The sequence below is a fragment of the Halobiforma lacisalsi AJ5 genome, from assembly GCF_000226975.2.
GTDB lineage: Archaea > Halobacteriota > Halobacteria > Halobacteriales > Natrialbaceae > Natronobacterium > Natronobacterium lacisalsi.
The window spans coordinates 777,003-1,219,386 of sequence record NZ_CP019285.1 but is presented as its reverse complement, the minus strand read 5'-3'; the positions used below and the strand labels follow the sequence as shown (position 1 = coordinate 1,219,386).

At 66.9% G+C, this 442,384-nt stretch carries 431 protein-coding genes, 3 tRNA genes and 5 pseudogenes (2 of these 439 only partly in view); 221 read left to right on the top strand and 218 right to left on the bottom strand.

The annotated features are described in order from the left end of the window. A protein-coding gene (locus CHINAEXTREME_RS05760) for a tryptophan--tRNA ligase (protein ID WP_007141530.1) crosses the window boundary here: on the top strand, positions 1–829 show its 3' portion. The gene continues 779 nt to the left of window position 1, outside the view; 829 of the gene's 1,608 nt are visible here — the last part of the coding sequence; the start codon falls outside the window, past its left edge; it ends in the stop codon at positions 827–829. 83 nt (positions 830–912) lie between these two features. Here the strand turns inward: CHINAEXTREME_RS05760 and CHINAEXTREME_RS05755 are convergent, their stop codons facing one another. Further along, positions 913–1,299 carry a hypothetical protein gene (locus tag CHINAEXTREME_RS05755; RefSeq protein WP_007141529.1) on the bottom strand — a complete coding sequence of 129 codons (387 nt, stop codon included), beginning with the start codon at positions 1,297–1,299 and terminating at the stop codon, positions 913–915. A gap of 102 nt (positions 1,300–1,401) precedes the next feature. Here CHINAEXTREME_RS05755 and CHINAEXTREME_RS05750 point away from each other — a divergent pair, with 102 nt between their 5' ends. From CHINAEXTREME_RS05750 to pheT, 3 genes are all read left to right on the top strand, one after another. Beyond that, on the top strand, positions 1,402–2,736 hold the full coding sequence (locus CHINAEXTREME_RS05750; protein ID WP_007141528.1) for a hypothetical protein: 1,335 nt from the start codon (positions 1,402–1,404) through the stop codon (positions 2,734–2,736). Positions 2,737–3,082: 346 nt separating this feature from the next. After that, on the top strand, positions 3,083–4,597 hold the full coding sequence (gene pheS, locus CHINAEXTREME_RS05745) for a phenylalanine--tRNA ligase subunit alpha (RefSeq protein WP_007141527.1): 1,515 nt from the start codon (positions 3,083–3,085) through the stop codon (positions 4,595–4,597). Then, positions 4,597–6,360: a phenylalanine--tRNA ligase subunit beta gene (pheT, locus tag CHINAEXTREME_RS05740; RefSeq protein ID WP_007141526.1), complete on the top strand. Its 1,764-nt coding sequence runs from the start codon at positions 4,597–4,599 to the stop codon at positions 6,358–6,360. Before pheS ends, pheT begins: the two co-directional genes overlap by 1 nt. A gap of 63 nt (positions 6,361–6,423) precedes the next feature. Here pheT and CHINAEXTREME_RS05735 read toward each other — a convergent pair whose 3' ends face one another. From CHINAEXTREME_RS05735 to CHINAEXTREME_RS05725, 3 genes are all read right to left on the bottom strand, one after another. After that, positions 6,424–7,272: a DUF7260 family protein gene (locus CHINAEXTREME_RS05735; RefSeq protein ID WP_007141525.1), complete on the bottom strand. Its 849-nt coding sequence runs from the start codon at positions 7,270–7,272 to the stop codon at positions 6,424–6,426. Then, on the bottom strand, positions 7,269–8,270 hold the full coding sequence (locus tag CHINAEXTREME_RS05730; RefSeq protein ID WP_007141524.1) for a DUF7551 domain-containing protein: 1,002 nt from the start codon (positions 8,268–8,270) through the stop codon (positions 7,269–7,271). Before CHINAEXTREME_RS05730 ends, CHINAEXTREME_RS05735 begins: the two co-directional genes overlap by 4 nt. A gap of 179 nt (positions 8,271–8,449) precedes the next feature. After that, positions 8,450–8,647, bottom strand: coding sequence for a hypothetical protein (locus CHINAEXTREME_RS05725; RefSeq protein WP_006674053.1), 198 nt, complete (start codon positions 8,645–8,647; stop codon positions 8,450–8,452). 232 nt (positions 8,648–8,879) lie between these two features. Between CHINAEXTREME_RS05725 and CHINAEXTREME_RS05720 the strand changes: the two genes are divergently transcribed. Further along, on the top strand, positions 8,880–9,188 hold the full coding sequence (locus CHINAEXTREME_RS05720) for a non-histone chromosomal MC1 family protein (RefSeq protein ID WP_007141523.1): 309 nt from the start codon (positions 8,880–8,882) through the stop codon (positions 9,186–9,188). A gap of 131 nt (positions 9,189–9,319) precedes the next feature. On the opposite strand, the gene CHINAEXTREME_RS05715 is transcribed toward CHINAEXTREME_RS05720, so the two are convergent. Continuing rightward, positions 9,320–10,957 carry a sensor histidine kinase gene (locus CHINAEXTREME_RS05715; protein ID WP_007141522.1) on the bottom strand — a complete coding sequence of 546 codons (1,638 nt, stop codon included), beginning with the start codon at positions 10,955–10,957 and terminating at the stop codon, positions 9,320–9,322. A gap of 183 nt (positions 10,958–11,140) precedes the next feature. On the opposite strand from CHINAEXTREME_RS05715, the gene pheA reads away from it, so the two are divergent. From pheA to CHINAEXTREME_RS05700, 3 genes are all read left to right on the top strand, one after another. Then, complete coding sequence (gene pheA, locus CHINAEXTREME_RS05710) at positions 11,141–11,959, top strand: prephenate dehydratase (protein WP_007141521.1); 819 nt, start codon at positions 11,141–11,143, stop codon at positions 11,957–11,959. 53 nt (positions 11,960–12,012) lie between these two features. Continuing rightward, complete coding sequence (locus tag CHINAEXTREME_RS05705) at positions 12,013–12,468, top strand: peroxiredoxin (RefSeq protein WP_029601403.1); 456 nt, start codon at positions 12,013–12,015, stop codon at positions 12,466–12,468. A 95-nt stretch (positions 12,469–12,563) separates the two neighbouring features. Next, positions 12,564–12,983: an Hsp20/alpha crystallin family protein gene (locus tag CHINAEXTREME_RS05700; protein WP_007141519.1), complete on the top strand. Its 420-nt coding sequence runs from the start codon at positions 12,564–12,566 to the stop codon at positions 12,981–12,983. Positions 12,984–12,990: 7 nt separating this feature from the next. Here the strand turns inward: CHINAEXTREME_RS05700 and CHINAEXTREME_RS05695 are convergent, their stop codons facing one another. Then, entirely contained in the window at positions 12,991–13,413 is a 423-nt protein-coding gene (locus CHINAEXTREME_RS05695) for a DUF7522 family protein (RefSeq protein WP_007141518.1), read from the bottom strand. Positions 13,414–13,638: 225 nt separating this feature from the next. On the opposite strand from CHINAEXTREME_RS05695, the gene leuS reads away from it, so the two are divergent. After that, positions 13,639–16,386: a leucine--tRNA ligase gene (leuS, locus tag CHINAEXTREME_RS05690; RefSeq protein ID WP_007141517.1), complete on the top strand. Its 2,748-nt coding sequence runs from the start codon at positions 13,639–13,641 to the stop codon at positions 16,384–16,386. Between the two features lie 245 nt (positions 16,387–16,631). Here the strand turns inward: leuS and CHINAEXTREME_RS05685 are convergent, their stop codons facing one another. After that, positions 16,632–18,818, bottom strand: coding sequence for a (Fe-S)-binding protein (locus CHINAEXTREME_RS05685; RefSeq protein ID WP_007141516.1), 2,187 nt, complete (start codon positions 18,816–18,818; stop codon positions 16,632–16,634). A 178-nt stretch (positions 18,819–18,996) separates the two neighbouring features. On the opposite strand from CHINAEXTREME_RS05685, the gene CHINAEXTREME_RS05680 reads away from it, so the two are divergent. After that, the gene (locus CHINAEXTREME_RS05680; RefSeq protein WP_007141515.1) at positions 18,997–19,587 is read left to right on the top strand and encodes a hypothetical protein; all 591 of its coding nucleotides are present in this window, start codon (positions 18,997–18,999) and stop codon (positions 19,585–19,587) included. Positions 19,588–19,680: 93 nt separating this feature from the next. Next, positions 19,681–20,373 (top strand): CRISPR-associated protein Cas4, encoded by a 693-nt coding sequence (locus CHINAEXTREME_RS05675; RefSeq protein ID WP_049918411.1) that lies wholly within the window; start codon positions 19,681–19,683, stop codon positions 20,371–20,373. Here the strand turns inward: CHINAEXTREME_RS05675 and CHINAEXTREME_RS05670 are convergent. Genes CHINAEXTREME_RS05670 through CHINAEXTREME_RS05660 form a run of 3 tightly spaced genes read right to left on the bottom strand, consistent with a single transcriptional unit; the run spans position 20,370 to position 21,854 of the window. After that, a complete protein-coding gene (locus CHINAEXTREME_RS05670; RefSeq protein WP_007141513.1) occupies positions 20,370–20,951 on the bottom strand; it encodes an L-threonylcarbamoyladenylate synthase in 582 nt (193 codons plus the stop codon). The genes CHINAEXTREME_RS05675 and CHINAEXTREME_RS05670 overlap by 4 nt on opposite strands. A 58-nt stretch (positions 20,952–21,009) precedes the next feature. Then, positions 21,010–21,534 carry a redoxin domain-containing protein gene (locus CHINAEXTREME_RS05665; protein ID WP_007141512.1) on the bottom strand — a complete coding sequence of 175 codons (525 nt, stop codon included), beginning with the start codon at positions 21,532–21,534 and terminating at the stop codon, positions 21,010–21,012. After that, positions 21,534–21,854, bottom strand: a complete 321-nt coding sequence (locus CHINAEXTREME_RS05660; protein WP_007141511.1) for a glutaredoxin family protein — start codon at positions 21,852–21,854, stop codon at positions 21,534–21,536. The genes CHINAEXTREME_RS05665 and CHINAEXTREME_RS05660 overlap by 1 nt, the downstream gene beginning before the upstream one ends. Before the next feature lie 101 nt (positions 21,855–21,955). On the opposite strand from CHINAEXTREME_RS05660, the gene CHINAEXTREME_RS05655 reads away from it, so the two are divergent. Further along, entirely contained in the window at positions 21,956–23,410 is a 1,455-nt protein-coding gene (locus tag CHINAEXTREME_RS05655; RefSeq protein ID WP_007141510.1) for a hemolysin family protein, read from the top strand. A gap of 189 nt (positions 23,411–23,599) precedes the next feature. Here CHINAEXTREME_RS05655 and CHINAEXTREME_RS05650 read toward each other — a convergent pair whose 3' ends face one another. The 3 genes from CHINAEXTREME_RS05650 to CHINAEXTREME_RS05640 all read right to left on the bottom strand — a co-directional run bounded on the left by CHINAEXTREME_RS05650 (position 23,600) and on the right by CHINAEXTREME_RS05640 (position 26,778). Then, positions 23,600–24,436: a hypothetical protein gene (locus CHINAEXTREME_RS05650; protein WP_007141509.1), complete on the bottom strand. Its 837-nt coding sequence runs from the start codon at positions 24,434–24,436 to the stop codon at positions 23,600–23,602. A 140-nt stretch (positions 24,437–24,576) separates the two neighbouring features. Further along, positions 24,577–25,770: an inorganic phosphate transporter gene (locus CHINAEXTREME_RS05645; RefSeq protein WP_007141508.1), complete on the bottom strand. Its 1,194-nt coding sequence runs from the start codon at positions 25,768–25,770 to the stop codon at positions 24,577–24,579. Between the two features lie 153 nt (positions 25,771–25,923). After that, the gene (locus tag CHINAEXTREME_RS05640; protein ID WP_007141507.1) at positions 25,924–26,778 is read right to left on the bottom strand and encodes a DUF5828 family protein; all 855 of its coding nucleotides are present in this window, start codon (positions 26,776–26,778) and stop codon (positions 25,924–25,926) included. Between the two features lie 194 nt (positions 26,779–26,972). Between CHINAEXTREME_RS05640 and upp the strand changes: the two genes are divergently transcribed. Next, positions 26,973–27,650: a uracil phosphoribosyltransferase gene (gene upp, locus CHINAEXTREME_RS05635; RefSeq protein WP_007141506.1), complete on the top strand. Its 678-nt coding sequence runs from the start codon at positions 26,973–26,975 to the stop codon at positions 27,648–27,650. 66 nt (positions 27,651–27,716) lie between these two features. Further along, positions 27,717–28,163: a cupin domain-containing protein gene (locus CHINAEXTREME_RS05630; protein ID WP_007141505.1), complete on the top strand. Its 447-nt coding sequence runs from the start codon at positions 27,717–27,719 to the stop codon at positions 28,161–28,163. Between the two features lie 6 nt (positions 28,164–28,169). On the opposite strand, the gene CHINAEXTREME_RS05625 is transcribed toward CHINAEXTREME_RS05630, so the two are convergent. Both CHINAEXTREME_RS05625 and CHINAEXTREME_RS05620 read right to left on the bottom strand, forming a co-directional pair. Then, positions 28,170–28,364 carry a YgaP family membrane protein gene (locus CHINAEXTREME_RS05625; RefSeq protein WP_007141504.1) on the bottom strand — a complete coding sequence of 65 codons (195 nt, stop codon included), beginning with the start codon at positions 28,362–28,364 and terminating at the stop codon, positions 28,170–28,172. 105 nt (positions 28,365–28,469) lie between these two features. Continuing rightward, on the bottom strand, positions 28,470–30,623 hold the full coding sequence (locus CHINAEXTREME_RS05620; RefSeq protein WP_007141503.1) for a S9 family peptidase: 2,154 nt from the start codon (positions 30,621–30,623) through the stop codon (positions 28,470–28,472). 189 nt (positions 30,624–30,812) lie between these two features. On the opposite strand from CHINAEXTREME_RS05620, the gene CHINAEXTREME_RS05615 reads away from it, so the two are divergent. From CHINAEXTREME_RS05615 to CHINAEXTREME_RS05600, 4 genes are all read left to right on the top strand, one after another. Further along, positions 30,813–31,844, top strand: a complete 1,032-nt coding sequence (locus CHINAEXTREME_RS05615) for a TAXI family TRAP transporter solute-binding subunit (protein ID WP_007141502.1) — start codon at positions 30,813–30,815, stop codon at positions 31,842–31,844. A gap of 159 nt (positions 31,845–32,003) precedes the next feature. Beyond that, complete coding sequence (locus CHINAEXTREME_RS05610) at positions 32,004–32,672, top strand: DUF1850 domain-containing protein (RefSeq protein ID WP_007141501.1); 669 nt, start codon at positions 32,004–32,006, stop codon at positions 32,670–32,672. Between the two features lie 21 nt (positions 32,673–32,693). Further along, complete coding sequence (locus CHINAEXTREME_RS05605; protein ID WP_007141500.1) at positions 32,694–35,423, top strand: TRAP transporter permease; 2,730 nt, start codon at positions 32,694–32,696, stop codon at positions 35,421–35,423. 69 nt (positions 35,424–35,492) lie between these two features. After that, positions 35,493–36,341 (top strand): hypothetical protein, encoded by an 849-nt coding sequence (locus tag CHINAEXTREME_RS05600; RefSeq protein WP_007141499.1) that lies wholly within the window; start codon positions 35,493–35,495, stop codon positions 36,339–36,341. 70 nt (positions 36,342–36,411) lie between these two features. Here CHINAEXTREME_RS05600 and CHINAEXTREME_RS05595 read toward each other — a convergent pair whose 3' ends face one another. Next, positions 36,412–37,044, bottom strand: coding sequence for an IMPACT family protein (locus tag CHINAEXTREME_RS05595; protein ID WP_007141498.1), 633 nt, complete (start codon positions 37,042–37,044; stop codon positions 36,412–36,414). A 162-nt stretch (positions 37,045–37,206) separates the two neighbouring features. Here CHINAEXTREME_RS05595 and CHINAEXTREME_RS05590 point away from each other — a divergent pair, with 162 nt between their 5' ends. Then, positions 37,207–37,647 carry a DUF7522 family protein gene (locus tag CHINAEXTREME_RS05590; protein WP_007141497.1) on the top strand — a complete coding sequence of 147 codons (441 nt, stop codon included), beginning with the start codon at positions 37,207–37,209 and terminating at the stop codon, positions 37,645–37,647. A gap of 1 nt (position 37,648) precedes the next feature. Here the strand turns inward: CHINAEXTREME_RS05590 and CHINAEXTREME_RS05585 are convergent, their stop codons facing one another. After that, positions 37,649–38,152: a hypothetical protein gene (locus CHINAEXTREME_RS05585; RefSeq protein WP_007141496.1), complete on the bottom strand. Its 504-nt coding sequence runs from the start codon at positions 38,150–38,152 to the stop codon at positions 37,649–37,651. A gap of 152 nt (positions 38,153–38,304) precedes the next feature. Between CHINAEXTREME_RS05585 and CHINAEXTREME_RS05580 the strand changes: the two genes are divergently transcribed. Together CHINAEXTREME_RS05580 and CHINAEXTREME_RS05575 are read left to right on the top strand one after the other, a co-directional pair. Next, the gene (locus CHINAEXTREME_RS05580; protein ID WP_007141495.1) at positions 38,305–39,186 is read left to right on the top strand and encodes a hypothetical protein; all 882 of its coding nucleotides are present in this window, start codon (positions 38,305–38,307) and stop codon (positions 39,184–39,186) included. Positions 39,187–39,286: 100 nt separating this feature from the next. Beyond that, entirely contained in the window at positions 39,287–40,621 is a 1,335-nt protein-coding gene (locus CHINAEXTREME_RS05575; RefSeq protein WP_007141494.1) for a glycosyltransferase, read from the top strand. Here the strand turns inward: CHINAEXTREME_RS05575 and hisB are convergent. Then, positions 40,618–41,211 carry an imidazoleglycerol-phosphate dehydratase HisB gene (gene hisB, locus CHINAEXTREME_RS05570; protein ID WP_029601405.1) on the bottom strand — a complete coding sequence of 198 codons (594 nt, stop codon included), beginning with the start codon at positions 41,209–41,211 and terminating at the stop codon, positions 40,618–40,620. The genes CHINAEXTREME_RS05575 and hisB overlap by 4 nt on opposite strands. Before the next feature lie 269 nt (positions 41,212–41,480). Here hisB and CHINAEXTREME_RS05565 point away from each other — a divergent pair, with 269 nt between their 5' ends. Together CHINAEXTREME_RS05565 and CHINAEXTREME_RS05560 are read left to right on the top strand one after the other, a co-directional pair. Further along, positions 41,481–41,750 (top strand): hypothetical protein, encoded by a 270-nt coding sequence (locus CHINAEXTREME_RS05565; RefSeq protein WP_007141492.1) that lies wholly within the window; start codon positions 41,481–41,483, stop codon positions 41,748–41,750. A 233-nt stretch (positions 41,751–41,983) separates the two neighbouring features. Then, positions 41,984–43,480: a TrkH family potassium uptake protein gene (locus CHINAEXTREME_RS05560; protein WP_029601406.1), complete on the top strand. Its 1,497-nt coding sequence runs from the start codon at positions 41,984–41,986 to the stop codon at positions 43,478–43,480. 27 nt (positions 43,481–43,507) lie between these two features. On the opposite strand, the gene CHINAEXTREME_RS05555 is transcribed toward CHINAEXTREME_RS05560, so the two are convergent. Then, positions 43,508–44,815 (bottom strand): glycosyltransferase family 87 protein, encoded by a 1,308-nt coding sequence (locus CHINAEXTREME_RS05555; protein ID WP_007141490.1) that lies wholly within the window; start codon positions 44,813–44,815, stop codon positions 43,508–43,510. 129 nt (positions 44,816–44,944) lie between these two features. On the opposite strand from CHINAEXTREME_RS05555, the gene CHINAEXTREME_RS05550 reads away from it, so the two are divergent. Both CHINAEXTREME_RS05550 and metX read left to right on the top strand, forming a co-directional pair. After that, complete coding sequence (locus tag CHINAEXTREME_RS05550) at positions 44,945–46,366, top strand: O-acetylhomoserine aminocarboxypropyltransferase/cysteine synthase family protein (protein ID WP_007141489.1); 1,422 nt, start codon at positions 44,945–44,947, stop codon at positions 46,364–46,366. 1 nt (position 46,367) lies between these two features. Continuing rightward, complete coding sequence (metX, locus tag CHINAEXTREME_RS05545) at positions 46,368–47,567, top strand: homoserine O-acetyltransferase MetX (protein ID WP_007141488.1); 1,200 nt, start codon at positions 46,368–46,370, stop codon at positions 47,565–47,567. A gap of 77 nt (positions 47,568–47,644) precedes the next feature. Here the strand turns inward: metX and CHINAEXTREME_RS05540 are convergent, their stop codons facing one another. The 3 genes from CHINAEXTREME_RS05540 to serB all read right to left on the bottom strand — a co-directional run bounded on the left by CHINAEXTREME_RS05540 (position 47,645) and on the right by serB (position 50,305). Then, positions 47,645–48,832 (bottom strand): hypothetical protein, encoded by a 1,188-nt coding sequence (locus CHINAEXTREME_RS05540; protein WP_152423892.1) that lies wholly within the window; start codon positions 48,830–48,832, stop codon positions 47,645–47,647. Positions 48,833–48,964: 132 nt separating this feature from the next. Next, positions 48,965–49,345, bottom strand: coding sequence for a hypothetical protein (locus tag CHINAEXTREME_RS05535; protein ID WP_007141486.1), 381 nt, complete (start codon positions 49,343–49,345; stop codon positions 48,965–48,967). A 315-nt stretch (positions 49,346–49,660) separates the two neighbouring features. Next, a complete protein-coding gene (gene serB, locus CHINAEXTREME_RS05530) occupies positions 49,661–50,305 on the bottom strand; it encodes a phosphoserine phosphatase SerB (protein WP_007141485.1) in 645 nt (214 codons plus the stop codon). Positions 50,306–50,407: 102 nt separating this feature from the next. On the opposite strand from serB, the gene CHINAEXTREME_RS05525 reads away from it, so the two are divergent. Continuing rightward, on the top strand, positions 50,408–51,073 hold the full coding sequence (locus tag CHINAEXTREME_RS05525) for a cyclase family protein (RefSeq protein ID WP_007141484.1): 666 nt from the start codon (positions 50,408–50,410) through the stop codon (positions 51,071–51,073). Between the two features lie 8 nt (positions 51,074–51,081). Here CHINAEXTREME_RS05525 and CHINAEXTREME_RS05520 read toward each other — a convergent pair whose 3' ends face one another. Continuing rightward, the gene (locus tag CHINAEXTREME_RS05520; RefSeq protein WP_007141483.1) at positions 51,082–51,531 is read right to left on the bottom strand and encodes a universal stress protein; all 450 of its coding nucleotides are present in this window, start codon (positions 51,529–51,531) and stop codon (positions 51,082–51,084) included. A gap of 289 nt (positions 51,532–51,820) precedes the next feature. On the opposite strand from CHINAEXTREME_RS05520, the gene CHINAEXTREME_RS05515 reads away from it, so the two are divergent. Continuing rightward, positions 51,821–52,750 (top strand): DMT family transporter, encoded by a 930-nt coding sequence (locus tag CHINAEXTREME_RS05515; protein WP_007141482.1) that lies wholly within the window; start codon positions 51,821–51,823, stop codon positions 52,748–52,750. Positions 52,751–52,882: 132 nt separating this feature from the next. Beyond that, positions 52,883–54,469, top strand: coding sequence for a phosphoglycerate dehydrogenase (serA, locus tag CHINAEXTREME_RS05510; RefSeq protein ID WP_007141481.1), 1,587 nt, complete (start codon positions 52,883–52,885; stop codon positions 54,467–54,469). 5 nt (positions 54,470–54,474) lie between these two features. On the opposite strand, the gene CHINAEXTREME_RS05505 is transcribed toward serA, so the two are convergent. The 3 genes from CHINAEXTREME_RS05505 to CHINAEXTREME_RS05495 form a co-directional block, all read right to left on the bottom strand. Further along, entirely contained in the window at positions 54,475–55,380 is a 906-nt protein-coding gene (locus tag CHINAEXTREME_RS05505) for a hypothetical protein (RefSeq protein WP_007141480.1), read from the bottom strand. Between the two features lie 78 nt (positions 55,381–55,458). Beyond that, positions 55,459–55,662 (bottom strand): hypothetical protein, encoded by a 204-nt coding sequence (locus CHINAEXTREME_RS05500; RefSeq protein ID WP_007141479.1) that lies wholly within the window; start codon positions 55,660–55,662, stop codon positions 55,459–55,461. A gap of 134 nt (positions 55,663–55,796) precedes the next feature. Then, positions 55,797–56,153 carry an SHOCT domain-containing protein gene (locus tag CHINAEXTREME_RS05495; protein WP_007141478.1) on the bottom strand — a complete coding sequence of 119 codons (357 nt, stop codon included), beginning with the start codon at positions 56,151–56,153 and terminating at the stop codon, positions 55,797–55,799. A 182-nt stretch (positions 56,154–56,335) separates the two neighbouring features. Here CHINAEXTREME_RS05495 and hisI point away from each other — a divergent pair, with 182 nt between their 5' ends. From hisI to CHINAEXTREME_RS05475, 4 genes are all read left to right on the top strand, one after another. Continuing rightward, a complete protein-coding gene (gene hisI / locus CHINAEXTREME_RS05490) occupies positions 56,336–56,716 on the top strand; it encodes a phosphoribosyl-AMP cyclohydrolase (protein ID WP_007141477.1) in 381 nt (126 codons plus the stop codon). Beyond that, positions 56,713–57,888, top strand: coding sequence for a DUF7118 family protein (locus tag CHINAEXTREME_RS05485; protein ID WP_007141476.1), 1,176 nt, complete (start codon positions 56,713–56,715; stop codon positions 57,886–57,888). The genes hisI and CHINAEXTREME_RS05485 overlap by 4 nt, the downstream gene beginning before the upstream one ends. Before the next feature lie 61 nt (positions 57,889–57,949). Beyond that, positions 57,950–58,366 carry a universal stress protein gene (locus tag CHINAEXTREME_RS05480; RefSeq protein ID WP_029601408.1) on the top strand — a complete coding sequence of 139 codons (417 nt, stop codon included), beginning with the start codon at positions 57,950–57,952 and terminating at the stop codon, positions 58,364–58,366. 82 nt (positions 58,367–58,448) lie between these two features. Then, a complete protein-coding gene (locus tag CHINAEXTREME_RS05475; protein WP_007141474.1) occupies positions 58,449–58,958 on the top strand; it encodes an HPP family protein in 510 nt (169 codons plus the stop codon). A 41-nt stretch (positions 58,959–58,999) separates the two neighbouring features. On the opposite strand, the gene glmM (CHINAEXTREME_RS05470) is transcribed toward CHINAEXTREME_RS05475, so the two are convergent. Continuing rightward, positions 59,000–60,364: a phosphoglucosamine mutase gene (gene glmM, locus CHINAEXTREME_RS05470; RefSeq protein WP_007141473.1), complete on the bottom strand. Its 1,365-nt coding sequence runs from the start codon at positions 60,362–60,364 to the stop codon at positions 59,000–59,002. 167 nt (positions 60,365–60,531) lie between these two features. Here glmM (CHINAEXTREME_RS05470) and CHINAEXTREME_RS05465 point away from each other — a divergent pair, with 167 nt between their 5' ends. The 4 genes from CHINAEXTREME_RS05465 to CHINAEXTREME_RS05450 all read left to right on the top strand — a co-directional run bounded on the left by CHINAEXTREME_RS05465 (position 60,532) and on the right by CHINAEXTREME_RS05450 (position 63,899). Then, positions 60,532–61,437, top strand: coding sequence for an HVO_0234 family beta-propeller protein (locus tag CHINAEXTREME_RS05465; protein WP_007141472.1), 906 nt, complete (start codon positions 60,532–60,534; stop codon positions 61,435–61,437). Between the two features lie 90 nt (positions 61,438–61,527). Next, the gene (locus CHINAEXTREME_RS05460; protein WP_007141471.1) at positions 61,528–62,106 is read left to right on the top strand and encodes a hypothetical protein; all 579 of its coding nucleotides are present in this window, start codon (positions 61,528–61,530) and stop codon (positions 62,104–62,106) included. Positions 62,107–62,238: 132 nt separating this feature from the next. Continuing rightward, entirely contained in the window at positions 62,239–63,102 is an 864-nt protein-coding gene (prs, locus tag CHINAEXTREME_RS05455) for a ribose-phosphate diphosphokinase (protein ID WP_007141470.1), read from the top strand. Between the two features lie 218 nt (positions 63,103–63,320). Further along, positions 63,321–63,899, top strand: a complete 579-nt coding sequence (locus CHINAEXTREME_RS05450) for a heme NO-binding domain-containing protein (RefSeq protein ID WP_007141469.1) — start codon at positions 63,321–63,323, stop codon at positions 63,897–63,899. Positions 63,900–63,922: 23 nt separating this feature from the next. Here the strand turns inward: CHINAEXTREME_RS05450 and CHINAEXTREME_RS05445 are convergent, their stop codons facing one another. Beyond that, positions 63,923–66,025, bottom strand: a complete 2,103-nt coding sequence (locus CHINAEXTREME_RS05445; protein ID WP_010546396.1) for a CARDB domain-containing protein — start codon at positions 66,023–66,025, stop codon at positions 63,923–63,925. Positions 66,026–66,385: 360 nt separating this feature from the next. On the opposite strand from CHINAEXTREME_RS05445, the gene CHINAEXTREME_RS05440 reads away from it, so the two are divergent. Then, complete coding sequence (locus CHINAEXTREME_RS05440) at positions 66,386–67,444, top strand: DUF4382 domain-containing protein (protein ID WP_010546397.1); 1,059 nt, start codon at positions 66,386–66,388, stop codon at positions 67,442–67,444. A 295-nt stretch (positions 67,445–67,739) separates the two neighbouring features. On the opposite strand, the gene ileS is transcribed toward CHINAEXTREME_RS05440, so the two are convergent. From ileS to CHINAEXTREME_RS05425, 3 genes are all read right to left on the bottom strand, one after another. Next, the gene (ileS, locus tag CHINAEXTREME_RS05435; protein WP_007141466.1) at positions 67,740–70,952 is read right to left on the bottom strand and encodes an isoleucine--tRNA ligase; all 3,213 of its coding nucleotides are present in this window, start codon (positions 70,950–70,952) and stop codon (positions 67,740–67,742) included. A 93-nt stretch (positions 70,953–71,045) separates the two neighbouring features. After that, positions 71,046–72,302 carry an MFS transporter gene (locus CHINAEXTREME_RS05430; RefSeq protein WP_007141465.1) on the bottom strand — a complete coding sequence of 419 codons (1,257 nt, stop codon included), beginning with the start codon at positions 72,300–72,302 and terminating at the stop codon, positions 71,046–71,048. Positions 72,303–72,614: 312 nt separating this feature from the next. Continuing rightward, positions 72,615–72,845: a hypothetical protein gene (locus CHINAEXTREME_RS05425; protein WP_007141464.1), complete on the bottom strand. Its 231-nt coding sequence runs from the start codon at positions 72,843–72,845 to the stop codon at positions 72,615–72,617. Between the two features lie 125 nt (positions 72,846–72,970). On the opposite strand from CHINAEXTREME_RS05425, the gene CHINAEXTREME_RS05420 reads away from it, so the two are divergent. Further along, positions 72,971–73,801: a uracil-DNA glycosylase gene (locus tag CHINAEXTREME_RS05420; RefSeq protein WP_156875534.1), complete on the top strand. Its 831-nt coding sequence runs from the start codon at positions 72,971–72,973 to the stop codon at positions 73,799–73,801. 33 nt (positions 73,802–73,834) lie between these two features. Here CHINAEXTREME_RS05420 and CHINAEXTREME_RS21785 read toward each other — a convergent pair whose 3' ends face one another. Beyond that, entirely contained in the window at positions 73,835–73,999 is a 165-nt protein-coding gene (locus CHINAEXTREME_RS21785; RefSeq protein WP_007141461.1) for a hypothetical protein, read from the bottom strand. Positions 74,000–74,112: 113 nt separating this feature from the next. Here CHINAEXTREME_RS21785 and CHINAEXTREME_RS05415 point away from each other — a divergent pair, with 113 nt between their 5' ends. The 4 genes from CHINAEXTREME_RS05415 (at position 74,113) to CHINAEXTREME_RS05400 (ending at position 77,199) form a co-directional block, all read left to right on the top strand. Continuing rightward, a complete protein-coding gene (locus tag CHINAEXTREME_RS05415; protein WP_007141460.1) occupies positions 74,113–74,532 on the top strand; it encodes an HIT family protein in 420 nt (139 codons plus the stop codon). Between the two features lie 112 nt (positions 74,533–74,644). Then, positions 74,645–75,862 carry an MFS transporter gene (locus tag CHINAEXTREME_RS05410; protein ID WP_007141459.1) on the top strand — a complete coding sequence of 406 codons (1,218 nt, stop codon included), beginning with the start codon at positions 74,645–74,647 and terminating at the stop codon, positions 75,860–75,862. A gap of 71 nt (positions 75,863–75,933) precedes the next feature. Further along, entirely contained in the window at positions 75,934–76,821 is an 888-nt protein-coding gene (locus CHINAEXTREME_RS05405) for a winged helix-turn-helix domain-containing protein (protein WP_007141458.1), read from the top strand. Between the two features lie 120 nt (positions 76,822–76,941). Continuing rightward, positions 76,942–77,199 (top strand): hypothetical protein, encoded by a 258-nt coding sequence (locus CHINAEXTREME_RS05400; protein ID WP_007141457.1) that lies wholly within the window; start codon positions 76,942–76,944, stop codon positions 77,197–77,199. Between the two features lie 2 nt (positions 77,200–77,201). On the opposite strand, the gene CHINAEXTREME_RS05395 is transcribed toward CHINAEXTREME_RS05400, so the two are convergent. From CHINAEXTREME_RS05395 to CHINAEXTREME_RS05385, 3 genes are all read right to left on the bottom strand, one after another. Beyond that, entirely contained in the window at positions 77,202–78,215 is a 1,014-nt protein-coding gene (locus CHINAEXTREME_RS05395; RefSeq protein ID WP_007141456.1) for an A24 family peptidase C-terminal domain-containing protein, read from the bottom strand. Positions 78,216–78,367: 152 nt separating this feature from the next. Beyond that, positions 78,368–78,757 (bottom strand): ferredoxin Fer, encoded by a 390-nt coding sequence (fer, locus tag CHINAEXTREME_RS05390; RefSeq protein ID WP_007141455.1) that lies wholly within the window; start codon positions 78,755–78,757, stop codon positions 78,368–78,370. A 156-nt stretch (positions 78,758–78,913) separates the two neighbouring features. Beyond that, complete coding sequence (locus tag CHINAEXTREME_RS05385; protein WP_007141454.1) at positions 78,914–80,161, bottom strand: inorganic phosphate transporter; 1,248 nt, start codon at positions 80,159–80,161, stop codon at positions 78,914–78,916. A gap of 337 nt (positions 80,162–80,498) precedes the next feature. On the opposite strand from CHINAEXTREME_RS05385, the gene CHINAEXTREME_RS05380 reads away from it, so the two are divergent. Next, positions 80,499–81,086, top strand: a complete 588-nt coding sequence (locus tag CHINAEXTREME_RS05380; protein ID WP_007141453.1) for a hypothetical protein — start codon at positions 80,499–80,501, stop codon at positions 81,084–81,086. A 24-nt stretch (positions 81,087–81,110) separates the two neighbouring features. Here the strand turns inward: CHINAEXTREME_RS05380 and CHINAEXTREME_RS05375 are convergent, their stop codons facing one another. From CHINAEXTREME_RS05375 to CHINAEXTREME_RS05350, 5 genes are all read right to left on the bottom strand, one after another. Then, positions 81,111–81,539, bottom strand: coding sequence for a universal stress protein (locus CHINAEXTREME_RS05375; protein WP_007141452.1), 429 nt, complete (start codon positions 81,537–81,539; stop codon positions 81,111–81,113). 58 nt (positions 81,540–81,597) lie between these two features. Next, positions 81,598–82,776 carry an inorganic phosphate transporter gene (locus CHINAEXTREME_RS05370; protein ID WP_007141451.1) on the bottom strand — a complete coding sequence of 393 codons (1,179 nt, stop codon included), beginning with the start codon at positions 82,774–82,776 and terminating at the stop codon, positions 81,598–81,600. 325 nt (positions 82,777–83,101) lie between these two features. Further along, positions 83,102–84,283: an inorganic phosphate transporter gene (locus tag CHINAEXTREME_RS05365; protein ID WP_007141450.1), complete on the bottom strand. Its 1,182-nt coding sequence runs from the start codon at positions 84,281–84,283 to the stop codon at positions 83,102–83,104. 237 nt (positions 84,284–84,520) lie between these two features. Next, positions 84,521–84,874 carry a hypothetical protein gene (locus CHINAEXTREME_RS05355; RefSeq protein WP_007141448.1) on the bottom strand — a complete coding sequence of 118 codons (354 nt, stop codon included), beginning with the start codon at positions 84,872–84,874 and terminating at the stop codon, positions 84,521–84,523. A 274-nt stretch (positions 84,875–85,148) separates the two neighbouring features. Further along, positions 85,149–87,026 carry an SLC13 family permease gene (locus CHINAEXTREME_RS05350; RefSeq protein WP_007141447.1) on the bottom strand — a complete coding sequence of 626 codons (1,878 nt, stop codon included), beginning with the start codon at positions 87,024–87,026 and terminating at the stop codon, positions 85,149–85,151. A gap of 117 nt (positions 87,027–87,143) precedes the next feature. On the opposite strand from CHINAEXTREME_RS05350, the gene hisA reads away from it, so the two are divergent. From hisA to CHINAEXTREME_RS05325, 5 genes are all read left to right on the top strand, one after another. Next, entirely contained in the window at positions 87,144–87,926 is a 783-nt protein-coding gene (hisA, locus tag CHINAEXTREME_RS05345; protein WP_007141446.1) for a 1-(5-phosphoribosyl)-5-[(5-phosphoribosylamino)methylideneamino]imidazole-4-carboxamide isomerase, read from the top strand. 67 nt (positions 87,927–87,993) lie between these two features. Beyond that, positions 87,994–89,223: an MFS transporter gene (locus tag CHINAEXTREME_RS05340; RefSeq protein WP_007141445.1), complete on the top strand. Its 1,230-nt coding sequence runs from the start codon at positions 87,994–87,996 to the stop codon at positions 89,221–89,223. 170 nt (positions 89,224–89,393) lie between these two features. Further along, entirely contained in the window at positions 89,394–89,882 is a 489-nt protein-coding gene (locus CHINAEXTREME_RS05335; protein WP_007141444.1) for a plastocyanin/azurin family copper-binding protein, read from the top strand. 221 nt (positions 89,883–90,103) lie between these two features. After that, positions 90,104–91,216: a pyridoxal-phosphate-dependent aminotransferase family protein gene (locus CHINAEXTREME_RS05330; protein WP_007141443.1), complete on the top strand. Its 1,113-nt coding sequence runs from the start codon at positions 90,104–90,106 to the stop codon at positions 91,214–91,216. A gap of 419 nt (positions 91,217–91,635) precedes the next feature. Further along, a complete protein-coding gene (locus tag CHINAEXTREME_RS05325) occupies positions 91,636–91,917 on the top strand; it encodes a hypothetical protein (protein ID WP_007141442.1) in 282 nt (93 codons plus the stop codon). A gap of 183 nt (positions 91,918–92,100) precedes the next feature. Here the strand turns inward: CHINAEXTREME_RS05325 and eif1A are convergent, their stop codons facing one another. Then, the gene (gene eif1A, locus CHINAEXTREME_RS05320; protein ID WP_007141441.1) at positions 92,101–92,391 is read right to left on the bottom strand and encodes a translation initiation factor eIF-1A; all 291 of its coding nucleotides are present in this window, start codon (positions 92,389–92,391) and stop codon (positions 92,101–92,103) included. Between the two features lie 240 nt (positions 92,392–92,631). On the opposite strand from eif1A, the gene CHINAEXTREME_RS05315 reads away from it, so the two are divergent. Next, complete coding sequence (locus tag CHINAEXTREME_RS05315) at positions 92,632–92,811, top strand: DUF7470 family protein (RefSeq protein WP_007141440.1); 180 nt, start codon at positions 92,632–92,634, stop codon at positions 92,809–92,811. A 60-nt stretch (positions 92,812–92,871) separates the two neighbouring features. Here CHINAEXTREME_RS05315 and CHINAEXTREME_RS05310 read toward each other — a convergent pair whose 3' ends face one another. Together CHINAEXTREME_RS05310 and CHINAEXTREME_RS05305 are read right to left on the bottom strand one after the other, a co-directional pair. Next, on the bottom strand, positions 92,872–93,489 hold the full coding sequence (locus tag CHINAEXTREME_RS05310; RefSeq protein WP_007141439.1) for a carboxymuconolactone decarboxylase family protein: 618 nt from the start codon (positions 93,487–93,489) through the stop codon (positions 92,872–92,874). A 204-nt stretch (positions 93,490–93,693) separates the two neighbouring features. Further along, a complete protein-coding gene (locus CHINAEXTREME_RS05305) occupies positions 93,694–95,667 on the bottom strand; it encodes a DUF460 domain-containing protein (RefSeq protein WP_007141438.1) in 1,974 nt (657 codons plus the stop codon). Positions 95,668–95,790: 123 nt separating this feature from the next. On the opposite strand from CHINAEXTREME_RS05305, the gene CHINAEXTREME_RS05300 reads away from it, so the two are divergent. Beyond that, on the top strand, positions 95,791–95,988 hold the full coding sequence (locus CHINAEXTREME_RS05300) for a hypothetical protein (protein WP_007141437.1): 198 nt from the start codon (positions 95,791–95,793) through the stop codon (positions 95,986–95,988). Positions 95,989–96,011: 23 nt separating this feature from the next. Here the strand turns inward: CHINAEXTREME_RS05300 and CHINAEXTREME_RS05295 are convergent, their stop codons facing one another. Then, on the bottom strand, positions 96,012–97,322 hold the full coding sequence (locus tag CHINAEXTREME_RS05295) for a TIGR00341 family protein (protein WP_007141436.1): 1,311 nt from the start codon (positions 97,320–97,322) through the stop codon (positions 96,012–96,014). Between the two features lie 94 nt (positions 97,323–97,416). Continuing rightward, complete coding sequence (rnz, locus tag CHINAEXTREME_RS05290) at positions 97,417–98,352, bottom strand: ribonuclease Z (RefSeq protein ID WP_029601411.1); 936 nt, start codon at positions 98,350–98,352, stop codon at positions 97,417–97,419. A gap of 288 nt (positions 98,353–98,640) precedes the next feature. Between rnz and CHINAEXTREME_RS05285 the strand changes: the two genes are divergently transcribed. The 5 genes from CHINAEXTREME_RS05285 to CHINAEXTREME_RS05265 all read left to right on the top strand — a co-directional run bounded on the left by CHINAEXTREME_RS05285 (position 98,641) and on the right by CHINAEXTREME_RS05265 (position 103,938). Next, positions 98,641–99,861 (top strand): DUF7282 domain-containing protein, encoded by a 1,221-nt coding sequence (locus CHINAEXTREME_RS05285; protein ID WP_238593350.1) that lies wholly within the window; start codon positions 98,641–98,643, stop codon positions 99,859–99,861. Between the two features lie 45 nt (positions 99,862–99,906). Then, positions 99,907–100,911, top strand: coding sequence for an AAA family ATPase (locus CHINAEXTREME_RS05280; protein ID WP_007141433.1), 1,005 nt, complete (start codon positions 99,907–99,909; stop codon positions 100,909–100,911). 166 nt (positions 100,912–101,077) lie between these two features. Then, the gene (locus CHINAEXTREME_RS05275) at positions 101,078–102,745 is read left to right on the top strand and encodes a methyl-accepting chemotaxis protein (RefSeq protein ID WP_007141432.1); all 1,668 of its coding nucleotides are present in this window, start codon (positions 101,078–101,080) and stop codon (positions 102,743–102,745) included. Then, a complete protein-coding gene (locus tag CHINAEXTREME_RS05270; protein WP_007141431.1) occupies positions 102,742–103,452 on the top strand; it encodes a bacteriorhodopsin in 711 nt (236 codons plus the stop codon). The genes CHINAEXTREME_RS05275 and CHINAEXTREME_RS05270 overlap by 4 nt, the downstream gene beginning before the upstream one ends. A gap of 48 nt (positions 103,453–103,500) precedes the next feature. Next, entirely contained in the window at positions 103,501–103,938 is a 438-nt protein-coding gene (locus CHINAEXTREME_RS05265; RefSeq protein WP_007141430.1) for an acyl-CoA thioesterase, read from the top strand. Between the two features lie 7 nt (positions 103,939–103,945). Here CHINAEXTREME_RS05265 and CHINAEXTREME_RS05260 read toward each other — a convergent pair whose 3' ends face one another. Then, positions 103,946–105,022, bottom strand: a complete 1,077-nt coding sequence (locus CHINAEXTREME_RS05260; RefSeq protein WP_007141429.1) for a methyltransferase domain-containing protein — start codon at positions 105,020–105,022, stop codon at positions 103,946–103,948. Between the two features lie 199 nt (positions 105,023–105,221). Between CHINAEXTREME_RS05260 and CHINAEXTREME_RS05255 the strand changes: the two genes are divergently transcribed. After that, a complete protein-coding gene (locus CHINAEXTREME_RS05255; RefSeq protein ID WP_006671604.1) occupies positions 105,222–105,782 on the top strand; it encodes a TATA-box-binding protein in 561 nt (186 codons plus the stop codon). Positions 105,783–106,085: 303 nt separating this feature from the next. Beyond that, a complete protein-coding gene (locus CHINAEXTREME_RS05250) occupies positions 106,086–107,147 on the top strand; it encodes a potassium channel family protein (RefSeq protein ID WP_007141428.1) in 1,062 nt (353 codons plus the stop codon). Positions 107,148–107,189: 42 nt separating this feature from the next. Here CHINAEXTREME_RS05250 and CHINAEXTREME_RS05245 read toward each other — a convergent pair whose 3' ends face one another. Next, the gene (locus CHINAEXTREME_RS05245; RefSeq protein ID WP_029601412.1) at positions 107,190–107,402 is read right to left on the bottom strand and encodes a MarR family transcriptional regulator; all 213 of its coding nucleotides are present in this window, start codon (positions 107,400–107,402) and stop codon (positions 107,190–107,192) included. 262 nt (positions 107,403–107,664) lie between these two features. On the opposite strand from CHINAEXTREME_RS05245, the gene CHINAEXTREME_RS22130 reads away from it, so the two are divergent. Beyond that, the gene (locus CHINAEXTREME_RS22130) at positions 107,665–108,105 is read left to right on the top strand and encodes a DUF7344 domain-containing protein (protein ID WP_010546403.1); all 441 of its coding nucleotides are present in this window, start codon (positions 107,665–107,667) and stop codon (positions 108,103–108,105) included. 310 nt (positions 108,106–108,415) lie between these two features. Here the strand turns inward: CHINAEXTREME_RS22130 and hisG are convergent, their stop codons facing one another. Next, the gene (gene hisG / locus CHINAEXTREME_RS05235; RefSeq protein ID WP_007141425.1) at positions 108,416–109,279 is read right to left on the bottom strand and encodes an ATP phosphoribosyltransferase; all 864 of its coding nucleotides are present in this window, start codon (positions 109,277–109,279) and stop codon (positions 108,416–108,418) included. A 174-nt stretch (positions 109,280–109,453) separates the two neighbouring features. Beyond that, positions 109,454–111,808 carry a heavy metal translocating P-type ATPase gene (locus tag CHINAEXTREME_RS05230; protein ID WP_007141424.1) on the bottom strand — a complete coding sequence of 785 codons (2,355 nt, stop codon included), beginning with the start codon at positions 111,806–111,808 and terminating at the stop codon, positions 109,454–109,456. A gap of 179 nt (positions 111,809–111,987) precedes the next feature. Here CHINAEXTREME_RS05230 and CHINAEXTREME_RS05225 point away from each other — a divergent pair, with 179 nt between their 5' ends. The 4 genes from CHINAEXTREME_RS05225 (at position 111,988) to CHINAEXTREME_RS05210 (ending at position 114,319) form a co-directional block, all read left to right on the top strand. Next, the gene (locus tag CHINAEXTREME_RS05225; protein ID WP_007141423.1) at positions 111,988–112,563 is read left to right on the top strand and encodes a helix-turn-helix transcriptional regulator; all 576 of its coding nucleotides are present in this window, start codon (positions 111,988–111,990) and stop codon (positions 112,561–112,563) included. A gap of 57 nt (positions 112,564–112,620) precedes the next feature. Continuing rightward, positions 112,621–113,376, top strand: coding sequence for an MBL fold metallo-hydrolase (locus CHINAEXTREME_RS05220; protein WP_007141422.1), 756 nt, complete (start codon positions 112,621–112,623; stop codon positions 113,374–113,376). A 124-nt stretch (positions 113,377–113,500) separates the two neighbouring features. Next, positions 113,501–113,797, top strand: coding sequence for a hypothetical protein (locus CHINAEXTREME_RS05215; protein ID WP_010546404.1), 297 nt, complete (start codon positions 113,501–113,503; stop codon positions 113,795–113,797). Between the two features lie 147 nt (positions 113,798–113,944). Beyond that, the gene (locus CHINAEXTREME_RS05210) at positions 113,945–114,319 is read left to right on the top strand and encodes a MarR family winged helix-turn-helix transcriptional regulator (protein ID WP_007141421.1); all 375 of its coding nucleotides are present in this window, start codon (positions 113,945–113,947) and stop codon (positions 114,317–114,319) included. Between the two features lie 60 nt (positions 114,320–114,379). On the opposite strand, the gene CHINAEXTREME_RS05205 is transcribed toward CHINAEXTREME_RS05210, so the two are convergent. Together CHINAEXTREME_RS05205 and CHINAEXTREME_RS05200 are read right to left on the bottom strand one after the other, a co-directional pair. Further along, a complete protein-coding gene (locus CHINAEXTREME_RS05205) occupies positions 114,380–117,124 on the bottom strand; it encodes a heavy metal translocating P-type ATPase (protein WP_274520348.1) in 2,745 nt (914 codons plus the stop codon). Between the two features lie 188 nt (positions 117,125–117,312). After that, positions 117,313–118,416: a stage II sporulation protein M gene (locus tag CHINAEXTREME_RS05200; protein ID WP_007141419.1), complete on the bottom strand. Its 1,104-nt coding sequence runs from the start codon at positions 118,414–118,416 to the stop codon at positions 117,313–117,315. Positions 118,417–118,975: 559 nt separating this feature from the next. Between CHINAEXTREME_RS05200 and CHINAEXTREME_RS05190 the strand changes: the two genes are divergently transcribed. The 3 genes from CHINAEXTREME_RS05190 to CHINAEXTREME_RS05175 all read left to right on the top strand — a co-directional run bounded on the left by CHINAEXTREME_RS05190 (position 118,976) and on the right by CHINAEXTREME_RS05175 (position 123,778). Next, positions 118,976–120,280 carry an amidohydrolase gene (locus CHINAEXTREME_RS05190; RefSeq protein WP_007141417.1) on the top strand — a complete coding sequence of 435 codons (1,305 nt, stop codon included), beginning with the start codon at positions 118,976–118,978 and terminating at the stop codon, positions 120,278–120,280. Between the two features lie 149 nt (positions 120,281–120,429). After that, complete coding sequence (locus tag CHINAEXTREME_RS05185) at positions 120,430–122,040, top strand: collagen-like triple helix repeat-containing protein (protein ID WP_007141416.1); 1,611 nt, start codon at positions 120,430–120,432, stop codon at positions 122,038–122,040. Positions 122,041–122,470: 430 nt separating this feature from the next. Next, positions 122,471–123,778: an adenosylhomocysteinase gene (locus CHINAEXTREME_RS05175; RefSeq protein WP_007141414.1), complete on the top strand. Its 1,308-nt coding sequence runs from the start codon at positions 122,471–122,473 to the stop codon at positions 123,776–123,778. 92 nt (positions 123,779–123,870) lie between these two features. On the opposite strand, the gene CHINAEXTREME_RS05170 is transcribed toward CHINAEXTREME_RS05175, so the two are convergent. Together CHINAEXTREME_RS05170 and CHINAEXTREME_RS05165 are read right to left on the bottom strand one after the other, a co-directional pair. Beyond that, complete coding sequence (locus CHINAEXTREME_RS05170; RefSeq protein WP_007141413.1) at positions 123,871–124,713, bottom strand: PAS domain-containing protein; 843 nt, start codon at positions 124,711–124,713, stop codon at positions 123,871–123,873. Positions 124,714–124,773: 60 nt separating this feature from the next. After that, on the bottom strand, positions 124,774–125,031 hold the full coding sequence (locus CHINAEXTREME_RS05165) for a HalOD1 output domain-containing protein (RefSeq protein WP_007141412.1): 258 nt from the start codon (positions 125,029–125,031) through the stop codon (positions 124,774–124,776). A gap of 217 nt (positions 125,032–125,248) precedes the next feature. On the opposite strand from CHINAEXTREME_RS05165, the gene CHINAEXTREME_RS05160 reads away from it, so the two are divergent. The 3 genes from CHINAEXTREME_RS05160 (at position 125,249) to hjc (ending at position 131,176) form a co-directional block, all read left to right on the top strand. Continuing rightward, positions 125,249–129,637: a PAS domain-containing protein gene (locus CHINAEXTREME_RS05160; RefSeq protein ID WP_007141411.1), complete on the top strand. Its 4,389-nt coding sequence runs from the start codon at positions 125,249–125,251 to the stop codon at positions 129,635–129,637. 112 nt (positions 129,638–129,749) lie between these two features. Beyond that, positions 129,750–130,595 (top strand): CPBP family intramembrane glutamic endopeptidase, encoded by an 846-nt coding sequence (locus CHINAEXTREME_RS05155; RefSeq protein WP_007141410.1) that lies wholly within the window; start codon positions 129,750–129,752, stop codon positions 130,593–130,595. A gap of 59 nt (positions 130,596–130,654) precedes the next feature. Next, a complete protein-coding gene (gene hjc / locus CHINAEXTREME_RS05150; RefSeq protein ID WP_007141409.1) occupies positions 130,655–131,176 on the top strand; it encodes a Holliday junction resolvase Hjc in 522 nt (173 codons plus the stop codon). 4 nt (positions 131,177–131,180) lie between these two features. On the opposite strand, the gene CHINAEXTREME_RS05145 is transcribed toward hjc, so the two are convergent. Beyond that, the gene (locus CHINAEXTREME_RS05145) at positions 131,181–132,077 is read right to left on the bottom strand and encodes a winged helix-turn-helix domain-containing protein (RefSeq protein WP_007141408.1); all 897 of its coding nucleotides are present in this window, start codon (positions 132,075–132,077) and stop codon (positions 131,181–131,183) included. Positions 132,078–132,176: 99 nt separating this feature from the next. Between CHINAEXTREME_RS05145 and CHINAEXTREME_RS05140 the strand changes: the two genes are divergently transcribed. Next, on the top strand, positions 132,177–133,205 hold the full coding sequence (locus CHINAEXTREME_RS05140; protein WP_238593348.1) for a CPBP family intramembrane glutamic endopeptidase: 1,029 nt from the start codon (positions 132,177–132,179) through the stop codon (positions 133,203–133,205). Here the strand turns inward: CHINAEXTREME_RS05140 and CHINAEXTREME_RS05135 are convergent, their stop codons facing one another. Continuing rightward, positions 133,206–135,080, bottom strand: coding sequence for an acyl-CoA dehydrogenase family protein (locus CHINAEXTREME_RS05135; RefSeq protein WP_007141406.1), 1,875 nt, complete (start codon positions 135,078–135,080; stop codon positions 133,206–133,208). It abuts the gene before it with no gap. A 138-nt stretch (positions 135,081–135,218) separates the two neighbouring features. On the opposite strand from CHINAEXTREME_RS05135, the gene CHINAEXTREME_RS05130 reads away from it, so the two are divergent. Then, the gene (locus CHINAEXTREME_RS05130; protein WP_029601414.1) at positions 135,219–135,593 is read left to right on the top strand and encodes a CBS domain-containing protein; all 375 of its coding nucleotides are present in this window, start codon (positions 135,219–135,221) and stop codon (positions 135,591–135,593) included. Positions 135,594–135,599: 6 nt separating this feature from the next. Here the strand turns inward: CHINAEXTREME_RS05130 and CHINAEXTREME_RS05125 are convergent, their stop codons facing one another. Further along, the gene (locus CHINAEXTREME_RS05125; protein ID WP_007141404.1) at positions 135,600–136,250 is read right to left on the bottom strand and encodes an SWIM zinc finger family protein; all 651 of its coding nucleotides are present in this window, start codon (positions 136,248–136,250) and stop codon (positions 135,600–135,602) included. Positions 136,251–136,431: 181 nt separating this feature from the next. On the opposite strand from CHINAEXTREME_RS05125, the gene pspAB reads away from it, so the two are divergent. The 3 genes from pspAB to radA all read left to right on the top strand — a co-directional run bounded on the left by pspAB (position 136,432) and on the right by radA (position 139,773). Then, entirely contained in the window at positions 136,432–137,037 is a 606-nt protein-coding gene (gene pspAB / locus CHINAEXTREME_RS05120) for a PspA-associated protein PspAB (RefSeq protein ID WP_007141403.1), read from the top strand. Between the two features lie 260 nt (positions 137,038–137,297). Then, complete coding sequence (locus tag CHINAEXTREME_RS05115; protein WP_007141402.1) at positions 137,298–138,581, top strand: outer membrane protein assembly factor BamB family protein; 1,284 nt, start codon at positions 137,298–137,300, stop codon at positions 138,579–138,581. 160 nt (positions 138,582–138,741) lie between these two features. After that, positions 138,742–139,773, top strand: coding sequence for a DNA repair and recombination protein RadA (gene radA, locus CHINAEXTREME_RS05110; RefSeq protein ID WP_007141401.1), 1,032 nt, complete (start codon positions 138,742–138,744; stop codon positions 139,771–139,773). Between the two features lie 29 nt (positions 139,774–139,802). Here radA and CHINAEXTREME_RS05105 read toward each other — a convergent pair whose 3' ends face one another. The 10 genes from CHINAEXTREME_RS05105 to CHINAEXTREME_RS05060 form a co-directional block, all read right to left on the bottom strand. Beyond that, positions 139,803–140,204, bottom strand: a complete 402-nt coding sequence (locus CHINAEXTREME_RS05105) for a hypothetical protein (RefSeq protein WP_007141400.1) — start codon at positions 140,202–140,204, stop codon at positions 139,803–139,805. A 109-nt stretch (positions 140,205–140,313) separates the two neighbouring features. Continuing rightward, positions 140,314–140,748 carry a Fe-S cluster assembly sulfur transfer protein SufU gene (gene sufU / locus CHINAEXTREME_RS05100; protein ID WP_007141399.1) on the bottom strand — a complete coding sequence of 145 codons (435 nt, stop codon included), beginning with the start codon at positions 140,746–140,748 and terminating at the stop codon, positions 140,314–140,316. A 189-nt stretch (positions 140,749–140,937) separates the two neighbouring features. Then, positions 140,938–141,186 (bottom strand): hypothetical protein, encoded by a 249-nt coding sequence (locus tag CHINAEXTREME_RS05095; RefSeq protein WP_007141398.1) that lies wholly within the window; start codon positions 141,184–141,186, stop codon positions 140,938–140,940. 91 nt (positions 141,187–141,277) lie between these two features. Beyond that, a complete protein-coding gene (locus CHINAEXTREME_RS05090; protein WP_007141397.1) occupies positions 141,278–141,922 on the bottom strand; it encodes an HD domain-containing protein in 645 nt (214 codons plus the stop codon). 59 nt (positions 141,923–141,981) lie between these two features. After that, entirely contained in the window at positions 141,982–142,413 is a 432-nt protein-coding gene (locus CHINAEXTREME_RS05085) for a hypothetical protein (protein ID WP_007141396.1), read from the bottom strand. A 79-nt stretch (positions 142,414–142,492) separates the two neighbouring features. Further along, positions 142,493–143,737: an aminotransferase class V-fold PLP-dependent enzyme gene (locus CHINAEXTREME_RS05080; RefSeq protein WP_007141395.1), complete on the bottom strand. Its 1,245-nt coding sequence runs from the start codon at positions 143,735–143,737 to the stop codon at positions 142,493–142,495. Between the two features lie 162 nt (positions 143,738–143,899). Continuing rightward, positions 143,900–144,808, bottom strand: coding sequence for a hypothetical protein (locus CHINAEXTREME_RS05075; RefSeq protein WP_007141394.1), 909 nt, complete (start codon positions 144,806–144,808; stop codon positions 143,900–143,902). A gap of 65 nt (positions 144,809–144,873) precedes the next feature. Further along, positions 144,874–145,167, bottom strand: a complete 294-nt coding sequence (locus CHINAEXTREME_RS05070) for a DUF424 domain-containing protein (protein WP_007141393.1) — start codon at positions 145,165–145,167, stop codon at positions 144,874–144,876. 2 nt (positions 145,168–145,169) lie between these two features. Next, positions 145,170–146,087, bottom strand: a complete 918-nt coding sequence (locus tag CHINAEXTREME_RS05065; RefSeq protein ID WP_007141392.1) for a tetratricopeptide repeat protein — start codon at positions 146,085–146,087, stop codon at positions 145,170–145,172. A gap of 63 nt (positions 146,088–146,150) precedes the next feature. Further along, positions 146,151–147,869 carry a hydroxysqualene dehydroxylase gene (locus CHINAEXTREME_RS05060; RefSeq protein WP_007141391.1) on the bottom strand — a complete coding sequence of 573 codons (1,719 nt, stop codon included), beginning with the start codon at positions 147,867–147,869 and terminating at the stop codon, positions 146,151–146,153. Between the two features lie 128 nt (positions 147,870–147,997). Between CHINAEXTREME_RS05060 and thpR the strand changes: the two genes are divergently transcribed. The 5 genes from thpR (at position 147,998) to CHINAEXTREME_RS05035 (ending at position 151,351) form a co-directional block, all read left to right on the top strand. Continuing rightward, the gene (thpR, locus tag CHINAEXTREME_RS05055) at positions 147,998–148,555 is read left to right on the top strand and encodes an RNA 2',3'-cyclic phosphodiesterase (protein WP_007141390.1); all 558 of its coding nucleotides are present in this window, start codon (positions 147,998–148,000) and stop codon (positions 148,553–148,555) included. 145 nt (positions 148,556–148,700) lie between these two features. After that, on the top strand, positions 148,701–148,853 hold the full coding sequence (locus CHINAEXTREME_RS05050; RefSeq protein ID WP_007141389.1) for a 50S ribosomal protein L39e: 153 nt from the start codon (positions 148,701–148,703) through the stop codon (positions 148,851–148,853). Between the two features lie 2 nt (positions 148,854–148,855). Further along, a complete protein-coding gene (locus tag CHINAEXTREME_RS05045; RefSeq protein WP_007141388.1) occupies positions 148,856–149,134 on the top strand; it encodes a 50S ribosomal protein L31e in 279 nt (92 codons plus the stop codon). 2 nt (positions 149,135–149,136) lie between these two features. Then, on the top strand, positions 149,137–149,802 hold the full coding sequence (locus CHINAEXTREME_RS05040; protein ID WP_007141387.1) for a translation initiation factor IF-6: 666 nt from the start codon (positions 149,137–149,139) through the stop codon (positions 149,800–149,802). 385 nt (positions 149,803–150,187) lie between these two features. After that, positions 150,188–151,351 carry an MFS transporter gene (locus CHINAEXTREME_RS05035; RefSeq protein WP_029601415.1) on the top strand — a complete coding sequence of 388 codons (1,164 nt, stop codon included), beginning with the start codon at positions 150,188–150,190 and terminating at the stop codon, positions 151,349–151,351. 4 nt (positions 151,352–151,355) lie between these two features. Here the strand turns inward: CHINAEXTREME_RS05035 and CHINAEXTREME_RS05030 are convergent, their stop codons facing one another. Together CHINAEXTREME_RS05030 and CHINAEXTREME_RS05025 are read right to left on the bottom strand one after the other, a co-directional pair. Continuing rightward, positions 151,356–151,640, bottom strand: coding sequence for a hypothetical protein (locus tag CHINAEXTREME_RS05030; RefSeq protein ID WP_007141385.1), 285 nt, complete (start codon positions 151,638–151,640; stop codon positions 151,356–151,358). A gap of 12 nt (positions 151,641–151,652) precedes the next feature. Then, positions 151,653–151,964, bottom strand: coding sequence for an ASCH domain-containing protein (locus CHINAEXTREME_RS05025; protein WP_007141384.1), 312 nt, complete (start codon positions 151,962–151,964; stop codon positions 151,653–151,655). A 211-nt stretch (positions 151,965–152,175) separates the two neighbouring features. Here CHINAEXTREME_RS05025 and rpl18a point away from each other — a divergent pair, with 211 nt between their 5' ends. From rpl18a to CHINAEXTREME_RS05005, 4 genes are all read left to right on the top strand, one after another. Then, entirely contained in the window at positions 152,176–152,352 is a 177-nt protein-coding gene (rpl18a, locus tag CHINAEXTREME_RS05020; RefSeq protein WP_007141383.1) for a 50S ribosomal protein L18Ae, read from the top strand. Then, complete coding sequence (pfdA, locus tag CHINAEXTREME_RS05015; RefSeq protein WP_007141382.1) at positions 152,349–152,798, top strand: prefoldin subunit alpha; 450 nt, start codon at positions 152,349–152,351, stop codon at positions 152,796–152,798. Before rpl18a ends, pfdA begins: the two co-directional genes overlap by 4 nt. A gap of 191 nt (positions 152,799–152,989) precedes the next feature. Further along, positions 152,990–154,279: a signal recognition particle-docking protein FtsY gene (gene ftsY, locus CHINAEXTREME_RS05010; protein WP_007141381.1), complete on the top strand. Its 1,290-nt coding sequence runs from the start codon at positions 152,990–152,992 to the stop codon at positions 154,277–154,279. Positions 154,280–154,535: 256 nt separating this feature from the next. Next, complete coding sequence (locus CHINAEXTREME_RS05005; protein ID WP_007141380.1) at positions 154,536–155,831, top strand: ABC transporter substrate-binding protein; 1,296 nt, start codon at positions 154,536–154,538, stop codon at positions 155,829–155,831. Positions 155,832–155,840: 9 nt separating this feature from the next. Here CHINAEXTREME_RS05005 and CHINAEXTREME_RS05000 read toward each other — a convergent pair whose 3' ends face one another. The 5 genes from CHINAEXTREME_RS05000 to CHINAEXTREME_RS04980 form a co-directional block, all read right to left on the bottom strand. Then, positions 155,841–156,539 (bottom strand): ABC transporter ATP-binding protein, encoded by a 699-nt coding sequence (locus CHINAEXTREME_RS05000; RefSeq protein WP_007141379.1) that lies wholly within the window; start codon positions 156,537–156,539, stop codon positions 155,841–155,843. After that, positions 156,539–157,357 (bottom strand): ABC transporter ATP-binding protein, encoded by an 819-nt coding sequence (locus tag CHINAEXTREME_RS04995; RefSeq protein ID WP_177209155.1) that lies wholly within the window; start codon positions 157,355–157,357, stop codon positions 156,539–156,541. Before CHINAEXTREME_RS04995 ends, CHINAEXTREME_RS05000 begins: the two co-directional genes overlap by 1 nt. Next, positions 157,350–158,765: a branched-chain amino acid ABC transporter permease gene (locus CHINAEXTREME_RS04990; protein ID WP_007141377.1), complete on the bottom strand. Its 1,416-nt coding sequence runs from the start codon at positions 158,763–158,765 to the stop codon at positions 157,350–157,352. Before CHINAEXTREME_RS04990 ends, CHINAEXTREME_RS04995 begins: the two co-directional genes overlap by 8 nt. Beyond that, positions 158,762–159,850, bottom strand: a complete 1,089-nt coding sequence (locus CHINAEXTREME_RS04985) for a branched-chain amino acid ABC transporter permease (RefSeq protein ID WP_007141376.1) — start codon at positions 159,848–159,850, stop codon at positions 158,762–158,764. The genes CHINAEXTREME_RS04990 and CHINAEXTREME_RS04985 overlap by 4 nt, the downstream gene beginning before the upstream one ends. A gap of 135 nt (positions 159,851–159,985) precedes the next feature. Then, complete coding sequence (locus tag CHINAEXTREME_RS04980; RefSeq protein ID WP_007141375.1) at positions 159,986–160,681, bottom strand: haloacid dehalogenase type II; 696 nt, start codon at positions 160,679–160,681, stop codon at positions 159,986–159,988. A 136-nt stretch (positions 160,682–160,817) separates the two neighbouring features. Here CHINAEXTREME_RS04980 and thiE point away from each other — a divergent pair, with 136 nt between their 5' ends. The 3 genes from thiE (at position 160,818) to CHINAEXTREME_RS04965 (ending at position 163,762) form a co-directional block, all read left to right on the top strand. Continuing rightward, complete coding sequence (gene thiE, locus CHINAEXTREME_RS04975) at positions 160,818–161,498, top strand: thiamine phosphate synthase (protein WP_007141374.1); 681 nt, start codon at positions 160,818–160,820, stop codon at positions 161,496–161,498. Further along, positions 161,495–162,343: a hydroxyethylthiazole kinase gene (gene thiM / locus CHINAEXTREME_RS04970; protein ID WP_007141373.1), complete on the top strand. Its 849-nt coding sequence runs from the start codon at positions 161,495–161,497 to the stop codon at positions 162,341–162,343. Before thiE ends, thiM begins: the two co-directional genes overlap by 4 nt. 303 nt (positions 162,344–162,646) lie before the next feature. Next, a complete protein-coding gene (locus CHINAEXTREME_RS04965; RefSeq protein ID WP_007141372.1) occupies positions 162,647–163,762 on the top strand; it encodes a glutamate-cysteine ligase family protein in 1,116 nt (371 codons plus the stop codon). 179 nt (positions 163,763–163,941) lie between these two features. On the opposite strand, the gene CHINAEXTREME_RS04960 is transcribed toward CHINAEXTREME_RS04965, so the two are convergent. Together CHINAEXTREME_RS04960 and CHINAEXTREME_RS04955 are read right to left on the bottom strand one after the other, a co-directional pair. After that, positions 163,942–164,907: a DUF7351 domain-containing protein gene (locus tag CHINAEXTREME_RS04960; protein ID WP_007141371.1), complete on the bottom strand. Its 966-nt coding sequence runs from the start codon at positions 164,905–164,907 to the stop codon at positions 163,942–163,944. 103 nt (positions 164,908–165,010) lie between these two features. Next, positions 165,011–165,592 carry an NADPH-dependent FMN reductase gene (locus CHINAEXTREME_RS04955; protein ID WP_007141370.1) on the bottom strand — a complete coding sequence of 194 codons (582 nt, stop codon included), beginning with the start codon at positions 165,590–165,592 and terminating at the stop codon, positions 165,011–165,013. A 276-nt stretch (positions 165,593–165,868) separates the two neighbouring features. On the opposite strand from CHINAEXTREME_RS04955, the gene CHINAEXTREME_RS04950 reads away from it, so the two are divergent. Both CHINAEXTREME_RS04950 and CHINAEXTREME_RS04945 read left to right on the top strand, forming a co-directional pair. Then, entirely contained in the window at positions 165,869–167,164 is a 1,296-nt protein-coding gene (locus CHINAEXTREME_RS04950) for an MFS transporter (RefSeq protein ID WP_007141369.1), read from the top strand. Positions 167,165–167,233: 69 nt separating this feature from the next. Then, on the top strand, positions 167,234–167,689 hold the full coding sequence (locus CHINAEXTREME_RS04945) for a hypothetical protein (protein WP_007141368.1): 456 nt from the start codon (positions 167,234–167,236) through the stop codon (positions 167,687–167,689). Between the two features lie 245 nt (positions 167,690–167,934). On the opposite strand, the gene CHINAEXTREME_RS04940 is transcribed toward CHINAEXTREME_RS04945, so the two are convergent. The 3 genes from CHINAEXTREME_RS04940 to CHINAEXTREME_RS21780 form a co-directional block, all read right to left on the bottom strand. Then, positions 167,935–168,009, bottom strand: a tRNA-Arg gene (locus CHINAEXTREME_RS04940). A 132-nt stretch (positions 168,010–168,141) separates the two neighbouring features. Further along, a complete protein-coding gene (locus CHINAEXTREME_RS04935) occupies positions 168,142–168,546 on the bottom strand; it encodes a YccF domain-containing protein (protein ID WP_007141367.1) in 405 nt (134 codons plus the stop codon). Positions 168,547–168,640: 94 nt separating this feature from the next. Beyond that, complete coding sequence (locus CHINAEXTREME_RS21780; protein ID WP_169317734.1) at positions 168,641–168,781, bottom strand: hypothetical protein; 141 nt, start codon at positions 168,779–168,781, stop codon at positions 168,641–168,643. Between the two features lie 197 nt (positions 168,782–168,978). On the opposite strand from CHINAEXTREME_RS21780, the gene glmU reads away from it, so the two are divergent. The 6 genes from glmU (at position 168,979) to CHINAEXTREME_RS04905 (ending at position 177,992) form a co-directional block, all read left to right on the top strand. Next, the gene (glmU, locus tag CHINAEXTREME_RS04930) at positions 168,979–170,160 is read left to right on the top strand and encodes a bifunctional sugar-1-phosphate nucleotidylyltransferase/acetyltransferase (protein ID WP_010546405.1); all 1,182 of its coding nucleotides are present in this window, start codon (positions 168,979–168,981) and stop codon (positions 170,158–170,160) included. Positions 170,161–170,223: 63 nt separating this feature from the next. Further along, the gene (glmM, locus tag CHINAEXTREME_RS04925; protein WP_007141364.1) at positions 170,224–171,621 is read left to right on the top strand and encodes a phosphoglucosamine mutase; all 1,398 of its coding nucleotides are present in this window, start codon (positions 170,224–170,226) and stop codon (positions 171,619–171,621) included. A gap of 115 nt (positions 171,622–171,736) precedes the next feature. Then, positions 171,737–173,440 (top strand): alkaline phosphatase family protein, encoded by a 1,704-nt coding sequence (locus tag CHINAEXTREME_RS04920; protein ID WP_007141363.1) that lies wholly within the window; start codon positions 171,737–171,739, stop codon positions 173,438–173,440. A gap of 105 nt (positions 173,441–173,545) precedes the next feature. Continuing rightward, on the top strand, positions 173,546–174,208 hold the full coding sequence (locus CHINAEXTREME_RS04915; RefSeq protein WP_007141362.1) for a helix-turn-helix domain-containing protein: 663 nt from the start codon (positions 173,546–173,548) through the stop codon (positions 174,206–174,208). A 256-nt stretch (positions 174,209–174,464) separates the two neighbouring features. Beyond that, entirely contained in the window at positions 174,465–176,099 is a 1,635-nt protein-coding gene (locus CHINAEXTREME_RS04910; protein ID WP_394295307.1) for a right-handed parallel beta-helix repeat-containing protein, read from the top strand. 258 nt (positions 176,100–176,357) lie between these two features. Further along, positions 176,358–177,992 carry a flippase gene (locus CHINAEXTREME_RS04905; RefSeq protein ID WP_007141360.1) on the top strand — a complete coding sequence of 545 codons (1,635 nt, stop codon included), beginning with the start codon at positions 176,358–176,360 and terminating at the stop codon, positions 177,990–177,992. A 72-nt stretch (positions 177,993–178,064) separates the two neighbouring features. On the opposite strand, the gene CHINAEXTREME_RS04900 is transcribed toward CHINAEXTREME_RS04905, so the two are convergent. Together CHINAEXTREME_RS04900 and CHINAEXTREME_RS04895 are read right to left on the bottom strand one after the other, a co-directional pair. Beyond that, positions 178,065–179,129: a glycosyltransferase family 2 protein gene (locus tag CHINAEXTREME_RS04900; protein WP_007141359.1), complete on the bottom strand. Its 1,065-nt coding sequence runs from the start codon at positions 179,127–179,129 to the stop codon at positions 178,065–178,067. A 69-nt stretch (positions 179,130–179,198) separates the two neighbouring features. Beyond that, positions 179,199–180,503, bottom strand: a complete 1,305-nt coding sequence (locus CHINAEXTREME_RS04895; protein ID WP_010546406.1) for a polysaccharide deacetylase family protein — start codon at positions 180,501–180,503, stop codon at positions 179,199–179,201. A 184-nt stretch (positions 180,504–180,687) separates the two neighbouring features. Here CHINAEXTREME_RS04895 and CHINAEXTREME_RS04890 point away from each other — a divergent pair, with 184 nt between their 5' ends. Beyond that, positions 180,688–181,710 carry a glycosyltransferase family 2 protein gene (locus CHINAEXTREME_RS04890; protein WP_007141357.1) on the top strand — a complete coding sequence of 341 codons (1,023 nt, stop codon included), beginning with the start codon at positions 180,688–180,690 and terminating at the stop codon, positions 181,708–181,710. A 148-nt stretch (positions 181,711–181,858) separates the two neighbouring features. Then, positions 181,859–181,981, top strand: coding sequence for a hypothetical protein (locus CHINAEXTREME_RS22405; RefSeq protein ID WP_274520344.1), 123 nt, complete (start codon positions 181,859–181,861; stop codon positions 181,979–181,981). Positions 181,982–182,037: 56 nt separating this feature from the next. On the opposite strand, the gene CHINAEXTREME_RS04885 is transcribed toward CHINAEXTREME_RS22405, so the two are convergent. Then, a complete protein-coding gene (locus CHINAEXTREME_RS04885; protein ID WP_007141356.1) occupies positions 182,038–183,366 on the bottom strand; it encodes a polysaccharide deacetylase family protein in 1,329 nt (442 codons plus the stop codon). Positions 183,367–183,608: 242 nt separating this feature from the next. On the opposite strand from CHINAEXTREME_RS04885, the gene CHINAEXTREME_RS04880 reads away from it, so the two are divergent. Both CHINAEXTREME_RS04880 and CHINAEXTREME_RS04875 read left to right on the top strand, forming a co-directional pair. After that, positions 183,609–185,336 carry an asparagine synthetase B family protein gene (locus CHINAEXTREME_RS04880; RefSeq protein ID WP_007141355.1) on the top strand — a complete coding sequence of 576 codons (1,728 nt, stop codon included), beginning with the start codon at positions 183,609–183,611 and terminating at the stop codon, positions 185,334–185,336. A gap of 148 nt (positions 185,337–185,484) precedes the next feature. Beyond that, a complete protein-coding gene (locus tag CHINAEXTREME_RS04875; protein ID WP_007141354.1) occupies positions 185,485–186,021 on the top strand; it encodes a hypothetical protein in 537 nt (178 codons plus the stop codon). 31 nt (positions 186,022–186,052) lie between these two features. Here CHINAEXTREME_RS04875 and CHINAEXTREME_RS04870 read toward each other — a convergent pair whose 3' ends face one another. Further along, positions 186,053–186,649: a DUF7344 domain-containing protein gene (locus CHINAEXTREME_RS04870; protein WP_029601416.1), complete on the bottom strand. Its 597-nt coding sequence runs from the start codon at positions 186,647–186,649 to the stop codon at positions 186,053–186,055. A 390-nt stretch (positions 186,650–187,039) separates the two neighbouring features. Here CHINAEXTREME_RS04870 and CHINAEXTREME_RS04865 point away from each other — a divergent pair, with 390 nt between their 5' ends. Continuing rightward, positions 187,040–188,029, top strand: a complete 990-nt coding sequence (locus CHINAEXTREME_RS04865; RefSeq protein ID WP_007141352.1) for a DUF1616 domain-containing protein — start codon at positions 187,040–187,042, stop codon at positions 188,027–188,029. Next, positions 188,029–188,604: a metal-dependent hydrolase gene (locus tag CHINAEXTREME_RS04860; protein WP_007141351.1), complete on the top strand. Its 576-nt coding sequence runs from the start codon at positions 188,029–188,031 to the stop codon at positions 188,602–188,604. The genes CHINAEXTREME_RS04865 and CHINAEXTREME_RS04860 overlap by 1 nt, the downstream gene beginning before the upstream one ends. 131 nt (positions 188,605–188,735) lie before the next feature. Here CHINAEXTREME_RS04860 and CHINAEXTREME_RS04855 read toward each other — a convergent pair whose 3' ends face one another. From CHINAEXTREME_RS04855 to CHINAEXTREME_RS04840, 4 genes are all read right to left on the bottom strand, one after another. Beyond that, positions 188,736–190,721, bottom strand: coding sequence for a glycosyltransferase family protein (locus CHINAEXTREME_RS04855; protein ID WP_007141350.1), 1,986 nt, complete (start codon positions 190,719–190,721; stop codon positions 188,736–188,738). Then, positions 190,718–191,686 (bottom strand): glycosyltransferase, encoded by a 969-nt coding sequence (locus tag CHINAEXTREME_RS04850; protein WP_007141349.1) that lies wholly within the window; start codon positions 191,684–191,686, stop codon positions 190,718–190,720. Before CHINAEXTREME_RS04850 ends, CHINAEXTREME_RS04855 begins: the two co-directional genes overlap by 4 nt. A gap of 7 nt (positions 191,687–191,693) precedes the next feature. Next, positions 191,694–192,773, bottom strand: a complete 1,080-nt coding sequence (locus tag CHINAEXTREME_RS04845) for a DUF354 domain-containing protein (protein WP_007141348.1) — start codon at positions 192,771–192,773, stop codon at positions 191,694–191,696. A 78-nt stretch (positions 192,774–192,851) separates the two neighbouring features. Continuing rightward, the gene (locus CHINAEXTREME_RS04840; protein WP_007141347.1) at positions 192,852–194,285 is read right to left on the bottom strand and encodes a nucleotide sugar dehydrogenase; all 1,434 of its coding nucleotides are present in this window, start codon (positions 194,283–194,285) and stop codon (positions 192,852–192,854) included. A 359-nt stretch (positions 194,286–194,644) separates the two neighbouring features. Here CHINAEXTREME_RS04840 and CHINAEXTREME_RS04835 point away from each other — a divergent pair, with 359 nt between their 5' ends. Then, on the top strand, positions 194,645–195,373 hold the full coding sequence (locus tag CHINAEXTREME_RS04835) for a helix-turn-helix transcriptional regulator (protein ID WP_007141346.1): 729 nt from the start codon (positions 194,645–194,647) through the stop codon (positions 195,371–195,373). A gap of 364 nt (positions 195,374–195,737) precedes the next feature. Next, on the top strand, positions 195,738–197,546 hold the full coding sequence (gene glmS / locus CHINAEXTREME_RS04830) for a glutamine--fructose-6-phosphate transaminase (isomerizing) (RefSeq protein WP_007141345.1): 1,809 nt from the start codon (positions 195,738–195,740) through the stop codon (positions 197,544–197,546). Positions 197,547–198,253: 707 nt separating this feature from the next. Here glmS and CHINAEXTREME_RS04825 read toward each other — a convergent pair. Next, on the bottom strand, positions 198,254–199,138 hold the full coding sequence (locus CHINAEXTREME_RS04825) for a carboxypeptidase regulatory-like domain-containing protein (protein ID WP_238593347.1): 885 nt from the start codon (positions 199,136–199,138) through the stop codon (positions 198,254–198,256). A gap of 978 nt (positions 199,139–200,116) precedes the next feature. Next, positions 200,117–200,434, bottom strand: a complete 318-nt coding sequence (locus tag CHINAEXTREME_RS04820) for a hypothetical protein (protein ID WP_338013391.1) — start codon at positions 200,432–200,434, stop codon at positions 200,117–200,119. A gap of 405 nt (positions 200,435–200,839) precedes the next feature. Here CHINAEXTREME_RS04820 and CHINAEXTREME_RS04815 point away from each other — a divergent pair, with 405 nt between their 5' ends. The 3 genes from CHINAEXTREME_RS04815 to CHINAEXTREME_RS04805 all read left to right on the top strand — a co-directional run bounded on the left by CHINAEXTREME_RS04815 (position 200,840) and on the right by CHINAEXTREME_RS04805 (position 202,889). Then, positions 200,840–201,442: an AAA family ATPase gene (locus tag CHINAEXTREME_RS04815; RefSeq protein ID WP_007141342.1), complete on the top strand. Its 603-nt coding sequence runs from the start codon at positions 200,840–200,842 to the stop codon at positions 201,440–201,442. Then, a complete protein-coding gene (locus CHINAEXTREME_RS04810; protein ID WP_007141341.1) occupies positions 201,439–201,852 on the top strand; it encodes an RNA-binding domain-containing protein in 414 nt (137 codons plus the stop codon). The genes CHINAEXTREME_RS04815 and CHINAEXTREME_RS04810 overlap by 4 nt, the downstream gene beginning before the upstream one ends. 89 nt (positions 201,853–201,941) lie before the next feature. Further along, complete coding sequence (locus CHINAEXTREME_RS04805) at positions 201,942–202,889, top strand: CBS domain-containing protein (protein WP_007141340.1); 948 nt, start codon at positions 201,942–201,944, stop codon at positions 202,887–202,889. Between the two features lie 9 nt (positions 202,890–202,898). Here CHINAEXTREME_RS04805 and CHINAEXTREME_RS04800 read toward each other — a convergent pair whose 3' ends face one another. From CHINAEXTREME_RS04800 to CHINAEXTREME_RS04790, 3 genes are all read right to left on the bottom strand, one after another. Further along, entirely contained in the window at positions 202,899–203,894 is a 996-nt protein-coding gene (locus CHINAEXTREME_RS04800) for a hypothetical protein (RefSeq protein WP_007141339.1), read from the bottom strand. A gap of 132 nt (positions 203,895–204,026) precedes the next feature. Continuing rightward, positions 204,027–205,415 carry a signal recognition particle protein Srp54 gene (locus CHINAEXTREME_RS04795; protein ID WP_007141338.1) on the bottom strand — a complete coding sequence of 463 codons (1,389 nt, stop codon included), beginning with the start codon at positions 205,413–205,415 and terminating at the stop codon, positions 204,027–204,029. 140 nt (positions 205,416–205,555) lie between these two features. Beyond that, positions 205,556–206,020, bottom strand: a complete 465-nt coding sequence (locus CHINAEXTREME_RS04790) for an FxLYD domain-containing protein (protein WP_238593346.1) — start codon at positions 206,018–206,020, stop codon at positions 205,556–205,558. A 284-nt stretch (positions 206,021–206,304) separates the two neighbouring features. Here CHINAEXTREME_RS04790 and CHINAEXTREME_RS04785 point away from each other — a divergent pair, with 284 nt between their 5' ends. The 5 genes from CHINAEXTREME_RS04785 (at position 206,305) to CHINAEXTREME_RS04765 (ending at position 210,290) form a co-directional block, all read left to right on the top strand. Then, positions 206,305–206,562 (top strand): type II toxin-antitoxin system HicB family antitoxin, encoded by a 258-nt coding sequence (locus tag CHINAEXTREME_RS04785; protein WP_007141336.1) that lies wholly within the window; start codon positions 206,305–206,307, stop codon positions 206,560–206,562. Between the two features lie 152 nt (positions 206,563–206,714). After that, positions 206,715–208,166: a dihydrolipoyl dehydrogenase family protein gene (locus CHINAEXTREME_RS04780; protein WP_007141335.1), complete on the top strand. Its 1,452-nt coding sequence runs from the start codon at positions 206,715–206,717 to the stop codon at positions 208,164–208,166. Between the two features lie 182 nt (positions 208,167–208,348). Continuing rightward, positions 208,349–208,972, top strand: coding sequence for an NAD(P)/FAD-dependent oxidoreductase (locus CHINAEXTREME_RS04775; protein WP_007141334.1), 624 nt, complete (start codon positions 208,349–208,351; stop codon positions 208,970–208,972). Between the two features lie 2 nt (positions 208,973–208,974). After that, positions 208,975–209,604, top strand: a complete 630-nt coding sequence (locus CHINAEXTREME_RS04770; RefSeq protein WP_007141333.1) for a VOC family protein — start codon at positions 208,975–208,977, stop codon at positions 209,602–209,604. Beyond that, the gene (locus CHINAEXTREME_RS04765; protein ID WP_007141332.1) at positions 209,601–210,290 is read left to right on the top strand and encodes an alpha/beta hydrolase; all 690 of its coding nucleotides are present in this window, start codon (positions 209,601–209,603) and stop codon (positions 210,288–210,290) included. The genes CHINAEXTREME_RS04770 and CHINAEXTREME_RS04765 overlap by 4 nt, the downstream gene beginning before the upstream one ends. A 6-nt stretch (positions 210,291–210,296) precedes the next feature. Here CHINAEXTREME_RS04765 and CHINAEXTREME_RS04760 read toward each other — a convergent pair whose 3' ends face one another. Beyond that, on the bottom strand, positions 210,297–211,697 hold the full coding sequence (locus tag CHINAEXTREME_RS04760; RefSeq protein WP_007141331.1) for a phosphoglucomutase/phosphomannomutase family protein: 1,401 nt from the start codon (positions 211,695–211,697) through the stop codon (positions 210,297–210,299). Between the two features lie 101 nt (positions 211,698–211,798). On the opposite strand from CHINAEXTREME_RS04760, the gene CHINAEXTREME_RS04755 reads away from it, so the two are divergent. From CHINAEXTREME_RS04755 to CHINAEXTREME_RS04745, 3 genes are all read left to right on the top strand, one after another. Then, positions 211,799–212,443, top strand: coding sequence for an NADPH-dependent FMN reductase (locus CHINAEXTREME_RS04755; protein WP_029601418.1), 645 nt, complete (start codon positions 211,799–211,801; stop codon positions 212,441–212,443). A 363-nt stretch (positions 212,444–212,806) separates the two neighbouring features. Then, complete coding sequence (locus CHINAEXTREME_RS04750; protein ID WP_007141329.1) at positions 212,807–213,217, top strand: ArsR/SmtB family transcription factor; 411 nt, start codon at positions 212,807–212,809, stop codon at positions 213,215–213,217. Continuing rightward, complete coding sequence (locus CHINAEXTREME_RS04745; RefSeq protein WP_007141328.1) at positions 213,214–214,182, top strand: permease; 969 nt, start codon at positions 213,214–213,216, stop codon at positions 214,180–214,182. The genes CHINAEXTREME_RS04750 and CHINAEXTREME_RS04745 overlap by 4 nt, the downstream gene beginning before the upstream one ends. 18 nt (positions 214,183–214,200) lie before the next feature. On the opposite strand, the gene CHINAEXTREME_RS04740 is transcribed toward CHINAEXTREME_RS04745, so the two are convergent. The 3 genes from CHINAEXTREME_RS04740 to larB form a co-directional block, all read right to left on the bottom strand. Further along, positions 214,201–214,464, bottom strand: a complete 264-nt coding sequence (locus CHINAEXTREME_RS04740) for a GIY-YIG nuclease family protein (protein WP_007141327.1) — start codon at positions 214,462–214,464, stop codon at positions 214,201–214,203. A gap of 119 nt (positions 214,465–214,583) precedes the next feature. Further along, positions 214,584–214,733, bottom strand: coding sequence for a DUF7563 family protein (locus tag CHINAEXTREME_RS22600; RefSeq protein ID WP_449289596.1), 150 nt, complete (start codon positions 214,731–214,733; stop codon positions 214,584–214,586). A gap of 108 nt (positions 214,734–214,841) precedes the next feature. Beyond that, positions 214,842–215,609 carry a nickel pincer cofactor biosynthesis protein LarB gene (gene larB, locus CHINAEXTREME_RS04735; protein WP_007141326.1) on the bottom strand — a complete coding sequence of 256 codons (768 nt, stop codon included), beginning with the start codon at positions 215,607–215,609 and terminating at the stop codon, positions 214,842–214,844. A gap of 289 nt (positions 215,610–215,898) precedes the next feature. Here larB and CHINAEXTREME_RS04730 point away from each other — a divergent pair, with 289 nt between their 5' ends. Beyond that, positions 215,899–216,066 (top strand): DUF1931 family protein, encoded by a 168-nt coding sequence (locus CHINAEXTREME_RS04730; RefSeq protein ID WP_005578700.1) that lies wholly within the window; start codon positions 215,899–215,901, stop codon positions 216,064–216,066. Positions 216,067–216,198: 132 nt separating this feature from the next. Beyond that, positions 216,199–216,792: a GNAT family N-acetyltransferase gene (locus CHINAEXTREME_RS04725; RefSeq protein ID WP_010546407.1), complete on the top strand. Its 594-nt coding sequence runs from the start codon at positions 216,199–216,201 to the stop codon at positions 216,790–216,792. A gap of 18 nt (positions 216,793–216,810) precedes the next feature. Here CHINAEXTREME_RS04725 and fni read toward each other — a convergent pair whose 3' ends face one another. Continuing rightward, complete coding sequence (gene fni / locus CHINAEXTREME_RS04720) at positions 216,811–217,872, bottom strand: type 2 isopentenyl-diphosphate Delta-isomerase (protein WP_007141324.1); 1,062 nt, start codon at positions 217,870–217,872, stop codon at positions 216,811–216,813. Positions 217,873–218,001: 129 nt separating this feature from the next. On the opposite strand from fni, the gene CHINAEXTREME_RS04715 reads away from it, so the two are divergent. Further along, positions 218,002–218,424 carry a hypothetical protein gene (locus CHINAEXTREME_RS04715; RefSeq protein WP_007141323.1) on the top strand — a complete coding sequence of 141 codons (423 nt, stop codon included), beginning with the start codon at positions 218,002–218,004 and terminating at the stop codon, positions 218,422–218,424. A gap of 42 nt (positions 218,425–218,466) precedes the next feature. After that, the gene (locus tag CHINAEXTREME_RS04710; protein ID WP_007141322.1) at positions 218,467–218,898 is read left to right on the top strand and encodes a hypothetical protein; all 432 of its coding nucleotides are present in this window, start codon (positions 218,467–218,469) and stop codon (positions 218,896–218,898) included. Positions 218,899–218,906: 8 nt separating this feature from the next. Here CHINAEXTREME_RS04710 and CHINAEXTREME_RS04705 read toward each other — a convergent pair whose 3' ends face one another. Beyond that, positions 218,907–219,617, bottom strand: coding sequence for a class I SAM-dependent methyltransferase (locus tag CHINAEXTREME_RS04705; RefSeq protein ID WP_007141321.1), 711 nt, complete (start codon positions 219,615–219,617; stop codon positions 218,907–218,909). Positions 219,618–219,695: 78 nt separating this feature from the next. Next, positions 219,696–220,406, bottom strand: a complete 711-nt coding sequence (rpiA, locus tag CHINAEXTREME_RS04700) for a ribose-5-phosphate isomerase RpiA (protein ID WP_007141320.1) — start codon at positions 220,404–220,406, stop codon at positions 219,696–219,698. A 126-nt stretch (positions 220,407–220,532) separates the two neighbouring features. Here rpiA and CHINAEXTREME_RS04695 point away from each other — a divergent pair, with 126 nt between their 5' ends. Together CHINAEXTREME_RS04695 and CHINAEXTREME_RS21775 are read left to right on the top strand one after the other, a co-directional pair. Then, a complete protein-coding gene (locus CHINAEXTREME_RS04695; RefSeq protein WP_007141319.1) occupies positions 220,533–220,940 on the top strand; it encodes a DUF5788 family protein in 408 nt (135 codons plus the stop codon). A 43-nt stretch (positions 220,941–220,983) separates the two neighbouring features. Next, positions 220,984–221,154 (top strand): hypothetical protein, encoded by a 171-nt coding sequence (locus tag CHINAEXTREME_RS21775; RefSeq protein WP_007141318.1) that lies wholly within the window; start codon positions 220,984–220,986, stop codon positions 221,152–221,154. Positions 221,155–221,184: 30 nt separating this feature from the next. On the opposite strand, the pseudogene CHINAEXTREME_RS04690 reads toward CHINAEXTREME_RS21775, so the two are convergent. The 4 genes and pseudogenes from CHINAEXTREME_RS04690 to CHINAEXTREME_RS04675 form a co-directional block, all read right to left on the bottom strand. Further along, a pseudogene (locus CHINAEXTREME_RS04690) lies at positions 221,185–221,575 on the bottom strand (MaoC/PaaZ C-terminal domain-containing protein). 7 nt (positions 221,576–221,582) lie between these two features. Further along, entirely contained in the window at positions 221,583–222,362 is a 780-nt protein-coding gene (locus tag CHINAEXTREME_RS04685; RefSeq protein ID WP_007141316.1) for an enoyl-CoA hydratase/isomerase family protein, read from the bottom strand. Between the two features lie 136 nt (positions 222,363–222,498). Then, a complete protein-coding gene (locus tag CHINAEXTREME_RS04680; RefSeq protein WP_007141315.1) occupies positions 222,499–223,464 on the bottom strand; it encodes a transcription initiation factor IIB in 966 nt (321 codons plus the stop codon). 322 nt (positions 223,465–223,786) lie between these two features. After that, positions 223,787–224,269: an acyltransferase gene (locus tag CHINAEXTREME_RS04675; protein WP_007141314.1), complete on the bottom strand. Its 483-nt coding sequence runs from the start codon at positions 224,267–224,269 to the stop codon at positions 223,787–223,789. Positions 224,270–224,385: 116 nt separating this feature from the next. Between CHINAEXTREME_RS04675 and CHINAEXTREME_RS04670 the strand changes: the two genes are divergently transcribed. After that, positions 224,386–225,303, top strand: coding sequence for an ABC transporter ATP-binding protein (locus CHINAEXTREME_RS04670; protein ID WP_007141313.1), 918 nt, complete (start codon positions 224,386–224,388; stop codon positions 225,301–225,303). Then, a complete protein-coding gene (locus CHINAEXTREME_RS04665; RefSeq protein WP_007141312.1) occupies positions 225,300–226,592 on the top strand; it encodes an ABC transporter permease in 1,293 nt (430 codons plus the stop codon). The genes CHINAEXTREME_RS04670 and CHINAEXTREME_RS04665 overlap by 4 nt, the downstream gene beginning before the upstream one ends. 180 nt (positions 226,593–226,772) lie before the next feature. On the opposite strand, the gene CHINAEXTREME_RS04660 is transcribed toward CHINAEXTREME_RS04665, so the two are convergent. Further along, on the bottom strand, positions 226,773–227,540 hold the full coding sequence (locus CHINAEXTREME_RS04660; protein WP_007141311.1) for a DUF5518 domain-containing protein: 768 nt from the start codon (positions 227,538–227,540) through the stop codon (positions 226,773–226,775). An 81-nt stretch (positions 227,541–227,621) separates the two neighbouring features. Next, positions 227,622–228,878 carry an AI-2E family transporter gene (locus CHINAEXTREME_RS04655; RefSeq protein ID WP_007141310.1) on the bottom strand — a complete coding sequence of 419 codons (1,257 nt, stop codon included), beginning with the start codon at positions 228,876–228,878 and terminating at the stop codon, positions 227,622–227,624. A 101-nt stretch (positions 228,879–228,979) separates the two neighbouring features. Here CHINAEXTREME_RS04655 and CHINAEXTREME_RS04650 point away from each other — a divergent pair, with 101 nt between their 5' ends. After that, the gene (locus tag CHINAEXTREME_RS04650) at positions 228,980–230,152 is read left to right on the top strand and encodes a thiamine ABC transporter substrate-binding protein (protein WP_007141309.1); all 1,173 of its coding nucleotides are present in this window, start codon (positions 228,980–228,982) and stop codon (positions 230,150–230,152) included. 66 nt (positions 230,153–230,218) lie between these two features. Continuing rightward, a complete protein-coding gene (locus tag CHINAEXTREME_RS04645) occupies positions 230,219–230,602 on the top strand; it encodes a hypothetical protein (protein WP_007141308.1) in 384 nt (127 codons plus the stop codon). A gap of 53 nt (positions 230,603–230,655) precedes the next feature. Here CHINAEXTREME_RS04645 and CHINAEXTREME_RS04640 read toward each other — a convergent pair whose 3' ends face one another. Then, complete coding sequence (locus CHINAEXTREME_RS04640) at positions 230,656–232,002, bottom strand: tryptophanase (RefSeq protein WP_007141307.1); 1,347 nt, start codon at positions 232,000–232,002, stop codon at positions 230,656–230,658. A 473-nt stretch (positions 232,003–232,475) separates the two neighbouring features. Beyond that, positions 232,476–233,654: an aspartate kinase gene (locus tag CHINAEXTREME_RS04635; protein WP_007141306.1), complete on the bottom strand. Its 1,179-nt coding sequence runs from the start codon at positions 233,652–233,654 to the stop codon at positions 232,476–232,478. A gap of 260 nt (positions 233,655–233,914) precedes the next feature. Between CHINAEXTREME_RS04635 and CHINAEXTREME_RS04630 the strand changes: the two genes are divergently transcribed. The 4 genes from CHINAEXTREME_RS04630 to CHINAEXTREME_RS04615 all read left to right on the top strand — a co-directional run bounded on the left by CHINAEXTREME_RS04630 (position 233,915) and on the right by CHINAEXTREME_RS04615 (position 237,286). Further along, complete coding sequence (locus CHINAEXTREME_RS04630) at positions 233,915–234,358, top strand: hypothetical protein (RefSeq protein WP_007141305.1); 444 nt, start codon at positions 233,915–233,917, stop codon at positions 234,356–234,358. A gap of 180 nt (positions 234,359–234,538) precedes the next feature. Continuing rightward, positions 234,539–235,591, top strand: coding sequence for an ABC transporter ATP-binding protein (locus CHINAEXTREME_RS04625; RefSeq protein WP_007141304.1), 1,053 nt, complete (start codon positions 234,539–234,541; stop codon positions 235,589–235,591). Then, positions 235,588–236,475 carry an ABC transporter permease gene (locus CHINAEXTREME_RS04620; RefSeq protein WP_007141303.1) on the top strand — a complete coding sequence of 296 codons (888 nt, stop codon included), beginning with the start codon at positions 235,588–235,590 and terminating at the stop codon, positions 236,473–236,475. The genes CHINAEXTREME_RS04625 and CHINAEXTREME_RS04620 overlap by 4 nt, the downstream gene beginning before the upstream one ends. A 163-nt stretch (positions 236,476–236,638) precedes the next feature. Next, complete coding sequence (locus CHINAEXTREME_RS04615) at positions 236,639–237,286, top strand: TetR/AcrR family transcriptional regulator (protein ID WP_007141302.1); 648 nt, start codon at positions 236,639–236,641, stop codon at positions 237,284–237,286. 89 nt (positions 237,287–237,375) lie between these two features. Here the strand turns inward: CHINAEXTREME_RS04615 and CHINAEXTREME_RS04610 are convergent, their stop codons facing one another. Further along, on the bottom strand, positions 237,376–238,935 hold the full coding sequence (locus tag CHINAEXTREME_RS04610) for a DNA-directed DNA polymerase II small subunit (RefSeq protein ID WP_007141301.1): 1,560 nt from the start codon (positions 238,933–238,935) through the stop codon (positions 237,376–237,378). A 147-nt stretch (positions 238,936–239,082) separates the two neighbouring features. Here CHINAEXTREME_RS04610 and CHINAEXTREME_RS04605 point away from each other — a divergent pair, with 147 nt between their 5' ends. Next, positions 239,083–240,099, top strand: a complete 1,017-nt coding sequence (locus tag CHINAEXTREME_RS04605; protein ID WP_010546416.1) for a S24/S26 family peptidase — start codon at positions 239,083–239,085, stop codon at positions 240,097–240,099. A 90-nt stretch (positions 240,100–240,189) separates the two neighbouring features. Here the strand turns inward: CHINAEXTREME_RS04605 and CHINAEXTREME_RS04600 are convergent, their stop codons facing one another. Both CHINAEXTREME_RS04600 and CHINAEXTREME_RS04595 read right to left on the bottom strand, forming a co-directional pair. Further along, entirely contained in the window at positions 240,190–240,657 is a 468-nt protein-coding gene (locus CHINAEXTREME_RS04600) for a hypothetical protein (protein ID WP_007141299.1), read from the bottom strand. A 102-nt stretch (positions 240,658–240,759) separates the two neighbouring features. Beyond that, complete coding sequence (locus CHINAEXTREME_RS04595; protein ID WP_007141298.1) at positions 240,760–242,538, bottom strand: ORC1-type DNA replication protein; 1,779 nt, start codon at positions 242,536–242,538, stop codon at positions 240,760–240,762. A 1,418-nt stretch (positions 242,539–243,956) separates the two neighbouring features. Between CHINAEXTREME_RS04595 and CHINAEXTREME_RS04590 the strand changes: the two genes are divergently transcribed. The 7 genes from CHINAEXTREME_RS04590 (at position 243,957) to tuf (ending at position 249,586) form a co-directional block, all read left to right on the top strand. Further along, a complete protein-coding gene (locus tag CHINAEXTREME_RS04590) occupies positions 243,957–244,595 on the top strand; it encodes an Era-like GTP-binding protein (RefSeq protein WP_007141297.1) in 639 nt (212 codons plus the stop codon). 9 nt (positions 244,596–244,604) lie between these two features. Further along, positions 244,605–245,009, top strand: coding sequence for a DUF2073 domain-containing protein (locus tag CHINAEXTREME_RS04585; protein WP_007141296.1), 405 nt, complete (start codon positions 244,605–244,607; stop codon positions 245,007–245,009). A gap of 1 nt (position 245,010) precedes the next feature. Next, positions 245,011–246,288: an OapC/ArvC family zinc-ribbon domain-containing protein gene (locus CHINAEXTREME_RS04580; protein WP_007141295.1), complete on the top strand. Its 1,278-nt coding sequence runs from the start codon at positions 245,011–245,013 to the stop codon at positions 246,286–246,288. Between the two features lie 301 nt (positions 246,289–246,589). Further along, positions 246,590–246,679 (top strand): hypothetical protein, encoded by a 90-nt coding sequence (locus CHINAEXTREME_RS22595; RefSeq protein ID WP_449289595.1) that lies wholly within the window; start codon positions 246,590–246,592, stop codon positions 246,677–246,679. Then, a complete protein-coding gene (locus tag CHINAEXTREME_RS04575) occupies positions 246,679–247,461 on the top strand; it encodes a DUF7089 family protein (RefSeq protein ID WP_007141294.1) in 783 nt (260 codons plus the stop codon). Before CHINAEXTREME_RS22595 ends, CHINAEXTREME_RS04575 begins: the two co-directional genes overlap by 1 nt. A 153-nt stretch (positions 247,462–247,614) precedes the next feature. Beyond that, the gene (locus tag CHINAEXTREME_RS04570; RefSeq protein WP_044961462.1) at positions 247,615–248,133 is read left to right on the top strand and encodes a cupredoxin domain-containing protein; all 519 of its coding nucleotides are present in this window, start codon (positions 247,615–247,617) and stop codon (positions 248,131–248,133) included. Between the two features lie 184 nt (positions 248,134–248,317). Beyond that, positions 248,318–249,586: a translation elongation factor EF-1 subunit alpha gene (tuf, locus tag CHINAEXTREME_RS04565; RefSeq protein WP_007141292.1), complete on the top strand. Its 1,269-nt coding sequence runs from the start codon at positions 248,318–248,320 to the stop codon at positions 249,584–249,586. Between the two features lie 88 nt (positions 249,587–249,674). Here tuf and CHINAEXTREME_RS04560 read toward each other — a convergent pair whose 3' ends face one another. Continuing rightward, entirely contained in the window at positions 249,675–250,253 is a 579-nt protein-coding gene (locus CHINAEXTREME_RS04560) for a DUF7090 family protein (RefSeq protein WP_007141291.1), read from the bottom strand. Between the two features lie 341 nt (positions 250,254–250,594). Between CHINAEXTREME_RS04560 and CHINAEXTREME_RS04555 the strand changes: the two genes are divergently transcribed. After that, positions 250,595–251,275 carry a class I SAM-dependent methyltransferase gene (locus CHINAEXTREME_RS04555; protein WP_007141290.1) on the top strand — a complete coding sequence of 227 codons (681 nt, stop codon included), beginning with the start codon at positions 250,595–250,597 and terminating at the stop codon, positions 251,273–251,275. A 42-nt stretch (positions 251,276–251,317) separates the two neighbouring features. Here CHINAEXTREME_RS04555 and CHINAEXTREME_RS04550 read toward each other — a convergent pair whose 3' ends face one another. The 3 genes from CHINAEXTREME_RS04550 to CHINAEXTREME_RS04540 all read right to left on the bottom strand — a co-directional run bounded on the left by CHINAEXTREME_RS04550 (position 251,318) and on the right by CHINAEXTREME_RS04540 (position 252,696). Next, positions 251,318–251,692 (bottom strand): 2Fe-2S iron-sulfur cluster-binding protein, encoded by a 375-nt coding sequence (locus CHINAEXTREME_RS04550; RefSeq protein ID WP_007141289.1) that lies wholly within the window; start codon positions 251,690–251,692, stop codon positions 251,318–251,320. Positions 251,693–251,746: 54 nt separating this feature from the next. Continuing rightward, entirely contained in the window at positions 251,747–252,367 is a 621-nt protein-coding gene (locus CHINAEXTREME_RS04545; RefSeq protein ID WP_007141288.1) for a DUF1684 domain-containing protein, read from the bottom strand. A gap of 71 nt (positions 252,368–252,438) precedes the next feature. Beyond that, complete coding sequence (locus tag CHINAEXTREME_RS04540; protein ID WP_007141287.1) at positions 252,439–252,696, bottom strand: hypothetical protein; 258 nt, start codon at positions 252,694–252,696, stop codon at positions 252,439–252,441. Between the two features lie 51 nt (positions 252,697–252,747). Here CHINAEXTREME_RS04540 and CHINAEXTREME_RS04535 point away from each other — a divergent pair, with 51 nt between their 5' ends. Then, positions 252,748–253,377: a metal-dependent hydrolase gene (locus CHINAEXTREME_RS04535; protein ID WP_007141286.1), complete on the top strand. Its 630-nt coding sequence runs from the start codon at positions 252,748–252,750 to the stop codon at positions 253,375–253,377. A gap of 34 nt (positions 253,378–253,411) precedes the next feature. Here the strand turns inward: CHINAEXTREME_RS04535 and CHINAEXTREME_RS04530 are convergent, their stop codons facing one another. After that, positions 253,412–253,684: a DUF7127 family protein gene (locus tag CHINAEXTREME_RS04530; RefSeq protein WP_007141285.1), complete on the bottom strand. Its 273-nt coding sequence runs from the start codon at positions 253,682–253,684 to the stop codon at positions 253,412–253,414. Positions 253,685–253,836: 152 nt separating this feature from the next. Between CHINAEXTREME_RS04530 and CHINAEXTREME_RS04525 the strand changes: the two genes are divergently transcribed. After that, entirely contained in the window at positions 253,837–254,790 is a 954-nt protein-coding gene (locus CHINAEXTREME_RS04525) for a CPBP family intramembrane glutamic endopeptidase (protein WP_007141284.1), read from the top strand. A 132-nt stretch (positions 254,791–254,922) separates the two neighbouring features. Continuing rightward, complete coding sequence (locus CHINAEXTREME_RS04520; RefSeq protein ID WP_010546418.1) at positions 254,923–257,352, top strand: ATP-dependent DNA helicase; 2,430 nt, start codon at positions 254,923–254,925, stop codon at positions 257,350–257,352. 28 nt (positions 257,353–257,380) lie between these two features. On the opposite strand, the gene CHINAEXTREME_RS04515 is transcribed toward CHINAEXTREME_RS04520, so the two are convergent. From CHINAEXTREME_RS04515 to CHINAEXTREME_RS21375, 5 genes are all read right to left on the bottom strand, one after another. Further along, positions 257,381–257,911: a hypothetical protein gene (locus tag CHINAEXTREME_RS04515; RefSeq protein ID WP_007141281.1), complete on the bottom strand. Its 531-nt coding sequence runs from the start codon at positions 257,909–257,911 to the stop codon at positions 257,381–257,383. Beyond that, a complete protein-coding gene (locus CHINAEXTREME_RS04510) occupies positions 257,908–258,693 on the bottom strand; it encodes a hypothetical protein (RefSeq protein WP_007141280.1) in 786 nt (261 codons plus the stop codon). The genes CHINAEXTREME_RS04515 and CHINAEXTREME_RS04510 overlap by 4 nt, the downstream gene beginning before the upstream one ends. An 11-nt stretch (positions 258,694–258,704) precedes the next feature. Then, positions 258,705–259,334: a transposase gene (locus tag CHINAEXTREME_RS04505; RefSeq protein ID WP_238593345.1), complete on the bottom strand. Its 630-nt coding sequence runs from the start codon at positions 259,332–259,334 to the stop codon at positions 258,705–258,707. 71 nt (positions 259,335–259,405) lie between these two features. Next, on the bottom strand, positions 259,406–259,807 hold the full coding sequence (locus CHINAEXTREME_RS04500) for a hypothetical protein (RefSeq protein ID WP_193790372.1): 402 nt from the start codon (positions 259,805–259,807) through the stop codon (positions 259,406–259,408). 238 nt (positions 259,808–260,045) lie between these two features. Next, on the bottom strand, positions 260,046–260,252 hold the full coding sequence (locus CHINAEXTREME_RS21375) for a hypothetical protein (protein WP_152423889.1): 207 nt from the start codon (positions 260,250–260,252) through the stop codon (positions 260,046–260,048). Between the two features lie 171 nt (positions 260,253–260,423). On the opposite strand from CHINAEXTREME_RS21375, the gene CHINAEXTREME_RS21370 reads away from it, so the two are divergent. Both CHINAEXTREME_RS21370 and CHINAEXTREME_RS04495 read left to right on the top strand, forming a co-directional pair. Then, positions 260,424–261,554, top strand: a complete 1,131-nt coding sequence (locus CHINAEXTREME_RS21370; protein ID WP_152423888.1) for a hypothetical protein — start codon at positions 260,424–260,426, stop codon at positions 261,552–261,554. 395 nt (positions 261,555–261,949) lie between these two features. After that, positions 261,950–263,089: an ISH3 family transposase gene (locus CHINAEXTREME_RS04495; RefSeq protein WP_152423887.1), complete on the top strand. Its 1,140-nt coding sequence runs from the start codon at positions 261,950–261,952 to the stop codon at positions 263,087–263,089. Here CHINAEXTREME_RS04495 and CHINAEXTREME_RS04490 read toward each other — a convergent pair. The 3 genes and pseudogenes from CHINAEXTREME_RS04490 to CHINAEXTREME_RS04480 form a co-directional block, all read right to left on the bottom strand. After that, positions 262,993–263,391, bottom strand: a pseudogene (locus tag CHINAEXTREME_RS04490) (adenylyltransferase/cytidyltransferase family protein); the annotation flags it as partial. The gene CHINAEXTREME_RS04495 and the pseudogene CHINAEXTREME_RS04490 overlap by 97 nt on opposite strands. Further along, positions 263,388–263,699: a DUF7521 family protein gene (locus CHINAEXTREME_RS04485; protein WP_007141275.1), complete on the bottom strand. Its 312-nt coding sequence runs from the start codon at positions 263,697–263,699 to the stop codon at positions 263,388–263,390. The gene CHINAEXTREME_RS04485 and the pseudogene CHINAEXTREME_RS04490, both read right to left, overlap by 4 nt. 154 nt (positions 263,700–263,853) lie before the next feature. Continuing rightward, positions 263,854–264,252 carry a GNAT family N-acetyltransferase gene (locus CHINAEXTREME_RS04480; RefSeq protein WP_007141274.1) on the bottom strand — a complete coding sequence of 133 codons (399 nt, stop codon included), beginning with the start codon at positions 264,250–264,252 and terminating at the stop codon, positions 263,854–263,856. A gap of 299 nt (positions 264,253–264,551) precedes the next feature. Between CHINAEXTREME_RS04480 and ilvA the strand changes: the two genes are divergently transcribed. Then, the gene (ilvA, locus tag CHINAEXTREME_RS04475; protein WP_007141273.1) at positions 264,552–265,790 is read left to right on the top strand and encodes a threonine ammonia-lyase; all 1,239 of its coding nucleotides are present in this window, start codon (positions 264,552–264,554) and stop codon (positions 265,788–265,790) included. Positions 265,791–265,832: 42 nt separating this feature from the next. Here the strand turns inward: ilvA and samp2 are convergent, their stop codons facing one another. Continuing rightward, positions 265,833–266,072 carry a ubiquitin-like small modifier protein SAMP2 gene (gene samp2, locus CHINAEXTREME_RS04470; protein ID WP_007141272.1) on the bottom strand — a complete coding sequence of 80 codons (240 nt, stop codon included), beginning with the start codon at positions 266,070–266,072 and terminating at the stop codon, positions 265,833–265,835. A gap of 63 nt (positions 266,073–266,135) precedes the next feature. After that, complete coding sequence (locus CHINAEXTREME_RS04465; RefSeq protein WP_029601421.1) at positions 266,136–267,269, bottom strand: bactofilin family protein; 1,134 nt, start codon at positions 267,267–267,269, stop codon at positions 266,136–266,138. A gap of 136 nt (positions 267,270–267,405) precedes the next feature. Between CHINAEXTREME_RS04465 and CHINAEXTREME_RS04460 the strand changes: the two genes are divergently transcribed. Further along, positions 267,406–268,398 (top strand): replication factor C small subunit, encoded by a 993-nt coding sequence (locus tag CHINAEXTREME_RS04460; RefSeq protein ID WP_007141270.1) that lies wholly within the window; start codon positions 267,406–267,408, stop codon positions 268,396–268,398. A gap of 97 nt (positions 268,399–268,495) precedes the next feature. After that, entirely contained in the window at positions 268,496–269,038 is a 543-nt protein-coding gene (locus CHINAEXTREME_RS04455) for a putative phosphothreonine lyase domain-containing protein (protein WP_007141269.1), read from the top strand. Positions 269,039–269,048: 10 nt separating this feature from the next. Here CHINAEXTREME_RS04455 and CHINAEXTREME_RS04450 read toward each other — a convergent pair whose 3' ends face one another. Beyond that, positions 269,049–271,400, bottom strand: coding sequence for a GAF domain-containing protein (locus tag CHINAEXTREME_RS04450; protein WP_007141268.1), 2,352 nt, complete (start codon positions 271,398–271,400; stop codon positions 269,049–269,051). Positions 271,401–271,786: 386 nt separating this feature from the next. On the opposite strand from CHINAEXTREME_RS04450, the gene alaS reads away from it, so the two are divergent. Further along, on the top strand, positions 271,787–274,573 hold the full coding sequence (gene alaS / locus CHINAEXTREME_RS04445; RefSeq protein WP_007141267.1) for an alanine--tRNA ligase: 2,787 nt from the start codon (positions 271,787–271,789) through the stop codon (positions 274,571–274,573). Positions 274,574–274,589: 16 nt separating this feature from the next. On the opposite strand, the gene CHINAEXTREME_RS04440 is transcribed toward alaS, so the two are convergent. Further along, entirely contained in the window at positions 274,590–275,237 is a 648-nt protein-coding gene (locus CHINAEXTREME_RS04440; RefSeq protein ID WP_007141266.1) for a hypothetical protein, read from the bottom strand. A 158-nt stretch (positions 275,238–275,395) separates the two neighbouring features. On the opposite strand from CHINAEXTREME_RS04440, the gene CHINAEXTREME_RS04435 reads away from it, so the two are divergent. After that, positions 275,396–276,187 carry an alpha/beta fold hydrolase gene (locus tag CHINAEXTREME_RS04435; RefSeq protein ID WP_007141265.1) on the top strand — a complete coding sequence of 264 codons (792 nt, stop codon included), beginning with the start codon at positions 275,396–275,398 and terminating at the stop codon, positions 276,185–276,187. Between the two features lie 74 nt (positions 276,188–276,261). Beyond that, positions 276,262–277,533, top strand: coding sequence for an AMP-binding protein (locus CHINAEXTREME_RS04430; RefSeq protein ID WP_007141264.1), 1,272 nt, complete (start codon positions 276,262–276,264; stop codon positions 277,531–277,533). Here CHINAEXTREME_RS04430 and CHINAEXTREME_RS04425 read toward each other — a convergent pair. The 5 genes and pseudogenes from CHINAEXTREME_RS04425 to CHINAEXTREME_RS04405 form a co-directional block, all read right to left on the bottom strand. Beyond that, positions 277,530–278,281, bottom strand: a pseudogene (locus CHINAEXTREME_RS04425) (Sjogren's syndrome/scleroderma autoantigen 1 family protein). The gene CHINAEXTREME_RS04430 and the pseudogene CHINAEXTREME_RS04425 sit on opposite strands and share 4 nt — an antisense overlap. Positions 278,282–278,371: 90 nt before the next feature. Then, entirely contained in the window at positions 278,372–278,800 is a 429-nt protein-coding gene (locus CHINAEXTREME_RS04420) for a GNAT family N-acetyltransferase (RefSeq protein WP_007141262.1), read from the bottom strand. A gap of 35 nt (positions 278,801–278,835) precedes the next feature. Further along, entirely contained in the window at positions 278,836–279,612 is a 777-nt protein-coding gene (locus tag CHINAEXTREME_RS04415) for an alpha/beta fold hydrolase (protein ID WP_007141261.1), read from the bottom strand. A gap of 70 nt (positions 279,613–279,682) precedes the next feature. After that, on the bottom strand, positions 279,683–280,369 hold the full coding sequence (locus CHINAEXTREME_RS04410) for a helix-turn-helix domain-containing protein (protein WP_007141260.1): 687 nt from the start codon (positions 280,367–280,369) through the stop codon (positions 279,683–279,685). Positions 280,370–280,407: 38 nt separating this feature from the next. Continuing rightward, positions 280,408–280,884 carry a TIGR00725 family protein gene (locus CHINAEXTREME_RS04405; protein WP_007141259.1) on the bottom strand — a complete coding sequence of 159 codons (477 nt, stop codon included), beginning with the start codon at positions 280,882–280,884 and terminating at the stop codon, positions 280,408–280,410. Positions 280,885–281,037: 153 nt separating this feature from the next. Between CHINAEXTREME_RS04405 and mdh the strand changes: the two genes are divergently transcribed. Both mdh and CHINAEXTREME_RS04395 read left to right on the top strand, forming a co-directional pair. Then, positions 281,038–281,952 (top strand): malate dehydrogenase, encoded by a 915-nt coding sequence (gene mdh, locus CHINAEXTREME_RS04400; RefSeq protein ID WP_010546423.1) that lies wholly within the window; start codon positions 281,038–281,040, stop codon positions 281,950–281,952. Between the two features lie 114 nt (positions 281,953–282,066). After that, positions 282,067–282,735 (top strand): HAD family hydrolase, encoded by a 669-nt coding sequence (locus tag CHINAEXTREME_RS04395; protein ID WP_007141257.1) that lies wholly within the window; start codon positions 282,067–282,069, stop codon positions 282,733–282,735. Positions 282,736–282,832: 97 nt separating this feature from the next. Here the strand turns inward: CHINAEXTREME_RS04395 and CHINAEXTREME_RS04390 are convergent, their stop codons facing one another. Beyond that, positions 282,833–283,078 carry a ferredoxin gene (locus CHINAEXTREME_RS04390; protein ID WP_007141256.1) on the bottom strand — a complete coding sequence of 82 codons (246 nt, stop codon included), beginning with the start codon at positions 283,076–283,078 and terminating at the stop codon, positions 282,833–282,835. 175 nt (positions 283,079–283,253) lie between these two features. On the opposite strand from CHINAEXTREME_RS04390, the gene CHINAEXTREME_RS04385 reads away from it, so the two are divergent. Then, positions 283,254–284,696, top strand: coding sequence for a hemolysin family protein (locus CHINAEXTREME_RS04385; protein ID WP_007141255.1), 1,443 nt, complete (start codon positions 283,254–283,256; stop codon positions 284,694–284,696). Positions 284,697–284,714: 18 nt separating this feature from the next. Here the strand turns inward: CHINAEXTREME_RS04385 and CHINAEXTREME_RS04380 are convergent, their stop codons facing one another. Both CHINAEXTREME_RS04380 and CHINAEXTREME_RS04375 read right to left on the bottom strand, forming a co-directional pair. Then, positions 284,715–285,812 carry a lysylphosphatidylglycerol synthase transmembrane domain-containing protein gene (locus CHINAEXTREME_RS04380; RefSeq protein ID WP_007141254.1) on the bottom strand — a complete coding sequence of 366 codons (1,098 nt, stop codon included), beginning with the start codon at positions 285,810–285,812 and terminating at the stop codon, positions 284,715–284,717. 21 nt (positions 285,813–285,833) lie between these two features. Continuing rightward, positions 285,834–287,123, bottom strand: a complete 1,290-nt coding sequence (locus CHINAEXTREME_RS04375; protein ID WP_029601422.1) for a glycosyltransferase — start codon at positions 287,121–287,123, stop codon at positions 285,834–285,836. Positions 287,124–287,216: 93 nt separating this feature from the next. Between CHINAEXTREME_RS04375 and CHINAEXTREME_RS04370 the strand changes: the two genes are divergently transcribed. Together CHINAEXTREME_RS04370 and CHINAEXTREME_RS04365 are read left to right on the top strand one after the other, a co-directional pair. Continuing rightward, positions 287,217–288,140, top strand: coding sequence for an alkaline phosphatase family protein (locus CHINAEXTREME_RS04370; RefSeq protein ID WP_007141252.1), 924 nt, complete (start codon positions 287,217–287,219; stop codon positions 288,138–288,140). Positions 288,141–288,217: 77 nt separating this feature from the next. After that, a pseudogene (locus CHINAEXTREME_RS04365) lies at positions 288,218–289,428 on the top strand (anion permease). Between the two features lie 24 nt (positions 289,429–289,452). On the opposite strand, the gene CHINAEXTREME_RS04360 reads toward CHINAEXTREME_RS04365, so the two are convergent. Beyond that, on the bottom strand, positions 289,453–289,890 hold the full coding sequence (locus tag CHINAEXTREME_RS04360; RefSeq protein WP_029601423.1) for a universal stress protein: 438 nt from the start codon (positions 289,888–289,890) through the stop codon (positions 289,453–289,455). A 99-nt stretch (positions 289,891–289,989) separates the two neighbouring features. Here CHINAEXTREME_RS04360 and CHINAEXTREME_RS04355 point away from each other — a divergent pair, with 99 nt between their 5' ends. The 6 genes from CHINAEXTREME_RS04355 to CHINAEXTREME_RS04330 all read left to right on the top strand — a co-directional run bounded on the left by CHINAEXTREME_RS04355 (position 289,990) and on the right by CHINAEXTREME_RS04330 (position 297,321). After that, complete coding sequence (locus CHINAEXTREME_RS04355) at positions 289,990–292,386, top strand: ATP-dependent DNA helicase (RefSeq protein ID WP_007141250.1); 2,397 nt, start codon at positions 289,990–289,992, stop codon at positions 292,384–292,386. Continuing rightward, positions 292,386–292,898 carry a KEOPS complex subunit Cgi121 gene (gene cgi121 / locus CHINAEXTREME_RS04350; RefSeq protein WP_007141249.1) on the top strand — a complete coding sequence of 171 codons (513 nt, stop codon included), beginning with the start codon at positions 292,386–292,388 and terminating at the stop codon, positions 292,896–292,898. The genes CHINAEXTREME_RS04355 and cgi121 overlap by 1 nt, the downstream gene beginning before the upstream one ends. A gap of 81 nt (positions 292,899–292,979) precedes the next feature. Continuing rightward, positions 292,980–293,543, top strand: a complete 564-nt coding sequence (locus CHINAEXTREME_RS04345; RefSeq protein ID WP_010546426.1) for a carboxymuconolactone decarboxylase family protein — start codon at positions 292,980–292,982, stop codon at positions 293,541–293,543. 100 nt (positions 293,544–293,643) lie between these two features. Then, a complete protein-coding gene (locus CHINAEXTREME_RS04340) occupies positions 293,644–294,762 on the top strand; it encodes an LEA type 2 family protein (RefSeq protein ID WP_007141247.1) in 1,119 nt (372 codons plus the stop codon). Between the two features lie 73 nt (positions 294,763–294,835). Further along, the gene (locus CHINAEXTREME_RS04335) at positions 294,836–295,879 is read left to right on the top strand and encodes an NAD(P)-dependent alcohol dehydrogenase (RefSeq protein WP_007141246.1); all 1,044 of its coding nucleotides are present in this window, start codon (positions 294,836–294,838) and stop codon (positions 295,877–295,879) included. A 50-nt stretch (positions 295,880–295,929) separates the two neighbouring features. Further along, the gene (locus CHINAEXTREME_RS04330) at positions 295,930–297,321 is read left to right on the top strand and encodes an oxidoreductase (RefSeq protein WP_007141245.1); all 1,392 of its coding nucleotides are present in this window, start codon (positions 295,930–295,932) and stop codon (positions 297,319–297,321) included. A gap of 109 nt (positions 297,322–297,430) precedes the next feature. Here CHINAEXTREME_RS04330 and CHINAEXTREME_RS04325 read toward each other — a convergent pair. Both CHINAEXTREME_RS04325 and CHINAEXTREME_RS04320 read right to left on the bottom strand, forming a co-directional pair. Continuing rightward, positions 297,431–297,503: transfer RNA gene (locus CHINAEXTREME_RS04325), tRNA-Gln, on the bottom strand. A 96-nt stretch (positions 297,504–297,599) separates the two neighbouring features. Beyond that, positions 297,600–298,142 (bottom strand): annotated as a pseudogene (locus tag CHINAEXTREME_RS04320) (homing endonuclease associated repeat-containing protein); the annotation flags it as partial. 91 nt (positions 298,143–298,233) lie between these two features. Between CHINAEXTREME_RS04320 and CHINAEXTREME_RS04315 the strand changes: the two are divergent. The 3 genes from CHINAEXTREME_RS04315 (at position 298,234) to cysE (ending at position 300,179) form a co-directional block, all read left to right on the top strand. Then, a complete protein-coding gene (locus tag CHINAEXTREME_RS04315) occupies positions 298,234–298,830 on the top strand; it encodes an IMP cyclohydrolase (RefSeq protein WP_007141244.1) in 597 nt (198 codons plus the stop codon). A 95-nt stretch (positions 298,831–298,925) separates the two neighbouring features. Beyond that, a complete protein-coding gene (locus CHINAEXTREME_RS04310) occupies positions 298,926–299,594 on the top strand; it encodes a metallophosphoesterase family protein (protein WP_007141243.1) in 669 nt (222 codons plus the stop codon). A 72-nt stretch (positions 299,595–299,666) separates the two neighbouring features. Further along, the gene (gene cysE / locus CHINAEXTREME_RS04305; RefSeq protein ID WP_007141242.1) at positions 299,667–300,179 is read left to right on the top strand and encodes a serine O-acetyltransferase; all 513 of its coding nucleotides are present in this window, start codon (positions 299,667–299,669) and stop codon (positions 300,177–300,179) included. A gap of 42 nt (positions 300,180–300,221) precedes the next feature. Here cysE and CHINAEXTREME_RS04300 read toward each other — a convergent pair whose 3' ends face one another. Then, the gene (locus CHINAEXTREME_RS04300; RefSeq protein ID WP_007141241.1) at positions 300,222–300,587 is read right to left on the bottom strand and encodes a hypothetical protein; all 366 of its coding nucleotides are present in this window, start codon (positions 300,585–300,587) and stop codon (positions 300,222–300,224) included. A gap of 157 nt (positions 300,588–300,744) precedes the next feature. On the opposite strand from CHINAEXTREME_RS04300, the gene CHINAEXTREME_RS04295 reads away from it, so the two are divergent. Both CHINAEXTREME_RS04295 and CHINAEXTREME_RS04290 read left to right on the top strand, forming a co-directional pair. After that, positions 300,745–301,287: a hypothetical protein gene (locus CHINAEXTREME_RS04295; protein ID WP_007141240.1), complete on the top strand. Its 543-nt coding sequence runs from the start codon at positions 300,745–300,747 to the stop codon at positions 301,285–301,287. Positions 301,288–301,433: 146 nt separating this feature from the next. Then, the gene (locus CHINAEXTREME_RS04290) at positions 301,434–302,207 is read left to right on the top strand and encodes an SDR family oxidoreductase (protein WP_029601424.1); all 774 of its coding nucleotides are present in this window, start codon (positions 301,434–301,436) and stop codon (positions 302,205–302,207) included. A 40-nt stretch (positions 302,208–302,247) separates the two neighbouring features. Here the strand turns inward: CHINAEXTREME_RS04290 and CHINAEXTREME_RS04285 are convergent, their stop codons facing one another. From CHINAEXTREME_RS04285 to CHINAEXTREME_RS04270, 4 genes are all read right to left on the bottom strand, one after another. Continuing rightward, a complete protein-coding gene (locus tag CHINAEXTREME_RS04285; RefSeq protein WP_007141238.1) occupies positions 302,248–302,670 on the bottom strand; it encodes a universal stress protein in 423 nt (140 codons plus the stop codon). A 244-nt stretch (positions 302,671–302,914) separates the two neighbouring features. After that, positions 302,915–304,009 (bottom strand): aminopeptidase, encoded by a 1,095-nt coding sequence (locus CHINAEXTREME_RS04280; RefSeq protein ID WP_007141237.1) that lies wholly within the window; start codon positions 304,007–304,009, stop codon positions 302,915–302,917. 84 nt (positions 304,010–304,093) lie between these two features. Then, on the bottom strand, positions 304,094–304,336 hold the full coding sequence (locus CHINAEXTREME_RS04275) for a hypothetical protein (RefSeq protein WP_007141236.1): 243 nt from the start codon (positions 304,334–304,336) through the stop codon (positions 304,094–304,096). Continuing rightward, entirely contained in the window at positions 304,320–305,180 is an 861-nt protein-coding gene (locus CHINAEXTREME_RS04270; RefSeq protein WP_238593344.1) for a hypothetical protein, read from the bottom strand. The genes CHINAEXTREME_RS04275 and CHINAEXTREME_RS04270 overlap by 17 nt, the downstream gene beginning before the upstream one ends. Positions 305,181–305,455: 275 nt before the next feature. On the opposite strand from CHINAEXTREME_RS04270, the gene CHINAEXTREME_RS04265 reads away from it, so the two are divergent. After that, the gene (locus CHINAEXTREME_RS04265) at positions 305,456–306,469 is read left to right on the top strand and encodes a threonine aldolase family protein (protein WP_007141234.1); all 1,014 of its coding nucleotides are present in this window, start codon (positions 305,456–305,458) and stop codon (positions 306,467–306,469) included. A 9-nt stretch (positions 306,470–306,478) separates the two neighbouring features. Here the strand turns inward: CHINAEXTREME_RS04265 and CHINAEXTREME_RS22400 are convergent, their stop codons facing one another. The 3 genes from CHINAEXTREME_RS22400 to CHINAEXTREME_RS04255 all read right to left on the bottom strand — a co-directional run bounded on the left by CHINAEXTREME_RS22400 (position 306,479) and on the right by CHINAEXTREME_RS04255 (position 308,188). Next, complete coding sequence (locus CHINAEXTREME_RS22400) at positions 306,479–306,610, bottom strand: DUF7859 family protein (protein ID WP_007141233.1); 132 nt, start codon at positions 306,608–306,610, stop codon at positions 306,479–306,481. A gap of 491 nt (positions 306,611–307,101) precedes the next feature. Continuing rightward, a complete protein-coding gene (locus tag CHINAEXTREME_RS04260; RefSeq protein WP_029601425.1) occupies positions 307,102–307,629 on the bottom strand; it encodes a metallophosphoesterase in 528 nt (175 codons plus the stop codon). Positions 307,630–307,774: 145 nt separating this feature from the next. Further along, positions 307,775–308,188, bottom strand: coding sequence for a hypothetical protein (locus CHINAEXTREME_RS04255; RefSeq protein ID WP_007141231.1), 414 nt, complete (start codon positions 308,186–308,188; stop codon positions 307,775–307,777). A 146-nt stretch (positions 308,189–308,334) separates the two neighbouring features. On the opposite strand from CHINAEXTREME_RS04255, the gene CHINAEXTREME_RS04250 reads away from it, so the two are divergent. Next, the gene (locus CHINAEXTREME_RS04250; protein ID WP_007141230.1) at positions 308,335–310,548 is read left to right on the top strand and encodes an ATP-dependent DNA helicase; all 2,214 of its coding nucleotides are present in this window, start codon (positions 308,335–308,337) and stop codon (positions 310,546–310,548) included. A gap of 16 nt (positions 310,549–310,564) precedes the next feature. On the opposite strand, the gene CHINAEXTREME_RS04245 is transcribed toward CHINAEXTREME_RS04250, so the two are convergent. The 3 genes from CHINAEXTREME_RS04245 to CHINAEXTREME_RS04235 all read right to left on the bottom strand — a co-directional run bounded on the left by CHINAEXTREME_RS04245 (position 310,565) and on the right by CHINAEXTREME_RS04235 (position 311,779). After that, positions 310,565–310,912 carry a hypothetical protein gene (locus tag CHINAEXTREME_RS04245; RefSeq protein ID WP_007141229.1) on the bottom strand — a complete coding sequence of 116 codons (348 nt, stop codon included), beginning with the start codon at positions 310,910–310,912 and terminating at the stop codon, positions 310,565–310,567. 81 nt (positions 310,913–310,993) lie between these two features. After that, a complete protein-coding gene (locus tag CHINAEXTREME_RS04240) occupies positions 310,994–311,494 on the bottom strand; it encodes a 2'-5' RNA ligase family protein (protein ID WP_007141228.1) in 501 nt (166 codons plus the stop codon). Between the two features lie 96 nt (positions 311,495–311,590). Then, a complete protein-coding gene (locus tag CHINAEXTREME_RS04235) occupies positions 311,591–311,779 on the bottom strand; it encodes a DUF7554 family protein (RefSeq protein ID WP_007141227.1) in 189 nt (62 codons plus the stop codon). A 106-nt stretch (positions 311,780–311,885) separates the two neighbouring features. Between CHINAEXTREME_RS04235 and CHINAEXTREME_RS04230 the strand changes: the two genes are divergently transcribed. The 9 genes from CHINAEXTREME_RS04230 (at position 311,886) to CHINAEXTREME_RS04190 (ending at position 321,878) form a co-directional block, all read left to right on the top strand. Next, positions 311,886–313,118, top strand: coding sequence for a DUF7343 domain-containing protein (locus CHINAEXTREME_RS04230; RefSeq protein WP_049918409.1), 1,233 nt, complete (start codon positions 311,886–311,888; stop codon positions 313,116–313,118). Between the two features lie 327 nt (positions 313,119–313,445). Continuing rightward, positions 313,446–314,720: an argininosuccinate synthase gene (locus tag CHINAEXTREME_RS04225; RefSeq protein ID WP_010546428.1), complete on the top strand. Its 1,275-nt coding sequence runs from the start codon at positions 313,446–313,448 to the stop codon at positions 314,718–314,720. Between the two features lie 2 nt (positions 314,721–314,722). Further along, complete coding sequence (gene argH / locus CHINAEXTREME_RS04220; RefSeq protein ID WP_007141224.1) at positions 314,723–316,216, top strand: argininosuccinate lyase; 1,494 nt, start codon at positions 314,723–314,725, stop codon at positions 316,214–316,216. Positions 316,217–316,475: 259 nt separating this feature from the next. Beyond that, positions 316,476–316,640: a lysine biosynthesis protein LysW gene (lysW, locus tag CHINAEXTREME_RS04215; RefSeq protein ID WP_004267676.1), complete on the top strand. Its 165-nt coding sequence runs from the start codon at positions 316,476–316,478 to the stop codon at positions 316,638–316,640. Next, the gene (gene lysX, locus CHINAEXTREME_RS04210; protein WP_029601426.1) at positions 316,637–317,521 is read left to right on the top strand and encodes a lysine biosynthesis protein LysX; all 885 of its coding nucleotides are present in this window, start codon (positions 316,637–316,639) and stop codon (positions 317,519–317,521) included. The genes lysW and lysX overlap by 4 nt, the downstream gene beginning before the upstream one ends. Beyond that, entirely contained in the window at positions 317,521–318,603 is a 1,083-nt protein-coding gene (argC, locus tag CHINAEXTREME_RS04205; protein ID WP_007141222.1) for an N-acetyl-gamma-glutamyl-phosphate reductase, read from the top strand. The genes lysX and argC overlap by 1 nt, the downstream gene beginning before the upstream one ends. A gap of 139 nt (positions 318,604–318,742) precedes the next feature. Continuing rightward, the gene (locus tag CHINAEXTREME_RS04200; RefSeq protein ID WP_007141221.1) at positions 318,743–319,615 is read left to right on the top strand and encodes an acetylglutamate/acetylaminoadipate kinase; all 873 of its coding nucleotides are present in this window, start codon (positions 318,743–318,745) and stop codon (positions 319,613–319,615) included. After that, positions 319,612–320,766, top strand: coding sequence for an aspartate aminotransferase family protein (locus CHINAEXTREME_RS04195; RefSeq protein WP_007141220.1), 1,155 nt, complete (start codon positions 319,612–319,614; stop codon positions 320,764–320,766). Before CHINAEXTREME_RS04200 ends, CHINAEXTREME_RS04195 begins: the two co-directional genes overlap by 4 nt. Beyond that, the gene (locus tag CHINAEXTREME_RS04190) at positions 320,763–321,878 is read left to right on the top strand and encodes a [LysW]-lysine hydrolase (protein WP_007141219.1); all 1,116 of its coding nucleotides are present in this window, start codon (positions 320,763–320,765) and stop codon (positions 321,876–321,878) included. The genes CHINAEXTREME_RS04195 and CHINAEXTREME_RS04190 overlap by 4 nt, the downstream gene beginning before the upstream one ends. A 7-nt stretch (positions 321,879–321,885) precedes the next feature. Here CHINAEXTREME_RS04190 and CHINAEXTREME_RS04185 read toward each other — a convergent pair whose 3' ends face one another. Both CHINAEXTREME_RS04185 and CHINAEXTREME_RS04180 read right to left on the bottom strand, forming a co-directional pair. Beyond that, on the bottom strand, positions 321,886–322,386 hold the full coding sequence (locus CHINAEXTREME_RS04185; RefSeq protein WP_007141218.1) for a hypothetical protein: 501 nt from the start codon (positions 322,384–322,386) through the stop codon (positions 321,886–321,888). Positions 322,387–322,894: 508 nt separating this feature from the next. Next, positions 322,895–323,365, bottom strand: coding sequence for a hypothetical protein (locus CHINAEXTREME_RS04180; protein ID WP_007141217.1), 471 nt, complete (start codon positions 323,363–323,365; stop codon positions 322,895–322,897). Positions 323,366–323,492: 127 nt separating this feature from the next. Between CHINAEXTREME_RS04180 and CHINAEXTREME_RS04175 the strand changes: the two genes are divergently transcribed. From CHINAEXTREME_RS04175 to CHINAEXTREME_RS04150, 6 genes are all read left to right on the top strand, one after another. Continuing rightward, positions 323,493–323,744 carry a hypothetical protein gene (locus tag CHINAEXTREME_RS04175; protein WP_007141216.1) on the top strand — a complete coding sequence of 84 codons (252 nt, stop codon included), beginning with the start codon at positions 323,493–323,495 and terminating at the stop codon, positions 323,742–323,744. 51 nt (positions 323,745–323,795) lie between these two features. Then, entirely contained in the window at positions 323,796–324,215 is a 420-nt protein-coding gene (locus tag CHINAEXTREME_RS04170) for a helix-turn-helix domain-containing protein (protein WP_007141215.1), read from the top strand. Positions 324,216–324,262: 47 nt separating this feature from the next. After that, a complete protein-coding gene (gene thrC / locus CHINAEXTREME_RS04165; RefSeq protein ID WP_007141214.1) occupies positions 324,263–325,540 on the top strand; it encodes a threonine synthase in 1,278 nt (425 codons plus the stop codon). 105 nt (positions 325,541–325,645) lie between these two features. Further along, positions 325,646–326,062, top strand: coding sequence for a hypothetical protein (locus tag CHINAEXTREME_RS04160; RefSeq protein ID WP_007141213.1), 417 nt, complete (start codon positions 325,646–325,648; stop codon positions 326,060–326,062). A 179-nt stretch (positions 326,063–326,241) separates the two neighbouring features. Continuing rightward, entirely contained in the window at positions 326,242–327,510 is a 1,269-nt protein-coding gene (locus tag CHINAEXTREME_RS04155; RefSeq protein WP_029601427.1) for an ABC transporter substrate-binding protein, read from the top strand. Position 327,511: 1 nt separating this feature from the next. Further along, positions 327,512–327,895, top strand: coding sequence for a hypothetical protein (locus CHINAEXTREME_RS04150; protein ID WP_007141211.1), 384 nt, complete (start codon positions 327,512–327,514; stop codon positions 327,893–327,895). Positions 327,896–327,911: 16 nt separating this feature from the next. Here CHINAEXTREME_RS04150 and CHINAEXTREME_RS04145 read toward each other — a convergent pair whose 3' ends face one another. The 4 genes from CHINAEXTREME_RS04145 to CHINAEXTREME_RS04130 all read right to left on the bottom strand — a co-directional run bounded on the left by CHINAEXTREME_RS04145 (position 327,912) and on the right by CHINAEXTREME_RS04130 (position 332,021). Continuing rightward, the gene (locus CHINAEXTREME_RS04145) at positions 327,912–328,889 is read right to left on the bottom strand and encodes a carbohydrate ABC transporter permease (RefSeq protein WP_007141210.1); all 978 of its coding nucleotides are present in this window, start codon (positions 328,887–328,889) and stop codon (positions 327,912–327,914) included. Between the two features lie 6 nt (positions 328,890–328,895). After that, positions 328,896–329,855: a carbohydrate ABC transporter permease gene (locus tag CHINAEXTREME_RS04140; protein WP_007141209.1), complete on the bottom strand. Its 960-nt coding sequence runs from the start codon at positions 329,853–329,855 to the stop codon at positions 328,896–328,898. Between the two features lie 10 nt (positions 329,856–329,865). Then, a complete protein-coding gene (locus CHINAEXTREME_RS04135; RefSeq protein WP_007141208.1) occupies positions 329,866–331,005 on the bottom strand; it encodes an ABC transporter ATP-binding protein in 1,140 nt (379 codons plus the stop codon). Between the two features lie 197 nt (positions 331,006–331,202). After that, positions 331,203–332,021 (bottom strand): type 1 glutamine amidotransferase, encoded by an 819-nt coding sequence (locus tag CHINAEXTREME_RS04130; protein ID WP_007141207.1) that lies wholly within the window; start codon positions 332,019–332,021, stop codon positions 331,203–331,205. A gap of 149 nt (positions 332,022–332,170) precedes the next feature. Here CHINAEXTREME_RS04130 and CHINAEXTREME_RS04125 point away from each other — a divergent pair, with 149 nt between their 5' ends. Further along, on the top strand, positions 332,171–333,331 hold the full coding sequence (locus CHINAEXTREME_RS04125) for a multicopper oxidase domain-containing protein (protein WP_007141206.1): 1,161 nt from the start codon (positions 332,171–332,173) through the stop codon (positions 333,329–333,331). A gap of 153 nt (positions 333,332–333,484) precedes the next feature. After that, entirely contained in the window at positions 333,485–334,342 is an 858-nt protein-coding gene (locus CHINAEXTREME_RS04120; protein ID WP_007141205.1) for a phosphatase PAP2 family protein, read from the top strand. Between the two features lie 47 nt (positions 334,343–334,389). Here CHINAEXTREME_RS04120 and CHINAEXTREME_RS04115 read toward each other — a convergent pair whose 3' ends face one another. Together CHINAEXTREME_RS04115 and CHINAEXTREME_RS04110 are read right to left on the bottom strand one after the other, a co-directional pair. Further along, on the bottom strand, positions 334,390–336,876 hold the full coding sequence (locus CHINAEXTREME_RS04115) for a DEAD/DEAH box helicase (RefSeq protein ID WP_007141204.1): 2,487 nt from the start codon (positions 336,874–336,876) through the stop codon (positions 334,390–334,392). A 79-nt stretch (positions 336,877–336,955) separates the two neighbouring features. Then, positions 336,956–337,546, bottom strand: coding sequence for a diacylglycerol/polyprenol kinase family protein (locus tag CHINAEXTREME_RS04110; protein WP_007141203.1), 591 nt, complete (start codon positions 337,544–337,546; stop codon positions 336,956–336,958). Between the two features lie 145 nt (positions 337,547–337,691). Here CHINAEXTREME_RS04110 and CHINAEXTREME_RS04105 point away from each other — a divergent pair, with 145 nt between their 5' ends. Beyond that, positions 337,692–337,940, top strand: coding sequence for a hypothetical protein (locus CHINAEXTREME_RS04105; protein ID WP_007141202.1), 249 nt, complete (start codon positions 337,692–337,694; stop codon positions 337,938–337,940). Positions 337,941–337,966: 26 nt separating this feature from the next. On the opposite strand, the gene CHINAEXTREME_RS04100 is transcribed toward CHINAEXTREME_RS04105, so the two are convergent. From CHINAEXTREME_RS04100 to CHINAEXTREME_RS04090, 3 genes are all read right to left on the bottom strand, one after another. Next, a complete protein-coding gene (locus tag CHINAEXTREME_RS04100) occupies positions 337,967–338,905 on the bottom strand; it encodes a DUF7351 domain-containing protein (protein WP_007141201.1) in 939 nt (312 codons plus the stop codon). Positions 338,906–338,983: 78 nt separating this feature from the next. Continuing rightward, positions 338,984–340,756, bottom strand: a complete 1,773-nt coding sequence (glyS, locus tag CHINAEXTREME_RS04095; protein WP_007141200.1) for a glycine--tRNA ligase — start codon at positions 340,754–340,756, stop codon at positions 338,984–338,986. Beyond that, positions 340,749–341,600 carry a CBS domain-containing protein gene (locus CHINAEXTREME_RS04090; RefSeq protein WP_007141199.1) on the bottom strand — a complete coding sequence of 284 codons (852 nt, stop codon included), beginning with the start codon at positions 341,598–341,600 and terminating at the stop codon, positions 340,749–340,751. The genes glyS and CHINAEXTREME_RS04090 overlap by 8 nt, the downstream gene beginning before the upstream one ends. Positions 341,601–341,762: 162 nt before the next feature. On the opposite strand from CHINAEXTREME_RS04090, the gene CHINAEXTREME_RS21770 reads away from it, so the two are divergent. Then, on the top strand, positions 341,763–341,924 hold the full coding sequence (locus CHINAEXTREME_RS21770) for a DUF7556 family protein (protein ID WP_007141198.1): 162 nt from the start codon (positions 341,763–341,765) through the stop codon (positions 341,922–341,924). 66 nt (positions 341,925–341,990) lie between these two features. Then, entirely contained in the window at positions 341,991–342,578 is a 588-nt protein-coding gene (locus CHINAEXTREME_RS04085) for a hypothetical protein (protein WP_007141197.1), read from the top strand. Positions 342,579–342,863: 285 nt separating this feature from the next. Here CHINAEXTREME_RS04085 and CHINAEXTREME_RS04075 read toward each other — a convergent pair whose 3' ends face one another. The 14 genes from CHINAEXTREME_RS04075 to CHINAEXTREME_RS04015 all read right to left on the bottom strand — a co-directional run bounded on the left by CHINAEXTREME_RS04075 (position 342,864) and on the right by CHINAEXTREME_RS04015 (position 359,649). Further along, positions 342,864–343,913 (bottom strand): RNA-guided endonuclease TnpB family protein, encoded by a 1,050-nt coding sequence (locus tag CHINAEXTREME_RS04075; protein ID WP_007141196.1) that lies wholly within the window; start codon positions 343,911–343,913, stop codon positions 342,864–342,866. A 189-nt stretch (positions 343,914–344,102) separates the two neighbouring features. Further along, positions 344,103–344,258, bottom strand: coding sequence for a hypothetical protein (locus CHINAEXTREME_RS21765; RefSeq protein WP_010546433.1), 156 nt, complete (start codon positions 344,256–344,258; stop codon positions 344,103–344,105). A gap of 161 nt (positions 344,259–344,419) precedes the next feature. Further along, positions 344,420–345,853, bottom strand: a complete 1,434-nt coding sequence (locus tag CHINAEXTREME_RS04070; RefSeq protein WP_007141195.1) for an ABC transporter ATP-binding protein — start codon at positions 345,851–345,853, stop codon at positions 344,420–344,422. Further along, complete coding sequence (locus CHINAEXTREME_RS04065; RefSeq protein WP_044961481.1) at positions 345,846–347,033, bottom strand: ABC transporter ATP-binding protein; 1,188 nt, start codon at positions 347,031–347,033, stop codon at positions 345,846–345,848. Before CHINAEXTREME_RS04065 ends, CHINAEXTREME_RS04070 begins: the two co-directional genes overlap by 8 nt. Before the next feature lie 7 nt (positions 347,034–347,040). After that, positions 347,041–348,036: an ABC transporter permease gene (locus CHINAEXTREME_RS04060; RefSeq protein WP_007141193.1), complete on the bottom strand. Its 996-nt coding sequence runs from the start codon at positions 348,034–348,036 to the stop codon at positions 347,041–347,043. Positions 348,037–348,038: 2 nt separating this feature from the next. Continuing rightward, positions 348,039–349,037 carry an ABC transporter permease gene (locus CHINAEXTREME_RS04055; protein ID WP_007141192.1) on the bottom strand — a complete coding sequence of 333 codons (999 nt, stop codon included), beginning with the start codon at positions 349,035–349,037 and terminating at the stop codon, positions 348,039–348,041. Positions 349,038–349,149: 112 nt separating this feature from the next. Next, positions 349,150–350,820: an ABC transporter substrate-binding protein gene (locus CHINAEXTREME_RS04050; protein ID WP_007141191.1), complete on the bottom strand. Its 1,671-nt coding sequence runs from the start codon at positions 350,818–350,820 to the stop codon at positions 349,150–349,152. Between the two features lie 318 nt (positions 350,821–351,138). Then, positions 351,139–351,690 carry a DUF7529 family protein gene (locus CHINAEXTREME_RS04045; RefSeq protein ID WP_029601428.1) on the bottom strand — a complete coding sequence of 184 codons (552 nt, stop codon included), beginning with the start codon at positions 351,688–351,690 and terminating at the stop codon, positions 351,139–351,141. A 61-nt stretch (positions 351,691–351,751) separates the two neighbouring features. After that, a complete protein-coding gene (locus CHINAEXTREME_RS04040; RefSeq protein ID WP_007141189.1) occupies positions 351,752–352,231 on the bottom strand; it encodes a DUF7555 family protein in 480 nt (159 codons plus the stop codon). A gap of 61 nt (positions 352,232–352,292) precedes the next feature. Further along, the gene (locus CHINAEXTREME_RS04035; RefSeq protein WP_007141188.1) at positions 352,293–353,630 is read right to left on the bottom strand and encodes an ABC transporter ATP-binding protein; all 1,338 of its coding nucleotides are present in this window, start codon (positions 353,628–353,630) and stop codon (positions 352,293–352,295) included. 8 nt (positions 353,631–353,638) lie between these two features. Beyond that, positions 353,639–355,063: an ABC transporter ATP-binding protein gene (locus CHINAEXTREME_RS04030; protein ID WP_007141187.1), complete on the bottom strand. Its 1,425-nt coding sequence runs from the start codon at positions 355,061–355,063 to the stop codon at positions 353,639–353,641. Beyond that, the gene (locus CHINAEXTREME_RS04025; protein WP_007141186.1) at positions 355,063–356,796 is read right to left on the bottom strand and encodes an ABC transporter permease; all 1,734 of its coding nucleotides are present in this window, start codon (positions 356,794–356,796) and stop codon (positions 355,063–355,065) included. Before CHINAEXTREME_RS04025 ends, CHINAEXTREME_RS04030 begins: the two co-directional genes overlap by 1 nt. Beyond that, positions 356,793–357,869, bottom strand: coding sequence for an ABC transporter permease (locus CHINAEXTREME_RS04020; protein WP_007141185.1), 1,077 nt, complete (start codon positions 357,867–357,869; stop codon positions 356,793–356,795). The genes CHINAEXTREME_RS04025 and CHINAEXTREME_RS04020 overlap by 4 nt, the downstream gene beginning before the upstream one ends. A 151-nt stretch (positions 357,870–358,020) precedes the next feature. Next, positions 358,021–359,649: an ABC transporter substrate-binding protein gene (locus tag CHINAEXTREME_RS04015; protein ID WP_010546434.1), complete on the bottom strand. Its 1,629-nt coding sequence runs from the start codon at positions 359,647–359,649 to the stop codon at positions 358,021–358,023. A 495-nt stretch (positions 359,650–360,144) separates the two neighbouring features. On the opposite strand from CHINAEXTREME_RS04015, the gene CHINAEXTREME_RS04010 reads away from it, so the two are divergent. From CHINAEXTREME_RS04010 to CHINAEXTREME_RS03995, 4 genes are all read left to right on the top strand, one after another. Beyond that, positions 360,145–360,564, top strand: a complete 420-nt coding sequence (locus tag CHINAEXTREME_RS04010; protein WP_007141183.1) for a PPC domain-containing DNA-binding protein — start codon at positions 360,145–360,147, stop codon at positions 360,562–360,564. Between the two features lies 1 nt (position 360,565). Continuing rightward, the gene (locus tag CHINAEXTREME_RS04005; protein WP_007141182.1) at positions 360,566–365,695 is read left to right on the top strand and encodes a DNA polymerase II large subunit; all 5,130 of its coding nucleotides are present in this window, start codon (positions 360,566–360,568) and stop codon (positions 365,693–365,695) included. A 143-nt stretch (positions 365,696–365,838) separates the two neighbouring features. Next, positions 365,839–366,177, top strand: coding sequence for a DUF7130 family rubredoxin-like protein (locus CHINAEXTREME_RS04000; RefSeq protein WP_007141181.1), 339 nt, complete (start codon positions 365,839–365,841; stop codon positions 366,175–366,177). A gap of 171 nt (positions 366,178–366,348) precedes the next feature. Then, complete coding sequence (locus tag CHINAEXTREME_RS03995; RefSeq protein WP_007141180.1) at positions 366,349–367,272, top strand: ketopantoate reductase family protein; 924 nt, start codon at positions 366,349–366,351, stop codon at positions 367,270–367,272. 85 nt (positions 367,273–367,357) lie between these two features. On the opposite strand, the gene CHINAEXTREME_RS03990 is transcribed toward CHINAEXTREME_RS03995, so the two are convergent. Beyond that, entirely contained in the window at positions 367,358–367,723 is a 366-nt protein-coding gene (locus CHINAEXTREME_RS03990) for a NifU family protein (RefSeq protein WP_007141179.1), read from the bottom strand. 95 nt (positions 367,724–367,818) lie between these two features. Further along, positions 367,819–368,136: a DUF5783 family protein gene (locus tag CHINAEXTREME_RS03985; protein ID WP_007141178.1), complete on the bottom strand. Its 318-nt coding sequence runs from the start codon at positions 368,134–368,136 to the stop codon at positions 367,819–367,821. Between the two features lie 106 nt (positions 368,137–368,242). Here CHINAEXTREME_RS03985 and CHINAEXTREME_RS03980 point away from each other — a divergent pair, with 106 nt between their 5' ends. After that, positions 368,243–368,638: a hypothetical protein gene (locus CHINAEXTREME_RS03980; protein WP_029601430.1), complete on the top strand. Its 396-nt coding sequence runs from the start codon at positions 368,243–368,245 to the stop codon at positions 368,636–368,638. Between the two features lie 735 nt (positions 368,639–369,373). Continuing rightward, positions 369,374–370,126 carry a CehA/McbA family metallohydrolase gene (locus tag CHINAEXTREME_RS03975; RefSeq protein WP_007141176.1) on the top strand — a complete coding sequence of 251 codons (753 nt, stop codon included), beginning with the start codon at positions 369,374–369,376 and terminating at the stop codon, positions 370,124–370,126. Between the two features lie 20 nt (positions 370,127–370,146). On the opposite strand, the gene CHINAEXTREME_RS03970 is transcribed toward CHINAEXTREME_RS03975, so the two are convergent. The 5 genes from CHINAEXTREME_RS03970 to hemC all read right to left on the bottom strand — a co-directional run bounded on the left by CHINAEXTREME_RS03970 (position 370,147) and on the right by hemC (position 375,649). After that, positions 370,147–371,619 carry a single-stranded-DNA-specific exonuclease RecJ gene (locus CHINAEXTREME_RS03970; protein WP_007141175.1) on the bottom strand — a complete coding sequence of 491 codons (1,473 nt, stop codon included), beginning with the start codon at positions 371,617–371,619 and terminating at the stop codon, positions 370,147–370,149. Positions 371,620–371,704: 85 nt separating this feature from the next. After that, complete coding sequence (locus CHINAEXTREME_RS03965; protein WP_007141174.1) at positions 371,705–372,796, bottom strand: CapA family protein; 1,092 nt, start codon at positions 372,794–372,796, stop codon at positions 371,705–371,707. 121 nt (positions 372,797–372,917) lie between these two features. Further along, positions 372,918–373,673 carry a uroporphyrinogen-III synthase gene (locus tag CHINAEXTREME_RS03960; protein WP_007141173.1) on the bottom strand — a complete coding sequence of 252 codons (756 nt, stop codon included), beginning with the start codon at positions 373,671–373,673 and terminating at the stop codon, positions 372,918–372,920. Between the two features lies 1 nt (position 373,674). Further along, positions 373,675–374,514, bottom strand: coding sequence for a uroporphyrinogen-III C-methyltransferase (gene cobA, locus CHINAEXTREME_RS03955; protein WP_007141172.1), 840 nt, complete (start codon positions 374,512–374,514; stop codon positions 373,675–373,677). A 1-nt stretch (position 374,515) separates the two neighbouring features. Next, positions 374,516–375,649: a hydroxymethylbilane synthase gene (gene hemC, locus CHINAEXTREME_RS03950; RefSeq protein WP_007141171.1), complete on the bottom strand. Its 1,134-nt coding sequence runs from the start codon at positions 375,647–375,649 to the stop codon at positions 374,516–374,518. 405 nt (positions 375,650–376,054) lie between these two features. Between hemC and CHINAEXTREME_RS03945 the strand changes: the two genes are divergently transcribed. The 4 genes from CHINAEXTREME_RS03945 (at position 376,055) to CHINAEXTREME_RS03930 (ending at position 381,010) form a co-directional block, all read left to right on the top strand. Then, on the top strand, positions 376,055–378,382 hold the full coding sequence (locus CHINAEXTREME_RS03945) for a nitric-oxide reductase large subunit (RefSeq protein ID WP_007141170.1): 2,328 nt from the start codon (positions 376,055–376,057) through the stop codon (positions 378,380–378,382). A 72-nt stretch (positions 378,383–378,454) separates the two neighbouring features. Beyond that, positions 378,455–379,135 (top strand): organomercurial lyase, encoded by a 681-nt coding sequence (gene merB, locus CHINAEXTREME_RS03940; RefSeq protein WP_007141169.1) that lies wholly within the window; start codon positions 378,455–378,457, stop codon positions 379,133–379,135. Positions 379,136–379,208: 73 nt separating this feature from the next. Further along, entirely contained in the window at positions 379,209–380,168 is a 960-nt protein-coding gene (locus CHINAEXTREME_RS03935) for an ABC transporter ATP-binding protein (protein ID WP_007141168.1), read from the top strand. Next, positions 380,165–381,010 (top strand): ABC transporter permease, encoded by an 846-nt coding sequence (locus tag CHINAEXTREME_RS03930; RefSeq protein WP_007141167.1) that lies wholly within the window; start codon positions 380,165–380,167, stop codon positions 381,008–381,010. The genes CHINAEXTREME_RS03935 and CHINAEXTREME_RS03930 overlap by 4 nt, the downstream gene beginning before the upstream one ends. 9 nt (positions 381,011–381,019) lie before the next feature. Here CHINAEXTREME_RS03930 and CHINAEXTREME_RS03925 read toward each other — a convergent pair whose 3' ends face one another. The 5 genes from CHINAEXTREME_RS03925 to hemB all read right to left on the bottom strand — a co-directional run bounded on the left by CHINAEXTREME_RS03925 (position 381,020) and on the right by hemB (position 387,112). Beyond that, positions 381,020–381,712, bottom strand: coding sequence for a hypothetical protein (locus CHINAEXTREME_RS03925; protein ID WP_044961482.1), 693 nt, complete (start codon positions 381,710–381,712; stop codon positions 381,020–381,022). A gap of 101 nt (positions 381,713–381,813) precedes the next feature. Next, positions 381,814–383,160, bottom strand: coding sequence for a glutamate-1-semialdehyde 2,1-aminomutase (gene hemL, locus CHINAEXTREME_RS03920; protein ID WP_007141165.1), 1,347 nt, complete (start codon positions 383,158–383,160; stop codon positions 381,814–381,816). Between the two features lie 90 nt (positions 383,161–383,250). Then, positions 383,251–383,841: a PH domain-containing protein gene (locus tag CHINAEXTREME_RS03915; RefSeq protein WP_007141164.1), complete on the bottom strand. Its 591-nt coding sequence runs from the start codon at positions 383,839–383,841 to the stop codon at positions 383,251–383,253. 133 nt (positions 383,842–383,974) lie between these two features. Then, positions 383,975–385,633 (bottom strand): ammonium transporter, encoded by a 1,659-nt coding sequence (locus tag CHINAEXTREME_RS03910; RefSeq protein WP_007141163.1) that lies wholly within the window; start codon positions 385,631–385,633, stop codon positions 383,975–383,977. A gap of 411 nt (positions 385,634–386,044) precedes the next feature. Next, entirely contained in the window at positions 386,045–387,112 is a 1,068-nt protein-coding gene (hemB, locus tag CHINAEXTREME_RS03905; protein WP_007141162.1) for a porphobilinogen synthase, read from the bottom strand. 257 nt (positions 387,113–387,369) lie between these two features. Here hemB and CHINAEXTREME_RS03900 point away from each other — a divergent pair, with 257 nt between their 5' ends. From CHINAEXTREME_RS03900 to CHINAEXTREME_RS03885, 4 genes are all read left to right on the top strand, one after another. After that, positions 387,370–388,515: an MFS transporter gene (locus tag CHINAEXTREME_RS03900; RefSeq protein WP_076738698.1), complete on the top strand. Its 1,146-nt coding sequence runs from the start codon at positions 387,370–387,372 to the stop codon at positions 388,513–388,515. Between the two features lie 119 nt (positions 388,516–388,634). Continuing rightward, positions 388,635–388,847 (top strand): hypothetical protein, encoded by a 213-nt coding sequence (locus CHINAEXTREME_RS03895; RefSeq protein ID WP_007141160.1) that lies wholly within the window; start codon positions 388,635–388,637, stop codon positions 388,845–388,847. A 40-nt stretch (positions 388,848–388,887) separates the two neighbouring features. Beyond that, complete coding sequence (locus CHINAEXTREME_RS03890) at positions 388,888–389,676, top strand: TrmB family transcriptional regulator (RefSeq protein ID WP_007141159.1); 789 nt, start codon at positions 388,888–388,890, stop codon at positions 389,674–389,676. 134 nt (positions 389,677–389,810) lie between these two features. Beyond that, on the top strand, positions 389,811–390,134 hold the full coding sequence (locus tag CHINAEXTREME_RS03885; RefSeq protein WP_007141158.1) for a 4Fe-4S dicluster domain-containing protein: 324 nt from the start codon (positions 389,811–389,813) through the stop codon (positions 390,132–390,134). 196 nt (positions 390,135–390,330) lie between these two features. On the opposite strand, the gene CHINAEXTREME_RS21760 is transcribed toward CHINAEXTREME_RS03885, so the two are convergent. Both CHINAEXTREME_RS21760 and CHINAEXTREME_RS03880 read right to left on the bottom strand, forming a co-directional pair. After that, positions 390,331–390,495 carry a DUF6757 family protein gene (locus CHINAEXTREME_RS21760; RefSeq protein WP_007141157.1) on the bottom strand — a complete coding sequence of 55 codons (165 nt, stop codon included), beginning with the start codon at positions 390,493–390,495 and terminating at the stop codon, positions 390,331–390,333. Between the two features lie 63 nt (positions 390,496–390,558). Continuing rightward, positions 390,559–391,389, bottom strand: coding sequence for a PHP domain-containing protein (locus CHINAEXTREME_RS03880; protein ID WP_007141156.1), 831 nt, complete (start codon positions 391,387–391,389; stop codon positions 390,559–390,561). Positions 391,390–391,548: 159 nt separating this feature from the next. On the opposite strand from CHINAEXTREME_RS03880, the gene CHINAEXTREME_RS03875 reads away from it, so the two are divergent. Further along, positions 391,549–391,836 carry a DUF5789 family protein gene (locus CHINAEXTREME_RS03875; RefSeq protein ID WP_007141155.1) on the top strand — a complete coding sequence of 96 codons (288 nt, stop codon included), beginning with the start codon at positions 391,549–391,551 and terminating at the stop codon, positions 391,834–391,836. Positions 391,837–392,174: 338 nt separating this feature from the next. After that, positions 392,175–392,591: a chemotaxis protein CheD gene (locus tag CHINAEXTREME_RS03870; protein WP_238593342.1), complete on the top strand. Its 417-nt coding sequence runs from the start codon at positions 392,175–392,177 to the stop codon at positions 392,589–392,591. On the opposite strand, the gene CHINAEXTREME_RS03865 is transcribed toward CHINAEXTREME_RS03870, so the two are convergent. Further along, positions 392,588–393,850, bottom strand: coding sequence for a chemotaxis protein CheC (locus tag CHINAEXTREME_RS03865; protein ID WP_007141153.1), 1,263 nt, complete (start codon positions 393,848–393,850; stop codon positions 392,588–392,590). The two genes, CHINAEXTREME_RS03870 and CHINAEXTREME_RS03865, sit on opposite strands and share 4 nt — an antisense overlap. A gap of 187 nt (positions 393,851–394,037) precedes the next feature. Then, on the bottom strand, positions 394,038–395,051 hold the full coding sequence (locus CHINAEXTREME_RS03860) for a DUF5784 family protein (protein WP_007141152.1): 1,014 nt from the start codon (positions 395,049–395,051) through the stop codon (positions 394,038–394,040). A gap of 117 nt (positions 395,052–395,168) precedes the next feature. Between CHINAEXTREME_RS03860 and CHINAEXTREME_RS21755 the strand changes: the two genes are divergently transcribed. Further along, the gene (locus CHINAEXTREME_RS21755) at positions 395,169–395,342 is read left to right on the top strand and encodes a DUF5786 family protein (RefSeq protein WP_007141151.1); all 174 of its coding nucleotides are present in this window, start codon (positions 395,169–395,171) and stop codon (positions 395,340–395,342) included. 23 nt (positions 395,343–395,365) lie between these two features. Here the strand turns inward: CHINAEXTREME_RS21755 and CHINAEXTREME_RS03855 are convergent, their stop codons facing one another. The 3 genes from CHINAEXTREME_RS03855 to CHINAEXTREME_RS03845 are packed head-to-tail and all read right to left on the bottom strand — an operon-like array spanning position 395,366 to position 398,103. Next, a complete protein-coding gene (locus CHINAEXTREME_RS03855; protein WP_007141150.1) occupies positions 395,366–396,079 on the bottom strand; it encodes a DUF7530 family protein in 714 nt (237 codons plus the stop codon). Continuing rightward, complete coding sequence (locus tag CHINAEXTREME_RS03850) at positions 396,076–397,053, bottom strand: NAD(P)H-binding protein (RefSeq protein ID WP_007141149.1); 978 nt, start codon at positions 397,051–397,053, stop codon at positions 396,076–396,078. The genes CHINAEXTREME_RS03855 and CHINAEXTREME_RS03850 overlap by 4 nt, the downstream gene beginning before the upstream one ends. Before the next feature lie 57 nt (positions 397,054–397,110). Next, a complete protein-coding gene (locus CHINAEXTREME_RS03845) occupies positions 397,111–398,103 on the bottom strand; it encodes a YkgJ family cysteine cluster protein (RefSeq protein ID WP_007141148.1) in 993 nt (330 codons plus the stop codon). 111 nt (positions 398,104–398,214) lie between these two features. Between CHINAEXTREME_RS03845 and CHINAEXTREME_RS03840 the strand changes: the two genes are divergently transcribed. Continuing rightward, positions 398,215–398,457 (top strand): DUF7561 family protein, encoded by a 243-nt coding sequence (locus CHINAEXTREME_RS03840; RefSeq protein ID WP_007141147.1) that lies wholly within the window; start codon positions 398,215–398,217, stop codon positions 398,455–398,457. A gap of 299 nt (positions 398,458–398,756) precedes the next feature. On the opposite strand, the gene CHINAEXTREME_RS03835 is transcribed toward CHINAEXTREME_RS03840, so the two are convergent. Together CHINAEXTREME_RS03835 and CHINAEXTREME_RS03830 are read right to left on the bottom strand one after the other, a co-directional pair. Beyond that, positions 398,757–398,844 (bottom strand) — tRNA-OTHER (locus CHINAEXTREME_RS03835). 153 nt (positions 398,845–398,997) lie between these two features. Further along, on the bottom strand, positions 398,998–400,236 hold the full coding sequence (locus CHINAEXTREME_RS03830) for a DUF418 domain-containing protein (RefSeq protein ID WP_007141146.1): 1,239 nt from the start codon (positions 400,234–400,236) through the stop codon (positions 398,998–399,000). A gap of 228 nt (positions 400,237–400,464) precedes the next feature. Here CHINAEXTREME_RS03830 and CHINAEXTREME_RS03825 point away from each other — a divergent pair, with 228 nt between their 5' ends. Next, positions 400,465–402,396 (top strand): ATP-dependent DNA helicase, encoded by a 1,932-nt coding sequence (locus CHINAEXTREME_RS03825; RefSeq protein WP_007141145.1) that lies wholly within the window; start codon positions 400,465–400,467, stop codon positions 402,394–402,396. A gap of 379 nt (positions 402,397–402,775) precedes the next feature. Here the strand turns inward: CHINAEXTREME_RS03825 and CHINAEXTREME_RS03820 are convergent, their stop codons facing one another. From CHINAEXTREME_RS03820 to CHINAEXTREME_RS03805, 4 genes are all read right to left on the bottom strand, one after another. Next, entirely contained in the window at positions 402,776–403,747 is a 972-nt protein-coding gene (locus CHINAEXTREME_RS03820; RefSeq protein ID WP_007141144.1) for a hypothetical protein, read from the bottom strand. Positions 403,748–403,893: 146 nt separating this feature from the next. After that, entirely contained in the window at positions 403,894–407,367 is a 3,474-nt protein-coding gene (locus CHINAEXTREME_RS03815; RefSeq protein ID WP_007141143.1) for a S8 family serine peptidase, read from the bottom strand. Positions 407,368–407,760: 393 nt separating this feature from the next. Continuing rightward, positions 407,761–408,957, bottom strand: a complete 1,197-nt coding sequence (locus CHINAEXTREME_RS03810) for a class I SAM-dependent methyltransferase (RefSeq protein ID WP_007141142.1) — start codon at positions 408,955–408,957, stop codon at positions 407,761–407,763. Then, positions 408,950–410,146 carry a 60S ribosomal export protein NMD3 gene (locus CHINAEXTREME_RS03805; RefSeq protein ID WP_007141141.1) on the bottom strand — a complete coding sequence of 399 codons (1,197 nt, stop codon included), beginning with the start codon at positions 410,144–410,146 and terminating at the stop codon, positions 408,950–408,952. The genes CHINAEXTREME_RS03810 and CHINAEXTREME_RS03805 overlap by 8 nt, the downstream gene beginning before the upstream one ends. A gap of 260 nt (positions 410,147–410,406) precedes the next feature. On the opposite strand from CHINAEXTREME_RS03805, the gene htpX reads away from it, so the two are divergent. From htpX to CHINAEXTREME_RS03790, 3 genes are all read left to right on the top strand, one after another. Continuing rightward, entirely contained in the window at positions 410,407–411,294 is an 888-nt protein-coding gene (gene htpX, locus CHINAEXTREME_RS03800; protein ID WP_007141140.1) for a zinc metalloprotease HtpX, read from the top strand. Positions 411,295–411,399: 105 nt separating this feature from the next. Beyond that, positions 411,400–411,654, top strand: a complete 255-nt coding sequence (locus CHINAEXTREME_RS03795) for a DUF7472 family protein (RefSeq protein WP_007141139.1) — start codon at positions 411,400–411,402, stop codon at positions 411,652–411,654. 59 nt (positions 411,655–411,713) lie between these two features. After that, complete coding sequence (locus CHINAEXTREME_RS03790) at positions 411,714–412,193, top strand: hypothetical protein (protein ID WP_238593340.1); 480 nt, start codon at positions 411,714–411,716, stop codon at positions 412,191–412,193. 30 nt (positions 412,194–412,223) lie between these two features. Here CHINAEXTREME_RS03790 and priL read toward each other — a convergent pair whose 3' ends face one another. Then, entirely contained in the window at positions 412,224–413,336 is a 1,113-nt protein-coding gene (gene priL, locus CHINAEXTREME_RS03785; protein ID WP_007141137.1) for a DNA primase regulatory subunit PriL, read from the bottom strand. 179 nt (positions 413,337–413,515) lie between these two features. Between priL and CHINAEXTREME_RS03780 the strand changes: the two genes are divergently transcribed. After that, on the top strand, positions 413,516–414,379 hold the full coding sequence (locus tag CHINAEXTREME_RS03780) for an alpha/beta fold hydrolase (RefSeq protein WP_007141136.1): 864 nt from the start codon (positions 413,516–413,518) through the stop codon (positions 414,377–414,379). A 116-nt stretch (positions 414,380–414,495) separates the two neighbouring features. On the opposite strand, the gene CHINAEXTREME_RS03775 is transcribed toward CHINAEXTREME_RS03780, so the two are convergent. After that, positions 414,496–414,855: a HalOD1 output domain-containing protein gene (locus CHINAEXTREME_RS03775; protein WP_007141135.1), complete on the bottom strand. Its 360-nt coding sequence runs from the start codon at positions 414,853–414,855 to the stop codon at positions 414,496–414,498. Positions 414,856–415,050: 195 nt separating this feature from the next. Then, on the bottom strand, positions 415,051–415,794 hold the full coding sequence (locus tag CHINAEXTREME_RS03770; RefSeq protein ID WP_007141134.1) for a DNA polymerase sliding clamp: 744 nt from the start codon (positions 415,792–415,794) through the stop codon (positions 415,051–415,053). A 220-nt stretch (positions 415,795–416,014) separates the two neighbouring features. On the opposite strand from CHINAEXTREME_RS03770, the gene CHINAEXTREME_RS03765 reads away from it, so the two are divergent. Together CHINAEXTREME_RS03765 and CHINAEXTREME_RS03760 are read left to right on the top strand one after the other, a co-directional pair. After that, positions 416,015–416,584: a uracil-DNA glycosylase gene (locus CHINAEXTREME_RS03765; RefSeq protein WP_007141133.1), complete on the top strand. Its 570-nt coding sequence runs from the start codon at positions 416,015–416,017 to the stop codon at positions 416,582–416,584. 102 nt (positions 416,585–416,686) lie between these two features. Continuing rightward, positions 416,687–417,430 (top strand): hypothetical protein, encoded by a 744-nt coding sequence (locus tag CHINAEXTREME_RS03760; protein WP_007141132.1) that lies wholly within the window; start codon positions 416,687–416,689, stop codon positions 417,428–417,430. A 174-nt stretch (positions 417,431–417,604) separates the two neighbouring features. Here the strand turns inward: CHINAEXTREME_RS03760 and CHINAEXTREME_RS03755 are convergent, their stop codons facing one another. Continuing rightward, positions 417,605–417,856 (bottom strand): DUF7127 family protein, encoded by a 252-nt coding sequence (locus tag CHINAEXTREME_RS03755; protein WP_007141131.1) that lies wholly within the window; start codon positions 417,854–417,856, stop codon positions 417,605–417,607. Between the two features lie 222 nt (positions 417,857–418,078). Between CHINAEXTREME_RS03755 and CHINAEXTREME_RS03750 the strand changes: the two genes are divergently transcribed. Next, complete coding sequence (locus tag CHINAEXTREME_RS03750; protein ID WP_007141130.1) at positions 418,079–418,855, top strand: 23S rRNA (uridine(2552)-2'-O)-methyltransferase; 777 nt, start codon at positions 418,079–418,081, stop codon at positions 418,853–418,855. A gap of 11 nt (positions 418,856–418,866) precedes the next feature. On the opposite strand, the gene CHINAEXTREME_RS03745 is transcribed toward CHINAEXTREME_RS03750, so the two are convergent. Together CHINAEXTREME_RS03745 and CHINAEXTREME_RS03740 are read right to left on the bottom strand one after the other, a co-directional pair. Next, positions 418,867–419,043 carry a ribbon-helix-helix domain-containing protein gene (locus tag CHINAEXTREME_RS03745; protein ID WP_007141129.1) on the bottom strand — a complete coding sequence of 59 codons (177 nt, stop codon included), beginning with the start codon at positions 419,041–419,043 and terminating at the stop codon, positions 418,867–418,869. Between the two features lie 124 nt (positions 419,044–419,167). Next, entirely contained in the window at positions 419,168–421,513 is a 2,346-nt protein-coding gene (locus tag CHINAEXTREME_RS03740; protein WP_007141128.1) for a twin-arginine translocase subunit TatC, read from the bottom strand. A gap of 142 nt (positions 421,514–421,655) precedes the next feature. Here CHINAEXTREME_RS03740 and tatC point away from each other — a divergent pair, with 142 nt between their 5' ends. Next, entirely contained in the window at positions 421,656–422,621 is a 966-nt protein-coding gene (tatC, locus tag CHINAEXTREME_RS03735) for a twin-arginine translocase subunit TatC (protein ID WP_007141127.1), read from the top strand. A gap of 243 nt (positions 422,622–422,864) precedes the next feature. Further along, positions 422,865–423,302: an SRPBCC family protein gene (locus CHINAEXTREME_RS03730; protein WP_007141126.1), complete on the top strand. Its 438-nt coding sequence runs from the start codon at positions 422,865–422,867 to the stop codon at positions 423,300–423,302. 484 nt (positions 423,303–423,786) lie between these two features. Here the strand turns inward: CHINAEXTREME_RS03730 and CHINAEXTREME_RS03725 are convergent, their stop codons facing one another. From CHINAEXTREME_RS03725 to larE, 3 genes are all read right to left on the bottom strand, one after another. Beyond that, complete coding sequence (locus CHINAEXTREME_RS03725; protein ID WP_029601434.1) at positions 423,787–424,146, bottom strand: hypothetical protein; 360 nt, start codon at positions 424,144–424,146, stop codon at positions 423,787–423,789. 110 nt (positions 424,147–424,256) lie between these two features. Next, positions 424,257–424,619 (bottom strand): hypothetical protein, encoded by a 363-nt coding sequence (locus tag CHINAEXTREME_RS03720; protein ID WP_029601435.1) that lies wholly within the window; start codon positions 424,617–424,619, stop codon positions 424,257–424,259. A gap of 189 nt (positions 424,620–424,808) precedes the next feature. Next, a complete protein-coding gene (gene larE / locus CHINAEXTREME_RS03715) occupies positions 424,809–425,678 on the bottom strand; it encodes an ATP-dependent sacrificial sulfur transferase LarE (protein ID WP_193790371.1) in 870 nt (289 codons plus the stop codon). A 149-nt stretch (positions 425,679–425,827) separates the two neighbouring features. On the opposite strand from larE, the gene CHINAEXTREME_RS03710 reads away from it, so the two are divergent. Continuing rightward, positions 425,828–426,415: a DUF6789 family protein gene (locus CHINAEXTREME_RS03710; RefSeq protein WP_007141123.1), complete on the top strand. Its 588-nt coding sequence runs from the start codon at positions 425,828–425,830 to the stop codon at positions 426,413–426,415. A gap of 115 nt (positions 426,416–426,530) precedes the next feature. Beyond that, positions 426,531–427,418: a hypothetical protein gene (locus CHINAEXTREME_RS03705; RefSeq protein WP_007141122.1), complete on the top strand. Its 888-nt coding sequence runs from the start codon at positions 426,531–426,533 to the stop codon at positions 427,416–427,418. A 93-nt stretch (positions 427,419–427,511) separates the two neighbouring features. Here the strand turns inward: CHINAEXTREME_RS03705 and CHINAEXTREME_RS21245 are convergent, their stop codons facing one another. From CHINAEXTREME_RS21245 to CHINAEXTREME_RS03685, 5 genes are all read right to left on the bottom strand, one after another. Then, positions 427,512–427,880, bottom strand: a complete 369-nt coding sequence (locus CHINAEXTREME_RS21245; RefSeq protein ID WP_152423886.1) for a hypothetical protein — start codon at positions 427,878–427,880, stop codon at positions 427,512–427,514. After that, positions 427,877–428,803, bottom strand: coding sequence for a glutamate-cysteine ligase family protein (locus CHINAEXTREME_RS03700; protein WP_049893111.1), 927 nt, complete (start codon positions 428,801–428,803; stop codon positions 427,877–427,879). The genes CHINAEXTREME_RS21245 and CHINAEXTREME_RS03700 overlap by 4 nt, the downstream gene beginning before the upstream one ends. A 152-nt stretch (positions 428,804–428,955) precedes the next feature. Then, positions 428,956–429,456 (bottom strand): YciE/YciF ferroxidase family protein, encoded by a 501-nt coding sequence (locus tag CHINAEXTREME_RS03695; RefSeq protein ID WP_007141121.1) that lies wholly within the window; start codon positions 429,454–429,456, stop codon positions 428,956–428,958. 67 nt (positions 429,457–429,523) lie between these two features. Next, positions 429,524–430,138, bottom strand: a complete 615-nt coding sequence (locus tag CHINAEXTREME_RS03690) for a YciE/YciF ferroxidase family protein (RefSeq protein WP_007141120.1) — start codon at positions 430,136–430,138, stop codon at positions 429,524–429,526. A 22-nt stretch (positions 430,139–430,160) separates the two neighbouring features. Continuing rightward, complete coding sequence (locus CHINAEXTREME_RS03685; RefSeq protein WP_007141119.1) at positions 430,161–430,511, bottom strand: DUF5789 family protein; 351 nt, start codon at positions 430,509–430,511, stop codon at positions 430,161–430,163. A 184-nt stretch (positions 430,512–430,695) separates the two neighbouring features. On the opposite strand from CHINAEXTREME_RS03685, the gene CHINAEXTREME_RS03680 reads away from it, so the two are divergent. Both CHINAEXTREME_RS03680 and CHINAEXTREME_RS03675 read left to right on the top strand, forming a co-directional pair. After that, positions 430,696–432,216 (top strand): amidase, encoded by a 1,521-nt coding sequence (locus CHINAEXTREME_RS03680; RefSeq protein WP_007141118.1) that lies wholly within the window; start codon positions 430,696–430,698, stop codon positions 432,214–432,216. A gap of 70 nt (positions 432,217–432,286) precedes the next feature. Beyond that, positions 432,287–432,628 (top strand): hypothetical protein, encoded by a 342-nt coding sequence (locus CHINAEXTREME_RS03675; protein ID WP_007141117.1) that lies wholly within the window; start codon positions 432,287–432,289, stop codon positions 432,626–432,628. A gap of 5 nt (positions 432,629–432,633) precedes the next feature. Here CHINAEXTREME_RS03675 and CHINAEXTREME_RS03670 read toward each other — a convergent pair whose 3' ends face one another. Together CHINAEXTREME_RS03670 and CHINAEXTREME_RS03665 are read right to left on the bottom strand one after the other, a co-directional pair. Beyond that, on the bottom strand, positions 432,634–432,858 hold the full coding sequence (locus tag CHINAEXTREME_RS03670; RefSeq protein ID WP_007141116.1) for a hypothetical protein: 225 nt from the start codon (positions 432,856–432,858) through the stop codon (positions 432,634–432,636). 95 nt (positions 432,859–432,953) lie between these two features. Further along, positions 432,954–434,639 carry a SagB/ThcOx family dehydrogenase gene (locus tag CHINAEXTREME_RS03665; protein WP_029601436.1) on the bottom strand — a complete coding sequence of 562 codons (1,686 nt, stop codon included), beginning with the start codon at positions 434,637–434,639 and terminating at the stop codon, positions 432,954–432,956. Between the two features lie 81 nt (positions 434,640–434,720). Here CHINAEXTREME_RS03665 and CHINAEXTREME_RS03660 point away from each other — a divergent pair, with 81 nt between their 5' ends. Both CHINAEXTREME_RS03660 and CHINAEXTREME_RS03655 read left to right on the top strand, forming a co-directional pair. Then, on the top strand, positions 434,721–436,769 hold the full coding sequence (locus CHINAEXTREME_RS03660) for a MutS-related protein (RefSeq protein WP_007141114.1): 2,049 nt from the start codon (positions 434,721–434,723) through the stop codon (positions 436,767–436,769). A gap of 171 nt (positions 436,770–436,940) precedes the next feature. Beyond that, the gene (locus CHINAEXTREME_RS03655) at positions 436,941–438,107 is read left to right on the top strand and encodes a sensor histidine kinase (protein ID WP_238593339.1); all 1,167 of its coding nucleotides are present in this window, start codon (positions 436,941–436,943) and stop codon (positions 438,105–438,107) included. A gap of 21 nt (positions 438,108–438,128) precedes the next feature. Here CHINAEXTREME_RS03655 and CHINAEXTREME_RS03650 read toward each other — a convergent pair whose 3' ends face one another. Continuing rightward, complete coding sequence (locus tag CHINAEXTREME_RS03650; protein ID WP_007141112.1) at positions 438,129–438,440, bottom strand: ASCH domain-containing protein; 312 nt, start codon at positions 438,438–438,440, stop codon at positions 438,129–438,131. Positions 438,441–438,572: 132 nt separating this feature from the next. Between CHINAEXTREME_RS03650 and CHINAEXTREME_RS03645 the strand changes: the two genes are divergently transcribed. Beyond that, the gene (locus tag CHINAEXTREME_RS03645) at positions 438,573–438,740 is read left to right on the top strand and encodes a DUF1059 domain-containing protein (protein ID WP_007141111.1); all 168 of its coding nucleotides are present in this window, start codon (positions 438,573–438,575) and stop codon (positions 438,738–438,740) included. A 48-nt stretch (positions 438,741–438,788) separates the two neighbouring features. Continuing rightward, positions 438,789–439,919: an ORC1-type DNA replication protein gene (locus tag CHINAEXTREME_RS03640; protein WP_007141110.1), complete on the top strand. Its 1,131-nt coding sequence runs from the start codon at positions 438,789–438,791 to the stop codon at positions 439,917–439,919. Positions 439,920–439,999: 80 nt separating this feature from the next. Here the strand turns inward: CHINAEXTREME_RS03640 and CHINAEXTREME_RS03635 are convergent, their stop codons facing one another. Further along, positions 440,000–440,266, bottom strand: coding sequence for a DUF7553 family protein (locus CHINAEXTREME_RS03635; RefSeq protein WP_029601437.1), 267 nt, complete (start codon positions 440,264–440,266; stop codon positions 440,000–440,002). A gap of 327 nt (positions 440,267–440,593) precedes the next feature. On the opposite strand from CHINAEXTREME_RS03635, the gene CHINAEXTREME_RS03630 reads away from it, so the two are divergent. Then, a complete protein-coding gene (locus tag CHINAEXTREME_RS03630) occupies positions 440,594–441,352 on the top strand; it encodes a DUF4397 domain-containing protein (RefSeq protein WP_007141108.1) in 759 nt (252 codons plus the stop codon). Positions 441,353–441,876: 524 nt separating this feature from the next. Here CHINAEXTREME_RS03630 and CHINAEXTREME_RS03625 read toward each other — a convergent pair. Beyond that, positions 441,877–442,296, bottom strand: a complete 420-nt coding sequence (locus tag CHINAEXTREME_RS03625; RefSeq protein ID WP_007141107.1) for a Zn-ribbon domain-containing OB-fold protein — start codon at positions 442,294–442,296, stop codon at positions 441,877–441,879. A 64-nt stretch (positions 442,297–442,360) separates the two neighbouring features. Beyond that, on the bottom strand, positions 442,361–442,384 hold the final stretch of the coding sequence (locus CHINAEXTREME_RS03620) for a thiolase family protein (protein ID WP_007141106.1). The gene runs 1,119 nt beyond the window's last position; only the last 24 of its 1,143 coding nucleotides appear in the window; its start codon lies off the right edge, out of view; it ends in the stop codon at positions 442,361–442,363.

Sequence of the window (442,384 nt, the reverse complement as noted above, 5' to 3'; positions counted from 1 at the left end):
CTTCAAGGTCTCGGAGGCCTACGCCAGCTTCGAACTCGAGCCCGAGGAACGGGACCTCGTCGCCGACTTCCACGAGCGGCTCGACCCCGCGGACTTCGACGACGACACCCTGCGGTGTACGCACGTCGCCGACGCGCTCGAGGAGACGCCGCTGTCGGATCTCGACGTCGATGCGGCCACCCTCGACTCGGTGCTGACGAAACTCGAGGAGGGCGGGATGGAGCCGCTTCGGCCGCGCACCCGCTTTTTCGACCGGCGGGCGACGGAGGAAGCGTTCGACGCCCTGATCGACGCGATCGACGGCGAGAAGCGGGTCTACGAGAACCACGTCGACGCCTTCGAGATCGACCGCGACGAGGCCGAGGAGTTGGCCCGCGAGGTCGAGGTCGAGAACGGCGGCTACGGCTTCCAGCCGCCGTCGTCGATCTACCACCGGTTCATGACCGGCCTCACTGGCGGCAAGATGTCCTCCTCCGTCCCCGCGTCGCACATCTCCCTGCTCGACGACCCCGAAGACGGCTACAGCAAGGTGAAAGCCGCGACCACGGGCGGCCGTGAGACCGCCGAAGAACAGCGCGAGAAGGGGGGCCGCGCGGACGAGTGTCCCGTCTACGAGCTGTACGCGTACCTGCTGTCCGGCGACGACGACGAGTTCGCCAAGCGCGTCTACGACGAGTGCGTCGGCGGCGAGCGACTCTGTGGCGACTGCAAGGAGCAGGCAGCACAGCTGATGAAGGAATTCCTCGAGGAACACCAGGAGAAACGCGAGGAGGTCGAGGAGCTGCTCGAGGAAGCCGACATCGAACTCGAGTCCCCCCGGCGTCGCTGACCGGGATACGGACTGCTATACGTTATTTCCGACGCGACCGTGACCTGTCGCGGTCGCGCCGTACATCGGGACAGGGATCCGTATCAGCCGCCGTCACCGACCCGCTGACAGCGATCGACCCAGAGTTCTCGGTACGCCTCGGGACCGACGACCCGGCCGTGGAGGTCGTCGACCGTCTCGACGCCCGCCTCGGCACACCACTCGATACACCGCCGGTACACCTCGAAGTCGTACGTCTCGCGGACCGCTGGATCGCGTTCGATCCGGATCGTGTCCACGCCCGCGAGCGAGGCCGCGAACGCGCGGGTGTGTCCGTCCGCGAGATACCACGCGCCCCGGTGTTCGAAGGCCGGGAGCGGCTCGTACTCCGGCTCGTCGAAATCGAACCACTCGAGCACGCCGGCGAGTTTCTCGCTCGAGAGGTACAGCTGAGTCGGGCGAACCTCGGCGCGGGGCAGGCACCGCGTCATGGACGTTCCGAATCGGCTCCGGAGACGACATAAAGCTACGGTCGGATTCGCGACCCAGCGTCTGACGAACTTATATTGGACGGGTCGTGGTTGTCCAGGGTGATGGCTGGCCCTCCCTCCGGCGACGACGGCGACGCCACCGCTACCGCCGACGACCTCCTCGCGGCCGACGTGCTCGGCGCGTTCGGCGTCAGGCCCGCGGACGTCGAACGCCGTGCAGGCAACGGAACCGGCGAACCCGGAACGGCCGACTCCCTCGAGGCTGCCCTCGTCGACGTCCTCTCGGACGGCCGTGACCGCACGGCCGTCCTGCGGGAGGTTATGGCCCGCAGCGCCCGCGGAATCAACTGCTCGGCGCGGTACCCCCGCGAGACGCTCGCGGCCGAGTTGACCCGCGTCTTCGAATCGATCGGCTGGTCGTTCGACCTCGAGCGGGCGATCACGGCCGGCCCGCGGGACCGACTGGAACTGCGGGCGGCCGACCTCGACGGCCGCCGGCGAGAGGCCTCCTTCGAGTACCCGGAGACGCCCCTGGGGACGGACAACCTGCCGGCGGTCCTGTGGGCGATCGAGGAGTCGCTGCTGGCCGGCACCGACGCACGGTTCGTCCTGCTCTCGGCTGGCGTCGACCGCTGGCGGGCCGCGCTGGTCGACGGCCGCGAACTCGAGTCCCTCCGGGAGCGGTACGGCCCGCGGATCGAACCGTTCGACCGGCCGTTGCTCCCGGAGGACGGCCTTCGACTCGAGGCCTACGTTCCCGACGCCGGGGACGAATCGGCGGAGGGCCCTGACGGCGACGGCCCCTGGCCCGACTGGGCCACCGACCGCGAGCGGAACGCGAGCACGCCACCGACCGAGGACGCGACGTCGTTGATCGAGGAGGCCGAAGCCGGGTCGAACCGGACCCGGAACCGGAGCACGGAGGACTCTGGCGCGACCTCGAGGGGGACCGACGGGTTCGAACTGCGCGGGTCGCCCTCCGTCTCGCGCGTGAGCGAGGACGAGGGGTGCGACGACGAGGCCCGGGGCGGGAGTGGAATCGAGGGGACGGATCGGGAATCGCTAGCGACCGGGGACGGGAAACTCGACTCGATCGAAGGGGACCCCGAATTCGGCTCGCTCTCCGGAACCGTCGACACCGCGCGGGTCTCGAACGACTCCTTCGGCAGCGGCGTCGAGTGGGAGACGGAGAACGACCGCTACCGGGCGCTCGGGGCCGCGCTGGGCGCCGGCGGCGACGTCTCCGTGCGAGGGCTGCTCGAGGACGACGACTTCCTCCCGGAACTCCCGGCCGCCGAACCGGACGAGACCCGCATCGAGTTCGCCGAGGAGTTCGACCCCGGCGCGGTTCGCCGGGCCGAAGCCGCCGCCGAACAGTCCGGCTTCGTCTGGGTCGATTCGGGCTCGCTCGAGACGACGCGGCTGTCGAACGGCTAGCGCGAGTCCGGCCGGGCTGACGGACCGTGCCACCGTCCCGCAACGTTTTTGCCCTCGGTCACGAATCGAACGTGTATGGCAGCCGAATCCCTCGCTCGTGCCGGTGTCGCCACCGCCAGCCAGCCACAGCGCACGCAGTCGGGATTCGGTTTCGGCTTCTTCTGACGGACTCGAGACGGTGGACCCGCGGCGTCCCTACCGGGTCGCCGCGGCGAAACCGTCCGTCGCGGATCGGTATCGCGAACGGGATTCGGACCACGCAGGCCGCGTGACTCGCCGTTCGAACTCGTCCCCGACGCGAGTCGGAACCGCTAACTGACCGCCACGCAGCCATCTAACCAAGCGAATGCAACTCCCAGAATCACAGGTCGCGGTCCTCGAGGCCGCGAGCGCGGACGAGGCAACGTCCGTCGACGCCCTCGCCGAGGCGACAGCCCTCCCGCCGGAGACCGTCACCGGGGCGGCCTTCGAACTCGAGGCGGAGGGACTCGTCACGGTCGAGGAGCGCGTCGACGAATCGATCGAACTCACCGAGGAGGGCCAGGAGTACGCTGCCGACGAACTGCCCGAAGTACGTCTCTACGAGGCCGCCCTCGAGGCCGGCGCCGACGAGGATTCGGTCTCGATGGGACAGGTCATCGGCCGCTCGGGCCTCGAGGGCAACGCGGTCGACATCGCGCTCTCGAACTACGCCCGGAAGGGGTACGGCGTCATCGACAGCGGCGAGATCACCGCCGACCCGGACGCCGAGCCCGCGGCCGACGCGGAGGCGACGGCCCTCGAGGGACTCGCCGCCGGGGACGCCGACACCGACGTCGACGAGAACACCCTCGAGAGCCTCGAGCGGCGCGGCCTCGTCGAGGTCGTCGAGACGACCGCCCGCGAGGTAACGTTGACCGACGACGGCGTCACCGAACTGATGGCCGGCGTCGAGACCGCCGAGACGGTCGGGCAGGTCACCCCCGAACTGCTCACCAGCGGCGAGTGGGAGGAGGTCGAGTTCGCCGACTACAACGTCGAGGCCGACGCCGAGCGCGTCGACGGCGGCAACGTTCACATCCTGCGACAGACCGCCGAACGCGTCAAGGACGTCCTCGTCGGGATGGGCTTCCAGGAGATGCAGGGTCCCCACGTCGACGCGGACTTCTGGATCAACGACTGCCTGTTCATGCCCCAGGACCACCCTGCCCGCACTCACTGGGATCGGTTCGCCCTCGAGGAGCCGACCCACATCGACGACCTCCCCGAGGGACTCGTCGAGGACGTCGAGCGCGCCCACCGGGAGGGCGTCGGCGAGGACGGCGAGGGGTACCACTCGCCGTGGGACGAGGACTTCGCGCGGGCGCTCGCCCTGCGCGGGCACACGACCTCGCTGTCGACGCGGTACCTGTCGGGCGAGGAGATCGGCGAGATCGAGCCGCCGGCGCGGTTCTTCAGCGTCGAGAAGGTCTACCGCAACGACACGCTGGACCCGACCCACCTGCTCGAATTCTTCCAGATCGAGGGGTGGGTGATGGCCGAGGACCTCTCCGTGCGGGACCTGATGGGCACCTTCGAGGAGTTCTACGCCCAGTTCGGCATCGAGGACATCCAGTTCAAACCCCACTACAACCCCTACACGGAGCCGTCGTTCGAACTGTTCGGCACCCACCCGACGACCGGCGAACTCGTCGAGATCGGCAACTCGGGCATCTTCCGCGAGGAGATGTTAGAGCCCCTCGGTGTAGAATGCGACGTGATGGCCTGGGGACTGGCCCTCGAGCGACTGCTGATGCTGATGTACGGCTTCGAGGACATCCGCGACATCCACGGAACGCTGTGTGACCTCGAACTGCTGCGGAACACGGAGGTGACCTACTGATGCCCACGGTCGACATCGACCCCGACGAACTGCGCGACCTGACCGGCAAAGAGGAGAAAGGCGACGAGGAGCTCAAGGCGGACCTGTTCGGCCTCGGCCTCGAGTTCGAGGGCCGCACCGAGGACGGCGAGTTCGAACTCGAGTTCGCACCGGACCGCCTCGACCGGCTCTCGGTCGAGGGGGTCGCCCGCTCGCTGCGCTACCAGTACGGCGACGCCCGCGGGGTGCACGTCCCCTCGACCAACTCCGCGGAGTGGACCATCGAGGTCGACGAGTCGGTGCCCGAGGAACGGCCGTACGTCACGGGCGCGGTGATCCGCGACGTCGACTTAGACGAGGACGGCCTCGACTCCCTCATTCAGCTACAGGAGAAGCTCCACGCGACGATGGGCCGCAAGCGCGCGAAGGGCGCGATCGGGATTCACGATCTCACGATGCTCAAGGGTCGCGATGCGCTACGCGCATCGGAAAATGCGAGCGGCGATGAGCCGCGAGCGAGCCCCGCGACCGAGGGGACCCCGACGATCGAGTACGTCGGTCTCGAGCCCGACGAGGACACCTTCGTCCCCCTCGATTCGGATCGGGAGATGACGCCCGCGGACGTCCTCGAGGAGCACCCGACCGGCGAGACGTACGCCGATCTGGTCAGCGAGTACGAGCGGTATCCGGCGATCTACGACGATCTCGGGCTGTTCTCGTTCCCGCCGGTGATCAACGGCCGGCGCACCGAGGTCTCGACCGACTCGCGGGACCTGTTCGTCGAGATGACCGGCACGGACCAGTGGACGATCGACAAGATGCTCAACATCGTCTGCTACGCGCTGGCCGCCCGCGGGGCCACGCTCGAGGAAGTGACCGTCGAGTACCCCGACCACGAAATCGTCCGCCCCGACCTCTCGACGAAGACGAAGACGGTCGCCCACGACCGGATCGAGACGATCCTCGGCATCGACCTCGACCCCGACGAGGTGATTGACCTCGCCGAGCGATCGGGACTCGAGGCAGAAAAAGAAGAGAACGACGACGGCAACCTCGTCCACGAGGTCACGATCCCGCCGTACCGCGTCGACGTGCTCCACCCGCTGGACGTCATCGACGACCTCGGCCGGGCCTACGGCTTCAACGACCTCGAGCCGAAATACCCCGACGTCGGGACCGTCGGCGGCCGCCACGAGCGCTCCCGCCTCGAGCGGTCGGTCCGCGAGCAACTCGTCGGGCTGGGCTTCGAGGACCTGCTGAACTTCCACATGATCAGCGAGGAGGAGAACTACGAGCGGGTCAACGTTGAGCCGGGCGAGGACGTCTACGGCGCCGGCGAGCCGGCGACGATCAAGGGTCCATACAGCGAGGACTTCACCATGCTGCGGACGTGGGTCACGCCCTCGCTGCTGATGGTCCTGGAGCGCAACACTCACCGCGCGTACCCGCAGGACTTAGCGGAGATCGGCTTCACCGCCGAGGTCGACGAGAGCGAGAACACCGGCGTCGCCGAACGGCGCCGCGTCGGGGCCGTCCTCGCGAGCCACGAGGCCGGCTACGAGGACGCCAAGGCGCGCCTGCAGGCGCTCTGCCGGAAGTTCGACGTCGATCTGGAGACCCCGCCGACCGAGCACCCGACCTTCATTTCGGGTCGAACGGCGAGCGTCGTCATCGACGGCGAGACGGTCGGTGTCATCGGCGAGGTACACCCGAAGGTGCTCGTCGAGCACGACCTCGAGGTGCCCGTGGCCGGCTTCGAGTTCGACCTCGCGGCGCTCCGGTAGCGGGGCGAGAACGACCGGCGGCCACGGGCCGTCGGCCGGAGGTCGCGGACCGGTGGCCGGCGATCAAACCCGGCGAGTGAGGTGATCCCGGACGACCCGCTGACACTCCCGGCACCGCTCGAGTAATCGAACGACCGTCGACAGGACCGGGTACGCCGACGGGAGGTCACGATAGAGATAGGTCACCAGCGAGCGGTGGAGCAGACCCGCCGTAGCGCCGGATGCCGCCGTTTCTCCCAGGACCGACTGCCGACGCTCGAGGAGGCGTCGGCACGTCGCCCGGTGCTCCGCGAGCCGGTCGTGACGACGGCACAGTGCCTCGAACCCCAGATCCGAAAGCGGAGTCTCGTCGGCCTCGAGGAGCCACGCGCAGATCTCGACGACCGCGTCGGCGCTCGACCGGAGCGATTCGGCCTCGGTATCGAGGGCGCGTTCCATCGCCTCGAGTTCGGCGCGGCGTTGACGAGTCGCCGAGAGGACGACCTGCTTCAGGTCGGCCGTGAACCGGCGGTCGGTCGAGGGCGCGAGTGCGACCGCGACGTCGTCGCCGAGTTCCTCCGCGATAGTCGCCGACAACGGCTCGGCGTCGTCGACGTCCGCCACGCTGTACGGGCGGATCGTCTCCGCGAACAGATCGCGAACGTCCGCCCGGCGGTCGGCGTCGACCGCTTCGCCATCGGCAATCGGTCCGGAACGGACGGTGGCAACGCTCGAAGCGGGTACGGCCCGGCCCCCATCCGCGACGCGAGCGGTCGCGGGGGCTGGCGACGAAGACATCGCTGCCACCGCCGGAAGGGCATCGACGCCTTTGGCGAACCGGTCGACCGCCGACAGTTTCCCCGACACCGCTTCCCGTTCGTCCGTGACCCGCGCCGTTGCGTTCTCGAGTAACGCAGGAACGGCGTCGGTCATCGGCGGGTCACCCCGGACGCGAGGACCAGTCCTCGGGAGCGATCCATCGGATCGGTCGTAACTGTCGCACGATAGGTCGACGGATCGGAGCGACACTCGACGCCGACCTCAGCATCAGCCTCAGCCTCAGCGTCGGCCTCAGCGTCAGCTTCAGCCTCAGCGCCGGCGATAGCCAGGTTACGGCTCGGGGATCGGCGGAGGAGTTCGAGCGATATCGGCAGCGTCACAATGTCGCCGTTGCCAGCGTTCGGGACGGGTTCGTCGAGTGCGTAGTCGTCGATAGTAACCGTCCACGAGCGCGCGCCAGTCCCCGGTTCGACCGTTCGGGACCGGATCGTGTATGCCCCGAGGAGCGCCGACCCCTGCAACTGCGCCAGCGTCGATTCGAGCGGGTCGTCCGCCGGCGGGGAATCGGGAAGCCGCCGAGCGGCTCCGAGGAGAAGGTCTCGTTGCTCGGTCGACTCGAGGACCGCCATCTCCGCGGCCATGCTCTCGAGCAGGCACAGACAGAGTTCGTCGGTGTGCTCGATACGCTCGGCGACGTCGAAGTAGGTCTCCATGATCGCGTTCTCGAGGTCGTCGTGGGCAGAAACGGCGATCGCCTCGAACACCGCGCCGGCGACGGCGTGACAGAAGTCGATCAACGAGCCGTCGCCGAACGGTTCGGTCGACGCCGGACGCTTCGGAGCCGTACTCTGCTCGGCCCGCTCGCGTGTGCTCTCCGACGACGAGTGTTGGGAGCTCCCTACCGGTTCTCGGTTCCGCTCACAGACGATGACGTCGTAGGTCGGGAGACTCGGATCGTACCGTCGAAGTGCTGCCCTGTACTGTTCCGTCGCTCGCGCCGCGGCCCTGGCAACCGGCCGATTCGGGAAAGACAGTCCCGCCGCCGGGACCGGTTGCTCGCCGGTCCGGCCGCAGACGAGGTAGTACCGGCCCGCATCGCTCGAGAGCGACGTGACGTACTGACGAATGTCCTCGAGCGTCGTTCCAACCATTTTAGGTCAACCTAAATGCTGGCCGGCATAAATAGTTTAGGTAAACCTAAACAACTGGCGACGGGCCGCGCCTCGAACTGTCGGTACCCGCAGGTGGTGGGAAAAACGGATCGGACTGTAGTCGACGCAGGTGGACCTATTGCTCCACAGTGCACTCGGTTCGCGAAAGAACGGCCGTGTTAGAACTCGTGTTCGACTTCTTCCTCGTCCGCTTTCTGGATGATGATTTTACCGTCCCGTACCCGGACGAAGACCTCGTCGCCGATGTCCATGCCCGCGACTGCGAGTTCGTCCTCGTGGAGATTCAGATGGACGTTGTGGTAGTTGCCGTCTTCGTCTTTCGCACCGCTTGGACTCAGCTTCTTTTTCCGAACCATCGCGGGATTCTATGACGAACTTCGCCGTAGGATATACTTAAGTGTTTTCTACCCGCCAACGACCGGTCACTGGACACGAAACCGTTCTCCTGACAAAAGCCTCGGTCGCCGGAGACCGGATACTGCGGGGAAGTGACGTCCGTAACCACTTAAAGATACCGACGCAGTCGGTCGATTTTCGGGGATATCTTTATACTATCCCGTGCGCTGGGTTGACACGGAGGCGAAAACCATGGTACGCGAAGACGGGAAACGAAACTTTGCGCTGCGAGAATCGGACGGCGAAGAGTCGAGCGTCTTCTCGGGGAACACTCCCCGACAGGCGGCGCTCAAGGCAGCCCGGCGACTCGAGCCCGGGTCGAGCGAAGACGAGGCCGAGCGCGTCGAACTCCGACTCCGCGAGAAGGGAACCGACAAGGTCCACATCTACGACGGCTGGGCCTGGGAAGAGACCGCACCGGACGACAAGCCCGACTGGATGCCCGAGGAGATCACGGAGGCCAACGTCTCCAAGAAGGGAATCGAACACCTCGACGAGTGAGAGTCCGGTCTTTTTCACGCTCGCATCCGCTCGAGCGGCTGCGACAACGAGTAATAACGCGGACGACAGCACGGTCCCCGCGAGTGTGACGAGGGCACAGCGGTCGAACGCGCCGCGAGACTCGAGAGTGCCTACTCCGTCGTGATCTCGAACCGGGCTCCGCCCTCGTCGCCGTCCGTGACCGACACCGACCAGCCGTGGGCCGAGACGATCCGGTCGACGATCGACAGGCCGAGTCCCGTTCCACCGTCACCGGTATACCCCTCCTCGAAGATCTGCTCGCGGCGATCTTCGGGGATCCCGACGCCGTCGTCCTCGAACGCGAACCCTTCGTCCGTCGCTTCGACTCGGATCGACACCGCGTCGCCGTTATGTTCGATAGCGTTGCGGATCAGGTTCTCGAAGGCCTGCCGGAGCCGGCCCCGATCCGCCTCCAGCGTGGGGAGATCGTCGGGCTCGAGTTCGAGGGTCGCGCCGTCGGTGGCAACGTCGTCCCAGGCGTCCCTGACGACCGACTCGAGCGCGACGGGTTCGGTGTCGCCGACGCGGGCCCCGTCACGGGCGAGCGTCAGCAGGTCGTCGATCATCGCCTCCATCCGGTCGGCCGCGTCGATCACGTCCTCGAGGTAGGCGTCGTCGCCGGTTTCGGCGACGAGTTCCGCCGACCCCGAGATGACGTTCAACGGGTTTCGCAGGTCGTGGCTGACGACGGAGGCGAACCCCTCGAGGCGCTCGTTCTGGCTGACGAGTTCCCCTCGCCGCTGGCGGCGCTCGAGTCGGTAACCGACGAGTTCGCCCAGGGTGCGGAGCTGTCGTCGGAGCTGTTCCGGCCAGGGACGGCACTGCCGCCCCGCGACGGCGAGGACGCCGGTCAGTTCCCAGTCGACGACGATCGGAACCGCGAGCAGCGCCTCGAGGTCGCGGACTTCGAGGTACGGATGCGGGTCCCGCGAACGGTCCGGGGAGCCACGATCCGTGCCGCCGCGGATACCCGCGGCCGCCCCCAGATCGCCGATGAACCCCTCGGGGATCTCGAGACCCTCCTCGGTCCCCAGGTCGATCGCCGGCTCCCCGACCGTACCGGTCGCCGTCTCCGTGTCGGTCCCGGCCGGCACTGCGTGAACGTCGAACGCACGAATCGCCTCCTCGAACCCGGGAAACGACGCGGCCGGGAGCGGTTCCGGCTCCGAGTCGGTCGACTCGGGACGGGCGAACCAGGAGTGAGTCGGAACGAGCCGTTCGTCGTCCCCGTCGTACTCGAAGACGAGCGCCCGATCGGCATCGAGCCGTCGTCCGACCGACTCGAGTCCCCACTCGATCTCGATGTCGACCTCGTCGTGGGCGGCCCCCATCAGCGAGCGCGCGACCTCGAGGACGGTCTCGCCGGCGTCGGAGATCGACGCCTCGTAGACGGCGTCGATCCGGTCCCGGAGCCGTCGGGGAGCGTCGGTTCCCGGCTCCGACCCGGCGTCCCGGAACACGACGTCGTCGACACTCGCCCGAAGCAGCGCACGAACCCACTCCGGGCGGTTGTCGGTCAGTTCCGACCGCGACACGAACGGGACGATCGGCACGTCGGGCCGGGCGGCCGCGACCGACTCGAGGCAGTCGACGACCGAGCGCGACTCCGCGGTCGCTCCCGCCGCGAGGACGAGACAGTCGACGTCGTCTGCGAGCAGGTCGGCCGTCGAATCGACCCCGGCGACCGTCGTCACTCGATAGGTCGACTCGAGCGCGTCGACCGCCCGGTCGCGGACCGATCCGTCCACCCCGGCGTACCGGACGTGAAAGGATCTACGCTCGCTCCCTACGGCCACTGGTGTGCACCTCCATCGTGAGCCAGTCCTTCCGTAAGAGTTCGTCAGTCAGCCGATATAATTTGTGGCAGAGCATGAAGCACTGTCGTCGTCGACCCGACGCGTTTTTGCGAGCGTCCCTGCAATAGGCTGGCAATGACCGCAGTTACGCTCGGTCCCGAAGGAACCTACTCACACCGGGCGACGACCGCCGTCGCCGACGAGGACGAGATCGACTTCCGCCAGTCGGTAACCGCCATCGTCGACGCCGTCGCCGCCGGCGAACACGATCGAGGCGTCATCCCCATCGAGAACAGCATCGAGGGCTCCGTGACGGAGAGCTTAGACGCCCTCGCCGAATACGAGGTCGCCGTCGTCCGCGAGATCGTCACCCCGATCAGACACGCCCTGCTCGCCCAGGGGCCGGAGTTCGACACGATCGCCAGCCACTCCCAGGCGCTCGCGCAGTGTCGCTCCTACCTCGAGCGGGAACACCCCGACGCCACCCTCGAGGCGGTCGCGAGCACCGCCCAGGGAGTCGAGTTCGCCCGCGACGACCCCTCGATCGCCGGGATCGGCCACCCGGCCAACGCGAGCAACGGCACCGATCTCGAGGTGCTCGCGGAGGACATCCAGGACCAGGACTCGAACGCGACGCGGTTCTTCGCGGTCGCGCCGGCCGACGAGCGCTCGAAAGGCGGCGGCAAGACCTCGCTGGTCGTCTACCCGAACGCCAACTACCCCGGCCTGTTGCTCGAGTTGCTCGAGCCGTTTGCCGACCGATCGATCAACCTGACCCGCGTCGAGTCCCGGCCCAGCGGCCGGCGACTCGGCGACTACGTCTTCCACGTCGACATCGAGGCGGGACTCTACGAGTCCCGGACGAAGGAGGCCTTAGAGGAGATCGAGGAACTCGCGGAGAACGGCTGGGTGCGACGGCTGGGGTCGTACGATACGGAACACGTCGTGGAGTGACGGCGGCCGGGGTCACCGAAAGCCGTTTCCGGCCGTTCGCAGTACGGGCACTCATGACGCTCGAGACCGGCGCGGACGCACCCGACGTCACCGCACCCAGCCAGGACGGCGAGGAAGTCTCCCCCGCGTTCGAGGAACCGACCGTCCTCTACTTCTACCCGCGGGACGACACCCCGGGCTGTACCGTCGAGGCGAACCAGTTCCAGCGGGAACTCGAGACCTACCGCGACGCCGGCGTCGCGGTCTACGGCGTCTCGACCGACGACGTCGACTCCCACCGGGAGTTCCGCGAGTCGGAGGGCCTCGAGTTCGACCTGCTCGCGGACCCCGACGGGGAGGTCGCCGACGCCTTCGACGTCGACGTCCGGAGCGGCGCGGCCGCACGGACGACGTTCGTGCTCGCCGACGGCGAGGTGAAAGCGGTCTACGAGGGCGTCGACCCGGACGGTCACGCCCGCGAGGTTCTGGAGGATGCCCTCGAGGACGGGATCGCGACGCTATCGGAGTGATCACACGGAATCAGCGGAGGGCGGCGGCATCCAGCCCCCGTTCTGTCCTCGCGGGGCGGGCAGAATTTATCTCGCTAGAGGCCGTATCCCTGTACATGCGACGGAACCCGTTCGACGAAATCGAGGAAATGCTCGACCGCGTCAGCCGACAGGTCGAAGAGGGGATGACCAGCGGCGGCCTCCAGGTCCCGGGCTCGGTGCCGGTCGACGTCGCCGACACCGACGAGGAGTACGTCGTCACCGCCGACCTCCCCGGCTACGAGACCGACGACATCGAACTGACCCTCTCGGACGGCACGCTCCGCCTCGACGCGACGCGCGAGGACGACCTCGAGTTCGCCGAAGGCGAGTACCTGCGTCGGGAACGAACCCGCAAGACGGCGAGTCGGCGAGTGCGTCTGCCGGAGCCAGTCGAGGAAGACGAGGTGACGGCCGGGTACGAGAACGGCGTGCTCACCGTGCGACTGCCGAAGGTCGGCGGCGGCACGGGCTCGAAGTCGATCGATATCGAGTAGCGAGTCGTCACTCCGAGAGCAGCCGTTCGATCGCGGTCGCCGCGTCACGGAACGCGGCGACGTCCATGCTGTCGGTCGTCAGGACGACGCCGACGTCGTCGACGATCTTTCTGACCACGAAGCCGTCCCCGTGGACCCGAATGGTAAAGAAGTACTCGCCGATCCCGTTGGCGTGCTCCACGGCCTCGAGGCCGTTGCGGACGGGCACCTCTGCGAAGCCGACGGTCTCCATGTCGATCAGTTCCGACTTCGCCTCGCGGGCCTCGTCGGGATATTCGTACAGGTCCTGGCGGACGTAGAGGAGGTCGAAATCGCTCGGCGTGAAGTAGACGACGCTGCGGAGTTCGTCCCCGATCCCGGTTCGAGCGATTCGTACGATTTCGTCCGCCGATCCCCCCGAGATGTCGGTTTCAAATGTATGGTGTGTCATCACGGAGTATACGCGCCTCGAGATATCAAGGGTTTCGGCGCCAAACCCGCCGAAATACCGACGTTTCGGCAGTTCGAGCCGCCATCGGACGAGGGGCGGGGGAGGACTCGAAGGTGACCCCGAGCGCGAACGCGGCCGACGAGGTAGCTGGACCACGGCTGCCAGGAAATAGGTCTCCGTGGCTCGAATCCATTATAAGGTGTCAGGTCTCACGTCTACACAGCAATGAGTGACGCGGGATACGACCACGCAGCGGTCGAACGCCGCTGGCAAGAGGCGTGGGACGACGCGGACACGTATCGGACGCCCGACGACGTCGAGGACCCGACGTACGTCCTCGGGATGTATCCGTACCCGTCCGGCAAGCTCCACATGGGCCACGTCCGCAACTACACGATCACGGACGCCTACGCCCGGTACCGACGAATGCAGGGCGACGACGTCCTCCACCCGATGGGGTGGGACGCGTTCGGCCTCCCGGCCGAGAACGCGGCAAAGGAACGCGACACCAACCCGCGGGACTGGACGTTCGACTGCATCGAGACGATGCGCGACCAGATGACGGCGATGGGCTTTGGCTACGACTGGGACCGGGAGGTCACCACCTGTACGCCGGAGTACTACCAGTGGAACCAGTGGCTCTTCCGACGGTTCCACGAGGAGGACCTCGTCGAGCGCCGCGACGCCGAGGTCAACTGGTGTCCCCACTGCGAGACCGTGCTGGCCGACGAACAGGTCGAAGGCGAGGCCGAACTCTGCTGGCGCTGCGACACGCCCGTCGAGACCCGCGAACTCGAGCAGTGGTTCCTGAAGATCACCGAGTACGCCGACGAACTGCTCGAGGACATCGACGACCTCGAGGGGTGGCCCAACTCGGTGCGCCAGATGCAGCGCAACTGGATCGGCCGCCAGTATGGGAGCGAGGTCGACTTCGAAATCGGCGAGGCGCCACGCGCCTCGGACGGACGCGGCGAGGGAACCGAGCCGCGGGAGTACGGCCCGGTCCGGGCGTTTACGACCCGCCTCGACACCATCTACGGCGCGACCTTCTTCGCGCTCGCGCCGGACCACCCGATCAGCGAGGAACTCGCCGAGGAGGACGAGGAGGTTCGTCACTTCATCGAGCACGAGGCCGATCCCGACGGCGACGAGCCGAACGGGGTCGAGACCGACCTCACCGCCACGAATCCCGCGACCGGCGAGGAGATCCCGGTCTACGTCGCGGACTTCGTCCTCTCGGACGTCGGGACCGGCGCGCTGATGGCCGTCCCCGGCCACGACGAGCGCGACCACGACTTCGCACAGAAGATGGGCGAGGAGATCGTCCCCGTCGTCGCGCCCGAACCCGAGGAGGGCGAGGATCCCGAATCACCCGACGTCGACGAGGCGGCGTTCACCGAAGACGGCGTCCTCGTCAACTCCGGCGACTACTCGGGGCTGGACAGCGAGACCGCCCGCGAGCGCCTGACCGAGGACATAGAGAGCGCCGAGCACGCGACACAGTACCAGCTACGCGACTGGGGGATCTCGCGCCAGCGCTACTGGGGGACGCCGATCCCGGTCGTCCACTGCGACGACTGTGGCCCCGTCCTGGTCCCCGACGAGGACCTGCCCGTCGAACTGCCGGAGTTCATCAACACCACCGGGAACCCGCTGGACGCCGCCGAGGACTGGAAGGAGACCGCGTGTCCGGAGTGCGGTGGGCCGGCCGAACGGGAGACCGACACGATGGACACCTTCGTCGACTCCTCGTGGTACTTCCTGCGGTACGTCTCCCCCGACCTCGAGGACGCGCCGTTCGACCTCGAGCGGGCCAACGACTGGATGCCGGTCGACCAGTACGTCGGCGGCATCGAGCACGCCGTGATGCACCTGCTGTACTCGCGGTTTTTCACCAAGGTGCTGGCCGACCACGAGGGGCTCGAGCACCGCGAACCCTTCACGAACCTGCTGGCCCAGGGGATGGTGCAACTCGAGGGCGAGAAGATGTCCAAGTCCAAGGGCAACGTCGTCTCCCCCCAGCGGATCGTCGAGGAGTACGGCGCGGACACGGCCCGACTCTTTATGATGCAGGCCGCCCAGCCCGAGCGTGACTTCGACTGGAGCGAAGAGGGCGTCCGCTCGACGAACGCCTTCCTGGTCCGACTGAAGGGGATGGTCGAGGAGTTCGCGGCGCCACGCGCCGCGGAAGACGCGAGCGGCGATGAGCCGCAACCGCGAGCGAACGGGTACGACGGCGAGAAAGACGCCGTCGCCCGCTACGTCGAGAGCGAGATCGACGCGACGATCGCCATCGCCGGCGCGGAGTACGACGACCTCACGTTCAACGAGGCCCTGCGCGAGACCCAGGACCTGGTCGGGACGCTGCGCCAGTACGCCGAGTACGCCGAGCCCCACGCCGGGACCTACGAGCGCGGGCTGTCCGCGGTCGTCCGACTGCTGGCCCCCGTCGCGCCGCACCTCGCCGAGGAACTGTACGACGAACTGGGCAACGACGGCTTCGTCGTCGACGCCCCGTGGCCCGAGGCCGAGGTCGACCGCGACGAGGTCGAGAAACGCCGCCGGCTGGTCGAGAACACCCGCGAGGACGTCCGCGACATCGTCGAGGTCGCTGGCATCGAGGACCCCGAACGCATCGACATCGTCGTCGCGCCCGAGTGGAAGTACGACGCCCTCGAGGTCGCGATCGAGAGCGACGCCGACAACCTGATCGGGGAACTCATGGGCCACGACCACATCCGCCAGCAGGGCGACGCCGCGGCCGACTACGGCCAGGACCTGCAGGCCGAGCGCGAGGCCCTCGAGCGCACCCTCGAGCCCGACGAGGAGTACGCGGCTCTGGAGTCGGCCGCCTGGCTGCTCGAGCGGGAGTTCGAGGCCGACGTCCGGGTCGTCGAGGCCGACGCGGTCGAGGACGGCGGCGTGCTGAAGAAGGCCGAACCGGGTCGCCCGGCGATCGAGATCGAGGACTGACGCCGCTCGCTTCCGGCCGATAGTCGGTTCCGGTTCGCTCCGACCCGGGTTCTTTCTCCCGTTTCTACGGCGATCGTCCGCCTCCGAATCGTGACGAGTGCCAGCACTGTCAGCACCGCGCCACCGCGCCGGTCCTGTAGATCCCCGTAACGACTCCGTCGCGTCACTCGTGTTCGCCGACCCAAAGGGTCGAAGGGAACGCAACACCGCTCAAATCGAAGCTCCGAAGAAGAGTCGCGACCGGTTCAGTCCGCGGCGACCTCGAGTTCGGCTTTCTCCTCTTTCCCGATCGCTTCGACGATTAGTTCGGCGACGTCGACGACCTCGATCTCGTCCTCGTAGCCGCCGGTCTTGCGGCCGTCCTCGTACATCGTCATGCACATCGGGCAGGCGACGACGAACTTCTCGACGCCCGCACCGGCGTCGGTGTCCTCGAGCGCTTCCCGAATCCGTTCTTCGCTCGGTTTGGGCTCCTCCTCGAAGTCCATCCAGAGGCCGCCACCGCCGCCGCCACAGCAGAAGGAGTTGTCGCGGTTGCGGGGCATCTCGTCGAGTTCACAGCCCGTGGCACGGATGAGTTCGCGTGGGGCTTCGTACTCGTCGTTGTACCGACCCAGGTGACAGGGGTCGTGGTAGGTGACGGTGTAGTCGAGTTCGTCGCCGTTCAGGTCGAGGTTGCCCTCCTGGACGAGTTCCTCGACGGCCTGGGTCCAGTGGTAGACCTCGATCTCGCCGTCTTCGTTCCACTGCTCGTCGTACTCGAACGGCATCATCGGGTCGTCCGCGAACTCGTCGAAGTTGAGCTCGGGGTACTCGTTTTTGAACGTGTTGTACGAGTGTGGGTCCGTACAGACGATCGTGTCGAACTCGCAGTCCTCCCAGGTCTCGACGTGGTGACCGGCGAGTTCGACGTAGAGCAGTTCCTCGCCGACCCGGCGGATGTCGTTGCCGTCGTACTTCTCGTCGTCGAAGAGGATGCCGAAGCTGACGTCCGCCTCCTTCAGGATCGTCGCCAGCGAGCGGGCGACCTGCTTGTTGCGCTCGTCGTAGCTCGGGAAGTCACCGACGTACCAGAGGTAGTCGACTTCCTCCTCGCGGGCGTCGGGGACGTCGAACTCGAGGTCGTCGGCCCAGTCGCCTCGAGACCGCGGCGAGTCGCCGAAGGTGTTGCCGTTCTGCATGACGTTCTGGAAGACGTCCTGCATGTTGGAGTCGACGTCACCCTGGTCGGTGAGCTGTCGGTTGAGTCGGGTAAAGGACTGAAGGTGTTCGATCTCGACCGGGCAGGCGTCCATGCAGGCCATACAGGCCATGCAGGATTCCATCGTCTCCGCGTCGATCACGGAGGTGCCGCCGTCGGCGACGATCGGCTGTTGTTCGCCGCCCGCGTCCAGTTCCTCGCGGTACTGTTTCAGGTCGAGGATGACATTGCGCGGGTCGAGGGGCCGATCGGACGCTTTGGCGGGACAGACCGACGAACAGCGGCCACACTTGGTACAGGCGTCCTGGTCGAGGATCTCCTTCCAGGTGAAGTCATCGATGGATTCGGCGTTGGTCGCGTCCAGGTCCGAGGGGACGTTCGGGAGACGCTTGCCGGCCTTCTCGTCACGGACGACGACGTTCGCGAACGAGGAGAGCATGTGGAACGGCTTGGCGTAGGGGATCCACGCGATGAAGAAGAACGCGATCAGCGAGTGGGACCACCAGGCCAGCCAGTGGAGGTTCTCGGCGTTCAGCCCGGCGCCGTTGACCCCGGCCTGTTCCGCGCCCAGAACGGACAGGCCTGCCGCGTCGAAAGCCAGCGCGAGCCCGTAACCGACGAAGCTGACGATTTCGTGGTCGGGGATGCCGGCACTGTAGATCCGGAGCCCCTCGAGGAGGAAGCCGCCGAGGCCCAGCAGGAACAGCGTCCAGATGAAGACGTCGTCCTCGCTCGAGGTATGGCGATCCCAGAGGCGTTCGTTGCGGACCCAGTAGCGGCGGTACATGGCCATCCCGATGCCGACGACGAACAACAGTCCCATCGCGTCGACGATGAACTGGTAGGAGAGATAGAAGGTTCCCTCCCAGAAGCTCGTGTGCAGGACCTTCTGGAAGGCGTACTCGTCGACCATCAGGATCAGCGTCGCGATGAACAGCGTCAGGAACCCCCAGAGGATGAACGAGTGCATCAGGCCGCCGTAGAGGTCCCTGTTGAACTGTTTCTCGTTCGAGAGGACGATCTTGGCCCCGTTGACGATTCGGCTCGGTAGATCGTTCAGCCGGGCGAACGGGTCGTCGTCGCCGTCCGTGTATCGGCTGAACCGCTGGTAGACCCCGTAGACGAACGTCGCGATAGCGATGGCCGCCAGGAGGTAGAACACCGCGTACTCGGTGTTCGTGATCCCCCAGTAGGTCTCGCGCGCGACGTCCGACTGGGCTAGGACGTTCATGTTCAATCACGGGGGTGGGCATGACTTAATTCTTGTCACACCGCACCACGTTGCACCCTGCCGCCTTCTTGCGGAAATTTTCCGTCTATTGCTCGTTTATAACTGTTGTTTGTGGTCGTTCTTCGCCCACGCTATCTGGCAACAGGCTTAAATAGCCGCCCGTCGCGAGTGTCCACCCATGAACGAAAAAACGGAGGAATTGCGCGATATCTTCACCGACGTCACCGACGGGGAGGAAACCGTCACCGAGTCCCAGCAGGACACCAGGGGCTCCCTCGATCGGGACGAGCGAACCGACGAGGAACGGCTGGAAAGCGTCGTCACGCAGATGCGTGAACGCTACGAGTTCGAGGTCGACCTCTCGAACGAGGAACTCATGACGATCGCCAGAGGGTTCTACGACGAGCAAACCGACGCCGAACTCGCCGAGGATCTCGACACTGATCCGGAAGAAATCTTCGAGGCGCGCATGTCGTTGCACCTGATCAGCGACGAAGACGCCGACGAGGTCGACCTGGCGGCGATCCGCGACCGCGACGAGGACGACGCGACGCTGGCCGAAGAGTACGGCGTCGACGAGGAGGCGATTCGGCGCTACCGGCGGGTCGCGAAGGCCGAAGACGAATCCCGAACGGCAAACGACCGCTACCGGGACGAGTTCGACAGCATCCTCGCCGACGCGGAACTCACCCAGCAGATTACCAGCGACGTCCGGGAGGACGGCCTCGAGGATGCGACCGAAGGGATGGAAACGGACGTCGACTTCTAGTTCGCCTTCGCTGTCTCGTTCTATCGACTCGAGCGTTCGGGTTATCGCACCGTCGAACGCGGGTTTTTGTACGATCGGGCGGCCAACCGGGGCGTGACCGTCGAGTACGTCTCGTTTACCGACCTGCGAACCGCGGCGTTCTGTCCGCGACAGTGTTATTACCGCCAGACCCGGCGGAACGACGGCGAGTACGATCCGACACCGCCGCCGGAAGTCACTGCCGTCCGTGGACTCGAGCCCCGGTACGAGGAACTGATCGCTGCCGACGACGACGTGCTCGAGGCCGAGCCGATCGAACTGTCACCCATCGCGTACCGCGACCGACTGGCGGCGACCCGCGACCGACTCGCCTCGGCCGGCCACTGGGAGCGGCTTCGCGATCCCGATGTACGGGACGCGTTCGTGACGGGCCGGGACTGTCGCGGAATCGTCCACAAGGTCCTCGCGGACCCGCTCGAGCCGGTCCTGGTCTCCGCGGGGCGGCCCCCGGAACGGGGCGTCTGGCACCCCCAGTCGGTCCACGCCGTCGCGGCGGCAAAGGCACTCGCCTGGGAGCGTGAAACGGCGGTCGACCGGGCCTGGATCGAGTACCCAGCCTACGGCGAGATCCGCTCGCTCGAGTTGACCACGCGCCGAAAAGCAGGGTACCGGCGGATGCTCCGGACGGTCCGGGAACTCGACGGTCCGCCGCCGCGGATCGACGACGAGGCGAAGTGTCGCACCTGCGAGTTCGCCGACGAGTGTGGCGTCCGAACCCGATCGTTGCGGTCGCTGCTCGGCCTCTAGTCCGCGAGCCAGGCTTCGATCTCGTCGGCCATCGCGCCGCGGCGGTGGATCGTCTCGCTCGAGACGTCGACGACGGTACTTTCGGTGCCCTCTGTCCGGCCGCCGTCGAGGACGACCGCGGACGCCTCCCGGATCTCGGGGTCGAGGTCCTCCGCAGTCCGGACGCTCTCCCGGCCGCTGACGTTCGCGCTCGTGGCGGTGATCGGCGTCCCGGCGCGTTCACAGAGCGCGAGCGCGAGGTCGTGGTCCGGCACGCGGACGCCGACCCGATCCGCGCCGGCCGTGAGGACGTCCGGTACCTCGTCGCCGCGGCGACAGAGGACGGTGACGGGACCGGGCAGGAACGTCGCCATGAACCGTCGCTCGCGCTCGGTCGCGCGGACGTGTTGCAGCGCCGCGGGCACCGAGGGGACGGCGAAGGAGATCGGTTTCGACCGATCCCGGCCTTTCGCCTCGAACACGCGTTCGACGGCGTCGGCCTCGAGCGCGTCCGCCGCGAGCCCGTAGACGGTTTCGGTGGGGTAGACGACCAGCTCCCCGGATTCGATCGCGTCCGCCGCACGGTCGATCTCGCTCATTCGGGTGGTACTCGGCGGATCCCGGGCAAAAAACTGTCGTCCGGTTCCGGCACGCCGGCTACGCGAGGCCGAGTTCCGCCTCGAGGTCGTCGTAGTCGGGGAACTCGGGCCACTCCTCGGCGACCCAGACCGCCTCGACGGTCAGATCGTCGTCCAGCGCCACGAAGGCAGGTCGGGGTTCGCTTACGCCGGCCATTCCGTCCAGGTCGTGGGCCAGGCCGTACTCCTCGGCGACTTCGTTGGCCGGGTCGGCAAAGAGATCGAACGGGTAGTCGTTGTCCTCGATGAACCGCTTGACACCGTAGGGGTTCGCGGCGGTGACCCCGACGACGCGGGGGGCGGCATCGTCCCAGCCGCGGTCGGCGAGTTCGTCCCAGACGTACTTCGCGAGGAACGAGCCCGTCATAGGCGTGAAGACGAGGATCGCCCCGGTGCCGTCGCTTCCCCCTTCGGCGACGAGGTCGGACAGCGACCGATCCTCCCAGTACTCGTCGTTGACCAGCGGCCGGGTGAACTCCGGCGCTTCGTCGCCCGGCTCGACGTGGTCCGTCGCCTCGAGCGAGACGACCTCGAAGTCGGGCATCAGGCGTCACCTCCGGCGGTTGCGCCAGTCCCTGCGCTCTCGGCTTCGGTTCCGGAGCCGTACGTCGACTCGAGGTAGTCGACGATGTTCGCGCTCTCGGCCATCGTCACGCCCGTGTTCTCGTCGACGATCACCGGCACCGTCCGGACGCCGGCGACCCGCTTGACGACGTTTCGGTCGGAGTGCATCGGCTCGACGAACCGCGAGCGGTAGGCCAGGTCGTACTCCTCGAGCAGGCGCGTCACCCGTTCGCAGTAGGGACACCCCTGCAGTCGGTAGAACGTGATCGGCGGATCGCCGTCGGTTGCGCGCTCGGTCATACCCACCCGTTCGGGAAACGGCCGGGTAAACGTGTCGTCGCCGGTTACCTGGGCGGAAAACAGTAAACGGTTAACCGGTCGGGCGACAAGAGCCCACATCGATGGCGTTTTCGCTCCCGCTCGAGATCTCGAATGTCGTGTTCGCCGCCGAGGTGCCGGTCGTGGGCCTCGACGTCGCCCAGTCGACGGTGACGATCCTCGGTACGCTCGCGATCGTCGTTCTCATCCTGCTGTCGGGTTTCTTCTCCTCCTCCGAGATCGCAATGTTCAACCTGCCGAAACACCGCCTCGAGGGGATGGTCGAGGACGGACTCGAGGGCGCGGAACTCACGAAGGCGTTGAAGGACGACCCACACAGGCTGCTCGTGACGATTCTGGTCGGCAACAACATCGTCAACATCGCGATGTCCTCGATCGCGACCGCGCTGCTATCGATCTACTTCGGTGGGCTGATCGGCGTCCTGCTGGCGACGTTCGGCATCACCGCGCTCGTCCTGCTGTTCGGTGAGAGCGTCCCCAAGTCCTACGCGGTCGAGAACACCGAGTCCTGGGCGCGCCGCATCGCCAAACCGCTGAAAGCCACCGAGTACGTCCTCTACCCGCTGATCGTTCTCTTCGACTACCTGACGAGGCAGGTGAACAAGCTCATCGGATCGACGGGAGCGATCGAGTCGCCGTACGTCACCCGCGACGAACTGCAGGAGATGATCGAATCCGGCGAGCGCGAGGGCGTCCTGGAGGAGGACGAACACGAGATGCTCCAGCGCATCTTCCGGTTCAACAACACGATCGTCAAGGAGGTGATGACCCCGCGGCTGGACATGACCGCAGTCCCGAAAGACGCCGACATCGACGAGGCGATCGAGACGTGTATCCAGAGCGGTCACGCCCGCGTGCCGGTCTACGAAGGGAGCCTCGACAACGTCCAGGGGATCGTCCACATCCGCAATCTGGTCCGCGATCTCAACTACGGCGAGACCGAAAGCGAGGAACTCGACCTGGCCGACCTGATCCAGCCGACGCTACACGTCCCCGAGTCGAAGAACGTCGACGAACTCCTGACCGAGATGCGCGAGAACCGCATGCACATGGCCATCGTCATCGACGAGTTCGGCACCACCGAGGGGCTGGTGACCATGGAGGACATGGTCGAGGAGATCATCGGCGAGATCCTCGAGGGCGGCGAGGACATGCCCATCGAGGCACTCGACGACCGCACCGTGATGGTCCGGGGAGAGGTCAACATCGAGGACGTCAACGAGGCCCTCGAGATCGATCTCCCCGAGGGCGAGGAGTTCGAGACCATCGCCGGCTTCATTTTCAACCGGGCTGGCCGACTCGTCGAGGAAGGCGAAGAGATCACCTACGACGGCGTCCGAATCACGGTCGAGAGCGTCGAGAACACGCGGATCATGAAAGCGCGGCTGCGAAAACTTGCGATGGAAACGGAGGAGGTCGACGGTGATGTAGCCGACGACGCAAACGGCGACAGCGAGGAACCGCCGCTCGAGCCGGAACCCGATACGAGCGACGTCGCCGACAGCGCGCCGGAGTAGCGGACCGGTTCCGGTTCCGGTTTCGGTTCTCGGTTCCCGGTTTCGGTTCTCGGTTCTCGGGTCCCGGTTCCCGGTTCCCGTTTTTCGACGGTTGAGGACCGACAGGGAGGATCAGAACTAGGCTCGGGATCAGGATCGAGATCAGAATCAGAATCAGAATCAGGATCGGGATCAGGATCAGAATCGGGATCAGGGACTCGAGTCCACCAGCCCGGTAATCTCCTCGGCGACCGACGGCGGGACGACGATCCGTCTCGGTCCGGCGACGTACTGCCCGCCAGGCTGGGCGTAATCGAGGCTCAACACGGCGATGTCGCCGATTCGCCGAACCGAGACGTCGCGGATCACCTCGAGATCGATTGCCCGGTCGGGATCGTAGAGGTAGATCGTTCGCTCGGTGCGATCGACCGCGCCGACCGACCGCAGGAAGGATGCGAGCACGAGAGCGACGAGCGCGAGTGGGATCGAGATGGCAGCCAGACCGGTAAACGCTGCCGGACCGAGTACGCCGCCGACGCCGTTGCCGGACGCCGCGACCGAACGACCGACCACGACCAGTCCGCCGATGAGCCCCGCCATTACGACGGTCCCGACCGCGGCGTCGAGCGCCTGCGACAGGCCGCGTCGGGACGGCGATCCGGAGGGGACGGGGAGCGCCTCGAGGAGGCGCTCGAGGCGCTGGACGGAGTTCCCGGAGACGGCGAGTGCGAGGACCGTCACGGCGACGGCCGCGATCGTCGCGAGGAAGATCGTCTGGACGATCTCCACGGTCGCGCCGCCGGCTTGCTCGGTGAAGTCGTACAGCCGCCAGAACACCACGTTGGAGATGGCGGCGAAGAACGTGCCGACGCCGAGCGACCAGAGCAGGCGAACGGTCCAGGAGGTCGACGCGTCGCGGCGCCACTGGACGGTCCCGGGGTCGTCAGGATCGACGGGATCGACGGGATCGATGGCGTCGGCAGGGGAACCTGCCTCGGAATTCGCGTTCGCGTCGGCGTTCGCGCTCGCAGTCGCGTCCTCGTCCATGGTCGAACTCGCCGCTCGCGGGGTAAAGACCGTTCGATGTTGGACCTTCCCGGGTTCGACGGTCGAGACCGACGGCGACGACTCGCGGTCGGTCAGGGCCAGCGGCGCGCTCGAGCGGCCCCGGTTTCACTCGACCGGCGTCAGAGAATCAACGAAAACGCAGTGAAGCCGGCGTAGGAGATGAGGATCGAGCCGGCGAGCGATCCGATCCACGCCAGAACGGTGTATCCCATCTTTCGGGCGCTGACGCCGCCACCGGTGCCCGAGGCCGCGGCGTAGCCGCTGCCGATGATGGCGCTGACGATGATCTCGTTGAACGAGACCGGGATGCCGTACAGGACCGCCGTCTGGGCGATGATGAACGAGGGGATCAGGGCGGCGATCGAGCGCCGCGGGCCGAGCGAGGAGTAGTCCTGCGAGATCGCCTTGATCATCCGCGGCGCGCCGGTCCAGGAACCGAGCAGCAGGCCGAACCCGCCGCCGACCAGCAGCGCGATCAGCGGTAACCCGACGTCGCCCGACAGCGGAATCAGTGGGCCGATCGCCAGCCCGACCTGGCTCCCGCCCGCCGAGAACGCGACCAGGCCCCCCAGCACCAGCAGGAAGTGCCGTTCCCCGCGCTCGGTGCCGTTCCGGAGATCGATCCCGATAGCCGCGGTCCAGAGCAGCGCCATGACGAGCGTCATCGCCGCGACCCCGAGGAGGTCCGGTCCCGGGAGCCAGGCGCTCGAGGCTTCGGCGATCGACGCGCCGCCGGCCTCGGCGGGACCCAGAGCCGCGAACTCGATGTTGGCCACGATGACCCCGACGAACGCGGCCAGCAGGGCGATCAGGTACTCCTCGGCGATGGGTTCCCGGCGGAGCAGACGCGCGATCGCGTAGGCGAGGCCACCGCCGACGAACGGCGTCAGGAGCCACAGCGTCGCGATCTCGCCGTACTTCGCCCACGCCGGATCACCGCCCATCGCCAGCCCGACGCCGATGACCGCACCGGTGACGGTAAAGGCCGTCGCGATCGGGTATCCCGCGAAGACGCCGGTCGCGACCAGCCCCGCGGCGATGACCAGTGCGATCGTCGCGGCCATCGGGTCGAGGACGACCCCGCCGATCAGTTCCGTGCCGACCGCCTCTGAGACGTTCGCGCCCTGCAACACCGCACCCGCGAGTCCGAGGATACCGACGAAAAAGCCGGCTCGCATCACCGAAATCGCGTTCGCCCCGACTGCAGGGGCGAACGGCGTCGAACCGCTCGAGCCGGCGCCGATCGCCCAGGCCATAAAGAGGCTCGCGAGGGCGGCTATCATGAACGTCGCGACCGTCGCGATCTCGACCATCTACGAGGGGGCTACTGGCGGATCCTACAAGTGTGTGCCGACCTGCGATCGTCGGGCGGTGTCCGCAGTCGACGGTCGGGGTCCTCGGCCGCGTGTCCTGCCGTGGACGTTGGGGGATAGAGGGTCGGCCCCACCGATCGACGACCCGGCAGCTCAGTTCGTCGTCGACGTCGGTTCGTCGTCTTCCGGCTCCGGCGGCGGCTCGGCCCCCTCGATCGCCTCCGCGGCGTCGGTGTCCTTCTCGACCTGGACGTGCCAGCGGTCGACCTCGTCCTCGAGTTCGGCGAGCCGATCCGAGACCTCGTCTTTCAGGTCGTCGTCGTTGATGTTGACCTCGAAGACGAACCGCTCGGCGTCGTCGTTGCCGCGTGCGGACTGCTGGATGTTCGCACTGATGAGGTCGTTGTCGAAGTAGTACGGCGCGAGCTGGGTCATCACGTTCTGGTAGACCGTGTCCTCGACCCGGCGCAGGGCCTTCCGACTGGCCGAGTCGGCCGCTCGCGCGACGTAGTCGATCGACTCCTTCCAGTTGTCGACCGCGGACTCGGCGTCGTCGTCCTCGAGCCGTTCGTACGACTCCGAGAGCTTCTCGCCGGCCGTCTTGATGTCCTCGTCGGGTTCTTTCCCAGCTTTTTCGCCCTTCCCCTCCTCGACGCTGGCCTGGTCGGCCGTCTTCTCGCTGACGTCGCTCTCGAGCGTTTCGTGGGCTTTCGGTCGCCACTCTTCCCACTCCTCGAAGGCGTCGACGAAGCGTTCGTCGCGATCCGGAACTGCCTCCTGATCGCGGCCAGCACCGGTGGCGTCGTCCTCGTCACTCTCACTCCCGCCCGCGGCCGAATCCGCGGGACCCACGTTGCCAACGCTGTTGACGGTCCCGTTCGGGACCGCGCGCTCGGGATCGTCGCCGCCGACACCGGCGTCACGGAGCGCGCGCGAGATCCGTTCGCCGTGCTCGACGACGTCGCCCCAGTCACCGCGAACTTTGAACCCCGAGATGCTCTCTTCCATTCGACTGGCGCGGTAGTATGGGGCCGATCGGTATAAACTTCTCCGCCGACGCTTGCGAGCCCATGTGTTCCCCTCGGCCGTTCGTGCTCGCGGTCGCACTCGCGGTCGCGTTCGCGGGCGGACTCGAGTGCGACCGCGACTCGCACCGGCGCGTCATCGATACCATCAACTACCCGGCGCGAGCCAGTACGAGTATGCCGATCGAAGACCGGGACGACGCGTACCTCGTCACCCACGCACTGGCGAAACACACGCTCTCACAGATTCGGGACATCGAAACCGAGCAGGTCAGCTTCCGAAAGGGGCTGGTCAAACTGGGCCGCATCTGCGGCTACGAGATCATCGACGGCCGCATGGAAACCGAGTACGTCGAGATCGAGACGCCACTCGAGGCGACGATGGGCGAGCAGGTCCGTGGCCTCGACGACGTCGTCATCATCAACGTCTTGCGCGCGGCGACGCCGTTCGTCGAGGGGCTGCTGAAGGCGTTCCCGCGGGCCCGACAGGGCGTCATCAGCGCGAGCCGCGACGAGGAGGCCGGCCGCGACGAGGACGGTGCCTTCCCGATCACGGTCGACTACGTCAAGCTTCCCGAGATCACGGAAGACGACACCGTCATCATCGCCGACCCGATGCTCGCGACCGGTTCGACGATGTGTACCGTCCTCGAGCACGTCACGGAGAGCGGGCCCGATCCGGAGAACCTGATCGTCCTCTCGGCCGTCTCGGCCCCCGAGGGGCTGCTCCGGATCGACGACGAGTTCCCCGAGGCGGACCTGCTGACGGTGTCGATCGACGAGAAACTCGACGAGAACGGCTTCATCGTTCCCGGCCTGGGCGACGCCGGCGACCGAGCGTTCCGGACGACCTGAGGTCGCGACCGTCGTCGGAATCGCCGCCGTCGCCGGGCTTTTGCCCGGTCCCGGAGACCAGCCGATATGGTCTCAGACGAGAACGAAAGCGAGGACGGGGACGGGGGAGAGGAGCGGAGCGAGACCGACCCCTCCGCCTACACCGTCGTCGACCCGACCGACCTCGAGCCGCTAGAGGGCCGGCCCAGCGACTGCCGGCGGATAAGCGACGTCGCCGGACTCGAGGGCGTCGCGATCAACCGTTTTCTCGCGGAGCCGGGCGAACAGCTCCCGTTGACCTACCACTACCACGAGCGCCAGGAGGAGGCGTTCACGGTCCTGTCGGGCGAGTTGGCCGTCGAGACCCCCGACGGGGAGTTCCGGGTGCCGGAGGGAGCGGTGTTCACCGCGGAGCCGGAAGCGCCCCACCGGGCGTACAACCCCGAGGACGCGACCGCGCCGGTCGAGGTGCTCGCGATCGGCGCGCCGTCAGTCGACGGCGACGCGGTTCCGTACGACCCGGACGAATCGTGATCCCGGTCAGTCGCAGGTGTCGATACCAAGCAGGGCGTTGACCGGACAGCGCTGGATGACCGCGGTCGCGAAGATATCGCTCCCGGCAACGAACGCGAGGGTTCCAGCGGTCCGGTCCCGGTTTCGGTAGCCGACGAGTAGCAGCGCCGCGCCGAGGACGAATCGGAGCGTACGGTCGAGACCGCCGACGTTTTTCTCCATGTCCGAGCGAACGACCGGCACGCACGTAGTAGTGATCCCTGACGGCATCGACGCCGCCTCGAGTGGGCGGATCCCGACGGGGATCGTCGAGTCGGTCGTCGGACCCTACTCTTTCCCGCCGTCGTCCTCTTGCGCGCTCGAGAGCCCCGCGCCCCGGTCGCGCTCGAGTGCCGGCGGCGCCTCGCTGTAGTCGGAGTAGCCATCGAACCAGCGAACGATGCGCTCCAAGCGGTCGACGACGTGGCCGGGTTCGCCCGAGCGGGAGAGTTCGTGGCCCTCGCGCGGGTAGCGGACGAGCCGGGTATCGACGCCGCCTTTCTGCAGGCCGAGGTAGAACAGTTCGGCGGTGTTGGCCGGCGTCCGGTAGTCCCGGTCGGAGTGGAGCACGAGCGTCGGGGTGTCGACCTCGTCGACGTGGGCGACGGGCGACTGCTCCCAGAGGAACTCGGGTTCTTCCCAGGGGGTGGTGTCGAAGTCGCCCTCGACGAGTTTGAACGCGTCCGTCGAGCCGTAGAAACTCGTGAGGTCGTAGACGCCACGCTGGGAGACGGCGGCCTCGAACCGGTCCGTGTGCGCGACCGTCCAGGCGGTCATGAACCCGCCGAAGCTCCCGCCCGTGACGTACTGCTCGTCTGAATCGACGTAGTCCCGTTCGCAGACCTCCTCGACGCCTTCGAGGACGTCAGTGAGGGTGACCTCGCCCCAGTCACGCTCGATGGCCGTCGCGTGGTCCTCGCCGTAGCCGGTCGAGCCCCGCGGGTTACACCAGAAGACGACGTACCCCTCGGCGGCGAGCGTCTGGAACTCGTGCCACATCGTCCCCGCGGTCGTCCACTGGGCGTGGGGACCGCCGTGGATCTCGACGACGAGCGGATACTCCTCGTCGGTCGCGTCGGCGTCGAACTCCGGCGGCGTCAGGACCCAGCCCTGGATCTCGACCCCTTCGCTCTCGAACCTAATCTCCTCGGGCTGGCGGACAGCCCGATCCGAGAGGGAGTCGTCGTTGACCCGGGTCAGCCGGGTGACCTCGTTGCCCCCGCGAGTCGAAAGGAAGACGTCGCCCGGGTGGTCCCACTCGCTCTGGACGTAAGCGATCGCGTTCTCGCCGACGGAGAAGCCCTCGATCGTGACACCCTCGCCGTAGATCCGCGCGGGGTCGTCGCTCCCGTCGATCGGGACCGTCCAGAGGACTCGCGAGCCCTCGTCGGGCGTGGTGAAGTACAGCGACTCGCCCGCGGGATCGAGCCGGAACGCGCAGTTGTGGCCGACGGTTCGATCCAGCGGCTCCGTCGGCGTGACCTCCGTCCCGTCCTCGCGGTCGTGGACCGTGATCTCGGTCTGGCGCATCGATGCGTTCTCCTCGGGCGTGTACGGGAACGCGACCCGGCCGTCGGCCGTCGCCTCGAGCGAGTCGATCCACCCTGTCGTCTCCGTGAAGGCCGTCGCCTCGCCGCTCTCGAGGTCGTGCTCGTACAGCTCGTACGTGAGCGAGTCGTCCGGGTGCTCGTCCTCCTCCGCGGTCTTCGAGGCGTAGTAGACCGTCTCGTCGTCGCCCCACGTGGGCGCGATGTAATCCTCGTCGCCGTCGGTTAGCCGGGTAATGGGATGGTCGTCGGGGTGGACGGGGTCGCTGTCGTCGTTTTCGTCGTTCTCATCGTTCTCGTCGTCCGACTCGCCGACCTCGCCGTGTAATACCTCGTCGTCGGCCTCGAGGGCGGCCTCCACGTCGAGGACGTAGACGTGGCTTCGGCGGCCGTCGAAGTACTCCGTCGCGGCGCGGTAGACCATCCGGTCGACGACCCGCGGATCGGGCTCTTCGGGCTCGTAGTCGGGGTCGACGGCGTAGTCGCGGTGCGTCTCGCGGTCCTCGGCGGCTACCTGCTGGGTGAAGAGCAGCCGAGAGCCGTCCGGGCTCCACTCGAGGTCGGCGATCCCGCCGACGACGCCGGTGACGCGGCGGGCCTCGCCGCCGGACGTGGGGAGGATCCACAGCTGCTGGCGGTCGCTCTCGCCCCGCGTGCTGGCGAACGCGAGCCGATCGCCGTTGGGGCTCCAGCGGGGCTGACCGTCGACGCCTTCGCTGACGGTGAACTGCGTCGGCTCGTCGCCGCCGACGGGGACCACGTGGATCGTCGCGCCGTAGGATTCCTCGTCGTCCGGTTCGCGACGCACGAAGGCGACCCGCTCGTCGTCCGGCGAGACCCGCGGTTCCTCGGCATGAACGATGTCGTGATAATCGCTAGCATCGATCCTGTCCATAGGGGAGAACGACGGCGGGGCCGACTATAGGTTTCGGTCCCCCCAACGGCGTTCCGGAAGCGCTGAGATAAAGTCATCAAAAAACGAACAATTCTTTTGGGGACGACCTACTGATATATCACCAGCATATGGTTTCGAACGGTGTCGAATCGAAGCTATTAATACCTTATTGTCTAATAGTATAGTAATATGGTGAAACACATTAACAGACGTAAATTCGTCGCAGCAACCGGTATTGCCGGACTGACCGGGCTGGCCGGCTGTATCGGCGAAGACGCGGTCGAGGACGAAGAAGACCCCGACGGGGACGACGGTGACGACGGCGACGACGGAGCCGACGGAGACGACGGAGCCGACGGGGAAGGACAGGTGCTCTCCTGGCACGCCGGCGGTACCGGCGGGACGTACTACCCGCTTTCGGGTGACTTCAAGAGCATCGTCGACGCCGAGACGCCCCACGAACTGCAGGTCCAGTCGACCGGCGCGAGCGTCGAGAACGTCGGCAGTCTCGCCCGCGAGGAGGCCGAGTTCGCGCTGATCCAGAACGACATCGGCTACTTCGCGTTCAACGGCACCGGCCTCGACCAGTTCGAGGGCGAACCCGTCGAGAACCTCCGCGGCGTCGCGACGCTGTACCCCGAGACGATCCACGTCCTCACGCAGGGCGACTCCGGCATCGACACCATCGAGGACCTCGAGGGCGCGACGGTCAACACTGGCGACCTCGGGAGCGGGACCCAGGTCAACGCCCTGCAGATCCTCGAGAGCGCCGGCATCGAAGAGGGTGATTTCGAGGAACAGAACGGCGACTTCGACACCGCCGCGGACCAGATCCGCGACGGCGACGTCGACGCCGCGTTCGTCGTCGGCGGCTGGCCCGTCGGTTCCGTCGAGGAACTCGCGACCACCGAAGACATCTCGATCGTCGAGATTTCGGGCGACACTCGCGAGGCCGTCATGGGCGACGCCGAGTGGTTCGCCGAGGACACGATTCCCGGCGGCACGTACGACGGCATCGACGACGACATCGAGACGGTGTCGGTCCAGGCGATGATCGCCACCCACGAAGGAGTCGACGAAAGCGTCGTCGAAGAAGTGACGACGGCGATCTTCGAGAACACCGACCAGATCACCCAGAAAGAGGAGTTCATCGACGCCGACTCCGCACAGGACGGTATGCCGATCGATCTCCACTCCGGCGCCGAAGCGTACTTCGGGTAACGATCGGTTCCGGACCGCGACTCGACTCCACTCGTTTCGGACCGAGCACCGAACGACCGGGCCGGCGACGCGAGCACTCGGGCACTCGGACACTCGGGCACTCGAGCGCTCGATCGTGCCGGCACGGTTTCGATTTCACGTTCACGCCAGATCCTGACCGTGACTCGAGCGATTCACCGACGAACTGCAGTCGTTTTCCTTGCGTTACTGGGAGCGACCGCTCTCCTCGCCGGCGTCGTCGTCGGCGTCGGGACGGCACTGACCGCCGACGCGACCCTCGTGGTCGAACACGCCGACGGCGGCGACCGCGTCCTCGAGGTTCCAGTCGACGAAGGGACTGAGGTGACGGTTTCGTACATGCACAGCGTGGAGAAGACGCCGGTCGAGGATATCTACGTCGTCGACGACGGCGCGCTCCGGATGGACCGGATGGTGTTCGTCTCCCACGGGGCGGGGCTCCCCTCGGACGCCGACATCGAGGAAACCGACGACGGGTTCGTCGTCTATCCGGACGGCACCTACGAACGGCTCAACGTCGTGCCGGGGGAGATCGCCGGCCACGAACTGATCGTCGGAGACGAACGCTACGACCTGGTCGAACGGACCGACGGGCCGGTCGTACTCTCGGTCGCCGACCGGTCGCTCACCGACGCGGTCCCGTGGCCGGGCAGTTCCGCGAACGCTCCTCCGGGGGAGGCGACCGTCACGACGGACACCGGCGGCGACAGCGGCGTTCTCGAGACTGCCGGCGCTCGGGCCACGATACCACTCGCGGAACCGCTATCGATACTCGCACCTACTCTCGATCCAGTCACAGTCGAACCCTGATCCACTACACTATATCGTACCATGAGCACGGATACTCGCGATACGGACTCGCTCTCGGACGACGGACTCCCCGAGGAAGAAACCGAGGACGTTCTTCAGGAAGTCGAACGTAACCGCACCCATCGAGGGCTGACGGCGATCTTCGTCGCCCTGGTCGGTGTTACCTTCTCGGCGTTCCAGATGTGGATCGCCGCACGCGGCTACCAGTTCGAATTCACCCTCCCGGTCGCCGGCGAGGTCAGTCTCGTCTCGCTACAGCCGCTGCAGGTCTTTACCATCCACGTCACGTTCGCGCTGGTGCTCGCGTTCCTGCTGTACCCGCCGACCCGCGGCGACGGCCCCGTTTCCCGCCGGCTCGGCGCGGTCGAGCCCGCCGCTCGAGACCGGTTCGGTGCCGACAGCCCGGTCACGCGAGCGCTCGAGCGACTCGGCGACGTCGTACGCTGGCTCGCGGTCGACCCGTCGCTGAACCGGATCACGCCGCTGGACGTCCTCCTGCTGGTGCTGTCCCTGCTCCCGGCGGTGTACGTCGTGGGCAACTTCGACCAGATCCGGAACGCCGCCGTCTTCGGCATCCACTCGACGCCGCCGGTCCAGGAGGTCTACCCGTGGCTGCCGGGACTCGAGACGCTCGTCACGGGGCTTGCGGCCGTCGGGGGTCCGTTCCACGAGACCTCCTACGCGTTCGTGGTCGGCGTGCTCGGCATCCTGCTGGTCCTCGAGGCGACCCGCCGTGCGCTGGGCGGCCTGTTGATGGGACTCGTCGCCGGGTTCATCGTCTATGCCCGCTGGGGGTACCTGGTCCCGCGGGACTCGCCCGTCGGCGTCCTCTCGATCCAGCCCGAATCCTGGGGGAACATCGTCTACAACCTCTGGTTCACCACCGAAGCCGGCGTGATGAGTACTCCCGTCTCCGTCAGCGTCCGCTTCATCTACATCTTCATCCTCTTCGGGGCCTTCCTCGAGATGAGCGGCGCAGGCAAGTGGTTCATCGACCTCGCGTACTCGCTGACCGGGACCAAGAAAGGCGGCCCCGCGAAGGCCAGCGTCGTCTCGAGCGGCTTCATGGGGATGCTCTCGGGATCGTCGATCGCCAACACCGTCACCACGGGCGCGTTCACGATCCCGCTGATGAAGCGATCGGGCTACACGCCCGAGTTCGCCGGGGCTGTCGAATCCTCAGCCTCCTCGGGTGGACAGATCCTCCCGCCGGTAATGGGTGCGGCGGCGTTCCTGATCATGGAACTCACCGGAACGCCCTTCGCCGACGTGATCATCGCCGCGACCCTGCCGGCGATCGCCTTCTTCTTCGGGATGTGGGTCATGGTCCACTTCGAGGCGGCCCGTGGCGGGATCGGCGGCCTCTCACGGGAAGAACTCCCCGACGCCCTCGAGAGCCTCCGAACGGGCTGGTTCTACCTCGTACCGATCGTTCTCCTGCTGTACTTCCTGGTGATCGCCCGGTTCTCGGTCAACCGGGCCGGCTGGTACACGATCGTCTCGATCGTCGCGCTCATCGCGGTCGTCGCCGCCTACAACGAGCGCACGCGAGTGCCACTCGTAGGAACGATCGCCGTCCTCTCGCTCGCCCAGGCCGCCGCCTACGTCACGACCGGGGCCGGCGTCGTCGACGCCGTGCGGGCGGCCGTCGGCGCAAGCAGCGTCGCTGCCGAGCCATACTCGATCGGCGAGGCCGCCGTGGCGACGGCCTCCGATCTCGGGACCATCATCATCCTCGTCAGCCTCGCGTTCCTGCTCGCCACCCGGAGTGCGAACTCGCCGCTGCTCGAGCTCGACGACGACGTCGACGAGGCGGCTCGGGCGGGGGCGTCGGCCGTCGACCGGCCGTCACTGTCGAGTAACACCGCGTACCGCTTTGGCACCTTCATCCTGAAGTCGATGGACTCGGGCGCACGGACCGCGACGACCGTCGTCGTCGCCGTCGCCGCCGCAGGGATCGTGCCGGGAGTCATCAGCGTCACTGGTCTCGGACCGAATCTCGCCGCGCTCATCGGCGCGATCAGCGGCGGGTCGATGCTCGTCCTGCTCACGCTGACCGGGATCGCGGCGATCCTCTTCGGGATGGGGATGCCGACGACCGCGATGTACATCATCCTGGTCGCGATGCTCGAGACGCCGCTGGTCGACGCCGGCATCGGCGTCCTCGCGGCACACCTGTTCGTCCTCTACTTCGGCCTGATGGCGGACGTCACCCCGCCGGTCGCGGTCGCCGCCTTCGCCGCGGCGGGGGTCGCGAAGGCCGAGGAACTCAAGACGGCGACGACCGCGTTCCTGCTCTCGCTGAACAAGATCCTCGTCCCGTTCGCGTTCGTCTTCTCGCCGGGCATCCTGCTCGTTCGCGACGGCGAGGTCATCGGCTGGAGCGACGTCGCCGACGTCGGGTTCTTCACCAGCGAGGTCCTCGTCCCAGTCGTCGGGATGTTCCTCGGCGTCTACGCGCTCGGCGTGACGATCATCGGCTACCAGTACGCCGACGTCGACTCCCTCGAGCGCGGACTCTACTCGCTTGCCTCGATCCTGCTGATGGTGCCGGAGATTCCCCTGCTGATCGTCGAGGGGCTGCTCGGCCTGCTCGGCATCCCCTCGGCGCTGACGATCTTCACGATCACGGCCTCGCTTCGGGGGATCGGGCTGGCCCTGCTGGTCGGACTCACCTACCGGAACCGGTCCCGTGAGAGTCCCACGAACGCCGACACGGACGTGTCGACGCCGGCAGCCGGCGACGTCTGAGCGGACGACGCCGGCCCGACCGGCACGACGTGACAAGCTATTTCCACGTCGCCCCCGAACGCGCTGCTGATGGCCTCGCCCTCCCCGTCCGATGCCGGCAACACCGCAGCCCGTGACGGAGTCGTCGACCGACTCGCCGCCGTCTACGCCGGCGTATTCCTCTCGAGTGCCGCTGCCACGATCGCGACGGCAGCCGACGGATCGAACGCGTTTCGCGTCCTCGCGCTCGCGGGGGTCGCGCTCGGCGTCGGCACCGTCTCGGGACTGTTTCTCTCACGGCGCGTGTCGCCGCTCTCGAAGCGACTGGGGCGTAGCCGTCGCCGTCGAATCGGGGCCCTCATGCCGGCGCTCCCGTTCGCGGCCGTCGGCCTCGCCGCGGGTCTCGGTCGGCTTCCCGAGGTCACGGGCGTCGTCGCCCTCCTCTCGGGGGTCGCGATCGCCGTCACCGCCCTCGCCCTGACCGCGGTCGCAACGACGCGATACGTCGACACCGTCGTCGGCGAGCCCCGCGCGACCTGTCGGTGGACGCCGCCGCGTCGACCGGTGCTCGACGCCGCCCTCCTCGTTTTCTGGGTACTGCTGGCCGGAATCAACGCGCTCGGCGGGGACGGCCTCTGGGCGGTCGTCTGGGCGGGTCTCGGAGTCCTCTGGGTCGTCAGCGGTTTCGTCGAGGGCCGGCTCCGTCCAGCCGGGACCGGTGTCGAACCCGAACTCCGCGTCCACGACATCGGGCTGGTCAAGCGACGGCCGTACACGGCGATCCTCGTCCGCTGGGACGACGTCGATCACGCCCGTCTGCGAGAGGGCGAACTCGTCCTCGAGCGCGGGCTCTTCGACGTTCGCTTCGACCGCGACGACCTCGAGGATCCCGACGCGGTGCTCGCCGCGAGCGAGCGGTTCGTGGACAGGATCGGGTAACTGTGAGCGAGCGGGCCCATCGTCTCTCCTCTTTCGTCTCTCGTCTCTCGGCTCTCGAACCGGCTACTCCCTAGGCGAGGTCCGCGCGCCCGCTGGTCGCGCTGCGCAACCGATCCCGAAGTCCCTCGGCCTCGGCAATCGGCACCCGCACGTGGAAGGTGACGTCCGCCTCGTAGTCGGCCTCGAACTCGTAGCCCTCGCTCTCGAGGACCCCCCGGACGGTGCCGGAATCGTCGTACTCGACCGTGACGGTGACCGTCTCGTGCGGTCGCTCCTCGACGACACCTGCCGCATCGACCGCGTCTTTCACCGCCTTCGAGTAGGCCCGGATCAGTCCCCCGACCCCGAGGTTCGTCCCGCCGTAGTAGCGAGTCACGACGACCGCGCAGTTCTCGAGGTCGCGCTGCGTAAGGACGTTCAGCGCCGGCTTGCCCGCCGAGCCGGAGGGTTCGCCGTCGTCGCTCGAGTACTCCCGCAGGAGTTCGCCCGCGGGGTCGGCCCGGACGCGGTAGGCGGGAACGTTGTGCGTGGCGTCGTCGTACTCCGCCCGAACGGCGTCGACGAACGACTCGGCGGCCTCGACGGAGTCGACGGGACGGACGTGGCCGAGGAACTCCGATCCCTGGACGACGAACTCGGCGGTCGCGGGATCGGCGACGGTCCAGTACGCGTCGGCGTCACCGTCGGTGTCGCCATCGGTCACGGCCGCTCACCTGCCGACACCGACCGCGACCGCGATCCGGCCTCGAGTCCGGAAACGAACATACCGGTAGTTGACGGGAACGCGAAAAGAGCCCGTCGGTCGCCCGCCGCTGTGGAACCACCCATACGCTATTGCCGCTCGCGCCAGTATATCCGAACGAATATGTCCGCGGTCGACGACGAACTCATGGACGAACTGCTGTCCGCCTGTCGGACCGCCGTCGGGGACGAACTCCGGAGCATCACGTACTTCACCGAGGACGAGGTCGAACAGGTGTATCTGCGGTCGGATCTCGAGCGTACCGCCGACCTGGTCGGCTTCGCCGATCACGAACGTGTCGGCTTCCGGGCCCAGTCGGCATACCGGAACACCCAACTCGGTGACTACGAGGCGACGATCAGGATGTTCGAGAACGGCTACCTGACGCGGGTCATCCGCGGCGACCACGGCGTCTGGGTGACGACCGATTCGATGTCGATCGAGCGGTTCGAAGAACTGACCAGCACGCTCATGACGGTGCTCGAAGACGCGGGCTCGGGCGCAGGGACGGCGAACCCGGACTCGAAGCCGAACTCCGGCCAGAACTGGAATTCGGACGAGTAGCTCACTGGATCTCGATTTTCCGAACGAAATCGAGGTCGCGAAGTTCGGTGATCACGTCGCCGGGCAGGTCCTCGTCGGTGATCAGGTAGAGCCGTGGCTCGTCGGTAAACTCCGGGTCCTCGCTGATCGTCTGGCGGATCGAAATCCCGTTGTCGGCGAGTGTCCCCGTGATACCGGCGACGATCCCCTCCCGTTCGGGGTCGTCGACCGCGATCGACAGCACCGTCAGATCGAGCACCGGCGCAAGGTCCATCAGGCTGGGCACCTGCGAGATGTTCTGGAAGATGCGCCGCAGTTCGGGATCCTCGAGGATGACGTCGGTCGTGGAGTCGACGACGCGGCGATCGACGTCGATCTCGCGGGCGATTCCGGTGTTCGGGATCTCGATGCCGCCGGAGACGACCCGCCCGTCGTCGTTGACGGAGAAGCCCCGCTCGAGCAGTAGCCGGATGACCGCCTGCTGGCTCGGGGAGCCCTCGAACTTCTCCATGATCTCGTCGAACATTCGTTGCCGAGTGTACGTGTGCAACGGTATAATGATCGGTGGTTGATGCCGGCGGCGCCCGTTCCTCGAGTTTCGACCCGGGTCGGCGGGGCGGGGACGGAAACGGGGCGTCTGACGGACGTTTATTAGTTTGACGGCCATCACCGGAGGATATGCGACCACTCCGGAACTGTGACTTCTGTGACGCCGACGCCGCCGGCACGTTCGAGGTGCTGCCGCGGGATCTCGAACCGACCCCGACCGAAGACGAACAGCGCCGCGTCGTCCTCTGTGCCGAGTGCAAGGACCGCCTCGAGGTGCTGCTCGAGCCGCTGCTGGCCCGTGCCGCGGGCGGGGTGGACGGCTCCGCGACTGCGACCGCGACCGCGACCTCGGGCGGTACCGATGCGAAAACGGAACGAGCACGGACTAACCGCGACTCGAGCGGTACCGACGACCCCGCTGGCTCGGAGAGCACCGGCTCCCGCTCCAGCTCCGGGTCGGACTCGCCTCCCGAACTCGAGGCCGCTCGTCCCGTCGAGACCGAGACGACCCACACCGAGACGAGGTCGGCCGACGACGGGACAACGGACTCGAGCGAGGACGCGACCCCCGACACGTCGGCCGACTCGAGTTCCAAGGAAGAGATTACGTTCGGTGACGACGGGATTCCGGAGCGGTCCGCGACGGGAACCGACGCCGAGACGGGCGTCGAAGCCGACGCCGGCGGGAAAGCCCGGACGCGTGAGAGCGCCGGGACCGGGTCCGAATCCGGGTCGAGCTCCGGGTCCGAACCCGGGTCGGGAGCCGGCTCCCGGGAAGCGAAGGCGTCTGGCGGGAACGAGGAAGAATCGACCCCGACCCGCCCCTCGAAGGCCTACGCGAAGGTGGTCCGCCTGCTGCGCAACCGCGATTTCCCCGTGAAACGGTCCGAAGCCGAGGCGCTGGCCGCCGGCGCGTACGACCTCGAGAGCGACGACGTCGAGGCGATCGTCGATCACGCGGTCGAACAGGGCGAGTTCGAGGAACACCGGGGGAAACTCCGCCGGCCGTAAGGTTTCGTCGGGCAGAACCTCCTCGATGAGGACGTGATCGTCACCGTGACAATCGTCGTTGGGGAAAAGACACTACTTCCGAACGCTTCTAGGAAGCGGGGTGAACACCGCAACCCTCTCGTCAGCCCTCTCGATCGCGCTCTTCGTTCTGCTCGGCACGTTGTTCGGGCTGTACGCCCTCTCGGCCCTGTGGTGGCTGTACGAAGTGTTCGTACTCTCCCGTGCTCCGGACGACGAGCGGTTCGAGTGGGGACTCGAGGACGTCCAGGTCCGGATCCTCACCGTCGACGGCGAGCGCGTGGTCCAGGGGACCGTCGATTCGGTCCCGTCGGCTATCGACGACGTCCACGTGATCGCCGAAACGCCGATCGACGTCGACGGGGCGACGGTACACGTCGTCCCCGAGGAGTTCGACTGCGAGGCGACGAACAAGGGACGAGCGCTCGAATGGGCGAGTCAGACGCTCCAGTGTGAGACGGAGTACGTCCTCTACCTCGACGAGGACACCATCGTCACCGAGTTCACCGGCGTTCCGGACGCGGACGTCGTCCAGTTCACGGAGCTGCCGATCTACACCGGATCGTGGCTCACCTACTGCTGTGAGGTGTTCCGCACCGGCTACCAGTTCGAGCAGTTCGCGTTTCCACGGCTGCGATATCCCCTCTACGCCTGGGGTGGCGGTATCGCGGTTCGACGCGACCTCGAGGAACGGATCGGGTGGGACGTCGGGACCGTCACCGAAGATACGAACTTCGTCTGGCGGGCGGCCCGCGAGGAGGAGTTCTCGTTTCGGGTGGTCGACGCCCGGTTCCGGAACCAGGCCCCGCCCACGATATCGGCAATGATCCGCCAGCGCCGGCGCTGGATCTCCGGTTCGCTCCAGGACGGTGGTATCCTCCCGCTCTCGTACCGGCCGCTGTACGGGACGCGGGTGGTCGTCTGGGCCTGTTCCCCGCTCGTCCTGGCGTGGGTTTTCGGCGGCATCGTCGAGACGGGAACGCTGGGGGTGCTCGCTCGAGCGTTCGGCGGGATTTCGGCGGCGCTTGCGGTCGTGCTCGTCGTGTTCATGTGGTTCGGAATCCGGGCCTACCGACTCGAGCCGTACCTGTGGCCGGCGTTTCTCCTCGCGACGCCGCTGGCCGTCGTGCTCCACGCGGCCGGCGCGGCCTGGGGCATCGTCTCGCCCGTCTCCGAGTTCCGGGTGACCGAGAAGGTACCGCCCGAGACGGTCGAAACGGTCAATCCGGCCCTCGAGCGGGGAGACATTCGGGCACACGATGGAACCGAGTCGCTCGTCGGCGAGGGCCTGCAGGCGAGCGAAACCGGGGAGGACGTCGAGAGCGAGGCCGAGGCCGAAGTCGAGGTCGAGGTCGAGGTCGAGAACGGGGACGAGGAACAGGAACAGGAAGGGGAGAGAGCCCGCCCGCTCGACTAGAGCGCTCCCTTCGTACTCGGCGTGTCCTCCCGGCGCTCGTCGAGCCGCGTCGCATCGTCTACCGTCCGAGCCAGCGTCTTGAACAGCGCCTCCACCTCGTGGTGGGCGTTCTCGCCCGTCACCTCGAGGTGTAACGTCAGGCCGGCGTTCATCGCGAGCGTTTCGGCGAAGTGACGCGCCATGTCACTCGTGAACCCGCCGATCGACGCCTGTGAGAACGTCCCGTCGAAGTAGAACCGGGGCCGCCCGCTGACGTCCACCACTGCACCCGCGACGGCCTCGTCGAGGGGAACCCGCCGGTCGGCGTACCGGACGATCCCCGTACGGTCGCCCAGCGCCTCGTCGAACGCCTCCCCGAGGACGATCGCCACGTCCTCGACCGTGTGGTGGTCGTCGATCTCGAGGTCGCCGTCACAATCGACCTCGAGGTCGAACAGGCCGTGTTTGGCGAACGACTCGAGCATGTGATCGAAGAAACCGATCCCGGTCTCGACGTCGGCGTCGCCGGAGCCGTCGATCGTCACGGTACAGTCGATCGCCGTCTCGGCGGTCTCGCGGGTGACGGTCGCGGTGCGATCGTGGTCGCTCATGTCGAACCGATCGGACCCGCGGTACAAGGCGGTTGCGCTCGCTCCGGTGGCGGGCACCGCTCCCGACTTCGCCCCTCCTGACCCGATAGCGACGACGAAACCGGAAAACGCCCGCAGATCGCTCTATAAAATTTTAACGACGTTCTAAAGTCACCACGAAACGACGTTGGCCAGCGGCTAATGACGTGAAACGGACCGAAACCGAGTCAATATTCACCCCCTTATATCCTCCCCAGGATGAATATCGTGATCGAGAAGAGGTGATCCCGATGTCGAACCCCTCCCCGCTTTCGAACGAATCGATCGGTCCGTCCGGCCCTGAGACGGACCGCCAGCACGACCGACGCCGCCGTATCGTCCGCTCGCTGAAAGGCCCCGCACAGTTCCTCTCGTTCTGGGTCGCCATCGCCCTCCCGTTCGTTCACGTCCCGCTGCTCGCGCAGGGACTGGGTGACCCGAGCGTGACGCTGACCTTCCTGCTGTTGCTCGGTCTCAACGTCCTCGCGCTGTACCTCGGACACGGTTACAACCAGTCGTGAAGTCATGAGCCCATGAGCCCATGAGCCCATGAGCCCATGAGCCCATGAGCCCATGAGCTCTAACCGCCGGATCGGACCATCGCCCGGATGCGCCCTCCACCGGTCCGTCTCGCTCCTCGACACGCTTCTTCCCGTGGCCGACACCCGACACCCGGTAGCTTGCAGTTTGCCTCCGTAACCGGTGTCGTTACCGTATCTGTTATGGGTCTCCCCCTCACAGGACAGGACAGTCGATGAGGATTCGCGTCGACTGGCGCTCGAGTTGTAGCCTCACGGGCACCGTGCTGCGGTGGCTGGCCGTGCCACTCGCAGCCCCGCTGGGTCTCGCATTGCTCGACGGCGACGATCCACGTCCGTTCCTCGTCGCCATCGCCATCACGGTCGTCGTCGGGACCGCCCTCGAGCAGCTGAAAGCGGACCGTGACCTCGGCCAGCGCGAGTCGTTCCTGATGGTCGCGCTCACCTGGCTCGGCGTCGCCGTCGTCGGAGCCGTTCCGTTTTTCGTCGCGGGCACGGGAACGATCGCCCACCCGGTCGACGCGCTCTTCGAGAGCATGAGCGGGCTGACGACCACCGGCGCGACCGTCCTCGAGGACTTTACGATCCACGACCGGTCGATACTGCTGTGGCGACAGCTCCTCCAGTGGCTCGGCGGATTGGGGATCCTGATCGTCGCCATCGGTTTGCTCTCGCACCTGATGGTCGGGGGTGCCCAGCTGATGGAGACCGAGTCCCAGACCCAGAACGTCCGGAAGCTCCGCCCCCAGATCTCCGAGACGGCACGGCTGATCTGGGGGCTGTACGTCGGTCTCACGCTGCTTGCGGTCGCCGTCCTCTACGGACTCCATCTGCTCGGTTTGGCACCACAGATGAACCTCTTCAATGCCGTCTCACACGCGTTGACCAGCGTCGCCACCGCCGGATTCTCGCCGGAAGGTGAGAGTGTCGGGGCGTTCACGCCGATCGTCCAGTGGGCGATCATCCCGTTCATGATCGTCGGCTCGACGAACTTCGTGTTGCTGTACTATCTCACGCAGGGGGAGTTCCAGCGCCCGCTCGAGTCGGAGGAGTTCCGGTTCTATCTGGGGACGATCGCGTTCTTCGGCGCGGTGGTCGTCGGGATCCTCTGGTTCGATCCCGATATCGGAAGGAATCTCGAGGAAACGGTCCGCCACGGGCTGTTCAACGTGGTTTCGATGATCACGACGACCGGGTACGCCTCGACCGATTTCAACGTCTGGACCCCGGGTGCGAAACACGCGCTGTTCCTGTGTATGTTCCTCGGTGGGATGGCCGGGAGCACGACCTGTTCGATCAAGTCGCTGCGCTGGCTGGTCGTCCTGAAGACGTTTCGACGGAACCTCTTCACGTCGGTCCATCCCGACGCGGTCCGGCCGCTGCGGCTGGGCAGCGAGGTCGTCGACGAGGAGACGATCAACGACATCTTCAACTACGTCCTGCTGGCCATCGTCATCTTCTTCCTGCTGACGGTCGTTATCGTCGTCGACGCGGCCCGTTCGGGGACCGCGGTCACCGAGTTCGAGGCGCTGAGCGCGGCGGCCTCGATCTTCCTCAACATCGGCCCGGCGTTCGGGATGGCCGGACCGATGGACAACTACCACGGGTTCCCGACGACGACCCGCTCGATCATGATCGTCATGATGTGGATCGGTCGCATCGAGATCATCCCCGTGCTCGTCCTGTTGACGCCCGCGTTCTGGCGGTCGTGAGCGGCCCCGGCCTCGAGCGACGGACAGTTACTCGGGCGATCGACCGCTCCGCCGGAACCGATACAGTATACACCCTGCGAGCATCAGCAGACAGCCGACGAGCATCGGCGTTGCGAGCGTCAGTATCGGCGTCCCGATCGCCAGCAGCGGTTCCCCCACCGCCGGCGGTGTCGCGGCCGCGACGTCCTCGAGCGTCCCGGCCGTGATCGCCAGGTTCGCGAGCCCCGCGCCGCCGAGGAACAGGCCCCGAACGGCGGGGTCCTCGAGCAGGTACAGCAGCGGGAGCAGCGTCGCGAACGCGATCACGTAGTACAGTGGGAACGACGGGAAGAAGACGAAGACCGCGAGCACGGTCGCGTGCGCGGCCACGAGCCGATCGACCGGCGTCTCGAGCGGACCAGCGTAGACGAACCCGAGCGGGACGAGCAAACCGATGGCGGCGACCGCCGACAGCGCCGTCGGCTCGAGGTCGACGAGGACGGACAGCGGCCGCCGAACGGTCACGTATGGCGCGACCGGGTCGAGGCCACCGACGAACGCCTCGCCGTCGCTCCGGGGGAGCAGGGCCTCGAAGAAGAACGTCCGGGTGCGGTCGAGACCGAAGGCCACAGCACCCAGCGCGAGGCCGCCCAGGCCGGTCGCGGTCGCAGCTCCCACCGCCCGCCACGCTCGCAGGCGGAGGAGCCAGACGCCGACGGCGGCCGGGAAGACCTTCAGCAGCGCCGCGGCTCCGAGCGCGACGCCGGCGACCCCCTCGAGTCGCGAGTCATCGTCGGCGACAGCCCGCTCGAGCAGGAACAGGCCGACGCCGACCGACAGCGCCATCCGGAGATTGACCTGCCCGTACACGAGCGAGGGCACGGAGTGGATCGACGCGACGACGAACCCCGCGATCAGCGCGCGGTCGAGCGCGGCGAGCGGGCGGTGGCGCTCGATCCAGCGAGCGATCAGTGCCGCCAGGGAGAGCGCGAGCGCGATCTCCAGGGCGGTGTGAACGAGGAAGCCGGACCACCGGCCGACCGCGGCGAACGGGAGGAACGGGACGATCGTGATCGGCGGGTAGAGGTAGTAGAACTCGGGGAACCGTTCGGGCGCGACGTCGTAGAAGTTCCCGCCGGCGAGGGCCGTTTCGGCGGCGACCCGGTAGACCTCGAAGTTGGCCGCGAGCATGTGCCGGCGGTCGGTCAGGAGGACGGCGAGCATGACGACTCCGAGCAGGATGCCGCTCGCGAGGACGGCTCGAGCCCCCGCTGTCGGCCTCGAGCGGTCCGACTCTCGCTCGGCGTCGGCATCTGACGCGTCCGCGGCGTCGGACGGTTCGGGGGGTCGCGACACGCATGAGGGTTACGCGGACGGAGTTTCAGTGTAGCGATCGGAACCGGGCCCTTGCCAGTCGAACCCATGGTCAGCGGATTTTGCCGTTACTACGACGCATATACACGTGTAGGAGTATGCGTACTAAACATGAGCGACGACGCGAGCGACGGGGACGACGCCGACCCGACCAGCCGAGGGTTCGGGACACGGAGCGTACACGCCGGTCAGGGACCGGATCCGGCGACCGGCGCGCGAGCGACACCGATCCACCAGACCACCTCCTACGTCTTCGAGGACGCCGACACGGCCGCCGCGCGATATGCCCTCGAGGACGACGGCTACATCTACTCCCGGATCGCGAACCCGACGGTTCGGACACTCGAGAAACGCCTCGCGACGCTCGAGGGCGGGGCAGGCGCGGTCGCGACGGGCAGCGGAATGGCAGCGCTGGACGCGGCGACGCTGCTCCTCGCGACGGCCGGCGACAACGTCGTCTGTTCGACCGACACCTACGGCGGGACGACGACCTACCTCTCGACGACCGCGACACGGCGGGACATCGAGCCCCGGTTCGTGCCCACCCTCGAGTACGACGCCTACGAGGCAGCGATCGACGGGGACACCGCGTTCGTCCACGTCGAGACGATCGGCAACCCGTCGCTCGTCACCCCCGATTTCGAACGCCTCGCCGACCTCGCCCACGATCACGGCGTCCCGCTCGTGGTCGACAACACCTTCGCGACGCCGGCGCTCTGTCGCCCGCTCGAGCACGGGGCCGACGTCGTCTGGGAGTCGACGACCAAGTGGCTCCACGGCTCCGGGACGACGATCGGCGGCGTCTTAGTCGACGGCGGGTCGTTCCCCTGGGGCGAACACGGCTACGACGAACTCGCCGGACAGAACCACGCCTACCCCGACGTCGACTTCTCGCGGGACTTCCCGGAGGCCCCGTTCGCGGCCGCGGCCCGATACCGGTCGCTGCGGACGCTCGGCAACCAGCAGTCCCCGTTCGACGCCTGGCAGACGCTGCAGGGACTCGAGTCGCTGCCGCTGCGCGTCGAAAGACACTGCGAGAACGCGGCAATCGTCGCCGAGTACCTCGCGGACCACGAGGACGTCGCCTGGGTCACCTACCCCGGACTCGAGAGCCACCCGACTCACGACAACGCCGCCCGATACCTCGAGGACTTCGGCGGGATGATCGCGTTCGGGCTCGAAACCGGCGCCGGGGACGGGGAGACGGCCGCCCGCGGCGGCTATGAGGCGGGGAAGACGTTCTGCGAGAGCGTGGAACTGGCTTCGTTCCTCGCGAACATCGGCGACGCGAAGACGCTGGTCACCCACCCCGCGAGCACGACCCACGGCCAGCTATCGCCCGAAGAACAGAAGGAGGCGGGCGTCACGCCCGACCTCGTCCGGCTGTCGGTGGGAATCGAGGACCCCGAGGACATCCTGGCGGATCTCGAGCAGGCGATCGATCGGGCGACGCGGGCGACGCGGGCGACGCGGGCGAGCGGGGCAAGCGCCGATCCAGAACCGTCAACACGTCCGAGCGAGGAGGGGGAGTAACGTGACCGCCAGAGACACGGTCGACCTCGGCGAGTTCGAGTTCCGCTCGGGCGAATCGATCCCGTCGCTCGAGGTAGCCTACGAGACGTACGGCGACTTCACGGGTGACAATGCCGTGCTGATCTGTCACGCCCTGACCGGAAGTTCCCACGTCGCCCGCCGGCCGGACGCCGACGACGACACCGCGGGACAGGCCCGCGCGTGGTGGGGCGACGTCGTCGGCCCCGGGAAGGCGATCGACACCACCGAGTACTACGTCGTCTGTGCAAACGTGCCGGGCTCCTGTTACGGGACGACCGGACCCGCAAGCGAGAACCCCGAGACCGGCGAGCCCTACGGCACCGACTTCCCACCGGTTACGGTCGGCGACTGGACCCGCGCCCAGCGCGAACTGCTGGACGAACTCGGCGTCGGCCGACTGCACGCCGTCGTCGGGGGCAGCGTCGGCGGGATGAACGTCCTGGACTGGCTCCGGCGCTACCCCGACGACCTCGAGCGCGCCGCCGTCGTGGCCGCCGCCGCCAGGCTCGACGCGCAGTGTCTCGCGCTCGATACCGTCGCCCGACGAGCCATTACCAGCGATCCGAACTGGGCGGGCGGCCACTACTACGGTGGCCCGGAGCCGGAGGACGGCCTCGCCCGCGCCCGCCAGATCGGCCACATCATGTACCTCTCGAAGGCGTCGATGGCCCGGAAGTTCGGCCGCCGATCGGCGGGTCGCGAGACCGTCCGCGAGGAGCCGCCGGATCCCGCGGCCGCGTTCTTTCCGTATCGGGAGGTCGAGTCCTACCTCGACTACCAGGCCGAGAAGTTCGTCGACCGGTTCGACGCCAACAGCTACCTCTACCTGACCCGCGCGATGGACGACTTCGATCTCTCTGCGGGGTACGAGGACGACGCGGACGCGCTCGCAGCCTTCGAGGGGGAACTCCTGATGCTCTCCTTTACCGGCGACTGGCACTTCACCGTCGAACAGTCCGAATCACTGGCCGAGGCCGCCCGCGAGGCGAGCGTCGACGTCGCCCACCACGTCGTCGACTCCGACCACGGCCACGACGCCTTCCTGGTCGAACCCGAGAAGGTCGGCCCGCCGCTGTCGGGCCTGCTCGAGGAGGGGCTGTCGGCCCGAGCGATCGTCGACACGGACGACCCCGACGAAGACGACTTCGCGCCGGTACACGCGAGCCTGTTTTCCGCCTGAGGCGAGCCTCGAGAACGCGGAACCGACGCGAAACGGGAAAAACGACCTACGACTCTACTGCTCCCGTTCGCGCGACCTCACTCCTGACCGACGGCTGCGGAGTCGGAATCGGGCTCCGTCTCCCCGCTCCGGCCGCCGGTCCCCGGTTCCGTGTGCGTGAGCACCGTCGGTCCCTCGTCTGCGCTCTCGCCGAGCGCGTTCGACTGGAACTCCGCGGCCGCGGTTTCGACTGCCTCGGCCAGTTCCTCGAAGTCCGACTCGAGTCGGTCCTCGTCGTAGAGGGAGGTGCACTTCGCGCCGACGGTCACGGAGAGGACCGCGCCGGTCGCCGGCGAGGAGACCGACGGATCGACGCTGTACTCGACGCCCTCGAGGACGTCGTCGGCGTACTCGTTCGTCCGCGTGGCGTAGGCCGTCCCTTCCTCGACGCAGTAGAGTTCGCCCCACTCTCGAGTACGGGTGACGTAGTCGTAGGCGATCACCGCGACCCCGAACAGGGCGAGCGGAATCCCGAGGATCGGCAGGCTCTCGGCCAGTTCGTCGCCGACGGAGAACACGAGAATTCCGAGCGAGAGCGCGAAGACGCCGAGCGTCGTCACCGTCAGGAGCCGTTCGGCGTAGGGATCGTTGAGTTCCGACGCGAGCGGCTTCGCGTCCTCGATCGGACGCTTTCGGGCCTTGAATCCGCCCCTGGCGTGGAGTACGTCGTCGTCGATCGGCGACTGCGACCCGCTTTCGGCCGGCGACGCGTTCGTGACGATCCGATACCCCAGATCCTCGGCTCGCTGTCGGACCGCGATGTGAAACGAGTGCAGAGAGAACACGTCCGGCGCCCGAACCGATATCGTGTGCGTTCGATCGGCCGCGATCTCGTGGGCGAACCGCCAGGAAACGGCCTGTACGACGACCCCGGCCGCCGCGACGGTCGCCCACAGGCCCGCCTGTGAGAACTCCTGTAAGGCGAGCGAGAGGACGAACAGCACGCCGCCGGACACGGCGAGTGCGCTCCCGAACGAGCTCCGGAGCGTGTACTTCCCGATGCGCGACCAGTCCGTCGACGCGACGACGTCCTGACGGTCGAGCGCGAGTTGGCTCTTCACGCCGGGCAACGAAACGTCGAACCGACTCAGTCCGACCAGCAACGCCCCGAAAACGAGCAACGAAGCGGCTTCAGGGCTGCCGACACCCCCTGCGGTAGTGCCGAAAACCAGTGCGAGCAATCCCCCGATAATGAGTACCTTTCCGACCGTAGCCAACCGTGACATACAGCGGTACTGGTGAACAAGTAACAATAAATCTATTCGCCGATGATATTTTCATACGCCCAATACGAGGGAAGAACAGCGGTCAGGAACCCACTCGAGCGGGAAAAGCGAGAGCGTCGAAGATCGATCGAATCAGTCGGCCGCCTGGTCGTAGACCGGGCGATCGATCTCGTACTGGTCGAGCGAGTCCGAACCGGTCGCACGTCGCTTCGCCCAGCGGGCGGTATCCAGAACGAAGAGGGCCATCTCCTCGCGCCGGGTGAGCATCCAGGACTGTGCACCGGGGGATCGAAAGAGTGCGATCAGCGCCCACATCGATCCGGCGGTGAACGAACCCGTCGCCGAGAAGGTCATACCGAGGCTCGCGAACGTCAGAGAGTAGACGTACCCGATCGTCATCGACGGGACGCTCGTTCCGAGCGGAACGCAGGCGTCCGAGTCACGAAGCGTCGGTGCCAGAAATACCACTGAGAGACTGCTCCCGATCAGGAACACGAGGTCTTGCCACATCATCAAAACTACTTACTCGGTCTCGAGTTAATAACTTGCCCGATCGCGAAATCGGCAGTTAGACCGGACAATTCCCTCGAGAAGACCGTTCGGACGGGTGACCAGAGCGCGCCGGGAGAACCGGGAACCTGGCTGGTTCGAGGCTATTGCCGATCGAGGAACGTGGCTAATCAGCGATTATACTGTCGGACAGAAGTCGATACGAAGTCGATCGTGAATTCGGCGTCGTCACCGTTGGCGGCTACTCCAGGGGAACGATCGGCTTCACGTCGTACTGTCAGTAGTAGGAGAGCGGTCGTGCCGTCGTTCAGCGATCGGTTAGTCGTCCGCGAGGACGCCCTCCTCGACGAGCGTCCCGCGGGCTTCGTCCATGGAGTTCACGACGACGTCGCAGGCGGGTTCGACGGCTGGCTTCGGTTCGAACCCGATCGAGAGGCCCGCAACCTCGAGCATCGGCAGGTCGTTGGCCCCGTCGCCGACCGCGACGGTGTCGGCGAGGTCGACGCCGACGTCGGCGGCCAGTTCTTCGAGCGCGTCGTCCTTGGTGCCCTCGATTAGCGGGCCCTCGACCTCGCCGGTGAGCCGCCCGTCCTCCATCGGGAGTCGGTTCGAGACGATGTGGTCGACCGACGCGCCCTCACGCTCGAGCGCGGCCGCGACGCCGCGTTCGAACCCGCCGGTCAGGATCGCCGTGGTGACGCCCGCGTCGTTCAGGTCGGCGACGAGGTCGGCCGCCCCCTCGCGGAGTTCGACCTCGTCGAAGGCTGTCCGGGCGTCCTCGGCCGGCAGCCCCTCGAGCAGGGCCGCGCGTTCCCGCAGGCTCTCGGCGTAGCCGATCTCGTCGTTCATCGCGCGCTCGGTGATCGCGGCCATGTCGTCGGCGACGCCGCGGCGCTCGCCGAGCAGGACGGTCATCTCGGAGTCGGAAAGCGTCCCGTCGAAGTCGAAGGCGACGACTGTCATCGTCGGAGGTTGTGAGCGACGGGATAAACCAGTTCAGGTTCCACCGCGTTTTGCCGCCCCGCCGACCACAGCTACTTCGAGTCCGGCGCCGAACCGGAATGTATGTACCGCGACCTCTCGCAGCCGATCGAATCCGGGATGCAGACGTTTCCCGGCGACCCCGCAGTCGACGTCTCGCGGGCCGCGACGATCCCGGAGGACGGCGTCGCGGTCCGGGAACTTCACTGTGGGAGCCACACCGGGACCCACATCGACGCGCCGGCACACACCGAACCCGACGGCGACACGCTCGAGGACCGCGACGTCGGCGAGTACGTCTTCGACGCCCGGTTCGTCGACGTCTCGCCATGCGAGCCACGCGAGCGGATCGGAGCCGAAGCGATAGTGGACGCCCTCGAGGTCGACGACTCGGCGGACCTGCTGGCGATCCGGACCGGCCACGACGCCCACTGGAATACCGACGCGTACCGCGATCATCCGTACCTCGCGCCGGAGGCGGCGAGCCTGCTCAGGGAAGCCGGCTGTGGCGTGGCGACCGATACGCTGAGCCCGGATCCGACGCCGTCGCCCACGTCGACCGACGTCGAACCGGCGGACGAACCCGAGGGCTTCCCCGCCCACCGCGAACTCCTGGGGGCGGACCTGCCGGTCCTCGAGAACCTGACGAACCTCGCGGGGCTCCCCGACCGGTTTACCCTCTACGCGTTTCCACTGCCGCTGCGGGAGGGCGACGGCGCGCCGGTGCGGGCGGTTGCGGCGCTCGAGTAGTGGTAGGGTTATTCCTCGACCGGCGTCTTGACGATCGTCACCGGACGCGAGGCCAGTCGCGCAACGCGGTCGGTGACGCTGCCGAGCAACCGGCGGTACTCGCCCGAGCGCTCCTTCGACCCCATGACGATCAGGTCGACGTCGGCCTCCTCGGCGTAGTCGATGATCACCTCGTGGGGCGAGCCGTGGCGCACGACCGTCGTCGACTCGAGGCCGGCCTCCCGGGCCGATTCCGCGGCCGCTTCGAGCGCGTCCTCGCCCTCCTGCTCGAGGGCGGACTCGAGGCCCTCGAACTCGTGAACGTACTCGTCGCCGGTGTAGGAGCCGTAGACGTCGCTGTCGACGACGTACAGCAGGTGCAGTTCCGCATCGGCGTGGTCCGCGACGGCGATGGCGTGTTCGATCGCCTGTTCGGTCCCCTTCTCGGCGTCCGTCGGGAGCAGGATGCGGTCGTACATACGAGAGGGTACGCTCCCGCCGTAAATAACGGTAGCCGTCGTTCCAGTTCAGTGATAACTCGAGGGTGGACTCTGGACTCGAGCGTACTCGCCGCAACCACAACGTTCTCCCCGGTGCCGTCCCCAGATTCGGACGATCGATGGACGAGTCGCGACGACGCGATCCGACGACGCCCTCGAGGCCGTCTAGCCGGCAGCCCCGACCGGGGGTCCGCTGGCACCCACATCGCCTTCGAGGATCGCCCGGCGAAGCCGCCGGACGGAGGAGAACGACGGGTGGTCCGCCGCGATGACCGGCCCCCTCGCGCTCGCCCTCGGGATCGAATCGAGCGCGACCCTCGAAGTTCTCGCGCTCGCCCTGCTCCCGGCGATCCTGTGGGGGCTGGCTCCGATCTTCGACAAGCGCGGGATGGCCGCTGGCGGCGGCTCGGTCCAGGCGTCGCTTGTCGTCGTGGTCGTCGACTCGTCGATCTACTGGCTCGTCATCGCGCTCCTCTACGGCCGGTCGGCGTTTACGGGCCTGACTCTCGAGACGGCTGCCGTCTTCGCGTTCGCGGGCGTGATCGGCACTGCGCTGGGCCGAATCACCATCTTCGTCGGCGTCGACAAGGTCGGCGCGAGCCTCAACAGCACGATCCTGAGCACGCGCCCGCTGTTCGCGACCCTGATCGCGCTGCTGTTCCTGAACGAACCGCTCGGCCCGGTCACCGGCGTCGGCGTCGTGATCCTCGTCGCCGGCCTCGCCTCGCTGACGGCCTCGCAGGGCGGCGACCTCTCGGGGTGGCAGCCCCGCGAGTTGCTGTGGCCGATCGCCGCCGCGGTCACCTTCGCCGTCGCGAACGTCGCCCGCCGGTACGGGATGCTCGAGACGCCGCTGTCGGCGCTCGAGGCCGTGACGATCAACGAGACCGCGGGACTGATCGCGCTCGTCGCCTACGTGGCCGCCGTCGGCGGCCGCGACGTCCTCGAGAAGCCCCGCGCCTCCTACCGCTACTTCGCCGGGAGCGGCCTCCTGACGACCGCAGCGATGCTCTCGCTGATGGCCGCGCTCGGCCTCGAGGAGGGCCGGATCGCGATGGTCGACCCACTGGTCGCGACCGCGCCGCTGTTTACGCTCGTGTTCGCCGCGGTGCTGTTGCGCGACCTCGAGCGGGTGACCAGGGGCGTCGTCGGCGGCGCGGTGCTGGTCGTGATCGGTGCGGCGCTGATCACGCTCTGACTCGACTCGAAACGTCGGGAGCGGATTCGAACGCTCGTGCTTGCGGGCCTCACGACGGCTACGGTTGTGGTAGTTTTTGCCAGTCACTGCGACAACGGAAGGGTTTACCTGCTGCGCTCGATTGTCTCGCGCATGAAGGTACTCGTTACGGACCCGATCGCCGACGCGGGTCTGGACGTCCTGCGAGACGCCGGTCACGAGGTCGAAACGGGGTACGAACTCGAGGGCGAGGACCTCCTCGAGGCAGTATCCGACGCCCACGGACTGATCGTCCGCTCGGGCACCGAAGTCACCGAGGAGGTACTCGAGGCCGCCGAGGAACTGGTCATCGTCGGTCGCGCGGGGATCGGCGTCGACAACATCGACATCGACGCCGCTACCGACAAGGGGGTCATCGTCGCCAACGCGCCACAGGGGAACGTCCGCGCGGCGGCCGAACACACCGTCGCGATGACCTTCGCCGTCGCGCGCTCGATCCCACAGGCCCACGTCAGGCTCACGGCCGGCGAGTGGGCGAAAAGCGACTACCTCGGGGCCGAACTCGACGGGAAGACGCTGGGCGTCGTCGGTCTCGGCCGGGTCGGCCAGGAAGTGGCGAAGAAACTCGACTCGCTCGGGATGGACATCGTCGCCTTCGACCCCTACATCTCCGAGGAACGGGCCACCCGCCTCGGCGCCGAACTCGTCGATCTCGAGGACTGTCTTTCCCGCGCCGACTTCCTCACGATCCACACGCCGCTGACTCCCGAGACCGAGGGCATGATCGGCGAGGAGGAACTCGACATGCTCGAGGACGGCTACCTCGTCAACGTCGGCCGCGGCGGGATCGTCCAGGAGGACGCCCTCGCGGCGAAAGTCGAGGACGGCACCCTCGCCGGTGCGGCGCTGGACGTCTTCGCCGAGGAACCCCTGCCCGAAGACTCGCCGTTGCTCGAACACGACGACATCATCGTCACGCCCCACCTCGGCGCCTCGACGGAGGCCGCCCAGGAGAACGTCGCGACCTCGACCGCCGATCAGGTGGTGGCCGCCTTCGAGGGTGAGCCGGTCGCGAACGCGCTGAACGCGCCCTCGATCGACGAGAGCGCGTTCCCGCGCCTCGAGCCGTACATCGAGATCGCCGAGACCGCCGGCAAGGTCGCCGCCCAGTTGCTCGACGGCCGCATCGAGGAAGTCGAGATCACCTACGAAGGCGACATCGCCGACGAGGACGTCGAGTTCGTCACCGCCTCCGCCCTGAAGGGCGTCTTCGAACCGCTCGAGTGGCAGGTCAACGCCGTCAACGCGCCCCAGATCGCGGAGGACCGCGGAGTCGACGTCACCGAGTCCAAGACCCGACAGGCCGAGGACTTCCAGAGCCTGATCTCGGTGGCAGTCAGCGACGGCGAGGAGGAACTCGCGGTCGACGGCACGCTGTTCGCCGGCGACGACCCGCGCATCGTCCGGATCGACGGCTACCGCGTCGACGCCATTCCCCACGGGAAGATGGTCGTCACCCGGAACACCGACGAACCCGGCGTCATCGGCCTCATTGGCAGCGTCATGGGCGAACACGGCGTCAACATCGCGGGGATGTTCAACGCCCGCGAGGCTCACGGCGGCGAGGCACTGACCGTCTACAACGTCGACACGGAAGTCCCCGACGAGGCCAAAGCGGAGTTGAACGAGGACGACCGGATCATCGGCGTCAACTACATCACGCTGAACGGCCAGGCCTGACCGCCCTAGGAGAACGAGGGCGGCGCGCCGACCACCGTCGCCGTCCGCCCATCGATTCCCGACTCGCGGACGTCCGCCGATATTTCTTCGAGCGACGTGAGGGCGTCCTCCGTCAGGTCCGCCTCCCGGGCGAAGACGAACTTCCACGTCAACTCGTCGGCCGTCGGCGACTCGCTCGAGACGCCCCAGAGGTAGACACCGTCGACGTCGACGCCCTCGGCCGCAGGCGCACCGTAATGGCCGGTGATCGTCTCGTCGTGGGGCAGTTCCCGGAACAGGTGGGTGAACTCGGAGTCGGCTTCCTCGAGCCGTTCGTACTCGCCCCGGTGAGCGTCGATCCGGCGTTCGTAATCCCGGCCGACGACGACGGCGTCCGGGCCGACCGCGAGCCGCCGGGTGTCGCCACCGACTGACTGCTCGAGGACCGCGTACCCTTCGTAGTCGTCGACGACCTCGAGGTCGTCGGCGGTCTCGGCGTCCTCGCTGACGGCCTCGCGGACAGCTTCGGGGTCGAACGTCCCGAAGAAAACCTGCGTGTACGACTGGATCAGGTGGCCGTCGACGGTGTCGGTCGACAGCCCCACAGCGTCGGGGAATCCCGCCCCGAGTTCGGTCCCCTCGGGGAAGACGGACGTGTAGTCGAACCGGCGATTGCCGTCGAGGACGGTGTCCGCGAGCAGCCAGGTCCGGAACTCGGCGGCAGCCTCCCAGTCGGGTTCGATGTCGCGTTCCGGTGGCTCGAGCGAGCCCGCGTCGTCGCCGTTCGATTCGGGATCGCTATCGGTATCGCTGTCGGCGGAATCGTCGGTATCCGCGGGGTCGTCGGACTGCTCGTCGTCGCTGCCGAGACAGCCGGCCAGCCCGGCCGCCGCGAGCGCGACGACGCCGCGGCGCGTCACGGTATGGTCCATACGAGCCGCCACCACGAACGGAGTAATAACGTCTCGTGACTGTCCGCTGAGTGAGAACGTCGGTGCCCGATCGGAATTCTACGAGTCCTTTCGGCCGCCGAACAGCCCGCGGATACGCTTGCCCCACCAGGGGAGTTCACCGTGCCTGAGTTCGGTCCCCCTGACCAAACACCAGAGCGCGATGCTACCGAAGATAACCGGGCCGACGATCGTTTCGACGGTTGCCACGGCGAGAACACCACAGACGAGCGCGCTCAAATAAAAGGTGAGATACTCCTCCATACTCGGCCAGTAGCGAGCACGCCCCTTAATTGCCGCCCATCCGAATCGGGATCCCTCGGTCCAGCACTCGGTCTCTCGGAGCGGTCCCGGGCGACTCTCGAGGCCGATTCGACGAGAGAGCCCTCGATCAGGGCTCAGGGCTCGTTGGACTCCGCCTCGAGACGCTGTCGCCGTGTCTCGTACTCCTCGTCGGTAAGGTCGCCGCGGGCGTACGCCCGGCGGAGTTCCTCGAGAGCTGCGTCGCCGTCGTCGCCGCCGAGCAACCGGATCGCCCCGTAGCCCAGCAGGAGGAGCAAGAGCAACGGGACCGCGCTCATCCACAGCCAGCCGGTCGTTCCCATCCCGCCGGACCACATGCCGGTACCGGTACCGCTGCCGGCGTGCATCGCCCCGGCGAACGGCATCGCGACGAGCATCATCACGAGCGGGATCGCGAGCACCGCCAGGAGTACGACGACGATCGTTCGGAGCAGCGGATTCGAGTCAGTCATACGACTAGCTACGCCGGACTGCTTTTCCCCTTTTGCGGCTGTGTATCGAAAGCTATCGAGCGCCCAGACTTTGGGATCGAAATCGAAGTGGCCGATCAGTCGCCCGCGAATCGACGGCGCGGCCCCGAGAACGACCTGCCGGCGGCAAAAGACCTATCGCCCCGACGACCGACCGCTTCGGTATGGACGACGGCATTGCGGTCGACTTCGGCGAGGACGGACTCGTCCCCGCCGTCGCACAGGACGCCGAGACGGGCGAGGTGCTCATGCTCGCCTACGTCTCGCCCGAGGCCCTCGAGCGAACCCGCGAGACCGGCCGCGCTCACTACTACTCCCGGAGCCGAGACGAGCTGTGGGAGAAGGGCGCGACCAGCGGCCACGTCCAGGGGGTCGAAGAGATCCGCGTCGACTGCGACGCCGACACCCTCCTCTATCTCGTCGACCAGGAAGGCGGCGCGTGTCACACCGGCCACCGGTCGTGTTTCTACCGGACGATCGAGGGTGAGAACGTCGGCGAGCAGGTGTTCGATCCCGACGCGGTGTACGACGACGACAACGAATGAGCGAACGCGCCCGTAGCCGCGGCGATTCGAGGGCCGGTTCCGCAGTCGACAACGGCACCACCCCGCTCGAGGCCCTCGAGGCCGCCCGCGACCGGTACGAGCGGATCCAGGACCGGATCGACGACGAGGGGGAGGAAACCGTCGAACGGGTCGCCGACGCCTACCGCTCGGCGACCGACCTCCTCGAGTCCTACGTCGATCGGGCGACGGGAACCGGCCGGGAGAACTTCAAGGCCTACGTCGAACTCGAGGGGCAGTTCGCGACGCTCGTCGAGAACCTGCCGGACGACCTCCGGAACCGGGACGCCTTCGAGGACGCCTTAGACGCCATCGACAAGCGCCGGCTCAGCGAGTCGGACTTCGAGAACGCCCACGCAGCCCTCGAGCCGGCGGCCCGGTACGACGAACTCCTGGGGGACCGGGAGGACGCCCGCGAACGGATCGCCGACGCTCGCACGGCCGCGGCGCGTCGACGCCGGGAACTCGGCGACGAGATCGCCGACCGCGAGCGGCTGCTCGAGCTCGCGGACGCGGACCTGGACGCGCCCGTCGAGCGGTTGCGGGAGCCGATCGAGGCGTACAACGAGGCGATTCGCGACCGGTTCGGGTCCTATCGACTCGAGGCGTCGGCTCGCGAGGTCTTCGAACTCCTCGATCGCAGCCGGTGGTACCCCTTCGTCGGCTACGAACTGCCGCCAGCGGACCTCCGAGAGTACGTCGCGGACAGCCCCGACGGGAAGCACACGATCCCGGAACTGCTCGAGTACGCCGAGTACTCGCGGTCGAAACTGGACCACTACGTCGCGGATGCGGACGTACTCAAACGACGGGTTGCGACCCAGCGGACCTTCCTCGACGGGATCGACGCCGCCCCGCTGACGATCGAGTGGCCGCCCGGCCCCGCCGGCGAACTCCGGCGTCGGGCGCGGGAGTACCGGCCGTTCGTCGACCGCGTCGCCGACGAGGAGACCGTCGCGCGCCTGCGGGAGGTTCGTCGGCTAACGGCCGACCCCGACTACGACCGGCTCCAGACCGCCGCCGAGGCCGTCGCACAGCTCTCGGCCGAGGAACGCGAGCGGGTCGCCGACGGCCGCGTTGCGGAGGAACTCGAGGCCTTGCGTGAGGAGCGCCGGCGGCTGGAGGCCGCCCTCGAGGTCGAAGATCCGATCTGAGTCGCGGTCCCGTCCGTCTCGAGTCCCCGACCATTTTTACCCGGCCCGCCAACGACCCGCCATGTCCAGACACCTACTCGTCCCGATGGACGACTCCGAAACCGCTCGGCGCGCCCTCGAGCACGCGCTCGAGGTCTTTCCGGACGCCGAGATCACGGTCGTCCACGCGGTCGACGACCTCGAGGCGGCCTACGGCGGCGGGCCGGCGATCCCCGACGCGGGCGGCCGCGAGGACGAACCCGACTTCTTCGCCGACGTCCGCGACCTCGCCGCCGCTCGCGGCCACGGCGGGGACGTGGAGACGGCGGTCGTCGAGGGAACCCCAGCCGACGCCGTCCTCGAGCACGCCCGGGAGGGAGACGCCGACGCGATCGTCATGGGCAGCGAGGGTCGGTCGGGCGTCTCGCGCGTGTTGCTCGGCAGCGTCGCGGAGGCGGTGACCCGCCGGGCGTCGATTCCCGTGACGATCGTTCCGTAATGCTCGTCCCCTCGAGTGAAGTTCCGGCGCCACAGGAGGACGAAGCGCCGGGGTTTTGGGCTCGAGCGGGCAACGGACGGGCATGGACGACCGGACGGGGACGACGCTACACACCGGCCTCCTGCTCTCGACGACGGCCGTCGTGGCGTGGCTGTCGGGGCTCCCGATGCTCTTCCCCAGCCTCGGCCCGTCCGCGTTCGTACTCGCCATGTTCCAGGACAGCGACGCGACCTCGCCCCGGCGGGTGCTCGGCGGCCACGCGATCGGCGTCGTCGCCGGACTCGCCGCCTACCACCTGCTCGCACCGGGACTCGCGATGACGGCGACGACCGCTCCCGGCTCGCTCGCGGGGCTCCGACTCGCGGCCAGCGGCGTGGTGGCGACGACGCTGACCGCCGGCGGGATGCTCGCGACCGACACCCGCCACCCGCCGGCCTGCGCGACGACGCTGATCGTCTCGCTGGGACTGCTCTCGACGGTCCTCGAGGGTGCGTTGATCGTCCTCGCCGTGGCGGTGCTGCTCGCTGCACACCGGCTGTTGCTGGCGACCGAGCGGTTGGGGGCACGGTACGGCGAGCGGCTCCGGTCCTGAACCGATGCCGCTCGCCGTCGGAAAAAGAACGGAGTCGAAACTCAGGCCTCGTCTCTCGCGTCGAGCAGCGTCTCGTACATCTCCTCGGCCAGCCCGTTCGCGCGGTCGACGTCGCGAGCCTCGGCGTAGATCCGGACGAGCGGTTCGGTACCGGAGGGACGGGCAAGCACCCACGCGTCGCCGTAGTCCAGGCGGTAGCCGTCGCGCGTGTTGAGGTCGGCGTCGGCCGAATGGGCGTGGTTGGCCGCGGCGTCGAGCATCGCGTCGCGTTCGGCCGTCGACTCGTACTCGATGTTGCGCCGGACGTTGGCGTAGTCGTCGTACGGCGCGGCGATCTCGCTGACCGGGCGTTCCGCGACGAGTTCGAGGAACCGGGCGGCGGTGAACGCCCCGTCCCGCGAGAGCCGGTACCCGGGGAAGAAGATCCCGCCGTTGCCCTCGCCCGCGATCGGGACCCGCCGGCCGTTGGCCTCGAGTTCCTCGATCCGCGTGATGATGTTCGTCGAGCCGATCGGCGTCAACTCGAGGTCGGCACCGACGTCGTCGACGACGTCGACGAGCCGCTGGGAGACGTTGACCGCCGATACCGTGGTATCGCCCTCCTCGAGTTCCGCGGCGGCGAGGGCGGCGAGGGTGGCGTCGCCCTCGACGTACTCGCCGTTCTCGTCGAAGAAGATCGCGCGGTCGGCGTCGCCGTCGTGGGCGATGCCGACGTCCGCGTCGGTGGCCCGGACCAGTCGTCCCAGATCCTCGAGGTTCTCGGGGACGGGTTCGGGGTCGCGTCCGGGGAAGTGGCCGTCGGGCTGGCCGTTGACGGTGACGACGCGACAGCCGAGTTCGCGGAAGAACTCCGGGCTCGTGAGCGCGCCGGCGCCGTGGCCGGGATCGAGCGCGACCGTCAGGTCGGCGTCGGCGATCGTCTCCCGGTCGACGGCCGCGAGCAGGGCGTCGACGTAGTCGGCGGTGACGCCCTCGACCTCGCGGACGCGGCCCGTCTCGTCCCAGGGCGCGTCGGCGTAGCTCTCCGCGAGCAGCGCCTCCTCGATGCGCTCGAGGTCGGAGACGGCGAGTTCGACCCCGTCGCTGCCGACGAGTTTGATGCCGTTGTACTGCGGCGGGTTGTGCGAGGCCGTGACGACGATGACCGGCACGCCCTCGCGTTCCGCGTAGAACTGTGCCCCCGGCGTGGGGACGACCCCGAGGCGATCGACGTCGGTACCCGTACTGGCCAGGCCGCTCGCGACCGCGTCGGCGAGCATGCGCCCGGTGTAGCGCGTGTCTCGCGCGATGGCAACCCGGTCGACCCCCCAGGCCGTCCCTGCCGCTTTCGCGACGCGCAGGACGAACGCGGGCGTCAGTTCGTCGTTGGCGACGCCCCGCGTCCCGCTGGATCCGAACACTTCCATCGGGCGTTACTCCGGTCGGACTCCCCATAGGGATTCCGAAGGCGAGCGGAAGCGTCGCCGCCGGCCGAACTCCCGGCCGGTCCTCGAGCCGGTCGGCGACCGAACTCCCGCACGTTCGGAGCGAGGGGAACGCTTTCGGCGGACCGGACCGACGGTGTACGCGAAGAATGCTCTCTATCGAGGAAAAGCGCGTCTACGACGAGCGCAGAACGGTGACGGAGGCGTACGTCTCGAGCGCGATGGGGGTCGTCCAGGTCCGGATCGCGGGCGACACCGTCGGCGAGTTCACGCTGTGTGAACGCTGCGACGCCCGGGACGTCGCCGCGGCCGGGGGCCAGGTGGCGATCGCCACGGGGGAAGACGTCCTCGTGCTCGAGGGTGTCGAGGACGGGGCCGGAGCGGAGGGAGCCGACCCGGATCCCGACCCCGACTTCGCCGAAACCGGCTTCGGCCCCGCCGTCGCCGTCGGCTACGACGGCACGGCGCTGCTCGCGGCGAGCCCCGACGGCCGCGTCGCACGGCGGCCGCCGGGGGAGGACTGGGTCACCGTCGAGAACGCCGCCGAGGACGGACCGGTCGAGGACGTCCGTGCCATCGACGGCGACCTCGTCGGGACCGACGCCGGCGTCTACCGCGTCCACGACGGCGCGCTCGACCACGCCGGGCTCACGGAGGTCCGCGACGTCGCCGCGGCCGGCGAGGGCGCGCCGCTGGCCGCGACCGACGAGGGGCTGTACAAGCTCGGCAACGGCTGGATGGAGATCTTCGAGGGGCCGTTCGACGCCGTCGACATCGACCCCCGCTCGAGTCCGGGGTCGATCGAACGCGCCCACGCGGTCGCCGGCGACAGGCTCTATGCGTTCGAGGACGGCGAGTGGGCGGAAACCGACGCGGGAGCGGAACGGATCGTCGGCGTCGCCTACGGGGATCGGGTCTACGCCGTCACCGAAGCGGGGACGGTCCGCGTCGCGGGGCCGGAGTCGGAAGCGCCGTATCCCGAGGAGGGCGACACCGATAGCTGGCGCGACCGCTCGATCGGCGTCCGCGACGTGACCGGACTGGCAGTTCGGTGACGGCTCTCGGCCGTCTCGGAGCGGTCGTCGATTGGTCCGATCGGCGTCTGACGTAGAATTAATGGCCCGGGACTCTCGAGGAAGGGACGTATGGCGGAACTATCACGTCGACGCCTGCTCGCCGGTACCGGGACCGTACTCGCCGGCGGACTCGCGGGCTGTTCGACAGAGGAGGGAGAGAACGACGGTACGACCGACGGGGACGGAGACGGGAACGGGGACGACTCCGGGGTGGAAACCGAAACCGGGACCGAAACCGAGACCGAGACCGAAAACGGGAACGACGACTCGTCCGCCTCCGACGGAACGATCCTCGGCGACATCCGTATCGAAAACGTCGACGACGGGAGCCACACCGTCGACGTCGTCGTCGAGTTCGGCGACGAGATCGAACACTGGAGCACCCACGAACTCGAGTCGGCCGACGGAACCGAACTCGAGCGCGACTGGACGACGGAGCCGGGCTCGTTCCGGGTGACGGCCCGTCTCGACGGCGACGACCCGGTCCAGGTCGATCCCGAGACGTGGAACCGCGCACCCTGTCTCGAACTCGTCGTGCTGGTCGACCGCGACGGCGAGTTGACGGTGCTCGCGGACGCGGACGGCGAGCACTGCGGCGACGACGACGGCGATGAGGACGGGAGTCAGCCGTTCGACGGCGGCGACTGACCTGCCGCCGACTGTCGCGCGTCTCGAGACCGACACTGCGCGGGCCGGGGAACCGTGACGGAAACCCGTCGAACCGCTGTGGAAGAACGAGAGAACGAAAACGGGTTTAGGTCCCGCGCTGTGGGACCGAGTATGATCGTCAGCGGATCCGCGTCGCAGGCGCTCGCCGCCGCGCTCGCGGACGAACTCGAGGTACCGCTCGCCGAAGTCGCGTACGACCGGTTTCCCGACGGCGAACTGCTCGCGGCCGCGCCCGGCGTCGCCGAGGCGAACCCGGATCGGGCGGTCGTCGTCGGCTCTACCGTCTCGAGCGACGCCCACCTCGAACTCCTCCAGTTGCAAGACGCCGTCCGCGAAGCCGGGACCGACGAGGTCGTCACGGTCCTTCCGTACATGGGCTACGCGCGCCAGGACGAGGCCTTCGAGCCCGGCCACCCCGTCTCCGCGCGGGCGGTCGCCCGCGCCGTCTCGAGCGGGACCGATCGCGTGCTGACGGTCAACCCCCACGAGGAAGCCGTCTGCGAGTTCTTCGAACCGACGGCGACCGCCGTCGACGCCGCGGGTCGCCTCGCGGAGCCGCTGCCCGCGGATCTCACGGATCCCGTCTTTCTCTCACCCGACGCGGGCGCGGTCGACCTGGCGGAGACGGTCCGCGACGCCTACGGCGAGGGCGAAGGCGAGGTCGACTACTTCGAGAAGACCCGCCACTCGGGCACCGACGTCGAGATCACGCCCAGCGACGTCGACGTGGCCGGACGCGACGTCGTCGTCACCGACGACATCATCGCCACGGGATCGACGATGAGCGAGGCCGTGGGCGTCCTCGGCGAGCGCGACGTCGGCCGCGTATTCGTCACCTGCGTGCACCCGCTGCTCGCCCGCGACGCGTACGCGAAACTCTCGCGGGCCGGCGTCGAGGCGATCTACGGCACCGACACGATCGAACGCGGCTCGAGCGCCGTCTCGGTCGCGCCCGTCCTTGCGGACCGTCTGTAAGCCGCTCGAGCGGGCCGGCCGCAGCCGGCGGTCGGGAACGGGAACAGAAACGGGCACAGACACGGGCCTAAACCGTTAAGTGGTCACCGATCCCTGGCTCAAATACTGGCGGACACCGCCGTCCTCCCCCGGAAACAGTACCCTCCCGCGACCGGCGGGCGATCGACGACCGGGCCGAACGGTCGGTCGAATCGGGACGGACAAAAGCGAGGGATCGAATGCACGGAATCGTCCACAAGACCCTGAAGGAGTACGTCGTCGACCGGGCCGGCGAGGACGCCTGGAACGCCGTCGCCGAGCGGGCCGGCCTCGAGTCGACCCTCTACCTCCCGGTCTCGCGCTACGACGACGCCGACGTCGACGACGCTCTCGACGCCCTCTCGACGCTCGCCGACGAGGACAGGCGCCGGGTCGAACGCGACTTCGGCCGGACCCTCGCCCCGGAACTGCTCTCGACGTTCGACGCGCACGTCTCGACCGACGGCGACCTCGCCACGCTGTTGACGACGCTGGGGACGGCCTACGAGGAACTCGAGGTCGGGGTCGACGACGTCACGCTCCCCGACGTCACCGGTCGCCGGACGGACGAGGGGCCGGTGATCGTCACCTACCGATCGCCACGAGAGCGGGGGTACTGCTGGCTGGCCTACGGGATCCTCGAGGGGCTGGCCGCAGCCCTCGACGCCGACGCGACCGTGACGAAGACCGACTGTGCCTACGGCCGCGGTGACGGCGACGGCGACGGCGAGGACGAAGCCGAGAGCGACGCCTGCCGGTTCCGGGTTTCAGTCGCGTAACGAGCGACGCCTCATACTGCCTGCTACTGCCGTCGGAACGCGACCAGCCCTGCGAGAACGGCCGCGAGCGCCGCGAGCGAGACGCCGACGCCGAACCCGGGCACTTCCTCGAGTTCGGCGAGCGGCAGGCTCCCGACGGTCACCGTTACGACACGGTCGCCGACGGCGACCTCGTGGCGTCCCTCTTCGTCGAACCGGACCTCCCGAGTTATCGTCGCGGTCTCGCCGGCCCGGACGGCGACGGGTGCCTCGGCGACGACGCCCTCGTGGGTGCGGACGGCGACGAACGCCGCGGCGGGCCGGTCGTCGGCCGGCTCGACCGTCGCCGTCACTGCGGCCGACTCGCCGGGGTCGATCTCCCGCGGCTCGAGGTCGAGGTCGGCCACCGCGACGCTCGAGGGCGCGCGCACGATGACAGTCGTCGTCTCGGAACCGACCCGGAGCTCGTACGTGCCGGGTTCGGGCGGCGTCCACGAGAGCCGTTCCGTGGCGCGCTCGCCCGTCTCGAGGCTCCCCTGGGCGCGGTCGACGGGTACGCCGTCGACCTGTAGCGTGGCGTCGTAGCTCCCCGCGCGGTCCCCGACGTTTGCGACCTCGACGGGGACGGCGACGGTCGTTCCGGCCGGGACGGCCGCGAGCCGACCCTCGTCGGTCTCCCAGCGCTCCCAGGGTTCGCCGTCGACTGCGAGCGGCGGGTCGGCGTGGCCGTAGTCGATCGCCGGTACCGGTTGGTCGAACGCCGCCTCGTGTTCGCCGCGGCTCCACATCGAGGGGAGGGCCTTGGTTTCCGCGTAGCGTTCGGCCGCCTCGCGGACCGACGCGTCGCCCGCCTCCTCGAGGGCCGCGTAAAAGTCCGCCGCCGCGATCCGGTCGTTCGCCGCGCGGGCGTTGAGCGTTCGGAAGACGTCCACGAGGGTACGGTCGCCGTCGGTCACAACCCGGAGCCGTCGATCGATCTCGCCGTAGACGAGCGGGCCCTGCACGTAATCGGTGTGGGGGTCGTCCCAGCTTCCGGGTTCCGCGAGGATCCCGTCGGCGTACGGCGACCGTTCGCCGCGCTCGAGGAAGCGTTCGAACTCCTCGAAGCCGATCAGTCCCGTCCCGAGGGCGACCTGTGCCGCGTGGTACTCCGCCTGGGCCTCGACGAGCCATGTTGCGTCGGTTGCCGTGGCGTCGGGCGAGCCGGCGTAGGCCTGTCGGACGTGGACGTACTCGTGGAGCCAGACGTTGTCGGGTTCGTCGAGGGGCGCGTCCGCGCGAACCCACGCGTCGGCGTCGCCGTACTGGAGGCCGCGCGAGCCCCAGTCGACGCCGGTCGGAGCCGCGACGACGAACGTCTCGTCGGGCCGTTCGCCGACCGCGAGGCGCTGACTGCCGGCCGCGAGCGTCTCGAGGACGTCGTCCGGCGCCTCCTGCAGGTCGGCCGCCGCGGGGACGACGAGCCGGAGGCGCTCGCCCTCGACGAGTCGCTCGTACTCGGTCACCTCGCCGAAGACGGCGACGTCGCCCCCGGTCGCCCCCGAACCGTCGACCGTCGCCGACGACTCGAGGCCGACCGGCTCGCTCCCCTGTGCGTAGACACGAAGCTGCGGGACCGGGACGATCGCCCAGTCGCCGGCGTCGACGAAGGAGTAGCCATCGTCGCGCTCGCTGACCGTCGGCGACTGGCGGTCGTCGTGGCCGGTCCGGTTCGCAGGTAATGTCACCAGAAGCGACGGTGCGGCCGTCTCGCCCGTCCAGCGGTACACACCGTCGGCGGTCGATTCGAACCCATCCGCCGACCGGACCGTCGCCTCCGCCGTCCCCTCGAGGTCGAGGTCGACCTCGACCTCGGAGACCGAGTCGGGCACCGAAAAGCGGATCTCGGCCTCGTAGGTCGGTTTCTTGGGTATCTGTCGCAGTTCCGTCGTGTAGGAAAGGACGTCGCTCGAGCCGGAAACCGACGGGGTCGAGGAGTCGGGGTCAGGGTCGGGGTCGGGGCCGACGTGTTCGAGTTGCTGTGTTCGATCCGTAGCGCCGACGCTTGCCCCTGGCGAGGCCGATCCGGTGCCGAGAACGACGCCGCCGATACCGGCAGGGAGAGACGCCACGAGCAGCGCGACCGCGAACACGACCCGGTAGTTCACGGACGTATACTCGAAACTGACCGTCAAGTCTCTTGTGGGGTTTGTCCGCCAGAGAAATCGATGGTGCCGATACGTCCGGCAGCCCGTCGATGGCCGGCAGGTGACGTCGTGGACCGTCACCGTCTATAAAAACGTGAACGACTCGAGGGGCGACGGCGCTCGAAAGGACCGGCATTCCCGGATCCGATCGGGAGTCGCGCAGTTATCCCGGTTTTCCGGCCGAGTGACCACGAGACCCGAAACTCGAGGAGAGGGGGACGGCCGCTATCAGTGCCCTAAAAACGATCTTGAACCGTTCTACCCGGCGAAAGCGACCGAACGATCGTCGTTCCTTTTTCCCCGCCGTGAAACGTGACGATCATGACCGAAAAGCAGTCGAACCCGAATCGCGATCGAGCCGACTGGTCGTTCGATCACGGCGTCGACCGCCGGACGTTTCTCGCCGCCGGCGGAGGCGTGAGTGCGACGCTACTCGCCGGTTGTAGCTCGGACTCGGGAAGCGAGTCGGCCGACGGCGACAGCGACGACGGCGATACCGACGACTCCACGGGGACCTTCCGGTTGCTCATCAGCGACATGCCGGCCGACATCGGGGACTTCGACAGACTGGACGTCACCCTCGACAGCGCCCGTATCTTCGATGGCGAGGCCGAGGACGCAAAAGAGGAAGAACAGGAAGGTGACGACGCAAACGAAGAAGACGAACGCGACGAGGAAGAGGTGGACGACGAGAAAGAAGAGGAAGACGATACTGCGGACGGCGAGGAGGAAGAAAGCGACACGGAGAAAGACGACACCGAGGACGCGGACGACGAGAAAGCGGAAAAGGAAAATGAAAATGAAAATGAAAAGGAAGACGACGAGGAGGAGCGCGGGTTCTACGTCGTCGACCTCGAGGGCGCGACCGTAGATCTGACGCAGGTCGTCGGCGACAAAGCGATGCCGGTCGGCGAACTCGACCTGTCGGAAGGGACCTATCAAAAGATCGAACTCCACGTCGCGGACGTCGAAGGGATCGTCGACGGCGCCGAAGCCACCGTGAAGGTCCCGTCCGAGAAACTACAGCTCACCAAGCCGTTCGAAGTTCGGGCCGGCGAGTCCGTCGACTTCGTGTTCGACATCAACGTGGTCAAGCGCGGGCAGGGGAACGACTACAACCTCACGCCCGTGATCTCGAAGAGCGGAGTCAAGGGCGAGGACGTCGAGGTCGAAGAGGTACCCGAAGGCGGCGAGTCCGAGGCCGAAGACGGCGACGAAGAAGCCGCGGACGAAACCGACGGCGACGACGAGGGCGACCAGGACGACGAAGACAACGAAGACGAGGAAGACAAGGAAACCGACGAAGGCGGGGAAGGCGACGAAAAAGGAAACGAATCGGAGACGGGAGACGGCGAGAACGAAGAGACCGACGGGACCTGACGTCAGTCGCCCCGAGTCTCGCAAGCCAAACGCCGTAACCACATCGGCACTCGAGCGTTTCTCGACGGATTCGCTCTGCGAGCGAACCGCTCGGCGCAAAAATCTGGACCAAAAAAGCCGCAGCGGGTCACTCGACGACGAACAGTCTCAGTCCGACGCCTCGGCAGCCGCCAGCGGCTCGACCGCGATCTCGGCATCCACCTTTTTCCGCCTCGGGTTCGCTCTGCGAGCGAACCGCTCGGCGCAAAAATCTGGACCAAAAAAGCCGCAGCGGTTCACTCGACGACGATCAGTATCAGTCCGACGCCTCGGCAGCCGCCAGCGGCTCGACCGCGATTTCCATCGTCACGCCGTCGACATCCCACTCCTTGCGGTGGCCGTCGCCGTCCTCGACCGCGCGGAGTTCGTCCGCACGGACCTCCTCGCGGATCAGATCCTCGCGCTCGGCAACCAGGTCGGCGACGCGGTCGTCGTCGATCTCGAGGTCCAGCGCGATCCGTTCCTCGACGTCGAGTTCGAGGTCCTTGCGCATCTCCTGGACGCGGCGGATGACCTCGCGGGCGTAGCCCTCGCTCTCGATGTCCTCGGTCAGCGAGGCGTCGACGTAGGCGACGCCGCGGTCGTCGCCGTTCAGCCCGAACGCGGTTCCCGCGATGTCGTCGGGCGTCTCGGTGACGAACGAGACCATTTCCTCGGTGATCGACTCGCCCTCCTCGAGGACGTCGGAGACCGCGTCCTCGAGCAGGTCGAGGTCAGGCTCGTCGATCCGGGCCTCGTTGAGTGCGTTCATCACCCGTCCGGCGCGATCGCCGAAGGCGGGGCCGAGTTCGCTCATGTCCGCCTCGGCGCTGTACTGGAGCTCCTCCCAGCGGTCCTCCGCGGAGACGAGTTCGATCTCGCGGGCGTTGAGCCGTTCGGCGAGCAGATCGGTGTGGCGCTCGACCGCTTCGGCAGCGCGGTCGTCGTCGGCCGCGACGACGACTCGCGGAACGGGCCAGCGAAGCTTGCGACCGGCCTGCTGGCGGGCGTTCGCACCCGCTTCCTCGATCGCCCGCAGGAAGGCGACGTCTTCCTCGAGTTGTTCGTCGACCCAGTCCTCCTCGATCTCGGGCCAGTCTTCCATGTGGACAGTGTCGTATCCGGCGTCGCCGGTCAGCGTGCCGTAGATCTCGTCGGTGATGAACGGCGCGTACGGCGCGAGCAGGGCGACCGTCTCCCGCAACACGCGGTAGATCGTCGCGTAGGCGGCCTCCTTGGAGGCGCTGTCGTCTTCCTCCCACATGCGCTCGCGGACGGCCTGGACGTAGAACCGCGAGACGTCCTCGACGACGAACTCGAGGAGGGCGTCGACGGCCTTGTCCTGGCGGCGGTCATCGAAGTGCTCGGTCATCTCGGCCTTCGTGGACTGCAGCCGGGCGAGCACCCACTCGTCGACGAGTTCGAGGTCCTCGTCCACGTCTTCCAGGGTCGTCTCCTGGGGATCGAAGTCGTCCAGGCGCATGTACGGCAGCGGGAACCGGAAGACGTTCCACAGCGTCCGGAGGTGGTCCTCCATCGTCTGCATGCCGTCCCAGGAGAACCGCATGTCGTCGCCCTGCGGGTTGTTAGAGAGGAGGAACAGCCGCATGACGTCCCGGCCGTGGCGGTCGATCGCCTCGTGGGGGTCGATGAGGATGTCCTTGGACTTGCTCATCGCGCGGCCGTCGGGCATCAGCGCGTGGCCGTGCATCAGGACCTCCTCGTAGGGGATCTCGCCGAGCGCCGCCGTTCCCATTCCGAGCTGGGACCAGAACCAGCCACGCGTCTGGTCGTGGGCCTCGAGGATGAAGTCCGCGGGCCAGAGTTCGTCGAACTTGCTGTCGTCTTCGGGGAAGTCGAGCGTGCCCCACGACGCCACGGAGGAGTCGAGCCAGACGTCGAAGACGTCGGGAACGCGGGTGTAGGTCGTGCCGTCCTCGGTGATCGTCAGGTCGTCGACGGTGTCCTTGTGGAGGTCGACCTCGTCGGGGTCGACGTCCTGGTCGACCCGTTCGGCGAGTTCCTCGCGGTCGCTGACGACGATCCGGTCCTCGTCGTCGTCACGGTCCTCGGGCGTCCAGACGGGGAGCGGGATGCCCCAGTAGCGCTGCCGGGAGACGTTCCAGTCCGGCGCTTCCTCGACGAAGTCACGGAAGCGGTTGTCCCGGGCCCAGTCGGGGTGCCACTGGCTGTCCTCGATGTTCTCCAAGAGTTCGTCCTTGACGTCCGTGATCGTGATGAACCACTGGTCGGTGACGATCTGGATGATGCCCGTGTCACAGCGCCAGCAGTGGCCGTAGCTGTGGTGGACGGTGCTCGACGCGAGCAACGCGCCGTTGTCCTCGAGGTCGGCGATGATCTCGTCGTCGGCCTCTTTGACGAACTGGCCCTCGTACTTGCCGGCCTCGTCGGTGTAGACGCCGTCGCCGCCGACGGGACAGAAGATGGGGAAGCCGAGTTCGCGGCCGCGCTCGAAGTCCTCCTCACCGTGGCCCGGTGCGGAGTGAACGAGCCCTGTACCGTCGCCGCCCGTGTCGACGTAGTCGGCGGCGTAGACCTCGCCCGCGCCCTCGTGGTCGGGGTGGTCGGGGACCTCCTCGGCGAGCGGGTGGTCGTACGACCAGCCGATCAGTTCCTCGCCGGTCAGTTCCTCGACGATCTCGTAGTCCTCGTACCGACCTTCTTTGAGGACCTCCTCGTGTTTGGCCTCGGCGACGTACAGCAGTTCCGCCTCACCGTCTTTCTCCGCGCGGACGCCGACGTAGTCGCCCTCCTCGTCGACGGCGACGAAGGTGTTCGCGGGGATCGTCCAGGGCGTGGTCGTCCAGATGACGATCGATCCCTCGCGATCGGCGAGGTCGAATTTGACGTAGATCGAGGGGTCCTCGACGTCCTCGTACTCGACTTCGTTGTTCGCGATGGCCGTCTCACACCGGGGACACTGCGAGATCGAACGGTGGCCCTTCTCGACCAGGCCCCGTTCGGCAGCCTTCGCAAAGCCCCACCAGGCGGCCTCCATGTACTCCGGCCGGACCGTCTTGTAGGGGTCCGACCAGTCCATCCAGACGCCGAAGTCCTGGAAGTCCTCCTGCAGGCCCTCGAGTTGCTCCTCGGCGTACTCCTTGCAGGCCTCGATGAAGTTCTCCTCGCCGTACTCCTCGATGTCCTTCTTGTTCTCGAACCCGAGTTGCTCCTCGACGCGGGTCTCGATGGGGAGCCCGTGCATGTCGTAGCCGGGCCGGTCGGTGACGTCGTACCCCTGCATCCGGAAGAACCGGAGGTAGACGTCCTTCAGCGTCTTGTTCCAGGTGGTCCCCATGTGGGCCGACCCGGAGGTGTACGGCGGCCCGTCGACGAAGAAGAACGATTCACCGTCGGAGCGGTGCTCGACCGTCTGCTCGTAGGCGTCGACGTCGTCCCAGTAGTCGAAGACCCGCTGCTCCAAGGCGTGCGGATCGTACTGGTCGTCGACCTCGCCGAATCTGCTCATAGGTGACGTGATTCGCTCCGAGACTAAAGGAGAATCGGTCCGTGCGTTCTCGAGTGGCACGTGTGCTCGCCGCGATCGCCACCGCGGCAGCCGTCAGGCGGACCCCGTCGACGGGACCGAAAGCGAGAGTGCAAGCGCCACCCCGGCGACGGCCGCCAGCAGGAGAAACGCCTCGTCGAAGTAACCGGCGTCCGCCAGCGCCCCCACGACCGTCGGACTCCCGGCCCCGATCAGCATGTAACCGGTCCGCAACGATCCCAGGCCGGTCCCCTGGACGTCCTCGGGGAGCGCGTTCGTGAGGTAGGTGAGCGTGATCGTCCCGTATCCGAGGACGCCGCTGGCGAGCGCGGTGACGGCAGTCAACGCGGCGATCCCCTCGACGAGCGGAAGCAACGCCATCGCGGCCGTGATCGCGAGGAGGACGACCGGCAGCGAGCGGCGCATTCCGCGGGCGTCGTACGCTGATCCGGCCAGCGGCTTCACGAGCGTCCCGAGCGCGAAGAAGCCGCCGAACAGGACCGTCGCGGTCGTCGGCGCGATCCCCTTCGCCTCGACGAGATACGTGGGGTAAAAGCCCGTGAACGCCTGCCAGACGCAGTACCCGAGCGTCTGAACCCCCGCGACGGTCAGGACCGCCCGCCCTCGCAGGGCACCGCCGATCCTGCGAAGGGTCTCGAGGAAACCGGGCCCGCTCCCGTTCGAGGCCGACGCGGTCCCGCCGCTCGAGCCGTCGCCCGGCACGGTGAGGTGGATGCCGACGGTCGCGAGGAGAAACAGCGGGATCGCGGCGGCAAAGCCCAGTTCCCAGGCGAGCGCGACCGCGAGCGCGCCGGCAAGCGGCGGCAGGAGGGTGTTGCCGAGATCGCCCGCGGCCATCGTCAGCCCGATCGCGGTCCCACCGTGGTCGGGGTAGTTCGTCGTGAGGATCGTAAACCGGGCGACGCCGTACAGCGCGGTCGCGAAGCCGAACAGGATCGTCGCTGCGAACAGTACCGGGACCGAGCCCGCGACGACGACGAACGTCAGCGCGACCGCCGAGACGCCGGTACTCGCGACGAGGACGCGGCCGCCGCCGATCCGATCGTCGAGGACACCGCCGGGGAGCTGTCCGAGCGCGTACGCCACCCAGAGCGCGGTGATGAGCAGTCCCGACCGCGTCAGGTCGAGACCGTAGGCGGCCCGCAGTTGGGGCAAGACGGCGGGGTAGATCATCCGGACCCCGAGCGAGAGGAACCAGCCGCCGGCGACGGCGACGAGGATCGGACCCCGGCCCTCGCTCCAGAGTTCGGCCCCGAGGCGCCGAAGTCGCCTGGCCCGGTCGGCGACGTGTGTCGGTATCGGCGTCGACATCGATGCGTCGGTACTCGCGCTCCGACCGCATTGTATGCACCGGTGGCGGAAGTTCGCATTCTCGTTCGCGTTCGCGTTCGCGTTCGCCGATCCAAGTTCCAGACTCCCCGGGCCGCGGGTCGCCCGAGAGCGGCGGAAACGCACCGCGCCCGCGCCCCCAGACGTTCCTCCCGGATCCCGGTCGGGAGAACCACACCACGGGAGCCTCGAATCGGCGGCCCCTCGGAACGCTCGGGTGGACGAAGCGGCGGCGCGGCTCGAGGGGAATGCTGTGCGGAAAATCGGGTACGGCTCGCGGTCGTTGTCCGGGCTTTACCGGTGGGCGACGACCCGCGCGAGGACCTTCTGGTAAGCGATCCCGTAGACGCCGGCGTAGAGCATGACGCCGCCGATGGCGGCGAGCCACAGTGCGACCATCAGTTCGCCGGAGCCGTAGTGCTGCAGGCTGGTGTACTCCGCGAGTGTCCCACCCGCCGTGAGCAGCGCCGCGGCGGCGGTATAGAGGAGTACGGACAGCGATTCGACGAGGAGTTCTGACGACATTATGCGGTCAGAGACGCTCGGCGAAGGTAAATTTATCCCCTCGCACGGGGGAACGACGTCTCCGGCGGAATCGTCACCCGGATCGAACCGTCCAGCATAAGCGCCTCCGACCCCTGGCGTCGTCCGTGTCTCCTCGCGATTCCGATCCCGATTCGAGGGGGAGCGGCCGTCCGGCCGACCCGGCGTTCCCCGACGACGACCACGGACTCGAACTCGAGCCCGACTGTACCCGGTGTCCGGCGCTCGTCGACGCCCGCGAGCGCATCTCGTGGGGAAACGGCCCCGAGGACGCGAGCATCGTCGTCGTCGGCGAAGCGCCCGGCTACGGGAACCCGGACGCCGACCGCTGGAAGGGCGGCAACTGGACGGGGAAGGCCTACACTTCGCGTCACTCCGGCCGGCGGATCAGACGGCTGCTCGAGCGCGTCGGCTTCGGGGACGATGCCTACTACACGAACGCGGTGAAGTGTTTCCCGAGCGAGGCGCGTGGTGCCTCGGAGTCGGCGAGCGGTGAAACCGCGAGCCACGATCCGGCGGACGAGACGACGAACCGGGAGCCGACACCCGAGGAGCGTTCGAACTGCCGGCCACACCTGTTGACGGAACTCGAGGTCGTCGACCCGGCGATCGTCCTCGCGACGGGAAAGCACGCGACGAAGACGATGCTCGCGGCGGAACGAGCGGCGGAACGAGCGGCGGAACGAGCGGCGGAACGAGCGGCGGAACGAGCGGCGGAACGAGCGGCGGAACGAGCGGCGGGCGAGGACGTCGAGGACGGCCCGCGACTCGACGGGTTCGTCGATAGCGTCCTCGAGCCGATTCGCTGCGACGCGCTGGGCGTCCACCTCGTTCCCGTGTTCCACCCCTCGTACCAGGACGTCTGGATCGGCCGCCTCGGCTACGAACCGGCGGAGTACCGGGCCGCGATCCGGGACGCCCTCGAGGCGGCCATCTGAACGGACACGGCGGCCAGACCGTAGCGTCCCCGCCTACACGACCGCCGTGACCAGCGTGTAGAGCAGTGCGAAGAACGTAAACCACAGCAGCGTCCGGACGAACAGCATGCTGTAGACGTCCGGGACCGGCACCATCGCGTGGAACCGACGCTCGGCCTCGAGAAACGCACGAACGGCTGCTTTACTGCGGTCGATCACGGTGCTAGTTGCCGGCGGACCAGTAATGAACGTGTCGAGCGCGGGGCGTTCGGCCGGCAGGCCGCCGACGCGAGCGGGTAACCTTCTTACGGCGAGCCGACACACACTCGCGTATGAGTACGATCTTCAGCCAGATCGTCGAGGGAGAGATTCCCGCACGCGTCGTGTACGAAGACGAGACCACGCTGGCGTTCCTGGACGCGAACCCGCTCGCGCCCGGGCACACGCTGGTGATCCCGAAAGACGAGTACGAACGGCTGGACGACGTCCCAGAGGACGTCGCGGAGGATCTCTACGCGACGATCCACCGCATGGTCCCGGCGGTCGAGGAGGCGGTCGACGCCGACGCGACGACCGTCGCGTTCAACAACGGCGAGGCCGCCGGCCAGGAGGTGCCCCACGTCCACTGTCACATCGTCCCCCGGTTCGAGGGCGACGGCGGCGGCCCGATCCACGCGGTCGCGGGCGACCGCCCCGACCTCGAGGACGACGAACTCGACGACATCGCCGCGGATATCGAGTCTCGAACCTGACCGGACCGTTTTCTTTTCGGTTCGTTTACTCGAATAGCGTATAGCAAATCCCGTTACAAAAATCAGATTCCGGAAAATTACATCTTTCCGATAGGCGTAGCGGTAGCCGACGATGGTGCGGTCGATCACCTGGCGGTTCTACGCCTACCGGCTCTCGGTATCGAACGGCTTCTATCTCCCACTGAGCGTCCTCTACCTCGAGCGGGTTCGCGGGTTCGGGCTCGACGAGATCGGGCTGATAATGGGCGCGTTCTCGATCGCAGTCGTCGTGGCGGAACTGCCGACGGGGTACGTGGGGGATCGACTCGATCGACGGACCGCTCTCGCCGTCGGCAACGTCCTCTCCGTGGCGTTCATGGCGGGATACGTCGTCGTCGAGTCGCCGATCGGGTATCTCCTGTTGCACGTCCTCTGGGCGTTCGCGTGGGCGTTTCGGTCGGGAACGGCCGACGCGTGGCTGTACGAACTCCTCGCCGCCGTCGGCGACGACGACGAGTTTACCCGGTACCGGTCCCGTGCGATGACGATCGAGTTGACCTTCGAGGCGGCGACCGCTGCCGCCGCGGGGACGCTCGCAGCCTTCATCGGCTGGAACAGTCCGTTCCTCGCCAACGCGGTGCTTGCCGCCCTCGGCGTCCCGATCCTGTTCACGTCGCCATCCGTCGGCGACGTTCGAACCGACCGGATGCCGTCGTCCGACTCTCTGTCGGTCCGGGAGGCCGTCCGCGTCCTCCGGGTACAGGCCCGCCGCCCGGAGCTCCGCTGGTTCGTCGCGTACGTGGCCCTCTTTCACGGGCTGTACTCGGTTGTCAGGACCTTCGAGCAACCCGTCCTCGAGGAAGTCGGGATCTCCGTATCGGGGTTGGGATTGCTGTACGCGGGTTTCAAGCTCGTCGCGGCCGGCGCAGCCTCGACGACGGAGTGGATCTCCGATCGGCTGGGGGCCGACGGCGTGCTTCCGTTACTCGCCCCCGTATACGGCATCGCCTTTCTCGGCGTCATCGGAATTCCGGCGCTCGTCGTACCGGTCCTGTTTCTCAACCGGTGCGTTCGCGTGATCGTTCAGCCGATCCGCGATCAGTACCTCAACGATCGGTTGGACGACATGGGACGCGCGACCGTGCTTTCGGGAGCGTCGATGGCGATCTCGGTGACTGCCGGTATCGCGAAGATCGCCGCCGGCGAGGTCTCGGCCGCGATCGGCTTGCTCCGATTCCTCACGGCGGCGGGAATCGCTATCGCGGCGGGCGGCGGACTGCTCTGGCTCTCGACGTCGCCGGTTCGGCCGATCGGTGCGTCGACGGCCGACGACGCGGCTCCTGCGGACTGACGTCTGGGAGGGATCGTGGAACCGAGAAGTGGGCCGGTTCTTTTTCGGAGAGGCGGAAACTGGACCCCAGTATGACCGAGCGGGACGATCTCGCACCCGAGGACGCGTTCGCACTGGTCGGCGACGAAACGCGGGCACGGATCATCCGCGTTCTCAACGAGGAACGGGACGGCAAGGGGGCACCGCCCGTGCTTTCCTTCTCGGAGCTGTATGACCGCTTCGACGAGGTCGGGAGCAGCCAGTTTAACTACCACCTGCAGAAGCTGGTCGGCCACTTCGTGGAGCGAACCGAGGACGGCTACCGGGTCCGGCCGGAGGGGATGGCCCTGTACCGGACGCTTCGGGGCGGTACCTTCCGGCGCCTCGAGTCGACGGCACCGATCGACGTGGGGTTGAACTGTTACTGCTGTGGGGCGGCCGTAACCGCGACCTACGAGGACGGTGTCCTGACCGTCCAGTGTCCGGACTGCGATCACCTCTATCTCACGAGTACCAGGATTCCGTCGCGGTCGGTCGACGACGAGGAGGCGTTGCTCTCGCGGCTGGACCAGTTCGATCGACACAAGCTTCTGGCGTTCAACCGCGGCGTCTGTCCGACGTGTGCCCACGCGATCGAATCCCGGTTCGTGCCCGCAGCCGAAGCACCGTTCCCCCACACGGAGGAGCGTGACCTCTATCTCCACCGATCCTGCGAACGTTGTGGGAACGTCGACTACGTCTCCGTCGGCAAATCCCTCCTCGAGCACCCGGCGGTCGTCTCGTTCCTCCGCGAGCACGGAACCGACCCCAGGGAACGGTTCCAGTGGGAGTTCGAGTTCGCGATGACCGACCGCTTCACGACGGTCCGGTCGCGCGATCCCTGGACCGTGGCGATCGAACTGACGCGAGACGGCGAGACCCTGGAGTTGATCGTCGACGAGGAGGGGTCGGTGAGGGAACGGACCCGCTCGACGGGATAACCGAGCGGACGCGTAACGGACCCGATCGGTCGGCCCGGCCCACAGGGACCGGCGTGGGCGGTCGGATCTCGGCCGCCGCCGTGACCGTTTTGTCCCCTCGCTGCAAGCTTCGAGTATACGATGCCTCTCGCGAGCCTCGTCGCCCGCTTTCGCAGCCACCCTATCGCCACAACCCTCGAGCTCGGCAGCGTCGTCGTCTGTCTCGTCCTGTTCGTGACTACCTTCGCCCTGCTTCTGAGTGGCGCGCCGGCGACGGAAGCGACCGGTGCGCAAACCGGCACGTCCGGGACCGCCTGGCTCGCGGTCGTCGGCGTCGGGGCGGCTTTCGTCCTGTTCTGGACGGCGCTGGTGCCGCTGTACGAGCGGCTAGTTTACTGACCTTACAGCACCGTGCCGAGCAACAGATCCCCGTAGAACAGGCCGACGACGAGCCCCAGAAACACCGGCACCAGGAACGGCGTTCCCGGCGAGATCCAGACCGTCTCCGTCCCCGGATCGGCGACGACCTCGAGTCCCTCGCGGAGCTCTTCGGGTGTCGTCCCGTAGGCCGACCCCTCGATGTCCGCGAGGAAGGCGTCGGCTCCCCAGGGGTCGTCGTAGCCGTCGCCATCGGAGCCGGCACTCGTCTCCGCCGCGAACGTCGCGTCGCTCCCGCCGTCGCTTCGCACCTCGGCCGTCACCGCGCCGTCGGTCGGCGGGTTCGGTTCCTCGGGGAGGGTCGCCGGATCGCGCAGCGTGTCGCCGTTCTCGCGGAGGTCCGCGAGCGAGAGCCCGCGCCACCGGAGATACATCCGCAGGGCGTCCAGATCGAGGCCGCCGCGGGAGACCCCCTCGGGGGTCTCGAGCAGGCGGCCGTGTCGCTCCGGCAGTCGGTCGACGGCAACGGGCCAGCCGACGAACATCACGGGCGCGATCCGGCCCGCGGCCGCGTTCCGGACCGCGAGCGCGATCGGGATCAGTATCGTGACGAGGACGGCGTTCGTCAGGATCGTAAACGAAAACGACCCGATCGGCGTCGTCGCGACCGGAACGGTGACGGAGCCGATCGTATACGCCGGGAACGTCGGAAAGAGAAGCGCGAGCGCGAGCAGGGCTTTCGCGTCGGCCCCGCCGAAACCGCCGAACCACCAGAACAGGTAGGCGATGGGGACGACCAGCCCGAGACTGATCGCCGCCGGGACGAGGAACTCGTGGCTCCAGGCGTAGCCCCCGGCCGCTCGAGCGATGCGAGCCTCCCAGACGAGCAGAGCGCCCCCGAGCAGCGAGAGCGGGATCCAGACGCCACTCGAGACGCGCCGGGTCTCGATGTCCCGGATGGCGACCCAGGCGAAGACGGGGAGCGCGACGAGCCGCAGGAGGTCCGGACCGGTGGCCGAGACGAACGCGAGTGTCACGTCTCCCACTCTCGAACGCGGGGGTGTTATCCTTTCGGCCTCGGCCGGCGCGGGGGAGTCGAACTCGAGAACGGGAACGAGAACGGAAAACGGAAAACGGTAGAGCTACCGCTTCGAGACCGGGCGAGCGATAAAAAGCGGTGCGCGTCAGTTTAAATGACGCGGTTCTGCAGGTAGTCGAGGTGCTTCGCGTTGTAGACGATCTTGACCTCGTCGGTCTCGGCGGAGCCGATGCAGGTCAGGCGAACGTTCTTCTCCTCGACCTCCTCGTCGCTGAGGATCTGCTGCATGTCCATGTCGATCTCGCCCTCTTTGACGATGGCCGCACAGTTCGCACAGGCACCTGCACGGCAGGAGAAGGGCCAGTCGTAGCCCTGGGCCTCGGCGGCCTCGAGGATGTACTCGCCTTCGTTGACCTCGAGGCTACCGTAGTCCTCGTCGTCGAGGTCGGCGTCGGCAGCCTGCTCGAAGAGGTCGTCGTCGTCCATGTCCCAGCCCTGGTCGTCCAGCACTTCGTAGTTGAGGTATTCTACCGTGGGCATCATTCGGCGGTTCGAGGCCCGCACTGGTATAGCTTGCTGTTCAGTCTTCAATCGTTTTTAACACAAAATCGGTGTTTGACCGGCCTCAGCTACCAACAGACACCAAATGACGGATTGTGATTAGATGACACGCGGCGAACGGTCACGTCGGCGCGCTCAGAAGCCAAAGATCGGCACGAACTGGAACGTGAGGTACGCGCCGACCGTCGAGAGGAGCGGGACCACGTTCTGCATCAGGATGACGCGGGCCGTCGTCGACGGATCGAACAGGTCCGACGCCTTCGGGATGTCCTCGGGTTCCTCCTCGCCGATTTCGGGCGAGCGTTCCCCCTCCTCTTCGACGGTAAGCGCGCCGACCGAGACGCGGGTCTCCTCCTTGCCGCGGGCAGCCTCGGAGATGGTCGTCGTCCGGGTTGCTCGTCCCCAGCCGAGGCCGACGATGCTCATCGTCGCGATGACGACGAAACTCGCCGGAATTCCGATCGACGAGAGGAAGATGACGATCCCCGAACTGATGACTGCGACGACGATCGCCGCCGTCAGCGGGAGGTTCGTGATGTCGTTGCCAAGCGTATCGAGCGTTCGTCGTGCGATCGTGAAACAGCCGACCGCGACGGCCGCCGACCCGATGAGGATCAACACCAGCATGTCGGGATCAATCCCGTAGAGCATCTCCGGCCCGCTCGAGCTGCCCATCCCGAGCAGCGCCAGCATGTCGACGTCGGCGCCGTAGATCGGCGCGATCGCGTTGGCGATGTTGCTCGTGCCGGACGAAAAGGCCATCAGACACCCGATCGCGACGACGACGAACGCACCGGTGATCTCTCGGCGGTCGGCGTTCGGCCCGAACTGGAGCCGCGGGACGAGCCCGGAGCGATCGACGGAGATCATCCGTTCGCCGTCGCGGCTCCCCTCGATGGCGACCCACGCGTTGATCCGCGGGTAGAAGTACCGGCCGACGACGCCAGCGACCCAGAAGCCGAGGATCGGCGCGACGATCCACCAGACGACGATTTCGCCGAGGACGTCCCAGGCGAGTTCGCCGGTCGCGAGGCCGAGTGCCGCGATCGCGCCGACGGCGGTCATCGACGTCGAGGCCGGGACGCCGGCGTAGTTGCCGACGAACAGCGCACCCCCGATAAAAAAGAGGACCGCGACGTTCGAACGGAGCGTGAAGATCTCGGTGGAGTGGACGAGCTCCTCCCCGAGGGTCGTCACGACCTCCGGACCGATCGTCACCGCCCCCACGAAGAAGAAGATCGACATCAACCCGGCTGCCATTAACTTCGTGATGACGTTCGCACCGACGGCCGGTCCGAACGCGGGTCCCGTGGTCGCGCCGCCGATATTGTAACCGACGAAGATCGCAACCAGAAGCCCTACGATAAGGAGTACTTCAGTCACAGGTGGAACTCACGCGAGCGGACCGTAAAAATGGCTCCGTTCGCTCACAGCAGGGAACTGGAGTCGAACCCTCGAGCACCGACCGGCGGCCGACACCGGGACCTGCGCCGTAGCGCAAGGACGAAGACGGCCGACGGTGGAGACGTACTCTCCGTGACCGCACATACCAAAGGATTTCAATCGGCCCCGCCCTACGTTCCGGCATCATGTGTGCCGTTCGGGATTCCTGTAGACGAAGAGTACGACGCGAGCAACCGGTGCCGTCGCCGGGTCGAATCGATCGAGCCGGACACCGATCGGCCCCCGTGCGGTCGAATCCGACAGGTGACGATCGACGATGTTGAACCCGGTTCGTGTCGACGCCGCCGTCGACCTCGCCTACGGTGCCTTGATCGCTCTCTCGATCGTGCTGATTGCTGTCCTCGAGACGAACGTCGGACTCGCCTTCGGTATCGGCGTGTTCGCGTCGTACGTGATCCACGTCGTCTGGAAGATGGCCCGGTTCGATCCGGACTGGATGACTCGGACGGTCGAAGAGGCGGTCGGTGAAACCGTCGAGAGCCAGGTCGAAGACGTACAAGCACAGGTCGAGGAAACCGTCGGCGAAACCGTCGAGAAACAGGTCGACGAGACTGTCGAACAGACCGTCGAGGAAACAGTCGGTGAAACCGTCGAAAAACAGGTCGGCCAAGTAACGGCACAGGTCGAGGAGACCGTCGAGGAAACCGTCGAGAAACAGGTCGAAGAAGTACAAACGCAGGTCGAAGAAACCGTCGAGGAGACCGTCGGCGAAACCGTAGAAGAGCAAGTCGACGAGGTACAGGCACAGGTCGAGGCCGTCGGCGAACGCGTCGATCGCCGCCCGAGCGAGGATGAGGTCGAAGAAATAGTCGAGGAGTCGGTCGAAGAGGGGACGGGGTCGTAGCGGCCGGGCCCGTCACTGCTCCGGTCAGTGAACGATCGTCACCGGCACCGACGCGCGTTTCGACACCGTTTCGGCGACGTTCCCCACGAGAAACCGGTGCGTTGCCCGCCTCCAGTCCTCCCCGTGGCTGCCGATGACGACCGCGTCGTAGTCGTCCGCGCGGTCGATAATGTTCCGGGCCGGATGGCCGATCCCGACGACTGTCTCGATCTCGCGGTCCCGGTCCGTCGCGACCTCGCGGGCGCGTTCGATCACCGGTTCCGCCCGGGTGTCGGCCGCCTCCTCGAGGTCGTCCGCGAGCGACAGGCCGACCGCGTCGCCCATCATCATCGACGGGACGCCGACGACGTGAAGCACGGTGATCTCGGCGTCGGGGTAGTTCTCGAGGGCGTACTCGAGAGCCTGTTCGGCGTGGTCCGAGTCGTCCATCGGGACGAGAACGCGTGAGATCATAGATAGTGGTTCGTTACCCAGTGACGTAAGTCCTCACTCTCCAGTAGGGAGCGGGCCGTCAGGCGACGCCCGGTACAGCGATGAAGAAGCCGTATGCCAGGAGCGTCGACATCGAGGGACCGATGATCCACATCGAGACGTACTTGACGATCGCTCGAGGATTGAAGAGGTCGTCTCCGCGGAGCACCTCGTCGGACTCCGGCTGACCGATCCTGGGGGCGTTCTCGCCGACCTTTTCCTCGGAGACGATGGCCCCCAGTTCGATCTCGGTGGTACCCACGTCGCGGGTGACCGCCTCGCGGACCGTCACGGGGCGGGTCGCCCGGCCCCAGCCGATGCCGACGATCGTCATCACCGTCGCCATCACGAGGCTGATCGGGATGCCGGCCCACGAGAGGATCGTCGTGATCGTCGAGGCGGTGATCATGACGAAAAGCGCCGCGAGCAGCGGGATGTCGCTCAGTTCGCCGCCGACGGAGTCCATCGTCCGGCGGGCGATGGTGAACCCGCCGAGGCCGATCGCGAGCGTGGCGACGATGATCGCGGTGTCCGCTCCCAGCCCGTCGACGGTGCCGACCAGCGGCGCGGCGGCGTTGGGCACGTTGCTCGCACCGGCGCTGAAGGCCATGTAACAGCCGATAACGAAGACGGCGATCGTGGTCGCGAGTTCCTGTCGGGTCGTGTTCGGCCCGAGCGCGGGCGTCGGGAGCGGGCCCCGTCGCTCGAGTCGAAGCAGGGGGCCGTCGGACTTCTCGATGTCGACCCGTCGGTTGACCCAGGGGTAGATGTAGCGACCGATCAGCACGCCGATCCAGAGGCCGATGATCGGCGTGACGATCCACCACGAGATGATCCCCGCGACCGTCTCGTAGTTGAGGGTGCCCGTGGCCAGCCCCAACCCGGCGATCGCACCAACGGTCGTCATCGACGTCGGGACGGGGACGCCGAAGATATTGGCGACGAGCATTCCCAGTCCGATGAAAAAGAGGACGGCGACGCCAGCCGTCAGCGTGAGGTCGATCGTGATGATCCCCTCGCTGAGCGTCTCCATCACGTTCCGGCCGACGGTCCACCCACCGAAGAAGACGAAAAAGGTCATCACCGCCGCGGCGGTTGTCTTCGTGACGATTCCCGCACCGACCGAGGGACCCCACGTGATTCCCGTCGAGGAGCCGCCGATGTTGAACCCGACGAAAATCGAAGCGGCGACGCCGACCAACAACACAGTCTCGACCATCGACGGATGGTATACCGTCGTTCGTAAAGAAACATGGGAATCAGGTACACTATCAGTCCGAGAGGAACGCGATGCCGGTCGCCCGCACCCACGTCGGCGGGCGCTCGTCGACGACAGGGGGACCGATCCCGGGTCTGGAAACGTCTCGAGTACGTACTCGAGGGCCGTTCGCCCGTTCGGAGCCGTCCCTGTGAACGGGGACGTCGTCGACCCGAAAGACGCGAATGAGTTGCCGGCGTCGTGCGGATCGCGCTGCGGTTTACCGACGTTAACCGATCACGTGTGCGGGCGCGCCGTAGCTATCGTTCTCGTCCAGCAGTCCGTATCAGAGCCCGAAGATCGGCACTAACTGGAACGTGAGGTACGCGCCGACCGTCGCGATGGCCGGGACAACGTTCTGCATGAGGACGACGCGGGCCGTCGTCGCCGGATCGAAGAGGTCCGACGCTTTCGGGATCCGTTCGGGTTCCGCCTCCTCGCCGATCGGCGGGAGTTCCTCGCCCTCCCGGTCGTCTGACAGCGCACCGACCGAAACCGGCGCCGACTCCTCGCCGCGGACGGCGTCGCCGACCGTCACCGGCCGGGTCGCTCGACCCCAGCCGAGGCCGATGATGCTCATCGTCGCGATGATGACGAAACTCGCGGGGATACCGATCACGGAGAGGAAGATGACCAGCGTGGCGCTGACCGTCGCGGTGATGATCGCCGCCGTCAGCGGGAGTTCGGTGAGTTCGTTGCCCATCGTCTCGAGGGTCCGGCGAGCGATCGTGAACGTCCCGATGCCGACCGCGAAACAACCGATGATGATCGCGGGATTCATCTCGAGTTCGCCGCTGCCGACCAGCGGCGCGACCGCGTTCGCGATGTTCGAGGTGCCCGAACTGTAGGCCATCAGACAGCCGATCACGATCACCATCACCACGCCGCCGGCTTCGCGAACGTTCGTGGTGTCGGACAGGGTCGGCGTCGGAACGGTGCCGGAGCGATCGACCTCGAAAAGCGGACCCTCGCTTCGTTCCATCGCGATCCGCCGATTGAGCGAGGCGTAGAAGTACCGGCCGATGATCAGCGAGACCCAGAAGCCGATAAACGGCGAGACGATCCACCAGATCGCGATCTCGCCCATGACCGCCCAGTTGAGTTCGCCGGCCGCGAGGCCCAGCCCCGCGATCGACCCGACCGCCGTCATCGACGTCGACGCGGGCACGCCGAAGAAGTTCCCGATGAACAGCGCGACCCCGATGAAAAAGAGAACGCCGACGCTCGACTCGAGCGTGAAGACGCCGGGATCGGTGACGAGTTCCCGGCCGAGGGTGTCGACGACCCGGCGGCCGATCGTCCACGCGCCGACGAAGAAGAACACCGTCATCAACCCGCCGGCCAGGGTCTTCGAGATCGCGTCGGCACCGACGGCGGGCCCGAACGCGGGGCCGGTCGTCGCACCGCCGATGTTGTAGCCGACGAAGACGGCGACGAGGATTCCGATGAGAAGCAGCGTCGTAGTCATCCGTGGAGGGGTGAGGTACGCCGGTGTTCGTGCTGTCCGACGGCAGGCGGCTTTACCGCTCCCGCCCGGCGGGTTCGCTTCGTCGACTCGCCCCCGGGGTGCTCCCCGGCGTCGCCTCGCGTCGGCCGGGACGGTCGAGTCGCGGTCGTTCGGCCCCCCGCGGGACGCCGATCCAGGGCAGGGGCCGGTCGCCCGCTCGATCGCGGGCCCAACGGCGACCCTCGAACGCTGCCGGTTTCACCGGTCGGACGTTTCTTCCGTCTCATCTGTCCCCGTTTCCTCGAGTAGGTCCTCGATCTCCTCTTCGCGCGGCCGCCGATCGATCCGCTGATCGACGGTCTCGATCTGTTCTTGCACCGCGTCGACCTGTTCGCCGACCGTCTTTTCTACCGCCTCCTCGACCGCGCGACTCATCCACTCCGGATCGAACCGGGCCATCTTCCAGCCGACGTGTAACGCGTACGAAATCAGCACGCCCAGTCCGAACGCGAGTCCGACCAGCGTTCCGACAGAGACGATCAGGAGGATCGAGACGAAAATCAGGACGCCGTAACCGAGGTCGACGATCGCATCGACGCGACGCGGGTTCATCGTTCGGTCATCCCTCCGATGTGATCTCGATCGCGGAGGCCGCTTCGGGTTCGATCGATCCCCCACACATGACGCAGTGTCAGTTCATCGTGCCGCGTAAAATCAGTTTGGGACGCTGACGTCACTGTCTTCCCGCGATGTAGGTCATCGCTCGGACGGGTTCCTCGCAATCTCTCGCCGGTCGGCGGCCCAGTGATTCGACGAGAGGAGTCGTCGACTCCCATCGGGCGGCCGTGCCGCCACGACGTGAAACCGTTCCTCGAGCGAACCCCGTTCAAACGCCCCAGAAGAACGCGATCCCGAGCACGGTCACGACCGATAGCAACAACTGCAGCGGCGCGCCGATCCGGAAGTAGTCGCCGAACCGGTAGCCGCCGGGACCGTAGACGAACAGGTTCGTCTGGTAGCCGATCGGCCCCAGGAACGCGGTGCTCGCCGCGAACGTCACCGCCAGCACGAACGCGAAGGGATTCGCACCGATCCCAGACGCGGCGGCCGCCGCGACAGGAACCAGGAGGACGACGCTCGCGTTGTTGCTGATGACCTCCGTAAGCAGCCCGGTCATGATGTAGAACAGCCACAGCACGACCAGCGTCGGCAGGAACCCCGCCGTCGAGACGACGAGCCACGCGATGTAGGTCGCCGCGCCCGACCCCTCGAGGGCGATTCCGAGCGGGATCACGCCTGCAAGCAGGAAAATGACGTCCCACTCGACGGCGTCGTACAGTTCGTTCGGGTGGAGCACGCCGGTGACGACCATCGCGACCACGCCCGCAAGCGCCGACAGCATGATCGGATAGAGCTCAAGCGCTGCGACGGCCACGACGCCGATCATGATGGCGACGGCGATCGGCGCCTTGTCGGCGCGGTACTCGGGCCGGGGCGGTTCCCGGGCGACGATCACGTCGTCGCGCCGGGAGAGCCGATCCAGTGCGTCGGGCGGGGCCTGGACGAGCAGGGTGTCGCCGACCTCGAGTCGCCGGCCGACGATCCGGTCGGTGACGAGTTCGCCGCGGTGGCGGAGACCGAGGACGGCGGCGCCGAACTCCTCGCGGAAGCGCTCGAGATCGAGGCGTTCGCCGACGAGTCGGGAGTCGAGCGAGACGACCAGTTCGGTGACGATACCGTCCTGGTCGCCGTTCCTTCCGGGGCTGCCGCCGTTCGAAAGCTCCGATGCGGCGGTCAGCCGGCCGACGAGTTCGGCACCGGGAACGTCCTCGAGAGCCTCGATCGCGTCCCGGTCGGTCCGGACGACGAGTACGTCCCCCTCCCGGAGGCGGGTCTTGCGTCGGGGTGCGACCGAGCGGTCGTCGTCCCGAACCACCTGGACGATGTCGATGTCCGGCCCGAACGCGTCCGTGGCCTCGCCGACGGTTTCACCGACGAGCGGGGAGCCGGGGACCACCGCGACGTCGGCGACGTAGTCCCCGAGGTCGTACTCCTCGAGGTAGTTCGCCCGGGCGGGAACCCGCTCGGGCAGGAGGTAGTGACCGACGAAGATCAGGTACAGCGAGCCGACGACCACGACGACGATTCCCAGTTGCGTGAACTCGAACATCGAGAACGCGCCGAGTTCGGGGTACTCGTCGCCAAGGCGTGCGCTGATGTCGCTCGCGAGCAGGTTCGTCGACGTGCCGATCAGGGTCAGCATGCCGCCGACCTGGGAAGCGTACGACAGCGGGATGAGGAGCTTCGAGGGCGAGGTGTTGCCCCGGTGTGCGACGTCGGTGACGACGGGGACGAGCAGGGCGACGACCGGCGTGTTGTTGAGAAAGCCGGAGACGGGGCTGGTTACGACCGTCGTCGCGAACAGCTGTTTCCGGACGCTGTCGCCGGCGTAAGACGCCATGCGGCGGCCGAGTTCCTGGACGAGCCCCGTCCGGGCGACCCCGCCGCTCAGGATCAACATCGCGAGCACCGTGATCGTCGCCTCGTTCGAGAAGCCCGAGACGCCGGTCGCCGGATCGACGCCGGTCCAGGGCTCGAGCACGACGAGGACGACGATCAGCAGGATCGCGGTGACGTCGATCGGGAGCCGCTCGGTGAGAAACAGGAGCACGGCGACGAGGACGACGCCGAAGACGACCAGGGCGTCGGTCGTCAGTTCCGGCCGTGTGGCCGCTTCCTGAGCCAGGACAGCACGAACCGCCATCGACTCGTTCGACACTGGCGGGATATGTAATAATTCCCTACGAAAGTCGAACAGTGTCGAACCGATGGCGGTTCCGGGATCGTCGCCTTTACTCGCGTCGCCCGCGCCCACTCGAGTATGAGTCAGGAAGATCCGGGTTCGGATGTGGACGTGGACGCGGACACGGACACGGGCATCGGCGAGGAGTTCGACGTCATCCCCGCTGTCGACGTGAAATCGGGGGAAGTCGTCCAGCTCGTCCAGGGCGAACGCGGCACCGAGAAGACGTACGGCGATCCGGTCGAGGCCGCCCGGCGGTGGGTCGACGCGGGCGCGGAAACGCTACATCTCATCGATCTGGACGGCGCGTTCGAGGGCGAACGCGAGAACGCCGACGCCATCGACGCGGTCGTCGACGCCGTCGACGTCCCGGTACAACTGGGCGGAGGCATCCGAACCGCCGCGGACGCCGTCGACCTCCTCGAGCGCGGCGTCGATCGGGTCATTCTGGGTACCGCGGCGGTCGAGAACCCCGAGATCGTCGCCGAGATCAGCGACGATCACCCCGGAAGCGTCGTCGTCAGCCTCGACGCGAAGGAGGGCGAGGTCGTCGTCGAGGGCTGGACCGAAGGCGCGGGGATCTCGCCGGTCGAGGCCGCCGAACGCTACGAGGACCTCGGAGCCGCGGCGATCCTCTTTACCAACGTCGACGTCGAGGGGAAACTCGAGGGCGTCGCGACCGAACCCGTCCGGGAACTGGTCGAGGCGACCGACGTACCGGTGATCGCCAGCGGCGGCGTCGCGACCTTAGAGGACGTGCGGGCGCTCGAGGACGCGGGCGCTGCCGCCGTCGTCGTCGGGAGCGCGCTGTACGAGGGGGCGTTTACGCTCGAGGAGGCGCGGGCCGCGCTCGAGGAATAGACGCGACGGGCCGCCGCCCTCGTCGGAGACGAACGCCTTCTTACGCCCGTAGCTCGTACCCGCGGTCGTGCACCCGCGAGATCGCGACCGATTCGTCCTCGCCGCGGTCGTCTTCGCCGTGCTCTTCTCACAGCTGTTGCTGTATCCGGGGATCGCGACGCTCGTCGACGCGCTGGGGGCCGACGCGACGACCTCGCCGTTCGCCGAGACCGCGCTCGACGCGAGCATGTGGTTCCTCGTCGCCGAGTTCGGCGCGTACGTCGCCTTCGTGGGCGTCTGGGGGGCGGCGAGCGACGTGGTCGGGAGACGGACGCCGTTCATCGTCGCCGGGGCCGTCGCCGGTGCGGCCGGCTACGCGACGCTCGCGGCCGTTCCGACGGTCGGGTCGATTCCCTTCGAGGGCGTCCTCCTGTTGCGGGTCCTCCAGGGGGCGACGACCATCGGCGCGTTCTCGCTGACGATGACCATGCTGATGGATCTGGGCGGCGGCCACGGCCGAAACATGGGCGCGGCCGGGATCGCCATCGGCCTCGGGGCCGCACTGGGGGCGCCGGTCGGCGGGCAGTTGACGGAACTGCACGCGCTGGCGCCGCTTGTCGCCGCCGCGACGCTGCTGCTCTGTGTCGGCGCGCTCGTGACCGTCGTCGAGGACCGCTCCCCGGACCGTCGCCGTAGCGCCCGGGCGCTGCTCGAGGGCGTGCGCCGGCGGCCGACGCTGTCGATCCCCTACGCGTTCGGCTTCGTCGACAGAATGACCGCCGGCTTCTTCGCACTGGTCGGGACGCTGTACTTCCAGGAGACGTTCGGGCTCGGTGCCGGAGCGACCGGCCTGTTGCTCGCGTGTTTCTTCGCGCCGTTCGCCCTGCTGCAGTACCCGATGGGGGCGCTCTCGGATCGGATCGGGCGAACGATCCCGATCGTCGTCGGCTCGCTGTGTTACGGGCTCGGCATCCTCGCCGTCGGCTCGGCACCGACCGTGGGGATCGCGGCCGTCGCGATGATCATCGTCGGCGTTCTCGGCGCCCTGGTCTCGCCGGCGACGATGGCGCTCGTGACCGACCTCGCCGACGAAGCCGAGCGCGGGGTCGCGATGGCCGGGTTCAACCTCGCGGGGAGCCTCGGCTTCCTCGGCGGGTTCCTCGTCGGCGGCACCGTCGCCGGCAGCTACGGCTACGGCCTCGCCTTCCTCGCCGTCGGCGGCCTCGAGATCGCGATCGCGATCGTCGCAGTTCCCGCCTTCCTCCGGCTGTCCCTCGAGAGGGCAACAGGTGGCCGGAATCCGAAGACCGGTTCCTGAGCCGATCGGTTCCGCGCCCGATAACTCGGTTACGTACTGCTATTGTCGTCTCGGTTGACATCCAATGCGCATTCGTGGCGAAACGAGGGGTAAACTGTGGTATGAGTGCGCATGTCGACGTACAGATGGAGGGTGGCAATTTTTATGTATTCGCCCCTAACAGCAGAGCGATGACACGAGACAACGCGATTTCGCGCCGAACGGCGATGAAGATGACCGGTGCGGCCGCCGCGACCGCGCTCGTCGCTGGCTGTAGCGACGACGAGGGTGGCAACGGCGGCGACGACGACGACGGAAGCAACGACGACGGCGGTTCCGACGGGTACGAGATCGAGTCCGGTACGATGATCGAGCTCAACGCCCAGACCGCCGGCTGGGAGGGCATCGCGCCCAGCGACATCGAGGGCGAAGAGAACCCGACGCTGGTCCTGCAGGAGGGCGAGGACTACGAGATCGGCTGGCCCAACGAGTCCGACGGCTCCACCCACAACATCGAGATCCGCGACGACGGCGGCGACGTCGTCGACGACCTCTCGACCGAAGAGGACAACGAGCCCAGCGAGGACCAGGTCCTCGAGTTCACGGCCAGCAGCGAGATGGCCAGCTACGTCTGCAACCCCCACGAGACCACGATGATCGGGGATCTCGTCGTCGAATAACGCCGGACATCGACCCGTTCTTTGCGGCTTTTTCGCCCGCCCCCGAAATCGCGTGAGCTACCGGTCCGTCGGTGATCGCGTCGTCTCCGCTCCCGTTGTGGCGGTTTTCGGACTCGAGTCGGTCGCAGCGGCCGCGGTCGACGGTCCGCCGTCGCAGCTACTGTCGCCATCACAACTCCCATACCCTCTCGCCGCGCAGTTGAACGTATCAGGTGGTTTGTGTGACCGACAAACGCGAGTACACGGGCGACTACCCCGACAAGAAGTTGTACATACCCGGCCCAACCGAAGTCCGCGAGGACGTCATCGAGGAGATGAGCCAGCCGATGTTCGGCCACCGGATGGACCGGATGACCGACCTCTACACGACCATCGTCGAGGACACGAAGGAGTTCCTCGGCACCGACAACGACGTGATCGTGCTGACCGGGTCGGGTACCGAATTCTGGGAAGCGTCGACGCTCAACCTCGTCGAGGAAAACATCCTCGTCCCGACCTGCGGGAGCTTCAGCGAGCGCCACGCCAACGTGGCCGAGCGACTGGGCAAGGACGTCGACCGGCTCGAGTACGACTGGGGCCAGGCGATCAAGCCCGAGGACATCCGCGAGGCCCTCGAAACCAGCGACAAGCACTACGACGTCGTCGCGACCGTCATGAACGAGTCCTCGACCGGCGTCCGGAACCCGATCGAGGAGATCGGCGACGTCGTCGCCGAGTACCCCGACACGTACTTCGTCGTCGACGCGGTGTCGTCGCTCGGCGGGGACTACGTCGATATCGACGAGCACAACATCGACGTCATCTTCGCCTCGAGCCAGAAGGCGTTCGCCATGCCGCCGGGGCTGGCGATCTGCGTCGTCAGCGACGAGGCCTACGAACGCGAACTCGAGAAGGAGTCGGCGTCGTGGTACGGCGGCTTCCAGCGGTGTCTCGACTACTACGACCGGAAGGGACAGACCCACTCGACGCCCGCGATCCCGATCATGCTGGCCTACCGCAAGCAGATGAAATACATGCTCGAGGAGGGCCACGAAGCGCGTGACGAACGCCACCGCGAGATGGCCGAGTACACGCGCGAGTGGGCCCGCGAGCACTTCGACACCTTCCCCGAGGAAGGGTACGAGTCCCAGACCGTGAGCTGCATCGAGAACACGCAGGGAATCGACGTCGCCGAGACCATCGAAGCCGTCTCCGAACAGTACGACTACGTCTTCTCGAACGGGTACGGCTCCGAACTCGGCGAGAAGACGTTCCGTATCGGTCACATGGGCGAACACGACCTCGAGTCGATCAAGGCGCTGACCGACGCTATCGAGGACGTCGCCGGGCTCTGATCGGTCGGCTGTACGCTTCGTCCACTCGTTCGAGCTTCCTTCTCGACGTTCCGTGGGGAACTGGTCGGCCGTATCGTCGCACTGACCGTCTTTCCCGCTCGACCTGCGCGAGCGACTCGAGCACACGTTCGGCTACCGATCTCGAGGAGGTCGGCATCGTCGTCGCCACCGAGTGACGATGCCATCCGCGACGAAACGATCGGCAACTGTATCGAATTATATAATCAATTCGTTATATTGAGAATAGATGACATGGTAATAGTTACGTGGTTCGATGGAGCCTCTCGAAGAGGATTTAGTCCATGGTCTATGTTACCGCGTACCTATTCTTACCAGAGATGTGAAATGTTTTTATAGCCCGATACCGTATTTCGAATCGAGACAGGTAGCTCCCCGTCGCGGGGCGCCACTCAGCACCCATGAGACAGCAACCACGCACCCCACGGACCAGCATCGTCAGCGAACCACCCTCGGCGTCGGCGACGATCGGCGGCGGATTCGCGTTCGTCGCGCTCGTCATCGCCCTGCTCTGGGCGGTCAGTTACCCCGTCCTGGCGGCCTCTATCGTCCTGGTCGGCGCGGCGGCGGTCGGTGTCGTCCGCACCGGCGGACGCGCCCTCGCGCGGCGGCTCCACGGGCGGATCACCGAACTCTCGATTCCGGGCGTTGCGACCGTCCGGATCAGCGTCTCCCCGAACTGATCGCGGTCGACGACCGCGGTCGTTCGTCTCCATCCATTCCATCCATCTCCTGCCGTTTTCAGTACGTCACAGCGACCAGCGAACCGCTCGAGCACTCGCGACGGAGTCGAGAAATCGACGACGCCAGCGCTGCTGAACTCGGGAAGACGATGAACGGTGAAAACGGAGTTCGATCGGGAGTCGTTACTGGATGTGGCCTTCTTCCCGGAGCTGGTCGGCCTCGCTCTTCTCGTAGCGCCAGGTGATGTCGGCCTTCTCGTCCTGCCAGTCCCAGGGCTCGACGAGGACGACGTCGTCCTCACGGATCCAGATTCGCTTTTGCATCTTGCCGGGAATGCGCGCGGTGCGTTCTTTCCCGTCGGCACAGCGTACTTTGACCCGATTCGCCCCGAGCATGTCGGTAACGGTCGCGAACACCTCGTCGTCGTCCGGCATTCGGAGGTTCTTCCGACCGTCGTTACCGTCCTCGCTCATGGCCCGGGGTTCGCGTTCGAACGGTTTAACCCTTTATCGATTTCGCCGGGCGAATCGCCGGCCGTCGCTGGCAAACGCCAACTCGCTCTCCCGCTCGAGATCGAGAGTCGACGGAGACGGCCGACGAACGCCCGGAGGCGACCGCCAACACCGAGTCCCGGACTTTCGGCAGGCTCGCCGATTCCGGACGGAAGCCGGGAAACCACGCCGTTTATTTCCCTGCCCTGACCACTCGAGCGTATGCTGGACAAGCTCGGTCCGTTCGGACTCGTCGGTATCCTGGTGTTGCTGGCCGGAATCGGACTCATCGCGTACGCGAACTACGTGATCGCCGCCGGCATCGCGCTCGTACTGGTCGGCCTCGGACTGGTCGTGAAGTCGCTGGTCTCGAGCGTGCTCCAGAGCTTCGGGATGATGTAGCGCCCCCGCGACCCGTTTTGCTGCTCCGACGCCTCGATTCCGCGGCCTGGCAGTTCTCCGTCAGATATCGAACGTCAGCGCGAAGTTCGCGAACTTGGCCGCCGTCGCCGCCGTGGTCATCAGTTCGACGATGTCCGCGTCCGTGTAACCGAGTCGTTTCAGCTCGTCGAACTCTTCCTCGGTCACGTCGGCCGGCGATTGGACGCTTTTGACGCCGAACTCGATCGCCACGCGCTCTGCCTCCGGGAGTTCGTCCTTTCGGTTCTCGAAGTCCGCGGCCACGTTGAACCGCTCCGGATCCAGCTCCTCGAGTTCGGCACTGGTCGTGTGCCACGCGATGCAGATCGACGCGCCACGCTCGTGGGCGACGACCGCCCCGAGCAGTTCCTTGAACCCGCGGCTCAGTTCTCCGTCGGCGAACACCTGTCCCTCCTCGGCCCACCAGATCTTGAACGTCTCGGGGTGGTGTGCGAGGACGCCCGTGAAGGAGAACCCCCAGTCCTCCTGGCCGTCGTACTTTTCGGGGACCTCCTCGTCCTCGAGCGCGCCGAGGATCGCTTCGGCACGTTCCATGTTCGCCTTCGCGGCTTCCGGTGCGTCCTCGAGGATTTCCTGGACGCGTTCGGGGCTTTTCGGTTCGACGCGCGGGCCGGTCGCGTGCGGGTTGTCGATCGCCATACGACCGTCATTTGGCGGGCATCGACGTAAACCGGGCGTCCGCGGTGGTGGCGGCCGCGATCCGCGACGCTATCGGAGACGGAGATCCGGTCACTACGCCGGCCAGGACGCCACAGCGGCGCTCTCGAGGAGGGAAAGCGAGTACGCGAAAGCTGCAAGTATCGCCGTCCGACTCGACAACGAATGAGGCCCGACGGAACGCCCTCAGACCTCGTTGTCGCCCGCCCGGTGTTCGCTGATCAACTGGTCGACCATCGCCGCCTTCCGGTCGCGACGGCGCTCCTCCGCCCGCTCGTGCCAGTCGTCGATCACCGCCTCGACGTCCTCCTCGCGGGCCACGGCGAGTTCGTCGACCTCCTGCATCGCCACGTCGTCCGCCGGGCCGACCGGGATCTCGGCGTCGAAGAGGATCTCGTCGGCGACGTCGGAGAGCCCGCCGTTCTTCAGGATCACGCGGGGTTCGAAGCCGGCGAGGAGTTCCGCCGTCGACCGACCTGCACCGCTGGCGTCCCGCAGGTAGACCACGTCGCCCGGCGCGATGCCGTACTGGTCGTCGGCCTCGCGGATCGCGCCCTTGGTGAACTTCTCGACGACCTTGACCGGGACCAGCCCCTCCTTCTCGGCGGAGACGTCGCTGAAGTTCGAGTGATCCAGCTTCCAGAGGGCCTTCATCCGGTCGACCTTCTTCTCGAGTTCCTCGACCTTCTCGCGGGCCTCGTCGCGTTCGTACTCGAGGCGCTCGGCTTTTCGCCGGTAGCGGGTCACCTCGCGATTGCGCCGGACCTCCTTGCGCTCCTCGCGGCGGGCCTGGTCGAGTTCGGACTCGAGTTCGTCGATGCGGTCGTCCTTCTCCTCGAGACGGCCCTCGAGAGTCTCGACGTGGGACTGGAGCCGCTCGACCTGCTGCTCGAGGTCCCTGATCCGGCGTTCGTCGGCGGTGAGTTCGCGCGGTTCGTGCTCGGTCGTCTCCTCCTCGCTGCCGTCGTCGTCCTCGAGGTCGGCGAGGACGGCCTCGACGCTCTCCTCGCCGGCAACGACGCGGGCGGTGACCTCGCCGCGGTCGACCCCCGGCGGGAGCTTCGCGGCGATGCGCTCGAACTGGTCCTCGTGGGCGTCGACCGCGTACAGGGCCGCGGCCATCGCGTCGCGCTGGTGGTCGTCGTCGTAGCTGTGGTCGCGGGTCCGGTGTTGCTTCTCGTCGACGGGGAGATCCGTCTCGGGCGTCCACCCCGCGGCGTCGAAGCTCCGCCGGAACTTCTCGACCGTCTCGGGCATCGGCGTCACGTCGGCCGCGACGACGATGGGCCGCCCGCGCTCGACGATCCACTCGATCACCTCGGCGGTGTCGCTGGTTCGGGAACTCCAGACGTCGAGCACCTCGCCCTCGAGGCCGACGATGGCGACTGCCGTCGTCGTCCCGGGATCGATGCCGACGACGACGTGGTCGCGGCGTTTCGCGAGCGGCCGGAACTCGATCCCGTCGCGGCGCCGTCGTTCGATCTCGACGCGAACGTCGCCCGACCGGTTGCGCGAGACCGGGATGTCCTGCGGGCGGGCCTCGACCGTGAACACGGCGTTGGCGAACCCGCCGTAGGCCTCGCGGACCTCCCGCTCGTACTCTAAGTTCGCGTCCTCGAGGTCGGACTCGACCTCGCGGGCCCGCTTTTTTACGGAGCCGTGGATGCGGCGGGTGTAGCGGTCCTCGCTCCAGCCGCCGCTGCCGGTCGAGCGGCCCCGGGCGACCTTGACCTCGGTGGTGTCGGTGAACGCGGAGACCTCGTGGCCGACGTTGTGGGCAGCCAGGCGGGCCGCGGCCTCGGCCTCGCGCATCGGCTCCTTCCCGTAGGGGATCCCGTGGCGCTTGGCGACGCGGGAGAGCGGTTCGGGCTGTTCGGCCCCCGTCACCTGGACGAGTCTGGTCCCCGCGGGCAACGAGCCCAGAAAGTGGATCAGTTCGTCCTTGTCCGCCGCCAGCTCGTACATGTTGTCGGTGGCGACGATCGCCGGCTCCTCGTCGTCGATCAGTCGCCTGAGTTTCCGGTGGGAGACGACGTCCCGGGCGACGTCGTCGCCGTCGTACCGGACCAGGGCGTAGGAAGGGGCGTCGCCCCGCACGTCGCCGCTCTGGACGTCGACACCGAAGACGACTGCATCGAGGGCACTCGTTCGCGTACTCACGGACGAGCCTAGGGGCGAGTCGGCTATAAATCCGGCGCGGGTCCACAACGGAAGCGATCGCCCGGGTCCGACCCCGGCGCTTGCCAGCCCCGAGCGTTTGAGCGGACGCGACGTCGCTCCGATATGGGGGGCGTCTACAGCTGTCGGTCCTGTAACGCCCATTTCAAGGCGACCCGGCGACAGTGTTCCGTCTGTGGGACGGCCGGGATGGAGACCGACCGGGAGACGTGTGTGAGTTGTGGGACGACCCTCGCTGATTCTCCGGTCCAGCAGTGTCCGCGCTGTGGCTCGAGCGACGTCGAACTGATCGCCAGGGAGTGATCCCAGTTCGGTCGAACGACGAATTACCCTTCGCCCGTCGTTACGAACCGCACCTGGACCGCGACCCGCTCGTCCGCGTGCTGGTTGATGTTCGTATCCAGCGTCGAGATCAACTCCTCGTCGTACACCCCCGGCGGGCCGCCGACCTCGATCACGACGACGTCGATCTGCTCGGTGGCGTCGAGCGACGCATCGAGCGGTGCGCCGCCGCTGCGTACTTCCACAGTCAACTCGAGCAGCGTCGCCTCGTCGTGTTCGGCAAGGACGGCTTCGGCCTCCTGGGTCGCCGTCTCCTCGAACGAGGAGATCTGGTAGGACGTGTAGGTGACTCCGGCCAGGAACATCGACAGCAGCACGATGACGGTGACGAAGACGGCGATCTGTTTGACGAACTGTCGTTGTGCCGTCGAGATCTCGAACCAACTTCCGGGACGGTAGCCCAGATACCGCAGCGTCACCAGCCCCGCGAGGTTCACGCCCAGCAGGTTCACCAGCACGAGGACCGTCGACCCCAGCGCCGCGACCGGCAACCCCCACGCGAGGGCGATGCCGGCAGCGGCCATCGGCGGCACCAGCGCGGCCGCGATCATCACGCCGACGATCGCGATCGAGAACCCCGTCGCGAGACTGAGTACGCCCGCCGCACCGGCCCCCAGCGCGACGGGAAGCAGGAGTAGCTCGGGGGCGATCCGTTCTGACACCTCGTCGATCTCGGTGATCTCGATCCCCGGCGGCACGAGCAGTGTCGACTGGATCAGCCAGGCGACGACGGCCGCAGCGGCGATGCCGCCGGCGACGCCCACGAACTGATAGCGCATCCCCGTCGCGAACACGTCCCGGTCGTTGACGACCGTGCCGATCGAGGTGCTCAGCGCCGGCCCGATCAGCGGCGCGATCACCATCGAGCCGACGACGACCGCCGGCGAGTCGAGCAGGAGCCCCACCGTCGCCACGACGGCGCTGATCAGCGTCATCGCCAGGAAGACGCTGAACGCCGGCGTCAGTTCGTTCGCCTGGGTGAGCAACTCCTGGCGGGAGATCTGCTCCTCCTCGACGCTCTCGGTGGCGTACTCTTCCTGGAGTTCGTCGAACTGCCGTGAAGCGACGGTTTCGGCGTCGACGACGACGGTGTAGGACTCCTCCGCGACCCCGACGTTCCGCAGCGAATCGAGGACCGGCTCGACGGCGTTCGTCGGTACCGGAAAGAAGACGACCGCGTCGTAGTCCCGACTGCTCGTCTCGTCGGTCACGACGTAGTCGATCCCCTCCTCGTCCAGCGACTCGAGGACCGCCCGGCGCTTCCCGGTCGGAATCGTGACCTGGATGTGGCGCATCCCGGGCACGTACGATTTCCAGGCGAAAACCGTCTGTGTCGGAAACTGCGGGTTCGTCCGAACGCGACCGAACGGTCGGCCGTCGCCGGAGCCGTCAGTCGTCCTCGTTCCCCGGGAACGGAACCACGAGTTTCTGGCCGTCCTGGGGCACGAGGACCTCGCCGTCGAAGGTCTCGCGGGCCTCCGCGAGGTGGTCGTCGACGCCGCCGGTGTACCGCGAGGAGATGTGAACCAGGGCGAGCCGTTTCGCGCCGGCGCGGCTGGCGATTTCGGCCGCGCCGCGCGCCGTCGAGTGGGCGGTCTCGCCGGCCCGTTCGGCGCGGTCGTCGGCGAACGTGGCGTCGTGGATCAGCAGGTCCGGCTCGTCGGCGACCTCGATCGTTCGGACCGTCGGGCGGGTGTCGCCCGTGTAGACGATCGACCGACCCGGCCGGGGGTCGCCGACGACCTGGTCCGGCTCGACGACGGTGCCGTCCTCGAGTTCGACGGGGTCGCCCTCGTGGAGCCTCGAGAACTTCGGGCCCACCGGCACGCCGAGTTCCTCGGCGCGCTCGCGGTCGAACCGACCCTTGCGGTCGTCCTCGACGAGCGCGTAGCCGACCGAGCGGGTGTCGTGGTCGGTCTCGAACGTCCGGACCTCGAAGTCGTCGGCCCGGTAGGCCACGTCGCCGTCACCGACCTCGCTGATCCGGATGGGGAAATCGGGGCGGTTGCCGAGGGCGTTGACCAGCCCCTTGAGCTGGCGTCGGGTTGCCTGGGGTGTGTGGATCGCAAGCGGCTCCTCGCGGTCGTTGAAGGCCATCGTCTGGAGGAGTCCGGGGATCCCGAAGACGTGATCGCCGTGGAGGTGCGTGACGAACAGATGGGAGACGGAAAAGCCCGTGCCGAACCGCATCATCTGACGCTGGGTTCCCTCGCCGGCGTCGAACAGCAACTCTTCCCCTTCGCGGGAGACGTGGATCCCGCTCGGATTTCGCTCCGTCGTCGGGACGGCCCCGCTGGTACCCAGAAACGTCACGCGTAGTGGCATCGGTACACCTTCGACGGGCCGGGGCTAAACCGGCTTCGATCGCCGGTCATCGGCCGCGTGACACCGGACCCGGTGAACCCGAAAGGCCGGGCGATACAAGCGACGCCGCAGTAAGGTCCGACTATGCGAATTAAGCGCCCGGAACCGCTCGGCATTCTGCGAACGGAGGGGGCGTTTTACGTCGTTGCAGTTCGTACCTGCGGCACCGACAGCGATGGCCGAGTCGGTACCGGCGGCACGGTCGTGCCCCGGCCGACGACGGCGAGCGCGTCGACCGCGACCCAGTCAATGAGCACGAGATCGACTTTCGGAACGGCAAAGCGGATCGTCGCCATCCTGATCGCGATCGCGATCGTCCTCGCCGCGGGGATCGTCGTCGGCCAGGCCCCCGCGATCTTCGGCGTCGAGGAGTCGCCGACGGCGTCGATCACGTTCGAGGATCAGGAGGGGAACGGAACCGTCGTCACGATCGACGAGGTGAGCCTCTCGGACGGCGGATTCGTCGTGATCAGTGACGGCGACGAGACGCTTGCCGTCTCCGATCGCCTCGAGGCCGGCACCCACGAGAACGTGACCGTCGAAAGCGAAGACGGGGAGCTGGTCGGACAGCTCACCGCGACGGTCCACCGGGACACGACCGAGGACGACCGCTACGCCTACGAGGAGACCGACGGCGAGGAGGACCGACCGTACCTCGCCGACGGGTTCCCCGTCAGCGACACGGCGACGGTGACCACTCCCGGCGGGGACGACCCGCTCGCCGAGTCGTTCACCGTCGACTCCCTCGAGGTGCCGACGACGGCGACGACCAACGAGACGATCGAGATCGTCGCCGGGATCGAGAACCCGACCGAGTTCGACGCCCAGCAACGCGTCGAGTTGCGCATAGACGGTCGCGTCCTCGAGTACCAGGTACTCGACCTCTCGGCCGGCGATTCGACGAACGTGACCTTCTCCCTCGAGACAGTCGGCATCGCGCCCGGCGAGCGAACGGTCGGGATCTACACCGACGCCGACGGTGAACTCGAGACGGTCGAGTTCGAGTTCCACACCGACCCATCGGTCTCGATCACCGACGCCGACGAGGACAACGTGACGGCCGACGTCGCGACGCCGGCCGACGGCTTCGTCGGAATCGTCGACGCCGAGGACAACGTCACCGAGGGCGGCGACCTCGTCGTCGAACCCAAGGACGTCCTCGGCACGAGCGAGGCGCTCGGGCCGGGCGAACACGAGAACGTGACGATACCGTTCGACGAGAACGCGACCGTCGCCGAGGACGACGAACTCGCGGCGGTCCTCTACGAGGGCGACCCGAACGACCTCGAGGGGGCGTCGGCGGTCGAACACGACGGCGAGCCGGTGGTGACGCCGTTTACGATCGCCGATGGCGAACTGCCCGCGGAAGCCGTCGGCGAGGACGGGTCGGAGGACGGGATCGGCAACGAGACCGACGACGACACCGTCGAGGTCGAGGCCGAGGCCGGCACAGGCGACGGCGACTCGTAGTCGTAACCGACCGATTCTTACCCGCCCCGTCCCTACCGGCGACCGATGGACGCGCCGCTGTGGACCGACACGTACGCCCCCGAGCTGTCCGAGCTACCGCAGGACGACGCTCGCGAGTACCTCGAGCAGGCCGTCGACGAGCCGATGAACCTCCTCCTGCAGGGGCCACCCGGGAGCGGCAAGACCGCGGCGGCGCGGGCGCTCGCCGAGGAAGCGCACGTCGACCCCGACAACGACCTCGTCGAGATCAACGTCGCCGACTTCTTCGGCCGGACGAAAACGGAGATCAAGAACGATCCCCGGTTCGAACAGTTCCTCGTCGGCCGGTCGTCGATGTCCAAACGCGACATGATCAACCGCGTCCTCAAGGAGTCGGCCAGCTACTCCTCGGTCTCCGGCGAGTACAAGACGATCCTGCTCGACAACGCCGAGGACGTCCGCGAGGACTTCCAGCAGGCCCTGCGCCGGATCATGGAGCAACACCACAGGACGACCCAGTTCGTCATCGCGACCCGCCAGCCGACGAAGCTCATCCCGCCGATCCGGTCGCGGTGTTTCCCCGTCTCCTTCCGCTCGCCGACCAGCGACGAGATCGAGACCGTCCTGACACGGATCCTCGAGGCCGAAGACGTCGAGTACGACGAGGACGGCCTCGAGTTCGTCGCCGGCTACGCCGACGGCAACCTCCGGCAGGCGATCCTCGCGGCCCAGACGACCGTCGAGAACGAGGGCGAGTTGACGATGACGGCGGCCTACGAGACCATCGGCGAGGTCGGCATCGACGACCAGGTCGAGTCGATGCTCGACGACGCCGAGGCCGGCGAATTCACTGACGCCCGATCGACGCTGGACGACCTCCTGATCGACGAGGGGCTCGACGGCGAGGAGGTCCTCGACGCGATCCTCAGGGTCGCCCGCAAGCGATACCAGGGCGAGCGACTCGCGCGGATCCACCGGCTCGCGGGCGACGTCGAATTCGAGATGCACGAGGGAACGAGCGACCGGATTCACGTCTCGCGGCTGCTCGCCGAACTCGGACGGGACGACTGAAATTTTCGTCGCGGCGATACACCGACCTGTTCCTATATCGACCGTTTTCGACGTTCAGTCGCGCTCTCTCCGACTATCGTCCGACGTTTCGAGACGAAAAGTCAGCCGCCCGACCTAACAGTGCGGCCGTTACCACTATCAGGCGGTATTACACTGGTACAACTACATGAACGTGGCACGACTCCTTCTTCCCGGACGCGTCCGGCGGAGCTACACCGCGAAGTTGGGGGCGATCTTCGCCCTCGTGATCGCGGTCACCGTCGCGTTCGGCGGGGCAGTCTACCTGGAGATCACGGCTGCCATCGCCGAGGCGAACGCCGGCGGGGACGCGAACGTGGGGGAGGTCGCGGTTTCCGCGATCCTGGGACTGATCGTACTGACGGTAATCAACCTCGGACTGGTCGCGTCGACCGTCGGGGGGAACACCGCCGCCTCGCTTTCCTCGCTGTCGAAGAAGGCCAATCGAATGGGCGGGGAGGAACTCGACGTCGACCTCGAGACCCGCCGTAACGACGAGATCGGCGACCTCTATGACTCCTTCGCCGAGATGCGCGACTCGCTGCGCGAGTCGATCGAAACCGCCGAGCGGGAACGCGAACGCGCCGAGGAGGCCCTCGAGGAGGCCGAGACCGAGCGCGAGCGCGCCGAGGAAGCCCGCGAGGAGGTCGAACGCGAGCGCGAACGCCTCGAGGAAATCAACACCGAACTGGAGCGGGAGGCCGAGCGGTTCAGCGGCGTGATGGCCGACTGCGCCGACGGCGACTTCACGCAGCGACTCGAGGCCCGCAGCGACAACGACGCGATGGTGGCGATCGCGGAGTCGTTCAACGAGATGATGGACGGCATCGAGGACCTGGTGGGCCGGATCGACGGCTTCGCGGAGAACGTCTCCGAGAGTAGCCAGGAGGTGCGAGCGAATGCCGAGCACGTGATGGACGCGAGCGACGACGTCAATCGGACGATCCAGGAGATCTCCAACGGCGCGAACCGCCAGACGGAGAACATCCAGGAGATCGCCCGCGAGATGGACGACATCTCGGCGACGACCGAACAGATGGCCGCGAGCGCGACCGGCGTCGCCGAGACCTCCCAGGAGGCCGCAAGCGCCGGCGAGAAGGGCCGCGAGACCGCCGAGAAGGCCATCACCGAGATGAACGAGGTCGAGGCCCAGACCGAGGAGGCCGTCGAGGCCATCGAGGCGCTCTACGAGGAGACCCAGGAGATCGGCGAGATCACCGAACTGATCGCCGACATCGCCGAGCAGACGAACCTGCTCGCGCTGAACGCCTCGATCGAGGCGGCCCACGCGAACGCCGACGGCGACGGGTTCGCGGTCGTCGCGAGCGAGGTGAAGTCCCTGGCAGAGGAGACGAAAGAGGCGACCGACGAGATCGACGACCTGATCGGGCGCATCCAGGAGCAGTCCCAGGAGACCGTCGAGGACATCCGGACGACCAGCGACCGGATCTCGCGGGGCGTCGACACCGTCGAGGAAACCGTCGACTCCCTCGAGCGGATCGTCGAGGCCGTCGAGGAGGCGAACGACGGCATCCAGGAGATCAACGAGTCGACGGACACGCAGGCACGGTCGGCCCAGCAGGTCGTGGACATGATCGACGACGTCGCCGCAGTGTCGGAGGAGACGGCAGCGGAAGCCGACAGCGTCGCGAACACGGCCGAGACGCAGGCCGAATCCGTCCGGGACGTCTTCGAACGGGTCGACGACCTCGCCGACGAGTCCGACGCCCTGCTCGAGATTCTGCAGGACGCGACGGTCTCGCGGAACGGAACGGACGATCGAACCGCGCGGACCATCGCGGGTGATGCCGCATGATCGACCTCCCGGTCTGGTTCGCGATCGGTGCCCTCGGCATGTTCGTCGGCACGGTGGCGTTCGTCTGGGGCGGCCTCTCGGCCGACGAGGGGTACGTGCGATACTACGCTACTCTGGCGGCGATCAGCCTGATCGCGACCGTCGCGTACGCGGTGATGGCCCTCGAGATCGGCTGGTACACGGTCGACGGCCGCGAGGTGTTCATTCCCCGGTACATCGACTGGATCCTCACGACGCCGCTGTTGCTCGCATTCCTCGGATTGCTCGCGGATGCCGACCGGGATACCCTCCTCAAGGTCGTCGGCGTCAACACCGTCGTGATGGTCGCGGGCTTCGCGGGAGCCGTCCTCTCGGGCACCGAGCGGTTCGCGCTCTTTGCTGTCGGTGGCCTCGCGTACGTGGGGCTCGTCTACCTCGTCGTCGGCCCGATGACGGCACAGGCCGCCGGGCAGGACGACGGCATCGAGTCGCTGTTTACCAGCCTGCGGAACCTCACGATCATCCTCTGGTCGGTGTATCCGGTCATCTGGCTGCTCAGCCCCGCCGGGTTCGCGCTGCTCACCCCCGGCGTGGACGTAATGCTGATCACCTACCTCGACCTCCTGACGAAGGTCGGGTTCGGCCTGATCGCGCTCAACGCGAGTACGGTCATCGAGGCCGAGTACGAGACGACGGGGATCGAAGCCGGCGCCGAACAGCCGGCCTGAGCGCGGAGCCGAGCCTACTTTTTTCGCGGTTCGTCTCGAGTAGCCGGTATGCCGACCGTCCTCGAGACCTACATCGAGAACCGGTTTCGCGTCCAGCCCAACCACGCGAACAACAACGACACGCTCCACGGCGGGAACCTGATGAAGTGGCTCGACGAGGTTGCCGCGATGTCCGCGATGCGCTTCGCGGGCGAGACCTGCGTCACCGCGCAGGTGAACGAACTCGACTTCGAGCGCCCGATCGGGATCGGCGACACGGCGTTGATCGAGGCCTACGTCTACGATTCCGGCCGGACGAGCGTCCACGTCGCCCTGCGAGCCTGGCGCGAGGAACCCCGCAGCGGCGAGGCCGAGAAGACGACCGAGTCCTCGTTCACCTTCGTCGCGATCGACGAGGACGGCTCGCCGGTCTCGGTTCCGGACCTCACCGTCGAGAGCGACGAGGGCCGGGAACTGCGCGAGCGGGCGCTCGAGGCGGAGTACTGAACCGAGACTAGTCGGCGTCCGAAAGCACCAGCACGTACCGCGTCAGCGAGCGGTGGACGCGCCGCTCGAACGCCGCCTCGAGCGTCCAGCCGGCGTCCCGAGCCTCGGCGGCCCACGACCGGTCGGCGACGACGACCGCCCGCGGAGCCACGCGCCGCGCTTCCGATAGCGCCCCGGCGACGAGGTCCTCGAGCCGGTGGGTGTCGATCTTCGACTGGCGGCCGTAGGGCGCGTCGAAGACGACGCCGTCGACCGCGTCGTCGGCCAGTGGAAGCCGGGTCGCGTCGCCGCGACCGACCGACCAGGCCCCGCGCTCGACTCCGGTCGGCGAGGGGTCCTCACGGTCGAGGAAACCCCGCAGGTTCTCGCGGGCGCCCTCGGCCATCTTTCGCTGGGCGTCGGTACCGATCACGTCCGCGCCGACGAGGCCGGCTTCCACGAGCACGCCGCCGGTGCCACACATCGGGTCGAGGACGGTCGCACCGGGCCGCGCACCGACGACGTTGGCGATCGCGCGGGCCAGCAGGGGATCCATGCTCCCGGGCTGGAAGAAAGGTTTGTCCGTCGGCGCGCGCTCGCCGAAGTCCCGGACGCTCTCGGCTGCGAGCCAGCCGAGGGCACAGACGGAGACGTGCTCGCCGCGGGGATCGTCGTCGGCCTCGAGGACGCCGCCGTCCGCGTCGTCCGCGAGTCGACCCTCCGAGAACGTCGCCCGCAACAGGTGGTCGGGGTCCTCGAGGTCCACGGAGAACCCGCGGTCGACCAGGACCTGGCCGAGTTCCCGCTCCGCTCGCTCCGTGCTGACCCCCGTCGAACCGTGGACGTCCGTTGCCCGCACTGCGACCGAGCCCTCCAGATCGATCGGCGCGGCCTCGAGCAGCGCCCGAGCGCTCTCGAGGTCGGCGTCGGTCCGCCCGAGGAGGTCGCTCGCCCGGTGTGTGTAGGCGAGTCCGCGGACACGGTCGGGGACGACGGCGTTCGCGACGGCGAGCCCGGGTGCGATCCGCTCGACGCCGGTCGCGGCGCTTCTCGCCTCGCAGGCCGCGAACGCATCGTCCTCGCCGCCGAGCTCCAGCAGGTACACGCCCGTTGCTCGTCGGGGCTCGAGTATCAGCCTGCCGTTTTCTCAGCGGCGCACGACCGGTTTGATAAACCAATCCCTTGCAGCCGCTAAGCCGACCGATATCGGGGTTTGCGCCGGATATCGGCCAGGGAATAAAGCGGACATATCAGTCCGCGGCACCAACCTTTATAAACCTTAAATACGTCTTTTTAAGCGACTAATGACGGATCCGAAGGACACCATCAACATCGAAAACGTGGTGGCGTCGACCGGCATCGGCCAGGAACTCGACCTCCAGAGCGTCGCGATGGACCTCGAGGGGGCCGACTACGACCCCGAGCAGTTCCCCGGTCTCGTCTACCGTACCCAGAATCCCAAGTCCGCCGCCCTGATCTTCCGTTCGGGGAAGATCGTCTGTACCGGCGCGAAAAGCACCGACGACGTCCACGAGAGCCTGCGCATCGTCTTCGACAAGCTCCGTGAACTCCAGATCCAGGTCAACGAGGACCCCGAGATCGTCGTCCAGAACATCGTTACGAGCGCGGACCTCGGCCGCAACCTCAACCTGAACGCGATCGCGATCGGCCTCGGCCTCGAGAACATCGAGTACGAGCCCGAGCAGTTCCCCGGCCTCGTCTATCGGCTCGACGAGCCCGAGGTCGTCGCGCTGCTGTTCGGCTCCGGGAAACTCGTCATCACCGGCGGCAAGAAGCCCGAAGACGCCGAACACGCCGTCGACAAGATCGTCTCCCGACTCGAGGACCTCGGCCTGCTCGAGTAACGGGACCCACCCGTCCAACCCGCCGCTACGATCTCCCGTCCTCGAGCGACGGTGTCGGCTCGGTCGGGCCCGATCCGCGGGTTCTCGGCCATGTCACGTCTCGTCGTCGTCCACGGCCGCGGCCACGTCCGTCCGTTTTCGTCCGTGTTCCGGTTCCAGCCCCGGCTTCGGCGTCGCGTCACGAACGCCCGCTCCTCTCCGTGGTGACCGACGGTCGACCGCCACTCGCGGCGATCCGAGACGATCACGCCGTAGGATTCGCCGGCCGGTGGTTGACGGGACTGGGGAACGAAGACGGGGAAAATGCAACCGCTCTTCCTCCTTTCGGGCGCTGCGGTGCTCGTCGCCGTGATCGTGGACATCCTGTGGACGACGCTGTGGGTCGACGGCGGCTCCGGACCCCTGTCCGGTCGATTGACGACGATCCTCTGGCGCGGGTTGCGACGCGTCAGCCGCGACGACTCCCGGGTACTCAGCCTCGCGGGACCCCTGATCCTCGCACTCACGCTCGCGATGTGGATCGCCCTGCTGTGGCTCGGCTGGACGTTGCTTTTCGCCGGCGGGACGACCGCGCTCGTCAGCACCCAGACCGACCAGCCCGCGACCTGGTCCGGCCGGGTTTACTACGTCGCCTACACGATGTTCACGAACGGGAACGGCGACTACACGCCTACCAGTTCGACCTGGGAGATCGCCAGTTCGTTCACGACGGCGACAGGGATGGCATTCGTTACTCTGGGCGTCTCCTACGTCCTCGCGGTGCTCGGGGCCGTCTCCGAGAAGCGATCGTTCGCCAGCGACGTCACCGGGCTCGGCGACCGCAGCGAACGATTCGTCCGCACGGGGTGGGCCGACGGGACCGGCGACGCGGACGGCGACCGCACTCCCACCCGCGGCCTCGAGCTCCCCCTCGAGTCGATGGCCACCCAACTGTCGCTGCTCGCGGAACAGCACAAGTCCTACCCGATCCTCCACTACTATCACAGCGAGAGCGATGACGAAGCCTCGGCGATGGCCGTGGCGATCCTCGACGACGCCCTGACGCTGCACCGCTACGGGATCCCCGACGACCGGGGACTCGATCCCGCGCTGATCGAGACCGCGCGAGCGAGCGCGGACAGCTACCTCGAGACCCTCGACGCGGCGTTCATCGACCCGGCCCCGGAGGTGCCGCCCGAACCGGACCTCGACCGACTCCGGGAAGCGGGGATCCCGACCGTCCCGGACGATCAGTTCGAAACGGCACTCGAGGAGTTGAGCGACCGCCGCCGGAAGCTCCGCGGAATCGTGGAGGCCGATGCCTGGGAGTGGCCGCCGACGAGCGGCGACGTCGAGGGTGGAATCAGGGAGGAAGTCCCGCAGTAATAGCTCGTTACTCGCCGCTTACGACTCGTTACTCGGCGCTCGTCACTCGATCGACGCGAGGTATGCCCGGCCGTCCTCGGTGATTCCGAACATGTCGGTGGAGATCCGACGGACGTGGCCCCGGGACTGTAACGCGTCGCACCGCTGGGTGACCGTGATCGGGTGGGCGTCCAGTTCCGCGGCCAACTGGGTCACCCGCGCTGGGCCACGCTCCTCGAGGGCCGCCAGAAGCGCCCGATCCGAGCAACGCACCATCCGTGGGTGAAGCTACCACACCACACTGGGATATAGTGGTTTCCCCACCCTCGCGCGCCGAGGAATCCCTCCGACGCCGGAAACGACGCTCCAGTCGATGGGCGGCGAAACCGCGGAGCGAACGAAACAGCCGGCGATTCGCTCGAACTTCGGACCGATCATACCGAGTTTTCGACCGTTTATCTGGGCCTAATTCGCCGAGACTGGCCCGAATCCTCCGTGACCGTCGAAACGGGTTGGCGACTTTAACCGTCCCCAGGGCGTGGCACTCGAGTACATGCCGACCCATCCCGACCGTACGTGGCGGCAGTCCCCTGGAGCCCGGACCGGATCGAACCGAGCGAACGCGGCCCCCCGCAGTCCCGGCGGCCACGCGCTCTCGCGTGGCACGCTCGAACGAGTCCTCGAAAACGACCGCCGGCGAGCGACCCTGGAGACGCTTCTCGAGACCGGCGAGTCGCTCTCGCTGGGGACGCTGGTCGGCCGACTCGCGGACGCCGAGGGCGAAGCGACGACGGTGAGTACGGTCCACGAACGCCGCCAGCGCGTTCACGTCTCGCTGTGTCGTACGCACCTGCCGCTGCTCGAGTCCCACGGGCTCGTGACCTACGATCGGGAGCGGGGCCTGGTCTCGCCCGGCGACCGACTGTCCGCGGTCGAGACGGAACTCGAGGCGGCGCTCGAGGCGACCGACGGGAGGTGACCCCTCGTCTCGCCCGGCATTCCGTCCCCGTTTGGCACAAGTGTTAACATGACACGCACGAATCGACGACTAGCCGAGTCGGACCGAAGTCAGAGGCACGTGGCCCGGCTCGGCCACCCCTGTTCCCGGGACCGATCGCCGAATCGGATCGTCGAGCCTCCCGGCTGAACCCCCATCCCCCATCCCCCATCCCCCATCCTCCATCGTGATCGAGTCCGGCGACAGAGCGAGAAGCGTCCGATCGACGACGAAAAGCCACAACGGCAACCGGACACTCCGACGGCAGCCGAGCGGACTCGAAAACGCCGCCTTACTCGACCAGCCGCTCGATTTCGGTCACCAGCACGTCGCTCGCGCCGGCCTTCTTGACCTCGGTGATCGTCTCGAAGACGTCGCTCTCGTCGACGACCGCGTGGACCGCGACCTTGCCGTCGCCGTTCTCGTCCGCGATGTCCATCACCGTCGGGCCGCCCATTCCCGGGATCACGTCCCGGACCTCCTCGAGGCGGTCCTCGGGAACGTTCATCATCAGGTACCGCTTTCCCTCGGCCTGCTTGACCGAGGCCAGCGCGGTCCTGACCTCCTCGACCTTCGGGTCCTCGAGGGCGTCCTCGCGGGCGAAGAGGCGAACGGAACTCGAGAGGACTTCCTCGACGACCGCGAGCCGGTTCATCTTCAGCGTCGTCCCCGTACTGGTGATGTCGACGATGGCGTCGGCCATCTCGACGTGGGGCGTGAGTTCGGTTGCTCCCGTCACTTCGACGACGTCCGGTTCGGGGTCGACGCCCGTCTCCGCGAAGAAGTCCCGCGTGATGTTCGGGAACTCGGTGGCGACGGTCTTGCCGGCCAGGTCCTCGACCGCCGAGATGTCGCCGTCCTCGGGCGCGGCGAGGACGAGTCGACAGCGGCCGAACTCGAGATCGAGCAGTTCGGCGACGTCGTCGACGCGGGCCTCCCGGACCTGATCGTAGCCGGTGATCCCCACGTCCGCCGCGCCGTCGGCGACGTACTCCGGAATGTCCGCGGCGCGGGCGAACAGCACGGAGACGTCGGGATCGACGGTATCCGCGTAGAGCTTTCGGTCCGCACCGTTCTCGAGATGGAGCCCCGCCCGCTCCAAGAGGTCGATCGTCGGCTCGTGCAGGCGGCCCTTGTTGGGAACGGCGATTCGCATTGGGCGTCCGTTCGGGCCGGCGCGGGAACTGTTTTTCTATGTCGCTCGCGGCGACGTTCCGACGGCATCCGCGAGCGGCGGGGTCGGGTGCTCGAGCGGGGCGGTTTCCGGCGACGGGCACATGCGAAGTCGGGACGACGAGCTGGGTGATCGGCCGCCGTCCGGGGAACGGGCTCAAAGGGAGAGGTCCGCACGCCGGAGCAGTTGTGCGTTGATCGCCACGATCACCGTGCTCGCGGACATCAAGACCGCGCCGACCGCCGGGGAGAGCAAGACGCCGATCGGCGCGAGTACGCCCGCAGCCAGCGGCAGGGCGAAAACGTTGTAACCGGCAGCCCAGGCGATGTTCTCCTGCATCTTGCGGTAGCTCTTCGCGCTCAGCCGGACGAGACGCGCGACGTCCCGCGGGTCGTTCTCGACCAGTACGACGTCGGCCGACTCGACGGCGACGTCGGTCCCCGACCCGATGGCGATTCCGACGTCCGACCGGGTCAGCGCCGGCGCGTCGTTGACGCCGTCGCCGACCATCGCCACGAGGTGCCCCCGATCCTGAAGTTCCACGATCTTCTCGTCTTTGTCCTCCGGCAGCACCTCTGCGAAGACAGTGTCTATCCCGAGGTCGTCCGCAACGCTGTGGGCCACGTCCCGGTCGTCGCCGGTCAGCATCGCCACCTCGACGCCCATCCCGTGGAGCGCGTCGATCGCCTCGTAGCTCGCGTCGCGGATCACGTCCGCCAGCGCGATCGCGCCGACGACCCGGTCGTCCCGAAGGATGTAGACGACGCCCTCGCCGCGCTCGCCGGCCGCCTCGGCGAACCGCTCGAGGGCGTCGCCCGGCCCGATCTCGAGGTGGCGAAGGAGGTTGGGGCCGCCGACCGAGACCGTGTAGCCGTCGCGATCGGCCGTATCGGCGGTCGCTCGGCCTCGCCCGGAATCGCCGACGACGGCCGGGGTCGCGTCGCGTTCGACCGTCGCGCGGACGCCCCGACCCTCGAGGGCCTCGAACCCCCGCACGTCGGGGACCGAGAGGTCGCGGTCGCCTGCCTCCTCGCGGATCGCCTGTGCGATCACGTGTTCGGAGTCACCCTCCGCGGCGGCCGCGAGGGTCACGACGTCGTCCGCCTCCCAGTCGTCGACCGCCGTCACGTCGACGACGCCCTGTTCGCCCTCGGTGAGCGTTCCCGTTTTGTCGAAGACGACGGTGTCGAGGTCGCGAGCACGTTCCATCGCGATCCGGTCGCGGACGAGCATCCCGTTGCGCGCGGCCATCGAGGTGTTGATCGCGACTACGAGCGGAACCGCCAGCCCGAGCGCGTGCGGACAGGCGATAACGAGGACCGTGACGACCCGTTCGACCACCGGCAGGCCGAATCCGACGGCGACGGTCCAGGCGACGGCCGTCACCGCCGCGACGCCGACCGCGGCGTAGAAGAGCCACCCTGCCGCGCGATCGGCCAGCACCTGCGTCCGCGAACGGCTCTCCTGGGCCTCCTCGACGAGGCGCATGATCCCCGACAGCGTCGTCTCCTCGCCGGTCGCAGAGATTCGGACCCGCAGGCTGCCCTCCCGGTTGGTCGTTCCGCCGATGACCTCGTCGCCCGGTTCTTTCCCGACGGGTTTCGACTCGCCCGTGACCATCGACTCGTTGACCTTCGACTCCCCGTCCTCGACGACGCCGTCCGCCGGGACGTTCGCGCCCGGCCGGACGAGCACTAGATCGCCCTCCTCGAGGTCGTCGACGGGAACCTCCTCGGTTTCCCCGTCCGCCGTGAGCCGTTCGGCCGTATCCGGCAGCAGTTCCGCGAGTTCGTCCAGCGCGCCCGACGCGCGCCTGACCGACCGCATCTCGATCCAGTGACCCAGCAGGAAGATGACGATCAGCGTCACGAGTTCCCAGAAGAACGGCTCGCCGATCCCGACGCCGACCGCCGCGAGGCTGTAGCCGAACGCGACGGTGATCGCAAGCGAGATCAGCAACATCATGCCGGGTTCGCGGTTCCGGGCCTCGACCGCACCCATCCGGAGGAACGGCACGCCGCCGTATGCGAAGACGACCACGCCGAAAACGGGGCCGACGAACTCGCTGCCCGCAAACTCGAGGGCGGCGTAGCCGAACCACTCCTGGATCATCGGGCTGTAGTACAGCACCGGGAGCGCGAGGACGAAACAGACGAAGAACCGGCGTTTGAACAGTTCCTCGTGGTCCGAGTGGTCGACGTGGGCACCGTCGTCGCCGTCGCCGTCGCCGTCCCCGTCCCCGTCCCCGTCCCCGTCCCCGTGGTCGTGTTCGGCCCCCTCTCCTCGCTCGCGGCCGTGATCGCGGTCCTCGTCGGGCTCCCCCAACTGGCGGTCCGCCTCCGCCGTCCCCTCGAGCCCCGTCGAAGGGGCGGCACCCGATTCCGGGACCTCCCGGTAGCAGCGACAGACGCGACAGCACGAACAGTACGCGTCGGTCGGACTTCGCCCCTCGTCACGGTCCGTCCTCGTCGACCGCGGCGAGGCGTCGGGGGCGGAATCGACGTCGACCATAGCGTGTGAGTACGACCCACGCCGTCATAGTCCTCATCCATGCACCGTCCCAACGCCCGCCGGGAGGACGGCGAACCGGTTCGGCCGAGCGTAGCGTCGGCGGGCACGAAAAGCGTAACACGTAGGGAACCGTCGAGCGAAAGCCGAACGGGACCGTGGATCGAAGGACGCTCGACAGGATGGTAGCCGCCGTCGTCGCCGGAATCCTCCTCCTGGGTGCCGGCGCGGCCTGGCAGACCTACCGACAGGCCCAGGCTCACGCCGGCATGATGGGCGGCCACGGCGGGACGATGCACGGCGTCCACCCGGTCTGGTACCTGCTGGGGGCCGTGCTCGCCGGGGGAATCGTCGCCGGCGCGTACGCGCTCGGTCGGGAGCAACTCGTCGGCGGGACCGAACCCGAAGCCGAAGCCGGACCCCCGACCGCGGGGAGCGAAAGAGACGACTCTCCAGCCGCTGGCGGTCACGGAAGCGGCGACGGCGGAACCGGGAGCAGTGACGGGCAGCGGGCCGAAGCCACCTCGAGCGCGACGGCCGTTCTCGAGGTGCTCCCGGAGGACGAGCGCCGCGTCCTCGGGCCGGTCGTCGACTCGCCGGGGCTGACGCAGATCGAACTCCGCGACCGGGCCGATTTCTCGAAGAGCAAGGTCAGCCAGACCGTCACCGACCTCGAGAAGCGGGGACTCCTCTATCGCGAGAAACAGGGCCGTACGTATCGGGTGTACCCGAGCGACGACCTCGAGGGTGACGGATAGGGTCCACGGAGCAGACGACGACTCGAGGTTTTTGACGCGCGAGCGCCAACGACGGGTATGGCGATCGAACACGGCGACCTGACCGTCTCCTGGCTCGGCTACGCGACGGCGCGCATCGAGGCGTCGGACGGCACCGTGGTCTACACCGATCCCGGCCGCTACGGCACGCTCGACGGCACCTGGGCACAGCAGTATGGCGGCGCGTCCCACCCGAGCAGCGACCCCTACGACGCCCGGGACGGCGACCTCGTGGTCGTCACCCACGACCACCACTACGACGACGACGGGATCGAACGCGTCGCGAGCGAGGACGCGACGCTCGTCGTCTACGAGGACGTCTCCGCCGAGCGGATCACCGCGGGCGGCCGCGACGTCGTCCCGCCCGAGGACCTCCCCTACGACGTCCGCCGGGTCGCGTACGGCGACGAACTCACCGTCGCGGGCGTCGACGTGGAGGTCGTCCCCGCGTACAACCACCCCGACGGCCCGAACGCGCCCGGCGGCGACCCGATCCACCCCGAGGGGTTCGGCTGTGGCTTTCGCCTGACCGTCGACGGCGTCCCCTGCTTCTGGACCGGCGACTCGGACGTCATCGACGCCCACGACGACCTCGAGGTCTCGCTGTTCATGCCCTCGATCGCGCAGAACTTCACGATGGACCGCCACGACGCCGCCGACCTCGCCGAACGGCTCGCGCCCGACCTCGTCCTGCCGATCCACTATAACACGTTCCCCGACCTCGAGGCCGACTCGCAGGCGTTCGCTGGGGACGTGGCGGGCCGCGGAGTGCCGGTCGTCCTCGACGAAGATTGAGCCTCGGAAACGATCAGGCTGTCCGAGAAATGTTCTCGGACGATCTCGGCCCGTATTTTCATCTGCGTTCACGCCCGGATCGACAAATCGACCCGGGCCGTAGGGACGAACGAGGTGATAGCAAATGCGTACCCAACGCTACCGACTCGGACTGGCCGCGCTCGTCGCCCTCGCGCTGCTGGGTGGCGCGGCGCTCGCAAGCGCCGACGACGGCACCGCGGACGCGGACGCGAACGCAAACGCGGGCGACCTCGAGTCGACCGACGCCCACGACTGGATGGGCGATCGCGCGGGCGAGCACGGCGACCACCACGACGGCGCACACCAGCACGGCGACCACCACGCCAGCGACCACGAACCCGGTGTCCACCACGGCGAGCAACATCAACACGACCACGAAGCCGCCGGGGCGTGTCACTGATCGTCGCTGAAACGCGCGAGCACCGCTACTCAGCCATCCCTTTCCTGCTAACGGGAACTGAAACACGACCGGCGCGTGGCCGGATTCGTGCCGTGGGTAATTTCCAGCCACAACACTATTGGTGAGAGGACAGACATAAGCGGAAACATGGGGCAAAAAACGGGCGGGAAAACTGAACTCCAGCGTGATATCTTACTCACGTGGTACGAGAACCCGGACGCGACCCAGAAAGAGATCGCCGAGGCGTGCGATTGTTCGGCGTCGTACGTGAGCGACGTAACGAACAGGTTCGACGACTACGACCACATGGAAGCCATGATAGATCGGCGTGACAAGGAACTCGAGGAGATGTTCGGCGAGGATATTTTCGACACTATGCCGAACGCGAACGCTTCCGCCGGTCCCGGGCTCATCGAAATATACACGCGGCAACCGGACAATCTCGCGGGCTACCTCGTGCGCGGTTCGATTCTCGTGGTTCTGCTCTTGCTCTTCTACCGGATCGCGATCGTTCTTGTCTGAGAGCGGCCCCTTTCGTTCCAAACGTCACTGGGAAAGGGACGACGTCGATTCCGGGCGTCGTCAGCCCGTCACCCGATCCGAGACCCACACGAACGGCCGGAACGGCAGGAAGACGTAGTCCTCGTGGGGGTCCCACTTCATGAACGCCAGGCTGTTCGAGACGACCGAAACGCTCGAGAACGCCATCGCCAGCCCGGCGAGTGCGGGGTTCAGCAGGCCGATCGACGCGATCGGGATCAGCGTCGCGTTGTAGGCGAGCGCCCAGAACAGGTTCTGGCGCACCTTCGAGATGGTCGCGTCGGCGACTCGCATCGCCTTCAGCACGTCGGCGGGATCGTCCCGCATCAGCGTGATGTCGGCGCTCTCGATGGCGACGTCCGTCCCGGAGCCGATCGCGACGCCGACGTGGGCGGTCGTCAGCGCAGGCGCGTCGTTGACCCCGTCGCCGACCATGATCGCGCGGCTCCCGTCCGCCTGAATTGCGTCGATTTCGTCGGCCTTGTCCTCGGGCAGCACCTCTGCGTGGACGTTCTCGGGATCGATCCCGAGCTGGTCACCGATCGCCCGGCCGGTGCGCTCGTTGTCGCCGGTCAGCATCATCACGTCGTAGCCCCGCCGCTGGAGTTCCGCGACGGTCTCCCTGGCGCTGTCCCGGACCGTATCCGCGGTGGCGACGACGCCGAGCAACTCGTACGCTCGCGGTTCCTGACCGTCACCGCTCGCGGGGTCCGCGGGGCCGGGCGCCGCGCTCTCGAGGGCGACCAGCATCGCGGTCTTCCCCTCCCGCTCGAGCCGTTCCATCGTCGCCTCGACGGGCGCGGGATCGACGCCGTTGTCTTCCATCAGTTTGCGGTTGCCGACCAGCACCTCGCCCTCGGAGACCGTCGCGCGGATGCCGTGGCCCGGGACGTTCTCGAACTCGGTCGGCTTCTCGAGGTCGACGCCGCGCTCCTCTGCCCCCTCGACGATGGCCTGTGCGAGCGGGTGCTCGGAGCCGGACTCGGCGCTGGCCGCGACCGAGAGCAGGAGGTCGTCGTCGACGGCCCGTTCCCGTTCTCCTTCCCGTTCCTTTGCCTCGCGGTCCGCGAGCACGCCACCGTCGGGTGCCGGCGTGCTGCCGTCGGACCCGCCGTCCGTCTCGAGCGCCTGGTCGATCGGCACGACGTCGGTCAGCCGCATGTCGCCGTGGGTCAGCGTCCCCGTCTTGTCGAAGACGACCGTGTCGATGCCGCGGGCCTTCTCGAGGATATCGGCACCCTTGTAGAGGACGCCGTTTTTCGCCGACAGCGTCGAGCCGACCATCGTCGCCATGGGGGTCGCCAGTCCCAGCGCGCAGGGGCAGGCGATCAGGATCGCCGAGGCGAGCACGATCACGGAGAACTCGAAGACGGGCACGCCACCGAGTTCCGGACCGATCGGCCCACCCCCGACGGGCTGGAGTACCGGGATCCACCCGCCCAGCGACGAGGCGATCGGGTACAGCGCGTCGTGGAAGAAGAACCACAGGATCGACCAGACGACGGCGTTGACGATCACCGCGGGCACGAAGTAGGCGCTGACCGTGTCGACCAGCCGCTGGACGTCGGGCTGGCGCGCCTGGGCCTCTTTCACCCGTGCGACGATCTGCTGGATCGCCGTCTCTTCGCCGACGTTGGTCGCCTCGACGTAGAGGACGCCGTTCTCGTTGATCGTCGAGCCGACGACCTCGTCGCCCTCGCCTTTCTCGACGGGGACCGACTCGCCGGTGACCATCGACTCGTCGACCGCGCTCTGGCCGTCGACGACGACGCCGTCGGTCGGGATCTTCTCGCCGGGCCGGACCTTCATCACGTCGCCGGGTTCGACCTCCTCGAGCGGAACGACGCGTTCCTCGCCGGGGACGGCGTCGCCGTCCGCCGGAGGCGTCTCCCACTCGACGATCGTGGCCTCCTCGGCCTGCATCTCGAGCAGTTCACGCAGCGCCGAACTCGCGCGGGCCTTCGAGCGGGCCTCGAGCCAGACGCCCAGGTAGATGAACCACAGGATGAAGGCGACGGCCTCGAAGTACAGCCCCTCGCTGGCGATGAGATCGAAGAGCACCGCCGTGCTGTAGACGTATCCGACGGAGGTGCCAAGCGCGACGAGCGTGTCCATGTTCGCCTGGTGGTTGTTGACCAGGGACTTGTACGCGCCCGCGAGGAAGTGCCGGCCGAGCGTGGCCATCAGCGCCGTGGCAAAGAGGAACTCGACCCAGTCGAACCACTCGGGCAGGAAGTCGACGGCGAACATCTCGGCCATCACGAGCAGGAACGGCGCGGCAAGGAGGCCGCCGATGATCGTCCACCGGCGCTTCGTCCGGAGTTCGCGCTGGACGGCGCTCTCCCGCTGTTCGGTCAGTTCATCGCCGTCGTCGCCGACGCGTTCGGGTTCGAACCCCGCGTCCTCGATGGCGTCGTAGATCGTCGCCAGCGAGGTGTCCTGGGGGTTGAACTCCACCGTTCCCTCTTCGGTTGCGTAGTTGACCGTCGCCGAGAGCACGCCCGGGACGTCCTCGATGGCGTCCTCGTTCGTCTGGGCGCAGGTCGAACACGACATGCCGGCGATCTCGACCGTCGTCTTCGTCCGATCGGGCTCGTAGCCGGCGTCCTCGATCGTCGCGTAGATCTCCGACAGCGAGACCTCGTCGGGGTCGTACTCGACGGTGCCCTCGTCGGTCGCGAAGTTCACGTCGACGGCCTCGACCCCCTCGAGGTCGCCGACGGACTCCTCGACCGTCCCGGAACACGTCGCACACGACATCCCCGAGATGGCGATGGTAGATTTCACGGTGTGATCACTCGACTCGTACTACGGGCCGACGTTTCAAGCGGTTTACTACTAACGGATCGGCCCTCTTCCGCGCCGCGACTTCAGAATGAAAACTCGTGTCGACCACCGACTGTAGTAACAAAAGATTCGGCCGCGAAGCGACGACGACACCGGGGGTAGTTGGACGTACTCTGAGCGATCGGAGATCAGGGGAACGACGGACCCGGCTCTGCCGTCCCGGCGAACTGATCGGCGAACAGCAACTCGAGCAGTTCGGGCGTGACGTAAGCTTCGACGAACGCGGCGAGTACCAGCAGGAGCCAGCCGAACACGGCGAAGGCAAGGGTCCGGTAGAGGTACGGTTTCGTGACGAACGCGTCCCGGGAGCCGAATACCCGCTCGCCGAACCGGTAGAGCAGGCGGAACCCGACGCCGGCCGCGATGAACAGCGCGGGCAGTTCGAAGATCCCGTGGGGCGCGATCCCGGCGACGATGTAGCCGACGCCGATCTCCCCGCCGACGGCCGCGGCGACGTTGCCGACGATGACCCCGTTGAAGACCATCAGAAAAGCCGTCAGGAGACCCAGCGACAGCGCGCCGACGATCGACAGCAGGAACGGCTGGGAGTTGTTCCGGATGAAGAAAGTGGCGGTGAGCTGAAACTCCCCGTCCTCGAGTTCGGGGAACAGGCCCTCCTCGAGCAACTCGGCGATGAGTTCGAGCAGGTTGACCCCGGCCAGCAGGAGGACCACGCCGACGACCGTCCCGAACGCGAAGAGGCCGATCGAGAACCGGACGTACCGCCGGTGCTCGAGCCAGCCCGCGGCCAGTCCCTCGAGGAGCGTGGGTCGTCCGAACCGGGGGAGGACCGCGAGCGCGGCGAACGCGACGCCGAGACCGGCGACGCCGGCGACGGGAGCGGGATCATCGTGTGTGGCGAACGTGAACGCGGCCGTCGCGAACGCGGCCACGGCGAGGGCGACGGCCAGCAGCGACCAGTTCCGGACGGCACCCGGTCCGGGTTCGGGTCCGGACTCCGATGGATCGAAGCCGGGATCCGATTCCGGAGGCTCCGACGCCTCGTGGCCGTCGGGAAGGTCGACCTCGATCCGCGAGTCGTCCGCGCGGCGTACGGTCTCGGCGTCCGTTCTCGAATCGCGTTCGGTTCCGGCGTCGGTGCTCGAGCCGTCGACCGGTTCGCGTTCGGGACCGAACTCGAACCTGCCGGCGGAATCGTCGCCGGTCCCGTCGCCAGTCCCGTCGCGGTCGTCCTCCGCGTCGTCTCGGCTCCCATTGGGGCCGCCGTTCATGCCACACGGTTGGGTAAAAGCAAGGATAAATCCGCCGCCTCCCCTCACCAGGGGACGTTCGCCGGCGGCGAGCGACCGTTCTACCGGTCGACGAACCCGGAGCTGTCGGCGTTCGACGGCGAGAGCGCACGCCGGTTCGGGGCGTCGGTGGCCGAGGTGCGATCGGTGCGGGTTCGACGGCTCGATTCGCTCGCCGACAATGGCAAAGACGGCGGCGACGGCGACGACGGGAGCGTATCCCTCCCTCCCCCGACGCGATCAGGATCGACGTCGAGGGCGCGGCACCCGCCGTCCCGCGCGGTGCGCGATCGACCCTCGAGACCCACCGCCCGACGGTGGTCCTCGAGATCCACGACGGCCTGACGTAGGCGTTCCACGCGAAACGAAGGGGCTGCTCTCGAGCGTCGGGTATCGGGTACGAGGTTCGCGAGCGCGAGAGCTACTGGCGATGTGAGCCGACGGTCGACGGCTCGTAGCCGACCGACGGGCGGGCCGACGACCGGTGTCCCGCCGTTCGGATTCGACACTATAAGGCGATGCGACGAGAAAACACCGACCGATGACCACGCTGGCACTCACCGGCGGACGGGTGCTCCGCCCCGACGCGACGGTGATCCGTGCGGACGTACTGATCGACCGGGACCGCGGCGAGATTCTCGAGATCGGTCCCGACCTCGGGGGCGACGCCGTGGAGACCCTCGACGCCTCGGACTCGCTCGTGACGCCCGGCTTCGTCAACGGCCACTGCCACGTCGCGATGAGCCTGCTCCGGGGCTATGCCGACGACAAACCGCTGGACGCCTGGCTGCGCGAGGACATCTGGCCCGCGGAGGGCGAACTGACCGCCGAAGACGTCCGCGTCGGCGCGGAACTCGGCCTGCTCGAGATGATCAAGTCCGGGACAACGGCCTTCGCGGACATGTACTTCCACGTCCCGGAGATCGCCGCCGCCGTCGAGGAGGCCGGCCTCCGCGCCCGCCTCGGCCACGGCGTCGTCACGGTCGCAAAGGACGAGGAGGGGGCCCACGAGGACATGGAGACGAGCCTCGAGGTCGCCGAGGAGTACGACGGCGCGGCCGACGGCCGGATCTCGACGGCGTTCATGCCCCACTCGCTGACGACCGTCGGCGCGGAGTACCTGGAGGAGTACGTCCCGAAGGCCCGCGAGCTCGGCGTGCCGATCCACTATCACGCCAACGAGACCGAAGACGAGGTGACGCCGATTGTCGAAGAGGAGGGCGTCCGGCCGCTTGCCTACGCCGCCGAAAAGGGAATGCTCGAGGCCGAGGACTTCGTCGCCCACGGCGTCCACGTCGACGAGAGCGAGATCGGCCTGCTCGCCGAGGCCGGCACCGGCGTGATCCACTGTCCGGCCTCGAACATGAAACTGGCAAGCGGGATGGCTCCCGTCCAGCGGATGCGCGAGGCGGGCGTCACCGTCGGACTCGGCACCGACGGCGCGGCTTCGAACAACGATCTCTCGATGCTCGACGAGGCCCGGGACGCGGCCATGCTCGGCAAACTCGCCGCCGACGACGCCGCCGCCGTACCGGCCGAGGCCGTCGCCGAACTGCTGACTGCGGGCAGTGCCGACGCTCTCGGCCTCGAGTCGGGGCGACTCGAGGAGGGTGCGCCGGCCGATCTGGCGGTGCTCGACCTGGAAAAAGCACACCTCACGCCCCGCCACGACCTCGTGAGTCACCTGGCCTACGCCGCGGCCGCGGCCGACGTTCGCCACACGATCTGCGACGGGCAGGTGCTCATGCGCGACCGCGAGGTGCTGACCCTCGAGGAGTCGGCCGTCCGGGAACGTGCGCTCGAGGCGGCAGAGGACCTGGCTGCACGAGTGAACCCAACCGAGTGAGCACCCTTCTCCGTCCCATCGTAAACGGAAATAAAACGTTCAGACGTTTTTATAAACGCTTAGAACAGATTTCAATCGCCGTTGACGGATCGAAATTGGGGGTAACTGCCGACCGGGTTTATGCTCCGATCGGTGAACCTTCAGCGTGGATGAAGCGTTATCGACTGCTCGCAACGGCGCTTGCGATCGTCATGGTCCTGTCCGTTCTGGCCCCCGCCGGGACGGTCGCGGCGGACTCGCATGACGATCCCTCCCTCGTGGTATCGGACGACGGTGTGGTCACCGTCACGGCAAACGAAACTCCGGTCGAGAACGCCACCGTCGAGGTGGAACTGGCCGACGACGCGGACGAGAACGCCTCGTACGCGGGCACCGGGACGTATACGACCGACGACGACGGCGAAGTCGAACTTCCCGAGCCCGACGAGACCGTCGAGGTGAACGTCACCGCGTCGACGGACGACGCGACCGTCTCGACGACCGCCGAACTCGAGGGCGATACCGTCGAGGACCTCTCGATCGACGTCGAGCAGGACGACGACGAGGTCGAAATCGAAGTCACCGACGGCGATGGCGATGACGTCGAAAACGTCACCATCGACGTCTCGCTGACCGACGACGAGAACGCCTCCTACGCCGGCACTGGCGAGTACGTCGCCGAGGACGGCGAACTCGAACTCACTGCACCGAACGAGACCGTCGACGTGACGATTACCGCGACCCTCGAGGACGTTTCGGCCACCGAAACCGTCGAACTCGAGGGCGACGCCGTCGAAGAACTCTCGATCGACGTCGAACAGGACGACGACGAGGTCGAAGTAGAGATTACGGATGGCGACGGCGAGGAGGTCGAGAACGCAACCGTCGACGTCGCACTCGCGAACGACGACGAGAACGCCACCTACGCCGGCACTGGCGAGTACGTCGCCGAGGACGGCGAACTCGAACTCACTGCACCGAACGAGACCGTCGACGTGACGATTACCGCAACCCACGAGAACGTCTCCGCCGCCGAGACCGTCGAACTCGAGGGCGACGCGGTCGAGGGCCTCTCGATCGACGTCGAACAGGGTGACGACGAGGTCGAAATCGGAGTCACCGATGGCGGCGAGGACGTCGAGAACGCGACGGTCGACGTCGCGCTCGCGAACGACGACGAGAACACCTCCTACGCCGGGACCGGCGAGTACACGACCGGCGACGACGGCGAGGTCGAACTACCCGCCCCCGAGGAGCCGGTCGAGGTAACGATCACCGCGACGCTCGAGAACGAATCGGCCGAAACGACGGTGACGCTCGGCGGTGACGAAGAAGCGCCCGACAGCTTCGGCGCGCTCGTCTCGGCGTTCGTCTTCGACCAGCAAAACGAGACGGACGGCGGCATCGGCCAGGCGGTCTCGAGTTTCGTCCTCGAGAACAATCCCGGGAACGGGCCCGATGACGACGAACGCGGCCCGCCGGAGCACGCCGGTCCGAACGGTGACGACGACTCCGAACGCGGCCCGCCGGAGGACGTCGGCCCGGACGGTGACGACGATTCCGAACGTGGCCCGCCGGAGCACGCCGGTCCGAACGGTGACGACGACGATGAGGACGAAGAAGACGAGGAAGACGAGGAAGACGAGGAAGAGAACGAGGTCGAAGAGGAAGACGATGAGCAGGACGAAGAAGACGATGATGATGACGATGACGATGGGGAAGACGAAGACGATGAAGACGACGAAGATCAGCAAGGTCCGCCGGACCACGCCAGTTCGTAATCCGAACTAAGGCCACGCTATCGTGCGCCTACCGGGCCGCCGTCGCCCGACGGACCGGATCGAATCGCTGTCAGAGGCACGAAACGGAGTCCGTCGCCGACGCCGGCGAAGCCGCCGGCCCCGAATCGAACCGGGTCGACGGCCACCCACAGTTCACCTACCGACGCCGCATCGTTTTCCGTTTTCAGGTAGTCGAACGACTGGGAGCGGTCGCTCCGCGGGAGGGTTTTGTCGGCCGAGACGACGGACGGAAAGAGGACCGCGAGTCGGCCTCCGCCCGTTCTATCCCCGTCCTCCGTCCACGCCCAACGACGACGAGACATCCACGTCTACATCCTCGTCCTCGCCCACATCCACGTCCGCCACCCGTGTCGACCGGCCGTCGGTTCGCTTCGGTACCGTTTTGGCTCCGGTCACACTCTGTCCACCCATGACCGAGAGCGAGGCCGACCGCGGGAGTTCCTACCCGCCGATCAGCGAACAGCTAGACGACCTCGAGTCCGCCCGCGAGGAGGGCCGACGCAAGATGGACTGGGCCGCCCAGCACATGCCCATCCTCGAGTCCGTCCGCGAAGAGTTCGTCGACGACCAGCCGTTCGAGGGCGAGCGTATCGGGATGGCGATGCACGTCGAGGCGAAGACGGCGATGCTCGTCGAGACGCTCGCGGAGGGCGGTGCCGAGGTCGCCGTAACGGGTTGCAACCCGCTCTCGACCCACGACGACGTCTCCGCGGCGCTCGACGCCCACGAGAACATCACCAGCTACGCGAAACGCGGCGTCGACGACGAGGAGTACTACGCCGCGATCGAGGCCGTCATCGCCCACGAGCCGACGATCACGGTCGACGACGGGATGGACCTCGTCGCCGCGATCCACGAGGACTACCCCGAACTGATCGACGGCATCGTCGGCGGCGCGGAGGAGACCACCACCGGCGTCCACCGCCTGCGCGCGATGGACGACGACGGCGCCCTCGAGTACCCCGTCTTCGCCGTCAACGACACGCCGATGAAGCGGCTGTTCGACAACGTCCACGGCACCGGCGAGTCCTCGCTGGCCTCCATCGCGATGACGACGAACCTCTCGTGGGCCGGGAAGAACGTCGTCGTCGCCGGCTACGGCTACTGCGGCAAGGGCGTCGCGAAGAAGGCCGCCGGCCAGAACGCCAACGTCATCGTCACCGAGGTCGAACCCCGCCGCGCCCTCGAGGCCCACATGGAGGGCTACGAGGTCATGCCGATGGACGAGGCCGCCGAAGTCGGCGACGTCTTCCTGACGACGACGGGCAACCGCGACGTCATCGTCGAGGAGCACTTCGAGAAGATGCAGGACGGAGTCCTGCTGGCGAACGCGGGCCACTTCGACATCGAGATCGACCTCGATGCGCTCGACGACCTCGCGGTCGACCGCTACGAGGCCCGCGACGGTGTCGAAGCCTACGAGATGGCCGACGGCCGCCGGCTGAACGTCATCGCCGAGGGCCGACTCGTGAACCTCGCCGCGCCGATCTCGCTCGGCCACCCCGTCGAGGTCATGGACCAGAGCTTCGGCGTGCAGGCCGTCTGTGTGCGGGAGATGCTCGAGAACGGCGACGAGTACGATGCGGGCGTCCACGAGGTACCCGACGAACTCGACCGCGAGATCGCGGAGATCAAACTCGAGGCCGAGGGCGTCGAGTACGACTCCCTGACGGACACCCAGCGCGAGTACATGGACTCCTGGGATCACGGGACGTAACGACGGACCGACAAAATTCGAGCGTCACGGGCCGGGAATCGCTCACCCCTGAGCCCGACAGGCTCGAGAACGCTCCCGAGTAGCTGGCGGGCTTATTCTTTCGTTTCTCCTTGCTCGAGCGCATCCACGGCGAACACGAGCGTGCCGTCCTCGAGGCCGTCGATACGAACCGTCGCCTCGAAGTCGGCACCGTCAGGTCGTCGTCCGGTCGCCGTCCCGCTCCAGCGCCAGCCGTCCTCGACGGTTGGGATCGCGGTCTCCTCGAGGCGGTCGACCGCCGTCGGGGCGAACAGGTCCTGCCACGGACGGCCGACGAGCGCGTCCCGATCGGCGCCGAGCTGGACGGTAAACGCGCGGTTCGCGAACTCGATCGTCCCGTCCGGGGCGACGATCGCGATCGCGTCGCCGGCCAGTTCGAGGCCCGAGACCGACCGGTGTGAGAGCGCCGAGAGCCGCCGCCGCTCGACGAGCCGGGGGAGTCGGTGGGACAGGCGGTCACGGAGTCGACTCGGATCGGCTGCGACGACGACGGCCGCCCACCGGTACTCGCTCGCCACGTCCCGTAACTCGGGGCTCCGACCCGGCTCCGTCGTCACGAACAGCACCGGGAGCGTCCCGAGACGGCGCGCTCGCTCGAGGACGGCCGTCGGCTCGGCGGACGCGAGCGGGTACTGACAGACGAGACAGTCGACGCCGTCGATGGACTCGGCAGCCGAAAGCGAGGGCGTGGTTCGTAGTCGGACTCGCTCCTCGCGGTCGCGGTCGGGGTCGGGGTCGGGGCCGGGGCCGTCCTCGGAGTCTGGATCGCGCGTCCAGTGTACCTCGAGCGGCTCGATCGACTCGACGAACGCCTCGGTACCGAGGGCGAGCACCTCGAGGGATTCCGAAGCAACGCGTTGATCGCGGAACGTGCCGGTTATCGACGGTGATGCCATCGGTGATGTCGTGGAAGCGCAGCGCTCGTGGGCCGGGGCGCGGGACCGGACGGCGCTCGCTTACACCGGCTCATGGACGGTTCCGTCGACCGAGATGGTACCGTCCCCCCGAACTTCGACCGAATGTCCCTCGTACTCGAAGGAGACGGCGGCGAACGCGTCCGACTCGTCCCGGAATAGCTGGTCGAGTGCCTCGGGGTCGACTACCTCGTACAGCGGATCGAGTTCGAGCGGGTCGGTACCGGTCGTGGATGCGAGCGCGTCGATGACGCGGAGACTGGGCGAATCGTTGTGGTGGTCCAGAGCGGATTCTACCATCTTACTCCACCGAAGGCGAGGAAGGGGCATTTCCCTGTTTACTATATGCGTTCGGTCGTCGGCCGGCGGACGCTACATGTATAGCCCCGGACCCGGTCCAAACGACGTCGAGTGCACGACGGCGAGCGAGCATTCCTGCCGCTGGATACCGGTTGCGGTCGGTCCGGCGGTCGAGAACGCACCCAACATATAATCGCTGACACTGTGTATTGCGGGTATGTGCCACGGTTCGACCCCGCACCTCGCGATCGGTCCCGGATCGCGGCTCCGTAACGACCGATCCGCGCGATCCGCGAGACCCGGTCGGTTCGGCCGGGACTGGTGGTGGCTCGCGGCGACTGTCGCCCTCGCGGCGGTCGCGGTCGTCGGGGGCCTCGAGTCGACGCCGGCCGTCGACCTCCACCGGTTCGTCGCGATCGGTCCGGCCCTCCCGTTTCCAGCGCTCCCGGCGGTGCTCGGGCTCGCCGCCGGCGGCAGCGATCGATTCGGCCCCCTCGAGCGCCTCACTGACGACGTCAGAACGGTCTCCGACGCGCTCGAGGACGCCGAGAGCGTCGCGGACGCGGAGCGGCGGTTTCCGGCGGTCGACGCCGAACTCGAGCGGGACGACGAACTCGGCGAGCTGTCGGCGGCGGTCGACGACCTCGCGGCCGTCCTCGACGAACGGGTCGAGCAACTGGCCGCGAACGAACGCTCCGGGGAGGCGCTCGACCGGATCGCGTCCGATGCCGACCTCGAGCCCGAAGAGACGATCCGGCGGCTCCTCGAGGTCGGTCGCGAACGGCTGGGCGTCGAGGCAGGGTTCGTCGTGCGACGGGATCCCGACCGGGGCCGCTACGAGGTGCTGATCGCGGAGGGGAGCGAGGTCGTTCCCGAGGGCGCACACGCGCCGATCGAACGGGAACACGGCGGCGAACCCGGCGACTGCACCGGCGGGACCGTCGAATTCACCGACGGTACCGGGGCCGAACTCGAGGTCACCGACGGGGCCCACCCTATCTGCGGAGCCTGGGACGACCGAGGAGTAGAGTGGGCGGCCGGCGGGCGGATCGACGTCGACGGGGAACCCTACGGGACGGTCTGTTTCGTCGATCGCGAGCCACGCGAAGCGCCGTTTACCGGGATCGAACGAACGTTCGTCGACCGCGTTCGGCGGCGGTTGAGCCACGTCCTCGAGCGCCGGGAGTACGTGCGAGAGCTTCGGCTCAAGACCCGGACGCTCGAGTACGCCCCGATCGGTGTCACGATCACGGACCCCGACGAGCCGGACAATCCCATCGTCTACGCCAACGAGGAGTTCGAGCGGCTAACGGGGTACTCGCCGGCGGAGTACCTCGGGCGAAACTGCCGGTTCCTCCAGGGTGAGGAGACCGATCCCGAGCGGATCGGCGAACTACGCGAGGCCGTCGAGGCCGCGGAGCAGACGACCGTCGAACTTCGCAACTATCGGGCGGACGGGACGCCGTTCTGGAACCGGGTGACGGTCACCCCGCTCGAGGACGAGGACGGGGCTGTCACCCACTTCGTCGGGTTCCAGGAGGACGTCACCGAGCGCAAGCGCCGCGACCGCGAGCTTCGCGAGCGGGAGCAGGAACTGTCGACGCTGATGGACAACGTCCCCGGGATGGTCTATCGGTGTCGAAACGAGCCCGACTGGCCGTTCGAGTTCGTCAGCGGTGGTGCCGAGGAGATCACCGGCTACGAGCCCGCGGAACTGGTCGAAGGCGACGTCAACTGGGGACGGGACGTCCTGGTCGAGAACCGGGACGATCTCTGGGACGACGTCCAGCGTGCGCTCGAGAACCGGGAACCGTACCGGGTGACGTACCGGATCGAGACCGCGGACGGCGAGCGCCGGTGGCTGAGCGAACAGGGGCGGGGCGTGTTCGACGAGGACGGCCAACTCGCCCACCTCGAGGGCGCGATCGTCGACATCACCGAGCAGGTCGAGAACGAACGGGCGCTCGAGCGGACCCGCGGACTGCTCGAGCAGGCCCAGCGGATCGCTGGCGTGGGCGGCTGGGAACTCGACGTTCGGGAGGACGAACACGAGGTGACGTGGACCGAGGAGACGGCACGGATCCACGGGCTCCCGCCCGGGACCGTCGCCGACCTCGAGCGCGGGTTCGAGGGCCTGCTCGACTACTACCACCCGGAGGACCGACCGCAACTCGAGGACGCGATCGAACGGGCGATCGAAGACGGCGAGCCGTACGACCTCGAACTGCGGTTGATCCGGGCCGACGGCGAACAGCGATGGGTGCGGACGATCGGGGAGCCGATCGCCGACTGCGATCGTGGAACTGCGGCGCGGAGCCGATCCGACGATCACGACGGGGGCGTCGTGAAGGGAGACGTCGACGCCGTTCGCGGGTCCATCCAGGACATCACCGCCCAGAAGGAACGCGAACACGACTTAGAGCGTACCCGGGCCTTCCTCGAGCGGATCCAGAAGCTGGCCGACATCGGCGGCTGGGAACTCGACATGCGGACCGATCCGCGGACGCCGACCTGGACGGACGAGCTGTTCCGGCTCCACGGCATGCCCCGCGAGGACGAACCCGACCTGTGGGAAGCGATCGACCAGTACCACCCGGACGACCGGCCGAAGGTCCGCGAAGCCCTCGAGTCGGCCATCGAAAGCGAGACGATCTACGACCTCGAGGCGCGGCTACAGCCGGAGCCGGGCGAGATCAGGTGGGTCCGCGGATTCGGCGCGCCGATCTTCGAGGACGGCGAACTCGTCAAGTATCAGGGCGCGCTCCAGGACATCACCGACCGGAAGGAACGGGAACTCGCCCTCGAGTCGCTCCACGAGGTGGCCAGAGGCCTGCTCGGCACGGAGACGGTCGAGGACGTCGCGGAGCTGGTCGTCGAGGCCACCGACGACCTGCTCGACGCGTCGGGGGTCGCCCTCTACGGGCTCGACCCCGACGTCAACCGGCTCGTCCCGATCGCACACACCGAGGCGTATGGCCGGCTCTCGAGCGACGATCCGTCGGCCGCCGTCGGGAACGGCGATTCGGTCCTCTGGAACGCATTCGTCACGGGTGCACAGACCGTCGTCGACGACGCGGCCGCGTTCGACCGCTCCGAGGCCTTCGAGACGGGCGTCGAGACCGCCGTCGTCGTCCCCATCGGCGACCACGGCGTGTTCGCGGTCGCCTCCGACGGAGAGCCGATCGACGTCGAGGCCCGGCGGCTGATCGAGACCCTGGGCGCGACGACCGAAGCCGCGCTCGACCGCCTCGAGAGCGAGGCCAACCTGCGGGAACGCGACGCGGAACTCGAGGCGCGCAACCGTCGGCTGCGACGTCAGATCACGATCAACGAGACCATCAGGCGGATCAACCAGTCGCTGATCGGCGCGACGAGCCGGGCCGAGATCGAACGCACCGTCCCCGAACAACTGGTCGCGGTCGAGGAGGTCGCGTTCGCCTGGATCGGCCGGCCGGGGCCGGACGGCGAGTCCCTCGAACCCCGTGGGTGGGCCGGCGACGGCGAGGAGTACCTCGATCTCGTTTCGCTCGATGCGGCGGGGGCCGGCGACGGGGACGGGGACGGATCGATCCCCCCGGCCGTCAGAACCGCCAGCAGCGAGGGGACGACCGTCGTCGAGAACGTCGTCGAAGACCTCCAGCGCGAATCCTGGCGCAAGCGCGCCCTCGAGGCCGGGTTCCAGTCGGTCATCGGCGTCCCGCTGGCCGTCGAGGACTACTCCTACGGCGTACTGACGGTGTACGCGACCGAGCCGGACGCGTTCACCGACCTCGAGCGGACGGTATTCGCCGAACTCGGCGAGGCCATCGCGAACGCGATCACGGCGACGAAGACCCGCGAGGCGCTGCACGCCGAGACGGTCGTCGAACTCACCCTCGAGATGACGGACGCGACCGACGTCCTCTCCCGGATCGCGTCGCTGACGGACGCGCGGGTCGAGTACGAGGGGCTCGGCACCCACTCTGACTCCGGCGAGGAGGCGCTGCTGTTCTTCGAGACCCGCGGTGCAGACCCCGACGCGGTCGCCGCGGTCCTCGAGGACCTCGTATCGGTGTCGGAGTATCGACTGCTCAGCACCGGAGGTGACGACGGCGACGGGAACGGCGACGAGGACGGTGGTGAAGACCGGGACGAAAGCGACCCCGACGCGAACCGCTGCCGCTTCGAAGCGCTCGTCACCGGCCCCGTCATCGCCTCGCGGCTGGTCCGCCACGGCGGCAGCCCCCGGTCGATCCTGGCCGACGGCGACGAAACGGTCGTCACCGTCGACGTCCCCGCCGGCACCGACGTCCGCGAGTTCGTCGAGACGCTCGCCGACCACACCGGCGACGCCGAACTCCGGCGTCGTCGCCACGTCGAACGCGCGCTCCAGACCCGCCGGGAACTCGTTACCTCGCTGTTCGACGCCTTGACCGATCGCCAGCTCGAGGTACTCCGGACGGCCTACTTCGCGGGGTTCTTCGAGTGGCCCCGGGAGAGTACCGGCCAGGAGGTCGCCGAGGCGCTGGGGGTGAGCCAGCCGACGGTCAACCGCCACCTCCGGATCGGCCAGCAACGCCTGTTACGACAGCTGTTTGAAGACGGTACGGTCGCGGTCGGCGAGTAGCGAGGTCTCGCCGCCCGCGGGTGTTGACGAGCGTGACGGACGATCCGCTACGGAGCCGGCCCCGTCGCCCGACACAGGAACGCCCAAAAGGCCAGTTCCCGTAGGGACGTGCATGGAAACCCCCTCGACGTCGACGTCCTCCTACCAGCGCGACGACGGGCCGGTACGGGCGACGCTCGTCGGCATCGGTCTGACCGTGTTCGGACTCCTCATGGCCAACGTCTTGACGACGCCGGCGTTCCTGTTCGATCCCGCCCTGCTCGAGGGGCTCGGGAACGGCTCGATCGCGGGCCGGACCCTCGCGCTGATCCTGAACTTCGTCGGAATGTTCCTGGCCGGCCTGCTCTACCTGCTGGCGACCGGTCGCGGGGTGGCGTGGATCGACCTGCGGATCCCGTCCCGGCGCGACTGGAAGTACATCGTCGCCGGCGGCGTCGGCAGTCTCCTCTTCCTGTTCGCGTTCAACATCGTCTCCACCCTGCTCGAGGTGTCGGCCGCGGACAGCCAGATAATGGAGATCATCGGTGGAGACCAGACGATGATCCTGATCATGATCGCTATCGTCTTCCTGTTCAACGCGCCGGCCGAGGAGTTCCTCTTCCGGAACGTGATACAGAAGCGGCTGTACGCGGCGTTTACCCGAATGCAGGCGGTCGTCGTGGCGAGCGTCATCTTCGCACTCGTCCACTTCCCCATGTACGTCGCCTTCGCCGACTCCCTCCTCTCGACGCTCGCGTCGCTGACGGTGATGTTCGGCGGCGCGCTCATCTTCGGCTACGTCTACGCGAAGACTGACAACCTCCTCGTCCCGACGGCCGCCCACGCGGTGCTCAACGCCTTCCAGTTCGGCGTCCTCTATCTCGCCATCGAGTACGGTATCGAGGAGGTCCAGGCCGAACCGTCGACGCTGGCCGAGGTCGTCGACGTCGCCTGGACCGTCGCCACAGCCGTGGCGTAGCCCTCGAGTCCCCGACCGCTGTCCGTTCCTTTATTATTCGCCGCCGGTGAGAGGGGTGTATGTCCCACGCGAAGGGCGACCGCCGCGAGCGGGAACTCGTCAACGAACTCGACGAGGCCGGCTTCGCGGTGATGCGAGCGCCCGCCAGCGGCTCCGCGACGGAACGCGAACTCCCCGACGTACTCGCCGGCGACGGCGAGACCTTCTACGCCATCGAGGCGAAATCGAGTTCGGGCGACCCGATCTACCTCTCCGGCGAGGAGGTCGAGGCCCTGACCTACTTCGCGCAGAACTTCGGCGCGAAACCGCGCATCGGCGTCCGGTTCGACCGCGAGGACTGGTACTTTTTCCACCCCGCGGATCTGCACGTCACCGACGGGGGCAACTACCGGGTCAAGAAGGAGACCGCCCTGGCCGACGGCACCGACTTCCCCGAGTTCGTCGGCGACAGCGAGAAGGTCACCCTCGAGGAGGTCGGCGAGGACAGGGGCGACAGCCACGACGAGGACGTCCTCCGGGTTCTGAATGCCGTGAAACAGGGGACGATGGAGATCGAGGAGGCGGCCGACCTGCTCGAGTGACTAACTATCGTCGAGCGTAGTCAACGACGTTACAGCGGTCGTCGACCACGAGTTCGAGGCGCTCTTCCTCGAATTCGAAGCCAAGTTCGAGACGCGGCGGCTCTTCGAGAAGCGCCGCGTCAGGGTCAAGCAACGGGGTGAGCTCCCAGATGTACGTCGTTCGGGGATCGAGGCCGACGTCGAACAGCGTCGCGACGACGACAGGGTGACCGATCAGTACGATTCCCGCGTTCAGATGTGTCACGTCGCCACACTCCCGACACTCGAACGTGACGTCCAGATCCGGGTTGTGAGCGACCGGTTCGCGTGCCGACGCCGCGGTAAGCATTGCCTCGACCCGCCCCCGACACAGTTTGCAGAGGCCGCGATTCAACGCCTGGACGCGCAGTCGGAGATGATCGTTGATCGCACGCGGGACCGCTGGTGCCTCGTGGCTCGCGAGAACGACGGGCGGGACCGGCAGCCGAAAAATAAAGCTCCCACAGGCCTCACACTCGAGGATACAGTGACCGTCCTCGTACCGGATCGTCACGGCCTCGTCACAGAATAGGCAGGAGCCGGCTTCGATGGTCTCGGCCTCGAGGCGGTCAGCAGCGGTGTAACGTCCGGAGAGGACTGCCCCGATCACGTCTCGACCGGCAAAGGTGAGGGCGTAGCCGCTGTCGGCGGTCCGGACGAATGCCGGCGTCAGCCTGTCGAGGTGGTAACTGAACTTCCCCGAGTCGCGGGTGTCGACCTGTTTGAACAGGTCAGAAAACGCGAGTGTGTCCGACTCGGCCTCCCAGAGCCGCTGGAGAATCTCGAGTCGGAGTTCGTGTGCCAATAGCTCGAAGACATCCTCGAGTTCGCTCGCTACCGGACCGTGTTCCGACACGGCGGAGAACACGTCGCGGAAGCTCATTAAGAGTTCTGGAGCGAGTCTACGCGGCAAAAGTGTCAATATTTCAACTTAAATACAGCTCAGATGACACTTATCGTCGATCAGGGCCGAGATGTCGCCATGGATTCGATCTCGAATTATCTGCGGGCGGTATTGTATGGGAGCCGAAATGATCGTCCGCGAGCGCTCTGGCGCGGGCTGGTTCCGTTTCTGGTCATGCTCGGACTGACGTTCGTCGGGATGACGGTGTACGTCTCAGTTGTGGGATCGGTCGTCCGGGCCTGGGACCTGCCCTTCACCAGAAGCCACGACCTGTTCGTAGTGGGACTCATCGCGCTGGGGAGTTTCGGAGCGGCATTCCGGCTAGCAAAGCGTATCGATCGCCGGGAGTACGTGGAGTACGGACTCGAGAACTCGTGCTCCTGGTGGACCGATCTCGTCGGCGGACTCCTGATCGGGTTCGGGATGGCTGCGATTCCGTCGATCGTCGGCGTCGCGCTTGGCTACGGAGAGGTGACAGAGGTTTTTCGAGCCGCCGGCGGCACCGGTGTAGTGGTACTAGGCGCGTTCTCGCTGTTCGGCCTGCTCGTCAACGTCGTCGGTGAAGAACTCCTTTTTCGGAGCGTCATGCTCCAGAACTTCGCCGAGGGGATGGCTACCCGGTCGTACCCGACGACGGGCGCAGTGACGGTCGCCCTCGTGGGCAGTAGCGTCGTGTTCGGTCTGTATCATATCGTCTTCCAGGGCGGTGGCGGGTACGAGGGCCGCAGTCTCGCGCTCGTGATCTCGAGTACGCTGTTCGGCCTCGTCTGGGGGGTCGCGTACGTGTCCACCGGAAAGATAGCACTCCCGCTCGGGATGCACCTCGGATACAACGTGACGAATGGACTCGTGCTCTCTATCCCGCCGATGGCCGCGGATGCCACACTTCCGACGTTGGTCGTGGTCGGAGCGATCGAGGAATGGTTCTGGGAGTCGTACGCACTCGTCGCCCTCCGAACGATCGTCGTACTCGGGTTGCTCTTCACGTGGCTCCTGGTCGTTCACGGACGCGTTCGAATCGTTGAGGACATCGCTGCCCCCGGCACTACTGGCAGAGCCTCACCGAAAGCGACTGACACCGCCGGTTCAGCTGGCGACGACGATTGATCAGACGGTCGGGACCGCCTCGAGGTCCGCGACCGAAATCGCCTCGTACCGGACGACTGCGTCGAAGCTCTCCAGTGCGAATCGGTCGCCGCTCGTGATCCCACGGGCGTCCCGGTCCTCGAGTTCGTTCGCGACGAACCGATTCGCAACGAGTGCAAGCCGACCCTCGCCGTCTTCGATTTTCGCCTGTGCCTCCTCGAGCAACAGCGCCGCCGTGAAGACGTCGAAGACGTAGTGTGCCAGCCGCTTTGCCGACAGCTGTGCGTACTCGGCGTCCTCGCCGGCGAGCGTCACCAGCGCCGTCTCGAGGTCGTGGAACTCCGATTCGACCGTCTCCGCGGCGTCCTCGAGCGCCGGGTGGGTGACTGACTCGAGTCGCCGCTCGACGGCCTCGCGGAACGGCTCGTGGGCGTCCTCGCGCTCGAGGGCCCGGAGCACGTCAAGCGAGAGGATGTTCTCGGTGCCCTCCCAGATCGGCAGCACCTGGGCGTCCCGCAGGAGGCGGTTGGTGACGAAGTCGTCGACGTAGCCGTTGCCGCCCTGGACCTCCATCGCGTAGGAGGCGGTGTCGACGGCCATCCGCGCGGTGCGGAGTTTGGCGACGGGGATCAGCAGGCGCATGAGCCGATAGGCGTCCTCGGCCCCTTCACCCGCGCTCGCGGTTCCACCGCTCGTGGATTCCGCGGATCGTGGCTCCGCACCCCGCTCGGCACGCTCGCGTTCCGAAAACAGCCGCGCGACCTCGAAGACGAACGCCGTCGCGGCCTCGTGGTCGACGGCCATGTCCACCAGGTCCTCGCGCATCAGCGGATACTGATCGATCGTCTCGCCGAACGCCTCCCGGTTCGCGGCGTGGATCTTGCTCTCGAGCAGCGCCCGGCCCATGATGCCGCAGGAGGCCGCCGCGTTCGACAGCCGCTCCAAGTTCAGCATCTCGGTCATCTCCTTGAAGCCGCGTTCCTCCTCGCCGACGAGATAGGCCTTCGCGCCCTCGAGTTCGACCTCGCCCGTCGGGACGGAGATCGTCCCGAGTTTGTCCTTGAGCCGCCGATAGCGTTGCTCGTTGACCGCATCGGGGTCGAGTGGGCCGTCCTCAAGGCGGTCGCCCTTGGTCCACGGGCCGCCCGCCGCGTCGGGGTCGGCGTGGGGCACGAGGAACATCGAGAGGCCGTCGGTCCCCTCCGGCGCGTCCTCGGTACGGGCCAGCGCGAGCGTCCCCTCGGCGTCGATGTTCGAACAGAACCACTTCTCGCCCGTGAGCCGCCAGCAGTCGGCTTCCTCGTCGTACTCGGCGCGAGTCTCGGTCGCACCGACGTCGCTGCCGCCCTGCTTCTCCGTGAGGAACATCGCGCCCTCGATCACCGCCTCGTAGTCGCGGCTGGTCAGGGCCTCGTAATACTCGGAGAGCGAGCCGTCGTCGAACTTCTCGAGGACGAGCGCCGCGCCCGCCGTCATCGCGACCGGGCAGTCGAAGCCCGGGTCCGCATACGAGAGCAAATACTGCATCGCGAGGTTGTGTGCGAGCGGCATCGGCTCGTCGCGACCCGGCGGAGCCTCGAACGCGTCGGCGACGATCCCGCGATCGTACGCGAGGCGCTCGGTCTCGAGCAGTTCCGCGGGGTATCGGACGCGGTTCACGACGTCGCCGTGTTTGTCGTAGGTCTCGAGTTCGGGGCCGTGGTCGTCGACGTAGTCGGCGTTGTCGGCGACCGTGTGGCCGACGACGTCGCCGAACTCCGAGAGGCGGGGCTCGGCCCACGCGAACTCGTCGGCGGCGTAGATCCGACGGAGTTCGCGCCGGATAGCGCGATCGAGGTCCCAGTAGTTGACGTGCCGTCCCTCCTCGAACTCGCCGTAGTCGATGGCCGAACCCATACCGTGGTAATCCCCCACGAACGCCGATAAAACCGGGGTAAACAAACGCCACGTCGGTGTTCACCCGTTTTTCCGTGCGGTCGACCGCCTCGACCCATGCGGGAAACGCTCATGGTTCCCGCCGTCGTCTGCTTCCCTATGACTTCGGACGACCGAACGATCGTCGAAGACGTCATGTCCACGCCGCTCGAGACGATCGCGGCGGACGCGACGGTGATGGAAGCGACCCGCCGGATGCGGGAGAAAGACATCAACGCGCTCGTGGTCCGGACCACCCCGCGGGCGATAATCAGCAGTACCGACGTACTCGATGCCGTCTCGGAAGGGAAGGATCCCACGGGCCTCGAGGTCGCGGACGTGATGACGACCGACGTCGAGACCGCCGCGCCGGACCTCTACATGGAGGAGGTCGCTGCGATGATGACTACCTACGGGATCAAACACCTCCCGGTCGTCGACGACGACTACGTGGGGATGGTCTCTTCGACGGACGTCACCGCGCACCTCTCGTAGGCGCGGCTACCGCTGGCCGTCCGTATCTGCGGCCTTCTCGAGTCGCGTCCGCGGGAAGACGTAGACCTTCAGCGACGAGGGGACGACGCCGTTGGATTTAACGTTTGCATGCGGGTAGACCGCGCCGACGACCGGCACGTCGGGGTCGTAGTCCTCGTTCGTCCAGTAGTCGGCGACGGTCCGGTCGGCCGCCGGGATCTCGACCGCGTCGGCCCGGTACTCCGAGACATCGACGACGGTGAGCCGATCGCCCGTCTCGCGGTCGACGACGGGAGCGCCCGGGTAGATCGCGTGCTCGTCGCAGTAGGCCGGTTCGATCGCCTCGTCCTCGTCGACGAACACCGGCGCGTCGCAGTCGTGACACTCCAGCGCGATCTCGCCCGGCGGCGGCGTGCGTCCTTCGGTGATCTCGATGGCGACACGACGGACGTGCTTGCACCGACCGCCGCGGAAGACGTGGTCGGGACAGGTACAGCGTCCGGCCTCGAGGTCGACGAGATAGGTGTTGTCGCTGGCGGATTCGACCTCGTAGAGTCCATCGCCCAGCGGGAGCACCGACATCGGTTCGGTGCGGGCCCGGAGCGATCGCTGCTCGAGGCGGTCGACCTCGGGAGACGAGACGGGAAGCGGTGCTTTCGGTGATGCTTTTGTGTTCATGGATGCATCGAGTGTGCTCGCGGACGGTCGGCGGGCTATTCGATTCCGCTAGGGGCTCGAGCCCTATAACGGCCCCGCCGGGTGTTAGCGGGACTGTCCGTCCGGAATTCCGACTTGATCCGATCGGAACGCTCGGGATCGCCTCGGGAAGTTCTAAAGGGAGGACTCCGTTGAATCGGGTATGGGACTGCTGGACGGACTCCGGGCCGCCCTCGGCCTCCGTGCCGAAGCCGACGCGAGCCGCGACGCCGACCCCGACGACCTGTTCGGGATGAGTACCGCCTACCTGACGATGGAGGCCGAACTCGGCTACGAGTCGGCCGACGTCGGCGCGCTGTGTTTCTCCGGCGTCGACTCCCGTAGCTTCCGGGAAACCGTCGACGAGGTCGAAGCCATCCTCGAGGCCGGACAGGAGGAGACCGGCACCGCGTTCTCGGTCTCCGAGGACGATCACGGCTATCACTGGGTCGTCCTCGAGGACGACGACCCCGAGGATCTGATCACGAGCATGCACTTCGCCGCGGACACGTTCATCGAGCACGGCTACGGCTCGCGACTGCTCGCGGCGGTCTTCGCCTACAGGGGGCGTGACGGCCCCGCCTACTGGATCTACTCGTTCCGCAGAGGCGCGTACTACCCCTTCGCGCCCCGGTCCGGCCGGGAACGGGACTCCAGCGCGGAGTTCAAACTCGAGTCGGCGCTTGACGGCGAACTCGAGATCGAACGCGACAAGGAGTACTGGTACCCGCTGTGGCCGAGCGCGAGCGGAACCCATCCCTGGGAGTGAGAAGGAACCAAATTCTTTTGGAAGAGATCGTATTACCCTGGGACCGGAAGGAGGAAGTACGGCAGGACGCCGACGCCACATCATCATCATCATCATCGCTGCGCCATACACAGCGATCTTCGGTGCCTGCCGGGTTTTCCCCCTTCCGTTCCCCCTTCCGCAACGTCCTCTCGAGCCCCGCGGCTCCGCAGTGGCCCGACGACCCCGTACGACGCCGGAGATCCGTTCCATTATACCGATCCGACGAGTAGCCCCGCGCAGTGACGACCTGGGACCAGCACAAGGGCGACGCGCACAACGGGGGCGTCCGTCGCGACCTCGAGGGACCGCTCCGGGTCGAGTCCGCCTGGACCGCCGACCTCGCCGGAGCCGTCGGCTCGCCGGTTCTCGACCGCGACACCGTCTTCGTCGGTACCGAGCGCGGGAACTGGTACGCGCTCGAGCGCGAGAGCGGTCGTCGCCGGTGGGTCTTCGAGACGTCCGGCGGTCCGGCCGCGACGCCGGTCGTGGCGCGCAACCGGGTCTACGTCGCCACCGCGGACGGGACCGTCCACGCGCTCGAGGCTGCGACCGGCGACGAAGCCTGGGCCGCGGCGCTGCCCGGCGCGGACTCGAGTTCGCTCACCGTCGCCGACGGGCGGCTGTACGTCGGCCACACGGCGGGTACGTCCGCGATCGCGCTCGAAAGCGGCGCCGGTAGCGTGCTCGAGGAGCCCGAAGGCGGGACCGCCGAGCCGGGTGAGATCGTCTGGACCCACGGGACCGACGCGCCGGTCGTCGGCCGCCCGGCAGTAGGCGACGGGGGGAACGGCGAAAACCGGTTCGGCGAGCCCGAGAACGCGAACGCGAACGCGAACTCGCTCCCGGACCCGACCGCGAACCCGAGTTCGAGTGCCGAACCCGACGTCGACCTCGAGACCGGGTTCGACGCCGACTTCGACCGCGGTTCGGCGACGTCCCGCGTGTTCGTCGCCGACGAGGACGGGACCGTCCACGCGCTCGCGGCCGCGACCGGCGACGAGGAGTGGACCGCCCCGACCGACGGGGTCGCGACCGGCGGGCCGACGGTCGCCGACGGGCTGGTCTACGTCGCCGACGACGACGGCACGCTGCTCGCGATGGACGCCGACTCCGGCCGGGCGTGGTTCTCCTACGACATCGACGCCGCCTTCACCGGCTCGGCGACGGTGCTGCCCGACGAGGAGACGACGTTCGTCGGCGCGACCGACGGCTACCTCCACGTCACCGACACGTCGTTCGGCCGGCGCAAACTGCGCGGCTGGCTCTTCTCGAAGAAGGGCGTCGGCCTGGACGGCCCGGTCTCCGGGAGCCCGGTCGTCGTCGGCGACGTCGTCTGTGTCGGCGACGAGACCGGCTCGCTGTACGGACTCGACACGGCCGACGACTGCACCCACCTCTGGCACTTCGACACCGGGACCGCCGTGACGGCGACCCCCGCGGTCGGCGACCGACAGCTGTTCGTCGGCACCGAGGACGGCCGCTTCCACTGCCTGATCTGGAGCGACGACGACCGGCGACCGTAGTCAGCCCTGGACCCGAGGCCAGTCTCGACGACCGCCGATCCGCGCCTCTTCCTACCTAAACCCGTTGACCGCCTCACGACGACCAGCGCGCCCTCCGGCACTTTCACTTTCACTTCCCTGTTAACGAGGGTTTATGGGGGGTCCGGCACAACGACGGAGTATGCCCGAAGCAGATCTCGAGGAACTCCCCGGCGTCGGACCGGCAACGGCAGACAAACTTCAGGACGCAGGCTTCGACTCCTTCCAGAGTCTCGCCGTCGCCTCCCCGTCGGAACTGTCGAACACGGCCGACGTCGGCGAGTCCACCGCCGCGGACATCGTCAACGCCGCCCGCGACGCCGCCGACGTCGGCGGCTTCGAGACCGGTTCCACGGTACTCGAGCGGCGGAACAAGATCGGTAAACTGAGCTGGCATATCGACGAGGTCGACGAGCTACTCGGCGGCGGGATCGAGACCCAGTCGATCACCGAAGTGTACGGCGAGTTCGGGTCCGGCAAGTCTCAGGTGACCCACCAGATGGCCGTCAACGTCCAGCTCCCCAAGGAGGTCGGCGGCCTCCACGGGAGCGCGATGTTCATCGACAGCGAGGACACGTTCCGTCCCGAGCGGATCGACGACATGGTTCGGGGCCTCCCGGACGAGGCCATCGAGGCCACCCTCGAGGACCGCGACATCGAGGGGTCGGCCGACGACGAAGAGGCGCTGGACGAACTCGTCGACGCCATCCTCGAGAAGATTCACGTCGCGAAGGCGTTCAACTCCAACCACCAGATGCTGCTGGCCGAGAAAGCCCAGGAACTCGCGAGCGAACACGAGGACTCGGAGTACCCCATCCGCCTGCTCTGTGTCGACTCCCTGACGGCCCACTTCCGTGCCGAGTACGTCGGCCGTGGTGAACTCGCGGACCGCCAGCAGAAGCTCAACAAGCACCTCCACGACCTCGACAAGGTCGGCAACCTCTACAACGCGGCCGTGATCGTCACGAACCAGGTCGCCTCCAACCCCGACTCGTTCTTCGGCGACCCGACCCAGCCGATCGGTGGGAACATCCTCGGCCACAAGTCGACGTTCCGCATCTACCTGCGCAAGTCCAAGGGTGACAAACGGATCGTCCGCCTGGTCGACGCGCCGAACCTCGCCGACGGCGAGGCGGTCATGCGCGTCCAGGACGAGGGGCTGAAGCCGGAGTAACGCGCCTCCAGCACCGCCCGCCCGATCTCCTACTCCTCGAGCGCGAGCGTCTCGAGTGCCGCCCGCCGTTTCTCGGCGACGCTCTCGATCCGATTTTTCTTGTCCTCCGGATCCTCGAGCCCGTCGAGCCAGTAGAGCGCGCTATAGAAAGCCACGAGCCGGCCGATTTCCTCCTCCGCGAGCAGTCCGAGGTCGTCGGCCGCGGACTCGTAGATTATCGGCGGGTCGACCCGAGTCGTGACCCGCTCGTACCCTCCGTCCGCGATCAACTCGTCGAGGTGGTCGTAGGCCCGTAGCTCCTCGGCGAACGCGCGGCGAAGTCGACGGGTGGCGTCCCGCTCACGTTTCCAGTAGAGCAGGTAGGAGCCGGTGGCGGTGGCGATTGCGCCGATGATCGCCCCCAGCACGAAGCCGATGGCGGTCTCGACCATGGACGGACAAGCGTCGCCACCGGGGTAAGCGTGCCCCTGGCGACGGCCGTCGAGCGGGGAGCACCGAAACGGAAGAACAGCGAACGGCGGACCCGGGAGCCGACGTCGGCTAGTCCTCGGTCGTCGTCTTGTCGACGTCGAGTTCGTCCCGGTGGATCTTCGCGCCATCCTGGGCGACCTTCTCCGCCAGGACAGCACACTTGACCCGCATCGGCGAGATGTCGACCCCGAGCATGTCGACGACGTCGTCGCGGTCCATCTCGAGGAGTTCCTCGACGGTCTTGCCCTGGAGTTCCTTCGAGAGCATGCTCGCGGAGGCCTGGCTGATCGCACAGCCGTCACCGGAGAAGGCGACCTGCTTGATGGTCTCCTCGTCGTCGCTTTCGCCGTCTTCCGCGAGTTTTACGTCGATCCGAATCTCGTCGCCGCACATCGGGTTCTCGCCGACGTGGGTGAAGGTGGGATCCTCGAGTTCCCCGTAGTTACGGGGGTTCTTGTAGTGGTCGAGGATCTGCTGTCGGTACATGTCCGAGCCCAGTCCCATTGGTATCTGCGAATAGATCGGTGAGTTGTAAAAGGGTTCCGGGGCCGCCGACGCGCAGATACCGAAATCGGTTACGTAACCCTCTCTTCGATCGGGAGCGCACAAAAAACCGCAACGAGTGCTGTTGCTCGAGGCGGAAGCGGGAACCGGTTGTCTCTCGGTGTGTCGAACGGTTGGTGGCCGATGCCGTTACGTCGACCCCTGGTCGGTCGGGGGGTTGCGGTAGCAGGCGTCGACGATGACGAGCACGCCGATGGTCGCAGCGACCAGCAGTGCCTGCGCCATCGAGAGACTCGCCACGCCGGCGACGACCAGTGCAACCGCGAAAGCGACCGGCACGATCCCGAGCAGGAGGTCGTACCGGTCGGCCGCGGCGAGAACGTCGACCAGGGCGTCGAACGGGTCCCGTTGGGGACGGCCGATGGGTTTCTCGTACATGCGCTCTCACCTCGGCATCGGTCCGTACGAACAGAAGCGGCAAAAACCTACTGCCAGTTTGTTGTTGTTTTCAACGGACGGCCACCGGCGGTCATCGGTCGCCGCGAACCTCCGCGTCGAACCGGGCGACGTACTCCCGGACGAACGACGCGCGCTCGTCGGCGAGTTCGCGCCCGACGTCGGTGTACATCCGCTCGGGCAGGTCGAGGATCTTCTCGTGGATGTGGCCGTACTGGCTCTCGCCCTCCGGGTGGGCCTCCGGCGCGTCGGTCGGAAGGACCGCCGACCCGTGGATCGGCGACCCCATCTCGCCGCCGTAGGAGAACACCCGGGCGATCCCGACCGCGCCGAGGGCGTCGAGGTTGTCGGCGTCCGACAGGAGTTTCGCCTCGAGCGTTTCGGGGTCCGGATCGGTCGAGTACCGGTGGGCCGCGACGCAGTGCCGAACGCGGTCGACGACGTCGGGGTCGGCGCCCAGGTCCTCGAGGATCCGTTCGGCCTCGTCCGCCCCCCAGGCCGCGTGGTCGTCGATCTCGCCGCGGTCCTCCTTCGCGCGGCCGACGTCGTGGAGGAGGACGGCGAGTTTCAGGACCCGTTCGTCGGCGACGGGATCCGGGGAACGGCGTTCGGCGAGCGTCTCCGCGAGGGCCTCCACGCGGCGCACGTGGTTCCAGTCGTGTGCGGGAGGGGCGTCTTCGAAGTACGGGCGAGCACGGCGTCTGACCTGCTCGAGCATGGCGACGGCGTGTTTCGCCGAACGAGAGATAAATGAACCGTTCCGTTGGCGTCCGCACCTCAGTCGCTCGTCGAGGCCGAGTCGCCGCCCTCGTCGGCGACGTCCCGCTCTTGTCGCCGCTCGAGCCTTCGACAGCCGTCGACCAGTTGCTCGGGGATCGCGCCTGCGTTCGCGTACAACGAGTCGAAGACGACCGCGACCTCCTCGAACCGCCGCCCTCGGGACGCCCGGAGCGGCGTTCCCTCCCAGCGGACGTAGTCGTGGCTCTCGAGCATCGGGAGGTGCGTATGCCGGAGTTGGACCTGCAGGTAGTCGTGGTCGACCGAAAGCCGAGGATTGACCGCGGCTTCCGGCAACGGGACCGACTCGTCGTCGGAGACGTCCATGAGTGCGTCAACGAGCTGCCGACGCGGTTCCGCTGCAAGGGCCGTGAACGCACGGTTCCATCGGTGAACGACCCGTTCGGGGTCCCGCTCCCGGTCGAGAGACATACCCGACTATGCCAGAAACACTGTAATAAAAATTAGTGTAAGTATGGGCCGTTCGACGAGCGTCGCCCGCTCCACGGGCTTACGCGAACAACTGCCGTGCGTCGTCCAGCGCCGCGACCAGCCTGTCGACCTCCTCGCGCGTGTTGTAGACGTAGAACGACGCCCGCGTCGATGCCGGAACTCCGAGCTTGTCGTGCAGCGGCTGAGTACAGTGGTCGCCCGCCCGGACCGCGACCGTGTGATCGTTCAGGATCGAGGTCAGGTCGTGGGCGTGGACGCCCTCGAGGTTGAAGCTGACGAGGCCGCCACGATCCGAACCGGCCTCGGGGCCGTAGATCTCGACGTCGCCCTCGCCGTCGAGGCGGTCGTAGGCGTAGGCCGCGAGTTCCTGCTCGTGGGCCCGGATTCGGTCCATGCCGATGTCCTCGAGCCAGTCGATGGCCGCGTGGAGGCCGACGGCCTCCGCGATCGGCGGCGTCCCGGGTTCGAACTTCCAGGGCAGTTCACCCCAGGTCGATTCCTCGAAGGTGACCTTGCGGATCATGCCGCCGCCGTAGAGGTACGGCTCCATCTCCTCGAGCAGTTCCCGCTTTCCGTAGAGAACGCCGATCCCCGTGGGTCCGGCCATCTTGTGCCCCGAGAAGGCGTAGAAGTCGGCGCCGATCTCCGCCACGTCGACCGGCCGGTTGGGGACGGCCTGTGCACCGTCGATGAACGAGAGCGCGCCGTGTTCGTGGGCCAGATCGGTGAGTTCGCCCACCGGGTTGACGGTGCCGAGCGTGTTCGAGACGTGGACCGCCGAGACGATCTCGGTGTCGTCGGTGATCAGTTCGCGGGCGTGGTCCATGTCGAGCCGGCCCGAGTCGTCGATTCGGATGTACTTCACGTCCGCGCCGGTGCGCTTGCCGATCTGTTGCCAGGTCACCAGCGAGGCGTGGTGTTCCATCTCCGTGAGGACGATCTCGTCGCCAGGCTCGAGTTCGTTCAGGCCCCAGGAGTAGGCGAGCAGGTTCTCGCTCTCGGTCGTGTTCTTGGTGAAGATGACCTCCTCGCGGCCGTCCGCGTTGATGAACTCGGCGACGCGGTCGTGGGCCTCCTCGTAGGCGATCGAGGCCTCCTGGCTCAGGTGGTGGATCCCGCGGTGGACGTTCGCGTTGTACTGACGGTAGTAGTCGCTCATCGCGTCGACGACCGGGTCGGGCGTCTGGGTCGTCGCGGCGTTGTCGAGGTAGACGACCTGCTGGCCGTCGAACTCCCGCTGTAGAATGGGGAACTGCTGGCGGATCCCCTCGACGTCGAGCGACTCGAGGTCCTGGGAACTCATTACGTGACTAGCAAGTACCGCACACAAAACACTCCTTCGGTTCCGCCAGATCCCGTCGCTATCACGGACGGCTGGCGGTGTAAGGCGGCCCCGAACGGAACCGTGGTCGAAACCGATTTCGGTTTCGGTTTCGGTTTCCGCTTCTTCTTCGGTCGTATGCGATCAGGCCGACACCTCGAGGATCCGCGCCCCGCAGTCCTCGCAGGTGATCGCGTACACCTGGTGGGAGCGACAGCACGATTCGACGGTTTCCTCGTCGAGCGAGATCGACCCCTCACAGTCCGGACACCGGTCGACGAACGCCCGGAGCCCGCTCGCCAGTTGGCTCCGGTTCTCGAGCGCGAATCGCTCCCAGTCCGGCAGTCGCTCCTCGAGGACCCGGGCTCCGGCCAGGTCCGCGAGCGCGGCGGCCCCCGACTCCCAGCGGGCAACCATACGGCCGTCGACGCGGGCGATCGCATGCTCGTCCGACTCCTCGAGGGCGAGGGAGTCGGGTTCGACCTCGAGGAAGCGCGCGACCTGTCGTTCGCGGTCGCCGTCCCGCAGCGCCTCGAGGTGGGCGTGCCAGTCCGTCTCGACGTCGTCCGTGAGACAGAGGTCGTCCTCGGGCCCGTCGCCGTCGCGTTCCTCGCAGGGGACGACGATCCCGTGCTCGCGGAACTGCCGTTCGGGATCGACGTGGTCGGGACCGTCGACGTCGTCCGGCGCGGCCGCATCCTCGGGCCCGTCGTCGGCCTCGAGCGCCGTCCCGCCGGGTCCGGGGCCGGGGCCGGAGGCCGGCGCTTTGTCGAACTTCGCGAGCACCCAGTCGGGGAAGTACCGTTTCGTCAGCGTCGGCGTCCCGGGAACCAGGTACCCCCGGAAGTAGATCGCTGCGAGCGAGACCGCGAGGACGGCGGGCGCTGCTGGAAGCGAGATCGCCGCGATCCCGAGCGTGAGGACCGCGGCGATCGCGACGTTGACCGCCGTACAGGGGACACACCGGTTCTCGCCCGTGTACTCGGGCTGGCGCAGTCGCTCGAGGGGGCTCGATTCGTTCGAGCGGTCCCGGTTCGACCGTTCGGATCCCATACCCGTGGAGAACAGAGCGGTCGGCAAAAAGGTACGGCCCGTGACGTGTTCGACGCTCGCGAGCGTCAGTACAGCCGCAACAACTGCGCGTGTCGCGTCGAGCCGACCTCGAGGACGTTCGCCTCGTCGACGAACCCCTCCTCGACGGCGAGTTCGACCGAGCGGGTGCCGACGATGTTTGCCACGTCGGCGCGGGCGAGGCTGTCGACGACGGCGGTCTCGTCGACCTCGTCGCCGCCGTAGAACTCCTCGGTAACCGTCAGCGAGACGGACTCTGACTCGAAGGTCTCGCCGAGGACGTCCGTGTCACAGACGGCGACGAGCAGTCCCTCCTCGGTCTCCCGTTCGTTGACGATCATCGCTACTCGAGTTCGAACTCGCGGTCGCGCTCGGTGCGCTCCTCGCCGGTTCGCCGGCCGGGGTCCGCGAGGTCATCGAGCGGTTCCTCGCCGGCTTCGCCGAACGGGGCCTGTCCGCCGGGGCCTCCAGCGCCGCCGGCACCGCCCGCGCCAGCGCCGCCAGCCTGCCCACGGCCGTCCATGCGATCCTCCATGATTCGCTGTTCGGCCTGCTCGAGCATCTCGTTTGCCTCCTCGGCGATCTCCTCGGCCTCGTCGTACTCGCCGAGTTCCTCGAGGATCTCGGCTTTCTCCTCGAGGACCTTCGCGTTACGCAGGCCGAGTCGGATCGCGTTGTCGATGCAGTGTAAGGCCTCCTCGGCCAGGCCGCGCTCCGAGAGGAAGAACGCGCGGTTGAACCAGCCCTCGGCGAACCGTTCGTCGATCTCGACGGCTCGCTCGGCGTGTTCCAAGGCCTGGGCGGTCTCGCCGAACTCCCAGAGCGCGTACGCGAGGTTCGTCTCCGCGGTCGCGGCATGCTCGCTCGAGTCGTCGATCCGCAGGGCCTCGCGGTGGGCCCCGATCGCCTCGTCGTACTCCTCGAGTTCGGCGTGGGCAACGCCCTTGTTGACCCACGCCTCCTGTTCGACGCGGTCGTCGTCGGCGAAGGAGGCGGCCCGCTCGAAGGCCTCGGTGGCCTGCTCGTAGCGGTTGATCTGCATGTAGTTCAGGCCGACGTCGATGAGTTCGTGCGCGTCGACGTCCTCGTGGTCGATGGTGTGCTCGTCGAGCGTGTCCGTCACCACCCGGGAGTCGACGGGGTCGACCTTCGACGGGTCGACGCCGAGTTCGGGCGGGTCGAGGTCGAACTCGTCGTACGGATCGTCGAACCCCTCCCCTTCGGAGAAGTCGTGGTCGCGGTCGTCCGCTGGGTCGGTCATCGGAGAAATTTGGCGACGCGGACTGTTAAGGTCTGCGACCCGCGAAGCGACGCCGGGGCGGGCTCACGCCCGGCCACCGAGGCGCCTGGTGAGCGACCGGACCGACTGGGTGACCTCCGCAGGGTGGGGCAGCCCCAGGCGGTAGCGGACCCGGTCCTGGCGCTTGAACGGCTCGAACGCCGCCGGCTCTCTCAACTCCCAGATCTCGGCGGGAACGTACGACCCTCGTGCATGGCGCTCGAGGATGGCGTTGGCCGCCCGGCGGCCGGCCTCGTTGGCCGACTCCATGGAGGCGAGATCGGAGTTCGTCCGGACGTAGTCCGCGGCGAGCGTCAGGTTCGGGACACCGACGTCGGCCGGCGGGCGGTTCCGCAGGGAGCCGGCGGTGTTGATCAACAGCGGCGAGCGGTTCTCGACGCGGTCGCCGTCGCCCGGGTCGTCGACCTCGACGATCGACGGGTCGAGGAACCAGTCGACCAGCAGGTCGTCCGACAGCGTCGTCCCGGTGACGTTCAGGTGGGCCTTCAACTGCGCCCAGACTTCCGTCGCGATCTCCTCGCGGGTACACTGCCTCGCCGGTTTCCCGTAGACGATCCCGGGCGTGTCCCAGTCGGAGGCGATCGCCGAGAGCACGCCCTCCACCTCGTCGGGGCCGCGCTCTCCGACGTCGTACTCGTGGTCGCGCCAGAACTGCCGCTGTGAGATCGACGTCAGCGCCCACGGCGAGTCCGCGTAGACCTGGTGGCCCCGCGTCAACTCGACGTCTTCCGAGAGGTAGAACTGGATCCCGTTCATCCAGGCGGTGTCGAGGCGCTCGATCCGGCCCAGTTCGGGGGCCGCCCGCGCGAGTTCGGGCGTGACGAACTCGGGGGCCACCTCGACCGGCACCGCGAGAACGAACTCGTCGGCGACGACCCGCGCGCCGTCGGCCAGCGTCGCCCCGGTGATCCGGCGGCCGTCGAACTCGAGGGCGCGAACCGGCGCGTTCGCCCGGAGGTCGACGCCCAGCCCCTCTAGGTAGCGCACCCAGGGGTCGATCCAGGCGACGCTGGTCGGCGCGTTCAGCACTTGCTCGGTCGGTTGCGTGGGATCGAGCTGGCCGAACAGCAACTGGAGGTAGATCGTCCCGATCGTCCGTGCGCTGCCGACCTGCGGGCGCAGCGCGACCAGCGCCTGCGTGGCGTAGGCCAGCCGATCGCGGAACTCCTGGGAGCGATTCTCGGCGTCGATGAACTCCCACCAGGAGACGTCGTCGAGTTCGTCCTCCCGGCGGTCGTCACAGGCCGTCAGCAGGTACAGCAATCGCTCGAGGAGAAACCGGACGTCCTCCCGGGGCAGGTCCTCCGCGAACGCCGGCCGCAGCGCCTCGAGCCATCCCCGGAGGGTGTCCGGCGTGCTGGTTTCGGCGATCTGGGGCGGCCCGTCGACGTTGGCGATCAGGGTCGCGCTGGTTTCGACGAGGTTGTCGGCGACGGTTCCCCCGCTCCCGCCTTCGAACTCGAACTCGCCGTCCGGAATCCGCTCCATCGTGTCGGTCACGTGCCGGTAGAACGCCGGGAAGAAGCGAAAGCCGTGTTCGCCGTGCAGCGGTGGCGCGTCCATCGATTCGGTGGTCGGCTCGGTCCCGCCGCTCGTGTCGGCGATCGGCATCGACCTTGCCTTGCCGCCGAACCGATCGTTCGCCTCGAGGACGGTCACGTCGAACCCGCGCTCGGCGAGTTCGTGGGCCGCGGTGAGGCCGCCGATTCCGCCACCGACGACGGCAACGTCGGACTCTATCATTAGCGTAGACACGGCTTCGTCGGATATAATGGCCTCCCCTAACGGTAGTTGGCAGCCGGCGATCGACGGACGGCCCTCGGCCAGCGGCGACCGTCACCGTTGAGTGATCCGCCCGCGAACCTCCGACCATGCGACTGTTCGTCAGCGTCGACCTCCCCGACGAACTCGCCGACCCCGTCGCCGACCTCCAGGCGGAGTTCGACGACGCAAGCGGCCTGAGCTTCACCGATCCCGAACAGGCCCACGTCACCCTGAAGTTCCTCGGCGACGTGGACGAAGATCGCCTGCCCGACCTCCAGCGGGAACTCGCGGCTGCCGTCGAGGACGCGGGCATCGACCCCTTCACCGCGCGGTTCGGCGGCCTGGGGGTCTTCCCGACCCTCGAATACATCAGCGTCCTCTGGCTCGGGGCCGAGACCGGCGGTAACGAACTGACGGCGCTGCACGAGGCGATCGAGGAGCGAACGACGGCGATGGGCTTCGACGAGGAGGACCACGAGTTCACGCCACACGTCACCCTCGCCCGAATGGAACACGCCGGCGGAAAGGAACTGGTCCAGGACCTCGTCCGGGAGCGGGATCCGACCGTCGGCGAGACGACGGTCGAGGAGGTCCGACTGACCGAGAGCACCCTCACCGACGAGGGACCGGTGTACTCGACGGTCGAGCGGTTCCCGCTCGAGTGACGGGGGTAATCCGGCTTCGAGCCCGAAGACGGCGACGGAAGTTCTCGAGGCCTGAACCGCCCCTCGAGACGCGTTACGAGTCCAGTGGGATCACCCTCGAGAGATGGACAAGATTTTAAGCCAGCACGGGCTACGTCCGGCTACTATGGGTAAGAAATCGAAGGGCAAGAAAAAGCGTCTTGCCAAACTCGAGAACCAGAACAGCCGCGTTCCGGCCTGGGTCATGATGAAGACCGACATGGAGGTCCAGCGGAACCCGAAGCGACGCAACTGGCGACGTAGCGACACCGACGAATAACGATGAGTGCAAGTGATTTCGAGGAACGCGTCGTAACCGTTCCGCTGCGAGACGTCAAGAAAGGGGCCAACCACGAGGCCGCGGACCTCGCGATGCGACTCGTCCGCGAACACCTCGCGAAGCACTTCGCGGTCGACGAGGACGCCATCCGCCTGGACCCCTCGATCAACGAGGCGGTCTGGTCGAACGGCCGATCCAACCCGCCGCGAAAGCTCCGCGTCCGCGCGGCCCGCTTCGACGAAGAAGGTGAGGCCGTCGTCGAGGCCGAGGTCGCCGACTAAACTTGCAACGCCTCGCCTTCGCCGGGTCGGCCTACGTCGGCGTCTTCGCCCGCGCGACCGACTCGTGCGTGCTCGTTCGCCGCGACGTCGACGACGACGTCGTCGCCGACCTGACCGACGAACTCGAGGTGCCGGCCGTCCCGACGACCGTCGGCGGCTCCTCGACGGTCGGCGCCCTAGCGACGGGTAACGAGAACGGCCTCCTCGTCAGTTCGCGGATCCTCGACTACGAGCGCGAGCAACTCGAGGAGGCGGTCGACCTCCCCGTCGCCGAACTGCCCGGCAGCATCAACGCCGCCGGCAACGTCGTCCTTGCGAACGACTACGGGGCCTACGTCCATCCGGACCTGCCCCGGGAGGCGATACGGATCGTCAAGAACACGCTCGACGTGCCGGTCGAACGCGGCGACCTGGCGGGCGTCCGCACCGTCGGAACCGCCGCGGTCGCGACCAACTCCGGGGTGCTCTGTCACCCGAAGGCGACCGACGAGGAACTTGACTTCCTCGAGGACGCCCTCGACGTCCGGGCCGACGTCGGCACCGTCAACTACGGCGCGCCGCTCGTCGGCTCCGGACTGGTCGCCAACGACGCCGGCTACGTCGTCGGCCAAGACACGACCGGACCGGAACTGGGCCGGATCGAGGACGCGCTGGGCTACCTCGAGTAGGTCGGGCGACCCTCGTTCGTGCCGTCGGCGCGGCCGTCGACGGTCAGCTGTCGACTATCGACCGTCGATCTCGCCACGGCCGTCGCGGCACCGTGTTTTCCGGGTCGTGGACGCCCGGTTCCGTTCTACCCGCTCGAGTGTTCGATCTCGCGGAGCGACGCCTGTGCGTTCCCGTCGTTCCCGTCGTTCCCGTCGTTCCCGTCGTTCCCGTCGTTCCCGTTGCGGGGTGTTCCGTTCCGACAGAGACAGAGCGCTCGAGTCGCGAGCGTTGCGTCCCGCCTGTGGCTCGCTACCGTGACCGAGCGACCGGCTACCGTGAGTGTTTCAGTGTCCCAAACGGTTCCGGTTTCGGAACGTTTGTGGCCGCCCGTCGGAAATAGTGGTCGTGAGCCGCGCTCGACTCTTCGCCTCTCTCTGTGGACTCGTCTTCCTTCTCAACCTGGCCAGAATTATCTTCGCGCCGCTTCTCAACGTCATCATCGGGGAGTTCGCGATCGGGGAGGCGACCGCCGGGCTCCTCGTCACCCTCGCGTGGGTCGGCAGCGCGTCGCCGCGCCTGCCCACGGGATGGCTCCTGACGAAAGTGCCGCGACACTACGTCGTGCTCGGGTCCGGGTCGATCCTCGCGGTCGCCTCCGCGTTCGCCGCGACCGCAGTGTCGATCCGCCACCTCATGGTCGGCGCGTTCCTGATGGGGATCGCCTCCGGCGTCTACTTCGTCTCCGCGAACCCGTTCCTGAGCGAACTGTTCCCGAATCGCGTCGGTCGCGTCATGGGGATCCACGGCGCAGCCAGCCAGATCGCCGCGGTGATCGCCGCGCCGCTGGTCACGATCACGGTCGCCATCGTCGCCGACTGGCGGCTGTCGCTGTGGCTGATCGCCGTCGTCGCGGCCGCGGTCACGGTCTATACCGGTCTCGAGGCGAAACGAACCGAGTTGCCGCGGGCCGGCGAGGACGACCGTAACTTCGTCGCCGGAGCGCTCTCGGAGTGGCGGATCATCGTCACGACGCTCGCGATCGTCGGCATCGCCTCGTTCGTCTGGCAGGGCGTGTTCAACTTCTACGAACTCTACATGCAGTCGAAAGGCCACTCGGACCGGATGGCGGGGACGATGCTCACCATCGTCTTCGCCGCGGGCATCCCCGCGTTCTACTTCGGGGGCGACCTCGCCGACAGGCTGCCCCGGGTGCCGTACCTGCTCGGGGTCGTGGGGGCCTTCTCGGCGACCCTGCTTGTACTGACCGCGGTCGAAGGACTGATCGCCGTGATCCTCGTCTCCGGCGTCCTCGGATTCGTCATCCACGCGCTGTTTCCGGCCACGGACACGTTCCTCCTCGATACGCTGCCGGATTCGACGCGGGGCAGCGCCTACGCCGTGTTCAGTTCGATGTGGATGCTCACGCAGGCGCTCGGCTCGTTCGTGCTGGGACTGTTCATCGAGGGCGGATACACCTACGATCTGGTGTTCCGGACCGCGGCCGTCTTCCTGGCCACGCTGGTCGTCGGTCTCCTGCTCCTCGAGCGGGCGGATCGGCTTCCGGTCTGATCGCCTAGCGGATCCGGAACCGATCCGGCTCGCCCTCGGAAAGCGTCGCCGCCTCGCGCAGTTTGACGATCTTTCCCGTCGGCGTCGACTCGAACTCGGCCTCGGCGTCGACGCCCTCGAGGGTGCCGAGCAACTGGGCCCGCGGCGGCTTCTGGGCCGCGCCGCAGTCGTAGATCGTGAGCAGGCCGCGCTCGCCGTCCTCGTCCTCGCACTCGCGGTCGTAGACGACGACGTGGGCGTGGTTCGGGAGTCGCCATTCGCCGTCGTCGAGCGGTGGGAGATGGTTCATGTCATGGAGTCCTCACTGCGGTTCGAACCGGTGCAGGACGACCTCGCTGTCGTCGTCCCACTCGAAGTTCTCGTGGGCACGCTCGAGCAGTCGGCGATACCCCTCGAGGTCCGCCATGCCCTCGGCCCGTGCGTCCTCGTCGGTGAGGTCGCCGAGCGTCCGGTCGGTCACCTCCCGCACCTCGAACGTGGTATCCTCGATGGTGAACGTGTCGCCCTCGTCGGCGTACTGCTGGCCGCGGTGGATCTGGGTGACCTCGCCCTCGAGGGCCTGTCGTTTCATGCGATCGTTCGGGAGGAGCGTGCCGGGATCGATGTCGGCCATGGAGGCCCGTACGGGCTCCCGGGCAAAACCGTTTCTCGTCCTGTGGGTTCCCGTCTCCGACCCCCTCACACTCGGGGGAGGCGATGGCCGCGTTCGGGCCGGCCGGAGGTACTGACACGACTGATTTCGACCCCACCGGCGATCAGGGATCGACACCCGGCCGAAAATACGGAAGGGAAGATTCTTCCGACTGCCTGCCGGAGGAACAGCCATGAGTCAGTTTACGGTGACCGGTCAGTTCAAGACCCGCGACGGCTACGCGGAGTTCGAAACGACGGTCGACGCCGAAAACGAGGACGTCGCCCGCGAACACGCCCTCTCCCAGCTCGGGAGCCAGCACGGGCTCAAACGCACCGAGATCGACCTCGAGGAGGTCGACGCACAATGAGCCAGCAGCAACTCCAGCAGCTCTCCCAGGAACTCCAGGAGATCCAGGAAGAGATCGAGGCCCTCGAAGCGAACGTCGAGTCGCTCCAGCAGGAGAAGATCGAGGTCGACGAGGCTATCGAAGCCCTCGAGACCTTAGAGACCGGCTCGACGGTTCAGGTCCCGATCGGCGGCGGTGCCTACCTCCGCGCGACGATCGAGGACATCGACGAGGCGATCGTCGACCTCGGGGCCGACTACGCCGCGGAGTTCGAGGAGGACGACGCCGTCGACGCCCTCGAGAACAAAAAGGAGCACCTCGACGACCGGATCGACGAGGTCAACGAGGAGATCGCGGAGCTCGAAAGCGAGAGCGAAAAGCTCGAGCAGCAGGCCCAGCAGCTCCAGCAGCAGGCGATGCAACAGCAGATGCAGGGGATGGGCGGCGGTCCCGAAGGGGACGAGTAACGGAGCGTCGGTTTCGCCCGTCGGCGGCCGCGAACGCGGTCGCAGTCGGACGTACGGAGCCGTCATCGCCACTTCTATCACCGTCGATCGCGATGGGTCAGGTATCCACCCTATCGGTCCCGTTCGACGGTCGGTTTCGACTGCAACTGCCACTGTAACCGTCCCTATCACTGCCACAGCCATCCATAGCCATGTTCGATAACCTGAAGAAGAAGCTCGGAAGTTTCCGAGAAGACGCGGAAGAAGCCGCCGAAGAGAACGTCGAAGAAGTCGATCCCGAGGAGGACGACGTCGAACTCGAAGAGACAGAGCCGAAGCCGGAACAAGAACTCGAGGACTCCCCCGAGGGAGACGCCGGCCACGAAGAGACGGAGGCGGTGGCCGAAGCGGAGGCCGCTTCCGATCCCGATCCCGATCCCGGTCCCGGTCCCGACGCCGCCGACACCGACGCCGCGTCCCCGTCGGAGGCGGGCGTTGGCGACCGACTCGAGGAACCCGACGCGGAGCCGGCCGCTCTCGAGGACGAGAGCGACGAAGCCGCCACCGACGACGAGTCCGACGAAGACGAATCCCGGGAGGAGTCCAACTCGACCGGCTTCGGCCGCAAGGCCAAATCGCTGGTCAAGGGCAAGTTCGTCATCGAGGAAGAGGACCTCGAGGACCCCCTCTACGAACTCGAGATGGCGCTGCTCTCGAGCGACGTCGAGATGAACGTCGCCCAGGAGATCCTCGACAACATCCGTGACGAACTCGTCGGCGAGACGCGGACGTTCACCACCTCGACCGGCGAGGTCGTCGAGGACGCTCTGCGGGAGGCCATCTACGACGTGATCAGCGTCGGCCAGTTCGACTTCGACGAGCGCATCGCCATCGAGGACAAGCCCGTTACCATCGTCTTCACCGGCGTCAACGGCGTCGGCAAGACGACCACGATCGCGAAGCTGAGCCGCTACTTCGAGGAGCGGGGCTACTCGACGGTGATGGCGAACGGCGACACCTACCGCGCCGGGGCCAACGAGCAGATCCAGGAGCACGCCGACGCTCTGGACACGAAGTGCATCAGCCACGAGCAGGGCGGCGACCCCGCGGCCGTGCTCTACGACGCCGTCGAGTACGCCGAGGCAAACGACGTCGACGTCGTGCTCGGCGACACCGCCGGCCGTCTGCACACCGACGAGGGCCTGATGGACCAACTCGAGAAGATCGACCGCGTCGTCGATCCCGACATGACCCTGTTCGTCGACGAGGCGGTGGCTGGCCAGGACGCCGTCAACCGCGCCCGCGAGTTCAACGAGGCCGCCGAGATCGACGGCGCGATCCTGACGAAAGCCGACGCCGACTCCAACGGCGGCGCGGCGATCTCGATCGCCCACGTGACGGGCAAGCCGATCCTCTTTCTGGGAGTCGGGCAGGGGTACGACCACCTCGAGCGGTTCGATCCCGACGAGATGGTCGACAGACTGCTCGAGGACGACGAGTAGCTGCGGTTCGGCGGTGGCCGACGGTAGTCGGTCGTGGGACGATCGCTGGAGTTTTCTCGCCCATAGTGAACGAAATCAAGGATAACCCTCGTATAGGGGTATGTGGAACCGTACCGTGTGGAGTGGGAACGAGCGACAAGTAGTCGAGACCGGTCGGGACGGCGAGACCACAGTCCCCGGACGTGGTGCGTTCCCGGGGCTGTCCTGGTTGCTGAGACGGCGAACCGCACGAGAACGAGATTCGATCACAGCAACGATGCCAGGGAACATCAACCGACGGACGTACGTCAAGGGATTGGGTGCAACAGGGACTGCTGGACTGCTCGCCGGCTGCATCGGCGAGGAAGAAGACGTCATCGAGGAGTCGGAGGACGGCGACGACGAGGAAGAGGACGCGGAAGCGACAGGCACGGATCCCGACGAGCGGGAGGTCATGCTCGGGATTCTCCAGCCGGAAACCGGCGACCTCGGTGAACTCGGGACGCCGATCGCGGACGCCGCGGAGTTGCCGGCGCTCCAACTCGAGAACGAGGGGAGCCCGGTCACGGTAGCCGTCCAGCGGGAGGACACGCAGACGGAGTCGGAGGCGGGCATCAGCCGCGCCGAAGACCTCGTCGCCGCCGGCGTCCCGTCCTTTACGGGCGCCGCGGCGTCGGACGTGACGATCCCCGTCGCCGAGAGCGTCGCGATCCCCGAACAGGTCGTGATGTGCTCGCCGGCCAGCACGTCGCCGCTGATCACCGACCTCGACGGCGACTACGTCTTCCGAACGGCGCCAAGCGACGCGCTCCAGGGCCAGGTGATGGCCGAGGTCGCCTTCGAGGAACGCGGCTGGGAGAGCGCAGCCTCGTTCCACCTCAACGACGACTACGGCCAGGCGCTCTCCGAGGTGTTCGTCGACTCCTTCGAGGAGCTCGGCGGCGAGGTGACCAACGAGGTGGCGTTCGAACCGGAACAGCCGTCGTACACCTCCGGGCTCGAGGACGTCCTGAGCGACGAGCCGGACGTGCTCATCGTGATCGCGTTCCCCGTCAGCGGGATCCAGATCTTCCGGGACTTCTACGGGGAGTTCAGCGACGAGTTACCGATCATGGTCACGGACGGGCTGATCGAGGACGGCCTTCCGGAGGACGTCGACAACCCGATGGACAACGTCATGGGAACGGCACCGGCCGCCGACGGTCCGGAGGCCGACGCGTTCGCGGAACTGTACGAGGAGGAGTACGGCTCCGGCCCGGGCGTGTTCAACGCCCACGCCTACGACGCCAGCGCGGTCCAGATCCTGGCGAACCTCCGGGCGGGCGAGAACGACGGCGACGCGATCAGCAGCCAGATGCGCGAGGTCGCCAACCCCGGCGGCGAGGTGGTCGGGCCGTCGAACTTCGCCGAGGGCGTCGAACTCGCGGCCGACGGCGCGGAGGTCGAGTACCAGGGCGCCTCGAGCACGGTCGACTTCGACGAGAACGGGGACATGGAGAGCGTCTCGTACGACATCTTCGAGTTCGGCGACTTCGAGATCGAGGCCGTCGAACGCATCGAGTTCGAGGCCTGAGACGACGGCTCAGCCGCCCAGGAAGTCCCGCCGAACCTGTTCGTCGGCAAGGAGCGCGTCGCCGTCGTCCTCGTATCGGTTCTCGCCCTGGACGAGCACGTAGCCCCGGTCACAGCGGCGCAACGCCTCTTTGGCGTTCTGCTCGACGATCAAGACCGCGGTATCGTCGTCGTTGATTGCGTCCACCCGGTCGAACATGTCCTCGACCAGGTCAGGCGCGAGTCCCGCCGAGGGCTCGTCGAGCAACAGCAGATCCGGATCGAGCATCAGCGCCCGGCCCATCGCGACCATCTGCTGTTGGCCCCCGCTCATGCTCCCGACCGTCTGGTCCTGGCGCTCCTCGAGGATCGGGAACCGGTTGAAGACCTCTGCGATCGCGTCTTCGGGCACCTCGTCCAGGATGTACGCGCCCATCTCGAGGTTCTCACGGACCGAGAGCGACGAGAAGATGTTGTCGTTCTGGGGGACGTACCCGATCCCGTGGGTGATGATGTCCTCGGGCCGAAGACCGCTGATTTCGCGGCCCTGGAACTCGATTCGTCCGCCCATGTACGTCGTCAGGCCGAAGACCGACTTCATCACGGTCGACTTCCCGGCCCCGTTCGGGCCGACGATGGCGACGTACTCGCCCTCGTCGACCTGGAGGTCGACGTTGTGAAGGACCTGCAGATCCCCGTAGCCGGCGTCCAGACCGTCGACGACCAGCATCAGACCTCACCCCCGAGGTAGGCCTCGATGACGCGTTCGTTCGACTGAATGTCCGCCGGCGTACCCTCCGCCAGTACCGATCCCTGGTGCATGACGATCACGTGCTCGCAGTTCTCCATGATGACGTCCATGTCGTGTTCGACGATCAGGAACGTGTAGCCCTCGTCGGTCAGGTCGTGGATCCGCTCGAGCAGTTTCCCCTCGAGCGTCGGGTTGACGCCCGCCATCGGTTCGTCCAGCAGCAACATCTCGGGGTCGGTCAGCAGCGCCCGCGACAGTTCGAGCAGTTTCCGCTGGCCGCCCGAAAGGTTCCCCGCCTCCTCGTGGGCGAGGTGGTCGATCTCGAACAGTTCGAGCGTCTCCCAGACCCGCTCGAGGAGATCCCGCTCCTCCTCGACGACGCGACGGCGGGCGACCGGCAGGACCGACCGCCACAGCGCCTCGCCGCGCTGTCCTTTGAACGCCAGCAGCATGTTCTCGAGGACGGTCATCTCGCCGAGTTCGCGGGTGATCTGGAACGTCCGGACCAGCCCCCGTTCGGCGACCTGATGGGGTTGCAGGCCGGTAATGTCCTCGCCTTCGAAGTAGACGTGCCCGGAGTCGGGCGCGTGAACGCCGGTGATCAGGTTGAACGTCGTCGACTTCCCGGCCCCGTTCGGGCCGATCAGCCCGGTGATGCTGCCCCGTTCGACGGCGAAACTCGCGCCGTCGACGGCGAGGATCCCGCCGAACGTTTTCGTCAGGTTCGAAATGCGAAGCGGGTGGGTCGCCTCGCTTTCGGCGGCCCCGTCGGCCCCGCTCACCTCGACGTCACTCATCGTCGTCACCCCCGTCGACGCTCGAGGGGCCGTCCGTCGGCCGTTCGGCCCGCAGATCGAGCGGCGACGCCGGTTCGTCGCGGTGGCCGAGCAACCCGTCCGGCCGGTAGATCATCAGGAGGATCAGGATGACCCCGAACAGGACGAATCGCAGGTTCGCGAGTTGGCCGACGGTGTAGCCGACGAGCGGCAACGGATCGAACGAGCCGAGGGCGACGACCGCGTCGTAGATCGTCGTGGGCCGGGGCAGATCGATCACCTGGTTGATGATCCGCTGGACGTAGGGCGGCCCCTCGAACAGAACCCCGGCGAACACGAGCGCGCCGACGACGCTGCCCGTGTTCGAGCCCGAGCCGCCGATGATCAGGGCGATGAAGATGTAGAACGTGATGATCGGGAGGAAGGCGTCGGGGTCGACGTAGCCGTTGCGGCCCTGCCAGAAGATTCCGGCCAGCCCCATGATCGCACAGCCGAGCACGAACACCTTGATCTTCACCAGATCGGTGTTCTTGCCCAGCGACTTCGTCGCGAGTTCGTCCTCCCGGATTCCCTTGAGCAGGCGGCCGAACGGCGAGTTCGCCGTCCGGACCGACAGCACGAACACGATCGCCACCAGTCCGACCAGCACCGACGTGTAGATCGCCGACTCGACGACCGTCCGCTCGATCCCGAGCCGGTTCGTCACGGTCAGCACCTGGACCCCGACGAAGGTGGCTCCCTGAGCCGGGTCGCCGCCCTCGTAGAGGACCCAGCGCGGGATCGCGTGCTCGAGCAGGGGGAAGTTGATCCCCCGGCCGCCGCCGGTCCCCAGTTGGCGCCCGAAGGCGTCGACGTCGGCCAGGGCCCCGGAGTTGATCGTGAGTCGGATCACTTCGGCGAAGGCAAGCGTCACGATGGCGAAGTAGTCGGCCCGGATGCGCAACGCGGGCAGGACGACGATCAACCCGACCAGTCCCGCCAGGGCCACGCCGACAGGGATGCCGACCCACATCGGGAGGCCGAGGCCGGGCGTCGTCGTCCCCTCCGTCGGGGCCGTCAGGATCGCCATCCCGTACGCGCCGACGGCCATGAACCCCGCGACGCCGATGTTGAACAGGCCGGTGTACCCCCAGTGGAGGTTGAGCGCGAGGACCACGAGCGCGTAGGCCGCTGCGAGAAACGTCACCGTCTGTAGCTGGCGGAAGACGCCGCCAAACCCGAGTCCCGTCAGCAGGCCGAGGGCCGTGATCAGCGCGTAGATGCCGATCGTCGTGAGGACGATGTAGCCGAGGTCGACCTGCCACCGGGGACGTGACTCCGTGACGGCGGCCGCGCCCTCGAGCGGCGACGCCGGGGCCGCGCCGGAGCCGTCGGCGGCGGTTCGGTCGGCGTCCGCGTCGGGGTCCGCGTCGGTCTCGTCAACCGTCATGCCGTCTCGACACCCCCGAACAGCCCCTGCGGGCGGAAGATGAGGATGAGGATCATCAGCGTGAACGCGGCTACGCGGGTGAGATCACCCGAGATCCAGACGAGCATCACGTTGTCCGCCAGGCCGATGATGAGCCCACCCGTGATCGCGCCGTAGATCGACCCGATCCCGCCGAGGATGACCGCGGCGAAGATCAAAAGCAGGAGGAACCAGCCCGTGTTGAAGTTCAGCGTCTCCTGCTCCAGGACGATCAGGTAGCCGGCGACGCCGGTCAGCCCCGCGCCGATGATCCACGTCGCCAGGATGACTCGCTCGGTCGGGATGCCGGTGATCAGCGCCAGGTCCCTGTTGTCGGCCATCGCCCGCATCGCCGTCCCGAGTTTCGTGTACTGCAACAGCACGTGTAATCCGACCATCAGGACGACCGCGGAGCCGACCATGATGAGTTCGTGGACGACCAGTCCGTCCGTCCAGAACAGCAGTGGGTGATCAACCGACGGCGAACTGCGGACGACTCCGCGGGTCCGTTCGCCGTACAGGAACACGATGAGGTACCGCAACACCAGCGCGACCCCGACGCTCGCGATCAGCAGCGGGATGCCGCCCGAATCGCGCATTCGCCTGTAGACCAGCCTGTCGATCGCCAGCGCCACGAGGATCGTCACGAGGGCCGCGATCACCAGCCCGGCGACGATGGCCAGCGGTTCGGCGTAGACGTGCACGTCGAGTGCCCGCGCCGAGGTACTCCGATCGGCGTTCAACAGCAGCCGGGAGCCCAGATCCGCGGCCCCGAGCCCACCGATCACCCAGACGGCCGTCCAGCCGGAGAACGCGCCCGTCGTGACCAGATCGCCGTGCGAGAAGTTCGCGAACCGAAGGATGCTGTAGGTCATGGACAACCCGACCGCGGCGAGTCCGACGATCAGCCCGTCGACGAGCCCACGCCAGAGGAACGTCGTCAGCGTCGACGCACCGAGGTCGCCGACCGCGAGCCGCCTGAGGAGGTCCAAGATCAGTACCCCGACACCAGCGAGCAGGAGCACGCCGAACCACTGCTCCCACGTGAAGTCCGTTACATCCCCCATACGGTTGTGCTATCCTGCACCGTCAATAAATAGCTCACGCTATATGATATCATTTCCCATAATCCGATGGTGCGTCACGTCGGGTAACGTGATATTTCCCGGAAGTTACGGACGGTCGCGACGTGCCATCGAAGATCAGGCCTCGAGCACTTCGGCGAGGCCCTCGAGTCCCTCCGCGACGAGGTCCGGTTCCGGCCCGAACGGCTCCCACGGGCGGTCCTGTCGATCGAGCCAGACTCCCTGCATTCCCGCGTTGACCGCGCCCTGGACGTCGAACCACAGCGCCGAGACGTGGGCGATCCGATCGATCGGCGTCCCCGTCCGGCCGGCGGCGTGGCGATAGAGGTCGGGGTCGGGCTTGAACGTCGCCACCTCGTGGGCGCTGATCGCGTCCGTGACGTAGTCGCCGATTCCGGCCCCGTCGATCATCGACGCGAGCATCTCCGGCGACCCGTTCGAGAGGACGTAGAGGTCGTAGCCGGCCTCGTCGAGGCGCTCGAGGGTCGGCCGGACGTCCGCGAACGGCTCGAGGTCGTGGTAGACCGAGAGGATCTCCGCGCGGTCGTCGGGCGTCGTCTCGATGCCGTGAACCGCGAGGGCGTACTCGAGGGCGCGGCGGTTGACCTCGTAGAACGACTCGTAGCGGTCGAGGGCGTTGCCGACGAGGGTGTACTCCATCGACCGCCGCCGCCAGGTGTTCGACACGGAGGTCGTATCGACGTCGGCGACGGCGTCGTGTTCGACGAGCGCGGTCTCGACGGAGTCGACGTCGACGAGCGTGCTGTAGGAGTCGAACGTGACCGTGCTGACGCGATCCGGGTCGAAGGACATACCCGTATTTCGACGGCAGAGGGCAAGAAACTGAGCCAGGACAGGGATCGGGTCGGCGTCCGGTGGGCCCGCGGAACGTCCCGCGCGTCGACCGAAGCCGCTTAGTGACCGACCGCCGCCACCTCGAGTATCGAGTATGCCTCGGAACGCCGCGGAGCCGTCGAACTGGCGGACGTACCTCGTCACCCAGGAATCGGTCTCGAACGGGCGGTCGACCCTCGAGATCGTCCGCGAGGCGATCGCGGGCGGGATCGACGTCGTCCAGCTACGGGAGAAAGAAACCGACGCCCGATGGCGACACGAACTCGGCCTCGAGTTACGGGAGCTAACCGCCGAGGCGGGCGTCGACCTGATCGTCAACGACCGGGTCGACATCGCCGAGGCGATCGACGCCGACGGCGTCCACGTCGGCCAGTCCGACCTCCCCGTGGCTGTCGCCCGCGACCTGCTCGGGCCGGAGGCGATCGTCGGCTGTTCGGCCGCAACCGTCGAACAGGCCCACGAGGCCGAGGCGGCGGGCGCGGACTACCTCGGCGTCGGCACGATCTACGGCACCACCTCGAAGGACGTCGCCGAGTACAAGGACGGCGTCGGCCCCGAGCGGGTCGCCGAGATCGCCGACGCGGTGTCGATCCCGGTCGTCGGGATCGGCGGGATCACCGCCGAGAACGCAGGGCCGGTCGTCGAGGCCGGTGCGGTCGGCGTCTCCGTCATCTCCGAGATCACGGCCGCCCCGGACCCGCGGGCCGCGACGGAGTCGCTCGCCGAAGCCGTCGAAACCGCGAAGGGCGTGGGAGACGGAGAGGGAACGGAATGACCGATATAGACGTAACCGGCGCGGAGCTCGCGGAATCGCTCGAGGCCGTCGGGGAGACCGAGCCGCTGGTCCAGGCGCTGACCAACGAGGTGACGATGAACGACGTCGCGAACCTGATCCTCCACTGGGGCGCGCTGCCGGTGATGGCCGACTCGCCCGGCGACGCAGGGGAGATGGCCGAGGCGGCGAGCGCCGTCCTCGTCAACACCGGGCAGGTGCCCGACGGAAAGATCGACGCGATGCACGAGGCCGTCGAGACGGCCAACGAGCGCGGGATTCCGGTCGTCCTCGATCCCGTCGGCGTCGGCTCGACCCCAACCCGCGAGTCGGTCGCCGAAGGGCTGCTCTCGGCGGCCGAGTTCTCGATCATCAAGGGTAACTACGGCGAGATCAGCGCCCTCGCGGGCGTCGAGGCCCAGGTCAAGGGCGTCGAATCCGTCGGCGACTACGATGAGATCGAGCGGGCGGCCCGCTCGCTGTCCGACTCCACGGGCGCGATCGTCGTCGCCTCGGGCGTCGAGGACGTCGTCGCCGACGCCGACAGCGCCTATCGGCTCGCGGCCGGTCACGAAATGCTCGGCGAGGTCGTCGGCACCGGCTGCATGCTCGGGGCGACCCTCGCCGCGTTCGGGGGAGCCGTCGACGACGAACACGCGGCGGCACTACACGGGACGCTCGCGTTCGGCCTCGCGGGCGAACGCGCCGCCGAGATGGATTACGCGGGACCGGCGAGCTACCGGACGAACTTCCACGACGCCGTGTACGGGTTCGCCGCCGACGCCACGGCGGACGGCGACCGCGACCTCGAGTTCGACCTCGAGCACCGCGTCGAACGAATCGTCTAGCCCGCTCGAGCCCCTTTTTCCGCCGCCAGGAGAAGCCGACCCGCCGAAGGCTCGGCCGCCACTTGCCAGTGCAGGCTCAATCGGTTCCTCCGGGACGGCGCTACCGGTGAGTACGCGACAGAGATGGCGGGCGTCGGCACCCCGACGACGTGACGCCCGACCGCTTCTCGGCGCTGCGCTGTGAGGGCGGCCCCCTGCCCCGCTCGAGCGCCGCGCAACGCGACGCCGCCGCGACCGCACTACACGACCGCAAACCGCAATCCGCGATCGCGGCTCCAGCCAACCACACCACCGGAAACAGCCATGAATACGAGTCTCGAGGCGGAGTACTGGGTCGTCGACGACGACGGCGAACTGGTACCGCCCGGAACACTGCTCGAACTCTCGGATCGGATCGATCCGGAGTTCGTCGAACCGATGATCGAACTGAAGACGACGCCGTGCGCGACGATGGCGGAACTGCGTGCGGAGTTTCGCGACCTGCTGGGCGCCGTCGTCGAGGCTGCCCACGAACGGGACAAGCGGCTCGTCCCGCTGGCGACGCCGCTGCACGCCACGCCGTCGGAGATCCCCTACCGGGACAAGCGCGGCACCGACCTCCAGCGCCGGATCGTCGGTCCGACCTTCGACGACGCCCGCGTCTGTGCGGGCACCCACTTCCACTTCGAACGGGCGGACTCGAGCGACCGCGTCGCCGACCAGCTCAACGCCCTGACCGCTATCGATCCCGCGTTCACTCTCGTCAACAGTGCGTCCCACTACCGCGGAGAGCGGATCCTCGAGTGCGCCCGCCCGTACCTCTACCGGCGGTCGTGTTACGACGCCTGCCCCGAGCAGGGACAGCTGTGGCCCTACGTCGAAAGCGTCGACGAGTGGGAGCGCCGGCTCGAGTCCGCCTACGACCGGTTCCGCGAGCGCGCGCTCGAGCGCGGCGTCGATCCCGCGGCGTTCGACGACGAGTTCGATCCCTACGACACGGTCTGGACGCCGGTCCGACTCCGGGAAGAAGTACCGACCGTGGAGTGGCGATCGCCCGACGCGGCACTGCCCGGGCAGACGTTCCGGCTGGCGGAGACGGTCCGTTCGATCGTCGACCGGGCGGCGACCGCCGGCACGGTCGTCGACGTCGAGGACGGCCGGCGCGTGGGCGTGGGCATGGGCGTGAGCGGCGAGGGACCCGTCCAGCTCCCCGCGTTCGAGACCGTCGAGGAGATCACCGACGCGGCGATTCGGGACGGAATGGCCGACGACGGCGTCCGCAGCTACCTGCGCGACCTCGGCTTCTCACCGGAGGCGTACGATCCGCTCGCGAACCGGCTCCCCGATTCCCGGCTCACGAAACCGGAGGCCAAGCGGCTCCGGCTCGAGGCGGCGAGCGAACTCGAGCGGGAGGTCGGCAAGCGTCCTGCTCGAGCCTGACGGCGGATCGACTCCCGCAGTCTGCTGTGACGATTTGCCGGCCCGACCGCAGGCGTCGGACCCTCGCGGTCGGGCCGCAACGACTCATACGGATTGCTGTAACTGTTTACCGGTACAACCGCAGGACGGTCGCGGTTGCACCGGTAATGACTTACAGCAGTCCGTATCAATAGCCCGTCTCAGTACCGCTCCCGGTCGACGACCTCGAGCGTCTCGTCTACAGTACACTCGAGGGCCTCCCCGTCCAGTTCGACGGCGGTCGTGACCCGCCACGGGTCGGTCGCTTCGACCGTCGTTCGCCGATCCGTCGCGGCGAACTCCACCTCCCAGATCGGAGTGTCCATGAGGTCGAGACCCCGTCGCCGACAGAACGCGATCACCTCGCTCTCGCCGAGCAGGAACTCGCCGGTCGTGAGCGTGTCCTTGTTTCCACAGTGCGAGCAGCCGCGCCGAACGATCGTCGATCGGAGGTCGCCGCGCGGATATCCCGTCGTTTCCGGCTCCAGAAACTCCGCATCGACCCCGCCGCCACAGAGCGGACACGTTCCCTGCGCGAACGCGAACCGTTGCTGACGGTTGTACGCCGCGACCCGCTCGAGGAGCCGATCGTCCGGGCCGTTCAGGATCCCGGGGGGTGTGAGATTGTAATCGTACAGGTACTCGCAGTCGGCACACTGGATGGCGAAGATGGCGTTGCGGTACTGTGCCCGGATCGACCCGCCACAGTGATGACAGGACTGCTCGAGATCGAACGGCTCGACGGTCGCCTCCCCGGCGACGGACCAGGCCCGGATCGTCCGGACCATCGTCGTCCCCTCCGGCCGGAGGCGAAACCCCTCCTCGTCGGTGGCCGCCATCTCGGATACCGGTTGCGCGTCGTCGGCCCCTGCCTCGGCACGGGGATCGACCCGCTCGACGAAGGTGCCCACGAGTTGCTGGAGGTGGTAGTTGAAGCGACTGCTCTCGACGGAGCCGTCGGTCCGTTCGCGGAGTTCCGAGAACGGCAGGACCGGCGGCGGTCCGCGTCCACCGCGGGCTTCGCTCAGTGTGTGAAGGATCTTCGCTCTGACCTCGTTTCCGAGCAGTGCGAGCGCCTCGTCTGGCGGCAGCGATCCGTACGTTCGCTCCGCCGAGCGTTCGGTCATGCGTTCGGATAGCACGGGCATCGTTGAATCCGTTCGGGTAGGTTCCAACTGGGGGCAGTACGTGTGATCCCCTCGTGAAAGGATCCGGACCGTCGGACGTCGGCTACGGTGTCGACTGGGCCTCGATCGGCTTCTCGGCGACCTCCGGGTAGGACGTTACTCCCGCGTAGTCGACGAGTTCACGGCCGAGTCGGCGGGTACGCTCCCGGAGGTCGTCGTCGACCAGTTCGCCGTCGGCGAACCGCTCGTGGGAGTCGGGAATCCCGACCTGATGGGGGAGCGTCCACGCGCCGAGCGCCCGGGCGACCGACCGGAGATGCTCGAGCGCCGGCGTCGGGAACGAGCCGCCGGCGACGGCCGCGAGTCCGACGGTCGTTTCCTCGAACTCGTCCCCGCCGCAGTAATCGAGCGCCGTCTTGAGCGGCGAGCTAACCGTTCCGTGGTACATCGGCGTGCCGAGGACGACCCCGTCCGCACGGTCGACGTGCCGCCTGAGCTCCGGCGCATCACCCGCGTCGGGGCGGTGCGGTTCGAACATCGGCAGATCGTACTCCCGCAAGTCGACGAGCGTCGTCTCCGCACCTGCGCGTTCGGCGGCCGCAAGCGCTTCGCGAACGATGACTCGAGTACCGCTGTCGGGTGCCAGACTGCCGCAGAGACCGACGATATATACGTCGTCCTTCATTTTCGTGTGTCGTACAGTACTGCCGGCAGCCACTTAGGTTCTCTCTGAATCGAGTTATTGTATAGGATATTATGTATAGGCAGGAACGGCGGATGTGGAGAACGAGTTTCCGTTCTTTCCCTGTCACAACCACGATATCGACGCGAAAGACGCGACCATCGACTCTCCGAATTCGTCGAAATGATAGATCCAGTACAAAAGCTTGCTTCTGAAAGTCGCGATACAAAAATCGGCTTTCGGAAAATGCCATCAAAGTGGTAACTGTAGTCGGGTGCGATGGCCGTCCCACGGACCGTCCGCTGGACGTACTACCTCTATCGGGCGACAACCTCATCCGGGTTCATCGTCCCGATCAGCGTCCTCTACCTCCTCGATCGCGGATACGGTCTCGAGTTCGTCGCGCTCGCACAGGCGACGTTCTCCATCACGCTCGTCGCCACGCAGGTTCCGTCGGGCTACCTCGCCGACCGGATCGGTCGTCGCTCGACGCTCGTCCTGGGAACGGTTCTGCGCACCGTCGGGCTGGCAGGCTACCTGCTCGTCGATTTCGCCGCCGGCTACCTCGCGTTGAAGGTGTTCGTCGGCTCCGCGTGGGCGTTTCGCTCCGGAACGGCCGACGCCTGGCTCTACGAACTACTGGGAATCTACGGCGAACCGGACGAGTTCGCCCGCCTCGAGGGACGGGGCAGCACGCTGCTTTTCACGACGTCGGCGGCGAGTGCGGTGATCGGCGGCGTCCTGTACGGAGTGAGCCCGGAACTCCCGTTTCTCGTCAACGCCGCGCTGGCCGCGCTCGGGCTTCCGCTGCTCGTGGCGTTGCCAAAGACCGGAAAAGGGGCCGGGTCGGCGACCGATTGCCCTGGCCCTGACCCGGGCCACGACCACGATCCCGACCGCGACCCTGACCGCGACAACGAACCCAACCGACACCGACTCCGGGATGGCCTCCGGTCGCTCCGGCGGGAATTCACCCGTCCCGCAGTGGGATGGGTCGTCGTCTACACCGGGTTGCTCTTCCTGCTCTTCGACCTCTCGCGTACGTTCGAACAGCCGGCGCTCGAGGCTGTCGGCCTCCCCGTCGCCGGGCTGGGCGTGCTGTACGCCGGGTTCAAACTCGTGTCGGCGGGAGCCGCCTCGACCGTCGGCTGGCTTCAGGATCGACTCGGCACGCGACGAACGCTGGCGCTGGCCGCGCCGGTACTGGGAGCAGCCTACGTCGTCCCCCTGTTCGTTCCGGCCGCGATCGTTCCGGCGCTGTTCCTCTACCGGAGTTCGCGAGCCGTACTCCGACCGATCCGCAACCAGTATCTCAACGACAGACTGGGCGATACGGACCGCGCGACCGTCCTTTCCGGCGTGTCAATGGTGTCGTCCCTCGCGGCGGCCGCAGCGAGGGTCGTCGGCGGCGAACTCGCCGCGATCGCGGGACCGATCCGATTTCTCGCGTTCGCCGGCGGTGGCCTCGCGCTCGCGGCGGGCGCCCTCTGGCTGACCGTTTCGCCTGTCCGAGGTGCAGGCGACTCGAGCGACGGCGAGGCCGAGCGAAGAATCGCCGCCGACAGTGGTGACTGATGCCGACCAACGACGATAACGGCGGTCACGGCACAACTGACAAGAACCGGACGTCGGTAACGGAGACCAATGCGAGCACGACGCGACCTGTTGACGACGCTCGTCGTCAGTCTCGCTGGCTGTCTCGAGCCGCCAGCGACCGGTTCGCCACCCTCCCATCCACAGGGGAGTTTCGAGTTCGATTTCCGAACAGTCGACGGTGCCGAACTGGTTCGGATTACGGCGACGAACCTCAGCGGTGAACCATCGAATCTGCGGGTTCGGATCGGCGATACAGTGGCCTACGCCGACGGACGATACGGCGAGCAGTACGTCGCCAGCCGCGAGTACGTCGACGAGTGGGACCAGGGACAGGGAGTCGACTCGGGCGACGTTCTCGAGTTGACGACCGGAGACGCGTTCCCCGAGAGCGAACGGCTCGTGATCGAAGTCGAGCACGACGAGAACGACGAGTTCGTCACCATCGGGGAGACACGGATATCAGAGGGAGCTTCCACCATGGCACATCGCAGAACGGGGTACTGAACGTACACGTCTCCCGTACTCGGGTCTTTACTGCTAACGTTGGTACAGATAGCACCATGGGAGTTGAACCACGCCGTCGGCTCGCTTCGCTCGCCCCCGTCTAGTTCGAACCCATCTCAGTATCGTGCTGTCGCGAACAACTCATGAGCGACAGCAACGGGCACGATGGGATTTGAACCACGGTCGCAGCAAGCTGTTCCCTGATTCAAATCCCACGTCCCGGTTCGCTCACTTCGTTCGCTGCACGGGCACGATGGGATTTGAACCCACGACCGTCGGATTAGAAGTCCGACGCTCTATCCGGACTGAGCTACGTGCCCTCGTGTAGGAATGGACGACGGAATAGTATAAGCGGTGTGGATTGTGCCTTCTCGCACGGTCCGATTGAACGCTTTTCCGGTCCGACTGCAGGCGTTTGCGGTCGGACCGACAACGAGTTGCAGGAGTCCGTCTCAGCCGTGGAACCGGTACAGCGACGTGACGTACGGAAGCCGGTTCGCCAGCCAGATCGCGACCGGCAACCCGATGATCGTCATCGCGAGCAGCGCCGCGAGGTTCGCCCAGAGGAAACTGAGCCACCAGCCGACGAACACGAAGTAGAGTGCACGCACCGGAAGCGAGTGCTGGGTAGTCCCGTCGCCGGCCTCGAGGCGCACGGACGATTCCCCTGGCCCCCGTCGAGAGCGGGGTTCCTGGAGCGTGAGCACCGTCGGCACGAGGTTGATCAGTTTGATCCCGATCGGCGCGAGGATTACCGTCACGTTCAGCGCCCACGCGATGTTGACGACGATCGGCGTCAGCCACCAGCCGACGAAAACGAACCAGATCGCTCGAACGAGAAACGACCGCTGTGTCATACTATATCTGGGGAGGGTCGGGGAATAGGCGTGTCGGTACGAGCGGGAGCGGTTCGGCCTCGATCGAGGGGATCGATCTCGAGTCGTGAACCGATCAGAGCCCGAGAAAGCGCAGGAACAGTCCCACGAGCAGAATGCCGGCACCGATGAAGGCCCCGACGAGCGGCGGCAGGATCGGAATCGGGATCACGATCAGGAGGAGGCCGACCACGATCAGTGGCGTGGAGAGGCGCATACCGCCCAGTCCACGCCCATACATAAAGCGGCGTGGGGAGGGGCGTGGTCGATTTCGGGACACGGTATGCAGCCCCGTCACGGCCCCGTCCTGGGACCGGGACCGGGACCAGGATCGGGTCCGGAATCCCCGTTCGCCGATCACGGGCGGGGTTAGGACCAGTATAAGAAAACCCCGGACGCGCCGACGGTCCTGGCATGCAAACCGTCATTCTCGCCGCGGGGCGAGGCACGCGAATGCGACCGCTCACGGAAACCACGCCGAAGCCGATGCTCCCGGTCGCCGGGAAGCCGCTGGTGGCCCGCACCGTCGAAGCCGCGGCCGCGGCCGGCACGGACGAGATCGTTCTCGTCGTCGGCTACGAAGGCGGCGCTGTCCGCGAGTATTTCGGAGAACGGTACGCGGGAACGCCGATCCGGTACGCGACGCAGTCCGAGCGGGACGGAACCGCCGGCGCAGTCGCGGCCGCGAGCGAGCACCTCGAGGGGCCGTTCGCCGTGATCAACGGAGATATCGTCTTCGACCGGGAGTCGCTCGCCGACCTCTACGCGGCCGCTCCGGCGGTCGGTTCGATCCGCGTCGACGACCCGTCGAACTACGGCGTGTTCGACGTTGCGGACGGGACCGTCACCGACGTCGTCGAGAAGCCGTCGGACCCGCCCGGTCAACTCGCGAACGCGGGTGCGTACGCCTTCCCCCAGGAGGCGCTCGAGTACCTGGACGTCCCCCGCAGCGAGCGCGGCGAGTACGAACTCACGGACGTCCTCGAGCGCGTTCTCGCGGAGACCGCCGTCGGCCACGTCGAGTTCGATCGGTGGCTCGACGTCGGCCGGCCGTGGGAACTGCTCGAGGCGAACGAACTCGCACTCGAGTCGATAGAGACCGATATCCGCGGCGACGTCGCGTCGGACGCCGAACTCGAGGGGCCCGTCGTCGTCGAGGAGGGCGCGACCGTCCGGTCGGGAGTCGTCGTCGAGGGACCGGCGCTGCTCCGGGCGGGGGCGACCGTCGGCCCGAACGCCTACGTCCGTGGGGCGACGGTCCTCGGCGAAGACGTCTCGGTCGGCCACGGCGTCGAGATCAAGAACAGCGTCGTGATGTCGGGAACGAGCGTCGGCCACCTCTCGTACGTCGGGGACAGCGTCCTCGGCCGGAACGTCAACTTCGGCGCGGGGACGAACGTCGCGAACCTGCGTCACGACGAGGAACCGGTCCGGATGACCGTCAAGGGCGAGTGTGTCTCGACCGGCCGGCGGAAGTTCGGCGTCGTGCTCGGCGACGGCGTCAAGACGGGGATCGACACGAGCCTGAACGCCGGTGTGACGCTCTCGGCGGGCGAGACCACGAAACCGGGTGCCGTCGTCATGCAGGATCGGTAAGAACGACCCCGAGCCGTCACTTAACCACTGTATAGTAATCGGTCCGTCCGCTCGAGAGGCGGTATGTTCGGAACGAGCGGTATCAGAGGAACCGTCGGCGAGGACGTAACCGCCGATCTCGCGCTCGACGTGGGTCGGGCCCTCGCCTCCGACGGCTACGAGCAGGTGGTCGTGGGACGGGACGTTCGCGAGAGCGGTATCGTCATGTTCGACGCCCTGACAGCCGGGCTCCGCGAGTGTGGGGCCGACGTGCTCGAGGTCGGCGTCGCGTCGACCCCGACGGTCGCGAGGGCCGTCCCGCGGACCGGCGCGGACGCGGGCGTCGTCGTGACGGCGTCGCACAACCCGCCGACCGACAACGGGATCAAACTCTGGTCCGCGGACGGCAAGGCGTTCGACCCCGACCAGCGGGAGTCGATCGCGACGCGAATCGAACGGGAAGCGTACGACCTGCAGCCCTGGGACGGACACGGCTCGAGTGCGCCGCTCACGGACGCGGTCGATCGGCACGCGGCGGCGCTGATCGAGTCCGTCACGATCGACGACCCGCCGAGCGTCGTCGTCGACGTCGGGAACGGGACGGGCGAAATCACCGCCCGCGTCCTCGACGAACTCGGCTGCGACGTCGTGACGTTGAACGGCCAGCAGGACGGGTCGTTCCCCGGGCGACCGAGCGAACCGACGCGCGAGACGCTGGCCACGCTGTCGTCGTGTGTCGCCGTAACCGACGCGCAACTCGGGATCGCACACGACGGCGACGCGGACCGTATGCACGCCGTCGACGGGACCGGCACCTTCGTCCCGAAGGACGTGCTCTTCGCGCTGTTCGCGCGGGAAGCCGCGGAAAACGGCGACGGCGACGTCGTCGCCGCACCGGTCGGCACGAGCGTGACGGTCGACGACGAGGTGGCGGCCGCAGGGGGAAGCGTGAGTCGAACACCGGTCGGCGACGTCCACGTCGCCGAGCGTGCGGCCCGTTCGGACGCCGTCTTCGGGGGCGAACCGAGCGGGGCGTGGATCTGGCCCGAGGAGACTCCCTGTCCCGACGGGCCGCTGGCCGCCTGCAAGCTCGTCGAACTCGTCGCGGAGCGGGGGCCGCTCTCCGAGCTCGTCGCGGACGTCGACAGCTACCCCATCCGCCGGCGATCCGTCGAGGTCGCCGACAAGGAGGCCGTGATGGAGCGGGTCCGCGAACGCGTCCGTGACCGGTACGAGGACGAGGATCAGAGGGCGGAGATCGATACGCGCGACGGCGTCTACGTCGACCTCGAGAACGGCTGGCTACTCCTCCGGGCGAGCGGAACCGAACCGGTCGTCAGGCTCACCGTCGAGGCCCGAACCGAGCGACAGGTCGAACGACTGGAGGGGGACGCGGTCGGCATCCTCCAGCGCGCGATCGAACGGTTCCCGTCCGAGAGGCGGGGCGAGAGCCGCTCAGGCGCGGGTTTAACGGACCGATAATGAAGTGAGTTCGAGCGCAGGCCGGACGTGGCGTGAACTCTCGTGTCGTACAGCCCTCGCTGCCCGGAAGTCCGGCAGCGATCGACACCGAATATCAGCGAGCACTTTCGAATCGATGAGTCGGACACATCGCCGAGACGAGACCGTATCGACTACGACTACTGGAAACACCGCGCCGAACGGATCGAGCGGCCTGGAGACGCTGGTCGTCGGCATCGACGCGGGCTGTCTCCCCGTCTTCGAGCGGCTGTTCGAGGCCGGTTGCGTGCCGACCATCGAACGGCTCTGTTCGGAGGGGGCGACGGCGCCGCTCGAGTCGCAGATCCCCCCGTGGACGCCCAGCGCCTGGCCGTCGATCTACACCGGCGTCAACCCGGGGAAACACGGTGCGATCGGCTTCGTCGGCTACGACGGCTACGATTGGCACGTAACGAGCAACGACGACGTCCGCGAGCACCCACTGTGGACGCTGCTCGATCGCCACGACCGCTCGAGCGTCGTCGTCAACGCCCCGGTCACGCACCCGCCCGACGAGTTCGACGGCGCGGTGATTCCGGGGTTTCTCGGGCCGGAGGATCCGCCCTGCCACCCCGACGGACTGCTGGACGACGTGCGCGCGGCGATCGGCGACTACCGCGTCTACCCGTGCTACTCGCGGGACGATTCGCTGTCGGACGCCGAGAAGCTCGACGAGTACGAGAACCTGATCCGGATGCGAGGCGAAGCGTTTCGGTACCTCGTCGGCGAGTTCGACCCCGACTTCGGCTTCGTCCAGTTCCAGAAGACGGACACCGTCTTCCACGAGTTCGATGGCGACGAGGACGCGGTCCGACGCGTCTACGGAGCGACCGACGACCAGATCGCCGAAATACTGGACGCGTGCGACCCCGATCGGGTGTTCCTGGTCAGCGACCACGGGATGGGGCCCTACGACGGCTACGAGTTCCGGATCAACGAGTTCCTCCGCGACGAGGGGTTCCTCGAGACGACGACCGACGGGAAGGGGATGCCCTCGTGGACGCCGATGCGCAGACGGCTCCGCGAAGGCGAGGAGTGTGACACCTGGGAGCCCGGCGCTGCGGCGCGGGCCGCTTCGGTCGCCGCCCGGTTCGGCGTCACCGCCAGCCGGATCAGGAGCGCCCTCGAGCGGGTCGGCCTCGCCGAGTTCGCGATCGAACACGCGCCGTCGGGAATCTCCCGGACGGCGAACGAACAGGTCGATTTCACCGAATCGACGGCGTACGTCCGGGCACGGACCGAACTCGGCGTCCGGATCAACCTCGAGGGGCGGGACCCGCAGGGGACCGTTCCGCCCGAGGAGTACGAACGGGTCCGGGACGAACTCGTTCGGACGCTTCGGTCCGTCGAAACCCCCGAGGGGGAACCGTTCTTCGAGACGGTTGCGCCCCGCGAACAGTACTTCCACGGGGATCGGCTCGAGGAAACCGTCGACGTCGTCACGATCCCGGCGGGCTTCGAGCACGCGCTCACCGAGCAACTCGGCGGCGACGGTGACGGCTACTTCGGTCCGGCCGAGCCCTGGAACCACAAACTCGAGGGGGTCTTCGTGGCGACGGGTGCCGGGATCGACGAGGACGCCGCGATCGACCGCGCCCACGTGTTCGACGTCGCGCCGACCGTCATGGCGGCCATGGGGGTGCCCCCAAGCGACCGGATGGACGGCGGCGTCGTGCCCGTCGTCGATCCGGTCGAGCCCGTCGCCTACCCCGCCTACGACGCGACGGAAGACGATCGGGAGCGAGCCGGTCCGGGCGAGGACGTGACGGAGCGACTGGCCGACCTCGGATACGTCGACTGAACCGGGCCTGCAGGGGCGTCGTCGATCGTTCGAGCGGATGCAAGGGTCGTTATCCCCGGTATAAGTATAGGTCGACCCGACGACGCCGACGGTACCGATACCTCGATGGGATTCATCGCAGACGTTCGTCTCGGGCACGACGAGCTGCCGCTGGTGCCGACCATGAAGCGACAGCCGGACGTGACGCTGAGACGCGAGTACGAGAGCGCAACGGACGGAAGCCGGGTGCTGTTCGTCTCCGCCTTCGGCGACGGGTACGCGAGCCTCGAGGAGACGCTGGCCGACGACCCCACCGTCTCGGAGCCGACGTGCGTCGCGACGTTCGGACACCGGGCGATCTACCGGCTCGCGGTCGAGACGGGCCTGGCGATCCTGCCCGACTGGTGTGCCGAACACGGGCTGTACGTCTTTACGGTTACGAGCGACAGAACCGGGTGGGTCGCCCGGGTTCACCTTCCGGACCGCGACGCGCTGGCCGCGATCAGACGGCGATATCGGGAGCGCGGCGTCTCGTTTCGCGTGGACAGGCTGCACGACTCGTCCGCCGCCGACGACGGAACCTACTTTCTCACCGATCACCAGCGCGACCTCCTCCTGATGGCGTACGAGGCCGGCTACTTCGACATCCCGCGGCGGGTCACCCAGGACGAACTCGCCGAACGCCTCGAGGTCAGCGACTCGGCGGTGTCCCAGCAACTCCGGCGCGCGATCTCGACGCTGATCGCCGCCACGCTCGAGAACGGTCGGCCGGTCGACGATCCGGTCTGAGCGGGACGGTCGTCGGGCACCTTCGTCTCCGTATCTGCTCCAGCACCCCCATTATACGAGTGATAAACCGCTTTCGTCGACGGCACGGGCCCATCGGCGCCGCTTCGGCTCCTACTGTTTCGAATCGCACAACAGTTCTCGAGCGACGAATCGAGAAGAAACCATCAATTATCGTACCGGATATCTGACTTAAAGGCTTGCTATCCGAACCCCTAGTTACTGGCTCTCCTTACTGCTTCAACTAAAGTGACTATCAATGACGGAAGGAAGCGGCATGGATGATTCGGAGGGTGGACGATCTACAGGGGGGAACGCGACCAACGGTGCTGCTCACGAAGCGCCGGCCCGAAGGGGACGGTCCAGGCGAACGTTCCTGCGCGGCGTCGGTGTCGCGGGCGCCGCAACGGTCGGACTCGCGACGGTCGGGAGCGATCCGGCGGCCGCGTTCCACGGGGAGTACGATACCGTCGTCGACGTCGTCGAGGCCGGGGCCGACAATACCGGCGGGGAGTCGATCACGCCGGTCCTCGAGGACCACCGGGCCGACGACACGGCGTTCGTCTTCCCCGAGGGGCGGTACTACATGGACTCGCAGTTCCGGTTTACCGGGTTCGACAACGTCGGGTTCTTCGGGCAGGACGCGACGCTCGTTCCCGCGGACTACCACGCGTTCGACGGCCCGCAGTTCCGGCTGTTCCGTCTCGGCGTTTCCTACAGTCCGGGGCGCAGGCTCCGGTTCGAAGGGTTCGACGTCGATCAGACCGCGTCCGATACGGGGATCAGGACGATCGAAGCGACCGTCTCACAGCACCTCGAGGTCCGCGACGTCACGATCCACGGGGAACACGACAGCGGAACCTGGGGCCCCGGGATGTTCGCGGTCAGCGACCCCGACGGGAGCGGGGTCGTCGAGCGGTTCCGCGCGCCGGACGGCGGTCTCCACGCCGACTGGACGCCGAACGCGGGGAACATGTGGCGCGGTCCGATCGGCATCGAGGCGAACACCAACGTCGGCCACCTCGAGTTCAGGGACTGCGAACTCGGCGGCTTCCCCGACAACGGGCTGTACGCGGTCAACGACGAGGGGACGATCGTCGTCGACGGCGGTCGGTTCGTAAACAGCAACGGCGCGAGCGTCCGTCTCGGCGGCCAGGGGAGCGAGATCAGGGGCGCGACCGTGGCGGTCGATCGTACCCGATCGTACGACGACAGTCAGCGGGGCATCCGACTCGAGCACGGCGACGACCTGCAGGTGACGGACGTCGACATCTCGATCACCTCGCCGAAGCCGACGAGTCACGCGATTTCGGTGATGAACTCCTGTCAGTCCTCGCGGATCGAGGAGACCTCGATCGAGATCCGCGGCGACCGGGTGAACCACGGGATCGTCGTCTCGCCGGAGGCCGGCGAGACGTACATCGGGGGCGGCGGCGTCGTCCACGAGGCCGGCGGCGGCTACCCGCTCTGGATCACGGATACGGACAGGCGAGATCGGGTCCTCGTCGAACTCTTCGACGTCTCCGGCGAGGCCGGGGTCACCTCGGCCGGCTTCCGCGACGGGATCCGGTGTGAGCGGGACAACTGCCGGTTCAGCCACGTGACCGTCGATCAGCCGGGCCGCAACGGCGCCGATCGGAACGGGATCGTCATCTCGGGCGACGAAACGACGGTGTACAAGGGAACCTTTCACGCGAGTCAGTACCCCTACATCGACCAGGGCGACGGGAACCACCTCCGGAACTCCGAGACGGTGTCGTACGAGGACGGCCTCGAGGGCGTCCGCCTCTACCCCGGCATCGAGGGGCCGGAGTTCCGGGTCAACCGGATCGTCAACGGGATCGACGACCTGGGCGCCAGCAACGTGCTGACCTGGGAGAACACCTACGAGTAACTGGTCGGCGGCGCAAGCGAGCTACCGGAACCGCTCGAGAGCGTCGGTCGCCGCGACCGTCTCGCAGGCGAGCCTCGAGATGACCGACCGCCGGTCAGCCGGACGGCGGAAACCGCCTCCCGGGGCGCTTAACACTGCTATAATAACGACCCGTCGGCGAGACCGGGTCGATACTGTGGCGATCGTGTACGACGCCGACCGGTCGAACGAGGCGCATCGCCGGCCGTCGGCACTGAGGGGAGGACAGCGACCGTAACCATGAACAGGAGCATCGCCAGTGGCATCCTCTCGGTCGTCAGCGCGAAGGTCGTCGTGTTGGTCGTGACCGCCGTCTCGACGCCGCTCCTGTACCGGTTCCTCGGCGCGTCGGGATACGGGGACTACGCGTTCCTGCTGTCGGTGTTCGCCATCTACATGATCTTCGTCAGCTCCGGGATCACCGACGGCGTCCGGAAGTACCTCGCGGAGGATCGCTCCGTCCCCCACTGGGAGGCGTACGTCGCCGGCTTCTACCTGCGGTTGGCGATCTGGCTCGCGGCCGTCGGGACGCTCGTCATGGTCGCCGCCGCCGAGTTCGGCTACGTCGCCCTCGCGTTCGGCGATGGACTGGCGTCGTACTTCTACGTGCTCGCGATCCTCGTGGTCACGGCCCAGTTCCGTGACTTCGCCCGGAAGACGCTGATGGGGTTCGGCCTCGAGCGGTACTCGGAACCGCTGAAGATCCTCGACAAGGTCGGCTTCGTCGCGGTCGCGATCCCGCTCGTCTACGCCGGGTTCGGCGTGACGGGCGCGCTGCTCGGCCACATCGTCGCGAGCGCGCTCGTCGCCGTCGTCGGGCTGGCGCTGGTCCACCGCCGGATCTCGCTGGTTTCGGTGTTCTCACACCCGAGCACGGGGTTCCCGCGAAAGCGGATGCTGACGTTCAACTCGATGAGCATCGTCCTCGTGCTCCTTCTGATGTCGCTGTACCACGTCGACATCCTGATGCTCCAGCAGTTCCGGGAGAGCGCGGAGGTGGGCAACTACCGGGCCGCCCTCCAGCTCGCGGAGTTCCTCTGGTTCGTCCCGCTGGCGCTGCAGACGGTGTTCGTCCACTCGACCTCCGAACTGTGGTCCCGGGGCCGCACCCGGAAGATCACGGAACTCGCCTCCCGCACGACCCGGTACGCGTTCCTCCTGACCGCCGTCATGGCGGTCGGCCTCGCGGCCCTCGCCGACGTCGCCGTTCCCCTCTACTTCGGCCCCGAGGCCGAGCCGGCGATCGAGCCGCTCCTGCTTCTGTTGCCCGGCGCGCTCGGGTTCGCGCTCGCCAGGCCGATCCTCGCCGTCTCCCAGGGGAACGGGACGCTCCGGTACCCGGTCGTCGCCACCGGCGTCGCGGCGGGGATCAACGTCGTCCTGAACGCGTTGCTGATCCCGTCCTACGGCATGCGAGGCGCCGCGGTCGCGACCAGCGTCGGCTACGGCTCGATGTTCGTCCTCCACTGCTGGAGCGCCCGGCTCGTCGGGTTCGATCCCCTGGCCGACGCACGCCTGGCACGGACAGTACTGACGACGGCCCTCTCCGCCGTCCCCATCGTCGCGCTGGCGGCAGCGATCGAGAACCCGTGGCTCGCCCTGACCGTCGTCCCGCCGGTCGGTCTGGCGCTTTTCGTCACGGTCGCGCTACTCGTCGGCGCACTCGACCCGACCGAACCGCTCGAGGTGCTGGCGGCGTTCCCGGACCCCGTCGGTTCGGCGGCGGCCGGACTGCAGGCCCGCCTCGAGGGGGTCGGGGGTACCGCCTCGGGCAACTGGCTCCAGATCCTGCTGTTCGTCGCGGGCCTCGTCCTGCTGGTTGCGGGGCTCGTCGTCGGCCTTCTGGGAATCGACGCGGGAACGGTACTGGCGTAGACGGGAACGGAGACGAGAACGAGAGAGGGCCGAACGCGAACGGGAACCGGTCACTCGAGCCGCGACGAACGGCTACCGCACCTGCGTCTCGAGGTGTTCGCTCTGTCCCATGTCGAACACCATCGCGAACAGGAGGAACGCGACGCCGGCGACGAGCAACAACAGTCCGCCGACTCCGGCCACCGGCACGGCGACTACCGCGAGCGCCGACAGCAGGGCCAGGCCGAGCGCGAGGACGCCGGCCCCGGCCATCCCCGCGCCGACGAGGTAGAACAGCGCGAGGGGGTGGAAGTCGAGCACGAGGTACTTCGTTTTCAGCCGCCACAGGAAGTTCCGCAACAGCATGGTCGACACCTTCGGGACGTACTCCGAGTAGCGGATGCTCGACTCCTCCTCGCCGTAGACGGCCGGCATCGCCACGTCCGCGACGCGCATCCCGCGGACGTTCAGTTTCACCAGCAGGTCGTTGCAGTAGCCGTAGTACTCGTAGAGGCCCTCGACGTCGATCGCCTCGAGCGCCCCGCGGGAGATGGCCGTGTACCCGTTCTGGGGGTCCATCGTCTTCCAGTAGCCGGCGGCGACCTTGGTCAGGAACGACAGCATCGCGTTCCCGACGAAGCGAAACCGGGGCATGGCCGCGCGGTACTCCGCCGAGAGGAGGCGGTTCCCCTTCGCGTAGTCCGCCTCGCCCTCGACGATCGGATCCAGCAGCCGCGGCATCCGCGAGAGGTCCATCTGCCCGTCCGCGTCGACCGTCACGGTCGCATCTATCCCGTCGGCTCGGGCGGCCAGATAGCCGGTCTTGATCGCGCCGCCGGCACCGCGGTTCTCCCGGTGCTGGATCGGGACGACCCGTCCGATCCGCTCGTGAACGAAGGCACGGGACTCGAGGGCGGCGGTGCCGCCGTCGGCCACGAGACGGTCCGGATCAGGGTCGGAGCTTCCGCGGGCGGGACGCCCGTCGCCGGCGTCCGCTCGCGCGGCCTCTAAGATCTCCGTCCAGGTGCCGTCGGTCGACTGGTCGTCGATCGCGTAGATCCGATCGACGTAGTCGGGCATGTCGCGAATCACGTCCCCGACGAACCCCTCCTCGTCGTAGGCAGGTAACACGACGCCGACGGTCGCGTCGTGGTACATCAGCGCCACCCCCGTATCGGGCCGACTCCGTCGGCGATGGCGGGGCCGTTCGGGCCGGTGGCAGCGGGTTCAGTTCCGATCATGGTCCAGGAGTTCCGTCGCGGTGACGACGTCGACGTCCGCCCGATCGACGTGCTCGAGCAGGTCCGCGAACGCCCGCTCGGAGAGGCCGTCGTCGCCGACGTGTTCGAAGTGAAGGACCGCGAGCTGGCCGAACTCGGCCGCGCGATCCACGTACTCCTTCGTCACGTCCCCCTCGGCGCCGGAGAAGAACCCGAGGTTGTGCGGGTCCGTCACCGGCAGGGCGTTCGGCGCGCCGCCGAAGCGGAACGCCCCCTCGTGGTGGTCCTCCACGAGATCCATCGTGTTCGGGCCGACCACGTTCCGCGGCGCGACGAAGTAGTCGGCGCCGTCCTCGAACCCGTTCGTCTCGAGGTAGGCCTTCGTCCGCCGGATCAGTTCGGCCTGCTCGTCGGGCGCGTAGTCGGCGAGCGATCGAGCCCCGGTTCGCGGTCGCGCCGCCAGGTCCCAGCCGGCGTCGGCCAGATCGTCCAGTTGCTCCCGGGTGAGCCTGCCGGACCGGGTCTCGCCGACGGCTTCGGGAATGATCGCTTCGACGCCCGCGAAGCCGTGCTCCGACAGGCGCTCGAGCGCGACCGAGTGGTGGCTCTCGAGGGTCCCGTCGAACAGCAACAGGACCTTCCCCGTCTCCGGCCGGTCGACCGCCCGGAGGTCGTCGACCCGACAGTCGACGGGGCCGGTCGAATCGCCCCGGGGCCGGACGCTCAGGCGAATCTCCCGGACGTCGGCGAGCGACGGCTCTCCCTCGACCCGTCCGGTACCGAAGTCGACGCGCACCCACCTGTCGGTCGGGCCGATCAGCGTCCGGCGCAACGCCACCGCGTTCCGGTGGTCGGGGGCCAGCAACTCGAGCGTGAGCTGCAACTGTTCGCGTTCGGCGGCCTTGACCGCAAGTGAGAGGTTCGACTCCCGGAGGTCGATCCCGTGCGGGTTCGTCGTGTAGACGGCCGCGTACTCGGCGTCGTCGGCCCGTAGCCGGGCCGACTGCGTCCCCGCGTACGGGTCGTCTGTCGCGGCCTCGAGCGTCCCGGCGTCGATCATCGACACCCAGTCGTCGAGCGGTTCGAAGGAAGCGATCCGCTCGCCGGGCAGGTCGGGCCGCTCCGCGGCGGTTTCGTTGCCGTCGCCGTCGACGTCGCCGTTGGCGTCCTCCACCGCGTTCGGGGACGATTCCGCCGGCCTCGATCCGTTGCTGCCGTCCCGGCCCGAAACGTTCGAGAGGCACCCGGCGCTGCCGAGCGCACCGGCCGAGACGACCGCGGTCACGAACGATCGTCGGGTTCTGTCCGTCATCATCGGCCGGGACGAACCGTCCGCCCTTTCTTATACAGGCGTTAGTCCGGCGTCGGTTCGACGCGGGCCCGCGGATCGGGCGGGCGACCCTCGAGCCGAATCGTCCCGCCACGGCGGTCCGGTGACCGCGAGCGGCCGTTTAGCGACGCGATAATAATCCCGCGGGGGTTCGAACCCCCGAAAAATGACTCGCGTTAGCGTGGTTATCCCGACGTACAACCGGGCCGAGACGCTCCCGCGCGCCATCGACAGCGCGCTCGAGCAGACGATCGACGACGACCTCGAGGTGATCGTCGTCGACGACGGATCGACGGACGGAACCGAATCGGTGCTCTCGGCCTACGAAGAGAAGGGCGTGGGAGTGGTACCGGTCGCCCATTCCACCAACCGCGGCGCCAACGTCGCCCGGAACACCGGCATCGAACACGCGAGCGGCGAGTACGTCGCGTTCCTCGACTCGGACGACACCTGGCATCCGGAGAAACTAGAGCACCAGCTCGAGGCGCTCGAGGGCCGGTCGGACGAGTGGGTCGGCGCCTACTGCGACACCGCGTACGACCTGTCCGGCGCCAAGGGGACGCTCCGCTCGGCCGTCGCATCCCTCCTCGCCCGCAGCGACGCGGAGCCGACCCGGGAAGGCGACGAGCAGTTGATGGCCGAAATCCTCGCGGACAACGTACAGCCGGGGGCCGGCTCGACGCTGCTCGTCCGGACGGACGTCGCCCGGGCCGTCGGCGGCTTCGACGAGACGCTGGACCGGTTCCAGGACCCCGAGTTCTGTCTGCGCGTGCTCGAGCGCGGGAAACTCGCCTACGTCGACGAGGTCCTCGTCCGCCGGGACGAGACCGGCCACCCGCCGGCCGACGTCGTGGAGGAAGCCAGCGAACGGTATCTCTCGGCCTACGAGGCGGAGGTCGAGCGGTTCGAGTCGGAGGGGTACGAGATCCGCTCGACCCACCGGTTACTCCTCGCGAAACGGTACCTCGCCGAGGGGCGAACGCTGCATTCCGGTCGCCACCTCGCCGGGGCGTCGGTGTCGGCGCGACACGTCCCCGGGCTCTGCTGGACCGCTGCCGGCGGGATCAGGCGGCGTCCGCTCCCGCTCGTCGCGACCACCCTTCTCGCCGCGGCTGCGGGACTGCTGTGGTGGTCGCGACTCGGCGGCCCCGCGGGAGCGGGCGAGTCGGACGGGAAAGACCCCTCGTAGTCGGTACTGTCGTCGCGTTCGACCGGTCAGCGAAACGCAGCCGCGAAGGCGCGGGACGCGGACGCGATCGTCGTCGGATACGGTTGCGGCCGCCGGAAACGGCCTTGAGCGTTCGATAACTATTATCGGCCGTCCGGCAGCGACCGACGTGAACGTTCGACAGCTCTACAACACCGTCAGAGGGCTTCAGGGATTGGCGACGGCCGAGCGCGAGTCCGGCGACCGGATCCGTCGGTGTTACGCGCGTCACGGCGTCTGCGAGAAGAATTGACTACCGTTTCGGACAGCACAACAGTTCGGCACGGCGAAACAGTCGGCAAAACGGGCTCAGGACTGTCTCGAGGTCCGCAGTTCCCACAGGTCGTCGAACGTGATGACCTCGACGTCGGCCTCGTCGATGTGTGCCAGCAACTCCTCGTAGTCGCCTTCGGACATCGTGTTGTCCGCCTCGAACGCGTGGAAGTTCAGGATCGTACACTGGTTGTGCGCCGCCGCGAGGTCGACACAGCGCTTCGAGATGTCGAGGTCGTGCCCGATCGTCCGCGGGAGCGCCAGCGGATCGAATCCATGGACGCTCGTCGTGTTGACGTTGCCGGCCTGGTTGAACCCGCCGCAGTAGTGGTAGCCGGTCGCGTGCTCGAGGCTCGTTTTGTCGAAGCTGTTGTGCGGGAAGACGATATAGTTCGCCCCCTCGAAGCCGTTGTCGACGAACCATCTCTTGTCCTGTCGGAGTCGCCGTTCGATCGTCGACTCGTCCTCGTACTCGTGGATCGGTTCGTGCGTTCCGTGGACGACGATCTGGTCGCCCTCGTCCTGGCGTTCCTGCAGTTCCGAGACCGACATGACGCCGTCGCGTCCCTGCTCCGTCCACCGCGGAACCGGCGCCTGGACCGTCCGGAATCCGTACTCGTCGTGCAGCGGCGACGCCGTCTCGTAGTAGTCGCGGAACCCGTCGTCCCAGGTCAGCACGACGTACCCCCCATCGGGTTTCTCGTGACGGCGGAGGTCGTCGATCCAGACTTCGGCCTCCTCCATCGAGTGGAGGACGTGGACCTCGAGCCGGTCGAGGTGGTCCATCGCGGGTTCGTGCTCGTCCTCCTCGAAGACGCCGGGGCTCGCCCGGAACCAGCCGACGTCCGGTGTCCGGTACGTGACTTCCCGAAGCGAGTGTACCCGGGCGCTCCCGAACTGGTCGACGATCCGCAGATTGACCGTCAGGTTCTGCGGCGTCGTCGTCCGAATCGCGACAGACAGGTCCGTCTCCGTCAGGTCCGTTTCCTCGAGGGACCGCTCCGCGACGATCGTCTCACGGCCGTCGGACTCGAGGTGGAAGCTCTGCTCGCCGTCGAAGACGACGTCCTCGTCGGCTTCGCCCGATCCCCGAACGACCTCCCAGGCGTCGAGGTCGCCGAAATCGTCCAGCGACTCGCCGGGCTGTCGGTACCGTTCGCGGCTGTCGTACTCGGTTTCGATCGGCGGAACCCCGTCCGTGAGCGCCGCAGGAGTCGACGGATCATCGTCGGTCGCCTCGTTGCCGGCGTCCTCGCTGGAGTCGGTCACCGACTCGAGCCGATCCGCGCAGCCGGCGACGCCGGCGAGACCGGCGGCACCCGACAGCGCGAGGAATCGTCGTCGAGTCGCGTTCGTTCGTGACATTGACGGATCGACGCTACCGACGGCCACCCCATTATTATAGAGCCGATAGGCGGGGACGACGGACGCCACAGGGGAGCGCGAACCGCCTCGAGAGGCCGGCTCTTGGGCTTAACGATGCCATAGTTATTGAGACGTCCGCCGGAGTCGAAGAGGAGCGACGTATACGGGCACCCGGCCTCCCGCTCGGACCGTCGGGTCGCCTGCAAGCGCCGCATCGTGCGGCGGAGTCGACGACGAACACGATGAACAGGGAACTCTTCGGCGTATTCGGCGACAGAGAGGCGTTCGACCGGTTCAGAGACGACGACGAGTTCGACGTCGTGCTCACCGGATCGAGACTCACGGTCGGGATCAGGGATCCCGACCTCGGCACTACCGGCTGGACCGACGCGTACGGCGACGACGCCGGCTGCTGCGTCGTCTGGGGGGAATCCTACGTCCCCGACGGGGAGTCGAACGCGGCCCGGTGGCTCCTCGAGCGATACGAGCACGACGGAACGACGGCCTTGTCGACCCTCAACGGCTCGTACCTGGCCATGCTCGATCACGAGGCGACCGACGAGGCGTTCGTCGCCACCGACCCGGTCCGGTCGCGCGGGTGTTTCTACACCGACGACCCCGGGGTTCGGGTCTTCGGAACCGACGCCGCCGCGGTGGCGGAGACGGTCGCGGATCCGACGCCCGATCGGGACGGCGTCCTCGAGTTCCTCCATCTGGGAGTGGCGCTGGGCGAGAAAACGCCCCTCGAGGAACTGCGTCGGCTCCCGATGGACGGGCGACTCACGCCGACGACGGTCGAGTCCCTCGATCGGTTCGTGTATCGGCCGCGCGAGGATCACGATCACGACCACGACCACGATCACGACCACGACTACGTCGGCGACCTCGCGAACCGCCTCGAGCGGGCGCTCGAGCGCCGCTCGAGGCTCCCCGGCCGAAAGGGGGTGTTGCTCTCGGCCGGCTACGACTCGCGGATCATCCTCTCGCAAGTCCCCGACCTCGAGCGGAGCTACACCGTCGGCGCGCCCGACGCACAGGAGGTGGTCGGTGCCAGCCGTCTCGCCGACCAGTACGGTACGGCCCACACCGCGTTCCCGCCGGACGAACGCTACCTCCGGCCCGACGAGTCGAAGGCCCGATACTCCCAGGGGATCAAGGAGTCGCTTCACATCCATCACGCCGGCTATGCCGACGAAATCGACGTCGAGACGATGTATCACGGCCTCCTCTGTGATACGTTCTTCCGCGGTCACTTCACCGCACGCGAGACCGTCGATATCGCCGGAAAGCCCGTCCCGCTCGGGCGACTCGACCCCGATCCGGACCCGGTCGATACCCTCCTCGAGAAGTTCGGATACAGCCGCGAGGCGAGCTATGACCTGGCCGAGCGGACGGGGCTGGACGTCGATCCGGAGACGTTCGTCAGGGACGCGATCGACGACGAGTTCGCGTCGAACCGGTCGCGGGCGGACGGCGTCCAGAACGCCCTGACCTGCTGTGGCATCGCCAATCAGCCCTCGATCCCCTTCCACGACCACCTGTCCGACCACTTCGTGACGTCGTTCCTGGCGACCGACCGAGAACTGATCGACTGGCACCTCCGGACGCCGCCGGCCCACCGGACGACCGAGACCTTCCTCCGGGCCTGCGAGCGGCTGGACGACGACATTCTGCGCCACAGACCCCCCGATCGTCCGCACGATACCGAGCTGTTCAACGAGATCGAGGGATTCGTCCGGCGGAAGACGCCGTTTCTCTCGTCGTTCGAACCCCCGTGGCCGGACCGCGAGACGCTCTTCGAGCGCCACGACTTCGACCGCCGCCTGCTCGGCGATCTCGAGCACGTCCACGAGTTGCCCGCGAGACACAAACTCCGAATCGTCGACCTTCGACGGTGGTTCGATCGGTGGGGTGGCCCGAAATCGCGGGTGACCTTCCTGCTCCGGCCGACCAATCCGACCCTCGCGTGAACCCCCGATCGCGTCTCGAACGTGACGGGTATCTTATCGATACGGAATCAGCAAATTCGTCCTGAAAGACGCTCTAAGCGGCTGTTATTTTGGTTTAGAAATATAAACCGTGAAAATGCTTATATACCAAGGGAAGATAGGCCGGAATATGCGTCTGACGCCGTCGTGGTTGCGCTCTTCGTCGGACACTTCTCGGGGGGAGTGTCGCGACGACGAGACGTCCACGGAACCGGAAGTAGCCATCTATCACGACCCGAAAGGGAAGTTCTCGAGTGAAGCGAGAGACGCAGGCGAGTTCGTTCCCGACTCCGACGAGGAGTTACTGGCCGTCCTCGAGGGGATGCAGATGCCCGCCACGGTCGACGAGGTGACCGACCGACTGGTCGAACCGGCTCAGCCGCCGATCGATACGTGGGCGGCCGTCCACGAACGGCTCCACCGAACGCGACTGCCCGCACTCGACGCGTCCGGCGACATCGAGTTCGACGACGCACAGGGCATCGTCGACCGCTCGAGATCGCGAGCGGCCGGTCGAAATCCGTTCTCCCCCGCCGTGTTCGGAACCCTGTCGATCGTGGTCCTGTTCGTCGCGATCGCTCTCGTCTGGGCGTCTCTTCTGACCGCGATGACGGTAATGCTCGTTACGACTACGTTCGTTGCGTGGCTCGTACCCGGGCTCGTATAGGGGCGCGAATCGGCGAGCACGACCGTCGTCCTCAGTCGATAAAGCGGGTGATCGTGAGCATTGTAAAGAGGAACAGGATCAACGCGCTGAGCCCGAGGCCCGACAGGATCGACATGAACGGGAGTTCGATCACCGCGCCGAACACGAGGACGTAACAGAGGGCAGTGGCGCCGATGTAGTAGTCGTCCCAGTTCGGCTCCGCCCCCTCGTCGTCCGATTCCTCCGTCGACTCCTCGCCCGGTTCGATCTCGAGGTAGGCGTCGAACTGATCGGCGAGCGGTTTTCGCTCGACGATGCCACGATCCTGCTGGTAGTCGATGATACCGGCCTCGTCTAGCTTCGAGAGGTGAGACTGATAGAGCGGAATGTAGACGCGCTGTCGCTGCTTCGACGAGAGCTCCTCGACGGTCGTATCGTGTTCCCAGGCGGCGACCTGCTCCGCGACGTCGCGCATGCGGACGGGACCGTCGGTACCGCGCAGATACCGGAGAACCATCCGACGGCGTTCGTTCTGGAGCAGGTGGAAGATTTCGTCCTTCGAGAACGCGGACTCGTCGTCGCCGGACTCGTTCTCGAGGGGAACGTCTCGGTCAGACTGTTCTTCCAATTTGATAGATTTCGATTTCATCGCGCCGATTCCACCTAAAGAGAAGTGGGTAATAAAGGATAGAAACCGTGTCCCTCGGATTGGTTCAATTTGCGTGACTTTAATTGTCACGTGAGTATTTTTTCTTGTTTTTAAACCCTGCATTTGCTGTTTCTGGGGTCTGAAATCCGATATCTCTCGATCGGAAAACCGGCTTAATTCTCCTCTATATGGACGTCAAATATCCGTAATCTATCCCAGATTTTCCGTTAATTGCGTTCACTGAGATAGTTCATACGGACCGAAATTCAGGCCGAGACAATCTATATCGAGATTGTGATAGAAACCAGTCAGACGCCCGTCGAACGGCCCCGGCCGAGCCGCGTTTACCGGAGCGATAATAAACCCCCATCCGCCCGTCGATACGAGCAAATGAGCGACACAGACTGGTGGTTCTTCGATCTGGCGCTCGTCGTCGCGGCCGTCGGGGGGCTCACGCTCGCCGTCGTCGCCGGCGCCGGCGGCGTTGCACGGATACTGCTGACGATCCCGCTCGTCTGCTTTCTCCCGGGATATGCGCTCGTCTCGGCGATGTTTCCGGACGGGCCGACCGACGACTATCAGGCTTTCGACGAGGGGAAGACGGGCCTCGGAAACCCCCTGCTGGTAAGCGGGGGGCTCGAGGGGGTCGAACGGACCGTCCTCTCGATCGTGTTCAGCGTCGCACTCGTCCCGGCAGTTGCCCTTTTCGCGTCCGCAACCCCTGGGGGTTTGATTGCCGATCAGGTGCTCCTCGGGATTTCGGCGCTGACAGCTGGACTCGCCGTGATCGCGATCCTCTCTCGATACCGCTGTGAGCCCGAGAGACGGTTCACACCGTCCCTCTCGTCAGCCTCACCGTTTTTCGACTCGCGGAGTTCGTTCTACGAGCGGCGTAACGTGGGGCCGTACAACGCGGCGATCGCGGTCGGCCTCGTGCTGGTCGTTCTCAGCGCCGGTTTCGCGCTCGCCAGTCCCCCCCAACACGACGGGTTCACCGAGTTCTCGATCGAAACGGAAGCGGTCACGGGAGAGACCGACACGATGTACGACTCGACCTACGAAATCGATTCCCAGCCCCAGGAGCTCGAGGCAACGATCACGAACCACGAACGCGAGGAGCGAACCTATACGACGGTGGTCGCCCTCGAGCAGGTGAGCTACGGGGACGGCGGCGTGACCGTCCACGAGCGGGACGAACTGGACAGACAGCGGACGACGGTTCCGGACGGGGAGAGCGCCCGGCAGACCCTCGAGATCGATCCGACGATGTCGGGTGACGATCTGCGCTTGCGGCTGCTCCTGTACGAGGGAGAACCGCCGGCCGATCCCACCCCCGAGGAGGCGTACCGAGTCGTGACGCTCCCGATCGAGGTCGAATGATGTGGCCCTGGGAACATCTCCTCGTCGCATACGGGCTCTACTCGCTGACGACGAACGTCTTCCTCCGGCGGTCGCCGTCAGCCGCCGAGACGATCGCCATCGCGATCGGCTCACAGCTCCCGGATCTGGTCGACAAACCCCTCGCCTGGACGTACGGGGTCACGGAGACCGGCTACGCGATCGGCCATTCCGCGTTCGTCGTCCCACTCGTCTGTCTGGCGACCCTCGTCGCGGCGGACCGATACGGGGATCGAATCCTCGCGGGTGCGTTCTCGCTCGCGTACGGTTCGCACCTCGTCACCGACGTGTTCAACCCGATGCGGTCGGGACGACCACCGGAGCCTCGAGTGCTCCTCTGGCCGCTTGCATCGTCGCCTGCGGGCGATCACGGCGGTCTGTTCGACCACTTCGTCGTCTACTTCTCCCGGTACGCGAACCACCTCCTCGACGGCGGTCTGTCGGCTGCAGTAGCCCTCCAGCTCGCCGCCGGGTTCTCGATCGTCGCCCTCTGGCTCGTCGACGGCGCGCCGGTCGTCAGCGACTGCTTGCGGTTCGTTCGCGATCGGCTCCGGTAAACGCGTCTCGAGGCGATCAGCGGTCGGTCAGCGGGCCCCGTTTTCAAAAGCGAGCGCGTTCCGAGGTTTCCCCGCAGCGATCGGAGCAACTCAAGAGCGGCGACGAAGGCGAGAAAGAGTCCGTCTAGCGATCAACCGGACGCCGGCGAGGGCGTACACATCGTCACCTCGCCGTTGGTGTAGACCGTCGCCTGGTCCGGTTGGCAGAGCCGTTCCTCGGAGATCCGTTCGATCCGTCCCTCGCCGTTCTCGTCGGAGAAGTAGACCGCCGTCGACGACTGCGCGGCTCGATAGACCGCGTACTCGTGGTCCGCCGCGCCGTCGTCGGGGACGGTCGCGGTCGTCGTCGACGGGTACGCCCCGGTTCGAGAGAACAGCGTCTGATACGGATGGTCCGTGTAGAGGCGCTGATCGGGACGGATCTCGCTGCCGCTTGGGGAGCCAGTCATCTCGGCGATCGACTCCGCCGCCGCCAGTTCGGATTCGTCGTACGCGAGTTGCTCGTGGTGGTCCGAGAACACCGGGTTGTCGATGTTGCTCTCGGGTGCGAGGATCATCGCGCCCGGAAAGACCAGGGCGAAGAGCAACAGGACCGAGACCGCGACCGCGGTCGTGACGTTCCCGCTGAGCGTCCGAATCCCGATCACGCCGAGCACGGCCATCGGCGCGAAGAGGAACGCGAACCAGCGGTTCGGAATGAAGTTGTGGATCCCGAACATCGGGAACCCGAGGACGAAGACGAGCATGAACGCCGACGCCAGCAGGAGCGTAAACACCGACTGCTCCGCCCGCCGCCTGTGGACGACGTACAGGCAGCCGACGAACGTCGCGCCCAGCAGGAGGAGAAAGCCGAGCGCGTCGACGTAGGGGACGACCTGATCGAGCAACGTCGAGGGTGCCGTCGACGCCGCCTCGGCCTCGGCTCCGCCGTCGGACGACCCGCTCGCGATGTTGAGGAAGCCGGCACTGTCCTCGAGCGTCTGCGTGAAGAAGCTCAGGACGGTCGCCAGGAACGAATCCTGCCGGTACGGCGTCAGCGACCAGACGAAGATCGTCAGCCCGAAGTTGAACACGACGAGGCCCACGAGGTTGACCGGCTTCTTCGCGCGGAAGACGCTCGTATCGAGCCGCGTGAGCCCGAGCGGGCCGACGACGAACACGAGCTGGGCGACGAACGCGGCGAGCAACAGCACGAGCATGATGAACGTCGACACCTGATGCGTGAGGATCACGGCGACGCTGAACAGGACCAGCAACGAGAAGTCCCGGACGGTGTACTCGATGCGCATCACGCGGATCAGGGCGTACAGCATCGCGAGGAAGAACAGCAGGCCGAGGCTCGTCGGGATGAGGTGGATCCCCCACATCGAGACGTGGCTCGCGAGGGCGTAGAACGCCGCCGCCAGCACGGCCCACCGCTGGGAGACGAGCAGGTTCGTGGTCGCGTACACGAGCAGGACCGAGAGCGGCATCACGACGCCCACGGAGAGGTACACCGCGAGGCGAATCGGGACGTCGTACAGCAGCGCCGACGACGCGACCAGGAGATGATAGAACGGCGCCGCGTAGTGTTTGTCGTCGGAGATCGCGCCGAGCGAGCGTTCCTCCAGGATCGCGTTTACGAGTTCCGTGTGGGTCCAGATGTCGATGCCGACGTACCCCGGCGTCACGTACAGCGCAGTAAAGCGGAAGACGACCGCGAACAGGACGATCTGGAGCAGCAACAGCCCGGGGTGGAACTCCTCGTCGCGCGCGAAGACGATCTGTGCGATCAGGAGCGTGCCGACGACGCTCGCGGCCCCGAAAAAGAGGGGCGTCCGCGATCCCTGGATCACGGTCAACGTCACGAGCGCCGCGAGTCCGGCGAGGACGACGGCGGGGAGCGCCATCGTCGCGCTCGAGGGCAGCGTCGGAGCGGCCCGGGCGTCCTCTCCCTGGTACAGCGAGAGGAGGTACAGCACGCACGCCGTACCGAGGAGTATCGGGACCGTATCGAGGTAGACCTGGGACGCGAGAAACCGCAGCGGGAACAGGGCCAGGGCGATCACGAGCCCGCAGAGCGCCGCGACCGTGTCGAGCCGGAGCGGTCGCAGCTCCGACAGGGACCTGTAGTTCATACGCCTCCCCCCACTGCGGTTTCCGGTCGATCGGTTTCGCAGCCGGTTCGACCGAGCGCCCGCCGATAGACGTCGGCGAGACGGTCACCGAACGCATCGAGTCCGAGCCCGTCGATCGACTCGCGGGCGTCCGTTCGCTTCCCGTCCGCGAGAACGCGCTCGAGGCCGTCGACGAGTTCCCCGTCATCGTCGCCGACGACGCAGTTCGTCACGCCGTCGACCGTCTCGCGAACGAACCCGACGTCGGTCGAGACGATCGGCAGGTTACACGCGGCCGCTTCCTTGACGACCATCGGGCCGCTCTCCCGGCGCGAGGTGACGAGAAGCACGTCGCTCGCGTTCATGTAGTAGGGCATCTCCTCGTACGCGACGCCGGAGACCGGCCGGAGGTCGACGTCGACGTCCGCGCGCTCGACGATCCGTTTCGCCCGCGGGAAGTCCTTCACCGCCCGGGTGCGGTCGTACGGGAACAGCGCGATCGGTCGGTCCGACTCCCAGCCGACGCACGTGCGGGCGGTCTCCCGCGGGATCGGCCTGAACAGGTCGGTGTCGACCGCGAACGGGAGCAGTTCGTGGTCGACCTCGAGTTCGCGGGACATGGGCCGGCTCGGTACGATCGCGGCGTCGGCCCATCGGGCGCCGAACCGGCTGAGCGACCGGAGCCACGACTGTTCGCCCAGCAGATCGGTTCCCCACAGCGTGAGGACGATCGGCCGGACCGGTTGTGCGACCGCGAGCGGTGCGACGAGGCCGTAGTTGGCGTGTACCAGGTCGTACTCCGTCGAGCGGACCTCGGCGAGGACCTTCGAATAGAACTTCGCGTACGCCGTCGGTGACCGTGACGAGTCGCCCTCGTGCTCGCCGGGAGCGGTGAGGACCGTACAGTCGACGCCCTTCCTCTCGAGGGCGGCGACCTGCTGCTCGAAGAACGGCCGCGGCGACGTGGCCAGCTGTAACACCTTCATGCCGTGATCAGCCCGCGTTGGTCGCGGGCGTCGTCCCGTCGCTCGTACGCGTGCGAGCGAGCGATTCGACCTGACGAACGACGAACGCCGTCACGTCGATGCGCTCGTCCAGCAACCGTTCCCGCCGTCGCCGCCAGGGGTCGTCGGTTCGCTCGACGATCGAGGCCGCTCGCTCGAGCCCGCGGACGTGCCGGTTCTCGCCGTCGTGCTCGAACAACAGCCCGTATTCGGCGTCGAGTTCCGTCGTGTAGCCCAGCGACAGCGGATTCACGTAGACCGAAGGAGTCCCGAGGACGGCCGCTTCCGCCGCGGTGGTCGCGCCCTCGCTCAGGACGACGTCGGCGAACGAAAGCAGGTCGTGCAGCCGGTCCGGCGACGTCTCGAGCCGATAGGGCTCGAGGTCCGCCGGCGGCTCCCCTTCGGCCGAGAGCAGGACGTCCGCGCCGGCCGCCTCGAGGCGCTCGACGATCGCCCGGGGCTCTTCGAAGCCGCCGTGGCCGACGTCGTGGGACGCCCCCCAGTTGCTGAGTCGAACGACGGCGAACGGGTCGTCCGGCTCGAGGTCGACGTCGGCCTCGAGCGACTCGAGGACGGTCGGATCGGGCTCGAACCGGTCCGGGTGGAGATAGGCGAGTTCGTGATACCCCGGATACGTCACCTGGTTCGGTCCGATCTCCTCGCGGTAACACGAGGGCGTACAGATCACGTCCGCGAAGGGGTAGCCGAGCCTCGTGATGAGCGTCGCGTGTTCCGTATCGTAGAAGACGAGGCTCTTCGTGCCCAGTACCGACGCGACGTGTGCGGCCGCGACGCCGCCGATCGCCGTGATGACGTCGGGATCGATCCGGCGCGCGTGTCGCAGCAGCCGCGCCTCGTAGGTGGCCTGGACGGCCGCCAGCGAGACCAGCGAATCCGACGAGCCGGCCAGCACCCGGTGATCGATCCCGTACGCCTCCAGCAGTTCGACGGCGACGTCGTTCTCGCGGGCGAAGACGTGGATCTCGTGGCCTCGCTCCCGCAACTCCTCGATCGGATGCCGGAAGAAGTGCACGTGGCCCGGGTGCTGGATCGTGATCACGATCCGCATCGCGAGTCACCTCCGGGATCGACCGTCGCGTTCGGACGACGATCGACGCTCGCGGTCGCCTTCGGGGATCGCATCGACTCACAACCTCCGGTAGACGAACCCCGCCTCGATCGCCTCCGACTTCTCGAGGCAGCCGTTCACGTCGACGAGCGCGGGATTCTCCTCGAGTTCGGCGGCGACCGCCTCGAGGTCCATTCGCTCGAACTCCGCGTGCGAGGTCGCAAGCAGGATGGCGTCGATCCCCTCGAACGAGAGCCGTTCCTGTACCTGGATGTCGAACGCCTCCCGGACGGCGTCGTCGGCGGCGAACGGGTCGAACCCTTCGACGTCGACGTCGTACTCCTGAAGCTTGTCGACGACGTCGACGACTTTCGAACTGCGGATGTCCCCCACGCCCGGTTTGTAGGAGAGTCCCAGAACCAGGACGCGGCTCTCCCGGAGCGTCTTGTGACAGTCGTTGAGCGCCTTGATCGTCAGTTCGGCCACGTGGTCGGGGACGGATTCGTTCACTTTCCTGCTCGTGCGCACGAGTTCGGGGTCGAACCCTTCCCGGGCCGACCGGTGTGCGAAGAAGTACGGGTCGACGGGGATACAGTGGCCCCCGACCAGCCCGGGACGGTAGTCGTGGAAGTTCCACTTCGTGCCGGCGGCCTCGAGCACCGCCTGCGTGTCGACGTCCATCCGCTCGAGCGCCATGGAGAGTTCGTTGACGAACGCGATGTTGAGGTCGCGCTGGGCGTTTTCGACGACCTTTGCGGCCTCGGCGACCTCGATCGACGGCGCGCGATGAACGCCCGCGTCGACGACCGATTCGTACAGTCCCGCCACGTCCTCAAGGACCTTCTCGTTCTGTGCACCGACGACCTTGACGACGTCCTCGAGCCCGTGGTCGGGATCGCCCGGCGTCGCACGCTCCGGGGAGTAGCCGACGAAGAAGTCCTCGCCGGCAGTCAGCCCGGACGCGTCCTCGAGGGCGGGCACGAGCACCTCGCGGGTCGACCCCGGGTAGACGGTCGACTCGAGGACGACCGTCGTTCCGGGTTTCATCTTCGAGCCGACGGTTCGGCCGGCGCTCTCGACGTAACTGAGGTCGGGCTGATCGTCGTCGTCGATCGGCGTCGGCACGGTGACGATGACGTAGTCCGCTTCGGCGATCTCGCTCGCGTCGGACGTGTACGAGATGGCGTCGTTGCGAACCGCCGCGTCGGAGAGGTCGCCCGTAGTGTCGACGCCCGACCGAAGGCGTTCGACGGTCTCGTCGTCGACATCGTAGCCGATCACGCGGTAGTTCGACTCCGCAAAGCCGACGGCAAGCGGGAGTCCGACGTATCCGAGCCCGACGACACAGATCGTCGCCTCGCGCGTCGTCGCTGCCGTCGTCTCGGTTCCCGCGTCGCGGTCCAGGGGCGAACGCGACCCCGTATCGTCCGGGACGGACCCGCTCGCGTTCCCCTTTCGGTCGCTCTCGCGCTCGTCCGCTCGGTTCTCGGTATCGCTTATTGTTGTGGTCATAGCTGAGACGTTGTCGCTGGCCGTCGCACGATCGGGTACGACGGTAGGTTCTGTTTCGCCGCCCCGGATCGCCGGGGCGTTCCTCGATCCTTCCAAAACGAGGGGGGCCGTTTACTATACCGCGAATAAACGGTTGCAGCGCTCGCATCGAACGGTCGTTCCGCGCTCGGACGGCTCTCGAGGGGAGATACCGGGTGTTCGGAAGATCGGCAGTCTCGAGCGTTTAGAACGGTGTTAAACCCGTCTGTAGGAGTCCATAATGAAGAGGGAATAGCGGGAATCGCCGATGCGGTCGGCGGGCACGATCTCACGCGATCCACCCGCTCGGCCCGTCGACCGCAACGGAACCGCGACTAACGATGGTATCAAACGCCCCGACCGGAGTCCGAGCCGCCCTCACGTCGTCGGCCACCACGTGGACCGACGCCGACCCGGCAGCGATTCGGCTAGACGACACCCACTGGGTCGTGTCGGTTCTCGCGAGCGGCGATCACGTCATCGGAGCCCCGTCCCGGCGGATGCCGTTCCAGTCGTTCCAGTTGGCGTCGTCGTGGGAGGCGGCCCTGATCGCGGTTCTGTTCCTTCTCATCAGCGGCCTCGTCGGCCTCCGAGCGGCGGAGTTACTGTCGGAAGACGACGTCCGCGACCCGTCGTGCTGGCTGCGGACGGAGGAAAGCGACGACTCGGGCGAGAGGAACCGATCACACGACACGTCCGACTCACGTGACGATCATCGCTGGGGGACCGAGTACGACAACGACCACGATCACGACCAGAACTACCACCACCAACACTACATCTCGCCCGAAACGCCGCCGGACCTCCTGAGCGACGAAGGGAACGTCGTCAGGCTGCTCGTCGAGCACGGCGGGCGTATCCGCCAACACCGGATCGCGGACGAAACCGGCTGGTCGAAGTCGAAAGTCAGCCGTATCTGTTCCCAGATGCACGCCGACGGGCGGATCGAGAAACGGTCCGTCGGCCGGGAAAACGTCATCAGTCTATCCGAAGTCGATCCCGCCGACGGCGACGAACCCACCCACGATTCGGATACCGGGTCCGACGACCTCGAGAACCCGCTGACGTGAGCCCGCCGCGCGGAGGCGGGCACTCCACTCCTTGTCCGTCGATACGCACCGGTATCCGGCACCCACGTAGCTTCGAACCCCGGCCATCGAAGCCCGCTCCCGTTCCGACGCGACTGCGGCGAAACGTTGCACGAGATGAAACGGTATTCGGTATTATACGGCCGATAGCGACGGTCTTATCGGTCGTATAGTAATGCCCGTTGTCCCTGTCGGTGTGAGTGAAGACCCGCCCGTCCCGTACCGGACGACGGCGCGGGCAGGTGACAACAATGATACGGAACGATACGCCATCCCGACGGACGGTACCGAACCGAGTCGACGCGGCAGCCGGCGGTTCGCTCCCGCGAACGGTGGTGAACGGCTGATGTGCGGAATTATCGCACGCGTCGGCTCCGGAGACGCGGCCGACACGCTGCTCTCCGGGCTCGAGAACCTCGAGTATCGCGGCTACGATTCGGCGGGGATCGCCGTCCAGAACGGATCCGGCGTGAAGGTCCACAAGACGTCGGGCGAGGTCGACGACCTCAAGTCGACGCTCGAGACCCGGCCGAGCGGGAACATCGGCATCGGGCACACCCGCTGGAGCACCCACGGCCCGCCGACGGAGGAAAACGCCCACCCGCATACCGACACCGCAGGCGACGTCGCGGTCGTCCACAACGGGGTCATCGACAACTACGACGAACTCCGGGAGACGCTGCGGGAGAAGGGCCACGAGTTCGAGAGCGACACCGACACCGAAGTGATCCCACACCTCATCGACGAGTACCGCGAGGAAACCGGCGACACCGAGGGGGCGATCCGCCGGGCCGTCGAGACGCTAGAGGGGAGCTACGCCATCGCCGCGATCGTCGACGGCGAGGAGCGGGTGTACGCAGCACGGAAAGGGTCGCCGCTCGTCCTCGGACTGGACGACTCGGAGTGGTTCCTCGCGAGCGACGTCCCCGCGTTCCTCGATCACACCGACGAGGTGATCTACCTCGAGGACGGCGACCTCGTCGTGCTCGAGCCCGACACCTACCGTATCACCGACCTGGAGGGAGACCCGGTCACGCGCGCGGTCGACACCGTCGACTGGGATCCAGAGGACGCTGGCAAGGGACAGTACGACCACTACATGCACAAGGAGATCCACTCCCAGCCGACGGCGCTCGCGAACACCATCGAGGGTCGGATCGAGGACGGCGACGTCGCCTTCGAGGGACTGGCGCCGGGTTCGTTCGCCGACGTCGAGTCGGTCCAGTTCGTCGCCTGCGGCACCTCCTATCACGCCGCGATGGACGGCGAGCAACTGTTGCGGGCGGCCGGGATTCCGACCGAAGTCGTCCGCGCGAGCGAGTACGGGACGAACGCGGGACCGGTCGACGACGGGACGCTGGCCGTCGCGGTCACCCAGAGCGGCGAAACCGCCGACACGCTCGATGCGGTCCGGACGGCGGCCAGCCGCGGCGCACGGACCCTCGCGGTCACGAACGTGGTCGGATCGACCGCCGCGCGGGAAGCCGACGACGCGATCTACATCCGGGCCGGTCCCGAAGTCGGCGTCGCCGCGACGAAAACCTATTCCTCGCAGGCGGTCACGCTCGCGTTGCTGACCCAGCGGCTCGCGGCGGACGTCCCGGACGCCACGCCGGTCAAGGACCGCGACGGGATGCTCGAGGCCCTCGAGGAGTTGCCCCAGCACGTCGAGCGCGTGCTCGAGGTGGGACGTGCCACATCCCTGGCGCGCGAGTACCTCGACAGCGACTCGTACTTCTTCATCGGGAACGGGTTCGGCCACCCGGTGGCACTCGAGGGCGCGCTGAAGTTCAAGGAAATCACGTACGAACACGCCGAGGGGTTCGCCTCCGGACAGCTGAAACACGGCCCTCTCGCGCTCGTGACGCCGGAGACGCCGGTCTTCGCCGTCTACACCGGCGGCGACGACGAAAAGACCAAGACGAACGCGATCGAGGCCCAGGCTCGAGGCGCGCCGATCGTCGCGGTCGGTCCCGACGACCATCCACTGATCGAGATCGCCGACGCACATCTGCGGGTTCCGGACACCCACCCGGTCTGGGCGGGTCTGCTCGCGAACGTCCAGCTCCAGTTGCTGTCCTATCACGCCGCGAAGCTACTCGATCGACCGATCGACAAACCGCGCAACCTCGCGAAGAGCGTCACGGTCGAATGAGGACGGGACCGAGCCGGCTCACCCGTTCCTGACGCACTTTTCCTCGCGTTCCCGTTAAAGTACGGCCGCTGCTGTACTACGGCCGGTCACACGTCATCCGAGACTCCCGCACGAATACCGTTCCGGCGTTCGTCCTCGAGTCCAGCGTTCCCGAAGTCTGCCGCACGATCCGCTTCGAGTCCGGACACTGGGTGCACCCCTACGCGAAGGGATTCCCGCCGAGACACCGGTAGCTCCGGATCGCTGTCCCGCAGCGGAACGAGGCCGGGCGGGAAAGCGATGTCGGCACCACGATCGGATTCCCACAGAACAGTGGTTCGACTGGAGAGCCACTACACGTCGTCACGCGGTCGATTGCCACGGATCGGGCCGTCACATCCCGACCGGTTTTCAGACGGAGCGTCCGGCACGGCTCGCGGACGTCCCGCTTCGTGACTGGGACTGTTCCAGTCACTGACGACTGTCGATTGGCTGGGTTCGGAGAATCGGCCCGTGAACCGGGAAGAAGAGATCGGGAACGATCGACTCACTGCCGCTCGAGTCGTTCCCGTCGAAATATAGCGGCGGTCCCGGAGTCCGCTAGCTTGATTCCGCGAGAGAATCCCGCCCTTTCCGTGAGTGACGAGTGTTCCGACAGAACGTCGGAACCGAGGAGCGAACAGGGCGAGAGTGAATCCGTAAGCTCCGTTCTCCCGTTCGTGACCGTTCTAGTCGTCCTCGGCTTCCGAGAGCGTCAGCAGAACCGCCTCGTCGTCGCCGTCCAGTTCGACCATCTCCCGTGTCTCCTCGTACTCGTCTTCCGCTCCGCCGGCGGTGATCTCGTACTCGCCGTCCGCCAGGTCCTCGAACTCGACGAGTCCGTCGTCAGTCTCGGCTTCCCGCTGCTCGCCCGACCCGAGAAGCGGGTCGTCGGTCGACTCGAGTTCGACGGCGACGCCGTCGATCGAATTCCCGTCGTCGTCCTCTACGAGCACGGTTAGCGCGTTCGTTTCGTCCTCGTCCGCCGACGCGAGCGTCAACAGGACCACCTCGTCGTCGCCGTCGATCTCGACCGTCTCTCGCGTTTGTTCGTACCCGTCGGCGTCGGCGACGAGTTCGTACTCGCCGTCCGCGAGGTCGTCGAACTCCGCCTGGCCGTCGTCGGTGTGGACCTCACGGTCCTCGTCCTCGAGTTCGACGGTCGCGTTGTCGATCGAGTTCCCGTCCTCGTCCTCGACGAATGCGGTCAAGGCGTAACCGTCGTCCTCTTCTTGCTCGTCGTCGCTCCCGTCCTGTTCGTCGCTATCGTCTCCGTCGTCGCTCCCGTCCTGTTCGTCGCTATCGTCCCCGTCACCTTCGTTTCCCCCGTTTTCATCGTCCTCTTGCTCGTCGTCTCCGCTATCGGTTCCGTCGTTCCCGTCAACGCCCCCGTCTTCATCGCTGTCCCCGGTGCCGTCGTCATCCGCCGTTTCGTCTTCGCCGTCCGTGACGTCCGTCTCTTCGTCCGTTTCCGCAGTACTGTCGCCGTCGTTGTCGCCGTCGCTGCCCCATCCCTGGTCGTTCCACTCGTCGTTTACCGCTCCGAAGGCGCTGCCGACGGAGGCCCCGCTCACGGCGAGGGCCAGTCCGGCTACCAGAAGAACGACTCCGCTGAGTGTGAGCAAAACCTGGACCGTCGACGTTATCGACCGGGTCTTCGATCGCTGTCGTTGGACGTTTCGGCGCATTATCGAACCCCCTCGGTTAGTGCCACACCGTTCGATTTCCCGTCTGGATCACCCAGTCTCGGACTCGAGCGGTCGGATCGACACCCTCGTTGGATCCGGACGGCAACGAGACACGTTGCGGGACCGGCAGCGGTGGCGGCGACCGATCGAACCGCGTCGGTTCTGCACGCCGTCGGAACCGCTGACGGTGCCTGCGGTGCGCGGACACTGGTGAGTTCATTACGTCACCGTTTCATCCCATACCGGTTCACTATGGGCCGTATAAGCGATTCCCACTCGTGAAAACGATCGGATCGGGAGCGGGATGCTCGAGGAACGTCGGTGCGATCGGTGAGTGGCAATCGACGGTTCGCCGTCGCCTCGGTTCGCTTCGGCCGATCCATAGCGAAGGCGAACCGGTGACGGGACGTCCGGACGGGACCCCGCGTCAACAGGACGAGCATCGCCGGGCGGATCGATCCTCGAGGAGGAGCGATTCGCGGTTTATACTCGTGTTAAACCGCAGTCTGTGAACCGAACGATCCCAGAGCCGAGCAACCGAAGCCGTCGAACCGGAGGGCTTCTCGAGGGGACCGAGGACGGGATCGGAAACGAGACGCCGCGGACGGACCGACGTGGGTGCCGCGTCGGTGGACTCGGCCTGTCCGTGTCTCCGTCCTCTCAACTCGCGGACGAGAGGTCAAAAGACACTGCGAGCGCACTGCCGGCGCTATCTCGTCGGTAGTACCTCCCACACACGGCAGTTCGTGAGCGACTCGAGGTATCCACGCGGCGGTCCGTCGATCGCGGCCTCGCTTATGGGCACGATGGGTCGAAAAATAGTCCAAAAATCGGAATTATCGATGAGCGTCGACAACAGCGGGGTTACTCCCCGGTGTCGTCTTCCTCGTTGTCGTCGTTCTCCTCGCCGTCTTCGCCGTCTTCTTCGTCACCGGAACCGTCCGCTTCCTCGGTTTCTTCTTCGTCTTCCTCATCGTCGCCGAATCCGTCCTCGTCGTCGTCCGCGTCTTCTTCATCGTCGCCGAATCCGTCCTCGTCGCCGTCTGCGTCCTCCTCATCGTCGCCGTCCGCGTCGTCACCCAACCCACCGTCTTCGTCGTCTTCCTCCATGGGGTCGTCGGGATCTTCCTCGCTGACCGGGTTGTTTTCGTCGTCCGTACAACCAGCTACTGCCGCAATCATACCGACACCGAGCGCCTTCGTGAATCGACGTCGATCGAGGATTCGTTCCGTCATAGCCCGTCCGGGGCGACGAGGGACTGGAAAATAAGAGGGAAACTCCGTTTCTACGATTGGTGCTAATTCAGACGAGTTGCCGATTATTACCGTCACGACAAACGAACCGTTGCGTTCGCCAGCGACGTTTCCCCTCGCACAACGATCCGCTCGCAGGGGGAAACGGATCTTTGAACGGCCGGAGGACCCGCTCGTGGGATCCCGCCGAGGGAGTCTCGAGAGGCACAATCGTTCGCCACAGCGGAACCGAGCCGAATCGGAGTTACGATGGCGACAACTTCCGGCCGGCGTACGGGACGTCGCGATCGACGAACACAGTCCTTATGCGGGTGTCGCTGCTATCTCGTCTCGATGCACGTCATCGGAACGGTGGGTCTCCCCGGCAGCGGAAAAGGCGAGGCCGCCACCGTCGCACGCGAGGACGGAATCCCGGTGGTGACGATGGGCGACGTCGTCCGCCAGGAGACGGCCGACCGCGGGCTCGATCCCGCGAAAGACCACGGAAAAGTCGCCCAGGCGCTGCGCGACGAGAACGGCCCGGCCGCGATCGCCGAGCGCTCGTTGCCGATGATCGAGGATCGCCTCGAGGACGGCGACGCGGTGCTTGTCGACGGCATCCGGTCGGGGACCGAGGTCGACGTCTTCGAAGAACGGTTCGGCGACGACTTCACCCTGATCAGTATCGAAGCGCCCTTCGAGGTCCGGGCGGAGCGGATCGACGCCCGCGGGCGGGACGCCGACGAGACCGACGGCGGCGAACCCCTCGCGGCCCGCGACGAGCGCGAGCGCGGGTTCGGGATGGACGACGCCATGGAACGGGCCGACGTCGTCGTCGAGAACACCGGCTCGCTCGAGGCCTTCCACGAGCAGGTTCGGCGAATCATCCGCGAGGGCCCGGAGGCAGTCGCCGACGAGTCCGGGACCGACGCCGAGAACACGGAGGTGCGACAATGAGCGACATCTACCGCGTCGACGTCGAAATCACGGCACCGGTCTACGACACCGAAGTCACGAGTCGGGTCGCCGACGCCGTGAGGAACGTCTTCCCCAACGCCGACCTCGAGGAGGAATTCGGCGAGATCAGGGCCGAGACACACTCATTGGAGCACTTCTCCGACCTGTTGCACCGCCAGGAGATCCTCGACACCGCCCGCGGCGAGTTCTTCGCGAACCGCGACGGGGACACCTTCTCCTTCGCGCTGAAGAAGCAGGCGGCGTTCGAGGACCGGGTGAACTTCTCGGTCGGTGAACCGGACGAACTGGGCGAGATCAGCGTCCGCGTCCGCGTCGAGGAACCGACGGTCGAGGAGTACATCGACCAGATCGCGCCGCCGACGGAGGACGGGCGGCCGGTCGACGGGTAGCGCCGGGAGCCGTTTTCCGTCGTGTCCGAACGCCGACCCGACGACCGGAGGGGAGGCCATAATAGGCCCCGGTCGTGTAAGACGGTACCATGCACGACACGATCCCCGCCGCCGAGATCATGGTCACCGACGTCGTCACGGCCCCGCCGGACGCGAGCGCGACCCGGGCCGCGACCCTGATGCGCGACGAGGGCGTCAGTTCGGTCGTCGTCTGCGGCGGCCGCGACGACGAGCCCGTCGGCATCGTCACCGAAGGCGACTTCGCGACCCAGTTGTGCGAGCGGACGGACCTTGGCCACCTCACGCTCGAGTCGGTCATGTCCGAACCCCTCGAGACGATCACCGAGGAAACGTCCATCGTCGACACCGTCGCCGCCCTCAAAGCCGCGGAGGTCGAACACCTCCCGGTCGTCGACCCCGACTCCGGCGGCCTCGTCGGCATCGTCACCACGACGGAACTCAGCTACTACGTTCCCCACCTGGTTCACCGGGGCCGCGTCGGCGGGATCGACCTCGAGGACGGCCCGCGGCGACGGCAGGTGCGTACTGACACCCAGTACGAGCGCGACGACTGGGAGTTCGAGTACCGCGGCGAGGACGAATCGACCGTCTCGGTCGGCGACTTCGCGCGCTTCTCGAAGGTCCTCTCGGACGAGGACGTCGAGGCGTTCGCCGAGGTCAGCGGGGACACGAACCGGCTTCACCTCGACGATGCCTACGCTCGCGAGACCAGATTCGGCGAGCGGATCGTCCACGGCGTGCTCGCGAACGGCCTCATCAGCGCGGCGCTGGCGAGGCTCCCGGGATTGACGATCTACCTCTCTCAGGAGAGCAGTTTCCACGCGCCGCTGTCGATCGGCGACCGCGTCACCGCCGCCTGCGAGATTAGCGAGGACCTCGGCGGCGAGAAGTACCGGATCGAGACGGTCGTGACCGACGAGGACGACACCGTCGTCCTCGAGGGCGATGCGGTCGTGTTGATCGACGAGATCCCGGCGGTACCGGCGACGGGAGAAGAGTCAGCGACCGCGGAATGAGTGAACGAGTCAGTCCGCGCAGTCGTTTGCCTCCTCGAGCGCATCCTCGGCCTCGTCCCGGTGATCGCGGGCGTCGATCACGTCGCCGTCGGCGGCGGCCGCAGACGCCGCCGCGAAGGAGTCGGCCGCGTCCGCGAAGTTGCGACTCTGGCAGAGCGCGGTCTCGAAGTACGACACGAGCCCGTCCGGCGCGTCTGCTTTCCCGCCGTCACCGGTGAGCGTCCCGGTCGCCGCCTCGAACGCCTCCTCGGCCGTGCGGAACGCCGCCTCCGCTTCCTCGTGGTTCCGCTCGTCGGCCTCGTCCTGCCCGCGCTCGAGGTGTTCGGCCCCGTCGAGGATCGACTCGTAGCCCCCGCCGAGCGTCCGGAGCGAGTCCAGAACCGCACCGAGCCGTTCCGCACCGGCCTCCACCTCGTCGAGATCGACGATCGAGAGTTCCTCCAGGCGATCGGCGGAAAGCGCCTCGAGACCGGCCATCGCCTCGTCGTACCGGTCGGCCGCCGTCCCGAGGTCGGCCGTCCGTTCGTCGAGGATGTCCCGGGCCGTCTCGATGTCGCTGTCCTCCTCGCTCAGGGCCTCGTTGACCGCGTCGATGTCCGCCTCGAGGCTGTCGTCGGCGATCGTCTCCGTCACGTCGATCAGCGCAGCGAGGACGTCGGCGTACCGCCGGAGCGCCTCGATGTCGTCGTCACGGTCCTCGAGTTCCGCCTCCGCCGTGTCGAGGTGGTCACGGGCCGTGTCGAGGTGGTCACGGGGCTCTCCGGGGTCGAACTCGAGGTCGTCGGGGTCGTCGACCTCGCCGACGTCCAGGGCGAGCGCGGCGTTGTTCAGTTCCCCGACCGCGCGATCGAGCGCGCGTTCGCCCGTTCGGTCCGGGACGTCGGCCTCGCCACCGTCGTCGCCGCCGGGGTCGTCGTCCGCGAGTTCGTCGAGACACCCCGCGAGCGACGCCGTTCCGAGCGCCGCGGCGGAGCGAGCCAGATACTGTCGACGGTGCAGACTCATGGTACTCGAGGCTTGGTCTAGCCGTTCTTGAAGGTGGCGGGCGGAGACCTGTCGGTAGCGTGTAACGATCGGAGGGCACTCGAGACGGGAGCGCAAACTGAAACTCGCGAAACGATCGGGGAGCAGCGGTCCTCAGAACGGGCCCATACCGCCCATGCCGCCGCCACCACCGCCGCCCTGCTGCATCTGCTTCATCATGCGCTGCATCTCCTGTTCGGAGCCCATGCCCTGGAACTGCTTGATCGTCTTCTCCATCATCTTGTACTGCTGGAGGAGTTCGCGGACGTCCTCCTCGTCGGTCCCCGAGCCACGTGCGATGCGCTCGATCTGGCTCGCGCCGATGGCCTTCGGGTACTCCTTTTCGGCCTCGGTCATCGAGTCCATGATGACCGAGAACTTCCGCATTCGCTCCTGGGTGACGTCCATCGCGTCGTCGGGCAACTGGTCTTTGATCCCGCCGCCGAAGCCGGGGATCATGTCCATCACCTGGTCGAGCGGCCCCATGTTGTTCATCGCCTCCATCTGTTTCTGCATGTCGTTGAGGGTGAACTGGCCCTGCAGCATGTCCTCGGGGTCCCAGTCGTCCTCCTCGATCTCCGTCTGCTGCATGGCCCGCTCGACGCGCTCGGCGAGCTGGGAGAGGTCGCCCATCCCGAGCAGCCGGGAGATGAAGCCATCGGGCTCGAACCGCTCGACGTCCTGAACTTCCTCACCGGTCCCGAGGAAGGCGATCGACGAGTCGGTCTGGTCGACCGCCGTCAGCGCGCCACCACCCTTCGCCGTCCCGTCGAGCTTGGTGATGACGACGCCGTCGATGCCGATCGACTCGTCGAACTGCTGGGCCTGATCCTTCGCACCCTGACCGATCGCCGCGTCGAGCACGAGCAGGGAGGTGTCGGGTTCGACGACGTCCTCGATCTCCTCGATCTCGTCGATCAGGTCGTCCTCGAGGGCGTGGCGACCCGCCGTGTCCACGATGTGGACGTCGGCGTCTTCGGTCTCCTCCAGGCCCTTCCGGGCGATCTCGACCGGATCGTCGTTGTCGGGGTTGCCGTAGAAGTCGACCTCGGCGCGCTCGGCCATCTCCTTGGCCTGGTCGTACGCGCCGGGCCGGAAGGTGTCGGTCTGGATGACGGCCGGACGCAGCCCCTTCGTCGAGAACCACCAGGCCATCTTCGCGGCGGAGGTGGTCTTCCCGGACCCCTGCAGCCCCGCGAGGAGGATCGTCTGCTCCTCGAGGGGCAGTTCCGTGGAGTCGCCGATGAGTTCGACCAGTTCCTCGTAGACGATACGGAGGACGAAGTCCCGCGCGGGGGTACCGGCGGGTGGCTCCTCCTCCATGGCGCGTTCCTTGATGTTGTCGGACAGCTCCTGCACGAGCGAGATGTCGACGTCGGCGGAGATCAGCGATCGCTGGATCTCCTTGACGATCTCATCGACGTCCTCCTCGCTAATTCGTGACTTCCCGCGGAGCTTGTCGAGGCTGCCCCGCAGAGAACTGCCGAGATCGTCGAGTACCATTTACGGGAGCTACGGGACGACGGCGTTAAAGGCTTTTTCTACGGGCACCCGGATTCGCACGTACGAGAGTAGGGGATCGGCGGGACGGACGTTCGCTCGAGAGCAGTCCCCCACGTCGGGTGGAGGCGTGCGGTCATCGCTCAGGACCGACCGAGATCACCCTCGAGCGAGAGATCGTAGTCCGCTACCACGTCCGCGTCCTCGTAGATCATGATCTCGAACTGCCGGGAAGAGCCGGGAGCCAGTTCCCGGACCGTCTCCTCGTACTCGTTCAGGACGGTCCCTTCGGCGTCGAAGACTCGCACCCGCAGGTCGGCCCTCGAGAGTCGGGAAGCGCCGCGGTTCTCGAGGGTGGCTCGAACGTAGAGCTCCTCGATCACCTCGCGCCCGCTCCCGGTCGCTTCGTCGCCAACGCCGCAGGCGGAGACGCGAAAGTGGTGCCTGACGAGGTCGTCGTCGGCGATCACGAGGTCGGGACCCACATCGGACGAAGCGTCACCGTCGCTCGTTTCGTCGTCCTCCCGTCCCGAATCGGCGGTCGTACAGCCCGCTACCGCGGCCGCCACCGAGACGCCGGTCGTGCGCAACAGCGAGCGTCTGTTCATGGATCGGAAACGTCGAACGGTCCGAAGCGAGGTCTCGACCGACTTCGAGGGCGAGTCGGCACACCCCCGTGCCGTCGAGGCCGGGGCCGCGCCCACCCCTCCCGTCGAGCGATCGAGTCCTGCGTACGGTACCGAATCCTGCGCGTCGAACGGTAAAGAGACTGGTTCGATCGTAGAACGTGCTCGGCGAATCGAACGTCGGCCGAGGTGGCGTCCGACAGGTGGCCGTATCGCCCGCGGTCCGCGTCGGTGCGTATTTCACTCGAGGAGGAGTAGACCGGGGTATGAGCTCCGAGGACTCCGCGGAACACGAGCCCGTCGACCTCGAGGACGTCGACGCCGATCCGTCGGCCTACGACGCGCTCGAGGACGCCGAGGTGGCGATGCGCGTCAACGAACACGGCCTCTACATCGTCGACGACGAGGAGACCGGCGTCTCGAGCCAGGGGGGGACCCCCGAGGAGGCGGTCGCGAACCTGGCCGAGGCCGTCGCCTCACACGAGCAGGCGATGTCCGGCGGTTCGGGCGACGACTGGCTGTAGTTCGGCGCGTCGGTCGACCGGCGGTCGACCACCGGGTGACCCCGTTCTCGTAGCCGAACCCCCAGTTGCAGCCACGCTGCTCGAGCCGGGGGTGTCGCTCGGCGGCAACGCCACGCGCCCGTTTTACCATCCAGTCCGTCGTGGCACGCAGCATGGAAACCCACGAGTACGACCTCGTCGTCGTCGGCGGCGGGTCGGGCAGCCAGGTCGCGACCGCCGCCGCCGACCGTGGTCTCGAGGCGGCCGTCGTCGAACGCGGCCCGCTCGGCGGCGCGTGTATCACCCGGGGCTGTGTCCCGTCGAAGGCGCTCATCCACCGTGCCGACGTCGCGGAGACGGTTCGACACGCCGGGCGCGCGGGCCTCGAGGCCACCCTCGACCTCGAAAGCGTCGCCTACGGCGAGATCACCGACGCGGTCCACGAGTTCGTCTACGAGAAGGCCGATCGGCAGGCCGAGAGCCTCGCAGACGCCGACCACGTCGACCTCTACAGGGGAGAGGGGCGGTTCGTCGACGAGCGCGTTCTCGAGGTGGAGCCGGTCGATGTCGCGGACGCGGACGCGGATCGGGTCCGTCGGATCGAGGGTGAACAGGTCGTCGTCGCCGTCGGCGGTCGACCGATGACCCCGCCGATCGACGGCCTCGAGGACGTCGCCTTCCTCACCAGCGACGACGCGCTCTACCTCGACGAGCGACCGGACGAACTCGTGATCGTCGGAGGCGGCTACATCGGGGCCGAACTGGGCTACTTCTTCGGCGCGCTCGGCACCGAGGTGTCGATCGTCGGCCGCAGCGACCGGCTGGTCCCGCGGGAGGACGACGACGTGAGCGAACGGATAACCGACGCGCTCGCGGCGTACTGCGACCTCTACACCGGCCACGAGGCCGCCGGAGTGGAAGCGACGGACGACGGCGTCACCGTGACCGCGGAGTCGGACGACGGGACCGTCGAACTCACCGGCGACGAACTCCTGGTCGCGACCGGCCGGGTCCCGAGCACCGACGCCCTGAACCTCGAGGCGACCGGAATCGAGACCGACGATGCGGGCTACGTCGAGACCGACGCGACGCTCGAGACGACGGTCGACGGCGTCTGGGCGCTGGGCGACGTCGTCGGCGACCAGCCGTACAAACACGCCGCGGACTACGAGGCCTGCGTGGTGGCGGCCAACGCCCTCGATCTCGCGGACGGCGAGCGGACGGTCGACTACGACGCGATGCCCCACGCGATCTTCACCTCGCCGCAGGCGGCGAGCGTTGGAGCGACGGAGGGGGAACTCCGGGAGCAGGACCGTTCCTACGAGTCGGCGACGGTCCCGTTCGACGTCTCGCCGCTCGGGACGATCCGCGACGTCGACGGCCTCGTCAAGGTGCTCGCCTCGCCGGGCGGCGAGATCCTGGGCTGTCACGTCGTCGGTCCGGAGGCCTCCGCGCTGATCCAGGAGGTCGTCGTCGCGATGGACCGCGGGACGGGCACTGTCGCGGACGTCGCGGAGACGGTCCACGTCCACCCGGCGCTCTCGGAGTCGCTCGAGGCTGCGTTCGAAGAACTCGCCGGCCTCGAGGTTTCGACGGCGCCGGACTGGCGGGACGTGGGGGACTGATACGGATTGCTGTAACTGTTTACAGGTGCAACCGCAGGACGGTCGCGGTTGCGCCGGTAATGACTTACAGTAGTCCGTATGACGGGTCTCGTCGAGACGGCTCGAGGCCGGTAACAGTGGTGTCACGTGATTGGTTCCGGGTCCCTGCTAGGTTGATACGGCTGCGGTAACATAATGTAACCGTGAGCAACGATACTGACGACACGGCGTCCGAAGACGCATCGGTTCTCGTCGTCGGCGGCGGCCCCGCCGGCCTCAGTGCGGCCCTGTTCGCGGCGAAGAACGGCCTCGAGACGACCGTTTTCGACGGCGACGACACATGGATGCACAAGGCCCACCTGTTCAACTACCTGGGAATCGGCTCGGTCGGCGGCAGCGAGTTCATGGCGACCGCCCGCCAGCAGGTCGACGACTTCGGCGCGGACCGACGGCAGGGCGAAGAAGTGACGTCTGTGCGCGAGACGGCCGACGGCTTCGCGGTCGAGACCGACGAAGGCGAACACGAGTACGAGGGCGACTACCTCGTCCTCGCGACGGGTGCGAACCGCGACCTCGCCGAGGAACTCGGCTGTGCGTTCACCGACGAGGAGGTCGTCGACGTCGGCGTCGACATGGAGACGACCGTCGAGGACGCCTACGCGACGGGCGCGATGGTCCGACCCGAAGAGTGGCAGGCCGCCATCGCGGTCGGGGACGGCGCGGCCGCCGCACTGAACATCCTGTCGAAGGAGCAGGGTGAACACTACCACGACTTCGACGTCCCGGCCGACGCCGAGCGGCTCTTCGGCGAGGAGCTCGCGGAGTGACCATGTCCGGAGACGACTCGAGCGCCGGCGAGGCGCCAGTCACGCCCGACCTCCCCGACAGCCCGTTCCACACGACGGGAACCGATCACATCACGATCTGGGGGAGCAACGAGGAGGACACGATCGAGTTCTACCGCGACCTCCTCGGGATGCCGCTGGTGCTTCGCCAGCCGAACCTGGACGACCCCTCCCAGACGCACCTGTTCTTCGACACCGGCGACGGACGCATCCTGACGTTCTTCGTCGGCGATCGGCCGTCCGCCCGCGGCCAGCGCGGCGGCGTCGGGGCCGTCCACCACCTCTGTTTCAGCGTCGATCCCGACGAGTACGAGGACGTGATGGACTCCCTCGAGGAGGCCGACCACGGCTACAACGTCTTCGATCGGGGCATCTTCCACTCGATCTACACCCGGGACAACAACGGGCTGGTGATCGAACTCTCGACGGACAAGTACGAGATTCCCGACGACCGCCGCGGCGAGGTGCTGGCGAAGGCCCAGGAGTTGCGCGAGGCGGACGGGGCCGATTACGCCAAGGACGAACACCTCCGGGGAGCGATCGAGGCGCTCGGCCTCGAGGTCGTCGAACACGACCTCCCCGAGGCGAGTGCCGGCGTCGGAGGCGTCGAATGAGCCCGCCCGGTCGGGGGCCCAATACGGGACACCAGGGCGACGACCCCCACGGCGACCAGCCGCTCGTCACCGCCGGCACGGAACTCGAGGACGCCGAGGCCGCCGTCGTCCTCGTTCACGGCCGCGGCGCGACCGCACGGGGCATCGTCGGGATGGCCGACGAGATCCACCGCGAGGGCGTCGCCTTCCTCGCCCCGCAGGCGGCGGGCAACACCTGGTACCCGAACTCGTTTCTCGCGCCCGTCGAGCGAAACGAGCCCGGCCGAACCTCAGGCCTGAACGCGATCGAGGACGCGATCGGCGAGGCCGCCGACGCCGGCGTTCCGGCCGAGCGCGTCCTCGTGCTGGGGTTCTCCCAGGGAGCTTGTCTCGCCAGCGAGTTCGTCGCGCGCAACCCCCGCCGGTACGGCGGCCTCACCGCGTTGAGCGGGGGGCTCATCGGCGAGGAACTGGACGGCCCCGGCGCGTACGCGAGCGAGGGGACTCTCGAGGGCACCCCGGCTTTCCTGGGCTGCAGCGACAGCGATCCCCACATCCCCGAGGAACGGGTCCACGAGACGGCCGCGGTGCTCGAAGAACTGGACGCGGACGTGACGACGCGCATCTACGAGGGAATGGGCCACGGCGTCAACCGCGACGAACTGGCCCACGTCAGCGAGCTCGTCGCGGATCTAGTCGAGCGGTAGTCGGCGTCAGACGAGCGGTTCGACCAGTTCCTCGCCCGCCTCGAGCAGTTCGCCGACCCGTTCCTCGTCGGTCGCCTCGGCGTAGACCCGCAGGACCGGCTCGGTCCCGCTCGGACGCACCAGCAGCCAGGAGCCGTCCGACAGGAGGAGTTTGAACCCGTCGGCCGTGTTGACGTCCTCGACGTCGACGCCGGCGACGGCGTCGGGGATCCCCTCGCCCAGGTCGTCGATCACCCGCGCCTTCTCGTGGTCCGGACAGGGGACGCTCGTCTTGTCCTGGACGACGGTCCCGTGGTCCTCGAGGATGCGGTCGATCCGGTCATCGAGCGGTTCGTCGGCGTGCATCGCTGCCGCGAGCAGCGCCAGCAGGACGCCGTCCTTCTCGCGGACGTGGCCGCGGATCGTGAACCCGCCGGACTCCTCGCCGCCGACGAGAGCGTCGCCGTCGGCCATCGCCTCGGCGACCCACTTGAAGCCGACCGGGACCTCGCGAACCGTCTCGCCGTGGGCCTCGGCGACCCGGTCGATCAGGTACGTCGTCGACACGGTTCGGACCGCGGGGCCGGAAGCGTCCTCGAGCAGGTAGTCGTACAGCGCGGCGAAAAACAGGTTCTCGTCGAGGTAGCCCCGCTCGGGCGTAACGACGGCGATCCGGTCGGCGTCGCCGTCGTTGGCGACACCCAGGTCCGCGTCGCCGCTCGTGACGCGGTCGATCAGCTCCTCGAGGTTCTCCGGCGCGGGTTCGGGCGCACCGCCGCCGAACTCGGGGTCGCGATCACAGCGCAGTCGCTCGACCGAGAGGCCGGCGCGCTCGAGGACGGCGTCGGTCGTTCCGCGGCCGCTGCCGTGCATGGCGTCGTAGGCGACCGCCAGGTCGGCATCGGAGAGGTCGGCGGTTCCGGTCACCGACTCGACCAGATCGAAGACGGCGTCGGCGTGGGGCGTCGCGAGGTCGACCTCGCGGACGGTGCCGTGTTCGCTCTCGGGGAGCGGGTCCGGCTCCGCGAGTCGGTCCGCGATGGCGTCGGTCACCTCGGGGAGCGCCGGTGCGCCGTCGTCGGGGATGAACTTCACGCCGTTGTACTCCGGCGGGTTGTGCGAGGCGGTGATCGCGAGCCCGCCCGCGAGGTCCCGTTCGACGATGGCGTGGGCGATAAGCGGCGTCGGCCGGTCGCGCTCGGGAACGAGGACGTCGAACCCGTTCGCACACAGCACCCGGGCGAGTTCCTCCGCGAACCCCCGCGAACTCTCGCGGGCGTCGTACCCGATCACGACCGGCGCGTCGGCCCCCTCGTCCGTGAGATAGGTCGCGACCGCCTGGCCCACCATCCGGACCCGCGGCGTCGTGAACTCCTCTAACGTCGCCCGCCAGCCGTCGGTACCGAAACTGATCGTCTCCGTCTCCATACCCGTTCATCACCGCGCGGTTCGAAAAAACCGACGCCCCCGGATTGCCGACGGCGACGGAAAGCGCCGCCGATTTCCGGATCGATCCCGTACTGGGTGGCATGACGTCCCCTGAATCTCCCGCCTCGCCGCCTTCCGAGCGTCCGACCGTCGTCGCCGTCAGCGGCAGCCGCCGCGAGGGGAGCTACACCCGGACCGCCCTCCAGTACGCGCTCCGGGCCGCCGCGGACGCCGGCGCCGAGACTCGCCTGCTCGACCTCCGCGAGTACGACCTGCCGGTCTACGATCCCGACCTCGAGGACACAGAGCAGGGTGACGCCCTCGAACTTCAGCGTCTCGTCCGCGAGGCCGACGCCGTCGCCCTCGGGACGCCGGTCTACCACGGCTCTTACTCGGGGGCGCTGAAGAACTTCCACGACTACTGCGGGTTTGACGAGTACGAGGACACGACCGTCGGCCTGCTCGCGACCGCTGGCGGCGGCAGCTACGGTTCGACGCTGGATCACCTCCGGATCACCGTGCGAGGAGTCCACGGCTGGGTACTCCCCCATCAGGTCGGGATCCGGAACGCCTCGAGTCGGATCGTCGACGTCGAGAACGACGACCCGGACGCGATCGAGGGCCGGGCGTTCGCCGAAGGGAACGCGGATCTGCGGGACCGCGTCGAGAAACTCGGTCGGATGCTCGTCGAGTACGCCGCCATCGAACCCGACGTGAGTTCGGCTCGAGCCGACGCCGACGACTGAATCGGATTGCTGGACCGATAGACCTGCGCAACCCCGGCCAGGTCACGGTCGTGCCATGCACGACGACGGGGGCGACCACGAAACGAGAATTTTCGATACGGACTGAACGGACATGGCGACCCGTAGCGGTGGCACTCGCCCGGATAGCAGTACGCGACACCGAGAGCGCTGCTTTCGACACACGCTCGATGACGACCCGACGAGTGACCCACCGATAGATTGAAGCCATATCGAATAATATCGATTCGTATGTCGCTAATCGATCGTCTGATCAGCGTCGTATCGAACGAAAGTAGCGATAAAGACGACAGCTGCTGTGATATGCAGATCGAAGAAATAGACTCGAACAAAGACTAATCGAATATGTCCGATCTATCCTCGAGCGGCTCGACCGGCGAAACGGAATCGGCAAGCAAGACGCTCCGGCGGCTCGAGAGCGACGAGGGAGGCGAGAGTTGCTGTGACGACCCGATCCTGGAGTCTCGCCGCGCGGACGACGAAACCGTCGCCGCCGAACTGGCGGTGTTCAAGACGCTGGCGAACGAGAAGCGGCTCCGGATCGTCGAGGCACTCCGGGACGGCGAACTCTGTGCCTGTGAACTGGAGGCCATTCTGGACGCGCCCCAGTCGACGGTCTCGTCACACCTCTCGCGGCTCCGCGAGGGGGGAATCCTCAACACCCGGAAGGAGGGGAAGTGGACCTACTACAGGATCGCCGACACGGCCAGCCTCCAGTTGCTCGACCTGGCCGCGGCGCTGGGTGACGACTCGTGATCCCCGCGGGCTACGAGACCGCGCTGCTCGAGTCCTGGGAGTACTTCCTCCACCTCGCGATAGTGCTCGCGCCGCTGTTTATCGCGGCGTCGTTCGTGGTCGGACTCGCCCAGGAGTACCTGCCGCCCGAACGCGTCGAGGCGGTGCTCCGCTCGCACGACAGGGGCAGCGGGAACGTCCTCGCGGCCGTGCTCGGCGCGGTCACCCCGTTCTGTTCGTGTTCGACGGTCCCCGTTCTCGCCGGGCTGTTGGGCGCCGGTGCGCCCCTCGGCACGTCGTTTTCGTTCCTGCTCGCGTCGCCGATCGTCAACTGGATCGCGGTGTTTCTGCTGCTGGGTCTCTTCGGCGCGAACGTCGCGATCGCCTACGTCACCGCGGCGCTTCTCGCAGCGATCGTCGGCGGCCTCGTCATCGGCAGCCTGGACCTCGAGCACTACGTCAAAGAGGTCCGGATCACCGCCGGCGGACGTGAGATCACGACCGACGGGGGAACGGCGACGGCGTGTGGCTGCGACGGGGCGACGACGGCGGAGCGAACCCATCGCGACCGGATCACCGCTGCCGCACGGGGTGCGCTCTCCTTTTTCCGGGACACGCTGCCGTACATCGTCGTCGGCATCGCGATCGGTGCGCTCATCCACGGAGCAGTGCCGGAAACCGTTCTCCAGCGGGTCGCCGGACCGGAGAACCCGCTCGCGACCCCGCTTGCCGCGCTCGCGGGTGCGCCGGTGTACGTGAGCATCAGCGGGATGCTCCCGATCGCTCACTCGCTGGCCGAACAGGGGATCCCGATCGGAACGGTGATCGCGTTCGTGATCGGCGGCGCTGGGGTCAGTATCCCGAACCTGATCCTGCTGAACAAGCTCTTCGAGCGTCGGCTGCTCGTCATCTACGCCGGGACAGTCGTCGCGATCGGCGTGGCCGTCGGCGTCCTCTTCAACACCGTGCTGGCCGGCGTGGTGTGAACCGCCTCGCGAAAGCGGTCACGCCCTCCCGGAATCGAGTCCGACCAGCCGTTCTTTCTCCCGGCGACTCAGTTGCTTGATCTCGTACTCTCGAGACATCGCCGCCGAACGGGTCTCGTACCGTTCGTGATGGACCAGTTCGACCGGCGTACGACCTCGCGTGTACTTCGCCCCCTCGCCGGCGTCGTGTTCCGCGACGCGTCGCTCGAGGTCGGTCGTGTATCCGGTGTACAGGGAGCCGTCGGCACACTCGAGGACGTAAACGACGTAGTCGTCCGCCATCGGACCGCCGTACGGCGGCCGTCATCAAAAGCATCCGGATCGGGCGGACGAACGGGGGCGCGTGATCGTCGTTATCGCGGTTTTGCGCGATCGGTTTCGGTCGGACGGTACAGCGGAGATCAGGCGCCGCGAACGCGTTTTCTCGCGGCTTCCGCGATACCAGCGTTCGCGGAGCAGCTTACACACGCGTGAATTTCGCCGTGCTCGTCGGCGAAGACACGTGCAAAGCGTTCGGAGACGTGCGCGCCGCAGTGGTCACACTTGGGCATTGGGCACACCGGCCGAAGCCGGTACCTGCTGGTATTCGCCGTGTGCTTAAAAACGCTTTCCCAAACGAAGTTTGGATTCCCGAATCAGAATAATATCTTGGTGGTACGTTAATCAGGTCGGTCGCGTGCCGAATCGATCGTTCGGGCGATCAGGGTAGCCTGGCCGCCAGCGACGAACCCCGCATCGACGTTGACGGCGGACATGACCGTACACGACTGGAGCATGCCGTACAGCGCCGCCTCGCCGTCGCCGCCGTAGCCGTAGCCGCTCGAGACGGGGAGGCCGATGACCGGTGTATCGACCAGTCCCGCGATCACCGTCGGCAACGCACCTTCGCGGCCGGCGGCGACGATCAACACGTCGGCCTCACGGAACCGATCGGCCTGATCGAGTGTGCGGTCGAGCGCCGCGACCCCGACGTCGTCGACCCGGTCGATCGTCGCGCCCGCGTCGCGACAGACGAGCTCCGCCTCGTCGGCGACCGCCTGGTCGACGGTCCCCGCGGTGACGATCCCAACCGTCGCTGACAGCGAGGGTCGCTCCCGGTCCGGCGTCTCGATCAGTGCGGCGTCGCTTCGGCGTTCGACGGTCGCGTCGGGGAACGACTCGCCGATAGCGGACTCGAGGGCGGCGATCTGTCGGTCCGAGAGTCGCGTCAGGAGGGCCCGATCGGTCGTCTCGAGAGCCGTCTCGGCGAGTTCGACTACCTGTTCCGGGGACTTCCCCTCGGCGAGAATCGCCTCGGGGATCCCGCGTCGGTGCTCCCGGGCTGCGTCGAACCGGCCGGCATCGCCGGTCACGTACCCCTTGAGTTCGGCCTCGGCCTCGGCTGGCGACAGCGAGCCGTCGGCGACGGCATCGAGGAGTTCGCGCATACCTCACGTCGTCGGCGGACGTATTCGAATCCGTCGACTACCGATCGATCGGTCCGGGCGAACGCGAGAGCGGCCCCCGTCGCGGCGGAACCCGCGCGAGCGGCCATCCCTGGCGCGCGCGAGCCGGAATAGCCGATTTCGAGGCCGGGGATCGTGGGCGCGCGATTCATCGGACATATACTTTCCGGTCACAATGGCCGTCGAAACCGACGAATCAACCCCTACAACCCCGGTATTTCCGCTGATAACCACAACCTTTATACAAGGGAAAGGGAAATCGATACATCGTATGGCAGACCTTATCGTCAAAGCCGCTGTCAAGGAAGCGCTCGATGACAAGAACGTCGCTTCGGACTTCTACGAAGCACTCGACGAGGAAGTCGACGAGCTTCTCGAAGACGCCGCCCGACGCGCGGAAGCCAACGACCGGAAGACGGTCCAGCCCCGCGACCTGTAAGGAGTCGGACCGCCGTTTTCGTTTTTTCGTGCCGAACTATCCTACTCGATCCCCGTAGTCGCCCGTATCGCCATTCCTGACAGCTGGGAACGGTCCCCTTGACGTATCGGCCGGGAGCGCGACGTATCGTGTATGACGAGCGTCCACTCACCCCCGTCGGACGCGTGGGACCCCAGCCGGTGTACCCGAACGGAGCACTGTCCGCCCCGCTGCCCCCGGTTCGTCGACAAGGAGGGCCGCGCCATGCTGGTTCGTCGCGTCGAACCGGGCGACCGTGACCGGCTGCTGGAGATGTACGAGCGGTTCGACGACTCCTACCGGGCCCAGGGACTCCCGCCGATGTCGGCGGACCGCCGCGAGGAGTGGCTCTCGCGGATGCTCGAGGAGGGACGGAACTTCGTCGCCGACCTCGAGGGAACGCTCGTCGGCCACGCGTTCTACACGCCGGCCGACCACGCGGAGCCGGAACTGGCGGTGTTCGTCCATCAGGACTACCACGGCCGCGGGATCGGGACGGAACTGTGCAAACGCATCGTCGCGAGCGGCGCGGCGACCGACCGGGACGCGATCGTCCTCGAGGTCGAGCGAAGCAACCGCGTTGCCGTCCACGTCTACCGGAAACTGGGGTTCGAGACGGTCAGGGACGGCCGCGAACTCTTCATGCGGCGCTCGCTCGAGGAGGAGTCGGAAAACCCGTTCCCGCGGCCGTCGCCGGCCGGAGCCTGACAGCGACGCAACGCAGAACTACCCCGAACGGGACTCGAGATACTCCTTCGTTCGCCCGAGGACGACGTGGTCCGCCTCCCGCAGGTCCGCGACCGACGCCGAGCCCGTGACGAACATCGCCGTCCGCAACTCGAGTTCGAGGGTCTCGATCAGGTCGACGACCGCCTCGGTGCCCTGCCCGGCCGGACCGAGGAACGGCTTCGCGAGGCCGCCGGCGCTTGCACCCAGCGCGATCGCCTTCGCGATGTCCAGCCCCGAGCGGACGCCGCCGCTGGCGATGACGGTGTCGTGTTCCGACGCGGCTTCGACGGTGCTGACCGCGGTCGGGACGCCCCACGCGCGGAACAGCTTCCCGATCTCCTCCTGGCGGTCGGCCCCGACCGCCGCGGCGCGGTAGGACTCGATGCCGGACCACGTCGTCCCGCCCTGGCCGGCGACGTCGATGGCGTCGACGCCGGCGTCGGCGAGTCGCCGCGCCGTATCCCGGGCGATCCCGTTGCCCGTCTCCTTGACGATCACCGGCACCGACAGCCCGTCGGCGACCCGTTCGATCGCCTCGAGACAGCCCCGCGCATCGACGTCGCCCTCCGGCTGGACGGCCTCCTGCAGGAAGTTCAGGTGGACGGCGATCGCGTCGGCCTCGATCATGTCGACGGCCGCCTCGACGTCCTCGAGGTCGTACTCGAGCAACTGGGCTGCGCCGACGTTGCCGTAGAGGAAGGCGTCGGGGGCGACGTCGCGGACGACGGTGTAGGACTCGAGCAACTCCTCGTCGTCCAGTTCGAGGCCGGCGCGCTGGCTGCCGACGCCCATCGCGACGTTCGTCACCTGGGCGGCCTCGGCCAGTGCCCGGTTGATCTTCGTCGTGTTCGGGTGGCCGCCGGTCATGCTCTCGATGACGATCGGGGCCGCGAGTTCGTGCCCGAACAGCGTCGTCGTCGTGTCTATCTCGTCGCGGTGGACCTCCGGGAGCGCCTCGTGGACGAGTTCGACGTCGGCGAAACCGGTTCCCGACGTCTCGACGTCTTCTTCCTCGATGATGCGGATGTGGTCGTCTTTCCTGTCGGATGTCTCGGGCATCGAATCGTCTCCACTGGAACTGCGAGCGACGGGGTTGAAAAGGTTTCACTGTCCGTTCGCGGCCGAAGCCGATCCGCAACTATGCACCTGCGAGCCCAGGTTTTTCCGATCCGCCGGTGACGTTCCGCCATGCTCCGCCCGCTGCTGATCGCCTTCGGCCTGTACGAGATCGCCAAACCGGAACCAGTGATCGACGCCTGCGAACGGATCGGCCTCGCTAACCCCGAGGACGTGGATCGGCGCCCGTGGGCGCTGTGGGGCGCTCGAGCCGAGGGCCTCGCGTTCGTCTGGCTGCTGGCCCGCCGAGAATCGGGCTCGCGAATCGTCAACGCCGCGCTCGCGCTCGCCGGCGCGGTGCTCGTGTTCGTCCCCGATCCCGTCATCGAACTCAGCCAGACGCTCGTCTACGAGAACACCGAGGACCTCGAGTTGAAGCCGTGGGTGAAGCCGGCGGCCCGGCTACTGGGAGTGCTGTATCTGATCGTCGTCGCCCTCTCGGCCCGGAGCGGACCGGACGAGGTCGAGAGCGACGAGACTGCCGAATCGGAGTGACCCGCCCGGCGACTTTTTCTCCGCCACCGTCGAAGGGAGCCCATGCTCCTCCCGCTGGCGATCGGCTTCGGCCTGCTCGAGATCCTCGCACCGGAACGGATCGTCGAACCCGCGGAACGGCTCGCCTTCGAGAACCCGGAGGACGGACGGCTCCGTCCCTGGACGCTGCCGATGGCCCGTCTCGAGGGGCTGGCGTTCCTGTGGCTGCTCGTCCGGCCGGATCGGAATCAGGATCGGGACCGGGACCGGGACCGGAGGCTCTCGGGACTCCAGTCCCTCCTGGGCGCGTTCGGGGCCGTGCTGGCACTGGCGCCGCGGACGACCCTCGAGTTCTTCCTCGGCGTCGCCTACGAGAACGCCGCGGACCTCGAGACGAAACCGTGGGTGGTGCCGGCGACGCGGCTGCTCGGTGCCCTGTATCTGGCCGTCGGGCTGTTCGCCGCCCGCACCGACGCTCCGGAAGGCGACCGATAGGAAGGGAACTACCCCGCAAGCGTCGAAAGCCGTGCCCGGATCGTGTCGACGATCGACTCCTGGGACGGCCGGGCCTCGATCAGAGTGAGAATGCCCAGCGCGCGCGTCTCGGCCTCGCGGACCGGCAGGCCGGTCCGCAAGACGAGTTCCAGCGGCTCCTGGTTCCACCGACAGCCCGCGGAGGCGTAGTGGACGTCCGCGAACCGGTCCTGAAAGCGAGCGATCGGCCCGACGTCACTGCGTCCGTGTTCGAACAGCAGGATCCGTCCCCCCGGCCGACACACCCTGTCCATCTCCTCGAGAGCCGCGACGGGGTCCGGGAACGTACAGGTCGACAGCGACGAGATCACGGTGTCGAAGCTGTCGTCGTCGAACGCGAGATCCTGGGCGTCCATCCGGCGAACCGTCCCGTCGACCTCGAGGTCGCCGAGCCGGTCCCGTGCGCTCGATAGCATCTCCGGGCTGATGTCGATCCCCACGAGGTCGACGTCAGACGGGAGATACGGGAAGTTCACCCCGTTCCCGCAGGCGACGTCGAGGACGCGCCCCGACGCGTCGCCGAACAGTTCGCGGCGATACCGGCCGGTGAGCCGCCGTTCGAGCCAGTCGAACCGATCCATCCACGGGGCACAGTCGGCGTACGAGTCGCGGATCTCCTCGAGCGACATCGGACGCGGGCCGGCCGGCTCCCCGGCCGAACCGGTCGTATGCGAGGACATGCCACGACCTTCGATTCCGATGGTAATAGAGTCCCAGGCTCGTTCTCAGGGCGAACAGCGCGCGGAACGAAGGGGCCGTCAGTACTCGCGAACCTCGAGACCGTCCTCGCTGCCGACGTACGCCGCGTCCGCCAGGTCGACGAACAGCCCGTGTTCGACGACGCCGGGAATACTCGAGAGCGTCGACGCAAACGTCCCGGGATCGTCGATCGGTCCGAACTCGCAGTCGAGCACCAGATTCCCGTTGTCGGTGACCACCGGCCCGTCCTTGCGCTCGGCCTCCCGCAATGATGGCTCGCCGCCCGCCTCGCGTATGCGGTCGGCGACGACCGGGCGGGCGTCCGGCAACACCTCGAGCGGGACCGACCGCTCGAGTCTGTCGGTCAGTTTCGAGGGATCGGCGACGACGACGAACCGTTCGGCCGCTGCATCGACGAACTTCTCGCGGGCGTGGGCCGCGCCACCACCCTTGATCAGCGCGCCGCGGGCCGCTCCCGGGTCGTCGGCGTCGACGACCTGATCCGCCCCGTCGATCGCCAGGTCGACCGTCTCGACCGCGTCGAGCGTCGTCAGCGGAATCCCCGCCTCGAGCGCGAGTTGTCGGGACTGGAACGAGGTCGGGATCCCCTGTACCTCGAGGCCGTCGGCGACCGCCTCGCCGATCGCCTCGATCGCGTAGGCCGTCGTCGACCCGGTTCCGAGGCCGACGACGTCGCCGTCCTCGACCTCCTCGGCCGCGCGTTCGCCCGCCCGGCGCTTCGCTGTCTCGGTGCCGCCCTCGGTCTTCATGCGTGATCGAGCGGGCGGCGACGGCAAAAACGTTGTACCTCGGCTCGAGATCCCGGTCGGCCCCTCGTTTCCCAGTCTGTACGAATCGTCGACACTGCTTTTCGTCGGTTGCCGTTACCGCCGGGTATGGACGAATCGGAACGGCAGGAGCTACTCGAGGACGTCAATCGCCAGAGCGCGACCGTCGGTCGATCCATTCCCGACACGCTCACGGTCGGCGACGAGGAGTTACCCCTCGAGGAGTTCCTGATCGAGACCCGAAAAGTCGACGGGATCCCGGACGACCTGAAGCCGCTGGTCAGGGATACCCAGCGAAAGTTGTCGCAGGAACGCGAACGGCTCGTCGAGCGCCTGGAATCCGAACCCCTCGAGCGCGAAGCGGCCGAGGAGATCGCCGACACGATCGTCGGCATCGATCGCGCCCTGAACGCGCTTCGGAGCCTCCGCAGGGACGGGTTCGCCGCCGAGACCAAATCGGCCTCGCTGGACGACCACAAGCGATGGGTCGAGTTCATGCAGTCCGTTCGCGACTGATGGAACCCGTACACCGAAGACGACGGCCGCCGTACCCACGCTCATGAACGGGAGAGACGAATCCGTCGAGTGCGAGGGGTGCGGTGCTGTCGTCCCGTTCGAGGACGCCCGACGCGCCGAGACGATGGGCGATCTCGATCCGACGAAGTGGCAGACGCTGTGCTGTCCCCACTGCGGCAGTCGACTGAAGACGGTCTTCGTCGGTGACGAATAGCGAAAACCGTTGCACTCCGGGTCGGCTCCGCTACACGTCGTCCCTCCAGACGACCCCATCGACTTCGCCCGTCAGGACGGTCGTCCCCTCCTCGTTCGTACAGACGAACGAACACTCGAGAACGTACCGGTCGTCGCCGTCGTCGACGGCGTCGGTCGTCCACTCACAGGTAATCCCCTCGCCCGTGTAGACCGGCGCTCTGACCTCCTGTTCTCCGGGTCGCCAGCACCTCGAGGTCGCCGCCGATCGCCGTCGGCAGCGTCGCGGTGAGCAATCCCTGGACGACGAGCCGACCCTCCTCGTCGGGATCGGTGTGGATCGGCTGCTGGTCACCCGACAGCTCGCCGAACTGGCGGACCTCCGCGGTCGTAACCGTCCGTTCGTACGTGTAGACGTCGCCCGCTTCGGGAGGCGAGGTCATCGACGGATCACTCGAACTCGGGGTCCCGATCCTCGAGGAACGCCGTCATCCCTTCGCGCTGGTCAGGCGTCCCGAACAGCCCGGCGAAGGCCCCCTTCTCGTACTCGAGTCCCGCCGGCTGGGTGCTCTCGTAGCGGCGGTTGAGCGCGCGCTTGGCGGACTGGACGGCGAAGGCCGGCTGGGCCGCGATCCGCTCGGCCAGTTCGGCGACGACGTCCTCGAGGTCCTCGTCCGGTACCACCTCACCGACGAGGCCGGCCTCCGCGGCGCTGTCGGCGTCGAGGCGCTCGCCGAGGAAGATCATCCGCCGGGCGGTCTCGTCGCCGACCAGCCGCGGGAGCCGCTGGGTCGCGCCCCAGCCGGGGATGATCCCCAGATCGACCTCCGTGTTGCCGATCACGGCCGACTCGCCCGCCACCCGCAGATCGCAGGCAAGCGCCATCTCGCAGCCACCGCCGAAGGCGTAGCCGTTGACGGCCGCGATCGTCGGCGCGGGGAACGCCTCGAGCGCGTCGGCGACGTCGTGCCCGAGTTCGCCCCAGGCCTGGGCCTCCTCGGTCGAGAGGTCACGCATGTAGCCGATGTCCGCGCCGGCGATGAAGGCGTCGTCGCCGGCACCCGTCAGGACGAGCGCGCGGGCGTCGTCCCCGGCGGCGGCCTCGATCGCCTCGCCCATCGCCTCGAGCGTCGCCACGTCGAGCGCGTTCAGGGCGTCGGGCCGGTCGACGAACAGGGTCGCGACGGTTTCGTCGTCGTTCCACTCGAGTCGAACTGTCTCCCACGACATACGCGAACGGTCGCGGGCGAGTGACAAATCGATTTGGTGTGTAGTTGTAGTGTGGTATGTAGTATCCCTGTACAGGTCGACTCACAGGCAGAGGGCTCGAGGGCTCGAGCCAGGGGATCCGAAGCCGCCGAATACCTCAGTAGACCCCCATCGCTTCGATCTGCTCCTGGTACCGGTTCCGGATCGTCACCTCCGTCACCTGCGCGACCTCGGCGACCTCGCGCTGGGTCTTCTTCTCGTTACACAGCAGCGACGCCGCGTAGATGGCCGCCGCCGCGAACCCCGTCGGCGACTTCCCCGAGAGCAGCCCCTGCTCGGCGGTGGTGTCGATGATCTCCGTCGCCTTCATCTCGACTTCCTCACTGGCCTCGAGGTCGGAGCAGAACCGAGGGACGTACTCCTTGGGGTCGACCGGCTTCATCTCGAGGCCGAGTTCCTTCGCGACGTACCGGTACGTGCGTCCGATCTCCTTTTTCTCGACGCGGGAGACCTCCGCCACCTCCTCGAGGCTCCGCGGGATTCCCTCCTGGCGACAGCCGGCGTAGAGACAGCTCGTGGCGACCCCCTCGATCGATCGGCCGCGGATCAGATCTTCGGTGAGCGCGCGCCGGTAGATCACCGACGAGACTTCCCGGACCGACCGGGGGACGCCGAGTGCCGACGCCATGCGATCGATCTCCGAGAGCGCGAACTGGAGGTTGCGCTCGCCCGCGTCCTTGGTACGGATGCGCTCTTGCCACTTGCGCAGCCGGTTCATCTGGTTGCGCTTCTCCGAGGAGAGCGATCGCCCGTAGGCGTCCTTGTCCTTCCAGTCGATCTGGGTGGTCAACCCCTTGTCGTGCATCGTCTGCGTCGTCGGCGCGCCGACCCGGCTCTTGCTCTGTCGTTCACTGTGGTTGAACGCGCGCCACTCGGGCCCGTGGTCGATGTTTCGCTCCTCGATGATGAGGCCACAGTCCTCACAGATGATCTCGTTGCTGTCGTTGCTGGTGACCAAGTCGGCCGAATCGCATTCGGGACAGGCCCGTTCTTCGCTCTCCGTCTGGTCGGCTTCCGTCGCCGACTCCTCCTCGCGTTCTCGCTGCCGGGGTGACCGAACCATGAATAGCCGTTCGACAAACAGGGCGGAACGCCAATAACGGTTTGTACTCGGCCGTTTACATGTGCCCCCACGAACTGTCTTCCCGCTACCGGGCTGGAGCGGTCGCTGGCGTGCCTTCCTCGTGTCTCGGACGGGTCGATCGATTCAGCAATTAGCCAACAATAACTATCCGGAAAATCGAGCCGAAACCATCCCCAGGACGAGAGGACGATACTGAAACCAGATAGCGAAACAACCGCCTACAGGAATCGGAGCGAAACTCGGGTGAAAGTCCGCGGTGACCGTCCGAGGATCCGTGCGGGTCGTCACCGGTCGAAAACCGTCAACGGTCCAGCCACTCGTCTAAGTCCGCGATCCGCTGTCTGGGTGGACTACCGAGGACGATCTTTTCTGGCCCGACATCTCGAGAGACGGTCGCCCCCGCCGAGACGACGGATCCCTCCCCGATTTCGACCCCAGGGGAGACGACGGCGTTCGCCCCGAGGAAGACTCCCTCGTGCAGGACGATCCGGTCGAAGACGTCCTCCCGGAACGTCATCCCTTCCTCGCTCAACTCGTGTGTCACGCCGACGACGCTACAGTTCGGCCCGATCTGAACGTTGGGGCCGATTTCGGCGTTCTCGACGTACGTGCCCGCATTGATATCGGCGGAATCGCTAACGTGGCTCTTCTTGATAGAACTCCGTTCGTAGATCCGACAGCCGTCGCCGATTTCGGAGTCGTGGACGGTGACGTGTTCGCGTACTTCCGACCGTCCAACGGTCGAATCGACTATCCTGGCCGAGTCGTCGACATCGGAGGGCATAGTTACGCTGGGATCTCCCCCACCTTAGTTTTTGAACCAGTCGGCCGCGATCGGAACCCCGGACCCGTCGCTCAGTTTGGCTGAACCTTTTTGCCCGCCAACGTGGTCCACCCGCTATGCCTACGGGTACCGGGACCGACGCCGGGACGGGAACGGAGACGGGAGAGGGAGCCGCGGTCACCCTCGAGAACGTCCGCAAGATCTACCAGCTCGGCGAGCCCGTCCACGCGCTCGACGGCGTCTCCCTGTCGATCCCTCGGGGCTCTTACACCGCGATCATGGGGCCAAGCGGCTCCGGCAAATCGACGCTGATGAACCTCGTGGGGTGTCTGGACACGCCGACCGACGGGACGGTAATCGTCGACGGGAAAGATGTGACCGCCCTCTCCGAGCGCGAGCGGACCCGCCTGCGGGGGACCCAGGTCGGGTTCGTCTTCCAGACGTTCAACCTGATGCCGCGGCTGACCGCCCTCGAGAACGTTGCCCTGCCCCAGACGTTTCAGGGCGTGGGCAAGGACGAGCGCCGCGAGCGGGCCCGCGACCTGCTCGCCAGGGTCGGACTGGCCGATCGTGAGGACCACCTGCCGAGCGAACTCTCGGGCGGGCAGCGCCAGCGGGTCGCGCTGGCGCGGGCGCTCGTGAACGATCCGGCGCTCGTGCTGGCCGACGAGCCCTCCGGGAACCTCGATACCGACACCGAGGCCGACGTACTCGACCTCTTCGCGGAGTTTCACGACGCCGGGACGACGATGGTCGTGGTCACCCACGAGCGCCACGTCGCCGAACGGGCCGAGCGGATCGTCCACCTGCTGGACGGGCGGATCGAACGGATCGAGGAACTCGAGGGGGTCGGCGTCGAGGACGATGCCGGCGTCGAGGCGGGGTCCGGAACCGCGTCCGGTCCCGGGCCGAGCGCCGAACCCGAAGCGGAAGCGGAAGCGAGCCGGGAGGGCCCCAAGGACCGCGAGAATCGCGAGAACCGCGAGAACCGCGAGAACCGCGAGAATCGCGAGGACTCCACCGACCGATCATGAACCCGCTCGAGTACCTCCGGATCGCCTGGCGGTCGATCGAGGGACACAAACTCCGATCCGGCCTGACGACCCTCGGCGTCGTGATCGGAATCGCCGCCGTCATCGCGTTCGTCACCCTCGGCGCGAGCCTGCAGGCCGGCATCATCGGCGACATCAGCCCCGACGACCAGCGCAACCTCTACGGCTGGGCCGCCGATCCCGACACGGAAGGCGGCCCGCTGGCCGGAGCCCAGCCGATCTTCAGCGAGTCCGACCTCGAGACCGTTTCGGAACTCGAGGACGTCGACGCGGCCTATGGGTACGCGACGATCCAGAGCCAGGCGGTCTCGAACGGTGACGAACGGGTCGCCCAGGGGGACGGGGTGATCGCGGCCGGCCCCTCCTACGTCCGAGAAAGCAGTCTCGAGGAGGGGCGGCAGTTCGAGATGGGCGAACGCGAGGCGGTCATCAACCCGGCCGCGGCCGACCAGTTCGAGGACAACGTCAACCTCGGCGACGAACTCGAACTGGCGTTCCTGGGCGGGCAGACGGCGACCGTCGAGGTCGTCGGGATCACCGACACCTCGGAGGGGCTGAGTCCATTCGAAGGGTTCGAGTCCTCGCCGCGGATCTACGTGCCGACCGATCCGTATTACGCCGAGCAGGCGGCTGGGTTCGGGTTCGGCGACGAAGGGGGCAGCGAGGGCGACGGGGACGGCGACGGCGACGGTGAAACCCGCTTCCTCGCGATCGTCGTCGAAGCCGAATCCGCCGCCCAGGAGGACGTCGATGCCGCCCGCGACGCCGCGACGACTTACCTCGAGAGCGACGATTCCGACGCGAGCGAGTTCCTCGACGACGACCTCGCGATCACGTTCCAGACAAGCACCGAGTTGCTCCAGCAGTTACAGGACGTACTCGATCTCCTCCAGAACTTCATCGTCGGTATCGCGGCCATCTCGTTGATCGTGGGTTCGATCGGCATCGCGAACATCATGCTGGTCTCGGTGACCGAGCGGACCCGGGAGATCGGCATCATGAAAGCCGTCGGCGCGCAGAACCGCGACGTGCTCGGGCTGTTCCTGACCGAGGCGATCGTCCTGGGCGTGATCGGGGCGATACTCGGCACGGCGCTGGGTCTCGTCGCGGGCTACGTCGGCGCGTGGTACATCGAACTCCCGCTGGTCTACCCCTACGAGTACGTCGCGCTGGCGGTCGCCGTCGGCATCCTGGTGGGCGTCGCCTCGGGGCTGTACCCGGCCTGGCGGGCCGCCCGGACCGATCCGATCGACGCGCTCAGACACGAGTGATATTGCCGGACAAAACAATGCACACACCGATCGCACTCGAGACGCCGTCGCGTTCCGCGACAGGCGTCGAGACGCGATCGAGCGGTTACTGACTTCTGTCCAGGAGCATGAGAGTGGGATCGCTCGCGAGGATTTACTCCGAGAATCGCCGAGGACGGGAGGCTATCGGAACGTCCCGCTCTAGGACTCTCGGTCCTCCCGTCGTTGCCCTTCCGACTCGAGGTTCGGCCGATCGGTGTCCGATTCGGGGTCTGCGTGGTCCGGGTGGTCCGGGTGGTCCGAATCCGAATCCGAATCCGAATCCGGATCCCGCTCTTCCTCCGCTTCCTCGTGCCAGCGCGCCGCCTCTCGCGGAGCGTCGGTACGATCGTTGCCGGTCTCGTCGTCGCGTCGATCCCGACCCGAACGCCTCGCGCCGTCGGTCGCCTCCCGGCGTCGGTTCGCGCGGTCGACCCCCTCGGGGTCCGGCACCTCGTCGAACCGCCCCGTCTCCCTCGAGCGGTTCGCCGGGGCGTCCGTTCCGCGCTCGCGCCGCGATTGCGTCGCCGTCCCCAGTGAGCGACGGGTCCGGGCGTGCTGGCGGGGGTATTCCCGCGCGAGGAAGGCCCCGAGATAGCCACCGAGCGCGGAGAGCCCCACGGTGTAGAGGAATACGAGCGTCGCAAACGCAAGCACCGCGAGCGCGACGAACGCGAACCCCTCTGCCGGGAGGGCGGCGATCCCGAGCGCGAAGCCGAACACGCCGAGGGCGACGAACGCGATCGCGGCGACGGGAACGAACGCGATCAGCCCCGCCAGCGCGCCGACGAGCGCCCCGTCGCGACCGTCCGGTCCCTCGAGAAAGCCAGCGGCTGCCCCGCCGACGATCGTCGAGAACGGGATGAACGAGAGCACGATCCCGACGACCGCTCCGATGAGTGCGTGGACGATGGTTCGGCCACTGTCCATACAGTGTGAACAACTGCCACGAGCAAAAGTGTCGGTGACCGTCCGCGGAACGTGGGCCGGGGAAACGCGACGATTCCGGGGTTAGTGGTTCGCTACCTGCGACCCGACAGCCGCGTCGGCGTCCTCTTTTCCCTCCGACTCCGCGGCGGCGTCCGATTCGGGGGGCAAGTCGCGGTCCGGAGACGAGGGCCCCTCGCGACCGGCGTTGGCGGCGTCGACCGCCGCCAACTCGGCGAACCGAGCGTCGCCGTTGACCTCGTCCGCGAGGAGGTCGACCGACTCGACGAAGACGGCGACGATCAGCGGACCGACGACGATGCCGATCGCCCCGAGGGTGAACAACCCGCCGGTAAAGCCGACGAAGTAGAGGCTTCCCGGGAGCCCGGCCGAACGACGAGCGAGCCGCGGGCGGACTGCGACGTCGGGGAACCAGGCGACGAAGGTAATGCCGAGGACGCCGACCAGGGCGGCCGCAGCGATCTCGCCCGCGGCGACGTGATAGAGCGCGATCGGAACGACCAGCAGGCTCGGGCCGATGATCGGGACGAACTGCAGGATCGCCGCGAACAGCGCGAGCGTAAAGGCCATGTCGTACCCGAGCGCCCAGAACAGCGGGTAGCCGATCACGAGCGTCGCGACCGACGTCGCGAGCTGGAGCACGTAGATCGCGTACAGCGTCTCGCGGGCGCGACGCGCCAGGGCGTAGACGACGTCACGATAGGCGTGGGGCACGGGCGCGATCGCCGCTCGACCCGCTGCGTCGCCTTTCAACAGGATAGCGAACAGCAGGAGGACGAACAGCGCGAACTTGATCGCCAGCACCGGCAGCGAGGAGGCGATCGAGACGGCGACCCCCTGGAGGTAGCCGATCGCCTCGGCCTGGACCTGGGCCGCCCCGAGGGTGTAGGTCTCCTCGAGGACGATCACGGAGAACTCGCGGGGGAGTTCCTCGACGACCGCGATCACCTCTTCGAGCCTGAAATACAGGGTAACGAAGATCGGCGAGAAGACCGCGACCGCGCTCACGAACCCGATTACGGTCGCGACGACGGTCGCCGTCCACTCGGAGAGTCGCCGGCGGGTCAGCCAGCGCTGGACCGGCAGGAGCACGTACGCGACCGTCAGCGCGAACAGGATCGTCCCGAGCACCTCGAGGAGGATGCCGCCCGTGAGGATCCCGAGCGCAGCGACGACGCCGCCGAGCACGTACCGACGGGTTCGGTCGCGGGTGGGGGAAGGGGTGCGAGCACGGTCGTCCTCGTCCCGAGAACCGGGAGTCGATTCCTCCGTCCCGTCCGTGCTCCCGGTGTTTTCGTTTCCGTTCCCGTCCCCGTTCATCGTAGTCACAGCGATGACTATCAGCGAACGGATAAAGTCTTTCGGACGGACCGCCGCTGCAGGGCACGACCCTTATGCCGTCGCGCCGTGAGTCTCGAACGATGAGACGACGGGCGTTCGTCAGGAGAGCGGGCGTCGGCTCGGTCGCCGGGATCGGCGGCCTCGGCGCGTTCGCCGGCTGTCTCACGCGAGACCCCGAAGAGGAGGAAGAAGAGGTCGTTCGGGACGAGAACGAACTCCGGATCGCCACCTACTCCTCGATGGTCACCGGCGAGACCCCTGCGGGAGCGTGGCTCGCCGAGACGTTCGAGGCGGACCGCGAGGACGACGTCGAGATCGTCTGGACGGTCCCCGAGTCCGGTATCGAGAACTTCGTCCGCCGCGCCCAGGTCGGCGCCCGCATCGAGGCCGACCTCTACCTCGGGCTGACGCTGCCCGAACTGGTCTACGTCGACGAGACGCTCGAGGATCGACTGTTCGAGACCCTCCAGCGCGACCGTCTCGAGCGCGACGAGCGCGTCCGCACCGAACTCACAGACGCCGTCGAGGAGCCACACGACCGGCTGCTGCCGTTCGACACCGGCTACGTGACGCTCGTCGCCGACGAAACGGAACTCGGGCCGGAGACCGACGACGACGGGGACGGCGACGGCAATCCTCCCGAGGCGGTCCCGCGGCCAGGGGTTCCCGAAACCTTCGACGACCTGCTCGCTCCCGAGTACGAGGGTGCCCTGCTGGCGCAGGATCCCCGTCGCTCGGACCCCGGCCGGGCGTTCCTGCTGTGGACGATCGCCGAGTACGGCGACGACTTCCTCGAGTACTGGCGCAACCTCCGGGAGAACGGGGTCGGGATACGGGAGGGATGGACCGAGGCCTACCGCGAATCGTACCTCGAGGGCGAGCGCCCGCTGGTCGTCTCCTACTCGACCGACCGGGTCGGGGCGAGCGCGGCCGGGAGGGAACTCCGCCGCCACGCGGTCACCCCTCTCGACGGACAGGGGTACGAGAACGTCGAGTGTGCCGCGGTGTTCGCTGACTCGCCGCGTGCCGAACTCGCCTACGAGTTCCTCGAGTTCCTGCTCTCGCGGCCGGCTCAGCGCGAGATCGCGGCCAGAAACGTGCAGTTTCCCGCCGTCGATGAAGAGCGCGTCGACCTCGAGGGCCGGTTCGACGAACACGCGATCGAACCGGAGGAGGCGGTAACGTTCACCTACGACGACCTGCGCGGGGAGTTCGTCGACCGGCTCGAGGAGTGGGAGGCCGAAATCCCCTAGTACTGATCACGGCGCTGCGAGAGCGCGACGCAGTTTTATGAGGGGGAACGTGGTACGTCGCCGCACATGGCGCTCCAACAGTTACTCGGCGGCGACCCGTCGAAACGCTCGAAGATCTATCTCGCGATCGGCGGCATCTCGCTGGTGAAAGCGATCGCGGTCCGCAAGGATCCCGATCGGTTCCGGCGGGAACTGCGCGACGCCGCGCTGTTTCTCGGCGTTGGGATCGTTCTCCGACAGTACAGCCAGGTGAAAGCACAGAAACGCGAGGAACTCGAGTCCAGTCTCCCGGACTGGCTGGTCGGCTCCGGCGACGGCGGGGCGGGCGGCCCGGGGATCGACACGACGGCCCTCCAGGAGGCCGCGAAGCAGCGCTTCGGCGGTGAAGAGCCCGAACCACAGCCGGAGTCGGGTCTGCGAGCCCGGGCCCGCGGCGTGCTCTCGATGTAGTCGCCGCGAACGCTGCCGGCCGGAGTCAACTCGGAATCGGGGTCAGATCCAGATCAGGGCCCCACCGGCTCGAGTTCCGCGGTGAAGTGGCGAATCTCGGGCATCTCGGGCTCGCTCGCGAGTTCGAGCCCCCGGACGTCCTCGCGTTTCTCGAGGACGGTTTCGACGGTTTCGGCGACGTGTTCGAAGTGTTCGCGGTGGTAGGTGCGACGCGGAACCGCGAGCCGGACCAGTTCCGGCCGGTCGGTGTCGGGGAACGCGAAGCTCCCGAGTTCGACGCCGCGGACGCCGCCCTCCCGATACAGTTCACAGACCAGCGCCTGCCCCGGGAACGTCTCGTCGGGGAGGTGAGAGAGCGCCGCGCCGGCGTCGAGGTAGACGGCGTGGCCGCCCGGCGGCTCGTAGATCGGTGCGCCCGCCTCCGCGAGTAGTTCACCGAACTCCCGGACCCCCTCGACGCGGTCGGCGACGTACTCCCGTTCGACGGCTTCCCGGAGCCCGACCGCGAGGGCGGCGACGTCCCGGCCGGCCATCCCGCCGTAGGTCGGGAACCCCTCGTAGAGGATCGCGCGCTGCTTGCACTGCTCGAAGAGGTCGGCGTCGTCGGTCGCGACGAACCCGCCGACGTTGACGAGTCCGTCTTTCTTGCCGCTCATCACGACCGCGTCGGCGTACCCCAGTTGCTCGTGGGCGATGTCGGCGATCGAGGCGTCGGCGAACTCCTCCTCGCGTTGCTGGACGAAGTAGGCGTTCTCCGCGAACCGGCAGGCGTCGATCACGAAGGTCGCGTCGATCTCGTCGGCGAACTCCCGGACGCGGCGGGTGTTTTCGACGCTGACTGGCTGACCCGCGGCCGAGTTGTTCGTGACCGTCTGGATGACCACCGGGACGCGATCCGGGCCAACCTCGTCGACGAGTTCCCGACCGCGCTCGAGCGAGAAGTTCCCCTTGAACGGCTCCGACGCGGACGGGTCGTGCGCGACGGCGACGGGACAGTCGGCCGGCTCGGCCCCCTGGTTCGCGACGTGGGCCCGCGTGGTGTCGAAGTGGGTGTTGTTCGGGACGACGTCGCCTTCGGAGAGGAGCGTCCCGTAGAGGACGTTCTCCGCGCCCCTGCCCTGGTGGGCCGGAACGACGTGATCGAAGCCCATCACGTCCGCGACGGCCGACTCGAGTTCGTCGAAGCTACGCGCCCCGGCGTAGGCCTCGTCGCCGCTCATCAGCGCGGCCCACTGGCGGTCGCTCATCGCGCCCGTGCCGCTGTCGGTCAACAGATCGACGAAGACGTCGTCCGAAGAGAGATTGAAGACGTTGTATCCCGCCTCCTCGAGGTTGCGTTCGCGTTGCTCCCGTGCGGGAAGCGAGATCCGTTCGACCATCTTGGTCTTGTATCCGACCATACCCCCACTCCGGGACCGCGACAGTTCAAATCGACTGACGGAACGTGGCTACCGGCGGATCTACCCGCGGTGTAAGCGACGGGTCGGGACAGCGATGGACAGGTTCGGACCTCGAGGAACGACGACGAGGTGACTAGACGATGACGGGGTGACTGGACGGCGGACGGCGACGTCACTCGGCCTGCTGCGCCTGTAGAAAAGCCGGCCGACTGAAAGCGGCCGGTCGAACGAGCCCCCTAACGGGCGCGGGAAGACGCGGCGGTGGGCGACCACCGCGGACGATACGTCGGTGGCGGGATACGGCCGGTCACCGGATGGGCGTGACCGTGGCAACGACTGAACCCCCCATCCCGCCAGGTTGAACGTCTCTCTACCGGACAGTAAAACTATCGGCCATCTGAATTATAGCGGCCAGTTATCGGCGAGGGAGTCGGCCTGGGGATCGAGGACTCCCTCGCTCGCCCACCCAGCGATCAGAAGATTTCCTGGGTCACTTCGAGGGTCTGTTCGCGGTCGGACCAGTCGACGAACAGCGCGACGCTGGTCGCGCTCGTGATGACGTCCTGGAGGTGGATGCGCTCCTCGGCAAGCGGCGAGACGATCTCGCTGACGATCCCCGGTCGGTTGGGCAGTTCGCCGCCCGTGACACGGACGACTGCGATCGGCGAGTCGACGGTGACGCTCGAGAGTTCGTCGTGGGCGATGACCTCCCGGTGGAGGATGTTCTCCGCCCGTTCGGCCTCGTCCTCGTCGACGTAGAACGTGACTGAGTCCATCCCGCTGGCGACCGCGTCGATGTTGATGTCGCTCTCCGAGAGGGGTTCGGAGAGCCTGTGGAAGACCCCGGGCTGGTTCCGGATCGCCCGGCCGGCGACGGTCAGGCAGGCCAGCGGCCGCTCGCGCAAGTCGACGAGGTTCTCGAACTCGCCCTCGATGCTGGTGCCGCCCGACAGCAGGTCGCCGTGCTGGTAGTGGACGACGCGAACGTCGAGGTTCCCGTCCTTGTACGACAGCGCCGACGGCGCGACGACCTCTGCCCCGCGGAACGAGAGGTTCCGGAGTTCGTCCACCGAGATTTCGCCGACGTTGCGGGCTCCCTCGACGACGTTCGGGTCGCCGGTCATGACGCCTTCGACGTCGGTGACGATGACGACTTCGTCGGCGTCCATGTACTTGCCCATCATCACGGCCGTCGTGTCGCTGCCGCCGCGGCCGAGCGTCGTGATCGACCCGTCCGGCCCCTCGGCGAGGAAACCGGTGATGACCGGAACCACGTCGTCCAGGTTCTCGGCGATCTCGGCGGCGCGCTTCTGGGTCTCCTCGACGTTGACCTCGCCGTACTCGTCGGTGACGACCGGCCAGTCATCGGATCCGGGCTCTAAGAATCGCGCGTCGATATCGCGGGCAGACAGCGCGGCCTTGAGCATCCGAACGGACGTGCGCTCGCCCATGCTGACGATCTGGGCGCGGTCCTGCTCGTCCGTCTCGAAGGTGATCTCATCGAGGAGGTCGTCGGTGGTCGACCCCATCGCACTGGCGACGACGGCGATCTCGTGGCCGTCCTCGACGGCAGCGGCGATCGAGTCCGCGGCGCGGTTGATCCGGTCGCCGCTTCCGAGGCTGGTTCCGCCGAACTTCGTTACGACGCGCATACCAACACCTCCCGAGCGTGACGAGCGTGACGAGCGTGGCTGTTTCGAGTACCGGTGGCGTGGCTCATACCCCGTCGTTACCCCACCGGGCAAATAACTGTGTCCCCTTAGGCGGATTTTGACCGCCGCTTTCGGCCGATTCGGCCGAACGATCGTTACAGTTCCATCGACGGTCCACCTCGAGAACCGGTCTCCGAAACCGACCGTGCTCCGGACTCGCGGGCTGGATTTATATTTGTGGGTGGCATTGACACACTACGATGAACGTACGGGACGCCCTCGAGGCCGACGCGGACGCGCTGGCGTCGATCGCCGATGCGCCGACGGACGTGATGCGGAATCTGGTGCACGACCGAACGGTCCGCGTCGCGGAGGACGGCAATCACGACCCCAACGTCGACGTCTCGGACTCGCAGTACGACGGTTCGGATCCCGAGGATCTACTGGGGTTTATCAGCTTCGACGCCCGGGAGAACACCGTCCACGTCACCCAGCTCGACGGGACCGACGACGCCTGTAAGCGACTGCTCGCGGAACCCGTTCGGTTCGCCGAGCGCGAGTCGATGGCGGTGGAAGTGCTGGTCTCCCGGGACGCCGACAGGGATACCATCGCCGACGCCGCCGAGGAACTGGGATTCGAACGCCGAGGGAGCGGTCCCCGGTTCAACGGGTCGCCGACGATCCGCTTTCGGATGGAGCCGTAGGCTCTCCGACTGAATCGCTGACTCGAGTCCCGGTGCAGGACGGGACCGGGGACGGCGACTCAACCGAGCACAACGGCCAGTGGCAGCGGAATCGAGAGCGTGAGGACGAACGTGCTCGACACGCCGAGGGGACCACGCTGTTGGGACAACTCATCTCGCGTCAGGTCCAGTAGCAAAGGTATGTCATCACCGGAACCAGAGAGGGCGGCCGAACTCGCTCGAGGCGACGACGACTCCCGCCGAGAGGGGAGGACGGGCCCTCCGATAGCTATCGACGTCGATGGACTCGAACTCGTCTACTCCGACGGGACCGCCGCCGTCAGCGGGATCGACATGGTCGTCCCCAACGGGGAGTTCTTCGGCTTCCTCGGGCCGAACGGGGCGGGGAAAACGACGACGATCAAAGTGTTCGCCACGCTGTTGTCCCCAACGGGTGGGGAGGTCCGAGTCAACGGCTTCGACGTCCGGTCGGAATCCCGCAAGATCCGCGAATCCATCGGCTATATGGCCCAGGAGACGAGTATCGATCCGGAACTCACCGCCGAGGAGAACATCCGATTCGCCTGCGAGGCCTACGGGGTGCCGCGTGGCGAGCGCCCCGAGCGAGTCTCCGAACTGCTCGATCTCGTCGATCTCGTCGACGTCGCCGACAAGCGGGCCGAGGAGTTCTCGGGCGGTATGAAGAAGCGACTGGACGCCGCGACAGCGCTGGTCCACCGGCCGCCGCTGGTCTTCCTGGACGAACCGACGACGGGGCTCGACCCGAAGGCCCGCAACCGACTGTGGGACTACTTCCGGCGCATCAACGACCTCGGGACGACCATCTTCCTGACTACGCAGTACCTCGAGGAGGCCGACCAACTCTGCGATCGTCTGGCGGTTATCCTCGACGGAGAAATCGTCGCCGAGGGAAGTCCAGCGGACCTGAAACGGGAAGTCGGCGGCGAGGTTCTCGACGTGGAACTGGAGGGCGATCAGGCGGCCCGGGAGCGGGCCGCGGCGATCGCACGCGAGTTCGACGCGTTCACGGACGCGTCCGTCACCGAAACCGACGAGGGGATCAGCGTCACCGCGGAGACGGCCCGCCAGCACGGGACCGATTTACTGGTCGCGCTCCGGGACGCGGAGTTGACGGTGACCGGGTTCAACATCCGCGCACCGTCCCTCGACGACGTGTTCCTGGCGATCACCGGCGAGGAACTCGAGACCGACGACACGGAGGCCGAACGATGAGTCTGCCGGGTGCCGACGAAGACACGGCGACCTCGGCAGGGCCGGACGCACGCTCCGGAAACACCTTCGCCGGGGACGCGTGGGTAAACTTCAAGCGGTGGAACCGCAAGGCCGTTCGGAACCCGTTCGTTCTGGTCGTCTCGCTCGTACAGCCGATCATTTTCCTCGTGTTGTTCACGGAGGTGTTCGGGAACGTGGCCGGCGGCGCCGTCAATCGGGGGATTCCCGGGATCAGTTACGAGACGTACCTCGTCCCCGCGATCGCGATCCAGGTCGCGCTCGCGGCGGCCATCACGTCGGGCGTGGGGCTGGTCAACGACATCGAGAACGGAATGTTCGAGAAGGTGCTCGTGACGCCGATGAACCGCACGGCCGTCTTCGTCGGCAAGACCGCCGCGGAGGTGTTCCGGATCGCCGTTCAGATCGCCATCATCCTCGGACTCGGCGTCCTGCTCGGCGCGGAGATCGTCACCGGTATCGCCGGTGCCGTCGGCATCGTCGCGATCGGTATCCTGTTTTCGCTCTGGTTCGTCGCGTTCTCGAACGCACTGGCGATCCTCACCCGGGATCAGGAATCGACGATCATCGGCGCGAACCTGTTACAGTTTCCGCTGTTGTTTCTGTCGAGCGCGTTCCTCCCCCTCGAGACCCTACCGGAGTGGATTCGGACGTTCGCTCGCTTCAATCCGGTTACCTACGGGGTCGACGCCGCACGCTCGCTCATGATCGACCAAGACGTCATGACGGTCGTCGAGGTCTCGTGGTTCGACGGCGCCCTCAACGGCGTCGCACCGGGTGTCGCCGTCCTGATCGGACTCGACCTCGTGTTCGGTGCTATCGCAGTTTATCTGTTGTCCCGTGCTTCGAGTTCCAACGTGAAATGACGAGTTCCACCCACCCGAAGCGCGACTCTCGGTCACTCGACGGCGGTGTCGGCAAGCGTCGAGTGACTGCCGTCGGCTACTCCCAGCACGTGGGGTACAGACGATGCTTCGAGATCGGACGAAGTAATAAGTTATATGCTTCCTGAATGAATATTTATTCACAATGAGTGAACAGGGGCTCTTCGACTGCTCGCCGGACGATACCCACACCCAGATCATGCGAGCAACCTACGAGGCACTGCGGAAACACGGCTACTCGGATCTCACGATTCAGCGCATCGGCGACGAGTTCCCCAAGAGCAAGTCGCTGATCTACCAGCACTACGACGCGAAAGACGAACTGCTCGTGGCCTTCCTCGAGTTCCTCCTCGAGCGGCTCGAGGAGGATATGCCGATCGACGGCGAGTTCGACGACGCCCGGGAGCACCTCCGGACGCTCGTCGACTACGCGCTGCCCGATTCCTTCGAGCCCGAACACGTCGATTTCATGGAAGCGATCGAGGCGCTGCGCGGACAGGCACCCCACGACGACGCCTACCGGGAACAGTTCGCCGCGACCGACGACTTCCATCGGAGCCACGTCGCCGAGGTCGTCCGTGCCGGGATCGACCAGGGCGTGTTCCGAGACGTCGATCCGGAGCGGACCGCCGACTTCATCGTGGCGACGGTCCACGGCGCGCGAAACCAGCGCGCGACGACCGGTACCCACGAACCCGTCCGGGCGGCGCGGGAAGAACTCGAGGCGTACCTCCGAACGCGGGTGTTCGTCGACGACGCGGAGGAATCCGACGCGTCGGCGCCCAAGGAGTAGTCTCCCGACGCTATCGCGTTGGCCACGTGCTCGAGCGACCCACCGGCGCGGCGCTCGAGCGCTCGAGTCACTGAAAAACGGGAGTGTTCTCAGCTGAACTTCTGGACCGTCACGTCCAGCGTATCCAGGTCGACGATCGGCGCGTAGCCGGCGTCCGGGTCGATGTTGACGCTCTTCTGGAAGTCGGTCTGGGCCTGCCAGCAGCCGGAGTTGATCGCCAGCACGTTGTGGTACTTCCCGAAGCCGAGTTTGTGGACGTGACCCGTGTGGAAGATATCGGGCACCTCGTCGATGACGAGGTAGTCCTCCTCTTCGGGCGCGAGCCGCGTGTGGCCCCCGAACTGGGGTGCGACGTGGCGCTTCTTCAGAAGCTGGTACATCGCCCTGTGGGGATCGTCGTAGCTGGCCTTTTCCTCCGGCAGTTCCGCGATGACTTCGTCCAGCGACACCCCGTGGTACATCAGCACCGAGACCCCCTCGAGGGTCACCGTCGAGGGGTTGCTGACGATCCGGGGATCGTGGGCCGACATGATCTCCCGGAGTTCCTCGTCGAAACCCGGCTGGGGCTCGGCGAGCCGCACCGCGTCGTGGTTGCCGGGGATCATGACGATCTCGATGTCGCCCGGCACCTTCTTCAGGTACTCGTTGAACGCCTCGTACTGCTCGTAGATGTCGACGATCTCGAGTTCCTCGTCCTGATCGGGGTAGACGCCGACGCCTTCCACCATATCGCCCGCGAGCAGCAGGTACTCGACGTGCTGGGCCTCCTCGGTGTGGAGCCAGTCGGCGAAGTCGTTCCAGGCCTGGGCCATGAACTCCTCGCTGCCGACGTGGACGTCGCTTATTAGCGCCGCCTGGACGTGACGATCGGCCGTCGACGGCTCGTACGTCCGGGGGACGTCCGGAAAGTACATCGAGTCGACGAACGCGATGCCCGAGTCGTCCGCGAGGGTTCCCTCCATCGCCAGCGCCTCGTCACAGAGCAGTTCGTCGACCAGATCGACGTAGTCCCGATCCTTCATCACGAGCCACGGGAAGGTTCCGGTCGCGTCCTCGAGTTCGATCAGCCAGTGGCCGCTGGCCGTCGACCGGACGTCGTTGACCAGCCCGACCATCGCGACCTCGCTGCCGCCCGGCATGCCCTCGATCGCCGTCGCCGGTCGATGGTTGACCCGACCGCGGAGCTTTGCACCGAGTTTGTCGAGTCGGTCCCGGAACACAGAGACGAAGTCCTCGTACTCGCCCGTCCCAGTGCTCTCGCCGGTCATGTCCCCGACGATCTCGAGCGACCGGAGTTCGGGATCGACCGACCGTCCCGCCCCCGTCAAAGACCCCTCCGTTTCAACTGGAGACGCGTCGACCGATTCGCCTGCTGTGGGTTCGGGAGTTCCAGTTGAAACGGAGGGGTCGGCCGTTTCGGCCGCGGCGTCGGCCGCGGGTCGCGACGCCGGCGACTCGAGCGCCGACAGCGCGGCCTCGACGTGCTCCGTGCGGACGACCAGCGCGTCCTCGGGTAACTCCTCGAGGACCCGCTCTAGGGTCGCATCCGTGTGGTCGGCCGCAGCGAGTCGCGTCACCGCCTCGCGCTCGGCGTTGTAGCCGCGACTCGTGAGTTCGCTAACGATCCGGGCGGGAGCCTCGAGTGGCACACGACTCACGTTGGTGACCGGGGAAAAAAGGGTAGCGAATCGGCGGGCCGTTTCCGGGGCGCGAAACGCGCCGATCGGAACCACCCCGAGCGTCGGGCAAACGATCGAGGGGAAAGTTGATTGCCGCCCCCGGCAAAACCCGTGGCAATGAGCGGTCGAGACGCCGGCGGTTCCGACGAGCGCGACGAGGACGAGCCGTCGTTCGGCGGCCCGTCTTCTGCCGAAACCGAGGCCGAAGCCGAGACCGAATCCGAAGCCGAAACCCATGGCTCGGGTGATCGGCCTCGGACGACTCGGGACCGCGCCGGTGACAGCAGCGACGGCGGGAGCAGAACCGGAACCAGCGACGTCACCATCGAGGACGACGGCGTCGTCCGCTGGTTCCTCCGAACCGACGACGAACCCGCGGTACTCGTCCGCGACGTCCTCAGCAGCGTGGCCATCGTCGCCGTCGTCGGCCTGCTGCTGTTCGCGGTCAGCGGGGTCTGGCCCCCGCTGGTCGCCGTCGAGAGCGGCAGCATGGAACCGAACATGGAACGAGGCGATCTGATCTTCGTCGTCGACGAGGACCGGTTCGTCGGTGACGACTCCGTCGGCGACACCGGGGTCGTTACCCTCGAGAACGGTCAGGGCGACCACGAGAAGTTCGGACAGGCCGGCGACGTGATCGTCTTCAGGCCGGACGGCAGCGAACGACAGACGCCGGTGATCCATCGCGCCCACTTCTGGGTCGATGAGGGCGAGAACTGGGTCGAGACGAAGGCCAACGAGGAGTTCGTCGGCGACGCCACCTGCGAAGAGGTCAGGAGCTGTCCGGCCCGATACGACGGGTTCGTCACGAAAGGCGACGCCAACGATGGCTACGACCAGTACCGGGGCGGCGCGCGAACGGACGTCGTGAAACCGGAGTGGGTCACCGGCAAGGCCACGTTCCGGATCCCGTGGCTCGGCCACGTCCGCCTGTTCTTCGACGAGATCATGGCCGGCACGATCGTGCCTGTGAGCACAGGTACGGGCACCGGAGTCGTCGGCACGATCGGAACGGTCGGCGCTCTCGGGAGCGCGGGGGTCGCCGCCGGCGTCGGCGTCGCGACGCGAGTCCACCACCGGAATCGAAATCAGAAGCGAAATCCGGATCGGAATCAGAATCGGCCCCGGAAGTGACGGCCGAGTTCGTCGACTCGAGAACGCGAGCAGCCGCTCGAGGCGAAACGGAGGGGTCACCGAGAGGGTCGCCGTCCCGCCGACCCGGAATCAGTCCTCGGTCGCGATCTCGAGGAACAGTTCGTCGCCGTCGTACAGCTTTCGTTCGGTCGGGTCGACCGCTTCCCCGTTGATCTCGAACCGGATCGTCGTCCCCCCGTCGCGTTCGTCGTAGGTCGTCCCGTCGAACGTGACGACGTGGTTCCCGTCTGCGTTCTCGTACGCGAAGTGGGGGAGGAGATCGATCGCTTCAGCGAACGTCACCCGCTTGCGTTCCATGAACCACGGTTCGTGGCCCTCGTGGAAGTGAAAGTAGACCGAGGAGTCCTCGGCGTTCTCGGCCTGGAACCGATCCGCCGTGAAGTCGATCGACTCGCCCTCGACGACCACTTCGATCTCCCCGCTCTCGTGGCCATCGATCTCGTCGTCTCGGAAGAATCCGCGGACGCTCGAGAGACACCCCGAAAGCGAGGTGAGGACAATGCTTCCCGTGGAGGCGAGGACGAGTCGTCGTCTCATACGCGAGCGAAGCGACCGCTCGTATATCGATCCATCGATGGGTTCGAACGAGCGGGAGTCTCCTCGAGTCGGCGAGGAAACTCCGGAACGAGCCCTAGGGCCCTAATTCTCGAATCGCGCCTGAACGAACGGTTGCACGTCGTCGATATCGGACAGCCGCGAGTCCGACAGCAGGACCGCCTCGGTCTCCTCGAGCGGCACCGAGAGGCTGATCTCCTTGGTCCGGCCGTACCGGCCCTTCGAGACGACGACGGCGTTGACGATGCCGAGCATGTCGAGTTCGCTGATCAGGTCCGTCACGCGCCGCTGGGTGAGGACGTCGGCGTCGATTTCCTCGCAGAGGCGCTTGTAGATGTTGAACACCTCGCCCGTGTTGATGCTGTGGACGCCGTTTTTCTCGAGCAGGATGATCGCGAAGAGGACCAGTTTCGACTGCGTGGGCAGGGTACGGACGACCTCGACGACGCGGTCGAGTTCGATCTTGTCCTGGGCCTGCCGGACGTGTTCCTCGACGATCGTCTCGGCCTGGGAACGCTCCGCGAGTTCGCCCGCGGTTCGTAGCAGGTCCAGTGCACGGCGCGCGTCGCCGTGTTCCTGTGCGGCGAAGGCCGCACACAGCGGGATGACGTCCTCGGAGAGCGCGCCGCCCTTGAACGCGACCTCCGACCGGTGCTCGAGGATGTCCCGTAACTGGTTCGCGTCGTACGGCGGGAAGACGATCTCTTCTTCGCCGAGCGAGGACTTCACGCGAGGGTCGAGGAAGTCGGTGAACTTGAGGTCGTTCGAGATGCCGATGATCGATACCCGGGAGTTCTCGAGTTCGGAGTTCATCCGCGAGAGGTTGTAGAGGGTGTCGTCGCCGCTTTTCTCGACGAGTTTGTCGATCTCGTCGAGCATGATCACGACGACCCGCTCGTCGTAGTCGACGGCGTCGAAGAAGACGTTGTAGACCCGGTCCGTGGGCCATCCCGTCATCGGGACCTCTTCGAACGAGTCCCGGTCCTCTTGCAGGGAGTCGATCCGTTCTTCGACCTCCACGCGGGAATCGAACGGCGTGGACGCGAGCGGATGATCGGCCGCGCCGTCCCCCCCTCGAGCGTCCTCGAGCGTCTCGTCGGTCGCGAACGCTGCCTCGTCCGCGGGGTCCGCCGATCGGTCGGCGGGCGGGTCCCCGGTCGACCCCTCCGTTTCACCTGTCGAATCGCCAGACGAAGACGTTTCGAACTCTCCAGACGAAATAGAGGTGTTCGGATCGTCGCTGCCCCCCAGCCCCTCGCTCGAGGAGTCGAAGAGGTCGGCGTCGTCACCCCCCGATCGGTTCGTCTCGACCCCGGCGTCGCGTTCAGCGTCGTAGTCGTCGAGTTCCTCGAGGAGGTCCCGCAGCGAGTCGATCCGGTCGTCGATCCGGTCCTTGTTCTTCTCGATGAACTTGTTCGCGAGCTGGGCGAGCACGCGATACTGGGTGTCGGTCACCTCGCAGTTGATGTACTCGACGTCACACGGGACGCTGTACTTCTGGGACGTGCTCTCGAGTTCCTTGCTCACGAACTTCGCGCTGGCGGTCTTCCCGGTCCCCGTCTTCCCGTAGATCAGGATGTTCGACGGGGTCTCCCCGCGCAGCGCGGCGACCAGAATCGTCGCCATCTTGTTGATCTGGTCGCTCCTGTGTGGGAGTTCGTGCGGGGTGTATGACGGTCTGAGAACCTCTTTGTTCTCGAATATCGGTTCTCCGCTGAGCAGATCGTCGAACAATCCCTGTTTCGGTTCGTCTTCGCCGAGGTCGTCCCCGAAGTCGGTCCCGCCGAGATCCGTCGAGAACCCGTCGGTACTCCCGACGTCGACCTTGTCCGGGGCTGTCCTTTCCGTATTGTCGTCTGACATCCGTCGTACACGTACCCCCTGATTTCGAGTGGAATACCGAACCCAAAACCAGGTATATCGAGGTTCCGGTGGGCCAGTGCGGCCCGTCTGCTTTTCAGCCACCCCGGCTCGGGTCCAGTTGATGCAAACGAAACAGAGGAACAGTGAGGTCTTAAATTCTTCCCTTCGTTCAAATCCGTGATCGAAGACCTCCTCGTCGGTCGGTCTACCCCGGGTTTGGTCCTCGAGAACGGTGGGGGACGGGATTTCGTGGAAAAGGACCCATCGTTTCAGGTCGAAACCGAGTTTCGTGATCGTCGATTGATAGCTCGTGGCGAGGACGGGAGTCGTCCGTTCGAGGGATTGCCTCGTTCGTTGGACCAATCGTTGGAGGGAGCGCTATAGTAGCCACTGCAAGTCAGTGCACATCTGATCGCCAGACGGATCGGCGATCAGTGTGTGAATAGTTGCAGTTGTTACTATAGATTGGTCCGAGAAACGGACGCTCGTCTTTGCCGTAGCTGTGGGTGACTCGTCTTTATCGATAGCTGTGGGTGTGGTCTCTGCGCAGGCGCGTGTAGCGCGTATGGACTCGTGGGCTGGTCGGCTGTTCATCGCACTCGAGGTCGGCATCAGTGTCGGCATGGACGTCGAACGAGACCAATTCGACCATTCCCCCAGTCGAGCGCTCGAGGGCGGGAGCCGGGAGAAAACCTGCAGTCGAGTGAGACGTTGTGGGAAAACAGGCCGGAAGGGAGACGCGGCGGATCAACCTGGAACCCTGGAGCGACGGTTCATGACCGAGAGAAAGCGTGGATCGGCGGGGCGAATTGTCCGATCAATGAATGGTCTGCTCGGGAGTTCGCGGACGATCAGGAAAGGTTAGAAATCCGACCGGTCATCGAGAAGCCCCCCCCCACCCCTTTGTTTCAAGTGGAACAGTCCGAGAGGGGGTGGGGGAGGGAGGGGTCTCTAGAGAGACAGGTTTTATTACCTGTTAGCAGAAACAATATCCGCACTCCTAGCAAAATAGAATTTTTACTAGAGGAGTTGTATTTAGTTACTAGTTCGAACTAGAACAGCGTTCTCTAACGGATCGAGTTACTAGAATCCGCTCTTTCCTCGAATTCGGCTGTCTCGAGGGCTCAATCGCTCGCTCGAGTCGAAATCGGGGGTACTCGAGCGTCGATCGGCCGGCCCCATCCCACCGGGGCCTCGACGATCTCCACTTGAAACGAAGGGGTGGGGGTGGTCGATCCTCATTGGGGACTTCTGTCTCGGTACTCGTTGACAGTCCGAGTCACGACCGGAGCTCCGGATCGTAGTACGTATCCTGACAGTTCATATTGTCGTTCTTTCAATACGTTTGACGTAGGCTTAAGTGAATTCAGTTTGTAGTACGCGCAGATGCACCCCGCGGTGCTGGAGGGCCCCTAAGGATGGGACTGTTCACAGAACTCAAAGATAGTATCTCTCGCGCTACGGACCGCCTGTTCTCCGAACAGGAACCGAAACGTATCGGCATCTATGGTCCGCCCAACGCCGGGAAGACGACGCTCGCGAACCGTATCGCACGGGACTGGACCGGTGACGCGATCGGCACCGAAAGTCACGTTCCACACGAAACACGGCGCGCCCGTCGGAAGGAGAACGTCGAGATCGAACGGAACGGAAAGACGGTGACGATCGACATCGTCGACACGCCCGGCGTGACGACGAAGGTCGATTACGAGGAGTTCACCGACGAGATGGACGAGGAGGACGCGATCCGTCGCTCACGCGAGGCGACGGAGGGCGTCGCCGAGGCTATGCACTGGCTCCGCGAGGACGTCGACGGCGTTATTTACGTCCTCGACAGCGCCGAAGACCCGATCACTCAGGTCAACACGATGCTGATCGGCATCATCGAGTCCCGTGACCTCCCCGTGTTGATCTTCGCCAACAAGATCGACCTCGACGAGTCGAGCGTCAAGCGGATCGAAGACGCGTTCCCACAGCACAAGACCGTCCCCCTCTCCGCGAAAGAGGGCGACAACATGGACGAAGTGTACGACTCGATCGCGGAGTACTTCGGGTGAGGTGAGACGATGCCACAAGCAACAGATGCCGACGACGGAGATGCGCCGGAAGACGGCGTCCAGATCGACCTGATCAGCGGCGAACGCATGGAAGGGATGGCGACCATGGAGAAGATCCGGATGATCCTGGACGGCGTCCACGACGGCAACATCGTCATCCTCGAGGAGGGACTGACGCCCGACGAGGAGAGCCGGCTCATCGAAGTGACGATGGCCGAGATCAGCCCGGACGAGTTCAACGGGATCGAGATCGAAACGTATCCCAAATCCGACGGCGGCGACTCGTCGCTGATCGGCCGCATCATGGGTTCTGAAAAGTCGGACGCCAAGCTGACGGTAATCGGTCCGGCGAACCAGATCGAAACGCTTCACAAGGACGAAACGCTGATCAGCGCGCTCGTGTCCCACAACTAAAATGCCACACGAATGTACGAACTGCGGCCGGACGTTCCCCGACGGCTCCAAGGAGATGCTGTCGGGGTGTCCCGACTGCGGCGGGAACAAGTTTCAGTTCGTGCCGTCGGGGTCGCTGTCGGGTGGCGGGACCGTAACCGACACTGAACGCGACGGCGCATCCGGATCGGGATCTCCCTCGAGTACCGGCCCCGACTCGAGCATGGCCGCAGCCGAATCGTCTCCGGGAGCGGTTTCGGACGCCGGGCCCGGCCGGGCTCCACCCGAAACGGGGGGCGACGCGGGCGCGGGGACCGAGGTTGATCCTCAGCCGGACACCGGCGAAACCGAACCCGACAGCGTCGCAGGCCGGGCTGCGGAAACCGTCCGCGAGTGGATGTCGGGCGACGACTCGGACGAGGAATCGGCCCCGGAGGAGCCAATCGACGGAGCCGCGGCTGCTCCCGACGAGGGACGCGACCGCCTCGAGGCGTCGGACCGGCAGTGGCCCGAGAGTGGTCGGGACTCGTCGCCCTCGCCCGGAACCGGAAGGGGGTCGGCGAACTCGAGCACGACGACCAGCGAGGCGGACCGGGCGACGGGAAGAGATGCAGACACGGACGAAGCCACAGACGCCGACGGCTTCACCGAGTGGCCGGATACCGCCCGCCGTCCGGAGGACCGTTCCTCAGCCGATCCAGCGGAGTCGGGTGAGGCCCGCGGTTCGGCCCCGAACCGGTCCTCGAGTGCGTCCTCGTCATCGTCCTCTTCTTCCTCGGCCGGAACCGAAACGTCGTCCCCCTCGGGACCCGCCGCTGGCGACGACGAGACGGATTACACCACGGCGAAACTCGCAGAGAGCGAGAACGACGCCCAGGCCGACGCTCGTAGCGAAGTCGTCCATCGCGACGCGCTCCCGTCGAACGTCGACGCGGACGGCGACCGCGAGTACTACGCGCACGATCCCGGACAGGGGGCGGAACCCGAAACGGACACGGGCTCTGCCCCCCGGTCCGATGACGGCGCAACGGCCGGATCCGCCGGTCCCGACCGCTCGGAAGGAGACCGTCCGCCGAGTGACGGTCGCGTCGTCAGCGAACCGTCCGACGAGGAGCCGTCGATCGAGGACCTTCGCGAGGAACTGAACCAGCAGTTCGAGAGCATCAAGATCGTTCGTCCAGGCCAGTACGAACTCAACCTGATGGAGCTCTACAACCGCGAGGAGTACATCATCTCGCTCCAGGAGGACGGCCGCTACGTCATAGACGTCCCCGACTCCTGGCGAGAAGCCGAGGAGTGATCGGCACCCTTGCGTTTTCGTTCGGGTTCGGCACCGCGGCCCTCTCGAGGTCCTCCGGTTTCGTCGCTCCGTTTCCGAAATCTCTCCCGCTCTCGATTCCTTTGATCGCGGCTGACGCTGCTCCCGGTCCGTCGAGTCACGTTTCGTCCACCCCTCGAGTTCGGGTGGAGTCGCTCGAGCGAGAGACGGTCGGTCCCGACGGGTTCCGCGGCGCGACCGCCGGTGAACGAATGTAGACAGGTGAGCCAGTGAACGACTGCAGACAGATGGATTTAAGCGATGCGCGTGATAGCCTCCGACTATGAGCACTGCAACCAAGATCGTTCTCGCCACCGTCGGTGTATCGGCACTGCTGTCGGTTCTGATCATCTTCCAGACGGCCTTCGTCTGATGTTCGACGCCCGCGACCTGCCGGGTCCGGTGGCGGAGGTGCGGGACGAACACGCGCCGGAGGCGCTCGTCTTCGACTGTGAGCGGGATTTCGAGACGCTGCCGCCGGCCCAGGCCGAAGAGCTCGGCCTCGTCGCCGACTCCCTGCAGCCGGCGACGTATCCGGCGTCGTGGCTCCCCGAGGACGCGCCGTCGCTGCTCGCCCGGTACGCCGGGTCCGACCTGACGATCGGCATGCCCGGCGACGGCAGCGTCGTCTGGACACGCCAGACCGAACCGCCGGTCGTCCTGGTCAAACCGCGCGTCGAAGGGACGCCCGAACCGTTCCTCCAGTTCCTGCTCGCGGAGGCGTTCGTCGAACTCGGCCTCGAGATTCCCGAGCACTTCATTGGCTTTTTCGAGGACGCGTATCCGGACCTCGACGCGGCGGTGTCGCTGGATCCGAACGGGACCTACCAGGTCGCGGCGGCGCTGTACGACGGCTGGGTTGGGCTGCAGAGCCGGGAGGTCTTCGCCGAGTGGCACGACGACCGCCCCGAGTTGGCCGACGCCTGGCAGGACGCGGGAAGCCGCCTCGAGGACCGCGTCGCCGGGCTCCCGACGGCGGTGGCCCGCGGGGAGACGGAGTTCGCGGACGCGACGGAGTTGGCCTGTGCGGCGATCAAGCACGCGATCGAACTACCGGCACCGTTCGCGGCGCTCGATACGGACGCCTATCGATCCCACGGCCCCGAGTACGCGATCCGCTGGGCGGAGAAGACGTTCGATTCGCTCGCGGACTGACTCCTCCCCTCGTTTTCGCGCCACACTGCATCGTGGCGCCCGGGGCTTGCGCCCTCGTGGCGTCCGAGTTTCGGCATTCGTCCCGACTGCGCTCGTGTGTCCATCGTCCGTTCCTGGACAGGTTTTTACTACTCTTGTGTTGGATGTTAACGTATGACAGTAAAGGTGCCCGTATCACGCCGGACGCTCATCGGTGCCGTGGGTGGGACGACGCTGGCGTCGCTTTCGGGTTGTCTGGGTGAGCGCGAACGCGATGGGGGAACCGAAGGGGCCGCCGAATCCGAACTCGAGGAGGAGGAGGCGACGGGCGGGGCGGAATCGGAGGCCGTCGACGAGTGGGAGGACGTCGACGAGATCCGACTCGCGACGGACATCACCGTCTGGATTGGCGTCGATCCGGACCCGATCGACGGGGTGGAAAACCCCACGCTCGTCGTCTTCGAGGGTCGGGAGTACGCCATCACCTGGGAGAACCGGGGCGAGTTCCTGCACAACATCGAACTCCGTGACGAGGACGACGAGGTCGTCGACGACTACGCGACGCCGCCGATGGACACCGAAGGCGAGACACAGACCCTCGAGTTCGAGGCGACTCCGGAGATCGCCGAGTACGTCTGTGACCCACACGAGATGACGATGCGGGGGGACGTGGAGGTCGTCGACCCCGCCTGAAGTCGTCGTGGCTGCGCCGTCCGGGTCAGGGTTCGGGTCCGGGACCGAGACCGAGGCCGGTACCCGACCTCGAGCGGCCGCTTCGTCGGTGGACCCCGCGTAACCGTTTTGATCCGTCGGGTGGTAGTTCCGCAATCGAGGTGTGGGGGATAATAACACTCCTCCCGCACCGGAGGGGGTGAGCATGACCCAGGAGAAACCACACCAGAATCTGGCCATCATCGGTCACGTAGACCACGGAAAGAGCACGCTCGTCGGCCGCTTGATGTTCGAGACGGGCAGCGTCCCGGAGCACGTCATCGAACAGCACCGGGAGGAAGCCGAGGAGAAGGGGAAAGGCGGCTTCGAGTTCGCCTACGTCATGGACAACCTCGCGGAAGAGCGGGAGCGAGGGCTGACGATCGACATCGCCCACCAGGAGTTCGAGACCGACGAGTACGACTTCACAATCGTCGACACGCCCGGGCACCGCGACTTCGTCAAGAACATGATCACCGGCGCGAGCCAGGCGGACCACGCTGTCCTCGTGGTCGCCGCCGACGACGGCGTCGCGCCCCAGACCCAGGAACACGTCTTCCTGGCTCGCACGCTCGGTATCGACGAACTCGTCGTCGCCGTCAACAAGATGGACGTCGTCGAGTACGAGGAGACCCGCTTCAGGGAGGTCGTCGCCGAAGTCAAGGACCTCCTCGATCAGGTCCGGTTCGCGACGGAGGACGCCTCGTTCATCCCGATCTCGGCCTTCGAGGGCGACAACGTCGCGGAGCTAAGCGACCAGATGCCCTGGTACGACGGCCGTGCCCTGCTCGAGACGCTGAACGACCTGCCGGTGCCGGAGCCGCCGACGGACGCGCCGCTCCGACTCCCGATCCAGGACGTCTACACGATTTCGGGGATCGGCACCGTCCCGGTCGGACGCATCGAGACCGGACAGATGCGGGCCGGGGACGAGGTCTCGTTCCAGCCCAGCGACGTCGGCGGCGAGGTCAAGACCATCGAGATGCACCACGAGGAGATCGACCTCGCGGAACCCGGTGACAACGTCGGATTCAACGTCCGCGGCGTCGGCAAAGACGACATTCGGCGCGGCGACGTCTGTGGGCCCGCCGACGATCCGCCGACCGTCGCCGAGACGTTCCAGGCCCAGATCGTCGTCATGCAGCATCCGAGCGTGATCACGGCCGGCTATACGCCGGTCTTCCACGCTCACACGGCCCAGGTCGCCTGCACGGTCGAATCGCTCGACCAGAAGATCGATCCCTCCAGCGGCGAGGTCCAGGAGGAGGATCCCGACTTCATCCAGGCGGGCGACGCCGCCGTCGTCACCGTCCGTCCGCAGAAGCCGCTCAGCATCGAGCCGTCGGAGGAGATTCCCGAACTCGGGAGCTTCGCGATTCGGGACATGGGACAGACGGTCGCCGCCGGTCGGGTCCTGAACGTCTCGGAGAAGTAAGTCGGCTCTCGCCGGTTCCGTCGGTTTCGCGGCCCCGTTTTTCGGTCGGGATCCCCTACGCTACGTCCGGTGCCGGACCGCGTGTCGATCAGAACTCGACGTCGACGGAGCCGTCCTCGTCGAGATCGACCACGCCGTCGAACTGCTCGCGGAAGCGATCGACCGTCTCGGGGTCGTGTGGCTCCTCCGAGAGGTGAAACAGGCCCGCGGCGTCGTACTCCTCGAGCAGTGCACAGATCCGTTCGACGGCCTCGAGCGCCCGCTCGTCGCCGGCATAGTAGGCGAGTTCGGTGACGGAGTCGAAGCTGATACGGAGTTTGCCGTCGTGGGCCTCCAGGAAACCCTCGATGTGTTCGACGATGCCGTCGACGTCGTCGGGTGCGGCGACGTAGTGGACGGTGTCGCTCTTGCGCCGGGAGTAGCCCCGTTCGATGGAGAGCGTATCGAGGATCTCCGCGCGTTCCTCGTCGACGTCGTAGTGCTCGAGTTTCTGCTTGACTTCGCGGGCGGTCGTTCGCGTCGACACGACGAGGAAGTGATCGGTGTCGGCCTTGAGGAAGTCGGTGTCGATGCGATCGGTTTCGCCGGTGCTCGGGTGCAAGAGGAGAATCCCCGTTCCCCCGGGCACCGTCGATGGCGCGTTTTCGATCTCGAGCGTGTATTCCATACTGGCGAGAAACTTCGGGGATCGACTTAATAGTGCGGATGTTATGTCTCGGCGTACCGGGCGTACCGCCCGTTCGGCGCGTCGAGTCTCGTTCGTGTGGCGGCCCCGTCGCGGACTCGTCGCTGGCGGTTTCGACTGCGAAAGGGAAAGGGAAAGGGGGACACAGAGAGCCTTCGTTCGACCGACGCCGATGCCCACGGTGTTCGGCCGACGGTTGCCTCTCCACTCTCCTATTTTTAGGGTGGCCTAAAGAAACTAACGGTCGTCGCGAGCCACTCGTGGTCGACCCCGTAGCATCGGAACCCGAACTCGTTTTGCGCACCGAGGACGACGGTCCGGACATGAGCGTCCGTGAGGAGTTCGACGACTGGGCAACGAGTGGTCGCGACAAGGGTATGGAAGACCGACACTGGAACACGGCGAAACACGCGCTCGCGCGTATGCCGGTCGAACCCGGCGATACGATTCTGGATCTCGGCTGTGGCAGCGGGTACGCCGGCCGCGCGCTGCGGGACAACGCGGAGGCTGGCCGCGTCTACGGCCTCGACGGGTCGCCCGAGATGGCCCGTAACGCGACCGAGTACACCGACGACTCGGACGTCGGCTACCTCGTCGGCGACTTCGATTCGCTTCCCTTCGCCGACGACTCGATCGACCACGTCTGGTCGATGGAAGCGTTCTACTACGCCGCCGATCCGCACAACACGCTCGAGGAGATCGCGCGGATCCTCCGGCCCGGCGGAACCTTCTACTGTGCCGTCAACTACTACGAGGAGAACGTCCACTCCCACGAGTGGCAGGAGTCGATCGACGTCGAGATGACCCGCTGGGATCGCGAGGAGTACCGCCGGGCGTTCCGGGAGGCCGGCCTCCGCGTGGCCGAGCAGGACAACATCCCGGACCGGGAGACGACGATCCCGGACGCGTCCGCGTTCCCGACCGAAGACTGGGACACTCGCGAGGACATGGTCGAACGCTACCGCGAGTACGGGACGTTGCTGACGGTCGGCGTCGCCCCCTGATTTCGACTGGAACCCCGTCGGGCCGACTCGAGTGAGTGCCGATCAGCCCGTGGATTCGGGCGCGTCGGACTGCTCGTCGCTTTCTGCCCGTCCGTCGTCCGATGGCTCCCGCTGTCCCCAGAACCCCTCGCCTTTCCTCACCTCGAGGTCGCCGCGTACCTCTGTCTGGCAGGCCAATCGCAACCCCTCGCGGCCGCGCAGCGGCGGCACCGAGAGCCGCCGTCTTTCGGCCGCCGTCGGTTCGCTCACGTCGCCCTCGACTCGAACGGCGCAGGTGCCACAGGTCGCGTGACCGCCGCAATTGAGCGTGTCGGCCATCCCGTTGTGCGGCGACAGTCCCGCCTCGAGTAACACGTCCCGGAGGATCGCTCCGCGTTCGCACTCGATCCGTTCGCCCCGGTAGTACACGGTCGGCATAAAGTGTCACACGGTACCGAACTACAAAGAGCCGCGGGGCCGCCGTCGACGGCGCTACTCGAAGCGTTCGCCGGCCGGAATCGCGGCCTCGAGCCAGTTCTCCTCGGGCGGGAGCGGGCAGTCGAACGTCTCGCTGTAGGCACAGAAGGGCGTGTACGCGAGGTTGAAGTCGACGACGAGTTCGTCCCCATCTGCGAGTTCCCGGTCGGGTGCCAGTTCCATGTAGCGGCCGCCCTCGTAGGTCTGCTGGCCGGTCGTCTTGTCCCGGAAGGGGATGAAAAGCGGCTCGTCCGCCCGATTTCCCTGGGGGCGCTCCTGCTGGTAGGCGGCCAGCTCCAGGGTAGCGTCCTCGAGGTCCTCGTCCTCGCGCTCGAGGTCGACGGAGAGGGTCACCGTCCGGAGGTAGCGCATCTCCCGGCCCGCGGTGGTGTCCATCAGGACGACTTCGGGGTCGTCGTGAACCGTCGCGGTCGCGGTTACGCGGTACTCCGGATCGGGGTCGAAGTAGTCCAGTCCGTCGAACCCGTCGCGTTCCTCGGGCGGGATCGGCGACTGCGGGTGCTCGGCGAAGAACTCGTTTTTTTCGGCGCGTTTGGCCTCGAGTTCGTCGCGCCACTGGTCGACGTCGAAGTCGGTATCGGCATCGGCGTCGGCGTCGGCGTCCGTCTCGCTCATACCTCCGATTGTGGCCCCACACTCGAGTGCGTTGCGTTCGTCGGCCGACCGTCGCTGGCAGTCGAGATCGATTACAGTCGTTCGGCGATTCGCTCGAGCGTCGCGACGATTCTGTAGAGGAAATACGCCGTCGTGGCTCCGATCCCGATCCAGAACCACGTCACGGCGGTTCCCGAATCCTGTGTCAGGACCGTCCCGCCGATGCCGACGAGCGTACAGACGAACAGGACGCTTGCACCGACTCCTCCGGATCCGGACGTCGTTTCGACCAGACGTTCGGATGACGGACCGTTCGGATCGGTGTTACGAAAATCACACGTCCGGTTCATCCGCTGAGAGCGGGGCGAATCCACTTCCCTGTGCCGCGGTTACGGGCTATCATGTGGCCCTGGGAACACGCGCTCGTGGGGTATCTCGCCTACTCGCTGTGTTGTCACGCCTTCCACCGCGAGTCCCCGGACGGCCTCGAGGCGTTCGCGGTCGTCGCCGCCTCCGTCCTGCCCGACCTGATCGACAAGCCGCTGGCCTGGGAGTTCGGCGTCTTCGAGACCGGCTACGCGCTTGGCCACTCGATCTTCGTCGCGGTCCCGCTGGCGATCGTCGTCGGCTCGCTCGCGCGGGCCTGGGGTCGACCCCGCGCGGGGCTCGCGTTCGGCCTCGGCTACCTGTTGCACCTGCCCGCCGACGTCGTCGATGGCTACGTCAGGGGCGGCACCCTCGAGTTCGGCATCGTCCTCTGGCCGGTCGCGCCCGTCGAGACGCCTCCCACGGCCGCTCCCGCGGGCTTTCTCAGCGAGTTCTCCCGGCTGTTCGCCGGCTACCGGGAGCAGTTGCTCGCCGGTGAACTCTCGACGTACCTGTGGCTGCAGTTCGGGATCGTCGTCCTGACGGCGCTGCTGTGGCTCTACGACGGTGCACCGGTCGCCCGCGAGTGTCTGGTCAGTGGGAAACGGACGCTGGTTTCGATGGGATCGTCCGTCCGTGGGCTACGGGAACGGCGAGAACGGTGAGGAGTTGCCCCGACGAACGTGGTGTCGCCCTCGCTCAGTCGTCCGGTTCGCCCGCGATCGTCACGACGCCGTTGCGGACGGAGACGTCGGTCGCCGACGGCGGAAGGTCGAACTCGCACTCGAGTCCCTGATCGTCCGCGACGACGATGACCCGCGAGTCGACAACGTCGACGGAAAGCTCGTCGCCGGTGACCCCGTCTCGGCCGAAGTCGACCGCGATGAGGCTCTCGTTCGTATCGTCGTACTCGAAACTCCGAACGAGCGCGTCGTCACCCTCGGCGTTTCGGAGCGGTTCTGGTACGTTCACGTCAAGTCCCAGGGACCAGTGGATGGTAAGCCTCCGGCCGGCAACGTCCTGCCACACCTGCGGTCGAGAAGCGACACAACGTTTATCGATCGCCCGGCACACCAGTCAACCATGTTACATTCGGGCGGCTCGCCGACGGGGGTGACGCCGGCGTGACCGGGATCGATCGTCGATCGCTCGCGACCTTCCTGGGGACGCTGGCGGTGCTCTCCGGCACGATCGTCGCCGTCTCGCGGCTCGCCGGCGTGAGCATGCTCGCGCTCGCGCCCGCGTACATGTTCACGCCGATGCTCGCCGGCATCGCGACCTGTATCGTCGGTCCGCCGTCGTTCGAGGCGGCGGGGCTCAGGCTCCCGCGGGGTCGATTTCGCTGGCTCGCAGTCGCCGTCGCCGTCCCGATCGTCCTCGTGTTGCTGGGAACGGCGATCTCGCTGGGGCTGCCGGGGGTGGAGTTCGTCCCCGACGCGAACCCGCTGACCGGCGAGGGAACCCAGTTCGCCCAGCCACAGGACGGCGAGGCGACCCCGGCCGGCCCGTCGTTGCCCGGTTGGCCCTGGAACCTGCTGATCTCGATCGTGGCCGCGGTCGTCTTCGGCGTCACGATCAACGGCGTCTTCGCGTTCGGCGAGGAGTTCGGCTGGCGCGGCGTCTTTCTGACGGAACTCGCTCCCCTCGGCTTCTGGGGCGCGTCCGCAGTTATCGGCCTCTGCTGGGGGCTCTGGCACGCGCCCGTCATCCTCGAGGGGTACAACTATCCGAACTACCCCGTCGTCGGCGTCGGGATGATGACCGCGGCCTGTCTGGCGATGTCGCCGGTCTATACGTACGTCACGATCGAAGCGAAGTCGGTGCTCGCCCCCACCGCGCTGCACGGCACGTTCAACGCCTTCGCGGCGACGATGCTCGTCTTCGCCCAGGGCGGGTCGGAACTCGTCGTCAACCCCGTCGGCGCGGTCGGCATCGCGGTCTTCGGGCTCGCCGCCGTCGGGATCGCTCTCACCGGAACGCCCGCGCTCGAGGGGGACTGGGCGCTGCCGGTGGAGGGCGAAGCCGGGGGCGACGGCCGGGACGGCGGGACCCTCGAGGGGTCGCCGCTCGAGGAGTAGCGGTCGTCGGCCCCTCTCGTCTTGACTCGACAGCTACTGATCGGGGCGCGGAACGAGCCGACGTTTATGAGGGAAGCCGCCGCGACTTTGGTCCGTCAACGCTATGGACGACCGCCCACGAGTACGCGAAGAATGACGGACTGGCGCTCGATCTTCGGCCACGCCGAACCCTACGACGAGCAGGTCGACGGGATCGAAACCGCGATCGAGACCGCCCGCGAGGGCGGCTACACCGTCGTCGAGGGGGCCTGTGGCACCGGGAAGACCATGCTCGCGCTGACGGCCGGGATCGACCTCGTGCGCGACCCCGACAGCGACTACGAGCGCGTCCTCGTGCTCACGAGCGTCAAACAGCAACTGCGCCAGTTCGAGGCGGACCTCGAGACGATCAACGAGAACCTGCCCGACGACTGGCGGCCCGTCTCGGGGCTCACGCTGGTCGGCAAGGCCGACGTCTGTCCGTACAACCGCGAGGGAGCGGCGGAGATCGACGACGGCAACGTCTACGACCGCTGCGAGACGCTGCGGGACCGCACCCGTGACCTCACGGGCGAGGGCGGCGAGACGACCGCGCAAAACCTCGCCGCGCGGGCCCGTAGCCAGCAGATCGGGCTGGCCGACAGCGGCCGTACGAACAGTGGGACCTACCTCGAGACTGCGGGCGAACCGACGCCCTACCCGCGGGACCTCCCGGAGTACGACGACGGCGGCGCGGCCGGCGTCGCCACGGAGTACTGCCCGTTCTACGCCCAATACCTCGAGGACCTGCCGGAAAGCGAGGACGGAACCGGCGACCCCGCGGAGGCCGTCCCCTACGACTTCACCCAGGCCGGGATGGTCACCCCCGAGGACCTGGTGGCCCGCGCAGCTCGGAACGGCACCTGCCCGCATTCGGTGATGGGCGCGGCGCTTGGCCAGGTCGAGGTCGTCGTCGGCAACTACTACCACGCGTTCGACCCCAGAACCGTCGGCTCATTTACGGGCGCGTTGCTCGACGACTCGACGTTCGTCGTCTGTGACGAGGCGCACATGCTCGAGCCCCGGGTCCGGGATCTAGTCAGCGACGGGGTCGGGGACCGTACGCTGCGGGACGCCGAGACCGAACTCTCGCGGGTCATTCAGCCGGTGAAGTTCGAGCGTGAGGGGCGACGCGCGGAGGGGGGCTCCCAGACGGCTGATGCAGACCTCGTGCGCGCCGAACTGAACGACAGCGACGTCACCTACGAGGAACTCAACCGCACCCTCGAGTTCATCGGCGACCTCCGGGCGGAACTCGACCGCCGGGTGACGGCCTATCTCGACCGGAACCACAGGGGGTGGAAATCGAACCTGAACGATCTCGAGGACGACGAGCTCCCCCTGCGCGACCCGGCGGAACCCGCCGAGGACGAGATCACGGAGTGGGCCCGCGAGGCCGGCTACGGCGACGCCGAGTGGGTCCGCGCCGAAGCCGTCGGGGCCGTCGTCGCCCGGATCCTGAACGAGGCCGAGGACGAGGAGCGCACCCGCGCCGCGCCCGCGGTCGGCCGCGTGCTCGGCGAGTGGTACCGCCGCGATCACACCGATTACTTCCGGGAGATCGAACTCGAGCGGACCTGGGACGACACCGAACCCGCGGATTCCTGGCGGCGAGCCTACAACGCTCGCCTCGCGCTGCACAACTGCGTCCCGAGCGACGCCATCGGCGAACGGCTCGCGGCCTTCGGCGGCGGCGTCCTGATGAGTGCCACCCTCGAGCCGATCGACGCCTTCACCGAGGTGACGGGACTGGAGTACCTCGCACGCGAAGAAGACAGGCCGATCGTCGAGCGCCGCTACGGGCTACACTTCCCCGAGGAGAACCGCGAGAGCTTCGCGGTCGCCGCGCCGAAGTTCACCTACGACAACCGTGGCTATCCGGGCGAGGAGAACCCGACCAGGACCCACTACGCCGACGCGGTCTCGAAGGTCGCCCGGCTCCCGGGCAACGTCCTCGTCGGGATGCCCAGCTACGCCGAGGCCGAGTGGATCGCCGGCGAACTCGAGGAACGAGTCGACAAACCCGTCCTGCTCGACGCCTCGAGCGACGACGAGACGACCCAGTCGCTGAAAGCCGAGTTCTTCGCGGGCGACGGGAAGGTGCTCGTGACGAGCCTGCGCGGGACGCTGACCGAGGGGGTCGACTACAGCGGCGACCGGCTCTCGGCCGCCGTGGTCTGTGGCGTCCCGATCGTCAACACCTCGAGCCCGCGGACGAAGGCCGTTCGGCGGGCCTACGACGACGCGTTCGGGGACGTCCCCGGGCAACGGTCGGGGAGCAAGCCAGGCGCATCAGCGTCTGGCGTGGGGTTCGAGTACGCGCTGACGATCCCTGCGGTCCGGAAGGCACGGCAGGCGATCGGTCGCGTCATCCGCTCGCCCGAGGACGTCGGGGTGCGGGTCCTGCTCGACGAGCGCTACGCCCGCGATAGCTGGGACTCCGTGCGCGAATACCTGCCCGACGACGGCGAGTTCCAGTCGGTCAGTTCGGACATGCTCGAGTACGGCCTCGAGCGGTTCCGCTCGCGGCTCGAGTCGGCCTAGCAGTAGTTTGGAATTTGCGTACTATATTTCAGACCCACCGCTTGGCAGAGGCCGCTTCAAAGTCGGCTTCGCGAAGGCCGTGGAGCACCTCGAGCCCGGTGACTCTGATACCGGTGTGATCGAGTCGGTACGGCAACTCGTGGTTGAGCGCGACCCAGAAGTTGAAGAACAGTTGCCCAGCGCCGAAATAGAGAGCCCGAACTTCGGGGCTGGCGGATCCGCACCGACCCGTGAAGTCCTGTTTGAGCTGGCGGATCGCCGTTTCAACACGCCACCGGTACCGATACTGGTAGGCGAGGCCGCGGAGATCGCGTGTTGCGACGTCCATATTGGTATTCCAGGCCGCCCACGTCCCTTCGTCCTCAACCTCCTCGAACTTGAGGTCGGGGCGTACGATCACCTCCTGGCGCTCGGCATACTCCGCCCCTTCACGATTTTCTTCGCCGTCATCAGTCCGCTCGAGCGTGATCTTTTCACCGGTGTCACTCTCGGCACCGAAGTCGGTGAGTGATCTGTATTCGGTGTCGGCGTCGCCACTATCGTCGACTGTCTCTTTCACCTCAACAGTCTCCGGGTGGAGGGGACAGGCGAAGATGTTGATCTCACGGGGGTCTGATCCGAATTCGACGTTTTTTGTCCTCCAGGTGTGGCTGGCGGGAGGGTTTTCGCGAGTTCCTCGCGCTTGCCGTTCATCTTGCCTTGACTCAGCCAGTTCAGTCCGTGTTTCTCGCAGATATCGATGGTTTTGGTGTTCCCCAGGCCGCTGTCGAGGTAGATTCGCCCGAGTTCGAGGTCGAAGCGGTCTGTAACGGCCTCGAGCATGTCGTCTAAGACCTCGTCGTATTTGTCCGCTGCCGGGGCCGGCTTGAAGCCGAGAACGTAGTTTCGGTCGGGTGCAGTGATCGACAGGACAGCGAGGGGCCAGAACCAAGTCGTATTGTCTTTGAGCTGCGACTTGATCCGCGCCTCTTCATCGGTTGGATCACCGTCTTCGTCGGTATCCACACTGCCGTACCAGGAGACTTTCGTGATGTCAAACCCGAGGTGGACCGGTTCGGCGGGGAAAAGGCCGTGTCGCTCGAGGAGCGCGCACGTAGCGTCAAAGAACCGGTCCGCATGCTCATCGACGTCGAACTTCTGAGCATACTGGTGTAGCGTCGATGGGGCAGGGACGTCGACGTCGTCGTCAGAAAGCCAGCGGAGGATTTCAGACCCGTTTGCTGCATAACAGTCCTCGAGTACGATGTGAGCAAGGAGGCGGTAAAAGGACTCAGGGGCGAGCTGGTAATTCGGAGCAGTTCGGTCGCGATCGAAGTCGATGTGCGGAATGGCGAGTTCCATATACTCAGCGACTATATCACTGAGTGCCCGCATCTTCCCTCGGTGCTGATCTCGCGCTCGTATTTCGTAACCTCGTAGTAGAAATCCGGCTTTCGTGGGTTTGGCCCCGCGTGGCGGAGTGGTCTGCCATCCGGCATCGTGTCCTGCATCACGGCGTTATCTCCACGGCGAGCAGCCTCCTCGATCGCGTCCTCGTCGAGGTCGGGTATCTCGCGCCAGAGCGTAGTATCACTCGGAACGTCAGTCGGATCGAATCCCGCTTCGCGAGCGATGGTCTCCGACGAGTTGAGCCGCTCCTCGAGATCTTCATAGCTGTCGTCGAACAGCTCTCGAAGGAGGGCTGCCCGGTACATCCGCTGCTCTCGTTCCTCGAGGTCGTCCCACTCGTCGAAGAGGCTGCTTTCCGGAACGAGCGTGAGATCGAAATAGCGGATCGCACGTTGCGCCTTCACTGTCGAGAAACCGATCGGGTTGTCGGGTTCGATTACAAACTGGCGGCGCAACAGATCCGGGCGGTCGGCCCGATCCTCAAATTCCGTTACCCATGGCCGGCTATCCGCACCATCAAGTTCAGGTGGGAGGTTAGGGCTGTGATCCCGCAGGTGCTCAGGGGGTAAATCGGGATCCTTCTCCGGACTCATCACCCTCGGTATCCCACGCCGGCGAGTTAGTCCATTCGGCTGAAATATAGCGGCTAAAATCCAAACTACTGCTAAACAGCTTCGACACGTTCCTGATCCGAATTATCCCTGCCAAGGTGTACAGTTGATCGTAACCAATCAACATTCGTGTGGCCCACCTTTTTGAAGAAATAAATAGAATTTGCATAATCGAGGTCGTGGGCTTTGTGCCGGAACGGGTAGAAGGGGTACTCCTCACCAGCGGAGTAAATGCTGTTGAGAATATCAAGTTCCCCACTACGATCTGCATGCACAGCTACGGTAACAGTAACCCCGTCAATGGTGCTTGCTTCAATCGCAACCGACTGATCATACGTCGATTCTTCGGCACGAAATACTCGAGGATAATAACACCCACCATTCTCTATAACATGTTCATAATCCCCCGGAATTTCAACTTCTCCCAGATCATCGGTAGACTTCTCCCAGATCATCGGTAGAATACAATATCTTATATTTAGCAGGCTCAGTTGACGAGAATGGATCAATTATTTCATTATTATCCCTGAGTGATCTATATTGTCGTCGTAAACAAGATTATCATTACGATGTGATTGCAACTGGATAGATGGGGAGTTTCAGAGGTTGAGTCCTGAAAGAATATACTACCAGACGGATTCCACCAGAATAAGAAATTTAAGGGGGGGGGGGGAGGGGGTGTTGATTTTCAACCTATTCTATTTCGTGCAAAATCTTTTCTGCTATTATAACTAATCTTGCTAAAAGAAACAATCCAGCTAATCCAACACCTATCCAAAACAAAGTTATAATATTCCTCATATTATTAGTCAGTGAACCCGTTACCAATCCTATAATTATAAAAATAACTACAATTTTTAATGCGAAATATTCGAATTTGTGAATTTCTTCGGAGGACATAATTCAATTTTGACCTCAAATAGATGTCTGTTCACATGTTACTTATAGATAATCACTCTTTACTATTCAGTTACTACGATAAGCTAGTTCTATGCATATGCTGCTGACCAGTAAACTAATTGCTTATAGATATTAGAAAAACATATATCCAGTGAGGAAATAATGATTACTATGCCTGAAAATCAGGCAAACCAAGGTGACGGTATCGATAAAAGCCACCACAAGTCCCGAAGAGGGATCTTAAAATTAGCAGCGGCTGGTTCCACCTCACCCCTGTTTTTTAGTGAGACCACAGTCGCTCAATCTAATAGTAAAACGATTTTGGAAATGACTGCAAAAGATGGTGAGCCATTGTCAAAAAAGCAAATTGATAGTAGCCTGAAAAAATTTTTCCGTATGCTTCCAAACAGTAGAAAAGAAAACAAGATAGTTTATGGTGTCCCAGATTATGAAATTGACACAGATATTTACTCTTATGTGTTAAAAGTTGGTCGGGATGGCCGCCCAGTTTCCTTTGTCGGGACTTCATCAGTAGGTGGTACTAAAGCTAAATCTGTCACTCGGAGAGGGGTAAAAGTCCGTTCAGAAGTGGAAGGGATGGATACCATTGAAAGCTTAGACAGTTCAACAGATGATACAATGTTACAGAAGTCCAGTCAAGATGATGTAGATGGTGTGACTCATGGAAGTGACTGGGAAGATAAGTCTGTTGTAACAGCGTATGAAGAACACGATGCTGGCGAATTGACCATTACTGCTCAACCTGCACAATATGATGATGAACTAGATGGAAAAGACGATGCAGAATATTGGGCTTGGACTGGATCTTATAGGATGGTGCCATACCATTATCACGGATCAGCGAGGATAAATTTCGCCGAAACTAAACAGGATTGGACATATGGCGTTTTCTCCCCGGTCGAGCCCTACATAAGTTCCACAGATCCCACTGGAGAAGTAAGCGGTGAGAGTTCATTCCAAGCGGGTATTTCGTATGGAACAGCTGGCATTTCAGGCACTATAGGTTGGCAATATAGTCAACCTGAGATTGTAATGGCGGAAGTCACCGACAAAAGCAATGGAGAGTATTTCAACTATACTCATGACTATGACAACCAGGCAGCTTGGCAGTATATCGCGGAGACCGGATATGGATCAACATTTGAGCCCACCTGTGGTAGCGCTTGTTGGATAGAAAACACAGAATGTTCAGGTATCGGTCAGTTTTCTCGCGTAGAAAGTATGGCGCAGATGAATGGTGTCTGGATAGAAGCGGGCACAGGTACTAGTATCGAGTGCTGAATATTGGAGTATCGGCAGTTGCTAATTCAATTTATTCAGATTAGAGCATGAAATTCGCGTTCAGTGTAGAGTATATACGCGCTAGTATCAAAAATCCCCTGAGAAATTATTTGAAGATCGCTTCAGGGCTTCCTTCTCGCCGAGATAGTCTCAACGACAACATTCGGATCAGAACTGCCCTGTTCGGCGGCAACCGCCACAGTTTGGGTCGAGAGCCGGTTCACGGCGTCGCCGTAGGTTCAATACCCTAACCGGCAGCCAGACTGCAACGTCGGCGTCTCACTGCGGATTCCGGTTAGAAGATTCAGACGACGATGACGGATAACGACTACCAATGCCAATCAGATTCAGTACCTCACAAAGCTCGCAAGTTGAAGGAGTCCGCTTGCTGAGTTGTGTCCAAGCAAGCAAAGCAAGCGGACAGTGAAATCCACGAAGACCAACTTCTTAACTTCCTCGTCAACCGGCTTGACGAGGAAGTTTCTCTCACCCTGGCGAATAACGCTGAAATCGATCCCGAGGACATTCACGAGGTCCTCGTCGGCGCGACCGCCGATGGAACCTCGATCTCCACGCTGTGCAACTCCAGTAAAGAGTCGCCACCGGCGAACACGATCCTGTACCACCTCCGGACGAAGTTCGAGCCGGAACGGCTCGAACGAGTCGCTAACAAGCCCCTTCGGCGAGATGTCGTCGAACTCCTCCCCGAGCAGGTGGAGGTCTGCGCAGACCTCCACCTGCGGTCCTACTACGGTGACGAAGACAACACAGAGGGCCTCTATCATTCAGAAGCCAAGCGTGGAACTACTGCGTTCCACGCGTACGCGACGCTCTACGCACGCGTGAAGAACAAGCACTACACGCTGGCGGTGCGCCGTCTCGAAGACGGCGACACCGCCAGCAGCATCCTCGCCGAGTTCCTCGGTGTTCTCGACGGCCTTGACACCGGGGTCAAGGCCGTTTACCTTGATCGCAGATTCTACGACAGCAAGTGCCTCACGCTACTCCAGGCTCACAACTACGCCTACGTGATCCCGATCATCTGGTGGGGTGAGACGATTCAACAGGAACTCTCGGAAGGATGGAGCCGTGTCATCGAACACGATCTGACAGGGAAACTCGACGGCCACAGCTGGACCGTCGAGTTTTCCGTCTACATCGACTGTACGTACCTGAACGGGCGGTACGATGACCACGGCGTGGCGCGTCACGGCTACGCCGCTGACGCGCCGTTCATTGAGACACCACGCGATGCTCGCTACCATTACAGCAAACGCTTCGGTATCGAGTCGAGCTATCGCTTGTCCGAGCAAGCGATAGCGACGACAACGACGCGAGATGCAACGGTTCGGTTTCTGTACGTCGTGGTGAGTCTGCTGTTGCAGAACGTCTGGCGGTATCTCCACTACGAATACGTGGCGACGCCCCGCCGAGGCGGGCGTCGCCTCTGGTGGCTGGCCCGTTCGACGCGACAGTCGATCCCCCACTCGGCGAGCATCGCGGTGACCTCGCGTTCGTCGTGGTGCTGGTCGTGACCCAGCACGAGCACGTCGGGATCGATCGCCCGGATCGGCACGGAGAAGTCCTCGGGGTGGCCAAGCCGGGCGTGATCGACGACCTCGAGGGCGGCGACGGCGTCGCGTCGCTGTGGGGCGGGGACGATCGGAGCCGGTTTGTGGTCGACCGTCTCCGGGCGGGCGACGATTACGTGGAGTTTCTCGCCCAACGCGGCCGCCTCCTCGAGGTAGTGGACGTGGCCGGGGTGGAGCAAGTCGAAGGTTCCCTGGGCGACGACGCGGACCGGATCGGTCGCCTCGGCTCGTTCACCTCCGCTCATCCCGACCCTCCGACCGTGACGGTCGTCGTCGCGGATGTCTCGGTGTACAGCGAGTACAGGAGAACGGCGAACCCGCCGGCGGTACAGGAACTCTGGATCGCGACGCCAAGCGCGATGCTCCCGCCGATCAGGTGGGCGAGGCCGGCGATGCCCGATCCGGCGACGATGAAGCCGAAGCCGGCGGCTACCGCCCGCAGCGCCCGAGAGCCGGTTCGGCGGAACGCCCGGTAGGCGAGCCCCGCGACCGCGCCGCCGAGGAGTAGCGTCGCGGCGTTGGCTGCCACGATGAAAGCCGTGTATTCGTTCATGGCTGTCGTATTGGGTGTCGGAAACGGGGATCCGTACCGACTCTCCACGATTCGGATACTTCAGTCGTTCCGTCGGTTCCCAGGTAAGTGGAACTGTCGAAGAACACGTTCGGTCAATTAGGACCCTCTCCGCTCGACCGCCGTCCGTGGAGCGTCAATCGTCCACGACGACGCCCCGGTGTCGGCGTTCGTCCAGGGGTTCGATCGCGAACCCCAGCGACTCGTAGAACGGCCGCACGCCGTCGTCGAACCGCGCGGTGAGCCGTCCCTCTCGTTCGAGTGCGTGTCGGATCAGCCGGCGACCGAGCCCGTTACCGCGGTGGCGGCGGCGGACGCCGATGGCGGAGACGTGTGCGCCGCGCTCGCCCTCGATCGGCTCGAGCACGATCGTCCCGAGGATCCGTTCCTCGTCGCCGTTCCCGTCGCCGGCGACGAACACGTCCCCGGTCTCGATCCGCCCCTCGACGTCGCCGGGTTCGAGCATGGCCGCGTCGAGGATGCGTCTGACCTCGAGGGTATCGGTGGACCGGGCGGGACGGACGAACGGCTTCATGATGGGGGATCGCTACTCGCAGACGAAACGCCGGCGGGTGCCGACCGATTGGCTCGCTCCTCGAGGGTGCGACACGGCTCGAGGGGTGGGATGGGAGGGCTGTCGGCTACCATGTGAGTGGATTCGTCGCTGGCTGCGGAAAATTGCACGGCTTCCGGTTTCCGGGTGCCGGGTGTCGGGTGCCAGGTGGTGGCTGCCGGCTACCGGGTATTGGGTACCCGATGCCGGGTGCAGATCACCCCGGCGGCCGGCCACGGAACGAACCATTATTGACTCGCGCGCAAATATTGCGACAACGGATGACACGCAGTTCAGACGCCGTCTCGTTCGCCGACGTCGAGGCCGCCCGCGATCGGCTCGACGACGACTCGGTCGTCAAGCATACGCCCGTCGAACGGAGCACCTCGCTGGACGAACTCACCGGCGGCGAGGTCCACCTCAAGATGGAACACCTCCAGTGGACGGGCTCGTTCAAGACCCGGGGCGCGTACAACAAGATCGCCCAGACGGTCGAGGAGGGGGAGGCGAACCGCGTCGTCGCGGCCAGCGCGGGCAACCACGCCCAGGGGGTCGCGCTCGCGGCGACGAAACTCGGGATCGACTCGACCATCGTAATGCCCCGCAGCGCCCCCCAGGCCAAGGTCGATGCGACTCGCGAGTACGGGGCGGACGTCGAACTCGTCGGCACCGACTTCCGCGAGGCGATGGCCCACGCCCGCGACATCGCCGACGACGGCGGGGACGTCGAGTTCGTCCACGCGTACGACGACCCCGCCATCGTCGCCGGGCAGGGCACTCTCGGCCTCGAGATGTACGAGGACCTCCCCGAGGTGGACACGATCGTCGTTCCGATCGGGGGTGGCGGCCTCATCTCCGGGATCGCGACCGCGTTCGCCGAACTCTCGCCCGACACCCGTGTCGTCGGCGTCCAGGCCTCGGACGCCGCGACGGTTCCCGACAGCCTTCAGAAGGGGACGCCGGTCTCGCTCGAGTCGGTCGATACGATCGCGGACGGGATCGCGACGGGCGGGATCTCCGATCTCACCCTTTCGCTGATCGAGGAGCACGTCGACGAGGTGGTAACGGTGACCGACGGGGAGATCGCGCGGGCGATTCTCCTGTTGTTAGAGCGGGCGAAACAGGTCGTCGAGGGCGCGGGTGCGGCCTCGGTCGCGGCCATCATCAGTGAGGAACTGGACGTGACCGGCGAGACGGTGATGCCGCTGCTCTGTGGTGGCAACCTCGACATGACGATGCTCCAGACGGTGCTGGTCCACGCCTTGAGCGACCGCGATCAGTTGCTCCGCCTGCGGGTGCGGATCGACGACCAGTCCGGGAGGATGGAGGAGATTTCGGGCCTGATCGCGAAACACAACGCCAACATCCGCAACGTGCGCCACGACCGGTCGGCGCCGGAACTCGACGTCGGCGAGGCCCACCTCGTCTTCCAGATCGAGACCAGCGGCGCGGGGCAGTCGCGGGCGATCATCCGCTCGATCCGGGATCACGGTTACGAGGTCAAACACGTCAACGCCTGATCCCGTGCTCCGCGTCGGAACCGACGGCGGCGAACCCGGCCGTCACGCCGCGCCGCCTTTGATCAACCGCAACACCGTCACTTCGTCGCTGTCGACCGGCTGATCCTCCGGTACCGGCCGGCCGTCGACCAGGACGCTCACCTCGTGGGGACTGAGATCGACTGCCCCGAGGAGGTCGGCATAGGTCGGTTCGGATCGACCGCCCGAACCGCCGGCGGTGCCGAGTTCCTCGAGGTCGATCTCGTGGGTAGTCTCGCCCTTGACGTCGACGGTGACGCGCATACCCCCAGTTACGAGGGGGCGGACTTGAGCGCGTCGCTCGGCCCCGCTCGGTCCCGCTCGGCGTCAGTCGGTCGCCGGTTCGTCGGATCCGACGTCTCCCTCGTACCCGGGTTCCGGTTCCGGTTCCGCCTGCCCTCGCTCGCGGACGGTCCGCCGGGGACCGTACAGCGTCGAGGCGAGCGCGCCCAGTCCGAGCAGGAAGATCAGCAGGTTGAGCGGATCGCCGACGTAGGGAATCTGTCCGAGCACCGCGCCGCCCAGGAGGCCGACGACCAGCGCCAGCCACCGGTTCTCGACGCCGGCGAGCGAGAGCAGCGCCGCGGCGACGGCGAACCGGCCGTAGACGATCCCGATCCAGATCACCAGCAGGAACGCGAAGGTGCCCACGATCGTCAGCGGGATGCCGATCACGGTGATCGCCGTCGCCACGAGCAGTATCGGCACCCCGACGAGGACACCCAGTCCGACCAGCCCGGTCCGGACCGGGTTGCTCGCGACCCGGTCGGCGACGCCGGCCGAGAACCGCGGGAACAGGGCCAGCAGCACGGCCCCGAGCAACAGGTTCAGCGCGAACGCGTACAGCGCGACCACCCACGAGGCCAGCGGCTCGATCGTCGGCGCGAGGTCGCTGCCGACGGCGATCGACGAGTCGCGTTCGACCTCGCCCGCGACCGCGTCGGTGTCACCCTCGAGCGAGCCGCCGTACCGCAGATCGCCCTCGAGCGCCGCATTGTCGCCCAGTCGGATCGTCTCGGCACCGACGGACGCATCGCCGACCACGGTGCCGTCGATCGTCACGGTGGCGGCACCCGCCGAGAGCGTGCCGCCGACCGTCGCGCCCTCGAGAATCTCGAGGCTGCCCGCTGCTGTTCCGACGTCACCCCCGACATCGCCGCCGATCGTCACGGTGCCGCCTACGGCGTCGACGTCGCCCTGTACGTCGCCGTCGATCCGCACGTCGCCTCCGACTGCCTCGACGTCGCCGGTGACGGTGCCCTCGACGAGGATCGTTCCCCCGATCGCCTCGAGGCCCTCGACGGTCTCGCCCTCGTCGACGACGATCGTCGCGCCGATCCGGACGTCGGTCCCCGTCTGGGCGACGGGCGCGGTAGCGGCTGCTACAGGCGTCGCACAGACCAACGCGGCGAGGACGACCACGACTGCGATTCGGGCTCGAGATGGTTCCTCGAATGACATGTACGCTACTTCCTCGAGCAGGGCTAAAATACTGTGTGTGGCCTCGTCGGCGTTCAGGCTGCGGGACCGGGAACGTGGCGGCGCACTCGACGGCGACCTTCGGTCGTTTTATTTCCGGGCCACGCGTTGAGCCGGTATGAGCGAGGCCGACGCCGAGGCGGCGGAGCCGACACCCGGCAAGACCGAGGTCTGGATCGAGAAGTACCGGCCGGAACGGCTCGACGAGATCAAGGGCCACGAGAACATTGTCCCGCGCCTGAAACGGTACGTCGAGCAGGACGACCTCCCCCATCTCATGTTCGCGGGGCCGGCGGGTACAGGGAAGACGACCGCTGCGCAAGCCATCGCCCGCGAGATCTACGACGACGACTGGCGGGAGAACTTCCTCGAGCTCAACGCCTCCGACCAGCGCGGGATCGACGTCGTCCGCGACCGGATCAAGGACTTCGCCCGGTCCTCGTTCGGCGGCTACGACCACCGCATCATCTTCCTCGACGAGGCCGACGCGCTGACCAGCGACGCCCAGTCGGCGCTCCGGCGCACGATGGAACAGTTCTCGAGCAACACCCGCTTTATCCTCTCGTGTAACTACTCGAGCCAGATCATCGACCCCATCCAGTCCCGGTGTGCCGTCTTCCGCTTTACCGAACTGACAGACGACGCGACCGAGGCCCAGGTCCGCGAGATCGCCGCCGAGGAGGGAATCGAGGTGACCGACGACGGCGTCGACGCCCTGGTCTTCGCGGCCGACGGCGACATGCGGAAGGCGATCAACGGCCTCCAGGCCGCAGCCGTGATGGGCGAAACCGTCGACGAGGAGACCGTCTTCGCGATCACCTCTACCGCCCGCCCGGAGGAGGTCGAGGAGATGGTCGAACACGCTATCGACGGCGACTTCACCGCCGCCCGCGCGGCCCTCGAGGACCTGCTGACCGACCGCGGGCTCGCCGGGGGTGACGTCATCGACCAGCTCCACCGCTCCGCGTGGCAGTTCGACATCCCCGAGCGGGCGACGGTCCGGCTGCTCGAGCGCCTCGGCGAGGTCGACTACCGTATCACGACGGGGGCGAACGAGCGGCTGCAACTCGAGGGAATGCTGGCGTCGCTGGCGCTGGAAGAGGCGGAGTAGCCGTTCGATCGCTTCACTTTCGTTATCGCTTCCACTTTCACTTTCACTTTCACCCCGTTCGGCGAACCTTGTCGTTCGCTCCCGTCGAACTCGAGGTGTGCGATCACCGCTCGATATCACCGACGAGGAGACGTACTGGCTCCGCAGTAGAGACGTCAGCGACGCCCCGGCCATCGGCGCGGACGCCTACTTCTCGACCCACGACGTACCTCGAGCGTCGGAGGTCACTGCCGACGACTTGCCACCCGCCGACAGCGAGGCAGTCGCCGAGATCGATCGGGAGGCCCTCGAGACGGAGACGACGATCGGCAAGTGGCAGGTGACCGGCACCGGGGAGCGCATCGCGGAACTGTGGCCCGAGTTCGTTGCCGACGCAGAGGACGGGATCATCTGGGCCGCGAAAGCGATGACGACCTACGGATACGACCACCTCGAGATGTACGACGACTACCTCCTGACTGTCTACACGCCGAACTACTTCGCGAAGGGCGACGTCGACCGCGTCAGGGACCACATCCGCGAGGAGTACGGGATCACGAAGGAGTTGTACTACAAGCCCGACATCTACACGAGAAAGGGAATCGTCGCGGAGTCGGCCGCGGAGTTCGGCCTTTCGGTGCCGGCCCGGTACGTGGCCTGAGCCGATCGCGTCAGGTCAGATCGAGGGCGTCGACCCCGCGGAACGCGAAGGCCGTCCCGTCCTCGTCCTCGGCGACGCCGACGTCCCAGCCGTGAGCCGCGGCGATCTCCTCGACGGCGTCCAACTGGAGGCCCGCCCCCTCCGTGCCGTCGAGTCGACCCGGTGTGGGTGCTTCCTGGCGGCCGTCCGGCCCGTCCTCGTTTGCGGGCCGGTCTCCGGCCACGTAGAAGCCGTCGTCGGTCGCGCCGACGGTGACGGTGATCGGCTCCGATCCGGCGTCGGCCGTCCGCTCCCCGTCGACCGCCGTCTCGAGCACGTGTTCGAACAGCTCCCGCAGGCGCTCGCGGTCGGCCTCGAGCACGAGGTCGCTCTCGGTGACGAGCCGCGCGTCGCCGGTGTCGACGGTCGCCCAGGCGCGGCGCGCGACGTCGCTGACCGCGACGGGTTCGGCCTCGTCGGCGTCGGCCAGGGCTTCCAGCGCGGCGAGCCCGGCCTCGAGTTGCTCGTGGGCATCGGCGATGGTTCGGAAGTGTTCCTCCTTGCCGGTCTCCTCGGCGAGTTCGAGGTAGCTCCGGGCGACGTTCAGCGGTGCGAGCACGTCGTCGTCGACCAGTTCGGCGATCGTCTCGAGGCGTTCGGTCGCGGCGGCGTGCTCGAGTTCGCGGCGCTTGCGCTCGGTGACGTCGTCGTAGACGAGGAGGCCGGTTTCCGTCCGCAGTTCGCCGTCGGCGTCCGCTTTCTCGCCAGCGTCGCCGTCGCCGTCGCCGTCCTCGTCCCCGTCGTCACCCTCCACGACCGTCTCGAGCGGCACCGCGGTCAGCACGAAGTCCCGGACGCCTTCGACCGTCTCGCGGCGGTGGATCAGCAGTTGCCGCTCCCCGGAGCGCAGCGCTGCGGCGAGGGTCTCGGCGCGTTCCTCGAGGCCGTCGGGGACGGTGTACTCGGCGATCGGTTCGCCCGTGAGCGCGTCGGGATCGGCGTCGAACGTCTCCGCGAACGCCCCGTTGATGGCCCGGACGACGGCGCGGCCGTCCTCGAGTTCGTACCTGACCGCGGGGTCGGGCACGTTCTCGAACACGCGCTGGAGCCGGTCGCGTTCGGTCTCGAGTCGCCGGGAGGCGTCGGCCAGCAGGTCGCGTTCGGCCTCGAGCCGTTCCTGCTCGCGGCGGACCCGGTCGCGTTCGTTGATCAGTCCCCGTTCGGTCCAGTTTCGCTCGAGGATCGTGGCGGCGTACTCACACAGCGACTCGAGTATCTCGAGGTCGGACTCGTCGCTGGACTGGGCGTAGCGGTCCGTTTCGACGGTCCCGCCGTCGCTCGCGGTCTCGCTCTCACCCGTCTCGGGGGAATCCACGACTACCTGCAACACACCCACGTCGCCGACCGGCACGCTGTACAGCGACCGCGCGTTCTCGCCGGGGCGCTCGAGGACGTCGTGCAGTCCGAGGTCGATCCGGACGGCGGAGTCGTTCCGGAACGCCCGACCGAAGGGGCTGTGGACGGGCGTGTCGCCGATCGTTTCCTCGGGGATCGCCGACGAGGTCGCCCGCGGGACGAGGTCGCCGAACTTGACCGTCGCGATCCAGCAGTACTCGTAGCCGAGCACCTCGACGACCTCCTCGATCAGTTGCTCGAAGAGTCGCTCGCGGTCCCGGCAGTCGGCGAGTCGTGCCGCGGCCTCGAGGACGGCGGTGGTCGCTCCGCTCGTCTCGCCGGCGTCGCCGTTGGTGGGGTCGTCGGGGCTGTCTTGGCCCTCGATTCCCGGCCCCGAAGGCGCGTTCGGTCGCGCTCCCCCCACGTCCGAGCGGTCCGCGACCCGCTGGTCGCCCGGTGGGGGCGCGGGCGTGCCGGTCGGTTCCGATCGCGACCCCGACCCCGCGCTCGCCGACCCTCCGCCGGATCCGGTGCCGGCCGTCGCGACGTCGTGACATGCCCGTTCGACCTCGTCGGCCAGGTGGGAGACCGCGTCGTCGGTCCCGCGCCGGACGTAGCCGTCGACCCTGTCGGCGGACCGCGAAGCCGTCGAGGCGTAGGAGTCGTCGGTGAAGACGACGAGCGGCGTCTCCCCGCAGGCCTCGGCCACCTCGAGCAGGTCGACGTTTGCGGTCAGCCCGAAACCGGGGTTTCCGTCGCCGGTTCGATCCGCCTCGCGCTCGGCGAAGACGACGCAGTCGGCCTCGGGGGCGAACTCGCGGATCCGCTGGGGGGTCCCGATCGGGTGAACCGTCGGTTCGTCGTCGGTTCTAGCGGTCGTCTCGTCGATCGTTCGCTCGAGCGCCGCCGCTCCCTCGCGGGCCGTCGCTTCGGTCGTGGCCGCGTAGAGAATCGTTCGGGGGCGGGGACGCGTTGACGAGTGTGCCATCGATGACTTCGAACCCGTTGACTATGTGTACTGTCCGGCGGACCGGGGTAAAGTTTCTCTGGCCGTGTCTGACGATTCTTTCGCAGTTACTGGCGATATTATACCGCCGATACAACGGAATATTACGACCGAGGCGCCGCTAGAACGCCGTTCGTGGCTTCAATCGAGCGGACGGTCGACTCCGGCGAAGACGGGGACAGTGACGGGGGCACGGCCACCTCCCCACTCCCACCGGTCCGTCACGAGTCGGTTCTCGGTCGTCGGCCACGAGCGAACTCCCCGTCCGTCGGTTCGATCCTCGCCCCAGTACTCGCCGCGCACGGCCGATTCTCCCCCGGTGAACGTTGCGGAACTGTTTTAGGCGCTGGCTGGTCAACACACGTGTAATGAGCGAACTGGCGGACGAGTACCGCCTCGAGTACTTCGAGGAGGAAGGATTCGTGCGAAAGGAGTGCCCCGAGTGTGGGGACCACTTCTGGACGCGCGACGAAACCCGGGAAACCTGCGGCGAGCCGCCCTGCGAGGAATACGACTTCATCGGCGAGCCCGGCTTCGACGAGGCGCACAGCCTGGAGGAAATGCGGGAGGCGTTTCTCTCCTTCTTCGAGGAGCACGACCACGAGCGGATCGACCCCTACCCCGTCGCCGCGAACCGGTGGCGGGACGACGTCTTGCTGACCCAGGCGTCGATCTACGACTTCCAGCCGCTCGTCACCTCGGGGGAGACGCCGCCGCCGGCGAACCCGCTGACGGTGTCCCAGCCCTGCATCCGGATGCAGGACATCGACAACGTCGGCAAGACCGGACGGCACACGATGGCCTTCGAGATGATGGCCCATCACGCGTTCAACAGCCGGGAGGACACGGACGCCGAGTACGCCTACGAGGGCGAGGTCTACTGGAAGGACCGGACCGTCGAACTCTGTGACACCCTGCTCGACGAGATGGGTGCCGACATCGAGGACGTCACCTACATCGAGGACCCCTGGGTCGGCGGCGGCAACGCCGGCCCCGCGATCGAGGTCATCTACAAGGGCCTCGAGCTCGCGACGCTCGTCTTCATGTGCATGGAGCAGGACCCCGACGGCGAGTACGAGCTCAAGGACGGCAACCGCTACTCGTACATGGACACCTACGTCGTCGACACCGGGTACGGCCTCGAGCGCTGGACCTGGATGTCCCAGGGGACGCCGACGGTCTACGAGGCGATCTACCCCGACATGATCGACTTCCTCAGGGAGAACGCGGGGATCGAACACAGCGACGAGGAGGCCGACCTCGTCGCCCGCGCGGCCCGCCTCTCGGGGAACCTGGACATCGACGACGTCGACGACGTCGAGGCCGCCCGCGGCGACATCGCCGACCAGCTCGGCGTCTCCGTCGACGAACTCCGGGACCTCGTCGAACCGCTCGAGGACGTCTACGCCATCGCCGACCACTGCCGTACCCTCGCGTACATGCTGGGGGACGGGATCGTCCCCTCGAACGTCGGCACCGGCTACCTCGCGCGGATGGTCCTGCGCCGCACGAAACGCCTCTGTGACAACGTCGGCGTCGACGCGCCGCTGGACGAACTCGTCGACATGCAGGCCGAGCGCCTGGGCTACGAGAACCGCGACACGATCCGTGACATCGTCCGCACCGAGGTCGAGAAGTACCGCGAGACCCTCGAACGCGGCGGCCGCCGCGTCGAAGCGATCGCGGAGGAGTACGCCGAGTCGGGCGAGCCGATCCCCCGCGAGGAACTGATCGAACTCTACGACTCCCACGGCATCCAGCCCGACATGGTCGCGGAGATCGCCGAGGACGTCGGCGCCGAGGTCGACGTTCCCGACGACTTCTACAGCCTCGTCGCGGACCGCCACGACACGCCCGAGAGCGTCGAGACGTCGTCCGAGGACGAGGACGAACGGTTCGAGGACCTCCCCGAGACCGAGAAGCTCTACTACGACGACCAGGGGCGGACCCAGTTCGAGGCGGTTGTGCTGGACGTCTTCGAGCGCGAGGACGGATACGACGTCGTCCTCGACCAGACCATGTTCTACCCCGAGGGCGGCGGCCAGCCCGCCGACACCGGGACGCTCTCGACGGACGACACCACGGTCGAGGTCACGGACGTCCAGATCGAGGACGACGTCATCCTCCACCGGACCGACGAGAACCCCGGCAAGGGCGAGTTCGTCAACGGGCAGGTCGACGGCGCGCGGCGTCGACAGCTCATGCGCCACCACACGGCGACGCACATCGTCATCCACTCCGCACGACAGGTGCTCGGCGATCACGTCCGGCAGGCCGGCGCACAGAAGGGCGTCGACTCCTCGCGGATCGACCTGCGCCACTACGAGCGGATCACCCGCGAGGACGTCAAGGAGATCGAACGCGTCGCCAACGACATCGTCATGGACAACGGCCAGGTCACCCAGGAGTGGCCCGACCGCCACGAGGCCGAGGCCGAACACGGCTTCGACCTCTACCAGGGCGGCATCCCGCCGGGCGAGCAGATCCGCCTGATCCACGTCGACGACGACGTCCAGGCCTGCGGTGGCACCCACGTCGCCCGCACCGGCGACATCGGCTCGATCAAGGTCCTCTCGACCGAGCGCGTCCAGGACGGCGTCGAGCGAATCACGTTCGCGGCCGGCGAGGCCGCCCTCGAGGCCACCCAGGAGAAAGAGGACGCTCTCTACGAGGCGGCCGAGACCCTCGACGTCTCCCCCGAGGAGGTCCCTGAGACCGCCGAACGGTTCTTCGAGGAGTGGAAGGACCGCGGCAAGCGCATCGAGGACCTCAAGGAACAGCTCGCCGCGGCCCGCGCCGGCGGGGGCGGCGACGCCGACGAGGTCGAACTCGGACTCGAGGACGAGAATGCCACCGCGGTCGTCGACCGCATCGACGCCGACATGGACGAACTCCGCGCGACGGCAAACGCCATCAGCGAGGAGGGCAAGATCGCCGTCCTCGGCAGCGGACAGGACGGCGCGCAGTTCGTCGTCTCCGTCCCCGACGGCATCGGCGTCAACGCCGGCGAGGTCGTCGGCGAACTCGCCGCCAAGGTCGGCGGCGGCGGTGGCGGCCCGCCGGACTTCGCCCAGGGCGGCGGCCCGGATGTCGAGGCGCTGGACGACGCGCTCGAGGACGCGCCCGACGTGTTACGGCAGGTGCAGGACGCCTGACCGCGCTTCGGCTCCGCTATTCTCGCTCGTCGGGAGCGTCGAACGCCGCATTCTCGAGAAAGTCGGCGTCGGTCGGTGGTCGCCAGTCGACCTCGTCTAGGGGCCGCTCCGTTTCGACGACGACGGTTTTGTCTCCCTCGAGGGTCGCCGTGTACCACAGTTGCGCGCCGAACATGGCCTCGAGACCGCCGAACCGATCGACGACGGTCCGGTCGTAAACGCCGATTCGAGGGAGTTCCTCGAGGGAGTCGGCTATCGGGTGGTCGTCGGGGGCGACGCCGCGGTTGTCCGGACGGATAAGCGGCGCGTAGTCGACGTCGAGGGCCACGGAGAGGCGACAGAGGAGTTCGAAGAACCCGTGCATGCGATCGCGAAACTCGCGTTCGTCCGTCACACTCGCCTGATCGCTCAGGTTCCCACAGCGGAAACCGAGTATCGGTTCGCCCGGGGGGCGGTCGTCGTCCAGATTGAACGCGATCCCGAAGGACCGATCGCCGTAGCGAACGGTGAATTTCTTGTATTCCTGATCGAGTGCGCGTGCCGTTCGCTCGGTTTCTTCGTCGACGCGGAATCCGGCTCGTTCGCAGGTCGAAAACGTCGTATCGACGAGATCATCCGCTATGCGAAAGGTGTAAAAAGCGATGATATCTGTTCCCGCTCGCATGAATACCGACTACGGCCGATTTCTCATATATTCTGCTCCACGAGCCGAGAGTATGACACCGAAACCGGACAGAAGTATCGAGCAGTCGGCAGTGTCTTCGAGCGCGAGATTCGCACGGAATCGAAACCGTCGCCTGTCTCGGCTCCCACGCTTTTCGTATGCCCACCGCAACGAACGGGAACACTTCGCTGTACTACGACCGCGCCGGCGAGGGCGACGTCGTCGTCTTCGTCCCCGAGGCCGGCCTCGGCGGCTGGTCGTGGGGGTGGCAACACGCCGCCCTGGCCGGTCCCTTCGAGGTCGTCGTCTGGGACCTCCGGGGGACCGGCCGCTCGGACGCGCCGCCCGGCCCGTACGACCTCGAGACGCTCGCGGCCGATCTGGAGGCCGTCCTCGCCGACTGCGGCGCGCGAACGGCCCACGTCGTCGGACTCGGGCTGGGCGGCGCGATCGCGCTCGAGGCCGCCCGCGACTCGACCCGGATCGAGACGCTGTCGCTCGTCGGGACCGGCCCGCAGGGGACGGCGTTCGACCTCGAGCCGCTGTTCGCGCCACCCGACGACGAGACAGCTATCCGCGACTCGCTCGAGACCGTCCTCTCGCCGGCGTTCCGGGCGGAACAGCCCGACGTCGTCGACGGTATCGTCGACTGGCGGGCCGACGGCGACGCCGACCGCGCCGGCTGGGCGGCCCAGGCCGCCGCCCTCGAGGGGTTCGACGCGACCGACTGGCTCGTCGAGGTGACCCAGCCCGCGCTGGTCGTCCACGGAACCGACGACGACCTCGTTCCGTCCGACGCGGGCCGGGACCTCGCCCGTGGACTCCCCCGCGGCGAGTTCGTGCCGGTCGAGGGCGCGGGCCACCTCGCGACGATCGAGCAGTCCCGGACGGTCAACGACCTCCTCGCGGGCTTCCTCGAGGAGCACGCGGAGCTGGAACTCGAGGACTGACTCGCCGTCGCCTCCGCTCGGCGCTTGCGAGTGACCCCCGCCGTCTTACGGCCTCGCGGGTCGTACCGCCGTCCGTGACCCTCTCGCTCGCGCGTCGGGCGGACCGACACCCCGACCGAACGGCGGTCGTCGACGTCTCGGAGGAGCGGCTGTACGCGCCGGCCGAGACCGTCCACGAGGAACGGCTCTCCTACGCGGCCCTCTCGCGGATGGCCGACGCGGTCGCGAGACGGCTGGCCGCCCGCGGGATCGGGACCGGGAACACGGTCTGTCTCGTCTCGCGGAACCGCGCGGCCTCGCTGGCGACGCTTTTCGCCTGCCGACGCCTGGGCGCGACGCTCGCTCCGATCTCCCACTGGCTGACGCCCGCGACCGTCGAACGCCCGTTCGCCGTCCTCGAGCCGGATCTGGTCGTCTCGGAGCGCGCCCAGCGGGACCTCGTGCGATCGATCCCGTTCGACCGGTCGGTGACGTTCGCGGAACTGGCCGAGACGGAGTCGGCGGACGACCCGAGCGCGACGAGCGCGACGGACGACGCGGGCCCGCTGCTCGCGCTCCACGGCGACGGCGGCCGCCCCGTCGCGACCTTCTCCGAAGCGACGCTCGAGTGGAACTGCGTCTCGGCGATGATCGCCTGGGGTATCTCACGGACCGACGTCGTCCCGATCCTCCCCCCGCTGTTCGCCGGCGACGCCCTCGTCCGGGCGGCTCTCCCCGTGCTGTACGCCGGCGGGGAACTCCTGCTGGACCGCGCGTTCGATCCGGGCGATACGGTGACCGCGATGGCAGAACGGGAGACGACGCTCCTGTCCGGGCGTGCCGGTTCGCTGGCGGACCTGGCCGACGACGACCGGTTCCCTGCGCCCCTCGAGTCGGTCGCCCGGGTCCTCTGCGAGGGTGCCGTTCCGGCCCCGCTTCGGGACGCCGCTCGAGAAACGGAGACACCGGTCGCCCGGACGTTCGGCCGCCTCGAGTGTCCGACCGCATTCGGAGGGCGACTCGACTCGACTGCGGTACGCGCCGGGGTCGATCCCGAGGAATCCGGCGTCGGCCCGCCGATGCCCGACTGCCGCGTCCGTCTCGTCGAGGACGGCGAGCCGATCCCCGCCGGTCGGGCCGGCGAGGGGCGACTCGACCTGGCGGGACGGCTCGTCGCCGACCGCTACGTCGGGCCGCCCGGACTCCTCGAGCCGGGTGAGACAGGATCTGGAGAGGAGACGGAAGCGCTCGAGACCGTGGCGACGGGGGAGGGCCGCCCCCGGTTCTCGGACGGCTGGCTCGAGACCGACCGCCGAGTCCGGCGGGACGGAGCGGGGAACTACCACCCGATCGAGAGCGAGGATTAGCGCAGCGTCCGCAGGGTCTCGCCCGCTTCGCGCGCGGCCTCGAGACACTCCTTCGCGTAGCGGGGGTCGTCGGTCGCGGCGGCCTCGGTGGCGAACCGCTCGAGGGCTTCCCGGAGGGAGTCGCGGGCGTCGCCGAGGTCGCCGCCGGCCCCCCCGCCGGTTCGGGAGCGGCGGGATCGAGACGGCTCATGCTCACCCCCGCCTGACGCGTCAGCGGGCCGGGACGACGCCCCGAGCGACTGTACGGTTTCGGCCCGTCGCCGGGCGGCTTCGGCGGTCGCCGGGGAGACGGCCCCGGAGTCGGCGTCGGCCTCGCGGTCGTTTCCGGTGGCCGGGCCGGCCGAACTCGCGTCGGCGGATTCGTTCCGGGACGGCGACGGGGACCGCGCACGCGGCCGATCCGGCTCGCGGCGGCCTCGGCAGGCTCGTCGCGGTCGTCCGCGTCCGTCGAATCCGTCTCGTCCGCGGGGTCGGCTTCCTGGGAGTCGCCGGCCGGGGAGTCCTCGGCGGGCTGGGCCTCGAGATCGGTCCCCTGGACGGCCTCGGCGTTGCCGTGACAGCTCGGACAGAAGGTGACGCCGTTTTCCTTGAACAGCGGGTCGCCGCAGGTGCCACAGTGGGCGTTGGTCATCGTCGCGCCCTTCAGCAGGAGGTCGCTCATCCGCTGGGTGGCCTCCCGTTCGGCCTTGTCGCGCTCGTACTTCTCGCGAAGTTTCTCGCGCTCGGCTTCCTTGTCGAAGTCGCTCATACTGGTCTAGATGTGCTCACCGGTCGAAAAAGCTGCGAAGGCGGGGACTCGGTCCGTCGCCGCGGGATCGACGGCACCGAGCGTTCCCGGTCACTCCGTCCGGCGGTACATCCCCTTCGAGGCAGGTCGGGTCTCCTCGTACCCGAACCGCTCGTAGAAGCCGTCGACGTCCGCCATGAGGTTCACGTACGCGTTCGGCGGGGCCGTCTCCTCGACGTACCCCTCGAGGTGCTCCATGATCCGCGTCCCGACCCCGCGACCCTGGTGGTCCGGGTGGACGGCCATGTCCGAGAGCTGGTAGACGGTGCCGTCGTCGCCGACGATCCGGCCCATGCCGACGACCTCGCCGGTCGGCTCGTGGACCGCAACGACGCCGTACAGCGAGTTCGGCAGCCCCCGTTCGATTCCCTCGAGCGATCGGGACGTCATGCCGGCGGCTTCGCGCAGGCGGGCGAACGTCTCGGGGGCGGGCAGTTCCTCCCGGATCGCGTACGGATCGGTTCCGTCCGTATCGGTCATATCCGGTGATCGAGTCGGACGTACAAAACTCTGGTTTACGCCTTCGACGCGTGCTCCTTCCGGAAGGCGCGGAGCTCCGCCGCGACCTGCTCGGGCGCGGTCTTGACGCCCACGTGACCGACGCCCTCGAGTTCCGCGAGGCGACTCCGGGGGAGCCGATCGTCGAGCGTCCGGACGGCCTCGCGGAGATGTGGCGGTCCGCGCTCGCCCGTTAGGAGGAGCGTCGGCCGCTCGAGTTCGATCTCCGCGGGGAGGTCGTAGGCCTCGACGGCGGCCGTCTCCCGGATGACGGTCTCGAGGAGGTCGAAGTTCACCTCGTCGGGCCAGATCGGCAACTCCTCGGGCGCAGGAATCCCGGCCCCGTCCCGATAGAAGCGTTTCATCGCCGCCTCCCGACCGTCGGCCGCGAACCGTTCCTGCAGTCGGTCGCTGAGGTCGTCGCCGCGGTGGTCGCCGACCAGCAGCGACGGCTCGTAGAGGACGAGCCGTTCCATCGGGACGTCGCCGGCCGCCGCGAGCGCGACGAGACCGCCGAACGAGTGGCCGAAGACCGACGCGTCGCCCTCGAGGTCGTCGACGATCGCGCGGAGGTCGTCGACCTCGCGCTCGAGGCCGTACTGGTCGGCGTCGCCGCTCCCGCCGCGGCCCCGCCTGTCGGGAACGACGAGCGTGAAGTCGTCCTCGAGCAGCGGACGGAGGGGATACCAGGCGTGGCGCGTCTCGCTGCTGCCGTGGAGACAGACGAGCGGCGGCCCGTCCCCGAACGTTTCGTAGCCGATACGAGTACCATCCGTCGACGTTACCGTCTGCATCGCTGGATATAGCGATTCGGCCCGGTATCGGGTAGGGATGACTCTCGATCGTCCGGCAGTTTAAGAGGGCTCACTCGAGCAGCGGCGGCCACATCGGGGCGACCGTCTCCTCGATGAGTTGCGTCTGGGCGCGACGCAGGCGTTCGGACACCGACGACGCCGAAATCCCCAGTTCCGCGGCGACGTCCTCCAGCGACGCATTCCGGGGGATGTCGAAGTAGCCGAGTTCGTACGCCGTCCGGAGCGCCTCGCGCTGGCGGTCCGTGAGGCCGTCGCCCGGCGGCTCGGGCTCCCCGTCGCGGGTGAGCCGGCGGAGCCGGAAGTAGCCGTTCCGCTGCCAGAACGTCCGGAACTCGTCGAAGGTCTCACGGTCGGCGAACCACCCCGTCTGGATCCAGCCGTCGCCGGTGACTTCGATGCGTTCGATGATGGCGTCGGCCGTCGCGAGCGCTTCCAGCCCCCGGAGGTCGTCGAGGTGGTCACCGAGCTGTTCCTCCAGGCTGAACGCCGGCATCGCCTGGTAGCGCCGCGTCTCGCCGGCCCGACCGACCAGCGTGTACTCCGCCACGTCGTCCGCGTCGGCGAGGGCCCGCTCCGTCGCCGTCGGCGACCCGCCGGTTACGGTGACGAGAAACGGCGGCCGATCGCCGTGGTTGAACTGCAACTCGAGCGTCACCGTCGCCGCGGGCACGGCCGCCGCGACGCCGACGAGCGGGAGTCCCTCGCACGGAATGTCGAACTCGGCCACGAGCCCCATAGTGGGCGGTACGCGGTCGGACTGAAATACCAGTTGACTTACGATCGGTCCTCGAGCACCCGCTCTACGGCGCCGACCGCCGCCTCCGGGGTCTCGACGGTCTCGAGGGCAATTCCGAGGTCCAGATCGGAGACGTCGTGGGTCTCGAGGCCGACGACCGGCCGGTCGTAGATACCGGCGAAGCCGATCTCGGTGAGCGTGCCGACGCCGCCCGCGAGCGCGATCACGGCATCGCCGTTCAGGGCCACGAGCGCGTTCCGGGCGTGCCCGAGTCCGGTCGCGATCGGGACGTCGACGTAGTCGTTGGCCGCCGCGCGGTCGTCGCCGGGCAGGATGCCGATCGTCTCCCCGTCCTCGGCTTTCGCGCCGCGACAGACTGCCGCCATCGTGCCGCCGCGGCCGCCGCAGACGACGGTGTGTCCCCGCGCGCCGAGTTCGCGACCGACCGCGACCGCGAGTTCCCGCTGGTCGTCCGTGATCGCGCCGCCCCCGATGACGCTGATCCGATGGCTCATAGTGGGCATACCGGACCGGAGCCCTATCACCGGTTCGAAACGCGAGACGCGGCCGTACTGATTCGACGATCGACGTATCGAACATCGTCAATTTCGGGCGTACGTGGGGAATCCGACGGATTTAACGCAAGGGCTGGTCCAGTTTTACGTGGTATGACGAAAGTTAGCGTGGTCGGCGCGGCCGGAACGGTCGGGGCCGCCGCTGCCTACAACATCGCGCTTCGGGACATCGCAGACGAACTCGTGCTCGTCGACATTCCGGACAAGGAAGACGACACGATCGGGCAAGCCGCCGACGTCAACCACGGCGCTGCCTACGATTCGAACACGACGGTCCGACAGGGCGGCTACGCCGACACCGAGGGGTCGGACGTCGTCGTCATCACGGCCGGCATCCCGCGCCAGCCCGGCCAGACCCGCATCGATCTCGCGGGCGACAACGCTCCGATTATGGAGGACATCGGCTCTTCGATCGCCGAGCATAACGACGACTTCGTCACCGTCACCACGTCGAACCCGGTCGACCTGCTGAACCGGCACCTCTACGAGTCGGGCGACCGCGCCCGCGAGAAAGTGATCGGCTTCGGCGGCCGACTCGACTCCGCCCGGTTCCGCTACGTCATCTCCGAACGATTCGACGCACCCGTCGGGAACGTCGAGGCGACGATCCTCGGCGAACACGGCGACGCGCAGGTGCCCGTGTTCTCGAAGGTCCGCGTCAACGGCCAGGATCCCGAGTTCGACGACGACGAGAAGGAGGAACTGCTCGAGGAACTCCAGACCTCCGCGATGAACGTCATCGAGAAGAAGGGCGCGACCCAGTGGGGTCCCGCCACGGGCGTCGGCCACACGGTCGAGGCGGTCCTCCGGGATACGGGCGAGGTGCTGCCCTGCAGCGTCAAACTCGAGGGCGAGTACGGTCACGAGGACACCGCCTTCGGCGTCCCCTGTAAGCTCGGCTCCGACGGCGTCGAGGAGATCGTCGAGTGGGAACTCACCGAGTTCGAGCGCAACCAGCTCGGCGAAGCGGCCGAGAAGCTCTCGGACCAGTACGACGAGATCGCGTAAGCGACCGTCGACTCGGCCTCGTTTTCCTTTTCCACCCGATCCGGAGAGCGGCGTCGCTCTCGGGCCCGACGCCGGATCGAAACTACCAATTGGCGTTTCGAACTATTCGTTCGAGTGACCGGATACGACGCAGTCCTCTTCGACAACGACGGCGTGCTCGTCGACCCGCCGCCGACCGAAACGCAGATCCGGGCCGCACGGGCCGCGTTCGAGTCGGTGGGCGTCGACGACCCCGCTCGAGAGCACGTCACCGGCGTCGTCAGCGGCGTGACCGTCGACTTCCTCCACGAGATCTGTGCGACGTACGATCTCGACCCCCAAACCTTCTGGACCGCTCGCGAGCGCCACGACGAACGATCCCAACTGGACGAGTTCAGGAACGGGACGCGGAACCGGTACGACGACGTCGCGGCCGTGACCGATCTCGAGGTTCCCTGCGGCGTGGTGAGCAACAACCACCACTCGACCGTCGAGTTCGTCCTGGACCACTTCGGGCTGGCGGGGTCCTTCGACACCTACTACGGCCGGGAGATGACGATCGAGAGCCTCGAGTTGAAGAAACCGAACACCCACTACCTCGAGCGGGGCCTGGCCGACCTCGGCGTCGGGGCCGAGTCGGCGCTCTACGTCGGCGACAGCGAAAGCGACGTGATCGCGGCCGAACGGGCCGGGCTCGACTCGGTGTTCGTCCGTCGGTCACACTGCCGGGACCGTGACCTCGAAGCGACGCCGACCCACGAGGTTACGAGCCTGCACGAGGTGACGCGTCTGGTCTGCGACTGAGATCGACGCCGTCACCCGTCGCCCGCTCGAGGTCGACGCCGCGTCGGTCGGCCGAAGCGGACCCGATCGACGCGGCGGTCCGACGACACCGTACTACTCAGGGGATCAACTGCTCGCCGTCGTCGTCGTAGATCCTGATGGCGTCGACGGGACAGGTTCGGGCGGCGAACTTCGCGTCGAGTTCCGCGTCTTCAGGCACCTCCCGGACGAAGACGCCGTCCTCGACCTCCTCGCTGTCCTGGAGGACGGCTTTCCCCTTCGTCTTGTCCTCCGTGAAGGCGTCCCACTCGGCAACACACTGGAACATCCCGATGCAGGTGTCCTCGTCGAATTCGACTTTCATGCCTCGAGATTCGGGCGAACACCCTAAATCGGTAGCGGTCGTCGGTTCTCCGTATCGACGGTACCGTTTAGTGGGAGCCACCCGGTCGTTAGGCCATGTTCGATCGTCTTATCCCGCTGAGAGGAGCGAGTGATCCGAACCGGCCGGGCAGATCCGGGACGGAGGCGAACGGACGATGGTAGACCTCGCCCTCTCCGGCGCTCGAGTCGGTGCCGCACTGGTCCTCGTGGCCCTGAACGGGTTCTTCGTCGCCGCCGAGTTCGCGTTCGTCAGGGTGCGCTCGACGGCTGTCGAGTCGATGGTCGCGGACGGGAAGACCGGCGCGCCGCTGCTCGCCGAGGTGATGGACAGCCTGGACAGCTACCTCGCCGTGACCCAGCTAGGGATCACGATCGCGTCGCTGGGGCTCGGCTGGATCGGCGAACCCGCGGTCGCGGCGCTGATCGAACCGGTCGTCGGACCCGTCCTCCCCGAGAATCTCGTCCACCTCGTCGCCTTCGCGGTCGGGTTCGGCGTCATCACGTTCCTCCACGTCGTGTTCGGCGAACTCGCGCCGAAGACGATCGCCATCGCCCGGGCCGAACGGATCGCGCTGCTCGTCGCCGCGCCGATGAAGGTCTTCTACTACCTGTTCGTGCCGGGGATCGTCGTCTTCAACGGGACGGCCAACGCTTTCACCCGGCTGATCGGGATCCCGCCGGCCTCCGAGACGGACGAGACGTTCACCGAGGAGGAACTCCGCATGGCGCTTTCCCGCTCCAGCGAGGAGGGCAACGTCGCCGCGGACGAGGTCGAAATGATCGAACGGGTGTTCGAACTCGATGACGTCACGGCGCGAGAGGTGATGGTTCCGCGACCTGACGTCCGGAGCGTCCCCGCGGACCTCCCGCTCGCGGACCTGCGGGACCGGATCGTCGAGACGGGCCACACGCGGTATCCCGTAGTTGACGCGGACGATTCCGATCGGGTGGTCGGGCTCGTCGACGCCAAGGACGTGATTCGGGCCGGGACCCGAGAGAGCGAGGGCGAAGTCGGAGACGAAGACGACCGCGCGACCACCGCCGGCGACATCTCCCGCGACATCCCCGTCGTCCCCGAAACCGTCGCCGTCAGCGATCTCCTCTCGGACCTGCAGCGGGAACGGGCCCAGATGGCCGCTGTGATCGACGAGTGGGGCGTCCTCGAGGGGATCGTCACTGTCGAGGACGTCGTCGAGGTGGTCGTCGGTGACCTCCACGACGAGTTCGACGTCCCCTCGCGGGAGCCGTCGATCGACCGCGACGCGAGCGACGAGGGCGTCGCCGTCGACGGCGGCGTTGCCCTCTCGACGGTCAACGAGGAACTCGGGACCGCCTTCGACCACGACGCCGTGGAGACGATCGGCGGCCTGGTCCTCGATCGACTCGGTCGGCCGCCCGAGTCCGGCGACCGGGTGTCGATCGACGACCACGAACTGACCGTGACGGGGGTCGACGGTATGCGCGCCTCGACGGTCGTCGTTCGGCCCGAGTCGGGGACGTTCGAGGGGACCCCGGATTCGGCGACGGACGGAACGGCCGGCGACGACGGCGATGACGGCCTCGAGACCGAGCGTACCGAGGGGTCGGAGGGGAGTTGAGCGTGGGGAGTGAAAACATCAGACGCGCCGGATCACCCACAACGCGGCGACGCCGCCGACGACGATCACCAGCCAGTAACTCGCGAGCCGGTAGATCGCTACCACCGCGAGCGCGTCGGCCGTCGCAAGTGCCGTAAGCGCCGTCAACAGCGCGACGAGCGTCCCCTCGATGGCGGCGAGCCCGCCGGGCAGCGGCGTCGAGCCGGCGATGACGCTCGCCGGGACGAGAAAGCACACGAGCAACGCCGATACCGGCGTCCCGAGCGCGAGGCCGGCGAAGTACAGCGGAATCGCGAACAGCACCCAGCCGACGTACGCGAACGCGATCGCCGTGGCGACGACGCGGGGCGAATCGGCGATCACCTCGAGCGATCCGTAGAGACGGGTGATTCGGTCGCGAACGGACTCGAGCGAGAGCCGATCGGTTCGGCGAGCGACGGGAGCGAGCGCACGTACGACGAGATCCCGAAGCCGCTCCCGGAATCGCCAGCCGACGACGGCGATGGCCGGCAGCCCCACGGCGAGGGCCCCGAGCAGGACGGCGAAGCGTTCGATCGGCCCCGCGAGCTGGGCGGTAAACAGCAGGTAGCCGATGCCGAGCCCGCCCGCGGTGAAAAACGGGAGGAGTCGAACCAGGTCGGCCGTGACGACGCTGGCGAGGCTCTGCTCGAAGGTCGCCTCGGTGTCGCGGGCCAGCACGTACGCGATGAACGGTTCGCCGCCGGCCTGCCCCATCGGCGTGACGTAGTTGGCGAACGTCGCCGCGAAGAACGTCACGATCAGCTTCCGGAACGGGACGGTGACCCCGATCGCTCGAAGGACGACGTGCCAGGTCTTCCCCCAGGCGACGAGACACAATAGCGTCGAGACGCAGGCCGCAGCTACCCACTCGAGTTGGGCGGTCCGGAGCCGCGAGACGGTTCGGTCCCAGCCGATGGCGGCCCCGAGCAGGTAGACGAGGACGACCGCCACGAGAAATCCCAGGCCGGTCTTTGCGACCGTCCTGCGATCGCCCCACCCCGCGCCGAGGGTGACGGCCGACTCCTCGTTCCGGTGGGCGGTCGCCTCGACGTCGGAGGGGGTATCGGTCTCGGGGTCTGGATCGGAATCGGACACGATATCGAGTCTTTCAGTCGGTCAGGCGCCGGTCTTCGTTACCTGGTACCACTCGCCGTCCCAGGTCAGGCCGTACTCGAACATCGCCTTTACCGTCAGGACGCCGTGACCCAGGTAGACGAGCGGCGCAAATAAGACGGTCCAAGATGGGGGAGCGACCCGACCGTCGACGAGGTCGCGGCTCCAGACGCCGGCGATCAGCCCGTAGATCGCGACTAGCGCGGCGATCGCCGAACCGGGGTCGAACAGCAACAGGAACAGGACATGTGCGGTGAGCACCAGCAACGTGGCGCCCGCGAGAACGGCGCCGACCGCCCGGCCGATCGAGACGAGGTCGTCGACGTCTACGTCGCCCTTGAGCGCTTCCGAGAGACGCAGATGTGATACCTGGACGTGGCCGATCCGCCACCGTTTGCGCTGGCCCCAGAGGTCTCGGACGCTGTGGGGGGCTTCCATCGTGCTCGTGCAGCGCCGGTTCTGGGTGACCGTCAGTCCGGCCTTGTGACACTGGTGGGAGAAGTAGATGTCCTCGGTCAACACGTCGGCGTAGCCGCCGACGGCCTCGAACGCCTCCCGGGTGAACCCGGTCGCGGAGCTCTGACAGTGGGTGAACCCGACGAACTCGCCGATCATGTATCCCGCCTGGACGACGACACGCTCGCAGTAGGCCAGCGTCTCGACGGGGCCCGTCGGACGCGGGATCCGTCGACCCTGGAAGACGTCCGCGTCGCCGACGAGTTCGCCCATCGCGATGGAGACGAACTCGGGGGAGGCCCGTTCGTCGGCGTCGAACACGACGAAGTAGTCGGCCGAACTCCGTTCGACCGCAGTGTTGATCGCGGTCGCTTTCGACCCCGGCGATCCGTTGATCACGCAGTCCACGGCGTCGTAGCGCTCCGCGAGTTCGCTCGCGCGCGCTCGAGTCCGCTCGTCGTCGGGTTCGACGACGACGGAGATCCGGAGCGAGTCGTACTCGTTCTCGAGTAGACTGGTAACGCTCTCGTCGACGACATCGGCGTCCTTGTAGGCGGGGACGATCGCCCGCACGGCGGGGCCGGACGTGAGCCGACTCGTCGACGCCGCCGACGATCCGCCCCGCCAGACGTCGTATGCGAGGAGTACTCCCGTCCCGGCGATCGCGACGGTGAACATTCCCACGTACACCGCGCTCTCGAAGAAATCCAGTATGATGAGTGGGGAGAGCGCCACCGTCCAGATGTCCGCCCCCGTTACGAACCCGACGGCGAATAGCGCGCCGACGGCGAGTATCGTTCCCGCTTTTTCGACGACGCGAGTGACTACCGATGGCATCATCCTAACGACGCGTCGGTCGGCTATTCAACGTTCTGCTCGCGAACCGTTCCAGTAGATAGTTACCGCTTCCGTGGGATATCCACGGAGAGAATGGGATTCGACGACTGGCTCCGGGTCTCCGCGCGGAAGATCCGGGAGAAGGGACTCGAGGGCGTCGGGGACGTCGCGTACGACCTGTACACCGGGCTCTGGTGGCTCACCTGGCCGCTCCCGCGTGGGACGAACGTCTACGAGCGCGACTGGGACGTGTTGATCATTCTGGACGCGTGTCGGGTCGATCTACTCCGCTCGGTCGCCGACGAGTACGCCTTCCTCGAGGACGCGGAGATCGAACGGATGGAATCGGTCGGGAGCATGTCCAAGGAGTGGATGGCCAAGACGTTCACCGACGAGTACGACGACGAGGTGGCGAACACCACGTACGTGACGAGCAACGTCTTCTCCGAGCGGATCCTCTCCGGCGACCGGTTCGGCGACCTCGACGAAGTCTGGCGGTACGGCTGGGACGACGAGCACGATACGGTCCCGCCGCGTCCGGTCACCGACAGGGCCATCCGGGCCGCCCGCGAGACGGATCCGGATCGGCTGATCGTCCACTACGTCCAGCCCCACCACCCCTTCCTCGGGTTGGACGCCGGATTCGACGCCGAACCGTTCGGTCCGGCGCTGTCGGACACCGTCGTCGACGCGCTCCGGAAGGACAAGATCGACTTCGAGACGTTCTGGGCCGCCTACCAGGACAACCTGCGTCGCGCGCTCGAGGACGTGGAACTCCTCCTCGAGAACGTCGACGCCGATCGGGTCGCCATCACGGCCGATCACGGCGACGCGCTCGGCGAGTGGGGGATCTACGACCACCCGGTCGGCTGTCTCCACCCCTCCGTGCGGACGGTGCCGTGGGTGACCACGTCCGCGACGGACCGGGAAACGCACGAACCGGACTCGGACCTCGAGAAACGGACGGCCGACTCGGACGTGGAACAGCGGCTGCAGGCGCTGGGATACGTCGGCTAGTCGTCGGTCCCGCGCGATCCTCGCAGGACCGGCGGACGAACGCTTTTGCGTCAGGACAGTGAACAATCGGGAACCGAATGGTCGATCCGTCGTTCGTTGGGCTCGTCGCCGCCGCGGTCGCCACCTGTCTGTTCATGGCCTGGGTGCTGGGAGCGAACAGCAACTCGCCGCCGTTCGCCCCCGCGATCGGCGCGAACGCCATCTCGACGATGCAGGCCGCGTTCGTCATCGGCCTGCTCGCGGCCGCGGGCGCGCTCATGCAGGGTGGCAGCATCTCGGAGACGGTCGGCGCGGACCTGATCGACGGCGTGACGATCACGCCGCTTGCCGCGACGGCCGGCCTGCTAACCGCGGCGGGCTTCATGGCGATCGGTATCTACACGCGATACCCGATCCCGGCGGCGTTCGCGACCACCGGTGCGATGATCGGCGTCGGACTCTCGCTGGGCGGGGACCCGGCGATGGACACCTACCAGCGGCTCGGAACGTTCTGGCTGCTCGTGCCCTTCATGTCCGGTGGACTGGCGTACGCGACTGCGATCACACTCCGCCGTGACGACATCCCCGAGTCGATCGGCGTCCCGCTACTGGCAGGGCTCGTCGGCGCAATCGTCGCCAATATCCGACTCGGTGTCATTCCCGATCCCGAAGCCGATCAGGGGGGACGCTCGCCCGGTTCGTCTCTAGACGGATCGGAGGCGGTCCGGAGCTGATCGCCGGTACTGATCTCGGTGCCGCCATCGTGACCCTCGGGTTCGGTGCTCTCTGGTTCTACTGGGTACGAAAGCGGGTCCTCGTCTCCGTCGAGCGCGGGATCCGCTCGTTCCTGCTCGTCCTCGGCGGGATCGTCGCCTTCTCCTCGGGCGGGTCGCAGGTCGGCCTCGCGACTGGCCCGCTCGAGAACCTCTTCCGGGTCGAACTCGGACTGCCGGGAATCGTACTGCTCGCGATCGGCGCGGCCGGGATCCTCGCGGGCGCCTGGATGGCCGCGCCGCGGCTGTTGCAGGCGACCTCGCGGGAGTACGCCCAACTCGGGGTGAGACGGTCGATCGCGGCGCTGGTTCCGGGCTTCGTCATCGCCCAGTTGGCGATCGCGCTCGGTATCCCGATCTCGCTGAACAACATCATTCTCTCGGGAGTGATCGGCGGCGGCCTGGCGGCGGGGTCGGCCGGCGTCTCGAAGGGGAAGATCGCGTTTACGATCACGTTCTGGCTGCTGACGCTGGGGAGTTCGACGGTCGTCGGCTACGGGCTCTACCGGGTGCTCGAGACGGTCATCGGGGGGTGATCACGGCCTCGCCGCGCGCCGCTCCTACTCGAGGACAGTCACCGGTTCGTCGGTCCGCTCGACGACCGTCGTCGCGACGGTCCGTCCGAGAAGTCGCCGGACGTACCCCGACGTGTCGTGCCCGTGGCCGTACATGACGACGTGATCGATCCGCTCATCGCTCGCGTGTCGGGGAATGACGGTCCCCGGCCGGCCTTCGACCGTTTCGATCCGAACCCGGTCGCTCGCCTCGATCGACTCGAGCAACGCGGTCGCGTTCTCCCGGGCCTCCTCGCGGCGCTTCTCCTCGCGCTCGAGGACACCGCCCTCGCTGAGCGACGCGTCCAGCGGCGTCACGACGGCGAGCAGCGTCACGTCGGCGTCGGGAAACGACTCGAGGGCGTACGCGAGCGCCTCGTCCTCGCGGGGACGGCCCATGGAGGGGACGAGGACACGATCGGGGTCGGGATCGGGATCGACCATGGAGTCGCGTTCGGCCGCCACGGCTATCGATCTGTCGACGTCCCGGGCTCGCCCGCGAAAGACGACAGTTTAAACCACGGGACGCGCCAAGGGCGGATAATGAACGTCGAGGAGCTGTCGGGGCTCCCGCCCGGGGCGATCGATCACTTCCGGGAGGACGGGATCGAGGAACTCTACCCGCCGCAGGCCGAGGCCGTCGAGGCCGGCGCGACGGAGGGCGAGAACCTCGTCGCCGCGGTGCCGACCGCCAGCGGGAAGACGATGATCGCCGCCCTCTCGATGCTGTCGGCGATCGAGCGCGGCGGCAAGGCGCTGTACATCGTCCCGTTGCGGGCCCTGGCCAGCGAGAAGAAAGAGGAGTTCGAGGCCTACGAGCAGTTCGGGGTCACCGTCGGCGTCGCGACCGGCAACTACGAGTCGACCAGCGACTGGCTCGCGACGAAGGACATCGTGGTCGCTACGAGCGAGAAGGTCGACTCCCTCGTTCGCAACGGTGCCGACTGGCTCTCCGATCTCACCTGCGTCGTCAGCGACGAGATCCACCTCATCGACGACCGCGAGCGGGGGCCGACCCTCGAGGTGACCCTCGCGAAGCTCCGGCGGCTGAACCCGGGGATGCAACAGGTCGCGCTCTCGGCGACGGTGGGAAACGCCGACGAGATCGCGGGCTGGCTGGACGCCGAACTGATCGATACCGACTGGCGGCCGATCGATCTGAAGATGGGCGTCCACTACGGCAACGCCCTGAATTTCGACGACGGCTCGACCCGAGAGGTACCCGTCGAGGGCTCGGAGAAGCAGGAGGCCGCCCTCGTCCGTGACATCCTCCAGGAGGGCGGTTCGTCGCTCGTCTTCGTCAACTCCCGCCGGAACGCGGAAGCCGCGGCCCGCCGGCTCGGGCAGGTCTCGCGGGAAGAACTGACCGCCGATGAACGCGCGGAACTCGCCGAACTCGCCGCGGAGATCCGGGACGACAGCGACACCGAGACGAGCACGGACCTCGCCGACTGCGTCGAACGCGGCTCCGCGTTCCACCACGCCGGCCTCTCGAGCACCCAGCGGTCGCTCGTCGAGGACGCCTTCCGGGACCGACTGCTGAAGGTCATCTCGGCGACCCCGACGCTCGCGGCCGGGGTCAACACCCCCGCGCGGCGCGTGATCGTCCGGGACTGGCGTCGGTTCGACCCCTCCGCCGGGGGGATGGCGCCGCTCGACGTCCTCGAGGTCCACCAGATGATGGGCCGTGCGGGCCGTCCCGGCCTCGACCCCTACGGCGAGGCCGTGTTGCTCGCGAAGGGCCACGACGAGAGCCAGGAGCTGTTCGACCGCTACGTCTGGGCCGATCCCGAGCCCGTGCGGTCGAAACTCGCGGCGGAACCGGCCCTGCGAACCCACGTGCTCGCGACGATCGCGTCCGGCTTCGCCCGCACGCGGGAGGGGCTGCTCGAGTTCCTCGAGGCGACGCTGTACGCGAGCCAGTCGGGCGAGTCGGGTCGGCTCGCGGCCGTCACGGACGACGTGCTGGCGTACCTCGAGCGGAACGATTTCATCGAACGCGAGCCGCCACGCGGCTCGGGCCGCTCGAGCGGGGGACCGCGAGAGCGCGACGGTGACGACCCCGCCGACGGCGCGTTCACCTCGGCGGCGGACCTCGCGGACCAAAGCGAGGAGGACGAGGAACTCGAGGCCACCAGCCTCGGTCACACCGTCTCGCGGCTCTATCTCGACCCGATGAGCGCCGCCGACATCGTCCACGGCCTCGAGAGCGCCGACGACCGTCCGACGGCGCTTGGCCTCTACCAGCTCGTCTCCCGCACCCCCGACATGTACGAACTCTACCTCCGGTCGGGCGAGGACGAGCAGTTCGGCGAACTCTACTACGAGCGCGAGGCCGAACTGCTCGGCGACGCCCCGAGCGAGTTCGAGGAGGACCGCTTCGAGGACTGGCTGGCCGCGCTCAAGACGAGCAAACTGCTCGAGGACTGGGCCCGGGAGGACGACGAGGAGCGCATCACGGAGCGGTACAAGATCGGTCCCGGCGACCTGCGCGGGAAGGTCGACACCGCCGAGTGGCTGCTGGGCGCCGCCGAGTCGCTGGCTCAGGAGATCGACAGCGAGTGGACCGTCGCCGTCCGCGAGGCCCGCGCCCGCGTCGAACACGGCGTGAGTGAGGAATTACTCGAACTCGTCTCCGTCGGCGGCGTCGGCCGCAAGCGCGCCCGTCGCCTCTACGAACGCGGGATCGAGGAGCCCGCGGACCTGCGGTCGGCCGACAAGGGCGTCGTCCTCGACGCCCTGAAGGGGGAGAAGACGGCCGAGAACATCCTCGAGAACGCCGGCCGCGAGGACCCGTCGATGGACGGGATCGAGCCGGCGGGTGGGGAGGCCGGGAACGATGGCTCGGAGGCCAGCGGCTCCGAAGCCACGAAAACCGCGTCCGAGCGAACCGAGGACGGCGAACCGGACGACAGCCAGTCCAGCCTGGGTGATTTCTGATGCAACTGCTCGAGTGTTCCCTCACGATCGACGACCTCGACGCGTTCGTCGCCGCGATCGGCGAGATCGGCGACCGCCACGGCGTGACGATCCAGGCGTTCGACGCCCGCTACGTCGCGGACCCCCGCCACCTCGAGCGGGCCGTCGCGTTCGCCGACCGGGCCATCGAGCGCGGGGAGAACGTCGCCCGGGACCGGGCCGTGGAGATCCTGCTGTACGCCGCCGGCCGCCGACAGATCGACCGCGCCCTCGAGATGGGCGTCGACGAGGGCGAGAACCGGGCCGTCGTTCTGGTCGACTCCCGCGAGGGGGACCGACGCGCCGAGCGGGACGCGCTGGCGGCCCTCCGCAAACTGGACGCGGTCGCCGGCGAGGAACCGGCCCTCGCGTCCCTCGACGAGAAGCGGCTGTGTGAGTTCTTCGAGATCACCGACGCCGAGCGGGAAGCGACCGACGCGTCGCTGGGCGACCTGGTCCGTGAGCGGGTGGCGCTGCTCGAGGTCGAAAAGTAGGCCGGACCGGCGTCCGCGACTCCGGAAACCGACGTGGGGTCTCCGAACGTTTATTCCCTACCGTGAATGTCGTTCACAGGCATGGCACGCATCGACCAGCTGGATCCCGACGAGCTATCGGACGAGACGATCGAGGAGATCTTCGAGTACGCACGCGAGAAACAGGGCGCCGTCCCGAACCATTTCAAGATAGAGGCGAACTTCCCGGAGGCGTTCGAGCACTTCTTCTACATGCAGCAGGCCCTCTGGGAGGACGGCCCGCTATCGATGGAAACGATGGAACGGGTCGCCATCGCGGTCTCGATGGCGAACGACTGCGACTACTGTACCGGCGCTCACTGTACGATCCTCGGGAACACCGGGGCCGACAGGGACGACATCGTGGCGTTCCAGGAGGGCGTGAAAGGCGGGTCGCTCGACGAGTTCGAGCGAGCGATCGTCGACTTCGCGCTGCAGGTCAACGAGGATCCCCACGGCGTCACCGGGGAGGACATCGAGGAACTCCGGACCGAACACGGCCTCTCCGACGCGGCGTTGTTGCAACTGGTCCACGGCGTCAACGTCTTCTCGGCGGCGAACCGCGTGAACATCGTCTTCGACACGGAGTACGATCACCCCTGGCAGGGCGAGGCGGCCGACGACTGACCCGGACAGCGGGTGCGGCCGACCCGACCCGACTCGACCCGACCCGTCTCGACGCGAACCGACAGGGATTAGCCGCCGGTCGGGTAACCGAGTTCGACACATGACCGGGAAGGGAGCGACGGTCGCACTCGCGCTCGGCGTCTGTCTCGCCGCAGCCCTCGGGGGCCTCTTCGCGGCCGGCGTCCTCGGCGTCCCCGACGCCGGCCTCGAGGACAACGCCTGGGGCGAGGTCGACGACGAGCGCATCGAGGTGCTCACGACGGTCTGGATCGACAACCCCAACCCGGGGGTCGAACTCGACGACCTGACCCTCGAGTACGCCCTGGCGATGAACGGCGTCGACCTCGCGGAGGGAACCGCCACGGACGTCGCGGTCCCCGCGGGGAACTCGACGACCGAACTGCGGACCGACCTGCGGTACGAACGCCTCCCCGACTGGTGGGTCTCGCACGTCCGCAACGACGAAGCGAGCGCCCTCGAGGCCGGCGTGACGGCCCACGCCGAGGTCGGCCCCTTTTCGGGGTCGCCCTCCCATACCTACGAGGACGAGATCGAAACCGACCTCGAGCCGATGGTCGCCGCGGCGCTGGCCGAACAGGAGGGCGAGTACTCGCTGTCGCCGGTCGCGACGGACGACGGCATCCAGCGCGAACTAGATGTCGTCGAACCCACCGTCGAGATCCGCGACACCGACGCCGAGTGGGGCACGGTCGACGACGAGACGACCGAACTCCACCTGACCTACGAGGTGTACAACCCGAACGCCTACCCGCTCGCGACGCCGTCGCTGACCGGCGAGATGGAGTTCAACGACCGGGTCGTCGGCGACTGGCAGGCCCACGAGGTCGAACTCCTCGACGCCGATCGGGACGCGACCATCCCGCCGCGCTCGAGTCGGGACCTCACCTTCGTCGTGGAACTGGACAACGACGACGTCGTCGACTGGTTCGCGACCCACGTCGACGCCGGCGAGGTCACCGACGCCGAGTTCCGCGCGCAGTTGGCGCTTTCCGTCGGCGGCGAGACGGTGACGATCCCCGAAAACGGCGACGCCATCCGGTGTGACTACGAGATGACGACGGCCATCTTCGTCGAGCAAGAGGCCGGCCTCTCCGACGGAGAGTGTACGCTCGTCCCGTGGGCCACGCCGAACCTCGAGGAGTCGGACGCTGACGACGGCGACGGTCCGTGGCTCGACGACGACCCGCCCTCGATCTAGTTCCGGCTGACTGTCACGGAATCCGGTAGCTGCCGAACGTTTTGCTCACCGGCGGTGAAGCGGGTCCTGTCCCATGCAAGCAGCGCGACTCCACGGGTACACCGACGAGATGGACGCGGCGCTCGAGATCGACGACGTCGACCGGCCGGAGATCGACCGGTCGGACGGCGTCCTGGTCGAGGTCGAGGGCGCGGGGTGGTGTCAGACGGACAACCACATCGTCGAGGGAATGTGGGAGGAGTACGTCGAACAGGACCTGCCGATGACGCTCGGCCACGAGAACGCCGGCATCGTCGCCGAGGTCGGCGACGAGGTCCAGTTGGTCGAGGAGGGGGATCCCGTGCTCTGTCACCCCGTCCAGACCTGTGGCATCTGTCGGCCCTGTCGGCGCGGCGAGGACATGTACTGCGAGAACCAGGCGTTCAACGGCCTGACGACCGACGGCGGCTTCGCCGAGTACGTCCTGACCAACGAGCGCGCCGTCGTCCCGCTGCCGGACGGCGTCGATCCGACCGAGATCGCACCACACGCCGACGCCGGGATCACCGCCTACCACGCCGCGAAGAAGGCGACCGACGAACTGAACCCGGGCGATACCTGTGTCCTGATCGGCATCGGCGGACTCGGCCACATCGGACTCCAGTGCGTCGACGCGATGAGCGCCGCCGACATCGTCGCCGTCGACCTCAAAGCGGAGGCGCTCGAGTTGGCCGCCGACCTGGGAGCCGGCCACACCGTCGACTCGAGCGAGGAGGACGTCGCCTCGGTCGTCGCCGGCCTCACCGACGACGGCGGGGCCGAACAGGTGCTGGACTTCGTCGGCCGCGACGAGACGACCTCGCTCGCGCCAGATATCGTCGCCCAGGGCGGCGACCACCACGTCGTCGGCTACGGCGGGCACGTCCACGAACCCTGTCAGGCGATGGTGTTCGGCGAGTTCTCGTTCCGCGGGGCGCTGGTCGGCCGGTACGCCGAACTGCAGGAACTCGTCGCGCTCGTCGACCGCGGCGACGTGGAACTGCACACTGAACGCCACGACCTGGGGGAGATCAACGAGGTTGCAGAACGGCTCGAGAACGGCGAAATCGAGGGGCGGGCGGTCATCCAGCCGCCCTGAGCGCCGGCGACCGGCGGCATCCTCTTGTGCGATCCCGTGGTAGCCGACCCATGACCTCCCTCGACCTCGAGGACCCCCTCGAGATCGGCGGCGTCCGGGTTCCGAACCGGCTCTACCGCGCGCCGCTGCTCGAGTGCGCCGGCAACGGGCCCGACGCGGTCGACACGCTGATCGCGGATCTCGAACCCGCCGCCGACTCCGGCGTCGGCCTGCTCTTCCAGGGCGCGACCATCGTCCGCGGCGAGGGCGGCTGTGCCGCGCCGGGGATGACCCGCGTCCACGACCCCGCGTTCGTCTCCCGGCTCTCCCGGCTGACGGACCGGATCCACGACCACGGCGGCCGGATCTTCCTCCAACTCGAGCACGGCGGCCTGCGCAGCATGGAGACCTGGCACGCCGACTACCGCCGGCGAAACCCGGGCCTCGAACAGCTCGCGGTCTCGGAGCCGCCCTGGCAACTGCGGCTGCTCGACCGGGTCGGCTTCCTCTCCTATAATCCGCACGTGCTCTCGACGGACGAGGTGTACGACCTCGCGGCGGACTTCGGGCGCTCGGCCGCGTACGCCGTCGATGCCGGCTACGACGGCATCCACATCTCGGGGGCGAACATGGGGATCGTCCAGCAGTTCCTCTCGCCGTTCTACAACCGCCGGGACGACGAGTTCGGCGGGAGCCCCGAGGCGCGACTGCACTTCCTCGCGCTCGTCCACGACGAGATCCGGGACCGCGCGGGCGACGTCCCGCTCGTCACGAAGGTTCCGGCCGAGACGCCCGCCCCGCCCGCTCCGCTCGTCCGGCGGAAGCTCTCGCTCGAGGACGGGATCGAGACGGCCCGACGGCTCGAGCGGGTCGGCTACGACGCGGTCGTTCCCGTCCTGACGTCGGTCGTCTGGGACATGAGCATCGTCCGCGGCGAGTTCCCCGAGCGGGCCTGGACCGACGAGGGGTTCCGGGACGGATACGACGAGGCCTTCGGCGGGTCGACCCGGCGACGACTCGTCGCGGCCGGCAACTGGCTCGAGTCGCTGTGGTACGACTTCGAACCGGCCTGGAACGAGGAGTTCTGTCGACGCGTCCGCGAGGTGGTGTCGATCCCGGTACTCGCCGAGGGCGGGATCCGCGACCGGGGACAGATCGACCGTCTGCTCGGGGCTCGAGCGGACGCGGAGCCGGCCTGCGACGCCGTCGGGATGGCCCGCCCGTTCTACGCCGAACCGCGCCTGGGGGCGCGACTGCTCGCGGACGGAGCGTCGGAGGAGGGGAGTGCGGAGGACGGCGGTCGGGAGCGGGCCCGGCCCGTCGACGGCGAACCGAGCGTCCTCTGTGAGAACTGCAACAACTGCACCGTTCCGCAGGTGACCGGCGCGCCCGGGCTCTGTCGGACGCCCGAGGTCGTCCGGAAACGCGGCGAACTCGAGCGCGAGGGGATTTACGACGACTGAGGTCTCTGGGTCGTATCACTCTATCGCGACCAGCGAGTAGACCCCTTCGTTTCAACTGGAAACTCGGGGAGAGCATCGACTGTTCGCTCGAGTTGAAACGGAAGAGAAGTAGTCCCACCAGGATTCGAACCTGGGTCGAAGCCCCCAGAAGGCTTCAGGATTGGCCGCTACCCCATGGGACTTGACATGTTTCGTCGGACCTCAATCGGCTCCGACGTATCGATACGTAACGGCGGAGGTGTATTAGAGTGTTACGAACTGGGACGATCGGATCAGAGAGGATCGTAGTGTTCCTTTCGGTGGCAGTTCGCACAGAGGAGGAGACGTTTTTTGATCTCGTTTTCGATCCTGTCTCTTGAGTAGCCGAAGGCCACCATCTTCCCAACGGCCATCTCTTATTCGTCTTCGTTGATATGGTGGAAGTCGAGGCATCGTGGATCGCTCTCACCGCACTGATTACAGCCTCTCCGTTGCTTGTACTCGTAGACCCATTTCCGATGGTCCGTACGGCGCTGAAGAGACCGCTCGGTGTTCCACTCTGCGTTTCGATAGTGCCATCGCTGATCGACCGATAGCTCGTCCCAGGACGTTCCGTCGGGAAGATCAACGTCGTCCGGCTTCGGACCCACCCGCGACCCCGTCGACGGATTCGTCTCGAGTCCCGCCCGCTCTTTCGCTTCGTTCCACCCGCCGAGGGTTCTGCTGATCGTCGCCGACGCCGGTGTCAGCCCCAGTTCCTCGTACTGTGCCTTCGTCGGTGACTCGCCGAGCCGTTCGGCCGCCTCCCGTAACGCCTCGAGGCACTCCGTCTCCGTCGTCACGCCGCCGTTCGTCGCGGCATCCGATATAAACCCCCGAACGGGAGCGCGACGAACCGACATGCCTTTTCCCCACCCTCGCGCATCGACGCGTATGTACGTCGGACGATTCGTCGTCGTCGGCCCGGAGGTCGGCGCGTACCGCGTCTCCTCGCGCTCGTTCCCGAACCGAGAGATCACCGCTCGAGACGACGCGCTCACCGTCGGACCAACCGAGGACGCCCCCGAGACGGACAACCCCTACGTCTCCTATAACTGCCTGCGTGTCGTCGAGACCCCGACCGGGGAGACGGCCGCCTTCGGCAACGGCTCCCACGTCGACCCCATCGCGGAGAAACTCGAGTCGGGCTACCCCGCCCGCGACGCCCTCGCGGAGAGCCTGCTCGCGCTCGATTACGAGAAAGACGACTACGACACGCCCCGCATCGCGGCGACGATCGACGCCGGGACCGACGGCGAGGCGCTGATCGGCACGGTCCGGAAGGACGCCTTACTGGTGGAGACCGTCGACGAACCGACGCTGGTGGCGACCTACGAGAAGGACTCACCCGAGGTGTTCGCGTTCGAGGCCGAAACCGCCGCGGAAGCCGCCCGGGAGGCCTACGGCCTCGAGTTCGAACACGAGGTCTGTGCGGCCGGTGTGGCCCTGACCGGCGACGGGTTCGAGACGGCGATCGAAAACGGGGAGTAGCCTCCTCGCCCCTTCGGACGATAGCGACCGCGTGCCGTCCGCTCGACCAGCCGGACAACCTACAAACCGCTCGCCCCCGTACCCTCGAGCACGACATGAAGGTCGGACTCATCTCGGACGTCCACGGCAACCGGGTCGCACTCGAGGCAGTCCTCGAGGACATGCCGCCGGTCGACGAACTCGTCTGTGCCGGCGACGTCGTCGGCTACAACCCATGGCCGGCGGCTTGTGTCGACGAACTCCGGGAACGGGCGGTACCGACCGTAATGGGCAACCACGACGCGGCGGTCGCCGCCGAGACCCCCTTCCGGTTCAACGGGATGGCTCGAGCCGGCGTCGAATACGCCGAGACGCAACTCTCCGCGGATCAGCTCCGATGGCTCGCGGAGCTGCCGACGGAGCGGGTCGAGTTCGACGGCCGGCTCAAGGTCGTCCACGGCCACCCCGACGACCCCGACCGGTACACGCGCTACACGTATCCCGAGGAGTTCTCCCCGCGACTCCTCGACGAGGAGGACGTGCTCGTGCTGGGTCACACCCACGTTCAGGGCGTCGAACGGTACACCGAGGGAATCGTTGTCAATCCGGGCAGCGTCGGCCAACCCCGGGACGGCGATCCGAGAGCAGGGTACGCGGTGGTCGACCTCGAGGCGATGACCGTCGAGACCCATCGCGTGGAGTACGACGTCGAGGGGGTCCAGGAAGCCGTTCGAGAGGCGGGCCTGCCCGAGCGCATCGGTCGACGGCTCGCACGCGGGAAGTGACCTCTCCCCGACCGAGCGGCGACCGAAACGAACCCTTTTAGACCGCCAGCCCCGGATTCCAACCCACTACAGATGCTGCGACGGCTTCGCGAGGACGTCCGGGCGATGTGTGATCGCGACCCCGCCGCAAAAGGCTGCCTCGAGGTCGTGCTGTGCTATCCCGGCGTTCACGCTGTCTGGGGCCACCGGATCGCTCACCGCCTCTGGACGAGCGGGTTCACAGTGTTCGCGCGAGTGTTCTCCCAGCTCGTTCGGCTGTTGACCGGCGTCGAGATCCACCCCGGAGCGACGATCGGCCGCCGGGTGACGATCGATCACGGCATGGGTGTCGTCATCGGCGAGACCGCCGAAGTCGGCGACGACGTCCACATGTACCACGGCGTTACTCTCGGCGGCGACGCGGACGAACCGGTCAAACGACACCCGACGATCGAAAACGGGGTCGAGATCGGCGCGAACGCGACGCTGCTGGGCGACATCACGGTCGGCGAGAACGTGGCCGTCGGCGCAGGGTCCGTCGTTACCGAGGACGTCGATCCGGGTGCGACCGTAGCCGGCGTCCCGGCCACGCGAATCGACGACTGACTTCCTTCGTTTCCCGTTGATCGCGCTCGAGTTCTGGGACGGCTACTCCTCGTCGTCGACTGCCCCGTCCGTCCCCGGCGGCGATCCCTCGGCGGGAACGCCCTCCTCCATTTCTACGTCGGCCGCTGACTCGCCGACGGCGTCCTCGGTCATTTCAGCGTCCGGATCGGAAGTGTAGCCGAGTTCGAACCAGAGTTTGGCCGTACAGTCGAACTGCTCCTCGTCGAGTTTGGTCTCGGCCTCCTGCTGGTCGAGGTAGCCGTTACAGCGGCCGTGCTTGACCACGTTCATCAGTGTCGCCGCGGAGCCACACTCCGGACACTCGATGTAGTAGTTGCCCTCGTCGTTCTGGTGCCAGGAGTCGGGCGTCAGTTCGGTGTATGCTGCCTCGTCGGAACGATCGCTCATACCGATTCGTCGCCCGCCGGCCCGGTAAACGCGAGCCCGGAGTACGCAACCTGGTGGGTATCGATGTGGGCCGTCGTCCGTGCGAACGTTTCGGCGCGGCCGACAGTCCGCTCGAGCACAACTGCGTCTTATGATTCTGCACGGGCTAGAACCGGCAATGGTCTCGAGCGATCCCCGAGCACCCGACGACTGTCGGGCTCGCGTCCCGTGTCGACGGCGAGCGTTTCTCGCCGGGCTCGGTGCGGCGACCGCCTCGACGGTCGCCGGCTGTCTGAGCGGCGGGGCCGGCGGCGGACCGGGCGAGAGCGAGGACGAACCGGTCGTCGACGAAGCGGAAACGACCGAGGGGACCACCGACCGCGACGCCTGGATCGACGTCGAGCGGCTCCGGTTCGACGGCTGGGTCGGCGGCTGGGTCGGCGTCGAACCGTCCGCCATCGATCGCGTCGAGAACCCGACGCTGGTCCTCGTCGAGGGCCGGGAGTACGAACTCACCTGGGAGAACATGGACGGGATCCACCACAACGTCGCGTTCTGGAACGAAGACTGGGAGGTCGTCGCGGACTACTCGACCCCGGGCAACGACGTCGTCGGCGAGACCGAGACGCTCGTCTTCGAGGCGACCGCGGAGATCGACACCTACCGCTGTGAGTACCAGCCCGTCGGCCAGCAGGGCGAGGTTCGGATCATCGATTCCTGATCCCCCGACCGGAGCGACCGAAACCCCCAACAGCACGGCTCTCGAGCGGTCTCCTCGGACCTTTTTCGCTCCGATACACGCCGACCTGGCAGTTTGTGAAAAGCATAGGTATAGTTAATATTCGTCGCACCGTAGGTAACTGTGCAATGTCACCAATGCTCACTGACGACGTAGCGGTTGTAACCGGCGGCTCGAGCGGCAACGGTCGGGCGATCGCCCGTCGATTCGCGGCGGAGGGAGCCGACGTCGTGATCGCGGACCTGCAGGAGGAACCCCGCGAAGGCGGGACCCCGACCCACGAACTGATTCCGGAAGAGACCGACGCCGAGGCGACGTTCGTCGAATGTGACGTCTCGAACGTCGCGGACCTCGAGGCAGCCGTCGAGGCGGCCGAGGAGTTCGGCGGCGTCACCGTGATGGTCAACAACGCGGGGATCTTCCACGGGGAGGAGTTCCTCGAGGTCGACGAAGAGGCGTTCGATCGGATGATGGATATCAACGTCAAGGGCGTCTACTTCGGCGCGCAGGCGGCCGCGAAACGGATGGTCGAGGGCGAGGGCGGCGCTATCATCAACCTCTCGTCGGTCGCCGGGCTCGAGGGGTCCGGCGAGTTCGTCACGTACTGCGGGACGAAAGGCGCGGTCCGACTCCTGACCTACTCCATGGCTGCGAAACTCGGCCCCGACGGGGTTCGCGTGAACGCGATCCATCCGGGGCTGATCGAGACGAAGATGACGACCGAGGACTACGCCATCATCGGCACCGAGGCCGAAGACCAGTTCCTCGAGGCGATCCCGTCCCGACGGGCGGGCCAGCCGGAGGACGTCGCCGATGCGGCGCTGTACCTCGCGAGCGACCTCGCGGGGTACGTCAACGGGGAGTCGCTGGTCGTCGACGGCGGGATGACGAACACGCAATGAATGGAGCCCGTCGACTCGCTCGAGTCGGCGACGGTTCGAATCAGCGGACGACCGTCACCGGAACCGGCGCTCGTCGCACGATCTTTTCCGCGACGCTGCCGAGTAGTACCCGGGAGACGCCCGAACGCCCGTGGCTGCCGACGAAGATGTGGTCGACGTCGTTGTCCTCGTCCTCGGCGTACTCGACGACCTCGTGGGCAGGATCGCCGACGACGACCTCGGTGCGGTAATCGACGTCGTCACCGACCTCGAGGTCGGCGACGTGGTCCTCGACGTCGTCGGAGGCCTCTTCGCGCATGTCCTTGAGCGCCTCCTGTGCGAGGTTGATGCCGGCCCCGGTAGAGCCGCCCGCGGCCTCGACGACTCGCAGCAACACGTGCTCCTCGTCAGGGTACTCGTCGAACGCTCGAGTGACTGCCTTCCGTGCGGGTTCGGAGCCGTCGTAGGCGACGAGAATTGCCATACCCAACCTACCGAGCGGGACGTGATAAACGTATAGCAGGATGCCCGGCCGGCGGGAGGACCGGAGGACCGGTGGGTAGTCGAGACTCGAGTCGGGACGTTACTCCTCGAAGCCGTCCTCGAACCGGAAGGTCCCGTTCCGCTGGACCACCTGCACCGAACTTTTTCCGCTCGCGTCGCTTCGCGACGGCTCGCGCAAAAACTTCGATGAAAAAGACCGCGACTCACTCCGTTCGTCGCGGGGATTACTCCTCGAAGCCGTCCTCGAACCGGAAGGTCCCGTTCCGCTGGACCACGTCCCCGTCGACCTCGATGAACGAATCGTCGCTCATGTCGACGATCATGTCGACGTGGACCGCCGAGTCGTTGGCCTCGTTGCCCTCGCCGACGGTGTCGTCGTAGGCGCGACCGACTGCCATGTGGACCGTATCACCCATCTTCTCGTCGAAGAGCATGTTGTACGTGAACTCGTCGATGTCGCGGTTCATCCCGATGCCGAGTTCGCCCAGGCGGCGCGCACCGTCGTCCGTGTTCAGGACCTCGGTCAGCGTCTCCTCGTTTTTCGCCGCCGAGTGGTCGACGACCTCACCGTCCTCGAACTCGAGGTAGACGTCCGTGATCTCCCGGCCCTGGTGGTAGAGCGGCATGTCGAACAGCACCTCGCCCTCGACGCTGTCGGGGACGGGCGCGGTGAAGACCTCGCCGCCGGGCAGGTTGTGCTCGGCGTGGTCGTTGATCGTCGGGTTGCCGTCGACGGACATCGTCACGTCGGTGGTGTCGCCGCTGACGATGCGAACCTCGTCGGCGGGGTCGAGGATTTCGACCATGTTGGCCTGGTGCTCGCGCTGTTCCGCCCAGTCCTTGTTGACCGCGTCCCAGACGAAGTTCTCGTACCCTTCCGTGCTCATTTCGGCCAGCTGGGCGTTGGCCGGGGCGGGGAACTGCGTGAGACACCAGCGGATGCCGAGTCGCTCCTCGAGGATCGGTCGGCGGGCCTGGCGGTAGGCCGAACTCGTCTCGGGGTCGACGTCGCCGGTCTGGGTGACGTTGTCGCTGGCCCGGACGGCGATGTAGACGTCCGTGTTCTCGATCAGGGCGAGTTCGTGCTCGGGGGTCTCGAACTCGCCGTCCGAGTTCCGGAGGAACGCGCGTCGCTGTCGCTTGCCGGCCCGCTGTGTCGTCGTCAGCGGGTTCGCACCCTTCTCGCCGATGACCTCGTGGAGGGCGACGACCAGGTCCTCGGCGACGGGGTGGGCGTCGACGACGACGTTGTCGCCTTCCTGGAGGTCGACGGAGTGGTTAGCGATGATCTCGGCGTGTTCGCGGATTCGCGGGTCCATGTAGCCGAGTTCTGGTACCGGCGGGATACGGTTTTCGAATCGAAATTAGCCCCCTCGAGGAGAGTCCGACGGTCGATTCTCCGGTCACTCCTCGCTCTCTGCTAGAAAGATCCCGAGGTAAATCGATGCGATGGCGCAGGCAACGCCCAGCCCGAAGGCGATCGTGTACGGCGACTCGAGGTCGAAGGCGGCGTCCTCGGTTGCCCAGCCGACGAAGCCGACGATCACGAGCGCGAGCGCCGCGAGCCGAAGGGCCGAAGCGACGCGGCGGCCGGTCGCGTTCCCGTTCTCGGAACTCGAGGACGCGGCATCAGTCGGTCCAGTCATTGCTTCCGCCTCCGTGGGGGGCGGCGCCACCGTCGACCCCGGTTTCGACTCCGGCCCCGGACGACTGCCCGACGAATTCGTCGAAGAACGAGACCGTCGCGGCCGTCAGGAGCACCGACAGCGGCACGACGAGGGTCAACCCGAGGAGGAACCCGACGGGGCCGCCGGCCGAAACGACGACCGAAACGATCGGGGAGGCGATCAGGGTGACGACGAAGTACCACGCGCCGAACCGCAGATAGGGGCCGCCCTCGAGGGCGAGTCGGTACGATCGGCGAAACGCCTCGAGGACCGGGAGGTCCGCGACGACGAACAGGAACGGCACGCCGTAGAAGAGGTACATGGCGAGCAACGCGACGGGGAGGGCGAGGAGTATCAGCACCGGTGCGACCGCCAGTATCGGAACGGCGAGGAGGAAGACGCCGAAGAGAATCGCGAAGTACGCCAGAAAGCGGCCCGCGTAGGACCGAACGCAGTCGACGACCGCTATCGGCTCGCCCCGGAGTCGTCGGTCGATCCCGCCCACGTAGACCGCGTAGACGACCGAGAACACCGCGGCGTACGCGACCAGCAGCGCAAGCAATCCGGCGATCAGTCCCGGTCCGGCTTCTCCGAGCGGGACCGAGCGGGACTGGAACGCCAGGTCGACGGTGACGTCGCCGGCTCCGGTCGCGGTCGGGGGATCGACGGGAGCGGGGGCGAACGGAACGGACCCGCCCGTGCTCGAGGCGGCCGTCGGCGCGGGTGGATCGACGAACGACCAGAGGTCGAGGAACGGGTCCGGAAACCGGAACTCGAAGTTGATCGAGACCCGGTTCCCGGCTTCGGCGATCGTTCGCCTCACGCCGTCCGCATCGAGCAACGTCGTGAGTAACGGAACGGCGAGAAAGGGGAGGAGGTCGGGGAACCGATCGGCGACCCGGGCGAGGTGGTGCGAAAACGGATTGCGCCGGGCGGAGGGACGCCGTCGTCCGAACCGGATGGAGGGCTGGCAGCGTTCACGACGTTCGTGTCGGCGGGCTGAGTAGTAAGCTTTGGGAACGTTCGTCGACTGTCACCGGGCGACAGGTACGACCGCCTTCGACAACGTTAGGGCGATCCCGAAAGGAGCCGTTCGTAATGATCGACCTCCGGTCCGATACCGTTACGAAACCCGACGACCGCATGCGCGACGCCGCACACGCGGCCGACGTCGGCGACGACGTCTACCGCGAGGACCCGACCGTCGCCGAACTCGAGCGCCGCGCGGCCGACCGCGTGGGGACCGAGGCCGCCCTCTACGTGCCAAGCGGGACGATGGGCAACCAGATCGCGGCCCGAGTGCACACCGAGCGCGGCCAGGAACTGCTGGCCGACAGGAAGAGCCACGTCGTGAAATACGAACTCGGCGGCGCGGCCGACCACTCGAACCTGCAGGTGCGGATGGTCGACGCCGAGCGGGGGGTTCCGTCGCCGAGCCAGGTCGCCGACGGCCTCGTCGAGGAGAGCCTCCACCGACCGGGAACGGGCCTCCTCTGGCTCGAGAACACGCACAACGCCCGGGGCGGCCTCGCGATCGATCCCGAGAGGATCGCCGCGGCGGCCGAGCCCGCCCGCGAACACGACGTGCCCGTCCACCTCGACGGCGCGCGGGTGTTCAACGCCGCGACTGCGCTCGACGTCCCCGTCACCGAGATCACGGAGCCGGTCGACTCGGTCATGTTCTGCCTCTCGAAGGGGCTCGGCGCGCCCATCGGCTCGATGCTCGCCGGCAGCGAGGCGTTCGTCGAGGAGGCGCGTCGCGTCCGCAAACTGTTCGGCGGCGGGCTCCGCCAGGCCGGGATCATCGCCGCGCCCGGCCTCGAGGCCCTCGAGAACGTCGAGGACCTTGAGCGCGACCACGAGCACGCCGAGTTGCTCGCCGAGGAACTGGACGGCATCGACGGGTTCGACGTGCAACCCCCCGAGACGAACATCGTCCTCGCGGACGTCTCCGGGACTGGCCTCGAGACGGAGGCAGTCATCGAACGCCTGGAGGAGGAGGACGTGCTGGCGACGCAGTTCGGCCCGTCGACGGTTCGGTTCTGTACGCACCGGGACGTCTCGCGCGAGGACGTCGAGACGGCGCTCGAGCGGATCGAAGCGGCGTTCTGACCGCCTGTCTCAACGGCCCCGCATCCCGTCCCGGAACTCGAGGACGGTCCGGCGCAACAGCAGGTACGAGAAGAAGATCAACGACAGGAGGATCAACACGATCGCGATGATGACGGGATCGTCGGGGATGAAATCCAGCATACCCGGTGGGTACAGCGCCGCGGTGGAAAATCGTTTCGACGCGTGGTGGCCGCTCGCCCGGTATCGGACGCGTCACCGCGTCTCCAGCCTCGTATCGGCGTCGAAGGGGAGGACGGACGGCTAGCTAAAATCCGTTTTTCACCTTGCGCCGCCTATAATGTCGCATCCTGTGTAGGTGCTACTGCGTCCCGCGCTCGGCTCCGGCCCGGGCCGGGCTGTGGGACCTTCCGTCCCGCTCGAATCGAGGGACGGTCACCCCCTGTCCGAACGGTCGCCGCCGCCCGCTCCTGCCCGCCCCGCTGGCGGGCGGCGGCTCCTCCCCCACTTCGCCGACACCCGCTGACGTCCCGCTGACGCTTCCCCGACTCCCCGTTGACGCCGCGTCCTCCACAGGCCCCGCAGGCCCGCGGCCACGTCGTATCGCTCGTACCTGTGCCCGTACCATTCCATTCCATTCCGTTCCGCTCCCGACGTTCCCGCCCAACGACGCGCTACTCGCTTCCCTCGACGGTGAACGACTCGAGGAGCGTCCCGTCCGGTTCGCGGATCTCGCCCTCGAGGACGTCCGAATCGCCGTCCTCGCTTTCCTCGAGGACGGCGAAGCCCTGCCGGTTCCCCCGCGGGTCGGCGTGGCTGCCCGGGTTGAGCAGCAGGCAGTCGGGGGTCTCGACGACCGTCGGCCGGTGGGTATGCCCGGAAACGACCACGTCGGCACCCCGCGAGCGGCCGAACATCGCCAGTCCGGTCTCGCCGCCGTCGCGGCGGTGGGTGACGGCGACCCTGACGCCCGCCTCCTCGAGGACCCGGGCCGACGGCAACCGGTCCCGGACTGCCGCGCCGTCGGCGTTGCCGTGGACCGCGAACAGGCGGTCGCACTCCGCCTGGAACGCCTCGAGCGCGCTCGTGGTCGTGAAGTCACCGGCGTGGACGACGACGTCTGCCTCGCGGGCCGCCGTCAGTGCCTCGCCCTCGAGCGCGTGGCCGTCGGCGCTGTGCGTGTCCGAAAAGATAGCGATCATGGGCGCAAGTTGGGTCGCGACCGGGACGTCTCTTTTCGTTTCTCTCTCCGCGACGACGGGCCGCATACGGTTTACTGTCCGCCAGTTCCGGCGCACCCGCGACCCGGGCGGCGGTTGTGCCGGTCCATCGGGACAGGGATCCGTATCAGGCCGGCGGCCCCTCGGTCTCTCGGTCGTCGTATCCCGCGACGAGCGTTCCGCCCGGCGGCAGGTCGTTCAGGACGGCCGTCACCGTCGTCTCCTCGAGGTCGACCGTCGACTCGAGCGGTTCCCACCCTTCGTCGGTCCGGACGGCGACCGCGACGTCCGTCGGGCTCGCCCCCGGCGGGAGCCGCGAGGGGTCGTAGACGAGCGCGATGCGAACGGCTTCGACGGCCTTCAGGTCCTCGAGGCCGACGACGTCGACCGGCTCCCCCAGGGCGTCGACCGGCGGCTCGCTCGCGCTCCGCTCGAGCCCGAACTCGTCGGGGACGACGCCCGCGACGACGGCGACCCGTGCGCCGACGGACTCGAGCCGGACTTCCGCGACGCTACCGGAATCGTATCCCGGAATGGGCATGGTCGGGCGGACGCGTTCGAAACGGATGGCTCTACGCCCCGCGATGGCCGGCCTGTCCGAGGCGGTTTAAGTAGCGAACGCTGCGAGACGAACGCTTTTAGCGACGGCGCGACCTATCATTCATCGTGTCCGAGACAGCCGGGTACATGCGCTTTTTCCCGTACGACCAGCCCTACGAGAACCAGCGCGAGGCGATGGACCGCATCTACAACGCGCTCTCGCGCGGCCAGGACGTGCTCTTCGAGGGGGCCTGCGGGACCGGGAAGACGCTCTCGTCGCTCGTCCCCGCCCTCGAGGTCGCCCGCGAGGAGGACAAGACGGTCGTCATCACGACGGACGTCCACCAGCAGATGCGCCAGTTCGTCGCCGAAGCCCGCGCGATCACCCGCGAGGAGGACATCCGGGCGATCGTCTTCAAGGGGAAGGGGTCGATGTGTCACATCGACGTCGGCTACGAGGAGTGTCAGGCCCTGCGGGACAACACCCGGGCGCTCGTCGACGCCGAGCGGGACCGCGAGCAACTCGAGCGCCGCCAGCGCGAACTGCTGGCCGAGAGCCAGTCGGAGGGCGGCGACGGCTCGGCGGCCGACGCACGTTCGGCAGTGATGGACGAACTCGAGTCCATCGAGGAGCGACTCGACGATTTAGAGGAGCAGAACGTCTGTGAGTACTACCGGAACAACCTCACCGGGAACACGGACGACTTCTTCGCGTGGCTGTTCGACGACGTCCGCCGGCCGGAAGAGATCTACGAGTACGCCGAAGGGCAGCACCTCTGTGGGTACGAACTCCTCAAGGAGGGCATCGAGGGCGTCGACCTGGTCGTCTGTAACTACCACCACCTGCTCGATTCCACGATCCGGGAACAGTTCTTCCGCTGGCTCGGCCGCGACCCGGAGGACGTCATCGCCGTCTTCGACGAGGCCCACAACGTCGAGGACGCGGCCCGCGAGCACGCCACTCGAACCTGTTCGGAGCGCACCTTCGAGTCCGCGCTGGACGAACTCGAGGAGACGGACGATCCGCGAGCTGAAGACGCCAGAAACGTCCTCTCGGCGTTCCACCGCGCGCTCGTCGAGACCTACGAGGAGTCGTTCGGCTTCGGGGACAGCGCGGCGCAACGCGGCGCGGACAACGCGAGCGGCCGCGGGCCGCGAGCGCGAGAGCGGATCGGCGAGAACTGGGAGGACGTCCCCATCGCCAACGAGGACCGCAAGGACGACCTGACCCTCGAGTTCCTCCAGCGCTACTCGGGACGGGGGATCGGGGACGACCTCGAGGCCGCGATGAAACTGGGTCAGGACCTGGACGAGGAGTACGAGGAGGCCTACCGCGAGGGCGAGACCGCCACGCGCACGGAGTGTCAGACGCTGCAGGCCGCGGGCTTCGTCAGCGCGTGGATGAACGAGGGCAGTGCTGAGGGGCTGTACCCCGTCGTCTCGGTCACCCGCGACGCCGGTACCGACGAGATCTATGGCCGCGCCGAGATTTACTCCTGTCTCCCGCGACAGGTCACCGGCCGGCTGTTCGAGGAGGTCCACGCGACCGTGCTGATGAGCGCCACGCTCCAGCCGTTCGAGGTCACGGAGAACGTGCTCGGCCTCGAGGAGGCCGTCACGATGGCCTACGGTCTGCAGTTCCCCGAGGAGAACCGCCGCACCTACGCCGTCGAGACGCCGCCGCTTTTCTCCTCCGACCGCGACGACCCCGCCGTCCAGGAGGCGGTGGCCGACGCCATCCACGACGCCGTCCGGATGACCCCCGGAAACACGCTCGCGTTCTTCCCCAACTACAGCGAGGCGGGCCGGTACGCCGACCGCCTCGAGCGACGACTCGGCGGCGAGGGGACCGTCTACACCGACGAACCGGGCGTCGCCGTCGAGGACCTCCGCCAGGAGTTCGTCGCGGACGACGACGCGGTGCTTTGCACCTCGTTGTGGGGCACCCTCGCCGAGGGCGTCAGTTTCGACGGCGACGACGCCCGCACCGTCCTCGTGGTCGGCGTCCCGTACCCGCACCTCGACGACCGCGCGGAGGCGGTCCAGGAGGCCTACGACGCCGCGTTCGAAGGGACCGACACGGGCTGGCGTTACGCCGTCGAGATCCCGACGGTCAGAAAGACCAGGCAGGCGCTCGGCCGCGTGATCCGCTCACCCGAGGACGTCGGGGTTCGTGCGTTGCTCGACCGGCGCTACTCCAGGCGGGCGAAGTCGGACCTCAAGCGCTACAGCGTCAACGGTACCTTCCCCCACGAGGAGCGCGAGGAACTGATCGACATCGACCCCGAGAAACTCAAGTTCTCGATGCTCAACTTCTTCGGCGATCACGACGCCTATGACGGCGAACCGCCCGCACCGTAGCGACCGAAGCGCCGAGTTACTCGATCGTCACGTTGGCGATACCGCCCGTGATCATCACCGCGTGGGTCCCCCCGTCCTCGATCTCGAGGTCGAACGTCTCGGAGTCCTCGACGATGCGGGTGTCGACGACGCCGTTCTCGAGGTGGTCGAGCCGGAACGACACGCCCTCGCGCTCGATGTCCGTATCCGGCTGGAAGACCTCCTGTACGTCGACCGTCACGGTCAGTTCGGCACCGTCGCTGACGTCGAACTCCGTCCGTTGGTCGTCCTCGAGGGTCGTATCGACGCCACCGCCGCCCAGCAGTCCGGTACAGCCCGCGAACGGAACGACTGCCGCGAGCGATACGAATGTTCGTCTGTGCATACGGTACCCTGATTAGTACAGTCAGAATATACTTCCGGCCGTTTCACGTGTCCACCGACGACAGGTGGTCCGGGCTCGACCTCAGGCCGACAACGAGACCCGGCTCACGGACAGCTTCTCGAGGCCGTCCCAGAACTCGAGTTCCGAGACCGTCCACGAGACGGGTTCGATCTCGCGGTCGGCCAGCCTGGCTGCGGCGGTGGCGTCTCCGCCGCGGGCGAGCGTGACGTGGGGGACGTAGTCGGCCCCCTCGAGGCCTTCGACCGCGTCGAACGCGTCGGTGAGGTCGGCGTGGATCGACTCGAGACCGGGGCTCTCGACGGCCAGGTAGATGACTGGAGCTGACCCCAGCGGCGGGTTCTCGAAGTAGTCGATGCCCGTGATCCGGGCCTCGACCGCGGACACGCCCTCGAGCGCGCGATGGGTACGGTGCTGGAGCTGGGCGACGTGGTCGGCGTCGCCGAGGCGCTTGAGTAGACACGAGTGGGTCTCCCGGACGTCGTCGAATTCGACGAGCTCCGGATAGAGCTCGTTTGCGAGGGTCCGGACGCGGCCGGGGACGGGAACGTTGACGCTGTACACGTGGTGTTCGGAGGGTGGACGGCGGGAGGTATCAGTGTGACGTTCTCGAGGGTTCTCCCTCCGGTCGGGACGAGGAGCCGCAATCGTGGGGAGCTCTCACAGCCGGTCGAGCAATCGGAGCGCGACCAGAACCGCGACCGCGACTACCAGGACTAGCAGCAGCGTTCGTACGAGCCAGCCGACGACGATTCCGACGATCCGGAGCGCGAGCAGGACGGCGACCAGCGCGAGGACGACCTTCAGCAGGGTTTCGACCGCGAGCGTACCACGGGGACGGGAAGGCATCGGCCGGGGATTGGTAAGCAGCCGTGAAAAACGCTCCGCAGCGGGAGCCCAGAACCGGGTTCGGAGTCGGAAAGACCTATTTAGCCAGCGCCGGCATTGTGATACAATGGACGTGAGGGGGCTGTGGGCCCTGCTCTGTGTGTTCGTGGTGGTCGGGTGCTCGGTGGCGTTCGTTCCGTTCACGGCGGCCGCGGTCGATGGTGTCGGCGAGGTCGGTAGCCAGGTCGACGGCGACCGTGAATCCGGTGCCAGTGTCGCTCCCGCGGTCGCACAGGCGGCACAGCAGGAAGAGCCGGCAGAGATCGACCAGCTCGACGATCCCGACAAGGTCCACATCGAGGTCTACATCCACGAAAACGGGTCGGCGACGTTCGTCGTCGACTACCGGTTCGAAAACGGCTCGGAGTCGAACTGGACCGCCCTCCGGGACGACGTCGAGGAACACCCCGAGATGTACGCCCAGCAGGAGGCGAGCGGCTGGAACGAGACGCTCGAGGAAGCCAGGAACGCGACCGGCCGGGACCAGATGGAGATCGGTAACGTGTCGGTCGCCACTGACAGGACCACCGCACCACAGGAGATCGGCCACGTCGAGTTCACCTTCGAGTGGCATTCGTTCGCCTACGTCGAACTGAACCGGATCGACGCGGGCGACGCGCTGGCCGGGTTCACGCTGTCGGACGACACGACGATGCGCCTGTTCCCGCCCGACGGGTACGTCATCGGGGAGGTCGAGCCGACGCCCGACGACCGCCCCGACAACTCGGTCTTCTGGAACGGGGACGACACGGAGTTCGCCGACGACGAGCCGTACGTCGAAATCCTCGAGAACGGCGGCGCGACCGGCCAGGAAGACGAACCTGACGCGGGGCCGGACGACCCGTGGCCGATCGTCGTCGCCGTGCTCGCGCTCCTGGCGACCGTCGCCGCGGCCGGCTGGTGGATTCGCCACCAGGAGATCCTGGCCCCGAACGTGGAGACGGGGCGCGAGGCGAACGCGAACGGTGCCGGCGACGCCGATTCCGGAGCGGGCGGGAGCGGAACCGACGCCGGAGCCGGTCGGAACGAGCCTGCCGAGGGACCGCCCCCGGAACTGCTGAGCAACGAGGAACGCGTGCTCCGACTGCTCGAGCAACGCGGCGGCCGGATCAAACAGCAGGACGTCGTCTCGGAACTGGACTGGACCGAGGCCAAGACGAGCCAGGTGGTCGGCGGACTGCGGGAAGACGGCGACATCGAGGTCTTCCGCATCGGCCGGGAGAACGTCCTTGCCCTTCCCGACGAGGGCGGCGAATCCGGCGACGTCGACGACACGGGTAGCGGGCGCGAGGACGCGTAGCGAGTCCCGTCGCGCTGGATCTCCCGCCGGTCGTAACATTTGCGGCGCAGACAGGTTTTAATACGTGGGAGCGATACTCGTCCAGTAATGAGCCGATCCGTCGGGTCCGCGCTCACCCTTTTCCGTACCGACGGGTCCGTCGCCCAGCGGCGACAGCGGCGACCGCGACCGGGCCTTTGAGCCCGTACTATACTATCACCCCTGTCCCCCGGCCGCTTCGATTTCCCGAAAACCCTGGTTTTCACGGTTAGAGTGCACTCTAACAGTAATTTTCGTAAAATAAATCGGTGAATTTAATACCCTTCTGCCGTTTGTTTCGGGTACGACATGACCCGCGTGGCACTCGCGTTCTCGGGCGGACTGGACACCACAGTCTGTGTCCCGCTGCTCGAGGAAGAATACGGATACGACGAAGTGATCGGCGTCACGGTAGACGTCGGCCAACCGGAATCGGAGTTCGAGGAAGCAGAAGAGACTGCCGAGGCGCTCGGCCTGGACCACTACGTGGTCGACGCGAAGGCGGAGTTCGCCGACCTCTGTCTCGACGGCGTGCGCGCGAACGCGACCTACCAGGGCTATCCCCTGGGTACCGCGCTCGCGCGTCCCGTGATCGCCGAAGCGATCCTCGAGGTCGCGAACGAACAGGACTGTGACGGCGTCGCCCACGGCTGTACGGGCAAGGGCAACGACCAGCTGCGTTTCGAGGCCGTCTGGCGCGACTCGGACCTCGAGGTCATCGCGCCCGTGCGTGAACTCGGTCTCACCCGCGACTGGGAAAAGCAGTACGCCGCGGAGAAGGACCTCCCCGTCGAGGGCGGCAACGAGGGCGACTGGTCGATCGACACGAACCTCTGGAGCCGCTCGGTCGAGGGCGACGAACTCGAGGACCCGAGCTACGTCCCCTCCCCGGAGATCTACGACTGGACCGACGAACCGACGGGCGAGAGCGAGGAGATCGAGATCGCCTTCGAGAACGGCTACCCCGTCGCGGTCGACGGCCAGGAGTACGACCCCGTCGAACTCATCGAGTACCTGAACGAGCTCGCGGGCTCCCACGGCGTCGGCCGCACCGACGTGATGGAAGACCGCATGCTCGGGCTGAAGGTCCGCGAGAACTACGAACACCCCGCAGCGACGACGCTGCTGAACGCCCACGAGTCCCTCGAGGGGCTCGTCCTCACCCAGGAGGAGCGCCAGTTCAAACAGCAGATCGACCAGCAGTGGGCCCAGAAGGCCTACGAAGGGCTCGTCGATGCGCCGCTCGTGGGCGCGCTCGAGGGCTTCATCGCCGAGACCCAGGGGCGCGTGACGGGGACGGTGACGATCCGTTTCGAGGGCGGCAATGCCCGCCCCGTCGCCCGTGACAGCGAGTACGCCGCGTACTCGGCCGACCACGCCTCCTTCGACACCGAGACGGTGGGGAAGATCGCCCAGGAGGACGCCACGGGCGTCGCGAAGTACCACGGGTTCCAGCGCCGCCTCGCGAACGGCGTCCTCGAGGACGACGACGACGAGACGGCCGAGAGCGAACCCGTCGAACTCGCGACCGATGGCGGAACGGTCGACGCCGCGGACGCGGGCAGCACGGAGGACGACCAGTAACGATGTCCGAGGAGAGTGCTCAGTTCGGCGGACTCGGCGATGACGACGACGCCGACGGCGACGAGAGCGTCGTCCGCCGGGATCGGTTCAGCGGCGGCCCCGCCCGGAGTTTCCTCTCCTCACTCGAGGCCGACGAGCGAATCTTCGAGGCCGACCTCGAGGTCGACCGCGCACACGTCGTGATGCTCGCCGAACAGGGGATCATCGCGGACGACATCGCGGGCGAGATCCTCACCGCGCTGGATACGATCGAGGTCAGCGGCCACGGGAGCCTCCCCGAGGGCGAGGACGTTCACGAGGCCATCGAGACGGCCGTCATCGACCGCGTCGGCGAGGACGGCGGGAAGATGCACACCGCCCGGTCGCGCAACGACGAGGTCGCGGCCTGCATCCGCTACCGCCTGCGCGAGGACGTCCTCGAGGCGATCGAGACGACCCTCGCGCTGCGCGAGTCGCTCGTGGAGGTAGCCGACGCCCACGCGGAGACCGTCATGCCCGGCTACACCCACCTCCAGCCCGCCCAGCCGACGACCGTCGCACACTGGGCGCTCTCCTACGAGTCCGCGGTTCGCCGCGATACCGCGCGGCTGTTCGGGGCCTACGAGCGGATCAACGAGTCGCCGCTCGGGGCCGCGGCCTTTGCGGGCACGACGTTCGACGTCGACCGCGAACGCACGGCGGAGTTGCTCGGCTTCGACGGCGTCGTCGAGAACTCGATGGACGCCGCCTCGAGCCGCGACTTCCTGCTCGAGACGGTCCAGGCGCTGTCGACTCACGCGACGACGCTGTCTGGACTGGCCGAGGACGTCGTCGTCTTCGCGAACCGCGGCTTCGTCGACCTCGCGGACGACTACTCCTCGACGTCGTCGATCATGCCCCAGAAAAAGAACCCCGACACGCTCGAACTCGTCCGCGCGGTCGCGGGCGACGCCGCGGGCGCGGTCCAGGGGCTGACGACGACGCTCAAGGGACTGCCCCGCGCGTATAACCGCGACCTCCAGCGCGCGACGACCCACGCCTGGGAGACGGCCGACGCCGTCACCGAGGCGAGCGAGGTCGCCGCGGGCGCGGTCGCCACGGCCGACTGGAACGAGGACGCGCTCGCGACGGAGGCGGGCGAGGGCTTCTCGACGGCGACCGGCGTCGCCGACCTGCTGGCCGCGAACGGCCTCCCCTTCAGGACGGCCCACGAGATGGTCGCGGTCGCGGCCGAAAACGGGGGCGACTACGACGCGCTCGAGGCCGCCGCTGCCGACGTCCTGGGAGAGCCCCTCGAGTCGTTCGTCGACCCCGCGGCCGTCGAGGACGCGCTCGATCCGTCCGAGAGCGTCGCGAGTCGCGATTCGACCGGCGGCCCCGCCCCCGAGGCGGTGGCCAGCCAGCTCGAGTCCGCCAACGCCGCGCTGGCGGACGACAGGGGATCGCTTGCGGAGAACCGGACCGCGCTCGAGGACGCGTACGAAGCGCTTCGTGCCGAGGTGAACGGGTATGTCTGAGACGCGACGACCGACCGGAGTAGTGCCACGGATACGGTCGCCACCGCGGCCGTCCCCACCGGGGCGCGGACGCGGACGGGGCCCTCGGTTCCCGTCGCCGCGGCCGTCCCCGTGAGGGGACTATTATACATTAAATGATACACTGGATCGGCAATGCGGAAAATTAGCCTTTTCACGCCGTTAGCGTCGCATACAGTAATATAATTCTTCTGTTAGGTTCGAAGCCTTTAAGGGGTGTCGCCTCCCAGTCGGGAGTACAATGACGGAATGCGTCGAGTGCGGGGCCGAAGTGTCCCTGCACGACGATCTGGAAGCGGGAGAGATAGTCGACTGTACCACCTGCGGCGCCGAGCTGGAAGTCGTCGACACCGAGCCGCCAGTCCTCGAGCGGGCCCCCGAGCTCGAAGAGGACTGGGGTGAGTGACATTGCAGATAGGAATACTCTACTCCCGGATCCGCAAGGACGAGAAGCTCCTGTTGAACGAGTTGCGCGAGCGCGATCACGAGGTCACCAAGATCGACGTCCGCAAACAGGAGTTCGACGTCGGCGAGGTCCCCGAGGAGTTCGCCGACCTCGATCTCGTCGTGGACCGCTGTCTCGCCACGAGCCGTAGCCTCTACGCCACGAAGTTCTTCGAGGCCTACGGCGTGCCCGTGGTCAACAGCCACGAGACGGCCGACACGTGCGCGGACAAGGTCAAGAACAGCCTCGCGCTCGAGAAGGCGGGCGTGCCCACGCCCGAGACGAAGGTCGCCTTCACCAAAGAGACCGCGATGGACGCCATCGAGGACTTTGGCTACCCCTGCGTCCTCAAACCCGTCGTCGGTTCGTGGGGGCGTCTGATGGCCAAGATCGACTCGCCCGACGCGGCCGAGGCCATCTTAGAGCACAAGGCGACGCTCGGTCACTACGAGCACAAGGTGTTCTACGTCCAGGAGTTCGTCGAGAAGCCCGGGCGCGACATCCGCGTGCTCGCGACCGACGGCGAACCCGTCGCGGCGATGGTCCGCTCGTCGGACCACTGGATCACCAACGCCGCGAAGGGGGCCGAGACCGACGTCTTCGAACTCGACGACGAGGCGAAAGAACTCGTCGAGACGGCCAGCGACGCGGTCGGCGGCGGCCTCCTGGGCGTCGACCTCATGGAGACGGAAGACGGGTACACCGTCCACGAGGTCAACCACACGGTCGAGTTCAAGGCCCTCGACGACGCCGTCGAGACGGACGTCGCCGGCGCGGTCGTCGACTGGCTCGAGACGAAGGCGGGGACGGACCCCGTCTCCGAACTCGAGGTGACCGCCTGATGGCCGCCGGCACGGAAATCGGCCCCTCGGCGGACGACGCCGGCGAGACCGTCACCGCGACGGTCGTCGGCGGCTCCGGCTTCACGGGCGGGGAACTGCTGCGTCTGCTGGCGGGGCACCCCAACTTCGATGTCGCCGAGGTGACGAGCCGATCGAAGGCCGGCAAGAGCGTCGGCTCGGTCCACCCGCCGCTTCGCGGCGCGGACCTCCGGTTCACGGAACCCGACGACCTCGAGTCCGTCGACGTGCTGTTCGCGGCGACGCCTCACGGCGTCTCGATGGGGCAGGTCGACGAGTTCTTCGAGGTCGCCGACACCGTCGTGGACCTCTCGGCGGACTTTCGCCTCGAGAGCGAGGCCCAGTACGACGAGTGGTACGACGGCCACGACGCGCCCGAGTACCTCGAGAAGGCCGAGTACGCCCTGCCCGAGATCAACCGCGAGAACCTCGAGGGGGCGGAGCTGATCGCCGGCGGCGGGTGTAACGCCACCGCGACGATCCTCGGCCTCTACCCGCTGTTCGAGGGCGGCATCCTCGAGGGCGGCGAACAGATCGTCGTCGACGTCAAGGTCGGCTCGAGCGAGGGCGGCGCGGGCGGCGGCGAGGCCTCCTCGCACCCCGAACGGTCGGGGGTCGTCCGTCCCTACGCGCCGACCGGCCACCGCCATGAGGCCGAGATCGAGGGGTTCCTCGGCACGTCGGTCGCCTTCACCTGCCACGCCGTGGACATGGTTCGCGGCGCGAGCGCGACGAGCCACGTCTTCCCCGACGAACCGGTCTCGAAGGGCGACCTCTGGAGCGCGTACCGGGGCTGCTACGAGGACGAGCCGTTCGTCCGCATGGCCGCCGGCGGCTCCGGCGTCTACCGCTACCCGGAACCGAAGGCCGTCGCGGGGACGAACTACGCCGAAGTCGGGTTCGAACTCGACCCCTCGAACGAGCGCATCGTCGTCTTCTCGGCGATCGACAACATGATGAAGGGGTCGGCGGGTCAGGCGGTCCACGCCGCCAACGTCGCGCTCGGCCTCGAGGAGACGGCCGGACTCGAGTTTACGGGGCTTCACCCCGTGGGGGCACCATGAACTCGCTTCGCTCGTTCATGAGCCTTGCTTCGCTTCGCTCAGCAAAACACCCTAAGATGACTACGCCAAGACGTTCCTGCTCGCGTTGCTGCGCGGGCTGCGACTCGTCTAGTCACACTCGCCACCGGAGGTGGCTCGCGTGACCGTCGTAGTGAAAATCGGCGGCGCTCGCGCCGTCGACCCCGAAGGGGCGCTCGCGGACGTCGCCAGCCTCGTTGAACAGGGAGAACAGGTCGTCCTCACCCACGGCGGCTCCACCGCCGTCGACGAGACCCTCGAGGATCTCGGGCAGGAACCGACCTACGTCGAGACGCCCGGCGGCGTCGTCGGGCGGTTCACCGACGAGGAGACGATGGACGTCTTCAAGATGGTAATGCCGGGCAAACTCAACACCGATCTCGTCGAGAGCCTGCAGAACGCGGGCGTCGACGCGGTGGGGCTGTCGGGCACCGACGGCAAACTCCTCGAGGGCAAGCGCAAGTCCGCCGTCCGCGTGAAAGAGGACGGCAAGAAGAAGATCAAGCGCGGCGACCACTCGGGCACGATCGAGTCCGTGAACGCGGACCTGCTCGAGACGCTGCTCTCGAGTAGCTACACGCCCGTCGTCTCCGTCCCCGTGCTGGGACGGGAGAAGGACGGCGGCTACACGGCGGTCAACGCCGACGCCGACCGCGCTGCCGCAGCGATCGCGGGCGCGCTCGAGGCCGACCTCGTCGCACTGACGGACGTCGCAGGGATCTACGCGGATCCCGACGACGAGTCGACGAAAATCGACTCGGCCGCGACGCCCGAGGAGTTCGAGACGATCAAAGCGGCCGCCGAGGGGTTCATGACGAAGAAGGTCATGGCCGCCGAGGAGGCCCTGGAGAGCGGCGCCTCGAGCGTGACGGTCGCGACGGCCAACGCCGACGCGCCCGTCACCGACGCGCTCGAGGGCGGGGGCACGACCCTCGAGCCGGGTGCGCTCGGGGACCCGGACTCGGACGCCACCGAGACGGAGGTGGTCCAATGAGCGGGTTCGTCTTCTCCGAGAAACCGATCGGCATCGAATCCGGCGAGGGCGTCACCCTCGTCGGCGAGGACGGCACCGAGTACCTCGACTTCGGCGCGAGCTACGCCTGCACGCCGACGGGCCACTGCCATCCCGACGTGGTCGAGGCGGTGCAGGACCAGGCCGCCGAGTTGCTGTACGTCCAGGGTTCGTACCCGGTCGAGTCGCGGACGACGCTCCACGAGAAACTGGGGGCGCTCGCGCCGGACGGGATCGGGAACGTCTGGCTCTGCAACTCCGGTACCGAGGCCAACGAGGCCGCGCTGAAGTTCGCCCGAAGCGCGACCGACGGGACGAAGATCGTCGCCGCGAAGCGGGCCTTCCACGGCCGCACCGCCGGCACGCTGTCGGCGACCTGGAAACCGAAGTACAAGAAACCGTTCGAGCCGCTGCTCGAGGACCACGTCGAGTTCGTCGACTACGGCGACGACGAGGCGCTGGCTGCGGCGGTCGACGACGACACCGCGGCGGTCATCCTCGAGCCGATCCAGGGCGAGGGTGGGATCCACCCCGCGCCCCAGTCGTACCTCGAGACGGCACGCGAGGTCACCGAGGCGACCGAGACGGCGCTGATCTTCGACGAGATCCAGACCGGGATCGGCCGCACGGGCGACCTCTGGGCCTGCGAGGGGTACGGCGTCACGCCCGACATTCTGACGACGGCGAAGGGAATCGCCAGCGGGCTCCCGATGGGTGCGACGCTCTGTGCCGACTGGATCGCCGAGAACGCGGGGCCCCACGGCTCGACGTTCTCCGGCAACCCGGTCGTCGCCGCCGCCGCGAACGCCACCCTCGAGGTCGTCGTCGAGGAAGACCTGCCGGGCAACGCCGCCGAGGTCGGCGGTTACCTGCAGGACGAACTCACGGCGCTCGACGCCCCCATCCGTGACGTCCGCGGCGAGGGGTTGATGCTCGGCGTCGAGGTGAAACGCGGGGCAAACCGCGTCCTGCGTGACCTCGCGCTCGAACATCAGGTTCTCGCGCTGCCCGCGGGTCGCAGCGTCGTCCGCTTGCTCCCGCCGCTGGTGCTGGAGAAGCGCCACGCGGACGCGGTCGTCGCCGCGCTGGGCGACGTGCTGACGCCGGACGCCAAAGCACAGTCGGGGTCATGAACGCGAGCGTCGACACCGCGGACGTCCCCCTCGAGGAGGCGCGCAACCTCCTGATCGATCTCGTCTCGATCCCCTCGCCCTCCGGCGAGGAGTCGGAGGCAGCCGACCGGCTGGTCGAGTTCTTCTCGGCCCACGGCCGCGAGGCGTGGATCGACGAGGTGGGCAACGTTCGCGCGCCCGCTGACGACGCCGTGTTGCTGACCTCCCACGTCGACACCGTCCCCGGCCAGGTCCCGGTCGAGGTCCAGCCGGCCGACGCCGACGACCTCGAGGCCGACGTGGCCGAGGAGGAGGGCGAGGACGTCCTCTGGGGTCGCGGGAGCGTCGACGCGACGGGGCCGCTCGCGGCGATGGCCGCCGCGGCGGTCCGAACGGGCGTCTCGTTCGTCGGCGTCGTCGGCGAGGAGACGAATTCCCGGGGAGCCCGCCACCTGGTCGTCGACCGCGAGGAACCGGACGCTGTCGTCAACGGCGAACCCAGCGGGACCGATGGGATCACGCTCGGCTACCGCGGCTTCCTGGTCGGCACGTACGTCGCCTCGAGCGAGTCGGGGCACACCTCCCGTCCGGAGCCGAACGCGATCCAGCACGCAACGGAGTGGTGGACGAGCGTCGAGGAGGCGTTCGAGCCCGAAGACGGTGCGGACGAGGTCCCCGTCTTCGAACAGGTGACCGCAAAGCCCGTCGCCATCGACGGCGGCATCAGCGACGACGGACTCTCCGTGGAGGCGACCCTCGAGGCCCAACTCCGGGTCCCGCCCTCCATGGACGTCGAGACGGTCCGCGAGACGGCGGAAGACGAACTCGAGATCGGTACCGTCTCCTGGGCCGAACCGATCCCGCCGGTAATGGAAAGCCCCCGGACTGAGGTGGCCCGCGCGTTCCGCGCGGCGATCCGGAAGGAGAGCGAGGACCCCCGGCTCCTGCGCAAGACCGGTACCAGCGACATGAACCTCTATGCCGGTGCGTGGAACTGCCCGATGGCGACCTACGGCCCCGGCAACTCCGACCTGGATCACGCGCCGGACGAACGGCTCTCGCTGGCGGAGTTCGATCGGTCAGTGGCCGTCCTCGAGCGCGTCGCGACGACGCTGGCCGACGCGGACGACTGACCTGGAGTTACTCCAGCAGTCGCCCGACGACGATCGCGTAGCCCAGTCCGAGCAACAGCCCGAACAGGAGGTGGTCGACGAGCGGGGCGACGGCGAGGAGGTCGATCCGCTCGGCGGTCGTGAACGCGTACTCGACCAGCAGGAAGTTCCAGACGAGGACGACGTTGCCGACCCACAGCGCGCCGCCGTAGAGCAGTCCAAGCACGGTCCCGGTGGGGAGCGTTTCCGCTGCCGAGCGGAGTCGCTCGTGGTAGACGAGCGCACCGAAGCCCGCGCCGAAGACGATGCTGTACCCGATGTGGATCACCCACCACAGCTGAAACTCCGGCAGCGCCGCGAGGATCCCCGCGGACGAGCCCAGGCCGACCGCGTTGAGCAGCGGCCGGGTGAGGCCGGCGACTCCGCCGACGACCGCCGCCTGCGGCCAGTGTGCGTAGGTGATGACGCTGCGGTTCGGGACGTCCGGTTCGGTCTCGCCGGTCGCGTCGACCTCTGTTTCGGTCCCCATACGACGAGATGGCGAGCAAGCGATTGTATTTATTACAACAGTTATCGGATTCTGGGAACGATAGCCGAGAGAGGGCACGCGGCCGTGCCGTCCTGTCGAGACGGATGGCTTCCGAGGATCCACGAGTGCGGCGACCGCAGTGTCGGCTGGAGGGTCCAGTCCGGGATCGACGTCGCGACTCGCTCGGCCGAGCCGTTCTAGGTGCGGAACAACCGCTGCTCGAGCGCTCTCTCCGCCATAAATGCCGTATTTCTCCCCTCAATCGGCTGTTGACTCCCGGTCCGGAACGGTTCCGTTTCTGAACTATCGGTATCAGTTATAGGTCGACGACGAGGATCGACGAAACGAGTATGGAGATCAGGGTGGTGATCGGCGTCCTCATCATGCTGCTCGGGCCGGCGGCGCTGGTCGTGCTTTACCTGCTGTAGGCTTCGGGCCGGCGCAGTCGGTGGGAGCCGGATGGGGATGGGGTTGGGGAACCCCAGGGAGCCGACGGAAAGCAGCCGACCTATCGCGCCAGCCCCGCGTACGCCAGACCGAGAACGATTCCGTAGGCAGCGTGCCCGACGAGGCTCTCGAGGGCCACGTTCGGCACGGATGGTGCCATCTCGAACCCGACCGCCGAGAGCCAGATCGGCATCACGACGACGGCCAGGACTGCCCAGACGGCGATTCCGTACGCGAGGCCGGCGACGGTGGCCCTGCCGGGGCGGAGGTCCCGTCGGCCGGTTCCCACCAGCAGCGCCGCGAAGACGACGCCGAGGACGGCACCGTGGGAGACGTGGATGACCATCCCGGCGAGTCCGCCCTCGAGGCCGTACATCGAGGGGATCGCCATCTCGAGGACGCCGGGCGTCTGCAGCGCCATCAGCGCCCCGAAGACGATCGCCCCGACGATGCCGCCGACGGTGCCGGCTTGCCAGGGTGGGAGTGCGGTCGACGTTCGTTCTACGGTCGGTCGTTCGGCTTCTTGTGCCATGTTGTTCTATAGCACAGAAGATGTAGTAGCGGTATCCCGGTCTGGCGTCGCTCGTACACGGCCGCCGAACGCGACGATTGGAGGCGGCGACGTGGGATTCTTTGGGACCGAGACACACAGCCATACCATGGCGGACACCGTACGGATCTCGGCCGGCGAACTCGTGGCCGACGCGATCCTCGAGGCGATCGAGGACGGTCGGCGGGTCGTGGTCACGACGACGATGCTCGGCGAGGAACACGAGGTGACGCTTCGGTACGACGGCGCCGTCTACTACTGCGACACGCCGACGCGACTCCACCGCCACGAGAGCGAACGGGAGATGCGCCGCTGTATCCGGAAAAACGGCTACGTCAAGGATCCCGCCGAGCAGGAGTAACGGCGCGGACAGTGTGTGGGGTTCTTTCATACCTGCGTTCGTACGTAGCGTATGGCGACGGACCCGCAACACCGACTCGGCGAACTCCTCGAGGATTCGGACCCGCCGTTCGAGAAGGTAATGAGCTGTGTGTTCGGGATCGAGGACCACGAAACGCGGACCTACCTCGCGCTCTGTGAGCGGCCCGGGAGTACGATCGACGAACTCGCGACGGTCCTCGACCGGGACCGGAGTACGATCAACCGGTCGCTGTCGACGCTGCAGGACCGGGGACTCGTCGAGCGCGACCGGCGACTGCTCGAGGGCGGCGGCTACGTCTACCAGTACACCGCGGTCGAACTCCCGGACGCCAAGGAGATGCTCCACGAGGCGCTGAACGCGTGGACGCGGTCGGTCCACGGCGTGATCGACGAGTTCGACTCCGACCGGGAGCGACCGCGACCGGGGGTCCGATCCGAGCCCCGGGAGTAACGCCGCATCCGCTCACTTTTTCCCGCTTGCTTACCTCTCGGACGACAATGAGTCTCAGCCTCTCGGCCGACCGGCCGACCGTACCCGGCGTCGCGGACGACGGCGTCTGGCTCGAGTGTATCGCCTGCGGCGACACCTTCGCGCCGTTCGAGGACGTCCGCTACACCTGTGACGAGTGCGACGGACTGCTCGAGGTGCGCTATGCCGACCTCCCCACGTTCGAGGACTTCTCGGGACGCGGCGTCTGGCGCTACGCCGACGCCCTCCCGCTCTCCGAAGGCGTTACGACCCAGGAGGGGGCGACGCCGCTGTACGAGGTACCCCGACTCGAAGCCGACGTCGGTGTCGAGACGCTGCGGATCAAACACGAGGGGATGAACCCGACGGGGTCGTTCAAGGATCGCGGGATGACCGTCGGCGTCGCCGTCGCGCAAGAACTGGGCGTCGGGCGACTCGCCTGTGCTTCCACCGGCAATACGAGCGCCGCGCTGGCGGCCTACGGCTCGCGGGGCGGCATGGAGACGCTGGTCCTCCTGCCGGCGGGGAAGGTCGCCGCCGGGAAGGTCGGCCAGGCCGCGCTCCACGACGCGCGCATCCTCGAGGTCGACGGTAACTTCGACGCCTGTCTCGATATCGTTCGGGAACTCGCCGAGCGCGGGGAGGCCTACCTGCTGAATTCGCTGAACCCGTTCCGACTCGAGGGCCAGAAGACGATCGGCCTCGAGATCCTCGAGGGGTTCCGCGACGACTACGGGGCCTTCCCGGACCGGATCGTCCTGCCGGTCGGCAACGCGGGCAACACCGCGGCGCTGTACAAGGCGTTTCGCGAACTCGTCCAGGCGGGCGCGCTCGAGGAGCGCGAGGTGCCGAAACTGACCGGCGTCCAGGCCGAGGGTGCGGCGCCGATGGTCGAGGCGGTCGAGAACGGGGCCGACGAGGTCCGCCGCTGGGAGGAGGTCGAGACCCGGGCGACCGCGATCCGGATCGGCAACCCCGTGAACGCGCCGAAGGCGCTTCCCGGCATCCGCGAGACCGGGGGCACCGCGATCGCGGTCTCGGACGACGAGATTACCGAGGCCCAGCGCGACCTCGCGGCGGAGGGCGTCGGCGTCGAACCGGCCTCCGCGGCGTCGGTCGCCGGCCTCCGGAAGCTCCGTGCGTCGGGGATCGTCGACGACGACGAGCGGGTCGCCTGCCTGACCACGGGCCACCTGCTCAAGGATCCCGACGCGGCGGCGGCCGCGGGGAACGAGCCCGAACCCGTGCCGGCCGACACCGGGGGCGTTCTCGCACACCTCGAGGGCGGGAATACGTCGGCACAGTAGCGCGAGGCGTCCTCGCGCGCCTCGAAGCGACCACTCTCGACCGCCGCGTCTGACGGTCGGCTGACTGAACCTTTTCACCGAGAGTCGTATACCGCCATTCGGCCCATGTCCGCCGAGCAACGACCCCCCACGACCCGCTACCACCGTCGGGAGCCCGGGCCCGACGACGTGACTCGAGAGCCGACGACTGACCCCGACTCCGACTCCAGTGACGAACCCGGCGTCACGGACGGCGAACACGAGTACCGGTTCCGGTCACCGGAGATGTCCTCGCGGTCCCCGCGGTCCCGATCACCCGACGATACCGACCTCTCGACCCGTATCGAACGCGCTCGACTCCAGTCCCGCGTGACGGCGCTCGAGCGCGCGCTGACGACCAGCGAGCGCCGTCGGCGAGCCGTCATCACGCAGTACGAGCGGCTGCTCGAGGACCGAACCGAGGCCCTCGAGGAGTCCGGGGACTGTGACCGCGACCGCGACCCGAGCCTCCTGAGGCGTCTCCTCGAGCGCTGGCGTCGCTGACGCCGACCGTCGTAGCGCCGCCCTACTCGCGTAGCCAGCCCGTACGCCGGCCGCCCGTTCGATCGACGCGATGGGCGGCCGACCGCCTCCGGTCTCGGAACCGATGATTGTCTCGAAATCCGCCATTACAGGATTATCGTGAAAAATGATTAAGTTTAGGATCGGTCATAGCATCCCGTATGACCGAACCTAACGGTCGGTTCGATCGGCGTACCGTGCTACGAGGAATGGGCGGCGGAGCCGTCGGACTCGCGGGAGTGGGGATCGGCGTCGCGGGATCGGCGGCCGCACAGGAAGCGCTTACCGTAACCGGCGTCTGGACCGGCGGCGAGGAGGAGGACTTCCTCGCCGTCGTCGATTACGTCGAGGATCAGACGGGGATCGACATCACGTATCAGCCGCGGGACACGGAAGCCATTCTGACGGGAACGTTGATGGATTACGAGGCCGGGGTCGCGACCGCCGACATCGTCGTGATGCCGTCGCCGGCCCGGATCCAGTCCGACGCGGAGCGTGGCCACCTGGCAGCGATGGGAGACGTCTGGGACCCCGACGAGTTCGCGACCGACGCGGAGCAGGTGAGCGCCGACGGCGAGATCTACGCGGCGCCGTTCAAGATGGACCTCAAGCCGGGGTTCTGGTACCGCCAGTCGTTCTTCGAGGACAACGGTCTCGAGGAGCCCGACGATTACGACGCGTTCCTCGACCTGCTCGAGGAGATCGACGGGATTTCGGGCGTCGAGGCACCGATCGCGTCCGGGAACGGGGACGGCTGGCCCCTGAGCGACGTGACGGAGGGGTTCATCATCCGACAGGAGAACGGGGGGCAACTCCAGCGAGGGCTCGTCGACGGCGATACCGAGTTTACCGACGAGCGCGTCGTCGCCGCCTTCGAGGAAATCCAGGACCTCCTCCAGGCGGGCTACTTCAGTGAGGTGCGGGACTTCGGCGTTCAGTACGAGTTCTTCTGGGAGAACGAGACGCCGCTGTACTTCATGGGGTCGTGGACGCCGGCGTTCGAGGCGATCCAGGATCCGGACGACCTCGGCTACTTCATGATCCCCGGCGCGGAGGCGATGGTCGCCGCCGAGAACTGGTTTACGGTACCACAGTACTCGGAGAACGTCGATGCGGCGCGGACGGCAGTCGAGACGTTCGTCTCCGCCGAGGGCCAGCAGGTCTGGGCCGAACGGGGCGGCTTCATCGCCTCGAACGCGCAGGTGCCGGACGAGGCCTACGACGTGGAGATCATGGGCGACCTCGCGGACCGGGCCGACGAGGTGGACCTCGTTCCCGACCTCGACGACACGGTGGGCGATCCGTTCCAGTCGGAGTTCTGGGCGTCGCTGACCGGCCTCTGGGCACGGCCGGACCAGGACGTCACCTCGCTGGTCGACTCGCTCGCCGACCTCCTGCAGGAATCCGTGGCGGACGGGGGCGGGCTGTGACGTGAGCGAACTCGGTGGCGGCGAGAGCGATCGGAACGCCGAGACCGCCGATACGGCCGGAACCACCGGAACCGCCGGGACCGCCGGGACCGCCGGGACCGCCGGGGTCGACGGGAGCGACGGCGCCAGATCGCCGCTCGTTCTCCTCGAGGAGTTCCGACGACGGAACGCGAGCGCCGCGGTCGTGGACGTCCTGTACGTGTTCACGACGGCGTTTCTCGCTACGCTGGCGGTGCGGGGGACCCGGCCGGCGATGATCGCGGCGCTCCCGCTCGTGACCTTCCTCTATTTCGCCTGGAAGTCCTCGCGGGCGTTCTTCCTGGTGAACCTCGCGGCGGTCGGGGCGACGGTGGCCGCGACGGAAGCGGGACTGTTGCCGCTGTGAACCGTTGTCGCCGCCGTCAGTCCGTGACGGCGGCGACCATTCCCTGCTTGTAGTACCGCTCGAGGGTCAGGAACAGGAGAATGGGGACGATCATCGTCAGCACCGAACCGGCGGCGACCAGCCCCCACTCGACCTGGATGCGCCCGCGCATCAGCGGGAGCACCTGCGGCGCCAGGTAGAGCTCGGGCGAGCGCATGAACACGAGCGGGAAGAAGAAGGCGTTCCAGACCCAGGTGAACTGGATCACGGCGACGGAGACGAGCGCCGGCGTCGACAGCGGCAGGATGATCGTCCGGAAGATCTGGTACCGCGATGCGCCGTCGATGCGGGCGGCCTCCTCGAGTTCCTTCGGGATCCCCAGCAGGTAGTTCCGCAGGAAGAGGACGACCCAGCCCAACCCCCAGCCGATGTGGACCAGTATCAGTCCCATGTACGTGTCGAACAACCCGACCTCCCGGAGCGTGTTGTAGTTGCCCATCGCGACCAGTTCCGGCGGCGCCGCCATCACGAGCAGGATCAGGAAGAACAGCGTCGTCTTCAGCGGGAACTCGAACCGCGCGAAGGGGTAGGCCGCCATCGCGCCGAGCAACATGACGACGAGCACCGCGGGGACGGTGACGATCAGGGTGTTGATCAGGGCCCGGCGCATCGGTGCCGTCCGGTAGGTCCAGGCCTGCTGGTAGTTCTCGAGGGTGAGCGTCATGCCCTCGAGGTGCCACCACCCCTGGATGATCTCGTTGAGCGGGCGCAGCGAGGCCATAAAGAGTCCGAGGAAGGGAACGATCCAGAGGACCGCGACCGTGATCGCGATGGCGTACTTGAGCAGCCGCGGGAGCGACGGGGTCGCGTTGGCGAGCCGCGTCGTCCAGTCCAGTTCCCTGGCGGGTGCGGTTTCGGGGATCTCGTCGACCGACAGGTAGCCGCGTCCGTCGGTCTCCCGTTCGGGATCGGTTCCGGGTCGCGTCGGTTCGAATGGATCGTCGCTGTCACTCATGTCTGATCAGCCCATACGGGCGATGTAGGCGGCGAGGGGGGCGACGATAACGAGCTGGACGAGCGCCACCACCATCGCCTTGCCGTAGTCGATCGGCGGTTCGAACGCGGCTCGGTAGACCTCGATTCCCAGCACCGAGTACGCGTGGTTCGGTCCGCCGGCGGAGCCGCCGGCCGCGTAGACGATGTCGAACACCCGGAGCACCCAGATGATCCCCATGATGACGACGACCGCGGTGACGGGCCTGACAAGCGGCCAGATGATGTCCCTGAACCGGCGGTAGGGGCCCGCGCCGTCGATCTTCGCGGACTCGATCAGCGAGGGGTCGATCGCGGCCAGCGCCGAACTGTACAGCAGCATGTTGAACCCGGTCTGGACCCAGATCCCGCCCGCGATGAGCGCGTAGATCGCCACCTGCGGGGACTGCGTCCAGTTGCGGACCTGGTGTTCCATGCCGATCACGCGGAGCAGTTCGTTGAAGATCCCCGCCTGGGGATCGTAGATGAACAGCAGAACCAGCCCGATCACGATCGTCGGCACGGTAAACCCCAGGAAGACCATCGATCGAAGGATCCGCCGCCCCCGGAGGTCGGCGAACAGCAGCGCCATCGCGAGCCCGAGAACGGTGCTGATCGGGACGTGGAGCACCACCCACAGGAGGTTCTGTGCCAGCGCGCCCATCGGGAACCGCCAGTGTCGGAGGTTCTCCCAGTCGATGATCAGCGGATCCCTGAACGTCCGGATCCAGTTCTCGAGGCCAATGAAGCTCTGCATCGAGAACGCGTCCCACGAGAAGAAGCTCCCGACCGCCGAGTAGACGATCGGCCCGACCGAGAAGATGCCGAACAGGGTCATCCCCGGGATCAGGAACACCGCGAGGGCGACGAGTTTCTCGCGGTCGACCTCCACGTTCAGCCCGAGGGTCGCGTCCTCGTCGAGCCCGTCGACGTAGTCCCGTAAGCTCATGGTCGTGCGATTATCGGCTCTCCGTCGGCTGTGGACTGGCCGTTTGGGTCACCAACTCGCCGTTCTCGTCGTACAGGTAGGCATCCTCGTCGTCGAAGGTCACCCAGACCTCCTCGCCCCGCGTGACGTCCGCGTCGCCGACCTTCACCTTCACGAGCCGGTCGTCGACGGCCACGTTGACGAGCGTGTACTCGCCCAATGGTTCGACCGTATCGACCGTCCCCTCGAGCGCGTTCCCCGAGGTGGGCCGCTCGCTCGAAAGGAAGAGGTCCTCCGGGCGGATGCCCAGGGAGAGGTCGTCGGAGAGAGATGCGGACGTGGACGTGGACGCGGATGCTGACGCGGCGTCGATCCCCTGGATGCCCGCCACACCCTCGAGGTCGACGGTACCGGCCTCGCCGATGGCGATCGAGCCGTTCCGCCGCCGTCCTTCGAACAGGTTCATCGGCGGCGAGCCGATGAAACGGGCCACCCACTCCGTCCGCGGCCGGGAGTACAGTTCCTCGGGTGGCGAAATCTGCTGGATCGTCCCGCGGTTCATGACGACGACGGTGTCGGCCATGCTCATCGCCTCTTCCTGGTTGTGGGTGACGTAGATGGTCGTGATCCCAAGCTCGTCCTGGAGGCGTTTCAGCTCGCTGCGCATCTCCTGGCGGAGCTTCGCGTCCAAGTTCGACAGCGGCTCGTCGAGGAGGAAGACGGACGGCTCCCGAACGATCGCCCGCGCGAGGGCCACCCGCTGTCGCTGCCCGCCGCTCAGCGCGGCCGGGCGCTTTCCGATCTGGCCCTCGATGTGGAGCAGTTCCGTCACCTCTTCGATCCGCCGGTCCCGTTCGTCGGGCGGGATCCCTCGTACTTTCAGCGGATAGGCGATGTTCTCCCGGACGCTCATGTGGGGGTACAGCGCGTAGTTCTGGAACACCATCGCCACGTTGCGCTCGCTCGGCGACCACCGGTTGACACGCTCGTCGTCGAAGTAGATGTCCCCCTCCGAGGGATCCTCGAGACCGGCGACGAGCCGCAATGCCGTCGTCTTGCCACAGCCGGACGGCCCCAGAATGACGAGGAACTCCCCGTCGTCGACCTCGAGGTCCAGTCGGGAGTTGGCGACGGTCTCACCCCCGTCGAAGTATTTGCTAACACCATCCATGGTGATGGATGTCATGGCCTGCTGACGTACGGTGGATTCGTCCATTAATCCCGGTTACATCGTCAGGCTCGTTGATACGTGAATCAGCGTTTAGCGCGGTCGAAATAGCGGATTAGCACGGAGTCGACGCCGCTAGGGGTGGGTCGATCGGGACGTGACGTCACGGTTCGACGGGGACGAAAGGAAAGTCGGGACCGTTAGTCGGTCTGCCCGGTTCCGGGTTCGGCTTCCGCGCCGCGGCCGCCAGCGCCGCTCCCGCTCCCGCTCCCGCTTCCGCTCCCGGTCTCGATGCCGGCGGGAGTCTCGGCCTCGGCGGGGACTTCCGCAGGGGCGTCGGCCGCCCGAACCTCGCGGACGTACTCGAGGAAGTTGTCGAAGACCAGTTTCGCGGGACAGGCCTGTTGGTAGTTCTCCTCGGTGATCTCCTCGAGGATAGACTCGAGGCGCTCGTCGGAGAGTTCCTTCCGGTGGACCAGTTCGCGGGCGGTCTTCGAGTCGTACTCGGGGTGGAACTGGACGCCGAAGGCGCGGTCCTTGCGGAAGCCGTGGTTCGAGTACTCGTTCTCCGCGAGGGGTTCGGCACCGGGCGGAAGCTCCGAGACCGCGTCGGAGTGGCTGGTGAACGCGAGGAACTCTCGGGGGACGTCGTCGAACAGCCGGGAGTCGGCCACTTGCTCGATGTCGCTGTAGCCGACCTCGTAGGCGCCCATGTCCTCGACGGTACCGCCGAGGACGTCCGCGAGCAGCTGGTGTCCCCAACAGACGCCGAGGAAGGGAACGCCGCGGTCGATCGCCTCGGCCACCCAGCCTTTGGTGGCGTCGATCCACTCTTCGTCCCAGTAGACCGACGAACGCGAGCCCGTGACGACCGCGCCGTCGTAGTCGTAGTCGGCGGGGATCTCACCCTCGGTGACGTCGAACTCGGAGAGGGAAGCATCGAGTTCGCGCCGGAAGTTTCGCGTCGTGTTCTCGTCCCGGTGTGCCGCGTTCAGGACGGCAATGCGGAGTCGATCCATTAGGCCTTCCTGTGTTCCGGACGGAAATAGGCCTTCGGGGACGTCGGCGTCGCTCTCTTTTATACTCCAGGCGAACGTGTTTGTCGCGCTTCCCGGGACTCGAGAATTGCTGGGCCCGTTATACGTCGGACTTTCATACGGCCACTCGTATGAAAGATCGTATTGGTGCTCCTGGCTTCGACTTCTCGCGACGTGACTTCCTCGCTGCGACCGGCCTCGGAACGGCGGCACTGGCCGGCTGTACTACACAGGGCAGTAGCTCCCCCGCACAGACTGACTCTCAGCCCGCGGCGTCCGACCCGGAGGACGACGGCGACGACTCGGGGCTCCCGTGGACGAAATCGCCCGAAGTCGTCGACGTCGACGAACGCGGCGGGAGCGTCACGCTGCGCTCGGTGACTGCTCGCCACGCAGCCCATCCGATGGACTCGATGGGTGGCCCAGTGGAACTGCCCCGGGTATGGGCGTTCCAGGCCGACGACGGCGACCCCAGCGTTCCGGGACCGATCATCCGGACCACGGAAGGCAACGACATCGAGGTCACGCTCGACAACACGGACAACGATCACCCGCACACGCTGCACTTCCACGGCACGAAAAAGACCTGGGAGAACGACGGCGTCCCGACGACGACCGGCATCACGGTCGAACCCGGCGAGAAACACACGTACGAGATTCCCGCGAACGTCCCCGGTACCCACCTCTATCACTGCCACTACCAGACTCACCGCCACATCGATATGGGGATGTACGGCATCTTCCGCGTCGATCCAAAGGGGTACGAGCCGGCCGACAAGGAGTACTTCTTCACCGTCAAGGACTGGGACTCGAGGGTCAACCGACAGTTCGCGGGCGAAGACGTCTCCTACAGCCCCCGGAACCGTAACCCGGACGTATTCACGATCAACGGGAAGAGCCTCCCGCGGACGATCCACCCCGAGGAGGGGTCGCCGATCATCGTCGACCACGGTGACACCGTCCGGCTCCACGTGGTCAACGCCGGCTACATGTCCCACCCGATGCACACGCACAACCACCGCTTCCGGCTGGTCGAGAAGGACGGCGGACAGATCCCCGAAGCGGCCCAGTACGAACAGGACGTCACGAACGTCGCCCCCGCGGAACGACACACCCTCGAGTTCGAGGCCGACGCCGAGCCGGGTATCTATCTCATGCACTGTCACAAGGTCGACCACGCCATGAACGGCGACTCCTATCCCGGCGGGATGGTCAACGCCATCGTCTACCGGGACGCGATGGACACCGACATCTTCGCGGACCTGATGGACTACGCGGGCTACGAGGGCTGAGCAGTCGGCCGGCGGCGTCTCGGACGACGCTCCCGACGATCCGTTCGTTTCTCCCCGCTGTCCACACGGAACCGAACTGACCGATACCGTTAAGCAGAATTGCGTGATACGGTAGAGCACACCACCCTTTCGCCGACGCGAGGCTCCTTCGAAATGGCTCTGCCATCCGTTGCGCTCGTTACTGCCGTCGTCGTCGCGATCGGACTGGTAGCCACCTGTCTGCTCTGTCTCACGGCCGAGCAAGTATGGCTGACGATCGACACGTTCGATCGTCGATTCGCGAGCACTGCGCCGTATCTCGCCGTCGCGGCCGTCGTCTTCCTGCTCAAGTGGCTCACCCACGACGAGCGACTGGACCTCTCGTACGCGATCGGCTGGAAGATGACCGATTCGATCTACGCCGTCGAGGGGACGTTCGTGGCAGTGCTACAGGACTTCGTTCCCTCTTCGCTGTACGGGTTCTTCTCCGGGATATACATGTTCGGGTTCTCGTACCTGTTGTTCACTGCGGCCGTCCTGACGTTCGTACTGCCGTCCCAGCGCAGTTTCAAGGAACTGCTCGTCGCCTACCTGCTCAACTACTCGCTCGGGGCGGTCTGCTACACCCTGTTCGTCGCGTACGGTCCGCGCAACTGGATTCCGTCGCGTGTCGACGGGGTACTCTACGACCTGTATCCACAGACCCAGGAGGTCACCGCGGCCGTGTCGGCGAAGACGAACGTTTTCCCGTCGCTCCACACTTCGCTGTCGGTCGTCGTCCTGCTGTTCGCTTGGCGGACCCACGGGACCTACCCCCGGTGGTCCTCGATCGCCACGTTCGTGGCGAGCAGCGTCGTCCTCTCGACGATGGTCCTGGGCATCCACTGGCTGCTCGACGTCGTGGCCGGGGTCGTGCTCGGCGTCGGGAGCGTCGTCGCCGCCTCGAGAATCGTCGACCGCGTGGAGGGCGGCGACCCGCCGACCGCGTCCGATGACCGTCCGGTCACGATCAGGTCAGAAACCGACGACTGAGCCGGCCCAGGGTATCCGTCCCCGACCGGATCGGGTTCGGCGACCGCTCACCTCGAGCCCGTGTACTCGTTCCCGACGACCTCCCGGATCCGCTCGGCCGTGACCTGGCCGACGCCGTCGGCCTCCTGTAGCTCCTCCTCGGTCGCGATCATCATCTCCTCGACGGTGCCGAACTCCTCGAGCAGGGACCGCGCGGTGACGGGGCCGATCTCGGCGATCGAGGAGACGACGTACTCTTGCTGTTCGGCCAGCGTCTTCGACTGCTTCTCGCCGTGAACGGAGACCTCGCGGTCGCTCGTCTCCTGTTCCCGGCCCGCGATCACCGCGAGCAGTTCGGTCGTCTCCGACTCGCCTTCGGTCCGCAGCACGCTCGCGTCGAAGTCGACCGCGAGACTCGAGAGCGCCCCGCGGACGGCGTTGGGGTGGACGTCCCGCTGTTCGTACAGCCCCTCGCCCTCGACGATCACGATGGGCCGGGAGTAGTGGCGGGCCATCGCGCCGACCTGTTCGAACATCGACCGGTCGCCGCCGACCAGCGAGTCGACGAAGTCGGCGACGGACTTGCGCTCGACGACGACCCGATCCGAGCACACGTAGTCGCCGACCTCGAGCGTCTCGAGGCGGACGTCGATCTCCTCGCGCTTCGAGAGGTCCCGGGCGATGGTGGCGTCCATCTCCCGCTGGTCGGCGACGATCTCGATCCCCTCCCCGTCGGCGGACGGCTCGTGGGTCTCGACCTCGCGGCCCGCCTCCTCGGGTTCGGGGCCGCCGTCGGTCGAGTCAGCCCTCTCGGTTCCGCCGTCATCGTCGCCGTCGCCGTCGCCGTCCCCCTCCCCGGTAAACTCCTGTAACCCCGGCCGCTCGCCAACCCCTTCGCTTCCGCTGGAAGATCCGGTGACGGCGTCGGGATCGTCGCCCTCGGATTTCACTTCCGCTTCGCTCTCGAACTCCGTCAGCGCCCGCTGGGAATCGTCCAGTTCCTCCTCGAGGTCGTCGGCCATCCCCTTCAACTCGCGCAGTTCCGACTCCATCTCCTTCTCGCGCCGCCGCGAGATCCAGAAGTAGGCCTCGTCGCGGGTGTCCTCGGCCATGAGGACGACGACCCGGCCCTCGGACTGGCGGCCGGTCCGACCCTTGCGCTGGATCGACCGGATCGCCGTGGGGACGGGTTCGTAGAAGAGCACGAGGTCGACCTCCGGCACGTCCAGGCCCTCCTCGGCGACCGACGTCGAGACCAGCACCTCGAACTCGCCCGCGCGGAACTCGTCTAAGACCTCCTGCTGTTCCGTCTGGGTCATCCCGTCGCTGCCCTCGCGGTCGCCCTGGCCGACGAACCGCTTGGCCTCGAAGCTCTCGGAGAGGAAGTCGGTCAGGGCCTCCGCGGTGTCGCGGGATTCGGTGAAGACGATCACCCGCTCGCCGTCCTCGAGGCCCAGCGTCTCCGCGAGCAGCATCCGCGTCTTGCGGTACTTGGGGTGCAGTTGGTCGAAGTCCTCCGCCTTGCGCATCGCCTCGCGGACGCGGGGGTCCGAGACCAGCCGCTGGCTGGCCTTCGACGCGCCCGAGGACTGGGCCTGGTTGCGCTGGCGCTCGAAGTACCGGCGGACCGCCTCGACGCTCTGGGTCTCGACGAGGGTGACCGCCTGGCGGAGCTTCATCACCTCCGCGTGGATGGACATCCCCTCGAACCCCTCGGACTGGTCGTTGTTGATCAGCTTCTGGAGTTCGGCGCGCATCGCGTTCAGTTCCTTCTGGGACTGGTCGGGCTGGGTCGAACTCGCGACGCCGAGTTCCTTGAGCTTCTCGAGACGTTCTTTGATCACCTCGTTGAGAGCGTCGCGGATCTCGAGGACCTCCTCGGGGAGGTCGATCCGTTCCCACTCGACGTCGGTCTCGTGGGTGAACTCCGAGACGTCGGCGTCCTCCTCGGTCATCACCTCGACCTCCTCGATGCCCAGGTTCTCGCAGACCTCGAGGATGGCCTCCTCGTCGCCGCCCGGCGAGGCCGACATCCCGGTCACCAGGGGATCCGTCGCGTCGGCGTGGTAGCGCTCGGCGATGTAGTTGTACGCGTAGTCGCCGGTCGCGCGGTGGCACTCGTCGAACGTGCAGTGGGTGACGTCGGCGAGCGAGATCCGGCTCCCGACCAGGTCGTTCTCGATGACCTGCGGGGTCGCCATCACGACCGTCGCCTCCTCCCAGGTCGCGGCGCGGTCGTCGGGGCTGACGTCACCGGTGAAGACGACGATCTCCTCGTCGGGTATCTGGAGGGCTTCCCGGTAGAAGGTCGCGTGCTGCTGGACGAGCGGCTTCGTCGGGGCGAGCATCAGGGACTTCCCGCCGACCTCCTTGAGCCGGCGTGCGGTCACCAGGAGGCTCACGGTCGTCTTCCCCAGCCCCGTGGGGAGACAGACGAGCGTGTGGTGGTCCGCCGCCGTGCCCGCGAGCTTCAGCTGGTAGAGCCGGCGCTCGAGGAAGTCGGGCTCGAGCAGCGGGTGTTCGATGGTGGGGGGTTCCTCGTCGGTCGCGGCCATTGGCGGCGATTTGCGACGGCGTCGGTTAAGGATTCGCGTATCGGAGTGAAAGTGAACGCGAGGACGACCGGGAGAGCCCCTAGAATGGAACGACCTCGACCGCGAGCCAGGCCAGCGCGCCCGCGTAGATCGGGATCGTCAGGTTGTCGTCGACGATGTAGCCCCGGATCTCGTGGGTGATCCCGTCGGCGACGGTCGCGCCGAGCGCCGCCGCGACGACGGCGAGCGGGTATTCGCGAAGGAACGGGACGGCGAGCAGCGCCGAGACGACGAACATCGTGACCAGCACCTTCGGCCCCTTCACTCGGTTGAGGCTGTTCTCCGAGACCGCGCCGCTGATCGGGTCGCCGAGCGAGAGCATCAACATCGCCGGCAAGGCGATCCTGGGGTCGAACAGGAGGACGACGACGGTCATGCTGATCATGTAGAGCCCGTAGCCGGCGATCTTCTCCTGTTCGTACTCCCGGGTCAGCTTCTCGTAGATCCACCAGTCCAGCCCCACGCGGAGGCGGACGAACTCGAGGGCCAGCGTCCCGGCGGCGAGGACGACCATCAGGAGCCGAAACCGATCCCAGGTGAGCCCCGCCTCGAGGTAGTCGGCGAGCAGATAGAGCGCGACCAGTCCCGACCCGCTGGCGTGGACGAGACGGCGCTTCAGTTCGTCGGCCATCACGTCTCCCGTCGAAGGTGCCGACCTTCAGTCCGTCGGTTACGTTTCGATCGCTTCCACGAACCGATCGAACTGTTCGAAAGACAACAGAAGCGACGTTCACGGAGCGCTTTTTTCGGTGGCGGCTGAGGGGATAACACGAACGATGTTCGCAGAACGAGACGGTATCGGCGGCTGGTGGGCGGTCCGGGCTCTCGTCGGCGTCGTCATCGGAGTCGGTCTCGGAACGATCCTCGCCGGGGACCCCGTTTCGATCCCGCTGCTGGGGACGGTCTCCGGGCTCGCCGTCGGTGGCGTCGTCGCTGCCTTCGGGGGCGTACTCTACACCCAACTGCCGGACTGTGGCTGCGGTCGCGGCGAAGCGGAGTGTGACTGCGGGGAGTGTGGGGGGTAGTCCTCGTCGGTCCGGGGCCGTGCCGTCTACGAGGAGCGACGGGTATGGGTTACGCTCGCGACCTGCAGGTCGTCGTCGAGACGGACCGTGAGGCGTTCGTCGCCGAGTTCGAACGGAACGACGGCGGTCGACGACTCCCCGTCGAAGCGCGTCCCGTTCTCGGCGGCGATAACGACGGGCTCCCACGGCCGAACGGTGCGAGCGTCCCGCCCGTGATCGTGGAAGAATCCGACGACGGCCGGCGCGGTAAGCGCGATCTGTGCGGGGTGGCCGATCCCGCCGGTGTTGCACGCCGAACACGCGAGGATGGCGTAGACGTCGTACTCACAGCGCCGGCCGCAGACGCCCGGGTCGTCGGTTCTGAGTTCGCGCTCGACCGGAGCGACGCAGGCGTGACAGACTCCCTCTCGGAGGAGGCCGCTCTCGTGACGACTCTTCCGGAGCGCCGCCTCGAGCGCGTCCTCTCGGGATCGGTCGCGAACGCCTCTGTTCGGGAGGTGAACGGTGTGGAAGAACCCCGAACACTCCCGACACCGGACGTACAGGTAGTGATCCGCGGGATACTCGGCGGTCAGGTCGGCTCCGCAGTCGGGACAGGATCCCGCCGTGAAGGGCTCGAGACGTTCGCGCTCGGTTAGCGTGCCGGCGACCAGCGCCCGATAGAACAGGTGGCCGGGCGGCCGGAGCCGATAGCCGTCGTCGGCCTTCCGGACGAACGTCCCGACCAGCTTCTCGAGGTGGTAGTTGAACCGCCCGCTGTCCTCGATGCCGACGCGATCCATCAGATCCGAGAAGGACAGTAGGCCCGGCCGTGCGTCTTCGGGGGCGACCGCCGCGCCGAGTTCGACGACGATCCGCGCCCGCGTCTCCTCCCCGAGCACGGCGAGGGCTTCGTCCAGCGGGAGTGAGCCGACCGGGTCGTATCGATCGGTCCACTCGCCGCTCTCGGACTCGGTATCTGCCATGCCATCACGTACACGATCGACGACGTAAACGTGTCCGCTCTCGGGAGCGTTCGGGTTCGAACGCCGACGCGACGTCGACTACAGGTCCGCGAACTCGAGGTCGCCTTCCCGGATCGCGGCGAGCGTCTCCGCGAGGTCCGCGACGGGGAGGCGCTTCTGGTCGGTCGTGTCCCGCTCACGAACGGTGACGGTCGTCTCCTCGTTCTCTATCGTCTCGTAGTCCACCGTCACACAGAACGGCGTGCCGACCTCGTCCTGGCGGCGATAGCGCCGGCCGATGTTGCCCGAGTCGTCGTACGTGACCGACAGGCCGGCGTCCCGCAGGTCGTCGACGATATCGTCGGCGACGGCCTCGAGGTCGTCGTTGTTTTGCAGCGGGAAGACGCCGACGAACGTCGGAGCGACCTCGGGCTCGAGTTCGAGATACGTGCGCTCCTCGCCGTCGACCTCGTCCTCGCGGTAGGCGTGGTGGAGCACGGTGTAGACCAGCCGGTCGACGCCGAAGGAGGGTTCGATGACGTGGGGGACGATGTGTTCGCCGGCGATCGTCTCCTCGTCGACCGAGAAGCCGGTCTTCTCGACGGGGATATCGTGCGTTTCGCCCTCGAGTTCGACTCCGACGACGTCACCCTCGAATGCGGAGCGGTCGCGTTCGGCCAGCGTCTCGAGTTCGTCGACGACGTCCCCCGCCGCGCCGCCGAACTCGGGACCGAGGTAGCTCATGTCGGGGTCGACTGTCGCGCGCTCGACGCTTTTCGGTTCGTCGTACTGCTTGAAGATCGTGAACCGGTCGTCGGAGTACTCGTCGTGTTTCGAGAGGTCGTAGTCGCTGCGGTAGGCGAAGCCGGCGAGTTCGATCCAGTTACCATCTATTTCGCTCTCCGCGTCCCAGCAGTCCGCGGCGTAGTGGGCCCGCTCGCCCGAGAGGTGCTGGCGGAACCGGAACCGGTCCATGTCGACGCCGACGGCCTCGTACCACGGCTTGGCGACGCCGAGGAAGTACGCCACCCACTCGTTGGCGATGATGCCTTCGTCGACCGCGTCGCCGATCGTGATCTCGAGTTCGCCGCCGTCCTCGCTGTTCTGCTCGCTGGCGGGATACAGCGTCACCTCGACGTTTTCGACGCTCGCCAGGTCCGGTTCGTCCTCCTCGGGATCGATGAAGTACTCGAGTTCGGCCTGGGTGAACTCGCGGGTCCGGATGATCGAGCGCCGGGGGCTGATCTCGTTGCGGTAGGCCCGGCCGATCTGGGTGACGCCGAACGGAAGTTGGTTGCGGGCGTACTCCTTGAGCCGCGGGAACTCGACGAAGATGCCCTGGGCGGTCTCGGGACGAAGGTAGCCCGGATCGGAGTCGCCGGGGCCGATGTTGGTCTCGAACATGAGGTTGAACGCCTCGACGGCCTGGCCCGCGAGTCCCGCGCCACAGGAGGGGCAGACGAGTTCGTGTTCGGCGATGACCTCCTCGACCTCGGGAATGGGGAGGCTCTCGGCGTCCTCGTACTCGGTGTTGTCCTCGACGACGTGGTCCGCGCGGTGGCTCTCGCCACACTCGGGACACTCCACGAGCATGTCGTCGAACCCGTCGAGGTGGCCCGAGGCCTCGAAGACCGGTTCGGGCATGATCGTCGGGGCGTCGATCTCCATGTTGCCCTCCTGGACCGCGAAGCGGTCGCGCCAGGCGTCTTCGACGTTGCCCTTCAGCGCCGCGCCCTGTGGACCGAAGCTGTAGAAGCCGCCGACGCCGCCGTAGGCGCCCGACGACTGGAAGAAGTACCCGCGACGCTTCGCGAGTTCGACCAGTTTCTCGCTCGTCTGTTCCTCCGTTTCGGATCGGGTCTGCTCACTCATAGAGCGCCTCGAGGATGTCGACGTCACGGATAATACCGGTGAGCTGTTCGGCCGTGACCATCGGGATCTGTTCGATGTCGTTGCTGATCATCCGCTGTGCGGCCTCCTGGATCGACGCGCCGCCCGAAACCGTCACGACGTCGTCGCTCATGAACTCGCTGACGGGACCGGCCGGGAGTTCGATGTCCCGCGTCGGCAGGTAGCGGCTTCCGACGCCCTTGATCCCCTCCCAGGACCAGTCGGAGTCCTGATCCGGGAAGTTGTCGCCGGTCTCCTCCTCGCCCTCGACGATGCGGGCGACGTCGAGGATGTCGACCTCCGTGAGGACGCCGCTCATCCGTCCGTCGTCACCCAGCGCGACCGTGTAGGGAACGTTCGCGTAGTACAGTTCCCGCTCGGCGACCGGCAGCGGCGCGCCCTCGTAGGTCGTGTTGACGTTCTCGCTGACGTACTCCTCGACCGTCCCTTCGGTCTCCTGGTCGCCGGTCGCGATCGCGTGGATCACGTCGGTCACCGTGACGATCCCCTCGAACTCGCCGTCGACGACCGGGACGCGGCGCGCGCCCTCCTCGACCATCGTTCGGGCGACCTCCTCGAGCGACGTCTCGGCCGTCGTCGTCGGAACGTCGTCCATCAGCATCACGAGTTGGTCCTCGTCGGGCTGTTCGATCAGCGCGTCCCGCGAGATCAGGCCGCGGTATTCCGGGCCGTCGTCGGTCGGTTTCACGACCGGCACGGACGAGAACGACTGTTCTTGCAGGTACTCGAGGACGTCCGACCGGGTACCCGGCAGGTCGGCGGTCACCACGTCCTCGCGCGGCGTCATCGCGTCGGCTACGTTCATATCCCCACGGTAGGGCGAAAATCAGTATAAACCCCGTGCTTCCCGTCCGTGCACACCTGCCCGGGGGGTCGCTCCCTCGCACCGATTCCCTCTCCCGTTCGGTCGGCTCGAGAGACAGTTCGATCCGATGAGTTTATACGTGAGTGGTTGTCACTCACATACATGGCGACGAACCCCCACGCCACGACGCCCGCCGACACGGTCGTCGGCTCGATCGATACGACCGACTCGAGCGACGAGTATGTCATCGCCGACATCTCCGCCGACGGCGCCTGGCTCTCGATGGAAGCCGACGCCGCACCGACGCTTCCGGCCTGGCGGTGACGACGCCCCTCGCGTGGGGCGACGATCAGCGGACCGTTTTAGTTTCTCACCGTCGTTCGATCCCTCATGGTCGGCTCGCGACCGCGGGACGGAACGTCCTCGAGTCAGGGTGTGAGCGACGGCTCGCGGTTCGGCCGTCCGTCACGTTCGGATTCCAGCCAGCACCGCCACGGTCGCTTGAACGGGGACGACTCCTCGAGCGACCGCTCCCGATACACTGCCGCGACGTTTCTCTCCGCCTTGCTCCCGACGTCGATCGGCCGGCGTGCGATCTCGGTTTCGGTCGAGACCGATCGGACCGTCTACGACCGCGACGAGCCGGTCGAGATCACGGTCGAGTTCGAGAACCGCCTCCCCGTCCCCGTCGAGGTACCGACCCCCGAGCAGCGCCGCTGGGGCTGGTCCGTCGACGGCGAACTCGAGGCAAGCGACGAGCGCCGGTACACGCGGGCGAACCCGTCGTCGTTTAGCTTTCGCGGCGGCGAGACGAAGCGCGCGTCGTTCACCTGGAACGGTCGATTCGAGCGGGTCCGGAACGGCGACCGTCACGAGTCGGTCGTTCCCGACCCTGGTGAGTACGAAATCCGCGCGTTCGTCGCGACTCACGAGGACGCGTTCAGTCCCAGCGACGTGACGACGATCAGAATCAGTTGACATCCTCCCCGCCCTAAAGGGCGAGGATTCCCCGAAGGGGATATTCAGGTTGCGCGTTTCCTCGGACCTCAAGTACGCTTTCGCGTGGGCCGTCAACGGTTGCCACTGAGTTGTGACCAACGGTGTGCTTTCCAGCGCGTGTAGCCCTGTCAATGGGGCCTTCCTCCCTGTCAACTACAGGCGTCAACAGCGTGGGACAACGTCCCACGAGAAATCGGGCGTAGCCCGATGACGACGGCTGGCTATTCAACCAGCGAGGTAGCACGGTTCGCGTCAGCCGAACTGTTACGCCGTGCATGGTTCTCCCTCCCGTTGTGCAATGTTCTCCGAGGCGTTCAGGTCGGCGTGGCGTCCACGGTCACACTCCGAACACGAAAAGCGATCACCATCACGGGTTCCCATCGAACCACACGCCGAACACGTCTGACTGGTGTGGTACGCATCGACCTTTTCGACGCGGATACCAGCGCGTTCGGCTTTGTACGTGATGAACTGTTGGAGCTGGTGGAAGTGCCACGAGTGAACGCCCGACCACGAACTGTTCTCGCGGATACCTTCGAGGTCTTCCATCCGAATGACGGGGTTCTCGAACTGTTCCGCGAACGTGATGAGGCGACGGGAGAGTTTGTGATTCAGGTCTTTGATTCGACGCTGTTCTTTGTCACCCACACGGTTACGTGCGCGAAGCGCACCCGCTTGTGAAAGCGAATCGCGTAGGGAACGATATTTGCGTCGAACATATTTCGCCTCACCACCAGACACCAACATCGACTCGCCCTCACCGTAGGCGGTCGCAGCGAGGATGTGGCGTTCGCCAATATCGACACCGATGGGTGTCTCACCCGACATGTCGGAGTCGTACTCGATATTGAACGTACAGTACCAGTCGTCGCCACGACGGTACACTTGAAGTCGCGTCTTCTTTGCGTTGCCCTCGACCAGCCGGTCTACGGGGTCGGCAATGTCGTCGTACACTTCGATGGGTGTGTACCACCATTGGGAGACACACGGGAAGCCGACGACGACCGTGCCGTTCTCGGTCGTGTCGATCTCCCAGTTCTGGTTGTTGACGGCGAACGGCTGACTCTCTCGGTAGCGAACCGCTCCATCCTTACTGTGATCGGATTTCGCTTCTCGGATGGCTTGGTTCTGGATAGCCGAGTAGAGGTCGTTGTCGATGCTGGCGGTGGTCACGGATTTGCCGAAGTCGCCGTTCTCCCATCCGTCGATACAGAACTGTTTGGTATCACGGTAGAGGCGAGAGGCGTGTTGCCACTCTTTCCGCCGTGAGAGGGATGGGTTGTGGAACTTCGTGGTGACAGTCACCGTGACCATTACAACTGTAATTAGATACGTTAGCTTAAGTATCTGTTGGAATATCAGGCTGTGCTATCGTCGGTGGGTTGTGTCATCGACTGTCGGATTCATCCCCGCGCTGAAGCACGGGGCTTTCTCCTTGATTCTCCGTAAGGCGAACGGAACGGAGCGGAGGCTGATACCGCACCGTGTCTCGAGAGCGCTGCCTCATCCTGTCAGGAAGCCACCGGCAGGGACCTGTCGATCCGGCTGCCCCCGGTCGCTCGTCTGAACCCCGGAGAACTCGGGGGAGTGTTCGATTGTACGCTGTGCTTTCGCGGCGATTCCGCTGTGGGTCGCGAGGACCGCTATAATCTTACTCATACATGAGTAAATAGTTGGCTCGACCTCTTAAACCTTTTTACGATGAAGAATCGTGGTGTATAATATTTCGGGACGAACGGGACGGTACCGCACCTCCGTTCCAGGTAGAAGCTGTGAAAACCCGATGCGGGAGCCGACGGGCCGAATCCGGCTCGACGCGGCTACCGATGGAGGTGACACGCCGCGAAGTGGGGTTCCGTCCCGTACTCCGGTTCGACTTCGTAGGCCGGCCGCTCGCGCGCACAGATGCTTTGCCTGGCAAAGGACTCGAGCAACAGTTCGGTCGCCTCCGCCCAGTCGACGTTCGGGTGGCCGACGCCCTCGGGCCCTCCCGCGGCGTCGGAACCACTCTCGGCCCCGACCCTGGACTCGGCGTCCCCTCGATCCGTCGCGACGCGATCGATCGCTCGCCGGACGATCTCGCCGGCGTCGCCCGTCGGGAGTTCCCCACCGAAGAACTCGGCTTCGATCTCCGCGGCCGTCATCGGCTCGAACGTCCGTCGTTTGACCGCACGCAGGAACGCCCGCGTGTGGGCCCACTCCTCGTCGGTCCAGGCGTACTCGTCCGGTGCGATCAGCCGCGGACACCGGGTCCTGAATCGACAGCCCGAGGGCGGGTTCACCGGGCTGGGAACCTCCCCCTCGAGGACGCCGCGAGCGTCCCGCTGTCGGGGATCTGGAACGGGGATCGACTCGAGCAGCGCCTCCGTGTAGGGGTGCTGGGGGTTCTCGAACAGCTCCTCCTTCTCGGCGAGTTCGACGACGTTCCCCAGGTACATCACCGCGACCCGGTCGGAGATGTGCCGGATCACCGAGAGGTCGTGGGCGATGAACAGGTAGGTAAGCCCGAACTCCTCCTGGAGTTCTTCCATCGTGTTCAGCACCTGGGCCTGGATGGAGACGTCCAGCGCCGAGACGGGTTCGTCACAGACGATGAAATCCGGATTGACCGACAGCGCCCGCGCGAGGTTGACCCGCTGGCGCTGGCCGCCCGAGAAGGCGTGGGGGTGACGGTTGTAGTGGCGCGAATCGAGTCCGACCTTCTCGAGCAGGTCCTTTGCCCGTGCCTCCCGTCCCTCGTCGTCCAACATGCCGTGGGCGCGCATCGGCTCCTCGATGATCCGTCCGACCTTCATCCGCGGGTCCAGCGACGACTGGGGATCCTGGAAGATCATCTGGATCTCCGCGCGCTTCTGTCGGAGCGCCTCGCCGCTCAGATCCGCGAGATCCTGGTCCTTGAAGTAGATGTTCCCGTCGGTCGGCTTGAGCAGTCGCAGGATGGTCCGCCCGAGGGTACTCTTGCCACAGCCCGACTCGCCGACGAGCCCGAGCGTCTCGCCCCGGCGGATCTCGAAGTTCACGTCGTCGACCGCCTTGACTCGGTTCCGCCCGATCTCGATCGGCGGAAACTGGCTCGGATCGAAGGAGACCCCGCTGAGCAGTCCCGACTCCTGGCTGAAATACTTCTTCAGGCTATCGACCTCGAGGAGCGTCTCGCCGTGAGCGACGTCCTCGCCGCTCATCTCGGAGCCGATCACGGAGCGGTTCCCGTCCGGGCCCCGATCGGAGCCGGGATCCTGAGCGGTATCACTCACTGCCCTCACCTCCGCCGCTGCTCGAGCCGGGTCCGGTCCCGGGCCCGGGCCCGGGACCCGTCACGCCCGCCTCCGTATCCGCATCCGGCTCCGAGGTCATCTGCGGTTCCTTCTCGAGCGGCGGGCTCTCGTCGTAGCCGACGTCGAACGCGTCATGTTTGACGCAGGCGGCGCGGTGTGGCTCCGCGCTCTCGGTCGTGTCGACGACCCTGTTTTCCGGGTGGACGCGCCGGCAGACCTCCCGGGCGTCCGGACACCGGGGGTGGAACCGACAGCCGGAGGGCGGGCTGATCGCCTCCGGCATCACGCCCTCGATCGGATCGAGTTCGCCGACCGTTCGGTCGGGTCGGGGAATCGAGTCCAGCAGGGCGTCGGTGTAGGGGTGTTTCGTGTCGTAAAACAGTTCGTCGATCGGTGCCTGCTCGACGATCTCGCCGAGGTACATCACGTTGACCCGATCACAGATCTCTGCGACCACACCCAGGTCGTGGGTAACCCAGATGAAACTCGTCCCGTACTTCTCCTGGAGGTCGTCCACGAGATCGATGATCTGTCCCTCGACGGTGACGTCGAGCGCGGTCGTCGGCTCGTCGGCGATGATCAGGTTCGGCTCGCAGGCAAGCGCCATCGCGATCAGGACCCGCTGGCGCATCCCGCCGGAGAACTGGTGTGGGTACTCCTCGTATCGCTCCTCGGGATCGGGAATCCCCACCTCCCTGAGCATGTCGACCGCCTCCTCGCGGGCTTCCTCCCGCGAGAGGTCGCGGTTGAGTTCGATGAACTCCCGCAACTGGCCGCCGACGGTGAAGACCGGGTTCAGCGACTCCATCGGGTCCTGGAAGATGACCGCGATCTCGTTGCCCCGAATGCGGTCGCGCATCTCCTCGTTCGAGAGCATGTCATCGCGTTCTCGCAACTCGCCGTCCGGCCCCTCCTCGAGGCCGAAGATGGTCTCGCCCTTGTAGGTGACCTCTCCGCCGACGATCTCGCCGGGGTTCTCGACGAGTCGGAGCAGGCTCATCGAGGCGACGCTCTTGCCTGCGCCGCTTTCTCCCACGAGGCCGACGATCTCCCCTTCGTGGACCTCGAAGGAGATGCCGTCGACTGCGCGCACTGTACCGGCGTCCGTGAAGAACTGCGTCTTGAGGTTTTCGACGCGAAGTAGTGGTTCGGAACTCATCGTCATCTTACTCGTTGATACGTGGGTCGAGCGCGTCCTGCAGGCCGTCGCCGAACAGGTTGAAGCCCATGATGGTGATCATGATCGCCAGCCCCGGCCAGATCGAGAGCCAGACGTTCGAGTGCATGTAGCCGTGTGAGGTGTTGAGCATCTCGCCCCAGTCGGGCGTCGGCGGCTGTGCGCCAAAGCCCAGGAACGAGATGCCGGCCACGATCAGGATCGTCACGCCGATCTGCAGCGTCGCGTAGACTAGCACCGGCGCGAAGCTGTTCGGAATGACGTGACGCAGGATGATGTCGCGGTCTTTCACTCCTGCCGCTCGAGCGGCCTCGATGTAGTCCATCTCGCGGACCGACAGTACCTCGCTGCGGATGATCCGGGCGAACACCGGGATGAACGCGAGCCCGACGCCGACGATGGCGTACATGACGTCGGGACTGCCGCCGCTGACGAACACCGTGAACACGATGATGAGGATCAGCGGCGGGATGGCGTAGACGGTCTCGATCGCCCGCATCAGGACGTCGTCGACCCAGCCGCCGTAGTAGCCGGCGACGGCACCGATGATCGTCCCGCCGAGCAGTCCGAGGAACGTCGCCGCGATGCCGACGCTGACCGACACCTGGGCCCCGTAGACGATCCGGGTGAAGTAGTCCCGGCCGTTGGGATCGGTGCCAAGCGGGTGCGACATCGTTCCGTCGGCGTGGAAGGCGGGCGGCAGGTTCGTCTCCGCCTCGCCCGGCGGCGGCAGCCGCTCGGGGTGTTCGAAGATCGGGAGCGTCTCCGCCATCGTGAAATCCGAGACGGCCCCGAACGTGAGCCGCGAGAGGTTCCCGTCGATGAGCGTGTACGCCGTGATGGCAAGCACGATCGTGATGACGTACAATCCCCATCGCGCGGTCGTGTCCCGCTTGATCTTCCGCAAGGTGTTTCGCCAGCCGGTCTCGGTCTCCTTGGTGGCCGGTTCGGCCCCGCTCTCGACCTGGGTTTCTCCGACCGCCATCGTTACTCGGCCTCCCCGTAGGTGACGCGCGGATCGATGTACGCGTACGCAATGTCGGTGATGATGACGCCGATCACGAACATCGTCGCGATGATCATCGTGATCCCCATGATGACCTGGTAATCTAACTGGACGATCGCGTCGTAGAACAGCCGTCCCAGCCCGTTGATGTTGAAGACGAACTCGGTGAGGACGGCCCCGCCCAGCGCCGTCGACAGGTTCAGACCGACGATCGTGATGATCGGCAACTGTGCGACCTGGAACGCGTGTTTCCGGAGGATGGTCCGTTCAGGCACCCCGTATGCTCGAGCGAGTTTGACGTACTCGCCCTGCAGCGACTCGATCATCTGGGTCCGCTCGACGCGCATCAGCGTCGCCATCTGCAGCGTTCCCAGCGCGATCATCGGCAACAGCAGGTGGCGTATCGTCTCGACGAAGTGCTCGACGTAGCCGTCGTGGCCGTACGTTTCGGGCGACCACCAGGGGTAGACGAGCCCCGCCGAGGGGAGCCAGCCGAGCTGGACCGCGAAGATCAGGATCAACATGATCCCGATCCAGAACGAGGGGGTGCTCACCCCGATCAGGGCGATGATCCTCGAGACGTGATCGAACGGTTCGTTGCGCCGCTTGGCCGCGATGATCCCGAGCGGAATCGACGTGACGAGGGCGAACGCGTACGCCGACAGGACCAGCAACAGCGTCGGCCCGATCCGGCTGGCGATCAGTTGCGAAACCGATCGATTCCGGTGGAAGCTGTGACCCATATCGCCCTGGACCAGGCCGGCCATGTAGTCGAGGTATCGCTCGTACAGCGGCCTGTCGAGCCCGTACTGGGCCTCGATCTGCTCGATCATTTCCTGGTCGGCCTCGACGCCCTGTAACATGAGCCTGACCGGATCCCCTGGCGTCAGATTCGCCAGAACGAACGTCAGGATGGAGATGCCGATCAGGACGGGAATCGCCTGAGCGAACCGGTACGTCGTGTAGCGAAGGAGTCCCATGGTTTGAAACCACCTGCCTATCTTCGAGGGGCGGTGCCGTTTGTCGGGTTCATATCGAAGTGTCCTCGAGAGAGCCGAGTCGGTCAGGGGTCGATCCCCGGCACCGTCGACCCTACTCGTCGATCCAGGTGTTCTGGTAGTCGGAGACGATTCGCGGGTTGTAGCTGACCGACGGGTGCGCGTGGAGGTCCTTGACCTCTTCCCGTGCGGCCATCGTGTTGTGCTCGGAATATGCCGGGAGGACGGGCATGTACTCGAGGATTTCTTCTGTAACGCTGATGTACAACTCCCGTCGTTCCTCCTGATCGGCGCTCTCGCGGGCGTTCAGGATGTTGTCGTGGAACTCGCCCTGTCCCTCGTAGAAGTGGCCCTGGCCGACACCGGCCTGGCTCTCGTGGAACAGGTTGTAGTAGTAGACGTCGGGGTCCGGACCGCCGGTCCAGCCCAGCAGGTACATCTCGTAGTCGTCGACGTTCCCGGTGTTGTACGTGTCGACCAGCGTCGCGAACGACATCCCCTGGACGTCGGCACCGTAGCCGATCTCGGTCAGGCGCGACCCGATGCGCTCGGCCAGGGCCTCCCGCGGACCGCCTTCCGGCGCGATGATCCGTGGCTCCCAGTCGTCGGGGACGCCCGCGTCCGCGAGCAGTTGCTCGGCCTGATCGGGGTCGTACTCGGGCATCATTCCCTCCCACTCGTCCATCGGGAAGTCCCAGTTCCCCGATTCGTTCGTGATCGGCGGAACCGGACTCTCGAGCGGCTCGGCTGCCGGACCGAGGTGCTCGTTGACGAACTCCCGCATCGAGAACGAGTGGCCGACCGCACGCCGGACGTCGGGATCGGTCGTTTCGCCCTCGTTGCAGTTGAACGCGAGGTACATGTACGACGGACTGCGGCTTCCGTGGATCCGGACGCCGTCCGCGCCCTCGACTTCGTCCCACTCCGTCGCGGGAACGGTGTCGATGACGTCGGTGTCCCCCGCCAGTACCTGCGCGATACGGTTCGCGTCGTCCGGTGCGGCCTCGAACCGGATCTCCGAGACGTACGGCTGCGGATCGTCCCAGTAATCGTCCCACCGCTCGAGTTCGACGTACTCGCCGGCCTGGAAATCCGCGAACTGGAACGGCCCGGACCCGATCGGATCCGTGTTGAACGCCTCGCGGTCCTCCGTGCGGACCTCTTCCGGAACGACCGGGACGGCCATCGTCGACAGCGTGAACGGCCCGTACGGGAACTCGAGGTTGACCTCGAGCGAGTAGTCGTCGATCGCCTCGGCCGACTCGATCATCCCGTAGGTCGCCGCGTTCTGGGTCTCCTCCTCCACCGGAGCCGTAAAGGAGTGTGCGACGTCTGAGGCAGTCACCTCGTCGCCGTTGTGGAACTCGATACCCTCCTGGATCTCGAAGATGTACGTCTCGCCGTCGTCTTCCTCTTCGGGCATCCCGTCGGCGATCTTCGGCTCGAGTTCTAGCTGGTCGTCCCACTCGTAGAGGCCGTCGAACACGAGGTTCGCGACCTGCATGCTGTAGGAGTCGAAGGAGATGACCGGGTCGAAGTCCTCGTCCCGTTCCGCCGGCTGGAGGAACTCGAGGGAGTCGCTCCGGTCCCCGTCGTCCGGCTCTTCCCTATCGTACTGGAATTCGCTAATGTCGGCAACGTCGTCGCCGTTCCCGTCGCCGTCGCCACCATCCTCACCGATGCACCCTGCGATGGCCGCCGCGGAGACAGCCGCCCCGGAGGCGAGAACTCGCCGACGGGTCGGCTGCAGTGACTGTCGTACCATCTCCTCGTGGGTACGATGTCGAGCACCCTTTGTTATCCTCTACCAAATAACGCGAATAATCGTTGTACCTAGGGTCTCCCGGCGGTAATCTCGTTTTGAAAAGTACTGACGTGTCGGGGACTACCCGGCCCTGATCGCGACTGTACAGGTGTGTCGGTCGATTCGAACCGGCCACCACAACGCCTGTTCTCGCCCATGCTGCCTTCGGGCTCGAGTCGAACCCGGATCACGGCACTCATACGGTTTACCGTCCGGCAGTTCCAGCCCAATCGCGACCCCGGTGGCGGTCGTCCCGGTACATCGGGAGGGGGATCCGTATCAGTCTTCGGTGCCGTCGCCGTGCCAGTTTGCGACCCGCTCGATGTCGGGGACGAACTTCTCGTAGTCGTCGTGCTGGAACGAGCCGAGCACCGTCCCGTCGAGCGTTCGAACCCGGGTGTAGATGACGTCCTCGTCGATCGCGGCCTGTGCCATTCCGGGAGCGTCGCGCAGGCGGTACTGGCCGGCGATCATGATCACCGTCTCGGCGTCGGGGTCGCGGTACTCGACGACGAGGAAGACGTTGTCGTCGACGGTCTCCCGGTACACCTCGTAGAGGGGGTAGTCGCCGCGTTCGAACGCCTCGGCGAACTCCTCCGCGTCGTTGTCCGGGATAGTGAACGACGGCCCGAACCGGTCGTCGTCGCGCTCTGCTGGGGCCGTCGGAGCCGTGTTGCCCGCCCTGGCAATGACGACGTCCCAGCCCTGCTGTTCGCGTTCCGCCGCGAGCGCGTCCATGTCCTCGAGCGTGCGCTGCCACGCTTCTTTTATCGCTGCTCGTCCGGGCGTTCGCTGCCCACGACTGTCGTTGCCGTTCCCGACATCGGTCATACCGTGTTTCTCACACGGGACACTGGTTTACTTTTCTCTTCGGGACGGCGAGGCGCTCCCTCTAGACGCCGAAGACGGTTTCCATCGCGAACGATGCCGCGAGTACGAGCAGGCTTCCGAGAAACAGCTTCGCGGACGGCGACACCCGTCCTGTCGGCGGCAGGCGGTCCGTCGGGTACCAGGAGCGGCCATCGAGCGCCGTCTGGAGCCGGGAGTCCTGTTCGATCGTGAGAGTCGTTTCCGACGCCGACAGGGAACTCGAGCCCGCGCCCGCGAGTCCGCCGGACCCCTGTCGTCGCTCCTGTTCCGCGTCGTACTGCTGCTGGGAGGACGCGAACCACAGTCGGAGGCTCCCGTAGCCGAAGAAGGCCATTCCGACGAGGAAGAGACCGACCTTGACGCCCGCCCACTCGCCGCGGGTCGCGACGTACGCGACCGGCGTCACTACCGCGACGACGAGCGCCGCGAAGGCGACCGCGTAGGCGACGGCGTCGACGATGGTCCAGGCGAGCGTCGCGGGGTCGGGACGGGTTCGAGACATAGTCGAAAATCTGGGATCGGAGACGGAAGGACGATGGGGTCAGTTACCGACGGTTACAGTTCTACAGTTCCTCTTCGGGCGACGCGTACTCGTCGTCGTGGCGATGACAGGCGCTCGAGCGTCCGGCGTTGCCGACCGCACAGAGGGTCGGTGCCTCGCGGTCACAGATACTGTCGAACTCCTCGGCGAGGTACTCGCGAGCACGGTCGAACTCGCCCGCCTCGACGTACTCCTGGGCCTGGTTGACGTGGCGGTCGACGTCCGCCGACAGATCGAGATCGCCGAACAGTTCCTTTCGAACCTCGGTGATCTCGTCGAAGCGGACGTTCTTCCCGCGGAACTCGCGGACGCGATCGCGGATCGAGAGATCGGCCCGCGCCCGCTCGTCCAAGAGTACCCGGAAGAGGTTGATCGCCTCCCAGACGTCGTCGTCCATATCCGCGTACTCCTCCGGCCTGATCTTCGCCGGACAGCGGGTGCTGAACGGACAGCCCGAAGGCGGATCCCGCGGGCTCGGCGGCGTCCCGTTGAGGATGATCCGGTCCCGATCGACGGTCGGATCCGGTTCCGGGATCGCCGACAGCAGCGCGTGCGTGTACGGGTTCGCCGGATTCTCGAACAGTTCTTCGGTGGGCCCGATCTCGAGGATGTTCCCCAGGTACATCACGGCGACCCGGTCGCAGATGTGCCGGACGACGCTCAGGTCGTGGGCGATGAACAGGTACGTCAGTCCGAACTCGTCCTGCAGATCCTCGAGCAGGTTCAACACCTTCGCCTGGACCGAAACGTCCAGCGCCGAGACGGGTTCGTCGAGGACGACGAACTCCGGTTCGAGCGCGAGTGCCCGCGCAATTCCGATACGCTGGCGCTGCCCCCCGGAGAACTGGTGGGGGTACCGGTAGTAGTGTTCCTTCTGGAGACCGACCGTCTCGAGCAGGTCGCGGACGTGTTCCCGCCGTTCACGAGGGGTCTTCCAGTCGTGGACGTCGAGCGGCTCCCGGACGATCTCGCCGATCGTCATCCGGTCGTTCAGGCTCGACTGGGGGTCCTGGAACACCATCTGTGCGTTCCGACGCCACTGTTTGAGCTCGGAGCCGCTGAGGCTCGTCACCTCCGTGCCGTCGTAACGGACCTCCCCGTCGGTGGCCTCCTCGAGGCGGATCAGCGTCCGGCCGAGGGTGGTCTTCCCACAGCCGGACTCGCCGACGAGCCCGAGGGTCTCGCCGCGGGCGATTTCGAAGTTCACACCGTCGACGGCTTTGACGGGCTGTCCGCCGAAGAAGTCGTTACCCTCGTAGTAGGTCTTCAGGTCGTCGACTTCGATCAGCGTTTCGCCGTGCTGGTCGCTCGATACGCGTCGATCGGCATCGCGCCGTGGTTCTGATTCCGATTCGGACATGTGCTGGCTCATCGGCTCTCACCTCCCTCGGTCGCGTCGCCTGCGCCGTCGGGATCGCTTTCCGGATCGCCGAGGCGGTCGTGTAACGCGATCCGGTCGGCTTCGGATTCGGATTCGGGGTAGAGCAGACAGGAGACGCGGTGGTCCTCGGCCCCGTCGTCGACGGGTACCGACTCGGGGTGGACCCGGTCGCAAGCCTCGAACGCCTTCGGACACCGCGGCGCGAACCGGCAGTAGGTCGCCGGCTCGTTCGGCGTCGGAACGTCGCCCTCGATCGTCGAGAGCCGATCGGCGCCGACCTGGCGGCCCGGAATCGACTCGAGCAGCCCCTGCGTGTAGGGGTGGGAGGGGTCGGCGAACAGCGTCTCGACGTCGGCCGACTCGATGACCTCCCCGGCGTACATGACGTTGACCCGGTCGGAAATCTCGGCGATGACACCCATGTCGTGGGTGATGAACATGATCGCGAGGTCCCGTTCCTCCTGGAGGTCCTCGAGCAACTCGAGGATCTGGGCCTGGATCGTCACGTCCAGGGCGGTCGTCGGCTCGTCACAGATCAAAAGCTCCGGATCGCAGGCAAGCGCCATCGCGATGACGGCGCGCTGGCGCATCCCGCCGGAGAACTGGTGGGGATACTCCGAGACTCGCTGTGGGGCGTCCGGGATGCCGACGGACTCGAGGAGTTCGATCGCCTCCTCGGTGGCCTCCTTGCCCGTGATACCCTGGTGGAGCCGCAGCGCTTCCTTGATCTGGTTGCCGACGGTGTAGACCGGGTTCAGACTCGTCAGCGGGTCCTGGAACACCATCGCGATGTTCCCGCCCCGCAGTTTGCGCAGGGACTCCCCGCTGGTCCGGGTCACGTCGACGTAGTTGTCCTCGCGGTCGGCGCTCGAGCGATCGACGAAGACGAAGTCGTCCTCGTCGACCAGTCCGAGTTCCTCGCCGTACCCCGCGTCGATGACGTCGGCCACGTCGATCTCGTCGGCCGACGGCACCGGTTCGCCGGGGTCGGCGAACTCCGCTGCGGACGCGTCGAGGGTCGGATCCTCGAGGAGGTCCGCCGGATCGAACTCCTCGCGTGCGGCGGCGAGGTCGACCGTGTGGCCGGGGTACTCCTCGGCGTAGTTCTCGACGGTCTCGGGGTGGTGGTAGCGAATGCTGCTTCCATCGAGGATGCGGCCGGGGTCGTCGATCAGGCCCATGATCGAGCGGGCCGTGACGCTCTTGCCCGAACCGCTCTCCCCGACGATACCGACGGTTTCGCCGACCTCGATCTCGAAGCTCACGCCGTCGACCGCACGGATGACCTCCTTCTCGGTGAAGAAGGCGGTCTGGAGGTTCCGAACGGTCACGATCGGCTCCGAACTCGAGTCGCTCGTCGTCGCTGTACTCGCGTCGTCGTTCGTTGTTTCGATCGGATCTTCCATCGACATCAGCCACCACCTCCGCTTGCGGCGGCACCGGTCCCGGCTTCGTCGCTGCTGGCATCGCTTTCGGGGTCGATCGCGTCGCGGATACCGTCACCGAGTGCGTTGAACGCGGTGACGAGGAACACGACCATCAGCCCCGGAATCGTGGCGGTGTGCCACGACGAGGTCGGGACGTAGGGTCGACCCTCGTAGACCGCACGTCCCCACTCGGGCGTCGGCGGCTGTACGCCGAACCCGAGGAACGAGAGTGCGGCGACGCCGATGATGACCCCGCCGAGGGTCATCGACGCGTACACGAGCATGTAGCCCGCGATGTAGGGCGACATGTGCTTTTTCATCGTTTCGACTGGACTCTGCCCGTAGCTCCGGGCGGCGTCGACCCACTCCTCCTCGGCGACCTGCAGCGCCGGACCACGGACCGCACGCCACAGCAGCGGCCACCCGGTCGCCGCGAAGATCAACGCCAGCAGTAAGCCGCCGTCGTAGATCGTCGCGATCGGATGGTTCGCCTCCATGAACACGACCGAGAGGAGCAACACGACCAGCAACCGGGGAAGCGAGATGATCGAGTCGCTGACGACCACCGTGAGCAAGTCGAGCAGCCCCTTGTAGTAGGCGGTCATTAGCGCAAGCGCCGTCGCAACGAGGGTCATCAGTCCGGTCGCGAGTAGACCGATGACGAGCGATACTTGCGCTCCGTACGCGAGGAAGGTAAACAGGTCCTTCCCGTCTTGATTCGTCCCTGCCGGATGGAACCTGTCGTACTTGTCGTAGCTCATCAGGCCGACGTTACTGTCGCCACCGACCGACCGCGTCTCGAGGTTCGCCTCGCCGTGTGGGATCGAGGCGACGTCTTCGATCTCCTCGTCGTAGTACTGCACTTCGTGTTCGTACGGGCTATAGAGGTTCGCTTCTGCGGTGACCGGGCTGAGCGCCGGGGCCCACAGGGCCATCACGACGAAGATGAAGACGACGACGAACCCGAACACCCCCCAGTAGTGGTTCCGGAACCGATTGACGCTATCGTCGCGGGGCGTCCAGTCGGCCTCGCGGTAGTGATCCCGGAAGACGTTGTACCCTCTCCAGAACCACGCGAGGAGACCGAACGCGTACGCGTAAATGAGGAGTACGCGAGCGCCCCACGCCATCGCGGGCGAGAGGCCGAGCCAGGTCCCCTCCCAGCTTCCGTCGGGCAGCTGGTACCCCTGGTTGGGGATCGTCTCGCGACTCGTCAGGGTCTGGAGGGAACTGACCGACTCGAGGCCCTGCGTGAGCGCGCCGATCACGGCGTCGACCGCGGCGCCGAGCGGCGTCGCGACGAAGAGCAGCGTGACGACACCGATGACGGCGGTCACGATCGCTCGCTCGACGACGTCGGCCTTGCCGACGCCCAGTTCGAGCCCGAGCCGATCGACGATCGAGAACGGGATGAACAGCCATTTGACGACGATTGCCGCGATCACGAGCAGTGCAAGCGCCGTGAACCCGTAGGCGATCGTACCGCCGATCGACCCGAGCGATTCGGAGACGAAACCGGCCATCCACGACGGTGTGTTCGCGATCCCGCCGATCGCGAATTTGATTACGCTGCCGACCCGGAGGACGGCGGCCGCGATCGAGCCGAGCTCGAGTGCCAGCAGGACCACGAGTCCGGCGACCCACAGCATGGCCGGTCGCGGGTTCTCTGCGATACGTTCTCGAAGGGTCTTGTCGTCGAATTCGTCTTCTACACTCATCGTTGATACCCCACGCGCGGATCCAGGATCGTATAGAGGAAGTCCTGAAGGATGTTGATCGACACGATCACCAGGATGAAGATGAACATCAGCGAGGAGACGAGCGGGAAGTCATCCTGGATGGCACCCTGGTAGAACAGGTAGCCGAGCCCGTTGATCCCGAAGATCACCTCGACGATGACCGACCCGCCGATCAGGACGAACGCCTCGTTCGTGATGACCGGCACGAGCGGGATCAAAGCGTTACGGAAGACGTGCTTCCAGACGATCACCCGGCTCCGGAGCCCCTTCGCCTTCGCGGTCTCGACGTAGTTCGAGTTGATCGTCTCGAGGACCGCGGTGCGGCTGATACGGAGTTCGTTGCCCATCAGCGAGGAGCCGAGGACGATCGCCGCCGGCAGGATCTGCTTGAACGAGGCCAGGAAGGTCGTCGCCGAGAAGTAGATGCCGACCGGGATGCTGATGATGCCGAGGCTGACCCAGTCGGTGACGGCGATGAAGTCGAGGGGCGGCTGTCCGACGAGACTGTCGATCTCGACGATGAACGTGTCCCACCGGAAGCCGAACAGGAACTTGTCGCTCAGGCGCAGGAACGCCAGGAGCATGATCGCCAGCCAGAAGTTCGGCATTGCCCGCCAGACGATCCCGCCGAACGAGGCGAGATAGTCACCCCAGGAGTTCGAGTTGAGGCCGGCGTAGAATCCGAGCGGGATTCCGACGAATATCGGGATCAGGATGGACCAAAAGCCCAGCCACAGCGTTCGAGGCGCGTAGCTCGAAAGCAGCGCAGTCACATCTGTCCCGGGCTGGATGACCCACGACTGGCCGAGGTCGAACGACCACGGAACCAGCATGTCGGTCATGAAGTCGATGTACTGCTCCCACAGCGGTTGATTCAATCCGAGCCGTTCTTCGATTCGCGTCCGTTGTCCCGCACCCGCTTCCGGTCCCAGGATTGCCGAGACGGGATCGATCGGTCCCATCCGGACGATAACGAACGTGATCGTCAGTCCGAAGACGATGACCGGGATCGATAGCAGGATGCGGCGAAGCAGATAGCGCCAGCGACTCATCGGAGATCACCCGGCGTTCGAGCGCGTATGCGTATCAATGTGTGTATATCTGGTCTAAGTGCCATATGAACGTTGTTTGAGCGGAGTGAACGAGCGGTCCGCGTCGACCCCGTCGACGGCGGACGGAAGGCCGGACGAGTATCGCGGTCGGTTATTCGTCCAGCGTCACGTCGTTATACACCTGGAAGTACTCTCCCATCGCCCCGAAGGGCTCGATGTCGACGTGATCGTAGTAGAACAGTTCCATGAGTTCGTGATAGAGCGGGAGACAGACTGCGTCATCCCAAACGGCCTCCTCCATTTCGATGTAGGCCTCGTTACGGAGGTCGTCGTCTTCCGGATCCGGATTGGACGAGGCACGTTCCCAGGCGCTCTGTGCCTTCTCGACGGCATCGGTGTCCGCCTGATGCCAGTCGAGATAGTATCCGTTCGTCTCCTCCGGCATGACGGACGTATCCGTGTTCTCGGGCTCGAACCCGAAGAGCCCGTATCCGAGGTCCGGCCAGCTCCAGGTCCATCCCAGCGAGTAGAACTCGAGGTCGCCGCTCTCACCGCGTTCCTGCAGGGTCGCGAACGGCGACTGCTCGAGGCTGAGTTCGACGCCCAGGCCCGACAGCTGGTCGCGAAGCTCGCGGCCCGCTTCCTGGAAGACGTCGGACTCGTAGGTGGTAAGCGTCAGCTCGTAGGGGTCGTCCTCGGTGTAGCCCGCCTCCTCGAGGACTTCCCGTGCGGATTCGCGGTCGGCCTCGTCGCGGCTGTAGGGGTAGTCCGCGATGAAGTCCTCGTAGGCGTCGTTGCCGCCGGGCCACATGGCCGAGGGGGTGAACGTGTACGCTTCCTGTCCGCGGCCCTCGAAGAGGGTTTGGATCAGGGTCTCGCGGTTCATGACGTACGCGACCGCCTGTCGGACCGGACGCGGGACCGACGGAACGTTGAACGCGAAGTAGTACGTGCTCAGCTGCGGCGCGCCGACGTAATCGACCGTCTCGCCGTTCTCCATCGGGCCGTACGTCCCGATTTCACGGCCGCGGTCGTCGGTCTCCGCGTCGACCAGGCTGGATTCGTACTGCGCGGTCGGCAGTTCGAAGATGTCGGCGTTGCCCTCGATCGCGTAGGTGTACTGGGCTTCGTCGTCTTCGATGATCTGCCAGTGGACGGCGTCGACGTTGGCGACGCTGCCGTGGTAATCGTCGAAGCGAACGACTTCCGCTTCGGCGTCGGACTCCCAGGTTTCGAACTCGAAGGGACCGGTACCGACCGGCTCGCTCGAGGAGAACTCGCTGTGGTCGATTTCGCCGTCGTAGCCTTCGATATCGCCGACGATGCCCTCCGGAACGACCGAGAACGCGTCGTACGAGAGAATCTCGAGCGCAGAGGGGGCCTGCGTCTCGAGCGTGATCTCGAGGGTGTAATCGTCGACGGCCTCGACGGCGAGACTCTCGGGAACGACGCCGCCCTCGTCGTCGAACTCGGCCGAGACGTCGAGGAACGTCGGCGACCCGACGATGAAGTTCCCACGTTCGCTGTTCGGGGATTCGGCCAGCCGACGGAACGAATAGACGAAGTCGTCCGCCGTCATTTCGTCGCCGTCGTGGAACTGGACGCCCTCTTTGAGCTCGAAGGTGTAGGTCAGTCCGTCGTCGGACAGTTCGTACCCTTCCGCGAGCTGGTTCGTGACGTCAGTCGTCCCGTTCGGGAAGTGCGTCAGCGGTTCGTACATCTGGCGAATGACGCGACCCGACTCGGTATCCGTCGATTGAATCGGGTCGAGCGACGTCATCGTTCCGTTAACGAGGTTGAGGGTACCAGCACCCTCGTCCTCGTCACTACCATCGTCGGGCTCTTCACCAACGCACCCGGCGAGAGCTAGTGCACCAGCAGCCCCACCAGTTGCCTTCAGGAACGAACGTCGTTCCAGTTCGTCTCCATCCATCATGATACAGTTTCCCTTAATCGAACCACCAAGTAAATCCATCGTTACTTATTTATCGGGTACTTACCCGCGGAATCAGTATCGTTATCGCCTCTTCCTCGAGATATTCCGACTTTACCCTTCCGAACGTCTGACTGTTTATCCCGTATTACTGATTGATATCGAATCATGTTCCGCGAAATTCTCGAAACTAGTTCCGTTGTGCGTAGAATCACGACCCAGAGTGTAAATCTATAATTTCTCGCCCGCCGATGGTCGTTCCTGATCGATCCTGAACGTTTCTGGTCACTCGGCGACCGACCTTCCTCAACCTTTTTGCGTCTCTCAGTCTCACGTGAGGGTATGCATTATCGCGAGGTCGAGACAGCCAGCGAGTACGTGGCCCGCCTCGAGACCGGAGCGGACTGGCGAGCGGAGATCGAGTCCCTCGCAGACGAGGTCGAGGCCGACGCCGCGTGGTTCACCGCGCTCGGCGCGGTCCAGGACGCGGAACTCTGGTTCTACGATCAGGATGAGTGTGAGTACTACCCGCTCGCGTTCGACGAACCGCTCGAGGTGGCGAGTTGCGTCGGCAACGTCTCGCTGCTGGAGGGCGATCGGTTCGCCCACACCCACGTCGTGCTCTCCGACGACGAGGGGGTCGCCTACGCCGGCCACCTGAACGAGGCGACGGTCTGGGCCGGCGAGGTCCACATGCGCGTCTTCGAGGAACCGCTCGAGCGGGAGTACGACGAGACCACCGAACTCGACCTCTGGCTCTGAGATGCGCGAGGAAGACGAACGGTACTTCGAGCGGCTCGAGTCCCAGCTCGAGGAGGCCTTCGACGTCGCCGAGACGGCGAAGGAACGCGGCGCGGATCCCGAACCCGAAGTCGAGATCCCGACGGCGCGGGACATGGCCGACCGCGTCGAGAACATCCTGGGGATCGACGGCGTCGCCGAGCGGGTGCGGGAACTCGAGGGTGAAATGTCCCGCGAGGAAGCCGCCCTCGAACTCGCGAAGGACTTCGCCGAGGGCCGCGTCGGCGACTACGAGACGAAAGCCGGCAAGGTCGAGGGGGCCGTTCGGACGGCGGTCGCCCTGCTGACCGAGGGCGTCGTCGCGGCACCGATCGAGGGGATCGACAAGGTCGAAATCCTCGCGAACGACGACGGGACGGAGTTCGTCAACGTCTACTACGCCGGGCCGATCCGCTCTGCGGGGGGGACTGCCCAGGCGCTGTCCGTGCTGGTCGCCGACTACACGCGCGCGCTCGTCGGTATCGATCAGTACAAGGCCCGCGACGAGGAGATCGAACGCTACGCAGAGGAGATCGCCCTCTACGACAAGGAGACCGGCCTCCAGTACACGCCCAAAGACAAGGAGACGAAGTTCATCGCCGAGCACATGCCGATCATGCTCGACGGCGAGGCGACGGGCGACGAGGAGGTCTCCGGCTTCCGCGATCTCGAGCGTGTCGACACCAACAGCGCCCGCGGCGGGATGTGTCTGGTGCTCGCGGAGGGGATCGCGCTGAAGGCCCCGAAGATCCAGCGCTACACCCGGAACCTCGAGGAGGTCGACTGGCCGTGGCTCCAGGACCTGATCGACGGCACCTACTACGACGACGCGGGCGACGAGGAAGGGGCCGACGAGGAGGACGCTGCCGACGGCGAGGAGGAAGACGCCGAAGCCGACGATGAGGCGTCCGAACCGGACGAACCCGAGGGGCCGCCGCGCGTCGACGAATCGAAGAAGTTCCTCCGGGACCTGATCGCCGGCCGGCCGGTCTTCTCCCATCCCTGCGCGGAGGGCGGGTTCCGTCTGCGATACGGACGCGCTCGCAACCACGGTTTCGCGACGGCCGGCGTCCACCCCGCCGCGATGCACCTGGTCGACGACTTCCTGGCGACCGGGACCCAGATCAAGACCGAACGGCCCGGGAAGGCGGCCGGCGTCGTCCCCGTCGACTCCATCGAGGGACCGACGGTCAAACTCGCGAACGGCGACGTGCGACGGATCGACGACCCCGAGGAAGCGAAGGAGATCAGAAACGGCGTCGAGAAGATCTTAGACCTCGGCGAGTACCTGGTCAACTACGGGGAGTTCGTCGAGAACAACCACCCGCTGGCCCCCGCCTCCTACACCTATGAGTGGTGGGTCCAGGACCTCGCGGCCGCCGGCGCGGACGTCCAGGCGTTCGAGGACGACCCCCGGATCGACCTCGAGTTCCCCGACCCCGAGGAGGCCCTCGAGTGGGCCACCGAACACGACGCGCCGTTACACCCCGAGTACACCTACCTCTGGCACGACCTCTCGGTAGCCGCCTTCTGTAACCTCGCCGACGCCGTCGCCGAGGGTCGGATCGAGGGGGACGGCGACGGCAGCGTGAACGGGAACGGGGACGACAGCATCCTCGTCCTCGAGTACGCCGACGACGTCGCGGACGCGCTCGAGACGATCGTTCTCGAGCACCGCCAGCGTCCGGGCGACGACCGCATCGAGATCGACGACTGGCGGCCGTTCGTCCGCTCGCTCGGCTGTAAACCCCGGCGGGCGGTCGCCGACGGCGCGGCCCTCGAACCCGAGGTCGACGATGAGGGCGCCGGGGAACCGGCAGTCGAACTCGAGCGTACCTGGAGCGAGGACGATCTCTCCGAGCGCGCCCGAACCTGGGGGCAGGAGGACGGCGAAAACGCCATCGAGGCGGTCAACGAGGTCGCTCCGTTCGAGGTACGGGAACGCGCGCCCACCCGGATCGGCAACCGGATGGGCCGGCCCGAGAAGTCCGAGCGCCGGGACCTGAGCCCCCCGGTCCACACGCTCTTCCCGATCGGCGAAGCCGGCGGTTCCCAGCGCAACGTCGCCGATGCGGCCAAACACGCCGAGACGATGTCCGACACGCCCGGCGTCGTCGAACTGCAGGTCGGACGCCAGCGGTGTCCGAACTGCGAGACGGAGACGTTCAAGAACCGCTGTCCCGACTGCAACGAGCGGACCGAGCCCGACTATCGCTGTCCGGACTGCGACCAGTCGCTCGAACCGGACGAAGCCGGCCGCGTCGAGTGTGACCGCTGCGAGATCGAGGGCACCTGCGTCGAAACGCGCGAGGTCGACGTCAACGAGGAGTTCCGGTCGGCGCTCGAGTCGGTCGGCGAACGGGAGAACGCCTTCGACATCCTGAAAGGGGTCAAAGGACTGTCCTCGACGAACAAGATCCCCGAACCGATGGAGAAGGGTATTCTCCGGGCGAAACACGACGTCTCGGCGTTCAAAGACGGTACCGTCCGCTACGACATGACGGACCTCCCCGTGACGTCGGTCCGGGCGAGCGAACTCGACGTCGACGTCGGCCAACTGCAGGCGCTGGGCTACGAGGAGGACATCCACGGCGAACCGCTGACCCACGAGGACCAGCTCGTGGAGCTGAAAGTCCAGGACATCGTCCTCTCCGACGGCGCGGCCGAGCACATGATGCAGACGGCCGACTTCATCGACGACCTCCTCGAGCAGTACTACGGGCTCGAGCCCTTCTACGAACTCGAGGACCGTCAGGATCTGGTCGGCGAACTGGTGTTCGGGATGGCACCACACACGAGCGCAGCTACTGTCGGAAGAGTAATTGGATTTACAAGCGCTGCGGTTGGATATGCTCATCCGTACTTTCACGCCGCGAAACGGAGGAATTGCTTCCATCCGGAGACGAAAATCTGGTATCAGAACAAAGACGGCGAACGGGCGTACGAATCGATCGAAGCGATCGTCGAAGACCGGTTGACCGATCCCGAAACGGACGATTTCGGAACGGTCGTTCAGGATGTTGACGGGATCAGCGTTCCGTCCGTCACGGAAGACGGGACGCCCGTGGAACGCCCCGTCGAAGCCGTTTCGAAACATCCGGCACCTGACCACCTCGTTCGCGTCGAAACGCGGAGCGGCCGAACGCTGACCGTAACTCCCGATCACACGTTCCGACGGTGGACTCCCGCAGGCCTCGAGTCGGTCGACGCTCGAGAACTCTCTGCCGGTGACGAACTCCCGAGTCCGAAATCGCTCGGATTCGAGGGAGAGTCGAAATCGATCGACCTTCTAGAAGCGTTTATCGAGGCGGATTCGATCCCGAACGACTCGCTCGTCGTTCGCGGACTCGGCTCCGATCGGATCAAGAATCTCCTCGACGACGCGACGCCGGAGCAGGCATATCTCAAACCGGTTGCGGACCGACTCGGCGTCTCTCAATCGACGGTCTACAACTGGGTGAACCGAGATAGCGTTCCGTTCGGTCCGCTCCTCTCTCTGTTCGACGCTGCGGAACTCCTCGAGCGGATTCCGGACGACGTCACGCTCGGGATGAAACGCGATACGGCGGCCATACAGCGGCGGTTCGAGATCGACGAGTCCGTCGCGACGGTGCTCGGATACTACGCCGCCGAAGGATTCACTCGACGGGAAGACGGGTCGTTCTATCAGACGACGATCTGTACGCCCGACGAGGCGGCCCGCAACGAGATCATCGAGACGTTCGACGACGCCCTGTCGGTCGACGCCTTCGAAGAGAACGAGTGGAAGGTGACGGTCTCGAGCCGACTCGTCTCGGCGCTGTTTGCGGACGTACTCGAACTCGGAGCGACCGCGGAAACGAAACGGATTCCCGACTACGTCCTCGATAGTCCGCGCTCTCAGCTGCAAGCGTTCCTGGCCGCGTACTTCAGCGGCGACGGGAGTCCCGCGAGCGATCGAATCGAAATTCGGGCACACACTATCAGCGACGATCTTGCGGCGGATCTGGTCGCTGCCCTGAAACGGTTCGGAATCGCGGCGACGACCTATCGTGAAACGCGACAGCCGTCGACCGGAGCGGTCGCCGAGTTCTACGACGACGAACCGGTTCCCGAGTTCGAATCGTGGGTTCTCAAGATCACGTCCGAGAACGCGGCTCGGTTCGCCGAGCGAATCGGTTTCCACCTCGAGCGGAAGCAGGAAACCATCACCGAGGTTCTCGAGACGACGGAGTGTCGCACACAGCGGCTGTTCGCCGATGGCGGCAAAACGTGGCTCGACGAGGTCGTTTCGGTCGAGATCGTCGAGAGCGATATCGAGTACACGTACTGTCTCACCGTCGAAGACACGAACACGCTCGTGGCCAACGATATCTATGTCGGTCAGTGCGACGGTGACGAGGACTGCGTAATGTTGCTTCTCGACGGACTTCTCAACTTCAGTAAGTCTTTCTTGCCGGACAAGCGCGGGGGCAAGATGGACGCGCCCCTCGTCATGTCCTCCCGCATCGACCCCTCCGAGATCGACGACGAGGCCCACAACATGGACATCGTCTCGCAGTACCCCCGGGAGTTCTACGAGGCCACTCGCGAACAGGCCGATCCCGAGGCGGTCGACATCCAGATCGGCGAGGACACGCTCGGTACCGACGGCGAGTACACCGGCTTCGAGCACACCCACGACACCACCGACATCGCGATGGGGCCAGACCTCTCGGCGTACAAGACGCTCGGCTCGATGATGGAGAAGATGGACGCTCAACTCGAGCTCTCGCGGAAACTCGAGGCCGTCGACGAGACCGACGTCGCCGAGCGGGTCATCGAGTATCACTTCCTGCCGGACCTGATCGGAAACCTGCGGGCCTTCTCGCGCCAGGAGACCCGGTGTCTCGACTGCGGCGAGAAGTTCAGGCGGATGCCCCTGACCGGGGACTGCCGGGAGTGTGGCGGCCAGGTCAACCTCACCGTCCACCAGGGTTCCGTGAACAAGTACATGCAGACGGCGATCCAGGTCGCCGAGGAGTACGACTGTCGGCCCTACACGAAACAGCGCCTCGAAGTGCTCGAGAAGTCCCTCGAGAGCATCTTCGAGAACGACAAGAACAAGCAGTCGGGTATCGAGGACTTCATGTGAGTTAACCGGGCCGTTTCGGCCCCTCGTTGCCCTTCTCGACGGCTCGCTCGATTCGAGCCGCTGATCGCCCGTCTGACCCCCTCGAGGGGCCGCTCGAACAATGCACACTCGGGGTTTATCCTCGTCCTCGAGGTGGTACTCCCATGGTCCAGACGGGTGAGACTCCAGCGAAAGCGGACGACGAAGAAGCGCTCGAAGAGGTCCACGAGGTCACGTCCGGCCAGACCGTCTACGACGAGGATGGCAACGTGCTCGGCCGCGTCCGTAGCTTCGAACAAAGCGGCTTTTTCGTCACCACGCGCGAGGGTGCCGAGGCGATGAGCATCGAGCACGCGCGGTCGGGTCACGAGTTCGGCGAGGCACACCTGATGTGGCGGTGTATGGAGTGTGGGGAGATGGGCGGGATCACCGCCGACCTGCCGGACGAGTGTCCGAACTGCCAGACTGGTCGCGAAAATCTGATGTATTGGACGGAGGACTGAGTGTCCCCGTCGGCGCATCGACTCGATTCGATATATCGACATTGGGTTTACAGGGTCGTATACGAGGAAATCGCTGCTAGGACTGACCCGTCGACCGACGCTGGCTCGAGAGGCTCTCTCCGTGGATAAAGGACGAAAACCGTTTTTACTGCGCCGGTTCCCCTCCCTACCATGGACACGGTCGTCTTCGGTGCCGGCAGCCTGGGAAGTCTCGTCGGCGGCTTGCTCGCCCGCGAGCACGACGTAACGCTCGTCGCCCGCGAGAACCACGCTCGAGCCGTCCGCGAGTCCGGCCTCCACGTCTGCGGCGAGTTCGACGAGCGAGTGTTCCCGGCGGCGACGACCGATGGCGGGAACCTCGCGGCCGACCTCGCTGTCGTCGCGGTCAAGTCCTTCGACACGGCGTCGGCTGCCGCCGCGCTCGCGACGGGGTCGTTCGACGCCGTCCTCTCGCTGCAAAACGGGATGGGGAACGAGGCGGTTTTCGCCGATCGACTCGAGCCCGCGACACCGGTGCTGGCCGGGACTGCGACCTACGGCGCAGTCCTCCGTGAACCCGGGGTCGTCGAGTGTACCGGGCGTGGGGAGATCGTCCTCGGCGACCGCGATGGCGGCGCGTCCGATCGTGCCAACGCTGTGGGGGAGGCCTTCACCGCCACCGGCCTCGAGACGGCGGTCGTCGACGATATGCCGCGCTGGCTCTGGGAGAAACTCGCGGTCAACGCGGGGATCAACCCGGTCACCGCGCTCGCCGGGACGAAAAACGGGGCCGTCCTCGAGCCCCCGGCGCGGGATCTCGCCCGGGCGGCGACGCGGGAGGCCGCGCGGGTGGCTCGGGAGCGTGGCGTCGCGCTGTCGAACCGCGAGGCGGTCGACGCGATGGAGACCGTCGCCGAGGCGACGGCGGCAAACACGTCCTCGATGGCCCAGGACCTCCAGCACGAACGCCGTACGGAGATCGACGCGATCAACGGCTACGTCGTCGATCGTGCGGCAGAATCCGGTCTCGAGGTGCCGACGAACCGCCACCTCACGGCTCTCGTCCGCACCTGGGAGCGGGGTCGAGGGCTTCGTGAAGGGCCGGGGGAGGAGTGACCCGCCGCTTCAGCGAACCCGGTCCAGCGGCCGATCGAGGGAAGAAAACGGGACTCGACGAACGTCGGCGGTCGAACTCGAGAACTTAGAACGGCGCTTCGGGGCCTTCGTCGGGTTCGCCGTCCTCGTCGACGGTTTCGCCGGGGAACGAGGGGCTCATGCCGCCACCGCCACCCATGTCGCCGCCGTCGGCACCCGTGTGGGCGTTTACTTTCTCGATTTCGGGGATCTCCTTGACCATTCGGCTCTTGATCGCCTGGATCGTCATCGGGGAGATGCCACAGCCGCTGCAGGCACCCCCGAGGGCAATCGTGACTTCGCCGGTCTCGTGGTCCAGTTCCCGGATCGCCGCGCTACCGCCGTGCATCTGGATTTGCGGGAAGTTCCGTCGCAGGAAGTTCGAAACGCGGTCCTCGAGGTCGTCCCCGTCGTTCTGAGACTCCGTGCTCATAGAAGCCCCTTGGGTATCGGAGCCCCTAAACCTTCCGTCCCTCCGGTTCGGGATCGTCCTGGCTGAATCGACGCGCTCGTGGCTGATTCACTCGATTACTCGAATTCGAAAACTCGCTCGAGTTCGGTCTCGATCTCCTCGACGTGAATCTCGAGCACTTCCTCGAACCGCTCTCGCTCGACGAGCACGTTCGAGAGCCGGTCGTACGGGTCCTCGGGGAGCTCGACGCGGAATTCGCCGTCGCCCTCGTAGAAGGGTTCGCTCTCGTTCAGTACCTGCTGGTCGATCGCGTGGACGAGTTCGGAGTCGTAGCGGTCGTTCATCCGGTTGAACGCGTTCTTGTACGCCTGCTGGAGTTCGGTAAAGTAGTGGGCGTACTTGTCTTCGAATTTCTCGGGATCGAACGTCGTCATACTCGATACGAACGCGAGCGAGGACAAAAGTCGGACGGTCGGCGTCAAGACGACGGTTGCATTCGCAAGCGGAACGATGACCCCGGGCGGTGGCGATTCGGCCTATATGGTCGCCGACAATCCACCCATTCCCCCGGAGGCGTTACCGCCGGGATGGGGCGAAACCGAACTCGGCGAGGGCACGTTCGCGTACCGGTACACTCGCCCACCGCTCGAACTCATCGCGGACCGGACGACCGCCGATCACTGTCATCCGGGCCTCGGGCTGGGCCAGTGCTGGGAACTCCGGTACCGGTACCCGCTCGGCGATCGGTCCGTCTCGGAGGAAATCGGCCGCGTGTCGACGCGCCGGGCCGCCGTCGACGGGATCCTCGAGTGCATGCGTCGGGTCCACGAGGCCGTTGAGTCCCTCGACGATCCGATGGAGATTCGCCGCGTCCTCGATCGGGTTTCGCTCTCGGACCACGTTCCGGACGAGCCATCGGAGCCGACGGACATTTAGTATCATTCTATACGGTTTATGATGCGTTTCGGCCCGGTTCGGAGAGCTGTGCGCAGCGCCCGAAAATCGGCTCGTTCGGTTCGCTGGCCAGCGATCGATGGTCTCCGGGCCGGGGTCGACCGCACGGCCTCGGCTTTCGTCGGGCGCATCTCGAGGGCGCCGTCGAAACGCGGTCCCATGCACCGTGTTTGGCTTCCCGAATGTGTCGCACGAACCAGGGGTTTGGGTTGCTGTCCAAATTTCCCGGCGCAACCGCCGCCCGGTCGCGGTTGCGCCGGAACTGACGGACTGTAGACCGGATCAGTCAGGGAGCGTCTCGAGCGTCCTGTGCCTGTCCGCAATGTGACGACCGGGGATTCGAGACGGCGACGGATCGACGACCTCGGCTGGCCCTATGTCGAGTGACTCCACGAGCGTCGGTGGGAACGTTGCTGTCGAAGTGATGGGCTATCGACGATCAGTCCCGATCGGAGCTCGTGTCTCGCACGGGGAACGATCTCTGCGGTTTGAACTGGGGTACCGGCCCTCGAGCGGCCATCGGCGTTCCCAGTGCCGTTCTACCCACTCCTCGGAGGTGCGTCTCGTTTGCCAAACCCGGTTGTTCGATACGACGGGTCCAGTCCGGTAGCCAACCTGCGTTAAATTTCATATCGCTATATAGAATCTGCCTGCGACCCGACCGGCAGCAGAGTGTTTATGCAGGGCAACGGGCTATTAGCGGTAATCAACCCCGCTATGACGACCCACATTCCGTTTGCGATCGACTTTCACGTCCACTCCGACGAGTCCTACGACGGCCACGAACCGATCGAACTCATTCTGGAACACGCGGCGGACATCGGACTCGACGGAATCGTCATCACGGATCACGACCGGATCGCCGAATCCCTCCGTGCGGCCGAGATCGCTCCGGAATACGGGCTGATCGGCATCCCCGGCGTCGAAGTGTCGACGAAACACGGCCACCTCCTCGCGATCGGTGTCGAAAAGCGGCCCGATCCGGGGCGTCCGTTCCCGGAAACCGTCGACGCGGTCCGGGAACTCGGGGGGATCGCGGTCGTTCCCCATCCTTTCCAGCGCAGTCGCCACGGCGTCCGGAAACGCCACGTCGACGGCGTCGACGCGATCGAGACCTACAACTCGATGCTGTTTACCGGCTACCGGAACCGGCGAGCGCGGACCTTCGCCCGCCGACGGGGGTACCCCGAGATCGGCGCGAGCGACGCCCACTACCTGCCGAACGTCGGCAAAGCCTACACCGAGATACTCGTCTCGCCGGACGACGAGAACCCCACGAAGGCGGACATCGACGGCGACGAACTCGTCGAGGCCATCCTCGAGGGCCGCACCCAGATCCGTGGGAAGCGCACGCCGATTCACAAGAGCACGGTCCAGTACGCGAAAGGTGCCGTTCGCAAGTCGGCGTACGTGTTGACCTCGCGTGCGCCGCTCGTTCCGACGGTTCCGGCTTCGATGGACCGGACGTAGCGGTATCGCGGTAGCAGTCGTCAGGACAGTTGTTCGCCCACGATCTCGTCGGCGCGTTCGACGAACTCGGCTTCGCGCCCGGCGGGGACCGTTGCCCCGGCCGCGACGTCGTGACCGCCGCCGTCGCCGTCGACGGCCCGCGAGGCCTCGGTCATCACCGTCGAGAGGTCGAGGCCGTCCCGGACCAGACCGTGGGTCCCGCGGGCCGACACTTTCACTTCATCGTCGGTTTTCTCCGCGAACGCGACGATCGGCTTCGAGCGGCTGATCCCCTCGTTGCCCATCGCCATCCCGGCGACGATGCCGACGATCGTCTCGCGAATGCGATCCTCCGCGTGGAACCACTGGAGATGCGCTTCGTGGGTGACGCCCTCTCTGGTGACGAGGTCGATCCCCTCCGAGAGGTTCCGGCGGTGGTTCCGAAGGAGTTTGCGTGCACGCTCGAGCGCGTCGCTCCGATTCCCCAGGCAGACCCCCAGGCCGACGTCGGCGCGCTCGTAGCGGGCGGTCGCATTGAGCAGCGTCGAGAACTCGCTTGCGTCCCGGAGTTCGGTACCGACCGGCTCCGCGCTGAGCACGTAGCTGGTCCCGACCAGCTGGTCGATCTTCTTCGCGGGAACCCCGCGCGAGACGGCACGCCTGACCAGGGCGCTGGCGACGGTCTGTTTCTCCTCGCTGGTCAGTCCCGACCACCGGCGCCACTCGCCGTCCTCGCGGCGCAACTCGAGGTCGAGATCCTCGAGGAACCGCAGCGAGCCGGCCTCGTCGCCGGAGATGCCCGGGATCCCTACGTCGGTCGCGTACTCGAGCAGTTTCGGCAGCGGCCGGGTTTGCTTCCCGTAGAGCGCGAGGTCCTTGCCCGTCTCGAGGACGCCTGCATCGACGCCCTCCTCGACGATCCGTTCGTTCGCGCCCTGGAGTTCGCCGCCGGAGGCCTGCATGTCGCCGACGGCGCCGACGACGGCCAGGGCGGCGAGGTCGCGGTTGTCCGCGCGGGCCGTGGTGGTTCCTGCGGCACCTGTGGCGCCGCCGTCGGCCGCGACGCCGGGCTCCAGGTCCGCCAGCGCCCGGGCGAGAACGTAGCTCGCGCCGGCCCCCGAGAGCTCGGACGCGCCGTCGATCCCGAACAGCAGGGGGTTGAGGTGGTACTCGGTGTCGCGGTCGGCCGGCTGGTGGTGATCCGCGATCACGGGCGTGAACGCGCCCGCGTCCTCGTGCTCGCCGATGACGTCGAGCTGGCCGCTCCCGAAGTCCGTGAAGAGGACGGTGTCGTAGTCGGTCGCCGCGATCGCGGCGATCGCCTCCTCGTCGAGCTGTTTCTCGAACACCGTCTCGAAGGGGAGTCCCGCGCGCTCGAGCGCTTGGGCCGCGATCGCGGCGCTGGTGAGTCCGTCGGCGTCGATGTGCGAAGCGAGTAACACGCGGTCGGCCTCGCACAGTCGCCGCGCACAGCGGGTCGCGCGATCCTCGAGTTCGGGAACCGGCCCTGCCATCGGTCGACTGTGGGGCGGCTTCGCTCATAAACCCGCGGATCGCCCCTCGAGGGCCGAGAACGGGGAGCGAGCCTCGACGCACCGCTTACAGCGGGAGGACGAGCGCGTCGCCGTCGCGTTCGTACTCGGTCCCGAACGGCGCGGAGCGGTCGCGCATCGTCTCCCGGAGCCACGCCGCCTCGTCCTCGTCGGCCCTGGAGACCGCCAGATCGTCGATGACGGCGGGGACGAGGCGGAGTTCCGCCGGGTTCCCGTCCTCGAGGCCGAGTTCGAAGAGGAACGTGCGATCGTTCCGCAAGTCCTCCTTGATCACGTAGTCGTCGACGATGTCCCCGGTGTCGTGGAGCACGAGGCCGTCGCCGTAGCGCTCGATCCCCTGGACGACGTGGGCGCTGTGGCCGTGGACGAGGTCGACGCCCCGATCGACGAGCCAGCGGCCGAACGCCCGCAGGTCGTCGTCGGGGTACTCGACCCAGTTCGGCCCCCAGTGGACCGACGCGATCAGCAGGTCGGGCTCCGTTTCCCGGGCACGCTCGAGCGCCGCGCCCACGAGTCGCCTGGTCTCGGGAACGTCCGGATCGGTCTCGACGTAGGCGGTCCCCGGGCGGTCGTCGGTCGCGCCGTACTCCGCGTAGTGGTCCGCGAGGGAGACGACTGCGACGTCGACGTCGCCGATGGAAACCGTCGCGGGCGCGCGGGCCGCCGCCGGCCGCTCGCCGGCCCCCGCGAACCCGATCCCCGCGTCCGCGAGCGCGTCGACGGTGTCACGAAGCGCCGTCGGCCCGAAATCCAGGATGTGGTTGTTCGCCAGGGACGCGAACCGGACGTTCCCCGCCTCGAGGGCCGGGACGGCCCAGTCGGGATCGGCTCGGAAGTAGTAGGTCCGGTCGGGGAACCGCTCGCCTCGCGTCGACAGGCAACACTCGAGGTTGCAGCAGACGCCGTCCAGCGACGCCAGTCGGGGGCGCAGATCGCCCCAGACGCTCGCCGGATCGGCTCGACCGCTCCCGTAGCGGTCGTCGAGATCGCGCCCGAGCATGGCGTCGCCGACGAACCCGATCGTCGTCCCGTGGCGCTCGTGGGCCTCGAACTTGGTCGACCGGGCCGCGGGCGCGGTACAGCCGCCGAGGACCGCGGCTCCGGTTGCCGCGAGGAACCGGCGGCGACTCCCGGTCATCGGTTCGCCGGCCGCGGCCGTGGGACCGCGCCGGCGTCTCCCCGTCTCCCTGTTCGCATTCGTTGCCCTCGACTCATCGATCCCGTGTTCACGCTCCCGGTTGAAATAGCCCGCCGGGAGGTCACTCGCCGTTTGCCGACGCGGCGTCGACCGTCTCCGTCGCGAGCCGTTCGAAGGTAGCCTCGCTCGCGACCAGATCGACCTCGAGGCCGTGCTCGCGGGCCGTCTCGGCCGTCGGTTCGCCGATGACGCCGACGACGGCGTCCGCGAGCCCGTCTCGGGCCCGTTCCTCGAGGCCGCGGTCCGCGGCCGCCTCGAGGAAGTGCTCGACGGTCAGCGACGAGGTGAAACAGAGCCCGTCGAGCTCGCCCTCGGCGGCGAGTTCGGCCGAGCGGCCGCTCCCCTCGGGACGGACGAGCCGGTAGAGGATCGTCTCGTGGAGGTACGCGCCCGCCGCCTCGAGCCCCTCGAGCAACACCGGGCTGCCGTGGTCGCTGCGGGCGACCTCGACGCGCGCACCGTCGACCTGGCCCTCGAGCGCGGCGACGAGGCCGCTCGAGGTGTACTCCTCGGGGACGAGATCCACGGCGTACCCCGCCGTCCGGAGCCTGTCGGCCGTCGCGGGGCCGATCGCACAGACGGTCGCGTCGCCGGGTTCCCAGCCGGCGTCGGCGACGAGTTCGACGCCGGTCTTGCTCGTCAGGACGACGTAGTCGGCGTCGGTCCGGGGCGTCGCGTCGGTCGGTTCGACGGCGAGCATCGGATCCGGGACGGGCTCGGCCCCGAGCGACTCGAGTCGTTCGGTCGCGTTCTCGATGCGCTCGTCGTCGGGGCGGAACACGGCTACGGTCGGGCTGTCGGCGGCGTCTTCGTCCATGTTAGCTGTCGGGTACGTCCGCCGGGACGGCGTCGGTTTCGGATTCCGCCCGACCCGGCTCTCGTTCGTTCTCGAGGAACTCGACCACCGACTCGCGGCTGGCGGCGACGTCGCCGATCACCGTCACGGCCGGCGGTTCGATCCCGACCTCGTCGCGGGCATCGACGATCGTCTCGAGCGTGCCGGTCGCGACCCGCTGTTCCTGCCAGGTGCCGCGTTCGACGAGCGCAGCCGGCGTCTCGGGGTCCATCCCGCCCTCCTGCAGCGCCGTGACGTACTGGGGCAGGCGGGTGACGCCCATCAGGACGACGATCGTTCCGCCCGCCGTGGCGAGTGCGTCCCAGTCGACCGCCGAGTCCTCCTTCGTCGGGTCCTCGTGGCCGGTTACGAACGAGACCGACGAGGCGTGATCCCGGTGGGTCACGGGGATGCCGGCGACGGCCGGCGCGGCGACCGCCGAGGTGACCGCCGGAACGACCTCGAACGGGACGCCGTGCTCGGCGAGGTACTCCGCCTCCTCGCCGCCGCGGCCGAAGACGAACGAGTCGCCACCCTTGAGTCGGACGACGCTTTTCCCCTCGTCGGCGAGTTCGACCAGTCGCTCGTTGATCTCCGACTGGGGCGTCCGGTCGCCGTGAGCGCGTTTCCCGACGTCTATGCATCGCTCGTCGGGGAGATCCCCGAGGATCTCGGGGCCCGGGAGCTTGTCGTGGAGCACGACGTCCGCTCGCTCGAGCAGTCGTTTCGCCTTGACCGTCAGCAGGCCGGGGTCGCCGGGACCGCTCCCGACGAGGTAGACGGTTCCGGGTTCCGGTTCGCCTCCGTGGTACTCGATTTCCATCTCATTTCCCCTCCGGTGGGTCGGTGTCTGTCGTGTCGTCGCTCTCGGCTGCCTCGCGGGCGGCGTCGATGAGGTCGGCCGCGCCGCGGTCGGCGAGGTCGGCCGCGAACTCCCGGGCCGCCTCGGCGTGGCGCTCGACCGGCAGGTCTCGGCTCGCGACGACCGATTCCTCGCCGTCGCGGTCGAAGACGGTGACGTTCGTGTGTACGTACTCGCCCTGGACGACGCCGTAGATGCCGATCGGGGCGATACAGCCCCCGCCCAGTTCCGCGAGCAGGGTCCGTTCGACCGTCGTCTCGACGCGGCTGCGCGGGTGATCGATCGCCTCGCGGATGTCGCGTGCAGTCTCCCCGTCGGCCGCGGTGACCGCGAGCGCGCCCTGGCCGGGCGCGGGGACGAACGTTTCGGTCGGCAACCCCTGGTAGTCGACGTAGTGGGCCAGCCCGCTGCGCTCGAGGCCCGCCGCCGCGAGCACGATCGCGTCGTACTCGGTCTCGACCTCCCGGCCCAGCGCCTGGCGCTCGAGTTCCGAGAGGTCGTCGAACCACTCGTCGACGGTGCGGTCGTACTCGGGTTCGAACTCCTCGTCGCCGGTATTGGCTTTCCGCTCCTTGTCGGCCTCCGACCGCTTCTCGTGTTCCGCCTGCAGCGAGGGCGCGAGCAGTTTCTCGAGGCGCGTGTCGACGTTGCCCCGCAGGGGCTCGACCTCGAGGTCCGGCCGCTCGGAAAGCAGTTGCGCGCGACGGCGCAGGCTCGAGGTACCGACGGTCGCCCCCTCCGGCAGGTCTTCGAGACTCGAGCCGTCGGGCGTGACGAGGACGTCGCCCGGCCGGCCCCGCTCGGGGACCGCGGCCGTGACGAGTTCGTCGGGCTGTTCGGTCGGCATGTCCTTCATCGAGTGGATCGCGCCGTCGAGGTCGCCCTCGAGGACGCGTTCGTCGAGTTCGCGGACGAACGCGCCCGTCTTGCCCAGCCGGTGGATGAGTTCGTCCCTGATCTGGTCGCCGGTCGTCTCGACGGTCACGAGTTCGACCTCGTACCGCCGGTCCTCGAGGGTCTCCTTGACGAGCCCGGCCTGTCGCCGGGCCAGCGTGGATCCCCGCGTCGCAAGTCGTAGCGTCCCGCGCGTTCTCATGGGCGGTAGTCCTCGCCTCGGGTATGAAAAGCGCACGCTTGTCCGCCGGACGACCGAGCGTGGCTCCTCGGTTCGGTTCGTCGTTCCGGTACGGTCCCCCGCAGGTCATCCTGGCACGGCCTTCGGCACGTATTTTTTCACCACTATGTTCGGTTTCCGGCGCTCGGATCATTAAGACCGACCATATGACCGTTTCCGTAAACTGAGAATACGGCCGACGGGGAGACGAATCCGATTCGTTCCGACGACGCTGTCTACTGCATGATCTACCATTAAATAAATCGTTGTCGCTAGCAAAGCAATACCTCGAGCCCCGTAGCCGACTCGCCGAACACGTTCGCTAGCTTTTCCAGCGGATAGGAACTGCTGTCCGGTTTAACTATAAAGGGCCGTCGAACGTCGGCTATGAAAGTAACCAGAAAACAACTGGCCACGTTCCTCGCGGCCATCTTCGTCGCGAACCTCATCGTGATGGGCGGCGGGGCGTGGCTCTCATACCAGAACTCCCCCGATATTCCGGAGACGGTCGTCGGACCGGACGGCGAGACCATCGCCACCAGTGCCGACGTCCAGGAGGGGAAGATGGTCTTCCAGGAGAACGGGCTGATGAACCAGGGCTCGATGCTCGGCCGGGGTAGTTACTACGACGTCGACTACACCGCCGACAGCCTCGAGTTGAAGACCGAGCACATGCGCGATTACTACGCGCAGGAGGAACACGGGACCGCGTACGCGGACCTCGAGAACGCGGAGCAAGCAGCGATCGACGCCACGGTTCGCCAGGAACTCCAGTCGAGCACTCCCGGCGAGCAGGTCGAATACTCCGCGGCCGAGGCCTACGCCCACGAACAGGTGCGCCAGGAGTACGTCGAGCGCTACTACGAAGGCGACCGCGAACGCGGCATCCAGGAGGGGCTGATCCCGACCGAGGAGGAGGCCGAGCAGTTCGCGGACTTCGCGCTGTGGACCGCGTGGATCTCCCACACCGATCGTCCGGACTCGGACGCCTCCTTTACCAACGACTTCCCGTACTCGCCCGCCGCGGGTAACGACGCCGGCGGCCCCGTGATGACCTGGAGCGTCATCGCGATGGTCCTGCTCGTCGGCGGTGCGGGACTCGCCATCTGGCTCTACCGGGCCATCGAACTCCCCGAACCCGAGGCCGACGGCGTCACGATCCCCCACCCGAAGGAGATCGACCTCACCCCGAGCCAGCTGCTGAGCACGCGGTTCATCCTCATCGGGGCCCTGCTGTTCGTCCTCCAGACGTTCCTGGGCGGCTTGCTCGCCCACTACTACGTCGAACGCAACGACTTCTTCGGGCTCCACGAGGTGCTGGGGATCGACATCCTCGAGTTCCTCCCGTGGACGATCACCCGCACCTGGCACGTCGACCTGGGGATCCTCTGGATCGCCACGATGTGGCTCGGTGCAGGGCTGTTCCTCGCGCCGCTCCTGACCGGCCGCGAGCCCCGCCGACAGGCGCTGTACGTCAAGGGCCTGATCGGCGCGCTGCTGGTCGTCGCCGTCGGCGGCCTCGCCGGCATCTGGCTCGGCGTCAACAACGTCTTCGACGGCCAGCTCTGGTGGCTGCTCGGTAACGAGGGTCTCGAGTACTTGGAGATCGGCCGCGTCTGGCAGGCCGGCCTGCTGGTCGGCTTCCTGGGCTGGACGGCCCTCGTCGCCCGCGGGTTCAAGCCGCTGCTCGACCGCGAACCGCGCTACGGGCTGGCCCACATGATCGTCTACGCGGGCGGTTCGATCGGCCTGCTGTTCATGGCCGGCTTCCTCTACACGCCGGAGACGAACTTCGTCATGACGGAGTTCTGGCGCTGGTGGGTCGTCCACATGTGGGTCGAGGGGGTCTTCGAGTTCTTCATCCTCGTCGTCATCGCCCTGACGCTCGTCTCGATGAACCTCCTCTCGAAGAAGTCCGCCGAGAAGGCCGTCATCTTCCAGGCCGCCCTGGTCATGGGCAGCGGCATTATCGGCGTCTCCCACCACTACTGGTGGGCCGGCCTCCCCGAGGTCTGGCTGCCGATCGGCAGCGTCTTCTCGACCATCGAGTTCATCCCGCTGCTCTTCATCCTCTACGAGGCGCTCGGGCAGTACCGCGCCATGAGCGGCGCCGGGAAGTCCTTCCCCTATCGGATGGCCTTCTACTTCATCGTCGCCTCGAGCGTCTGGAACTTCTTCGGGGCCGGCGTCATCGGCTTCTTCATCAACCTGCCGGTGATCAGCTACTTCCAGAGCGGGACCTATCTCACGGTGGCCCACGCCCACGGCGCGATGTTCGGCGCGTTCGGCTTCCTCGCGATGGGGATGGCCGTCTACATCCTGCGCGTGACCACCCGGTCCGAGAAGTGGTCCGAGAAACGGCTGCGCTGGTCGTTCTGGCTCTGCAACGTCGGGCTGGCGCTCATGCTGTTCCTGTCGCTGCTGCCCGTCGGCTTCCTCCAGCTGGAGGTCGCGTTCACCGAGGGGTACGCCGCCGCCCGCGCCCTCGAGTTCTACGAGGGCGGGCTGATCCAGACGCTGTTCTGGCTGCGCATGCCCGGCGACACGCTGTTGATCCTCGGCGCGGTCGTCTTCGCCTGGGACGTCGCCGCGAAGCTGCTGTTCCAGCGGAAGCCGACCGACTCGACGACCGATGACCACGTCATCGCCGACCGGATCTTCGCGGCCGACGAGCCGGTCGACGAGCCCGTCGAGCCGGTTAGCGACGACGACTGACGACCCCCTCTTTTCAACCCGCCCACTGTCGTGGGAGTCACGCAGGTGTCGTTCCGCCCGGTATAGCCGGGCATGGCAAACGATCGTCCCGATTGTAGCGAGCCCGACGTCGACGAACGGACCGCGACCCCCGCGGACGGAACGAGCGCCGAACGCGGACGCTGGCTCCCGGACAGGCCCGAACCGGCCCTCGAGGCGCCGCTCCCGGACGAGCTGGGGACGGCCCTGGGACGACTCGTCGGAACCAACCCGGTCGCAACGCTCGGCGAGTGGGTCGAGGAGTGTCGCCGGCTGACCGGCGGCGCGATCGCGCTCGAGGAGCTCTGTCACGCCGACGGTGAGACGGCCCACTGGGGGGAACTCGGCGGCGCGGGCGGCGAGCGATACGACTTCCAGTGCGTGTACGACGCGGTGATCCTGGCGGCAGTCGCGGACGAGCCGGTTCGCGTCCACACCGAGAGCCCCGACGGGACGCCGATCGAAGCCCGCGCGACCGGCGACGAGGTCACCGCGACCCCGCCGAGTGCCGTGGTTTCGTTCGGCGTCGAGGCCGACGTCGATCGGCCAGGTGGCGGGGCGGACGCGTCGATTGCCGAGCCGACCCTCGAGGACGTCTACGCGACCGTCTGTCCGTACGTCAGGGCGTTCCCGGACCGCGAGGCGTACGACCGGTGGGCGTCGCGAGTCTCGGCCGCGACCGTGGCGATGCCGCTCGCCGGCGCGACGGACCTGGCCGAGGCGCTCGTCGAGTGAGCCCGGCGGGATAAACCGTCCCACCATACCCGGCAAACGGCCCTTTCGAATCGTCGTAGTACGAAGCTGTGTGATGCCCGCGATCCGTACCGACGGTCTCACGAAACGGTTCGACGACGTCGTGGCCGTCGACTCGCTCGACCTGGAAGTGCGGAAGGGAGAGGTGTTCGGCTTCCTCGGTCCCAACGGGGCCGGGAAGTCGACCGTGATCAACGTCCTGCTCGATTTCGTCCGGCCGACCGCCGGTTCCGTCCGGGTTCTCGGCCACGACCCGCGGACCGACGCCGACCTGATCCGGCGACGAACCGGCGTCGTCCCCGAGGGGAACCCGCTCTACGAACGACTGACCGGTCGCGACCACCTCGAGTGGACCGCCCGCGCACACGACGTCGCCGTCGACGCGACGGCGCTGCTCGAGCGCGTTGGACTTTCGCCCGAGGCGGGCGAGCGACCCGTCGGCGGCTACTCCACGGGGATGCGCCAGCGGCTCTCGCTGGCGATGGCGCTCGCCGGCGATCCCGACCTGCTGATCCTCGACGAACCCTCGGCCGGCCTCGATCCAACCGGCGCGCGGCGGTTCCGCGAGATCGTCCGCGAGGAAGCCGACGACGGTCGAACTGTGTTCTTCTCGAGTCACGTGCTCGGGGAGGTCGAGGCGGTCAGTGACCGGGTCGGGATCATGGCCGACGGCCGACTCGTCGCCACGGGGACGATTCCGGAACTGCGGGCCGAACTGGACCTCGACGCGTCGATCGTCCTCGAGGTCGAGCGTGTGCCCCCCGATCTCGGACTCGAGGCGGTACCGGGCGTCGACGGGGTCGCGGTCGACGGAACGACGCTGCGGGTCGACCTCGCGGACGCGACGGCGAAAGGCGAGGTCGTCGCGCGCGTCTCACGGCACGCTCGCGTCCTCGACGTCCGCTCGGAGGGGACGTCGCTCGAGCGACTGTTCGCAACGTACACGTCGGCCGATTCGACGGAGCGATCGGCGGAGTCGGCCGACCACTCGCCACTCGCGGAGGTGGAGGAATGAGCGTCCGCACCGTCGTCGCCAAGGACTTCCTCGACGTCCGGCGGGCGAAGACCGTCTGGTTCGTTGGGGGCCTCTACACGAGCCTGATCGCCCTGCTGTTCGCGCAGGTCCGGCTGGGAACCGGCGGCCCGTCCGACGCCCGGATGGCCGTCTGGAACATGGTCGTCGTCGGCGCGGCGTTCATCCCCGCGATCGCGCTCGTGGCGGCCTACCTCGCGATCGCCGGCGAGCGCGAATCCGGGAGCATCGTCTCCCTGTTGTCGACGCCGGTCAGCCGCCGGGACGTCGTCCTCGGGAAGTACGTCTCGCGCGCGGTCGTCGTCGCCGCATCGCTGGCCGTCGCGTTCACGATCGCGGCCGGCCTCGCCGCGGTCTGGTTCCCCGCGTTCGATCCGGCCGTGTTCGCGGGCACGGCGGCGCTGACGACGCTGTACGCGCTGGCGTACGTGTCGGTCGCGATCGGCGTCTCCGCGTCGACGGCCACTCGAGCGCGCGCCATGGCCGGCGCGATCGGGTTCTACTTCGCGACGAACCTGGTGACGCTGTTCGACGACGTCTCCGGGCTGGCGGCACTCGAGTACGTCGCGAACGAGTTGCTGGGGCTCGGCCTCGGCGCGGACGCGATCCAGTTTCTGGGGATCCTCTCGAACCCGACCCGCGCCTATCTGGCGTCGACGATGCTCGTCCTGCCCGCGGAGCTCACCGAGGCGATCGGCCTCCCGGCACGCGAGTCGCTCTCGTGGTACGTCCAGCCCGAAATCGCGGTCGTGATCCTGTTCGGGTGGCTGGTCGCCCCGGTGGCGATCGGCTGGTACCGGTTCGAGCGGGCCGACATCACCTGACGACCCCTTTCACTCGAGGGCCGGCACACCGATCGCCTCGCGACGGTGATAGAGGTAGTACGCCGCGAGGGCCGGCTGGACCGGCGGCACCGAAAGCGAGAGGAACGCCAGCGCGAGGTATACCCCTGGGTTGGGCCGCCACGAGTCGCTTTCCGTACAGACGTAGGCCGCGTCCCGGTGGATCGCGACCGGGAACGCCCCGAACGCGACCGCGCCGGCGAGCCCGGCCCCGGTAGCGAGCAGGCCCGGAATCGAGAGGAGGATCGAAACGCCCGCGGCGACGAGCCCGAACAGCGTCGTCGCGAGCGACAGCGCGACGACGACCCACCAGCCCGACCACCCCGGGGGCGTCCCGAACCGGCGGTGTCGCCGCGCCAGGTAGACGACGCCCGCGGCCGGCGCCCACAGCAGCGCGAACGCGGCGTTGAGCCACGGCCGCGGGCGCCAGTTACCGCTCGCCCGGGGCTGGCGACGGATCCGGTCCGCGTCGAAGAACAGCGCCAGCGACATCCCGAGCGTCAGGAGCGTGTAGCCGGCCGTCCCGACGAGGAACAGCCCCCACGAGAGGCCGGGGACGCCGAGGTCGAGGTCCTCGAGCACGCCGACGGCGCCGACGCCGACGACCGGCGGGAAGAGATAGCAGAGCCGCTCCGCGAGCCGGGCCCAGCCGATGTCGTCGACGTGCGTTGGCACCTGAACCATCGAATCTCGAACGTACCGGAGTCGGGGTCGCGAGAGCGGGAACCGGGGGGGCTCCATCCCGGGCTCCGCCGTGGGGCAGGAGGGTCGTCAGGTTCGCGCCGCTACAGCGCTTCCTTGTACGCCTCGAGGGTCTCCTCGACGTCTTCCTCGGTATGGGCGTAGCTCACGAACTGGCACTCGAACTGGTTCTGCGAGAGGAACACGCCCTGTTCTTTCATCTGGCCCCAGAAGATCCGCCGCCAGCGGTCCGTGTCGGCGTTCTTGACGTCGCCCGCGTTCTTCGGACAGTAGTCGTAGCGCGGACAGGTCGGGTCCTGCCGACAGCCGGCCGGACACTGCTCCTCGAGGGAGTTCGCTCCGGGGCCGTCACGGGTGAAGATCACCTTGAACATGCTGTCGGTGCCGGTGACGGTGTACTGGGGGGCCTGGTCGGCGACGATCTCGGTCAGGCCGCGACGGAGCCGGTCGCCGAGTTCGTTGACGTGGTCGTAGACGTCGTTCTCGGCCGCGAACTTGAGCGTCTCGAGGCCGGCCGCCATCGTGACCGGATGGCCGGAGAAGGTGCCCGCCTGGAAGACGTCGCCCGAGGGAGTGAACTGTTCGACGATCTCGGCGCGGCCGCCGATCGCGCCGACGGGGAAGCCGCCGCCGACGATCTTGCCGAAGGTGGTCAGGTCGGGCGTGACGCCGAACTCGCTCTGGGCACAGCCGAGGCCGCCGACGCGGAAGCCGGTGATGACCTCGTCGAAGATCAGCAGCGAGCCGTGCTCGTCGGTGATCTCCCGGAGGAACTCGTGGTACCCCTCCTCGGGGTGGACGATCCCGTAGTTCCCCAGGATGGGTTCGGTCATGACCGCCGCGATGTCGTCGCCGTGTTCCTCGAAGACCTCGCGGACGGCCTCCTCGTCGTTGAACGGGACCGGAAGAGTGTGCTCGGCGAACGCCTGCGGCACGCCGGCCGAGGAGGGCGCGGGGTTCTCGTGGTCGCCCTCGACGAGCGTCGACTCCTGTGCGCCGTGGTAGCCGCCCTGGTTGACGACGATCTTGTTCCGGCCGGTGTAGCCCCGGGCCAGCCGAACGGCCGAGGTGGTCGCCTCCGTCCCCGAGTTGACGAACCGGATCTTCTCGACCGACGGGACGTGGCGGACGACGAACTCCGCGAGGTCGACCTCGATCTCGGTCGGCGCGCCGTACATCGGCCCTTCGCTTGCTCGCTGCTGGATCCCCGCCTGCACGGGATCTGGGAGGTCGTGCCCCAGGAGGAGGGGACCGAGTCCCATCACCCAGTCGACGTAGCGGTTGCCGTCGGCGTCGATGACGTGGCCGCCGTCGCCCTTCTGGACGAAGAACGGGTAGGGTTCGATCGCCGCTCGAACCGCCGAGTTGACGCCGCCGGGCATGACCGACAGCGCCCTGTCGTACAACTCCCGCGAGTTGTCGTCGTTCATACGCGGGGCTTGGGGGGCGGACGCCAAAGTAGTACCGAGGTTCGACCGGCGCTCTCGAGGACGAGAGCCCTCGACGGCGCTCGCCCCGGGTCAGCGACCGTCCTCGCCTTCGTTGGCGAGGGCGGACTTTCGCCGCCGGATCGTCTCCGTCGCCCGCTCGAACGCCGGCAGGCCTCGAAGCCGGAGCCCCTTCCGACTGAAACTGCTCGAGGAGAGCGCACGCGAAACCGTCACCGTGCCGTACCCCCGGTTGCGGCTGAACGCCGTTGTCTTCGTCTCGAGCCCGTTTACGTCTTCGATCCACGCCTCGGTCGTCGTCCTGGTCGAGAACCCGGCGACGACGACGATCCGGCGATCCGTCACGAGATAGCGGACGCGGTTGCGCCGGTACCAGGCGTAGCCCGCGACGGCCAGACCCGCGACGACTCCCAGCAGTCCGAACGCCGCCTCCTGCGTAGCGATAGCGAGCCCGCCGAGTACGAACACCACCGCGAGAGCGAGGTGTCCGGCCCATGCCCACCACGTCGGCCGTTCGTCGACGAGGACCGTCTCGTCATCGAGCAGCGGCGGGTGCGTCCTCGAGGCCGTCGCCGACGACCCGGTTTCTTCCGGCGGACTCGAGTCGTCGGCTGCCTCGCTCTCGTCGTACGCCACCGTCGATCGATCGCTCCGCTGACTCATTCGTTCCCTAACAGATAACTCGGGTAGATAAGCGTGACGGCAGGTGTGCCAAATGCCGGCGTTTTCGGGCTCGACGCCCCGGGCACGTGGAATGCATCCGGCGGCGGGGCGAACTCGAGCGGTTCTCCGTCGATCAGACGGCTTCCGATCCGCTCTTCCCGGTGCGGATCTGGTAGGCGTCCTCGACGGGGTGGACGAAGATCTTGCCGTCGCCCGGTTCGCCGGTGTTCGCGGCCTCACCGATGGCCTCGACGACCTCCTCGGCGGGGACGTCCGAGACGACGCACTCGATTTTGGCCTTCTGGTGGAGGTCGACCGTGTACTCCTCGCCGCGCCACTGGCCCTTCTTCGCGGGCTGTGAGCCGCGGCCGGAGACGTCGGTGACCGTCAGCGAGGGGGCGCCGACGTCCGCCAGCGCCGTCTTGACCTCGCCCAGTCGGTCGGGGCGGACGATCGCGGTGACCAGTTTGATCTCGCCGTCGTTCGGGTTGCCGCCGTCCGCGCGGACGACCGTCGAGTCGTCGTCGACGGCGCCCCCGTCGGTCGCGACTTCGGGCTTGCCGAACTCGGGGTAGGTGTCGACACCGTGTTCGGAGACGTCGAGGCCGTCGCGTTCGTGTTCGGGCGAGACGCGGGCCTGACCGATAGCCTTGAACGCGAACCAGATGACGGCGGTCGCGCCGACCGTCCAGGCGGTGATGACGACGACGCCGAGCACCTGCGTCGCGAAGGCGGTGCCGACGCTCTCGACGACGCCCGGTGCGGCGACGAAGGGGAACAGCAGGGTGCCCAGAACGCCGGCCGATCCGTGGACCGGGAAGACGGCACAGACGTCGTCGATCTTCAGGTACTGTTCGACGAACTCGAAGACGAGCGGCAACTGCGCCCCGGCGAGCCCGCCGACGACGAACGCGCCCCACCACGCGGTGGTGTCGGGGATCGCCGTGATACCGACGAGGCCGGCGAGCAGGCCGTTGGCGACGTACAGCGTGTCGACCTTGCCCGTCTTGAGCCAGGCGACTAGGCCGGCGCCCATCGCACCACAGGCCATCGAGATCGTAGTCGTCATGGCGACGCGTCCGAGCTGGTCGCCGAGGAACGCGCCGTCGCCGAAGATGGCCGACGTCCCGACGTTGAACCCGTACCAGCCGAACGCGAGGATCAGCGTGCCGAGCACGGCGAACGTCAGCGAGTGGCCGGGAATGACGTTCGCGGTTCCGTCCTCGTTGTACCGGTCCATGCGCGGGCCGAGCACCCACGCGGCGGTGAGCCCGGCGATACCGCCCATCCCGTGAACGATCATCCCACCCGCGAAGTCGGCGAACGGCATTCCAGTGATCGCGCCGATGTGGCCGCCGGCCCAGGTCAGGCCCGTGACCACGGGGTAGATGACCGCCGCCAGCAGGAAGGTGTAGCCGACGTACGCACGCAGTTTCGCACGGCCCGCGACCGCGCCGGAGACGATCGTCGCCGCGGTCATGGCGAAGACCGCGCCGTACAGCCAGTCGATCCAGCTACTCGCTTCGCCGGCAAACGCCGGCTCGAAGCCGCTGCCGGCGACGACACCCTCGATGCCGACGCCGATCAGGAAGAAGACCGTCACGCCGACGCTCCAGGTCAGCAGGTTCTTCGTCAGCTGGTTCGCCACGTTCTTCGACCGCACCTGGCCCGCCTCGAGCATGGCGAAGCCGGCGTGCATGAAGAAAATGAGGAACGTGACGACCAGGATCCACGTGGCGTTGAGCGACTCCATCAACACCTCGGCGTCGGTCTGGAGGATCGTCGGCTCCATCAGGCGACCACCTCCCCGGAGCTCCCGTCAGTTTGTATACGGACGTCTATTTCTGAGCTGTTCTTCCGCACGATCGTATTTCGAATCACGGTTGTGGTGGATGGTGGAGTTGAATATAAGGGTTATCGTTAACGTTCGTCGAATTACGTTGGTGTAATAGGGACGAACGACCAAATCTAAAGGCGATCTAATGTGTATAAGGGTATTTCCGCCACGGTTCGGTCGCTTTCGCGGCCGGGTTTCGACGTTCGTCAACCCGTCGAGCGGGCTATCTCGGGGGTACTCGGAGGGGATTCGGTCGTCTCGTCGGTTCGTGTGAGCACGTCACGCTCGCGCGCGGCAGATGTTGCCACGGACTCGAGGGGCCGTCGACCCGAATGGACGTTCGTCAGAATAATGGGGGCTGTGGAGTCAGTCGTCCTCGATCAATCGCGACGCCACGTCCTCCGCGAAGTAGGTCAGGATCAGGTCCGCGCCCGCCCGCTTGATCGACAGCAGCGACTCGAGGGCGACCGACTCGAGGTCGAGCCACCCCTTCTCGGCGGCGGCCTGCAGCATGGCGTACTCGCCGGAGACGTTGTACGCGGCGACGGGGTGGTCGAACTCCCTGCGGACGGTCGCGACGACGTCGAGATAGGGGAGCGCGGGTTTGACCATCAGGACGTCCGCGCCCTGTTCGACGTCCAGCGCGACCTCGCGGACGGCCTCGCGGGCGTTCGCGGGGTCCATCTGGTAGTGGCGGCGGTCGCCGAAGGCGGGCGCGCCGTCGGCGGCGTCCCGGAAGGGGCCGTAGAAGGCGCTCTCGTACTTGGCGGCGTAGCTCATGATCGGGACGTGTTCGTGGCCGGCGGCGTCCAGGGCCTCCCGGATCGCGCCGACCATCCCGTCCATCATCCCGCTCGGGGCGACCATGTCCGCGCCCGCGTCGGCGTGCGAGACCGCGATCTTCCGGAGCGACTCGAGGGTGGCGTCGTTGTCGACGGTGATCGACGGCTCCTCGGGGAGCGAGTGGCCCTCGCCGGGGACGTGACTGTCTCCGGTTCCGTCGCCCTCGGCTCCGTCGCTCGAGCCGTTCTGGAGCCCGTCCTCGAGCGTCCCGCAGTGGCCGTGGTCGGTGTACTCACAGAGGCAGACGTCGGTGACGACGTAGGCGTCGGTCTCGGCCGTGATCCGGCGCGTCGCCTCCTGGACGACGCCGTCGTCGGCCCACGCGCGAGTCCCCTCGGGGTCTTTCGATTCGGGGACGCCGAACAGCATGACCGCCTCGACGCCCGTCTCCAGGACTTCCTCGACGCGGTCGACGGCCGCCTCGAGCGGGACGCGCTCGTGGCCCGGCATCGACTCGATCGGCCGGCGCTCGTCGGTCGTCGCGTCGACGAACACCGGAGCGATGAGGTCGGTGGGCTCGAGGCTCGTCTCGCTGACGAGCCCGCGGACGCCGTCCTGGCGGAGCCGTCGGGGGCGATGGGTGAGGTCCATGCGGGATCCTACAGACGGACGGATCAAAAACGGCGCGCTCTCCGCGCGTTTCGCGCCCGTCCCGAGCGTGTCGAGACGATATTCTCTCTCGTTGAAAGCTCCCGTTCCCGAACACGACCGTCCTTAGCCGCGTCCTCGAGCCCACGGGTTCCGTCCTTCGAACGGCCGCCCCGTTGCCGAGATCAACACCCTCATTTGCGGAGGGAAGCGACGGTCACACGATCGGCATCGATGACGACGAGACGGAGGCCATGTGAATGAGGTGGCGCTACCGAGAGACGGTGCTCGTGTTGAGCACGCTCGCGTTCTTCGCGACGATGGTCGGTCGGCTGGCGATCAGTCCGGTCGTCCCGATGGTCACCGAGGACTTCGGCGTCTCGAACTCGGTGATCGGGATCGCGCTGACGGGGATGTGGATGACCTACTTCCTCTCGCAGTTCCCCAGCGGCCTGTTCGCCGACCGCCACGGCGAGCGGCCCGTCATCCTCGTCGCCGTCGGTGGGACCGCCGTCGCGAGCGTCTTCCTCGCCGTCGCGCCCCTGTTCGGGATCTTCCTGCTCGGAACGCTCCTCCTGGGGGCCGTCGCCGGACTCCACTACAGCGTCGCGACGACGCTGCTCACGCGGACCTACGACGAGATCGGCACCGCGATCGTCGTCCACAACAGCGGCGGCCCCCTCGCGGGACTGATCGCGCCACCGAGCTGGCGGCCCGCCGTCGCGATCGGCGCCGCGGCCGCCATCCCCGTCTTCGTGCTGTTCGCGTGGCGAGTTCGCCCCACCGAGCCGCGCCGGCCGGACGAACCCGTTCGTGACCGCCTCGAGCTAGAACCCATCCTCGAGTTGCTCTCGCGGCCGGAGATCGCGTTCCCGGTCGTGCTCGCGATCCTCGCGGCGTTCGTCTGGCAGGCGACCTCCTCGTTCCTGCCGACCTTCCTCGTCGAGCACCGCGGCCAGTCGACGGAGTTCGCGGGGGTGGTGTTCGCGAGTTACTTCGTCGTGCAGGCGATCACGCAGGTCGGCGTCGGGGCGGTCTCGGACCGGTACGGCCGGGACCTGGCGACGGCCGGCTGTATGGTCCTCGCGTCGACCGGGTTCGGCCTGCTGGTGGCCGTTCCGGGCCGGATCGCGCTCGGCGGGGCGGTCCTCCTGATCGGAACGGGGCTCGGCTGGGGGGCCGCGCTGTTGCCGCGGTTCATGGACGTCCTCGGCGAGGAGGAGCGGGGTGCGGGGTTCGGCCTCGTCCGGACTGTCTACGGGTTCGTCGGCGCGCTCGGGTCGGTCTGTACGGGCGTCCTGGCCGATCTCTTCGGCTGGGGCGTCTCCTTCGCCGTACTCGGCGGGCTGCTGGCGCTCGTGTTCGTCGCGCTCGTCGTCAATCGGGCCCTTTCGCTGGGGTACTGAGGCGGATGTCTCGAGGGCCCGTTTCGCCATCCCCTGTTGTTACGCCCGGTGCACGAGCGCGGATACTCCAGTCGAACTCGCGGACGCGTTATCCGTGGACACCGACTACCTCCCATCGCATGACCGAGGAGAACCGAACGCGTGGCGCGGCCGAGTGCGTCGACTGCGGGCGGATCCTGGCGGTCCGACTCGCCGAAACGGACGTTCTGTACCCGATCGGGAGCACCGACGGCTGCCCGTGCGGCGGGACCGAGTTCCGGGTGCTCGGCGACGGGGACGGGGCGACGAACGCGGCCGACCGCGACCGGAGTCGGTCCCGGACCTGTCAGTAGAAGGCTCCGACCTTTAGCCGCGGGAGAACGTAGCGTGCCCGTGTCAAACAGCGAGGAGGCCGTCAGATCGCTGACCGAACTCGGGCTCACGGAGTACGAGGCCCGGTGTTTCGTCGCGCTCGCCCGTATTTCGTCCGGAACGGCCAGGGAGATCAGCGACGTCGCCGAGGTCCCACGCTCACGCGTGTACGACACGATCGAACGCCTCGACCGGAAAGGACTGGTCACCGTCCAGCAGTCCGACCCGCGCGAGTACCAGGCCATCTCGACCGACCTTGCCATCGAGCGGATCCGCGACGACTACGATTCGCGAATCAACGCCGCCGAGAACGCGCTGCAACAACTCGAGCGGCCCGACTCCAGGGAGAACGAGGGAACCTGGGCCATCTCGCGCCCGGAGTACGTCACCGACCGGATCGTCACGTTTCTCGAGGAGGCCGACGAATCGATCCATCTGGTCGCCGCTGTCCCGGACTCGATCGACCGAGAGGTCTACGCCGGCCTGTGTGACGTCGCCGAAGGGGAGCCCGAGGTCGTCGTCGAAGTGCCGACCGAGGACGACCGCGAGACGTTCCACGAGGCGGTGCCGGAGGCGACGGTGGTCGTCGCCGAGGAGTTGCGGACGACGACCGCCGTCAACGAGGAACGGCCGGCGAAACTGCTGCTCGTCGACGGCGAGGCGGTGGTCGCCTCGGGGCTCAAGGACAGCGACCTCCCGGACGTCGTCCACGAGACGGCGGTCTGGACCTACGGCCGGGATCACGGGTTCGCCGCCTGGATGCGCGAACTGCTCGACGACAGACTCGAGCGCCGCGACGTCGATCGCTGACGGGGGAGGGGGAGGTGACCTCGAGGCGAACCGCGACGCCGGTGAATCGCCGACCCGGAATACGGCCGGGCGTCGGTGCGGGCGACTTCGAGTCCGTACTTTTAAGTGACTGTCCGACGTTTGACCTGTTAGCAATGGCCATAGATCCGCAGTTCAACGAAAACCGCGAGAAGGTGGACGAACACGAGGGCCACGCCGTCTGGGGGCCGGTGGACGAACCCGAGGAACTGGGCATCCACGGGACTCACGTGGCGGTCGACTTCGACCTCTGTATCGCGGACGGGGCCTGTCTCGAGGACTGCCCGGTCGACGTCTTCGAGTGGGTCGACACGCCGGGCCATCCCGAGAGCGAGAAGAAAGCCGATCCGGCCAACGAGGCCCAGTGTATCGACTGCATGCTCTGTGTCGACGTCTGCCCGGTAGACGCCATCGACGTCGATGCGGGGCGGACGGCCTGATACGGTCCGGCACTCTTGCTGCGGTTCGGGTGACTGCCGTTGGCTGACGGCTACCGATCGACGACCTCATCGGTTCGGTTCGCCCTGCTGTCGCTCTCGCTCTCGGGATTGCCGATCCTTCGATTCTCGAGCCTCGAGACTCGAGCCTCGATCTTCGTCGTAAACGGAGAGCCCGAAAACGGCGAGTCAGTTCCCGTTACTCGGCACGGTCGACGTCGACCTGTTCCTTGAGCGTCTCGAGTCCGTCTGCCTCGGCGAGTTCCTGTAACCGCTCGCGGAAGTGTTCTTCACAGAGGCCGACTTTCAGCCCGTCGGATTCCGCTGCGAAGGCGGCTTCGCGGTCACAGTAGTGGCAGTTCATGAACGCAGGTATGACCCCCGAGACATTGAACCCTCCGCTATCGGCCGGTGTTCCCGCTACCCATTACCGGTCCCCGTCGGGTGCTGGCAGTCCCAGTCGCTCGTACTCGTCCTGCGAGAGGCCGGCGACGCCGAGTTCGTCCTCGTGGGCGTCGGTCCCGCCCGTCGCGAGCAGGTCGTGGCGGTCGATCGTTCGCTGGACGGGTTCCAGATCGAGGTCGCGGCCGTACGGATAGTGGAGTTCGACGGCGTCTAACGCCGCGGCCCGCTCGAGGGCGCGTTCGGGGTCGGAATACCGCAGCGGGTGGGCGAGTGCGACGACCGAACACGCTTCCGCGAGCACCTCCCGGCCGCGCTCGAACGAGGGGACGTTCCGCGGTACGAAACAGGGATCACCGCCGCCGATGAGCCCGTCGAACGCGTCCTCGTAGCCGTAGTCGACGTCGGGATGGTCGTCGATCGCACGGGCGACGTGGGGCCGGCCGAAGCCGTCGGTGACGGTGACGCCGAGGTCGACGCCGAGCCGATCCTCCACGCGGTCGACGATCGCCCGCCCGCGTTCGATCCGATCCCGCTGGATCCGCTCGGTCAGGGTCTCGAGTTCGGCCGTTCGCTCGACCGCGTACCCCAGCAGGTCGACGCGCTGGCCGGGATCGGGCCGATCGCCCGGCGGCCGAACCTCGTCGATGCCGTCAATCTCGACCCGAAGTTCGATTCCGTTGACGATCGTCACGTTGTCGCGCTCGACGACCGGCTCCTCGAGGGGCTGGAGCCGGTCGTGATCCGTGAGTCCGACGACGTCCACGCCGTGGCGCTTCGCCACGGCCGGCACCGCTTCCCGTTCGAGACTGCCGTCCGAGCGGGTGGTGTGGACGTGCAGATCGGCGTATGGCATACTCCACCCGAGCGCGGCCGGGCCTAAAGTCGTTTTCAGTCCCGGAGCTGTCGATCGGCCCGTTCTCGAAGGTCCCTCTAGCTGTATAAGGTGTAGTATCGGCCTAGAGATCGTTTATGGACAATGTTTATAATCATCGTTCACTCAGAATACGACGTAATGCTGCTCAACGGCACCGGCGAACTCATCGACGATTACGAGTACCCCGCGACCACCGAGGAACTGATCGATGCCCACGGCGACCGAACCCTCGAACTTCCGAACGGCTCCGAACAGGTCGAGGAGGTACTCGCACGCCTCGAGTCCGAGACCTTCGAGACGCCGGAGGACGCCCGTTTCGCCATCTACGCCGCCGTGAGCGAGAAGGCGGTCGGTCGAGTCGGCTACAGCGACCGTGATCCGACGCCGATCGGCAGTCCGTACAGCCCCGACGCGGTGTCGTTCTAGCCGTTTCGGGTCGGACCCAGGCTCGTCCTATCCCGTCCCGTCGCGTCCCGTCCCATCCTATCATACTTTTCCGATCGTCAGTCCCCGACAGCGGTGCGTCCCGTGCGCCTCGAGCCGTCCGTCGGTCGGTTCGATGGCCGGAAACACTACTACCGAGAAGCCACGAGTTGGCGTCGTTGCGTGTCCGGTCGTCGTCCCGTCCCGCCTTCATCCGGGAACGTGGGCCCACCGGGAACCGGACGAAACGGAACGGAAAAAACGGGTATCGAATGGCCGAAACAGCCCCAATACGCGTCGGAATTTCCGAACACGGACTCTCGACTGACGGCCGTCCGTTAGTGACGAATGGGGTCGGCTCCTGCGGCGTGGTCGTCCTCCACGACGACACCGCCGGGGTCAGCGCGATGCTCCATTTCATGCTCCCCGGACGCGAGTCCCCGTCGCCGGAGGATCCCGACGAGAAGTTCGCCGACACCGGGCTCGAGGTACTGGTCTCGACGTTCGAGTCCAACGGCGGCCGGACGCGGCGGGCGTGGGCGAAACTCGCGGGCGGTGCCCGGATGTTCGAGTTCGACAGTTTCGACACGCCGGTCGGCGAGCAGAACGTCGCGGCCGCACGCGACGGTCTCGAGTCTCGGAACATCCCGATCCGGGGATCCGACGTCGGCGGCAGTGAAGGGCGACAGGTCACGTTCGAGCCGGCCTCCGGCGGGATGATCGTCAAGACGGCTGCCGGAAAGACGCGGCGGCTCTAGAAGAGGTCGTCGGGGTCGGCGTCGGTCTCGTCGGCGCGTTCGACGAGCAGCTCGTCCAGCGCGGACTCGAGTTCCGCGGGTCGGGGAACGGCGAACAACTGGCACTGCAGGGCATCGCTGTCGCCGATCCGGATCGCGGAATCGAGCAGGAACGCGTAGTTCTCCTCGCGACCGACGTCCGCGATGATCGGGCTCACGATCGACGACCCCATGTCGTCGACGAACGCCGGCGGCGAGTGTTCGATCGACGTCTCGAGGACGTTCGCCCAGCCGTCGATGAAGCCGCTGGCGATTACGTTCCCGAGCTCCTCGAGGGCCTCGCGTCTTCGGCCGGCCCACTCGATTTCCGCGCCATCCGCCCGGTCGCTTTCCAGATCGACGAACGGCAACGCGCCGACGGCGGTCCGGGCCGCACCCGGGTCGAACAGGATCGCCAGGTGGCCGCTGGGGGCCCCGTCGAACTGGACGACGGTGCCGACACGCCGCCGATCGCTGACGTGGGCCGGGACGTCGGAAAGCGGGACGAACCGGAGCCGATTGACCTCGACGGCCGTCGAAAGCTGTGTCATATCGCTGACGTTGTCCGCAGCCTTCGTCGACCCGTGCTCGGTCATCTCCGAGAACACTTCGAGTTTCTCGAAGGGGATCCGCCCGCGACCGGTCGGGACGGCGCTCGAGTCGTCGACCCGGGTGTCCAGCAGCCGCTCGAGCGACTCGAGTTCCGGGAACAGCAGCATTCGAAAGGAGACGTCCTCGCCGACGGCGTCGACCCGGGTCCGGAAGACGACGACGTATTCGTCGTCGGTCAGGTCCTCCGGGAACACCGCGATACCCGTCCCCTCGACGTACTCCGGCGGCGAGACCTCGACTTTCGTCTCGAGGTGGTCGGCCCACCCACCGACGAACCCGTTGACCATGATGTTCCCGGCCTCGACGATCGCGCTCTCGGTCAGTTCCGGATCGGCGGGACCGTCGCGGCCGGCGTTCGGAACCAGTTCGCGCGCGATGGTCTCGCGCCCCTCGGCGTCGAACGCGAGCACGGTCGTCCCCGACAGCGGCTCACCGAGCGAGACGTCGATTCCGGCGAATTCCCGGCCGTCGAACTCGTACTCGAGGTCGGCGCTCGACAGCAACGAGACGTCGGTCACTTCGACGCGTGTCTCGATCCCGGTCAGTTCAGCCAGCGCCTCCGCTGCCGACTCGCCGCCGTCCCGGGCCAGTTCGTTGTAGGTTTTCAACGATTGGACGTCGATCTCCATCGTTAGTTCCTCGCAGACCGGCGCTGGCGCTGGCGCGCGGATGCGCCCGTCCCGGCGCTCGGGCCCTCGAGGGCCGGGCTCGCGCCCGTCACTGTCCCCACCTCGGTCCCGATCGCTGTTCGTAACACGTTCTGTACCTGAACGAATCACGTAATTTATTTTTCGGCGAGCGACCGTCGACGGCCGCTCAATCGACGAACTCGACCGCGTCGTTCGTCTCGAGATCGAGCGGTACCGACCCCTTGCGGTACCCCTCGACGTGGCCGTCGGGCCGGGCGCGGTAGACGACGGCGGGCCGGTGGCGGACGTCCGGCCGTTCGTCGCGGACGGCGGCCCAGCTATCGTCGCGAAAACTCGAGCAGTCGACGAACAGGACCGCGCCACCGCCGTGTTTGGCGAGTTGTCCGTTGGTCTTCGTCTCGGCGGTGTCGCGGACGGCGGCGACCGGGCCGGCGGCGCTGCGGTTCGTCGGCGGTTGCGGGCGAGTCACCTCGACCAGGGCGTTCGTCTCGGCGTCGTCGGCCCGGAAGTCGAGCGAGTGGCCGGTCGTTACCTCGATCTCGGGGACGATGTCGTAGCCGGCGTCGGTGAGGATCTTGGCGGCGATGAACTCGCCCATCGTCGCGCTCATGCGGACGCGGTCGACGTGGTTGCTGGTGCCGAGTTTGCCCGCCATCACGTGTCGATACTCGTCGAACACGCCGGTCTTCAGGAACTCCTCGAAGAAGCGGGTGGCTTCGCGCCGGCCGGCGTCGGGGAAGCCGGCGGCGTGTTCCCGGAAGAACGCGCGGGTCGACTCCCGGCCGTCTTTGGACATGAATACGGGGAGGAAAAACCAGGAGATGTAGGGGTAGTCGGTGAGCCACGGATCCTCTTCGTGGAGCGTCGCGAGCAGTTCCCGCTGGGCCCAGCGGGCGACGTGATAGGGCACCTCGTCCCAGCCGAACTTGTCGGTCCGCCACAGCGACGACGGCGTCTCCGTGTTGCCCATCCAGTAGGCTTCGGACTCGTTGTGTGCGAACAGGGCGAGGTCGCCGTTTTGCATCTCGAAACGGTGGGTCGTCCAGTCGGCCCCGATCTCGAACCGCGGGGAGACGGCCTGGGCACCGATGTTCGACCGGAGCGGCTGCAGAATATCCTGTCGGACTCGTTGCTCGCTCCACGACTGGGGCGAGTAACGAAAGCGAAGCGGCTGTGCCACACCCTTATTTCGGCTCGAGCGCGCTTACGTGTTACGAGAGCCGGGACACATGGTGATGGATGTCTCGAACCACCGTTACATTGATGTATTCGAGCCACCAATGTGTGTATACCTACCATGTCAATGGGTGCCTATGACGAGGACGAACACGAGCGACGCGAGCAGCAGTCTTCGCGGGTCGACGCCGACTTCGACGACGAGCGCACGATCTATCACGGCGAGGTCGAGTACGACGCGGGCTCGTCTGCGGAGGAGCTTCTAGACCAGTTCGAGGAGATCAAGTCGAAGTAACGCGGTGACACGCCTCTTCTGTGTCACCGCTGGAATCCGATCGCCAGTAGCGTAACGACCGCGACCGCGACGACGTGACCGACGAGAACGACGAGGAGCACCGGCTGTTCTACGACGAACGGGACCAGCAGTAACTGCACCGCGGCGAACACGACGTTTATCGCGTCGACGCGCCGGTAGCGACGACTCACGTTCGGCTCGAACTCGTAGACGAGCGATCGCCACAGTCCGACGACGCTCGCCCACCAGCACGTCCCGATCCGATAGACGACGTCCCACAGCACCAGCAACGCGAGTGCGACCGCGATCGGCGGCGGGTCGATCCCGAACAGGTCGACGAGCAGGGTTCCCTCCAACCCGGCGCCGCGCGGATCGATCACGAACAGGTAGGTCACGAGCGCGACGAACGCCAGGACACCGAGGACGACGTCGATGCTCGAGCCGAACAGGAGCCGCCGGTACTCCTGCGGCGTCGGGAGATCGCGGACCACGTGGCTGAACCGCAGCATGAGCCAGCTCCCGATCGTCGCGACGAGGACGGCGACCGTGCCGGGCACGATCGCAGCCCGGAGGTCGTAGACCGCGGCGACGAGGAGGATCGCGACTTCGAAGCCGACGAACTGGAGGGCGATCGCCGTCCGCCCCGAGACGTTCAGTCCCGGGACCGTTCCGAGCAGGCTCTCGTAGACCCACGTCTCCCCGTAGTCGAGGTCGTGCGGCTCCGTGGCGTCGGTCATCGATCGCCCCGTTCGGGCGACGTCCCGGACGCCGCAGTCTCCCCTCGAGCGGCGCTCCGGTCCGGCTGCGGCCCCGGATCCACCGTGTCACGCTCGAGCGCCCGTGCGACGGCCTCCTCGAGGGGCGTTCGCTCGAGGCCGACGAGTTCCTGGAGGCGGTCGTCGGTGACGACGACGCGATTCCGGACGCCCTCGATGAGCGGGCGGGCGACCGCCGACGGGACGTCGGTGACCAGCCCGACCCAGTACGCCGAGAGTCGCGGACTCAGGATCGGAACGGCGACGATACGCGGCGGCCGGCCGGTCGCGAGTTCGGCGGTCGTCGTCAGCAGCTCCCGGTAGGTCACCACGTCGGGGCCACCGATCTCGTAGGTCTCGCCGGCCGTCTCCGGGCGCTCGAGGACGGCGAGACAGTACGCGACGACGTCGTCGATCGCGATGGGCTGGCAGTCGGTCTGGACCCACTGGGGCGTGATCATCACGGGGAGCCGCGTCGCGAGCTGGCGGACGAGTCGAAAGCTCGCGCTGCCGTCGCCGACGATGATCGCCGCCCGAAGGACGGTCACGTCGGGCGATCCGGCGGCGAGCAGCGTCTCGACCTCTCGGCGGGACGCGAGGTGACTCGAGAGTGCATCCGAATCGCTGCCGAGGCCGCTGAGGTAGATCACCCGCTCGACGCCGGCGTCGGTGGCGGCCCGTTCGAAGTTCCGCGCGGCGCGGCGGTCCCGTTCGACGAAGTTCCCGGCCGCCCCCATCGCGTGGATCAGGTAGTAGGCGGCGTCGACGTCCGCAAGCGCGGCCTCGAAGCTCCCTGGCTCGAGGACGTCGCCCTCGACGACGGCGACGCCGTCGGGCGGATCGTACGCGTCGGCGTCCCTGACGAGGACGGTTACGTCGTGGTCGGTCGTCGCCCGTAAGGCGTCCACGAGTCGCCCCCCGACGAACCCGGTCGCGCCCGTGACGAGAACGTGCATGCCCGTTCTTCGGGTGGGACGACCTTAACAGTCGTTGGCCCCTGAACGTTTTCGTCCTCACTCGAGTGCGTCCCAGCCCGGCGTCTCCGGGGCGCCACGGCTCAGTTCGACCGCGGCGGCGAGATCCGCCGGCCCCTCCTCGGTTTCCCGTTCCCCGACGTCGTCCGCCCGCCGGTGCCACTCCCGGATCGCGTGGCCGACCCACGACGCATTCCCGTCCCCTTCGTCGGCGTCGGGCACCGACTCGAGCACCCGTTCTTTCGCCTCCTCGTAGTGGTAATCCGATGTGGCGAGCGTGCCCGGACTCGAGGCGGCCGCGACCGCGAGACACTCCGCCCGATCGGCGGCGGTCGGTTCGCCCGCGGCGATCCGGCGGATCGTCCCCTCGAGCGCGTCGGGTCCGGGGTGACAGAACAGTTTCTCACCGATGGCCTGGGTCCCGAGGAGGAGGCCGTCCGAATCCGCGTCGACGTCGACCTCGTCCGAGACCAGCCGCTCCGTGCCGCGGTCGACGGTCGCCTCGACCCGTTCGCACTCGGTTTCGTGCTCGAGCGCGAGGTTGTGCGCTGGGTAGGCACGACACTCCGCGGGGTAGCGGTCGTCGCCGTGGATCCGACACTGTAGGGTCTCCGGATCGAGGAAGACGCAGGCCGGCAGCCAGGTCGGCTCCCGGCCGAAAGGCGCAACGGGCTTGGGCGGCTTCCGCAGGCCGACGAAGAAGGCCGGCCGGCCCGCGACCGCGGCGAGGGTGTGGCCGTCGATCTCCACGCCCTCGTCGCCATCCCGGGTGTGCCAGAACCGCGGCGTCAGGGCACCGGCCATCCCGTCATCGAGGAAGCCCCGGACTTCGTCGCGGGTGAGCGGGACGAAGTTGGGGTCGTCGTCGAGAGGGTCCCGTCCGTCCCCGCCGTCGCCGTCGCTGTCGCGAAACGGGCGGCGTCCGGATCGGTCGCGTCGCTCGCGGTCGACCCCGTCGCCCTCGTCGAACTCCTCGAGCAGCGGCCGCCAGTCCATACAACAGGCCGCACAGCCCTCGCAGTTCAACTCCATACCCGTCGGTACCCGCTCGGCGAGCAAAACGGTACTGTCGACTATCGACTGTCGGCTGTCGACCCCCCACCCAGGCGAACCACTTTCACCGTTCGGCTCCCACCCTCGAGTATGGCAAAGGACTCCTGTGACGGCTGTGGCCGAACGGTGACCGTGGCCGGCGGTATCGCCAACATCTGGACGTTCGGCGAGGATACCGGCAAGGGCACCGCGATGACCCTGGAGTTCGAGGACGGGTCCGAGCACCTGCTCTGTTACCCCTGTATCGAGGCCCTGCCGGACTACCCGTCCGCGGCGGACGTCGATCGACTCGAGGAGGTCGACGAGACGACGTCTCGCCACGTGGGACCGTAAAAAATGGCGGTAGTGCGCGTGAGCGTGGAGACGATCGCCGACGCGGAAGAGGGGCCGGAGCCGCCCTGACACGGCTTCCTAGAGTCGGTCGATCGTCCCTGTCGACGGGGACCGGAGTCCCGCACGGTGTGACGGCCGCGCGGGGATGCGATCGAAGCCGTATGGCAACCACACCGACGGTCGGTCGTGCTGTGACCGTGCTGGAAGCGAACCGCACTGCGACACACCGAGACCGCACAGCGGTCGCACCGCAACCGCACCGCAACCGCACTGCAACCGCACTGCAACCGCACCGCAAGCGGAAGGGGTGGGATTTGAACGCCACGAGGCTTAACGCCGCCGCGGGCCAAGGGGCACCGCGGTGCTCTACCGCTGAGCGACCCTTCCGCACGTCGATCCGATGCCGGATTCCGTATTTGTAATCGACCGGTTACCCCGGGGTAGCTGCTGCTTACCCGGTTGTTTTCGTCGGCCGACTCTCGTTCGTTCGTCGATTCCGCCCCGGATTGCGATACGTTGCCACGGATCCGGGCCGCAGCGTCACTCGTCGGCCTCGTCGGCACCGGCCGCCCGCAGCGGCTGCATCGACTCGTACGTAAGCACTCGCCAGATCCACTCCAGCGGGCCGTACCGGAAGTACCGGAGCCAGAGTACCGACAGCGGTACTTGCACTGCCCAGATGACGACGACGATTCCGTACAGCTCGAGCCGGCTCATCCGGCCGAACAGCCCGAGCCCGTGGCCGTAGAAAATCGACGTGGCGAGTACCGTCTGCAGGATGTAGTTGCTGAAGGCCGTCCGGCCGACCGCCGCGAGCGATCGCGTGACGACGCCGTCGGGCCGTCGCTTGCAGTACAGCATGACGATCCCGACGTACGCGAGCGCGAGCGGGACGCTCCCCCAGTAGTTGAACTGCCGCCAGAACAGCGCCGCCTCGACGCTCCAGTCGTTGGCCTGGATGTACCGGACCCCGGCGAGGACGGCGGCGAGCCCGATCGCGCCGCCGATCGCGACCAGCCGACGGTAGAACTGCGCGGAGCGTTCGTTCGTCAGCACGCCCCACTTGAAAAGCGCCATTCCGAGCAGCATCGACCCGCTCACCCGCCAGCCGGTGTAGCCGAGGAGCCCGGTCGTCTGCCGTCGCAACGCGGCCGGCACGCGGTGTTCCATCTGAGTCAGCCACCCGCTCCGGTAGGTCTCGACCTCGGCACGCAGGGCGGATTCCGCCGGTTGCCACGAACTCGCGACTGTCGCCGGCTCCGCAGTGACTGCCGCGATCACCTCGATGAGCGACGGGACCGAGAGCAACGCGACGCCGGCGATCGCGAGCGTCCGCGGGTCGTGATCGCGAAACAGGACCACGACGAACGCGCAGACGCCGTAGGCGACGAGGATGTCGCCGTACCACAGCAGGTAGGCGTGTGCGAGCCCGAAGGCGACGAGCCACCCGGAGCGTCTGACGTACAGTTCGAACACCGGCCCGTCGCGGCGCTCGACGTTGCGGGTAAAGAGGACGACCCCGCCGCCGAACAGGATCGTGAATATCGTGATGAACTTCTGTTGGGCGAAGACGTGCCCGACGAACCAGGCCCAGTAGTTGCCGCCGGTGAAGTCGCCGTAGATCGTCGGGTTCGACAGCGTCGTCTCGGGCATCGAGAAGACCCAGACGTTGATCAGGAGGATGCCAAGCAGCGCGAACCCCCGGAGCGCGTCGAGGCCGACGATGCGGTCCGAGGGGGCGGTTGGACCGGTCTTCTCGGTCTCACTCGCGGAACTCATCGTCCCTGCATCTCGAGGCGGCGCGTCTCCGGGTCGGTACGTCGGTGATCCATCGCTCGTTCGTCACGTCGTGTAGCCGATACAAATGCGTTCCCTCCGCCCGCTGCTCGCCCGGGTCGGCGACGGCGACCGCGCCGTCCTCGAGTCCACGCTCCGTGCTCGAGCGTCAGTTACAGCCAGCGCGACGGTCCGTAGCCTTTAGGGAACGTCCGGTCCGTGAGTCGAACGGTGAATCCCGACCGGATCTTCGACGAGTTTCCCGCGCCCAGCTACCGCGGGAACCAGAAGCAGGCCCTCCGCGACATCCGCGACGCCTTCGCGGCCGGCAACGACGTCGTTCTCGTCCGCGCCCCGACCGGCAGCGGCAAGTCCCTGCTCGCGCGGTCGGTCGCCGGCTGTGCCCGTCCGGTCGGCGAGGCCGACCCCAGCGACGCCACGGGGGCGTACTACACCACCCCGCAGGTCTCGCAACTGGACGACGTCGCCGCCGACGACCTGCTCGCGGACCTGAACGTGATCCGGGGGAAGTCGAACTACACCTGCATCCTGCCCGACGAGCGGAACACGCCCGTGAACCAGGCCCCCTGCGTCCGCGAGCGTGGGTACGACTGTTCGGTGAAACACCGCTGTCCGTACTTCTCCGACCGGGCGATCGCCTCGAACCGGTCGATTGCGGCGATGACGCTCGCCTACTTCATGCAGACCGCCGGCAGCGAGGTCTTCCGCAAACGGGACGTCGTGGTCGTCGACGAGGCCCACGGGCTCGCCGAGTGGGCCGAGATGTACGCGACGATCCAGCTCGGCCCGCGGACGGTCCCCTTCTGGGACGACCTCCGGGTCCCCGCTATCGACGGCGACCTCGAGCGGGCGGTCCGCTACTGCGAGAACCTCGCCGAGAAGTGTACCCGGCGGAAGGACGACCTGCTGGCCCAGGAGACGCTCTCCCCCGCGGAGGTCCGCGAGCGCGATCGGCTGCAGGAACTCATCGGCGAACTCGACTGGTTCGTCTCGGACTACCGCGACCCGGAGAGCCCGACGACGTGGCTGGTCGATCAGTCCGAACCGTCCGGAGGCTCGAGTGTAGGCGATGGCGATGAAGACGGGGGCGGGGACGGGGACGGAGGCGGGGACGACGAGGATGGCGGGCCCCTCACGATCAAACCCATGAGCCCCGAAAAGTACCTCCAGCACACCGTCTGGGACCGGGGCAACAAGTTCGCGCTCCTGTCGGCGACCATCCTGAACAAGGCGGCGTTCTGCCGTCAGGTCGGTCTCGACCCCGAAAACGTCGCCCTCGTCGATGTCGGCCACACCTTCCCCGTCGAGAACCGGCCGCTGTACGACGTCACGCAGGGGAAGATGACCTACGAGCACCGGTCGGAAACGACGCCGAAGATCGCCCGCACAATCGTCCGGATCATGCAGGAACACCCCGACGAGAAGGGGATCGTCCACGCCCACTCCTACGACATCCAGGAGCGACTCGCCGACCTCCTGCGGGACTTCGGCGTCGGCGACCGGATCCGGACCCACGACCGGGACGACAGGGACGCCGATCTCGAGGCCTGGAAGGCAACCGACGACCCCGACGTCTTCATCTCCGTGAAGATGGAGGAGGCGCTGGACCTGAAAGGCGACCTCTGTCGGTTTCAGGTACTGTGCAAGGCCCCCTTCCTCAACACGAGCGACTCGCGGGTCGCCCACCGCCTCGAGGAGAGCCAGTGGGCCTGGTACTACCGGACCGCCCTGCGGACGGTCATCCAGGCCTGTGGTCGGGTCGTCCGCGCGCCCGACGACTACGGGGCGACCTATCTGGCGGACTCGAGCCTGGTGGATCTGTTCGAACGTGCCAGGACCGACATGCCCGACTGGTTCGCGGCCCAGGTCGATCGGATGGACCGGCCGGACCTGCCCGAATTCGAACCCCGGGCCGCGGTCGGCGACTCGAGCGGGGTGTCTCGCGGGCGGGGGAGTGGCGGCCGGTCGTCTCCCGGGAGTCCGTCGCGTCGGGACGACTCGACGACTGCGTCCTCGAACTCGGGATCGGAATCGGAATCGGGATCGGAATCTGGATCGGCCTCCCGTTCGCACTCGAGGTCGCGTTCGGGGTCGCGTTCGAAATCGAGTCCCCTGGCCGACGTCTGGGATACGGAGCGCTAGAAAAGCCTCGTTCGGCCCGGTTCGATCGGCGAGCGTCCTCGACTACAGTGCTGCGAGTGCTCCCCACGCGATCATCGAGGTCACCATGAGAACCGCAAACAGCACCGCGAAGAGTTGACTCCTGTCCATACCGCCCGGTACTCTCGGGAACGCCATGAATGTCACGACCGACCGGATCGCCCGTGTCGGTCGCTCGGCGGCCGACAGGCGTCTCGGACGGCCTGCCGTACCGGTACACTGGTGGAACCGGAGCACGCTCTCCGGCCCGGTCCCACCGGCGATGGCGGGCAGTCCGTCTCATACGGCTTGCTGTACCGATCTACCGGCGCAACCGCCGCCGGGTCGCGGTTGCGCCGGAACTGACTTACAGTAAACCGTCTCAGTCGGATCGACGTCGGGTCGACAGACCGATACCGAGCAGGCCGATCAGTACTGCGACGACCGTTCCAACGGGTGTGAATCCGGGGATGTCGTCGCTGTCACTGGCTTCGTCCCCAGTGCTGTCACGGTCACCGTCACCGTCATCATCAGCATCGTCGGTCTCTCGTTCGTCCTCTTCGTCGTCGCTGGTGGAGTCGTCACTGGCCGAGTCGTCGCTCGAGGCCGATTCATCTTCATCACCGTCGGACCCGTCGTCGGTCGTCTCCGATCCGTCGTTGCTTTCTCCGTCGTCCGGGTCGTCGCTCCCGCCGGTGCTTTCCGTTCCGTCGGTGCTCTTTTCGTCGCTATCGTCGTCCCCGTCGGTTCCGGTACCCCCTCCGTCGCCGTTGTCACCGCTATCGCCACTGCCCGGTGACGAACCGCCGTCACTTCCGTCGTTCCCGTCGTTCCCGTCGTTCCCGTCGCCCGCGTCACCGCCGGTGATCGGCTGTCCATCACCGTCCGTCACCGACGAGTCCGCCTCGACGAGGTCGACATCGAGGTCGTCCGCGCTGCCGTCGGTCGCGAAGGTGACGGTCGCAAGCGTCGGTTCGTCGACGCTGTTCTCGCCGACGGTCGACTCCGTGACCGCCACGTAACCGCTCTCCGGATCGGTATTCTCGTTGTTCATCCCGTCCAGGTCGCCGAACTCGACGTCTTCCACCGTGGCGTCGTCCGCCGGGTAGGTCACGTTCGCCTCGAAGCCGGCGACGTCCGCCTCCTCGGAGGTGATCGCGACGGTGAGTGTCCCGTCGCCCTCCGTCACCGTCTCGAGCGAGATCGTTCCGTCGCCGGTCGCCGTTGTGGACGCGACTGCCGCCTGTGCGCCCGCGGCAGCCGTCGCCACCGCGAGGAGGACGACGAGGGCGAGGACGAGCGATCGAGTCCGGGTTCCAAATCGATTCGGATTCTGTCTCTGTGTCTCTCTCATTGTCGTAACGTTCGAAATATCGTCTTCGTCGCGTGCAGGGACGCTCGTATCACCGTCCCGTCATCGTCGCCATCGACTCGAGGACGAAGAAATCGCCGCGGGGCGATTTCGATTCGCTGCCGACTCCGCTATCGTGTCTCGGTTCGTCAGGCCTCGAGCGCGTCAGCGCCGTGGCTGGCGACGATCTCTTCGAGCATCATCGTGACGTCGCCGGCGTCGACCTGTCCGTTCCCGTTCATGTCCGCGAGTTCCGCGTGGAACGTGTCGGTCGGCTCTTCGCCGGCGATGAACTGCTGGGTGAGCGTCGCGTCGTAGGTGTTGAGTTCGCCATCGGCGTTGACGTCACCGAGCCAGGCGGTCTCGACGGTGCCGTCGACCGGCAGGATATCGAGGTCGCCGTCCTCGGCGTTGAGGTAGGTGTTCTCCTCGTCGAACACCAGTTCGGTGCCGCCCTCGGGCGCGTCGTCGACGATCGCGAATTCGACGACGGCGAGCGTGGACGCGTTGGCGTCCTGGCCCTGCGCCTGTGCGAGCGAGAGCGTCCCGTTTTCGTTGTCGATTCCCGTCATCGGCTCGCCCAGGTCGCCGCCCTCGACGCGCTCGACTTGCAGCACGTCCGGGTCGAAGCGGACCTGGGTTTCGTAGCCGGCGACGGCGTCGGCCGTCGTGGCGATCTCGACGTCGACCGTCCCTTCGACGGTCCCGACGTGGTCGCCGTCGCCGAAGGTGAGCAGCCCGTCTGGCTCCTCGTGGACCGTCAGTTCGTAGTCGATCGCGTCGTCCTCGCTCGCGACGGTCACGTTTCCGGTACCGACGTCGGTCTCGTCGGTCTCCCAGGTCAGCGAGACGACGGTCGACTCGCCGTCCTCCAGGTCGACCGTCGCGTCGTCGACGACGTCGCCGTCGAAGTTCCCGAGCGTGACGGTCTGTGTTCCGGGCTCGACGCCGTCGTTCTCGACGGCGACGTCGACGGTCAGGTTCTCGCCCTCGATGATCGGCTCGTTCGTCCCGAGCACCTCGAGTTGGAAGTTCGGTGCGGGTTCCGGGACGACGTACTCGACGGCGTTCGCGAGGATCGCGTCGGCCTCGTCGGTGTAGTCGTCGCTGCCGACGAACGTCGTGTAGCCGAGGCTCGAGGCGAACACCGTCGCGCTCCGGTCGTCGACGGCGAAGCCGCTGCCGGCCGTCACGCCGTCGCCGGTGGTCGTCTCGGCGAGTACGTCGTACTCCGTTCCTTCGAACCAGGTGTGGTCGCCGAAGAGGGCGTCGTGCAGTTCGACCGTCTCACCCGCTTCACCGATGCCCTCGAAGATCTCGTGATCCGCGGTCAGTTCGTAGCCGATCGGCGGCGCGGCGAGATCGTCCTGGTAGGTCGCGTCCGGTTCACCGGTCGCCTCGGAGTGTTCGGGGATGCCGTTGCTGTCTACTCCCCACTGGTCGAGGTAGACGACGCCGGTGTCGCGGTCGCCGGTCGCCTCGGCGAACGCTTCCGCAGCGGCGGGGTCGATGTTCTGGACGACGACGACGTCGTATCCGTCCATGGCCTCCTCGGACGTGGTCACTTCGGGGTTGTACATCGGCGAGAGCGTCGCATCGAGCACGTCCGCGACATCGCTGCCGTGTGCACCGGCGTCGTCGACGACGGCGACTGGGACGAAGTCCTCGAACACCGTCGTCGGGCCGGTCGTCACCGTAATCTCGTCGTTCAGACCGGCGATCGTGTGCTCGAGCGAGAGCTCTCCTTCTGTGTCCTCGGTCGTCTCGACGGCGACGGTCAGGTCGCCCGAGACGGGACCGCCGAGGTCGACTTCCTCGCCGAAGGTGGCTTCCTCGCCGTCGACGAACAGGGTCGCGTCCGCCTCGTCGTAGTCGCCCGCGAGGTCGACGGTGATCGACTCCGCGTTCGCAGCGGTGACGGTCGCTTCGATGGTCTGACCGCCCTCGACGCCGTCGGGCTGGCCGCTCGCCAGTTCGACGTCGAGCGCGTCGCCTAACTCGAAGTCCTGTTCGGTCGTTTCGTTCTCCTCGACGGTCACGTCCGCGCTCACGCTCTCGTAGCCGAACGCGTCCGCGGTCACCGTGTACTCTCCTGGCGCAGCGACGTGGCTGTACGCGCCGCTTTCGTCCGTTTCGGTGCTTCTATCGTCGAGTTCGACGACGGCTCCCCCGATGGGGGTCCCGTCGGCGTCGGTGACGGTCCCCTCGACGCCGCTATCGAGCGCGACCAGGTCGGCCGCGGCCGCGGCGTCGATGATACCGTGTCCGTACTCGGTGTTTGGCTCCTCCTCGACGCCGTCGGGCTGCCAGGCGGTGGTCTCGACTGCCTCGTACAGCAGTTCCCGGTCGGCCTCGCCGTCGGAGGCCGACACCAGCAGCGCGAACGTACCTGCCTTGTGCGGGGCGGACATCGACGTTCCCGAGAAGGTCCCGTCGTACCCGCCGCCGGGGACCGAACTCAAGACATCGACGCCCGGCGCGGCCGCGTTCGGCACGACGTACTCGTCGGGCCAGTACTCGGGCGCGTCCGGATACGCCCCGTCGGTTTCGATCAGTTCGCCGCTCGAGAAGCCAGCGACTTCGCCGTTCTCGTCGACCGCGCCGCTCGCGAAGTTCGGGTACACGTTCCCGGGCGCGCCGCTTACGCCCTGTCCGGAGTTTCCGGCCGAGGCGACGAGTACGACGCCGGCATCGCGTGCGTTCTCGGAGGGTTCGACCATTTCGCTCTCGTAGCCGTCGACGCCGAGACTCATCGTCACGACGTCGGCGTCGGTGTCGTCGACGGCCCACTCCATGCCCGCGACGATCTGTGCGAACGTCCCGCTGCCGTCGTCCTCGAGGACTTTCCCGTGGTAGAGCTCCGCCTCCGGGGCGACGCCGTACGCGGGGACGTCACCCGCCGGGTCCTCGGGGCCGACGACGGTTCCGCTCACGTGGGTTCCGTGGCCGTTGCCGTCGTTCGGCTCGGTCTCGATCGGCTCCCCCGAGCCGTCGAACTGCTGCCAGTTCTCCGGTGCGATCTCGTGGTCGGGGTGGTCGGCGTCGAGCCCCGTGTCGAGGACGGCGACGCCTGCACCCTCGCCCTTGGTGTCGTATTCCTCCCAGACGTCGGGCGCGTTGATCATCTCGAGGCCGTAGGTGACGTTTTCGGCGGCGTTGATCGATCCGGCCGTGTCCGCCTCGGCGTCCCTGTCGGCCGTATCGTCGGCCTCCGCGTCGCTTTCGGACGCGTTCTCGCCATCGAGCGTGCTGACCTCGAAATTAGCGTGGACGCTCTCCGCACCGGTCGCTTCGGCGATTCGCTTCGGGCCGACCGTCGACGGTTCGACCTCGACGAGGACCGCGTTCGCGAGCCAGAAGTCGTTCCGGTACTCGACCCCGTCGGTGCGTTCGATCCAGGAGAGCGCGTCCGACTGGGTCCGCTCGGCGTGGGCCTGCAACGCGCTAACCGCTTCGGCCTCCGTCATCGAGTCGGAGACGTCCGCGGATTCGAATCGGAGAACCATCTCGAACGGTTCGTCCCGGTCCAGCACCGTCTCGTCTACCGCCGGCGAGACGTTCGTCCGTTCGTCGTTGATCGCGGCTTCCGTCTGGGTTCCCCCGGAGGCTCCCGCAAACGCCATCGCGGGTGCCGATGTCACCATCAGGAGCGCGAATACGACCGCTATGCTACGTGATATAGTCGATTTCGATTGTAACCGTGGTGTGTCGCTCATGTCTTTTCATGGCGCGAACTCGTTCAAATTTCGCGCCTGTGACTTGATCCCACGGTGAGTTTGATTAGTTACTATGAGCGTTATTCGCATTGGAAATCGGCCACAAGATTTAACAATTAGAGGTACTGTCCGCTCGAGATCACTGTCGACGATTCGGTCAGAAATCGCTCACGATTTTCGATGTCGGTGCGGGGTACGGATCGCTGTCCCGATGTACCGGCGCAACCCTCGCCCTGGTCGCGGTTACGCCGGAACTGATTCAGTACCCCGACTGAGTCGGAACTGCGGCCTTCGGGATCGTCAGTACACCTGCACGTCCAGCACGACGTGTTCGACGCCTGCGCTGTGGCTTTTCACCCGTTGGCGCTCGAGGACCTCGAGCGACCGACCGGCCGTCTCGGCGGCCGCCTCGAGTCGCCCCTCCGGCCGCTCCCAGAGCCGCGACTCGGGGGTCGCCTCGTGGTAGTGGACGACGCCGCCGGAGACGAGCGCCTCGAGGGCGTGGTCGAGGAACTCGTGGGCCTCGTCGGCTCTCGTCTCCCCGCCGTCGTCGCTCCCGTAGTAGCCCATCACGACCCGGTCGGCCTCCACCTCGCTCGCGAGGTCGCGACAGTCGGTCATGTAGGCGTCGACGCGATCCGAGACGTCGTTGAGCACGGCGTTCTCGAGCAGGTAGCGGAACGCGGTCGGGTTGATCTCGGTCGCGGTCACCTGCGCGCCGCTTCTGGCCATCGGCAGGGTGAAGTAGCCGATGCCGGCGAACATGTCGAACACCCGTTCGCCCTCGGTACAGATCTCGCCCATGCGCGCCCGCTCGGCCTGGTTGCCCGGCGAGAACATCACCGTCGCGGGGTCGAGTCCGTATCGGGTACCGTGCTCGGTGTGAATCGTCTCCGTGTCCGACTCGCCCGCGAGCAGCCGGGTCCGGGGCTCGCGGTAGGTGCCGGCCGCACCGTCGTTTTCGATTCCCTCGTCCGCGAGCACGCTGTCGGCCTCGCCGTGTAACTCGAGCAGCGCCTCGGCGACTTCGGTCTCGTCGGGACAGTTCTCGGGGATCGACACCAGGACGACCGACCCGACGACCGCCCACGACCCCGGGGCACGCTCGAGATCGTCGTCGCCCCAGCCCCGTTCCGCCAGCAGGTCCGCGAGATCCCGGGTCCTGAACTCGGGCTCGAGTTGGCGGACGACCTCGAGCACCCGGGTTTCGGTCGGCGGTTCGGTGATTGGTAGGGCGACCCTGTCCCGGTCCTCGGCCGCCGCTATCGACTCGGTCGTACCGTCTACTGGCCTCGCGTCGCGTCGCTCCCGGGCCTCGCGCACGCGCCGGGAGTCGTCGTAGACCCCCTCTGCGCGCAGTGACTCGATCGCGGTCTCCGCACGGGGTTTCTCGACGACGGCGGCGAGCGGCGCGTCCGCTCGAGCGATGGCCTCGTCCTCGATAGCGGCCCCGGGTCGTTCGGTCCCGGGGTCGGTCGGCTCGTCACCGTTACACATCGGTATTGGGGTCGTGTTCGTACGGGTCGTAGTAGCCCTCGTCGTTCCCCTCGTCGGCGTCCGGGTCGGGATCCGGGAGGACGTGCACCCCAGCGCGACTCTTCAGCACGGGGACCGTCTCCGCGTCGGGATCGAAGTAGTCCGGGCGGGCGACGGTCGTCGCCTGGTAGGTCTCGGGATCGAGCACCTGCACGGCGTTCTCGTCCTCGACCGTGACGACGGTCGTCCGCTCGGCGTCGTCGTGTTCGCCCAGTTTGCGCGCGTCGGGGGACGCGCCGTCCTCGTGGCTGGCCTCGTACCGTTCGCCGGTGGTCACCCGGACGCCCTTGAGATTGCCGTGGGCGCTGCGGACCAGCACTGGCCCCTCGTCGTCGTCCTCGAGGTCGATGACGTCGCCGGGCGTGTACGGCGGCAGGCGGACGGCGAAGGTGACCCGGTAGACCTCGTTGCCGTCCTCGTCCTCGGTTACGAGGGTCTCGGCGTCGTTGACGGTGCCGCCGAACTCCTCGACGGTCTTGTTGGCGATCTTCTTGCCGATCTTGTTGGTCGAGACCTTGATGTTCAGCCCGTCGTCGGTCTCGCCGATCTCGGTGACGAAGGCGTTGCGGTCGCCCGTCGCCTCCATGTCGGCGACGATCTCGTGGGCGATCTCCTCGGCGCGGTCGGTCTCCTCGCCCGTCGGCGTGCGGCCCTCTGCGCGGATCTGGACGATGCTGGCGTAGTAGTCGCCGGCGATCCGGCCACAGCGGTCACAGGTTTCGCGGGAGATTTTGACCGGCACCGTGACCGTCTCCTCTACCGGCGTTCCCCGGACGACCCCCGTGAAGTAGGCGTGCATCCGGATCGTGTTCTCGTCGACCTGCTCGGGTTCGACCTGCCAGGCGACGTCGGAGACGTCGACGTGGACGGCCAGGGCCTCGCTGACCTCCTCGATCGCGATGTCGGTGTAGTCCCTGGCGTCGACGTCGACCCACCGGTTGCCCCGATGGACCGCGCCACACTGGGAGCAGACCCGGACCTCGATGCGATCGGGCGCGTCGACGAAGTCGAACTCGTCGAAGTAACACGAATCGCAGAGTTCGACCTCCGCGCCCGGCCGGAGGGGGTCGGCGGCTCCGTCCCCCTCCTCGGTCGGTCGTTCGGGTACCGGATCCCCACACCGGGGACAGAACGCGCGCGACTGACTCATTGTTCCCGCTTGGGGACTGCGAAAGTTAAGCGGCGCGCTCTCCCCCGCGGCGTTGCCGTGGCCTCGAGCGCCGATGCCGGCCGCTATCCCGCCGTCCTCAGAATGTGAAAACTCCACACGAAACGAGGGGGTTCCATGCGAAACGAAGGGGTTCTCGACTCCCCGTCGGCTCTCGGTCAGCCTTGGACAGCCGGGACACCCGGGGACGACGGCCAGGTACGGTCGGTGACACTTATTCGCCTCGAGCCCTACTTTCGAGTATGAACTGGCAGGCGGACTGGGGGCTTCGGTTCCGAATGTTCCTGACGATGTTCCTGTTGTTCGCGCTGTATATCGTCTTCGCGGGCGTGCTCACCGCCTACCTCGTGGGCGGCGCGAACCTGCTCGTCTTCGGGATGCTGTTCGGCGGGATGTCCCTGGTCCAGTACTACTTCAGCGACACGCTCACGCTCCGGAGCATGGGCGCGCGGAAGGTATCGGCCGACGAGTACCCACAGCTTCACGCCTCGATCGAGCGGCTCTCCCAGCAGGCCGACCTCCCCAAACCGAAGGTCGCGGTGATCGACTCGGACGTTCCCAACGCCTTCGCGACCGGCCGAAACCAGAAGAACGCGGCCGTCGCGGTGACGACCGGCCTCCTGCGGTCGCTCGATCAGGAGGAGGTCGACGGCGTCCTCGCGCACGAACTCGCCCACGTCAAGAACCGGGACATGATGGTGATGACCATCGCCTCGTTCCTCTCGACGATCGCGTTCATGATCGTCCGCTGGGGGGCGTTCTTCGGCGGCGGCCACGGCCGCGGCCGCCAGGGCGGTGGTGGCGTCGTCGTCGCCATCCTCGTCTCGCTTATCGTCTGGATCATCAGCTACCTGCTGATCCGGGCGCTCTCTCGGTACCGCGAGTACGCCGCCGACCGGGGTGCCGCCGCGATCACCGGCAACCCGACGGCGCTGGCTTCGGCCCTGCTGAAGATCTCGGGCGAGATGGACAAGGTGCCCAAAGACGACCTGCGAGAGGAGGCCGAGATGAACGCCTTCTTCATCATCCCGATCAAGTCCGGCGTCGTCGGCCGCCTGTTCAGCACCCACCCGCCGACCGAACGCCGCGTCGAGCAACTGCGCGAGCTCGAGCGGGAAATGACCGTCTGAACGGCTCTTTCCCGTTCCTTTGCCGTAACGTCGATCGACGTTCAGTCCTCCGACGCTCGAGGCCTTCGAAGCGCTTTTGATCCGGCCGAAGAAATCGGTCCTATAATGCTCGAGCGTGAGCGAATTATCGAAATCGTCCTCGCCGTCTCTTCGGTCCTGTTGATGCTGGGGGCCATGATTGGTATCGGCTACACCTACGGCGGTGACGGCGGTGTGCTCTCCCAGGACGGCGCGGAACTGCTCGTCGGCGCGATCATCGGCTTCATCGTTCTGCTGACCGCGGTCGGGATCGGCCTGGCGTACATCCTGAACGACCCCGACGACGGTCTCGACGACGCGGACGCCCAGAGCGCGGTCTGATCGGCCGCCGAAGCCTACACAGCCGGCAGCTTTTTCACATAGTGTGAGTGACATGTTTTGTGGACGAGTCCGATGACGGGGCGACAGCCGACGGTCACGGTCGGTCACAGCGCTCGGTCTCGCTCCCGCTCTCCCTGTCGTCACCGTTGCTATGGCCGCTCGTCGGCGGCATTGCGTTGGCGGTACTCGGGTCGTCGCTGGTCTTGCGGCCGTCAGTGATGCTCAGTCCGGCGGGGGCCGCCGGGACACTCGCCGTTCTCGTGGCGCTCGCGGTCGGACTCGTGATACGGGAGTCGCTTCGTGGGTCCGGATCCGGATCCGAGTCCGACTCTGACTCCGACTTCGATTCAGGGTACGAGTCCGGAGCCGACCACGAACCCGGGCGGGCCCGTGGCTCCGACTCCGACTCCGGATCCGTCCTCGAGTCCGAATCGGCGTCCGCTCCCGGATCCGCCGACCGCCAAAGCGACCGAGAGCCGACGCGACGGAACGTCACGCGTCGCCGTGAGGAGAGCACGGCCGAACGGCCCCTCGAGTAAGGTGGCGTCGCCGCAGCCGTGGTTCGGCCACTACTCGGCGCTTGCCGCTTCGCTGCTGGCTTCGGCCTCCGAGTCGTCGTCCCCTCCCCGCCAGTCCTCGAGTTCCTCGTCGTCGGCGTCGTCGATTCGCTCCTCGTAGTAGGCCATCGGGTGGGGGATGCGCTCACAGAGGTCGTCCTTGTTCACGCAGTCCCCGTAGGACTGCATCGTCGCACAGGAGGGCGGCGAGTACTCCGTCGGCGACGTTTCCCCGCGGATGTGTTCGGTCTGGTAGCGCGTCATCTCCTCGCCGAACGAGGAGTTCACCCGGTAGAGATCAACGATCTCGTCGGTCGTCATGCCGATGCTCGTCAGGAACGAGGTGATGGCAAAGCGGGAGTGGTGGGGCAGGTGTTCGCCCTTCTGGACGTCGTCCAGCAGCGCCTTCATGCACGGCGGGAACAGTTCGGGGACGACGGTATCGATCTCGCGTGTGAGATCGAGATCGGCGAGCACCCGCCTGATCTCGTCGGCCTCGGCCTCGAGTTCGGTCGCGATCGCGTCGGGCACGTCGAAGGGGAGCCCCTCGTCGATGCGGTTCCGGATCGCCTCGCGGACGAGCGTCAGCAGTTCCTCCTCCGAGAGGGGGACTTCCCCGTCCGCCAACGACCGGTTAACAAGCCGCCACTCGTCGTCCCAGAGGTCCTCGGCCAGCGGGAGGTAGGTCCCGACGTCGATTCGGTACTTGCCGCGTCCGTCCGCACCGGTCTCGCGGACCGCCGCCGCGAGGTCGAACTCGTCGAGCAACTCCTCGAGGTCGAGGCCGGTCGACTCGACGCTTTTCAGTTCGGTCGTGTCGGCCATGTCCTCGGTGAACCGCTCGTAGGCCGTCGCGGCCTCCGCGCGGGCGTACTTCCGGACGAGGACGCGCTCGTCGACCATCGAAACCAGGACGCGCGCGACCGGGTAGGAGAGCAACTCGGTGCGGGTGTCCCGATGGGCGTCGCCGACCTCCCCGTCCTCGAGCGCGGTAATCACGCGTTGGGTGGCGCGCTCGACGACCGCCCGGTCCCGTTCGACGACGGTGGCGAGGTCGACCGCCTCCGTGGCAACGGTCTCGCGGGCGGCCTCGAGGAACGGGTACCGGGCGTGCAGTGCCTGCATCGTGATCGGTAAAAGGATATTACTGCGTCGGGATAAACGCCCTGATTGTCGCCGGGGACGGTAACCCCGTTTTGGACGGGGTAAAACCGGATTACTTCGACACGTCCCGGCGCCCGTCTCGGATTCGAACGGCGAACTCGAGGATCGATTTAAAGGGGATCCGATACGTCACGTCGGGTATGCCACGGGCGACGCGGGACGGCGTGTCGATCTACTACGAGCGCGACGGAGCGGAGAACGGCGATCCGGTCGTCTTCCTCCAGGGACTGGGGTACGGTCGCTGGATGTGGCGCTGGCAACGCGAGGCAGTCGCCGACGAGTACCGGGTGATCGCTCCGGACAACCGGGGCACTGGGCGCTCGGACGCCGGCCTGCCGCCGCTCGTCCCCCGACTCCCTCGGCTCCTGCGCGCGCCGATCCTCAGCAAACTGGCGGGCTACTCGATCGAGGGGCTGGCGGCCGACCTTGAGGCGGTGCTCGACGACGCCGGCCTCTACGACGTCCACCTCGTCGGAGCGAGCATGGGCGGGATGATCGCCCAGCAGTACGCGCTCGACTACTCGCGGACGAAGACGCTGACGCTGTGCTGTACGAGCCACGGCGGGCCGGACGCGGTCCCCGTTCCGGAGGAAACCCAGGAACACATCTTCGACGTTCCCGACGGGGCGAACGAGCGCGAGACGATCCGCCACCGGATGCGACCCGCCTTCACCGAGCGGTTCACCAACCGGAACCCGCATCTGATGGACCGGATCATCGAGTGGCGACTCGAGCAGGACGCCGACGAGCCGGCCCGCGAGGCCCAGGCCGCGGCCGTCCTGGGGTTCGACGTCAGCGACCGCCTCGAGCGGCTCCGGATCCCGACGCTGGTCATGCACGGCACCGACGATCGGGTCCTCCCGGCCGCGAACGGCGAACTACTGGCTGAGCGGCTTCCGGACGCTCGTCTCGAACTCGTCGATGGCGGGTCACACTGCTTTTTCATCGAAGCAGCCGAGCACGTCAACGGGGTATTGCTCGAGTTCCTCGAGGAACGGGGCTGACCGGCCGCTGTGGCCCGGGCGGAGAGGCCGGAACTCGTACGGGTTACTGTCCGTCAGTTCCCGCACAACCGCGACCCGGTGACGGTTGCGACGGTACCTCGGTACCGCGATCCGTATCAGGTGCTCGCGCTCGATCCCTGTGTGGCCTCCTGGATCAGAATCTCGCCGTCGCTGTGGACGCCGACGTCGAACCCTTCGTAGGTGAACCACAGTTCGTCGATGCCACCGTCGACATCCGGGTCCCCGCTGGCGGCGGACAGCCCGCTCCGGCCGCGGCTGTGGACGAACAGTGCGTCGAGTGCGTCCGGATCCACGGCCTCGTACAGGGGGGTCAACTCGAGCGGGTCCGCGTTCGTGAGCGCGGCGACCGCGTCGATAATCCGCTCGCTCGGTCCGTCGCCGGCGTGCGGATCGAACGTCGTCACGTAACTGGCGTCCGACTCGGCGGGATCGGTCGATTCGTCGCTGGAGGGCATACACTCACTACAGGCGACGTGGGGGTAGGCACTCCCCTTCCCATATGTCAGTTTTAAGTATTCGACGAGGTTGTCGACCGCAACGGGTACCGGTCGCGGCGTCGGTAGACGGCGGAGACTCGAGGAAGAGGAGACCCGGTAACCGTCGGTTCGCCGGACCGAGAAGCGAGGAAAGCGCGGATGGGCTCGCGTCGATTACTCGCTCTGGATCCGCGGCGCGAGCATGTAGGTGACCTGCCCCTGGCCTTCGGCGAACCCGAAGTAGATCTTGACGGGGAACTCCTCGCCGAGGTGCAGCGTGACCTCGGTGTCTTTCGGGATCGCCTTGTTCATGTCCTTGAGGTAGTCCAGCGAGAACAGCGAGTGGGCCGGGCCGACCTGCAGGTCGATCAGGTCCTCCCCGGTGAGTTCGAGGTGGACGTCGTCGGTGTCGCCCTCCGCGTCGACGTAAAAGTACTCGTCGCCTTCCTCGACACCCAGCGCGATGTGGTCGGAGACCATGTCCGCCGCGGTCACCGAGCGGTTGACGTCTTTCCCCTCGAGGACGACCTCCGCCGGCAGGTCCAGATCCGGGATATCGGGTTCCTGGCGGATCGAGTCGGGGTCGATCAGCGCGAGCGTGTACTCGAGCCCGTCGATCTGGATCTGCAGTTTCCGGGTCTCCTCGTCGAGTTCGAGCTGGATGAGCTGGCCGGATTCGGCCATACCAGCGATGTCCTCGAGCCGGGAGAGGTCGACGCCGATCAGCCCGCCGTCGGCCTCGTAGGATTCGAACGCGGCCGCGTCGAGCGAGAGGTCGACCATCCCGACGTTGGCGGGGTCGACGGCCCGGATTTCGAGCCCGTCTTCCTCGAGGTGGATTTTACACTCGTCGACCAGCACGCTCACCGAGTCGAGCGCGCTGGTGAGCGTTTCCGCGCTCACGATGGCCTTGAACATATACGCCGAGGTACGAACGGTCGACATAAAAAGCCACCCTTTACGCGCGGGCGGGAAGCGATCGATCGGGGGTCGTGACCGGTTCCGACGACCCTGTGGGGGTTCTTCCCACAGCCGACTCTCGAGGCCGCCGCCGACCTTTCGAGTCGTTCGGCGCACTCCCTGTGAGGGATGCGTACGCAAGGAAACGACGTTTTCCGTCGTGCCCGTAGTCGCGTCCATGAGCGACTCCGACTCGTCGTCGGGGACCGACTGGGAGTTCACCGACGTCTTCGCCGACCCCCTCGAGTCGGTCCCGGACGAACAGTTCGACCGGGAGCGGTTCGTCCCCGCTGTCGGCCCGCTCTCGGCCGAGGTCGCCCTGATCGGCGAGGCACCCGGTGCACAGGAGGTACAGCGGGGCGAACCGTTCGCCGGCCAGGCCGGGAGTCAACTGGATCGTGCCCTCGAGGCGATCGGCTACGACCGGCGGGACTGCTACATCACCAACCTCGTCAAGGTGCGGCCACCCGAGAACCGGGACCCGCACGTCGCCGAGATCGAGGCCTGGTGGCCGGTGCTCGAGGCGGAACTCGAGCGCGTCGACCCCGCAGTCGTCGTCCCGATGGGGAGTTTCGCGACGGCGCAACTCCTCGAGACGGACGAGACGATCACCGACCTCCACGGCCGGGAGTTCGAACGCGAGGGGCGGACCGTCGTCCCTGCCTTTCACCCCGCCGCGGCGCTGTACGACCGAAGTAAGGTCGATGCGATCGAGTCGGACCTGGAAACGGCGCTCGAGCGGGCGTAGTCCGCCGCGTGTGGCCGATTCTGCTCGAGGACGACCCAGATCCAGATACCCCCAGGCTGTGCAGGCACGGACGGCTTCCCGACGCCGACGCTACCGCGGCGTATGACGACGTTCACGACCGACGACATCGGCAAGACCGTCGAGAGCGCGAGCGGCGACCCGCTCGGGACGATCGTCGAGGTCGACGACGGGACCGCGTACGTCGAACCCGACCCCGACGTAAGGGACTCGTCGAAGGCCGCCCTCGACTGGGAGGGTAGCCACGAAGCGATCCCGCTTGCCGACTCCGCCGTCACGGAGATCACCGCAGACGCGGTCCGCCTCGAGTCGGCGTTCCCGGAGGGGAGCCTCGAGCCGTCGGACGTGGCCGGCGGCGGGATCGACGATCCGGACGCGCCGGAGCCGACGAGGGCAGACGACGAGTTCTACGACGACCCGGCCGAGGGGCCGCGGGTCGATCCGTCGGACCGGATGGAGCAGCCCGACGACCGAGAGGGGGCCGATCGAACCCCAATCGAGGCCGACCGTGACGCGGTCGAAACGACGGCGAGCCGCGAACTCGAGGTCGACCCGACCGAACTGACCGACGGGGAGCCCGGATCCAACATTCGAGTGACGGAGGACGTCGGCGACCGAACCGACGCCGATGCGAACGCCGGCGACGCTCGACCGGAGGACGGTGGGAGAACGACCGACGAGCCGTCGGGACAGACGCCGGAGGACGCGGGCAGTATCGACGCCGAGATGCCGGCGGCGTCGGAACGCGGCCCGGAGGCGGAGACCGACGACGAGGAGGGCGAGGCGACCGACGACGGCGAAGAACACGACCTCGACGAGGGCCGATAACCGGGACCGGGACCGGGACCGGGCCCGACGTCTCGAGGACGGAGGTGCTCGAGGCGTCGGCGTACCCCGACCGAGACAGCAAAAACCGCTCACGGCCGCTGTTCGTCCCGTCGACGAACGCGCCAGGAGGCAGGAACGCAAAACGAACGGTCGCCCGCTATAGTACAGCTACAGCTACAGCTCCTCGCGGATCGTGAGGATCCCGTCGTTGACCGTCACCTCGCTCGCGTCGGCCGGCACGTCGAACTCGAACTGGTCGTCGTCCGCGACGACGATCGCCGTGTCGTCGACGACGTCCAGCGACACCTCGCCGGTCTCACGGCCGAAGTCGACGGCGATCACGTACTCCTCGTCGTACTCGCGGTCGGTGATCGTGACGTCCGAGCGGTCGCCGGCCGCGTCCTCGAGTTCGGGTGGTGGTTCCATACTCGAGGGTCGGGGGCCACTGCCCGTAAGGGGTGTGCACGAAACTGCCGCCCGGTCGGCGGCGACGCCCGCTGGGGGCGACAGCAGCGATATCCCGGACGGCTCGCTTTCAGCAGGTCTTTCCGCGTCTGGCTCGTACGCCCGGTAAATCAGGTCGACTCCGTCGACCCGGACCAGACCGGGACGCGCCACGTCCGCGGCGCGACCGGCGAGGCAGCTACCATGACAGGACGCGATCACTACTACAACAAGGCGAAACAGGAAGGCTACCGGAGTCGAGCGGCGTACAAGCTCAAACAGCTCGACGAACTCGAGGGCGTCATCGACCGCGGCGACACCGTCGTCGACCTCGGCGCTGCGCCGGGCGGCTGGCTGCAGGTCGCCGCCGAGACGGTCGGCCCCGAGGGGAAAGTCATCGGCGTCGACCTCCAGCGGATCGACGACCTCGAGGACCACGACAACGTCGAGACGATCCGCGGCGACATGACCGAGGACCGAACGCGGGAGCGGGTCATCGACGCCGCCGGCGGCGAGGTCGACGCGGTCGTGTCGGACATGGCACCCAACATGTCCGGCGAGTATTCGCTCGACCAGGCCCGCTCGCTGCACCTCGCCCGACAGGCGTTCGAGACGGCGCTCGAGCTACTGGACGCCGGCGGGGACTTCGTCGTGAAGGTCTTCGAGGGGCCCGACGTCGACGACTTCCGCGCGGAGGTCGAAGAGGAGTTCCAGTACGTCCGCGCGACGAGCCCGAAAGCCTCCCGCGACGAATCCTCGGAGATCTACTTCATCGGGAAGGGTCGGATCACTGCCCCTGTCCGGCCGGGCGACGAACTCGAGGTCGAGATCGAGGAGGTCGGGAACGAGGGCGACGGGATCGCCTCCGTCGACGGCTACCGGCTGTTCGTCCCGTCGACGGAGCCGGGCGACGTCGTGACGGTGCGAGTAGACGACGTCAAGCCGAACTTCGGGTTCGCACAGCCGCTCGAGCGCGAGTAACAAGTTACTAACTATTCGTCGGTCTCGAGTCGATCGTGTCGCTCGTCGATCTCGTCTAAGATGTCGAGGGTTTTGCGGATCGACGCCCGGATCGCGTCGCTGCGATTGACGAACTTCCCGTCGTCGCCGACGTGATCGTCGAGGTCCTCGAGCAGTTCCTCCGGGATTTCGACGCTGATCTTCGGCATATCCTCGCTAGCGAATAGCCGACCAATATACGTTGGGTGTTTCTCGTGGCCCTCCGCTGGCTATCGGTCCGACGAACAGCGAGCGCAGGGGAGGGACGGATACGGGTGCGACTGGCGAGGGACGTTACCGGCCGAGAAGCCCCGTCTCGAGGTCTGGACCGCCGCCCTCGCCGCCGAACAGCCGTCCGCCGCCGGTCAGGAGATAGAGGACGGCGAGTCCGAGCACGTACGTGAGCGCGATCGGGATCGCGACCATCAACATGGTGAGGATCCCTTTCGGGCTCGCGATGGCGGCGACGGCGAAGATGCCGACGACGACCGGCCGCCAGCCCCGCAGCATCGTCCGGTAGCTGACGATGCCGCCGACGTGGAACAGCGCCATCGTGACGACGATGTTGAACAGGAAGCCGATGCCGAGGGTCGTGAAGATCACCAGCCAGAAGAAGCTGCTGATCCGGTAGGAGACGACCATCCCGTTGGTGATGGCGTCCGATACCAGATACGAGATGACCGCGGGCGCGATCCAGAAGAACCCGAGGTAGGTACCGAAGGCGAACCCGCCGGCCAGGCCGCCACCCCAGAGGATGAACACGCGCCGGTCGCCGTAGACCAGACCGCGCTCTTTCAGGGCGGGCCAGGAGTAGTACAGCACCATCGGGAGCACGGCGACGGCCGCCGCCAGCACGCTCACCTTCACCTCGAAGATCAGCACTTCGACGGGGTGAAGCGCGATGACGATATCCATCTGGGTGATGAGTTGCTCGAGGGGCATCCCGCTGGGATCGACGTCGTTGCGGACGGCCACCTCCTGGAGGACCTCCTCCGGCACGCGGTCGAGGAACGTCGCGAGCACCCCGCCGAGGCCGCCCTGGTAAAGCCAGAAGAAGGTCCCGCCCATGACGAGCATGAACACGGCTACGATCCGGAACATCTTCGAGGTGAGGCTGTTCAGGACGAAGGCGATGTCGTAGGCGTAGCCGCCGATGTCGTCCTCGGTCGTCTCGTCTTCCGTGAACGGATCGAGCATGCCGGCGGCGGTGCTGGCGACGACGCTTTCTTCCTCTTGCTCTTCCTCGCTCGAGTCGGCCGGCGTCCCGGAGGCTCCGGAGGCCCCGGAGGTCCCGCCGGCATCGTCAGCGCCGGTCGTGTCGCCGTCGAGGGTGTCGAACCGGTTCAGGATCGCCTCGGCCTTCTCCCGGTCGTCGTCGTACATCGCCTGCCGGGAGTACTCCAGGGCGTCGTCTTCGGACATCGCGAGGAACACCTGCGGGGGAACGTCCTCGATGTCCGCCGCCTCGAGCGTCTCGAAGTCGACGTCGTCGGGATCGGCGGCGTTCCGGAGGTCGTCCTCGCGGGGGTAGACCGGCCCCTGCAGCACTTTCAGCGTGTAGCCAAAGAGGAGGAGGAAGCCGACGACAACGGCGACGATCAGTCCGACGGCGACGTCGCCCAGGAGTCCGTACTCGACGGCGATCGACTCGAGGCCGCCGACCTGGCCGTTCTCGGGCCGGAGGTAGTCGGGCAGGGACGGGTAGACGGTCGTCCGAAGGAGGTCGAAGCCGCCCTGGTTCACTGCGGCGGCCGTCGCGACCGCAAGGGCGACCAGCATGCCGACGAACCGGAGGACGACCTGCTTGATGTGGTCGGTGCCACGACCGGATCCGGGCGCTTCGGCGGCCCCGCGCCGACGGACGTTCGAGACGACCTTCGCGAGCCCGAGGCTGAAGACGTAGAGGCCGACCATCGGCATCGCCCACATGATCAGCGTGAACGGGTCCGGCGGGGAGAACAGGGCCCCGAAGACGGTGACGCCGACGATCGCGTGGCGCCACTTGTCGCGGAACGTCTCGTAGGGGACGATCTCGGTGTAGGAGAGCACTCCCATAAAGAGCGGGAGCTGAGCCGCGAGGCCGAAGGAAAGCGTCAGCAGCGCCATGAACTGCGTGAATTCGGTGATCCCGAAGCTCGGTTTGACGCCGGCGCTGACGGCGTTGCTCGCGAGGAAGTCGAACGCGTACGGGAAGAAGATGCCGTAGGCGTAGAAGATGCCGCCCCAGAACAGGACGAAGGCGGTGAGGCCGAAGCCGGCCAGGTACCCCTTCGAGATCGGGACGACGCTGTCGTACCCCCGCTCCCGAAGGGGTTCGCGTGCGAAGTACAGGAGCGCGGGAAGGGCGACGATGGCTCCCACGAACATGCCGATCTTCGCCTGTAACAGTATCACCTCGAACGGCGTCCGCGTAATGACGTCGGTCGACTGGGCGACGTACGGGCTCATCTCGGCCTGGGCCGTTTCCTCGAGGAAGTCCCAGATGTAGACCCGGAGGGCGTAGAACGCGCCCATGAAGCCGACGACGAAGACGATGAACACCTTCTGGAGGTGCGTCTGAGCGGTCGAGAGCATCGCGCCGAGGGTCTCGCGCCCGGAGTTGATCGCCCGGGCGGTGTCCTCGTCGACGGCAGAACTCATTTGCTGGCTGTGGGTAACTTACATCCAGTTATCAACCTTTCGAGTGGGCTATCGGTTCGGGCCGGCGTTCGGCCTCGATCGCTTTCGTTCGATGGACGTAAGAAAAAGGCCTATAACTGGCGGCCTATCTATATCTCCCTAGATGTCGGAGGAGCCGGCGGACGACGACGCTCACCGGTCCGAGGGTCCGGAGCCAGAGGCTCGTTCCGAAACCGATCCCGAATCGGATGCCGAATCGGATGCCGAGTTCGATCCGATCGTCGACCGGGACGACGACGAGCAGCCGGTCGAGACCGACGGCGAGGGCGTCGTCGGGGATCGCCACGAACCGTCCTATCCCGACCCGGACTACCCGGACGACGACGTCGGCGGTATCTCGACGCCGCCGGACGACGAGGAGATGCCGCTGGCCGATCACATCGAGGAGATGATTCTGCGGCTGGCGATCGTTCTCCTGTTCGGCGCGGCCGGGACCGCCGTCGGGCTCCTGTGGGCCTCCCAGGCCATCGAACACATCTGGTTCAATATCTTCCCCTACGAGATCGAGCAGGTGCCGCCGCCGCACGTCTACCACCCGCTCGAGCTGTGGCTGACCCGCATCAAGGTGTCGGCGCTGCTGGGCATCATGGTGGCCCTGCCGGCCTTCGTCTACGAGTGCTACAAGTTCATGAAGCCGGGGCTGTACCCCCACGAACGCAAGTACTACCTTGCGGCGGTGCCGACGAGCGTCATCCTCGCGGCCGTCGGGATGTTGTTCTCGTACGTGCTCGTCCTCCCGGTCCTGTTCGAGTATTTCACGTTCTACGCCGAGGGGAGCGCGGACATCGCGTACGCCCTCGGCGACACGTTCAACCTGATCATCACGCTGACCGGGTTCCTCGCGATCGTCTTCCAGATCCCCCTGTTCATCATGCTCGGGATCATGATGGGCGTGACGACGCGCCGGTGGCTGGCCCAGAAACGTCTCTACTTCTGGGCGGCGTTCGCAGGGCTCTCGTTCATGTTCACCGTGGACCCGACGATGATGGCCCCGGTGCTCGTGGCCGTCACGATGATCCTGCTGTTCGAGGGGACGCTGGCGATCCTGAAGTGGGTCGGCCGGGAGTGAACGGTCCTCACTTCGCCCGGATCGCGTCCCTCCCGAGTGCCGCTGGGTACGACTGATCCCATCGTAGCCAGTATTTGTAGGACTCCGCGCAGTCCTGTACGACGGTCGTCGTCGGCGACACCGCGACGGGTTCGAACGCGGAACGGAACGGAGCGGAGTGGAGTGGACCGCCGTCGGTCGACGAGTCGGATGGCTAACTAGATAGGACTCGTTCTTTACTATCCCGCCCTCGAGCGGACGCATATGACCACGGCGAGTGACTCGATCGAGATCGAAGTCGACGTCGAACGCGTGTACGACTACCTCGACGACCCGTACAACCACGCCGAGGTAACGCCGAGCCTCTCGGACGTTCGGGACGTCGAACCGCTCGAGAACGGCGGCAAGAGACTCGCGTTCACCTACGAGATGGCGGGGGTCGGCGTCGACGGCGAACTGGTCCAGACCGTCGCGAAGGAGAACGAGCGCATGACCTTCGACATGCGCGGTCCCCTCGACGGCGAGATCGATCTCGAGTTCGAATCGACGGAGGACGGGACGCGGTTGACCTACACCGGTCGCTACGACGTTCCGGGCGCCGTCCTCTCGACGGTCGCCGACCCGTTCGTTCGACGGTACAACGAACGCGAACTGCGAACGATGCTCGAGAACGTGAAGACACGGCTCGAACTCGAGGGTTGATCCGGGCTGGTGTACCGACCGAGGGGTGTCACTGTCTGCCCTGCGGTTGAACCGGTGGCGATTTCGACTGGTCCGTACTGTCGGAGAACCCATTCCGGGGATGGAACGGGGAACGGGGAACGGGGAACGGGGAACGCGGAACGGGGAACGCGGAACGGGGAACGGGGAACGGGGAACGGGGAACGCGGAACGCGGAACGGGGAACGGGGAACGGGGAACGGGGAACGCGGAACGGGGAACGCGGAACGGGGAACGGGGAACGGGGAACGGGGAACGCGGAACGCGGAACGGGGAACGGGGAACGGGGAACGGGGAACGCGGAACGGGGAACGCGGAACGGGGAACGGGGAACGGGGAACGGGGAACGGGGAACGGGGAACGCGGAACGGGGAACGCGGAACGGGGAACGGGGAACGAATTGTTACTCGGACTACCGGCAGCCGTCCTGCCGCTCGACGGATACCGCGTCGCCTCTCGAGGAAAATCAGTCGGCCGACTGTTCGTAGTCGATGCGAGCGTCGTTCGAATCGACCGCGTCGCTCGCGAGTCGCTTCCCTCGCCGGAGTTGTCCGGCGTAAAAGTACGCGATGTTCCGAAGCCCGGTCTCCTCGGTCGGAGCGCGGTAACTGGCGATTAGTGACCACATGACCGCGACGCCGATCGACCCGGCCGCCGAGAAGGTCATTCCCATGGTCGCGTAGGTACCCGCGTAGATCGCCCCGATCGTCATCGAGGGAACGCTCGAGCCCAGCGGGACCCGAGCGGTCGCGTTGCGGATCGTCGGCGCGAGAAAGACGATCGAGAGGGTGCTGCCTGCCAGAAAGACGAGGTCTTGCCACATCATCGAATAATCTTAACTCAGGACCGAGTAAAAACCTCTTGGTATTGGAAACCGACGGTTATCCGGACTCTCAGCGTTCGACGACTGTCCCGACTGTGGCGCCTGCCGGGCGATCAGCGGTGGGGTCGCGTCCGTTCGCTCGCGTACTCGAACGCGTCCTCGAGCGTTCCCGGGCCGTCGTACCGCGCGGAGAACAGTTGCATGAACTGGCTGGCGATCCGGTCACAGCGGTCGAACGTGAGGACGGTCCGGACGCGGGTCGTCTCGGCGAGCTCGAGGCCGGGGTACTGCGTCGCGCGGAGCGCGTAGCCGGGGTGGTCGTCGCCGTCGAGCGCGGCGGGCGCGACCTTCACCCGGAGGTCGCCGGAGTCGTGGCGGTAGGTCAGGTAGGTGAGTTCGCGGTCGGTTTCGGCAGGCGTGTAGGTTCGTCGGGTTTCCACCGTCCAGCCGTCCGGTGCATCGCCGGTGGCGTCCATCGACATCTCCTACCAGCGATAGTGATACGTTCGTATCGGATTGCGCAATATTACCCGACAGGAATCGTAAAACACTCGTTATTACGTTCTTCTCGGCCCAATCTTCCGGAGTTAGTAGACGTTCGTTCGATTATTCTGCGCGTTCCCTCCGATTCGACGCGAGCACCCTCGGATCGTCCCGCCCGCAGGTCAGTCGTCCCCTTCGGACTCCGCCGCGAAGACGTCCTCGACGACCGGGTCGTCACCGTCCGGGCTGACGCTGCCGGTCCGGTAGCCGTGGAGGTCGAGCGTGACGTGGTCGAATCCGATCTCGGACAGTTCCTCGCGGACGGTCTCGGCGAACTCCACGGTGAGCGCGCGCTCGAGTTCGTCCGGTGCGACCTCGATCCGGGCGAGGCCGTCGTGGTCGCGCACGCGGAACTGTTCGAATCCCCACTGTCGCAGCAGGGCCTCGGCCCGCTCGACCCGGGTGAGCCGTTCCTCGGTGACCTCGAGGCCGGTCGGGATCCGGGAGGAGAGACAGGCCATCGAGGGCTTGTCGGCGACCGACAGACCGTAGTGGTCGGCGATCGCCCGCACCTCCGCTTTCCCGATGTCGTGTGCCAGCAGGGGGGAGTGGATGTCGAGTTCTTCCACGGCCTGCAGTCCCGGCCGGTGGCCGGCACCGGGATCGTCGGCGTTGGTGCCGTCACAGACCGTGCCCAGCCCCAGTTTCCGGGCTGTCGCCTCCATCTCGCCCAGCCGCATCGTCCGGCAGTGGTAGCACCGGTCGTCGTCGTTCTCGACGAAGTCCTCGCTCTCGAGTTCCGAGAAGGAGACGACCTCGTGGCGGATTCCGATCTCGTCGGCGACTCGCCGGGCCTCCTCGAGTTCGGCCTCGGGAAGCGTTTCGCTGCGGGCGGTGCAGGCGACGGCGTCCTCGCCCAGGGCGTCGTTGGCGATCGCAGCCACCACGCTCGAGTCGACGCCACCGGAGAAGGCGATCAGGACCCCGTCACGGCTCGCGAGGTCGTCCCGCGCGGCCTCGAGTTTCGCTTCGACCGCGGCCTCGAGTGTCATGGACCCGCGTTCGCACCGGACGGGCAAAAACGCGTTGTCGTCGAGGAGGACGACGTCGGTGCCCCGCTCGAGGCGCCGGTCACGAACTGCAGTCACCCTCCTGCCAGTCCGTTAAGTCGTCGCCGATGGTAGCCCGCCCCGAGACCACTATGTCGAGTTCCATTTCGGCGTCCGTCTCCGATCGAATACGCCAGCTCCGTCCGGCCGAAGAGACGAGCGGCCGGACCGAGGAAAGCGACGACCGATCGCGGCTCGAGCACGCCGTCTACGCCGCCGGGCGCGGCCTCCAGGCGGGGTTCGTCGCGACGCTGATCATGACGGCGTTTCGACTCCCGATCCTGCGGTCGCTGCCGCCGTCGGCGAACTTCTGGTCACAGTACGTCTCCGGCGAGGATCCCGACGATCACCCGGTGATCGGGCTCGTCCTCCACTTCGCCTACGGGATGCAGGCCGGCGCACTCTTCGGCGGACTCTTCGCCCTGCAGGACGCCGAACGATCGATCGAACCCGAGCAGCGGGGGATCGTCTGGGGGTCGGTCTACGGGATGGCCCTGTCGGCGTTCGGCTCGCAGGTTATGCTGCGCGAACTGCTCGATATCCGCCTCGATAACGACGAACTCGCGCTGTTTCACGCGGGCCATCTCGTCTACGGGCTCGCGCTCGGGGCCTGGGTCGGCTCGCGAACCGAGGGCGTCGACGATCCCGAGGCGGAATACGAGTACGGTGACGGGAACTGATCGGTGCGGGTCTAGCAGTTCTCGTCCCGGAGCTAGTAACGACTAATACAGGTAATACGGTGGCTCGAGTGCGTTCATAACAACCTGTTTACCGCCGGCGTCCTCCCGAACGACCATGGAGATCGGCGTCGTCATCGGCGTGATTGCTATCGGTTTCGTCCACGGCGTGTTGCCCGACCACGGGTGGCCGATCGCGGCGATGTACGCGTTGAACCGGAACCGGCGGCTGCTGTACGGCCTCTTCGCGGCGCTGGTCCTCGGCGTCGGCCACCTGATCAGCAGCGTCGTCCTCGTGGCGGCGTACTACGGGTTCAGTTCGTTCGCCGCGTTCGCCGAGGGGCCGTGGCTCGAACAGGTCGCCGGCGTGTTGCTGATCCTGCTGGGGATACACGAGTACCGCCACGGTGGACACGGCCACGGGCACGTACACGATCATGAGGACCATGACCACGACCATGGGCACGAGCACGACCATGGGCACGACCCCGCCGACCACGACGGAGAACGTTCGCACGACGCTCACGATCACGGTCACACCCACGAGCACGAGCACGAGCACGAGGACGAAACCGATCACCCGCACGATCACCACACCGACGGGGGAAGCGACGCGCCCACCATGGACACAGCCGACTCCGATTCCCGCTCCGGCGTCCTCGAGCGACTCCGCGCTCGCTTCCCCGGCGGCGGCCACCAGCACCTGAGCGAGGAACACGCCGAACGCGGCCTCGCGGCGCTTGGCACCACCGCACTCTTGCTCGGGTTCGCTCACGAGGAGCCGATCCAGATCCTGGCGATCTGTGTCGGCACCCCGTTTTGCCTCGAGTTGATGCTTCTGTACTCGCTGGCGGTCATCGTCGCGATCGTCGTCCCGACGCTGCTGTTGATCGCCGGCTACGAACGCCACCGCGAGCGTGTCGAGCGGATCACGCCGCACCTGCCGGCGATCACGGCCGTCGCACTCGTCGGGATGGGGCTGGCCTTCCTCACCGGTCTCGTCTGATACGGATCCCTGTACCGATGTACCGGCGCAACCGCTGCTCGGGTCGCGGATGCGCCGGAACTGACGGACAGTAACCCGTCTGAAGCTGTCGAGTCAGGGGTCGACCGACTCCGATCCCGACCCTGACCCCGATCCAGACTCGAGAAGATTATCGAGATCCTCCTCGAGCCGAGCCGCGTACTCGAGGCGCAGATCCCGTGCGTCGCCCGCCGTCGCGTACTGACGGCCGTCGATCCGCCGCGAAATCGGGTGATAGTCGTCGACCGAGAAGCCGGCCCACTCGAGGTAGTCCGCGACGCCTCGGTTCGCCAGGCCGTCCCGGACCGCCGCCTCCGCAAGGTCGGCGAGCGTCCTGGGCCCTGGAAGGGCGATCCGCTCGTCGTCCGCAACTCCGCGGCCGTCACCGTCGGCGATTTCGCGGTTGCCGCGGGTTCGGACCCCCGCCCGATCGACCCGCGTCACCACCTCCTCGAGGTCGCGAACCAGCCGGAGGAGCTGGCTCGGCAACGCGGTGTCGGGCGCGCGCCACTCGAGGAGCGAGGGCGGGAGCAGCCCCGCATCGTCGTGCAGACGGATCGGCGACGGGAGGAGGTCGGCCGGGGAGAACGCCTCGAGGGCCTGCTCGTCGATGCCGTTCGCCGTCGCCGCGGTCGCGAGGGAGTCGCCCCAGTTCTCGAGCCGTTCCCGCCACTCCTCGAGGGTGTCGACGTATCCCCAGGGGCGTCCCCGCCGTCGCCTCCGATCCCGATCCCGATTCCGGTCCCGAACCGGATCCGGATCCGATCCGGATCCGGATCCGGATCCCGATCCCGCTCGGGATCGTCCGGCGACCACGCGTCGTAGAACGCGGTCCGCTGACAGTAGGTACGGGCACCGCTCGCGACGCGCTCGCCGCGCACGTACGGCGCGGAGTTGACCAGTGCCAGCGCCGGCTCGAGGGCGACGAGCGCGTTGAGCCGGTCGACGGCCCGCCCCGTCTCCCGCCCGGGGTCGAGGTCGATCCGGACCCGTGTGCCGGCACAGCGGTTCCCGCAGATGTCCCGACCGGCGACGGCCCGCCGTATCCGCTCGCGCTCGCTCGGCTCCCCGACGGCGTCGTCCGCGGCGTTGATCGTCGTCCCCAGCGGAACGAGTCGGCGCTCGCGGTCGGCGGCGCGCGAACGGACGGCCTCGAGTTCGGCGGTGAACGTCGCGGCCAGGTCCGACGGTGACTCGAGGGGCGTCGTCACCGTGACGCGTGGCGCTCCAGCGCCGGCGGCGGCGCTGGCGGCCGATCGGCGGCGCTCCCGCTCCCGTTCCCGCGGCGACTCGACGAGACCGTCGGCCGACGCGAGGTTCCCGTCGGCGTCGACGACCCAGTACTCGGCCTCGAGACTCGTTTTCATCGGTGGGGTGTGGCATCGGCGCGACCGCCGTCCGGTCGGCTCGTTCGTCGTTCGTCGTTCGTCGTTCGTCTGCGGCGATTCGTCGTCCGTCAGTTCGCGGATTCTCGGTTCGTCGTTCCGTTCGTCGTCCGTATGGACCGTCGGTGCGCTGGTCAGGCCTTCTCGGGGCTCGATGCATCGGCGACCGACGGTATCCGATCGCGTTCTTCTAGCGTCCGTCGCATCTCCCGTTCCTCGGCGAGGGTCGCTTCGAGGGGTTCGACGACGTCGTCCGCGTAGGCGAGTCGGCCGGCCAGCGTCACCAATGTCTCGTACGTCCGGATCTCGAACCGTTCGGCGAGCAGCGCGGTCTCGAGGACGGACGGGGCGGGTTCCTGTTCGGGCCCGTCGCCCTGGTTCCGGTGGGCCTCCGCGAGCCCGTCGACGGTCCGGGCCCGACTCGCCCTGGGTTGGCGGCCAAGGGCTGCGAAGACGTCCTCGAGGCGGTCGACGTGCTCGCGGGTCTCCTCGCGGTGCTCGCGGAGGGACGACTCGAGGTCGCGGTCGTCGCAGTCGGCGGCGAGTTCCTCGAGCAGTTCGACCTGGGTACGCTCGGCGTAGTAGGCGTGCTGTAGCTGGTATCCGAACAGGTCCTCGATGGTCTCGACGTTCATGATGGATCGCGTGGCATAACGTGGTCGGTCTCGGTGGCGCGGTCGTCGTCGCTGTCGTCGACGTCGATCACCGCGGGCGATCGAGCGAGGCCGGATCGCCGCCGGAGATCACGCTCGCCTCGAGCAGCGCCTCGTGGGCGTCGCTCTCGGCGATCGCCTCGATCTCCGCGCGGACCTCGCACTCGTCACGGTAGTTCTCCCCGAGCGCGTCGACGATGGCCTCGACGTCGATGTCGACGTCGACGTCACCGTCCGAATCGCCGTCGATGGCGTTCGCGACCGTGAGCGCCGACTCGTAGGCGGTACACTCGATCGCCTCGAGTTTCAGCGTCGTTTCGACGTAGTACAGCGGCCGGACTTCGTCGTTCAGGACGACGTTGTTGAACTTCTCCTTGTCCGCGAGCAGGCCGTCCAGTTCGGGAACGGGCCGCGTGTCGGGCTCGACCCCGAGGGCGTCGAACGCGCGCTCGATCCGACCGATGTGGCGCTCGGTCTCCTCGCGGTGCTGGTCGATCGCGTACTGGAGTTGCTCGCGACACTCCAGTTCGCGCAGGTCGTCCAGCGAGTCGATCGCGACGTCGGTCGACAGCGTCTCGAGCTCCGAGCGGAGCGTCCGTTCGACGTAATAGAGCCGTTCGAGGCGTGTCGCGAGCGCGTCGTGCGGCGTCGTGCTCGTGCTCATGCTCGTGCGGGTCTCTCTCGGTTCAGAACGACTGTTGCATCCGGACGAACTCGTCCGTGTCGTGGGGGCTGTCGCCGCGGTCGCTGTACCGGGGTCGCCCGACCGCGTCCCGCCTGACGCCGTTGAAGACTGCGAGCCGCAGGTCGTCGGGCGTCGCGTAGGTCTCGAACCCCGACGTTTCGAGGATCGTCCGCAGCGGGTCCGATTCGCGCGGATAGCTGACCTCGACGTCGCCGAACTCCGCGATCACGTCCTCGGTTGTGACCGGGAACTCCATCTCCTCGAAGAGGTCCGTGACTGCCCGCATCTCGAGGGATCTGATCTCGTCGGTGTCGGCGTCAGCGTCGACCTCGGCATCGTCGATGTGGCTCATCAGCCGACCCTACCTCGATGGGCGACAAAGCGGTGGAGCCTGCCCTCGACGACCGTTTATAAGGGATCGCGGCCGACTCGGGCGCTTTCGGTTCGGAACGCCGGTCTTCGAATACCCATCAACCGCAGCGACCGTCACGATCCCGTCGAATAACGACTTCCCGTGAGGTCGTGACGGTTCCGACATGCCGATCCGACCGCCGACGACGGACGACCTTCGCGAACTCGGTGCCGCCATGCACCTCGAGTTGACCGACGAAGAACTCGAATTTTTCCGGGAGATGGCCGAGAAGCGAGTCGAAGCCTACGAGACGGTCCGATCGTACGACCCGGAGCCCCGCCTCGGCGGGCGGGAGCGCCGCGAGCGGACGGCAGGGAGACGTCCCCCGGCCGAGGAGAATCCCCACAACGCCTGGGTGACGCGCTGTTACGTCGCGGGCGACGCGGACGGTCCCCTGTCGGGGCTGGACGTCGCGATCAAGGACAACGTCTGCGTCGCGGGCGTCGAACTGACCTGTGGCTCCGCCGTCGTCGAGGGCTACGTCCCCGACGTCGACGCGACGGTCGTCACGCGACTGCTCGAGGCCGGGGCGACGGTCGTCGGGAAGACGAACATGGACGACATGGCCGTGACCCGGACGGGTCACAGCACCTTCGGCCCGATCACGAATCCGCACGGCGACGGGGAGACAGGCGAGTACCTCGCGGGCGGCTCCAGCGGCGGCAGCGCGGTCGTCGTCGCGACCGACGAGGCCGACGCCGCGATCGGCTCCGACCAGGGCGGCAGCGTTCGGATCCCGGCCGCGCTCTGTGGTGTCGTCGGCCACAAACCGACCTACGAACTCGTCCCTTACACGGGGTGTATCGGCCTCGAGCACGCGATCGACCACCCGGGACCGATGGGACCGGACGTCGAGACCGTCGCGCGCGTGCTCTCGGTGATCGCCGGCAGCAACGAGAGCCACCTCCGCGAGCCGTCGTCGGTCCCCGTCGAGGAGTACCACGAGGGGCTTCCCGGCGACGCCGCGGACCTCTCGATCGGCGTCCTCGAGGAGGGGTTCGACCGCCCCGAAGCCGACGAGGGCGTGCTCGAGCGTGTCCGGGCCGGGATCGACGCGCTCGAGGACGAGGGGGCCGCCGTCGAGACCGTCTCCGAACCGATGCACCTCGACGCCGACGACATCCACACCGTCTGTACGGGCGAGGGGCTGCTCGACGCGATGATCGGCGAGGGGCTGGGCCACGGCTGGAAGGGCTGGTACAACACCTCCTGGGTCGACGCCTTCGGGAAGTTCCGCCGGGCGCAGGCCGACGACTTCCCGGCGCAGTTGAAGCTCATCCTGCTGATGGGTGCCTACGCCAACGACGCCTACCACTCGCGGTACTACGCGGCCGGGATGAACCTCACGGTGGAACTCACCGAGCGGTACGACGCCCTGCTCGAGGAGCGGGACCTGCTCGCGATGCCGACGACGCTGCGGACGGCACCCGAACTGGATCCGGATCGCGACCAGTACGATCGGATGCGCCAGGACCTCGTCCCGGCCAACACCGCGCCGTTCAACCGCTCGGGCCACCCGGCGATCAGCGTCCCGGTCGGGACCGTCGACGGGCTCCCTGTCGGCCTCATGCTCGTGGGGTCGCGGTTCGACGACGCGACGGTGCTCGAGGGGGCGGCCGCGCTCGAGGCAGCCGTGGCGGACTGACCTGCTGACGTCCTCGCCCGTTGCGGACGCAGGTTGAACCGAAATTTCCCGCGCCGTACTGGCTCCACCCGTGCCCGACTACGAACTCCACGAACCCCAGCTTTCGGGAACCACGACCGGGGAGTGGGACGATCCGCAGCTCGAGGAGTTCGACACCGACGACCTAGGCGAGGTCGCCGATAGCTTCCTGCTGTCGGCGTCGGGGTTCCCGCCGGAGAACTTCACGGACCTGAAGCTCCCGGTGGTCGATCAGGACGGTAACCTGAACAGGAACGCGCTCCGCACGGCCAAAAGCGGCGGGCGCGGCGTCGGCGCTGTCGAGGATCTGGACGCCCGGAAAGCCGACGAGGTCGAGGACCTGATCGACGAACTCGCGAACGAGCACTTCGACGACGCTGATTTCGGCGACTGACGGCGCTACGACGGGGAGGCGCTCGAGGTGCGTCCGCCCCGGAGCAGTTTGAGGATTCCCTGGGCTGCCAGGCCGAGCATCGTCCACTTCCAGGCGAGTACGGCGACCCCGAGCAGCAAGACCCCACGCGTACGTTTGCCCCGGGTGAACGCGCGCTTCGCCTCGTTGAGCACCGAGACGACCGTCAGAGAGCGCGTCGCTTTCGAGCCGAGGAGTTTCTTGAGTGGCATACCCGTCCTTGCGGAGTCGGGGGGATAACGGCGCGCCCGGAGCGCGCAAGGGTCGTCGCGAGCGGCGACTCTCGACGATAGCCCCCACGGATGGTTCAGGCCGGGCGTCCCATCGTGTAGAAGAACGCCGGCGTCTGTTCCGTCGCCCGCGGCGCGAAGAAGTCCGAGACTACGTCGTCGTAGAACGTCAGACCCGTCCCGCCGAGGCGGCGGTGGGCGTAGGTGCCGAGGTAGAGCCGCCCGGCGGTCAGGGCTGCCTCGAGTTGGGCCACCCGGTAGCCGCGGTCCCCGAAGGCGTCGACGACCTCCTCGAGATCGGTCAGGAAGGCGAGACAGACCGCGGCGTCGCCGCCGAGGGGCTGATCCAGCGCGAGGTGGGCCGCCTCTTGGCGGAACTCGCCGGCCCGGAGTAACTCGAGTTCGCCCGCCCTGGGGTGGTAGTGGTACGCGCCGGACGGGAGCCCGTCGACGGCGTTGACGACCAGGTAGGCGTCGACGAACGACAGCGGCGGGTCGGCCCCGCGGCGCGCGTGTCGCTCTGCGCTCGCGGTGTCTCCGCTCGCTTCGTCGGGATCCCCGTTCCGCCCGGCTCCCGCCGTTCCCGTTCGGGGAGTCGAGGACTCGCGACGCACGTCCATCGGCACGCCCCGAACGGCCCGGTCGAGGACCGTCGAGAGCTTGCGGAAACTGATCGGCTCGCGCTCGTACTCGCGACAGGAGCCGCGCCGGCGAATCGTCCGGTGAAGGGGGCGACTCGAGGCCGTCTCGGCGTCGACAGGCTCGAGCGGGATCCGATCGCCGTCGCCGGGCTCGCGGGTGCCGATCGGCTCCGCCGGACCGGTTTCGCGCCACGCCCGGGCGTCGTCGCCGTCCTCGAGCGTTCCGGCCCGCCAGGCCTCCTGAATCAGGGGAAACTCCCGCTCGTTCGGCGAGAGCGGTTCGGTCTCGGGATCGATCGGCTCGAGGGCGGGCGCAGCGGGTGCGGCGTCGCCGGTTCCGATCGGCACGATCTCGAGCGGGGCCTCCCGGTCCGGATCGACGCCGAGCAACTCGGCGACGGGCCGGTCGGCGAAGCCGGCGACGACCTCGGCGCGGTAGTCGAGCGCGTGGGCGACGGCAAGCAGGTTCGCGAGGGTCGTTCCCGAGTCCCAGAAGGCGTGGCGGAAGGTCCGGTCCTCGTACTTCCAGGCGTTGCGCCACCAGGTCGACGTCGCGACGACCGACAGCGGGGCGTCGGCGACGGCGTCGTCCCCGCTCGCCGCGGCGAGGGCGCCCCGATAGTCGCCCTCGCGGAGGACGTCCAGCGAGCACGTCCGCGGGTCGAAGTGGTAGACGCCGGCCGGGAGGCCCCGCGGGACCGCGCCCGCGCGCCCGGTTCCCTCGAGGTCGCCACAGACGACGTACAGGTCGACGTGATACAGCGCGCCCGTCGTCGCCGCCGCGCGGAAGGGTTTCGTCCGGTCGCGGAGCGCGATCTCCTTGGTGATCCCGGCCGCGTAGTAACAGCAGGTCGTGACCGTCTCGCGGTCCGGGCCGACTCGAGCGTCGTCAGCAGGGTCGTCGACGACCGCCCGCCACCCGTCCGGCGTCGGCTCCGCGATCGCCGCGAGCGCGGGCTGTTGGGGCGGTCGAATCCGCTCGGCGAGCGGCTCCGTCGGGCGGTCCGTGTAGACCTTGTACGGACGGGGCTTGTTCTCGAAATCCAGTCCGGGACCGGCGGCACGGACGCTCCGTGGGGAGTGTTTCGTCCGTTCGTGGTACTCGAGCGCGCCCACTGGCATGCCGGCTGGTAACACGTCGGCCGGCAAAAAGGGCGGGCGGGATCTTTTTCTCGCTCCGGTTTGATACGACCGACGAGAACGATGGACCTCGAGTCGATCCCGGGTGTCGGGGAGAAGACCGCCCGGGCCCTGTCGGAACTGGACGATCCCGAGCGCGCGCTGCGGGCGGGCGACGTGGCGACGATCGCGACCGCGCCCGGGATCAGCCAGGGACGGGCCGCCAGGATCGCACGCGGGGCGATCCGCGCCGAACACGACGACCCCGGCGGGTTCCTCGCCACGGATCGCGCGCGGGAGATCTACCGTGAGGTCCTCTCGCTGTTGAAAGCGCGGACCGTCACCGACTACGCTGCCCAGCGGGTCGAGACCTTCTACCCCAGTCCTCGCCGCTCGCGCATCGAGGAGGTACAGTCGTTCGCGGGCGAGGCCCTCGAGCGCGAGGTCGACCCCGACGCGCTCGAGGCGCTCGAGGGCGTCGAACCCCTCCGGGAGCCGGGCGACGTCCGGGTTCGCGAGCGGTGTCTGGCGACGACCGACGCCGAGCGCTACAGCGAGGCCCGCGAGGCGATCCCGGAACTCTCCGTCGAGGTCGTCGAAGACGCCCAGGGGCTTGCCGAACTCGCCCGCGGCTACTCTACGGTGATCGCCCTCGACGAGTCCTTCGCGGGCGTCACCATCGAGGGCGACGTTCAGGTCCGGCCGGACGCCCTCGAGAATCCCGCGGAGATCGTCCCCGAGCGCCCGCTGGCCTTCTTCGCGCGCAACCGCGAGCGTATCCGCGCCGCGATCGACGTTCATCGCGCCGCCGACCGCTCCGACGGCGAGTACGACGAGACGGACCTCGCAGCCCTCGAGGACGGCCTCGCGCGACTCGACGAGGACGGCACCGTCGCCGGCGACGACGAACTCGACCGGCTGACGACGGCGGTCGACGACCTCGACGCGGCGGCGAGCACGGCCGAAAGCGTCGCCAACGACAGGCTCCGGGAGGCGATCCGGGAGGAGGACGTCACCATCGAGGGGTCGGACCTGCTCTCGCTGGTCGAGCGCGGCGCGGGCGTCGACTCGCTGCTCTCGCGGGAACTGGCCGACGAGTACGCCGACGCGGTCGAGACCGCCCGCGAAAACCTGATCGACGCGCTGGACCTCGACCCGGGCGAGGCCGAGATCGCCCGCCGGGCGTTCGGCGACGAGCCGACGTTCCCCGTCGAGCGCGACGAGGACGCGATCTCGCGGCTGCGGGAGGAACTCACCGCCGCGAAAGAGCGTCGGGCCGGCCGGCTCAAGCGCGAACTCGCGGCCGACCTCGCCGACCAGCGCGAGACGGCCCGACGACTCGTCAGGGACGCCCTCGAGTTGGACGTCGAACTCGCGATCGCCAGGTTCGCCGACGACTTCGCGTGCACCATGCCCGAATTCGTCCCCGACGAGTCGGCGGACGCGGCCGAGACCGGGTTCGCCATCGACGGCGGCCAGTCGCCCCTGCTCGACGAACCGCTCGAGGCGATCGACCCGGTCGACTACGAGGTCTCGGGCGTCGCCCTGCTGTCGGGGGTCAACAGCGGCGGGAAGACCTCCACGCTTGACCTGGTCGCGAGCGTCGTCGTGCTCGCCCACATGGGGCTGCCGGTACCCGCAGACGACGCCCGCCTGCGGCGGTTCGACGACCTCCACTACCACGCCAAGACCCAGGGGACGCTGGACGCCGGCGCGTTCGAGTCGACGGTCCGGGAGTTCGCCGACCTCGCCCGTGGCGGCGAGGGATCGCTCGTGCTGGTCGACGAACTCGAGAGCATCACCGAACCCGGCGCCTCGGCGAAGATCATCGCGGGCATCCTCGAGGCCCTGGTCGAGAACGGCGCGACGGCCGTCTTCGTCTCCCACCTCGCGGGCGAGATTCGAGAGATGGCGGACTACGACGTGACCGTCGACGGCATCGAGGCGGTCGGACTGGTCGACGGCGAACTCGAGGTGAACCGCTCGCCGGTCAAGGACCACCTCGCGCGGTCGACGCCGGAACTGATCGTCGAGAAACTGGCGACCGAGGCAGACGAGGCGGCCACCAACGGCGGTACGGAGGGAGTCCACGAGCCGCAGTTCTACGATCGGCTGCTCGAGAAATTCGACTGACGCGGTCGGGCCGGATCTTTCGGCGTACTGATGGCCCGTTTCTCCCTCGCCTCGAGCGACGGTTCCCCGCTCGGGCCGCTACTTCGGCCGTTAACTTCATGTCGAGTAAACAACCGGTGTGACTTACCGCGAATCGAACAATTAATGCGGTGGTTCTGGAACGTCAGGGAGATGACTCGTACCAGGGGTGGTGGGAACGAGGAGCACCCGATCCAGGTACTCCACCAGGTGGCGTTCGACCTCCAGTCGGCCGACTCCGCGGACGAGGTCTGCCGACGGACGGTCGACGCCGCCGAAACCGTTCTCGAGTTCGATACCTGTATCATCACGCTCGCCGAGGGCGAGACGCTTCGCGTCCGGGCGAAGTCGTCGGGACTACCGGACGACGGCGTCACGCCCACGAGCAGCATCGACGAGGGCATCTCGGGACTGACCTACCGGACCCGCGAGTCCTCCCGGTTCGACGAACTCTCGAGCGTCGAGGAGGCCGAACCCGAGGCCGCCTACGAGTCCGGACTCAGCGTCCCGATCGGCGACCACGGGGTCTTCCAGGCCGCTTCGGAGGAGCCAGGGGCGTTCTCCCCGGAGGACCTCGAGTTGGCCGAGTTGCTGGTTTCCCACGCGGCCGCCGCGCTCGACCGACTGGAGTACGAGCGCGAACTCGAGCAGTTCGCTAGCGTCGTCTCCCACGACCTGCGGAACCCGTTGACCGTCGCCCGCGGGCGCCTGGAACTGGCCCGCTCGGCGGCCAACGACAACGCACAGCCTCACCTCGCGGAGATGGACGAGGCCCTCGAGCGGATGGATTCGCTCGTCGAGAAATTGCTCGCGCTCGCCCGCCAGGGGGAACTCGTCGAGGAGACGGTCCCGGTCCCATTGCGGGAGACGGTCGAAGACGCCTGGGAGACGGTCGCGACGGAGGAGGCAACCCTGGCCGTCTCGGTCGACGAGGGGGCCGTGCTCGAGGCGGATCGGGAACGGCTCCGCCAGCTACTCGAGAACCTCTTTCGGAACGCCGTGGAACACGCTGATACCGACTCTACGGAATCGGTGACCGTCACGGTCGGCACGCTTCCCGACGGCTTCTACGTCGCGGACGACGGGCCCGGCCTTCCCGACGACGCGGACGACGCCGACGACGAGGTGTTCCGTCGCGGGTACACCACGAGCGACGACGGCACCGGGTTCGGCCTCTACATCGTACAGCGGATCGTCCACGGTCACGACTGGTCCATCTCCCCGACGACGGGCGAGGACGGCGGTGCACGCTTCGAGATCACCGGGGTCGAGATCGATCGAAGCGGGGACGCCCGACCCGGCTCGCCCGAGCAACGCTGACCCTGATTTTCCGGGGGCGGCCTACGAAACCGGTTCGAACCGGTGCAGGTAGGCGGTATCCTCGTTGTCCCACTCCGTATCGTGGGTGCGCTCGATCCGTCGTTTGTACGACTCGAGGTCCGGCGACCCCTCCGCGCGGGCGTCCTCGTCGGTGAGGTCGCCGAGTCGCCGCTCGGTCACCTCGCGGATCTCGAACGTCGTGTCCGCGATCTCGAAGGTGTCGCCCTCGGCCGCGTGGGGGTCGCCGCGATGGATCTGGGTGATCTCGCCCTCGAGGGCCGCGGTCCGGAGCCGTTCGGCGGGAAGCAGGTCGGCCACGTCGATAGTTCCCATATCAGGACAGAACGGGCGGGGATCCGTAATTCTACGTGCGGGCGCGCTCACGATGGCATCGGCTGGGGTCTGATCCCTGCGGCCGTCGATCGCAAGGCCCAGCCGTTCCCGCGATCACCGTCTTGGTACGGTGTGACCTACCAGTTCGAGTGTTCGGAAGGCGACTGCGAGTTCCTGTTGCGCTCGAGCAGCGACGAGGAGATCGACCGTCTCGTCCGGGCTCACGTGCGGATGGTCCACGGCGGCCGGATCGACTCGGCCGACCTCGAGCGCGAAACGGAGCGGATCGAACGCCGCTGACCTGTTCGCTGCGAACAACTAAGTAGCTCCGACAGCGTGGTGAAAGTGATGGCAGACGACCCCGAGGAGGGGATGTTGTCGTGGGACGAATCCGTGTTTAGAGACGAGCACGTCTTCGAAATCGACTACGTCCCCGAGACGTTCAAACACCGCGAGGGCCAGATGGAGAGTCTCACCTACGCCCTGCGCCCGGCCGTCCGCGGCTCGCGGCCCCTGAACGTGATGGTCCGGGGGCCGCCCGGGACGGGGAAAACGACGGCGATCCAGAAGCTGTTCGACGAGGTGGGCGCCCAGACGAGCGACGTCCGCACCATTCGCGTCAACTGCCAGGTCAACTCGACGCGGTACTCGGTGTTCTCCCGGCTGTTCGAGGGCACCTTCGAGTACGAGCCGCCGTCGTCGGGCATCTCGTTCAAGAAGCTGTTCGGCCAGATCGCCGAGAAACTCGTCGAGGAGGACAAGGTACTCGTCGTCGCCCTGGACGACGTCAACTACCTCTTCTACGAGAACGAGGCCTCCGACGCGCTGTACTCGCTGTTGCGCGCCCACGAGGAGTATCCCGGCGCGAAGATCGGCGTCATCGTCGTCTCCTCGGACCCCGCCCTCGACGTCATCGACGAACTCGACTCGCGGGTCCAGAGCGTCTTCCGGCCCGAGGACGTCTACTTCCCCGTCTACGACCAGCCCGAGATCGTCGACATCCTCGCAGAACGTGTCGAACGCGGCTTCCACGACGGCGTCATCTCGCGGGATACCCTCGAGTACGTCGCCGAACTCACCGCCGAGAGCGGCGACCTCCGGGTCGGGATCGACCTGCTGCGCCGGGCCGGGTTGAACGCCGAGATGCGGGCCAGCCGCACCGTCGAACGGGAGGACGTCGAGGACGCCTACGAGACCTCGAAGTACGTCAACCTCGCTCGCAGCCTCTCGGGACTGACCGACAACGAGCGGACGCTGCTCGAGGTCATCGCGCACAACGACGGTGACCAGGCCGGCGACGTCTACGACGAGTTCCACGAGCGGACCGGCCTGGGCTACACCCGCTATTCGGAGATCGTCAACAAACTCGATCAGCTCGGCCTGATCGAGGCCGAGTACGCCGATGTCGACGGCCGCGGCCGCTCGCGGTCGCTGTCGCTGGCCTACGAGAGAGATGCCGTGCTCGAGCGACTCGACTAGTTCACCCCGTGCTCTCGCGAGGTCGGCACTCGGCGACGTAACTGCACGGAAGCCCGCGCCGTGACTGAACGTCGGCGGAATCAGGCCTGGTCGATCCCCTCTCGATACTCCTCCGCCGCCTCGAGCGCGCTCTCGAGTCGGTCCTCGGTGTTGCCGTCGACCTGCTCGCTGAGCTGTCGGAGGTCGTTGAGGTGCTGGTCCATAACCGCGTGGTCGGGCGCGTGGTCCCCGACGACGTAGTCGGCGAACGCGTCCGCCGTCTCGCGGATGTCCTCCCGGACCTCGTCGTCGGCCGTCTTCTCCGCCTGCTCGAGATCGTCGCGGGCGCTTTTGAGCTGTTCGGACATGAACGCGAGTATCACGACCGCTCCCATAACCGTTGGCCGAGCACGGGCCGGCGGGGGCGACAGCACGGGACGGAGCCGCCGGAAGCAGGGGCTTTCCCCCGTGTACGGTGAGCTTACTCGTCTCGACGGGTTGCTTGAAGCCGTTACTTGCAAGTTACGGGCCGGAATTCAGGGTTTCACCGTCCCGAACCGTTCGGTCCCCCATTGAGACGCCGCTGGCTGTCCCTCGAACGGCGTTTACCGACCCTAACGCAGGGAAACGAGGGAACAACCAGCCATACTGACTACTGGCTTTTTCAAATCACGGTCCTCCTACTCGGTCGCATCATGCCCGTATCACGACGTGCAGCGCTCAAAACGATCGGCGTCGCGGGCGGTCTCACGGCCGCCAGCGGCACCGTCTTCGCCAGAGGAGAGCACAAGGACGACGAACGACCGACGGATGGGGGGAAAGGATCCACCGAGGACGATCACGAGGGGCGGAGAAAAGCCCCGAAAGCGGCGGTTCGCGTCGCGCACTTCTCGCCGGACGCGCCGAACGTGGACGTCTACGTCGAGGGCGATCGGGTCCTCGCCGACGTCGCCTACGGGGACGTCTCGCCGTACCTCGAGATCGCCCCCGGCACGTATCAGGTCACGATCACCGCGGCCGACGATCCCGACACGGTCGCGTTCGACGACCAGGTCACGTTCGGCTCCGCGATATACACCGTCGCGGCGATCGGTGAACTCGAGCCCGGAACCTTCCGTCCCAAGGTGCTGGTCGATGCCGGTTCGGCACTCGTCCGGGCAGTCCACGCGTCGCCGGACGCGCCGGCGGTCGACATCTACGCCGGAGAGGACCCGCTGTTCGAGAACCTCGCCTTCGGCGAGGAGACGGAGTACCTCGCGGTGCCCGCTGGCGATTACTCCCTGTCGATCCGGCCGGCCGGCGAACCAGACGCCGTCGCCTCCTTCGACGTGAGTCTCGAGGCCGGAACCGCCTACTCCGGGTACGCGATCGGGTACCTCAACCCGCCGGAGGGGGCCACCGGCCGGGACTTCACCGTGGAACTGACCGTCGACGGCGCGATGGCCGACGAGTAGCCGCGTCCGCGGTGCTGTCGTGCGAACTCGAACCGACCGCTCGTTTTTTTCGTGGGTGCCCGTGGAATCGTCTCTCGAGTCGCCCGGTCGTCCGACGCGGTGGGTCCCGGTGTCGATTCGGTCTCGTATCGTCCCGGTTTTGGATTACTCGTCTAGAACTATTTGCTGACATATATTTTTTAATTCGAGTCTATGTCTGGGAATACTCAGATAAAATATATATTGGCGATGTCGGGCGAGTAATCCCGAAATGAGATTTCGAGGGGCTATATACGGAAGTTATCCGGGTTTCGGGTAGCGAAGCGTGCTATAGGTATTCTCGCCCTATTTCGGGGCCTAATATCTCTGTAGAGGGACTTGAGGGTGCTATAGGGAAATTTTCGGACCAGTAACGGAGCGATCGACGCGACTCGAATAACAGAAATAATAGATGATACCTCGTCTGTTACATACCCAGAAATATAACGAATCAGTAGGTAACTAACCCGGATACGACGCCTCGAGTCCCGACAGCCGTTCTCGGTTCACTCCGCCGAGTCGGCCGGTTCCATCGGCTCGAGCCGGCGACCCGGAATCCCGTCCCCGTTCCCCCGGAGGACGGTACACTCGCCGAAGCGAACGTCGTCGCCGGTCGACACGTCCCCCTCGAGCTGGGCGACGAGGGAAACGCCGTCGAACCGGACGAGCCCGAGCCGGTTCGGTGAGCGAACGTTCGGCGGGGTGGCGTGGACCGTCGTGGTCGCGAGCACCTCCCCCGTCTCGAGGCGGTAGGTGTCGATCCTCTCCGACCCGCACTCGCTGCACCGGTCGCGGGTGTAGTACCAGCGGTGGTCGCAGGCGGGACAGGCGAACGCGCGATCGGTCGAGACGTCCCGTGGGGGCTGTGTTTCGTTCCCTGTTCCTGTCGCAGTCTTCGATCGTGAGTTCGAATTCGTCGTGGTCATCGTTCGTGGTCCGGTGGCTGGATTCCGCTCGCGTTCGTGGCCTCTCCGCGGTTTCGTTCGGCCGTCAGCGCGCCTCGAGCAGCGTACA

Bases quoted from the DNA above. Each gene is read 5' to 3' on its own strand.
- CHINAEXTREME_RS04155 (WP_029601427.1), top strand. From the start codon at position 326,242: ATGACCGAACCTAACGGTCGGTTCGATCGGCGTACCGTGCTACGAGGA.
- CHINAEXTREME_RS04485 (WP_007141275.1), bottom strand. From the start codon at position 263,699: ATGAACGAATACACGGCTTTCATCGTGGCAGCCAACGCCGCGACGCTA.
- CHINAEXTREME_RS03710 (WP_007141123.1), top strand. From the start codon at position 425,828: ATGTCGAGTTCCATTTCGGCGTCCGTCTCCGATCGAATACGCCAGCTC.
- CHINAEXTREME_RS04180 (WP_007141217.1), bottom strand. From the start codon at position 323,365: ATGGCACAAGAAGCCGAACGACCGACCGTAGAACGAACGTCGACCGCA.
- CHINAEXTREME_RS05365 (WP_007141450.1), bottom strand. From the start codon at position 84,283: ATGACTACGACGCTGCTTCTCATCGGAATCCTCGTCGCCGTCTTCGTC.
- glmM (WP_007141364.1), top strand. From the start codon at position 170,224: ATGTTCGGAACGAGCGGTATCAGAGGAACCGTCGGCGAGGACGTAACC.
- hisB (WP_029601405.1), bottom strand. From the start codon at position 41,211: ATGAGCGACCACGATCGCACCGCGACCGTCACCCGCGAGACCGCCGAG.
- rnz (WP_029601411.1), bottom strand. From the start codon at position 98,352: ATGCCACTACGCGTGACGTTTCTGGGTACCAGCGGGGCCGTCCCGACG.
- CHINAEXTREME_RS03845 (WP_007141148.1), bottom strand. From the start codon at position 398,103: ATGGAGTTGAACTGCGAGGGCTGTGCGGCCTGTTGTATGGACTGGCGG.
- CHINAEXTREME_RS04865 (WP_007141352.1), top strand. From the start codon at position 187,040: ATGAGCGACACAGACTGGTGGTTCTTCGATCTGGCGCTCGTCGTCGCG.
- CHINAEXTREME_RS03810 (WP_007141142.1), bottom strand. From the start codon at position 408,957: ATGTGTAACGGTGACGAGCCGACCGACCCCGGGACCGAACGACCCGGG.
- hisI (WP_007141477.1), top strand. From the start codon at position 56,336: ATGGACGACGGCATTGCGGTCGACTTCGGCGAGGACGGACTCGTCCCC.
- CHINAEXTREME_RS04250 (WP_007141230.1), top strand. From the start codon at position 308,335: ATGCGCTTTTTCCCGTACGACCAGCCCTACGAGAACCAGCGCGAGGCG.
- cysE (WP_007141242.1), top strand. From the start codon at position 299,667: ATGCTGCGACGGCTTCGCGAGGACGTCCGGGCGATGTGTGATCGCGAC.
- CHINAEXTREME_RS04980 (WP_007141375.1), bottom strand. From the start codon at position 160,681: ATGTCCTTCGACCCGGATCGCGTCAGCACGGTCACGTTCGACTCCTAC.
- CHINAEXTREME_RS04010 (WP_007141183.1), top strand. From the start codon at position 360,145: ATGCATTATCGCGAGGTCGAGACAGCCAGCGAGTACGTGGCCCGCCTC.
- larB (WP_007141326.1), bottom strand. From the start codon at position 215,609: ATGCGCGAACTCCTCGATGCCGTCGCCGACGGCTCGCTGTCGCCAGCC.
- CHINAEXTREME_RS04645 (WP_007141308.1), top strand. From the start codon at position 230,219: ATGGCGCTCCAACAGTTACTCGGCGGCGACCCGTCGAAACGCTCGAAG.
- CHINAEXTREME_RS05215 (WP_010546404.1), top strand. From the start codon at position 113,501: ATGCGTACCCAACGCTACCGACTCGGACTGGCCGCGCTCGTCGCCCTC.
- merB (WP_007141169.1), top strand. From the start codon at position 378,455: ATGGCAAACGATCGTCCCGATTGTAGCGAGCCCGACGTCGACGAACGG.
- CHINAEXTREME_RS03995 (WP_007141180.1), top strand. From the start codon at position 366,349: ATGGACACGGTCGTCTTCGGTGCCGGCAGCCTGGGAAGTCTCGTCGGC.
- CHINAEXTREME_RS05105 (WP_007141400.1), bottom strand. From the start codon at position 140,204: ATGGTCGAGACCGCCATCGGCTTCGTGCTGGGGGCGATCATCGGCGCA.
- CHINAEXTREME_RS05585 (WP_007141496.1), bottom strand. From the start codon at position 38,152: ATGTTCGACGAGATCATGGAGAAGTTCGAGGGCTCCCCGAGCCAGCAG.
- CHINAEXTREME_RS22595 (WP_449289595.1), top strand. From the start codon at position 246,590: ATGAGCACTGCAACCAAGATCGTTCTCGCCACCGTCGGTGTATCGGCA.
- CHINAEXTREME_RS04135 (WP_007141208.1), bottom strand. From the start codon at position 331,005: ATGGATGGTGTTAGCAAATACTTCGACGGGGGTGAGACCGTCGCCAAC.
- CHINAEXTREME_RS04090 (WP_007141199.1), bottom strand. From the start codon at position 341,600: ATGAACGTAGCCGACGCGATGACGCCGCGCGAGGACGTGGTGACCGCC.
- CHINAEXTREME_RS21765 (WP_010546433.1), bottom strand. From the start codon at position 344,258: ATGAGTAAGATTATAGCGGTCCTCGCGACCCACAGCGGAATCGCCGCG.
- CHINAEXTREME_RS04460 (WP_007141270.1), top strand. From the start codon at position 267,406: ATGAGCGAGGCCGACGCCGAGGCGGCGGAGCCGACACCCGGCAAGACC.
- CHINAEXTREME_RS05310 (WP_007141439.1), bottom strand. From the start codon at position 93,489: ATGGCGATCGACAACCCGCACGCGACCGGCCCGCGCGTCGAACCGAAA.
- CHINAEXTREME_RS03980 (WP_029601430.1), top strand. From the start codon at position 368,243: ATGGTCGCCGACAATCCACCCATTCCCCCGGAGGCGTTACCGCCGGGA.
- CHINAEXTREME_RS05660 (WP_007141511.1), bottom strand. From the start codon at position 21,854: ATGACCGAGCGCGCAACCGACGGCGATCCGCCGATCACGTTCTACCGA.
- CHINAEXTREME_RS04995 (WP_177209155.1), bottom strand. From the start codon at position 157,357: ATGAGTGACGTCGAGGTGAGCGGGGCCGACGGGGCCGCCGAAAGCGAG.
- pfdA (WP_007141382.1), top strand. From the start codon at position 152,349: ATGAGCCAGCAGCAACTCCAGCAGCTCTCCCAGGAACTCCAGGAGATC.
- CHINAEXTREME_RS04015 (WP_010546434.1), bottom strand. From the start codon at position 359,649: ATGACGTCGCTCGACCCGATTCAATCGACGGATACCGAGTCGGGTCGC.
- CHINAEXTREME_RS05525 (WP_007141484.1), top strand. From the start codon at position 50,408: ATGTACCGCGACCTCTCGCAGCCGATCGAATCCGGGATGCAGACGTTT.
- CHINAEXTREME_RS04855 (WP_007141350.1), bottom strand. From the start codon at position 190,721: ATGAACTACAGGTCCCTGTCGGAGCTGCGACCGCTCCGGCTCGACACG.
- CHINAEXTREME_RS03945 (WP_007141170.1), top strand. From the start codon at position 376,055: ATGAAAGTAACCAGAAAACAACTGGCCACGTTCCTCGCGGCCATCTTC.
- CHINAEXTREME_RS05315 (WP_007141440.1), top strand. From the start codon at position 92,632: ATGCTGGACAAGCTCGGTCCGTTCGGACTCGTCGGTATCCTGGTGTTG.
- CHINAEXTREME_RS04225 (WP_010546428.1), top strand. From the start codon at position 313,446: ATGACCCGCGTGGCACTCGCGTTCTCGGGCGGACTGGACACCACAGTC.
- CHINAEXTREME_RS05705 (WP_029601403.1), top strand. From the start codon at position 12,013: ATGACGCTCGAGACCGGCGCGGACGCACCCGACGTCACCGCACCCAGC.
- CHINAEXTREME_RS03780 (WP_007141136.1), top strand. From the start codon at position 413,516: ATGCCACGGGCGACGCGGGACGGCGTGTCGATCTACTACGAGCGCGAC.
- CHINAEXTREME_RS05670 (WP_007141513.1), bottom strand. From the start codon at position 20,951: ATGAGCGAGATCGACCGTGCGGCGGACGCGATCGAATCCGGGGAGCTG.
- CHINAEXTREME_RS05170 (WP_007141413.1), bottom strand. From the start codon at position 124,713: ATGGCATCACCGTCGATAACCGGCACGTTCCGCGATCAACGCGTTGCT.
- hemL (WP_007141165.1), bottom strand. From the start codon at position 383,160: ATGAACGACGACAACTCGCGGGAGTTGTACGACAGGGCGCTGTCGGTC.
- CHINAEXTREME_RS03960 (WP_007141173.1), bottom strand. From the start codon at position 373,673: ATGGACGAAGACGCCGCCGACAGCCCGACCGTAGCCGTGTTCCGCCCC.
- CHINAEXTREME_RS03750 (WP_007141130.1), top strand. From the start codon at position 418,079: ATGACAGGACGCGATCACTACTACAACAAGGCGAAACAGGAAGGCTAC.
- CHINAEXTREME_RS05500 (WP_007141479.1), bottom strand. From the start codon at position 55,662: ATGGAGGAGTATCTCACCTTTTATTTGAGCGCGCTCGTCTGTGGTGTT.
- CHINAEXTREME_RS04310 (WP_007141243.1), top strand. From the start codon at position 298,926: ATGAAGGTCGGACTCATCTCGGACGTCCACGGCAACCGGGTCGCACTC.
- CHINAEXTREME_RS04230 (WP_049918409.1), top strand. From the start codon at position 311,886: ATGGACGTGAGGGGGCTGTGGGCCCTGCTCTGTGTGTTCGTGGTGGTC.
- ftsY (WP_007141381.1), top strand. From the start codon at position 152,990: ATGTTCGATAACCTGAAGAAGAAGCTCGGAAGTTTCCGAGAAGACGCG.
- CHINAEXTREME_RS05135 (WP_007141406.1), bottom strand. From the start codon at position 135,080: ATGGGTTCGGCCATCGACTACGGCGAGTTCGAGGAGGGACGGCACGTC.
- CHINAEXTREME_RS04000 (WP_007141181.1), top strand. From the start codon at position 365,839: ATGGTCCAGACGGGTGAGACTCCAGCGAAAGCGGACGACGAAGAAGCG.
- CHINAEXTREME_RS04675 (WP_007141314.1), bottom strand. From the start codon at position 224,269: ATGCCCTCCGATGTCGACGACTCGGCCAGGATAGTCGATTCGACCGTT.
- eif1A (WP_007141441.1), bottom strand. From the start codon at position 92,391: ATGAGCGAGGACGGTAACGACGGTCGGAAGAACCTCCGAATGCCGGAC.
- CHINAEXTREME_RS04105 (WP_007141202.1), top strand. From the start codon at position 337,692: ATGTTCGCAGAACGAGACGGTATCGGCGGCTGGTGGGCGGTCCGGGCT.
- CHINAEXTREME_RS03875 (WP_007141155.1), top strand. From the start codon at position 391,549: ATGCTGCTCAACGGCACCGGCGAACTCATCGACGATTACGAGTACCCC.
- CHINAEXTREME_RS03775 (WP_007141135.1), bottom strand. From the start codon at position 414,855: ATGCCCTCCAGCGACGAATCGACCGATCCCGCCGAGTCGGACGCCAGT.
- CHINAEXTREME_RS04510 (WP_007141280.1), bottom strand. From the start codon at position 258,693: ATGGAACTCGCCATTCCGCACATCGACTTCGATCGCGACCGAACTGCT.
- CHINAEXTREME_RS04480 (WP_007141274.1), bottom strand. From the start codon at position 264,252: ATGAAGCCGTTCGTCCGTCCCGCCCGGTCCACCGATACCCTCGAGGTC.
- pheS (WP_007141527.1), top strand. From the start codon at position 3,083: ATGCAACTCCCAGAATCACAGGTCGCGGTCCTCGAGGCCGCGAGCGCG.
- CHINAEXTREME_RS04535 (WP_007141286.1), top strand. From the start codon at position 252,748: ATGTGGCCCTGGGAACACGCGCTCGTGGGGTATCTCGCCTACTCGCTG.
- CHINAEXTREME_RS05565 (WP_007141492.1), top strand. From the start codon at position 41,481: ATGTCGAACCCCTCCCCGCTTTCGAACGAATCGATCGGTCCGTCCGGC.
- CHINAEXTREME_RS04990 (WP_007141377.1), bottom strand. From the start codon at position 158,765: ATGACGGTTGACGAGACCGACGCGGACCCCGACGCGGACGCCGACCGA.
- CHINAEXTREME_RS04755 (WP_029601418.1), top strand. From the start codon at position 211,799: ATGACGTCCCCTGAATCTCCCGCCTCGCCGCCTTCCGAGCGTCCGACC.
- CHINAEXTREME_RS04630 (WP_007141305.1), top strand. From the start codon at position 233,915: ATGAACGTACGGGACGCCCTCGAGGCCGACGCGGACGCGCTGGCGTCG.
- CHINAEXTREME_RS21370 (WP_152423888.1), top strand. From the start codon at position 260,424: ATGCCTGAAAATCAGGCAAACCAAGGTGACGGTATCGATAAAAGCCAC.
- glmS (WP_007141345.1), top strand. From the start codon at position 195,738: ATGTGCGGAATTATCGCACGCGTCGGCTCCGGAGACGCGGCCGACACG.
- CHINAEXTREME_RS05750 (WP_007141528.1), top strand. From the start codon at position 1,402: ATGGCTGGCCCTCCCTCCGGCGACGACGGCGACGCCACCGCTACCGCC.
- CHINAEXTREME_RS04770 (WP_007141333.1), top strand. From the start codon at position 208,975: ATGTCCGGAGACGACTCGAGCGCCGGCGAGGCGCCAGTCACGCCCGAC.
- hemB (WP_007141162.1), bottom strand. From the start codon at position 387,112: ATGGACCTCACCCATCGCCCCCGACGGCTCCGCCAGGACGGCGTCCGC.
- CHINAEXTREME_RS04060 (WP_007141193.1), bottom strand. From the start codon at position 348,036: ATGGCGGTCGGAGAAACCCAGGTCGAGAGCGGGGCCGAACCGGCCACC.
- CHINAEXTREME_RS04950 (WP_007141369.1), top strand. From the start codon at position 165,869: ATGGCCGTCCCACGGACCGTCCGCTGGACGTACTACCTCTATCGGGCG.
- glmU (WP_010546405.1), top strand. From the start codon at position 168,979: ATGCAAACCGTCATTCTCGCCGCGGGGCGAGGCACGCGAATGCGACCG.
- CHINAEXTREME_RS05685 (WP_007141516.1), bottom strand. From the start codon at position 18,818: ATGAACGTCCTAGCCCAGTCGGACGTCGCGCGCGAGACCTACTGGGGG.
- CHINAEXTREME_RS05075 (WP_007141394.1), bottom strand. From the start codon at position 144,808: ATGGGATCCGAACGGTCGAACCGGGACCGCTCGAACGAATCGAGCCCC.
- CHINAEXTREME_RS05325 (WP_007141442.1), top strand. From the start codon at position 91,636: ATGAGACAGCAACCACGCACCCCACGGACCAGCATCGTCAGCGAACCA.
- CHINAEXTREME_RS04800 (WP_007141339.1), bottom strand. From the start codon at position 203,894: ATGAGTCTGCACCGTCGACAGTATCTGGCTCGCTCCGCCGCGGCGCTC.
- cobA (WP_007141172.1), bottom strand. From the start codon at position 374,514: ATGGAAATCGAGTACCACGGAGGCGAACCGGAACCCGGAACCGTCTAC.
- CHINAEXTREME_RS05070 (WP_007141393.1), bottom strand. From the start codon at position 145,167: ATGATCGTCAACGAACGGGAGACCGAGGAGGGACTGCTCGTCGCCGTC.
- CHINAEXTREME_RS03850 (WP_007141149.1), bottom strand. From the start codon at position 397,053: ATGCACGTTCTCGTCACGGGCGCGACCGGGTTCGTCGGGGGGCGACTC.
- CHINAEXTREME_RS03665 (WP_029601436.1), bottom strand. From the start codon at position 434,639: ATGCCAGTGGGCGCGCTCGAGTACCACGAACGGACGAAACACTCCCCA.
- CHINAEXTREME_RS05415 (WP_007141460.1), top strand. From the start codon at position 74,113: ATGAGTACGATCTTCAGCCAGATCGTCGAGGGAGAGATTCCCGCACGC.
- CHINAEXTREME_RS04840 (WP_007141347.1), bottom strand. From the start codon at position 194,285: ATGACCACAACAATAAGCGATACCGAGAACCGAGCGGACGAGCGCGAG.
- CHINAEXTREME_RS03990 (WP_007141179.1), bottom strand. From the start codon at position 367,723: ATGAGCACGGAGTCTCAGAACGACGGGGACGACCTCGAGGACCGCGTT.
- CHINAEXTREME_RS05225 (WP_007141423.1), top strand. From the start codon at position 111,988: ATGGTAGCCGCCGTCGTCGCCGGAATCCTCCTCCTGGGTGCCGGCGCG.
- CHINAEXTREME_RS03655 (WP_238593339.1), top strand. From the start codon at position 436,941: ATGACTCGTACCAGGGGTGGTGGGAACGAGGAGCACCCGATCCAGGTA.
- CHINAEXTREME_RS05255 (WP_006671604.1), top strand. From the start codon at position 105,222: ATGACGGATCCGAAGGACACCATCAACATCGAAAACGTGGTGGCGTCG.
- CHINAEXTREME_RS05080 (WP_007141395.1), bottom strand. From the start codon at position 143,737: ATGAGTTCCCAGGACCTCGAGTCGCTCGACGTCGAGGGGATCCGCCAG.
- CHINAEXTREME_RS05005 (WP_007141380.1), top strand. From the start codon at position 154,536: ATGCCAGGGAACATCAACCGACGGACGTACGTCAAGGGATTGGGTGCA.
- CHINAEXTREME_RS04025 (WP_007141186.1), bottom strand. From the start codon at position 356,796: ATGAGTGTAGAAGACGAATTCGACGACAAGACCCTTCGAGAACGTATC.
- CHINAEXTREME_RS04635 (WP_007141306.1), bottom strand. From the start codon at position 233,654: ATGCGCGTCGTAACGAAGTTCGGCGGAACCAGCCTCGGAAGCGGCGAC.
- CHINAEXTREME_RS05300 (WP_007141437.1), top strand. From the start codon at position 95,791: ATGGGGGGCGTCTACAGCTGTCGGTCCTGTAACGCCCATTTCAAGGCG.
- ileS (WP_007141466.1), bottom strand. From the start codon at position 70,952: ATGAGCAGATTCGGCGAGGTCGACGACCAGTACGATCCGCACGCCTTG.
- CHINAEXTREME_RS03755 (WP_007141131.1), bottom strand. From the start codon at position 417,856: ATGGAACCACCACCCGAACTCGAGGACGCGGCCGGCGACCGCTCGGAC.
- CHINAEXTREME_RS04880 (WP_007141355.1), top strand. From the start codon at position 183,609: ATGAACAGGGAACTCTTCGGCGTATTCGGCGACAGAGAGGCGTTCGAC.
- CHINAEXTREME_RS04420 (WP_007141262.1), bottom strand. From the start codon at position 278,800: ATGACCGATACGGACGGAACCGATCCGTACGCGATCCGGGAGGAACTG.
- CHINAEXTREME_RS03770 (WP_007141134.1), bottom strand. From the start codon at position 415,794: ATGTTCAAGGCCATCGTGAGCGCGGAAACGCTCACCAGCGCGCTCGAC.
- CHINAEXTREME_RS04265 (WP_007141234.1), top strand. From the start codon at position 305,456: ATGATCGACCTCCGGTCCGATACCGTTACGAAACCCGACGACCGCATG.
- CHINAEXTREME_RS04615 (WP_007141302.1), top strand. From the start codon at position 236,639: ATGAGTGAACAGGGGCTCTTCGACTGCTCGCCGGACGATACCCACACC.
- CHINAEXTREME_RS04555 (WP_007141290.1), top strand. From the start codon at position 250,595: ATGAGCGTCCGTGAGGAGTTCGACGACTGGGCAACGAGTGGTCGCGAC.
- CHINAEXTREME_RS03680 (WP_007141118.1), top strand. From the start codon at position 430,696: ATGCCGATCCGACCGCCGACGACGGACGACCTTCGCGAACTCGGTGCC.
- CHINAEXTREME_RS04795 (WP_007141338.1), bottom strand. From the start codon at position 205,415: ATGGTACTCGACGATCTCGGCAGTTCTCTGCGGGGCAGCCTCGACAAG.
- CHINAEXTREME_RS04715 (WP_007141323.1), top strand. From the start codon at position 218,002: ATGCTCCGCCCGCTGCTGATCGCCTTCGGCCTGTACGAGATCGCCAAA.
- CHINAEXTREME_RS05025 (WP_007141384.1), bottom strand. From the start codon at position 151,964: ATGGCCGACATCGATCCCGGCACGCTCCTCCCGAACGATCGCATGAAA.
- CHINAEXTREME_RS05335 (WP_007141444.1), top strand. From the start codon at position 89,394: ATGACACGAGACAACGCGATTTCGCGCCGAACGGCGATGAAGATGACC.
- CHINAEXTREME_RS05145 (WP_007141408.1), bottom strand. From the start codon at position 132,077: ATGAGCTTCCGCGACGTGTTCTCCGCCGTGTCGGAACACGGTCCGGTA.
- CHINAEXTREME_RS04845 (WP_007141348.1), bottom strand. From the start codon at position 192,773: ATGCGGATCGTGATCACGATCCAGCACCCGGGCCACGTGCACTTCTTC.
- CHINAEXTREME_RS05375 (WP_007141452.1), bottom strand. From the start codon at position 81,539: ATGATCTCACGCGTTCTCGTCCCGATGGACGACTCGGACCACGCCGAA.
- CHINAEXTREME_RS05410 (WP_007141459.1), top strand. From the start codon at position 74,645: ATGGTGCGGTCGATCACCTGGCGGTTCTACGCCTACCGGCTCTCGGTA.
- CHINAEXTREME_RS03635 (WP_029601437.1), bottom strand. From the start codon at position 440,266: ATGTCCGAACAGCTCAAAAGCGCCCGCGACGATCTCGAGCAGGCGGAG.
- CHINAEXTREME_RS03865 (WP_007141153.1), bottom strand. From the start codon at position 393,850: ATGGAGATCGACGTCCAATCGTTGAAAACCTACAACGAACTGGCCCGG.
- CHINAEXTREME_RS04040 (WP_007141189.1), bottom strand. From the start codon at position 352,231: ATGTCTCGAACCCGTCCCGACCCCGCGACGCTCGCCTGGACCATCGTC.
- CHINAEXTREME_RS04910 (WP_394295307.1), top strand. From the start codon at position 174,465: ATGACGGAAGGAAGCGGCATGGATGATTCGGAGGGTGGACGATCTACA.
- CHINAEXTREME_RS04330 (WP_007141245.1), top strand. From the start codon at position 295,930: ATGACCTCCCTCGACCTCGAGGACCCCCTCGAGATCGGCGGCGTCCGG.
- CHINAEXTREME_RS04785 (WP_007141336.1), top strand. From the start codon at position 206,305: ATGAGCTCCGAGGACTCCGCGGAACACGAGCCCGTCGACCTCGAGGAC.
- CHINAEXTREME_RS04390 (WP_007141256.1), bottom strand. From the start codon at position 283,078: ATGAAAGTCGAATTCGACGAGGACACCTGCATCGGGATGTTCCAGTGT.
- CHINAEXTREME_RS05405 (WP_007141458.1), top strand. From the start codon at position 75,934: ATGACCGAGCGGGACGATCTCGCACCCGAGGACGCGTTCGCACTGGTC.
- CHINAEXTREME_RS04640 (WP_007141307.1), bottom strand. From the start codon at position 232,002: ATGGTCGGATACAAGACCAAGATGGTCGAACGGATCTCGCTTCCCGCA.
- CHINAEXTREME_RS21780 (WP_169317734.1), bottom strand. From the start codon at position 168,781: ATGCGCCTCTCCACGCCACTGATCGTGGTCGGCCTCCTCCTGATCGTG.
- CHINAEXTREME_RS05755 (WP_007141529.1), bottom strand. From the start codon at position 1,299: ATGACGCGGTGCCTGCCCCGCGCCGAGGTTCGCCCGACTCAGCTGTAC.
- CHINAEXTREME_RS05355 (WP_007141448.1), bottom strand. From the start codon at position 84,874: ATGAACCCGCGTCGCGTCGATGCGATCGTCGACCTCGGTTACGGCGTC.
- CHINAEXTREME_RS03970 (WP_007141175.1), bottom strand. From the start codon at position 371,619: ATGGCAGGGCCGGTTCCCGAACTCGAGGATCGCGCGACCCGCTGTGCG.
- CHINAEXTREME_RS03760 (WP_007141132.1), top strand. From the start codon at position 416,687: ATGACGACGTTCACGACCGACGACATCGGCAAGACCGTCGAGAGCGCG.
- CHINAEXTREME_RS04385 (WP_007141255.1), top strand. From the start codon at position 283,254: ATGGTAGACCTCGCCCTCTCCGGCGCTCGAGTCGGTGCCGCACTGGTC.
- CHINAEXTREME_RS03765 (WP_007141133.1), top strand. From the start codon at position 416,015: ATGAGCGACTCCGACTCGTCGTCGGGGACCGACTGGGAGTTCACCGAC.
- pheT (WP_007141526.1), top strand. From the start codon at position 4,597: ATGCCCACGGTCGACATCGACCCCGACGAACTGCGCGACCTGACCGGC.
- CHINAEXTREME_RS03900 (WP_076738698.1), top strand. From the start codon at position 387,370: ATGAGGTGGCGCTACCGAGAGACGGTGCTCGTGTTGAGCACGCTCGCG.
- pheA (WP_007141521.1), top strand. From the start codon at position 11,141: ATGACCGCAGTTACGCTCGGTCCCGAAGGAACCTACTCACACCGGGCG.
- CHINAEXTREME_RS05680 (WP_007141515.1), top strand. From the start codon at position 18,997: ATGAACGAAAAAACGGAGGAATTGCGCGATATCTTCACCGACGTCACC.
- rpiA (WP_007141320.1), bottom strand. From the start codon at position 220,406: ATGAAGACCGAGGGCGGCACCGAGACAGCGAAGCGCCGGGCGGGCGAA.
- htpX (WP_007141140.1), top strand. From the start codon at position 410,407: ATGAACTGGCAGGCGGACTGGGGGCTTCGGTTCCGAATGTTCCTGACG.
- CHINAEXTREME_RS03720 (WP_029601435.1), bottom strand. From the start codon at position 424,619: ATGGACGCCACCGGCGATGCACCGGACGGCTGGACGGTGGAAACCCGA.
- CHINAEXTREME_RS05295 (WP_007141436.1), bottom strand. From the start codon at position 97,322: ATGCGCCACATCCAGGTCACGATTCCGACCGGGAAGCGCCGGGCGGTC.
- CHINAEXTREME_RS05250 (WP_007141428.1), top strand. From the start codon at position 106,086: ATGCAACCGCTCTTCCTCCTTTCGGGCGCTGCGGTGCTCGTCGCCGTG.
- CHINAEXTREME_RS04945 (WP_007141368.1), top strand. From the start codon at position 167,234: ATGCGAGCACGACGCGACCTGTTGACGACGCTCGTCGTCAGTCTCGCT.
- CHINAEXTREME_RS05700 (WP_007141519.1), top strand. From the start codon at position 12,564: ATGCGACGGAACCCGTTCGACGAAATCGAGGAAATGCTCGACCGCGTC.
- CHINAEXTREME_RS05165 (WP_007141412.1), bottom strand. From the start codon at position 125,031: ATGGTAGAATCCGCTCTGGACCACCACAACGATTCGCCCAGTCTCCGC.
- CHINAEXTREME_RS05440 (WP_010546397.1), top strand. From the start codon at position 66,386: ATGACCGAAAAGCAGTCGAACCCGAATCGCGATCGAGCCGACTGGTCG.
- CHINAEXTREME_RS04685 (WP_007141316.1), bottom strand. From the start codon at position 222,362: ATGTCGTGGGAGACAGTTCGACTCGAGTGGAACGACGACGAAACCGTC.
- alaS (WP_007141267.1), top strand. From the start codon at position 271,787: ATGAGCGAACTGGCGGACGAGTACCGCCTCGAGTACTTCGAGGAGGAA.
- CHINAEXTREME_RS05605 (WP_007141500.1), top strand. From the start codon at position 32,694: ATGAGCACGGATACTCGCGATACGGACTCGCTCTCGGACGACGGACTC.
- CHINAEXTREME_RS04345 (WP_010546426.1), top strand. From the start codon at position 292,980: ATGGCACGCATCGACCAGCTGGATCCCGACGAGCTATCGGACGAGACG.
- CHINAEXTREME_RS05735 (WP_007141525.1), bottom strand. From the start codon at position 7,272: ATGACCGACGCCGTTCCTGCGTTACTCGAGAACGCAACGGCGCGGGTC.
- upp (WP_007141506.1), top strand. From the start codon at position 26,973: ATGCCGATCGAAGACCGGGACGACGCGTACCTCGTCACCCACGCACTG.
- CHINAEXTREME_RS05485 (WP_007141476.1), top strand. From the start codon at position 56,713: ATGAGCGAACGCGCCCGTAGCCGCGGCGATTCGAGGGCCGGTTCCGCA.
- CHINAEXTREME_RS21775 (WP_007141318.1), top strand. From the start codon at position 220,984: ATGAACGGGAGAGACGAATCCGTCGAGTGCGAGGGGTGCGGTGCTGTC.
- CHINAEXTREME_RS04255 (WP_007141231.1), bottom strand. From the start codon at position 308,188: ATGCCCATTCCGGGATACGATTCCGGTAGCGTCGCGGAAGTCCGGCTC.
- CHINAEXTREME_RS22600 (WP_449289596.1), bottom strand. From the start codon at position 214,733: ATGCCCAAGTGTGACCACTGCGGCGCGCACGTCTCCGAACGCTTTGCA.
- CHINAEXTREME_RS04570 (WP_044961462.1), top strand. From the start codon at position 247,615: ATGACAGTAAAGGTGCCCGTATCACGCCGGACGCTCATCGGTGCCGTG.
- CHINAEXTREME_RS05230 (WP_007141424.1), bottom strand. From the start codon at position 111,808: ATGGTCGACGTCGATTCCGCCCCCGACGCCTCGCCGCGGTCGACGAGG.
- CHINAEXTREME_RS05185 (WP_007141416.1), top strand. From the start codon at position 120,430: ATGAAGCGTTATCGACTGCTCGCAACGGCGCTTGCGATCGTCATGGTC.
- CHINAEXTREME_RS04540 (WP_007141287.1), bottom strand. From the start codon at position 252,696: ATGAACCGGACGTGTGATTTTCGTAACACCGATCCGAACGGTCCGTCA.
- CHINAEXTREME_RS05695 (WP_007141518.1), bottom strand. From the start codon at position 13,413: ATGACACACCATACATTTGAAACCGACATCTCGGGGGGATCGGCGGAC.
- CHINAEXTREME_RS04985 (WP_007141376.1), bottom strand. From the start codon at position 159,850: ATGGGGGATGTAACGGACTTCACGTGGGAGCAGTGGTTCGGCGTGCTC.
- CHINAEXTREME_RS05465 (WP_007141472.1), top strand. From the start codon at position 60,532: ATGCTCTCTATCGAGGAAAAGCGCGTCTACGACGAGCGCAGAACGGTG.
- CHINAEXTREME_RS04440 (WP_007141266.1), bottom strand. From the start codon at position 275,237: ATGCGAGCGGGAACAGATATCATCGCTTTTTACACCTTTCGCATAGCG.
- CHINAEXTREME_RS05560 (WP_029601406.1), top strand. From the start codon at position 41,984: ATGAGGATTCGCGTCGACTGGCGCTCGAGTTGTAGCCTCACGGGCACC.
- CHINAEXTREME_RS03830 (WP_007141146.1), bottom strand. From the start codon at position 400,236: ATGAGTTCCGCGAGTGAGACCGAGAAGACCGGTCCAACCGCCCCCTCG.
- CHINAEXTREME_RS21375 (WP_152423889.1), bottom strand. From the start codon at position 260,252: ATGTCCTCCGAAGAAATTCACAAATTCGAATATTTCGCATTAAAAATT.
- CHINAEXTREME_RS05030 (WP_007141385.1), bottom strand. From the start codon at position 151,640: ATGAACCATCTCCCACCGCTCGACGACGGCGAATGGCGACTCCCGAAC.
- CHINAEXTREME_RS04725 (WP_010546407.1), top strand. From the start codon at position 216,199: ATGACGAGCGTCCACTCACCCCCGTCGGACGCGTGGGACCCCAGCCGG.
- CHINAEXTREME_RS04500 (WP_193790372.1), bottom strand. From the start codon at position 259,807: ATGATCTGGGAGAAGTCTACCGATGATCTGGGAGAAGTTGAAATTCCG.
- CHINAEXTREME_RS04905 (WP_007141360.1), top strand. From the start codon at position 176,358: ATGAACAGGAGCATCGCCAGTGGCATCCTCTCGGTCGTCAGCGCGAAG.
- CHINAEXTREME_RS03935 (WP_007141168.1), top strand. From the start codon at position 379,209: ATGCCCGCGATCCGTACCGACGGTCTCACGAAACGGTTCGACGACGTC.
- CHINAEXTREME_RS04110 (WP_007141203.1), bottom strand. From the start codon at position 337,546: ATGGCCGACGAACTGAAGCGCCGTCTCGTCCACGCCAGCGGGTCGGGA.
- mdh (WP_010546423.1), top strand. From the start codon at position 281,038: ATGACGAAAGTTAGCGTGGTCGGCGCGGCCGGAACGGTCGGGGCCGCC.
- CHINAEXTREME_RS05475 (WP_007141474.1), top strand. From the start codon at position 58,449: ATGGACGACCGGACGGGGACGACGCTACACACCGGCCTCCTGCTCTCG.
- hjc (WP_007141409.1), top strand. From the start codon at position 130,655: ATGTCCCACGCGAAGGGCGACCGCCGCGAGCGGGAACTCGTCAACGAA.
- CHINAEXTREME_RS04375 (WP_029601422.1), bottom strand. From the start codon at position 287,123: ATGCCATCGGTAGTCACTCGCGTCGTCGAAAAAGCGGGAACGATACTC.
- CHINAEXTREME_RS03740 (WP_007141128.1), bottom strand. From the start codon at position 421,513: ATGAGTTCTGCCGTCGACGAGGACACCGCCCGGGCGATCAACTCCGGG.
- CHINAEXTREME_RS21760 (WP_007141157.1), bottom strand. From the start codon at position 390,495: ATGAACTGCCACTACTGTGACCGCGAAGCCGCCTTCGCAGCGGAATCC.
- CHINAEXTREME_RS04665 (WP_007141312.1), top strand. From the start codon at position 225,300: ATGAACCCGCTCGAGTACCTCCGGATCGCCTGGCGGTCGATCGAGGGA.
- CHINAEXTREME_RS04340 (WP_007141247.1), top strand. From the start codon at position 293,644: ATGACCGGGAAGGGAGCGACGGTCGCACTCGCGCTCGGCGTCTGTCTC.
- CHINAEXTREME_RS04820 (WP_338013391.1), bottom strand. From the start codon at position 200,434: ATGATTGCGGCAGTAGCTGGTTGTACGGACGACGAAAACAACCCGGTC.
- CHINAEXTREME_RS04505 (WP_238593345.1), bottom strand. From the start codon at position 259,334: ATGAGTCCGGAGAAGGATCCCGATTTACCCCCTGAGCACCTGCGGGAT.
- CHINAEXTREME_RS05050 (WP_007141389.1), top strand. From the start codon at position 148,701: ATGGGTAAGAAATCGAAGGGCAAGAAAAAGCGTCTTGCCAAACTCGAG.
- CHINAEXTREME_RS04355 (WP_007141250.1), top strand. From the start codon at position 289,990: ATGAACGTCGAGGAGCTGTCGGGGCTCCCGCCCGGGGCGATCGATCAC.
- CHINAEXTREME_RS04920 (WP_007141363.1), top strand. From the start codon at position 171,737: ATGAGTCGGACACATCGCCGAGACGAGACCGTATCGACTACGACTACT.
- CHINAEXTREME_RS04740 (WP_007141327.1), bottom strand. From the start codon at position 214,464: ATGGCGGACGACTACGTCGTTTACGTCCTCGAGTGTGCCGACGGCTCC.
- CHINAEXTREME_RS04085 (WP_007141197.1), top strand. From the start codon at position 341,991: ATGGTCGGCTCGCGACCGCGGGACGGAACGTCCTCGAGTCAGGGTGTG.
- CHINAEXTREME_RS05615 (WP_007141502.1), top strand. From the start codon at position 30,813: ATGGTGAAACACATTAACAGACGTAAATTCGTCGCAGCAACCGGTATT.
- CHINAEXTREME_RS04695 (WP_007141319.1), top strand. From the start codon at position 220,533: ATGGACGAATCGGAACGGCAGGAGCTACTCGAGGACGTCAATCGCCAG.
- CHINAEXTREME_RS04405 (WP_007141259.1), bottom strand. From the start codon at position 280,884: ATGAGCCATCGGATCAGCGTCATCGGGGGCGGCGCGATCACGGACGAC.
- CHINAEXTREME_RS04300 (WP_007141241.1), bottom strand. From the start codon at position 300,587: ATGAGCGATCGTTCCGACGAGGCAGCATACACCGAACTGACGCCCGAC.
- sufU (WP_007141399.1), bottom strand. From the start codon at position 140,748: ATGGGACTGGGCTCGGACATGTACCGACAGCAGATCCTCGACCACTAC.
- CHINAEXTREME_RS04860 (WP_007141351.1), top strand. From the start codon at position 188,029: ATGTGGCCCTGGGAACATCTCCTCGTCGCATACGGGCTCTACTCGCTG.
- CHINAEXTREME_RS04730 (WP_005578700.1), top strand. From the start codon at position 215,899: ATGGCAGACCTTATCGTCAAAGCCGCTGTCAAGGAAGCGCTCGATGAC.
- CHINAEXTREME_RS03815 (WP_007141143.1), bottom strand. From the start codon at position 407,367: ATGGCGTTTGCGGGAGCCTCCGGGGGAACCCAGACGGAAGCCGCGATC.
- CHINAEXTREME_RS04175 (WP_007141216.1), top strand. From the start codon at position 323,493: ATGGCGGACACCGTACGGATCTCGGCCGGCGAACTCGTGGCCGACGCG.
- CHINAEXTREME_RS04915 (WP_007141362.1), top strand. From the start codon at position 173,546: ATGGGATTCATCGCAGACGTTCGTCTCGGGCACGACGAGCTGCCGCTG.
- CHINAEXTREME_RS04560 (WP_007141291.1), bottom strand. From the start codon at position 250,253: ATGGAATACACGCTCGAGATCGAAAACGCGCCATCGACGGTGCCCGGG.
- CHINAEXTREME_RS04620 (WP_007141303.1), top strand. From the start codon at position 235,588: ATGAGTCTGCCGGGTGCCGACGAAGACACGGCGACCTCGGCAGGGCCG.
- CHINAEXTREME_RS03630 (WP_007141108.1), top strand. From the start codon at position 440,594: ATGCCCGTATCACGACGTGCAGCGCTCAAAACGATCGGCGTCGCGGGC.
- fer (WP_007141455.1), bottom strand. From the start codon at position 78,757: ATGCCCACGGTAGAATACCTCAACTACGAAGTGCTGGACGACCAGGGC.
- CHINAEXTREME_RS04410 (WP_007141260.1), bottom strand. From the start codon at position 280,369: ATGGGGCTCGTGGCCGAGTTCGACATTCCGTGCGAGGGACTCCCGCTC.
- CHINAEXTREME_RS05065 (WP_007141392.1), bottom strand. From the start codon at position 146,087: ATGACCGACCCAGCGGACGACCGCGACCACGACTTCTCCGAAGGGGAG.
- tatC (WP_007141127.1), top strand. From the start codon at position 421,656: ATGTCGGAGGAGCCGGCGGACGACGACGCTCACCGGTCCGAGGGTCCG.
- CHINAEXTREME_RS04005 (WP_007141182.1), top strand. From the start codon at position 360,566: ATGCGCGAGGAAGACGAACGGTACTTCGAGCGGCTCGAGTCCCAGCTC.
- CHINAEXTREME_RS03805 (WP_007141141.1), bottom strand. From the start codon at position 410,146: ATGAGTCAGTCGCGCGCGTTCTGTCCCCGGTGTGGGGATCCGGTACCC.
- CHINAEXTREME_RS04600 (WP_007141299.1), bottom strand. From the start codon at position 240,657: ATGAGACGACGACTCGTCCTCGCCTCCACGGGAAGCATTGTCCTCACC.
- CHINAEXTREME_RS03700 (WP_049893111.1), bottom strand. From the start codon at position 428,803: ATGAAAACGAGTCTCGAGGCCGAGTACTGGGTCGTCGACGCCGACGGG.
- CHINAEXTREME_RS03880 (WP_007141156.1), bottom strand. From the start codon at position 391,389: ATGCCATACGCCGATCTGCACGTCCACACCACCCGCTCGGACGGCAGT.
- CHINAEXTREME_RS04670 (WP_007141313.1), top strand. From the start codon at position 224,386: ATGCCTACGGGTACCGGGACCGACGCCGGGACGGGAACGGAGACGGGA.
- CHINAEXTREME_RS04750 (WP_007141329.1), top strand. From the start codon at position 212,807: ATGTCCGATCTATCCTCGAGCGGCTCGACCGGCGAAACGGAATCGGCA.
- CHINAEXTREME_RS04125 (WP_007141206.1), top strand. From the start codon at position 332,171: ATGAAAGATCGTATTGGTGCTCCTGGCTTCGACTTCTCGCGACGTGAC.
- CHINAEXTREME_RS05210 (WP_007141421.1), top strand. From the start codon at position 113,945: ATGGGGCAAAAAACGGGCGGGAAAACTGAACTCCAGCGTGATATCTTA.
- thiM (WP_007141373.1), top strand. From the start codon at position 161,495: ATGACCGATATAGACGTAACCGGCGCGGAGCTCGCGGAATCGCTCGAG.
- CHINAEXTREME_RS04120 (WP_007141205.1), top strand. From the start codon at position 333,485: ATGGCTCTGCCATCCGTTGCGCTCGTTACTGCCGTCGTCGTCGCGATC.
- CHINAEXTREME_RS04360 (WP_029601423.1), bottom strand. From the start codon at position 289,890: ATGGTCGATCCCGATCCCGACCCCGATCGTGTCCTCGTCCCCTCCATG.
- CHINAEXTREME_RS04650 (WP_007141309.1), top strand. From the start codon at position 228,980: ATGAGACGACGGGCGTTCGTCAGGAGAGCGGGCGTCGGCTCGGTCGCC.
- CHINAEXTREME_RS21755 (WP_007141151.1), top strand. From the start codon at position 395,169: ATGTCAATGGGTGCCTATGACGAGGACGAACACGAGCGACGCGAGCAG.
- CHINAEXTREME_RS04680 (WP_007141315.1), bottom strand. From the start codon at position 223,464: ATGGTTCGGTCACCCCGGCAGCGAGAACGCGAGGAGGAGTCGGCGACG.
- CHINAEXTREME_RS04815 (WP_007141342.1), top strand. From the start codon at position 200,840: ATGCACGTCATCGGAACGGTGGGTCTCCCCGGCAGCGGAAAAGGCGAG.
- CHINAEXTREME_RS05265 (WP_007141430.1), top strand. From the start codon at position 103,501: ATGCCGACCGTCCTCGAGACCTACATCGAGAACCGGTTTCGCGTCCAG.
- CHINAEXTREME_RS05580 (WP_007141495.1), top strand. From the start codon at position 38,305: ATGCGACCACTCCGGAACTGTGACTTCTGTGACGCCGACGCCGCCGGC.
- CHINAEXTREME_RS04590 (WP_007141297.1), top strand. From the start codon at position 243,957: ATGGGACTGTTCACAGAACTCAAAGATAGTATCTCTCGCGCTACGGAC.
- CHINAEXTREME_RS05480 (WP_029601408.1), top strand. From the start codon at position 57,950: ATGTCCAGACACCTACTCGTCCCGATGGACGACTCCGAAACCGCTCGG.
- CHINAEXTREME_RS03795 (WP_007141139.1), top strand. From the start codon at position 411,400: ATGCTCGAGCGTGAGCGAATTATCGAAATCGTCCTCGCCGTCTCTTCG.
- CHINAEXTREME_RS05095 (WP_007141398.1), bottom strand. From the start codon at position 141,186: ATGTACGAGAAACCCATCGGCCGTCCCCAACGGGACCCGTTCGACGCC.
- larE (WP_193790371.1), bottom strand. From the start codon at position 425,678: ATGACACTCGAGGCCGCGGTCGAAGCGAAACTCGAGGCCGCGCGGGAC.
- CHINAEXTREME_RS04550 (WP_007141289.1), bottom strand. From the start codon at position 251,692: ATGCCGACCGTGTACTACCGGGGCGAACGGATCGAGTGCGAACGCGGA.
- leuS (WP_007141517.1), top strand. From the start codon at position 13,639: ATGAGTGACGCGGGATACGACCACGCAGCGGTCGAACGCCGCTGGCAA.
- CHINAEXTREME_RS05370 (WP_007141451.1), bottom strand. From the start codon at position 82,776: ATGGTCGAGACTGTGTTGTTGGTCGGCGTCGCCGCTTCGATTTTCGTC.
- CHINAEXTREME_RS04415 (WP_007141261.1), bottom strand. From the start codon at position 279,612: ATGCAGACGGTAACGTCGACGGATGGTACTCGTATCGGCTACGAAACG.
- CHINAEXTREME_RS03650 (WP_007141112.1), bottom strand. From the start codon at position 438,440: ATGGGAACTATCGACGTGGCCGACCTGCTTCCCGCCGAACGGCTCCGG.
- CHINAEXTREME_RS04965 (WP_007141372.1), top strand. From the start codon at position 162,647: ATGAATACGAGTCTCGAGGCGGAGTACTGGGTCGTCGACGACGACGGC.
- CHINAEXTREME_RS04170 (WP_007141215.1), top strand. From the start codon at position 323,796: ATGGCGACGGACCCGCAACACCGACTCGGCGAACTCCTCGAGGATTCG.
- CHINAEXTREME_RS04890 (WP_007141357.1), top strand. From the start codon at position 180,688: ATGACTCGCGTTAGCGTGGTTATCCCGACGTACAACCGGGCCGAGACG.
- CHINAEXTREME_RS03975 (WP_007141176.1), top strand. From the start codon at position 369,374: ATGACGACCCACATTCCGTTTGCGATCGACTTTCACGTCCACTCCGAC.
- CHINAEXTREME_RS05460 (WP_007141471.1), top strand. From the start codon at position 61,528: ATGGCGGAACTATCACGTCGACGCCTGCTCGCCGGTACCGGGACCGTA.
- CHINAEXTREME_RS04280 (WP_007141237.1), bottom strand. From the start codon at position 304,009: ATGGACCCGCGAATCCGCGAACACGCCGAGATCATCGCTAACCACTCC.
- CHINAEXTREME_RS05270 (WP_007141431.1), top strand. From the start codon at position 102,742: ATGATCGACCTCCCGGTCTGGTTCGCGATCGGTGCCCTCGGCATGTTC.
- CHINAEXTREME_RS04710 (WP_007141322.1), top strand. From the start codon at position 218,467: ATGCTCCTCCCGCTGGCGATCGGCTTCGGCCTGCTCGAGATCCTCGCA.
- CHINAEXTREME_RS05630 (WP_007141505.1), top strand. From the start codon at position 27,717: ATGGTCTCAGACGAGAACGAAAGCGAGGACGGGGACGGGGGAGAGGAG.
- CHINAEXTREME_RS03745 (WP_007141129.1), bottom strand. From the start codon at position 419,043: ATGCCGAAGATCAGCGTCGAAATCCCGGAGGAACTGCTCGAGGACCTC.
- hisA (WP_007141446.1), top strand. From the start codon at position 87,144: ATGAGTCAGGAAGATCCGGGTTCGGATGTGGACGTGGACGCGGACACG.
- thiE (WP_007141374.1), top strand. From the start codon at position 160,818: ATGCCTCGGAACGCCGCGGAGCCGTCGAACTGGCGGACGTACCTCGTC.
- CHINAEXTREME_RS04545 (WP_007141288.1), bottom strand. From the start codon at position 252,367: ATGAGCGAGACGGACGCCGACGCCGACGCCGATGCCGATACCGACTTC.
- CHINAEXTREME_RS04275 (WP_007141236.1), bottom strand. From the start codon at position 304,336: ATGACTGGACCGACTGATGCCGCGTCCTCGAGTTCCGAGAACGGGAAC.
- CHINAEXTREME_RS05720 (WP_007141523.1), top strand. From the start codon at position 8,880: ATGGTACGCGAAGACGGGAAACGAAACTTTGCGCTGCGAGAATCGGAC.
- CHINAEXTREME_RS04605 (WP_010546416.1), top strand. From the start codon at position 239,083: ATGAGCGGTCGAGACGCCGGCGGTTCCGACGAGCGCGACGAGGACGAG.
- CHINAEXTREME_RS04595 (WP_007141298.1), bottom strand. From the start codon at position 242,538: ATGTCAGACGACAATACGGAAAGGACAGCCCCGGACAAGGTCGACGTC.
- CHINAEXTREME_RS04900 (WP_007141359.1), bottom strand. From the start codon at position 179,129: ATGTACCACGACGCGACCGTCGGCGTCGTGTTACCTGCCTACGACGAG.
- thpR (WP_007141390.1), top strand. From the start codon at position 147,998: ATGCGACTGTTCGTCAGCGTCGACCTCCCCGACGAACTCGCCGACCCC.
- CHINAEXTREME_RS04065 (WP_044961481.1), bottom strand. From the start codon at position 347,033: ATGAGTTCCGAACCACTACTTCGCGTCGAAAACCTCAAGACGCAGTTC.
- CHINAEXTREME_RS03985 (WP_007141178.1), bottom strand. From the start codon at position 368,136: ATGACGACGTTCGATCCCGAGAAATTCGAAGACAAGTACGCCCACTAC.
- CHINAEXTREME_RS03685 (WP_007141119.1), bottom strand. From the start codon at position 430,511: ATGAGCCACATCGACGATGCCGAGGTCGACGCTGACGCCGACACCGAC.
- CHINAEXTREME_RS04955 (WP_007141370.1), bottom strand. From the start codon at position 165,592: ATGAAGGACGACGTATATATCGTCGGTCTCTGCGGCAGTCTGGCACCC.
- CHINAEXTREME_RS04465 (WP_029601421.1), bottom strand. From the start codon at position 267,269: ATGTCATTCGAGGAACCATCTCGAGCCCGAATCGCAGTCGTGGTCGTC.
- CHINAEXTREME_RS04260 (WP_029601425.1), bottom strand. From the start codon at position 307,629: ATGATCGCTATCTTTTCGGACACGCACAGCGCCGACGGCCACGCGCTC.
- CHINAEXTREME_RS04805 (WP_007141340.1), top strand. From the start codon at position 201,942: ATGCACGACACGATCCCCGCCGCCGAGATCATGGTCACCGACGTCGTC.
- CHINAEXTREME_RS04520 (WP_010546418.1), top strand. From the start codon at position 254,923: ATGACGGACTGGCGCTCGATCTTCGGCCACGCCGAACCCTACGACGAG.
- CHINAEXTREME_RS05730 (WP_007141524.1), bottom strand. From the start codon at position 8,270: ATGGTTGGAACGACGCTCGAGGACATTCGTCAGTACGTCACGTCGCTC.
- CHINAEXTREME_RS04075 (WP_007141196.1), bottom strand. From the start codon at position 343,913: ATGGTCACGGTGACTGTCACCACGAAGTTCCACAACCCATCCCTCTCA.
- cgi121 (WP_007141249.1), top strand. From the start codon at position 292,386: ATGCAACTGCTCGAGTGTTCCCTCACGATCGACGACCTCGACGCGTTC.
- glmM (WP_007141473.1), bottom strand. From the start codon at position 60,364: ATGGAAGTGTTCGGATCCAGCGGGACGCGGGGCGTCGCCAACGACGAA.
- CHINAEXTREME_RS04705 (WP_007141321.1), bottom strand. From the start codon at position 219,617: ATGTCCTCGCATACGACCGGTTCGGCCGGGGAGCCGGCCGGCCCGCGT.
- CHINAEXTREME_RS04130 (WP_007141207.1), bottom strand. From the start codon at position 332,021: ATGGATCGACTCCGCATTGCCGTCCTGAACGCGGCACACCGGGACGAG.
- CHINAEXTREME_RS22400 (WP_007141233.1), bottom strand. From the start codon at position 306,610: ATGCTGGATTTCATCCCCGACGATCCCGTCATCATCGCGATCGTGTTG.
- CHINAEXTREME_RS04140 (WP_007141209.1), bottom strand. From the start codon at position 329,855: ATGAGCTTACGGGACTACGTCGACGGGCTCGACGAGGACGCGACCCTC.
- CHINAEXTREME_RS04245 (WP_007141229.1), bottom strand. From the start codon at position 310,912: ATGCACAGACGAACATTCGTATCGCTCGCGGCAGTCGTTCCGTTCGCG.
- CHINAEXTREME_RS03895 (WP_007141160.1), top strand. From the start codon at position 388,635: ATGACCGAGGAGAACCGAACGCGTGGCGCGGCCGAGTGCGTCGACTGC.
- CHINAEXTREME_RS04370 (WP_007141252.1), top strand. From the start codon at position 287,217: ATGGGATTCGACGACTGGCTCCGGGTCTCCGCGCGGAAGATCCGGGAG.
- CHINAEXTREME_RS05520 (WP_007141483.1), bottom strand. From the start codon at position 51,531: ATGTACGACCGCATCCTGCTCCCGACGGACGCCGAGAAGGGGACCGAA.
- CHINAEXTREME_RS05280 (WP_007141433.1), top strand. From the start codon at position 99,907: ATGGACGCGCCGCTGTGGACCGACACGTACGCCCCCGAGCTGTCCGAG.
- priL (WP_007141137.1), bottom strand. From the start codon at position 413,336: ATGCAGGCACTGCACGCCCGGTACCCGTTCCTCGAGGCCGCCCGCGAG.
- glyS (WP_007141200.1), bottom strand. From the start codon at position 340,756: ATGAGTGAGCAGACCCGATCCGAAACGGAGGAACAGACGAGCGAGAAA.
- CHINAEXTREME_RS05645 (WP_007141508.1), bottom strand. From the start codon at position 25,770: ATGGTCGAGATCGCGACGGTCGCGACGTTCATGATAGCCGCCCTCGCG.
- CHINAEXTREME_RS05045 (WP_007141388.1), top strand. From the start codon at position 148,856: ATGAGTGCAAGTGATTTCGAGGAACGCGTCGTAACCGTTCCGCTGCGA.
- CHINAEXTREME_RS04810 (WP_007141341.1), top strand. From the start codon at position 201,439: ATGAGCGACATCTACCGCGTCGACGTCGAAATCACGGCACCGGTCTAC.
- CHINAEXTREME_RS04835 (WP_007141346.1), top strand. From the start codon at position 194,645: ATGGTATCAAACGCCCCGACCGGAGTCCGAGCCGCCCTCACGTCGTCG.
- CHINAEXTREME_RS05450 (WP_007141469.1), top strand. From the start codon at position 63,321: ATGCACGGAATCGTCCACAAGACCCTGAAGGAGTACGTCGTCGACCGG.
- CHINAEXTREME_RS05515 (WP_007141482.1), top strand. From the start codon at position 51,821: ATGACCGGCCCCCTCGCGCTCGCCCTCGGGATCGAATCGAGCGCGACC.
- CHINAEXTREME_RS05155 (WP_007141410.1), top strand. From the start codon at position 129,750: ATGGAAACCCCCTCGACGTCGACGTCCTCCTACCAGCGCGACGACGGG.
- CHINAEXTREME_RS05535 (WP_007141486.1), bottom strand. From the start codon at position 49,345: ATGATGTGGCAAGACCTCGTGTTCCTGATCGGGAGCAGTCTCTCAGTG.
- CHINAEXTREME_RS04235 (WP_007141227.1), bottom strand. From the start codon at position 311,779: ATGCCTTCCCGTCCCCGTGGTACGCTCGCGGTCGAAACCCTGCTGAAG.
- CHINAEXTREME_RS03930 (WP_007141167.1), top strand. From the start codon at position 380,165: ATGAGCGTCCGCACCGTCGTCGCCAAGGACTTCCTCGACGTCCGGCGG.
- CHINAEXTREME_RS05425 (WP_007141464.1), bottom strand. From the start codon at position 72,845: ATGTCGTCAGAACTCCTCGTCGAATCGCTGTCCGTACTCCTCTATACC.
- CHINAEXTREME_RS04885 (WP_007141356.1), bottom strand. From the start codon at position 183,366: ATGTCACGAACGAACGCGACTCGACGACGATTCCTCGCGCTGTCGGGT.
- CHINAEXTREME_RS04850 (WP_007141349.1), bottom strand. From the start codon at position 191,686: ATGAAGGTGTTACAGCTGGCCACGTCGCCGCGGCCGTTCTTCGAGCAG.
- CHINAEXTREME_RS04295 (WP_007141240.1), top strand. From the start codon at position 300,745: ATGGTCTCGAGCGATCCCCGAGCACCCGACGACTGTCGGGCTCGCGTC.
- thrC (WP_007141214.1), top strand. From the start codon at position 324,263: ATGAGTCTCAGCCTCTCGGCCGACCGGCCGACCGTACCCGGCGTCGCG.
- CHINAEXTREME_RS04960 (WP_007141371.1), bottom strand. From the start codon at position 164,907: ATGACCGAACGCTCGGCGGAGCGAACGTACGGATCGCTGCCGCCAGAC.
- fni (WP_007141324.1), bottom strand. From the start codon at position 217,872: ATGCCCGAGACATCCGACAGGAAAGACGACCACATCCGCATCATCGAG.
- CHINAEXTREME_RS03625 (WP_007141107.1), bottom strand. From the start codon at position 442,296: ATGACCACGACGAATTCGAACTCACGATCGAAGACTGCGACAGGAACA.
- CHINAEXTREME_RS03915 (WP_007141164.1), bottom strand. From the start codon at position 383,841: ATGAGTCAGCGGAGCGATCGATCGACGGTGGCGTACGACGAGAGCGAG.
- CHINAEXTREME_RS04875 (WP_007141354.1), top strand. From the start codon at position 185,485: ATGCGTCTGACGCCGTCGTGGTTGCGCTCTTCGTCGGACACTTCTCGG.
- CHINAEXTREME_RS04655 (WP_007141310.1), bottom strand. From the start codon at position 228,878: ATGAACGGGGACGGGAACGGAAACGAAAACACCGGGAGCACGGACGGG.
- CHINAEXTREME_RS05140 (WP_238593348.1), top strand. From the start codon at position 132,177: ATGGATTCGATCTCGAATTATCTGCGGGCGGTATTGTATGGGAGCCGA.
- hisG (WP_007141425.1), bottom strand. From the start codon at position 109,279: ATGCGAATCGCCGTTCCCAACAAGGGCCGCCTGCACGAGCCGACGATC.
- CHINAEXTREME_RS04035 (WP_007141188.1), bottom strand. From the start codon at position 353,630: ATGTCCGAATCGGAATCAGAACCACGGCGCGATGCCGATCGACGCGTA.
- CHINAEXTREME_RS04195 (WP_007141220.1), top strand. From the start codon at position 319,612: ATGAGCGGGTTCGTCTTCTCCGAGAAACCGATCGGCATCGAATCCGGC.
- CHINAEXTREME_RS05350 (WP_007141447.1), bottom strand. From the start codon at position 87,026: ATGGCGGTTCGTGCTGTCCTGGCTCAGGAAGCGGCCACACGGCCGGAA.
- CHINAEXTREME_RS05090 (WP_007141397.1), bottom strand. From the start codon at position 141,922: ATGCTCGAGCAGGTCAGACGCCGTGCTCGCCCGTACTTCGAAGACGCC.
- CHINAEXTREME_RS05550 (WP_007141489.1), top strand. From the start codon at position 44,945: ATGAGCGACGACGCGAGCGACGGGGACGACGCCGACCCGACCAGCCGA.
- CHINAEXTREME_RS05275 (WP_007141432.1), top strand. From the start codon at position 101,078: ATGAACGTGGCACGACTCCTTCTTCCCGGACGCGTCCGGCGGAGCTAC.
- CHINAEXTREME_RS04100 (WP_007141201.1), bottom strand. From the start codon at position 338,905: ATGGCAGATACCGAGTCCGAGAGCGGCGAGTGGACCGATCGATACGAC.
- CHINAEXTREME_RS05220 (WP_007141422.1), top strand. From the start codon at position 112,621: ATGGCGATCGAACACGGCGACCTGACCGTCTCCTGGCTCGGCTACGCG.
- prs (WP_007141470.1), top strand. From the start codon at position 62,239: ATGATCGTCAGCGGATCCGCGTCGCAGGCGCTCGCCGCCGCGCTCGCG.
- CHINAEXTREME_RS05060 (WP_007141391.1), bottom strand. From the start codon at position 147,869: ATGATAGAGTCCGACGTTGCCGTCGTCGGTGGCGGAATCGGCGGCCTC.
- CHINAEXTREME_RS04160 (WP_007141213.1), top strand. From the start codon at position 325,646: ATGTCCGCCGAGCAACGACCCCCCACGACCCGCTACCACCGTCGGGAG.
- argC (WP_007141222.1), top strand. From the start codon at position 317,521: ATGGCCGCCGGCACGGAAATCGGCCCCTCGGCGGACGACGCCGGCGAG.
- CHINAEXTREME_RS05495 (WP_007141478.1), bottom strand. From the start codon at position 56,153: ATGACTGACTCGAATCCGCTGCTCCGAACGATCGTCGTCGTACTCCTG.
- CHINAEXTREME_RS03820 (WP_007141144.1), bottom strand. From the start codon at position 403,747: ATGAGAGAGACACAGAGACAGAATCCGAATCGATTTGGAACCCGGACT.
- CHINAEXTREME_RS03840 (WP_007141147.1), top strand. From the start codon at position 398,215: ATGGCAAAGGACTCCTGTGACGGCTGTGGCCGAACGGTGACCGTGGCC.
- CHINAEXTREME_RS04585 (WP_007141296.1), top strand. From the start codon at position 244,605: ATGCCACAAGCAACAGATGCCGACGACGGAGATGCGCCGGAAGACGGC.
- CHINAEXTREME_RS05625 (WP_007141504.1), bottom strand. From the start codon at position 28,364: ATGGAGAAAAACGTCGGCGGTCTCGACCGTACGCTCCGATTCGTCCTC.
- CHINAEXTREME_RS05130 (WP_029601414.1), top strand. From the start codon at position 135,219: ATGACTTCGGACGACCGAACGATCGTCGAAGACGTCATGTCCACGCCG.
- CHINAEXTREME_RS05200 (WP_007141419.1), bottom strand. From the start codon at position 118,416: ATGAACGGCGGCCCCAATGGGAGCCGAGACGACGCGGAGGACGACCGC.
- CHINAEXTREME_RS05190 (WP_007141417.1), top strand. From the start codon at position 118,976: ATGACCACGCTGGCACTCACCGGCGGACGGGTGCTCCGCCCCGACGCG.
- hemC (WP_007141171.1), bottom strand. From the start codon at position 375,649: ATGAGAACGCGCGGGACGCTACGACTTGCGACGCGGGGATCCACGCTG.
- CHINAEXTREME_RS05430 (WP_007141465.1), bottom strand. From the start codon at position 72,302: ATGTCGACGCCGATACCGACACACGTCGCCGACCGGGCCAGGCGACTT.
- CHINAEXTREME_RS04765 (WP_007141332.1), top strand. From the start codon at position 209,601: ATGAGCCCGCCCGGTCGGGGGCCCAATACGGGACACCAGGGCGACGAC.
- CHINAEXTREME_RS05665 (WP_007141512.1), bottom strand. From the start codon at position 21,534: ATGCCCGACTTCGAGGTCGTCTCGCTCGAGGCGACGGACCACGTCGAG.
- CHINAEXTREME_RS05590 (WP_007141497.1), top strand. From the start codon at position 37,207: ATGTCCGCGGTCGACGACGAACTCATGGACGAACTGCTGTCCGCCTGT.
- CHINAEXTREME_RS03725 (WP_029601434.1), bottom strand. From the start codon at position 424,146: ATGATGTGGCAAGACCTCGTCTTTCTGGCAGGCAGCACCCTCTCGATC.
- CHINAEXTREME_RS04315 (WP_007141244.1), top strand. From the start codon at position 298,234: ATGTACGTCGGACGATTCGTCGTCGTCGGCCCGGAGGTCGGCGCGTAC.
- CHINAEXTREME_RS04760 (WP_007141331.1), bottom strand. From the start codon at position 211,697: ATGGAGACGGAGACGATCAGTTTCGGTACCGACGGCTGGCGGGCGACG.
- CHINAEXTREME_RS04870 (WP_029601416.1), bottom strand. From the start codon at position 186,649: ATGAAATCGAAATCTATCAAATTGGAAGAACAGTCTGACCGAGACGTT.
- CHINAEXTREME_RS05000 (WP_007141379.1), bottom strand. From the start codon at position 156,539: ATGCTGGTCGTCGACGGTCTGGACGCCGGCTACGGGGATCTGCAGGTC.
- CHINAEXTREME_RS04285 (WP_007141238.1), bottom strand. From the start codon at position 302,670: ATGGCAATTCTCGTCGCCTACGACGGCTCCGAACCCGCACGGAAGGCA.
- CHINAEXTREME_RS03855 (WP_007141150.1), bottom strand. From the start codon at position 396,079: ATGACCGACGCCACGGAGCCGCACGACCTCGACTACGGGGAGACGTGG.
- CHINAEXTREME_RS21770 (WP_007141198.1), top strand. From the start codon at position 341,763: ATGGCGACGAACCCCCACGCCACGACGCCCGCCGACACGGTCGTCGGC.
- CHINAEXTREME_RS03885 (WP_007141158.1), top strand. From the start codon at position 389,811: ATGGCCATAGATCCGCAGTTCAACGAAAACCGCGAGAAGGTGGACGAA.
- CHINAEXTREME_RS05085 (WP_007141396.1), bottom strand. From the start codon at position 142,413: ATGTCTCTCGACCGGGAGCGGGACCCCGAACGGGTCGTTCACCGATGG.
- CHINAEXTREME_RS05175 (WP_007141414.1), top strand. From the start codon at position 122,471: ATGACCGAGAGCGAGGCCGACCGCGGGAGTTCCTACCCGCCGATCAGC.
- CHINAEXTREME_RS04450 (WP_007141268.1), bottom strand. From the start codon at position 271,400: ATGGCACACTCGTCAACGCGTCCCCGCCCCCGAACGATTCTCTACGCG.
- CHINAEXTREME_RS05655 (WP_007141510.1), top strand. From the start codon at position 21,956: ATGGCGTTTTCGCTCCCGCTCGAGATCTCGAATGTCGTGTTCGCCGCC.
- rpl18a (WP_007141383.1), top strand. From the start codon at position 152,176: ATGAGTCAGTTTACGGTGACCGGTCAGTTCAAGACCCGCGACGGCTAC.
- CHINAEXTREME_RS03705 (WP_007141122.1), top strand. From the start codon at position 426,531: ATGGAGATCGGCGTCGTCATCGGCGTGATTGCTATCGGTTTCGTCCAC.
- CHINAEXTREME_RS05400 (WP_007141457.1), top strand. From the start codon at position 76,942: ATGCCTCTCGCGAGCCTCGTCGCCCGCTTTCGCAGCCACCCTATCGCC.
- CHINAEXTREME_RS03640 (WP_007141110.1), top strand. From the start codon at position 438,789: ATGGCAGACGACCCCGAGGAGGGGATGTTGTCGTGGGACGAATCCGTG.
- CHINAEXTREME_RS05600 (WP_007141499.1), top strand. From the start codon at position 35,493: ATGGCCTCGCCCTCCCCGTCCGATGCCGGCAACACCGCAGCCCGTGAC.
- CHINAEXTREME_RS03695 (WP_007141121.1), bottom strand. From the start codon at position 429,456: ATGAACGTCGAGACCATCGAGGACCTGTTCGGATACCAGCTACAGCAC.
- CHINAEXTREME_RS04290 (WP_029601424.1), top strand. From the start codon at position 301,434: ATGTCACCAATGCTCACTGACGACGTAGCGGTTGTAACCGGCGGCTCG.
- CHINAEXTREME_RS05540 (WP_152423892.1), bottom strand. From the start codon at position 48,832: ATGTCACGGTTGGCTACGGTCGGAAAGGTACTCATTATCGGGGGATTG.
- serB (WP_007141485.1), bottom strand. From the start codon at position 50,305: ATGACAGTCGTCGCCTTCGACTTCGACGGGACGCTTTCCGACTCCGAG.
- CHINAEXTREME_RS05640 (WP_007141507.1), bottom strand. From the start codon at position 26,778: ATGGAAGAGAGCATCTCGGGGTTCAAAGTTCGCGGTGACTGGGGCGAC.
- CHINAEXTREME_RS04055 (WP_007141192.1), bottom strand. From the start codon at position 349,037: ATGGGACTCCTTCGCTACACGACGTACCGGTTCGCTCAGGCGATTCCC.
- CHINAEXTREME_RS03730 (WP_007141126.1), top strand. From the start codon at position 422,865: ATGACCACGGCGAGTGACTCGATCGAGATCGAAGTCGACGTCGAACGC.
- CHINAEXTREME_RS05725 (WP_006674053.1), bottom strand. From the start codon at position 8,647: ATGGTTCGGAAAAAGAAGCTGAGTCCAAGCGGTGCGAAAGACGAAGAC.
- CHINAEXTREME_RS04335 (WP_007141246.1), top strand. From the start codon at position 294,836: ATGCAAGCAGCGCGACTCCACGGGTACACCGACGAGATGGACGCGGCG.
- CHINAEXTREME_RS05125 (WP_007141404.1), bottom strand. From the start codon at position 136,250: ATGAACACAAAAGCATCACCGAAAGCACCGCTTCCCGTCTCGTCTCCC.
- CHINAEXTREME_RS03690 (WP_007141120.1), bottom strand. From the start codon at position 430,138: ATGAGCACGAGCACGACGCCGCACGACGCGCTCGCGACACGCCTCGAA.
- tuf (WP_007141292.1), top strand. From the start codon at position 248,318: ATGACCCAGGAGAAACCACACCAGAATCTGGCCATCATCGGTCACGTA.
- CHINAEXTREME_RS04790 (WP_238593346.1), bottom strand. From the start codon at position 206,020: ATGAACAGACGCTCGCTGTTGCGCACGACCGGCGTCTCGGTGGCGGCC.
- CHINAEXTREME_RS04575 (WP_007141294.1), top strand. From the start codon at position 246,679: ATGTTCGACGCCCGCGACCTGCCGGGTCCGGTGGCGGAGGTGCGGGAC.
- CHINAEXTREME_RS05285 (WP_238593350.1), top strand. From the start codon at position 98,641: ATGAGCACGAGATCGACTTTCGGAACGGCAAAGCGGATCGTCGCCATC.
- serA (WP_007141481.1), top strand. From the start codon at position 52,883: ATGAAGGTACTCGTTACGGACCCGATCGCCGACGCGGGTCTGGACGTC.
- CHINAEXTREME_RS04050 (WP_007141191.1), bottom strand. From the start codon at position 350,820: ATGGTACGACAGTCACTGCAGCCGACCCGTCGGCGAGTTCTCGCCTCC.
- CHINAEXTREME_RS04020 (WP_007141185.1), bottom strand. From the start codon at position 357,869: ATGAGTCGCTGGCGCTATCTGCTTCGCCGCATCCTGCTATCGATCCCG.
- CHINAEXTREME_RS03660 (WP_007141114.1), top strand. From the start codon at position 434,721: ATGGACCTCGAGTCGATCCCGGGTGTCGGGGAGAAGACCGCCCGGGCC.
- radA (WP_007141401.1), top strand. From the start codon at position 138,742: ATGCCCGAAGCAGATCTCGAGGAACTCCCCGGCGTCGGACCGGCAACG.
- CHINAEXTREME_RS04580 (WP_007141295.1), top strand. From the start codon at position 245,011: ATGCCACACGAATGTACGAACTGCGGCCGGACGTTCCCCGACGGCTCC.
- CHINAEXTREME_RS03910 (WP_007141163.1), bottom strand. From the start codon at position 385,633: ATGGAGCCGACGATCCTCCAGACCGACGCCGAGGTGTTGATGGAGTCG.
- CHINAEXTREME_RS05380 (WP_007141453.1), top strand. From the start codon at position 80,499: ATGTTGAACCCGGTTCGTGTCGACGCCGCCGTCGACCTCGCCTACGGT.
- CHINAEXTREME_RS04030 (WP_007141187.1), bottom strand. From the start codon at position 355,063: ATGTCGATGGAAGATCCGATCGAAACAACGAACGACGACGCGAGTACA.
- CHINAEXTREME_RS03965 (WP_007141174.1), bottom strand. From the start codon at position 372,796: ATGACCGGGAGTCGCCGCCGGTTCCTCGCGGCAACCGGAGCCGCGGTC.
- CHINAEXTREME_RS03670 (WP_007141116.1), bottom strand. From the start codon at position 432,858: ATGCCACTCAAGAAACTCCTCGGCTCGAAAGCGACGCGCTCTCTGACG.
- CHINAEXTREME_RS05650 (WP_007141509.1), bottom strand. From the start codon at position 24,436: ATGGACGAGGACGCGACTGCGAGCGCGAACGCCGACGCGAACGCGAAT.
- CHINAEXTREME_RS05160 (WP_007141411.1), top strand. From the start codon at position 125,249: ATGTGCCACGGTTCGACCCCGCACCTCGCGATCGGTCCCGGATCGCGG.
- CHINAEXTREME_RS04780 (WP_007141335.1), top strand. From the start codon at position 206,715: ATGGAAACCCACGAGTACGACCTCGTCGTCGTCGGCGGCGGGTCGGGC.
- CHINAEXTREME_RS05505 (WP_007141480.1), bottom strand. From the start codon at position 55,380: ATGGACCATACCGTGACGCGCCGCGGCGTCGTCGCGCTCGCGGCGGCC.
- CHINAEXTREME_RS04115 (WP_007141204.1), bottom strand. From the start codon at position 336,876: ATGGCCGCGACCGACGAGGAACCCCCCACCATCGAACACCCGCTGCTC.
- CHINAEXTREME_RS03925 (WP_044961482.1), bottom strand. From the start codon at position 381,712: ATGGTTCAGGTGCCAACGCACGTCGACGACATCGGCTGGGCCCGGCTC.
- CHINAEXTREME_RS04045 (WP_029601428.1), bottom strand. From the start codon at position 351,690: ATGACCGATGTCGGGAACGGCAACGACAGTCGTGGGCAGCGAACGCCC.
- CHINAEXTREME_RS04935 (WP_007141367.1), bottom strand. From the start codon at position 168,546: ATGACACAGCGGTCGTTTCTCGTTCGAGCGATCTGGTTCGTTTTCGTC.
- CHINAEXTREME_RS04145 (WP_007141210.1), bottom strand. From the start codon at position 328,889: ATGAGTGACAGCGACGATCCATTCGAACCGACGCGACCCGGAACCGAT.
- pspAB (WP_007141403.1), top strand. From the start codon at position 136,432: ATGGGACTGCTGGACGGACTCCGGGCCGCCCTCGGCCTCCGTGCCGAA.
- samp2 (WP_007141272.1), bottom strand. From the start codon at position 266,072: ATGCGCGTCACCGTCGACGTCAAGGGCGAGACTACCCACGAGATCGAC.
- argH (WP_007141224.1), top strand. From the start codon at position 314,723: ATGTCCGAGGAGAGTGCTCAGTTCGGCGGACTCGGCGATGACGACGAC.
- CHINAEXTREME_RS04895 (WP_010546406.1), bottom strand. From the start codon at position 180,503: ATGACGGACAGAACCCGACGATCGTTCGTGACCGCGGTCGTCTCGGCC.
- CHINAEXTREME_RS04190 (WP_007141219.1), top strand. From the start codon at position 320,763: ATGAACGCGAGCGTCGACACCGCGGACGTCCCCCTCGAGGAGGCGCGC.
- CHINAEXTREME_RS05620 (WP_007141503.1), bottom strand. From the start codon at position 30,623: ATGGACAGGATCGATGCTAGCGATTATCACGACATCGTTCATGCCGAG.
- CHINAEXTREME_RS04660 (WP_007141311.1), bottom strand. From the start codon at position 227,540: ATGGACAGTGGCCGAACCATCGTCCACGCACTCATCGGAGCGGTCGTC.
- CHINAEXTREME_RS04185 (WP_007141218.1), bottom strand. From the start codon at position 322,386: ATGGGGACCGAAACAGAGGTCGACGCGACCGGCGAGACCGAACCGGAC.
- CHINAEXTREME_RS04625 (WP_007141304.1), top strand. From the start codon at position 234,539: ATGTCATCACCGGAACCAGAGAGGGCGGCCGAACTCGCTCGAGGCGAC.
- lysW (WP_004267676.1), top strand. From the start codon at position 316,476: ATGACGGAATGCGTCGAGTGCGGGGCCGAAGTGTCCCTGCACGACGAT.
- CHINAEXTREME_RS04435 (WP_007141265.1), top strand. From the start codon at position 275,396: ATGCCCACCGCAACGAACGGGAACACTTCGCTGTACTACGACCGCGCC.
- CHINAEXTREME_RS05245 (WP_029601412.1), bottom strand. From the start codon at position 107,402: ATGGTGCGTTGCTCGGATCGGGCGCTTCTGGCGGCCCTCGAGGAGCGT.
- ilvA (WP_007141273.1), top strand. From the start codon at position 264,552: ATGACACGCAGTTCAGACGCCGTCTCGTTCGCCGACGTCGAGGCCGCC.